Annotated in this window: 321 protein-coding genes, 3 tRNA genes and 3 pseudogenes (2 of these 327 only partly in view); 174 read left to right on the top strand and 153 right to left on the bottom strand. The window is 43.3% G+C overall.

All coding sequences use genetic code 11. From position 1 onward, the window contains the following. The 20 genes from BQ7997_RS13910 to BQ7997_RS13815 all read left to right on the top strand — a co-directional run. Positions 1–557, top strand: partial view of a RagB/SusD family nutrient uptake outer membrane protein gene (locus BQ7997_RS13910; protein ID WP_073346935.1) — the 3' end only. 1,219 nt of this gene lie to the left of the window's left edge; the window shows 557 of its 1,776 coding nt (coding positions 1,220–1,776); its start codon lies beyond the left edge, outside the window; the stop codon is at positions 555–557. 55 nt (positions 558–612) lie between these two features. Next, on the top strand, positions 613–2,064 hold the full coding sequence (locus BQ7997_RS13905) for a hypothetical protein (RefSeq protein ID WP_073346934.1): 1,452 nt from the start codon (positions 613–615) through the stop codon (positions 2,062–2,064). 19 nt (positions 2,065–2,083) lie between these two features. Continuing rightward, on the top strand, positions 2,084–2,977 hold the full coding sequence (locus BQ7997_RS13900; protein WP_073346933.1) for a fimbrillin family protein: 894 nt from the start codon (positions 2,084–2,086) through the stop codon (positions 2,975–2,977). A gap of 18 nt (positions 2,978–2,995) precedes the next feature. Next, on the top strand, positions 2,996–5,143 hold the full coding sequence (locus BQ7997_RS13895) for a fimbrillin family protein (protein WP_073346932.1): 2,148 nt from the start codon (positions 2,996–2,998) through the stop codon (positions 5,141–5,143). 83 nt (positions 5,144–5,226) lie between these two features. After that, on the top strand, positions 5,227–6,129 hold the full coding sequence (locus BQ7997_RS13890) for a glycerophosphodiester phosphodiesterase family protein (RefSeq protein WP_073347426.1): 903 nt from the start codon (positions 5,227–5,229) through the stop codon (positions 6,127–6,129). A 19-nt stretch (positions 6,130–6,148) separates the two neighbouring features. Next, on the top strand, positions 6,149–8,653 hold the full coding sequence (locus tag BQ7997_RS13885; RefSeq protein WP_073347425.1) for a family 20 glycosylhydrolase: 2,505 nt from the start codon (positions 6,149–6,151) through the stop codon (positions 8,651–8,653). A 122-nt stretch (positions 8,654–8,775) separates the two neighbouring features. Beyond that, positions 8,776–10,419 carry a DUF6377 domain-containing protein gene (locus BQ7997_RS13880; RefSeq protein WP_073346931.1) on the top strand — a complete coding sequence of 548 codons (1,644 nt, stop codon included), beginning with the start codon at positions 8,776–8,778 and terminating at the stop codon, positions 10,417–10,419. Between the two features lie 209 nt (positions 10,420–10,628). Next, on the top strand, positions 10,629–13,634 hold the full coding sequence (locus BQ7997_RS13875; protein ID WP_073346930.1) for a SusC/RagA family TonB-linked outer membrane protein: 3,006 nt from the start codon (positions 10,629–10,631) through the stop codon (positions 13,632–13,634). Next, the gene (locus tag BQ7997_RS13870; RefSeq protein ID WP_083589240.1) at positions 13,634–15,169 is read left to right on the top strand and encodes a RagB/SusD family nutrient uptake outer membrane protein; all 1,536 of its coding nucleotides are present in this window, start codon (positions 13,634–13,636) and stop codon (positions 15,167–15,169) included. Before BQ7997_RS13875 ends, BQ7997_RS13870 begins: the two co-directional genes overlap by 1 nt. Positions 15,170–15,199: 30 nt before the next feature. Then, positions 15,200–16,690, top strand: a complete 1,491-nt coding sequence (locus BQ7997_RS13865) for a glycoside hydrolase family 30 protein (protein WP_073346929.1) — start codon at positions 15,200–15,202, stop codon at positions 16,688–16,690. A gap of 22 nt (positions 16,691–16,712) precedes the next feature. Continuing rightward, positions 16,713–18,740 (top strand): DUF5016 domain-containing protein, encoded by a 2,028-nt coding sequence (locus BQ7997_RS13860; RefSeq protein ID WP_022137074.1) that lies wholly within the window; start codon positions 16,713–16,715, stop codon positions 18,738–18,740. A 34-nt stretch (positions 18,741–18,774) separates the two neighbouring features. After that, positions 18,775–21,339 (top strand): SGNH/GDSL hydrolase family protein, encoded by a 2,565-nt coding sequence (locus tag BQ7997_RS13855; RefSeq protein WP_073346928.1) that lies wholly within the window; start codon positions 18,775–18,777, stop codon positions 21,337–21,339. Between the two features lie 142 nt (positions 21,340–21,481). Beyond that, positions 21,482–23,728, top strand: a complete 2,247-nt coding sequence (locus BQ7997_RS13850) for a glycoside hydrolase family 3 C-terminal domain-containing protein (RefSeq protein ID WP_073346927.1) — start codon at positions 21,482–21,484, stop codon at positions 23,726–23,728. 206 nt (positions 23,729–23,934) lie between these two features. After that, on the top strand, positions 23,935–25,242 hold the full coding sequence (locus BQ7997_RS13845; RefSeq protein ID WP_073346926.1) for an ATP-binding protein: 1,308 nt from the start codon (positions 23,935–23,937) through the stop codon (positions 25,240–25,242). An 842-nt stretch (positions 25,243–26,084) separates the two neighbouring features. After that, the gene (locus BQ7997_RS13840; protein WP_073346925.1) at positions 26,085–26,600 is read left to right on the top strand and encodes a hypothetical protein; all 516 of its coding nucleotides are present in this window, start codon (positions 26,085–26,087) and stop codon (positions 26,598–26,600) included. Positions 26,601–26,743: 143 nt separating this feature from the next. Then, positions 26,744–27,319 (top strand): RNA polymerase sigma-70 factor, encoded by a 576-nt coding sequence (locus BQ7997_RS13835; RefSeq protein ID WP_097677804.1) that lies wholly within the window; start codon positions 26,744–26,746, stop codon positions 27,317–27,319. A 72-nt stretch (positions 27,320–27,391) separates the two neighbouring features. After that, the gene (locus tag BQ7997_RS13830) at positions 27,392–28,474 is read left to right on the top strand and encodes a FecR family protein (RefSeq protein WP_073346924.1); all 1,083 of its coding nucleotides are present in this window, start codon (positions 27,392–27,394) and stop codon (positions 28,472–28,474) included. Positions 28,475–28,767: 293 nt separating this feature from the next. Beyond that, positions 28,768–32,136, top strand: coding sequence for a SusC/RagA family TonB-linked outer membrane protein (locus BQ7997_RS13825; protein WP_159436765.1), 3,369 nt, complete (start codon positions 28,768–28,770; stop codon positions 32,134–32,136). Between the two features lie 20 nt (positions 32,137–32,156). Beyond that, positions 32,157–33,527, top strand: a complete 1,371-nt coding sequence (locus BQ7997_RS13820; RefSeq protein ID WP_073346922.1) for a RagB/SusD family nutrient uptake outer membrane protein — start codon at positions 32,157–32,159, stop codon at positions 33,525–33,527. Continuing rightward, on the top strand, positions 33,524–35,689 hold the full coding sequence (locus tag BQ7997_RS13815; RefSeq protein WP_083589238.1) for a redoxin domain-containing protein: 2,166 nt from the start codon (positions 33,524–33,526) through the stop codon (positions 35,687–35,689). Before BQ7997_RS13820 ends, BQ7997_RS13815 begins: the two co-directional genes overlap by 4 nt. Before the next feature lie 117 nt (positions 35,690–35,806). Here BQ7997_RS13815 and BQ7997_RS13810 read toward each other — a convergent pair whose 3' ends face one another. The 4 genes from BQ7997_RS13810 to dapB all read right to left on the bottom strand — a co-directional run bounded on the left by BQ7997_RS13810 (position 35,807) and on the right by dapB (position 39,773). Continuing rightward, positions 35,807–36,439 (bottom strand): WbqC family protein, encoded by a 633-nt coding sequence (locus BQ7997_RS13810; RefSeq protein ID WP_073347422.1) that lies wholly within the window; start codon positions 36,437–36,439, stop codon positions 35,807–35,809. Between the two features lie 20 nt (positions 36,440–36,459). Next, positions 36,460–37,398, bottom strand: a complete 939-nt coding sequence (gene lepB, locus BQ7997_RS13805; protein ID WP_097677822.1) for a signal peptidase I — start codon at positions 37,396–37,398, stop codon at positions 36,460–36,462. 91 nt (positions 37,399–37,489) lie between these two features. Next, positions 37,490–38,974 (bottom strand): signal peptidase I, encoded by a 1,485-nt coding sequence (lepB, locus tag BQ7997_RS13800; RefSeq protein WP_022137060.1) that lies wholly within the window; start codon positions 38,972–38,974, stop codon positions 37,490–37,492. Between the two features lie 34 nt (positions 38,975–39,008). Further along, positions 39,009–39,773 carry a 4-hydroxy-tetrahydrodipicolinate reductase gene (dapB, locus tag BQ7997_RS13795; RefSeq protein ID WP_073346919.1) on the bottom strand — a complete coding sequence of 255 codons (765 nt, stop codon included), beginning with the start codon at positions 39,771–39,773 and terminating at the stop codon, positions 39,009–39,011. Between the two features lie 83 nt (positions 39,774–39,856). Here dapB and BQ7997_RS13790 point away from each other — a divergent pair, with 83 nt between their 5' ends. Then, a complete protein-coding gene (locus tag BQ7997_RS13790; RefSeq protein ID WP_073346918.1) occupies positions 39,857–41,200 on the top strand; it encodes a DUF2851 family protein in 1,344 nt (447 codons plus the stop codon). Between the two features lie 7 nt (positions 41,201–41,207). On the opposite strand, the gene BQ7997_RS13785 is transcribed toward BQ7997_RS13790, so the two are convergent. After that, the gene (locus BQ7997_RS13785) at positions 41,208–43,817 is read right to left on the bottom strand and encodes a TlpA family protein disulfide reductase (RefSeq protein ID WP_073347421.1); all 2,610 of its coding nucleotides are present in this window, start codon (positions 43,815–43,817) and stop codon (positions 41,208–41,210) included. Between the two features lie 291 nt (positions 43,818–44,108). On the opposite strand from BQ7997_RS13785, the gene BQ7997_RS13780 reads away from it, so the two are divergent. Beyond that, a complete protein-coding gene (locus BQ7997_RS13780; protein WP_374117630.1) occupies positions 44,109–44,582 on the top strand; it encodes a DUF4348 domain-containing protein in 474 nt (157 codons plus the stop codon). A 46-nt stretch (positions 44,583–44,628) separates the two neighbouring features. Here BQ7997_RS13780 and BQ7997_RS13775 read toward each other — a convergent pair whose 3' ends face one another. From BQ7997_RS13775 to BQ7997_RS13755, 5 genes are read right to left on the bottom strand one after another with little or no spacing between them, the layout of a single operon-like run. After that, a complete protein-coding gene (locus BQ7997_RS13775) occupies positions 44,629–45,144 on the bottom strand; it encodes a DUF1573 domain-containing protein (RefSeq protein WP_044654299.1) in 516 nt (171 codons plus the stop codon). A gap of 43 nt (positions 45,145–45,187) precedes the next feature. Beyond that, positions 45,188–47,341, bottom strand: coding sequence for a DUF4838 domain-containing protein (locus BQ7997_RS13770; RefSeq protein WP_073346917.1), 2,154 nt, complete (start codon positions 47,339–47,341; stop codon positions 45,188–45,190). Continuing rightward, positions 47,316–50,282, bottom strand: a complete 2,967-nt coding sequence (locus tag BQ7997_RS13765) for a tetratricopeptide repeat protein (protein WP_022137053.1) — start codon at positions 50,280–50,282, stop codon at positions 47,316–47,318. Before BQ7997_RS13765 ends, BQ7997_RS13770 begins: the two co-directional genes overlap by 26 nt. A 31-nt stretch (positions 50,283–50,313) precedes the next feature. Next, the gene (locus BQ7997_RS13760) at positions 50,314–51,792 is read right to left on the bottom strand and encodes a glycosyltransferase family 2 protein (protein ID WP_073346916.1); all 1,479 of its coding nucleotides are present in this window, start codon (positions 51,790–51,792) and stop codon (positions 50,314–50,316) included. Positions 51,793–51,797: 5 nt separating this feature from the next. Further along, positions 51,798–52,970 carry a HEAT repeat domain-containing protein gene (locus BQ7997_RS13755; protein WP_073346915.1) on the bottom strand — a complete coding sequence of 391 codons (1,173 nt, stop codon included), beginning with the start codon at positions 52,968–52,970 and terminating at the stop codon, positions 51,798–51,800. A gap of 324 nt (positions 52,971–53,294) precedes the next feature. Here BQ7997_RS13755 and BQ7997_RS13750 point away from each other — a divergent pair, with 324 nt between their 5' ends. The 6 genes from BQ7997_RS13750 (at position 53,295) to BQ7997_RS25515 (ending at position 60,714) form a co-directional block, all read left to right on the top strand. Then, a complete protein-coding gene (locus BQ7997_RS13750; RefSeq protein WP_044656106.1) occupies positions 53,295–54,647 on the top strand; it encodes an LruC domain-containing protein in 1,353 nt (450 codons plus the stop codon). A 115-nt stretch (positions 54,648–54,762) separates the two neighbouring features. Further along, positions 54,763–55,476 carry a DUF6250 domain-containing protein gene (locus BQ7997_RS13745; RefSeq protein ID WP_083589237.1) on the top strand — a complete coding sequence of 238 codons (714 nt, stop codon included), beginning with the start codon at positions 54,763–54,765 and terminating at the stop codon, positions 55,474–55,476. 35 nt (positions 55,477–55,511) lie between these two features. Then, positions 55,512–58,589 (top strand): chondroitinase family polysaccharide lyase, encoded by a 3,078-nt coding sequence (locus tag BQ7997_RS13740; RefSeq protein WP_073346914.1) that lies wholly within the window; start codon positions 55,512–55,514, stop codon positions 58,587–58,589. Between the two features lie 251 nt (positions 58,590–58,840). After that, positions 58,841–59,221 (top strand): transposase, encoded by a 381-nt coding sequence (locus tag BQ7997_RS13735; RefSeq protein ID WP_004323210.1) that lies wholly within the window; start codon positions 58,841–58,843, stop codon positions 59,219–59,221. A gap of 35 nt (positions 59,222–59,256) precedes the next feature. Next, positions 59,257–60,156, top strand: coding sequence for an IS3 family transposase (locus BQ7997_RS13730; protein WP_139260910.1), 900 nt, complete (start codon positions 59,257–59,259; stop codon positions 60,154–60,156). A gap of 408 nt (positions 60,157–60,564) precedes the next feature. Continuing rightward, on the top strand, positions 60,565–60,714 hold the full coding sequence (locus tag BQ7997_RS25515; protein ID WP_159436764.1) for a hypothetical protein: 150 nt from the start codon (positions 60,565–60,567) through the stop codon (positions 60,712–60,714). 6 nt (positions 60,715–60,720) lie between these two features. Here the strand turns inward: BQ7997_RS25515 and BQ7997_RS13725 are convergent, their stop codons facing one another. The 9 genes from BQ7997_RS13725 to BQ7997_RS13685 form a co-directional block, all read right to left on the bottom strand. Then, positions 60,721–61,992 (bottom strand): DcaP family trimeric outer membrane transporter, encoded by a 1,272-nt coding sequence (locus BQ7997_RS13725; RefSeq protein ID WP_073346913.1) that lies wholly within the window; start codon positions 61,990–61,992, stop codon positions 60,721–60,723. Between the two features lie 54 nt (positions 61,993–62,046). Next, positions 62,047–62,991: a tRNA-dihydrouridine synthase family protein gene (locus tag BQ7997_RS13720; protein WP_073346912.1), complete on the bottom strand. Its 945-nt coding sequence runs from the start codon at positions 62,989–62,991 to the stop codon at positions 62,047–62,049. 132 nt (positions 62,992–63,123) lie between these two features. Then, positions 63,124–65,679 (bottom strand): DUF4955 domain-containing protein, encoded by a 2,556-nt coding sequence (locus BQ7997_RS13715; RefSeq protein ID WP_073346911.1) that lies wholly within the window; start codon positions 65,677–65,679, stop codon positions 63,124–63,126. A gap of 13 nt (positions 65,680–65,692) precedes the next feature. After that, positions 65,693–67,699: a PL29 family lyase N-terminal domain-containing protein gene (locus BQ7997_RS13710; protein WP_073346910.1), complete on the bottom strand. Its 2,007-nt coding sequence runs from the start codon at positions 67,697–67,699 to the stop codon at positions 65,693–65,695. 40 nt (positions 67,700–67,739) lie between these two features. Continuing rightward, positions 67,740–68,786 carry a DUF5017 domain-containing protein gene (locus BQ7997_RS13705; RefSeq protein ID WP_022137043.1) on the bottom strand — a complete coding sequence of 349 codons (1,047 nt, stop codon included), beginning with the start codon at positions 68,784–68,786 and terminating at the stop codon, positions 67,740–67,742. Between the two features lie 32 nt (positions 68,787–68,818). Continuing rightward, positions 68,819–70,534, bottom strand: a complete 1,716-nt coding sequence (locus tag BQ7997_RS13700) for a RagB/SusD family nutrient uptake outer membrane protein (RefSeq protein ID WP_022137042.1) — start codon at positions 70,532–70,534, stop codon at positions 68,819–68,821. Positions 70,535–70,572: 38 nt separating this feature from the next. Next, on the bottom strand, positions 70,573–73,770 hold the full coding sequence (locus tag BQ7997_RS13695) for a SusC/RagA family TonB-linked outer membrane protein (protein ID WP_073346909.1): 3,198 nt from the start codon (positions 73,768–73,770) through the stop codon (positions 70,573–70,575). 127 nt (positions 73,771–73,897) lie between these two features. Continuing rightward, positions 73,898–75,430 carry a sulfatase family protein gene (locus tag BQ7997_RS13690; protein WP_073346908.1) on the bottom strand — a complete coding sequence of 511 codons (1,533 nt, stop codon included), beginning with the start codon at positions 75,428–75,430 and terminating at the stop codon, positions 73,898–73,900. Between the two features lie 289 nt (positions 75,431–75,719). Beyond that, positions 75,720–79,775 carry a hybrid sensor histidine kinase/response regulator transcription factor gene (locus BQ7997_RS13685; RefSeq protein ID WP_073346907.1) on the bottom strand — a complete coding sequence of 1,352 codons (4,056 nt, stop codon included), beginning with the start codon at positions 79,773–79,775 and terminating at the stop codon, positions 75,720–75,722. A gap of 111 nt (positions 79,776–79,886) precedes the next feature. On the opposite strand from BQ7997_RS13685, the gene BQ7997_RS13680 reads away from it, so the two are divergent. Next, on the top strand, positions 79,887–80,528 hold the full coding sequence (locus tag BQ7997_RS13680) for a carbohydrate-binding family 9-like protein (RefSeq protein ID WP_073346906.1): 642 nt from the start codon (positions 79,887–79,889) through the stop codon (positions 80,526–80,528). 92 nt (positions 80,529–80,620) lie between these two features. On the opposite strand, the gene lpxA is transcribed toward BQ7997_RS13680, so the two are convergent. The 5 genes from lpxA to lacZ form a co-directional block, all read right to left on the bottom strand. Then, the gene (gene lpxA / locus BQ7997_RS13675; protein ID WP_022137037.1) at positions 80,621–81,391 is read right to left on the bottom strand and encodes an acyl-ACP--UDP-N-acetylglucosamine O-acyltransferase; all 771 of its coding nucleotides are present in this window, start codon (positions 81,389–81,391) and stop codon (positions 80,621–80,623) included. A 24-nt stretch (positions 81,392–81,415) separates the two neighbouring features. After that, on the bottom strand, positions 81,416–82,801 hold the full coding sequence (locus BQ7997_RS13670; protein ID WP_073347417.1) for a TolC family protein: 1,386 nt from the start codon (positions 82,799–82,801) through the stop codon (positions 81,416–81,418). A gap of 11 nt (positions 82,802–82,812) precedes the next feature. Next, entirely contained in the window at positions 82,813–86,247 is a 3,435-nt protein-coding gene (locus tag BQ7997_RS13665) for an efflux RND transporter permease subunit (protein ID WP_073346905.1), read from the bottom strand. Between the two features lie 16 nt (positions 86,248–86,263). Beyond that, positions 86,264–87,439 carry an efflux RND transporter periplasmic adaptor subunit gene (locus tag BQ7997_RS13660; protein WP_022137034.1) on the bottom strand — a complete coding sequence of 392 codons (1,176 nt, stop codon included), beginning with the start codon at positions 87,437–87,439 and terminating at the stop codon, positions 86,264–86,266. 191 nt (positions 87,440–87,630) lie between these two features. Then, positions 87,631–90,738, bottom strand: a complete 3,108-nt coding sequence (gene lacZ, locus BQ7997_RS13655; RefSeq protein ID WP_073346904.1) for a beta-galactosidase, LacZ type — start codon at positions 90,736–90,738, stop codon at positions 87,631–87,633. A 1,370-nt stretch (positions 90,739–92,108) separates the two neighbouring features. Between lacZ and BQ7997_RS13645 the strand changes: the two genes are divergently transcribed. Continuing rightward, positions 92,109–94,019 (top strand): Ig-like domain-containing protein, encoded by a 1,911-nt coding sequence (locus tag BQ7997_RS13645; RefSeq protein ID WP_044653561.1) that lies wholly within the window; start codon positions 92,109–92,111, stop codon positions 94,017–94,019. Next, a complete protein-coding gene (locus BQ7997_RS13640) occupies positions 93,970–94,839 on the top strand; it encodes a DUF3108 domain-containing protein (protein WP_022137029.1) in 870 nt (289 codons plus the stop codon). The genes BQ7997_RS13645 and BQ7997_RS13640 overlap by 50 nt, the downstream gene beginning before the upstream one ends. A 116-nt stretch (positions 94,840–94,955) precedes the next feature. Here BQ7997_RS13640 and BQ7997_RS13635 read toward each other — a convergent pair whose 3' ends face one another. Next, positions 94,956–95,366 (bottom strand): PaaI family thioesterase, encoded by a 411-nt coding sequence (locus BQ7997_RS13635; protein WP_073347416.1) that lies wholly within the window; start codon positions 95,364–95,366, stop codon positions 94,956–94,958. Between the two features lie 144 nt (positions 95,367–95,510). Here BQ7997_RS13635 and BQ7997_RS13630 point away from each other — a divergent pair, with 144 nt between their 5' ends. The 3 genes from BQ7997_RS13630 (at position 95,511) to BQ7997_RS13620 (ending at position 101,406) form a co-directional block, all read left to right on the top strand. Next, positions 95,511–96,713: a glycoside hydrolase family 88 protein gene (locus tag BQ7997_RS13630; RefSeq protein ID WP_073346903.1), complete on the top strand. Its 1,203-nt coding sequence runs from the start codon at positions 95,511–95,513 to the stop codon at positions 96,711–96,713. 127 nt (positions 96,714–96,840) lie between these two features. After that, positions 96,841–98,391 (top strand): sulfatase family protein, encoded by a 1,551-nt coding sequence (locus BQ7997_RS13625; RefSeq protein WP_073346902.1) that lies wholly within the window; start codon positions 96,841–96,843, stop codon positions 98,389–98,391. Positions 98,392–98,544: 153 nt separating this feature from the next. Then, complete coding sequence (locus BQ7997_RS13620; protein ID WP_073346901.1) at positions 98,545–101,406, top strand: chondroitinase family polysaccharide lyase; 2,862 nt, start codon at positions 98,545–98,547, stop codon at positions 101,404–101,406. 137 nt (positions 101,407–101,543) lie between these two features. Here the strand turns inward: BQ7997_RS13620 and cysS are convergent, their stop codons facing one another. Continuing rightward, the gene (cysS, locus tag BQ7997_RS13615; protein WP_044655556.1) at positions 101,544–103,025 is read right to left on the bottom strand and encodes a cysteine--tRNA ligase; all 1,482 of its coding nucleotides are present in this window, start codon (positions 103,023–103,025) and stop codon (positions 101,544–101,546) included. 207 nt (positions 103,026–103,232) lie between these two features. Here cysS and BQ7997_RS13610 point away from each other — a divergent pair, with 207 nt between their 5' ends. The 6 genes from BQ7997_RS13610 to BQ7997_RS13585 all read left to right on the top strand — a co-directional run bounded on the left by BQ7997_RS13610 (position 103,233) and on the right by BQ7997_RS13585 (position 109,200). Continuing rightward, a complete protein-coding gene (locus BQ7997_RS13610; RefSeq protein ID WP_073346900.1) occupies positions 103,233–104,417 on the top strand; it encodes an AraC family transcriptional regulator in 1,185 nt (394 codons plus the stop codon). 325 nt (positions 104,418–104,742) lie between these two features. Further along, on the top strand, positions 104,743–106,647 hold the full coding sequence (locus tag BQ7997_RS13605; RefSeq protein WP_073346899.1) for a leucine-rich repeat protein: 1,905 nt from the start codon (positions 104,743–104,745) through the stop codon (positions 106,645–106,647). Positions 106,648–106,714: 67 nt separating this feature from the next. Next, positions 106,715–107,473, top strand: a complete 759-nt coding sequence (locus tag BQ7997_RS13600; protein ID WP_073346898.1) for a hypothetical protein — start codon at positions 106,715–106,717, stop codon at positions 107,471–107,473. After that, positions 107,440–107,823 carry a hypothetical protein gene (locus BQ7997_RS25740; RefSeq protein ID WP_073346897.1) on the top strand — a complete coding sequence of 128 codons (384 nt, stop codon included), beginning with the start codon at positions 107,440–107,442 and terminating at the stop codon, positions 107,821–107,823. The genes BQ7997_RS13600 and BQ7997_RS25740 overlap by 34 nt, the downstream gene beginning before the upstream one ends. 158 nt (positions 107,824–107,981) lie before the next feature. Beyond that, positions 107,982–108,359, top strand: a complete 378-nt coding sequence (locus BQ7997_RS13590) for a fimbrillin family protein (RefSeq protein WP_073346896.1) — start codon at positions 107,982–107,984, stop codon at positions 108,357–108,359. A gap of 52 nt (positions 108,360–108,411) precedes the next feature. Beyond that, entirely contained in the window at positions 108,412–109,200 is a 789-nt protein-coding gene (locus tag BQ7997_RS13585; protein WP_073346895.1) for a hypothetical protein, read from the top strand. Positions 109,201–109,482: 282 nt separating this feature from the next. Here the strand turns inward: BQ7997_RS13585 and BQ7997_RS13580 are convergent, their stop codons facing one another. Continuing rightward, positions 109,483–110,289: a Cof-type HAD-IIB family hydrolase gene (locus tag BQ7997_RS13580; protein ID WP_022137005.1), complete on the bottom strand. Its 807-nt coding sequence runs from the start codon at positions 110,287–110,289 to the stop codon at positions 109,483–109,485. Between the two features lie 166 nt (positions 110,290–110,455). On the opposite strand from BQ7997_RS13580, the gene BQ7997_RS13575 reads away from it, so the two are divergent. Further along, entirely contained in the window at positions 110,456–111,625 is a 1,170-nt protein-coding gene (locus BQ7997_RS13575; protein WP_073346894.1) for an ATP-binding protein, read from the top strand. Positions 111,626–111,651: 26 nt separating this feature from the next. Here the strand turns inward: BQ7997_RS13575 and BQ7997_RS13570 are convergent, their stop codons facing one another. Beyond that, positions 111,652–114,489 (bottom strand): DEAD/DEAH box helicase, encoded by a 2,838-nt coding sequence (locus tag BQ7997_RS13570; protein WP_073346893.1) that lies wholly within the window; start codon positions 114,487–114,489, stop codon positions 111,652–111,654. Between the two features lie 52 nt (positions 114,490–114,541). On the opposite strand from BQ7997_RS13570, the gene mnmA reads away from it, so the two are divergent. Further along, positions 114,542–115,618, top strand: a complete 1,077-nt coding sequence (gene mnmA / locus BQ7997_RS13565) for a tRNA 2-thiouridine(34) synthase MnmA (protein WP_073346892.1) — start codon at positions 114,542–114,544, stop codon at positions 115,616–115,618. A gap of 222 nt (positions 115,619–115,840) precedes the next feature. On the opposite strand, the gene BQ7997_RS13560 is transcribed toward mnmA, so the two are convergent. Beyond that, positions 115,841–117,349 (bottom strand): GH3 auxin-responsive promoter family protein, encoded by a 1,509-nt coding sequence (locus tag BQ7997_RS13560; RefSeq protein WP_044654836.1) that lies wholly within the window; start codon positions 117,347–117,349, stop codon positions 115,841–115,843. Positions 117,350–117,485: 136 nt separating this feature from the next. On the opposite strand from BQ7997_RS13560, the gene BQ7997_RS13555 reads away from it, so the two are divergent. Next, complete coding sequence (locus tag BQ7997_RS13555) at positions 117,486–118,496, top strand: ATP-dependent 6-phosphofructokinase (RefSeq protein WP_073346891.1); 1,011 nt, start codon at positions 117,486–117,488, stop codon at positions 118,494–118,496. Here the strand turns inward: BQ7997_RS13555 and rnc are convergent. From rnc to BQ7997_RS13540, 3 genes are read right to left on the bottom strand one after another with little or no spacing between them, the layout of a single operon-like run. After that, entirely contained in the window at positions 118,438–119,427 is a 990-nt protein-coding gene (rnc, locus tag BQ7997_RS13550; RefSeq protein WP_073346890.1) for a ribonuclease III, read from the bottom strand. The two genes, BQ7997_RS13555 and rnc, sit on opposite strands and share 59 nt — an antisense overlap. Then, positions 119,393–120,655, bottom strand: a complete 1,263-nt coding sequence (gene fabF, locus BQ7997_RS13545; RefSeq protein WP_022136931.1) for a beta-ketoacyl-ACP synthase II — start codon at positions 120,653–120,655, stop codon at positions 119,393–119,395. Before fabF ends, rnc begins: the two co-directional genes overlap by 35 nt. A 15-nt stretch (positions 120,656–120,670) precedes the next feature. Then, on the bottom strand, positions 120,671–120,907 hold the full coding sequence (locus BQ7997_RS13540; RefSeq protein ID WP_002558672.1) for an acyl carrier protein: 237 nt from the start codon (positions 120,905–120,907) through the stop codon (positions 120,671–120,673). Positions 120,908–121,005: 98 nt separating this feature from the next. On the opposite strand from BQ7997_RS13540, the gene purN reads away from it, so the two are divergent. After that, complete coding sequence (gene purN, locus BQ7997_RS13535; protein WP_073346889.1) at positions 121,006–121,629, top strand: phosphoribosylglycinamide formyltransferase; 624 nt, start codon at positions 121,006–121,008, stop codon at positions 121,627–121,629. Here purN and pdxB read toward each other — a convergent pair. Next, positions 121,626–122,666 (bottom strand): 4-phosphoerythronate dehydrogenase PdxB, encoded by a 1,041-nt coding sequence (gene pdxB / locus BQ7997_RS13530; protein ID WP_073346888.1) that lies wholly within the window; start codon positions 122,664–122,666, stop codon positions 121,626–121,628. The two genes, purN and pdxB, sit on opposite strands and share 4 nt — an antisense overlap. Positions 122,667–122,783: 117 nt before the next feature. Between pdxB and BQ7997_RS13525 the strand changes: the two genes are divergently transcribed. Beyond that, positions 122,784–123,389 carry a DUF4254 domain-containing protein gene (locus BQ7997_RS13525; protein ID WP_073346887.1) on the top strand — a complete coding sequence of 202 codons (606 nt, stop codon included), beginning with the start codon at positions 122,784–122,786 and terminating at the stop codon, positions 123,387–123,389. A gap of 3 nt (positions 123,390–123,392) precedes the next feature. Continuing rightward, complete coding sequence (locus tag BQ7997_RS13520; RefSeq protein ID WP_073346886.1) at positions 123,393–124,424, top strand: glycosyltransferase family 9 protein; 1,032 nt, start codon at positions 123,393–123,395, stop codon at positions 124,422–124,424. On the opposite strand, the gene BQ7997_RS13515 is transcribed toward BQ7997_RS13520, so the two are convergent. After that, on the bottom strand, positions 124,414–125,274 hold the full coding sequence (locus tag BQ7997_RS13515) for a LicD family protein (RefSeq protein WP_073346885.1): 861 nt from the start codon (positions 125,272–125,274) through the stop codon (positions 124,414–124,416). The genes BQ7997_RS13520 and BQ7997_RS13515 overlap by 11 nt on opposite strands. Before the next feature lie 248 nt (positions 125,275–125,522). On the opposite strand from BQ7997_RS13515, the gene glf reads away from it, so the two are divergent. From glf to BQ7997_RS13445, 14 genes are all read left to right on the top strand, one after another. Next, positions 125,523–126,632 carry a UDP-galactopyranose mutase gene (gene glf, locus BQ7997_RS13510; RefSeq protein ID WP_073346884.1) on the top strand — a complete coding sequence of 370 codons (1,110 nt, stop codon included), beginning with the start codon at positions 125,523–125,525 and terminating at the stop codon, positions 126,630–126,632. Positions 126,633–126,636: 4 nt separating this feature from the next. Beyond that, positions 126,637–127,674, top strand: coding sequence for a glycosyltransferase (locus BQ7997_RS13505; RefSeq protein ID WP_073346883.1), 1,038 nt, complete (start codon positions 126,637–126,639; stop codon positions 127,672–127,674). A gap of 123 nt (positions 127,675–127,797) precedes the next feature. Beyond that, positions 127,798–128,781, top strand: a complete 984-nt coding sequence (locus BQ7997_RS13500; protein WP_073346882.1) for a glycosyl transferase family 90 — start codon at positions 127,798–127,800, stop codon at positions 128,779–128,781. Continuing rightward, positions 128,778–129,521, top strand: a complete 744-nt coding sequence (locus BQ7997_RS13495; RefSeq protein ID WP_073346881.1) for a lipopolysaccharide kinase InaA family protein — start codon at positions 128,778–128,780, stop codon at positions 129,519–129,521. The genes BQ7997_RS13500 and BQ7997_RS13495 overlap by 4 nt, the downstream gene beginning before the upstream one ends. A gap of 5 nt (positions 129,522–129,526) precedes the next feature. Next, positions 129,527–130,579, top strand: coding sequence for a CDP-glycerol glycerophosphotransferase family protein (locus BQ7997_RS13490; protein WP_073346880.1), 1,053 nt, complete (start codon positions 129,527–129,529; stop codon positions 130,577–130,579). 38 nt (positions 130,580–130,617) lie between these two features. Continuing rightward, positions 130,618–131,655: a pyridoxal-phosphate-dependent aminotransferase family protein gene (locus BQ7997_RS13485; protein WP_073346879.1), complete on the top strand. Its 1,038-nt coding sequence runs from the start codon at positions 130,618–130,620 to the stop codon at positions 131,653–131,655. An 11-nt stretch (positions 131,656–131,666) separates the two neighbouring features. Next, on the top strand, positions 131,667–132,161 hold the full coding sequence (locus tag BQ7997_RS13480; RefSeq protein WP_073346878.1) for an FAD synthase family protein: 495 nt from the start codon (positions 131,667–131,669) through the stop codon (positions 132,159–132,161). 27 nt (positions 132,162–132,188) lie between these two features. Continuing rightward, the gene (locus BQ7997_RS13475) at positions 132,189–132,983 is read left to right on the top strand and encodes a glycosyltransferase family 2 protein (RefSeq protein ID WP_073346877.1); all 795 of its coding nucleotides are present in this window, start codon (positions 132,189–132,191) and stop codon (positions 132,981–132,983) included. Between the two features lie 12 nt (positions 132,984–132,995). Then, the gene (locus BQ7997_RS13470; protein WP_073346876.1) at positions 132,996–133,979 is read left to right on the top strand and encodes a glycosyltransferase family 2 protein; all 984 of its coding nucleotides are present in this window, start codon (positions 132,996–132,998) and stop codon (positions 133,977–133,979) included. 47 nt (positions 133,980–134,026) lie between these two features. Beyond that, on the top strand, positions 134,027–134,758 hold the full coding sequence (locus tag BQ7997_RS13465) for a glycosyltransferase family 32 protein (RefSeq protein ID WP_073346875.1): 732 nt from the start codon (positions 134,027–134,029) through the stop codon (positions 134,756–134,758). Further along, a complete protein-coding gene (locus BQ7997_RS13460) occupies positions 134,755–135,669 on the top strand; it encodes a glycosyltransferase family 8 protein (protein ID WP_235817293.1) in 915 nt (304 codons plus the stop codon). The genes BQ7997_RS13465 and BQ7997_RS13460 overlap by 4 nt, the downstream gene beginning before the upstream one ends. Before the next feature lie 17 nt (positions 135,670–135,686). Then, positions 135,687–136,514, top strand: a complete 828-nt coding sequence (locus tag BQ7997_RS13455) for a glycosyltransferase family A protein (protein WP_073346874.1) — start codon at positions 135,687–135,689, stop codon at positions 136,512–136,514. A 117-nt stretch (positions 136,515–136,631) separates the two neighbouring features. Continuing rightward, positions 136,632–137,492 carry a glycosyltransferase family 2 protein gene (locus tag BQ7997_RS13450; protein WP_073346873.1) on the top strand — a complete coding sequence of 287 codons (861 nt, stop codon included), beginning with the start codon at positions 136,632–136,634 and terminating at the stop codon, positions 137,490–137,492. Between the two features lie 61 nt (positions 137,493–137,553). Beyond that, positions 137,554–139,275, top strand: a complete 1,722-nt coding sequence (locus BQ7997_RS13445; protein ID WP_073346872.1) for an LTA synthase family protein — start codon at positions 137,554–137,556, stop codon at positions 139,273–139,275. An 84-nt stretch (positions 139,276–139,359) separates the two neighbouring features. Here the strand turns inward: BQ7997_RS13445 and BQ7997_RS13440 are convergent, their stop codons facing one another. The 4 genes and pseudogenes from BQ7997_RS13440 to BQ7997_RS13430 form a co-directional block, all read right to left on the bottom strand. Further along, positions 139,360–139,989, bottom strand: coding sequence for a LicD family protein (locus BQ7997_RS13440; protein WP_139260909.1), 630 nt, complete (start codon positions 139,987–139,989; stop codon positions 139,360–139,362). 276 nt (positions 139,990–140,265) lie between these two features. Next, positions 140,266–140,564 (bottom strand): annotated as a pseudogene (locus BQ7997_RS26120) (IS66 family transposase); the annotation flags it as partial. 487 nt (positions 140,565–141,051) lie between these two features. Then, positions 141,052–142,173: an ISAs1 family transposase gene (locus BQ7997_RS13435; protein ID WP_073346870.1), complete on the bottom strand. Its 1,122-nt coding sequence runs from the start codon at positions 142,171–142,173 to the stop codon at positions 141,052–141,054. 327 nt (positions 142,174–142,500) lie between these two features. Continuing rightward, on the bottom strand, positions 142,501–143,112 hold the full coding sequence (locus BQ7997_RS13430; protein WP_073346869.1) for an HU family DNA-binding protein: 612 nt from the start codon (positions 143,110–143,112) through the stop codon (positions 142,501–142,503). 606 nt (positions 143,113–143,718) lie between these two features. Between BQ7997_RS13430 and BQ7997_RS13425 the strand changes: the two genes are divergently transcribed. Beyond that, entirely contained in the window at positions 143,719–145,227 is a 1,509-nt protein-coding gene (locus BQ7997_RS13425; RefSeq protein ID WP_235817292.1) for a BT4734/BF3469 family protein, read from the top strand. A 225-nt stretch (positions 145,228–145,452) separates the two neighbouring features. Here the strand turns inward: BQ7997_RS13425 and BQ7997_RS13420 are convergent, their stop codons facing one another. From BQ7997_RS13420 to BQ7997_RS13390, 6 genes are all read right to left on the bottom strand, one after another. Further along, entirely contained in the window at positions 145,453–146,067 is a 615-nt protein-coding gene (locus BQ7997_RS13420; RefSeq protein WP_073346868.1) for a hypothetical protein, read from the bottom strand. Between the two features lie 304 nt (positions 146,068–146,371). Further along, positions 146,372–146,827 carry a lipocalin-like domain-containing protein gene (locus BQ7997_RS13415; RefSeq protein ID WP_073346867.1) on the bottom strand — a complete coding sequence of 152 codons (456 nt, stop codon included), beginning with the start codon at positions 146,825–146,827 and terminating at the stop codon, positions 146,372–146,374. A 72-nt stretch (positions 146,828–146,899) separates the two neighbouring features. Further along, positions 146,900–147,220 (bottom strand): hypothetical protein, encoded by a 321-nt coding sequence (locus tag BQ7997_RS13410; RefSeq protein ID WP_073346866.1) that lies wholly within the window; start codon positions 147,218–147,220, stop codon positions 146,900–146,902. Positions 147,221–147,973: 753 nt separating this feature from the next. Beyond that, positions 147,974–148,561 carry a tyrosine-type recombinase/integrase gene (locus tag BQ7997_RS13400; RefSeq protein ID WP_073346864.1) on the bottom strand — a complete coding sequence of 196 codons (588 nt, stop codon included), beginning with the start codon at positions 148,559–148,561 and terminating at the stop codon, positions 147,974–147,976. 150 nt (positions 148,562–148,711) lie between these two features. Further along, entirely contained in the window at positions 148,712–149,158 is a 447-nt protein-coding gene (locus tag BQ7997_RS13395) for a JAB domain-containing protein (protein ID WP_073346863.1), read from the bottom strand. Between the two features lie 85 nt (positions 149,159–149,243). Further along, positions 149,244–150,263 (bottom strand): DUF3871 family protein, encoded by a 1,020-nt coding sequence (locus tag BQ7997_RS13390; protein ID WP_073346862.1) that lies wholly within the window; start codon positions 150,261–150,263, stop codon positions 149,244–149,246. Positions 150,264–150,566: 303 nt separating this feature from the next. Between BQ7997_RS13390 and BQ7997_RS26115 the strand changes: the two genes are divergently transcribed. Next, entirely contained in the window at positions 150,567–150,887 is a 321-nt protein-coding gene (locus BQ7997_RS26115) for a polymer-forming cytoskeletal protein (RefSeq protein WP_083589285.1), read from the top strand. A gap of 96 nt (positions 150,888–150,983) precedes the next feature. On the opposite strand, the gene BQ7997_RS13380 is transcribed toward BQ7997_RS26115, so the two are convergent. Beyond that, on the bottom strand, positions 150,984–152,828 hold the full coding sequence (locus BQ7997_RS13380; protein ID WP_073346861.1) for a hypothetical protein: 1,845 nt from the start codon (positions 152,826–152,828) through the stop codon (positions 150,984–150,986). A gap of 148 nt (positions 152,829–152,976) precedes the next feature. Continuing rightward, a complete protein-coding gene (locus tag BQ7997_RS13375; RefSeq protein WP_073346860.1) occupies positions 152,977–154,668 on the bottom strand; it encodes a recombinase family protein in 1,692 nt (563 codons plus the stop codon). Positions 154,669–154,729: 61 nt separating this feature from the next. Here BQ7997_RS13375 and BQ7997_RS13370 point away from each other — a divergent pair. The 5 genes and pseudogenes from BQ7997_RS13370 to BQ7997_RS13350 all read left to right on the top strand — a co-directional run. Further along, a pseudogene (locus BQ7997_RS13370) lies at positions 154,730–155,350 on the top strand (DUF3874 domain-containing protein); the annotation flags it as partial. A 74-nt stretch (positions 155,351–155,424) separates the two neighbouring features. Next, positions 155,425–157,260, top strand: a complete 1,836-nt coding sequence (locus BQ7997_RS13365) for an ABC transporter ATP-binding protein (protein WP_073346859.1) — start codon at positions 155,425–155,427, stop codon at positions 157,258–157,260. 18 nt (positions 157,261–157,278) lie between these two features. Further along, the gene (locus BQ7997_RS13360) at positions 157,279–159,264 is read left to right on the top strand and encodes an LTA synthase family protein (RefSeq protein WP_083589236.1); all 1,986 of its coding nucleotides are present in this window, start codon (positions 157,279–157,281) and stop codon (positions 159,262–159,264) included. Between the two features lie 10 nt (positions 159,265–159,274). Further along, positions 159,275–159,655 (top strand): GtrA family protein, encoded by a 381-nt coding sequence (locus BQ7997_RS13355; protein WP_073346857.1) that lies wholly within the window; start codon positions 159,275–159,277, stop codon positions 159,653–159,655. After that, the gene (locus BQ7997_RS13350; RefSeq protein ID WP_022136722.1) at positions 159,652–160,602 is read left to right on the top strand and encodes a glycosyltransferase family 2 protein; all 951 of its coding nucleotides are present in this window, start codon (positions 159,652–159,654) and stop codon (positions 160,600–160,602) included. The genes BQ7997_RS13355 and BQ7997_RS13350 overlap by 4 nt, the downstream gene beginning before the upstream one ends. 59 nt (positions 160,603–160,661) lie before the next feature. On the opposite strand, the gene BQ7997_RS13345 is transcribed toward BQ7997_RS13350, so the two are convergent. After that, positions 160,662–162,362 (bottom strand): ArnT family glycosyltransferase, encoded by a 1,701-nt coding sequence (locus BQ7997_RS13345; RefSeq protein ID WP_073346856.1) that lies wholly within the window; start codon positions 162,360–162,362, stop codon positions 160,662–160,664. An 81-nt stretch (positions 162,363–162,443) separates the two neighbouring features. Continuing rightward, positions 162,444–163,079, bottom strand: a complete 636-nt coding sequence (locus tag BQ7997_RS13340; RefSeq protein WP_073346855.1) for a ribonuclease H1 domain-containing protein — start codon at positions 163,077–163,079, stop codon at positions 162,444–162,446. Positions 163,080–163,220: 141 nt separating this feature from the next. Between BQ7997_RS13340 and BQ7997_RS13335 the strand changes: the two genes are divergently transcribed. The 9 genes from BQ7997_RS13335 (at position 163,221) to BQ7997_RS13295 (ending at position 173,888) form a co-directional block, all read left to right on the top strand. Then, positions 163,221–163,823, top strand: a complete 603-nt coding sequence (locus BQ7997_RS13335; RefSeq protein WP_073346854.1) for a nitroreductase family protein — start codon at positions 163,221–163,223, stop codon at positions 163,821–163,823. Positions 163,824–163,863: 40 nt separating this feature from the next. Next, complete coding sequence (locus BQ7997_RS13330; RefSeq protein WP_073346853.1) at positions 163,864–164,391, top strand: shikimate kinase; 528 nt, start codon at positions 163,864–163,866, stop codon at positions 164,389–164,391. Between the two features lie 231 nt (positions 164,392–164,622). Next, positions 164,623–167,124, top strand: coding sequence for a tetratricopeptide repeat protein (locus BQ7997_RS13325; protein WP_073346852.1), 2,502 nt, complete (start codon positions 164,623–164,625; stop codon positions 167,122–167,124). Between the two features lie 9 nt (positions 167,125–167,133). After that, positions 167,134–168,900 carry an HSP90 family protein gene (locus tag BQ7997_RS13320; protein ID WP_073346851.1) on the top strand — a complete coding sequence of 589 codons (1,767 nt, stop codon included), beginning with the start codon at positions 167,134–167,136 and terminating at the stop codon, positions 168,898–168,900. A gap of 16 nt (positions 168,901–168,916) precedes the next feature. After that, positions 168,917–169,987 carry a hypothetical protein gene (locus BQ7997_RS13315; protein WP_073346850.1) on the top strand — a complete coding sequence of 357 codons (1,071 nt, stop codon included), beginning with the start codon at positions 168,917–168,919 and terminating at the stop codon, positions 169,985–169,987. Between the two features lie 71 nt (positions 169,988–170,058). Then, positions 170,059–171,951: a biosynthetic arginine decarboxylase gene (gene speA, locus BQ7997_RS13310; RefSeq protein WP_022136730.1), complete on the top strand. Its 1,893-nt coding sequence runs from the start codon at positions 170,059–170,061 to the stop codon at positions 171,949–171,951. A gap of 124 nt (positions 171,952–172,075) precedes the next feature. Beyond that, positions 172,076–172,849, top strand: coding sequence for an acetylglutamate kinase (gene argB, locus BQ7997_RS13305; RefSeq protein WP_073346849.1), 774 nt, complete (start codon positions 172,076–172,078; stop codon positions 172,847–172,849). Between the two features lie 60 nt (positions 172,850–172,909). Then, positions 172,910–173,419: an RNA polymerase sigma factor gene (locus BQ7997_RS13300; protein WP_044654420.1), complete on the top strand. Its 510-nt coding sequence runs from the start codon at positions 172,910–172,912 to the stop codon at positions 173,417–173,419. Beyond that, a complete protein-coding gene (locus tag BQ7997_RS13295; protein ID WP_073346848.1) occupies positions 173,409–173,888 on the top strand; it encodes a hypothetical protein in 480 nt (159 codons plus the stop codon). Before BQ7997_RS13300 ends, BQ7997_RS13295 begins: the two co-directional genes overlap by 11 nt. A gap of 171 nt (positions 173,889–174,059) precedes the next feature. Here BQ7997_RS13295 and BQ7997_RS13290 read toward each other — a convergent pair whose 3' ends face one another. Beyond that, on the bottom strand, positions 174,060–174,842 hold the full coding sequence (locus BQ7997_RS13290; protein WP_073346847.1) for a head GIN domain-containing protein: 783 nt from the start codon (positions 174,840–174,842) through the stop codon (positions 174,060–174,062). Positions 174,843–174,968: 126 nt separating this feature from the next. On the opposite strand from BQ7997_RS13290, the gene BQ7997_RS13285 reads away from it, so the two are divergent. Then, positions 174,969–175,673 carry a YgjP family zinc-dependent metalloprotease gene (locus BQ7997_RS13285; RefSeq protein ID WP_073346846.1) on the top strand — a complete coding sequence of 235 codons (705 nt, stop codon included), beginning with the start codon at positions 174,969–174,971 and terminating at the stop codon, positions 175,671–175,673. A gap of 125 nt (positions 175,674–175,798) precedes the next feature. On the opposite strand, the gene BQ7997_RS13280 is transcribed toward BQ7997_RS13285, so the two are convergent. After that, entirely contained in the window at positions 175,799–176,194 is a 396-nt protein-coding gene (locus BQ7997_RS13280) for a hypothetical protein (RefSeq protein ID WP_022136737.1), read from the bottom strand. Positions 176,195–176,366: 172 nt separating this feature from the next. Between BQ7997_RS13280 and rimP the strand changes: the two genes are divergently transcribed. The 8 genes from rimP (at position 176,367) to BQ7997_RS13240 (ending at position 186,849) form a co-directional block, all read left to right on the top strand. Then, on the top strand, positions 176,367–176,834 hold the full coding sequence (gene rimP, locus BQ7997_RS13275; RefSeq protein WP_044654516.1) for a ribosome assembly cofactor RimP: 468 nt from the start codon (positions 176,367–176,369) through the stop codon (positions 176,832–176,834). Positions 176,835–176,836: 2 nt separating this feature from the next. After that, complete coding sequence (gene nusA / locus BQ7997_RS13270; protein ID WP_073346845.1) at positions 176,837–178,135, top strand: transcription termination factor NusA; 1,299 nt, start codon at positions 176,837–176,839, stop codon at positions 178,133–178,135. A gap of 55 nt (positions 178,136–178,190) precedes the next feature. Then, a complete protein-coding gene (infB, locus tag BQ7997_RS13265) occupies positions 178,191–181,379 on the top strand; it encodes a translation initiation factor IF-2 (RefSeq protein ID WP_073346844.1) in 3,189 nt (1,062 codons plus the stop codon). A 112-nt stretch (positions 181,380–181,491) separates the two neighbouring features. Then, positions 181,492–182,022 carry a CvpA family protein gene (locus tag BQ7997_RS13260; RefSeq protein ID WP_073346843.1) on the top strand — a complete coding sequence of 177 codons (531 nt, stop codon included), beginning with the start codon at positions 181,492–181,494 and terminating at the stop codon, positions 182,020–182,022. Continuing rightward, a complete protein-coding gene (sufB, locus tag BQ7997_RS13255; RefSeq protein WP_022137578.1) occupies positions 182,000–183,505 on the top strand; it encodes a Fe-S cluster assembly protein SufB in 1,506 nt (501 codons plus the stop codon). The genes BQ7997_RS13260 and sufB overlap by 23 nt, the downstream gene beginning before the upstream one ends. Before the next feature lie 15 nt (positions 183,506–183,520). Then, positions 183,521–184,273, top strand: coding sequence for a Fe-S cluster assembly ATPase SufC (gene sufC, locus BQ7997_RS13250; protein ID WP_044655016.1), 753 nt, complete (start codon positions 183,521–183,523; stop codon positions 184,271–184,273). Between the two features lie 2 nt (positions 184,274–184,275). Further along, the gene (sufD, locus tag BQ7997_RS13245) at positions 184,276–185,619 is read left to right on the top strand and encodes a Fe-S cluster assembly protein SufD (RefSeq protein WP_073347414.1); all 1,344 of its coding nucleotides are present in this window, start codon (positions 184,276–184,278) and stop codon (positions 185,617–185,619) included. Positions 185,620–185,637: 18 nt separating this feature from the next. Continuing rightward, positions 185,638–186,849 carry an aminotransferase class V-fold PLP-dependent enzyme gene (locus BQ7997_RS13240; RefSeq protein ID WP_073346842.1) on the top strand — a complete coding sequence of 404 codons (1,212 nt, stop codon included), beginning with the start codon at positions 185,638–185,640 and terminating at the stop codon, positions 186,847–186,849. Between the two features lie 221 nt (positions 186,850–187,070). On the opposite strand, the gene BQ7997_RS13235 is transcribed toward BQ7997_RS13240, so the two are convergent. After that, positions 187,071–189,260 (bottom strand): alpha-galactosidase, encoded by a 2,190-nt coding sequence (locus BQ7997_RS13235; protein ID WP_073346841.1) that lies wholly within the window; start codon positions 189,258–189,260, stop codon positions 187,071–187,073. Between the two features lie 509 nt (positions 189,261–189,769). Between BQ7997_RS13235 and BQ7997_RS13230 the strand changes: the two genes are divergently transcribed. The 3 genes from BQ7997_RS13230 (at position 189,770) to BQ7997_RS13220 (ending at position 194,401) form a co-directional block, all read left to right on the top strand. Beyond that, a complete protein-coding gene (locus BQ7997_RS13230) occupies positions 189,770–191,974 on the top strand; it encodes a sodium-translocating pyrophosphatase (protein WP_073346840.1) in 2,205 nt (734 codons plus the stop codon). A gap of 101 nt (positions 191,975–192,075) precedes the next feature. Beyond that, positions 192,076–192,678, top strand: coding sequence for a ribonuclease HII (locus BQ7997_RS13225; protein WP_073346839.1), 603 nt, complete (start codon positions 192,076–192,078; stop codon positions 192,676–192,678). A 181-nt stretch (positions 192,679–192,859) separates the two neighbouring features. Continuing rightward, positions 192,860–194,401, top strand: coding sequence for a DUF5723 family protein (locus BQ7997_RS13220; RefSeq protein ID WP_073346838.1), 1,542 nt, complete (start codon positions 192,860–192,862; stop codon positions 194,399–194,401). Between the two features lie 127 nt (positions 194,402–194,528). Here BQ7997_RS13220 and BQ7997_RS13215 read toward each other — a convergent pair whose 3' ends face one another. Both BQ7997_RS13215 and BQ7997_RS13210 read right to left on the bottom strand, forming a co-directional pair. Beyond that, positions 194,529–195,458, bottom strand: coding sequence for a magnesium transporter CorA family protein (locus tag BQ7997_RS13215; protein WP_044656314.1), 930 nt, complete (start codon positions 195,456–195,458; stop codon positions 194,529–194,531). 227 nt (positions 195,459–195,685) lie between these two features. Further along, positions 195,686–197,584: a TlpA family protein disulfide reductase gene (locus BQ7997_RS13210; RefSeq protein WP_073346837.1), complete on the bottom strand. Its 1,899-nt coding sequence runs from the start codon at positions 197,582–197,584 to the stop codon at positions 195,686–195,688. 159 nt (positions 197,585–197,743) lie between these two features. On the opposite strand from BQ7997_RS13210, the gene gpmI reads away from it, so the two are divergent. After that, positions 197,744–199,258, top strand: coding sequence for a 2,3-bisphosphoglycerate-independent phosphoglycerate mutase (gene gpmI / locus BQ7997_RS13205; RefSeq protein ID WP_073346836.1), 1,515 nt, complete (start codon positions 197,744–197,746; stop codon positions 199,256–199,258). A gap of 67 nt (positions 199,259–199,325) precedes the next feature. Then, positions 199,326–199,907: a DUF3109 family protein gene (locus tag BQ7997_RS13200; protein ID WP_022137566.1), complete on the top strand. Its 582-nt coding sequence runs from the start codon at positions 199,326–199,328 to the stop codon at positions 199,905–199,907. Here the strand turns inward: BQ7997_RS13200 and BQ7997_RS13195 are convergent. From BQ7997_RS13195 to BQ7997_RS13165, 7 genes are all read right to left on the bottom strand, one after another. Beyond that, a complete protein-coding gene (locus tag BQ7997_RS13195; RefSeq protein ID WP_073346835.1) occupies positions 199,904–200,110 on the bottom strand; it encodes a hypothetical protein in 207 nt (68 codons plus the stop codon). The genes BQ7997_RS13200 and BQ7997_RS13195 overlap by 4 nt on opposite strands. A gap of 172 nt (positions 200,111–200,282) precedes the next feature. Beyond that, positions 200,283–202,520: a beta-glucosidase BglX gene (gene bglX / locus BQ7997_RS13190; RefSeq protein WP_022137564.1), complete on the bottom strand. Its 2,238-nt coding sequence runs from the start codon at positions 202,518–202,520 to the stop codon at positions 200,283–200,285. A gap of 33 nt (positions 202,521–202,553) precedes the next feature. Next, positions 202,554–203,885 carry a glycosyl hydrolase gene (locus tag BQ7997_RS13185; protein WP_022137563.1) on the bottom strand — a complete coding sequence of 444 codons (1,332 nt, stop codon included), beginning with the start codon at positions 203,883–203,885 and terminating at the stop codon, positions 202,554–202,556. A gap of 21 nt (positions 203,886–203,906) precedes the next feature. Next, positions 203,907–204,854, bottom strand: a complete 948-nt coding sequence (locus tag BQ7997_RS13180) for a glycoside hydrolase family 16 protein (protein ID WP_083589234.1) — start codon at positions 204,852–204,854, stop codon at positions 203,907–203,909. A gap of 112 nt (positions 204,855–204,966) precedes the next feature. After that, entirely contained in the window at positions 204,967–205,815 is an 849-nt protein-coding gene (locus tag BQ7997_RS13175) for a hypothetical protein (protein ID WP_073346834.1), read from the bottom strand. Between the two features lie 49 nt (positions 205,816–205,864). Then, a complete protein-coding gene (locus BQ7997_RS13170) occupies positions 205,865–207,439 on the bottom strand; it encodes a RagB/SusD family nutrient uptake outer membrane protein (protein ID WP_073346833.1) in 1,575 nt (524 codons plus the stop codon). Positions 207,440–207,451: 12 nt separating this feature from the next. Further along, a complete protein-coding gene (locus BQ7997_RS13165; RefSeq protein ID WP_083589233.1) occupies positions 207,452–210,547 on the bottom strand; it encodes a SusC/RagA family TonB-linked outer membrane protein in 3,096 nt (1,031 codons plus the stop codon). A 315-nt stretch (positions 210,548–210,862) separates the two neighbouring features. Here BQ7997_RS13165 and BQ7997_RS13160 point away from each other — a divergent pair, with 315 nt between their 5' ends. Next, on the top strand, positions 210,863–213,751 hold the full coding sequence (locus tag BQ7997_RS13160; RefSeq protein WP_073346831.1) for a helix-turn-helix and ligand-binding sensor domain-containing protein: 2,889 nt from the start codon (positions 210,863–210,865) through the stop codon (positions 213,749–213,751). A 146-nt stretch (positions 213,752–213,897) separates the two neighbouring features. Here the strand turns inward: BQ7997_RS13160 and gyrB are convergent, their stop codons facing one another. From gyrB to BQ7997_RS13135, 6 genes are all read right to left on the bottom strand, one after another. Further along, entirely contained in the window at positions 213,898–215,856 is a 1,959-nt protein-coding gene (gene gyrB / locus BQ7997_RS13155; protein ID WP_073346830.1) for a DNA topoisomerase (ATP-hydrolyzing) subunit B, read from the bottom strand. A gap of 199 nt (positions 215,857–216,055) precedes the next feature. Beyond that, positions 216,056–216,310 carry a 30S ribosomal protein S20 gene (rpsT, locus tag BQ7997_RS13150; RefSeq protein ID WP_022136747.1) on the bottom strand — a complete coding sequence of 85 codons (255 nt, stop codon included), beginning with the start codon at positions 216,308–216,310 and terminating at the stop codon, positions 216,056–216,058. Between the two features lie 43 nt (positions 216,311–216,353). Further along, a tRNA-Glu gene (locus BQ7997_RS13145) sits at positions 216,354–216,425 on the bottom strand. A 284-nt stretch (positions 216,426–216,709) separates the two neighbouring features. After that, positions 216,710–218,449 (bottom strand): ATP-binding protein, encoded by a 1,740-nt coding sequence (locus BQ7997_RS13140; RefSeq protein ID WP_073346829.1) that lies wholly within the window; start codon positions 218,447–218,449, stop codon positions 216,710–216,712. Positions 218,450–219,273: 824 nt separating this feature from the next. After that, positions 219,274–219,522, bottom strand: coding sequence for a hypothetical protein (locus BQ7997_RS25375; RefSeq protein ID WP_139260907.1), 249 nt, complete (start codon positions 219,520–219,522; stop codon positions 219,274–219,276). Positions 219,523–219,684: 162 nt separating this feature from the next. Beyond that, the gene (locus BQ7997_RS13135; RefSeq protein ID WP_073346828.1) at positions 219,685–220,434 is read right to left on the bottom strand and encodes a hypothetical protein; all 750 of its coding nucleotides are present in this window, start codon (positions 220,432–220,434) and stop codon (positions 219,685–219,687) included. Positions 220,435–220,764: 330 nt separating this feature from the next. On the opposite strand from BQ7997_RS13135, the gene BQ7997_RS13130 reads away from it, so the two are divergent. Further along, positions 220,765–221,706 carry a hypothetical protein gene (locus BQ7997_RS13130; RefSeq protein ID WP_022138739.1) on the top strand — a complete coding sequence of 314 codons (942 nt, stop codon included), beginning with the start codon at positions 220,765–220,767 and terminating at the stop codon, positions 221,704–221,706. Further along, positions 221,703–222,896, top strand: a complete 1,194-nt coding sequence (locus BQ7997_RS13125; RefSeq protein WP_022138738.1) for an acyloxyacyl hydrolase — start codon at positions 221,703–221,705, stop codon at positions 222,894–222,896. The genes BQ7997_RS13130 and BQ7997_RS13125 overlap by 4 nt, the downstream gene beginning before the upstream one ends. A gap of 289 nt (positions 222,897–223,185) precedes the next feature. Here the strand turns inward: BQ7997_RS13125 and BQ7997_RS13120 are convergent, their stop codons facing one another. From BQ7997_RS13120 to BQ7997_RS13085, 8 genes are all read right to left on the bottom strand, one after another. Next, a complete protein-coding gene (locus tag BQ7997_RS13120) occupies positions 223,186–224,163 on the bottom strand; it encodes a FimB/Mfa2 family fimbrial subunit (RefSeq protein ID WP_073346827.1) in 978 nt (325 codons plus the stop codon). A gap of 33 nt (positions 224,164–224,196) precedes the next feature. Beyond that, a complete protein-coding gene (locus BQ7997_RS13115; RefSeq protein WP_073346826.1) occupies positions 224,197–225,690 on the bottom strand; it encodes an Mfa1 family fimbria major subunit in 1,494 nt (497 codons plus the stop codon). Positions 225,691–225,716: 26 nt separating this feature from the next. Further along, positions 225,717–227,132: a DUF3868 domain-containing protein gene (locus BQ7997_RS13110; RefSeq protein ID WP_073347413.1), complete on the bottom strand. Its 1,416-nt coding sequence runs from the start codon at positions 227,130–227,132 to the stop codon at positions 225,717–225,719. Positions 227,133–227,173: 41 nt separating this feature from the next. Next, positions 227,174–227,365, bottom strand: a complete 192-nt coding sequence (locus tag BQ7997_RS13105; protein WP_022138734.1) for a hypothetical protein — start codon at positions 227,363–227,365, stop codon at positions 227,174–227,176. 12 nt (positions 227,366–227,377) lie between these two features. Next, positions 227,378–227,941: a DUF3575 domain-containing protein gene (locus tag BQ7997_RS13100; RefSeq protein WP_044654573.1), complete on the bottom strand. Its 564-nt coding sequence runs from the start codon at positions 227,939–227,941 to the stop codon at positions 227,378–227,380. Between the two features lie 12 nt (positions 227,942–227,953). Continuing rightward, complete coding sequence (locus BQ7997_RS13095) at positions 227,954–229,003, bottom strand: DUF3868 domain-containing protein (RefSeq protein WP_073346825.1); 1,050 nt, start codon at positions 229,001–229,003, stop codon at positions 227,954–227,956. A 26-nt stretch (positions 229,004–229,029) separates the two neighbouring features. Next, entirely contained in the window at positions 229,030–229,701 is a 672-nt protein-coding gene (locus BQ7997_RS13090; protein WP_083589232.1) for a DUF3575 domain-containing protein, read from the bottom strand. A gap of 350 nt (positions 229,702–230,051) precedes the next feature. Then, positions 230,052–231,011, bottom strand: a complete 960-nt coding sequence (locus tag BQ7997_RS13085; protein ID WP_073347411.1) for a tyrosine-type DNA invertase cluster 3b — start codon at positions 231,009–231,011, stop codon at positions 230,052–230,054. Between the two features lie 142 nt (positions 231,012–231,153). Between BQ7997_RS13085 and recO the strand changes: the two genes are divergently transcribed. Continuing rightward, the gene (gene recO, locus BQ7997_RS13080) at positions 231,154–231,882 is read left to right on the top strand and encodes a DNA repair protein RecO (RefSeq protein ID WP_044655876.1); all 729 of its coding nucleotides are present in this window, start codon (positions 231,154–231,156) and stop codon (positions 231,880–231,882) included. Positions 231,883–231,909: 27 nt separating this feature from the next. On the opposite strand, the gene BQ7997_RS13075 is transcribed toward recO, so the two are convergent. Next, entirely contained in the window at positions 231,910–235,968 is a 4,059-nt protein-coding gene (locus BQ7997_RS13075; protein ID WP_022138728.1) for a hybrid sensor histidine kinase/response regulator transcription factor, read from the bottom strand. 252 nt (positions 235,969–236,220) lie between these two features. On the opposite strand from BQ7997_RS13075, the gene BQ7997_RS13070 reads away from it, so the two are divergent. From BQ7997_RS13070 to BQ7997_RS13040, 7 genes are all read left to right on the top strand, one after another. Then, positions 236,221–237,429, top strand: coding sequence for a glycoside hydrolase family 88 protein (locus tag BQ7997_RS13070; RefSeq protein WP_073346824.1), 1,209 nt, complete (start codon positions 236,221–236,223; stop codon positions 237,427–237,429). A 344-nt stretch (positions 237,430–237,773) separates the two neighbouring features. Beyond that, positions 237,774–240,938: a SusC/RagA family TonB-linked outer membrane protein gene (locus BQ7997_RS13065; protein WP_235817290.1), complete on the top strand. Its 3,165-nt coding sequence runs from the start codon at positions 237,774–237,776 to the stop codon at positions 240,936–240,938. 16 nt (positions 240,939–240,954) lie between these two features. Beyond that, positions 240,955–242,787, top strand: coding sequence for a RagB/SusD family nutrient uptake outer membrane protein (locus tag BQ7997_RS13060; RefSeq protein WP_073346823.1), 1,833 nt, complete (start codon positions 240,955–240,957; stop codon positions 242,785–242,787). Positions 242,788–242,825: 38 nt separating this feature from the next. Continuing rightward, positions 242,826–245,588 (top strand): SusC/RagA family TonB-linked outer membrane protein, encoded by a 2,763-nt coding sequence (locus BQ7997_RS13055; protein ID WP_073346822.1) that lies wholly within the window; start codon positions 242,826–242,828, stop codon positions 245,586–245,588. Between the two features lie 22 nt (positions 245,589–245,610). Beyond that, a complete protein-coding gene (locus BQ7997_RS13050; protein WP_317045014.1) occupies positions 245,611–247,284 on the top strand; it encodes a RagB/SusD family nutrient uptake outer membrane protein in 1,674 nt (557 codons plus the stop codon). Positions 247,285–247,419: 135 nt separating this feature from the next. Next, positions 247,420–248,970 (top strand): sulfatase family protein, encoded by a 1,551-nt coding sequence (locus BQ7997_RS13045; RefSeq protein WP_073346821.1) that lies wholly within the window; start codon positions 247,420–247,422, stop codon positions 248,968–248,970. 51 nt (positions 248,971–249,021) lie between these two features. After that, the gene (locus BQ7997_RS13040; protein ID WP_073346820.1) at positions 249,022–250,503 is read left to right on the top strand and encodes a glycoside hydrolase family 30 protein; all 1,482 of its coding nucleotides are present in this window, start codon (positions 249,022–249,024) and stop codon (positions 250,501–250,503) included. A 240-nt stretch (positions 250,504–250,743) separates the two neighbouring features. Here BQ7997_RS13040 and BQ7997_RS13035 read toward each other — a convergent pair whose 3' ends face one another. From BQ7997_RS13035 to BQ7997_RS12965, 15 genes are all read right to left on the bottom strand, one after another. Then, complete coding sequence (locus BQ7997_RS13035) at positions 250,744–251,193, bottom strand: GatB/YqeY domain-containing protein (RefSeq protein WP_044655685.1); 450 nt, start codon at positions 251,191–251,193, stop codon at positions 250,744–250,746. 37 nt (positions 251,194–251,230) lie between these two features. Further along, positions 251,231–252,541: a cell division protein FtsZ gene (gene ftsZ, locus BQ7997_RS13030; RefSeq protein WP_022138719.1), complete on the bottom strand. Its 1,311-nt coding sequence runs from the start codon at positions 252,539–252,541 to the stop codon at positions 251,231–251,233. Positions 252,542–252,588: 47 nt separating this feature from the next. Further along, positions 252,589–254,043, bottom strand: coding sequence for a cell division protein FtsA (gene ftsA / locus BQ7997_RS13025; RefSeq protein WP_073346819.1), 1,455 nt, complete (start codon positions 254,041–254,043; stop codon positions 252,589–252,591). Positions 254,044–254,135: 92 nt separating this feature from the next. Then, positions 254,136–254,873 carry a cell division protein FtsQ/DivIB gene (locus BQ7997_RS13020; protein ID WP_044654530.1) on the bottom strand — a complete coding sequence of 246 codons (738 nt, stop codon included), beginning with the start codon at positions 254,871–254,873 and terminating at the stop codon, positions 254,136–254,138. A gap of 5 nt (positions 254,874–254,878) precedes the next feature. Continuing rightward, positions 254,879–256,255: a UDP-N-acetylmuramate--L-alanine ligase gene (gene murC, locus BQ7997_RS13015; RefSeq protein ID WP_073346818.1), complete on the bottom strand. Its 1,377-nt coding sequence runs from the start codon at positions 256,253–256,255 to the stop codon at positions 254,879–254,881. Positions 256,256–256,328: 73 nt separating this feature from the next. Further along, positions 256,329–257,447 carry an undecaprenyldiphospho-muramoylpentapeptide beta-N-acetylglucosaminyltransferase gene (gene murG, locus BQ7997_RS13010; RefSeq protein WP_073347408.1) on the bottom strand — a complete coding sequence of 373 codons (1,119 nt, stop codon included), beginning with the start codon at positions 257,445–257,447 and terminating at the stop codon, positions 256,329–256,331. 53 nt (positions 257,448–257,500) lie between these two features. Further along, positions 257,501–258,826, bottom strand: coding sequence for an FtsW/RodA/SpoVE family cell cycle protein (locus tag BQ7997_RS13005; protein ID WP_073346817.1), 1,326 nt, complete (start codon positions 258,824–258,826; stop codon positions 257,501–257,503). Positions 258,827–258,863: 37 nt separating this feature from the next. Beyond that, the gene (murD, locus tag BQ7997_RS13000; protein WP_022138713.1) at positions 258,864–260,198 is read right to left on the bottom strand and encodes a UDP-N-acetylmuramoyl-L-alanine--D-glutamate ligase; all 1,335 of its coding nucleotides are present in this window, start codon (positions 260,196–260,198) and stop codon (positions 258,864–258,866) included. Between the two features lie 183 nt (positions 260,199–260,381). Beyond that, positions 260,382–261,650 (bottom strand): phospho-N-acetylmuramoyl-pentapeptide-transferase, encoded by a 1,269-nt coding sequence (gene mraY / locus BQ7997_RS12995; RefSeq protein WP_044654527.1) that lies wholly within the window; start codon positions 261,648–261,650, stop codon positions 260,382–260,384. A 54-nt stretch (positions 261,651–261,704) separates the two neighbouring features. Next, positions 261,705–263,153, bottom strand: coding sequence for a UDP-N-acetylmuramoyl-L-alanyl-D-glutamate--2,6-diaminopimelate ligase (locus tag BQ7997_RS12990; protein WP_073346816.1), 1,449 nt, complete (start codon positions 263,151–263,153; stop codon positions 261,705–261,707). A gap of 30 nt (positions 263,154–263,183) precedes the next feature. Then, positions 263,184–265,313, bottom strand: coding sequence for a penicillin-binding protein (locus BQ7997_RS12985; protein WP_044654525.1), 2,130 nt, complete (start codon positions 265,311–265,313; stop codon positions 263,184–263,186). Positions 265,314–265,385: 72 nt separating this feature from the next. Continuing rightward, entirely contained in the window at positions 265,386–265,742 is a 357-nt protein-coding gene (locus tag BQ7997_RS12980; protein ID WP_073346815.1) for an FtsL-like putative cell division protein, read from the bottom strand. A 6-nt stretch (positions 265,743–265,748) separates the two neighbouring features. Beyond that, complete coding sequence (gene rsmH / locus BQ7997_RS12975) at positions 265,749–266,663, bottom strand: 16S rRNA (cytosine(1402)-N(4))-methyltransferase RsmH (protein WP_044654532.1); 915 nt, start codon at positions 266,661–266,663, stop codon at positions 265,749–265,751. Continuing rightward, entirely contained in the window at positions 266,650–267,120 is a 471-nt protein-coding gene (gene mraZ / locus BQ7997_RS12970; protein WP_044654523.1) for a division/cell wall cluster transcriptional repressor MraZ, read from the bottom strand. The genes rsmH and mraZ overlap by 14 nt, the downstream gene beginning before the upstream one ends. 332 nt (positions 267,121–267,452) lie before the next feature. Then, positions 267,453–267,956, bottom strand: a complete 504-nt coding sequence (locus BQ7997_RS12965) for an RNA polymerase sigma factor (protein ID WP_073346814.1) — start codon at positions 267,954–267,956, stop codon at positions 267,453–267,455. Between the two features lie 258 nt (positions 267,957–268,214). Here BQ7997_RS12965 and BQ7997_RS12960 point away from each other — a divergent pair, with 258 nt between their 5' ends. Together BQ7997_RS12960 and BQ7997_RS12955 are read left to right on the top strand one after the other, a co-directional pair. Next, a complete protein-coding gene (locus BQ7997_RS12960; RefSeq protein WP_073346813.1) occupies positions 268,215–269,033 on the top strand; it encodes a lyso-glycine lipid O-acyltransferase GlsA in 819 nt (272 codons plus the stop codon). A 26-nt stretch (positions 269,034–269,059) separates the two neighbouring features. Beyond that, complete coding sequence (locus tag BQ7997_RS12955; protein ID WP_022138995.1) at positions 269,060–270,073, top strand: glycine N(alpha)-acyltransferase GlsB; 1,014 nt, start codon at positions 269,060–269,062, stop codon at positions 270,071–270,073. On the opposite strand, the gene BQ7997_RS12950 is transcribed toward BQ7997_RS12955, so the two are convergent. Next, a complete protein-coding gene (locus tag BQ7997_RS12950; protein ID WP_073347407.1) occupies positions 270,045–271,391 on the bottom strand; it encodes a deoxyguanosinetriphosphate triphosphohydrolase in 1,347 nt (448 codons plus the stop codon). The two genes, BQ7997_RS12955 and BQ7997_RS12950, sit on opposite strands and share 29 nt — an antisense overlap. A 124-nt stretch (positions 271,392–271,515) precedes the next feature. On the opposite strand from BQ7997_RS12950, the gene dut reads away from it, so the two are divergent. The 7 genes from dut to BQ7997_RS12915 all read left to right on the top strand — a co-directional run bounded on the left by dut (position 271,516) and on the right by BQ7997_RS12915 (position 277,987). Next, the gene (gene dut, locus BQ7997_RS12945) at positions 271,516–271,947 is read left to right on the top strand and encodes a dUTP diphosphatase (protein ID WP_044653486.1); all 432 of its coding nucleotides are present in this window, start codon (positions 271,516–271,518) and stop codon (positions 271,945–271,947) included. A 25-nt stretch (positions 271,948–271,972) separates the two neighbouring features. Beyond that, entirely contained in the window at positions 271,973–273,742 is a 1,770-nt protein-coding gene (locus tag BQ7997_RS12940; protein WP_073346812.1) for a tetratricopeptide repeat protein, read from the top strand. Then, on the top strand, positions 273,739–274,305 hold the full coding sequence (locus BQ7997_RS12935) for a lipoprotein insertase outer membrane protein LolB1 (protein WP_073346811.1): 567 nt from the start codon (positions 273,739–273,741) through the stop codon (positions 274,303–274,305). The genes BQ7997_RS12940 and BQ7997_RS12935 overlap by 4 nt, the downstream gene beginning before the upstream one ends. Continuing rightward, the gene (locus tag BQ7997_RS12930) at positions 274,302–275,609 is read left to right on the top strand and encodes a murein hydrolase activator EnvC family protein (RefSeq protein WP_073346810.1); all 1,308 of its coding nucleotides are present in this window, start codon (positions 274,302–274,304) and stop codon (positions 275,607–275,609) included. Before BQ7997_RS12935 ends, BQ7997_RS12930 begins: the two co-directional genes overlap by 4 nt. A gap of 227 nt (positions 275,610–275,836) precedes the next feature. Next, entirely contained in the window at positions 275,837–276,967 is a 1,131-nt protein-coding gene (locus BQ7997_RS12925) for an aldose epimerase family protein (RefSeq protein ID WP_073346809.1), read from the top strand. 8 nt (positions 276,968–276,975) lie between these two features. Continuing rightward, positions 276,976–277,119: a hypothetical protein gene (locus tag BQ7997_RS25510; RefSeq protein WP_159436763.1), complete on the top strand. Its 144-nt coding sequence runs from the start codon at positions 276,976–276,978 to the stop codon at positions 277,117–277,119. A gap of 232 nt (positions 277,120–277,351) precedes the next feature. Continuing rightward, positions 277,352–277,987 carry an HU family DNA-binding protein gene (locus BQ7997_RS12915; protein WP_022139002.1) on the top strand — a complete coding sequence of 212 codons (636 nt, stop codon included), beginning with the start codon at positions 277,352–277,354 and terminating at the stop codon, positions 277,985–277,987. A gap of 175 nt (positions 277,988–278,162) precedes the next feature. Here BQ7997_RS12915 and BQ7997_RS12910 read toward each other — a convergent pair whose 3' ends face one another. Continuing rightward, positions 278,163–279,230 carry a M20 family metallo-hydrolase gene (locus BQ7997_RS12910; RefSeq protein ID WP_073346808.1) on the bottom strand — a complete coding sequence of 356 codons (1,068 nt, stop codon included), beginning with the start codon at positions 279,228–279,230 and terminating at the stop codon, positions 278,163–278,165. Positions 279,231–279,499: 269 nt separating this feature from the next. On the opposite strand from BQ7997_RS12910, the gene BQ7997_RS12905 reads away from it, so the two are divergent. From BQ7997_RS12905 to BQ7997_RS12800, 23 genes are all read left to right on the top strand, one after another. Beyond that, positions 279,500–280,045, top strand: coding sequence for an RNA polymerase sigma-70 factor (locus BQ7997_RS12905; RefSeq protein WP_073346807.1), 546 nt, complete (start codon positions 279,500–279,502; stop codon positions 280,043–280,045). Between the two features lie 52 nt (positions 280,046–280,097). Next, the gene (locus BQ7997_RS12900) at positions 280,098–281,087 is read left to right on the top strand and encodes a FecR family protein (protein ID WP_073346806.1); all 990 of its coding nucleotides are present in this window, start codon (positions 280,098–280,100) and stop codon (positions 281,085–281,087) included. Positions 281,088–281,273: 186 nt separating this feature from the next. Continuing rightward, positions 281,274–284,552 carry a SusC/RagA family TonB-linked outer membrane protein gene (locus BQ7997_RS12895; RefSeq protein ID WP_073346805.1) on the top strand — a complete coding sequence of 1,093 codons (3,279 nt, stop codon included), beginning with the start codon at positions 281,274–281,276 and terminating at the stop codon, positions 284,550–284,552. Positions 284,553–284,571: 19 nt separating this feature from the next. Continuing rightward, entirely contained in the window at positions 284,572–286,197 is a 1,626-nt protein-coding gene (locus BQ7997_RS12890; RefSeq protein ID WP_073346804.1) for a RagB/SusD family nutrient uptake outer membrane protein, read from the top strand. Between the two features lie 11 nt (positions 286,198–286,208). Then, positions 286,209–287,324, top strand: coding sequence for a glycoside hydrolase family 18 (locus BQ7997_RS12885; RefSeq protein WP_044654820.1), 1,116 nt, complete (start codon positions 286,209–286,211; stop codon positions 287,322–287,324). A 28-nt stretch (positions 287,325–287,352) separates the two neighbouring features. Next, positions 287,353–288,555 carry a DUF1735 and LamG domain-containing protein gene (locus BQ7997_RS12880; RefSeq protein WP_073346803.1) on the top strand — a complete coding sequence of 401 codons (1,203 nt, stop codon included), beginning with the start codon at positions 287,353–287,355 and terminating at the stop codon, positions 288,553–288,555. Positions 288,556–288,591: 36 nt separating this feature from the next. Further along, positions 288,592–289,572 carry a DUF1735 domain-containing protein gene (locus BQ7997_RS12875; protein WP_073346802.1) on the top strand — a complete coding sequence of 327 codons (981 nt, stop codon included), beginning with the start codon at positions 288,592–288,594 and terminating at the stop codon, positions 289,570–289,572. Between the two features lie 133 nt (positions 289,573–289,705). Next, positions 289,706–290,425, top strand: coding sequence for a hypothetical protein (locus tag BQ7997_RS12870; protein ID WP_073347406.1), 720 nt, complete (start codon positions 289,706–289,708; stop codon positions 290,423–290,425). Positions 290,426–290,650: 225 nt separating this feature from the next. Further along, positions 290,651–292,462 (top strand): AMP-dependent synthetase/ligase, encoded by a 1,812-nt coding sequence (locus BQ7997_RS12865; RefSeq protein ID WP_073346801.1) that lies wholly within the window; start codon positions 290,651–290,653, stop codon positions 292,460–292,462. Positions 292,463–292,546: 84 nt separating this feature from the next. Then, positions 292,547–293,663, top strand: a protein-coding gene (prfB, locus tag BQ7997_RS12860; protein ID WP_139260906.1) for a peptide chain release factor 2 whose coding sequence is annotated in 2 segments (ribosomal slippage) — positions 292,547–292,609 and positions 292,611–293,663 — 1,116 coding nt in all. Because the reading frame shifts where the segments join, the coding sequence is not laid out codon by codon here. Positions 293,664–293,747: 84 nt separating this feature from the next. After that, positions 293,748–293,882: a hypothetical protein gene (locus BQ7997_RS26020; protein ID WP_022139008.1), complete on the top strand. Its 135-nt coding sequence runs from the start codon at positions 293,748–293,750 to the stop codon at positions 293,880–293,882. A 230-nt stretch (positions 293,883–294,112) separates the two neighbouring features. Further along, positions 294,113–295,165, top strand: coding sequence for a porin (locus BQ7997_RS12855; RefSeq protein ID WP_073346799.1), 1,053 nt, complete (start codon positions 294,113–294,115; stop codon positions 295,163–295,165). A gap of 22 nt (positions 295,166–295,187) precedes the next feature. Continuing rightward, positions 295,188–295,655 (top strand): CYTH domain-containing protein, encoded by a 468-nt coding sequence (locus BQ7997_RS12850; RefSeq protein WP_022139010.1) that lies wholly within the window; start codon positions 295,188–295,190, stop codon positions 295,653–295,655. Between the two features lie 55 nt (positions 295,656–295,710). Beyond that, the gene (locus BQ7997_RS12845; RefSeq protein ID WP_073347405.1) at positions 295,711–297,003 is read left to right on the top strand and encodes an MgtC/SapB family protein; all 1,293 of its coding nucleotides are present in this window, start codon (positions 295,711–295,713) and stop codon (positions 297,001–297,003) included. Positions 297,004–297,410: 407 nt separating this feature from the next. After that, complete coding sequence (locus tag BQ7997_RS12840; RefSeq protein ID WP_235817289.1) at positions 297,411–298,646, top strand: DUF3575 domain-containing protein; 1,236 nt, start codon at positions 297,411–297,413, stop codon at positions 298,644–298,646. After that, positions 298,643–299,995: a hypothetical protein gene (locus tag BQ7997_RS12835; RefSeq protein WP_229087831.1), complete on the top strand. Its 1,353-nt coding sequence runs from the start codon at positions 298,643–298,645 to the stop codon at positions 299,993–299,995. The genes BQ7997_RS12840 and BQ7997_RS12835 overlap by 4 nt, the downstream gene beginning before the upstream one ends. 31 nt (positions 299,996–300,026) lie before the next feature. After that, positions 300,027–301,358 carry a fimbrillin family protein gene (locus BQ7997_RS12830; RefSeq protein ID WP_083589231.1) on the top strand — a complete coding sequence of 444 codons (1,332 nt, stop codon included), beginning with the start codon at positions 300,027–300,029 and terminating at the stop codon, positions 301,356–301,358. Positions 301,359–301,403: 45 nt separating this feature from the next. After that, positions 301,404–302,627, top strand: a complete 1,224-nt coding sequence (locus tag BQ7997_RS12825) for a fimbrillin family protein (protein WP_073346796.1) — start codon at positions 301,404–301,406, stop codon at positions 302,625–302,627. Between the two features lie 21 nt (positions 302,628–302,648). Then, positions 302,649–303,722: a fimbrillin family protein gene (locus BQ7997_RS12820; RefSeq protein WP_022139016.1), complete on the top strand. Its 1,074-nt coding sequence runs from the start codon at positions 302,649–302,651 to the stop codon at positions 303,720–303,722. Positions 303,723–303,727: 5 nt separating this feature from the next. After that, a complete protein-coding gene (locus BQ7997_RS12815; RefSeq protein ID WP_022139017.1) occupies positions 303,728–304,789 on the top strand; it encodes a fimbrillin family protein in 1,062 nt (353 codons plus the stop codon). A 4-nt stretch (positions 304,790–304,793) separates the two neighbouring features. Then, a complete protein-coding gene (locus BQ7997_RS12810; protein ID WP_073346795.1) occupies positions 304,794–305,360 on the top strand; it encodes a DUF3575 domain-containing protein in 567 nt (188 codons plus the stop codon). 50 nt (positions 305,361–305,410) lie between these two features. After that, a complete protein-coding gene (locus BQ7997_RS12805; RefSeq protein WP_022139019.1) occupies positions 305,411–307,711 on the top strand; it encodes an OmpA family protein in 2,301 nt (766 codons plus the stop codon). Between the two features lie 22 nt (positions 307,712–307,733). Beyond that, positions 307,734–310,766: a hypothetical protein gene (locus BQ7997_RS12800; protein WP_235817288.1), complete on the top strand. Its 3,033-nt coding sequence runs from the start codon at positions 307,734–307,736 to the stop codon at positions 310,764–310,766. A gap of 75 nt (positions 310,767–310,841) precedes the next feature. Here the strand turns inward: BQ7997_RS12800 and BQ7997_RS12795 are convergent, their stop codons facing one another. Both BQ7997_RS12795 and BQ7997_RS12790 read right to left on the bottom strand, forming a co-directional pair. After that, on the bottom strand, positions 310,842–312,029 hold the full coding sequence (locus tag BQ7997_RS12795; protein WP_073346793.1) for a DNA/RNA non-specific endonuclease: 1,188 nt from the start codon (positions 312,027–312,029) through the stop codon (positions 310,842–310,844). Continuing rightward, positions 312,026–313,051: an endonuclease/exonuclease/phosphatase family protein gene (locus tag BQ7997_RS12790; protein ID WP_022139022.1), complete on the bottom strand. Its 1,026-nt coding sequence runs from the start codon at positions 313,049–313,051 to the stop codon at positions 312,026–312,028. The genes BQ7997_RS12795 and BQ7997_RS12790 overlap by 4 nt, the downstream gene beginning before the upstream one ends. Before the next feature lie 200 nt (positions 313,052–313,251). Here BQ7997_RS12790 and BQ7997_RS12785 point away from each other — a divergent pair, with 200 nt between their 5' ends. From BQ7997_RS12785 to BQ7997_RS12765, 5 genes are all read left to right on the top strand, one after another. Next, positions 313,252–315,780: a TonB-dependent receptor gene (locus BQ7997_RS12785; protein WP_022139023.1), complete on the top strand. Its 2,529-nt coding sequence runs from the start codon at positions 313,252–313,254 to the stop codon at positions 315,778–315,780. A gap of 47 nt (positions 315,781–315,827) precedes the next feature. Continuing rightward, entirely contained in the window at positions 315,828–316,670 is an 843-nt protein-coding gene (locus BQ7997_RS12780) for a DUF5689 domain-containing protein (RefSeq protein WP_073346792.1), read from the top strand. Positions 316,671–316,690: 20 nt separating this feature from the next. Next, positions 316,691–318,580 carry a DUF6359 domain-containing protein gene (locus tag BQ7997_RS12775; protein ID WP_073346791.1) on the top strand — a complete coding sequence of 630 codons (1,890 nt, stop codon included), beginning with the start codon at positions 316,691–316,693 and terminating at the stop codon, positions 318,578–318,580. Between the two features lie 120 nt (positions 318,581–318,700). Next, positions 318,701–319,555 carry a DNA/RNA non-specific endonuclease gene (locus BQ7997_RS12770; RefSeq protein ID WP_073346790.1) on the top strand — a complete coding sequence of 285 codons (855 nt, stop codon included), beginning with the start codon at positions 318,701–318,703 and terminating at the stop codon, positions 319,553–319,555. 233 nt (positions 319,556–319,788) lie between these two features. Then, positions 319,789–321,351 carry an ATP-binding protein gene (locus BQ7997_RS12765; protein ID WP_073346789.1) on the top strand — a complete coding sequence of 521 codons (1,563 nt, stop codon included), beginning with the start codon at positions 319,789–319,791 and terminating at the stop codon, positions 321,349–321,351. 7 nt (positions 321,352–321,358) lie between these two features. On the opposite strand, the gene BQ7997_RS12760 is transcribed toward BQ7997_RS12765, so the two are convergent. The 5 genes from BQ7997_RS12760 to BQ7997_RS12745 all read right to left on the bottom strand — a co-directional run bounded on the left by BQ7997_RS12760 (position 321,359) and on the right by BQ7997_RS12745 (position 327,150). After that, entirely contained in the window at positions 321,359–322,660 is a 1,302-nt protein-coding gene (locus BQ7997_RS12760) for an ATP-binding protein (protein WP_022139028.1), read from the bottom strand. 343 nt (positions 322,661–323,003) lie between these two features. After that, on the bottom strand, positions 323,004–325,115 hold the full coding sequence (locus tag BQ7997_RS12755; protein WP_073346788.1) for a BT4734/BF3469 family protein: 2,112 nt from the start codon (positions 325,113–325,115) through the stop codon (positions 323,004–323,006). Positions 325,116–325,400: 285 nt separating this feature from the next. Next, positions 325,401–325,631: a hypothetical protein gene (locus BQ7997_RS25370; RefSeq protein WP_139260905.1), complete on the bottom strand. Its 231-nt coding sequence runs from the start codon at positions 325,629–325,631 to the stop codon at positions 325,401–325,403. A 68-nt stretch (positions 325,632–325,699) separates the two neighbouring features. After that, on the bottom strand, positions 325,700–326,527 hold the full coding sequence (locus BQ7997_RS12750) for a nucleotidyl transferase AbiEii/AbiGii toxin family protein (RefSeq protein WP_073346787.1): 828 nt from the start codon (positions 326,525–326,527) through the stop codon (positions 325,700–325,702). Next, complete coding sequence (locus BQ7997_RS12745; RefSeq protein ID WP_073346786.1) at positions 326,524–327,150, bottom strand: type IV toxin-antitoxin system AbiEi family antitoxin domain-containing protein; 627 nt, start codon at positions 327,148–327,150, stop codon at positions 326,524–326,526. Before BQ7997_RS12745 ends, BQ7997_RS12750 begins: the two co-directional genes overlap by 4 nt. A gap of 709 nt (positions 327,151–327,859) precedes the next feature. On the opposite strand from BQ7997_RS12745, the gene BQ7997_RS12740 reads away from it, so the two are divergent. Continuing rightward, positions 327,860–328,309 carry a hypothetical protein gene (locus BQ7997_RS12740; protein ID WP_073346785.1) on the top strand — a complete coding sequence of 150 codons (450 nt, stop codon included), beginning with the start codon at positions 327,860–327,862 and terminating at the stop codon, positions 328,307–328,309. Between the two features lie 232 nt (positions 328,310–328,541). Then, positions 328,542–331,106 (top strand): outer membrane beta-barrel family protein, encoded by a 2,565-nt coding sequence (locus BQ7997_RS12735; RefSeq protein WP_073346784.1) that lies wholly within the window; start codon positions 328,542–328,544, stop codon positions 331,104–331,106. 38 nt (positions 331,107–331,144) lie between these two features. On the opposite strand, the gene BQ7997_RS12730 is transcribed toward BQ7997_RS12735, so the two are convergent. The 9 genes from BQ7997_RS12730 to BQ7997_RS12690 form a co-directional block, all read right to left on the bottom strand. Beyond that, positions 331,145–332,545, bottom strand: coding sequence for a glucoamylase family protein (locus BQ7997_RS12730; protein ID WP_097677801.1), 1,401 nt, complete (start codon positions 332,543–332,545; stop codon positions 331,145–331,147). A gap of 263 nt (positions 332,546–332,808) precedes the next feature. Continuing rightward, complete coding sequence (gene bglX / locus BQ7997_RS12725; protein WP_073346782.1) at positions 332,809–335,118, bottom strand: beta-glucosidase BglX; 2,310 nt, start codon at positions 335,116–335,118, stop codon at positions 332,809–332,811. A gap of 15 nt (positions 335,119–335,133) precedes the next feature. After that, positions 335,134–336,663, bottom strand: coding sequence for a RagB/SusD family nutrient uptake outer membrane protein (locus BQ7997_RS12720; protein WP_073346781.1), 1,530 nt, complete (start codon positions 336,661–336,663; stop codon positions 335,134–335,136). Positions 336,664–336,675: 12 nt separating this feature from the next. After that, the gene (locus BQ7997_RS12715; protein WP_097677800.1) at positions 336,676–339,741 is read right to left on the bottom strand and encodes a SusC/RagA family TonB-linked outer membrane protein; all 3,066 of its coding nucleotides are present in this window, start codon (positions 339,739–339,741) and stop codon (positions 336,676–336,678) included. Between the two features lie 179 nt (positions 339,742–339,920). Next, on the bottom strand, positions 339,921–340,811 hold the full coding sequence (locus BQ7997_RS12710) for a carbohydrate kinase family protein (protein WP_073346780.1): 891 nt from the start codon (positions 340,809–340,811) through the stop codon (positions 339,921–339,923). Between the two features lie 61 nt (positions 340,812–340,872). Continuing rightward, positions 340,873–340,954 (bottom strand) — tRNA-Leu (locus BQ7997_RS12705). A gap of 72 nt (positions 340,955–341,026) precedes the next feature. Continuing rightward, on the bottom strand, positions 341,027–342,061 hold the full coding sequence (locus BQ7997_RS12700) for a S41 family peptidase (protein WP_022138367.1): 1,035 nt from the start codon (positions 342,059–342,061) through the stop codon (positions 341,027–341,029). Positions 342,062–342,111: 50 nt separating this feature from the next. After that, positions 342,112–342,972: a DUF3316 domain-containing protein gene (locus tag BQ7997_RS12695; RefSeq protein WP_073346779.1), complete on the bottom strand. Its 861-nt coding sequence runs from the start codon at positions 342,970–342,972 to the stop codon at positions 342,112–342,114. Beyond that, positions 342,972–345,617, bottom strand: a complete 2,646-nt coding sequence (locus BQ7997_RS12690) for a DNA gyrase/topoisomerase IV subunit A (protein ID WP_022138369.1) — start codon at positions 345,615–345,617, stop codon at positions 342,972–342,974. Before BQ7997_RS12690 ends, BQ7997_RS12695 begins: the two co-directional genes overlap by 1 nt. A 58-nt stretch (positions 345,618–345,675) precedes the next feature. Here BQ7997_RS12690 and BQ7997_RS25905 point away from each other — a divergent pair, with 58 nt between their 5' ends. After that, positions 345,676–345,831, top strand: coding sequence for a hypothetical protein (locus BQ7997_RS25905; RefSeq protein WP_022138370.1), 156 nt, complete (start codon positions 345,676–345,678; stop codon positions 345,829–345,831). Here BQ7997_RS25905 and BQ7997_RS12685 read toward each other — a convergent pair. From BQ7997_RS12685 to BQ7997_RS12580, 22 genes are all read right to left on the bottom strand, one after another. Further along, complete coding sequence (locus BQ7997_RS12685) at positions 345,828–349,871, bottom strand: hybrid sensor histidine kinase/response regulator transcription factor (protein WP_073346778.1); 4,044 nt, start codon at positions 349,869–349,871, stop codon at positions 345,828–345,830. The genes BQ7997_RS25905 and BQ7997_RS12685 overlap by 4 nt on opposite strands. Before the next feature lie 73 nt (positions 349,872–349,944). Then, positions 349,945–351,036: a hypothetical protein gene (locus BQ7997_RS12680; protein WP_073346777.1), complete on the bottom strand. Its 1,092-nt coding sequence runs from the start codon at positions 351,034–351,036 to the stop codon at positions 349,945–349,947. 3 nt (positions 351,037–351,039) lie between these two features. Further along, complete coding sequence (locus tag BQ7997_RS12675; protein WP_139260904.1) at positions 351,040–352,104, bottom strand: hypothetical protein; 1,065 nt, start codon at positions 352,102–352,104, stop codon at positions 351,040–351,042. A gap of 8 nt (positions 352,105–352,112) precedes the next feature. Then, the gene (locus BQ7997_RS12670) at positions 352,113–354,473 is read right to left on the bottom strand and encodes a glycoside hydrolase family 20 protein (RefSeq protein WP_073346775.1); all 2,361 of its coding nucleotides are present in this window, start codon (positions 354,471–354,473) and stop codon (positions 352,113–352,115) included. Positions 354,474–354,479: 6 nt separating this feature from the next. Further along, on the bottom strand, positions 354,480–355,238 hold the full coding sequence (locus BQ7997_RS12665) for a glucosamine-6-phosphate deaminase (protein WP_022138375.1): 759 nt from the start codon (positions 355,236–355,238) through the stop codon (positions 354,480–354,482). A 17-nt stretch (positions 355,239–355,255) separates the two neighbouring features. Further along, positions 355,256–356,440, bottom strand: a complete 1,185-nt coding sequence (gene nagA, locus BQ7997_RS12660; protein ID WP_073347402.1) for an N-acetylglucosamine-6-phosphate deacetylase — start codon at positions 356,438–356,440, stop codon at positions 355,256–355,258. Beyond that, positions 356,437–357,741 carry a sugar MFS transporter gene (locus BQ7997_RS12655; protein WP_073346774.1) on the bottom strand — a complete coding sequence of 435 codons (1,305 nt, stop codon included), beginning with the start codon at positions 357,739–357,741 and terminating at the stop codon, positions 356,437–356,439. The genes nagA (BQ7997_RS12660) and BQ7997_RS12655 overlap by 4 nt, the downstream gene beginning before the upstream one ends. Before the next feature lie 77 nt (positions 357,742–357,818). Beyond that, positions 357,819–359,675, bottom strand: a complete 1,857-nt coding sequence (locus tag BQ7997_RS12650) for a hypothetical protein (protein WP_139260903.1) — start codon at positions 359,673–359,675, stop codon at positions 357,819–357,821. A 17-nt stretch (positions 359,676–359,692) separates the two neighbouring features. Continuing rightward, entirely contained in the window at positions 359,693–360,295 is a 603-nt protein-coding gene (locus BQ7997_RS12645) for a fasciclin domain-containing protein (RefSeq protein ID WP_022138379.1), read from the bottom strand. A gap of 21 nt (positions 360,296–360,316) precedes the next feature. Beyond that, positions 360,317–361,726, bottom strand: coding sequence for a RagB/SusD family nutrient uptake outer membrane protein (locus BQ7997_RS12640; protein ID WP_022138380.1), 1,410 nt, complete (start codon positions 361,724–361,726; stop codon positions 360,317–360,319). A 13-nt stretch (positions 361,727–361,739) separates the two neighbouring features. Beyond that, the gene (locus BQ7997_RS12635; RefSeq protein WP_159436762.1) at positions 361,740–364,784 is read right to left on the bottom strand and encodes a SusC/RagA family TonB-linked outer membrane protein; all 3,045 of its coding nucleotides are present in this window, start codon (positions 364,782–364,784) and stop codon (positions 361,740–361,742) included. A gap of 480 nt (positions 364,785–365,264) precedes the next feature. After that, on the bottom strand, positions 365,265–366,896 hold the full coding sequence (locus tag BQ7997_RS12630) for a beta-N-acetylhexosaminidase (protein WP_073346772.1): 1,632 nt from the start codon (positions 366,894–366,896) through the stop codon (positions 365,265–365,267). 5 nt (positions 366,897–366,901) lie between these two features. Next, complete coding sequence (locus BQ7997_RS12625) at positions 366,902–368,455, bottom strand: family 20 glycosylhydrolase (protein WP_083589228.1); 1,554 nt, start codon at positions 368,453–368,455, stop codon at positions 366,902–366,904. Positions 368,456–368,465: 10 nt separating this feature from the next. Beyond that, positions 368,466–369,275, bottom strand: coding sequence for a glucosamine-6-phosphate deaminase (locus BQ7997_RS12620; protein WP_235817287.1), 810 nt, complete (start codon positions 369,273–369,275; stop codon positions 368,466–368,468). After that, on the bottom strand, positions 369,259–370,443 hold the full coding sequence (gene nagA, locus BQ7997_RS12615) for an N-acetylglucosamine-6-phosphate deacetylase (RefSeq protein WP_073346771.1): 1,185 nt from the start codon (positions 370,441–370,443) through the stop codon (positions 369,259–369,261). Before nagA (BQ7997_RS12615) ends, BQ7997_RS12620 begins: the two co-directional genes overlap by 17 nt. Continuing rightward, positions 370,419–371,753: a sugar MFS transporter gene (locus BQ7997_RS12610; protein ID WP_073346770.1), complete on the bottom strand. Its 1,335-nt coding sequence runs from the start codon at positions 371,751–371,753 to the stop codon at positions 370,419–370,421. Before BQ7997_RS12610 ends, nagA (BQ7997_RS12615) begins: the two co-directional genes overlap by 25 nt. 6 nt (positions 371,754–371,759) lie before the next feature. Next, positions 371,760–372,881: an acyltransferase family protein gene (locus tag BQ7997_RS12605; RefSeq protein WP_073346769.1), complete on the bottom strand. Its 1,122-nt coding sequence runs from the start codon at positions 372,879–372,881 to the stop codon at positions 371,760–371,762. A gap of 21 nt (positions 372,882–372,902) precedes the next feature. Beyond that, complete coding sequence (locus BQ7997_RS25505; RefSeq protein WP_159436761.1) at positions 372,903–374,237, bottom strand: glycoside hydrolase family 18 protein; 1,335 nt, start codon at positions 374,235–374,237, stop codon at positions 372,903–372,905. A 64-nt stretch (positions 374,238–374,301) separates the two neighbouring features. Next, complete coding sequence (locus tag BQ7997_RS12595) at positions 374,302–375,885, bottom strand: SusD/RagB family nutrient-binding outer membrane lipoprotein (RefSeq protein WP_073347397.1); 1,584 nt, start codon at positions 375,883–375,885, stop codon at positions 374,302–374,304. A gap of 16 nt (positions 375,886–375,901) precedes the next feature. Beyond that, complete coding sequence (locus tag BQ7997_RS12590; RefSeq protein WP_083589227.1) at positions 375,902–379,042, bottom strand: SusC/RagA family TonB-linked outer membrane protein; 3,141 nt, start codon at positions 379,040–379,042, stop codon at positions 375,902–375,904. Between the two features lie 90 nt (positions 379,043–379,132). Then, positions 379,133–380,206 carry a family 16 glycosylhydrolase gene (locus BQ7997_RS12585; RefSeq protein WP_083589226.1) on the bottom strand — a complete coding sequence of 358 codons (1,074 nt, stop codon included), beginning with the start codon at positions 380,204–380,206 and terminating at the stop codon, positions 379,133–379,135. Positions 380,207–380,491: 285 nt separating this feature from the next. Next, a complete protein-coding gene (locus tag BQ7997_RS12580) occupies positions 380,492–381,664 on the bottom strand; it encodes an AraC family transcriptional regulator (RefSeq protein ID WP_073346767.1) in 1,173 nt (390 codons plus the stop codon). 232 nt (positions 381,665–381,896) lie between these two features. Between BQ7997_RS12580 and BQ7997_RS12575 the strand changes: the two genes are divergently transcribed. The 3 genes from BQ7997_RS12575 (at position 381,897) to BQ7997_RS12565 (ending at position 384,626) form a co-directional block, all read left to right on the top strand. Beyond that, positions 381,897–382,403 carry an HU family DNA-binding protein gene (locus BQ7997_RS12575; RefSeq protein WP_073346766.1) on the top strand — a complete coding sequence of 169 codons (507 nt, stop codon included), beginning with the start codon at positions 381,897–381,899 and terminating at the stop codon, positions 382,401–382,403. Positions 382,404–382,506: 103 nt separating this feature from the next. Then, positions 382,507–384,048 (top strand): glycine--tRNA ligase, encoded by a 1,542-nt coding sequence (locus tag BQ7997_RS12570; protein WP_073346765.1) that lies wholly within the window; start codon positions 382,507–382,509, stop codon positions 384,046–384,048. A gap of 11 nt (positions 384,049–384,059) precedes the next feature. Beyond that, positions 384,060–384,626: a BamJ family beta-barrel-assembly machinery protein gene (locus tag BQ7997_RS12565; protein ID WP_022137175.1), complete on the top strand. Its 567-nt coding sequence runs from the start codon at positions 384,060–384,062 to the stop codon at positions 384,624–384,626. 57 nt (positions 384,627–384,683) lie between these two features. Here the strand turns inward: BQ7997_RS12565 and BQ7997_RS12560 are convergent, their stop codons facing one another. Then, entirely contained in the window at positions 384,684–385,700 is a 1,017-nt protein-coding gene (locus tag BQ7997_RS12560) for a LacI family DNA-binding transcriptional regulator (RefSeq protein ID WP_073347395.1), read from the bottom strand. A gap of 178 nt (positions 385,701–385,878) precedes the next feature. Here BQ7997_RS12560 and BQ7997_RS12555 point away from each other — a divergent pair, with 178 nt between their 5' ends. From BQ7997_RS12555 to BQ7997_RS12530, 6 genes are all read left to right on the top strand, one after another. Then, positions 385,879–386,811 carry an aldo/keto reductase gene (locus BQ7997_RS12555; RefSeq protein WP_073346764.1) on the top strand — a complete coding sequence of 311 codons (933 nt, stop codon included), beginning with the start codon at positions 385,879–385,881 and terminating at the stop codon, positions 386,809–386,811. A 15-nt stretch (positions 386,812–386,826) separates the two neighbouring features. Beyond that, positions 386,827–387,750: an amidohydrolase family protein gene (locus BQ7997_RS12550; RefSeq protein ID WP_073346763.1), complete on the top strand. Its 924-nt coding sequence runs from the start codon at positions 386,827–386,829 to the stop codon at positions 387,748–387,750. A gap of 37 nt (positions 387,751–387,787) precedes the next feature. Continuing rightward, the gene (fucP, locus tag BQ7997_RS12545; protein ID WP_073346762.1) at positions 387,788–389,062 is read left to right on the top strand and encodes an L-fucose:H+ symporter permease; all 1,275 of its coding nucleotides are present in this window, start codon (positions 387,788–387,790) and stop codon (positions 389,060–389,062) included. A 24-nt stretch (positions 389,063–389,086) separates the two neighbouring features. Continuing rightward, the gene (locus BQ7997_RS12540; protein ID WP_073346761.1) at positions 389,087–390,103 is read left to right on the top strand and encodes a zinc-binding alcohol dehydrogenase family protein; all 1,017 of its coding nucleotides are present in this window, start codon (positions 389,087–389,089) and stop codon (positions 390,101–390,103) included. A 166-nt stretch (positions 390,104–390,269) separates the two neighbouring features. Continuing rightward, entirely contained in the window at positions 390,270–392,855 is a 2,586-nt protein-coding gene (xyl3A, locus tag BQ7997_RS12535; protein WP_073346760.1) for a xylan 1,4-beta-xylosidase, read from the top strand. Between the two features lie 666 nt (positions 392,856–393,521). After that, positions 393,522–394,040, top strand: coding sequence for an HU family DNA-binding protein (locus BQ7997_RS12530; protein ID WP_022137183.1), 519 nt, complete (start codon positions 393,522–393,524; stop codon positions 394,038–394,040). Between the two features lie 123 nt (positions 394,041–394,163). Here the strand turns inward: BQ7997_RS12530 and murQ are convergent, their stop codons facing one another. From murQ to argR, 16 genes are all read right to left on the bottom strand, one after another. Beyond that, positions 394,164–394,976, bottom strand: coding sequence for an N-acetylmuramic acid 6-phosphate etherase (gene murQ / locus BQ7997_RS12525; RefSeq protein WP_073346759.1), 813 nt, complete (start codon positions 394,974–394,976; stop codon positions 394,164–394,166). A 43-nt stretch (positions 394,977–395,019) separates the two neighbouring features. Next, the gene (locus BQ7997_RS12520; RefSeq protein WP_073346758.1) at positions 395,020–395,871 is read right to left on the bottom strand and encodes an ATPase; all 852 of its coding nucleotides are present in this window, start codon (positions 395,869–395,871) and stop codon (positions 395,020–395,022) included. Further along, entirely contained in the window at positions 395,868–396,983 is a 1,116-nt protein-coding gene (locus BQ7997_RS12515; protein ID WP_073346757.1) for an acyltransferase family protein, read from the bottom strand. Before BQ7997_RS12515 ends, BQ7997_RS12520 begins: the two co-directional genes overlap by 4 nt. A 41-nt stretch (positions 396,984–397,024) precedes the next feature. Beyond that, positions 397,025–398,308 carry an MFS transporter gene (locus BQ7997_RS12510; protein WP_073346756.1) on the bottom strand — a complete coding sequence of 428 codons (1,284 nt, stop codon included), beginning with the start codon at positions 398,306–398,308 and terminating at the stop codon, positions 397,025–397,027. 15 nt (positions 398,309–398,323) lie between these two features. Continuing rightward, positions 398,324–399,685 carry a SpoIID/LytB domain-containing protein gene (locus tag BQ7997_RS12505; protein ID WP_073346755.1) on the bottom strand — a complete coding sequence of 454 codons (1,362 nt, stop codon included), beginning with the start codon at positions 399,683–399,685 and terminating at the stop codon, positions 398,324–398,326. Next, positions 399,682–402,147, bottom strand: coding sequence for a DUF4922 domain-containing protein (locus tag BQ7997_RS12500; RefSeq protein WP_073346754.1), 2,466 nt, complete (start codon positions 402,145–402,147; stop codon positions 399,682–399,684). Before BQ7997_RS12500 ends, BQ7997_RS12505 begins: the two co-directional genes overlap by 4 nt. Continuing rightward, positions 402,147–403,640 (bottom strand): sodium:solute symporter, encoded by a 1,494-nt coding sequence (locus BQ7997_RS12495; RefSeq protein ID WP_073347394.1) that lies wholly within the window; start codon positions 403,638–403,640, stop codon positions 402,147–402,149. Before BQ7997_RS12495 ends, BQ7997_RS12500 begins: the two co-directional genes overlap by 1 nt. Before the next feature lie 261 nt (positions 403,641–403,901). Further along, positions 403,902–406,079, bottom strand: coding sequence for a polysaccharide lyase 8 family protein (locus BQ7997_RS12490; protein ID WP_073346753.1), 2,178 nt, complete (start codon positions 406,077–406,079; stop codon positions 403,902–403,904). Between the two features lie 189 nt (positions 406,080–406,268). Then, complete coding sequence (locus BQ7997_RS12485; RefSeq protein WP_044654757.1) at positions 406,269–407,924, bottom strand: AMP-binding protein; 1,656 nt, start codon at positions 407,922–407,924, stop codon at positions 406,269–406,271. A 7-nt stretch (positions 407,925–407,931) separates the two neighbouring features. Then, the gene (locus BQ7997_RS12480) at positions 407,932–408,486 is read right to left on the bottom strand and encodes a helix-turn-helix domain-containing protein (RefSeq protein WP_022137203.1); all 555 of its coding nucleotides are present in this window, start codon (positions 408,484–408,486) and stop codon (positions 407,932–407,934) included. Between the two features lie 39 nt (positions 408,487–408,525). After that, on the bottom strand, positions 408,526–409,299 hold the full coding sequence (proC, locus tag BQ7997_RS12475) for a pyrroline-5-carboxylate reductase (RefSeq protein WP_044654756.1): 774 nt from the start codon (positions 409,297–409,299) through the stop codon (positions 408,526–408,528). Positions 409,300–409,436: 137 nt separating this feature from the next. Next, positions 409,437–410,558 carry an aspartate aminotransferase family protein gene (locus tag BQ7997_RS12470; RefSeq protein WP_073346752.1) on the bottom strand — a complete coding sequence of 374 codons (1,122 nt, stop codon included), beginning with the start codon at positions 410,556–410,558 and terminating at the stop codon, positions 409,437–409,439. Between the two features lie 13 nt (positions 410,559–410,571). After that, positions 410,572–411,540 carry an N-acetyl-gamma-glutamyl-phosphate reductase gene (gene argC / locus BQ7997_RS12465; RefSeq protein ID WP_073346751.1) on the bottom strand — a complete coding sequence of 323 codons (969 nt, stop codon included), beginning with the start codon at positions 411,538–411,540 and terminating at the stop codon, positions 410,572–410,574. Continuing rightward, positions 411,537–412,745, bottom strand: a complete 1,209-nt coding sequence (locus BQ7997_RS12460) for an argininosuccinate synthase (protein WP_073346750.1) — start codon at positions 412,743–412,745, stop codon at positions 411,537–411,539. Before BQ7997_RS12460 ends, argC begins: the two co-directional genes overlap by 4 nt. Before the next feature lie 15 nt (positions 412,746–412,760). Then, a complete protein-coding gene (locus BQ7997_RS12455; protein ID WP_073346749.1) occupies positions 412,761–413,339 on the bottom strand; it encodes a GNAT family N-acetyltransferase in 579 nt (192 codons plus the stop codon). A gap of 27 nt (positions 413,340–413,366) precedes the next feature. Next, positions 413,367–413,840, bottom strand: a complete 474-nt coding sequence (argR, locus tag BQ7997_RS12450; protein ID WP_022137208.1) for an arginine repressor — start codon at positions 413,838–413,840, stop codon at positions 413,367–413,369. 235 nt (positions 413,841–414,075) lie between these two features. Between argR and rhaB the strand changes: the two genes are divergently transcribed. The 14 genes from rhaB to BQ7997_RS12375 all read left to right on the top strand — a co-directional run bounded on the left by rhaB (position 414,076) and on the right by BQ7997_RS12375 (position 435,614). Beyond that, positions 414,076–415,533, top strand: coding sequence for a rhamnulokinase (gene rhaB, locus BQ7997_RS12440; RefSeq protein ID WP_073346747.1), 1,458 nt, complete (start codon positions 414,076–414,078; stop codon positions 415,531–415,533). Positions 415,534–415,578: 45 nt separating this feature from the next. Then, a complete protein-coding gene (locus BQ7997_RS12435; RefSeq protein WP_022137211.1) occupies positions 415,579–416,835 on the top strand; it encodes an L-rhamnose isomerase in 1,257 nt (418 codons plus the stop codon). 3 nt (positions 416,836–416,838) lie between these two features. Beyond that, positions 416,839–417,858: an L-rhamnose/proton symporter RhaT gene (rhaT, locus tag BQ7997_RS12430; protein WP_073346746.1), complete on the top strand. Its 1,020-nt coding sequence runs from the start codon at positions 416,839–416,841 to the stop codon at positions 417,856–417,858. A 94-nt stretch (positions 417,859–417,952) separates the two neighbouring features. Then, positions 417,953–418,762: a rhamnulose-1-phosphate aldolase gene (gene rhaD, locus BQ7997_RS12425; protein WP_073346745.1), complete on the top strand. Its 810-nt coding sequence runs from the start codon at positions 417,953–417,955 to the stop codon at positions 418,760–418,762. Positions 418,763–418,858: 96 nt separating this feature from the next. Then, positions 418,859–420,013, top strand: coding sequence for a lactaldehyde reductase (gene fucO / locus BQ7997_RS12420; RefSeq protein WP_073346744.1), 1,155 nt, complete (start codon positions 418,859–418,861; stop codon positions 420,011–420,013). A 140-nt stretch (positions 420,014–420,153) separates the two neighbouring features. After that, positions 420,154–421,053, top strand: coding sequence for an AraC family transcriptional regulator (locus tag BQ7997_RS12415; protein WP_073346743.1), 900 nt, complete (start codon positions 420,154–420,156; stop codon positions 421,051–421,053). A 174-nt stretch (positions 421,054–421,227) separates the two neighbouring features. After that, positions 421,228–421,791, top strand: a complete 564-nt coding sequence (locus BQ7997_RS12410; RefSeq protein ID WP_073347393.1) for an RNA polymerase sigma-70 factor — start codon at positions 421,228–421,230, stop codon at positions 421,789–421,791. 80 nt (positions 421,792–421,871) lie between these two features. Then, entirely contained in the window at positions 421,872–422,849 is a 978-nt protein-coding gene (locus BQ7997_RS12405; protein WP_073346742.1) for a FecR family protein, read from the top strand. A 156-nt stretch (positions 422,850–423,005) separates the two neighbouring features. Continuing rightward, on the top strand, positions 423,006–426,380 hold the full coding sequence (locus BQ7997_RS12400; protein WP_073347392.1) for a SusC/RagA family TonB-linked outer membrane protein: 3,375 nt from the start codon (positions 423,006–423,008) through the stop codon (positions 426,378–426,380). Between the two features lie 13 nt (positions 426,381–426,393). Next, complete coding sequence (locus BQ7997_RS12395; RefSeq protein ID WP_073347391.1) at positions 426,394–428,079, top strand: RagB/SusD family nutrient uptake outer membrane protein; 1,686 nt, start codon at positions 426,394–426,396, stop codon at positions 428,077–428,079. Positions 428,080–428,169: 90 nt separating this feature from the next. Next, positions 428,170–430,641 (top strand): lipoprotein, encoded by a 2,472-nt coding sequence (locus BQ7997_RS12390; RefSeq protein WP_073346741.1) that lies wholly within the window; start codon positions 428,170–428,172, stop codon positions 430,639–430,641. Positions 430,642–430,649: 8 nt separating this feature from the next. Continuing rightward, the gene (locus BQ7997_RS12385; protein ID WP_044656436.1) at positions 430,650–431,909 is read left to right on the top strand and encodes an alginate lyase family protein; all 1,260 of its coding nucleotides are present in this window, start codon (positions 430,650–430,652) and stop codon (positions 431,907–431,909) included. A gap of 2 nt (positions 431,910–431,911) precedes the next feature. Beyond that, positions 431,912–434,329: an alginate lyase family protein gene (locus tag BQ7997_RS12380; protein ID WP_083589225.1), complete on the top strand. Its 2,418-nt coding sequence runs from the start codon at positions 431,912–431,914 to the stop codon at positions 434,327–434,329. A 13-nt stretch (positions 434,330–434,342) separates the two neighbouring features. Then, positions 434,343–435,614, top strand: coding sequence for a glycoside hydrolase family 88 protein (locus BQ7997_RS12375; protein ID WP_073347390.1), 1,272 nt, complete (start codon positions 434,343–434,345; stop codon positions 435,612–435,614). Positions 435,615–435,796: 182 nt separating this feature from the next. Here the strand turns inward: BQ7997_RS12375 and BQ7997_RS12370 are convergent. Then, positions 435,797–435,869, bottom strand: a tRNA-Met gene (locus BQ7997_RS12370). Between the two features lie 237 nt (positions 435,870–436,106). Between BQ7997_RS12370 and BQ7997_RS12365 the strand changes: the two genes are divergently transcribed. From BQ7997_RS12365 to BQ7997_RS12350, 4 genes are all read left to right on the top strand, one after another. Continuing rightward, positions 436,107–436,697 (top strand): TetR/AcrR family transcriptional regulator, encoded by a 591-nt coding sequence (locus BQ7997_RS12365; protein WP_022137737.1) that lies wholly within the window; start codon positions 436,107–436,109, stop codon positions 436,695–436,697. A 16-nt stretch (positions 436,698–436,713) separates the two neighbouring features. Further along, positions 436,714–437,460, top strand: coding sequence for a 3-oxoacyl-[acyl-carrier-protein] reductase (gene fabG, locus BQ7997_RS12360; RefSeq protein ID WP_010536417.1), 747 nt, complete (start codon positions 436,714–436,716; stop codon positions 437,458–437,460). A 9-nt stretch (positions 437,461–437,469) separates the two neighbouring features. Further along, positions 437,470–438,141, top strand: coding sequence for an RluA family pseudouridine synthase (locus BQ7997_RS12355; RefSeq protein ID WP_073346739.1), 672 nt, complete (start codon positions 437,470–437,472; stop codon positions 438,139–438,141). Positions 438,142–438,293: 152 nt separating this feature from the next. Beyond that, on the top strand, positions 438,294–440,564 hold the full coding sequence (locus BQ7997_RS12350; RefSeq protein ID WP_073346738.1) for a GH92 family glycosyl hydrolase: 2,271 nt from the start codon (positions 438,294–438,296) through the stop codon (positions 440,562–440,564). Between the two features lie 126 nt (positions 440,565–440,690). Here the strand turns inward: BQ7997_RS12350 and BQ7997_RS12345 are convergent, their stop codons facing one another. The 5 genes and pseudogenes from BQ7997_RS12345 to BQ7997_RS12325 all read right to left on the bottom strand — a co-directional run bounded on the left by BQ7997_RS12345 (position 440,691) and on the right by BQ7997_RS12325 (position 448,367). Then, entirely contained in the window at positions 440,691–441,854 is a 1,164-nt protein-coding gene (locus BQ7997_RS12345) for a glycoside hydrolase family 130 protein (protein WP_073346737.1), read from the bottom strand. A 511-nt stretch (positions 441,855–442,365) separates the two neighbouring features. Next, a pseudogene (locus BQ7997_RS12340) lies at positions 442,366–443,688 on the bottom strand (glycoside hydrolase family 125 protein); the annotation flags it as partial. A gap of 142 nt (positions 443,689–443,830) precedes the next feature. Next, positions 443,831–444,991, bottom strand: coding sequence for a glycoside hydrolase family 76 protein (locus BQ7997_RS12335; RefSeq protein ID WP_073347388.1), 1,161 nt, complete (start codon positions 444,989–444,991; stop codon positions 443,831–443,833). Between the two features lie 90 nt (positions 444,992–445,081). Then, the gene (locus BQ7997_RS12330; protein WP_073346736.1) at positions 445,082–446,032 is read right to left on the bottom strand and encodes an endonuclease/exonuclease/phosphatase family protein; all 951 of its coding nucleotides are present in this window, start codon (positions 446,030–446,032) and stop codon (positions 445,082–445,084) included. 52 nt (positions 446,033–446,084) lie between these two features. Next, positions 446,085–448,367, bottom strand: coding sequence for a GH92 family glycosyl hydrolase (locus tag BQ7997_RS12325; RefSeq protein ID WP_073346735.1), 2,283 nt, complete (start codon positions 448,365–448,367; stop codon positions 446,085–446,087). 210 nt (positions 448,368–448,577) lie between these two features. On the opposite strand from BQ7997_RS12325, the gene BQ7997_RS12320 reads away from it, so the two are divergent. From BQ7997_RS12320 to BQ7997_RS12295, 6 genes are all read left to right on the top strand, one after another. Next, on the top strand, positions 448,578–452,618 hold the full coding sequence (locus BQ7997_RS12320) for a hybrid sensor histidine kinase/response regulator transcription factor (protein WP_073346734.1): 4,041 nt from the start codon (positions 448,578–448,580) through the stop codon (positions 452,616–452,618). Between the two features lie 261 nt (positions 452,619–452,879). After that, complete coding sequence (locus BQ7997_RS12315; protein ID WP_073346733.1) at positions 452,880–454,850, top strand: LamG-like jellyroll fold domain-containing protein; 1,971 nt, start codon at positions 452,880–452,882, stop codon at positions 454,848–454,850. Between the two features lie 18 nt (positions 454,851–454,868). Continuing rightward, positions 454,869–456,116 (top strand): SusE domain-containing protein, encoded by a 1,248-nt coding sequence (locus BQ7997_RS12310; RefSeq protein ID WP_073346732.1) that lies wholly within the window; start codon positions 454,869–454,871, stop codon positions 456,114–456,116. Positions 456,117–456,130: 14 nt separating this feature from the next. Further along, positions 456,131–457,528, top strand: a complete 1,398-nt coding sequence (locus tag BQ7997_RS12305; protein WP_073346731.1) for a glycoside hydrolase family 76 protein — start codon at positions 456,131–456,133, stop codon at positions 457,526–457,528. Between the two features lie 36 nt (positions 457,529–457,564). After that, on the top strand, positions 457,565–460,810 hold the full coding sequence (locus BQ7997_RS12300) for a SusC/RagA family TonB-linked outer membrane protein (protein ID WP_073346730.1): 3,246 nt from the start codon (positions 457,565–457,567) through the stop codon (positions 460,808–460,810). Positions 460,811–460,825: 15 nt separating this feature from the next. Next, a protein-coding gene (locus BQ7997_RS12295; RefSeq protein WP_044654233.1) for a RagB/SusD family nutrient uptake outer membrane protein crosses the window boundary here: on the top strand, positions 460,826–461,373 show its 5' end (the start). It continues 1,381 nt past the right edge of the window; the window shows 548 of its 1,929 coding nt (coding positions 1–548); the start codon lies at positions 460,826–460,828; its stop codon lies off the right edge, out of view.

Below are 461,373 nucleotides of genomic sequence, written 5' to 3'. Positions count from 1 at the left end.
ATGTGATTTACCTGCGTGACCAGGTAGGACGTTTCGAGGGAAACGCAGAGTCCGGCTATATTTCCAATCCGGCTTATAAGGAGTCGATATTGGGTAATGGAGATTTTAACTCCGGGCTCTATTGTGTGAAGTACCCGTTCTATCCGTTCACCGGAGGCTATTATATCGAGTCCGACTATACGGAGATACGTCTGGCGGAGATTATCTATTCGCAGGCTGAGGCTCTGCTCCGGCAAGGACAGGCAGGCGAAGCGGGCAAGCTGCTGAACAGCGTGCGTAAGCGCAACTATGAGAACTTTAACGCCAATATCGCTTATCAGCCGGAAGGCAATGTCGTGCTCGACCTGAAAGAAATGCTTGATGAATGGGGACGTGAATTCCTGGCGGAGAGCCGCCGGCGTACAGACCTGATTCGTTTCGGCAGATATCAGGAGGCATGGTGGGACAAGCCACGGGACGCGGACAAGCATTATGAGTTGTTCCCCTTGTCGCAGACCCAACTGGAGCAGAACGAATATCTGAAACAGAATCCGGGTTATCCTGATATTGCCCGATGAAATCGGCAGATTTGCGATTATTCTTATCTAATGTACAAGTTAAAAAAGAAAGAAAATGAAAAATAGTTTATTTATAATATCAAAGCTGTGTATGTTGGCTTTCATTATTCTGTTGGCACAAGGATGCCAGGAAGATTATGAGATGATAGACCCGCCTATGATGACTGATTATGACGATGATTTGGACGAAGAAGTGATTATGCAGAAAGGGTTGGAAAGTTACTTTGTAACCCAGTTCGGTGAGGGTGATATGGACGGTAGTTCCTGGGAGCAGGCGATGGACGCGGCAGGTTTCCGCAAACTGTTGAGCGGCTCTGTCGACCTTTCCAAGAGCACTATTTATATGAGCCAGGGCAAATATGTGATGTCCGAAGAGAGCGGGCTTGGCGTGATTATCCGCAAGAATGTGAAAGCGGTTAAAGGCGGATATAGCCAGTTTAGCGAAGGAACGGACGTTTCGGAACGGGATATAGACACGTATGCAACGATTATCAGTGGCGATGTGAACGGAAATAAGCAGGCGGATGCGGGAGACTGTGGATTGCTGTTGGTCAAGAAAGGGATTATCGGCATTGAGGGAGTCACTTTCCAGTATGGATATGTATCCGAAGCGGACGCGAGTACCACCGAATGCGGAAGTGGTATTTATGTAAGCGGCAGCGCGGGCGATACTTCCGTTGAACTGACTGACTGTGTAATCAGGGATTGTAAATCGACAGTGACGACTTCTCTTAAACAAGGGGGAGCGGCTGTCTTCATCCTGTCGGGACAAGTCCGGCTGAATAATGTAAAGCTTCTGGATAATACGTCGGTAGGTCGTGGAGGAGCTGTGCGTTGTAATAGTAAGACTGCTGTGGCATTAATGAATAATAGTTTGCTGAAAGGTAATTCCCATTCGGGTTCATGGGGCAATGGAATTCAGATGTCGGAAGGGCATATCTGCATGAACAATACTACGATTATAGAGAATGAAGGTACGGGTGCTGCCTTGAATGGTGGGGGAAGTTTCTTGCTTGTCAATAGTACGATTGTGGGAAATGGAAGTGATAGCCATGGGGCTGTCCGTTGCGAGACAGGAATTGGTGGGGATACGAAGTTTATCAATAACCTTTTGATTACCGAAAATCCTTCTGCTCCAAGTTTCAATCTGAACGGAAGCAATAAAGAAGCTTCATCAAAAGGCTATAACGTCTATCAACGCGTCATAGGCATTACGATGAGTACGCTTGATACGGCTTATCCCAATCCTGTGAACGGCACGCTGAATGAGGAAGGCGTTTATGTATGGGACATCAACCAGCTTGGTACGGTAAAAGGATATGCCACGAAGCAGGCGGTGATAGAGGTGGCAAAAAGTTTCAATCCGGTAGCTTCGCCCATTGTTAATCTGGGAGAAGCGTTTGTAGAGTGGGTTGGTGAGGATGCTTTCGGAGTAGACCAGCGTGGAGTGACCCGTAATGCCGACAAGATGCAGGCTGGCGCTTATGATGCCGTTCTGGCGAATTAAACTGTAAAACGACTGTAACATGAAAAAGATATTTTATATACTAGCTTTGGGCATCGGACTGGCCGGATGCTCCAATAACGAGGATGAATCGCTGCCGACGGGTACTTTCCCCGGAGAACGGGTAATCAGCGTTATAACAGAAGTGAATGAACCTCTGTCGCGTGCAGGATATGACGCAACGAATCTGGAACGCTTCGGATTAATGATTCGGAACAGTGAAAACGCCGCTTATAACTACCATAAACAAATGGTTGGCTCAGGAAACACCTGGAATACGTCTGACGGGCAACAAATGCTTTGGGATACGGAAAGAACGCCTGTAATGATGATAGCCTATGCGCCTTACACGGGTGAAGCCACTCCGGACGCTCCGTTAGCGGTGAACGCACTGACCAATCAGTCGGCAGAAGCGAATGTGATGGCATCCGATTTTCTGTTGATGAAAGAGACAATCGACCCGGAGAAGGATTTGACTGCCGATGGAAAGCTGAAAATCTCCTTAAATCATGCCATGAGCAAGCTGATTATTAAACTCACTGTCAATGGAACGGCGGATGCCGATATGGGTAAGTTGGGAGACATGGCTGTCAACGGGGCTGTCGTTAACGGCACTTGTGATTTGTCGGCAGCAGCTCCGGTAGTTGTTCCTGCGGCGGATGCGGCAGTAGCCACTGTGGCTCCCTATAAAGGAACGGAGTATTGCGAATGTATCCTACCCCCGCAAACGATAGCGGAAGGTTTCTCCATCAACTTCAGCTACGACGGGAAACTGTATATATGGACTGCCAAGGCAGCCGTCGAACTGGAAAAAGGAGTGGAACATACCTTGACTCTCAATGTAAATACAACTGCGCGATTGGCTGCCATGGTAGCCAGAGATTGGGCAACCGGTCAGCTTGTCGACCGGAATTAAAGAAGGAGGAGATAAACTATGAAGATTACAAAACTGATAATGGCTGCATGCATCCTGACGGGTATGGCAGCTTGTGATACAGATAAGGATATTGCAGTGTACGGTGAAGATTCCGGTGCTATTCAGATTGAAGCTGCCATTAATACGGCTTTCACCCGTAGCAATCCCGGTGCGGCGGGAGAACAGCAGAAGCAATTTAATGAAGGTGACCAAATCCAGTTGACTTGTGAAGACGGGTATCTGACTTATGCGCTCTCCGGCGGTAAATGGACACCGACCGATAACTACTATTTGAGATGGGGAGCGGAACCTGTTACTTACTCTGCCTTTTATCCGGTAGTGAACGGGGCAAGCACGCTCAATTTTACACTTCCCGCCAATCAGCAACGCCTGGAGAACCTGGCAAACGCCGATTATATGACTTGTACTGTGGCGAATGCCACCGACGACGGTTCCCGTATCCTTCGCCTAGGTATGAACCGGAAAATGGCGAAAGTCATTATGACACTGGCGGATGTAAGCGGACAAGGTAAGGTGCAAGGAGTGAAAATAGGCTCTTATCAAGGCTATATGAATGGGGAAGTGGTATCGGGTACTTCTTTGATATCACCGTTCATCACCATTCCCGAAGGCGGCAAGGCGGGACAGAACGGTTGCAGCTATACGGCTATTGTAGCTCCCGGCAAAGCGGAGACAACCGCTACATTCGTCTCTTTGAATTATCTCGGTGAGGACTTGGTGATGCCCGGCATCCCGGAACTGCAACCCGGAAAGTGTTATGAGTTCACCCTGAAGGTGGAAGGCTCGGTAATATCAATCAGTGAACCGATTGTTTCCCCGTGGGATAGCGGTACTATCCAGGGTGGAGACGCGGAAGAATTACAGTTTGCAGCCTACTATGTGAAAGAACAGCCGGCCGGAAATGCAACCGGTATGGATTGGGACAATGCCATGGGAGTGGATGCGCTACGTAATTTGTTGCAAACGAATGGCAACAGTGCTGTTTCCAATGCTAATGCTGTCAAACTGGATGGCAAGAAGATTTATGTAGCCGCAGGCTCTTATGAGATAGCGAAAGAAAACTCTGGCGTGAAGATAGAATATAGTGGTTACAGCAAACAAGTGGAAATAACGGTTGAAGGCGGATATGACCCTGCGAGTACGGGAACTGACCTGACGAAACGTGACACCGGCAAATATACGACTGCTTTTGTCAGGAATACGGGCAGTAATGCATCTGCTACAACTGACGCAATGTTTTGTCTTGGAAACCAAATAGATATAACTTTCGACGGTTGTACTTTTGACGGACAATATAAGCAAGGTGATAAAGGAAATGTGAATGGTTTTTATGCGGCGGCAGGTCAAGGCAACGCCAGCCTGCAATTGAAAAATTGTGTTGTGAAGAACTTCAACCGCAAAGGTGCTTCTGATGCAGGTTCGGCTATCAAGATAGCCAATGGAGATGTTTTCTTGGAATGTGTAGAACTTGTAGACAATTGGGCAAATAATCGAGGTGGAGCTATTCTGGTAGGTAATAATAATACTCCTCTATTATTTATGAACAATTGCCTTTTGCGTGAAAATTATGCATCGGAAGCCTGGGGTACTGCTATACATGCTGGAAATGGGTATATTTGTATGAATAATACAACTGTACTTGGCACTACGGGTACAAGTAAGAATAGTATTACTGTCAACGGAGATGCTCGCTTTATGCTTTCCAATACCACGATTGTTGGTAATTCGGGCAATCCTAACGGAGTATTCCGTGCAGGAAAGGGGGCTTCTCTTATAGTCAACTCCCTTTTCGTCAAAGGAGCAGGAACCAAGACAATTTATGCCGGTAATATAACTTCCAAAGGATACAACGTATATCAGGCGGCAGATCCCAATTGGGGGGCTATCGGTACCGATACGGACTATTCATCTCAAACTCTTCCGGCTGCTTCGTTGACTGACGGTGTTTACCAATGGACTGTGGCTAGTATTATTGACGAATTTGCAACCCGACAGGCTGTTATTGACGCGGTGAAGTCTTTCGATGTGACTGTGGGACAGCAATTTGTAGATTGGGTGGGTGAAGAAGGCTTTGGCGTAGACCAGCGTGGAGCAATTCGTAATGCAAACAAGATGCAGCCCGGAGCTTATGATGCCGGATTGTAATTGCAGCATAAAAGTAGTTCTGCAATAAAAAGGTAGAACGTTGAATATAATTAAGTAAGAAAATTAAATAACTGATGAAAGATATGAAGAAAAGCAAGTTCATTGTGCTTTTGTTACTGTTCTGTTTGCAGCCGGGTTTCCTGGCTGCACAACGGGCGGAAGCTATTCGTAAAGATGTGTTGAATCCGCGCCTGGACAAAGTATTGGTGGTGGCGCATCGTGGAAATTGGAGTATTGCCCCCGAAAACTCCGTGGCAGCCATCGACAGTGCTATCCAGATGAAAGTCGACATTGTGGAGATAGATATCCGTAAGACGAAAGACGGACAATTAGTACTGATGCATGACGATACGATAGACCGCACCACCAATGGTACAGGCAAAGTGAAGGATAAGACATTGGCTGAAATCAAGCAACTCCGGTTGAAGGATAAAGACGGCCGGCTGACGGAATATACCGTTCCCACTTTAGAAGAAGCATTATTGGCCGCCAAAGGTCAAATCATGGTGAATCTGGACAAGGCTTACAACATCTTTGATGATGTATATGCTATATTGGAGAAAACCGGCACTGCCGATTTAGTTATTATGAAAGGTGGTCATCCGGTAGAGACGGTGAAACGTGAATTCGGCTCTTACCTGGATAAAGTAATCTATATGCCCGTCGTAACGATTGACGATGAGAAATCGGTAAAAGTTATCGAGGACTATATGGAGCAGTTGCATCCCGTTGCTTTTGAATTGTGCTACCGGAATCCTTCGAGCACAGTACCTGTCAGGATGGAACGCCGACTGGCGGGAAAGAGCCTGATTTGGTATAATACCTTATGGGCTTCTTTAGCGGGAGGACATGACGATGAATTCGCGAAAAAAGACCCGGACGCAAGCTATGGATATCTCATTAATACATTAGGAGCAAGAATCCTGCAAACAGACGCTCCGGCTTACATGCTCGATTATCTGAGAAGCAAAGGATGGCATGACTAATCACCAAGAAACGAAACTTATGAACGATATACGATTTTCTTTATTGGCGGGATGGCTGTGTGTCTTACTCATGGCGGGCGGTTGTAAATCAGCGGATGATTCCAAAGCTCCGGTATCTCTGACCTGGGAAATGGGAAATTACGATGAAAACGGCAAATATTATGAGAACTCATTTGTATTGAAGAACATTTCCGCTGCTCCTTTAGGAAAGGACTGGGAGATTTTCTACTCGCAGTTTCCCCGTAAAATCCTGCCGAATGCTTCATCATTGGTAAAAGTAGAGCAGGTAAACGCTACCTATTTTAAAATGTATCCGGGTGAGGGCTTTGCCTCATTAGCTCCGGGAGATTCCCTGACAGTGATTTTCAAGTGTGACGGCGAAGTGCCGAAGAACTCGCACGCACCCGAAGGCGCTTATTGGGTAAGCTGGTCGGGTGCATCCAAAGGAAAGCCGCTTCCTGTGGTGTTGGATGCCATTCCATTACCCGTTACAGAATGGCAAAAGTCTGCCGCACAAAAGACTTACGACACCAATCTTCGTTTGGCGAACGCACGTACCTCGGAATTCCGTTCGGCAGATATCATACCTTCCGTAAAGAAAGTACTTCCCGCCGAAGGGGAAATCTTATTGGAGAAGCAACTTGCCTTGACATTCCATGACGATTTTGCAAACGAAGCAAAGCTCCTGAAAGAGAAACTGACCGGATGGTTCGGACTGGAAATAGCACCGGAAGCTCCGGTGACTATCGTTCTTGATTATCTCACGGACGATAAAAAGGCAGTAAATGAAGAATATTATGAACTTCATATTGCCGGACAGCAAATCAGAATCAACGCTGCTACTCCGCACGGAGTTTTTAATGGAACTCAAACTCTGTTAGGACTGCTGAAAGGGCAGGACAGCCCGTTACGCCTGGAAGCAATGTCTATCCAAGACTATCCGGATTTAGTATACCGGGGACAGATGATTGATATTGCCCGCAATTACACAACAGTTGATAATCTGAAGAAACTCATAGATATTCTTTCTTCCTATAAACTGAATGTGCTCCATTTCCATTTCTCGGACGATGAAGGCTGGCGCCTGGAAATTTCGGGCTTGGAAGAACTGACAACAGTCGGTGCGCGACGGGGACATACCACCGATGAACAGGAATGCCAATACCCTGCCTACAACGGTGGATACGACCCTTTTTCCGCTACAACGGGAAACGGCTATTATACCCGTGCCGAATTTATTGATTTCCTGCAATATGCAGCGGAAAGGCATATACAGGTCATCCCTGAAATAGAATCTCCCGGCCATGCCCGTGCAGCCATTGTTTCGATGAAAGCAAGATATAATAAGTACATTGATACTGACCCGGAGAAAGCGAAGGAATATCTCTTGAGTGACTTGCAAGACACTTCCCGCTATATTTCCGCACAAGCCTATACGGATAATGTAATGAATGTAGCCTTGCCGTCAACCTATCGGTTTATGGAAAAGGTGATTCAGGAAATAGTGGCGATGTATAAGGAAGCCGAAGTTCCTTTGACTACTATCCACCTGGGTGGTGACGAAGTAGCGCGGGGTGCGTGGATGGGTTCTCCTTTGTGCCAGGCATTGATGGAAGAACATGGAATGGCAAAGGCGCATGACTTGGCCGAGTATTTCATCACCCGGGTGGTTGACTGCCTGCAACAGTATAACTTGTCTTTTAACGGTTGGCAGGAAGTAGCTTTGGAGCATAAACCGGAGACTCATGCCTATTTGTCCCGGCATGCAGCCGGCATCAACTCATGGAAAACGGTTCCTGAATGGAAAGAAGACGAGATTCCTTATCAGATAGCCAACAATGGCTATCCGGTGATTCTCTGCAACGTGAACAACTTCTATCTGGATTTGGCTTATGACGCCCATCCCGATGAACCGGGACATTTTTGGGGCGGATATGTGGATGAGTCCAAAGCATTCTCCATGCTTCCGTATGACGTTTACCGTTCTTCCCGTACGGACATGGCAGGCAACCCGGTCGATGTAAGCGCCGCAGGAAAAGGAAAAACAACACTGACCGCATCAGGCAGGGAAAATATAAAAGGCGTGCAGGCACAACTGTTTGCCGAAACGATTCGAGGATTTCAATGGGTAGAATATTATATGTTCCCGAAAGTAATGGGACTGGTAGAACGCGGTTGGAATGCGCACCCGGATTGGGAAGCCCTTTCCGGCGTGGCGGAACAACAAGCCTTTGACCGGGATTTGGCACTGTTCTATGAAAAAATCAGTGTGAAGGAAATGTCTTACTGGAGCCGGATAGGGGTAAACTTCCGTTTGCCTCATCCCGGGCTCTCTGTCAAAGACGGACTTCTGTACGTCAATACCCCTATCGCAGGCGGACAGATACGTTATACGACGGATGGCACGGAACCAACGGTTGAATCAGTACTTTGGGAAGCTCCCGTAGCTTGCGGGGCAGCTATGGTGAAAGCTAAATTATTCTTTAAGGATAAGCAAAGTGTAACCAGCCTTTATATGCGGTAGTTAGCGGATAGGTATATAGGTGTACTTTTAATTTCTGTCTGTTTTATACTTTAGAATACGAAGATTTTCTCTACATTTGTCTTTATTAGTCTTGTAATCTTCTATTAAAGTGTAATACTCCGATGAAAAAAAAGTACCTGTTATTCTTTTTGATTCTTTCTTTTCCACTATATACCTGGGCCGGCAAGACCCTGGATTCGCTGCTCAGTGTGCTTGATTTGACCATTCAGGAACATGAAAAGTACGTTGTACAACGTGAATCCCGCATCGTGCATCTTAAAGATTTAGTACACGGAATAGAAGCCAGTTCTGCGGAACATTACAATCTGAACAGTCAGATATACAAAGAATACAAAGCCTTTATCTGCGATTCTGCAATCCATTATTTGAATGAAAATATCCGGATTGCAGAACGCTTGCATGATACCGACCGCAGAATAGAAAGTAAATTGCAACTTTCATTACTATTGTCCTCGACAGGAATGTACACGGAATCTATTGATGTTTTAGAATCCGTAGACCGGAGAGAAGTAGCTCCCCGTCTGATTCCCGATTATTACACCTGCTTTGACCATGTATATGGTGAACTGAGCGTATATACACAGGATAAGACACTTTCGGGACATTACTGGAGTATATCGCAGGCATATAAGGACTCCTTGTATGCTATATTACCCCATGAATCCGAAGAATACCTGCTGATGCACGAAGCGCTGCTTCGTGACCGTCACCAGTATGAGGAAGCCTTGAAGATAAACGACATCCGTCTGGCAGAAGCCGAACCCAATACCCCGCAATATGCATTGGTTACTTATCACCGTTCTCTCATTTATAAATATAGCAATGACAGGCAAGGCGAGAAAGAGAACCTGTGCCTTTCCGCCATTTCCGATATTCGTTCTGCCATTAAAGACCATGCATCGTTATGGATGCTTGCGCAGTTGCTTTACGAGGATGGCGATATGGAACGTGCATATCAGTGTATGCGCTTTTCCTGGAATGCGACCAAATTCTATAATGCCCGCCTGCGTAGCTGGCAAAGCGCCGATGTACTTTCGTTGATTGACAAGACCTATCAGGCCATGATTGAGAAACAGAACGACCGTTTGCAACAGAATCTGCTGCTGATTACCGCATTGCTGGTCTTGTTGATGGTAGCTTTAGGCTATATTTACCGCCAGATGAAGAAGCTGGCAGACGCCCGTAATCATCTCCAGGTGGCTAACGGGCAATTAAATGGATTGAATGAAGAGTTGAGACAGATGAACAGTTGCCTGTCCGCTACCAATATCGAACTTTCGGAATCCAACCAGATTAAGGAAGAATATATCGCCCGCTTCATCAAGCTATGCTCTACCTATATCAACCGTTTGGATGCCTATCGCCGCATGGTGAACAAGAAAGTATCCGCCGGACAGATAGCGGAACTGTTAAAGATAACGCGCTCACAAGATGCGCTTGATGAAGAGCTGGAAGAACTTTATGCTAACTTTGATACGGCTTTCTTGCATCTCTTCCCCGATTTTGTGAAGAAGTTCAATGATCTGTTGCAGGACAATGAACGGATTGTGCTGAAGAAAGACGAGTTGCTGAATACCGAATTACGAATCTTTGCCCTGATACGCCTGGGCATTGAAGACAGTTCGCAGATTGCGGAATTTCTCCGTTATTCGGTGAACACAATTTATAACTACCGGGCGAAAGTGAAGAATAAAGCTCGTGGTTCGCGAGAGGATTTTGAAGATTTAGTACGAAAAATCCGCTGATTGGAACTGTAAACTATCCACTTTTTTAGAGATGTAAACTAGAGGTAATGCGTTGGTAATAAATGGGTTGAATCTTTTGATAATCCACTTATTGACCCCTCTTCGTGAGCTCACCTCGATTTCTTTATACTTTTGACCTGTGCTTCGAAAGCAATGGGACAAGCTCCGTTGCAGACGAACGTTTATTATTAACTTTTAAATTAGTACGCATGAAAAAGAACAGGCGAAAAATCCTTTCGGGGAGTCGCAAGATTTTCTTTGCTATCCTTGCAATGTTTTTATCTTTGAGTGCAAATGCACAGCAAATTACCGCGTCCGGTCAGGTCATGGATGCCCAAAAAGAGCCGCTTATTGGTGTCAGTGTACAGGAGAAAGGTACATCTAATGGAGCAATCACCGATTTGGATGGTAACTTCACGTTAAATGTGAAACAAAATGCCATTCTGATATTCTCGTATGTGGGTTACAAGTCGCAGGAGATGAAGGCAGTCCGCCAGATGAAAGTCACGCTTCAGGAAGACAATGAGGTGCTTGACGAAGTGGTGGTGATTGGTTATGGCTCAGTGAAACGGAAAGATGTCACTACCGCTATCTCTTCCGTATCCACCAAAGACCTGGATATGCGCCCTATCGTATCGGCAGGTCAGGCTATCCAGGGAAAGGCAGCCGGTGTGTCGGTGATTCAGCCTAATGGTACGCCGGGTGGTGAAATGTCTATCCGTGTGCGTGGTACGACTTCGATGAATGGTAGTAACGACCCGCTGTATGTAGTGGACGGAGTGCCCGTAGACAACATCAAATTCCTTTCTCCGAACGATATTGAGAGTATGCAGATTCTGAAAGATGCTTCTTCGGCTTCTATCTACGGTTCCCGAGCTGCCAATGGTGTAATCCTGATTACCACCAAAGCCGGTGCGACAGGAAATGCGAAAGTATCTCTGACGGCTCAGTTCGGATTGAACAAAGTAGCGGATAAGGTAGAATCCCTGAACTCTGCGCAGTACAAAGAGTTGCAGGACGAAATCGGGCTTGTTTCCTTGCCGGACGGATTGCCCGACCGCACAGATTGGTTTGATGAAACCTATACGACCGGAAAGACACAGAATTACCAGGTAGCCGTATCCAACGGTAACGAGAAAATGAAATATTACCTTTCCGCCGGATACCTGAAAGAACAGGGAGTACTCGACATCTCTTACTACAAACGCTATAACTTCCGTGTGAATCTCGAAAATCAGGTTCGCAAATGGCTGACCGTGAGTGCCAACATCTCTTATTCGGATTATACCAGCAACGGCGGTGGCGCCATGGGAACCGGTTCTAATCGCGGCGGCGTCATCCTGGCGGTTATCAATACACCGACCTACGCACCTATTTGGGATGCCTTGAATCCCAACCAATACTATAATAACTTTTATGGTGTGGGCAATATCACCAACCCGTTGGAAAATATGGCACGCGCAAAGAACAACAAGGATAAGGAGACCCGCTTGTTGGCTTCGGGTAATGTATTGCTGACTCCTTCCCCCGACTTGAAATTCAAGTCCACCCTTCCCTTTGACCGCCGTAATGCTGTCAACACTACTTTTCTCGACCCTGTCTCTACCACTTGGGGACGTAACCAATACGGTGAGGCTTCGGACAACCGGAATATGAACACCGTTCTGACATTTGACAATGTACTGACTTACAATAAGAACTTCAAGAAGCACGGGCTGGAAGTGATGGCAGGTTCATCTTGGACGGACTCTGATTATTCTAACAGTTGGATTAACGGTTCGCATTATCGCAGCGACCAGATTCCGACGTTGAATGCTGCCAATAAAATATCATGGGACAACACCGGAACAGGCGCTTCACAATGGGGAATCATGTCTTTCTTCGGACGTGTTGCCTATAATTTCGACAGTAAATATCTGCTGACAGCCAATCTCCGTGCCGACGGCTCTTCCAAACTGCATCCCGACCATCGTTGGGGAGTATTCCCGTCGTTCTCTGCCGCATGGCGTATCTCTTCAGAGAAGTTCATGCAGAACCTTACATGGATTGATGACTTGAAACTGCGTGGTGGCTGGGGACAGACTGGTAACCAGTCGGGTATTGGGGATTATGCCTACCTGCAACGCTACAATATCGGACGTATCGAATGGTTCAAGAAAGGCGAGGAAGGGGACAAGACCGACTATGCAAATGCCGTCCCCACTATCAGCCAGGCAAACTTGCGTACATCCGATTTAACCTGGGAGACTACTACACAGACAAATATCGGTCTGGACTTGACAATCCTGAACGGACGGCTGACTTTCAATGCCGACTATTACTATAAGAAAACCAAGAATATGTTGATGAACGTCTCACTGCCTGCCGGTGCTGCCGCATCCACTTCCATTGCCCGCAATGAGGGGGAGATGGTGAACAAAGGCTTCGAGCTTTCTATCAGCTCGAAGAACTTCCGAGGCGGATCCTTTACCTGGGATACGGATTTCAACATCTCTTTCAACCGTAATAAACTAACGAAACTGGAACTGCAAAAAGTATATTACGACGCAAAAACATCGGACGTAATCAATGACTATGTGGTACGTAATGAGCCGGGACGCGCTTTGGGTGGTTTCTACGGTTATATCAGTGACGGCGTAGACCCCGAAACCGGTGAACTGATGTATCGCGACTTGAATAATGACGGAAAGATTTCGTCGTCCGACCGTACCTATATAGGTGACCCGAACCCAGATTTCACCTACGGTATGACGAATACATTTTCCTGGAAAGGCTTCAACCTGAGTATCTTTATCCAGGGCTCTTACGGAAACGACATCTATAACGCTTCGCGCATTGAAACGGAAGGTATGTACGACGGCAAGAACCAGTCGACCCGCGTCCTGAACCGTTGGAAAATCCCCGGACAGATAACAGATGTACCTAAAGCCAATTTCAAGCTGCTCAACTCCACTTATTTCGTGGAAGACGGTAGTTACCTGCGGCTGAAAGATGTTTCCTTATCCTACAACTTCAAAGGCAAACTTCTGAAGAAATGGGGCATCACCCGCCTGCAACCCTATTTCACCGCCAGCAACCTGCTGACATGGACCAGCTACTCCGGTATGGATCCGGAAGTAAACCAATGGGGAAATAGCGGTACGGTACAAGGTATTGACTGGGGTACGTATCCGCATTGCAGGTCATACGTGTTTGGTATAAATGTTGAATTCTAATGAAAGGAAAGATTATGAAACTAAAATATCTATTTTGCGGATTAACATCCGGTTTACTGTTGGGACTTTCTTCCTGCTCACTGAATTATGAGCCATTAGATACTTATTCGGATGTGACGGAAGGAGTAACGGACAATGGTACAAAGATTGTGTTCAAGGATAAAGCGGCGGTTGAAAGCCACCTTACAACGCTTTATAATCAGATGCGCGACCGCCAGGAACACTGGTATGTGGACTTGCTGCTGATATCAGACTCTCACGCGGATAATGCCTATGCCGGCACTACGGGAGCAGAAGTAGTCCCGTTTGAGAATAACTCCATTGAAGGTTCCAACTCTGTATTGGAACGTGACTGGAACCGCTATCTGGAAGATGTGGCCCGTGCCAACAAGTTGATTTGTAACATCGATCTGGTGACCGACAATTCGTTGACTACCACCGAACGGGCACAATACAAAGCCGAAGCAAAGATATTCCGTGCCATGGTTATGTTCGATATGGTTCGTCTTTGGGGAGACTTCCCCGTCATTACCACCGTGGCGGACGATATCACCTCTGAAAATATTGATGATGTATATCCACAATATTTCCCGGAGCAGAACACGGAACTTGAAGCCTATCAGCAGATTGAGAAGGACTTGCTGGACGCAGTGCTTTATGCTCCGGACAATACGCCGGGTAATAAGACATTGTTTACCAAATCGGTAGCCCGTACATTATTGGCAAAGATTTATGCGGAAAAGCCGTTGCGCGACTATGCAAAAGTGATTCAGTACTGCGATGAAGTAAAAGCCGACGGATTCGACCTTGTGGACGATTTCAGTGATTTGTTTGGAATGAATGATGCCGGAACGGATGCGAAGATGCGCAATACAAAAGAATCTATCCTGGAAGCCCAATTCACTCCCGGAGCCGGAAACTGGTGTTCGTGGATGTTTGGTCGTGACTTGGTGAACTGGAATACGAACTTCACTTGGGCAAAATGGGTAACGCCATCCCGCGACCTGATTAACGCCTTCAAGAAAGAAGGGGATGAAGTCCGTTTCAAAGAGTCTGTTGTCTATTATGACTGCCAATGGAGCAATTACTACCCGTCGGACAATTACCCGTTCATGTACAAATGCCGTTCGGCAAACAGCAGCATTATTAAATACCGCTATGCCGACGTATTATTACTGAAAGCGGAAGCACTGATAATGCAGGACACGCCGGATTTGGATGCGGCTGCCGATATTATTGATGAGATTCGCGGGCGTGCCGGACTGGGAGCACTTTCGGTTTCCACCCGTTCTAATAAGGATGCTATGCTGAACGCACTGCTTAAAGAACGCCGTTTGGAACTTGTCTTCGAGGGACAGCGCTGGTTCGACCTTGTCCGTCTGGATAAAGTGGAAGAAGTGATGAATGCGGTGTATGCCAAAGATTCCGGGCGAAAAGCACAGGTTTACGTTTTCGACAAGACTTCCTATCGCTTGCCTATCCCGCAATCGGTCATTGATGCGAACGATAAGATTCAGCAAAATCCGGGGTATTAATTCAATTCAAAAACATATAAACTCAAAAATATGATTAACATGAAAAATATAGCATTGACCTTATTAGGATGCTTCACCATATTGGCTGCTTGCAGCAACAGTGACGACGCGGAAAAACCGGTTGCGCCCGTTCCGACCGGAGACGTGACCATTTATACGACAACCAACAGTCTGACCCGCGACCTGGCTCGTGATGCCGTTAATTTCAGTTCGAAAGACAACTTGGCACCTACTTCAATCACTCTGAACCCTGCGGAGCAGTATCAGACTATGGACGGATTCGGAGCCGCTATCACAGGCGCTACCTGCTTTAACCTACTGCAAATGAAACCGGCAGACCGTCATGCTTTTCTTACGGAAACCTTCTCTGATAACAGTGGTTTCGGCTTTAGCTATATCCGTATTTCCATCGGTTGTTCGGACTTCTCATTGAGCGAATATACTTGCTGTGATACCAAAGGCATTGAAAATTTTGCTTTGCAGAGCGAAGAAAAGAATTATATCCTGCCTGTTCTGAAAGAGATTCTGTCTATCAACCCTTCCATTAAGATTATGGCTGCACCCTGGACGTGCCCGCTATGGATGAAAGTGAAGAGCCTGACAGACCTTACCCCGCTTACGTCCTGGACAAACGGGCAGTTAAATCCCGCTTACTATCAGGATTATGCTACTTATTTTGTGAAATGGGTACAGGCATTCAAAGCCGAAGGAATTGATATTTATGCCGTCACTCCACAGAACGAACCGTTGAATCGTGGTAACTCGGCTTCACTCTACATGAGTTGGGAAGAACAGAGGGACTTTGTGAAAACTGCTCTCGGCCCCCAATTCGCTGCTGCCGGACTGTCTACAAAGATTTATGCATACGACCATAATTATGATTACAGCAACATTGAATCGGAAAAGAACTATCCCGGCAAAATGTATGAAGACGGAGAAGCTTCCCAATACCTGGCAGGCGCAGCCTATCACAATTACGGCGGCGACCGTGAAGAACTCCTGAATATACACAAGGCGTATCCGGACAAAGAACTCCTGTTTACGGAAACTTCTATCGGAACTTGGAACAGCGGGCGTGATTTATCGAAACGACTGCTCGAAGACATGAAAGAAGTGGCATTGGGCACGATTAACAACTGGTGTAAGGGCGTTATCGTCTGGAACCTGATGCTTGACAATGACCGCGCCCCCAACCGTGAAGGCGGCTGCCAGACTTGTTATGGAGCGGTAGATATTAGCAACAGCGATTATAAGACGATTATCCGTAACTCCCACTACTATATCATCGCCCACCTTTCAAGCGTTGTGAAGCCGGGAGCCGTGCGTATCGGTGCAACAGGTTATTCTGACAGCAATATCATGTATTCTGCTTTCGAGAACCCGGACGGGACGTATGCCTTTGTACTGATGAACAACAACGAAAAGACAAAGAAAATAACCTTCAGTGACGGTAAGCGTCATTTTGCCTATGATGTTCCGGGCAAATCAGTGACCTCTTACCGTTGGGCGAAGTCGGAATAAGAACCTTAAAACGATAAAGACAATGAAAAGAAGTATCTATATAATACTGGCGTTGGCAGGAATACTGGCAATGAATTCCTGTAGTGATGACGAGTTCCTGTCGGGCAATCCGGATATGGAATTCATCACAGGAAAAGTTAGCGCTCTTTATGGCGACAGCCTTCCGTTTACGATTAAGGCTTCGGATATCGACGTTCCTCTTTCTACATTGAAAGCAAAGCTCTTCTATGGCGAAGAGCAGGTATCCGAAACGGTCATCCGCACAAAGACAAGCGGCAGTGACTATTCCGGAAAGGTCTTTGTTCCTTACTATCCCAATATAATTGACGGCAGGGCGACCTTGAAATTTGTACTTCAGAACATTCATTTCACTACGACTGAAATGGAACAGGAAGTAGTGTTGTCTCGTCCGGACTTTCCTTACGTGACTTTGGTGGATGAGATGGGAGAGGAGTACTTGATGAAAAGGCAGTCGTTGTATAATTATAGTGTGACCGGCAGATTTCCTCAAGACTTGAAGGCCTATATCAAAACACCGAAAGTAGGGGAGAACGGCAACGAACTGACTTTCGGTTGGGATAATGACAATCTGCTTGCAGAAGGAAAGAACGTGAATCCTATCACCTTCTCCGGTACGGCAAAAGAGCCTTATGAAGTGACATTCAATGCCCTTACATACGAAGTTACCCCATTGGTGAATGTCCTGTTTGATGGAGAGAAAATGATAGCGCAAGATGCGAATACGTATCTTATACAGAAATCCTTTACTCAAGGACAGTCAATCGTGGTGTCGGGTATTGATATGAACGGTTGGTGGATAAACCCTGATTATTTCACGAAAGAATCTGATGGTACGTTGACTTTCTTGCCGATGGACGGTAAGTACCGGGTGGTTGCCAATATGAAACAGAAGTATTTCGGGGTTACCCGTATGGACGGTGATAAAGAGGCTACCCTTTCTGAAGACGGGCATGGTGCTATCTGGCTGTTAGGATGGGGAGTCGGTTCTCCTTCATTGGATTATCAGTTTGGTTGGAATGAGGGGCAGGCATACTGCGTACCCGAGATTTCGTCTAAGAAGTATCAATTCATGGCAACGGCAGGGCCCGAACATGGTTCGTCTGTCGGACAGCGTATCAGGGCAGACTATTTGGGTTGTAAATTCTACTTCCAGAACGCTTGGGGAGGCGAGTTCTCCAATAGCAACCAATTAACGGTAGCAGCGGGTTCGGAATCTCTCATAAAGGTGCTTGACAGCGGAAATATTGAGTTTGCGGACGGTGCAAGTCTGGAAGAGGGCGCAACTTACGTTCTTACGGTTGATTTGACAGCAGGTATTACTAAAGGTGTGGTTTCTTTAAAGAAGATTTCAGATGGAGAGGTGAAGCCGGAACCGGCGGTAGTGCAGACTTTTTATTTCGACTTCGGCTCTATTACGGCAGCTCAAGGCACTGTGACTGAGGGACCCGATGTGAATAACCATTATTGGAATAATATAACTAATAATGAATCAGGTAATAAATATGCGGCAGCAGGTACGGTTTATTCTCCTCTGGTTAATTCTGAAAATGCTCAAACTGATTATGCTTTGACTTTGGATGTCCGTTTCTCTACTAATGGAAAGAGTGGGGGTGGTGGTTTATTAGAACCGCAGGCTGATTTGTTGAATGATTTGGCTGTGGCATCCGCTACCGAAGATTATTTCTTTACCGAACAGAATGAAAATGAGGACAGAAGTTTTACTTTTTCAGGATTGGATAAAGAGAAAGGATATAAGTTTTACATATTCGGTAGCCGGAAAACGAACGCTACTGATATCCGTATCGTAAATTATATTATGTCGGGTTCTAATGAATATACGGGTGAATTACAAACTTCAGGTGATAATTGCGGAGGTGAAGGTATTCATCAGAACATTAAAGATATCTGTGAGTCAGAAATGATTTATCCGAATGAAAATGGCGAGATAAAGTTTACTTTGGCAAAAAAGCAAGGTAGCTATGCTGCGCTCAATGCTCTGAAGATGGAGGAATATACCAATGTTAAATGATAAAGAAATCAGAACTTAATAAGATTAATAGAATATGAAGAAATATATGTTATTGGTATTCGCTTTATTTGGAATGCTGGCGATAGGTTCTTGTAATGATGATGAACCGGTAGTCCCCCCTTCACCGGGTGAAGAAATTGAAATTCCGGAATCGGCAACACCGGTATTGGTACAGACATTATACTTTGATTTTGGCTCCCAAACGGATGGGCGGGGGAGCTTGACCGAAGGGCCTGACGCAAACAATCATTATTGGAATAATATAACCAATAATGACGGAAACTATGCCGCGATTAATACAGTCTACTCTTCTTTGGTTAACTCGGAGAATACTTCAGTGACTTATGAACTGACCCTGAACAGCCGCTTTTCCACCAACGGACAGAGCGGTGGCGGCGGTCTGCTCGAACCTCAGGAAGAGTTGTTGAAGGATTTTGCCATGGCTTCTGCCACAGAAGACTACTTCTTTATTGAGTCCGGTGAGAATAACAGCAGTTTTACATTCAGTAACCTCGACCCGAAGAAAGCATATAAATTCTATGCATTCGGCAGCCGGAGCACTACGCAGACACGTACTGCTTATTATACAATGACGGGATTGAACCTCTATCAAGGCGAATTGCAGACTTCCGGAACCAACTGTGGTGGCGAAGGTATCAACCAGAATATACAGAATATCTGTGAGTCAGAGCTCATTTATCCGGATGATGCTGGCAATATAAAATTTACCGTTTCGAGAAAGAACGGTGACTATATTGCGTTAAATGTGCTGAAAGTAGAAGAATATACCGATATAGAACGCCCCGAACAATTTACGTCACTCACTATGAGCGGCAGTGCTGTGGAGGAAGGTCAAGTATCGATGCATATGGTATCTGCCGACGGGAGTCCGACAAATGTTTTTGAAGCGTACACCTCTTTCGGTTCCGGTGACTTCTCGTTCAAGGGAACCACAAAAGACGGCAAGACTGTAAACATCGGAAAAGGGTATAAAGAAGGAGTGGTGGCTACAAATAATTATAGCATTGCCGCCCCTGTGACCGGACAGATTCGTCTTACCATTGACCTGAGCAGTAAAACGTACGAAATCACCCCGATAGAAAGCTGGACACTTGTGGGAAGCGTCACTCCGAACGGATGGACGGTAGACAAAGGGGTTCCTTTGGCTTATCAGGGAAAAGGTGTCTGGGGCGGAAGAGTGAAGTTGACCGGAATATCCGGTGTGAGTGACCGCGAACGCTTTAACTTTGTGATGAACAGGAGCTGGGATTACGTGATGAAACGTGTGAAAGGTACGACAAATGAAGTCGGCATGGGTACGCAGGGATATAATACCGAGGATATCAACCTGAACCACGGTACTTATCACATTACACTGGACTTGCGCAGATATGTTTACTATATCGACTGTGGTGAAGAAGGTATCGACCCTTTCAAAATCTCCGTAATGGGTTCTTCCGTTGCCAACGGGCAGGGAGCAACGAATAATCATGGTTATGCTTATATGTATGGTGAACTGCTTGACGAGCGTTTCCGTAACCAGGAAAGCAAATTTCCGTGGTACACTTCCGGTATAGCCGTTAATGGCAATAATACGCTTAACCTGCTGGCACGTTACAACGACTTGATTCACGACTGCGGCACTTATGTGATTTTCGGTCTTTCACTGGGAAATGAAGGTATTCACAATGCAGCCGACCAACAGGCGGTCTACAACCAATTCAGGGATAATATGCAAACTCTGATTAAGAAAGCCCGTGAAGACGGGAAGTATCCTGTGATGATGAACAACTATACCCGTGGCGATTTTGATGCAAGCGACTATGAATACGTGAAGCAAATGAATCTGTTGATTCATGAGTGGGACCTTCCTTCTGTCAATCTGTTGGGAGCGATAGATAACGGCAGCGGTGTATGGGCGAACGGCTATCAGAATGGTGATGATATTTATCATCCTACTACCGACGGACATCGTGAATTTACCTATGCCATGGTTCCTTCCCTGTTTGATGCGATAGATGCGGGCAAAAAACAACCGGTACGTGTCATCGGCACTTCCTACTCTCTGGCAGATAAAAGAGTACTGGAATTCACTCCCGAAGAAACCGTACATCCGTTTACAATCTCTTTCAAAGTGAAAGGAACGGCAGACGGAATCATCGCTTCTTTTGCCAATGGCGGTAATGCGACCGGAACTCTGAAGATTCAGGATGGAGTGGTAGTATATGACTCCCCGTTGACTGGAGAAATAAAAGGTACGGTAAATGTGACGGATAATCAGTGGCATGTAGTATCTTTGACACACTATTATGCTCAGGGGCGTACGCTGTTATATACAGACAAGGCATTAGCTGGAGAGTTGGATGAAAAGCTGACCGTCGGAAAATTCATTGTTGGTGATAATACTTCCACAGTAGGCAGGGAATATAGCGAGCTGTTCTTCTATCGTTCGGCTATGGTTCAGGAAGAGATAGATAAGCTCTGTGATGGAAGGATGCTGAAATCCAGCTTGGAAATATATGCTCCCTTGGATGGCTCGAAGTCAACGATTGAGAACCTTGCCCAAAGTATGAATAGTGTTACATTAAAGACTGAATAAGGATGTATGATACTGGTTGCATCGGGTTACAATTATAAAAAACATTAATAAAGCCGGATGCAACTAGTAACTACCCCTTGTTTGCGAGTCTTTAATTATAAATATATGGATTTATAACTTACTTCTTATATCATAAATAAACATGAAACTTAAAGCAATGTTACTTGGCTTGTCTATTATGGCTGCACTGCCTGCCTCAGCGCAGAAACCGGTGTATCTGGATACGAATAAGCCAATCGAAGAGCGAGTAAAAGACGCATTGAGCCGGATGACCCTTGAAGAAAAGGTGAAGATGCTTCATGCACAGTCAAAATTCAGTTCGGCAGGCGTACCCCGTCTCGGAATCCCGGAGGTATGGGCTACCGACGGCCCTCACGGCATCCGCCCGGAAGTATTGTGGGATGAATGGGACCAGGCAGGATGGACAAACGATTCCTGCATCGCTTACCCCGCATTGACTTGCCTTTCCGCCACATGGAATCCCGAGATGTCTCATCTTTACGGAAAAAGTATCGGTGAAGAGGCGCGTTACCGGAAAAAAGATATCTTGCTAGGCCCCGGTGTGAACATCTATCGTACTCCTTTGAACGGACGTAATTTTGAATATATGGGCGAAGACCCGTATCTGTCCGCCACGATGGTAGTTCCTTATATCAAAGGAGTGCAGGAGAACGGTGTAGCCGCCTGCGTGAAGCATTACGCACTGAACAACCAGGAATTCAACCGGCATACCACTAACGTGCATCTGAGCGACCGTGCCCTTTATGAAATATACCTGCCTGCTTTTAAAGCTGCCGTTCAGGAAGGCGGAACATGGTCGATTATGGGCTCTTATAATCTTTATCAGGGACAACACGGCTGCCACAACAAACGTCTGCTCAAAGACATTCTTCGTGATGAATGGGGCTTTGACGGCGTAGTAGTGTCCGACTGGGGTGGTGTACATAATACCGAACAAGCCATCTACAACGGACTGGACTTGGAATTCGGTTCGTGGACAAACGGATTGTCTGCCGGAACCCGTAATGCTTATGATAATTATTACCTGGCTTTCCCTTACCTGAAACTGATTAAGGAGGGTAAAGTCGGAACAAAAGAGTTGGACGAGAAAGTCAGCAATATCCTTCGTCTGATTTTCCGTACTTCGATGGATCCGCATAAGCCGTTCGGCTCTTTAGGTTCTCCTGAACATGGACAAGCCGGTCGTAAGATAGCTGAAGAAGGAATCGTTCTTTTACAGAACAACAATAACGTGTTGCCTATTGACTTGAACAAAGCGAAGAAAATAGCCGTTGTCGGTGAGAATGCAATCAAGATGATGACAGTAGGCGGTGGCAGTTCTTCCTTGAAAGTGAAGTATGAGATTTCTCCGTTGGACGGTTTAAAAGCACGTGCCGGCTCACAGGCAGAGATTGTATATGCCCGTGGATATGTAGGCGACCCGACAGGCGAATATAACGGTGTGAAAACCGGGCAGAACCTAAAAGATGACCGCTCGGAAGATGAACTTCTCGCTGAGGCTCTGCAAGTGGCTAAGGACGCGGATTATGTTATCTTCTTCGGTGGGCTGAACAAGAGCAATCACCAGGATTGTGAAGATTCTGACCGTGCTTCTTTAGGCTTGCCATACGCACAGGACAGAGTCATAAGTGAACTGGCAAAGGTTAATAAAAACCTTATATTTGTCAATATCTCCGGTAATGCAGTGGCTATGCCTTGGGTGAACGAAGTCCCCGCCATTGTACAAGGCTGGTTCTTGGGTTCGGAAGCCGGAACGGCTCTTGCTTCGGTTTTAGTAGGAGATGCGAACCCTTCCGGAAAACTACCTTTCACTTTCCCTGTAAAACTGGACGATGTAGGTGCTCATAAACTGGGTGAATATCCGGGTAATAAGGAAGAGCTCGCAAAATCAAAGCATAGGGGGGATACTATTAATGAAACTTATCACGAAGACATCTTTGTAGGTTATCGTTGGGCAGATAAGGAGAAAATCAAACCGTTGTTCCCCTTCGGTCACGGATTGAGCTACACCACATTTGCTTACGGCAAGCCTTCGGCTGACAAGAAAACAATGACAGCCGACGATACGATTTCCTTCACTGTCAATGTGAAAAATACAGGAACTCGTGAAGGTCAGGAAGTTGTTCAACTTTATATCAGCGACAAGAAATCTTCTCTACCCCGTCCGGTAAAAGAACTGAAAGCTTTCCAAAAAGTAAAACTGGCTCCGGGAGAAGAGAAAGCGGTAACGTTGACGATAGACAAAAAAGCATTGAGCTTCTTCGATGATGCAAAACACGAGTGGATAGCCGAACCGGGTAAGTTTGAAGCAGTTATCGGAAGTTCATCAAGGGATATGAAGGGGAGTGTACCCTTTGAATTGAAATAGGTAGAAGTTTGGTAAAAATGGATTCTTGGGAGAATGTTACTATCTTGTCAAGATAGGAGTAACATTCTCCTTCTTTCTTTAAAACTTTTCTAAATCACTATTAGAAAAGATGGTTTCTCTTTGGAATTCAGTAGAATAATTGTGATATTTGCGCTAACGCAACCGCTGTTACAGTAACCACTGTTGCATTAATTGATAGATAGCTTATGAAATTCTACGATAGAAAAAGGGAAATAGAGATATTGCAGGAGATTGAGGAACTCTCATCCGAGTATGCACAAATGACAATGATGGTAGGACGTCGTCGTATCGGAAAGACTACTCTTTTGAAGAATGCGTTTGTGAAGACTCCCGTGCTTTATTTTTTTGTCGGCCGAAAGAATGAAGTTTTGCTCTGTGAAGAGTTTGTCAATGAAGTCGAGATAAAACTGCATGAGACCTTGGGGCAGTTTACAAGCTTTTCCCAATTATTTAAAGTAATCATGCAACTTTCCAAACGTTTGAACTTTACATTGATTATAGATGAATTTCAAGAATTCAGAAATCTCAATCCATCTGTGTTCAGCGACATGCAGAATATTTGGGACTCAATAAAGGAAGAAAGCAAGATTAATCTGGTGCTTTGTGGTTCTATTTATTCGATGATGAAACAAATATTTGAGAATGCAAAAGAGCCTCTTTATGGTCGGGTGACATCCCGGATACATTTGAAACCTTTTGATATGTCTACCCTAAAAGAAATATTACATGATTATCATCCCCAATATACATCGGAAGATTTGTTGGCATTTTATATGATAACGGGTGGAGTCGCAAAATATATCGAGCAATTGGTTGTACGCAAAGCTTTTACTAAGGATAAAATATTGAAGACGGTTCTCTCGGAGGGCTCCTATTTTCTGGAAGAAGGACGAGATGTATTAATTGAGGAATTTGGTCGGGATTATACAAATTATTTTTCTGTTTTGTCATTGATAGCTTCGTCCAAAACTTCCAGAGGGGATATTGAGAGTACGTTAAATATGCCTGTAGGTGGTTATTTGGATAAGTTGGAAAACGAGTATAATCTGATTAGGCGTACTCGTCCTTTTATGGCCAAGGAAGGAAGCCGGAATAATAAATATAAGATAGAGGATAACTTTCTCCGGTTCTGGTTCAGGTTTGTTTATAAATACCGGAGCGCTGTTGAGATAGGCAATTTGGATTATGTACGTGAAATTGTCGAGCGGGACTATGAAACCTTCAGTGGAAACGTATTGGAGAAATATTTTCGTGTTTGCTTGGCTGAATCTAAGGAATATTCTGATGTGCAAGGCTATTGGGATAGAAAAGGCGAAAATGAGATTGATATTGTGGCGGTGAATGATTTTGAAAAGCGTATGCTGATAGGCGAAGTGAAAAGGAATGAAGCACGTATCAATTTACACATCTTAGAAAATAAGGCGGTAGCGATAGCCCGACAATATGCCGATTATCAGATTGAATATCGTGGATTTTCATTAAAGGATATGTAACTCTCTAATAGTTTACAAACGGAGGTTCACCAGTTTCACCTTAATCTGAACAACTACATATCAGCGACTTATGGTGAAAGAAAGCATAAAAATCAGCATACATTAGCCTTCACACCCTTCACCGTTTTTTTCAAATATGCTATAATCAAAAACAAATATGCTTATAGCAAAAATAAATATGCTATAATCAAATGTCCCGTCAGGTATTAACATTTGAACTATTAGGTATTAATACCCTGTACCTAGGATGTTAATACTTGAACTGTTGGGTATATATACCCAAGACGCTGGATCTATATATCCAAGACGTTGGAGCTATATGTCCAACACATTGGAACTATATGTCCAATAAACGTTGTAAGACAGATTTATGTGCTGTGAAGGATGTGAAGGACGATTACTTCTATGTTTTCCCCTTTACGTCACCATAAGTCGCTGATTCATAGTCGTTCATATGAAGGTGAAACTGGTGAACCCTTTGAATGCATATTATAGTTATAGGTTAATCTTAGAGGTTTTTGTACTGAGTTTATTACTATGAATTCTAAATTATACGGATTTTCTATCTCCTTTTCTGATTTTATATTCTATCTTTGTAGTGCATTCCATTTTAGACCACGACAGGGAAACCTGCCGTACCAATGTGGCGGGCTTTTTTATGCCCGTCCCATCAGTCCTATATGGCGGTTTCGTACCCCCATGTAGGATGTTAATGCACCTACTGCTGTCGTGGATAGTGGAATGCAATGGGACAGGCGGAACCGCTTCTTTTATTTTCTAAAACTACCTTTCTGTATCGCCCCATTGAACTTAATTTATTCACCATTTAATTTTAAATTCTTATGGAAGAGGTTTTAAACAATCAGCAAGTTCGCCCGGGGGACGCGACACAATTCATGCATGCCATTTTTTCATCAGATGATGAAATGATGACTTTTTATCTGACATTTAGTCGTTTTGTTAATCCTGACAGTTATTTGGTGCAATGCACCGACCGGAAAAGATTGGAAGATTTGGCTAATGTACTTCGTAGCAATGTGGTGGCTTTTAATGCTATTCATAGCTATAAGTCTATAAGTGTGAAAGAGGTGATTAAAGGATTTGGAATGTATATGATGAGTATTCATATTTCTAATGCCAATCGTCAGCAAGGTGCCGATGCGGTAGGCAGTTTGATTAATTGCGTAATAGATATAACCAAAAATAGTTGGCAATTTAGAAAAATGAGTCGGTCTAACTATATACATCTTGAGAATGTATTATACCTGTTGAGCCGATTGGATGCAGAAACTAGTGAAGAAAAAGATGATAAAAGGGAGAGTGATATTATGATAAAAGCCGAATGTAACGGAAAGTAAAGCATCTTCTCTCTTTACAGAAGCAAGGAAGTACCACGCGGCTTTCCACCTAATAGTGCAGCTTTTTACCTCTTTGTAAAAAGATAAAGTGATTTTTTGTATTTGATGTCACAGCAAATGAAAAAAATCACTTTCTTTGCACTATGATGCAAAAATGGCAGGAAGAACTGAAAAAGGGAAACGAAAAAGCTTTTAGTATCATTTTTAATGAATATTATAGCCTTTTGTGCGCTGTTTCTTATCAATATGTGCAAGATGTACAGATTAGTGAAGCAGTAGCGGAGGATGTATTCTTTACACTATGGGAAAAGCGTCATGAAGCTTTGCCTGTGTCTTCACTGAAGGCTTATCTGTTGAAGGCTGTCCGGAATCATAGTATAGATTATCTTCGTACTCAAAAAAATGAGCAATTCCTGGATCTGGAATCAGTCACCTCCCGTTGTTTTGTGCGTGAGGAAGATATTTTCGAACGATATGTTATGGAGGAACTAGAGGCGATGATAAGTGAAAAGATTGCCTTGCTTCCTGAAGAATGCCAGAAAGTATTCTATCTCAGCCGTTATGAGAATAAAAGTTATGCTGAAATAGCTGAAGAACTGAATATCTCTATAAATACGGTTAAGTATCACATAAAGAACGCTTTATCAACTCTTCGTAAAGAGTTGGGACCTTATCTTCTGCTTATTTTAAGCGTCTATTTTTCACTTTTCTCAAAATAAATTAAAAAAAGTTCCTTTTTTGACTACCCTGTAATGAGTCTTTTATCGTCATTAGATAAAAAGATACTATTTATGCCTATTGATAATCTTGAAGAAATGATTGTTCGTCAATTAAGTAACAATCTGACAGAACAGGAAGCGAAAGAACTCCTAAACTGGTATAATACTTCTGAAGATAACAGGAAGTTATACCGCGATTATTGCGTATTACTTAAGGTACAGTCGGTTGCGTCGGACAGACGATTGTTTGAGAAAGATAATATGCGCTCTTGGAAGCGCCTGAAAAGGCGGATACAACAGAGAAAGATAAGCGGCTTTTGGCTGCCTGTCCTGAGATATGCTTCGGTGGCTGTCGTTGCTCTGTTGATTGGGGTAGGACTCCATATGTTTTTTTATACTGCGGATACCGTCACAGGTGGCGGTATGCAGGTCACAGTGCCGGCAGGTTCTAAATCTCAAATCGTGTTGCCCGACGGGACGGCCGTATGGTTGAACTCTGGTTCTAAATTGAGTTATACCGAAGATTTTGGAAAAAACAACCGTACAGTTTATCTCGACGGAGAAGGCTTTTTTGATGTAACCAAGAATAAGAAGATAGCCTTTGAAGTATATGCAGGAGAGACTCGCATACGGGTGTTGGGTACACAGTTTAATATGAAAGCTTATTCTGCTGATGAGAGAAAGCGGGTCACTTTATTGAACGGTAGCTTAAGTGTTATAACTAATAATACACACAGCAAAGAAACGATTCTTGTACCTAATGAGCAAGCTGTTATCATGAAAGGAAGTCCTGATATTCAGGTTCGCCAGGTGGAGGCTGAAAATTATGTCTCGTGGACAGAACAGCAAAAGGAAACATTGACAATTATCGAGCCCAAAGTGGATAAACTGCTGCCTCAGATGCATACTCCTAACCAGACTTTCCGAAATACGCTGTTTTTTGATGAAGAGCCGCTGTCTCAGATTGTGAAAGATTTGAGCAGGGCGTATAATGTAACTATCCAGCTGGGTTGCAAGGAAATTGCGACAGGCATTTATTACGGAGATTTTCGTAATGAGGAAAATCTGTACGAGATTCTGGATGTGATAACATCTTCGGGAGAAATTTATTACGAAGTAAGAGACAATAAAATAATCATCAACAAGAATAAATGACTGCCTATGGATAAATAAGAAAGAAGTAATAATAAAACGGATGAACCGGCAATGCGCCAACACTGCCGGTTCGGATTCAGAATGTAAAACGGATATTAATACATTAAGAAGACTACAAAAATATGGAATATAAAGTAAATAACGTATTAAGAAACAGCTATTTTTGTCTAAATAACATTTATTTCCCGTGTAGATATATTTATGGGTTACTGCTATTGTTTTTCATGCTTTTTCCGGCGGAAGTAACTACTGTTTCTGCACAATCAAACTCTGGGACTGCTGAAACGCAAACTTTGAGTGTCAAAGAAGCCTTGGAACAGGTCAAAGTTCGTATGGGATATTCAATCTGGTTCAATGTGCAGGATGTGGACTTGACCAAAAGAGTCGTTGTCAAGTTTCAGAACCGGACGGTTACCGAACTTTTGAATGTGATATTGAAAGGGCAACCGCTGACGTATGAAATTAACGGTAAGATGATACAGATTCGCCGTCAGGCTACCGGAGCTCAAAAAGATGACAAATATCATCTGGTCACGGGTAAGGTGACGGATGCGAATGACGGACAACCTTTAATAGGATGTAATGTACGCGTGAAAGACAAGAACATTGCTACTATTACGGATATTGATGGAAACTATTCGATAAAGATTGGAGAGAATGATGTACTTATTTTCTCATATATCGGATATGGGACAAAACAGAAGATGCCCGGTTCCAGTTCAAAAATGAACATCAGTCTTTCCAATAACAGCATTTCGTTGGATGATGTGGTGGTGACAGGCTATCAGGTGATGAAAAAATATAATGTGACAGGAGCTGTAAACACTATCAATAGTAAGGATATCGAGTTACGAAGTAGTAATTCTTTGCAGGGAATATTGGAAGGTGCTGTTCCGGGCTTGACAGTATATAATAATGAGTATCGGATACGTGGCGGTGCATCTCTTAATTCGGGCAATAAACCGCTTTTTATCGTAGATGATTTTGAAGTGGAAGAGCTTCCCGAAAATATGGATATGGTAGAAAGTATCACAGTACTGAAAGATGCGGCGGCAGCAGCCATTTGGGGGTCTCGTGCAGCCAACGGAGTAGTAGTGATTACAACTAAAAAGGGGAAAGCTAATGATTTCCGCATTTCATATTCGGGCAATGTAAAGGTAAGCGCACAACCTGATTTTGATGATTTGCATCGGGTAAACTCTGAACAATTAATAGATTACGACCGGACTGCATTTTTAGGTGGTTATTATTTTCCCGGTTATTTTGGTTATAATACAAATGGATATTCTTTATCTCAGGAGATCATTAACGACTATACGTTGGATGATATGAGTATGCTGACAGAGGCACAACTTGCTGCGATGGACAGCCGTCTGGGCAAATTGGCAACCAATTATAATCGTAAACAGATTGAAGATAATCTCTTGCGTAGTGCTTTGCAACATCATCATATGCTTTCTATCTCCGGTGGTACTGATAAGGTCAATTATTTCCTGTCCGGTAGCTTTATTGGTGGGCATTCATCTTATATCGGTGATAGTAATCAGTCTATTAATATCAACTCAAGGACATCTTATAAGATATTGCCTTTTTTGACTCTGCGCTCGGATATAATCGCTAATTTTGTGAAGAATGATAACGGGTATTCTTCTTTGTCAAGTGATATTTATAATTTGTATCCTTTCCAGATGTTGCTGGATGAAAATAATAACCGTATTGCTGATTACAGTAGCTTTAACCACGAATATTCTAAAACGATGGTTTCCCAGTATGGTTATTACGATCAGGGAAAGAATTTGTTGGATGAGGTTGATATGGCGAATGACAAGACAAACGGCGTGAATTATAAAGTACGTGTCGGAGCTGATTTCAAGATCATTAGCGGATTAAGCGTTTCAGCCGATTATCAATATGAGAAATCGTTGAGTACACACAAGAATATTATCTCAAAGAAAAGTTATGATGGCCGTACATTGATTAACTCGATGGCAGTTCCGAATAGTACAAACACACTGACTTACAACATTCCTAACAGTGATATACTTGATCACCAGCAAGCAACAACAGATGCTTGGATCCTGAAATTCGGAGCAACTTTGAACCGTAGTTTCGGAGCGGATAAACAGCACTATGTAAATGCTGTTGCAGGTTTTGAAATGCGTAGCAGGCATTATTATATGGAGAAATACCGTAAACTTGGGTATGATGACCAGATTCTGTCATGGCAGCCTATTGACGCTGTTTCATTGCAGGATGGTGTGACATGGTGGAACGGGGATAAAAATAGATATTACTCTACCAGTTACGATGGTTTCAGTGATGTGCTGAATAAAGAAATCTCCTACTTCCTGTCCGCAGTCTATACATATGATAACCGCTATACGTTGAGTGGCAGTATGCGTATTGATAAGTCGAATTTGTTTGGTGTGAGTGATAAATATCGCCGTAACCCTATATGGGCATTGGGAGCCAACTGGAATGTGAAAAATGAGAAGTTCTTTGATGTCGATTTTATTTCTGCTTTGATGTTGCGTGCTTCTTGGGGGTTGACCGGTAATTTTGACCGTTCAGGTGGTACAACTCCGGTGATGGTAGGTAGAAGAACGTACATTCCGGCTGTCGGAGATTATGTAGTACGTTTGAGCACACCACCCAATCCCAAGCTTCGTTGGGAGCGAAATCGTTCTACAAATGTATCGTTGGATTTGGGCTTGTTCGACCGGATCAATGCAACATTTACTTACTATAATAATTCTTGTTATGATTTGTTAGGAAGTACATTGCTTGACCCGACCACGGGTTATGCCAGCGCAAGAATTAATGCTGCTGATATGACAAACAAAGGATTTGAACTTCAGTTGGGAGTTGATGTTCTCAAACTGCGTAATTTCAATTGGAATGTCAACTGGATTTTTGCTCATAACTCCAACAAGATTACCAATAATAACATTAATGAAAGCAGTCCTCACCTGAATCGTGTCACCGGTTTGACGGAATTTGTAGAGGGATACGCGCGTGAAGCTCTTTGGAGTTATCGCTGGGCCGGGCTGGATAGTAACGGAGAACCGATGGTGTATGACAAAGATGGAAATAAGACATATGATATTGCTACATTAGATGCGGATGACCTGGAATACAGTGGTACTTATCAACCTAAATATAACGGAAGTTTCTCTACTTCATTCCAGTACAAGAGCCTGCAGGCCAGCTTCTTGTTTACCTATAATTTCGGTCATGTTTTCCGTGCCGAATATCCAAGCATGGATGCTTATGCTACTTCTCCTTCTCTTACCGATAAAATTGCAGAGCGCTGGAGAGAACCGGGAGATGAGAACAAGACTGACATAGCTTGCCTTCCAACCATGGAAGCCAATTGGGCAAATACACAATATCGTTCTTATGCAGTGATGTATTCTTCCAATAGTATTCGTAATGGAAACATGATTCGTTTGCGTGAGATATTGTTGAATTACGAAGTTCCGCAGAATTGGCTGAAACGTACGCCGCTTCGCCGTTTATCATTGACGGCACAATTTAATAATATCTGGTTGTGGACCAAGAATAAGGAAGGGTATGATCCGGAAGCGGTAAATCCCAAAACAGGAGCGATGTCGTTCAGTCAACCATTCTCGTTTACGGCAGGTATTAAAGTTGATTTCTAACAAAATATATCAATAGAAATATGAAGAAAATAGAATTGATGATAGTTGTTGTGGCTATGGTATTATTAGCTGCATGTGATGATTTTATCGATACTGTTCCTAAAGGTAAGGTAATTCCTACGACAATGGATGATTTCAAAAGCATGATTATTGATGTGACAGCTTCCAGTGTTGCCTATCCAATGGCAAATGTCTGTTCGGATGATGTCTTTAACAAAGACTTGAATGGGAATTCGTCTGCCGGAAAAGCTTATTACTGGATGGAAGATTTCTATAAGGAAAATGAAAAGGATCCGTCATGGAATACACCTTATGAGCAGATGTATAAGATGAACGTGGTCGTTCAATATGTGATGGACTCCACGGAAGGAACGCCGGAAGAAAAGGCGGCTATATTGGCAGAGGCGAAATGCTGGCGTGCTTATTATAATTGGTATTTACAGAGCTTGTATGCTCCTGCATATCAGGCTGGTACTGCATCAACGGATTTGAGTGTACCTTTAGCCCAGGTTCCGGATTTGGAGGCAAAATATAGTCGAGCTACGGTTGAACAGGTAACAAATGCGATATGGGATGACCTGAAAAATGCCGAAACATTACTGCCCGAAGATGCTGCTAACGGATACCGTCCGAATAAAGCGGCGGTGTATGCTTTGAAAGCTCGTATTTACTTTTATATGTGTGAGTATGATAAGGCCGCAGAACAAGCGAAACTTGCTTTGGGCAAAAACAGTGCGTTGAACGATATGCGTACCTGGAGCTTCATGAGTGAAGAGATGCCTTTTGTCGGAATAATCAATAAACCTCTTAATTATCGCGAATCACCGGAAAAAATATGGTTTCAGGAAACTGGCTTCAATAGTATGCTTACCAGTTATTGTATAAGCGATGATCTGCAGGCCATGTATGGAGCGGCGGATTTACGTTTTAAGTTCTGGTTTACGAACCGTGACCGTAGGGGGAATATCTGGGAAGACGGACGTTACCGTTTTCTTCAAGATTTGGATTATAGTTTTACTGTTCCTGAGATGATGTTGATTGAAGCGGAAGCGTTAGCCCGTAAGAATGATGCGAAAGCATTGGATATTTTAAATAATCTGCGTGTCATGCGTTTCAAGACAGAGGACTATACACCGCTTACAAAAGCTGACGGACCGGACTTACTTTCTATCGTTTTGGCCGAACGCCGTCGGGAACTGGCTTTGAGCGGTCTGCGCTGGTTGGATATGAAGCGTTTGGCTAAAGAAGGACGTTATACTAAAACTTTGGTTCGTACACTCAATGAAGTGGATTATAAATTGGAGCCTGATTCAAAGCTTTATGTATTCCCTATCCCGCCGCAGGTGCTCTCATTAAATCCGAATATTATTCCTAATGACCGTAAACAATGAAAAGATCCATAGTTATTGCATTTATGTATTTATTTGTCTGGGCTTTGTATGCCCAGACGTCTCCGGTGAAGCTCTCCGGAGAGATTGAAGGTTTGAACGGAGCGGAAGTAGCTCTGTTGAATGCTGACAGGAACGAGGTAATGCGTGTAAAGGGAAAAGGCAATAAGTTCTCCATGCGGGCAGATGTCGTGAAGGGGGACGGGCGTGTGTATTATCTCTATGTTCCTTCGTTGGGGAAACTGGGACCTGCCATGAATATACCTTATTTTTATTTCTTCATCGATAATGATGCTTTGGAAGTAAAAGCGGAGATTAAAGATAAGAATCTGAAGAGGGTTTCGGTGAAGAATTCGGCGGCTATGGATGAATATGATGCTTTGTACCGGAGTAATCCTTATCAAGATAAGGTATTGGAGGTCGGCGCACTTTACAATGAAGCTTTCAATACATATAATACGGTATCGAAAACCGAAGAGAATCTGGCTAAATTGAAAAACCTTTCAGATTCTTTGCAGATGTTGTATGGAAAGCTGTCTCAGTCGTTCCTGGATATGATACCGTCCAATAAAAAGAGCGATGCGCTGTTTTTGATAGTGTATTCTTCTGTTCCGATGGAGACGGAAGCTGCCATCGAGAATGTGTTGCAGAAATTTGATGTGGATTTTATACAACGCAATTATTATGCAAAGGAGCTGCAGGAAAGATTGCGTTTGATGAAAGGAAGTGAAGTCGGCTCTGTCGCACCGGATTTTGAACTGAAAGACGCTCAGGGGAATCTTGTGAAACTGTCTTCATTGAGAGGTCGATATGTGCTGATTGATTTCTGGGCATCCTGGTGCGGACCTTGCCGGAAGGAGATTCCGAATGTGAAGAAGATCTGTTCTGAGTATAAAGATAAGGGGTTGCAGGTGCTGGGTGTGTCTATCGACAAGGATGAGAGCAAATGGCGGAAAGCTATCGAGGAAGAGCAACTGGGATATTTGCAGTTGTGGGATCCGTCTATGACGACAGGTAAACTTTATAATTATAATGGAATTCCTTTTATTATTCTGATCGGACCTGACGGGAAAATTCTTGCGAGACAATTACGTGGTGAAGAATTGTGTCGGAAAGTAAGTGAATATATGGATAGCAAGCCATTCGAAATCTCAGTGAGGCTTTCTAAGCCGTATAAAGGCAAAGTTTTTCTTACCTGTGTGAAAGACCGATTTACCAAATTGGATTCTTTGCAAGTGGACGGAACTTCGTTTTCTTTCAAGGGGAACATTTCTCATGCAGACCAATATCGGTTGATGGCGCGCCCGTTTGGTTTTGATGCTTATGTCTGTGTAGAACCTGGTGGTCATTATCTGGTGGATATTAATGAAGGCCGTAATTTTGTTGTTACGACACCAGACGGTAAGGAACAGTTGTTGATGAATGAGCTTCTAGCCGTGACAAATCCGATAGAGAAACAGACGGAAGCTCTTGCAAACCGCTATACTAAACTGAAAGAACAAGAAAAGGATGCAGAGGCGGAACAACTGCAAAAACAAATGAGCATTCATTGGGGAAAGAGCCAGGAAGCAAAACTTTCATTTATAAAAAAATACCCGAAGAGTTTTGTGGCAATGCTTACGGCAGGCGAACTGTTGACAAATGATTATACAACTTTAAAAGAAGTCTACGAATTGGTGGATACGGTCAGATATGCTTATTCATATCCTTGGCGATCTTTTAAGAAGAAATATCAGGAAGCGGCGGATAAGTGGATTCAAAATAAGAAAGCTCCCGATTTTGTCACGAAGGATATGGCCGGTAACACGGTGAAGCTTAGTGATTTTAAAGGAAAATATCTATTGCTTGATTTCTGGGCTTCCTGGTGTCGTCCTTGCCGTGCGAAGATGAAGGAGTTGAAAGAAGTATATCCTAAACTACAAAAGAAAGGGATTATCGTATGTAGTATTAGCCTGGACGAGAAGCGGGAGCAATGGGAAAAGGCTACTCGTGAGGACGGGATTGTTTGGGCAAATACCTGTGACCTGAAGCCGTTCCGCACCAATGAGATTGCTGCCGCTTATAAGGTTACGAGTGTGCCGACTTTATTCGTTATTGATCCGCAAGGGGTTATTATTAGCCAGAACCCAAGTTTGGAAGAAATATTGCAGTTGGAACTCCAATAGGACACTTCATACTTTTGAGTTTTATTAAATGATAATTCGCTGTATGGTACTGTTTTTGTAATTGTTGCATTACAGTACCATACAGCGAATATCGTTATAATAGATAATGTTCTTCTCTTATTTTAATATCAGAACGCTTTCCGGCCCCATATTAAACAACAAGTCTATAATACTCAGATTGGGAAGAAAGCCCAGTTTGGACTCGAATACTTGATAATAAGGCTGTGGAACAAACTCAGTGTCCGCTGTCCGGAAATCTTTCTTAGGATGGATAATCTCCCGGAAATCGGTTTCTTCGGCAGTGAACTCCATTTTATATTCGGAAGTACGTTCCATATCGGGATGAATATCTATCAGCTCGCAGACCAATCGGCAAAGCTCCTCGTTGAAATCGACTAAAAACTCATATTTCTTTTCGTAGAAAGGGCGGAAATCATCTTTGTAGTATTCAAAGAAAGGAGTGCTGTTGTAAGCGGATTCAATCGCGTTCCAATGCAAGTGTCTCCAGTTTCCATGGTCGGAGATGCGAATGTCTTTCATCGGACATTTCAGTGTATCAGGCTTTACGGTCGGAATGGAAAGGGCTAACTCTCCGCCGGGGCCGGCAATCGTGCAACGGTTGCGGTAGGTCTGCTTGATATAGTGGTCGTGCTGCTCTACGAATACTTTGTCGTAAGCTAGTAATTTTGTATAATACTCAACAGGAGCGAGATATGCTGAAGATAAATAAGCTGTTTTCATTTCTTTCATTTTATGCGTTCGGGCATCTTTTATTTTACCGCTCTGAAGAAGCGGTTCCATCGGTATCCGTCAAACAAGCCTGTCCCTTTCTCCTTGGAAAACCAAATGACAGAGGCTTTCCCGATGATATGGTCTTGCGGGACGAATCCGAACAGGCGCGAATCGGATAAGTTGATGGTATTGTTTGATCCCATCCAATAGTAATCTTTAGTGAAATAACAATGTTGTGCAGGCTTTCCGTCTACGTATAGCGTATCGTTCTTTATTTCCGCCTGTTTGCCCTCATGCATTACGAGCGTATTCCGCAGTAAGGTGATATTCCAGGGATATACCCGGATATATTTCCCTTTGCCGGGGATAATCAGCGGTTTCAGCTCAGTGTCTTTTTTCCGCGATAAGGGTTGTATCCAGTTTTGCCCGTTCATCGCCTGTTCCAACAGGTAATATTCATATCGGCTGAAACTGCGTACATGAGTGCTGTCATTGCTTCCCATCAGTCCGTCGTCGGTGATGGACAGTGTGTGCATGAGTGAAGTAATCAAATTTTCTTTGGCGACAGGGTAGGCATAGAGCCTTTTCTTGTCGGGGTTGAGTTTCGATTCGGGAGAAGTGGCGGAGAAAAGGGAATCTACCAGTAAGGTGTCACCCGGAACGCCGATACAACGGCTGATATAGACTTCACGGCGGTCGATGACCGGTTGGCGGATACCGGCAGGGTTATTGAATACAACGATGTCTTGCTGTTGCACGGGACGTTCACCCCAGCGATGATAAGAAAAAAGTGTCATAAAAGGAACACGCGGTCCGTAGCTCCATTTATTGACTAAGATACGCTCGCCCTGGAAAATGGAGTTCTCCATGCCGGTGGAAGGGATAAGGCAGGACGTAAAAGCAAATCCACGGAGCAGAAGCACGACGACTACTGCTCCGGCAAATGCTAGTATCCATTTGTATTTACGAAAGTTTATCATATTACTCTAATCTCGTATATACGTTTATCCACGGGAAAGCCGGACTCTTTATCGGGGATTTCAGACGCGTCTAAAACCTGGAATCTGCTTAGTCTACCCACTTGAACAGGCGGTTCCAACGAATCTTGCCGTCAAACCATCCGCGGTCTTTGTCAAGTGATAGCCATACAACAATAGGTTTACCTACTACGTGGTCTTCGGGAACGAAGCCCCAGTAACGGGAGTCGGCAGAGTTGTGACGGTTGTCACCCATCATCCAGTAATAATCCATCTTAAAGGTGTATTGGTCGGTCTTTTCGCCGTTGATGTAGATGCCGTCAGGCTTGATTTCCAGTTTGTTGCCTTCGTAAGCTACGATACAACGTTCGTAGATAGGAAGGTTGTCTTCTGTAAGCGTAATGGTGGCTCCCTTGGCAGGAATCCAGATAGGGCCGTAGTTGTTGCGGTTCCACTTGGTATAAAGATTCAGCGGATACATTTGTCCTGCATAATCTTCCGGTTCCATTACGATTTTGCTGATAAGTTTCTTATTGCCTGTCAGGGTTTCATACATCTTCTTGGTCAGAGGGAGATGATATACGGGGTTTAGTCTGCCTTGTGCGTTCCGGCTGTCCAGTCCCATTTCAAGCAATCCGTTTTCCCAACCCGAATCTTCAATCAGCATGGTGTCGTCCTTGCTGATGCCCAGTTCGCGGAGCATATCTTCCGGAATGTACGGGCCGGTAGTCTGTACGAAATAGTTGAATTGCAGGTTTTCGGGATTCTCGATGGCTTTGCCGTCAATCATCACCTGACCCTCTACAATCTGAAGCGTGTCACCGGGCAGACCTACACAACGTTTTACGTAATTCTCGCGGCGGTCTACCGGACGCCATAAAACTTCTCCGTAGCTGCGTGGATTACTCATAATCTGCTTCCGTCCGGCAGCATAGTACAAATCATAAATGGCACGTTGCTGTGCGCGGGTCAGGCTGTCCATTTCAATCTGTTTGGGGTAGATACGTTGTCCTTCGCCGTAAGCCAGTGTATAGAAGTCCGTAGTCTGCTGATAATTGACAGCTACCGTATCGCCTGCCGGGAAGTTGAATACGACAATGTCATTCAGCTTCACCTTGCCGAATCCCGGAACCCGTTTGTATTTCCATTGCGGCCATTCAATATATGATTTGGTATTGACGAGCGGCAGTGTATGTTGTGCCAGTGGCATGGAAAGCGGAGTGTTTGGTACACGTGGCCCGTAACTCATCTTGCTCACATACAGGAAGTCGCCTACCAGCAATGACTTTTCCAAAGAAGAAGAAGGAATCTGATAATTCTGGAAGATATAGATATTGACGAAGTAAACGGCGACCAACGCAAAGACGATGGCATCTACCCAGCTCATAACGCTGCGGACGGTCGTATTCTTCGACTTCTTCCAAAAAGACCAGGGTATTTTCTTGGTAATATAAATATCGAAAATAAAAGGAACAACAATCAATCCCCACCAGCTTCGTACCCAAAGCAGGAAAACGAGATAAAGTAGGATAGCAATGGCGCATTTAATCCATTGTGCGCGTGTGGCTTGTCTCATAATGATATATTTATTTAGAACTAGGTTCTTAAATTTAGTCGTTCAGGAACGGGAATAAATCACTCATACCCAGGTAGCCTTCGTGTTGGGCTGTATATTCGGCAGCCAATACGGCTCCCAATACAAATCCGCCACGGCTCTTGGCATCATGCGTGATAGTTATGCTGTCTACATCGGACTCATAGCGAACGGAATGAAGACCAAAAACTTCTCCTTCACGGATAGAGGCGATAGGAAGTTCGTCGGCTGCGCAATCGTTGGTTCCGCTGACGGTGCCGTCCGGTGCTGCGAATGTTCCTTTCACCCATTTGTCCTTGCGGTCAAGATTCTGCAGGATACCTTCAGCTAGTGTGATAGCTGTTCCGCTGGGAGCATCCAACTTGTGGATATGATGTGTTTCGCTCATCGTGACATCATAAGCGGGGAACTGGTTCATTATCTTTGCCAGATACTTGTTCAGTGCAGAGAAAATGGTTACTCCCAGGCTGAAATTGGACGACCAGAAAAGTGTCTTTCCGCCTTCCGTACAAAGTTTCTTGATTTCTTCGCCATGCTCTTCCATCCATCCGGTGCTGCCTGATACCAGTTTCACTCCGGCCTTGAAAGCCTTTATATAATTACTGTAAGCTACCATCGGATTGGTAAATTCTATGGCTACATCGGCAGATTTGAACGCTTCCGACTCGAAGTCATCCTGATTATTGACATCAATGATGCAGACGATTTCATGTCCGCGACTACGGGCAACCTTTTCTATCTCCTTGCCCATTTTTCCGTAACCGATTAGTGCTATTTTCATTGTTTTCTGACTTATATTCAAAATAATAGTCGCAAAGATAAGATTTTTATTACATTTGCAGCGCACATTAACGTCTTGTTAACATGGAACACCTTCTCCACTACGTGTGGAAACATAAATTATTTCCTCTGAAAGTACTGCAAACCACGAAGGGCTTACCGGTAGAAGTTATTGATTCCGGTCTTCAAAACCCGAACGCCGGCCCCGACTTTTTCAATGCAAAACTAAAAATAAACGGTACCCTATGGGTGGGAAACATAGAAATACACGCCCATGCTTCGGACTGGCTTCGCCACGGACATCATTGCGACAAGGCTTACGACTCGGTGATTCTCCATGTAGTGGGAGAGGCGGATGAAGAAATAGCCCGCACTAACGGCGAACAGATTCCACAACTCCTATTGACTTGTCCCGAAACGGTGAAAGCCCATTATCACGAGCTCTGCACTGCCGACCAGTATCCCGCCTGCCACCCTGTCCTTGCTTCCCTGCCCAAACTCACCATCCATTCCTGGCTGACAGCCTTGCAGACAGAGCGATTAGAACAAAAGGCTCAACTAATATCACAACGTCTTCAACATTGTAACAACAACTGGGAGGATGCTTTCTTCATCACCATCGCCCGCAATTTCGGTTTCGGACTGAATGGGGATGCTTTTGAAACGTGGGCGGGCTTGCTTCCGTTTCGTGCCATGGATAAGCACCGCAACGATTTGTTTCAGATAGAAGCCTTTTTCTATGGTTTGGCAGGATTGCTTGAAGATACATTTCTGAAAAAGGAAAGGAGTCAGGAAAAGAATAAGGAACAGGAAAAAGTGCAGAATAAAGAGCAGGAAAAAGAACAGGAAGACGAATACAGTGTTCGCCTTTGCAAAGAGTTCCGTTATTTGCAGCGAAAGTTTGAAATTACCCGAGTGATGGACGCTACATTATGGCGTTTTCTCCGCCTTCGCCCGGAAAACTTTCCTCATATTCGCTTGGCACAGTTGGCTTATCTCTATCAGAAAGGGGATAAATTGTTTTCTCGGCTGTTGGAAGCCGAAACATTGCCGGAAGTAAGAGAACTGTTGGCTACCCGCACTTCCGCTTATTGGGAAAGCCATTATCTATTCGGACGGACTTCTCCACAAAAAGAAAAAACACTAGGAGAGAGGTCTAAGGACTTGATTATCATAAATACCGTGATACCTTTTCTGTATACCTACGGTTTGCATAAAGCGGACGAGCGGATGTGTGAACGTGCCGGCCGTTTTCTGGAAGAGTTGAAGGCAGAGGATAACCACATCATCCGTTCGTGGAGCAACACCGGACTATCGGTAGCTTCTGCTGCGGATAGCCAGGCGTTGATACAACTTCAAAAGGAATACTGCGACAAGAAAAAGTGCCTGTATTGCCGCTTCGGATATGAATATTTGCGGAAGAAGTGAGTGCCGCTTACCTCTCCAGTTCCTTGTAAACTGCATTTAGAAGTTGGTCTTCCATTGCAGGTCTGGGAGCTTTGCGGTTTACAATGTTCCCCTGCTTGTCTATTAGCATATAGGTGGGAAAGGAATGTACGCCAAGAAATCTCTCGATAGCGCTTTGTTGCTCGTCGGGCAGGTTATAATGAACGGCACTTTTGCCGGTCAGACCATATTCTTTGATGATGTTTTTCCATGATTTGTCCGAAGAGTGGTTGCAAAGATAGAGGAACACTACATCTTTCCCTGCAAATAGCTTCTTGATATTTCCTGCATACTGCATCATGTCCTTGCACGGGCCGCACCACGTGCCCCATACATCCAGATAAACAACCTTGCCTTTGTATGGCTCGATAATTTTACGGAACAACTGCCCGCCGTCCGTCATACCTGCCAATGGTTCGTTTGGCATCAGGCTTTCGGGGTATTCGATGGTTTTATTCGATATCTTCTCGTATTTCTGTTGTTGATTCATTACGTAAGCCAGTAGGGAAGGATTGGATACGTCTTTCTTGAGTCTGTCCATAAGTATGTCCGGCAACTCTTTGTGAGTGCCTTGAAGTATTCCGTAATAGCAGTGGGTCTTCAATATTTCTCTTAAGCCGGCATCCATTTGCAGGGAGTCGATGATTGCTAGAGACTGGTTGATTGCGTTCAGGTACATCTCCGTTTGTATGTGTTCGTTGAGAAGATTATCTCTGTTTACGAGGTGCTGCACGATATCAATATTCGGTTTCAGCTTTTCGGCATAAGCTATTATTTCCAGAGAGTCTGCTTTCGAAGCCTGCAAACCGTCAATCTTCTTCTGCATCTCGCAGAAATCATGAAGTGCTGTTTTCTCTTCGGCAGACAGTTTAATCGTTCCTTTGGCATCAAATTCATAGTAAATCTCCTTCAATCCGGCCGGAGTTATGTTTATATTCTGATGAGCCGGAGCAATGTCTCCCAGATATCCGACATAATCTCTCATGAAAGAACCGTAGTCTCTGAGAAGAGTATAGGGCTGTACGGGATGTGGATAACAGACTGAGTCTACGTAGTCCATAAACTCCTTGTCCAGATGTTCCTGCTTGTTGCGATTGACGTTGAAGCGGCGTTGCATGAGGCCGGATGCCGCGTCGTAACGGATTGCGTTCCCGGTGTAGTAACGGAATTTGTCTGATAGCAAGGGGTGCTCCCTAAGAAATTTCTCCCGGTATTCTACTTTTCGTCGGGTTCTTTCTTGTGTTTTATGCAGGTACTCTGAATTGCTTCTTTTCTGCTCTTCGTCGTAGCTCAGGAGTTCACCGGGACTTTCATAAGTTAGTAATTCATTGAGGAACCGTGATTTGTCTCCCATGAAAAGCTTCTTTCTTTCTGCGAAATCCACAAACAGAAAGTAGGTTTCGCCCGGTTCGACACACGTCCAGATAGTAGTGCGCCCCCAATCAATAAATGCGTTGTGGCTGTTCAATACCGGAAAGCGGATCGAAAATCGTCCCAAAGAATCTATGTCTGTGTAATATTTCACTTCTCTGCCGGTAATCATATCGGGCACGGTTATTTCGAAAGGCCTGTCGGAAGGCAGGTTGCGCAGATATCCCGCAATCGTCACACTGTCTGTCCGGTAGCCGTTGTCAACAAATGGTGTGTTGTCGGCTTGCGGATAATCAGGCAGGCGTTGACTGTCGCAGAAGTTGTATGCCTGTGGCTTTTCTTTTCCGAATTTTAATGTACAGGATGTTTCGCTATCCCGTTTCATTTGAATCTCCAATTGCTCCGTGCCGTTTTTCAGCAAGATAGTTGTCCGGTTCTTTTTAGTCCGTATCGATTTATAGTCCCAGAACCGGCATTGGTAAACGGCGAAATTCTCGAAAAAGCCGATGACCCAGTCTCCGGTTGCCGGATCGACCAGGCATCCGGTGATGGCATATACTTCGGGGCGGGAAGTTGCGATGGGAAATACTGTTTCACTCTGTAATTCGGCGGCTACTTTCATTGAGCCGGGGAAAGGGAAACTGAGGTAAAACAGTTTATACCGTTCACCGTTTTTGGCAAGCAGACGATACTCTTTATTGAGAAAATGCCCGGCGGATACGATGTTCCATGTCTTTCCGCCATTGAGTAGTTTACCGTCGCGTGTAAATTCATAGAGAACGTTTCCCGATAGTCCTTTTACCCATTTTTGATATATGATGTCGGGCAGCATAGTAGGAGAGAGCATTTCTGTGTGGTCGGGAATTTGCTTGCGTACACAGTGTTTGGGTTCTTTCCATCCTTCATAGAAAAGGATGGCGCTATTATCACTGAGGGGGGTGAATCGGAAATCCATTTTATCCCCCTTTGGACTCTGTAGGTGGAAGAGATAACTCCCGTCGGCTTCCTGTTCCATCTGTTCGACTTGGAAAACGGTATAGAGAGCTTCCACAAAGTTCTCTCCGATCAGCGGCCCGTTCCAGTCGGATACGTTATTTGTTTTAAATTGCCAGTAGCCCCGCAAAGATTCGGGGATTGTCCGGAAAGTGGCGGACTGGGCATAAATGATGTTCTGCATACAGCAAAAGAGCAGGGCTCCTGAGAGAAGAAAAAGACGTAAATGTTTCATTTGCATGTTGATTTAATGTTCTTGATTAACATAAATACCCTCAAAGATAAGTTTACCCCACATCCGGGGTTTGTTATTTAGGCTTGTTTAACTGTGTGTTTCCTATTTCGGGACTTCATTGTTTGGGAATGTTTAACTTGTGATTATCTTTGTGCCCTGAAAGTGATGCTTGATATAGCGGAAATGAACCACTGATATTTTATGATTATGGAAGTAAAAAGGTATTTGTTTAGTCTGTTAGCCAGTATGTTGCTTGCGAGCGTGTCTTTAAACTCCTACGGTAGTGATTCGATGTCCGGAGCCGGGAATGAGACAGTGCAGGAACAGGAAGATTTCAAGAAGTTTCTGGATAAATTTACTTCCAGTGCGGCATTCCAATATACCCGTATCAAGTTTCCGTTGAAAACTCCGATTACCTTACTGGCAGATGACGGCGAAACTGAGAAAACATTCCCTTTCACCAAAGAAAAATGGCCGTTGCTGGATAGTGAGACCATGAAGGAAGAACGCATCTCTCAGGAAGAGGGCGGCATCTACGTCTCCAAGTTCACGGTGAACGAGCCCAAACATAAGGTATTCGAGGCGGGATATGAAGAATCGGAGATTGACTTACGTGTCGAATTCGAGCTTTCGTCTGACGGGAAATGGTATGTAGTGGATTGCTATACAGGGTGGTATGGCTATGACTTACCTGTCGGAGAGTTGAAACAGACCATTGAGCATGTAAAAGAAGAGAATGCGACATTCAAGGAGATTCATCCTTAGAAAACACAATAGGTAATAAGTGATAGGTTGTTACCTATTACTTATTTTACGGTTCTCCTACGTAGTATCCCAGTTCGGATTCTTTTCCGTCCACCATTTCTCTGACAATACCGTTTTTAGTGTTGAACTCCTGGTAGAGTTCTTCATAGTCACGCGTATAATCAGCGTCCGGTACTACATTGACGTCGAATTTCAGTTCGGCTCTTCCATGAGGAAGCATATTGCCGTAAATCCGGATGCGGTGAATAACCTCTCCTACATTCTTAATGCTGTTGTAGGTTGCCTTGAATTGCCTGATACCATCCTCAGGTATGATGATATGCGAACTTTTGTCCAGAATGATACAACCGCAGGAAGGCTGCATCTCCGAGATAATCAAAGGAGCGTCTCCTGTATTGGTTACAGTGAACATGATGTCAAGCTGTTGCCCTTGTTTAATAGGGTAATAGTGCCTGATGGAATCCTTTATAGTCATGCTCGTAGGCTGCACTTCCTTTTTGCATCCTGAGAAGCAGAAGGGAAGTACAGTCAATAGGAGAATATAGAATATCGATTTACTCATAGTTGCCAATCTTTTTTATAATGTCATTTCTTTTGGGGGCTCTTTATGGAATGAACGCAATTTCATCCATGCCAATTTGAGCTCCCGGTTTTTTTGTACCGGTGATTTTTATGCTTAACAGCTCCGTTCCGTTCAAGTCAACGGGAACAACGGCTTTTTCCATTTCTCCCTTTTCAACGGAATCATCCGGGCTTAGGTTTATTTTCTTATAGCTTGCTCCGTCTCTCGATACCTCGATTTGTTGCGGTGCGTATATGCGATGCCTGGGGAGATTCAGGAAGCTGATGTAAACTGTTCCCGATTCATTGATTTCTTTCACAGGCAAGTCGATGGTACATTCTTCCTGCGGGAAGATAATCCAACCGCAATGATAGTTGTCAGGTAGACCGTGTGTGCCGTCTGTAAGTCTTTTCAGACTGTTCTTGTTCGTTTTGGGAGTGGAAGACGGTGTAATCCCTAGGAATAAGTCCTTTTTTATGTCGGAAGCAAGTATATATTGCTCCCATTCCTTTATATAATAGTCTATTTCATTGGCAGACTCATTATAATACTCCATTCCGGAGAATGCTTTATGTTCTTTGAGTTGGGTAACCCATTTCCGCGCCTGAGGAACGGTCTGGATTTCTTTTCCATTCCGTTTGGCGTATCCGTAAGTATCGTAACTATGGTCGCGTCCCATTTCCAACCGTGTAAAAGACAGGGCTGTCTGAAGCTCATGCAGCTTCTTGCGTTCTTTCCCTTTGGCGTCGGATACAAAATGGCCCATTTCATCATAGAATTTGATGAATTTCTCCGGATTGAGATAGGCACCTTCTGATTCCCGGATTCCTGCGTAAAGACCTAGCTTCTTCCCGGATTGGGTGCTGTTTTCCAAATCAATATAGTAATCGCTCAGCCATTTCTTTGATACGGGGTACTCCTGATTGAAATAGTTTCTGATTAAATCGTCTACCGCCTGTTCGGGATTAATAAGGAGTGCTGATAATACAAAAGTCCTCATTTCATCGAAAGAAGAGTAGCTATATCCGCTTCCGTTGAAGAAGATTCCGCTGGCTCCGTTTTTCTTGAAGAATTGGAGTCTTTGTTGGGCTATCTTTAATATGGGGAAAGGCGTAAGGTAATCATCGAAATTATTGATATAATCCCATATATAGATGTTCTTCGTTACTTTCTTCCAGTTCTCCAGTTGCTGGGCAAATTTCTTTTCCTGTGCGTCCTTGCTGTCTATCCAGCAGAGCGGGAAATCTATGGCACTGACCATTACTCCTGCGTTGGCGGGGAGTTGCTTATCTGTGGCTTGTTGTGTGCTTAGATAAGAAGTGGTAAAGAAGAAATGTCTGGGAAAACGTTGCGCCAAGCGGAGTACCAGTTCAGTGACGGCAGGTGTCGCGTTCTTCTCGGAATTTCCCAGGGCTGTACAACTGGCACATGTGCAGGCGTATGGATTGTCATCCGGTGCGATAACAAAACGGGAATTCCCCTTTTCACCGAAGTTATTTACAATATAGTCTTCAATCTGAGTGTACATTTCGGGGGAAGAGAAACAAAGTTGTGAGTCGTCTGTCTTTCCATGAATGGTGGCGTACACTTTGTCTGTGTTGTCTCCCAGTACCTTTCGCAGGTTGTGTCCCCATATCCCCCAACTGTCGTCAAAGTTGTTGAGTCCCATCACTCCCGTATAGTCGGAATTCAGGCCGGCCGGTGAGTAGATGCTTTGATAATCGAAAGCAAAAGTACCGCAGGTGTCTGTCAGGTTGAGCAGTGCCGGCGGCAGGTCGGAACCGTCTATGCGCGGGTCTTCCTTACTTATCTTTTTTATGAGCTGATATTGCAGCCATAACATATGCCGGTCGTCGGAAGCCGTCAATTTTATATCCGCTCCTTTGCGGGAGATTCTGAATCCTTCCTGTGCCGTAGGGTCTATCTGTATGATGACATGCCACATCTCTTTCTCGGAGACGCCAAAAGCCACCATTTCATCGTCGTTTGCACGTTTCTTGAGATGCTCGTACAGGTATTTGGCCCATCGGGTATCTCTGTCGGTCGGGTCTTGGCCAATCGTTATGAGGTATCCTTCTTTCGATGGAAACATCTCCGTGCGTGCCTGCATGCGGCAACCGGATAGCAGACAGCAAATGCATATCATTCCCGCCAATAGGGGGCAAAGCTTGTCAGAATGAGATATAGATTTGTGCATAGATGTTGTATAAGTTTTTATAACGTGTCGATATGGACTCTATTCGATTGAGCGGACTCGTCCCCCGCACTGCATTCGTTTGGTTATAATAGGTATTCCAGGTGCCCATCAAGCCTATGGTAATGTTGGGACTAACCATATATTGTCCCCCTAAGCCCACCATGGTGTTGGTGTGCGAGAAGGAGCCGGGCAGGGCATAATCCAGTACGGCTGTTTCCGGTGCCGAACCGATGCTTGCCATGGCGTTGATATTCGTCTTTCCGTCATTGGCAGGGAAATATTTGGCGCCAATCTGTGCATTGTAATAGAAGCTGGAATTGAAGAAGTGCAAATCCAGTTTCGTATTCAACCGGACTACCTCGATGGTCTTGGCTACCTCTCCACCGATGGTGAGCAGGTTTGTCTTCGACTCGTCCCAACCGGTAAATAAGAACCCGTTCTCTCCGTTGCTGCCGGCAAAGAAATCGTCGTTCCATTCGTAATGCTTGTTGTAGGCGGCTACGCGTCTATATCCCACGTGCGCGCCTATTTCCCAGTCATTCTTGAGATAATGTCTCAATGCAATATCGGCAGTAATGTCCGGGAAGTATTTGGTAGCGAGGGCTGCGTTGACCGTAGCACTCCATTTGGGCGAGAAGTGATGTGTCCATTCACCTTGTACCTGGATGCCGACCCCTCCTGGTGTCTGCTCTTCAGCTTCCATACTGTCGCTTGCCGAACCGCTTCTTCCGGCATAGTTGAGACGTCCCGTATAGGTGTTCTTTTGGTTCTTGCGGGTGTACTCGGCACTTGCGACGGAAGTGATGATGTCTTCTTCCCCGTAGCGTGCACGTAGATAAGTCAATGCTATCTCATTCTTGAGCATCATGCTTCTTAGACCCGATAAGTGCCGTTGGAAAGAGCGATATTCCATGATGGACGGCTCATAAAACTTCTGATAATAATAAGCTGAATCGGCCTGTCTGTTCGCTTCGTATACTACTCCCTTGGTGTACTTCAGCGAACGGTTCTGACTGTCATAAAGCAAGGCTGTATCGAGTACGGCGAGAGCCTGTTCAGGGTCTTTCGCTTTTGTCAACTGCAAGGCACGGTATTCACTGCTTTGCGAGAAGGCACCGATAATCTCTTTGTTGCTCGGATACTTGTTGAGTATCGGCTTCAGGAATTCCAAAGAAGCTTCATACTTCTTGTCGCGTTCAAGAATGGTCGACCTTTTGGCCTGGAAGAACGGCTCTTCGGGATAGTAATTGATTCCCTGTTCCGTATATTTCTCGAATTCATCGTATTTTCCTAGTAAACCGGCGGAGTTGATCGCATACCGTAATCCCAAATCACTTGATGGATTCAGGCTGACGAGTTTGACCGCTTCACTATATGCTTTCTTGGTAGCTCCCGCTTCCATGCATTTCTTGATGTAAGGAACGGCTAATTCTTCGTATCCGATGACGTAGAAGATGCGCATATCCTCGTCACTTTGCTCGATGGCGGACAGGTAAAGTTGCAGGGCTTCTTCGGTCTTGTCCATTTTATCGAGAATAAATGCCCTTTTCAACGTACCGTTTTCATATTCCGGGAAGTGAAGGGTGATGGTGTCCAGGGTGGCCAGTGCTTCGTTGTAACGTTTCATGTTAATGTAGCAACTCAATGCTTTTTCCCATGCCGCACCATTGACCTCGTTATCAAAATGCCTTTGGGAAACAAATAGCACATGAGGCAACGCTTCCGCATACAGTCCGAGTTCCATTAACTTTTCCGCCTTCTTCATGTGCTGTGCGGACATGGCTAAAGTGATGTCATAGTCATCGGGATACATATCATACAGCTTCTTCAAGGCGGAATAAGCGAGGTCGTCCTCGTTCATCTGGCGATAAAGCATATACTCTTTATATAAAATACCTTTGTCCGAGTTGCCATATTGCTTCTTGGCTTCTCTGATATAAAACAGTGCGTCATCGGTATATCCCCTTGTCACCGAGGTATTCAGTAGATAGTCTAGCGCTTCTTTGTTCTTATTGCCGCCTTCGTAAGCCATCCCATACAGCACATACGGATCCCGCTGCTTCTCTGCACGGGCGGCTTCCATCAGCAGGTCGTTGTACATACGGCGTATGGCAGGACTGTTGTTTCTTCTCATTTGCTCGCGCATGAATGCCAGCGCTTCGGGATAACGCGCCAATTCACCGAGGATGGAAGCTCTTTTTACGATGAGGGCACCGCTTCCGGGAAGGACAGCCAAACCGTTCGACGTCCATCCCAAGGCAGCTTCCCTGTTACCTTCCTGCAAATGCAGATTGATAATGTCCAGATAATATTCTTCGTTATCGGGAGATACTTTGATTAGTTCCGTCAGCTTTTCGATCGCTTCTTTCCGGTTACCGCCTTTTTTCATCTGCTGATAACCGATCTCCATGCTGTAGATATAATCTTTCCTCAGAATGGTGTCATTCGGGTAAATCTGATTGATCCGCTTCAAAAGGCGGTCGGCTTCAACATCGTTGTTCTGCTTGCGGTACAATTCAATCTTTCTCCGCCATAGACCTCTCCAATACGGATTCACTTCCAGAAGCTCGTTCACATAACAAATCGCACTGGAATAGTTCTCTGTTATATCTTCAACGTCTACCAGCAAATGCTTGGCATTGACATTGTTATAATTATCATCGACAGCTTTCACAAGATGGTAACGTGACTGGTCGTAGTCCTTTTCATGAAACCAGTATTTTCCCATAAGCCATTCAAGGTCGGAAACATTCGGATATTTCTGAAGCCCCTCGTCCAATATCTCTTTCCCCGCTTCCCACTCCTCGTTTGCAAAGTGCTCCTGTACAATCTGGGCATATTGCTCCGGTGTCTGGAAGCCCTTGTCAGTCCCTACGGAAGAGGTGATTAGCAAAAGCAGACAACCTAATATGGTAATCTTATGGAGAAATTCTCTGTTCATCCTATCTCGTTATTTATATCTTTCTAACTATTTAAATCGTTGCCGGTTCAGGCTTTACAGTTGCGTCACCGCCGGCTCCGGTTTCGCTTCCTTTTTTCTGTTTGAATCCTGCCCGTTCCATCTTTTTCCACTTGAAGTCCCTGTTTGTCAGATAACTGAGGTATCCTCTCAAAGAGCAGAAAGTGATGATGGGGTGATAGAAAATCGGCTCCAATATCGAAGCAATGATAATCCACAGGTATTCATACCCTCTCTTATAGAGCATCCCGACGTAATAATCATAAGTGATAACCACAATGGAAAGGAACTGGCAGAACGTGTAGATGGTCAGATAAATCATCCATGCCGTATTCCAGTTGACCGCTCCCGTGAAAGCCAGGTAGAGGAATACTATCAGACCTGTCAATTCGATGATGGGTGCCAGAAGCTCAAAGATGAACATATAGGGCAACGTGAGCAGTCCCATCTGTTTATAGGTCTTATTGAATATCATTTTATGATGGATACTCAGTGTTTGGAACAATCCGCGTGCCCAGCGGGTACGTTGGCGGTAAAGCATCGCGAGGTTAGGCGGCCCTTCCGTCCAGCAGCAGGTATCCGGAATTTGGACAATCTTGTAAGGGCGCGAGAAGTCACACATATATCCTACCATACGGGTAATCAAATCCATGTCTTCCGCAAAGGAAGGAGCATCGTACCCACCGGCCGCAATAGCTACGGAACGGTCAAAAAGGCCGAATCCACCGGAAACATTCGGCATGCCATTGATGGCAGACCAGCCCATTTTGCCAATCAGGTAGGAACGCATATACTCCAGATTCTGGAAAAGCGGAATCGGGGTACGCGGAGTTCGGACATCAACAATCTGCCCGTCTTTCACTACACATCCGTTGGCCATCAGCATCGTTCCGCTGACTGCAATCACTTGCTTGTCTGAAGAGATAATCGGTGAAATGCAACGGTAAAGAGCGTATTTCTCGAGGATACAATCCACATCCGTACAGATAAAGTAAGGGTATGAAGAGACATTAATACCTGCATTGGATGCATCCGCCTTGGTTCCGCCGTTTTCCTTGTCGACGATGATAAGCTGGCTGTATTTGGGATTTGTCGACTTCAAAAGTCTTCTGAACGGTTTGGTCTTGATTCGTTCGATATATGCATACGGCACTTCTACCAGTTCATAATACTCGATCATCTTTTCCAGGGAACTGTCCGTACTGCCGTCATTTACAATGATTACTTCGAAGAGCGGATATTCCAGTGCAAGCATGGAGTTGATATTGTCGATGATCGTTTTTTCCTCATTATAGGCGGGAGCAATCACCGAGATACCGGGTGTATAAGGAGACTCTTTGATTGTTTTCCGCATATAGCTTTCCACATAATAGTCTTTTCTCCGTTTCAGGGAAACGAAAGAAAGGAAAGCGAATGTGACAAAGCTTATCGCCAGCATACTCGTATAAAAGAATACGAAATAATTGAAGAATGTAAATATAATATCTCTCATATTCTCTAATTTGACTGGTTGATTAATGGATGCTTCGTATGGGCGAACAATATTGCAGAGTGAGAATCAGCTTTTCGCTCCAATTGATCGAAGGTTTTTCTTCCCATCGCGCTATATTCATATAGGGCTTTCAGGATTACGCGCTTCGTTCCCCAGTTGTCCGCTTCATCGTAAGCATTGTAAAGAAATCCCAAAGCCTTGTCTGTCTTCAGATCTGCAATGGCCGTGATGATTTGTCGCTTGACTTCTTCCGGTTGCACATGATACATTTCAATCAACTTGGGTTCGATTTCCTTATATTTTAGTTTTCCTAAAGTTCTTATTGCTTCACCCTTTATTTCTGTAGAACGTGCGTTGATTTGTTTTGCCAGAATCGGGGCACTTTCCGTTTCATTATATAACCTGATCTCATTGATAAAGAATATCTTCACATTCTCCTCAGCCGAGGTGTTTACCCATTTAATGAAGCTTGGAGTGTTATAACCCACTTTCTTGCGGTGTTCCAGGATGGCATGCAGTTCCATCATGTCCCATTGCCTTAACTTCATCCCGATATCTTCATCAAAGAAGCGGAACGGATCTCCCTGGCTTAACCACATATAAGTATAGCGCGCCGAGTTTCTCAATTCCATTTCGCGGTGGTAGAGAAAACGCACCAGCACGGCTTCGGAAGCATATCCGTTGATGGACTGGATAAGTTTCAGGGCTTGTATCTTGGCTCTCTTGGAGCCAAACTGGAGTTCGCGTTCGAGAAAACGCGTTATCTGGAATACGGTTTGTATAGATTGGTAGTTGACTTCGTTGATTTCATTCTCATGTGCACTCTTGATTTCTGTCAAGAGTTGCGTGACAATGCGTAGTTCGGTAGGTTTGGGACGTTTCTTTGTATCATATGCTAATCTGTCTGCTATTTCTTCCTCGCTTAATGTGTTGGAATCTAGTGAAATAGATTTCATTTCTTCATAATACTTATCGAACGCCTTATTGTATCTCTTTTTCTCTTTCCGCCGTTTGAATATACCATATATGATATGGAATAACAGGAATAAGTACGCAATGATGCAGAACAATACGGCAATTGAACATATTCTTATGATCAGAGGATACCCTATAAACTTATAGTATATCCAATAGAAATAGTATTCTATGAAATCTATGCCATATAAAACCTGGTCCATTTCCCTTGATATATTTATCTAAAAACTTGTATAATTCAAACAAATGCCTTACATTTGTTGTATTGAATGTTCTGCTCAATGCAAATATACTAAATAAGTTGTATATATTATCCATTGTCTATGAACAGGGCTTTTAAGAGATATTTCAGGCTTTGTGATTATATTCGATGAAAAGGATTGAAAACACAAATAAAGGGACTGAAAAGGTGATTGGACGTTAAAGATATTTTTGATTAGTTAACTAATGGGGCATGTCGATGCAAGTCAAACGGTATGATTCCATGGAATAATGAAACAAACAATAATTTAAACTTTGGAATAATGATGAAGATTAAAAATTTGATGTATGTCCTTATGGGGACATTTGCCATTGTTGCTTGTACGGATAGTGACAATGAGGGAGTTGTGAATAATGGAGAAGGGGGAGGTGATAATTCTCCTGAATATGTAATTCCTGCTGGATTTAATTTTGCAACTAGCCGTGCTGTTGCAGTTGAAGTGGCTTCTGCTAACCCTGTAGTCGTATCTTTGTATTCGGATAAAGATTGCAAAGAAGAAAGTTTGTTGGTTGGCGATTTACTTGTTAAGGGAGAAAAAAGTTTAGAGCTGAATGTGCCGATTCATTGTACTAATCTTTATTTAAGATATGCAACGGCGACGGCAACAGCTAAAGATGTTGCCTTCCCGATTGCCAATGTTACTCGTGGCAGTGAAGTTGTAGCGATTACAGTTCCCGAGGATGCAGTGCAACCTACTAATGAGAAGGATGCCGGATGGCTTTTCTATCATAATACGGGTGTAGCTATGTTTGAAGACAACTGGCCGATAGAACCGGGGCAGGACAATGATTTGAACGATGTAGTTTTTGAATATGATTTGAAGGTTACTGAATGTCAGAATGAGGAATTGTTAGTAAATCAGGCATATAAAGAAAACTTGAAGCTGACTTTGGATATTCGTGCGAAAGGTGGCAGATATCCTACAGCGATTGGTGTAGTACTTGGTGGCTTGGACAAGAAATATATTAATGAGGCTACTGCTGTAACCCGTATTGTATTGAAAAAGGGACAGGGAACAGAGGACGAATTAGCTGTAGGGAAAATGGAAGCGGAAATGCGCGGAACATTGTTTGGTAAATCGCAATATTGCAAGGTTACCGTAGATACGAAAAATGGTAATCCTGTTATCATAATGGATGGATTGGCTGATTTAGGTGATAATACCAATTTCTTCCAAACTACAGAAGGATATATAAATCCGGGACAAGGCATGTTGCGTGCAGAGATTACTCTGAGTGGTAAAGAACGTACCAGTCTTACAGAGGATTTGGATCAATTGAAGGCTTATCGTGAACTTATTACTAATACAAACAATCAGAACTTCTTTATTGTAACAAATAGCAAAAAGGAAATTCACATGAAGGGTTATAAGCCGACTTATCTTTATACCAATTATGACGCTGATTCAAAAGGTGAAATGATGGACGGTGTTCCATATTGCAATAAGAATGGTTTTGTTTGGGGAATTAAAGTTCCTGTTGGTACAAAACATGCTTATGAGCGAGTGCTGTTTGATGATGCTTATCCTGAATTCCGTGGTTGGGTGACTAGCAACGGTGTTGATAATAAGGATTGGTATTTGCACCCGGTAGGTGGAAAAGTAGTAGAAGCTTGGTAATGCAATTTCTCATTCAATACGTTATTTGAGATATTTTGTACAATTTGAACCCCTCTTTTTTCGAAAAGAGGGGTTTCTTTGTATCCGGAAGAACGATCTTTAAACTAATACCGTAATGATGAAGCGATTTTTTATTAGCTACAGTCTGATTTCTTTTTTCTTTTTGCATGGTGTAGTGCTCTTTGCGCAACACGAATATTCTATAGCGCAACACGGAAGCTCCTTTGCGAAGCAATGGAAAATAGAAGATGAATCTCATGCCTTGCGGATAATAGAGCGTGCAGATACATTGGAACTGATTGTTCCTGGTGGCTTGACACTGTGGTATCAGCAACGCCTGACTGGTGATTATGAAATAAACTACCGTATCTGTATGGTAATGAAAGGCGGAAAGTACGACCGTCTGAGCGACCTGAATTGCTTTTGGGCTGCCAATGACCCTAAACACCCAGACAACCTTTTTGCCCGTAGTGGGTGGCGAAATGGTGTCTTTAAAAACTACAACACATTAAACCTTTTCTACGTTGGATACGGGGGAAATGATAATTCTACTACTCGTTTTCGCCGTTACCGGGGTGAATATTATGGAGTGGCAGATGATAAAGTAAAACCACTGTTGAGTGAATATACGGATGCGCCGCATCTGCTTGCTCCCAATCAATGGTATCAAATCCGGATTCGGGTAAAAGAAGGGGTTACCACTTACTCGGTAAATGGAGAAGAACTTTTCCGTTATTCGATAACAGACGGTACGGGAGACGGACATTTTGGTTTACGTCTTTTGCAGAATCACGTGTTGTTTACCGGCTTTAAAGTGACTACATTCTAAACTTGCATATAGAAAACTAATCAGATAATATATCTATGATGAAACAATCTTTTACCAGACTCGGAGTATTGACTCTATTTTCCTGTTTATGTTCCGCATTTCTTCATGCGCAAGTAGTAACAGACGAGCGGCTGTTCTCTTTTGAAGATCTCCAGGTTCCGGGCTGCATTACGAGTATCCATTCCCAACTTTCCGTCTCCGATATACATTATAAAGACGGAAAACATTCGATGAAATGGGACTTTGAACCTGGTGGTATATTAGAACTCAAAAAAGACTTGAAGTTTGAAAAGAAAGATCCGACCGGTAAAGACCTGTATCTTTCAGCTTTTATAGTGTGGGTGTATAATGAAGAACCCCAAAATGCAACTATTGAATTTGAATTCTTGAAAGACGGGAAGAAATGTACTTCCTTTCCTTTCGGAATCAACTTTAAAGGTTGGCGTGCCGCATGGGTTTGTTATGAACGGGATATGCAAGGTACACCGGAAGAAGGTATGAACGAACTTCGCATTGTTGCTCCAAATTCAAAAGGAAGCCTTTTCATCGACCATTTGATTACCGCTACCAAAGTGGATGCACGTCAGCAAACAGCCGATTTGCAAGTGCCTTTTGTAAATGCCGGAACTAATAATCATTGGTTGGTTGTTTACAAACACTCCCTTTTGAAACCGGATATCGAGTTGACCCCTGTCAGTGACAAGCAAAAGAAAGAAATGCAACTGCTGGAGAAACGTTTCCGGGACATGAATTATACAAAAGGTAAGCTCTCGGATAAAGAAGTGGAGACTATCCGTAAGAAATATGATTTCTATCAGATTACTTATAAAAACGGTCAGGTATCGGGTGTACCTATTTATATGGTGCGCGCTTCTGAAGCTTATGAACGGATTATACCGGACTGGGACAAGGATATGCTGACCAAACTTGGTATAGAAATGCGTGCCTATTTTGATTTGATGAAACGGATTGCTGTTGCGTATAATAATAGTGCTGCGAAACCGGAACTTCAGAAAGAAATGAAGCAAAAATTCTTGGCTATGTATGACCATATAACTGACCAGGGGGTGACTTATGGCAGTTGTTGGGGGAATATCCATCATTACGGATATAGCGTTCGCGGATTGTATCTGGCATATTTCCTGATGAAAGACGTACTTCGTGAAGCCGGTAAGTTGCAAGAAGCTGAGCGTACATTGCTCTGGTATGCCATTACGAATGAAGTATATCCTAAACCTGAAGGCAACGGTATTGATATGGACTCATTTAACACACAGACCACTGGTCGTATCGCGAGTATCCTGATGATGGAAGATACACCTGAAAAGTTACAATATCTAAGGTCTTTTTCTCGTTGGATTGATTACGGTTGTCGCCCTGCTCCGGGATTGGATGGCTCATTCAAGACAGACGGCGGTGCTTTCCATCATCGTAATAATTACCCGGCTTATGCTGTCGGTGGTTTGGACGGAGCTACTAATATGATTTATCTTTTCAGCCGGACAGAATTTGCTATCTCGGAACTGGCGCATGAAACGGTGAGAAATGTATTGTTTGCAATGCGTTTCTATTGCAATAAGCTGAATTTCCCATTGTCAATGTCCGGTCGTCATCCCGATGGAAAGGGGAAATTAGTGCCGATGCACTATGCAATGATGGCTATGGCAGGAACTTCCGACGGAAAGTCTGAGTTCGATAAAGAGATGGCATCTGCTTATCTGCGTCTTGTTTCAGATGCTTCTTCCAAAGAGCAGGAACCGGAATATATGCCAAAAGTATCCAGCGCACAGGAACGGAAGATTGCGAAGCTGCTTGTCGATAATGGTTTCCGCCCTGAACCCGATCCGCAAGGAAACTTGGCACTTGGTTATGGCTGCGTATCTGTGCAGCGCCGTAGTAACTGGTCTGCAGTGGCTCGCGGACATTCCCGCTATCTTTGGGCGGCAGAACATTATTTGGGTCATAATCTCTATGGCCGTTATCTGGCACATGGCAGCCTGCAAATTCTGACAGCAGCACCGGGACAGAACGTTACTCCTGCTACAAGTGGATGGCAGCAGGAAGGTTTCGACTGGAACCGTATCCCGGGAGTGACTTCCATCCATCTTCCACTGGAACAGTTGAAAGCTAAAGTTTTGAATGTAGATACCTTCTCCGGCATGGAAGAAATGCTCTATTCCGACGAAGCTTTTGCCGGTGGACTGTCACAACAGAAAGAAAATGGCAATTTCGGTATGAAATTGCATGAGCATGATAAGTACAACGGTTCCCACCGGGCACGCAAATCCTACCATTTCATCGACGGAATGATTGTTTGCTTGGGCTCGGATATTGAAAATACCAATACGGAATATCCCACTGAAACTACAATATTCCAGTTGGCGGTAACTGATAAGGCAGGGCATGATTACTGGAAAAACTATCATGGTAATGGTAAAACATGGATTGATCATTTGGGAACCGGATATTATGTACCCGTTACTGCTAAGTTTGAAAAGAACTTCCCTCAGTATTCCCGTATGCAGGATACCGGTAAGGAGACAAAAGGAGATTGGGTTTCATTAGTTGTCGATCATGGTAAGGCGCCTGAGAATAAAAGTTATGAATATGCCATACTGCCACAGGCGAATGAAACGGGTATGAAAAACTTTGCCAAGAAACCGGCATATAAGGTTTTGAAGCAAGATCGTAATGCTCATATCGTACAGTCGCTGACAGATAACACCTATTCTTATGTACTCTTTGAAACCCCTCGCGCATTACTTCCCGGAGAATTATTACAGCGTGCAGATACCTCCTGTCTGGTAATGATTCACAAAGAATCATCTGATAAAATGCTGTTGACCGTAGCGCAACCGGACTTGGCGTTGTATCGCGGACCGAGTGACGAAGCTTTCGACAAAGATGGGAAACGAGTGGAACGCAGCATTTATTCCCGTCCATGGATTAATGACGAAAGTGGTGAGATTCCGGTGACAGTAACCTTGAAAGGTTATTGGAATGTGAAGGAAACTCCATTCTGCAAAGTGATTTCAGCAGATAAGAAACAGACACTACTTCGTTTTACTTGTAAGGACGGAGCTAGCTTTGAAGTAGAATTGAAGAAAAAATAATCCGGAGTTTTGATTGGCCGAGAACTGCTGTTTTCTGCCTTGTTGCCCTGTCAGTTCCGGCTTCCTCTCTCCCAAGTAATAAATGCAATTCCTCTTTCAACCTATCACCTTATCTGTCACCTATCACCGTCCGGTAAAGCCAAAGCCTGCATATAAACGGAAGCCTACGTGTAAACAGAAGTTTCAACAGGGGATAACTCTGGTTTTGTAGTGTACTGAATAAGTTGACACTTCTAAAATTAGAAATTCATATGGAAGCATTAAAAAAGAAGTACACTCCTTACACAGAATCTGAACGAATGTCGTATATTCGTGAGTATTTATCGACTTCCGAAACGAAGTCTCAGTTTGCCAAGCGTACGGGTATTTGCCGACGTTTACTGATTCTTTGGCTTGATAAGTATCATATAAATGACAAAGTTATGAGTACAGAGCAACCCTCTTTAAGAAAAGACTCTGGTGAGTCTCTCAATGAACTGGAGAAAGAACTCGCTGCATTGCGTGCCGAAAACCGCAAGCTTCAACGTGCTCTTCAGGAGGAAAGTCTTCGTCATGAAGCTTGTGAGGAATTGATTAATCTTGCGGAGTCAACCTATCACATCAAGGTTCGAAAAAACTCCGATGCCAAGTAATCGACACCTTGTCACAGGGGAACTCAGCTCGTCATATGCGCGGTAGCCTGCAGTTCCTCTGTGATTACTTCGGCATAACCAGACAAGGTTATTATAAGCATGTCAACAGAAAAATGGAAATAGATATCCTCACATCAAGCATTGTACTGTATTGTACTGAGTTACGTAAGCTTATGCCCAAGGCTGGTATGCGTGAACTCTATGCATGCTGTCTCCGCAAGTTTGGTGCCAGAATGGTCATTGGGCGTGATCAATGCTATAATATTTTTCGTGCCAATGGCCTGTGCCAACGTGTCAGGCGTGTGAAGCCAAAGACAACAAATTCCAATCATAATTATTACATTTATCCAGACTTGCTGAATGTCACTCCTAAATTTGTAGCGGACACATTCGGTTCAATGGTTGTAGCGGACATAACCTATGTTGCCACGTGCCAGGGATGGGCTTACCTGTCTCTTCTTACTGATGCGGGCAGTCGGGCCATAGTCGGATATGCCCTGTGCAAAACACTTGAAACGGAAGGTCCCTTAAAGGCGCTGAGGATGGCTATGGAGTTTTACAACAGACACAATGTTGATTTGAGTAAGCTGATACACCATTCTGACCGGGGAGTGCAATACTGCTCAAACCTGTATGTGGGGATGCTCAAGAAACATCATATTAATATCAGTATGACTCAGTGCGGAGATCCGCTACATAATGCACTGGCTGAACGGATGAATAACACGATCAAGAATGGGTGGCTTTTTGACTGTGGAGATGACAGCTTTGAACAGTTGGACAAACGTATAGGCGATGCCATATATGCATATAATTATGTTCGACCGCATCAAGGTATACAAATGAGAACCCCGATGGAATATATTCGTAAGTGCAGCGGAAAGGTGATTGAAGTCCCGCTCGTCGGGACGGGTGCTCCCGCCCCTTGCCGCTAGGGCGATCCCCGAGCGAAGAGTTTTTGTTGTTTAATGAAGTTTACAGACCGGAGTCTTGCATTTATAAGAGAAGATACATACTTTTGCAACATCTTTAAAATGACAACTTATATAGGAATTACAAAGGAACAAGTAAACTTATTTAGGTTTTAAAATATATTGAGTAAACTAACTTAGGTATAACAAGCGAAGTTGTCAACTAAATCCAGTACAGTACATTTCAAGGCATGAAACTGTAGTTTCTCCGGTGCGAAACTTTAGTTTCATCAGTGCGAAACTCTTGTTTCTCCGGTGTGAAACTCTAGTTTCAAAGGCTTGAAACTAAATGTTTCATTGCTTGAAACAAATCGTTTCATGCTGAGATATAACTATAGTTGATTGGGCCGCCGTGATGAACATCGTTAGTTTATGGAAGGTAGGGTTGAAGCAACAGGTGACAGCAATGTTGCCGTCACAATGCTGTCACCTGTTGCTGTCACAACGCTATTCGCTTATAATCACAACGTTAAGCTGCAATCGGTGACAGATGACAGCATTATGATTAAAATAAATTGCTGAGAAGAGTTAGAACATAAACATGGCAACTGCGACAATGCGGTTGTTGCATACAGCATGAGTATCTTTGATTTTTCCGCTGGATGTATTCAGAGAGCCATACCATGCGGAGCTCAACGTATATTCTAAACCGAATTTCCAATGAGGTACATTGTAAGTTAGTTCTGCTCCCGCAGTGACGAGTTGGTCGAGGTTTGTTCCCGTACCATATACTTGTGCTTTTCCATCCGGGGCATATAATTCATCGCTTGTTCCCAAGTTTTTAGCATAACCGACAAACACGCCCGGCTTCCATTTCTGTCCGTAAACAACGTTCAGCCAGGAACTGGAAAAACGTATCGGAGTGTATTTCTGTTCTCCTGTGTGTTCATTAATAGATTTAATGCCGAATCCGCCAAGACCGGAAGCTTGTGTAAGATTGGAGCCTAATACACTTTTTGCGCCGATAAACCAGTTCTTATTCGTGTATTTTACATGAGCTTCATATGAAAGAGTTGTGATGCGTTCGTCTACTTTATATTTATGTGTGGCAAGCACCTGTTCTTTTCCATTTACAATCCCATATTCTTGCATAATGGATTCTGTGCGTGGCTTTAATGATAACAACTCAACGCCTACACCTGCTAATAGGCCACCATTCTTATAATCTGCCCCAATATAAATTTCAGGGACACAGCTTTTCTTTATATACTCCTGGCTCTTTCCGGCAGGTCCTTGAGACAAATACTGGGATTGCCATACGGCAGCTCCTGTAAGCTGGAAGTTGCGGTTTGTATAACGATAACGAATTTGTGGCGCACGGCTAAAAGGTTGGAAAGGTGCTCCTACAGAAAGATTCAGAATCTGCGGTGAAACATCTCCGAACAATGGATGCCAGGTTTGGCCGAGCAATAAAGCTGATTTGCCCCAATCCAGATTGAGATATGCATGACGAAGGCGTACTACTGAATAAGAAGTGCCTGTGCCGCGGAAGTCAATCTCTACTTTAGCGGAAGTTTTGGCTGTTCCCAATTTGGGACCGGCAACATCTACTCCCAAGCGCGAATATAACGTATAGAAATTACTATTTGAAGTTGAATTCAAGTCATTCCCGTCCGCGTCGCGTACCTTGTCTTTGGGATACATATAAAACAGTCCGTCCACAGTTTCTTCATTGGCACGACTGTTATAATAAAAATCAGTACGTATTTGTCCGTAGAATTTAAACTTGAAGTCCTTCATCTGTGCAAAACTGCCCGAAACTGTTATCAGGCAAAGAAATAATAGAATGTATTTTTTCATAATGTGCTTGTTTATAAACGGGTGCAAAATTACACAAAATTACGGGTAATCAGCCTATCGTTGATTAAAAAAGGCATTGACAGCCTGATTATATTTGTTCAGGCTTGTACTTTTATGAATAGCTTTCATTAGTTTTTTTTCTGTATTTGGTAATAAATATTCCCAAAAAGTCTTCATCTTGTTTAGGAGCTGTCCGTCTCCGCCTTCAAGCTGCTCTGCATATGCCGTGTATACGCTTTTGTGCATCAATTGCAATTTTTGTACCATTTCATCGAAACTAAGAGCGTGTCCGTGTCTATGCTCTAATGCTAACGCCGGATTGGCGAGTAGCCCGCGTCCTATCATAATTCCGGCTAATGAAGGAAATTTGTCCTGAATTTGTTGAATATCTTCCAGACTGTTTATGTCTCCGTTATAAATAACAGGATGTTTGCAGGCATCTTGAAAATCAGCGAACCCTTTAAGGTCTACTTCACCTTTATATTGTTGTTTGCCTAAACGGGGATGCATCGTGACTTGCCGCAGTGGCAGTTCATTAATAATAGGAGCTAGTTTGAGGCATTCAGCCGCATTCTCCCATCCCAATCTCATTTTTATGGAGAAACTGATTTGCGGATACTTCCGAACCAAGCTGAGTAGTGCTTCCACTTCTTCGGGATAAGGCAGGATGCCGGAACCATTGTGACGCTTTGCTAAAATTGGAAAGGGGCAGCCCAGATTTATATCCGCTTCTTTATATCCTTTTTCGATAAAAAGGGAGAGAATCGCTTCCGCTTTTTCAACTGTCGGAGCTATTAACTGAGGGACGAGGTGGGGCACATGATTGTTTTCCGGTTCGATGCCTCGGACATCCCTGCGGCGGAACTCGCCTTTCTCAATTCGGACAAATGGGGTGTAATAAGTGTCTACGCCACCGAAACAAGCGGCGTGGGCATTGCGGTAAAAAACTTCGGTGTAACCTTGTAACGGGGCGAAATGGATAGGCAGAGTTTCTTGCATGACATTTAATTTTGTTGCAAAGATACGGAAAAAGTAAAAGAGAAGAACCTCGCGGCCCCTCTCTTTCAGGTGTTAAATTGATTAAAGTCTGATTTTCAAATACGTTTTATAATGGTTAGAAAAATTGTGTGTTTATTTTAATGCGTTCAGCCATCCGGGTACATATCCCAAACGATTACGTAACTGTGCTTCGTAAAGGGAAAGAGGTTCTACTGCACCGTTATTGTTTTCGCATCGTTTCATTTGTGATTCATTGAATTGAAGAGATTGTCCATGGAAGCCTACCACAATTGGTGGCAAGAATTTCCACCAGTATCCTTTTGCGTCCCACCAAATGAATTTCTCTTCGGCATCAATGTCTGTATCTGTCTGAATATTTGTTGCATTGAAGTTCCAGATAGTCAGATTTTCCATATGATTTGGCATTTGTGCAGAATCACCGCCTTGTCTCCAGTGCATGAATCCGCCTGAGCAGCAATCAATCAGTGTGGCACGTGGTTGTGTTGCATGCGATTCAAAACAGGAATCATCTCCCCACTTTACGTTCCAGATTACGGCACCCATGCTTTGTTTGGAGACTCCACAAGCGTGATATTGTCCTACGTTCGACTGGTAAGTACCTAAGGTTCCTTCGCCTTCGCCTTTGCTGAGAGTATATCCATTGCTGTTCTCTATCACTTTTCCAATAAATATGCGGGAAGAAGCTTGTGAACGAATAGATGCATGTCCCCGGTTACCGCCAATTTGTATGTCATAAGCAGAGCAGTTTGCTGAATTTGTGATAGACATTGCTTCACTGACACTTTCGAAATTGACACGGCGTATCCAGGAGTTGGTTAATCGGACAAAATCTATCAACTTGAATCCACCGTCATCGATGTCAGAACCATGATGAATAAACTTCTCTTTTGAGTGTCCTTTGAAAGTAAGGTCTTCTATGCCGACATTCTCATAATTGGCGAATTTGGAGATTTTCCAATTCCAGTCTTTATTGATGGCGTGCATAATAGGTTCTTTGAAGGTAATAGTGTTACCGCTGATTTTTTCAATCTGGTGATATTCGTAAATCTGGATACCTTCTGATTTGATGTTAAGTGTTCCGCCGGACTGTACATTGATATCTTGCCATCTGTATGGAGACAGTTCTGTGTTAATAACATCTTCGTTGTTGTTTTTCAGCACAAGGCATACCCAGCTTCCGCTGCTTACTCCGGTCACGCTAGCTGTCACACTTTTACTGCCGATGGGGGCGTCAGCAGTAATTGTTCCCAATTCTGTTAATCCGGAGTTGTGTTTAAATTCCATCATCACAGGTGCGTTCCACATTTCGGTTGTTGGGTTGGGGGAAGTGTTGGCAACAGTCATTTCGAGTGTTGTCTTATCTTTACCTGCTCCTTTGAGTACTATATTTCCCATAGACATACGGATTCTCCGGTTTTGGGAAGCTTTGTCCTGCAATATATAGTTCCCTTCCGGGAAATAGATGACGGCTTTGGCATTCTCTTTGATATAGCGGTCTGTCATACCAACGTCTTCTTGTTTGATATTATTAGTGCCGGCAATTTCTGCCAGCACTTTCATAAAAGCTTCACGGTCGGATTTTCCGTCATTGGGGACGGCTCCATACTTCGTGACATCATAGACCTTATATCCTTGAGCTATCAACATTTCCACATCGGGGGGAGCTGTTTCTCCCCGCATATATCCTGCGTAGGAGAAATCCAGCAATACATTCTTATCATCACCGCTGAGGAACTCCGTCCAAGCGGTGGTTGCATTGGCATCAATTTGGCTATTTAGTAATTTAACCGGCAATTTAACTATGCGGCAATAGCCTTCTTTGGAGAATATTTTAATGTGAATCACGTCTTCATATGTTTCTCCACGAGGATTGGTGGAAGGAGCGGTAACAGTCAATTTTGTTTCTTCCAACTTGATTCCCCATGTTTGGTTCTCAATGACGGCAGTTTCTACGTTGGCTTGTTTCACAACAAATTCCTGTATCTGTTTCAGACCGAAAGTGGCTGTCCCTTCAAATTGAATGTTCAGATAGAAATCTTGTCCGTAGATGGGTATTGTAACTTCACTGTTGTCTGCGCGTATAGTAAATGTGATCTCGCCGGTAGCTTCGTTGATTGCTACGTTACTGAAAACAGAGCTGGCACTTGAGGTAGCTTGTGTTCCATCAGCTATTTGATTGTTTCCTAATTTGCTCCAAGTTGAGCCATTGTCCAGTGAAATTAGCCAAAAACCATTTGCATCCACCTTCATTTTCGGAGTAATTCCAGCAGCACCGGTTTCGGGAATAGCGTTGACCGGTTGATTGTTGAAAAGTAATTCTGTAGTTACACCATTGATGGTATACGCCCAGTTTCCTGATGCATTAATGCTGAATAGGGGCATGTCGTTCATATCAGCCTTTCCACTATAAATATTTACAGTTTCTCCGTTACTGAGTTCTACGGTGTAATTTCCTAATTCATCCTGATTATATCCCATAACCAGAATTACTCCTGCTACCATCTGTTGGTAGTTGTTGATGTCCGTATTCATCTGTTCTATACTTGCTTCCAGATTGGCAACCCGTTCTTTCAGATTGTCAATGTCGGAGCGCAAGTCATCCCGTTCGTCGCACGAGTAAAGTGCGACGAAAAGAATTGTACATATTGATAGTATTACTTTTTTCATATATCAGTAGGTATTAATTAATGGATGCTCCATATCCTCCTGTCATCATTTCATCAGTAAGAGTGAATACACCATTGGCATAATCAAAGGAGGTAATAGGCGAATTTTCGTGTAATGTCATTTGGTTTTTCTCACCATCAGGAATTATTTTTACTTTAGAATTGGAGTGATAATATGACCATTTACTGTTTCCAGGGCTATAGACAATATTATCTGTCACATCAATAGATGGAACTTGGGGATTTTCATACAAGAAGCTATATAGATAAGATGTTTTTCCTGCATCTGCTATGTAGAAAATGTTCTTATTCATATTTAAAGATGTTCCTGTTTGATATCTAAAGTAAACATTGGCACCTATTATATTAATAATTGTATTATTGCTGATATTACCAACTATTTCTCCTTTTGCATCTGTTGCAGTAGTACAATTCATCATTTGCCCATTGACTGCATTTGCAGAATACATAAGATTATTTATAAAATCAAAATTCTTGTAGCTAGCTAAGTTGGTGGCAGTTCCTAACTGGAGCAATACTGTAGCAGCCGTTAATTGGATTTTATTATTTTGAAGGCTTATATTATTAATACCATATATATCAGCGGTTTTATTATCACAATATAATGGTTTCTGTACACCACTAAAATAACAATTATCTATGACTAGGTTGGTGCAATTATTTTCTATGGTCAAGTCGTTGTTGGTAATGAAACCGGCAGAAGCCGTGTTTCCTTCCATGGCTATGTGCAGGTTGAGTAAATATACACTTCCTTTTCTTGGTCTTAATGTACCATTTACCGCTGTATTTTTGAAAGTCGGTTTTTCGTTTTCATATCTTGCCATTATTATGAGATCATTACTGATAGCTTTTGTTCCAGTAACAGTAAATTCTTGGTTACCACTTAAAAACAAGATTACAGGTTTAGACATGGTAGTGCTGAAATAGCTGTCTAAAGCAGGCTCTGTTCCATCTAAAACTGCTATATTGGCATCTTGGTAGGTATTCTTATTTATGGTGATTCCACCAATATTGATATCCTCTCCTTCTTCGAATAATGTGTAATAGTCTCTTATAATACTCAATTTCACTTGAATCTTATCTACTGCCCAGTTGGCCCCTTTATTTACTTGTACGGTGACATCACTGCTATTGTCTGCTGTGGCACGTGTATTCAGGGCAGTCGCCTTTGTCGGGGCAGTAATAGTCAGTGTCGCTTCGTTGTTTTCATTCGCTTCGCTAATAGTTGCCAACCACCCTGCCGGAGCAGTTACTATTACATTATCTCCCTTTACTTTTACAGTTGTAGAGACTATTTCACCAGCACCAATTTCCCAATATCCTTTATTCATTCCTTCGGCAGGCTCTATAATTTCGCACAATAAATCTTTAACGATAGGTATGGAAATACTTTCATTTTGTCCTTTTAACTGGATAACGAAGAAATCTCCGCTTTCATCAATTCCTGCCGACTCGAAGAATGTATCACTGCTACCTCCACCGGAAGAGCCATTGTTTACAGCAGACACTTTGTTGCCACTTTCGTCAAGAACATCCTGCCAACTAGTTCCGTTGTCATAACTTACTTGCCAGTAGCTGCCATCATCCGTCAGTCGGAATTTGGGAGTTATACCATCATTGCCGGGAGTTCCGACGGCTTGTACGGGTACACCGTTTTGGGTCAGTACTTCGCCGTTTACTACCCATTGGCCTTCATCATTGACGCTGATTTCCGGATATTTTATTTCTCCTGCGGAACCTTGTGTTAATGTTACAGTTTCTCCACCGCTCAATTTTAATGTATAGGTACCATTTGTCTGGGTAATTTCTGTAATGGTCTGTCCGCCTTCAAGTAGTCGTTTGATTGCGGTCATATTATCATTCAACAAATTAATTTGTGCTTCCAAAGACTCCACGCGACCTTTCAGATTATCAACATCGTCTCTCAAATCGTCTGTATTGCAAGCTGCCAATGTGAACAGTGCAAATGCGGTTAACAAGAATGATTTAAAGTAATTCATAGATATATGTATTAATTGTTTTCTTATTGTTGTTATTAAATTATTCCACTACGTTGACTACGAAATTATAGGTAGTCGTTGATGAATGGTCAATATTGGCATTCCGTGCAAGGAAAGTTGCATTATAGATACCAACCTTGTCATAGGTATACGTATAAGAGTCAAGGCTTTGGGTGATGTCTTTCACTTTAGTTCCCTGATCCGGTTCGCATGAGTTGATAGTAAGCGGGTCGGATACCAGCCAGCTATATTTCAGAGGAGTTCCTGCAGTCGATGAGTGCAAGTAGAATGTTTCGGTTCCGATATTCTGCAAATTCCAGATTCCGGAAGTTCCTCCGCTTACTGTACCATATTCACGGTCGGTAGTCATTGATGCCTGATCAGGCAGGTTACATCTGTTTTTCATGTTTACTGGTGTCAGTCCGAAAGAACTTGCACCGAACTTCAGGCTGGAACCATTGTTCAGTTCATTGGTGAGATGCATCTGGGTGAAATACAGACGTGATTGAACCGCTGTGTTTTTCACTCCTTTATAACGTATGGCAATTGTAACTCTTTTATTGAGGTATTGCGTCATATCGAATGTATAAGTTTGCGATTGCGATGTACCGGTTTTCGTCGGAAAGGCATAACCTAGTTCCTCGTTGGGGATCATTGACTGCCAGATACCATCATTCTCATATTGTTCCACTAACAAGGAATCTGCTACGAAATTGTCTTTATATAATCCGGTGAACTCATCGGATATATAGATTCTACTGTCTACCATATCGGTTGTTCCATATTCATAGTATAACGTGATGGTTAGCGATGATGATTTGATTTGTGAAGGATCAATGGTTTGACGTTCTCTATACTGATATTTATACCCTTCTTCACCGCTGAAGAATGTAAGGAAGTCCGGATCGCCGGCAATGTTGAAGTTGACAGGAGTTCCTTTCTTTACAGTGATGATATGTCCGTCGAAGCTCACATTCTCATTGGTATTTACAGTCACGTCCAATGCAACATCTTCGTCCAGTCCGTCATTACATGCCCCGAAAAAGAGGCTTATTACACAGATGGCTATGAGTTTATATGCTTTCATAATTTGTTGTTTTTTACTGATGAATACTTTGTTTACCAATTCGGATTGTTTTGTGTAATGTACTTGTTGGTACTCATTTCAGCATCTGGAATAGGGAAATAGTTGTATGTAGAGGATACTTGGAAATAGGTATATACGTTAGTTGGTCCTAAGTTCCAGTTTTCTCCAGATTGTGCAGCCGGTACCAATTCTTGCATGTTCTTTACAAACTCTCCCCAACGGATAAGGTCAAAACGCCGGGTATATTCAAAGCATAGTTCCATACCTCGTTCATCCTTTACCGCTTGACGGAATTCCGTCTGCGACATGTTCTTCGGTAGGTCATCCAGTCCAGCACGATCTCTGACATCATTGATACAAGTATATGCAAGGTCTGTCGGCCCATTATTTGCTTCATTCTCCGCTTCTGCAATCATCAATAATACATCTGCATAACGTAATACAGGGAAGTTGATGGACGTAAAGTTCTTGTCTTTTTTATCAGCTTCGTATTCGCGGCGATATTTTCCACACATACGGCTATAATTGGTAGTCGCCTTGGTTTTTTCAATATCACCATTGTATTGGTAAGATTTCGGACCATATTGCGTCATTACTTGCGCTAGTTTTCCCATTTCAAATTCACGATGCGTCACTCCGGTATTTTTACCGCCTGATTCCTTATATTCAAAAGGAGTGATGCTCCAGTTGAAACGGTTGATGTCTCCGTTCTTTACATACAGATTATACAATTTGGGGGTACTGTAAATAAAAGCATACGAATATCCTGGATCAGCCTTTCCTTTTATACTGCTTTTAGATGAAAGGTCGGGACCGGCTAGTCCGATGATATTACCGATACGGCCTTCCGCTTGAGTGTCAGATGTATTGTTTCCGGCAAATTCAATTTCCCAGATACTTTCATTGGCGGTCGTATTATACTGGTTGGAACATAAATCAATGAAGAAATCCCAGTAGTTATCTGCTAGTTCGTGTCCTTCCGCTGTCACTTTCTGAGCATAGAAACTGGCTTTTTCAAAATAATCTTTGGCTTCTGCCTGATTGGCAGCACGGTTTTCACGGAAATGTTCTCCGGCACGGAACAGGTAGACGCGTGCCAATATTCCCCATGCAGTAGATTTTGAGATGCGTCCGGGTAAATAGGATAGTTCGGCAGCTGATTTCAATCCAGTTTCAGCAGCATCCGCCATTTCATTAACAATGAAGTCATAGATTTCCTGCTTGTCTGTCCGTGGTGCGTCAAGGTTCTTCACATCTTGGGTTGAAGTTGTCTTAAATGGTACATCGCCCCAGCACTCTACAAGATTGAAATAATAAAAAGCGCGCAGAAAACGGGCTTCGGCAATGTACTGTTCTTTCACGCCGGTAGAAAAGCCTTCTACCTTGTCGATATTCTCTAAAAAGATATTTGCACGATTGACACCAACATAAAGTAAATACCAGAAGTTGGTGACTGCGTTATCACTAGTAGTGGCGTTATTACAAATCAGACCGGTGGAGGCAGGTCCGCGTCCGCTACCACCATAATGCGACAAATCATCTCCTGCAACGAGGTACATATAGTCACCGCCATAAAAGGTTGGCTGGGAAAGAATAGCATAAGTGCCTGTCAAGAAGGAGGAGGCTTCTTCGGGAGTTTTGAAATACTCATCTAAAGCTAATTCAGTCGGTTCTTTATCCAAAAAGTCGCAAGATGCAGTAAAGAGACTTGCGAGTAAAGCTATGATTGATATTCTTAGTATTTTCATGTGATGAATTTTAAATGTTGAATGATAACATATTAAGCTTAGAATCCTAAACTGACACCGAAACTGACGGAGTAAGCTCTTGGATAAGACGAATAATCCAATCCCGGCGTTAAGGCGCTGTTACGAACAGATACTTCGGGGTCATAGCCGGAATAACCTGTCCATGTCCAGAGATTCTGTGCGGCAACGTAGATACGTGCTTTATCTATTTTCCATTTTTTCGTCATTTGGCTGGGGAAGGTGTATCCTATCGTTACATTTTTCAGACGCAAGAAGGAACCGTCTTCTATGATGCGTGAAGAAATGACACGATTGGAAGAAGAATTCGTAGCGGCTGGAATGTCACTAGTCGGGTTGTCTGCTGTCCAGCGGTTGGTGTAGCTGGCATATTGGTTCAATTCACGTGAGCGGTTATTGGAACTTTCAAAGAACAGGCGGTTGGCGTTCATAATGTCATTTCCATACGACCATTGGAAGAAGATGCTTAAATCAATTCCTTTATAAGTAAAGTCATTGGTCAATCCTCCTGTATGTACTGGAAGTCCTCGTCCGATGATAGTACGGTCATTGGAATCTACTACTCCGTCACCGTTCAGGTCGGCATATTTCGGCATACCTGGTTGTGTGTTGTTTTCGGTTGAGAAATGAGGTACACTAGATTTCAAACTGTATGAATTTCCTGATTTGTTGAAATCATCGTATTTATACGTGCCTTCGTAAACGTAGCCATACATCAGTCCCATCGGCAAACCGATTTTGGCAATATAACTGGATTGTCCGTTGTAGTTCTGGTCAAACTGGACAGCTGTCAATAATGCGGTTTGGTTTTCGGATAACGCTAATACTTTATTCTTGTTGAAAGAAATATTAAAATTGGATGACCATTGAAAATCGCGTGTCTTAATATTCAGTGTATTCAAGCTGATTTCCAGACCATCATTACGTACTTTACCAATATTCTTTGTGGCATTGTAGAAACCGGAAGAATAGGGTAATTGGGCGGCAAGCAACAAGTCGCGTGTATTTTTCCGGTATATATCCATTGTGAGGCCGATTCGTTCATCGAAGAATGAGAGGTCGACTCCCAAGTTCCATTGTTCGGTCGTTTCCCATTTCAGATTTTTGTTCTGCAACGAGATGGGTACAGTTCCGGCGTTGGTGGCATCGTTCTCGAATGGATATACGCCGCTTGGTATCGAATTGGTAGCGGTATAAGAACCTATTCTGGATTTCAAGACGGATAATAGTTGGTAATAATCGTATTCACCGATGCGGTTATTTCCGGTGAGTCCCCAGCTAAAACGCAGCTTTCCATTGGAAAGGATACTTTTGATTGGTTTCATGAACTTCTCTTCGGTGAATGTCCACGCTAATGATGCAGAGGGAAAGTATCCAAACCTGTTATCCTTGTTGAACTTGGAAGATCCGTCTACACGGAATGAGGCGGTTGCATAGTATTTGGATTTATAATTGTAGTTGATACGTCCCAAATAAGAAAGCATTGACCATGATGATTTGGCAGAACTGCTTGTACTGGCTTGTCCTTCACTCATTCCCGCCATTCCGAGTGATTCGTTGGGAATATGGGTGGTGCGGAAAGCGTATGCTTCATAGTCTGAATTCTGGAAGGTGATACCAGCCAAAGCATTGATGAAATGTTTCTTCTTGATGTTGGTCTGGTAAGTCACTGTGTTTTCGTTCAACCAAGTTAAGCGTTCTGAACGGGTCACTTGTGCATTCACTTTGTCGGTAGAGGTCGGACCGCCATAGCGGGTCTTTGAATTGTTGAACTGGTCATTTTTACGGGCATCATAAGTGTATCCGGCAGAGACTTTGACTTTCAGCCCCTTGATGACTTCATATTCGGCAAAACCGTTCATTTGAAGATTATTGATATAATTCTTCCGGTATTCGTTTTTGAGTGAAAGAATAGGATTGAAACGATAGTCGTTACTTGAGTCTACTGCATTATCTGTTGCGCTATCCATCAAAAAACTTAATGGAGTGTCGGGAGAGGTTACGGGACGATATCCCCAAACACTGTAGAACAAGTTGTTCATACCACTGTAAGATGTTGCGGAAGGGGTGCTTCCTGTCTGGATGGAACGTGAATAATTGGTCGTCAGGCTCATGTTCAATTTACCACGGCGTACTACTGTGTTCATACGTCCCTGCATACGTTTATATCCGGTTTCCAATAATGTACCGTCTTGGTCGTAGTAAGATAGGGAAGCATTATAGCGTACTCCTTCCGTACCACCTGTCAGTCGCACAGTGTGGCTTTGTTGCCAAGCGGTTTGGAAAATTTCATCTTGCCAGTTATATTGGTCAATATTCCGGTAATCTTCTAATGTCCATTGTTTGCCTTCATAGTTCATAAGGTAAGAGCCGGCAACCACTGTCGGATACATTTCATTTTGTAATTTGACGAACTCATAAGCGTCCATCATTGGAATGGTGCGAGTGATATGTTGTACTCCAAAACTTCCGTCGTATGTCAGTTGTGCCCGTCCTACTTTTCCTTTTTTAGTAGTTACAATTACAACTCCATTAGCACCACGTGCTCCATAAATGGCAGTGGCTGAAGCGTCTTTCAAAAAATCGATAGACTCGATGTCCGAAGGGTTTAAGGTGCTGGAAGCGGAAGTATCTTCCACAGGGAAGCCATCAATTACAAATAAAGGTGAGTTTTCCTGTGTTAAGGAGTTGTTACCCCGGATAACTATATTCATTGTGCCACCAGGCATACCTTCACCGGATGTGACATTTACACCGGCGATACGTCCTCCCAAAGCTTGGTCGAATGAAGCGACGGGGGCAGTGAGGACATCATTCATGTTGGCCTTGGCCACAGAACCAGTCAAGTCACGTTTGCGCACCTCCTGATAACCTACAACTACTACTTCATCCAATGTTTTGGTATCTTCCCTTAAAGTAATAACCATTGGCTTTTGTGTATCTACTTTCTGTTCTACAGTAACATAACCGATGAAAGAAATGACTATTGTTGCATTTTTGTTGGGTACACTGAATGCAAACTTGCCGTCAAGGTCGGTGATAGTTCCTTGTGAAGTACCTTTTACCTGAACACTGGCGCCCGGCACTCCTTCTCCTAAATTATCCTTCACCGTACCTTTTACAAGTACCTGTGCAAGTACAAAAGAAACAGAAAACAAGATCAGTCCAAGTGAGGAGAAAATCCTTTTTCTAGTTTGAGTGGATAAATGTCTTTTCATATATTAAAAATTAAGTGATTTTATTGAATCTACGGTTGCAAATATAGGTTGATTAAATATTCTCATATGGATAGAATTATTCAGGATTAGTGCAAAATCATACAATTTTTCTGTTCTTATATTCTTGTTATTCTTTTACGGTTTCCAGCAAGGCAGACAGTTCTTTTACGATATCAGGATGCTGCTTTGCTACGTTCGTTTTCTCTGATGGATCGGACGATAAATCATAGAGTTGCGGTTGTTTGTCGTTTCCTAATTCCATCTTTGTCCAGAACTCTATGGCGGGACTGTCGCTTGGCTCGATGTATTTCCACTGGCCTTTTACGATGGCGAGCGTGTTGTTCAGGTTCTGCTGAACGACGTATTCACGGTCTGTATTATTTTTGCCTAAAAGCACATTCAGGTGTTCCTGGCTGTCGGGGGCTGCTCCTTTCCGTAAAGGTTGGTTCAGGAGTGAAGCGAGCGATGCATATACGTCGATTTGTGAGAAAAGAGCCTGTTGCTTGGATGGCTGTATCTTGGCAGGCCAGCGTACGATGAACGGAATACGCGTTCCTGCTTCATAAGCGCTGTATTTTCCGCCACGATAGATTCCCATAGGGGTATGTCCGTTGAGCATTTCGTAAGCATGATCCTGATAGCCGTCATCAATCACAGGGCCGTTGTCGCTGGTGAAGATGAGAATTGTGTTGTCGGCTATGTTGAGGCTGTCCAGTGTGTGCATGATTTCTCCGATTGTCCAGTCCAGTTGCAGGATGACATCGCCACGAGTTCCGAGTCCGCTCTTTCCGGCAAAACGCGGGTGGGGGATACGGGGTACATGTACGTCTTGCGTACCCATATACAGGAAGAAAGGTCCTTCCTGGTGGGAAGCGATGAAATTCTTGGCTTTGTTGGTGATGATATCGGCAATATCCTCGTCGTTCCAAAGGGCGGACTTTCCACCAGTCATCCAGCCGATGCGGGGGATGCCGTTGATAATGGTATTGTTATGTCCCTGGCTGGGTTTCAGCTTCACAAGCTCCGGATTTTCTTCTCCCGTAGGCCAGTCGCCTACCTTATGGTCGTAACTGACAGTGATAGGGTCGTTAGGATCAAGACCTACTACACAGCCGTTTTCTACAAAAACACAGGGCACACGGTCTACAGTTGCGGGGATGATAAATTCATAGTCGAAGCCGATGCTTTGTGCATTCGGACTGATTTGGCTGTTGAAGTCAGTGCCGCCTTTCGGGCCGAGTCCCAAGTGCCATTTGCCCACTGCTCCGGTGGCGTATCCGGCATCCTTCAACATATCAGCCATGGTGACGCAGGTTGTGTCGATGATAAGTTCCGAGTTTCCGGGAGCAATGCCGGTGTTCTCCTGCCGCCAGGGATACATACCTGTGAGGAGTCCGAAACGGGAAGGGGTACTGGTGGCCGAGGTGGCGTAAGCATTGGTGAATTGTACTCCCTGTCCGGCGAGACGGTCGATATTAGGAGTACTCACTTTAGTTGCTCCGTAACAACTCAGGTCGCCGATACCGAGGTCGTCTGCGAATATATAAATAATGTTGGGCTTTTGACCGTTTTGTCCATTGCTCTTTTGAGGTGCGTGGTTGCATCCGGTTAACATTGCAATGCCGGGCAATAACGGAAGTAGACGTGAAACGTTTCTCATAATGCTGTATTTTTAGGGAATGATGTTAGATGCACAAAGATAAACGATTGGAGAAAAAAAAATGAGTAGTAACGTACAAGTGAAGTACAAAATAGTACATCGGGGGAAGTTCCGCTTTCCGGATTCGGAAGAGTGCAGAACGGTTTAGTGCCACCCCGTTGTCACAGTTGTGCCACCCCGTTGGCACAAGCGTGCCACTATGATGTCACTACTGTGCCAACGAGGTGATATTCTCCCGGCACGGCAGTGTCCGATTATTTACTATAGGCTTTCCCGATAATGGCTGCTATTAGTCTGTTTCTTCTTCTCCTTCTTCCTTTTCTTCTCCCTTGCGGTAAGCCAGCGGACTGACATGATAAATCTCCTTGAAACACTTGCTGAAATAACGTGAAGACGAGAATCCTATCCGGTCTGAAATCTCTGTGATATTCAGTTCCGGATTATTACGTAGCATAACCGCCCCTTTCTTGAGACGTATGCTCAGGATAAAATCATTCGGTGTCTGCCCTGTAACCGCTTTTAGCTTGGTGAACAGGTTCGTACGTGCCATCCCCATTTCGCGGGCAAAGATATTGACGTTGAAATCCGTATTATCCAGATGCTGTTCGATAATAGCCATTGCACGATCCAGCATCTCTTTATCCATCGGGTTGGTAGCCAACATCTGTGCGAAAGCCTGCGGTTGTTTGCTGAACTTTTCCTGTAACAATCGACGGGAGTTCACCAGGTTGTTACAACGGGAAATCAGAAGATTGGTATTAAACGGTTTCGTGATATAATCATCCGCGCCGATTTTCAGCCCTTCGATATTGTGTTCTATCGCAGTACGTGCTGTCAGCAGCACAACCGGAATATGGCAAGTATTGAAATCCGTCTTTATCCGCTTGCACAGTTCCGTACCGGACATACGCGGCATCACGACATCACTTAAAATAATGCTCGGCATATCCTTCTGCACCATTTCCAACGCTTCTTCTCCGTCGGAAGCCGTACTGACCTGATAAAATGTCTCGAAGATACCGACTAACATCTGCTTGATGGATTCGTTATCTTCCACAATCAGCATCTTTGCATCTTCAATCCGCTTGTTATCTTCCTCTTTCCATTCCGATTCCGACAGGATTTCTGCTGAAGGAACGAACGTTTCCGGCTCCTGGATGGTAGTGTCGGTATCACCTTGTGCTATCTGTTCTTCGGCAAAATGCTGTTTGCCCAGTTTCAGAGTGATAATGAAGCTGCTTCCCTTGCCCGGTTCGCTTTCCACACGGATGGTACCGTGATGAAGTTCGATGATACCTTTTGTCAGAGCCAGTCCGATGCCTGTTCCGGCTCCGGTATTCAGCGAGTTCAGAAGTTCGGTCTGATAGAACCGGTCGAAGATTTTGTCAATTTCCGCAGCGGCGATACCCGTACCGGTATCCTTTATTTCGATGACGGCCTGGTCTTGCTCCTGCGAAACGTTGATGGAAATGGTATCTTCCTCTTTCGTATGTTTCAATGCATTGGACAATAGATTGTTGATGACCTTCTGCATCTGCTTCTGGTCATACCAGACTTCAATATCATCTTTCTGCTTGTTGAACTTGAAACTAATCTGCTTGCTGCTGGCGTATTCGAGGAAAAGCAGATAATTCTCATACAGGAAATCCACGAGGTTGTGCTTGCTTACCTTTATCTTCATATGCCCCTGTTCCTGTTTGCGGAAATCGAGCAGTTCCGTAATCAGTTCACGCAGTTGGATACTGTTCTTGTAGATTCCCAATACCTTATTATATATATTGGGAGTGAATGTCTGCACTTGCAGCAGAGTTTCCACTTGTCCCACGATAAGCGTCAACGGCGTGCGGAATTCATGCGAGATGTTTGTAAAGAAACGCAGTTTCGACTGGTTCAGCGCTTCGAGGTCTTCGATATGTTTCTTTTCATATTTCAGGGATTCGCGGAGTTTGATTCGCGAATTGTAGTTCTGAATAAGGAACCATAGCAGGCTGATGGTGACAATGGTATAAATCAGGTAAGCCCACCATGTCTCATACCACGGTGGAAGTACAATAACGAGAAGTCTGGCTTCTTTGATTCCGTCCCGTTGTGATTTGATGACAAGCGTGTACTTGCCCGGATTCAGATTTGTATAAGTGATGAGCGTCTGCTTGCGGTACGTATGATTCCATTCATTGGAAAACCCTTCCAGGCGATAGAGAATCTCATCCCTGTTGGCAGGGATAAAGTTGGAAGTGGCATATTCGATGCTGAACATCGACTGATTCGCTTTCAGACTAATCTCCGGCGTGTGGCAGATGGACTGGCTCAGAATTCCGGTTTCATCGCCGGGGACTACTTCCCTGCCGTTGACTATCAGGCGGGAAAGGATGATATTATAAGATTTCGGGGTAAAATGCAGTTTCTTTTCCCAAAAAGAAATCATTCCCTGAATACCGCCGAGGAATACTTCTCCATCATGTGTCACGAACAGCGCATTCTCATTGACAGCAGTCAGCGGGAATCCGTTTTCCGTACCGTAATTATAGAACTTCTTATGCGGATAGTCGAATTGTGAGAATCCCTGATTGGTAATCAGAAGCAAATCTCCTTTCTGAATGGAAGACTCGAATACCTCGTAAATACAATCACTGGACAATCCGTCTTTCTGTACATCGAAATTCTCGAAATCATTGCTCTCTTTGCGATAACGATCCAGTCCGCTGCCGGAAGTGGAGAACCATAAGTTCCCGTTGCTATCCTGCATGATACTGTTGACATTGTTGTTGCTAAGACTATTCGGAATGGCCGGATTGTGCGCATAATTGGTGAGCGTGCCGGTATCGAAGCGATACGAGTAAACCCCTTCTCCGGTAGCTGCAATCCATAAAGTGCCCTCTTTGTCGAAACAAAGACTAGCCACCATGCCGATATTTCTTCCCGCCTTGGTCTCCTTGAAAAGCTGTTGGCAAGTACCAGTTGCCGGATTGAACAGGCTGACACCGTTTTGAGTGGCAATCACCAGTTTATCCTCATATGGCACAATGTCACGTACAATATCCGATGGCAATGAAGTAGGATCTCCCGCTTTCATCCGGTAGACAGTGAAACGGTTCGTCCGCAGGTCGAGTTTGTTCAATCCGCCCAAGTGCGTGCCAATCCACATGATATCGTGAGCCTGGTCATAATAAATCGCCTTCACGTTATTGTGCGAAATGCTGTTTTTCCCTTCCTCGTGGCGATACCAGCGGTACGTGTTGTCTTTACGGTTGTAGACATTCACGCCACCCCCTTCGGTACAAATCCACAGGTTGCCGTCCTTATCTTCCGTCATTCTTCCGACGATGGGGCTGCTCAGACCTTCTTTTTCGGTGTCACCCACCTTGTAGCGGGTATAGATTTCATATTCAGGATTGAAGTAATTGACTCCGCCGAAATAAGTCCCCAACCAAAGCGTTCCCTGTCCGTCTTTGACAATACACCAGATAGAAGAGTGGGTGAGTCCGTCCGGTTTACTGGCGTTGGCAGTATAGAGTTGGAAATTACCTGTACTTTTCTCATAACGGTTCAGGCCGTGGAAAGTACCTATCCATAAATTACCCGAGTTGTCTTCACAAAAGCTTCTGACGAAGTCGGAGCAGAGACTGTTTGCGTTTTTCGGGTCATGGCGGAAATTCTCGATGGAACCATCCGGTTTGACACGGTAAAGTCCTTCTTCCCAACTACCAATCCATAATTCTTTTGAAGAATCTTCGTAGATACTTGTGATATTTCCTTCCGTAACTGGTCGTGAAATCGTTTTATCTTCCGAAAGGCGATAAACACCCTTTCCGGCAGTTCCCATCCAAAGATTCTTCTTCTCGTCCAGGTGAAGGCAGGATAAAGTGATGTCTTTTCCGGCAAGGTGATAGAAAAGGTCGAAGTTCCCTGTGCTTTCGTTGTACACAAATACTTCCTCTCTCTTGCCGATATACAATTTCTCGTTATAGTAAATGGCGTCCACATTACCCTGAAGCAATGTCTTGAACCGTTGGGTAGTCAAATCAAACTCCGCCACACCGTCGGTGCAGAGAAGATATACTTTCCCGTTTTTGTTTCCCGTGATGCGCAGCACCGTATTACTGAACAGGCTGTTCGGGTCGTTCTTTTTAAGTTTAAAACTTTTAATATCATTACCGTTATAGCGGTTGAGCCCCTCGCGTGTGCCGATCCATATTATTCCCCGCTCGTCGATATATAAACTGTTGACAGAGAATTGTGAAAGGCCGTCATCCGTGGTCAAATGACTGAAAGTAATATTCTGACCTTGTGTGTGGACGGCGGCTACGCTTAAAAATAGCAGAAATAAAAGAGTTATTTTTCTCACTAATTCGTTCTTTTAAGGTATTACTATTGGCAAATATATCGTTTTTATTTCATTTCTGTGAACCTTATTAGAAGAAAGTAACTATATTTGTATCATTCAAACGAAAGATATATGAAAGTAAAGAAAATTAGTGCGGCTAACGTGGAGGCTTGCTCGCTTCCTAAATTATTCGATGAAGAAAAAATTGATTTTCAAGCCATTCAGTGCGTCAACTGGGCTGAATATCCTTACAAACCCAAAGTAAATTTCCGCATAGCTCACACGCAGGACTCTATTTTATTGCATTTCAAGGTAAAAGAAGAGAGTGTACGTGCCAAGTATAGCGAGGATAACGGTTCTGTATGGACAGATTCTTGTGTGGAATTTTTCTCCATACCGGCGGGTGACGGAATCTATTATAATATAGAGTGTAACTGTATCGGAACGATCCTGATTGGTGTCGGACCTGCCCGTAACGGTCGCGAGCATGCTCCGAAGGACGTGACAGCACTTGTACAACGCTGGTCTAGTTTGGGCAATGCGCCTTTTGAAGAACGCGTTGAAGAGACTAATTGGGAAGTCGCCCTGATTATCCCTTATGCTGTATTCTTCAAGCATCAGATTGATTCACTCGATGGAAAGGAGATAAAAGCTAATTTCTACAAATGTGGTGACGAATTAAAAACTCCTCATTTCCTTTCATGGAATCCGATAGAGATTGAACAGCCGGACTTCCATCGTCCCGATTTCTTCGGTACACTGGAATTTGAATAGTCATCTTAACGATAATGCGTCATCCATCTGTAAAAAAGAAGGGTGACGCTTTTCTTTTGCATCACCCTTTCCTTTATAGATAGTAACTTTGTTTATTTCACAATACCTCTTTCCGAGTTCTTCACGAAGTTTACGATTGTTTCGATTTCCTCGCTCATCGGCACTTGGTCGATAATCTTCTGTACCGCATCCTGAACGCTGAAATTGCCTTGATAAATCAGGCGGTAAGCATTGGCAATGTGACGCAGGATTCTTTCCGACGTGTTGCGATGTTGTGACAGAACTACGGCGTTCACTCCGTGGTATGCCACCGGATTTCCGGACATGATGACATATGGCGGTACATCTTTGGATATACGGCATCCGCTTTGTACCAGCGTCCAGCTGCCGATGTGGCAGTATTGATGCAGAGTGACGTTACCGCTCAGGATAACGCAATCGTCCAGTGTACATTCTCCTGCGATAGTGGTACCGATACCTACCACGCAGTTGTTGTTAATCTGCACGTCATGGCATAGATGCACTTTATCCATCAGGTAGTTGCCGTTCCCTATTTTAGTAGCGTTTCCGGCAAAAGTGGCACGGCTGATAACTACATTTTCACGAATATCATTGTTATCCCCGATAATCAGGCTGCTTTCTTCTCCCGTATAGTGGAAATCTTGCGGTTCCGCTCCCAGGACAGCATTTTGATGTACTTTGTTCCCTTTTCCCATTTTAGTACCTTGCAGGATACTGGCATAAGACATGATGACACAGTCATCTCCGATTTCCACATTCTTTTCGATGTAGGCAAACGGCAGGACAGTTACGTTCTTGCCTAATTTTGCTTCGGGGTCTACGTAAGCTAACGGACTAATCATAATAGTATAAGTTTAAAGTTATTCTTATCTTCCACCACCCAATGCCTGATAAAGGCTTACTACAGCCTGCATTTGGTCAAAGCAATCGGAAACCTGAGAGATTTGCGCGCTCAGGTATGACTGTTGTGCAGACAGTACTTCCAGATAGGTTGAAGTCCCTAAGTTAAACAATTCTTTGGTATCTTCCGAAGCTTTTTTGGCAGATTCTACCTGCATCCGGCGGGATTCCACCTTTTCACTGGTCTTTTGGTATAAACTTAGCGCATTGCTGACTTCACTTCCGGCATTCAACAGTGCTTGCTGGAAGGAGAGCTTCGCCTGTTCTTCCTGAGCTTTGGCAGTTTTCAGGCGGGCGATATTCTGGCCGCGGTAGAAGAGCGGCTGAGTCAGTGAACCGATGGCAGAAGCCAACAGCTTGCCCGGATTGATTATCGCGCTTCCGGCACTGTTTGTCCATCCTGCCGAACCGCTGAGCGTAATCTGCGGATAGAAAGCGGCACGTGCCGAATTTGTATTATAGTAACAGCTTGCCAAAGACATTTCGGCAGCTTTTACGTCCGGACGGTTGGATAACAACTGGATAGGTATGCCTGCGGAAAGTTCCGTGGGAAGTACTTGTGCTTCCAATACACCCCGCTTGATGGCGTGGGGAGCTTCTCCCAGGAAGGTAGACAGGGCATTTTCCGTTTCGCGGATGCTCTGTTCGATACCCGGAATACTGGCAAGTACCTGTGCATAAGCAGCCTTACTTTGTTCAACTCCTGCCGAGTTGATATTGTACATGGCAGCTTCTTTCATCGCTTCCATCGTTTCCGCGTTCTTTTTCAGGATTTCAGCCGTAGCCTTGGTTATTTCCAACTGGCGATCCAACATCATTAATGTATAATACATATTGGCGACATTGGAGATAACCTGTGTCTGTACTGCCTGACGGTAAGCCTTCACCTGCTTCAAGGTAACCTGCGCATTTCGTTTGGAGTTCAGCAATTGGCCGAACAAATCGACCTGCCAACTGGCTGTCACAGGCAATGAGTACGTTTTTGTGGCCGCATTCTTGTCAAAGCTGCTGATTGTTCCTTGCGGAGACAATCCCAATGACGGGGCATAAGCCAGGCGTGCCGACATCAGGGACGCTTCCGCCGCTTTCACATTCTGGGCGGCTGACAAGAGGTCAGTGTTTTGTTTCAGTCCCGTTTCGATGAGAGACTGGAGTTGTGGGTCGGTGAAGACTTCTCTCCACGGCAGGTTACCGAAGTTGGCGGTATCCGACACCAGTGTATCATTCTCCGCTACCGGATCACGATACAGGCCGGAAGTTGTAACGTCTTCGGGTCTGTCATACGACTTATAGATGTGGCAACTGCTCAGGAGAGCAGTTGCGCACAACATATATAGAATCTGTTTCTTCATATCGAATTTCATTATTTAGCGTATTGTTCAATCTCAGTTACGGCATCCGTATTGTCAATATCTTCCCATTCCATCGGTTTCACCTTCTCTTGCAAGTACTGGAAGATTACGAACAGCGCAGGAACGATGAAAATCTGACAAATCATACCGATTAACATACCGCCGATAGAAGCAGTACCCAGTGTGCGGTTACCATGAGCACCTACACCAAAGGCAAACATCAACGGAAGCAGTCCGACTACCATCGCCAAAGATGTCATCAGGATAGGACGGAGACGGGCACCGGCACCCAGTACGGCTGCCCATGTAATGCTCATCCCCATCTTACGACGGTCGAGGGCGAACTCTACAATCAGGATGGCATTCTTCGCCAACAGACCCATCAACATGATTAACGCAATCTGCATGTAGATATTGTTGGACATCGTGCCGAGAATCATCTTCAACATCGAGATATTACCGATGGCACTTACTCCGTTCACGAACAGGAAGCTGCCCAGCAGACCGAACGGAACTGACAGCAATACCGCCAACGGAAGTATGTAGCTTTCATACTGTGCACTCAGCAACAGATAAACGAATACGAAGCAGAGGATGAAAATCAATCCGGTAGCGCTTCCACTGCTCTGTGCCTCTTCACGTGCCATACCACCCAGTTCGTAGGTATAACCTGCCGGAAGATTCTGGGCAGCTACTTCCGCCAATGCAGTCAGTGCCTGTCCGGATGTATAACCACTGGCAGGAGCTACCATCACTTTCATGGAAGTGTAAAGGTTGAAACGGCTGATGATATCCGGCCCATATACTTTATCAATAGTAATGAATTGGGCGATAGGAGCCATTTCGCCGGCATTGTTGCGCACCTTGATATTCTTCAGCGATTCCATATTCTTACGCGATAACGGGTCTGCCTGAATCATTACACGGTACATCTTACCGAAACGGTTGAAGTTGGATGCATACAGACCGCCGTAATATCCCTGCATGGTAGTAAGGATGTCACTCGGGCTGATGCCTGCTTTCTTACAAGCCGCCGCGTCAATGTCAATCATATATTGCGGGAAGTTCGGGTTGAACGTTGTCTTTGCCGAGTTGATTTCAGGACGGGCTTCCAGTGCGGCCGTATAGTCGTTGACTACGTCGAAGAACTTGTTCAGGTCGCCACCCGTCTTATCCTGCATGTTCACCTCGATATCCGTAGATGCCGAATAACCCGGAATCATCGGCGGAGCAAAGAACAATACCTGTGCTTCCTTGATGATTTTTTGTGCACGCATATATAAAGAACCTACTACAACGTCGGAGTTCTGTATCATCGAACGTTCATCCCAGTCTTTCAGCTTGATGATGAAAGAACCGTAGGACGGTCCCTGTCCACCGATGAAACTGAAACCGGAAATCAATGTGCGTGAAGCCACGGCAGGGTCAGCGGCAATCAGGCTGTCTACACGTGCGAGAATCTCTTCCGAGTGGTCTTGTGATGTGCCCGGCGGCAAAGTTACGGCTCCCATCAGCGTACCGGTATCTTCGTTCGGCACCATACCTGTCGGAGTGGTGTTCATGAAGAACATAAGCAATACGATGGAAGCAACGACCAGTCCCATGGACAACCACTTCTTCTGGATGAAGAACAGTACACGCTTCTTATACCGTTTCAAGATAGATTCATACGTATCGTTGAACCTGTTCTTGAATTTATCCGTGCTCATTCCGATGAGTGCCAAGATACTGAGAAGTATGAAGATGGCAGTAATTACCGGATTGATATTGAAAAGACCGAAAATCATACCGAGAATGGCAACAAGCGTGAATGTAAGTGTAATTCCCGGATGCAACATCTTTCCGATAGCCTCGGTATATCTTTTTATCATCGTTGTATGAGCTGCCTTATAAGCAGTTTTCATACGCTCCTTCAAAGGCGGAACCTCTTCGGAATCTTCCCCTTCCTTCTTGTGCGGTTTCAGAAGAACGGCACACAAGGCGGGACTTAATGTCAAGGCGTTCAAGGCGGACAGACCGATAGCGATGGCCATTGTCATACCGAACTGGCGGTAGAATGTTCCTGCCGTTCCACCCATGAAACTTACCGGAACGAACACAGCCATCATGACCAGTGTAATAGATACGATAGCGCCACCCAACTCGTTCATCGCGTCAATGGAAGCCAGACGGGCGGAAGTGTAGCCCTGGTCAAGCTTGGCATGTACACCCTCGACGACCACAATGGCATCGTCGACCACAATCGCAATGGCGAGCACAAGCGCGCATAACGTCAGCAAGTTCAAACTGAATCCTACTAAAGACAATACGAAGAATGTACCGATAAGGGCTACCGGAATGGCAATAGTCGGAATCAATGTGGAACGTAAGTCCTGCAAGAAGATGTATACTACGATAAATACCAGTATAAATGCCTCAATCAATGTTTTCAATACCTCATGGATAGAAGCGAACAAGAAGTCGTTGGCATTCATGGAAACGTTTATCTTCAAGCCGGCAGGCAATGTCTTGGACGCTTCATCCAGTAATACCTGAATGTCACTGATAGTCTGTGTAGCGTTCGTTCCCGCCATCTGATAAACGATACAGGTTACGGCCTTATGACCGTTTACACGGTTGGTAAAGTTGTATCCCAGACGGTCTAACTGGATTTCGGCGATATCGTTCAGGCGGAGCACTTCACCGTCGGGCAAAGACTTGATGACGATATTCTCGAACTCTTCCGGCTGTTGCAGACGTCCTTTGTAACGGATGGTGTATTGGAAAGTCTGGTTACTGCGTTCACCGAATTGTCCCGGAGCAGCTTCCACGTTCTGTTCTGCCAAGGCTGCGGATACATCACCCGGAACGAGCTTGTATTGTGCCATTACGTCCGGACGCAACCAGATTCGCATGGAGTAGTCCTGCCCCATCACAGAGGCGTCACCTACACCCGGCACACGCTGAACTTGCGGAATCAGGTTGATTTTTGCGTAGTTCTCGATAAATGCTTCCGTGTATGTATCGGTTTCGTCGTAAAGGGAGAATACCACGAGCATGGAAGTCTGGCGTTTCTGTGTTGTCACGCCGACTCTGGTTACTTCGGCAGGAAGCAGTCCCTGTGCCATGGATACACGGTTCTGTACGTTTACGGCAGCCATGTCCGGGTCTGTTCCCTGTTTAAAATAGATGGATATGTCACCGGCACCCGTATTGGATGCGTTAGAGGTCATATACATCATATTTTCCACACCGTTGATTTGTTCCTCAAGCGGAGCGATCACGGAGTTCAATACGGTTGACGCGCTGGCACCCGTATAAGTCGCCCTTACCGATACAGTAGGGGGCGCGATGTCCGGATACTGGGTGATAGGCAGTGTTGCCAGTCCGATAGCACCCAGAATGACTATCAAGATGGAAATAACGGTTGATAGTACCGGACGGTTAATAAAATTATCTAATTTCATACGGTTATCTAAGTTATTAATTGAAAGCAGTAGCTAAATTTCCTTCGCGTTGGTCTTTCAAGTGCTGTTGATAGTTCGCTTCTTTCTGGGCGGGTGTGATAGGTTGTATAGTCTGGCCGTCCTTCAAAGTCTGTACGCCTTCGATAACGATTTTGTCTCCTGCGTTCAAACCGGAAGTAACGAGATAATCTTTTCCGTTATCCAGGTTGAAGATACCGATTTCCGTATATTTCACCGTATTGTCCGGTTGCAGGACGTAAACGAACTTCTTGTCTTGGATTTCTTGAGTTGCAGACTGCGGGATGCTGATAACATTATCCATCGTGTAAGGAATCAGCACGTTTGCCGTACCACCACTACGCAGGATATGTTCCTTGTTCGGGAAGATAGCGCGCATGCTTACAGAACCGGTGCTCTGGTCGATAACTCCCGTGATGGCGTCTACTTTACCTTCAATGCTGTATTCGGTACCGTCAATCAACTGTAACTTAATGGCCGGTATTTTGCTGATTTCTTCTTTGATAGTGCTTCCTGACTTTGTCATGGCTAACAACTCTTTTTCTGTCATAGAGAAATATACGTATACCTCTTCGATTTCAGAAACGGTAGTCATCGGAGTAGCGATGGAAGGGCTGACCAATGCTCCCAGGCGATAAGGAATATCATTGATTACACCGTCAGAAGGACTTTTCACTTGTGTGAAAGAGAGGTTTTGCTGAGCGGTGGTCAACTGTGCCTGAGCTTGTGCCAGTTGTGCCTGAGACTGTGCCAATGTGTTTTCAGCCATTGACAGGTCATAGTCACTGATGATGTTCTTTTTGTTCAGTTCACGTTTGTTGTCTACAGTGATCTGTTGGGTACGTACGGCTGCTTCTGCCGTTGCGACTGCTGCTTTGGCTGTGCGTACCGCCGCTTCGTATTGGGTGGGGTCGACAATGAACAAAACTTGTCCTTTGCGCACGCTTGCCCCTTCGTCTACACACAGTTTGGTGATGAAACCGGAAACCTGCGGACGGATTTCTACGTCTTGTTTACCTTTAATGGTAGCCGGATAAGCTGTCGTTAGATTTGCAGTTGACTTTTGTAACTCTTGTACTGCATATTCCGGGGCTTTTCCCGTGTCATTGCCCTTATTGCCGCAACTAGAGAGAAGGGCTAAGCAAAATGCAAATAAAACAATTCTACTTTTCATACTTCTTATTTATCTGTTTTTTAAAATTATGCGTTTTGTTGCACGTGTGTCATTCTCTTGTATAGAGGGGGGATTTAAGGAATAAAAGCCGGAAACTAATTCCATTAAATCAGTTTCCGGCTGCAAAAGTACTTTAAATTCGGTATTCTTGTACTCTGATACCGTGTTTTTTAACTATGTTTTTTACTTCATTACTTCAGTTTATGAGATACGGGTGTCATTATGAAACTGAATTCATAATCCTGATAGGGAAGGCGATACTTTTCAAGTGGTATAGCTCCCCAACTGTTGACGCATGCCAGTCCTGCCTGTACCTTGTCAATGCAGAAGTTTGTAAAGTTTGCTTTTTCAACTTCCGGTGAGTGGCGCTGGTCTTTAGCGTCGCCGTCATCCAGTGATTCGATGGTATAGTTCAGCGCAGAAGCGGAGAACGGAGCTTCAGAAACGAACTGCAAGCCGTTGCCGCCGATGTTCAGTAGTCTCCACCAACGGATGTCGGTCTTTGTTCCTGTTTCCTGCGGACGGATATACGGATAGAACTGTTCTTCTACCGTCTGGCGGTATTTGCCAAGTTTGGCGCCGTGGTTACGGTCGGAATAGTTCTCTACCGGGCCGCGTCCGTAATATTCTACCTCGTTGAAGTTGACAGGCATACGCATCTGCATACCAAAGCGGAACATTTCAGAAACTTTCTTGCTCTTGTCAGCTTCCATTCTCTGGGTGACTTTCACTGCTCCCTTATTATTAATGGTATAAGTGAGGAATAATTTTCCGCCTACCGACTTCATGTCATATTCTGCACGAACCACAGCCTGGTCGTTTTCAACGGCGTGTTTCAGGGAAGTAAGTTTCAGTTCGGGATTCTTCCATACTGCGTATTTGCGTTGCAATCCTGCTCCGAAGTCATTATCGGTCGGCGCACGCCAGAAGTTGGGAGTCAGTTCGCTGCCGTCTTCCATCATCTGCATCCCGTTCACGTCGTAACGGCAGAGATAACCGTTGTGCTTGTTGAAGTCCATAGAGAAGTTTTCACCCTTAACAATCAGGTAGTTCCGGTCGTTGTCCAGAATAGAGGGCACAATAACCGGAAGATTGGAAGCCTGTACGTTTTCCAGTTTGAGTTCCGGTGCTTTGTAGTCGCGGATGCTCAACTGCTCGTAAGCGATGGCAGTTCCTGCCGGCAACAGCGATTCGGCGGCTTTCAGTTTATAGCTGACATTGAGCAGCAACTCCTTGCAAGGACAGATATTCTTCGTATCAATCGGGAGTTGTACTTTTACAGTTTGTTGGGGCGCTACTTTCAGGTCGGATACGATGCCTGTCTGCACCACTTCCCCGTTTGCCAGTAACTGCCATTCCATATAGTATGCGGACAGGTCACGGAAGAAGTATTCGTTGAAGATGTTGATTTCACCTTTGGCGAGGTCGGCGGGAGTAGTCCATATGTCCTGGTAGAAATAAGCCACTTCGTAAGCATGCGGATTAGGCACGCGGTCGGGGCTGATTAAGCCGTTGTCGTTGAAGTTATTGTCCGAACCGTCATATTTGTTGAAGTCGCCGCCGTAGCCATAGATATCTACTCCGTCTTTATTCTTCCAGTGGCAGGACTGGTCTACGAAGTCCCAGATAAAACCGCCCTGGTATTTCGGATACTTGCGGATGATGTCCCAGTATTCCTTGAATCCGCCTTGGGAGTTACCCATCGCGTGTGCGTATTCACATTGGATCAACGGTTTCTGAATGTCGCCTTCACAATATTTGATGCAGGCTTCATAGCCATAATACATCGGACAGAAGATGTCTGTAAATTCACTGGTGCGTGCCTGTTCGTATTGTACGGCACGTGTCTTGTCCTCATTCTTGATCCAAGTGTAGCATTTTTCAAAGTTCGGCCCCATGCCGGCTTCGTTACCCAGTGACCAGAAAATGATGGACGGGTGATTATAGCCGCGCTGTACGTTACGCTGGTTGCGTTCCATATGAGCTTTGGCGTAGATCGGGTTCTTTGCCAGTGTCTGGTCACCATATCCCATTCCGTGAGATTCCACGTTGGCTTCGGCCACTACGTAGATACCGTATTGGTCGCAAAGGTCATACCAGCGGTTGTCGTCCGGATAGTGGCAGGGACGTACGGCGTTGATATTAAGTTCCTTCATTACCTTGATGTCCTGCAACATACGTTCGAGGGAAACCACATAGCCGCCGTCCGGATCCATTTCGTGACGGTCGGCTCCCTTGAAGAGTACCGGCTGACCGTTTACAAGTATCTGTCCGCCTTTCAGCTCAATCTTGCGGAAACCAACCTTGACGGGAATTACCTCTACTGTGCTGTTCCCGTTTTTCAGGGTAGCGGTCAGTGTATAAAGATTGGGTGTTTCGGCCGTCCATTTGGCAGGATTGGAGATATTCAGTGTAGTGTTCAGTTTGCCCGAACCTTTCAGGTCGGCGGTAGCTATATTGTTACCTTGGGCATCTGTCAGGTCTAAAGCAACAGTTCCACTTCCTTTCAGGTCAACGGCAATATCCAACGTAGCGTCTTTATACTGGCTGTCCAGATCAGGCGTTACACGGATGTCCTGGATATATTTTTTGTCGCGTGCGTAAAGATAGCAGTCGCGTCCTACACCGGAGTAGCGGAAGAAGTCCTGATCTTCTAGATAACTGCCGTCGCACCAGCGGAATACCTGGAAAGCGATCACATTTTTGCCCGGTTTCAGGTAGTTGGTCAGGTTGAATTCGGCTTCCAGTTTGCTGTCTTCGCTATATCCTACGTAGCGTCCGTTCACCCACAGGTACATATTGGAAGTGACTGAACCGAAGTGGGCGAAAATCTCTTTCCCTTTCCAGTCGGCAGGCAGGATGATTTCTTTCCGGTAAGAGCCTACGTGGTTGTTTTCTGTCGGAACGTACGGCGGGTTGTTCTTGAACTGGCTTCTCCAGGCATATCCTACATTTACGTAGATAGGGTCGCCGTAACCGTTCAATTCCCATACGCCGGGAACTTGAAGGTCGTCCCATCCTTTGTCATTGAAATTAGTCTGGTAAAAGTTGGTCGGACGTGCTTCGGCATGTCTCACCCAGTTGAATTTCCAAAGACCGTTCAGGGTCATGAAATTTGCGGAATTTTCCTTGATACCGGCCTTAGCTTCATCAGCCGATGCGTAAGCAAAGTAATTAGTGTGCATAGCGGAGCGGTTTACGGAATTCACTTCCGGGTCTTTCCACTCATTGAAGCTTTGCGCTTGAATCGCTGTCAGTCCCAATGCAGCCAAGCAGCAGGAGAGTAGTTGTTTCTTCATGGGTTTTTTGTATTAGGTTTGAATTTCGGGAGCCAAAGATAAGGATTATTTTAATGAGGGAAGGGCAAAAAATCATTCAATTAAGGCTAGTTTTTAATAAATTAAGTATGTTGTCGGTATTAATCTATGCTTATTATCAACGATGAAGCGGGTAATCAATCTATTACTATTATTCGGTGTAATAAAATGAATAAGGTGGAAAGTGAGAATGTTGTGGCCGATAAAAACGTTCAGTTGACCGATATGCTAGTCGATATGTTGACCGATATTAATAGGGCGAAATTAGAGGAACTCTCCAATTATCTTATTTCTCATGGGCGGATAGACAATGCGACCCTTGAGTGTAATACTTGTTCCGGTCAATTCTACTACTAAATAATAAAAGTGAAAAACAGCTTTCAGCTTTCAGTCCTTCAAAAAAGCCCCTTTTCATCGAAAGTTTCGGCTGAAAGCGCACCTGAATGCAAAAGTACATAATTGGGGCTTCTGTTTTGATTCTATATCTACTTGTAACAAAGGTTCTGTTTTAGCAAAACGGAGCTTGCTTTTCATTCAATCAGAGCCTCTGTTTCACCAAGATAGAGCCTCTGTTCTGTTCAGCCCACGTGCCGATGAGTTTCAGCTCACAGATAAGTAATCCTAAGCCCACGTGCCATCCACTTTAGGCCACGTGCTGAATATATAGATTTACCGGCAAGCCTGAAAGCGCTGAATGCACTCCCCCCTGATTACAACATACTACAGCAGGGGATGTCTTTTTTCGCTTTCAGCCGCTATCTCCTTATAGCAAGACGTTTGCAGACAAAACTGAAACGACTGAAACCGGATAATAGCGTAAAAATTCAATAAGAGGGTTTGGACAAGATTAGACCCGCATAGCTGAATAATTGAAGTCAATTTCTTTATATTTAGCACTTCAGTTGACTGATTTTTGTACTTGAAGCAATCAACTCCAGTACTTCAATCATCATTCTCTTGTACCGGAGTTGTTCATCTGTAGTACTTCAATCGCACATATATAGTATATACTATTCATTCAAGCTCATTATATCTGATATGGTTTGCCTGAATCAGTAGCCTATATTTTATTTACTATTTACTCGTTGGATGGTGTCAGCATCCACATCTTCTGCTGCATCCAGACTTTTGCAGTTCATTCTCGGACGTAAGCAACCAAGAACACCTGACTGCACCGACAATCCTTTATTCATGTTTGTATTCGTTTTAGGCAAGAAAACTAATTATATTAGTGGGAAAAGGAAATAAAAAATTCATGGCGATAGTTTATTGTACTAAGCTTCCCTTTCGTTTTTTAATAAATTAGCTAGAAAGTGTGGTGTTTATTGGATAAGAACACTTATTTTTGCACCATGTTACAGTTTGAGAATCAAAAGATAAAACAAATAGTAAGCAAGGCGCTTCCGGTAGTGACGCTGGTTGCCATGCTATATTCCTGCGCCAGTATCGGGCGACCGGACGGGGGGCCTTATGATGAGACTCCACCCCGTTTCATAGGCAGTACTCCTGCTGCCGGTGCATTAAATAATGAAAGGACGAAAGTTTCTTTGTTATTTGACGAATTTATAAAGTTGGAGAAAGCGACGGAGAAAGTGGTTGTTTCTCCACCTCAGATACAGCAACCCGAAATAAAGGCTTCCGGAAAGCGGATACAGGTGAACCTGCTTGACTCTTTGAAGCCGAACACTACTTATACCATTGATTTCTCGGACGCCATTGTCGATAATAATGAGGGTAATCCGTTGGGTAACTTCGCGTTTACCTTCTCTACCGGTGCACAGATTGATACGATGGAAGTGTCCGGAACGATATTGGATGCATCCAATCTGGAACCTATCAAAGGTATCCTGGTCGGACTGCATTCCAACCTGAACGATTCGGCTTTTAACAAATTGCCTTTCGACCGTGTGGCGCGTACGGACAGTCGCGGGCGCTTCTCTATTCGTGGCATAGCTCCCGGCAAGTACCGTATCTACGGCTTGATGGATGCCGACCAGAACTTCACGTTCAATCAGAAGAGTGAGGTGATTGCTTTCCATGATTCGCTGATTATCCCCCGCATGGAAGAACGCATCCGTATGGATACGGCTTGGGTGGACTCATTGACTTACGATACGATTGTAGAGAAGAAATATATGCATTATCTGCCGGATGACGTGATTCTCCGGGCTTTCAAGGAACTGAACTATTCGCAATATCTTATCAAGTCCGAAAGGCTTGTGCCGCATAAGTTTACTTTCTATTTTGCAGGCAAGGCAGACACTCTGCCTGTGCTGAAAGGATTAAACTTCGATGAAAAGGACGCCTTTATCATCGAGAAGAATCAGCGGAACGATACGATTCATTATTGGGTAAAGGATTCTTTGCTATTCAAACAGGATACGCTTGCCATGAGTTTGACTTATCTTTATACCGATACCTTGAATCAGTTAGTACCCCGTACGGATACCTTGAACCTGGTTTCAAAACAGAAATATAAGAAAGACGAGCCGGAAAAGGAGAAGAAGAAAAAGAAGAAAAAGAAAGATGAAGAGGAAGAGCCGGAACCGACGAAATTCTTGCCAGTAAATGTCAGTGCGCCTTCGTCAATGGATGTATACGGTTATATCTCCCTGAACTTCGAGGAACCGATAGCCAGCTTTGACAGTGCGGCCATTCATCTGCGTCAAAAGGTAGATACGCTTTGGCAGGACATACCGTTCGAGTTTGGACGGGATTCTCTGAACCAGAAGAAGTTTAATCTGTATTATGATTGGGAGCCGACTTTTGAATATGAGTTTGAAGTAGACTCTACGGCTTTCCACGGTATATACGGCTTGTTTACCGATAAGATAAAACAAGGGTTCAAGGTACGTAGTGAAGATGAATATTTCACGCTTCATTTCAACGTGACCGGAGCTGATTCTCTGGCATTCGTCGAACTGCTTGATGCGCAAGACAAGGTGGTTCGTAAGCGGATAGTGGAGAAGGATGGAATGGTTGATTTTTACTTCCTGAATCCGGGGAAATATGCGGCCAGACTGATAAACGACACAAATGGAAACGGAGAATGGGACACGGGGGACTTTGCAAAAGGTTTGCAACCGGAAGCGGTCTTCTATTATCCGACCATATTAGAGTATAAAGCGTTGTGGGACGTGACACAACCGTGGGATATTCATGCGACCCCTGTGGATAAACAGAAACCGGATGAGCTTAAAAAACAAAAACCAGATGAAGACAAAAAGAAAAAAGATAGAAATAACCAGAACAGGCGTCGCTAACTTTCGCCGTAGTCTGATTATCGGAACTGTGGCATTACTGATGGGAATTTTCGCCCTTCCCGCCAGTGCCCAATGTGAGGCGAAGAATGACGCATTTCAATCCGGCGAACACGTGATGTATGATTTGTACTTCAACTGGAAGTTTGTCTGGGTGAAAGCCGGACTTGCCAGTCTGACGACCAATGCGACTACTTACCATTCGGAACCGGCTTACCGGATGAACCTGCTTGCTTTGGGCAGCAAACGGGCGGATTTCTTTTTCAAGATGCGTGATACGTTGACTTGCGTGATTGGCGAGAAACTGGAGCCGCGCTATTTCCGTAAGGGTGCCGAGGAAGGAAAACGTTATACAGTGGATGAGGCTTGGTTCTCGTATAAGGATGGACTTTGCTTTGTCAACCAGAAACGTACGTACAGGGATGGAACGTTTGATGAATCGGAAGCGAGTGACAGCCGTTGTATATATGATATGCTGAGTATTTTGGCTCAGGCACGCTCTTATGATCCTACTGATTATAAAGTAGGAGAGAAGATCAAGTTTCCGATGGCTACGGGACGTAAGGTGGAAGAGCAGACGCTTATCTATCGCGGAAAGGAAAACGTAAAAGCCGAGAACGGAGTTACTTACCGTTGTCTGATATTCTCATTGGTTGAATATGATAAGAAAGGGAAGGAAAAGGAAGTCATTACTTTCTTTGTGACGGATGACCAGAACCATCTTCCGGTTCGTCTGGATTTGTTCCTGAACTTCGGATCGGCAAAGGCGTTCTTGAATGATGTTCGGGGGAATCGACACCCGTTGACTTCCATTGTAAAATAACGTAAAGAATCAGGCACGGATTTCACGGATTACACGGTTTTTATTTAATTGTAACCGTGTAATCCGCGAAATCCGTGCCTGATATATATATATTAACGGTTTACTTTGATTTCTTTTTATTCTTCTACCTCAAAAGGTACTTTCTGGTCTTTCCTGAATACACTGGATTCAAAAGTGGCAATCAAATCTCCATTCTGATTGGTAATATCTACCTGATAGCAACCTGTGCTCCGGCCGATGTAGCGTTCGCGTGCTTCGGCATAAAGAGTGTTACCCGGGCCGCTTGCACGTAAGAAAGTGATAGTGGATGAAAGGGAGAAGGCGAGTGTGCCATGCGAGTTGGCGGCTGCTGCGAGAGCGAGGTCTGCCAACGTAAAGATGGCTCCGCCTTGTGTACGGGCACCTGCATTCAGATGTTCGGGCATTATTTCCAACTTGGCTTTGCTGTATCCTTTGCGTACTTCCAGCAGGACTACACCTGCATTTTCAGCGAAAAGGTCGTTTTTGAAGAATTCTTGTGGGCTCATAATATATTTATTGTATTTCGATATTTCTTTTGCAAATGTACCAAAATTGTCCCTCATTTGGATTATTTAGGTCGGTCTATTCTCTTGAAATGCACTATTTTTGCAATCAAGAAAATTAATCACTTAACAAATAATCCCTGTATTATGAAAACAATTCTTAGCGCATTAGGATTTTCCCTTTTGATCTTTACGAGTTGCGGTGGACAAAAAAAGCTTGAAGTAGACTTTATTCAGGACAACATCGACAACGCAGTGGCACAGAACACGATTCAAACGGATATTATCGAGAAATCCGGCAAGGTTCTGAATCCGAGAACTATCAACGAAGACGGCAGTATATCTTATATACCTATTGAAGATTGGTGTTCTGGTTTCTATCCTGGTAGCATGTGGTTGACTTATAACCTGACCGGAGATAAGAAATGGTTGCCGCTGGCTGAAAAATATACGGAAGCTCTTGATTCTGTGAAGTATCTGAAATGGCATCATGACGTAGGATTTATGATTGGTTGCAGCTATCTGAACGGATACCGTCTGGCTGACAAGAAAGAATATAAGGATGTGATTGTCGAAGCAGCCAAGTCACTCTCTACCCGTTTCCGTCCGAATGCAGGTGTTATCCAGTCATGGGATGCAGATAAAGGCTGGCAGGGAACACGTGGATGGAAATGTCCGGTGATTATTGATAATATGATGAATCTCGAACTGTTGTTCGAAGCAACAGCTTTCTCCGGTGATTCTACTTTCTACAATATTGCAGTAAAACATGCCGATACGACTATGGCACACCATTTCCGTCCGGACAACAGTTGCTATCATGTCGTAGACTACGATCCCGAAACCGGAGAAGTGCGCAAGAGACAAACTGCACAGGGATATGCTGATGAATCGGCTTGGGCTCGCGGACAGGCTTGGGCTCTTTACGGATATACTACTTGCTATCGCTATACGAAAGACAAGAAATATCTCGACCAGGCTCAAAAGGTATATAATTTTATCTTTAACAACAAGAATCTGCCGGAAGACCTCGTTCCTTATTGGGACTATGATGCACCGAATATTCCGAATGAACCACGTGACGCTTCCGCTGCGGCTTGTACAGCTTCTGCCCTTTACGAATTGGACGGTTATCTGCCGGGCAACCAGTACAAGGAAACTGCTGATAAGATTATGGTAAGCCTGGGTTCGCCCGCTTATCGTGCAGAGGTGGGTACCAACGGCAACTTTATCCTGATGCATTCGGTGGGCAGTATTCCTCACGGTCAGGAAATTGATGTTCCTCTGAACTATGCCGACTATTACTTCCTGGAAGCGCTGATGCGCAAAAGAGATCTCGAAAAGAAATAAATCTCATTGATATGTACAGTGAACGGTAAATGATGAACATAGGCTTCTGTATATAGCTTGTCCATCGTTCACCGTTCATTTGTTTATTATCTTTATTATAAACCGTTTATCGTTAACTATCATTATCATGAATAAACCTATAAACCTTTTGGTAGGTGGTCTGACTTTGTTTGCGGCACAGGGTTGCAAGGCCCCGAAGCAAGTTGTGGAACAAGCTGAGCATCCCAATATTATCTATGTATTTCCCGACCAATACCGTAACCAGGCAATGGGATTCTGGAGTCAGGACGGATTCCGGAATAAAGTGAATTTTCAGGGCGATCCTGTTCATACCCCCAATCTGGATGCATTTGCCCGCGAATCCATGGTGTTGTCTTCTGCACAGAGCAACTGCCCGCTGAGTAGTCCTCATCGTGGAATGTTATTGACCGGCATGTATCCCAACCGGAGCGGCGTGCCTTTGAACTGTAATTCTACGCGTCCCATCAGTTCTTTGCGTGAAGACGCTGAATGTATCGGTGATGTGTTCAGTAAAGCCGGTTATGACTGTGCTTATTTCGGAAAACTTCATGCCGATTTTCCGACCCCGAACGACCCCGAACATCCGGGACAATATGTAGAATCCAAACGTCCGGCATGGGATGCCTATACTCCGAAAGAACGTCGTCACGGATTTAACTACTGGTATTCTTACGGTACGTTTGATGAACATAAGAATCCTCACTATTGGGATACGGACGGCAAGAGACACGACCCGAAAGAATGGTCGCCTTTGCATGAATCGGGCAAGGTGGTTTCATATTTGAAAAATGAGGGTAACGTGCGCGATACAAAGAAGCCTTTCTTTATTATGGTAGGCATGAACCCGCCTCATAGTCCGTATCGTTCTTTGGACGACTGTGAAGAGCAGGATTTCAACCTTTACAAGGATAAACCTTTGGATAGCTTGCTGGTTCGTCCGAACGTAGACCTGAAGATGAAAAAGGCAGAATCTGCCCGTTACTATTTTGCTTCCGTAACGGGAGTTGACCGTGCCTTCGGTCAGATTCTGGAAACGCTGAAAGACTTGGGACTGGATAAGAATACGGTTGTTATCTTCGCTTCCGACCATGGCGAGACGATGTGCAGCCAGCGTACCGAAGACCCGAAGAACTCGCCTTACTCCGAATCAATGAATATTCCGTTTATCGTGCGTTTCCCGGGCAAGATTCAACCGGGAGTAGATGACTTGCTGCTTTCATCACCGGATATTATGCCTACTGTGCTTGGCTTGTGCGGATTGGGTGATTCTATTCCGGCAGAAGTGCAAGGGCGTAACTTCGCTCCTCTTTTCTTCGATGAAAAGGCGGAAATTGTCCGCCCGACGGGTGCGCTGTATATCCAGAATCTGGACGGTGAAAAGGATGAAAACGGATTGGTACAGACTTATTTCCCTTCTTCGAGAGGTATCAAGACCGCACAATATACCTTAGCCTTATATATCGACCGCAATACGAAGCAGCTAAAGAAGAGCCTTCTGTTTGATGACTTGAATGATCCTTATCAGTTGCACAACCTGCCTTTGGAAGAAAATAAGGAAGTAGTGGAGCAACTCTATCGCGAAATGGGTACTATGCTGAAGGAAATTAACGACCCTTGGTACACGGAAAAGATTCTGTCGGACAGAATTCCTTATTAACAGAAACCTATGTAGTTGAATGAAAATTTAATTTAGACAGAAAAACAAAAGAATATAAAGGCTGTGTTTAGATAGTTATTTTTGCTGTTTATAGAATTATTGTTCTATCTTTTGTTCTTATGTTCTTCTGTCTAAAAATTAATATGCGATTGAATGAAAAATACTTGTTTCATTATACTATTATTGCTTGGAAGTATCTCTTCCGCTTTTGCCCAATTCATCGGCTTTGAAGACGGAGTCCCCGAAGTGTTCAACGTTTCGGGAAAAGGAGAACTGAAAGCATCCTCTCTCTTTTATAAAGAAGGGGAGAGCAGCCTAGAATGGGATTTTCAACCCGGTTCTGCTTTAAATGTTCAAATCTCTCCTTTATCACTCAATGCGAAGAAAGAGAAGCAGTTCGGCATTACTTTGTGGATTTATAATGAGAAACCGCAGCAGGATTCTATTCGTTTCGAGTTTCTGAATAAGGCGGGCGAAGTCTCTTATTGGTTCTCTTATCATTTGCAGGCAGCCGGTTGGCGTGCGTGCTGGATTTCTTTCGAGTATATGAAAGGAGAGAAGAACGACAAGAATATCGTTGCTTACCGGTTGGTTGCTCCTCAACGGAAAGGACGTATTTTCCTTGACCGTCTGACTTTTCCTGAGAAGAAGATGAATCTTCGCACTACTCCCGACCAGCAGTTGCCGTCCAATAACGGCTTGTCTAATCGTGACCTCTGGCACTGGTGTCTCGTATGGAAATGGGAACAGCAATCTTATGATACTCCATTATCCTCTAAATTGACCAGTCAACAGAAGAAAGACCTGAAAACTATCGAACAACGTTTGACGGACTTTCTGGAAGTGAAAAAAGTACCGCAAGGGCAGATTAATGCAGCCTACAAAACGTTTGAGAAAGCAGCCATTCATCCGTCTGCTGCCGGGACAGGTTTTGTGGGGGCTCCTATTGTTGCTCCCGATGAGCTGGATAAGAAAAAAGGAGAGATGTCATGGAATGATATTGAGACCATGCTTTCCGGTTTTGCGCTTGATGCCTATTATAATCAGAATGAAATATCAAGGAAGAATTACTTTACAGTATTCGACTATGCCATAGATCAAGGGTTTGCATTCGGCAGCGGTATGGGAACGAATCATCATTATGGTTATCAGATCCGTAAGATATATACCACTGCCTGGTTGATGCGTGATGTGATTTATAAACATGCTCACCGTGATGCTTATCTGTCTACACTGCGTTTCTGGGCTGCTTTGCAGGAGACTCGCCAACCATGTTCACCAACGCGTGATGAGTTGTTGGATTCCTGGCATACATTGCTGATGGCGAAGTTTATTTCCGCCATGATGTTTCCCGATGCAAGGGAACAGGAGCAAGCGTTGGGCGGTTTGTCACGCTGGCTGTCTTCTTCCTTGCGATATACGTCGGGAACGATTGGTGGTATAAAGGTAGACGGCACTACTTTCCATCACGGTGGCTTTTATCCGGGATATACAACCGGAGTACTGGCTACGGTGGGACAATTTATAGCCTTCACCAATGGCACAGGTTTTGAGCTTACGGAAGATGCCCGCCGGCATATGAAGTCCGCTTTTATCGCCATGCGTAATTATTGTAATCTTTATGAGTGGGGGATAGGTATCAGTGGTCGTCATCCTTTTGGTGGAAAAATGGGGAGCGATGATATTGAAGCATTTGCCAATATTGCTTTGTCGGGCGATTTGTCAGGTCAGGGGAATACGTTCGACCGTGGTCTGGCTGCTGATTATCTACGTCTTGTACGCAATGGAGATACTCCGAATGCACGTTTCTTTAAGAAAGAAGGCATCAAAACCGCCCAAGCTCCACAAGGATTCTTTGTTTATAACTACGGTTCGGCAGGTATTTTCCGCCGTGCGGATTGGATGGTGACACTGAAAGGATATACGACTGATGTATGGGGTTCTGAAATCTATGTGAAAGATAATCGTTATGGACGTTACCAAAGTTATGGCTCGGTACAGATTATGGGAAAAGGAAACCCCGTATCCCGTGCCGGAAGCGGTTTTGTACAGGAAGGCTGGGACTGGAACCGTTTGCCGGGTACGACTACCATTCACTTACCTTTCGAACTGTTGGATAGTCCGCTGAAAGGAACCACAATGGCTCATTCCAAAGAGAACTTTTCGGGTAGCAGTTCGCTGGATGGTAAAAACGGTATGTTTGCCATGAAACTGATGGAAAGAGGTTATGAGAACTTTACGCCTGACTTTGTTGCCCGTAAATCAGTATTTTGTTTTGACAACCGGATGATTTGCATGGGGACAGGCATAACCAATAGCAACGCGGATTATCCTACGGAAACGACCCTTTTCCAGACAAAGTACAATGGAAAAGATTCTAAAGTAGGAGATGATAATTATTGGCTGCATGATGGCTATGATAATTATTATCACGTGGTTGACGGAAATGTTCGTACACAAGTTGCGGAGCAGGAATCACGTCATGAAAAGACTCGTGCGGTGACAAAAGGAACATTCTCTTCTGCGTGGATAGAGCATGGTAAGGCTCCGAAGGATGGAACATACGAGTATATGGTTCTGATACAACCCTCTGATTCTGATTTGGATGAACTTCGTAAAGCTCCTGCCTATGAAGTTTTACAGCGCGATCAGACTGCTCATGTTGTGTATGATAAGAAAACAGGTATTACAGCCTATGCTGCTTTTGGGACTTATCAGCCTGAAAGTGACAAGTTGATAGCTTCTATTCCTGCGGAAACGATGGTGATGTATGCCAAAGAATCAGCCAAAGGTATTCGATTGAGTATCTGCGACCCGAACTTGAACATCAAAGAAAAGGCTTATACGACAAAAGAGCCTAGTCGCCCTATTCGTAAGGAAATACGTCTTAAAGGACATTGGACATTAACGAACCCAATGGAGAATGTTCAGTTGGAACAACAAGGGGAAAATACTGTATTGTCAGTGACTTGCCAGCATGGACAACCTGTTGAGATACTAATGGATAATAAGTGATTAGTGAATAAGTAAGAGAAACAACTTTAAAGGGGTATTAGTTATTATATGTTTCTATGAAAAAAGAGAAGACCGGTTCGTGGTGAGCCGGTCTTCTTTATTTTTAGTCTGCACAATGAAGTGCACTGCTTCTTGCCTTATTTATTCAGTCTCCACTCGAAACCGTCTTTCGTATCTTTGACCTCGAATCCGAGTGCAGTCAATGTATTACGGATTTCATCGGAAGTAGCCCAATCCTTATTGGCTTTCGCTTTCATACGCTGTTCCAGCAACATATCTACTACCTTGCCGTATGCTGCCTCACGACCATCGGATGAGCCTTTTTCTTCTTTCAGTCCCATGATGTCGAAGCTGAACAGGTGGAAAGTCTCTTTCAAGTCTTTCAAATCTTCGGCGGAAATAGTAGCATTTCCGGCGATGATATTGTTGATGATACGGGCGCCTTCAAAAAGTTGTGCAATGACGATAGGAGTATTTAGGTCATCATTCATTGCTTCATAGCACTTGGCACGCAGTTCTTTTACGTTAATACCTGCTGAAGTCGCTGCTGCGGGAGTTATCTTTTCCAATGCGTCAATGGCTTCCATCAGGCGTTGCAGACCCTTTTCCGATGCTTGCAGTGCTTCATTACTGAAATCGACCGTACTACGGTAATGAGCTTGCAGGATGAAGAAACGGATAGTCATCGGAGTGTAGGCTTGTGCCAGTAACTTATGAGTGCCGTTGAAGAATTCGTCCAGTGTGATGAAGTTACCGAGTGATTTGCCCATCTTTGTTCCGTTGATGGTAATCATGTTGTTGTGCATCCAGTAGTGAACCATGTCGTCACCTTGCGAAGCTACCGACTGTGCGATTTCACATTCGTGGTGAGGGAAAATCAAGTCCATTCCACCGCCGTGAATATCGAAATGCTCGCCAAGATACTTACGTCCCATAGCGGTACATTCGGCATGCCATCCGGGAAAACCGTCGCTCCAGGGAGACGGCCAGCGCATGATATGTTCCGGTTGTGCCTTTTTCCAGAGGGCGAAATCGGCGGGATTGCGCTTCTCGCTTTGTCCGTCAAGGTCGCGGGTGGTATTCAATACGTCGTCCAGATTGCGTCCGGACAATTTTCCGTAGTGATGGTCTTTATTGTATTTGGCTACGTCGAAGTAAACGGAACCTTCGCTTTCGTAAGCGTATCCGGCATCCAGAATCTTCTGTACCAGTTGGATTTGTTCGATGATATGTCCCGAAGCATGCGGCTCGATACTTGGCGAAAGTACGTTGAGCGCTTCCATTGCCTTATGATAGCGGTTCAGGTAATACTGGACTACTTCCATCGGCTCCAGTTCTTCCAGACGTGCTTTTTTGGCAATCTTGTCTTCTCCTTCGTCGGCGTCATGCTCCAAATGACCTACGTCGGTAATATTACGTACATAACGCACTTTATATCCTAGATGAGTGAGATAACGGAAGAGTACGTCGAATGTGATGGACGGGCGTGCATGTCCCAAATGAGCGTCACCGTATACGGTTGGCCCACATACATACATTCCTACATGGGGCGCATGAAGCGGCACGAACAACTCTTTCTTTCTATCTAACGTGTTGTAAATGGTAAGTTGATGTTCCATAACCTTTTATATTTGTTCTATTGGAAGCGCAAAGTTAGTATAAAATCTGAATATGCGCCCCATCTTTGACAGGTTCATTTATAGTCTTGATTTATTTTCCCTTATTGGAACAAAGTGTTTCACACCGAAAAACGATTGGTTTCACAACCAATTATTTGGCACGAAATGCAAAAAAGACTAATTTTGTAATCCTAATGATCTGAACACATGAATGAAACAACATATAAAATCCTGATGGGAGCTTCGGCTTTCATGATAGCGATGCTGGGAGGTATGCTGGCAACTACAACGATACTGCCGGAAGACGGATTGGAGAAGTTACGGAAGGCCCGTAATATCCTTGTGCCCTCTTATTTTGTACTCGCCCTTCTCAGTCTGGTATGCTGCTTTACGGGTTATGACCGTCGTATTGAACCTGCCAGTACGCTTTTTGTGGCATCGTTTCAGGCTCTTCTTTTTACCATGTCCATGTTGGTTTTCATACGTCCGGGTGAAGTCAGATGGAGCATGGTGTTCCGACAGGCCGGAGCTATTGCGGTGGCAGGTGCAACCCTGTTTATCACCTTGTTTTGTTTTACAGATTATTATTTGTGGTTCTTTTATACGGGCATCGCCGCTTATATTATCCAGTTGATTATCTATACCCGAAAATTCACGCAGGCTTACCGCAAGACGGTACAAGAGGTGGAGGACTACTATGACGAGGACGGGGAGAACCGTCTGACATGGGTAAAGACCGGATTTTATAGTGCATTGGCTGTTGGGGTCATGGCCATATCCGTCTTGTTTTTTACCGACTGGTACAAGTTCTTTGTTCCACTGTATGTGCTTTATTACAGTTTCATGGTGATGTGGTTCGTCAACTACTATCGCAGGATGAAATTTGCGATTCCGGTCATTGCGGCTGCTCCACCCGAAGCAAAGGTTTATGCAACCCCGATAGAAACAGACATGGTCGAAACAGGCAAGTCTGTAAAAGAGGACAAGGAGACGCCGGAAACTATTTTTCTTACAAAGGAACAGCTATTAAAAGAAAGATTACAGAAATACGTGGATGAGAAAGAATACTGTGAGAAGGATATCCCTTCCTGCATCGTGGTCGATTCTTTCGGGGTACCCCAATCATTCTTCCGGCAATATATGAAAGACCATTACGGAATGGACTTCCGCCCGTGGCGCAAGGAACTTCGTTTGCGCGAGGCAGCCCGTCTGTTTACTGAAAATCCCGGATATACGATAGAAGAGGTATGTGAAATGGTAGGGTATAACAATAGCGGTAATTTCAACAGGGATTTCAAAAAAATGATGGAAATGACCCCCAAAACTTATTGCAGACAAATCTGCTTAAAGGACACTGATGCGGCGAAAATCGAAGCATCAGATTACCGGTGAATGATGTGTCTGTTTTTTTTCTGAATTTCCTCGATTGCCACACTGTTTCTCCTGCTTGGATAAAATTGTCTTTCGTTAATTGAAAATTGTCTTTCGTTGGTTTTCCTGCTTTTCAGCATGTAAAAAATTGTCTTTCATTAGTTTGAACGAAAGACAATTGATTTTATTTGCAATAATTGATTACATGTTATATTTTCGTGCGATATGAAAGGTTCTTCAGTAACCGGTCTCTTCCTTTTTCTGCACGAAAAACAGCCGCAAGGCATCCTATATAAAAACACTATTATACCAACTAATATGATCAACCTAATACAGTAAGGAACTTATGAAAACGAAATTCTTGACATTATTCCTGTCGGCGGCGGCGCTGTTGGCAGCGTGCAGCGAAGACGACAATCCGGTAGCCGTATCGGGCATAACACTGGATAAACCTACTTTGGAACTGACCGTAGGCGAAACCGGACGACTCACCGTAATGGTTACTCCCGAAGATGCCGCTGATAAGAACGTCGTGTGGAAGAGCGGCAACACCGCTGCCGCAACGGTGGACGACAGTGGCCTCGTTACGGCTGTGGCAGCCGGAAACGCCACCATCACCGCCACGGCAGGCGGCAAACAGGCCACCTGCGAAGTGACGGTAGCGGATGCCGTGCCGGAAGGTATCACCGTCACCACCTACGACGCCCTGCTCGACGCCCTGCAGACGGGCGGCACCTCGGCCGAGGCCCCGACACTTGTCACGCTGGGCGCCGACATCACGGTACCCGCAGGAGGAGATAGTAGCAGCGGCACATTCATAAACGGCAGCGACTACTTCAAGATAGACGGCGGCGGACACACCCTCACCTGGGAAAACGGCAGCTATTACTTCCTCGGAAATAACAAAGTCGACGCCGATGCCGTTTATATCGAATTCACCAATATCAAGCTGGTTCAAGATCCGAACTCATATTCTGCCATGGTAGGTGTTTTCAACGGCAGGATTACGCTGGGCGGGAACGTGACATTGGACGGGGTTCAATCTATGATTCTGGCTTTCGGCGAGAAAGCAGCATTGGAACTGGGTGACGGCTGCGAATTGTCTTACGCGGCAGGCAGTTCGAGCTGTGCAAGAGTCGGGGAGGGCTCCACCCTCGTGCTGAACGGGGGAAAGACCGCCGACGGGGCTTACATAGATCTACAGCGCACTACGCCCGTTTCCTCCCCCCTTATCTCCGTTCCGAAAGCCCTCACGGGTGATGTGCACCTCAAGCTCCAGCTGATCGGCATAACCTCCATCGCCCAAGGAACCGACGGTAACCAACTGACGCAAGCGGACTGCGACCATTTGAAAGTGAATCCGGAGTCAATAGTCAGCCTCTATGGAGAGCAGATGAAGAAATACGACGGCAACTTCGAGCTTTACCTCGACCCGGCGGATCATCAAATCAAGCTGCGCCCGAAAAATTTCACACCCCCCACCTCCGGCGACATCGACATGACCTCCATGACCGCCGACGGAGCACAGCTAACCATCCTTGCCGCCATCGACGCAGGCTACACCGAAATCAAGCTGACGGGCGAACTTTCCAAGATTGGAATGGGCGGTAACAGAGGTACATTTGCCGGTAATACAAAAATCATGAAATGCGACCTCAGCGGAGTGACAGGCTGGGGAACAGAGGCAACACTGCCCGGCAACGCCTTTATGGATTGCACCGCCTTGCAGGAGGTGACGCTGCCCGATGGCGTGCAGGTAATCGGAGAGTATGCCTTTATCCGTTGCGCTGCGCTGACTACGGTGAATCTTTCGCAGGTTACCCGGATTGATGAGAGCGCATTTCGGGAATGCACTTCATTAGCCGCACTCACTTTGGATCATGTGACAGCGATAGACCATGATGCTTTCTTCGGATGTACGGGCCTCGAAACGCTCGAAATACCGATGTGTACCCGGTTCAGCAGTTATATCGTAACGGGATGCAGCAGCCTCACCTGGATAAAAGCCACCGCAGCCGGAGATTTCGTTGATATAGATAGTGGCAGCAGTATAGAGCGTAACGCCGTTTTTCAGAACAGAACCACCGCCGGTCATACCGGAGATAACGCATTCAATCCCGCCATGTGCGACCTCGTGCTGAACGCCGATAAGAAGCAGGACGGCATGGCCGTCCCCAAAGTCTCCAACGGTAACGAATGGACTGTGCTCGACGGCTACAACATGAAATGGAAGAGCATCACCTTCCCATAAGAAGGAGCAGCCCGGCCGGCAGAGCGAAGTGAAAGAAAGCATATTGAAAACTATAATTATAAAATATATGGATATGAACAAATGGTATATCAGACGTGATTTTTCCGTTGTGGCAGAAAGATTGGGCAGGAGAGGACAGCTCTTGTCTTCTGATGCTCCGCCACCGGACGCCCTGTTTTGGGAAATGTGGCAGGAGTGCGAGCCTATCGCACGGCAAGTGCTGGAAACGGCATACTTCAAAGGCATTCTGAACAACGACCTCGACCCGAATGCTTATGGAACGTTGATGGTGCAGGACGCTTACTATTGCTTCAAGGCCCAGGATGCTTATGCGGTAGCGGCGACCCACGCTTTGGACGATGCTTGCGGTGACTTCCTGCAAGGCAAGTACACCAGTTATGAGGAATACAATGCCTATTATCACGAAACGTGGCACGTGCGTGAAGCCTCAGGCGTAATTCCCGGAGATGAAATCAAGGAATACGCCGCCTATGAAGCATTTGTGGCGGGAAACCTTGATTCGCCCTACCTGTTCAGCGTAATGCTGCCTTGCGAATATTTGTGGAACTGGATAGCCAACGAACTGGACAAAACAGCCCCGAAAGACGGACTTTACTATTTCTGGATAGAAGGAAACGGCGGTACGCCTGATGGAGCTTATCAGATGGCGAACATGCTCGAAAGTTATCGCAGGCAGATAGACGAAGCGAAAGCCAAGGAGATTTTCCGCATTGCTCTACAGCACGAGTTGAAAGTATTTACAGCAGCGACACTCTTAAAATCCGAATTGTTATGGCAAAGAAAGAATTCAAGCTTACAGAGATAAAGAAAGGCTATAACATAGCCTGGGCAGTATGTTCCCAATGCCTTTTTACCGGGACAATTACATTGACGGACAATGCAGGAAAAGTGTATTTCCAATATCCTAAAACGAACCGCAGCACATCCTATCAGGTATTGGGGCAAGGATATCATGATTTTATCGGTGATGTATTGTACCTGTATGTGGATATTCCTGAAAGCGCAGAGATAAATCAAAGCATCGCTGCCAACAATGTGACCGATTCACATGCCGGAAAGGTAGGACAAGTTTATAGCTTTTGCATTGAAGACTCGACTGATGAGGATTACAACGATTTTTACATAAACATCGTTGGCTGGGCAAAAAAGGGATAGTCCCTGTATCCCTGTAAGAATATAACTCCCGAAGTTGAACTTCGAGGCGGTCGAAGTTCAACATTGGCACCGCCAAAGTTCAATTTCGGGAACCCGGCAACCCTCCCCGCTACCGCCCCCGCAAGGGCACAAGAGTTCTTTGAAAGATTGTATTGGAGATGGAAAGGAAAAAACGAGTGGGATACTTGGCCATCCGGCAGCGAATCGGTACTTTTGCAAGCGAAACAGCAGCCTATAAGAAAGGAGAACCAATACCTGAAATAATCCCATCCTCCAATACCCTCTTTCATATTGAACGCTTAAAATTTAAGAACTTAAAATTAAGCGATATGAAACAGCCCCCCTTGGAATCCGCTTCCGGCAACACCTTCCGCGTCATCCTCCTGCCGCAGCCGATTACTCCCGGAACCCCGTGGATAGAAATCACCGTCGGCGGCCGAACCGTCACCTACGCCGTCCCTGCCGGGCTGACCGGGCTGGAAGGCGGCAAGGAACAGGTGGTGAACCTCAAGCTAACCAACAGCGGAGCGAGTTGAAACACTCCGGCGGTCTGAAAGAGAAATATCAATCAATTAAAACAATACCTATATGGAAGCAACCATCGACATAGACCGGATGATAGAAATCTGCTTCGCCGCACAGTTTTTCGTGTACGGCTATATGGCATTGTTTCTCTATCCCTACAATGACTACGACACCATCCCCCGCATGAGGCACACCGGAAGCAAGTCGTACCTCCGGGGACGCCGTGTGTTGGCGGTGGTTTACATCTTCCTCGGCATTGCCGCCGGATTCGGGCTATGTCCGGCATCCCCTTCCAACGGGAGTGCTGCGGGGGGCTGGGCATCGCCTCTCGTCCCGGCTTGTCTCACCTTGTTCTTCATGGCACATACCGGGTTGCTGTTGGGGTTGTGCGACTCTACTGCCACCGGTCGTAAAAACTATCTGCTCCATTTGCTGCCCTTGCCCGTGCTGTGTGTCTTCTATGCAGTATTCCCGGCGTGGGGCGAAGCGGTTGCCGTACTTCAGTCTGTTCATCTGGTGGCACTCATCGGCTGGTACACGCCGCTATTCTACAAAGAATACGACAATCTGAACTGTTGCTGCTGGGATGCCGTGAACGAAACGTCCGACGACGTAGCCTCCGACTACGACTGCCTGCCCGAATCCATGCCGTGGATAGGCCGCCGCTACATAGGTTTGCTCGTCATCACTCTGCTGGCATTGCTAGCGCACTTCCTGCCCTACGGCTGGACGGCCTACGTGATGGCGGTGCTCTTTACCGGCTATCTCTTCTGGTTTTTCTACTGGGTATTCCTGCGGTTTCCCCGGTTTGCCCGTGCCTTGTTTTATTATATGAATGAAGAATGGGGATAACTTGGCGTAGCTTGAATATCAGGGGATTTGATAAAGGGCAACCACATTCCTGAAAATAACCAGGGCGACCGCACTATAAGTTTGTTTCATTTCAGTACTGAAACGCTCGAATCAGTAGTAACCGATAGAAAATTCCTCCTTTTTAAGATCGCAAAAAAATATGCATATCCCCACTAAAATTCTACTGATCCAATATTACGCTTCCGGCATCCAACATTCACCAATAGGCAAGGTGCCCTCGCTGTTACTGGAAAAATCTTCGTTAGGGATACGGGTTAACTTTCAGGGCAAAAACTTATTGATTGCTTCGGCTACGCCGTCTTCTTCATTGCTTGAAGTGATATAATCCGCCGCTTTTTTCACCGGCTCCTGTGCATTGCCCATGGCAATGCCTAATCCTGCAAACTTTATCATCGACAAATCGTTGTAACCATCACCTATGGCTATGATTTCTTCGCGTCCTATTCCTATTTCTTTTAATAGGACACCGAGAGACAAGGCTTTGTCGATTCCCTGCGGGACTAATTCGAGAAAATAGGGTTCTGAACGGAAGACGTTAATGCGTCCTTGCAACCGGAGACAAAGTTCGGCTTCCAGTGGAATGAGTTTGTCGGCATCTCCTACAATCAGGCATTTAGCTACCGGCAGTGTGATGTCTGTCAGGAAATCGTTCGTTTCGTGCACTTCCATTTTATTCAGGAAAGCTTCTTTCTGTACATACGGGTCTTGGGAGTTCTCGGTCACGATTTCTGCTCCGTCATAAGTCAATATGCTCAGATGGTGAGCGCGCGCACTTTCATAAAGCACCGGAACAATATCATTGGGGAGAACATTTTCGTATATCATTTCCTGTGTTTCCCAATTGATGATTTCTCCTCCGTTATAAGACAGGATGAATCCGCCGAATTCATTCATACGTAGTTCGTTTGCCAGCGGTACAATACCATAAGTCGGTCGCCCCGATGCCAGTACTAACCGGACGCCCTGTTCTTGTACACGTATCAATGTCTCCTTATTGCGGGGAGTAATCTCTTTTTGGGAATTAGTGAGTGTGCCGTCAAGATCAAGCACGATAAGTTTATATTTCATGTAGTGCTATTTTGTGTGCAAAGATAGGGTAAAAAAGTGTTTTAGCAAGATTGTGTATAGAAAGATGCTACTTTGATTTAAATTGCACTATAATAGTGCAAATAATGATTTAAATTGCACTATAATAGTGCAAATAATCGTATCTTTGTCTATAAACCGAAGAGATATGGATAAATTATTTGAATATTTCAGCAAGATGATACGGGAAACTAATATTGAGTTTCACCGGTATATTTATTCCAGGATAAATTGGGAAAGTCGTATGATAGGGCTTACAGGGCCAAGAGGGGTAGGGAAAACGACTCTTGTGTTGCAACATATTAAGGAGAACCTGGACTTGAATGAGTCTCTATATGTGACGGCAGAAGACTTTTACTTTGCCAGCCATCGTTTGCTTGATTTGGCAGACAACTTTGTGAAGATGGGCGGAAAGTATTTGTTTGTTGATGAGATTCATAAATATAAGGATTGGTCGAAAGAGCTTAAATTAATTTATGATTATCATTCAGAGTTACATGTAGTCTTTACCGGTTCGTCAATATTAGACATAAATAAGGGAGCCTCAGACCTGAGCCGTCGGGCTGTAATGTATCAGATGCAAGGGCTTTCTTTTCGTGAATTTCTGCAATTATTCCATCATATTCCTTCGCAAATATATAGTTTGCAGGATATTATAGCACATAAGGTGGAGATTCCCGGCTTGGAACATCCACTTCCGCTTTTTCATGAATATCTGCAAAAAGGTTACTATCCTTTTGCATTGGAGAATGATTACGATATACGTTTACGGCAGATTCTAAATTTAACCTTGGAATCGGATATTCCTCAATTTGCGGATATGAATGTCTCTACCGGGCGGAAACTGAAGCAACTTCTTGCTATTATTGCTAAAAGTGTACCCTTTAAACCGAATTTTAGCAGTATAGCTAAAATACTTGAAGTAAGCCGTAATAACATTTCCGATTATTGTCTCTATATTGAAGAGGCAGGACTGATAACGCAATTGCGGGATGCTACCGGCGGTATACACGGATTAGGAAAGGTGGATAAGGTTTATTTGGATAATACGAATCTGATATATAATCTGGCTCATGAAAATTCTAATATTGGAAATATCAGAGAGACTTTCTTCCTGAATCAGGCTCGTGTCTTTTCGGATGTGGTGGCTTCGCCTGTTTCTGATTTCTTGATTGATGATATGACTTTTGAAGTGGGTGGGAAGAAAAAGGGACAAAGACAGATTCAGGATGTGCAAAAAGGATATGTAGTAAAAGATGATATTGAGAGAGGGTACATGAATGTGCTGCCTTTGTGGCAGTTTGGAATGGGATACTAAAAGATGGATTATGAAGCCTCTTTTTCTTATTCAAGCAGGTCTACCCATTGTTCATTGCTCAATGCAGGCAATACTTCGCTTTCAGTGACAAATGTTTCCGCGAGTTTCCGCTTTTCATCTTGCAGGTAGAGAATCTTTTCTTCTATACTGTTCTGAGTAATGAAACGATAAGCAATCACCCGTTTCTCCTGCCCGATACGATGGGCGCGGGCGATGGCTTGGGATTCTACGGCAGGATTCCACCAGGGGTCGATGATAAATACATAGTCAGCCTGAGTGAGATTGAGTCCCACGCCACCGGCTTTCAGGGAAATAAGAAAGGCCTGTACGTCCTTTTGTTCGGTGAAATGGGCGATTTCGGAAGGACGGTTGTTTGTCGCTCCTGTCAACAGGGCATATTTCCAACCACGTTCCTGGAAGGCTTCAGCCAACACTTCCAGATGCTTGACGAAGGACGAGAAAATCAGAACTTTGTGACCTTCGCTTCGCAACGTATCGAATGTTTCGATTATCTGTGTTGTTTTTCCGGACAGTCCGGTGAAGTCAGGTAAGATAAGCTGTGGATGACAAGCTAGTTGACGTAAACGCAGAATCCCGTTCAAGACATTGAATGAATGGAATTTGTCCGTACTTTGTGGATGTTGAAGCAAGGTGTTGCGCAGGCTGTTCTTCTCTTGTTCATACAAGGTGTCTTGTTCTTCAGTCATGTCGCAGAAAATCGTTTCCTCGGTAAGCGCGGGAAGTTCCGGAGCTACTTCTTTTTTGCTTCTGCGAAGGATAAAGGGGGCGGTCAGTTGTTGCAACTGTGTCTCTACACGGGTGTTTCCCTGGCGGAGCGGAATTATGAATTGTCTTTGGAAGTCACTCTCCGTACCCAGCAAGTCCGGTTGTATGAAGTGGAATTGTGCCCATAGGTCTTTGAGGGAGTTCTCAATCGGAGTACCTGTCAGTACAAGCCGGTGATTGCTTCTCAACCGGGTGGCCGAACGGAAAGTGAGTGAATCACTATTCTTGATATTCTGGCTCTCGTCGAGTACGATGTATTCAAAATTGTAAGAAGAGAGTATATCGATATTGTTCCGCATCATCCCATACGTAGTAATAACCAAATGAAACTGATTAAAGAATTTCTTCGGGTGCTCTTGGGGGATGGATACGGTATTATTGTATTCTGTCATTGAAAGAACGGTGAAACGTTTGGTTTCCCGTCGCCAGTTGTGAAGCAGCGATGTAGGAACGACAATCAGGGTGGCAGCCTGCTTATGCCCATACGGCTTGTATATGTATTGCAGTAAGGTTAGGGTTTGCAGTGTTTTTCCAAGTCCCATGTCATCTGCCAGGCATGCGCCAAACCCTAGTTTGTGCAGATGTACCATCCATGAGAATCCTTTCTGTTGGTAAGGACGCAATGTTGCCTTGAGCGCTTTAGGCACGGCAATGTTGTGTATGTGCTTTTGGGACGGGAACTGTTTGAGTGCATTTTCTCCTAAAGCTGTCTGTACAGCACCTAAGAGCGTGCGTCTCACACGGATTCCTTTTTCCGTCTGCATTCCCATTTCCAATAGATTCACATATTTGCTGAACCATTCTTCAGGCAGGAGAATCATGCGGCCGTCGGGCAACTGATATTCTCTTTTTTCTTCCAGGATATGTTTGCGAAAGCGGGAAAAGGGAATACGTAATGTGCCGATAACCACCGTGATATGCAATTCAAACCAATCGACTTCATCTTCACAGCTTTGTTCGATACGGATCTCATCCAGACAATAAGGCATATTCCCCATACTGCTGACAAGTTGGAAGGAGAGTTGTAACATTTCCCGGTGATTGTTAATCCATTCTCCAATCGTTTTTTCCTTAGCTTTAGGCGATAATTTGAAAGAAGTATCAAGTAGTTGTAATCCGGCTTGCGTTAAAAGTTGAATTGCTTTCTCTTCTTCGATAATGTTACGCCGGAAGAAAAAAACATCGCCGGATTCTTTCCGATAAACGATTTTCTTCATTTCAGCGGCACTATCTGGTGTAAATACCTGGTCGCCATAACGAAAACTAAGTTGTAGCACCTGCTCGCCGTGAATTGTATCAAGAGATAATAATGCCTCGCAGCTACATTCCTCTTCAATAAGATTCAGCCCGTGAGTTTCAATCTCATGATAGCGTGCAATTGGAATCATAATGTTATCTATATACTTCTCAATCTGGGAAGCATTCACACTAATCGATTTTTTCTTTGTAAAAGGCAAGACTCTTGTACTCTCAATATGCGGAAAGAAATATAACTCCATACCCAATAGCAGAATTGCCGGCGAGGAAGTCAGTACGGTGACGGGCTTCAGTTCGGTCAGGGAGAATGGTTGTCCGCCATCGTAACATTGTAACTGATAGCGGAATGTTTTGCTGTCGGCATGAAAGATTACACGAGTCTCAACATCATCAGCATGCACCCGATAGGCGTGGTGAGCATATAGAATTTTACTACCAGCCTGTTTTTGATAAAAAGGCAGTCCGCTTTCGCGTATCAACGTCAGCATCTCCTGCAACTTCTTCTCAATAAACGGACGGATGCTGTTTTTGATCCGTTCAGGATCTTCAGATAATTTATGTAGAAAACGCGAAACGGTCTTTTCACGGGAGTAATTGCTCATCAGATACTTCTCCGTATAATGAGAGGCGATATCAATGGCCTGTCTTTCCGCCTCACTCATCCGTTCCATAGCTTCGGGAGAAGCGTGAAAAGCCTGTTCTACTAACTGCAACGTGCCATCGCCCGGTCTTTCCGCTATGTAAGGAATCAGTAATATGCCGAATACCGGATGTTCCGTAAAAACGATGATGACTTGTCCATTAGTTATTTTCTCTTTCATTCTCTTTAGGCTTTAACTGACAAAGATACGGGAAAATCCTTAATTTTGCAGCATGATAGAAGAAAACAAACGAGTATTGTTAGGTATGAGTGGTGGAACAGATAGCTCTGTGGCCGCTATGAGACTGCTGGAAGCCGGTTATGAAGTAACCGGAGTCACTTTTCGTTTTTATGAACTGAACGACTCGACCGAATATCTGGAAGATGCCCGTAATCTGGCAGAACGTCTCGGTATCCCGCATATAACATATGATGCCCGTGAGATATTCAATGAGCAAATCATCGAATATTTTGTGCATGAGTATATGGCAGGTCATACTCCAGTACCTTGTACATTGTGCAATAACTATCTAAAGTGGCCTTTGCTTGCCAAAATAGCTGATGAAATGGGCATCTTTTACATCGCTACCGGTCATTATGTCCAAAAAATAAAGCTGGCAGATACTTACTATATTACACACGCCGTTGACCCGGACAAAGACCAGTCCTTTTTTCTGTGGGGCTTGAAGCAAGATATACTCAGCAGAATTCTTCTGCCAATGGGAGGAATTACGAAAGTTGAAGCCCGTGCCTGGGCTGTTGAACGTGGCTTCCAAAAAGTCGCCACTAAAAAGGATAGTATAGGAGTTTGTTTCTGCCCGATGGACTACCGAAGCTTCCTGAAAAACTGGTTGGTCAGGAATGGTCAGCCGTGGTCAGAAATGGTCAGACGAGGAAGATTTGTCGATGAAAAGGGGAATTTCATAGCTTGGCACGAAGGATACCCTTTTTATACCATTGGCCAAAGACGTGGACTAGGTATTCATCTGAACCGTCCTGTTTTCGTAAAAGAGATAAACGTAGAAAAGAATGAAGTGATATTGTCCTCACTTTCCGCCTTGGAAAAGACAGAAATGTGGTTGAAAGACTGGAACATCGTGAACCGCGAACGCATCTTGGGGCATTCTGATATCATCGTGAAGATACGATATCGTAAACAGGAAAACCACTGTACAGTCACCATTACTCCTGACAACCAACTCCACGTGCAACTTCATGAACCCTTAACCGCCATTGCGCCTGGGCAGGCCGCTGCATTCTATAAAGACGGTCTACTGCTAGGTGGCGGAATTATAATTGAATCCCGATAATCATCTCAGTGTCCGCAGCGAACACTCCGCATGGTTTCCCGGCCTCGTTTTTTCAGCGTCAAGCGCAGGTGTTTTCTTCAGCGTTAAGAAGGGCAGACTGTTTGAGCGTAGCGAGTTTCTGCCCTTTAGCTGGAGAAATCACCGGAGTAGCTGAAAAAACGCAGCCTTGATTCTTTCTTTTTGGTTCTTTTTCTTTCGTATCAAGACGAAAGAAAAAGAATGCTATTGATTCAACGGCAACATCGTCTCAATATACTCCCTCGTATTACTCAATCTGGGAACTTTATGCTGCCCACCCAATTTCCCTTTTTGCGCCATCCAATCATGGAACAACCCTTGGCGGGCAACAATTACCTCCAATGGCTGCAATGCAATATCCTTCCACCGTTTTGCCTCATAGTCAGAATTGACCTCTTTCAGAGTAGCATCCAGTATCGCCGCAAACTTCTCAACAGAATCCGGCATCTTGGCAAACTCTATCAGCCATTGGTGACGGCATTTTGCATTCTCATCCATAAAGACCGGTGCCGCAGAATACTCACAAACCTGTGCTCCCGTTTCTGCGCAAGCCTTGGCCAGTCCCTTTTCAGCATTATCAACAATCAATTCCTCACCGAAGGCATTGATGAAATGCTTTGTTCTTCCCGTGATAACAAACTTATAGGGATTCTTGCTCGTAAACTTCACCGTATCACCAATCATGTACCTCCACAAACCGCAGGAAGTAGAAATCACCATTGCATAATTCTTGTTCAGTTCCACCTCTTCAAGGCAATATGCCCGCGGATTTTCCTTGTCCACTTCTTCCAGTGGAATAAATTCGTAGAAGATTCCGTAGTCAATCATCAACAACATAGCAGGATCAGAAAGATCATTCTGCGTACCGAAATACCCTTCAGAAGCATTATAAGTCTCCACATAATGCATTTTAGGCGACTGAATCACCTGCTTATACTGTTCGCGGTAAGGAGTGAAAGCCACGCCACCATGGAAGAACACTTCCAGATTAGGCCATACTTCCTCCAATGTATGTTTCCCGGTTTTCTCAAGAATGCGTTTGATAAGCACCAGCGTCCAGGATGGCACACCGGACAAGCTCGTTACATTCACCGGAATAGTACTGTTAGCGATTGCTTCTATTTTAGCTTCCCATTCGTTCATCAATGCAATCTTCTTGCTTGGCACACGAATGAAATTAATAAGCGGATTTACATTTTGAATTAAAATAGCCGACAAGTCCCCGACCAGACTGTGATTGGAATTAAGATTCGGACTGTGGCTACCACCCATAATCAATCCCTTTCCGGAAAAGAAATGACTATCCGGATTGATACGGAAATAAAGGGCCGCAGCATCTTTCCCACCTCTGTAATGAATATCCTCCAATGCTTCCTTGCTGACAGGAAGAAACTTGCTCTTATCATTAGTCGTACCGGATGATTTGGCAAACCAACGTATTTCCGACGGCCAAAGCAGGTTCTGTTCTCCTGCCCGTAAACGCTCTACGTAAGGCTTTATCTCTTCGTATGTTTGGATGGGCAGGCGTTTTCTGAAATCTTCATAGCTGCGGATAGAGGCATAGTCGTACTTTTTACCCCATTCAGTCCGGGCAGCCTGCTGCACCAAGCGATTCAATACACGATGTTGAATCTCACTAGCCTGATTAGCATATAGATCTATTTGTTTTAAACGGGAATCAAAAGTCTTACTAATAATTTTTGTAATATTCATTTCTGCTTTAACATAATAATGTTTAGTCGTGCAAAAGTAACTTATTTATCTTTTTTTTCTATCTTTACGACGGAAATAATCGTTAAAATTGACGAGTTTACCAGAATCCCCGAGTTTTTGACTAAAAAATGCGACAATGAGAATTGGAATCTTAACCTCAGGCGGGGACTGCCCCGGTATTAATGCCACCATTCGTGGCGTGTGCAAGACAGCCATCAATTATTATGGGATGGAAGTGATAGGTATTCACAGCGGCTTTCAAGGTTTGCTGACGAAGGATGTCGAGTCCTTTACAGATAAATCTCTGTCCGGCCTGCTGAATCTTGGAGGAACGATGCTGGGAACTTCCCGCGAAAAGCCCTTTAAGAAAGGAGGTGTCATCTCGGATGTTGACAAGCCGGCACTTATCCTTCAGAATATTCAGGAAATGGGCTTGGATTGTGTAGTCTGCATCGGGGGAAATGGAACACAAAAGACCGCCGCCAAATTTGCCGCAATGGGGGTGAATATCGTATCAGTCCCGAAAACCATTGACAATGACATCTGGGGAACAGATATCTCTTTCGGATTTGATTCGGCAGTAAGCATTGCCACGGATGCCATTGACCGCTTGCATTCCACTGCCAGTTCTCATAAAAGAGTGATGGTGATTGAAGTGATGGGACATAAAGCCGGTTGGATTGCTTTGTATTCCGGTATGGCAGGTGGGGGAGATGTTATCCTTGTCCCTGAAATCCCTTATAACATAAAGAATATTGGCAACACAATTCTGGATAGGCTGAAAAAAGGCAAACCTTACTCCATTGTAGTAGTGGCTGAAGGAATTCAGACAGATGGCCGTAAACGTGCTGCGGAATATATTGCACAGGAAATTGAATATGAAACCGGAATAGAGACTCGTGAAACTGTATTGGGATATATTCAGCGTGGCGGTTCGCCTACTCCTTTCGACCGTAACCTTTCCACCCGTATGGGCGGTCACGCAACGGAATTAATTGCAAATGGAGAATTCGGGCGAATGGTAGCTCTAAGAGGAGACGACATTTCATCTATCCCCCTTGAAGAAGTTGCCGGAAAACTGAAACTGGTTACGGAAGAACACGATCTGGTGATTCAGGGTCGTCGTATGGGAATTTGCTTTGGGTAGATTCCGGGGACACTTCCGCCATAGCAACTTCGCCGTCGACAGATTGGTTCTCTTCTGACATATTTTCAATTTCCATTTCAGGGTCTGCATCCGGTTCGGTTTCAGACTCATCAGCTATTGCTGTTTGCTGTTCCTTAGTCTCGTTAATGGTCGTAATGAATGTCGGATCTTTCACTTTCTTGATAGCCATCTGGGCAGCATTCTGTTGAGACTCTTTCTTGGAATACCCCGTACCTGTTCCGGCAGGAAGACCTTCTATGCGTACTTCTGTCTGAAATACAGGGTTGCTGTCCTGATCGAGGAATTGCTCTATCAGTTCAAAAGAAACCTCCATCTTGCTTTTCTGACTCCATTCGATTAGCTTGGATTTGAAGTTAACCTCTTTGCGGGATATTTTATCCAAGTCAATATACCGGTTGATGATACGTTGCTCCATAAACTGCTTGCAACGTTCATATCCCTGATCCAGATAAATAGCTCCGATAAATGCTTCAAAAGCATTTCCGTACATATAACTGTTGTGAGAAGAAGAGCGGGTAGAATACTTTATGAGCTTGTCCAACCCAATTTCGACGGCCAACTTGTTCAAAGTCTCCCGTTGTACGATCTTGGAACGCGTGTTGGTCAGGAAACCTTCCCGTTTCCCTTCAAAACGCTTGTAGACAATATCTCCTACGATGGCGTCAAGGATGGCGTCACCCAGGAACTCCAGGCGTTCGTTATTTAAAGGACGTCCTTTTTCCGAACGGAGCGAAGTAGACTTGTGCAGAAGAGCCTGCTCGTAAAGCCGGATATTACGCGGATAGAATCCGAGTATCTGATAAAAACAAAGATAAGACTCTCTGTCCTTGCGGAACAAGAGCCTTATCTTATCTATTTGGTTACGTAACACGATATTACTCAGCGTATTTCTTGAAGATAACGCACGCATTGTGACCGCCGAATCCGAATGTATTGGACAAGGCAACATTAACTTCGCGTTTCTGTGCTTTGTTGAACGTGAAATTAAGGTTATAATCGATGTTCTCGTCGTTGTCACCTTCTTCATGGTTGATAGTCGGAGGAACGATACCGTTCTTGATGGCAAGGATACTTGCAATGGATTCTACCGCACCGGCAGCACCCAACAAATGACCTGTCATTGATTTGGTTGAACTGATGTTCAACTCGAACGCATGATCGCCGAATACTTCCTTAATCGCTTTTGCTTCTGAAATATCACCCACCGGAGTAGATGTACCGTGTACATTGATATAATCTACTTCTTTCGGATCCATTTCCGCATCTTCCAGTGCATTCTTCATCACCAGTTTAGCTCCAAGACCTTCCGGATGGGAAGCTGTCAAGTGATGTGCATCTGCAGACATGCCTACACCGGCAACTTCTGCATAGATTTTTGCACCGCGTGCTTTAGCATGTTCCAACTCTTCCAGGATCAGACAACCGCCACCTTCACCCATTACGAAACCGTCACGGCTTGCGCTGAACGGACGTGAAGCCTTGGAAGCCTCGTCGTTACGGGTTGACAGAGCGTGCATAGCGTTAAAGCCACCCACACCTGCAGGGAAGATAGCTGCTTCCGAGCCACCGGACACAATTACATTTGCTTTACCCAGACGAATCAGGTTAAAGGCATCTGCAATGGCATTGGTAGAAGTAGCACATGCTGAACAAGTCGCATAATTAGGACCGTGGAAACCATACATAATAGAAATCTGTCCGGCAGCAATATCCGAAATCATCTTTGGAATGAAGAACGGATTAAACTTCGGTCCCATTTCCTGACGAGTATAGTAGTTGCCCACTTCCTCTTCAAATGTATGTATACCACCAATACCGGCGCCAAAAATAACACCGATTTTGTTCAAGTCTTCTTTTTCTGTGTCAAGCCCTGAATCTTCTACCGCTTCTTTGGCAACGGCGATGGCATACTGAGTGTATAGGTCCATCTTTCTTGCTTCCTTGCGGTCGATGTATTTTGTTGCCTCGAAGTTTTTCACTTCGCATGCGAATTGGGTCTTGAATTGCGACGCATCAAAATGAGTAATAGGTCCTGCTCCACTAACCCCGTTCACAAGGTTTTCCCAAAACTCGGGAACGCTGTTGCCAACGGGAGTAATGGCGCCAAGACCTGTTACTACCACTCTTTTTAATTCCATATTGATGAAATCGAATTACTTAGCGTGTTCTTCGATATAAGATACAGCATCACCTACAGTACCAATCTTTTCTGCTTGGTCATCAGGAATAGAGATACCGAATTCTTTTTCGAATTCCATGATAAGTTCTACAGTGTCAAGAGAATCTGCTCCCAGGTCGTTAGTGAAGCTTGCTTCGGTTGTAACTTCTGATTCTTCAACGCCTAATTTATCAACGATAATCGCTTTTACTCTTGATGCAATTTCAGACATAACTTTAAGTTTTTAATTAATAATTAGTTTTATTTCTTTAAATTTGCGGTGCAAAGGAATGAATATTTATCGTTTTGCGCAAATATTTGACTAAATAAATGCAAACTTTTGCACATTTTTCACTGTTTTGTGCATCGAATATGAGAGTTATGAAGAAAAACATCGCAATTTTCGCTTCCGGTTCCGGCTCTAATGCCGAGAATATTATCCGGTATTTCCAAAAAAACGATTCCGCTCAGGTTTCGTTGGTGCTTTCTAATAAGAGTGATGCCTATGTTTTAGAACGTGCGCATCGTCTGGGAGTGCCCTGTAACGTGTTTCCAAAGGAAGACTGGATAGCCGGAGACGAAATTCTGGCTGTTTTGCAGGAGGCTCGCATTGATTTTATCGTGCTGGCAGGCTTTCTGGTTCGTGTGCCCGATCTGCTTTTGCATGCTTATCCCGATAAAATAATAAATATACATCCGGCTCTTCTGCCTAAATACGGAGGAAAGGGGATGTATGGCACCCGTGTTCACGAAGCGGTAGTCGCTGCCGGTGAAAAAGAAAGCGGCATCACTATACATTATATTAATGAGCATTATGATGAAGGGAACACAATCTTCCAGGCGACTTGTCCCGTACTTCCGACAGATTCTCCTGATGATGTCGCCAAGAAAGTGCATGCTTTGGAATACGAGCACTTCCCACAGATGATAGAGCAAGTATTACTTATTACCTAATACTTTATTATATAAGCTTTCTCCTCTCTTCTTAAAGGATAATCTCCACGTAAGGTCTCGAATAGCTCCGGTTGACTTTTCAATCGGTCGCTGTCTTCGGACGGGTTATACATTTGAAGGAGTGCATCTTCGTGACTTTTTGCTTGAATAACAGGAGAAGCAGGTGCCGGTGCATTAATTTCATAATCTCCATCTATCTGAAAGAACTTGCAAATTGCATCCAGTGACATACGTGTTGCGTTGGCTTTCCCGTCAGCAGAATAGCCTGCAATATGAGGAGTACCAATGATAACTTTCTCCAGCAGTTCTCGATTGATTTCGGGTTCGTGCTCCCATACATCAATAATGGCATCCGAAATAGCCTGACTGCTTAAAGCATTCAAAAGGGCATCCGTTTCAATGACTTCACCCCGTGAAGTATTGATGATAACCGGCTTCCGTTTTAATGAACGAAAGAAGTTTTCGTCAGCCAAATGGAAGGTCTTATATTTCCCTTCCTTATATAAAGGTACGTGAAAAGTGATGATGTCACATTCTTCCGCTATTTTATCCAAAGAAGAGAAATTTCCTTTTCCTTCTTTCTCTTCCCGCGGTAAGTCATTCAATAGGACGCGCATGCCAAAGCTTTGGGCCACTTTAGCCACCTTGCTTCCTACATTACCTACGCCTATAATCCCGATAGTCAGTTCATCCAGTCTTTTATTCCTGACAGACTTCCATACAAGAAGCGATGATTGTATATATTGGGCGACAGAAGCGGAATTGCATCCCGGGGCGTTCGTCCATTCGATGCCTGCCTGCTTGCAATACTCCGTATCGACATGGTCGAAACCAATGGTTGCCGTAGCAATGAACTTCACCCGGCTGCCTTCCAATAATTCACGGTTGCAATGCGTGCGGGTACGGACGATAAGCGCATCCGCATCCCGTACCAATTCCGGAGTGAAATCCTTTCCCGGAGCATAGATTACCTCATCGGCTATTCCCAGAACCGCCTCTTTTATATAAGGTATTTTATTATCTATAATAATTTTCATATACAATTCATCTTTAATACCCACAAAGGTAACAAATAAAAAAGTAAGAAACGGTTGCTTGTCTGAAAAATATTACATAGATTTGCCCTATTATATACCTATAAGCTAGTTAAGATTATGACATTTAGTAACCTTTGCAACGAGATTTTTTGGAAATCTACCAATGATTACCATGTAACGGATAGTGTGGATGCGCCGATGAACAATCCTTACGAGTTGAAGTCGATAGAGTATTATTTATACCTGAAGAATTGGATTGATGCTGTTCAGTGGCATTTCGAAGATATAATCCGCGATCCCCAAATTGATCCGGTAGCAGCACTGGCATTGAAAAGAAGAATCGATAAGTCCAATCAGGATCGAACGGACTTGGTTGAATTGATTGACAGCTATTTTCTGGATAAGTATAAAGACGTAAAGCCTCTTGCAGATGCGACGATCAATACAGAAAGTCCTGCATGGGCAATCGACCGTTTGTCTATCCTTGCATTGAAAATCTACCACATGCAGCAAGAAGTGGAACGTACGGATACTACCGAAGAGCACCGTGCGCAATGTCAGACTAAGCTGAATATCCTGCTTGAACAGCGAAACGATCTTTCTTCGGCTATCGATCAGTTGTTGGCAGATATTGAAGCAGGAAATAAATACATGAAAGTTTATAAACAGATGAAGATGTATAACGACCCGGCGTTAAATCCGGTGCTTTATGCAAAGAAATAACGAATGGCGCGTATTCTCATTATCCGTTTTTCAGCTTTAGGTGATGTCGCAATGACAATACCGGTCATACATTCCCTTGCTGTGCAATATCCTCAGCACGAGATAACAGTGTTAAGCCGTGCTGTATGGCAACCCCTTTTTCAGGAATTGCCCGGCAATGTGAATTTCATAGGAGCTGATTTGACAGGTAAACATAAAGGTTTGTGGGGACTGAACTGTCTTTATTCGGAGCTGAAAGCGATGCACTTTGACTATATCGCAGATTTTCACCATGTGCTCCGTGCCAGATATTTATGCCTGCGTTTCAGGCTTGCCAATATACCGGTTGCCCATATTTGTAAGGGGCGGGCAGGCAAGAAGAAACTGGTTCGCCGACATCATAAAGTAATGGAAAATCAGAAGAGTTCTTTCCGTCGTTATGCTGATGTGCTGGAAAAGCTCGGACTTCCGGTCTTGTTGAACTTCTCTTCCATTTATGGAGAAGGCAAAGGAAACTTTGCAGAAATAGAACCGGTTACCGGCCCTAAAGAGAATCAGAAATGGATCGGTATTGCTCCCTTTGCCAAACATACGGGAAAGATTTATCCATTGGAACTGCAGGAGAAAGTGATCGCCCATTTTGCGGCTAATCCTGCGGTGAAAGTCTTTCTGTTCGGAGGCGGTAAAAGTGAACAGGAAATCTTTGATGCATGGATTGCCAAATACCCTTCTGTCGTTTCCATGATTGGCAAGTTGAATATGCGTACGGAATTGAACCTGATGAGCCATTTGGATGTGATGCTTTCAATGGATTCCGCCAATATGCATCTGGCATCATTGGTAAATATCCCGGTCGTCTCCATATGGGGTGCGACCCATCCTTATGCAGGCTTTATGGGGTGGAAACAATTGTCTGTCAATACCGTGCAACTTGATTTGTCATGTCGTCCCTGTTCAGTATATGGACAGAAGCCTTGCTGGCGGGATGATTATGCCTGCTTGTGGAAAATCAGCCCTCAACAGGTGGTAGCAAAGATTGAAGGAATTATCGAATAACCTGATTTAATGAATCTATAAATTGCTTATAGGGCAAATTAGTATTCACATATCGGTAATTGGGTTTAGGACGTTTGTTTAGAGGCGGAATCTCCATGTATTCGCCGTAGCAATACCGGAGATATGTATCGGTTTTTTCCACTCCCATTAATTCTTTCCCTTCAAATAGGATAGGGGTGGGAGTGCCATACACTTCTTTGGGTAAAATACCACGGTTAGGAAGATTGTCGTGGTCTGCAATCAAATTTGATGATTCATAATCATATTCTTTTTGTATATTGTTTAATATCTTATGTATTTTTGTTGGGGGAAATAGCATTCTGCATGTGGTAGTAAACCAACGATAAAATCCTTTTCCATGTTTTGAGGGATTGACAAAACTGTAATAAGCAACTTTCAGGTAAAAACGATACTTTTTATAATGAATCCAACGCTTTACCGGATGCGTTGTCATTCCGTCTAATGGAAAAATATCTAAAGGAATGCCTCCTATAAATGGAAAATTCCGACGCATGAGGTAAGTGGTTTGTGTATCTTGCAGCCTGGCAAAAGGGTAGGGGTAATCAGAACAGTTACTACCATGTATTAACTCATAGCCTGCAGGTAACCAAAAATGGGCGTTTTGGATGAAAGTTTCATAGTCAGTTCTTGGCATTCCTATATCTGCGTCGTCATCCCAAGGAATAAATCCTTTGTGGCGTTGAGCTCCTAAAAGGGTACCGGCAATTAAATAATAACGCAAATTATGTTTACGGCATATGTCGTCTATAATAAAAAGGATATTTTTTAGTCTCAATTGTATTGCTTGAACATCCTGAATGTTTATTGTAGATGTAGTAGGAGTCTTCATATATTATATCATTTTTAGTGACTTAAGTAAAATAACACTGCAAACTTACATAATTTTTTTTAAATTTATTCCGATTGTATCAAAAATGAGATTCTCTTTCTGATTTACCTTTTATATATGGTATTCGTTTTTGTTATTGGGGGATTATTTTAAGATTTGATGATTTTTTACAGGGAATGGCAAAATAAATAAGTCTAGCGTTGGTTACTAGCGCAGTTTTATTATTTTTGCAGATTCAAATGTAATGTATGAAAGAATATGATTATTTAATAGTAGGTGCTGGGTTATTTGCATCAGTATTTGCTCGTCAGGCTATGAATGCAGGTAAACGTTGTCTTGTTATCGATAAACGTAGGCACACGGGTGGAAATATTTATTGTGAAGAAATTGATGGAATTCATGTGCATTTATATGGCGCTCATATTTTTCATACGGATAATAAAGATGTTTGGGATTATTTGAATCAGTTCGTTTCTTTTAATCGCTATACCAATTCTCCGTTGGCAAACTATGAAGGCAAACTATATAACCTTCCTTTTAATATGAATACCTTTAATAAGCTTTGGGGTGTAAACACTCCGCAGGAAGCTAGGGAGAAAATTGAAGAACAGCGTAATAAGTATGCACATATTCAAACTCCGGCTAATCTCGAGGAGCAAGCTTTGAAGCTTTGTGGAGAAGATATATACCGGAAACTGATAAAAGGCTATACAGAAAAACAATGGGGACGTCCAGTAACGGAGCTACCGGCATTTATAATAAAAAGGCTTCCTTTCCGTTTTGTTTATGACAATAATTATTTTAATGACGAATACCAAGGAATTCCTAAAGGAGGCTATAATACATTGATTGAGAAGCTACTCGACGGGGCTGATGTGCGCTTAAATACAAATTATTTTTCTGTTCGTAAAGTCTTGGAAGCTTTAGCTGATAAAGTTCTATTTACCGGATGTATTGATGAATTTTATGATTTTCGTTTCGGACGATTAGAATACCGAAGTCTTTGTTTTAAGCATGAACGTTTAAAAATAGATAATTATCAGGGTAATGCAGTAATTAATTACTGTGAAAAAGAAATACCATATACTCGCATTATTGAACATAAACATTTTGAATTTGGTAAGCAACCGCATACAGTGATTACTTATGAGTACCCCGTGACGTTTACTTCAGCAAATGACCCCTATTATCCTGTAAATGATGAGAAGAATACGCGATTGTATGAAGAGTATAAAAAGTTGGCTCTTCATACTTCTGGAGTGTTGTTTGGCGGACGTTTAGCTCAATATTCTTATTTTGATATGGATGATACAGTTGCTGCTGCGTTGGCTTTAGCAAAGGAAGAACTTAAATTGTAAAAATATGATTTGTTATTTATCTAGAAATTATAAAGGTGTCGATAGTGCTGGCAATAAAGCAAAAACTGATGTCGAACAAATAATGGAAGCTCATGGCTTTCGAAATGTCGGATTGGAGCAAACACGATATACAAATGTGATACTAGCCTTTTGTGTAACCTTGTTTAGTGTTCTGAAAAGCGTTTTTTGTTTATCGAAGGGAGATGTCGTAATATTGCAATATCCTTTGAAGAAGTACTATACTTTTGTTTGTAATATTGTTCATTGGCGTGGAGGAAAGGTGATTACATTAATTCATGATCTTGGTAGCTTTCGTAGTAAGAGGTTGACGATTTCACAGGAAATATCGAGACTGAATCATTCGGATTGTATTATTGTACATAGTGAGGCTATGAAACTCTGGTTAATCGAAAATGGCATAAAAGCAAAATTACAGATATTGGAGGTTTTTGATTATTTGTCAGAAAGTCAGCCTATGGGTAAAGATGTAATACCTACACAGCCATTTCGTGTTCTGTTTGCTGGCGTCTTATCTTCTTGTCACAATGATTTTTTATATAAAATGGCAGATATTACGTCTCGTACTTATGAATTAGTATTTTATGGTGGTGGCTTTGAGGTCGAGAGATTAAATACAAACGTGGATTATAAAGGATTTGTATCATCCGACAAGTTAATTGCGTCAGCGGAAGGAGATTTTGGCCTGGTGTGGTACGGACCGACTTTGGAGGGTGGAGGGGGACCTTTAGGAGAATATTTACAATATAATGCTCCTCATAAATTGTCACTTTATATTCGTTGTGGGCTTCCGGTCATAATATGGAATAAAGCGGCTTTGGCACCTTTTGTAGAGAAAAATAATATAGGGGTATGTATTTCTTCTTTAGCAGAAGTTGAGGAGATTCTTGCTGGGATGGATATAAATGAATATATGCAGATGAAAAGAAATGTGTTAGAAGTTGGGGAAAAACTTTCTGATGGTTTTTACTTCTTAAAATCCGTTCAAGAGGCGTGTCAGGATTTAAATGTTGATTTTGGATGAATTTATCGTTAGAAAGTTAATGAAATGATTGTCTATATGGAATAATATATATAATTTTGCCACATTGTTTTATGTAATTGTTTGCTGTAAATAAAATATTACAAATGGCTGTGCGTAACTAAAATGAAAAATAAATTCTTATATAAGCTGTGTAGCGGGAAAAATCCTAAATTTATTTATTATGGAGTGAATATGTTTAGGCTTTTGGTACCTAAATTTTTTTTTCAGATTAGATTGCATCATAAATTGGCATTGTCAACTTCCCGAAAAGATTGGTCATATATCCAGCAACGTGTACAATATTACAATAAATTGTGTGGAAATGTAGCTTTACCTTCCTCTTTTCCTAAACTTGCAGAACATAAAATGGGTAAACAAAAAGTCTATTTCTTTGATACTTATCAATATACACGTTGGTTTTCAGATACCTTTCGATGGGGATTTTGCCCGGGCGATGTGACATATGTTCCGGAATACCCTTCAATTGTGAAGAGCCGTCCGTTGGTAGATAATAATGAAAATTCTGTTCTTCTGAAATTAGATAAGGTTCGTCATTTTATATTTGTAAATGATAAAAAAACTTTTGCAGAAAAGAAAAATGGGGTTATTTTTCGTGGTAAAGTGAAAGGAAAACAGTCCCGTAGAAAATTTATGGAAATGTATTTTCATCATCCTATGTGTGATTTAGGCGATGTGAGTAAAAACACTACGGATCCGGTTGAGTGGCAGACGGAAAAGAAAACAATTCGTGAACATCTGGATTATAAGTTTATTATGGCTCTTGAAGGGAATGACGTGGCCAGCAACTTAAAATGGGTTATGTCTTCAAATTCTATCGCTGTGATGCCACGACCGACGTGTGAAACTTGGTTTATGGAGGGAACATTGATTCCCGATTACCATTATATTGAAATAAAACCTGATTTCTCAAACCTGGAAGAAAGGGTAAATTATTATATAAATCATATTGATGAGGCACAAAAAATAATTGACCATGCTCATGAGTATGTCGCTCAGTTTAAAAATAGCGCGCGAGAAGCATTAATATCCCTTTTGGTTTTGGATAAGTATTTTAGAGTAACGGGACAGATAAAAGATGAGTTATGAAAATAGTAGTAAACCCTACATACGAGCATTTACGTGAATTTATAGAAAACATTCCAAATACCTTTGAAAAGAAAGGGCGGATTATTTATTCTGGTCGAAATCTGATTAAAGTGATAGAGGTAGATGGTGTAGAGATTAATGTGAAGCGTTATGGGGTTCCGGCATTTGTTAATCGTGTGGTTTATTCTTTTTTTCGTGATCCAAAGGGAAGACGTGCCTTTGAATACCCTCAAATGTTGCTTGAAAAGGGATTTGAGACGCCGGTCCCCATCGCATATGTTGAAGAAAGGAGATTCGGGTTGATCACTCATTCCTATTTTATTAGTATGCAATCTCCCTATCGACGGAATTTTTATGAATTTGGCAATGTGGATGTGAGCCATTGTAGGGATGTGATTGTTTCTTTTGCACGTTATACGGCAAATTTACATCAAGCAGGTATTTTGCATCGTGATTACTCCCCCGGGAATATTTTATTTGATTATATTGACGGAGAGTATCATTTTATGTTAGTAGATATAAATCGAATGACTTTCGGTAAAATTAGTGTTGAAATGGGTTGTGCCAATTTTGCCCGTTTATGGGGACAAAAAGCTTTTTTTGTTCTACTTGCCAAAGAATATGCGCAGGCACGTTGTGCAGATGAATCGTATTGTGTGGAGCGTGTTTTAGAATGTCGTAGAAAATTTTGGACTTATTTTGCCAAGAAGCACGTAGTGAAGTATAATTTGGAACTGTAGGACTTATGCGTATAGTACTGTTTTGTGAAAATAAATATGCTATTGATATATTATATCCGATTTATCAAGAAGCAATAAAGTCGGCAGAGAACCAATTATTATGGTATGTTCATTTGCTGAAGATTCCCATATTTTCATTACGAGAGGAAGTAAATTATACAAGTGATATGCAGACAGTATATGATTTCTCTCCTGAGGCGATATTTGTTCCTGGTAATATTGTGCCTTATTATTTGCCTGGAGTGAAGATACAGGTTTTTCATGGCTATGCTGCTGAGAAGAAAGATCATTGGGTTATCCGTCGATATTTTGATACATATTTCACGCAAGGGCCGTTTTTTACTAAAAAATTCAAAGAATTATCTGTAAAATATGGTGATTTTGAGGTTGTAGAGACCGGATGGCCAAAGCAAGACTGGATTAAATCCCATTGGCATGATTTTGATCGAGAACGTGAAGAACTGTTGAAAAAGCATGGGAAAAAGCAAATTGTGTTATATGCACCTACGTTTTCACCATCTTTAACATCTATCCCTGCATTAAAAGAAGCTTTACTGCATTTAGTAAAGATGAGGGATATTGTCTTGCTATTAAAATTTCATCCATTGACTCGTGGAGAATGGGTTGATGAATATAAGAAATTGGCAGAGCAAGAAGAACATATTGTGTGGGAAGATGGTTTTAATGTCACTAAATATCAGTTGATGGCTGATGTGATGATTAGTGATACTTCTTCTACTGTGTATGAATTTCTGCTGCTAGGGCGTCCGGTTATAACTTATCGCACAATTGCGAAAGAGATTTATTGGACAAATATTACGGAGGTTGGCCAGTTGTTGGAGGCATTTGACCATACTTTGTATGATGAAGAAAATATAGCAAGGCGGCGTTGGATCGTGGATAACTATGACCCTTATTTGGATGGTATGGTTTGTAAACGAATGCTGGTTGCTGCCGCAGATTACATTCATCGACACGGTGTACCAGAGAAGCGTAAGTTGAATTTGTGGAGAAGATACACTAGTATTAAAAGATTTGGTAGAATAAAAAAGAGGTGAAGGATAGAAAGATGTTGAATAATTTAATTAAGTAAACTATGAAGTCATATGTTTTTCCGGGAAATATAGAAGACTCAATCCTCCAAATTGGAGGTAAGCCTTTTCCTTATATGCGTACAGAGCAATTTTCTGAACTTGTGAAAGATTCAGAGAAAATGCTTTTGGATTTGATGCACTGTCCGGGTGGTCGTGTTATTTTTTATACGGCTTCAGGAACAGGTGCTATGGATGCTGTAGTAGCGAATTATGTTTCTCAATTCAAGAAAGCTTTCATTATAGCTGGTGGCTCTTTTGGTTATCGTTGGAAAAATCTTTGTGAGTATTACCATTGTCCGAATGAAGTATTTGCGGTACCTTTCGCTCAGGATATTGATTATGTGCAATTGGAAGAGGCTGTTGCGGCCTCACGTCCTGATGTTTTTTTGTGTCAGCATCATGAAACATCTACGGGGCAGCTCTATAATATAGAGAGAATCTCAGAGATTTGTAAAAGGTATAGTGTTTCTTTGGTTGTAGATGCCATCAGCTCTTTCCTTTCTGACGAATTGGATATGGAAGCATTTGGGATTGATGTTTGTATTACTAGTAGTCAGAAAGGGTTAAATATAGCTCCAGGATTGTCTTTCCTGTTTTTATCCCCCAAAATACTCGCGACTACTTTTGCGCACAAATCCTATTATTTCGATTTCGCGGAAAACCTAAAGAATCTTGAACGTGGTCAGACGCCTTATAGCCCAGCCACAACTATATTTCTTCAGTTGCATGCTCGTTTGAAGATGGATATATCCCTTGGTGTCCGGCAAATAATAGCTTCCGTACGTGCAAGAGCTCTTTATTTTCGTGAGTTGTGCAAACAGAATTGTTGGGAAATGCCAGTAGAAGTACCTTCCAATTGTATAACAGGATTTTTTGTAAGAAGAAACGGAGATATTCTTTTTAGAGAGTTATTAAAACAAGATATCTATATTATGCCCGGAGGCACTCCCGGTTATTTTCGTGTGTCCCATCTTGGTGTTCAAACCACAGAGGATTTGGATGATTTGGCTAATCGCATTAAAGATATTGAGAACCGTTAAATCTATATAATATGGAAAAAAAGAAGGTAAGAGTATTTACATCAGGCAGTTTTGATTTGTTTCATATCGGGCATCTCAATATTTTGGAGCGGTCGGCTGCATTGGGCGATGAACTTATAGTGGGTGTAAGTACAGATGAGCTCATACAACATTATAAAGGAATGCCGCCGATTATTCCTTTTGAACAACGGATACGGATTGTATCCTCTCTTAAATGCGTTACCAAAGTAGTTAAGCAGGTAAAGTTGACGGAAGTTGCGCAGTTAAAAGAAGAAGATATAGATATTGTAACGATAGGTGATGATTGGGAAAATAAATATTTGGAAGGATTGGAATGGATGAAACAGCAACCAGGAAAGAAAGTGGTGTATTTTCCATATACTCAGGGTGTTAGTACGACAAATATTAAGAAGAGAATTATAGAGAGTACAAATGAGATTATTGCTGCTGCATTGCAGCGTGAGGCTGAGCTAGATTATAACTGGCCGGAAGATGAAAAAAAATAATGAAAGTTTAATTTAAATCTTAATGAAATGTTAGTCTCATTATTGATATCCACATATAATTGGAAAGAGGCATTGTCTCTTTGTCTTTATAGTGCTTTTGCTCAAACGGTGAAACCTTATGAGATTCTGGTTGCAGATGACGGTTCCCGTGATGATACAAGGCAACTTATAGAGAAGATGAGAAAAAAGACCGATATTCCGATTGTGCATATATGGCATGAAGATAAAGGTTTCCGTCTCTCTGCTATTCGCAACCGTTCTATAGAAAAGGCCAAGGGGGATTACATTATTCAGATTGATGGAGACATAATTTTGGATAGGAATTTCATTTCTGACCACTTGGAATTGGCGGAAAAGGGCTATTTTGTTTGTGGTAGCCGTGTGCTTTTAGGAAAAATGTATACCACTCGTCTTTTGAGGGGAGTGGAAAGGTATCCTGCCACGTTCAAACAAGATTTAAGGTTTATGTTAAATGGTTTTCGCTCCCGTATCCTTCGTCATTACTTGGCAGAACGATATGCCAGGCATAGTATGCTGAGCATAAGGGGATGTAATATGGCTTTTTGGAAAGGAGATTTGCTGCGAGTAAATGGATATAATGAGGCACTAGAGATGTGGGGACAGGAAGATGTGGAAATCTCTTATCGATTGATTCATGCAGGTGTTCAGAAAAAGCAATTGAAGATGGGGGGGGTGCAATTTCATCTTTATCATAATTTTGCTTCTAGGGAAAACTTGGAATATCATGAGAAAGTGTTGCAAAAGGTTATAGACGAAAAGGCTATTTGGTGTGAGAATGGGATACTAAAAAGAAATTCCTAATTTTAATTATTAATGAAAGTACCTCTAATAAGTGTAATTGTTCCAGTTTATAATGTTGAACAGTATTTGCACCAATGTTTGGAATCTATTATTGGACAAACCTATAAGAATCTGGAGATAATTTTGATAGATGATGGCTCTACGGATAATTCTCCAAGAATTTGCGATGATTTTGCGGCTAAAGATAATAGGATAGTGGTTATACACCAGCATAATGCAGGCTTAAGTAGCGCTCGTAATGTAGGCTTGGATATGATGACGGGCGATTATGTTAGTTTTGTGGATAGTGATGATTGGATTGAGAAAGATATGTTTTCCACATTATTAACAGTCTTGGAAGGAGAAGAAGATGCCGAAATTGTAGTTTGTTCGTATTATTGGGTACGTGGAGATCGTTGTTTGCCTATTGATAATTCAGGAAGAAAAGTTATTTATACAAGAGAAAATGCATTGAAAGAGCTGTTTCGTGATAAAATAATAAGGAACTATGTTTGCGATAAATTCTATAAGCGAGAGCTCTTTAATGATATAAGGTTTCCTGTAGGTCGATTTTATGAAGACATAGCGGTCACATATAAGCTTTTTGACAAGATTAATAAACTTATTTTAGTAGGTATTCCTAAATATTATTATCGAATTCATGAAAATAGTATTGTTGCCAAGGAAAATCCGATGAAAGGATACCATTTCTTTTTAGGAATGTATGAACAGGCTTGTTTCGGGATAAGAGAGAATTTGTTTGCTAAAGGATACTCTACTATTGTTAAAACAGGTGTACATTTGATTAATCATATTATTGCTTTAGATTATTCATGTGATGCAGATGAAGTCTTGAAGAATACCTTGCTTATATTACATAAGTATGATACTTATGGGGTTAGAGAATTAGGAGTTGGTGTTAGTTTTAGACGCTATCTGATTTATCATTTTTTTACACCATATTGTTGGTGCTATAAACTATATAGAAAAATGTTTAAGCGTAGAGGTAGGGGGTAATGTGAAAATAGTAGTATAATATATAGATAAATTAATATAGAATAGATATGATACCTAAAATTATTCATTACTGTTGGTTGAGTGGCGACCCTTTTCCGAAGGACGTTCAAGCTTGTATAGATACTTGGAAGATACATCTCCCTGATTATGAGTTTAAGTTATGGGATCTCTCATGTTTTGATATTGAGTCCTCTCGGTGGGTTAAAGAGGCTTATATGTTTCGTAAATATGCATTTGCTGCTGATTATATCCGAATCTATGCTTTGTATAACTATGGGGGTATTTATTTGGACAGTGATGTAGAAGTTCTAAAGTCATATAACGATTTGTTACATCTTCCTTATTTTATAGGCCGTGAAAGAACAGACGAGGAAGGGGAGGTTGCAATAGAGGCGGCTACTTTGGGTTTTGAGAAAGGGCATCCATTGTTGAAAGATATATTAAGCTACTATGACAGGCGGAAATTTCATCTTAAAGGAAGGAAATTCGATGTTCGTACTCTTCCATACATAATGTTAATACATATTCAAAAGAACTATATGTGGAAGAGGGTTAAGTCTGTTGATGATTTTGATTATGATGAGTCTATAATCTCTCTTCTTCCGGAAGACTATTTTAGCCCTAAGACTTGGTGGAATCAAGATTTAAAAGTAACGTCTAATACATATTCAATTCATCATTTTGCTGGTGAATGGAAGAAGAAAAAGAGATGGGCTGATCGAATGCGAGCTTGGCGTTTTCGTTTTTTGGGTTTGTTTATGGACAAATATAAAGTATGATGAATATAGTTTGTTCTATAGATAATAATTATGTACAACATTGTTGCGTTATGTTGCTCTCTTTTTTTGAAAATAATAAGGGGAGTAATCATAGTGTTTATTTGTTGACAGAAGGACTTGCTGAAGAGAATAAAAAATGCATTCAGAATTTGGTAGAATCATATAATGGAAGCTTTTTCTACTATCTTGTTGACAATAAGGCACTCACTTTATTCCCGATTCGGGTGGAAGACCACTTAACTATTGCAACATATTATCGTTTGTTGATGGCCGATATTCTTCCTGTGTATTTAGATAAGGTTATATATTTGGATTGTGATATTGTTATTAATGATTCTGTTCAAGAATTGTGGGATACTTCATTGGATGGGTATGCTTTAGCAGCGGTTGAAGAGCTGGGATGTTCACTGCCAGATGTGTATGAACGGCTTGGGTATGATGAAAAATATGGCTATTTTAATGCGGGAGTGTTGCTTGTAAATCTTGCGTATTGGAGGGAGTTTTCTTTAACGAAACATTTTTTTGAATATGTCGTCGGGAATTCCATAAAATTGAAATCACATGATCAGGATGTTTTGAATGCTTTGTTGCATGATAAGTGTTTACATATTCCTTATAAATGGAATGTTGAAGAAGCTTTCTATCATTATTCGGTAATAAAAAGATTAAAGTTTAATTCAGAATTATCGTTTGTTTTACGTCATCCTAATGTTTTGCATTACACGTGGAAACCTAAGCCTTGGGAACCTTCTTGTAAGCATCCATTTAGAATAAATTATTTTATTTATTTGCAGAAATTAGGAAAATCGACTTTTACGTTTACAGAAAGATTGATAGCTTCTATAGATAAATATATTTTTTGTTTTTTGCTAAGAATAAAAATGAAAGGGCACCAATATTACAAACTATGATTCTAATAATCTGAAGCATGGAAAATAATAAAATAATATCTGTTGTAATTCCTTGTTATAATCAAGCGGAATTTTTGCCGGAGACTTTAGACTCTTTAATTGCTCAGGATTATAGAGATTGGGAAGGTATTATTGTAAATGACGGTTCTTTAGACAATACAGAAGAAGTGGCTCTGACATATTTAAAGAAAGATCGTCGTTTAAAATATATAAAGAAAGAAAATGGTGGACTTTCATCTGCCCGAAATTGTGGAATAGAACACGCTTCGGGGGAATTTATTCTGCCATTAGATTCTGATGATATTATAAAACCTGAATATCTTTCCAAGGCTATTGAAGCTTTTGAAAGAGAACCGCGATTAAAATTAGTTTATTGTTTGGGCTATTGTTTTGGTGTTGTTACAGAATTGTGGGATCTTGTTTATAAAGACTATACTTCTTTGTTGTTGCAGAATTCTATCTTTTGCTCTGCTATTTATCGAAAAAAAGACTGGCAACAAATAGGTGGATATGATGAGTTGATGAAAAAAGGTTTTGAAGATTGGGAATTTTTTATTCGTCTTCTAGATGATGATAGCTTGGTTTATCAAATACCTATTCCTCTTTTCTATTATAGAACCAAAGAAGTTTCTATGGTTACAGCTACTCGTGTAAAAGATGTTCGTTTAGCTTTAGAGGATTATATCTATATGAAACATCGTGATAAATATGAATCACATTTCGGTGGGTTGTTTGATGTGCATCGTGAGATGGTTAAGTTGAAAAGAAAAAACGATAGATATAAGAATAAATGGTATCGTCGTTTCTTTTATAAATATGTCAAATATTATTTGAGGAAGATTTAGGGTTTTAATGATGGAAATAATGCGATAATTGAAAAATGATGGAATTGTAAATACGGTTTTATTGTGTATGAATTGTTATATATTAAGGATAAATAGTTGAATATAGATTAAGAGAATATGCCACGGCTGACTATAATAACGATTAATAAGAATGATGCTGAAGGTTTGAAGAGAACCTTGAGAAGTATCTGGGAGAAGCAAACATTTGATGATTTGGAACACATTGTTATTGATGGAGCTTCGACTGATAATAGTATTGATGTTATAAGAAAGTACGAACGGAATTTGGCCTATTGGATATCAGAACCAGATGGAGGCGTCTATAATGCTATGAATAAAGGCATCGTTAAATCTAGAGGTGATTATTTGCTGTTCTTGAACTCTGGTGATTGGCTGGAAGATGATGTTTTGGCGCGTGTATTTAAAGACGATTTTTCTGAAGATATTGTTTATGCTGATTTATATTATTATCGTAAAGCTAATGATGTAGAGCTTGGTTCCTATCCTGATAAATTAACTCTTCCGTTTATATTTACTCATTCTTTAGGACATCCATCCACTTTCATAAAACGGGAACTGTTTAAAGATATGTTATATGATGAGAAATATAAAATAATATCTGATTGGACGTTTTTTGTGAAGCAGATTCTACTATATAGCCGCTCGACAAAACACTTAAATGTTGCAGTCTCATATTTTAATGTTTATGGGATAAGTTCTGATCCTAAGAATAAGGATTTAATTTCGCGAGAACAGTCTGATTTTTTTGGAAATGAGTTTCCCCATCATATTAGTGAGTTTTATCAAGAATATACTTTGCTTCGAGAAAAGGCCGGAATTCAAGAACAGGCGTTGGATATAATGTCAAAACATAAGATTCAACAATTGCTGGATTCTGTTTGGATTCAGAGAAAGGCACGACAGTATATAAAATTTTTGTTTTGGTTGAGACGAATATTTAAATTGAACGTATTTTAGGATTGTTTTATATGAGATTTTAACCTCTTATGGTTTAGATTATGCAAACAAAAAATGTACTATGTTAGAGAAGCGATTGTGTTTTTATTTATTATTTACTTTGTGCTTTTTTATTTCTTTAGGGCAACTTTGTCATATACTAGATATTTATGGTTCTAATGATTGGATAGCTCAAGTATGTCGGTTAGGTGATGCGATGTTATTATCACTTCCTTTGTTGTGCCGAAAAAGAACAATAATGTTATTTTATTTATTATTTATGAGTTTCTTTCTTTTGTCTATAGTATGGTATTTTCGTACTTATTCAACGATCATGCCATTAAGTTCTTATTTGCTATTTGTAAACTTGAAAGGGCTCGGGGGAAGTATCGTTGCCCTGATGAGATGGGAAGATTTTCGCGTTGTTATATCATTTTGGTTAGTGTTTGTTTTTTATTGCTTGGTAGATAGGAAATATCAGAATATAGGTCAGGAAAGAATAAAAGGAATTGTCGTGGTTTCTCTTATTGGATTGGTGGGTGTATTGGTGGTTATACCTTACTGTCCTAATGGGCGTTCTGTGGAGAAACAGCCTATGTATATATATCCGCTTGATGCAGCAGAGGGATTTAAGGAATTTGGATTGATTAATTATTGGATTTATCAGTTTTCATTGTTTCATGGTGTTTCCGATGAAGAAAAAATATATGCGGATAAATTTATAAAAAGAAATATTTGTGAAGGAAAGGTAAGTGTTTGTGATTCAACAGCTCATAAATATAAGAATTTGATTCTTATATTAGTCGAATCTTTTCAAAGTTGGCCTATTGGTTTGAAAGTTAATGGGATTGAAGTCACCCCATATATAAATAGTCTGGTGGATAGAGACGATTGCCTTTATTTCTCCAATATGGTGCCACAAGTTAAAGATGGGCGTTCTAGTGATGCCCAACTTATTATTAATACAGGGCTTTTGCCGTTAAGAGTTGGAGCTGCCTCTAGTCTATGTTCTACAAATACATTTCCTTCTCTCCCGAAAGCCTTAAAAGAGAAAGGTTATTGTACTGTTTCTTTTGTTTGTGATGGAGCAAATTATTGGAATCAGGGAATAATGTCTTCTGCTTATGGATTTGATCATCTTTATGACCGTATGAAACTCAATGCTGCGTGGAAAGCAGCAGATGCGGTTTTATTTGAGCGAAGTATTCCGTTATTGAAGTCATTAAAGAAGCCTTTCTATGCTCAGATTGTAACAATTGCAAGTCATAGTCCATATAATAAACCTCTTCTTCCTAATACTCCATTACTGTGTCACAAATTTAGAAGTGAGGAGGTTAAATATTATTTGATTGCCTTGCAATATGTTGATTGTTGTATTAATAATTTTGTAAATAATTTGAAGAAGGAAGGCTTGTATGATGATAGCATTATAGTTATCACTGGTGATCATGAACAAATCTCTTTGAATATGTATGAGGGACGTAAACAGGTCAAATGTGAAGATTATTTTATACCTTTTATTGTCTTGAATACTTCTTTTAGTTCTAAATTTTCAGATAAGGTAATAGGACAGATGGATGTTTATCCTTCTTTATTGGATTTAATGGGTTGTTCTGGCTATTTTTGGAAAGGTTTGGGAGAAAGTGTTTTTGGGGATACGATCAGTGATTTTGCTACTTATCGTACCGGTATAGTTGCAGGTGATGGGGCTGTTTCGGACTCAGTGAAAGAATATAGAAAAGAGTGTTGGAAGATTTCAGATATTCTTCTCCGGATGGATTATTTTAAAAAAAGAATAAAATAAACTTTTGTAAATTCTAACTTTATTCTTTCAGTGAGTTGTTTATTATTGTAGATTATGTTGTGTGTTTATATTACGCAATGATTTCTATTTTATGATTTTGTATATAGGTCTAAATAAGAATCTCTTGTGTTGTTCCAAATAAGTTCCTCTTTTGTCTTCGTCATTTGATGGTGAGTTACTAATTGGAGTTTTCCAATCTTTACCATACCAAAATTCAAGTAGCTTTATGCTGTGGTTGGGAATTTTAAAAGTTTCACCTAAAAAATACATCTTTTTAGTACAACGAAAATATTTTCGAGGTATGATGTGGTAAAGATATCTTACGTAAAAAGGACTTATCAAGCCTCTTAGCTTGTTTACAATATACACGTCGATGTATACATTGTCTCTAATAAATGAATAAATTACATTCTTTTCATATCGACATAGTTTTAGTCCTATTTTAGATAATTCTGGAATAGCTTCTACTAACTTTTCTTCTTCAAATGTACAAGTGTCGATGTCAATATCATGTTTGATGAAATCTTGTTCACGAATAGCTCCTAATAAGGTTCCATGCATGAGTAAAAATTTGATATTTTTCTTGTCTAAGACCCCTTTGAAATCTAATAGATTCTGTTTTGCAATAGAACTGTCTATTATGCTAGAATTTTCATATGTGAGATCAATTTCATCAAAATGAAAAGGCTGATTTTTTATTATTATTTGTCCCATATTAATTTTTGTATTATGAAATGAATGCAAAGGTATATAATATATTTCATTTTCCAAATAAAATGTACTTTCGCGAACTTTTCAAGATTGGCGTGAACTTTAGCGCTGATACGAGAAATATAGAGAAGTGGTTGGTCGAAAATTAACTGTAAGCGATTGGTCAACTCTGTATTGTTAGCAATAATAAAACCCTGAGAGTCTCTAGTTTTATGTGGAGATTCTCCCTTTATCTGGTGGATTTTGATGATTTCGTAGTATTCGTGGATTTGATGGATTTCAAAGTGGTCCTGCTGCTTTCAATTTATCAGGAAGCAAATTTGCTATATCCTTGGTGTAGTTTTCATCATAATCATGAACATAGCCCAAGAAGTAAATCATCCATGTTCTGAAGTCTACACCGGCAGCTTTGCAGTATACTATAAATAATAGCCGTGTTTTCTGCCGTATTATTATTTTGACAGAATAAATATTTTTTCCACTGCAACGGGGCTTGCCGCATTTTCAATCCCATTATTATCAGTATTATATCTACTATCCAAATGATAACGGGATAACTTGTTGAGGCGGTTGTAAGTTTCAAACTAGACCATAATAAGGTAAGCCAAACGTACGTCCAATATTTCTTAATATTCGTTTTGAACGCAAAGATTGGAACGTTGAACGATAATTTATAGACGCAGTTGACCGATTCTTACGATTAAATCTCTATTTTATAAGGAGACTAAAAGCGTTATAAATGAACAATATCAAGCACGGCCCAAACATTTTTTTACCATGGGTGAGGGAGCCTATGAGGATCTTGTTGATAAATCTAAGTAGGGGGGGATTTTGTTATCTGCTGTTTACGGACAGCATTTTCTCTCATTTTTTTGCTGTTTGCAAACAGCAAATGGTTGCATTTGTATCTTCTAATACTAAAATGTAACAAATTATGGATTTTTGTTTGCTAAACAAGATCGTTTGTTGTCGCTGACATCGATTGGGATAATAAGGATATTGATGTATAAGATCAATTGGGATCAGGGCGAACGCTCAATAAGTATTACATCTTATTATCATTTTCTATATTCTTTCAATACCAATGACTTTATCTCTTATTTTCTCATCCCATCCACATGCCTTCCTCTTTCCTGCCATTCCCAGTTTGATATCACTCTGTTTCAATAGCATGAGTGCTAACTTTGATATGGCAGAAAAGTTGATGGCAGCATTTCCTGTTTTCCTGTCATCGTCTTCCCTGAATCCTATATCAAGTACCCAATGCAGGTTATTTTCAACCTCCCAGTGCGATCTGACGGATTTGAGTATGATTACCGGACCTGGGTCCAATGATGATATATAATACCTTGTTTCCATGACCGCTTCTTTATTTCCCATTTTTCTAATAGAATTTATCATTGCCAATGTCTTGATTCCTGTCCACCCTTTGAGAAAATATTGAAGATATTTAGCGCTTATGCATACACACTCCCTGTATTCACTTCTTCCATGCCCTTTGTTTTCCTCAAAGTACCTTTTGGCGTGACATAAATAGTATCTCGATTCCTCACTAAGATTAAATTCTATTAGCTCTCTGAGTGTTTCGTGATTATCTTTGGCACATAAAATATAGTCAGCCTTGTTTTCTATGATTAGCTTAGTGATTGATTTCTGACAGCCTATAGCATCAATGGTTATGATACAATTCTCGAGAACCAGTGTCTTTATTAGCTCGGGAATAGCTTTTATTTCATTCGATTTTTCTTCTACTTTTTTTTGACCGAGACAAATACCGTTGGATACAGACCAGGCACTGACCATATAGAGTTTGCTTCTCACCCCATTTTTTGAGTTACGCATTTTATCGGGATTATCACAAATGGCTTTCCCGTCAATGGCTATCACTTCGGGAATTTTCTGGCAGATGTCATCAACCCACAACCTGAAACATTCTTCAAACCAGTCGATATCCAATATGGAAAAGAAACGGCACAAGGTATCATGAGAAGGAATAGAAACCAAACCCGGAAGACGGGTCTTGAAATAGGATTCATGCGTCTTGCCGAATGTTTCTATTTCGTTCCACGTATCAGCTCCGCAGATAACAGAGACTAGGGCTATGAACACTATTTCGTTAGACTGATATATTTTATTTTTGGCATCTCGTACATCAGGAATAATAGCTGAAAAGGCTTGAATGGTCATATTACGGTAGGGATTAAGTATAGTAAATATGCAAATGTAATGAATTATATTCACACAGGGAAAAGGGAAAGAAGATATTAAAAATAAAAGAAAGGGACTGTGTTTTTAGGGAAAGATACAAGACTAATGAAGATGTAATACTTATTGAGCGTTCCCCCTGGAATTGGGATAGCAGGGAAGTCCTCTCTAGCGCGTATTTCGATTTTCATTTCTCATATTCTCATCGATCCGTTATAAGTAACAGATAACTAATGTAATAGACAATGAGAAATACTTTTGTAAATAGGTATTTCTCATTGTTTTTCCGCAAAATGACGCTGATTTTGCTTATTTCTCATAGTGTCCCGGTCCCGCTACATAAATAGGCTGTGTAGGTTTCCCGATATTTTGCAACTTGCCTTCTGCTTTCAATCTACGTATTTGTCGGCTGGCCATGCTTTGGGTGAAGCAACAAAGTGACTGCATGTTGCTGCGGGTCAGTACGGGATGCGTTGCAAAATATTCCGTGAGTTTCCGGTCGATTTCTTCTTCTGTGAGAGAGGCGGAATGCGGTTTGTATTTCGAACGTCGCAGGTGTGTGGCCATGCATGAACTTTTTAAATCCCTGTCAGCCTGGAAACTGATGGATTTTAGTTTTACTTTGTCCGCGCGGGTGGTAAGCGAGTGTATGGGTTCGGTAGCTTGCAGCGTGATTTGAAAATAGCCGATTCCATCCAGATGTACCCTTTCTCCTTCGCGCAGATGGTTGCTCATGCATCTGCTCAGTTCCATTAGCATGGCTTCTACTTCCGCTTTTCCGAAAGTAGTTGCCATGTGGATTTCTCTTGCTAGTCTTTGGGTGGTGACATGCTGGAAATTAACCACTCTGGGGTGGTAACTTGGTTCTTCCCCTTCTTTTTCCGGTTGGGGATTCTTGTAAAATTCGAATTGTATTGCCATTGCTGTTCTAATTTAATGGTGGTTTATATGTTATGTTACTGATGTTGGCGTTTTATCTTGCCTACATTATTTTATTTTCTTACCGGCATCTCTATCGTTCCACTCCAGTGGATAGAACCTTGCACTCTAGTAGACATAACTTTTTACTGTAGTGAACAGTCCTGTGCACTACAGTGGAACGGTTGGGATGTTCCTTCAAAGATACGACAATATCAGGTGGAAAACAAGTAAATGCTTAATTGTTTTCATGTAAATGATAGCTCGGCTTTATATAAAATAAGGTTGGCCGGCGAATGAGAAAAGGAAGATGGTCGACTATGAGAAATGCATTGAAATACAATGAGAAATAGGCGGATATTGGGGAGTGAAGCAGAAAAAAGTATGAGAAATGCCATTCCGGAAAAGTATTTCTCATAGTCTATCTGTTTGATTGACTATGCTTTATCCGAAATCAATGAGAATATGAGAAATGAAAACAAAAAAACTTTTCTAGTAGCGAAGATGGAATAAGTGCTTTTGGAATTTGTTTGTATGGAATAATTACAGTATATTTGTGTCGTAATAATCGCCCTACACAAAAACATGCAGGACAAACTAAAATAAGTAATGAGAATAACACAAATTAGAGACGACGGCAAAGTAAACACTCTGCGGACGTTAAAAATCGAACAGCTCGTAGAGCAGATGAAAGTGGAAACTAAAGCGCAACTCGTCTCCGCAATGAGGGAAGTCCTGCCTTATATACTTCCGGGTGACAAGAATGACTATGTACAGAAAGTGCCGAAGCTGCTTCCTGCAGCCGCCTTTGTCCGCAAGAACGGGATAATGACAATGGATGAGTACAACGGGATCGTGATGCTTCAGGTGAATAATCTGTCCGGACGTATGGAAGCGGATGAAGTGAAAGAACGCGTGAAGGAGCTGCCGCAGACTTATCTTGCTTTTAATGGCTCTTCCGATAAAACGGTAAAGATATGGGTGCGCTTCACCTATTCCAACGACCAGTTGCCGGTTGACCGCGAACAAGCGGAGCTTTTCCATGCGCATGCTTACCGGCTTGCCGTGAAGTTTTACCAACCTCAGCTTCCTTTCGACATCGAACTGAAAGAACCTTCACTGGAACAATATTGCCGTTTGACCTATGATCCGGATTTGTATTTCAATCCTGAAGCAATGCCTATTTATATGAAACAGCCGATGGCTATGCCGACAGAAATGACTTATCGCGAACAGGTGCAGACGGAGGCTTCACCCTTGCAACGGCTTGCGCCGGGATATGAGAGCCATCATGCGCTTTCCGTGCTTTTTGAGGCTGCTTTTGCGCGTGCGTTGGATGAACAGGATGAGTATTTTCCGGGAAATGATATACATTCTTTGCTGGTTTGCCTGGCCGGGCATTGTTTTCGTGCCGGTATTCCCGAAGAGGACACGGTGCGGTGGACGCGTGCCCATTATCGCTTGCCGGAAGATGATTTCCAGATTCGCGGGACGGTGCAGAATGTGTATCGCACCTGCAAGGGATTTGCGGGTAAGAGCAGCTTGTTGCCGGAGCAGTTGTTCGTGATGCAGATGGATGAGTTTATGAGACGGCGTTATGAGTTCCGTTTCAACCAGTTGACTTCGCAGGTGGAATGCCGGCAGCGGAACAGTTTCGATTTCTATTTTCGTCCGGTAGACAAGCGGTTGATGTCAAGCATTACCATGAACGCGCAGTATGAGGGGATTAAACTGTGGGACAAGGATGTGGTGCGTTATCTGAATTCTGACCGTGTACCGGTTTATCAGCCTGTTGAGGAGTTTCTTTATGAGCTTCCCCGTTGGAACGGTAAGGATTATATCGGTGACCTGGCCAGGCGGGTTCCCTGCGACAATCCCCATTGGGAGCAGTTATTCCGCCGTTGGTTCCTTGGTATGGTGGCGCATTGGCGCGGGCTGGGAAAAAATCATGCGAACAGCACTTCCCCTATATTGGTCGGTCCGCAGGCTTACAGGAAATCGACGTTCTGCCGCCTGATTCTTCCGCCATGCTTGCAGGCATATTATACGGATAGCATCGACTTCAGCCGGAAGCGGGATGCGGAGCTGTATCTGAACCGTTTCCTGCTGATTAATTAAACTAAAAACATTCTTGATTAAAATAATCAGCTGTAAATCAAATAGATATAAGGCTATTATTGATTGTTAAATATGATTTGCAGGGTTGGGAGCATTATAGACTACTTAGGTTTTACTCGGTACTTCTCCCGATTGGGTAAGAACAAATAATGTGTCTCGGACGTGTACATTATGTAACTTGCGTTACTTTGATTTAGAGTTATCTCTAAATTCTTCTGACTTTAATCATTCTACGATGATAGCTTCTTCGACATTATCAGGCAAGAGATTATATCCTGCATCCTCTGTCGTTTCAACTACGTAGTTTGCGGGAAGCTCTATATTCATAGCTTCCTCTTGCTTACGTTCATATTCATCCCGTAAGGTTTCTAAAGTATCTTCGTCAGGTATTGTTATAATCTTCGGAGTTAATGGGAGTGTTACCTTTCCACTTATGCCCGACATAAAGCCAATATAACTACACCTGTAAAAGAATGCGTTAATTGATAGGTTAGAGTAAGTCTCCTTATAAATGAATGCAGCTATAGCAGTATTGACATCATGAATGATGAAATATGATTTAGCCAATTCATTTAGCGAGGTAACTTTCTCAAAGTCCAGCTTAAACATAGTGTCCTCCATTCTATTTACGGTAACTTTTACAAACTCAACCTTAGTTAAGTTTTCAATATTATCGTATATAGCATTAAACGCCTTTGTATAGGTAACTCTACAAAATAAGAGTCCCTTTACTAAACGTTTAACAATCTCTTCATTAGAGATTTGGGACACCTGATTTGAAGATATTAGGAAAGAATTAGTTCTATCGAACATCTTCTTAGATTGGTTGTTATTCATCATAATTTATTCATATTAAAAGTTTTTAATAAAAAGAATTATGATATGCGCCTATCAACAGACCACGATTCCACCTCTTAACAATTCTCATAACTCGTATAAGTGCTGTTATATGGACTTGTAACGTTTAAAGATGCTCTTATGCACAATCAAGCGTTTGCTGCTAATGGTCTTGCAGTAATTAATGTACACTAAACCAAAGAACACATTATTTGTACTGCAAAGGTAGTAAAGATTGGCTTATAATGAAATAAAAGCAGCATAAGAGTTTCCTCAAATGCTGCTCTGCCTTAAATTAGTTTGTTAATTAGTCAATCTTCCTATAAGTGGTTGTAGTGATGTCGTCCAATTCTTCGCTACCATCATCCATTGTGTCCCAATCCTCAAAGGCAAGTACCAGCTTAGTAGCTGTAAGCTCATTGATAGTAAGGACATCCGAATAACCGTCATCGTAAGAGATAGTCAGCTTATTGCCTTTCAAAGACCAGCGACTTGTTTCTGTATATCCACCGTCCGCATAGCCTTCTGTGCAAGTACCGTCAGCTTTGAACTCCCTTAAGCCATTGGTGTAGGCTTCATCAGAGGTAACCACTTCCTTGCCATTCTCCACTTTGTGAATCTTCTCCCAAGTGGACTGCCATTTACCTATAAGGTTGGCTTGTTCAATGATTGTTTGTTCATCTTCATCATCGCTACATGCTGTAAAGTTTACAGCAAACATGACCATTAATAAGGTCGTTCCAATTAATCTTAAAGTTTTCATTGTTGTTAAATTGATTATTATTTACGATTATAAACTACTATGTCCGTTGTCATTTAGATATGCTGATAAGGTTTATTCATAAACTTTTTCATCAATCTTGTTGCCCGACTTGTCATATTCTACTTTCTTGTAATAGCGTCCATTCTCATCCTTATATTTGGTAGAAGCAGGCTGTCCATTCTCATGGTAGATTGTTCTTGATGTGACTTTGCCGTCCTTATATTCCCTTGTTGTACCGTTCTTAAATTTAACTGTACCTGTAAAGGCTTCATCGCTGCCTTTCTCATATCTGTAACCATTGACGGTTTCAGTGTCCTCGCTATTGACGGTTTTGTTAGAATTACCACAACTGGTAAATGCAATGATAAGTAAAAAGATAAACAAGTATTTCATAATGATAATGATATTATGCCCACCTGTTCCCTATGGATAAGCTGTTACAATAAAAAAGGTGTGGGAACTGTATCTGCCTTATCCTGTTTCTTGGGCTTCTCGCATTGCCTTTTGGTACGGATAAAGCAACAGCCACCCACACCAAAAGGTATATAGTTCACCTATAAGATGAGTATATATCGAATGTGTGGGTGCTATTGCTATCATCTTCGTACCGTTTTTAAATTTTGCGAGAATCTAAGAAACAGAAGATAATTTCAATAACACCTTTCGTTAAATATGTCCTTCCAACTCCCTAACGCATTAGTTCATTGGAATTGGTGCAAAGATAATGAAAGGTTCTAAATTAATAAGCATGAAGTGTGGATTAATAGTAATTATTGTGTTACTAAACAGGGTATTAATGGAGTATTTAAGCAGAATTGCATCTGAACTCTCCAAATCCATGTGGGTATCAAATTCACTTCTCCCCATATAAGGACTAAATTCTGAATATTCTTACCTACCTTGAATTACTGTCTTTAAGTCAGCATATTGTTGGATATTCAAGAAGTGCTACCTGTGGCTTAACTAATAAGAGTTGAGATAGTTCTAAAGTCTGTAAACTTATGGAATTGACTTACTTCTATAAGGCTGAAATGCCAAACTACCAAGATTGGACTTTAAATGTATCTAAGCTCAATATTCTATGGATTTGGGACAAAACCATTCAGACCACTATAAAGATGAATCTTAATAATCCTGTCCCAATCATCAGAAGCTCAAACAGTCATAAGTCTGCAAGATTTCTTCCTGCCTTAATCCCAAGTATCTTTTAGTAATGGCAACAGAACTATGGTTGAACAGTTCCATCAACTTTACTAATGCCAACTCTGCGTTATCACTGTTCATGTTATAGACCTGTCTGCCAAAAGTCTTTCTAAGTGAATGGCAGCTAAAGTTCTTAATCTTTAATCTGTATTTCTTCTTCATCTCTTTAAGAATGATATTGATTCTCTGAACTGTGAAGATAGTACCTTTCTGACTTATAAGAATTGGCGCATTGATTCCAACAGGATTTATATGCTCGTAGCACTCTTTAATGTGCTGTTGTAATTGTGGGTTCAGTCTGATAGTTCTTATCTTGCCTGTCTTCTTCTCAATTACTGTAAACTCGTCAGCATCTAATATCTGCTTCCATCTTAGAGATAGAATATCAGATATTCTTAATCCTGTGAAGCATCCTAAAGCTATAAGGAGTGAGATTTTATAATTCTCGTCTTTGGCTAACTTCCTTATGAGGTTCATTGCATCAGACCAAATAAGATAGTCTGCTGTTGTGCTTGAATATTTGAGTGACATAATGTTCTGTTTTATAATGAAACGAATAGAAGTGAATATTAATTCTGAGTTGGATTTACTAACTCATTGATTATTAAAGGAACATTCACTAATAGTAAAAGTGAATATGATAAGGACACCCAACTTAAAAATTGAGTGCCCTCTACCTTATTATAATTCTCCCTCATCAGCAAAGCTGTAATATCCTGCATCTGTTAATATGAGGTGGTCTAAAACTGTAATCCTCATAAGTTGGGCTGCTTCCCTAACTTGCTTAGTAATTTCCATATCCTGCCTACTTGGTTTCAGATTTCCGCTTGGGTGGTTATGTGCAAGAATGATGACTACTGAATTGGTAAGCAATGCAGCTTGTAGAATTACTCTTACATCAACGGTTGTGTCTGTTATTCCTCCCTCTGATATAAGAGTGTAGCCTAAAACTTGGTTGGATTGGTTTAGGAACAAGACTTTGAAATATTCCTTGTAACAGATAGTTCCTTCCTTATAGGTAGGAAGCAAGTATTTATAAGCATCTTCTGAACAAGTTACTTGATGCAGCTTCTTGAATTTGGGTTTGTAGGACAGTTCCACTTCACCCACAGTATAATCTATATCCATAATGTACGATATTTAATAAGTTGGTAGAAATAAAGAAAGGACACCAAGTTAATGATGCCCTTTCCTCTCTCAATCAACAATCCACTCAGCCCAAGAACCAAGCGTATTCACTATCTCCTAATTTGGCACGTTGAATGCCTTGTACAAACTCTGTGCAATTAAGATTCCTTTCCAAGAAGTTATCAATGTAACTTGACTTTACAGAACCATTGAGTAGGTTTAAGAGCTGCCAGCCTGTAATGCTGTCCCCTGTACTCTTAAAGTTCACATCAGAAACGAATGCTCTGCAAGTTGCATTAATTTGACTGTCTCCCAACAATAGACGAGGTAAGCGTTTCTGTTGGTTGGGTGTAAGAGCTTGATATAATCTCATTCTGCCTATTATCTGACAAAATTCGCTTGTTGAGATTGACATCTGTCCAAGTGTTCTTAACAAATGCAGGTCTTTGGATGGGTTGTAAGCGTGGAACAGATTCAATGCTGCTGCATATAGTTCTTGTACGCTTAGGACTTCTATCTTATCCTGCAAGCCGTCAGTAGTAAGCATAAGATTACTGCAAACTCTATTTCTAAAGCCTATGAAGATTTTAAATCTCTCAACAGATTTCTTACTGTAAAGGTTAATCTCGTTATATGCTCTCACTCCACCAATAGATAAAGCTAAACGATTACCGTATTCATCGTGTACAATAGATGGAATTTCAAAGCAGAAGCACATTCTCTGATAGAACAGAGTCTTCTCTTCATCAGTCAGTTCAGATGCTTTCTTGCCTAATGCACTTGGTATTCTGCCATTGATAGGGTGTGAGATTCTAATCTCTGGCATATCAAACTGTTCTCCATGAAAGTAATCCTTAGCTGCATCCACTACTGCACCTATAAAGGATTGGTGACTAATGGTTTCTTCCATTGATGCAAAACTTGGAATGATGCAGTCTTGTTGTAAGTGCTGCAAGGTTACTTCCTGCGTATTGGCTTCAATGAAATGGTTTACTCTCTTGGGGGCTGCAACTTCTTCTACAATGATTGCTTCTTCTGCAAACTCACCCATGTTTAATGATTCTCTACGCTGTGTCATAGCTGGCATAATTACTAAATCTCTCATAATTAAATTGAATTAAATGATTATTGATTGAATGGATTTAATAGGAACAAACCTAAAACACAAGTGAATTTCTTCGCTTGCATCTTAGGCTGTCCTATGTCTTTCCCTAAAGATTCTTTCAAAGGAAATGAGGAGCATTAGTAAATTATTGGTTAGCTATGGCAATAGTGCATCGTGCCTGCTCTTGGATTAATAAGAATGCTTATTCCTGCCAACTATCAGACTGCATTTCTAAAGCATTCTTTTTATTTTAGAGCCATGAGGGGGGAATTTAAAGGGGTGTAGTAACGTTCATAGGTTTTAATTCAGCTATCGGGTTCAGTTCAGCTATCGGGTTCAGTTCAGCTATCGGGTTCAGTTCAGCTATCGGGTTCAGTTCAGCTATCGGGTTCAGTTCAGCTATCGGGTTCAGTTCAGCTATCGGGTTCAGTTCAGCTATCGGGTTCAGTTCAGCTATCGGGTTCAGTTCAGCTATCGGGTTCAGTTCAGCTATCGGGTTCAGTTCAGCTATCGGGTTCAGTTCAGCTATCGGGTTCAGTTCAGCTATCGGGTTCAGTTCAGCTATCGGGTTCAGTTCAGCTATCGGGTTCAACCTTCGCTTCGCTCGGTCTCACAAATTTATAACTGAGAATGCTCTCTATCTCAAATTCTTATGAATTGGGACAAAACTATTCAGACCATAATAAAGGTTGATTTTAATAGCTCTGTCCCAATATCGGACTATTCAAGTGAATATCTCTTTTCAAGTGGAATGTACCCTTTAAGACGAGTGTTGGGTATGGTTATTCTGTCAGAAAGTTTGAAATATTTACCCAAGTAGGTAGCCTTAGCTTGTAAAGGTTTACCGTTATCATCTACAAGCTCATATTTGTCATATATGGTCTGTAAGGTGGTTACTATCTCACCCTCCGAATATGGTCTGCCTATTATAAATGTGTTATGGATTTCATCTATCGGCATGAAGTAAATCTCCTCCTTATGTGCGGATTTAAGCTGCCGTTTCATGGTGGCTAAATCATAGTCGATTTCTATAATCTTATCCATGCCGAACTTCTCATAGTACTTGCACAGTTCGGGAGCTTCATGTCTTAAAGACCTCAATTCTTCCTGTTGTTCTTCCGTAAGAAATTTCAAGACCAGTCCTTCGGGTTTTAAATCCTGTAACCGTTCCAATATCTGTAACTTTCTCTCTCTTGACAATGGCTTAGCTTTTACCGTTTTAGGTTTCTCTTTATAATGCTCATAATGGTACGACACATTAAAATGTCCTGTCTCATTGTAAGCATTGTTTAAGAATTGTAAGTCTTGGTAGAGCGATTCAACTTTGGACTTCTGAATGTCGCATTCTACCAAGAACGGATTTACCTTGCCCTTGTAATCATTATTTCTAAACAAGACCTTATAAATTGGGATGCGCTCCTGTATCTCGGTCAGAAGCTGCCTTTCCCTGCCTGTAAGAGTTTCCTTTAAGTCTGCAAGCATATTATAGACCTTCCTCTGCGCTTCCATATCCTCAATGATTTCTTCACGAGATTTAGGCTTTAAACCCTCCTTCCAATTCGTTATATGTGTAATGTTGCCAATTCCTGAACGAAACCTGCCTGTTATTTGGACGGAATGGGTGAAAGGGTCAATCATGGTCTGTTGCTTGTTCAAACAGTCTGTAACCATTATTATATCGGGCTTATCAGGAGTATCTAAATCTACTGCTGAATAGAACCTGCTCGTAAAGAAGCTGTACTGTTCCAATATTTCACCTGACACGAAGCTGTCAGAAGCCTTGTAACCGTCCTCATGGAGTTTGTTAATGGCGTTCTCTTGATTGGAGCAATAGATTTTACTATGATTCCTGATGTCTGCTTTCTCTATCAAGGTCTTTGCATATTCAGGTGAGTTTAGGAATATGGCTTTCTTGTTATCGTTCAGGGATATTTGCTTTAAGAACTCCAACTGTACGTTATTCGTGCCTATTAAGGATAGATTCTTCTTGTAGTCGTAAGTAGGTACAATCTTGATATGACTGAACGAATGTTTGGTAAACCCTTTTAATTTGGGTGATAATGGAGTAGCTGAAATCAATGCCTTGTTGTCAAAGCTAAAGAAGTCGAAGAATGGCTGAACTATGGCAGGTCGAAAGTTTGCTTCTTGTACAACTTTCTCGCACTCATCTATGAGCAGGAAGAAGTCTTTAAAGAGGTTTACACCTGCATATTCAGCAGCCTGTTTGACTTTGGAATAGCTTTCAGGGGTTACTATAATCTTCTTGTAACGTATGGACTTGTCAAGCAGATATTTCTTAACATCGTAATCCGTAACTCCTTCACGCACTCCCAATAAGTTAGGATATTTGACTTGCTTGCTGTCAATTACGGGAACATTGGGTTCAATGATTATGGAGTTACGTTTGGCATATCTTTCATCCAATTCACAAGTTGTAGCTCCTTTGGCTGTTAAAGTCTTATCAATAATGGCATTACTCGGCAGACCGTCAGGGTAAAGGTCTGACATATATTGATTCTCCCGAATTTCAACGGGTTTTAACTCCAAGTTGGTATTCTCTATCATAATCTGAATTTAAAGTTTAATCGTTTGAATTATGGGACAAAAGTAATAATAATTATCCTTATTATGGTCTGAATGATTCTGTCCCATTTTAGTAAAATTTGGTCTAAAGGCAGGCATATTGTTCAAGTTCCCTTAACGGCTGCTGCAATCATTCCCTGTATCGGACTTCAAAGCCATTCCTGCTGCAAATCTCTTTCATTTCTTCTAATGTATAGTAAGCATCCACTTCATCACTGTCTGTCAGTAATGTGTTATTGGGAGTATAGAAGTTCCGTATGTCAGGGTGGTACTGTGCCAATGTGTCTTTAATGAAGTAGGCGCACTTCTGTTGAGCCTTTCGTGGCTCGTAGAATATGTTGAACATTCCTTCAATGGTATCAACCTTCAGGAAACAGTAAACCTTGTCTATGTATAATGGGTAAATGCCTTTCACGTATTCACGAAGGACTTTCATCTGCTTTTCAAGGTCGGCTTCCACCTCTTTAAAATATTGCTCCGTAAAGTCCGTACTGTTGAACCGCTTGATGTTGAAATCTGACAGTCTTATTCTGTCTGTCAGTCTATCCATTTGAGCCTTTATGGATGAAAGCTCTTTCTCAATCTTGGACTTCCGTTCCTTGTAACGGTTCTTGTCTATGTCATTATCCAAATATAAGTCCTCCAACCTTGTAAGTTTGTTCTCCTGCTCCTTATAAGATATTTTAAGTGCTTCCTGTTCCTCAATGGCTTTACTCTTGTTATCATTCTCTCCTGCAATGGCTTCAAGACGTTGCTCGGCATTCATCTTACCGACATAGAACAACTGTTCCTTTACGAAGTTCCATATGATAGGGTTTACAATCCTTTCATTCAGATAGACTTGGCTCTTACAGCCTGTCAGACTGTTCTTGTCGCTTGTGCATTTGAAGTGTACGGTATCTCTCTTATTGGAGTGCAACCTTGTGTAGAATGCTCCGCATATGGAACACTTGATAAGTTTCTGTAATAGGTACTTGGTAGCTCTCGGATAAGGGGTGGTGGTTCTGTTGTTAGCCAGCTTCTTCTGCACCTTGTTATAGGTTTCCTCGTCTATAATGGCAGGAATGTCAAAGTAGAATGTATCGGTAACTTTGTCTATCTCGTCATAGATATTGGCTTCCGCTCTGCCTGTGTAAGCTCTGTTGTTTAGTATGAACTTAGTGTTGCCAATGCTCTTTAGCTTCTTTATATCAGGGTACTTGCCGTAGATATATCTCGTTGTGGTAATCAACGCCTGTCCTTCTTCAAGGTACTTGTCGAACATCTCTTTCACGATTGGAGCATATTCATTCTTGACTAAATAGCCGTTCTTCTGTCTTGTATATCCGAATGGTGGAAAACCTGCAAACCATTGACCTAAACCTGCTGAATCTCGTTTACCTGATGCCATTCTGAAACGGATTGACGCAAGTTCTTCCTCCGCCTGTTCAAATGCTTTGCGTAGCTCCTTCTCAAATTCTAAATTGACTTCTCCTGTCTCTACATCAATAGTCCATTTCCTTTTATCTCTAAAGTAGATTGGAATGCTGTAATCCCGATTAAACTTATCAACTAAAGTTACTCCATATAGGAAGTTCCTCGTTAGTCGGGAGACCTCCGATATAAGAACGACATCTATTTCATCATTCTCACAGGCATTAATCAATTCATCCACAGATTTACGGTTGCCCTTACGAATATCATCTTTACCCGTCACGTGTTCACCGAAGACTTTGGCGACTTTCAATTTAAACCTGTTGGCGACTTTCTCAAGTTCCAACTTCTGACGGTTATAATCCTGTATATTGGTGCTACATCTTAGCAATAATGCTGCTCGTTTCATCTTCTTAGTGCTTGAATTTCAGCACAAATATAGCACTTTAAATTTAATCATAAAAGTTATTAGTTTAATTAATATGGATGAGTTTGACCAGATCGGCATCAATCAGCAGTCTTTTGTTAAACATATCCTGCAAAAGCCGGTCGTTAACACACGTCGTCCGAATGCTTCGGCAGTAGAGGAACTTCGCCGCTACGCCTCTTTCATCGGGACAAGTAACCATAAAGATTTGCTGACGGATACTTCCGGCAGCCGCCGGTACATTGGCGTTGAGGTTACGGGAGTGATTGATGTGGTCCGCCCCATTGACTACGAACAGCTTTATGCGCAGGCGATGGCGGCGCTGTACCACAATGAACGGTATTGGTTTGATGAAAAGGAAGAAGCCATCCTGACGGAAGCCAATCAGGAGTTTGAGCAGTCGCCCGCCATAGAGCAGTTGTTCCTTGTGTATTACCGGGTTGCGGAAGATGAAGAGGAAGGAGAATGGATGCTTGCTGCGGATCTGTTGCAGCGGATACAAAAGGCGAGTAAGATGAAATTCTCTCCGGGGCAGGTTAATTACTTTGGGCGTATCCTGCAAAGGTTGGGCGTGAAGTCACACAGGAAGACGCACGGGATGTATTATCATGTGGTGGCTGTATCTCAGGCAAAGGCAGAGGTACTTTCCGATAAATCGCGTTAATAATTAGGTGAAACTGCTGTCAGTTAATCAGTTTTATTGTATCTTTGCGGTCTTAACTCATTTTATCATCAATAATGAAGGAATTTCTACAACTGATGCGACGTTTTGTGTCGCCTTATAAGAAGTATATCGGCTGGGCTGTTTTGCTGAATATTTTATCTGCCGTATTCAATGTATTTTCATTTACTTTTCTGATTCCTATTCTGAGTATTCTGTTTAAGACGGAAGGGGTTGATAAAGTATACCATTTCATGGAATGGGGTAGTGGCGATTTTGCGGATGTTGCCAAAAATAATTTTTACTATTACATATCTCAGATGATAGTGGATAATGGGCCTACTATGGCTCTTATTTTTCTGGGATTGTTCCTGATGGTAATGACATTGTTCAAAACCGGTTGTTATTTCGCTTCTTCGGCTGTGATGATTCCGTTGCGTACGGGAGTTGTACGTGATATCCGTATCATGGTGTATGCCAAGGTGATGCGTCTGCCGATGTCTTTCTTTTCGGAAGAGAGAAAGGGAGATATTATAGCTCGTATGAGTGGTGACGTGGGTGAGGTGGAAAATTCCATTACCAGTTCATTGGATATGCTGATGAAGAGCCCGATTATGATTATCCTGTATTTCGCGACGTTGGTTGTGACCAGTTGGCAGTTGACGCTCTTTACTATTGTTGTACTGCCGGGAATGGGCTGGCTGATGGGTGTAGTAGGGCGAAAACTGAAACGCCAGTCTTTGGAAGCTCAAAGCAAATGGAGCGATACGATGTCGCAACTCGAAGAGACACTGGGCGGCTTGCGCATTATCAAAGCTTTTATTGCGGAAGATAAGATGATTAACCGTTTTACCAAATGTAGCAACGAGCTTCGGGATGCGACAAACAGGGTTGCCATACGTCAGGCGATGGCGCATCCTATGAGTGAATTTTTAGGGACAATCCTGATTGTGGCCGTGTTATGGTTTGGCGGTACGCTGATTTTAGGACAGAATGCAACGATAGATGCTCCGACATTCATCTTCTATATGGTGATACTTTATAGCGTAATCAATCCGTTGAAGGATTTTGCGAAAGCAGGATATAATATCCCGAAGGGACTGGCTTCTATGGAACGTGTGGACAAGCTTATCAAAGCGGAGAATAATATTAAGGAAATTCCAAATCCGAAACCGTTGAAGGGGCTGAATGACAAAATTGAATTTAAGGATATTTCTTTTAGTTACGATGGTAAGCGTGAAGTGCTGAAACATGTAAATCTGACGGTTCCCAAAGGACAGACGATTGCGTTGGTGGGACAGTCGGGTTCCGGTAAGTCGACCTTGGTGGATTTGTTGCCGCGCTACCATGATGTACAGGAAGGCGACATTACTATCGACGGGACAAGTATCCGCGATGTGCGTATTGCCGATTTGCGTACTCTGATTGGTAACGTAAATCAGGAAGCTATTCTGTTTAATGATACTTTCTTCAATAACATTGCTTTCGGCGTGGAAAATGCCACGATGGAGCAAGTGATAGAAGCTGCGAAGATTGCCAATGCGCATGATTTCATTATGGAGAAGCCGGAAGGATACAATATGAACATCGGTGACCGTGGCGGCAAGTTGTCCGGTGGTCAGCGCCAGCGTATCAGTATCGCCCGTGCTATCCTGAAGAATCCGCCGATTCTGATTCTCGATGAGGCCACTTCTGCTTTGGATACCGAGTCAGAACGTCTGGTGCAGGAAGCGTTGGAACGTTTGATGAAGACGCGTACGACGATTGCTATCGCCCACCGTCTTTCTACCATCAAGAATGCGGATGAAATCTGCGTGTTGTATGAAGGAGAAATTGTAGAGCGCGGCAAGCATGAAGAACTGATCGAACTGAACGGCTACTACAAACGCTTGCATGATATGCAGCAGTTGTAATGCGGAATATAAAACCTGATGAAAAGATTCTCTATAAAACGATTTGGCTATTACCTTTTGTATGTATTGTCAATACATGTAGTAGCTTTGTTTTTCTTCTTTGCATTCCGGTTTACGCTGTTCTGCTCGATTGATTATCAGTTTCCGGCAGATATAGAGGGCGACTTTGCTTTAAAAGCGGTCGCCTTTGTGCGTGGATTATGGTTTGATAATGTGATAGCCTGCTACATTCTGTTGCTTCCTCTGGTAGTGATGTGGATAGCGGCTTTGTTCAATTATACGACAAAGTGGTTGTTCCGGTCGGTGGCTGTCTATTTCATTTTGTTTTATTCTGTTTCTTTTATTATAGCTGCGGCTAATATTCCATACTTTGAATATTTCTTTAAGACTATCAATTCTTCCATTTATAACTGGTTTGGGTACGGCGGAACGACTGCCGGCATGGTGTTTGGTGAGTCTTCCTATTATTTTCCTATCTTTCTCGGGCTGTTGTCTATCATTTTATTTGGTTGGGGAGCGCTTTACCTGTCCGCCTATTTCTACCGCCGGAGCATGGCTACTGCACCCCGGATTTCATGGAAAAGCCGGTTGGCAATAGTACCGTTGGGGGCAGTCTGTGTGGGGCTTTGCCTGTTTGGTATTCGTGGGCGTACGGGGTATAACCCGATTAAAGTAAGTCAGGCGTATTATTGTGAGGACCCGTTTCTGAACCAGCTTGGCGTGAATCCGGTGTTCAACTTGCTTACGAGTACATTGGACGATAACCGGAAAGAGAACCGGACGCTGCATCTGATGCCTGAGCAGGAAGCCTTGAAACAAGTACAGGATTATCTGCAGAGAAAGGGAGTGGAGAGTATTTCTCCGATTGCCCGGAAAGTGGAGCGTGAAGGACTCCCCGACCGGAAGAATGTGGTTTTGGTATTTATGGAATCTATGTCTGCCAACCTGATGGGCAGTTTCGGTTCCGACAAGAGACTGACTCCTTATCTGGATAGCTTGTATCAGCAGTCATTGAGTTTCAATCATTTTTATTCGTCCGGTATCCATACGAACCATGGCATTTATTCCACTCTTTTCTCCTTTCCCGCAATCATGAAGCGGAATGCGATGAAAGGTTCGGTGATTCCTGTCTACTCCGGATTGCCTACCGTGTTGAAGGAGAATGGATATTGCAATCTGTTCTTCATGACACATGAGTCCCAATATGATAATATGAACGCATTTCTCCGTACCAACGGGTTTGATGAAATCTATGCACAGGAGAATTATCCGGCAGAGAAAGTCGTAAACAGCTTTGGCGTGCAGGATGATTTTATGTATCAGTATGCGCTTCCGATATTGAATGAGAAGGCAAAGGCGGGTGAACCGTTTTTCACTGTATTGTTGTCTATCAGCAACCATCCGCCTTATGTCATTCCGCCATTCTTCCATCCCCATAGTGAAAAACCGGAAGAGCAGATTGTAGAATATGCCGACTGGTCTATCCGGCAGTTTATGGATGCGGCGGAGAAACAGCCGTGGTTTGACAACACGATTTTCGTATTTCTTGGTGACCACGGAAAAATGGTAGGTACACCGGAATGTGAGATGCCTCAATCCTATAACCATATCCCGTTGATGATTTATGGAAAAGATATTCGCCCGGCTGTGTACGATGGGTTCGGGGGACAAATAGATGTGGCACCCACCTTGTTGGGAATGCTTAATATGAGTTATTTGCAGAACAATTTTGGTGTAAATCTTCTCGAAGAAGAGCGCCCATGTATGTTCTTCACGGCGGACAATCTTGTAGGAGCCAGGGATTCGGTCCGCTTGTTCATTTATTCTCCGGACAATCAGCAGGAATTCAAGTATAAACTGGATAATGGCAAATTGCACGCTGCTGCCGGTGACGAAGATTTCGGGTTGCTGAAAGACTATTGCTTTTCCATGTTGCAGTGTACGGAATTTATGGTGAAAGAACACAAGACCATTGACAGGCCTGCTGATAAGGCGGTAGAATAGGCGTTACTATATGGGAACAAAACTGGTGGTCAGAGAGTTTATACGTTTTGGCGTGGTTGGCGTGATAGCCACGGCGCTGCATTACGGGATTTATTATTTCCTGAAGTCGGTTGCCAATGTGAATATAGCCTATGCGGCCGGATATATAATCAGCTTTATCGTGAATTTTTATCTGACCTCGTACTTTACTTTCGGAACGGCTCCCTCATGGAAGAAATTGTTGGGTATGGGTGGTGCGCATCTGATAAATTTTCTGTTGCATATGACCTTACTGAATATTTTCTTATATATGGGCTTTTCCAAGACATGGGCTCCTGTTCCGGTATTTGCGATAGTGATTCCCGTGAATTTCCTGTTGGTGCGGTTTGTATTTAAACATAAAAAGCTATGAATGGCGTGAGACTTGTGATTGTAGTTCCTTGTTATAACGAGGAAGAGGTATTGAAAGAGACGACTCGTCAACTGTCTGATGTCCTTGCCCGAATGGAGAAGGAAGAGAAGATAGCTGAAGGAAAGATATTGTATGTAGACGACGGGAGTAGGGACCTTACCTGGTCACTGATAGAGCAATTGTCCGAATCGAACAGATACGTGGCCGGTCTGAAGCTGGCACACAACGTTGGTCATCAACAGGCTCTCTGGGCGGGACTGGAGCTGGTGGCGGGCAGTGATTATGACGCTGCCGTATCTATTGATGCCGATTTGCAGGACGATGTGAATGCCATTACAGAGATGGTGGATTATTTTTTGCAGGGTGTCGATGTTGTATTCGGTGTGAGACGGGAACGCAAGACAGATACTTTCTTCAAGAAACATACTGCGCAACTTTTTTATAAGCTGATGAGCACGATGGGCGGGGAAATCGTTTATAACCATGCGGATTTCCGCCTGATGAGCAAACGTTCCTTGAAAGCATTGGTTTCTTTTCCGGAACGCAACCTTTTCCTTCGGGGGATGGTGTGCCTGTTGGGGTATACCACTGCGTCTGTTTACTATGATCGTAAAGAGCGTTTTGCCGGTGAGTCTAAATATCCATTCACGAAGATGCTGAACTTTGCGCTAGACGGTATCACTTCTTTCTCTGTCAAACCGTTGCGGCTGATTACAACTTCGGGGCTTATCTTTATGCTGGTTTCTTTCTTTGCTATCATCTACGCTTTGGTAGAGTTTATCGGCGGGGATGTTATCAGGGGGTGGACTTCGTTGTTGATTTCCGTGTGGTTTATCGGCGGAGCCATCCTGACGGCTGTTGGTATTATCGGTGAGTATATCGGCAAAATATATAAGGAAGTAAAACGCCGTCCGCGTTATCTGATAGAAAAAGAAGTAAACCTGTAAGGGTTTACTTCTTTCCGATAGTATCACGGTTCTGATATTCTTATTTTTCCGGTCTGCTTTTATTCTTTCTCTTTGAAGCGGTACAGGTAGATTATGTCGCGGATATCACATCCTCTTTTCGGACTTTGGTATACTTCTTCGAAAGAGTATCGTGACTCATATTTGGGCTTGAAGCTCTCGAAATCATGCCGGCCTACCAACAGGTATCCCTCTGACGGCATCTCCTTTTCAAACAAGCCTATCCGGTCGTTGTGATAGAAGTTGACAGTGTAGAAACGCAGCATATCTACGGCTACATAAGAGTATATCTTACTGCCGGAAGCTATTTTCTGAATTTCTGTTGCCATTCCTTTGTCTGACTTGGTGTTCAGTATGGCAGGTTGGTAAGCACCGTCTAAAGACATGAAGATCGAGAATGTTACGAAAAGCGTGGCATATACCAGTTTCATGTCCGGTGCTTTCTTCCTGATTGCACGGAAAAAGTAGATGGCGCCGAGCAAAGGAAGACATATCACTAGGATATGGGCGGCATTGAGGGATATATTCTTCAGAGCATTTAAGAAAGCGATGTTTTCAGCGGCATGTCTGCCGTGGAAGATTGTATCGGGTATTAATCCCAGTTGGATGGTAATGAATGTGGCCAGGAGAAGAATGCCGGCGACAGACAGGAATCCGCCATATACTTTGATGGCTTTTGAATGCCTTCCAGCCAAATACATGATATATTCTGCCAAAAAATAGGCTATAAACGGATAGATGGGCAATAGATAGACGCTGCGTTTGCTCTTCGGGATGCAGTAGAATACGAAGATAAGCACGATGCTTAATAAGGAGAAAAGGCGTGTGTTGTCCATTTCACGAATATAGGTCGTGAATTTGTTCCACCATTCACGAGGTTTGGCAGTCACTTTGGTATAAGTCAGTGTAAAGAGAGAAAGCAGAACTAATAACGTATAGGGTGCATAGCCCGATACAACGGTGATGATGTTATAGTAAGCCGGGTTCTCGTGAGATTCATAACTCATTTTTCCCATGAAACGCCCGAAGTTCTCTTCCATGACCAGTGAGATGAAATTGTCTCCACCCTGCTGATAGGCGGCAATATACCAGATGGCGGGCAGGATGCATGAGGTGATGGCAACCAATGCCATAGAGAAGAAGGCTTTGAAGAAACGGGTACCTCGCAGAAGCAAGTAGACTCCGGTCACCAGACAGGGAAGAAGGATTCCAACCGGGCCTTTGGTAAGTGTGGCGCAGCCCATCAATAGCGTAGCCACCCATGGAAAACCTCTTCGGTCTTTTTCGCACCATCGGTAAAGCTGGTATAATGCAAGGACTATGAAAGCAGTCAGTACCATGTCTACACGGCAGTTCATTCCGGCACGATGTACCTCGAAGTTGCTGAGAGTAATGAGTCCCATGAGCAGGGCGATACCGGCTCCCCTGCGTTTGGCATAGAATAAGAATCCACCCAAGACCATGGCTATCAGGGCCAGGGCGGAGGGCATACGGGAAGTATATTCGGTCACTTTGCCTGTAATAGAAGAAATGGCGGCAATACACCAATGAAAGAATGGCGGCTTGTAGGCGATATCTCCACCGTTGTTGACGGGCAGAATCCAGTTGCCGGTTTCGATCATTGAGTATGAAACGATGGCTTCACGAGGCTCTCCTTTTGTGTGGAAATCGGTCAGCCCTAAAAAGGGGAGAAGGGTGATGACACAAACAATGGCCAGAAGGATAAATTGCTTATTTTTCATATGTTTATAATATGTGTTAGATATAGAAACTTTCAGTGCTCAAAGATAGGAATATATTTGAGTGAATTTGGTCTGATATTCTTATTTTCTGCCGAAATCAGCCGGAATCTCTCCCCACTCTTTCGTTTCCCATTTCAGGATACGGGTGGTGTAGGTGTTTTCTCTCAGCCATTTTTCCGCCCGTTCTATCACGAGGAAGAGTTCTTCTGTCTCTGCGGTGCGGGGAAGTTTGGTCTTGCACTTCTTTTGGCGTACCCAACTGATGGCGTTGACGCTGTCACTGTAGATAGGCATATCGAATCCTTTTTGTTTCAGCAGGGCCAGTCCGTGCACGATGGCCAGGAATTCGCCGATATTGTTTGTCCCTTTCATCGGGCCGAAGTGGAAAATTTGTTGTCGGCTGGCAACGTGCACGCCGCGATATTCCATCGGGCCGGGATTGCCGCTGCAAGCGGCGTCGACCGCGAGGCTGTTGTCAATCACGCAGGCCGGCAATGTGTCCGAAGCGGTTTTGGGAGTGTTTGATTTGGCTTTTGCGTTTTTGCCTATATAGGCGTAGGGAGATGTGCTGAGTGCCCGTTCGGCTTCCTCACGGGTATCGAATGATTTGTATTTGGCGGCTTCGTATCCTTTGATTTGAAGCTGGCAATCCGTCCAGGAAGTGTAAATCCCGGGCGTGACGCCTTCCCATACTACGTAGAACTTCTGTTTAGCCATTTTTTTTGACGGTGAATTAAATAAGGTCAATGAATTGACGGTGCGAAGGTACAAATATATTCTCTAACTGAACAAGTTAGGGGAGCTACTTGTTATAAAAAAAAGAGAGTTTAAGAATATAAAATAAAGAAAGGAACTATTATGGAGAAATCTTTTAGCGAGGCTTTGAAACAACGTCGGACTTACTATTCAATTACTAATCAGTCGCCTATACCGGATCAGGAGATAGAGTGCATCATCAATATGACAGTGCGCCACGTGCCGTCTGCATTCAATTCGCAGTCTACACGCGTAGTACTGTTGTTGGGAGAATCTCACAAGAAATTGTGGCAGATTGTGAAGGATGCATTGAAGAAAATCGTGCCGGCCGAGGCTTTCGCGAAGACAGAAGAGAAAATAGATAATTCATTTGCCTGCGGGTATGGAACCGTATTGTTCTTTGAAGACCAGAATGTGGTCAAAGGACTTCAGGAAGCTTTCCCGTCTTATCAGGCGAATTTTCCGGGATGGTCATTGCAGACTTCGGCGATGCATCAGCTTGCTATTTGGGTAATGCTTGAGGATGTAGGCTTCGGAGCGTCGCTGCAACATTATAATCCGTTGATTGACGAGGCTGTGCGCCGTGAATGGAATTTGCCGGAACATTGGCATCTGATTGCGGAAATGCCGTTCGGGCTTCCTATCGGCAAACCGGGAGAAAAAGAATTCCAACCGTTGGAAGAACGGGTGAAAGTTTTCAAATAATGAATTAAATGACTAATTTTGTGAGCAAAATTAGTCATTTATGGTTCGTATCTTCCTTACCGGCTATATGGGTGCCGGAAAAACGACATTGGGCAAGGCTTTTGCCCGTCAGATGAATATATCGTTCATTGATTTGGACTGGTATATTGAAGAGCGTTTTCACAAAACTGTAGGAGAATTATTCACCGAACGAGGCGAGACAGGATTCAGGGAACTGGAGAGGAGTATGCTCCACGAAGTAGCCGAGTTTGAGAATGTGGTAATTTCTACGGGAGGTGGAGCGCCTTGTTTTTTTGATAATATGGAGTTTATGAACCGGGTAGGGAAGACGGTTTTCCTCGATGTGCATCCCGATGTGTTGTTCAGGCGCTTGCGTGTGGCCAAACAACAACGCCCCATTCTTCAGGGGAAAGAGGATGACGAACTGAAAGCGTTCATTGTTCAGGCATTGGAAAAACGGGCGTCTTTCTATCATCAGGCGCAATATATCTTCAATGCGGATGAGTTGGAAGACCGTTGGCAGATTGATGCTTCTGTTCAACGTTTGCAACAGCTTTTAGATTTGTAATAGTAGAACTTATTAGTAAGAAATAGGCACGGATTACACGGATTTCACGGCTTTTTGAGATATGGTTGCATAAGGCAACAGTGAAATCCGTGTAATCCGTGCCTAATTTGTATTCCGGACTTTATCTTTTTTGACTCTCTTGTTTGTTCATTCGGCCAATATTTGTACCTTGCCGCTCGTTACGAGATTTTTTGTTTACTATTATTATAAAAACTAAGGTAAGGCAATATCATGAAAACATTAAAAGAGAATTTTGAGAGATTATCTGCTGAGATTAAGACTTCAGGGAAGCCTGCCGCTGCATGGTTCCCGCAATACACGACGACTTCATTACTAAATGCTGAAAACTGGTGGAAAGCATTGGCTGTGTGCGAATATGCTTTGGATACCCGGGAAGACGAGACACTGACGGAAGATTTTTTTGAATTGATATTCAGTGCGTTCGACTGTAATGTCGAGGTCGGTCTCAACGAAGAGGAATATGAGTTCTGGTGGGAGAAGGTGATGCAGGTATGCGACCGCGTGGCTGTGTTCAGCGGTGCGGGATGGGCGCAGAAAGGTGCCCAGTATTCCGAAGCCCGTTACGGTAAGAGGGATATGAGTTATTTGTTCCCTTACTACGAAAAAGCTGCCGATATGGGGTGGGCGGAAGCGGAAGCAACCGTTGCCTATTGGAAATTTATGGGATTTTATTGCGAACAGGATAAGGAGGAAGGCGAACGTCGTTTTGCGGCTCTGTCTTCTCCCGAAGCTCTGCTATGGGGAAAGCATTATCGCGCGTTTGCCGAAGAATTCACAGGCAATAAGGAGAAAGCCTTGCAGATGCGTAAGGAATTGTTGGAAGAGCTGCCCGAAGGACATCGCTTGCGTGCACATACATATGCCGCACTGGGAGATGCGCTCGACCGGGAAGAAGGTGGTGTGGCGGAAGAAGCCGCTTATTATGAGAAATCCTTAGAGATAGTGCCGAATCTATATACTCTTAAGAATCTGGGTACACTTTATTTCCGTTATCCGGAACTGAATAAACCGAAAGAACTGGGCTTTGAACTTTGGGAAAAGGCCTGGCATGCCGGTGTATGGTCTGCTGCTAACTTTCTGGGATACAATTATCAGGAAGAAGAGTGGCTGGACATGCCTAAAGCGATTGAATGGCTGGAGAAAGGAATGCTCTATTGCGAGTTGTACAGTGCGTATGAGTTGGCGTTGATTTACTTATACAATGATGACTATAAGAATGTGGAACGCGGGCTGATGTGTCTTGAACGTTGCGTGGAAGGTGATTATATAGCAGGTATTGAGGGACTGGCAAACGTTTACTTCAACGGTGACTTGGTGGAAGAGGATATGAACCGTGCGAAGGAGTTGCTGGAGAAGGCGATTGAACTGGGTTCGGGAAATGCGGCCTATCGCTTGGGATGGATGTATGAGCGTGGTTTATTGTCCGAAGAACCGGATTATGCCAAAGCGATGGAATATTATGAGAAAGCGGCTTCGATGGATAATGTCGACGGATATTGCCGGGCGGCGCTTTATCTGGCTAATGGGTATAGCGGTGTGAAGGATGCCGTGAAATCAAGAGAATATTATGAAAAGGCGGCTGAAATGGGCTCCTGCTTCGCCATGATAGAATTGTCGTTCTTGTACGAGAACGGTGACGGAGTGGAGAAGAGTTATGAAAAGGCTTACGAACTTTGTACGAAGGCTGCCGGTGAGGGTTATCCTTATGCGATGTTCCGTGTAGGGCTTTATTTGGAAAAAGGTGTTCTTGGCGAGGCACGGCCGGAAGAAGCTTTGGGTTGGTATGCAAAAGCTGCTGAAGCGGAGGATACGGATGCGCTTTTCGCGTTGGGACGTTGCTATAAGCATGGTATCGGTACGGAAGAAGACTTCGATAAGGCGCTTGAGTGCTTCTCCAAAGGAGCGGAAAAGAATGAATCCCGTTGTCTGACAGAGTTGGGACTGGCTTATGAAAATGCTACCGGAGTGGAAGAAAATCCGCAGAAGGCCGTGGAATATATGACCCAAGCCGCGGAACAGGACTATGGATATGCCCAGTTCAAAATGGGTGACTATTATTTCTTTGGTTACGGTTCGTGCATGGAAGATAATAAGAAGGCGGTAGAATGGTATGAGAAGGCAGTTGCCAACGAGATTCCGATGGCTATGGTACGTATGGGTGAGTATTATCTGTATGACTACGACAGGCTGAATGAATCGGAAAAGGCTTTCTCTTATTTCAAAAAGGCGGCTGATGAATATGAATGGTACAGCGAAGGGCTGGGTATCTGCTACGAGATGGGTATCGGAGTGGAAGATAACGAGACGGAAGCCTTTAAATATTATACACTGGCTGCGGATAGCGGAAATGTGACAAGTATGTATCGGGTCGGACTTTGCTATTACAACGGAGTGGGTGTGAAGGAGAATTACGCCGAAGCTTATCGTTGGTTTACGGATGCGGCCGGTAACGAAAACATCGGTGCTACTTATTATCTCGGCAAGATGCTGATGTATGGCGAAGGCTGTACGCCCGACCCGGAAACGGCTGTGCAATGGCTGATGAAAGCGGCGGAAAAAAATAACGATAAAGCACAATTTGAGCTTGGAAACGCCTATCTGATGGGAAATGGCGTGGATGAAAATGATGAAACAGCCATGGAGTGGTTTGAGAAAGCGGCTGAAAATGGTAATGAAAAAGCGCTGAAAATCACCGGAAGAAGGAGAAAATAGAAGAGAAAAATGGAGAAAGAAGGGAATAATTTGTTCCAGGTCAACCTGAAAGGGATGATTGCCCTGTTGTCGGAACATATTTATAGTAATCCGAATACTTTTGTCCGGGAGTTGTTGCAGAATTGTGTGGATGCTATCACGGCGCTACGCAATATTGACGAGAATTATGCAGGCCGTATTGATGTCTTTCTGAATGATGACAAAACGGTGATATTCCGCGACAATGGAGTCGGGCTGAAAGAGGAAGAAGTACATCGTTTTCTTACTATTATCGGAGAAAGTTCGAAACGGGATACGCCCGATTCGGATGATTTTATAGGCAGGTTCGGTATCGGACTGCTGTCTTGTTTCGTGGTGACCAATGAGATTCTGGTGGAGAGTCGTTCGGCAATGGGCGGGCAGGCTGTCCGCTGGTGTGGAAAGGTGGACGGCACATACGAACTGACTTTGTCTGATGAGGAACAGCCTATCGGTTCACAAGTGGTGCTGCATCCCAAGAGCGATTGGATGCATCTTTTTGAATATGAGATGTTCAAAAAGATACTGGTTAATTATGGCGAGGTACTGCCTTATCCTATTTATCTGCATTATCAGGGTGAAGAGGAGTTGGTGAATACGCCGTCGCCTGTCTGGCTCGACCCGAAAGCGACCCGCAAGGAATTGCTCGACTATGGGGCAAAGACTTTTCAGTCGTCCGCCCTCGATGCTTTCAGGATACGTACCGAAAGCGGCCGGGTGGAAGGCGTGCTTTATATTCTGCCTTTCCGTACGCAGTTTTCCGTGCGCAATTCGCATAAGGTATATCTGAAACGTATGTTGTTGAGTGAGGACGATTGCAATTTGTTGCCGCCGTGGGCTTTCTTTATCCGTTGCCTGGTGAATGCGGACGGGTTGTTGTCTACCGCTTCGCGGGAGTCTTTGGTGAGCAATGATTTGCTGAAGGATGCCCGGAAAGAGATTGGGGTGGCTATCAAGGATTATTTGCGGGGATTGGTGCAGAATAATCGTGAAGTGTTTAATAAGATTCTGGATGTTCATCACTTCCATATTAAGGCGATTGCTTCGGAAGATAATGAATTGCTCCGTTTGTTTATGGATTATCTTCCTTTCGAGACGAATAAAGGATTCCGTACTTTCGGGAGTATCCGTTCGGCGGGCAATGTGATATGCTATACCCGTAATCTGGAAGACTTCCGGCAGGTGCGGCGTATCGCCGGGGCACAGGGATGGCTGGTGGTGAATGCTGCTTATACCTTTGATGAAACGTTGCTGAAAAAGTATGTCCGCCTGAATTCGGAACTGACGCTGGATGAGATATCTCCTTCACGGCTGTTGGAGCAGTTTGCCGAGGTGGAAACCAATAAGGAGTTTCAGGATTTTGAGACGAAAGCGAATGAGTTGCTGAAACGTTTCGGATGTGTTTGTCGTCTGAAGCATTTCACACCGGCGGATATTCCGGTGATATTCGTGGCGGAGGAGAAGGAAAATACGGTGAAAAGTGCCAATAATCCGCTGGCGGCTGTGCTGGGCTCGGTGAATACTGCCAGGCAGATTCCCCCTACATTGACGTTCAATGCGGATAATGAGATGGTGCGGACGCTGTTGCAGATACAAGGCGACAATAAGATGTTCAGGCACGTGGTGCATATACTGTATGTGCAGTCGCTCCTTCAGGGAAAATATCCGGTGAACAGCGAGGAAATGGAACTCTTTAACCATTCGCTTAGCGAATTGATGACTGCGAAAATGAATGATTTTATTAACTTCCTGAATTAATTGAAAGAAAAAGAATATGAGATACACACTTGAGATACAAAAACTGCTGTTGCAGACTCAAAATGAGAGCTTGCGCCCCCGTGAGAAAGCAAACTTGCTGAAAGAAGCGATACGCATTGCGGATGATAATGAGGATGTGGAATGGGCTACGGAGATGCGCCTTGACCTTATTTATGAACTGAATCTTCTTTCGGCGGATGCTGAAGAGATTGCAGTGTTTTCCAAAATCCTGGATGATTATGAGAATCACAAGGATGTTATTAAGGAAGATGATTTGTTGTGGAAATACAAGTGGATATGGGCTTGTACATTCGACTTGCCGGACATTCCGATGGAACAGGTGAAGGCGGTTGGAGAGGATTACAAGATGCGTATCCTGAGAAATGGATATTCCCTGCGGAGCTATTACCACCGTTGGTCGGTGGAATGTGTCTGGATGCGGCAGTATGACAAGGCGAAAGAGTATATCGACAAGATGCTGGCGGAGAAGATTGACGACCAGTCATGCGAGGCTTGCGAATTGAACTTCATGCTGGATTATTATTTGGAAACAGGTCAGTTTGATGAGGCTTACAGCCGGGCACAACCGTTGATTACCAGACAGGTGACTTGCTACGAAGCGAATCTGCGTGCTTTTCTGAAACTATCTTATTATGCACTGAAAGCCGGTAAGCCGGAAATAGCCGCCGATATGTGTGCCCGTGCCGAAGAAGGACTGGCAGGAAGAGAAAAGGATGAATATTTATTGTCATATATGGGACTGTTTGTTGCCTATAATATGATGACGAAGCCGGAAAGGGGTTGGGAGTATGTCGAGCGTTGCATAGACTGGAGCCTGCGCAGCAACTCGCTGAAGAAATATCGTTTCTCCTGTGATATGGTAGAGACAATGAAACATGCAGACCGTCAGGAAGTCCGGTTATCTTTGCCGGAAGAATTTCCTCTTTATCGTGCGGATGGGGTTTACGCTGTCTCTGAACTGCGTGATTATTTCTATCAGCAGGCTGCGGAACTGGCACAGCGGTATGATGTCCGTAACGGAAATAGCGGATATACAGACCGATTGAAAGAAATTGTGTCCAATTAATTGGCAACATGTAGATTAATCTGTATTTTTGCCGTCCAATTATTTACTAAAAAACACTGAATCACTGAAAAATGAGAAAATGGCGTATTGAAGATTCGGAGGAACTCTACAACATCACTGGTTGGGGTACCTCGTACTTTAGTATTAATGACAAAGGTCATGTTGTTGTTACACCGCGTAGAGACGGAGTGACTGTCGATTTGAAAGAGTTGGTCGATGAGTTACAACTGCGGGATGTGGCATCTCCCATGCTGTTGCGTTTTCCGGATATTCTGGACAACCGTATCGAAAAGATGTCGTCTTGTTTCAAACAGGCGGCGGAAGAATATGGTTATAAGGCCGAGAATTTTATTATTTATCCGATTAAGGTCAACCAGATGCGCCCCGTGGTGGAAGAGATTATCAGCCACGGAAAGAAGTTCAATCTCGGACTGGAAGCCGGTTCCAAACCGGAACTCCATGCGGTGATTGCTGTCAATACAGACTCTGACTCATTGATTGTCTGCAACGGTTATAAGGACGAAAGTTATATTGAACTGGCTTTGCTTGCGCAGAAGATGGGTAAACGTATCTTCCTTGTCGTAGAGAAAATGAATGAATTGAAGCTGATTGCCAAGATGGCGAAGCAGTTGAATGTACAGCCGAATATCGGTATCCGCATCAAACTGGCTTCTTCCGGTAGTGGCAAGTGGGAAGAATCGGGTGGCGATGCCAGCAAATTCGGCCTGACATCCAGTGAGCTTCTCGAAGCGCTCGATTTTCTCGATAGCAAAGGGATGAAGGATTGCCTGAAGCTGATTCATTTCCATATCGGTAGCCAGGTGACGAAGATTCGTCGTATCAAGACTGCTTTGCGTGAAGCGTCACAGTTCTATGTGCAGCTTCATTCGATGGGATTTAAAGTGGAGTTTGTCGATATTGGCGGCGGTCTGGGCGTTGATTATGACGGAACCCGTTCTTCGAACAGTGAAGGAAGCGTGAATTATTCCATTCAGGAATATGTGAACGACTCTATTTCTACGTTAGTGGACGTGAGTGATAAAAATGGTATCCCGCATCCGAATATCATCACTGAAAGTGGGCGTGCATTGACTGCGCATCACTCGGTGCTTATCTTTGAAGTGCTCGAAACGGCTACTTTGCCGGAATGGGACGACGAAGAGGAAATTGCTCCGGATGCGCATGAACTGGTGCAGGAATTATATGGTATCTGGGATTCGCTGAATCAGAACAAGATGTTGGAAGCATGGCATGATGCCCAACAGATTAGGGAAGAAGCATTGGATTTGTTCAGTCATGGAATCGTGGACTTGAAAACACGCGCTCAGATTGAGCGCCTGTATTGGTCTATCACACGTGAGATTAACCAGATTGCCAGTGGTTTGAAGCATGCGCCGGATGAATTCCGTGGATTGTCCAAGTTGTTGGCGGATAAGTATTTCTGCAACTTCTCGTTGTTCCAGTCGCTTCCTGACTCTTGGGCGATTGACCAGATTTTCCCGATTATGCCTATTCAGCGATTGGATGAAAAACCGGAGCGCTCGGCTACCTTGCAGGATATTACCTGTGACTCGGACGGTAAGATTGCCAACTTTATCTCTACACGCAACGTGGCTCATTATCTGCCTGTGCATAGCTTGAAGAAAACAGAACCTTATTATCTGGCTGTTTTCCTGGTAGGGGCTTATCAGGAAATTTTGGGTGATATGCATAATTTGTTCGGTGATACGAATGCCGTGCATGTTTCCGTGAATGAGAAAGGATATAATATAGAACAGATTATTGATGGGGAAACGGTAGCGGAAGTACTGGATTATGTACAGTATAATCCGAAGAAACTGGTGCGTACGCTCGAAACTTGGGTGACGAAATCGGTGAAAGAGGGTAAGATTTCCCTGGAAGAAGGAAAGGAGTTCCTTTCCAACTACCGCTCGGGACTTTACGGATATACTTATTTGGAATAAATAAGTAGGCACGGATTACACGGATTTCACGGTAGCTTCGCATAATTGAATGGTTGCTTTGCGTTCTCACACAACTAAAACCGTGAAATCCGTGTAATCCGTGCCTGAATTAAAGATATAAGAAATGAGAGAAAAACTAACAGTAATTAAGGTGGGTGGCAAAATCGTAGAAGAGGACGCCACCCTTCGTCAGTTGTTAAATGACTTTGCCGCTATCGACGGGCATAAAGTGCTGGTTCACGGTGGTGGTCGTTCGGCTACAAAGATTGCCGCACAACTGGGTATTGAAAGTAAAATGGTAAACGGGCGTCGTATCACTGATGCGGAGACTTTGAAAGTGGTGACAATGGTGTATGGCGGCTTGGTGAATAAGAGTATTGTGGCCGGGCTACAGGCTCGCGGAGTCAATGCGTTGGGACTGACCGGAGCGGATATGAATGTAATCCGTTCGGTGAAACGTCCTGTGAAAGAGGTGGACTACGGCTTTGTCGGTGATGTGGAAAAGGTGGATGCTACTTTGCTGTCTGACTTGATACATAAAGGTGTAGTTCCGGTGATGGCACCGTTGACACATGACGGGCAGGGAAACATGCTGAACACCAATGCAGATACCATTGCCGGAGAGACGGCAAAGGCTTTATCGGCCTTGTTTGATGTGACTTTGGTATATTGCTTCGAGAAGAAGGGCGTGCTGCGTGACGAGAACGATGACGATAGTGTGATTCCGCAGATTACCCGTGCCGAATTCGAACAATACGTAGCCGACGGCGTTATTCAAGGTGGTATGATTCCAAAGTTGGAGAACTCTTTTGAAGCAATAAATGCGGGAGTGTCTGAAGTGATAATTACCTTAGCGTCAGCGATTAACGACAACGGTGGAACAAGAATAAAAAAATAATTCAAAAAAAGTAGTGGGCAACTGTAACTTTTCATATCCTAGCCCGTCATTATTATAGAGATGCAAGAAATCAGCTTCCGAAACGATATTTTGCCACTGAAGGATAAACTCTTTCGATTGGCACTCCGAATTACCCTGGATAGGGCTGAAGCCGAGGATGTCGTTCAGGACACCATGATAAGAGTGTGGAACAAGCGTGATGAGTGGTCGCAATTTGAATCGGTCGAAGCCTATTGCCTGATAGTGGCAAAGAACCTGGCGATAGACCGGAGTCAGAAGAAAGAAGCTCAGAACGTGGAACTCACCCCCGAAATGGAGGAAGAACCTGATGCAAACAGTCCGTACGACCAGATGGTTCATGATGAAAGAATGAACATCATCAATAGGCTGGTCAACGAACTTCCCGAAAAACAGCGGCTTATCATGCAACTGAGGGACATTGAAGGTGAAAGCTATAAAAAAATTGCAGCCCTGCTGAATCTGACAGAGGAACAGGTTAAAGTGAACCTCTTCAGAGCCAGGCAAAAGGTAAAACAAAGGTATTTAGAAATTGACGAATATGGATTATAAGGATATAGAACAGCTCCTGGAGCGATACTGGCAATGCGAAACTTCCATCGAGGAAGAAGCTACATTGCGCGACTTCTTCTCAAAAGAAGATGTACCGGCTCATTTGCTTCGCTATAAGAACTTGTTTGTTTATCAGCAGGTTCAGCAGGGAGTAGGACTGGGCGAAGACTTTGACGCTCGTATTCTGGCAGAGGTGGAGCCTGTGGTCGTAAAAGCAAAACGCTTGACACTGACCGGCCGTTTCGTTCCTCTGTTCAAAGCCGCTGCCGTAATCGCTATCATCCTTTCGTTGGGGAATGTGGCTCAACATTCTTTCTCCGGTGATGACGGAAGTGTATTGGTAACGGATACCATTGGTAAACAAGTAACAGCACCATCGGTCGCTATCTCGAATGATACGAAAGCCGATCAGGTTCTCGCTGACAGTTTGGCGAGGATTAACCACAAGGTGCAGGTTATAAACGAATAGACATTTTCATTTGCTTTAAACATATAATATAGTTAGTGTGCTTAATTAAAACAACAATGAAAGCGAAACTGTGAAGTTTTCAATTCTCTCAAATTTTTATAATGAAACTAACTAAATAAATGGGCTACCGCGTGATGCAGTAGCCCTTTTATGTTTTTGAGGTTTATTTGATTATTTAATCTGCCGTATATTTTTTCGTGGAGCATCTATCTCCTGAGGATTTCCCCGATAGGCTATATCACCGCTTCCTGTCACACGTGCTGTTAATTTTCCACTGGCATAGCAGCTAATGCTACCGGAGCCGGTTGTACTTGCCGAAACATTTTCCGATTCCAGATTACCGGCTGCAATGTCTCCCGAACCTGCAATTTTATACTTGGCATTGAGCGTTTTACCGCTCAGACCGATATCACCGGAGCCGGCGATACTCGCATTGCATTCCTCGCTTTCTATTTGCTGAAGCTTCACATCTCCCGAACCGCTGATGGAAACAGACATTTTCCGGCATTTGAAGTCTTTTCCTTTAATATCTCCCGAACCGTTGATGCTGAGTGATATATCTTCTTTGGTCTGTATGCCATTAGCAAAGTGTATATCTCCTGAACCATTAATGGTTAATTTATTCAGTTCCGGTGAAAAGACTTTAACTTCCAGTTTGCCTTTCCAGATAGTAACGTTCTTTTTATACTTTACAATAAGTGTATTACCGTCGACATAAGTCTCCAAAAGTGGGATGATATTGTCGGAGCCATAAATCTCTATGTAATTTGGGGAACCTTGGTGGTACGTGACATTTGCACTACCCAATAATTTAATCTCGTTGAAGTGTCCGACTTCTACTTTTTTTGTGAGATAGTTTTTACTGCCGGTTACGTGTTTTCCCTGTAAACAGGAACCTGCGGTCAGTATTAGAATCAATCCCGTTGCAAATAAGGCTAATAAACTTGTTTTCATAATTTTGAATTTCTATGGTGTTATACAAGTTAGACGGTTCATATTCTTATAAAGTTGCATCTTGAATAAGATTTTTTAGGTAGAATCTTCTTTTTTATTACTTTTGTGGTGATTGTTAGGAGGTTTATGATGAAGGAAGCAGTTATAGAGGATGAAGAATTAGGGCGATTGGTGGTGCGTGTGAACCAACGTGCTAAAAGTCTTGTCTTTCGTACCAAGAGCGATGCAATATATGTTTCAGTTCCGTCCGGAACAACGATGAAAGAGATAAAGCAGGCTATTGAGAATTTGCGTGGTAAGTTGTTGGCTTCCCGTCGGCGACTGAATCGCCCGCTGATTGATTTGAATTATAAGATTGATACCGAATTTTTCAAATTGTCTTTAGTATCTGGGGATAAAGAACAGTTCCTGGCAAATTCACGATTGGGATTTATGCAAATCATCTGCCCGCCTACCGCGGACTTTACTGATGAGAATTTGCAGGACTGGTTGCGTAAAGTCATTGAAGAATCGTTGAGGCGGAATGCAAAGAGCATTCTTCCACCTCGTTTAGAGCGTTTGTCAAAGCAATGCGGATTATCTTATACTAGTGTGAAAATAAACTCCAGTCAGGGAAGATGGGGAAGTTGTTCGGGACGAAAAGATATAAATTTATCCTATTATTTAGTCCTGTTACCTTCACATTTGATAGACTATGTGCTTTTGCATGAACTATGTCACACTCGTGAAATGAATCATAGTGAACGTTTTTGGGCGCTCTTGAATCAATTAACGGAAGGCAAAGCGCTCGCTTTACGGGAAGAATTAAAGAAATATCGAACGGAAATTTAGAGTACTTTATTTGCCAAGGTAGTGGCATTGCATTGTCATACTTGTGCCAATGCGGTGGCACAGTCATGCCAATGCTATGGCACGGTTGTGCCAATGTAGTGGCACAAACTTAGTTAATGCTGTTACTATTTGGCCAATTGCTTAATCCCGTCCGCTTCTTTTTCGAATTGATAAGTTCCACCTCTTTCGCTAAGGTCGAAGGTCGATACTAATTCTGTATTATTATCTACAATCAGCAAGGCGCTCTGTTCAGCGAAACGTCCAACTTCCACGGTATAGGGTTCTTCCGGCATGATCCTGTTGGTAATAAGGCTGTCATTAACAAACAAAGAAATGGAATCTCCGGCAAATCCTTTCACCAGACTGATCGTATAAGTTTCGATAAAATGTCGTTCTTCCTGTTTCTCCCGTTGCAGGCGCATACTCATGTATACAAAAATAACCACAACGAATATGACTGCAAAAGCCAGGATTCCATTACCTAGCATAAACTGTTTATTGGTGTTGAGACGGTGTGCCATAGTGCCTGTTTTTTTAATTGCGCTGTAAAGATACGAAGATAAGACTGTTAATTCATACTTTTTTTCTTTAATGTTTTGTAGTCGAACAGATTATTTATATCTTTGCAACCGGAAACGGATGAAAGGTGGAGGGGCAATTAAGCTCCTTTTTTTGTTCTTATATAGTGAATAAATGATAGAAAAGAAAACTGTTTGTCAGATTGTAGAAGAGTGGCTGGAAGGAAAAGACTACTTTTTAGTAGAGGTGACCGTGAGCCCGGATGACAAGATTGTGGTCGAAATTGACCATGCAGAAGGTGTTTGGATTGAGGATTGTGTGGAGCTTAGCCGCTTCATAGAGTCGAAACTGAACCGTGAAGAGGAAGATTATGAACTGGAAGTGGGTTCGGCCGGCATCGGACAGCCCTTTAAAGTGCTGCAACAGTATTACATTCACATCGGACAAGAGGTGGAAGTGATGACAAAAGGCGGACAGAAACTGGCAGGTGTCCTGAAGGATGCTGATGAAGAGAAGTTTACGGTATCCGTACAGAAGAAAGTTAAAATGGAAGGTTCCAAGCGCCCGAAGCTGGTAGAAGAGGACGAAACCTTCACTTATGAGCAAATAAAATATACTAAATACTTAATTAGCTTTAAATAGTTATGGCCAAAAAAGAAGAAACAATCAGCTTGATTGATACATTTTCGGAATTTAAGGAACTGAAGAATATCGATAGAACGACGATGGTCAGCGTACTTGAAGAGTCGTTCCGTAGCGTAATCGCGAAAATGTTTGGCACCGATGAGAATTACGACGTAATCGTGAACCCGGACAAGGGTGACTTCGAGATATGGCGTAACCGTGAAGTTGTGGCCGATGAAGATTTGACTAACCCGAATATGCAGATTTCGTTGAGCGAAGCACAGAAGATCGATGCTTCCTACGAAGAAGGCGAAGAGGTGACTGACGAGGTTATCTTCGCGAAATTCGGCCGTCGTGCTATCCTGAATCTCCGCCAGACACTGGCTTCCAAGATTCTGGAACTCGAAAAAGACAGTATTTATAATAAATATATAGATAAGGTAGGTACAATCATCAATGCGGAAGTATATCAGATCTGGAAAAAGGAAATGTTGCTTCTTGACGATGAAGGAAACGAACTGCTGTTGCCCAAGACCGAGCAAATCCCGAGCGATTTCTATCGTAAAGGTGAAACGGCCCGTGCAGTAGTTGCCCGCGTGGACAACAAGAACAATAATCCCAAGATTATCCTGTCACGTACTTCTCCCGTTTTCCTGCAACGTCTGTTTGAGATGGAAGTACCCGAAATCAATGATGGCTTGATTACCATCAAGAGGATTGCCCGCATTCCCGGCGAACGCGCCAAGATTGCGGTAGAATCTTATGATGACAGAATCGACCCCGTAGGAGCCTGCGTAGGTGTAAAGGGTAGTCGTATTCATGGCATCGTTCGTGAGCTTCGCAATGAGAATATCGACGTAATCAATTATACATCGAATATTTCATTGTTTATACAGCGCGCTTTGAGCCCGGCAAAAATTTCTTCTATCCGTCTGAATGAGGAAGAGAAAAAAGCAGAGGTGTTCCTCAAACCGGAAGAAGTATCGCTGGCTATCGGTAAAGGCGGTTTGAATATCAAACTGGCCAGTATGTTAACTGAGTACACTATCGACGTGTTCCGTGAGTTGGATGAGAATGTAGCTGATGAGGATATCTATCTCGATGAGTTCAGGGATGAAATCGACGGATGGGTGATTGATGCAATCAAGGCTATCGGCATTGATACGGCGAAGGCTGTGTTGAATGCTCCACGCGAGTTGTTGATTGAAAAGACGGACCTGGAAGAAGAGACAGTGGACGAGGTAATACACATTTTGAAATCGGAGTTTGAAGAAGAAGAGCCGGAACAAGGACAAGAACCGGAAAAGGAACAAGAGTAATCAGGTAATTACGATTGGGATTTTCTTCGCTCCATTTATTCATTAAATTTTAAATATGACGATAAGGTTAAACAAAGTTACAAGAGATTTGAATGTAGGAATCGCAACGGTTGTTGAGTTCCTGCAAAAGAAAGGGCATACCGTTGAGGCTAATCCTAATACAAAAATTAGCGAGGAGCAGTACGCTATACTCGTGAAGGAGTTTAGTACAGACAAGAACCTTAGACTTGAATCGGAGCGTTTCATTCAGGAACGTCAGAATAAGGATCGTAATAAGGCGTCGGTTTCGATTGAAGGCTTCGAAAAACAGTCAGAGAAACCGAAGTCGGAAGATGTGATCAAGACAGTCGTACCTGAGGATGCACGTCCGAAGTTTAAACCTGTCGGGAAAATAGACTTGGATAAATTGAACGGTCGTAAAACAGAAAAGGTGGAAAAAGAACCGGAACAGAAAAAAGAAACTGTTGTGGAACGACCTGTTGTTAAACCTGAAGTGAAGAAAGAACCCGAAGCGAAGGTGGAAGAGGTGGCAGCACCTGTTCAGCCTGAACCAGTGGTGAAACAAACTGAAACAGTAAAACAAGCCGAACCGGTAAGACAAGCTGAACCTGTGAAACAGCCTGAGGCAGTGAAACAACCGGAGCCTGTAAGACCGGAACCTGTGAAACAACCGGAACCTACAGTAGAAAAGAAACCGGCAGAAGTTGAAAAAGTAGTGGAAGAAGTGATTAAAGAAGAGCCGAAGGTAAAAGCTGCACCTGTGAAGGCGGAAGAAGATAACAGAGTGGAACGACCTGTAAAAGCAGCATCGGCAGAAGTCGCACCGGCAGCACCGGCAGAGAAAGAACCTTCTAAAGACGATGAAGTATTTAAAATCCGTCAACCGGAATTGGGTGCGAAGATAAATGTGATCGGCCAGATTGACTTGGCAGCATTGAACCAGTCTACTCGTCCCAAGAAAAAATCGAAGGAAGAGAAACGCCGTGAACGCGAAGAGAAAGATAAAATCCGTCAGGATCAGAAGAAGTTGATGAAGGAAGCTATCATCAAAGAGATTCGTAAGGATGATCTCAAGCAACCGAAAGTGGGAGCGAAAGATAACGCTGACGTTAACAAGAAGAAACGGAACCGTATCAACAAGGAGAAGGTGGATGTGAACAACGTGGCAACTTCCAACTTTGCTGCTCCGAGACCGAATGTACAAGGTAAAGGCGGTGCCGGTGGACATGGTGGCAACAACGGTGGTAACGCTGGTGGTGGCAACAACCAAGGCAACAATAACAACCGGAGAAATAACAATAACAATAGAGACCGCTTCAAAAAGCCTGTTATCAAACAGGAAGTGAGCGAGGAAGATGTAGCAAAACAGGTAAAAGAAACGCTTGCACGTCTGACAACCAAAGGCAAGAACAAGACTTCAAAATACCGTAAGGAGAAACGTGAAATGGCTTCCAACCGTATGCAGGAACTGGAAGACCAGGAAATGGCAGACAGCAAGGTATTGAAGCTCACCGAATTCGTGACAGCCAATGAACTGGCAACGATGATGGACGTTTCTGTCAATCAGGTTATCGCTACTTGTATGAGCATCGGTATCATGGTTTCTATCAACCAGCGTCTGGATGCGGAAACTATCAATCTGGTTGCCGAAGAGTTCGGATTCAAGACTGAATATGTAAGTGCGGAAGTGGCACAGGCCATCGTTGAAGAAGAAGACGCGCCGGAAGATTTGCTGCCGCGCGCTCCGATTGTTACGGTGATGGGACACGTTGACCATGGTAAGACTTCCTTGCTTGACTATATTCGTAAGGCGAATGTAATTGCCGGTGAAGCCGGTGGTATCACACAGCATATCGGTGCATACAACGTGAAGTTGGAAGACGGACGCCGTATCACATTCCTGGATACTCCGGGTCATGAGGCGTTTACCGCTATGCGTGCCCGTGGTGCGAAAGTAACGGATATTGCCATCATTATTGTGGCTGCCGATGATAACGTGATGCCGCAGACGAAGGAAGCAATCAACCATGCGATGGCAGCAGGAGTACCTATTGTATTCGCTATCAATAAGGTGGATAAGCCGACTGCAAATCCGGATAAGATTAAAGAAGAACTGGCCGCTATGAACTACCTTGTTGAAGAATGGGGTGGTAAGTATCAGTCACAAGATATCTCAGCCAAGAAAGGTATGGGGGTAGAAGATCTGTTGGAGAAAGTATTGCTGGAAGCTGAAATGCTTGACTTGAAGGCAAATCCGAATCGTAACGCTTCGGGTTCCATTATTGAGTCTTCATTGGATAAGGGACGTGGATATGTAGCGACTGTGTTGGTATCTAACGGAACCTTGAAGGTAGGAGACATCGTTTTGGCGGGAACAAGCTACGGACGTGTGAAGGCTATGTTTAACGAACGTAACCAGCGCATCAAGGAAGCAGGGCCTTCCGAACCGGCATTGATTCTTGGATTGAATGGCGCTCCTGCCGCAGGTGACACTTTCCATGTAGTCGAAAGCGATCAGGAAGCTCGTGAAATCACCAACAAGCGTGAACAGTTGGCCCGTGAACAGGGCTTGCGTACGCAGAAAATCCTTACATTGGATGAATTGGGCCGTCGTATTGCTTTGGGTAACTTCCAGGAATTGAACATCATCGTTAAGGGTGACGTGGACGGTTCTGTTGAAGCATTGAGCGACTCGTTGATCAAGCTGTCTACGGAACAGATTCAGGTAAATGTCATCCATAAGGGTGTGGGAGCAATCTCCGAGTCAGACGTTTCTCTGGCTGCCGCTTCGGATGCGATTATCGTCGGATTCCAGGTACGTCCTTCGGGCGCTGCCGGTAAGATGGCCGACCAGGAAGGTGTCGACATCCGTAAGTACTCTGTCATCTACGACGCAATCGAAGAGGTGAAAGCTGCTATGGAAGGTATGTTGGCTCCGGAACTGAAGGAACAGATTACTGCGACTATCGAAATCCGCGAAGTGTTCAACATCACGAAGGTGGGTCTTGTAGCAGGTGCAATGGTGAAGAGCGGCAAGGTGAAACGCAGCGACAAGGCTCGTTTGATTCGCGATGGTATCGTTATCTTTACCGGAAACATTAATGCTTTGAAACGTTTCAAGGACGATGTGAAGGAAGTAGGTACAAACTTCGAGTGCGGTATCAGTTTAGTGAACTGCAACGACATGAAGGTGGGCGATATGATCGAGGCGTTCGAAGAAATTGAAGTGAAACAGACACTGTAATAAAGCAGTGCTGAATCTATATCAGGCACGGATTACGCGGATTTCACGGTTCTTAATAAATCCGTGAGATTCGTGAAATCCGTGCCTGAATTATATAATAGAACAGAGATATATGACAACGATTGATATCATAATCCTTATTATAGTGGGCGCAGGGGCGATTGTAGGTTTTATAAAAGGCTTCATCCGTCAGTTGGCTTCTATCTTGGGATTGATAGTCGGCCTGATGGCGGCGAAGGCTTTATACGCTTCTTTGGCAGAAAAGCTCTGTCCGACAGTGACCGATTCGATGACCGTTGCGCAGGTATTGGCTTTTATCATGATTTGGATAGCCGTCCCGCTGATTTTTGTACTGATTGCTTCGTTGTTGACAAAAGCTATGAAAGCCGTTTCCTTGAATTGGCTGAACCGTTGGTTGGGAAGCGGGCTGGGAGCATTGAAGTTCCTGTTGTTAACAAGTGTGGTGATTGGTGCGATACAGTTCATAGATGGCGATAATAAGTTAATTAGTGCAACAAAAAAGGAGGAATCTTTGTTATATTATCCGATGGAAACGTTTGCGGGGATATTTTTTCCTGCTGCAAAGAATATGACGCAACAATATATATTAGAGAATAAAGATGCAACAAGAAGAACCCAATAAAAAGAAACCCGATCAGAAAGATGAACTCGAAGGGAAGAAGACCGATAATGAGTTTGTCAGGAAGTTTGCGGAAGAGAAATATAAGTATGGCTTCACTACAGAGGTACATACGGATATCATTGAGCGTGGACTCAATGAGGACGTGATTCGTTTGATTTCATCGAAGAAGGACGAGCCGGAGTGGATGCTGGATTTCCGGCTGAAAGCGTACCGTCATTGGCTGACGTTGGAGATGCCTACCTGGGCACATCTCCGTATTCCTGAAATTGACTATCAGGCTATTTCCTATTATGCCGACCCGACCAAGAAGAAAGAAGGGCCGAAGAGTATGGAAGAAGTAGACCCTGAACTGATAAAGACATTCAATAAACTGGGAATCCCTCTGGAAGAGCAGATGGCGCTTAGCGGAATGGCGGTGGATGCCGTTATGGACTCCGTTTCCGTAAAGACTACCTTCAAGGAGACACTGATGGAGAAAGGAATTATTTTCTGCTCGTTCAGTGAAGCGGTACGGGAGCACCCGGACTTGGTCAAGAAATATATGGGCTCGGTAGTAGGCTACCGTGATAATTTCTTTGCTGCGTTGAACTCGGCTGTGTTCTCGGACGGTTCATTCGTTTATATTCCGAAAGGGGTACGCTGCCCGATGGAACTTTCCACTTATTTCCGTATCAATGCCCGTAACACGGGACAGTTTGAACGTACATTGATTATAGCGGATGATGACTCCTATGTTTCTTATCTCGAAGGATGTACGGCTCCGATGCGTGATGAGAATCAGTTGCATGCCGCTATCGTGGAAATCATCGTGCACGACCGTGCCGAAGTAAAATACAGCACCGTTCAGAACTGGTATCCGGGAGATGCCGAAGGTAAGGGTGGTGTATATAACTTTGTGACAAAACGCGGTAACTGCAAAGGAGTGGATAGCAAACTCTCCTGGACACAGGTGGAAACCGGTTCGGCAATTACCTGGAAATATCCTTCCTGCATTCTGACAGGTGATAATTCGACAGCCGAGTTCTATTCCGTGGCTGTGACAAACAATTATCAGCAGGCGGATACCGGTACCAAGATGATTCATCTGGGCAAGAATACCCGTAGCACGATTGTGAGTAAAGGTATCTCTGCCGGACATAGCGAGAATTCCTATCGCGGACTGGTACGTGTAGCGGAGAAAGCGGACAATGCCCGTAATTACAGCCAGTGTGACTCTCTGTTGCTGGGAGATAAGTGCGGTGCGCATACTTTCCCGTATATGGATATTCGCAATGAGACAGGAGTGGTGGAGCATGAAGCTACGACAAGCAAGATTAATGAAGACCAGATATTCTATTGCAATCAGCGCGGTATCCCGACAGAAGATGCTATCGGACTGATTGTGAACGGATATGCGAAAGAAGTTTTGAATAAGCTTCCGATGGAATTTGCGGTAGAAGCGCAGAAGTTGCTTACTATTTCGTTGGAAGGAAGTGTAGGATAAAAAATAAAAGTGATTATGTTAGAAATAAAAGACCTGCATGCCAGCATTAATGGCAAAGAGATATTGAAAGGCATCAACCTGACGGTGAAGCCGGGCGAAATACATGCAATCATGGGGCCGAACGGTTCCGGTAAGAGTACACTTTCTTCCGTCCTGGTAGGTAATCCTGCTTTTGAGGTAACGAAAGGCTCGGTCACTTTTTATGGAAAGAATCTGTTGGAGTTGAGTCCCGAAGACCGTAGCCACGAAGGTATCTTCCTTAGTTTCCAGTATCCGGTGGAAATTCCCGGTGTAAGTATGGTGAACTTTATGCGTGCTGCCGTGAACGAGCAACGCAAATATAAAGGTCTGCCCGCACTGACAGCCAGTGAGTTCCTGAAACAGATGCGTGAGAAACGTGCAGTCGTTGAACTAGACAATAAACTGGCTAACCGTTCGGTGAACGAAGGCTTCTCCGGTGGCGAAAAGAAACGCAACGAAATCTTCCAGATGGCGATGCTTGAACCGCGTTTGAGTATTCTCGACGAAACAGACTCCGGCCTGGACATCGACGCGCTCCGTATTGTAGCCGAAGGAGTGAACAAACTGAAAACTCCCGATACAAGCACGATTGTCATCACTCACTATCAACGTCTGCTCGATTATATCAAACCGGATGTGGTACATGTACTTTATAAAGGCCGTATCGTAAAAACTGCCGGACCGGAACTTGCCTTGGAACTGGAAGAAAAAGGATATGACTGGATTAAGAAAGAAGTAGGAGAATAATGATGAATGCTGAACAACAATACATAGACCTCTTCTCACAGACGGAAGCCATGATCTGCAAGCATAGTGCCGAAGTGCTGAATGCACCCCGTGCCGCTGCCTTTGCCGATTTTGAGCGAATCGGATTCCCGACCCGTAAGATGGAGAAGTACAAATATACGGATGTAAGCAAATATTTTGAACCGGACTTCGGACTGAACCTGAATCGTCTTGCTATTCCGGTCAATCCGTATGAAGTGTTTAAGTGCGACGTGCCGAATATGAGTACTGCCCTGTATTTCGTAGTCAACGATGCATTTTATAACAAGGCACTTCCCAAAAGCCATTTGCCGGAAGGCGTTATCTTCGGTAGTCTGAAAGACGTAGCCGGACAACATCCTGAACTGGTGAAGAAGTATTACGGCAAACTGGCGGATACTTCCAAAGATGGCGTGACGGCTTTCAATACCACTTTTGCACAAGACGGCGTCATCTTCTATGTACCGAAAAATGTAATTGTGGAAAAGCCCATCCAGTTGGTAAACATCCTGCGTGCAGACGTCAACTTTATGGTAAACCGGCGTGTGCTGATTATCCTGGAAGATGGCGCACAAGCCCGCTTGTTGATTTGTGACCATGCCATGGATAACGTGAATTTCCTTGCAACGCAGGTCATTGAAGTCTTTGCCGGAGAGAATGCCGTGTTCGATATGTACGAACTGGAAGAAACACATACCAGTACAGTCCGTATCAGCAACCTGTACGTAAAACAGGAAGCGAACAGTAATGTCCTGCTGAATGGCATGACCTTGCATAACGGTACTACCCGCAATACAACCGAAGTGCTGCTGGCAGGCGAAGGTGCTGAAATAAACCTTTGCGGTATGGCAATTGCCGACAAGAACCAGCACGTAGATAATAATACAAGCATCGACCATGCAGTGCCGAACTGTACCAGTAAAGAGTTGTTCAAATACGTTCTCGACGACCAGTCGGTAGGCGCATTTACCGGACTGGTATTGGTACGTCCAGACGCACAGCATACCAACTCGCAACAGACCAACCGGAACCTTTGCGCTACACGTGATGCCCGCATGTACACACAGCCGCAGTTGGAAATTTATGCCGATGATGTGAAATGTTCGCATGGAGCAACCGTCGGACAACTGGACGAGAATGCATTATTCTACATGCGTTCACGTGGAATTGACGAGAAAGAAGCCCGTTTGTTGCTGATGTTCGCGTTTGTCAATGAAGTCATTGATACCATTCGTCTGGATGTGCTGAAAGACCGTCTGCATCTATTGGTAGAAAAACGCTTCCGTGGCGAATTGAATAGATGCCAGGGTTGTGCAATCTGTAAATGATGATTAATCACTAAGAAAATGGATATTCAAAAGATACGTGAGGATTTCCCGATACTAAGCCGTACGGTCTACGGTAAACCTTTGGTTTACTTCGACAACGGTGCAACGACTCAAAAACCCCGTTTGGTAGTTGATTCGTTGGTGGACGAGTATTATTCCGTGAATGCGAACGTGCACCGCGGCGTGCATTACCTCTCGCAACAAGCCACGGAACTGCATGAAGCCTCCCGTGAAACGGTGCGTCAGTTTATCAATGCCCGTAGCACGGGCGAAGTAGTCTTTACCCGTGGAACAACGGAAAGCATCAATCTTCTTGTCTCCAGTTTTGGTGATGAGTTTATGCAAGCGGGCGACGAAGTTATTCTCTCAGTGATGGAACATCACAGCAATATCGTTCCCTGGCAATTGTTGGCAGCCCGCAAAGGCATTGCCATCAAAGTAATCCCCATGAACGACAAAGGTGAACTGCTACTGGATGAATACGAAAAGCTTTTCTCCGAACGTACGAAGATTGTCAGCGTAGTTCAGGTTTCCAATGTCTTGGGTACAGTAAATCCGGTGAAGGAAATGATTGCTACCGCTCATGCTCACGGTGTACCTTGCCTGATTGATGCAGCCCAGTCCATCCCTCACATGAAGGTGGACGTACAGGATTTGGATGCCGATTTCTTGGTATTCTCCGCTCACAAGGTATACGGTCCGACGGGAGTCGGCGTACTTTATGGAAAAGAAGAATGGCTGGACCGTATGCCGCCTTACCAGGGCGGGGGAGAGATGATTCAACACGTCTCCTTCGAGAAAACAACGTTCAACGAACTTCCTTTCAAGTTTGAAGCCGGTACGCCCGATTACATCGGAACCACAGGTTTGGCAAAAGCCCTCGACTACGTGAACGGCATCGGCATGGAAAAGATTGCGAAGCATGAGCATGAACTGACAACCTACGCCCTGCAACGCCTGAAAGAAATACCTGATATGCGTATATTCGGTGAAGCTGCCGAACGGGGGGCGGTAATCTCCTTCCTGGTAGGTAATATCCACCATTTCGACTTAGGCACTTTGCTCGATCGTTTGGGGATTGCCGTCCGTACCGGACACCATTGCGCGCAACCCTTGATGCAGCGACTGGGTATTGAAGGAACTGTCAGGGCATCATTCGCCATGTATAATACGAAAGCGGAGATTGATGCGCTGGTGGCCGGAATCGAACGCGTCAGCCGTATGTTTTAAAATATAAATCGCTGTTCCTGTGAGGGATGGCGATTTTTTTATTCTTTAACTAAAAAAAGATGCCTTCAAGTGCAGTGATTTGAAGTTTCAAGCGTCTAATATATAAAATGAATATTTGGAGGGTCGTGAGACTATGCTTATATTATAAATTCTCTCTCTTTAACATTAATGGCAGCTATATCGTAAAAAGTTACGGTATAGCTGCAACTTTTTAGGGGTGTTTATTCCGCAGTCAATTCAATCACACGGCTGAAAGCCTGGTTTGTGGTGAACGCATGGATTCCCACTTTCATCAGATAATCTCCTGAATATGTCTTTTCGTTGGCGTCCAGATTAGATTTTTTGTTCGGCATCAGATTGATTTCTTTCACCTTATACATCTTCTTCGCATCCAATCCCTGTAATTTCACGGGAAGCAGCTTTTCTGCATAACGCGGATGAATGTCGTACGTATAGAGAACAGCCTTATTCTTGTCCGGTGCGGCATACATCACAGACATGTGGTTGCCGTCATAAGGGGAAACCAGTCTGTATTGGTCGCCGTCTAAAATTACTTTTTTCAAGCGTGTCCAGTTGGCTACCGCGTTCTGGCAATAAGTCAGTTCGTCTGCATTCAGTTCTTTCAGTCCGAGGTCGAAGCCTAATTTGCACATACTGGCTACGTCCGTGCGGAACTTTACACTAGTCTTTTTGTTCCAGCTGGTCACGTGTGCGCACATCGCTTTTGCCGGGAAGATTTGTGAAAATCCCCATTGGATAAACAGGCGTTCTATCGGGTCGGTATTATCGCTGCACCAAAATTCAGTGTAATATTTCAACGCTTCATAGTCACAGCGTGCGCCACCACCGGAGCAAAGCATCATCGGCGTATTGGGATATTTCTCCTTTACACGTTTCAGCACATTGTAAATGCCGCGTACATGGTCGATATAAAGCTGTCCCTGCTTGTCCTTCAGATACGGAGAATAAATATTCGTGATCGGAGAGTTGCAATCCCATTTGAAGAAAGCTACTTCGGGATTCTCGGTCAGGATATTGTCTACTACGTCGAAAACAAAATCCTGTACTTTCGGATTACTGAGGTCGAGCACCAACTGGTTGCGATAGTAATAAGTTTCGCGGTTGGGCAGCGTGATAGCCCAGTCGGGGTGTTTCTCGAACAGTTCACTTTTCGGATTCACCATTTCCGGTTCAATCCAGATTCCGAATTTCACTCCGGCTTCCTTGGCGGATTTCACAAGTGCGGGAATACCGCCGGGGAGTTTGGACTTCATTACTTCCCAGTCACCCAGTCCGGCATTGTCACTGTTGCGCGGGTGCTTGTTGCCGAACCAACCGTCGTCGAGCAGGAACATATCCACACCGAGATGTCTGGCTTCCTTCATTAGTTCGGAGAGTAATTCTTCGTTGAATTTGAAGTAGGTGTTTTCCCAGTTGTTCAGCAGAGTGAGACGGTCGCCTTGTCCGTCCTTTAATTGATGGTTGCGTGCCCAGGCATGGAGATTGCGGCTGGCTTCGCCTGTACCGTTATTACTGAAAGTGAACATAAATTCGGGAGTCGTAAATACTTCGTTCGCTTTCAACTCATAATCAGAAGCATAAGGATTGATAGCCGGGATTACGCGAAGGTTGCCTACATTGTCCACTTCAAAAGTAAACTGGAAATTCCCTGTCCATCCGATAGTACCCAGCATCACACGTCCCTGTGTTTCCTGTGCCGGTTGCTCGATACCGAGTTCGAAGAACGGATGCGTGTGCATGGCGGCACGGCTTCCGAGCTTGGTGTCGATTACTTTCTTGCCGAATCGCAGCGGCTGTGTACTCATCTGTGCCTCTTTCGCCCAGTCACTGCTGAACTCAGTCAGATAATATTCATTTGCGGAGAAATAGAGCATAGTGGAAGCATAACGCCACAAAGTGACCGGCTTCTTTTCATTATGCTTTATTTCACTCCATGTTTTGATAACGTTCTCTTTCGGATAAGCGATATAATGCAAAGTCACTTCTACCGGATATTGGTCGTCTTTCAGACGGATGATTGTTTCCGTTCCGCCTGTGACTGCTTTCTGTTCGGAAGATACATAACGGAGGATGGTGCTCGGATTGCCATCACTGTGCGTAATGGCTACGGCAGGTTCAAAGTAATCCTCTGCACCGGAGCCCGGATATACTTCCCAGCCGCGGGTAGATACGCTTCCGTCGCTACCGCCTTTCACATAAGGGGAGAAATGGTCAATGTCACGTTCGTTCAGCAACTTATCGCCGAGATAAGCCTGATAAAGGCGTCCGTTCGGAGCCACTTGAAGGATTAAATCCGTGTTGTCCGTTGCGATGCGGATTACATTCTGTTCTTGTGCGTCCACTAGCGTAAGCGTGAACAATGCCAGTAGCAATGCAAATAGTTTCTTCATGGTTTTTAATAATAATTATTCGGTATTAGTTAGTTTGCGGGTATTAGTGCGCCACAAAGATAATGATAATTTGTCATGTATAAGCGATAATCCGGTTGGTAGGGATAAAGATAGGCGGTAGAAGGCTACAGATAATTAATAAGGAATAAATAAAATTGCCTATACGTCTATAAATTAATCACTTATAGTTTCCTGTAATTTCCTAACATGGAAACTCACGTATCTCTACGGGGAAACAATCGTTTCCTTACGGGGATACGGTCGTTTCTCTACGAGGATACTGGCGTTTCCTTACGGGGAACCGAATTTGATGGTATACCATCTTATTATGAAGGGTAATTGTATGGAAACCAGCTAACAAGGCAAGTAACTACAAACGACTTGTTCATTCGGAACTATGTGCGAAAGATTGTTCCTTTCAGAGTAGAAAATTCTTTCTCCTTTGCTTGCTTTTTTCGATTGATTTCCATACTTTTAGCGACTGTAAACCCTTTAATAATTTTGAATCTATGGATAACATTCTTTTCTGGTTGGTTCCAGTCGCTTCCGTGTTAGCCCTCTGTTTTGCTTATTACTTTCATAAGCAAATGATGAAAGAGAGTGAAGGTACACCCCAAATGATAAAAATAGCCGCCGCTGTGCGCAAAGGGGCTATGTCTTATCTGAAACAACAGTACAAAATAGTAGGTTGTGTATTCCTGGGACTGGTTATTTTGTTTTCGATAATGGCTTATGGCTTTCACGTACAGAACGCATGGGTACCCATTGCTTTCCTGACGGGTGGTTTCTTCTCCGGTCTTTCCGGTTTCCTTGGAATGAAAACGGCCACGTATGCTTCGGCACGTACCGCCAATGCAGCCCGTAACTCACTGAATGCCGGACTGAGAATCGCTTTCCGAAGCGGCGCGGTGATGGGACTGGTGGTTGTCGGCCTTGGTTTGCTTGATATTTCCTTTTGGTATCTGTTGCTGAACGCGGTAATTCCTGCCGACGCGCTGACGCCTACTCATAAACTCTGCGTGATTACTACTACGATGCTGACTTTCGGTATGGGAGCTTCCACACAAGCGCTCTTTGCCCGTGTGGGTGGCGGTATCTATACAAAAGCCGCTGACGTCGGAGCCGACCTGGTAGGCAAGGTGGAAGCCGGAATCCCGGAAGACGACCCGCGCAATCCTGCTACGATTGCCGATAATGTCGGTGATAACGTCGGTGACGTGGCCGGTATGGGAGCCGACCTATACGAATCTTATTGCGGTTCCATCCTGGCGACGGCCGCATTGGGCGCTGCCGCCTTTATCCATTCGGCGGATACGGTGATGCAGTTCAAAGCCGTAATTGCTCCGATGTTGATTGCGGCTGTCGGCATTATCCTTTCTATTATAGGTATATTCGCTGTCCGTACCAAAGAGAATGCGACGATGAAAGATTTGCTCGGTTCGTTGGCTTTTGGCACGAATCTCAGTTCGGCACTTATCGTAGCTGCTACCTTCCTTATATTATGGTTCTTGCAACTTGATAACTGGCTTTTGATTTCTTGTGCCGTAGTAGTCGGCTTGTTGATAGGCATCGTAATCGGACGCTCTACTGAATATTATACTTCCCAATCCTATCGTCCCACGCAGAAATTGAGTGAAAGCGGTAAGACCGGCCCTGCTACGGTCATTATCTCCGGTATCGGTTTAGGAATGCTTTCTACAGCTATCCCTGTGATTGCCGTAGTGGTGGGTATCATTGCTTCCTATTTATTAGCTTCCGGCGGTGATTTTGCCAATGTCGGTATGGGATTGTACGGAATCGGTATTGCCGCTGTCGGCATGCTTTCTACACTGGGAATCACACTGGCTACGGATGCTTACGGCCCGATTGCCGATAATGCGGGTGGTAATGCTGAAATGTCCGGCTTGGGTGCTGAAGTCCGCAAGCGTACCGATGCGCTCGATTCATTGGGTAATACGACCGCCGCCACCGGAAAAGGTTTTGCCATCGGTTCTGCCGCATTGACCGGACTGGCTTTGCTGGCATCCTATATTGAGGAAATCCGAATCGGCCTGACCCGTCTCGGAAGTATGAATCTGACTTTGCCCGACGGAAGTCCCTTTAACGTGGCGAATGCGACATTTACGGACTTCATGAATTTTTATGAAGTGAACCTGATGAATCCGAAAGTGCTTGCGGGCATGTTTCTCGGTTCGATGATGGCTTTCCTGTTCTGCGGTTTGACAATGAATGCGGTTGGACGTGCGGCAGGACATATGGTAGACGAAGTGCGCCGCCAATTCCGTGAAATAAAAGGTATCTTGACAGGCGAGACGGAACCGGATTACGAACGTTGTGTTGAAATCTCGACAAAAGGGGCGCAAAAAGAAATGGTCGTTCCTTCCCTCATTGCTATTATTGCCCCTATCCTTACAGGGCTTATCTTTGGTGTTCCCGGTGTGCTTGGCTTGTTAATCGGTGGTTTGAGCAGCGGTTTCGTTCTGGCTATTTTTATGGCCAATGCCGGTGGTGCATGGGATAACGCAAAGAAGTATGTAGAAGAAGGCAACTTCGGTGGCAAAGGCGGTGAAGTTCATAAGGCAACCGTAGTAGGTGACACGGTAGGCGACCCGTTTAAGGATACGTCCGGCCCCAGCTTGAATATCCTGATAAAGCTGATGAGTATGGTAGCCATCGTGATGGCAGGACTTACTGTCGCCTGGAGTTTATTCTAAGAAGTGAGAAAGAAATAAGAAATAACCAAGAAAAAGGAGACAAAAAGCAAGTCTCCTTTTTTTATTTCCTTTACCTTTGCACCTGAATAAAAACGATAAAGATGTTATTACCTTATTTAAATGAGAATCTGATTGAAGCAGGATGCGACGAAGCAGGCCGTGGCTGTCTGGCAGGTGCGGTATATGCCGCTGCGGTTATTCTTCCGAAAGATTTTAAGAATGAGTTGTTGAATGACTCCAAGCAACTGACGGAGAAACAGCGCTACGCATTGCGTGAGGTAATAGAAAAGGAAGCCATAGCCTGGGCGGTTGGCGTTGTCTCACCCGAAGAAATAGATGAGATAAACATCCTGCGTGCTTCCTTTTTGGCCATGCACCGTGCTGTCGACCAATTAACTACCCGTCCGCAACATCTGCTGATTGACGGAAACCGTTTCAATAAATATCCCGATATTCCCCATACTACTGTAATAAAGGGAGATGGGAAGTATCTTTCAATAGCCGCTGCATCCATTTTAGCCAAAACATACAGGGATGACTATATGAACCGTCTTCACGAAGAGTTTCCATCTTACGACTGGAATCATAATAAAGGTTACCCGACTAAAAAACATCGTACCGCCATTGCCGAACATGGGACTACTCCTTATCATCGTTTAACGTTTAATTTATTAGGAGACGGGCAACTCTCTTTGCATTTATAAGTCTGTTTTATCTCTTATAAAATTATATTTTCTACATTTTTTTGCAGAATAAGCACGATTTTGTTACGTTTAGTATTAAAATTGTTCTGTTTAGGCTGAAAAAGTGTTGCCCCGTGCTTTTATTTGTTATCGAAATACTATATATTTGCAAACGATAATAAGAATTAAAAAGTATAAAATCATGGCAACGAACAAGCTATTATGGTCTTCTAAGCTCATTGGGGTTTTTTCTATTATGTTGGTTTGCGCTCTTTCTGCAAATGCACAGTTCCTGCGTACTTCCTATTTCATGGAAGGGACGCACTATCGTCAACAGTTAAATCCGGCTTTGACACCGACGAAAGGTTACTTCAATCTTCCGGTAATTGGTGCCGTAAATGCAACGGTTGGTTCTACTTCGTTAGGATATCAGGATATCATTGATATCATTGATGATGGCGATGATTTCTATACCAAACCGGATTTCATGAATCGTCTGAAAGATAATAATAAACTGAATGTGAACTTCAGTACAGAGATTCTTTCTGCCGGATGGTACAAAGGAAAGAACTTTTGGTCATTCAATGTTGGTCTTCGTGCGGATATTGGTGCGAACCTGACTAAGAATATGTTTACTTTCTTGAATGAGATGGATGCAATAGAAGATAACTGGAGAAACAGTAATTATGATATTAGCAACCAGCAATTGGATATCAATGCTTACGCTGAAGTTGGCTTGGGGCTTTCACGTCAGATAAACAGTCGTTTGACAGTAGGCGCTAGAGTGAAAGCTTTGTTGGGTATCGGTAATATGAAGTTGAAACTTAATAATGTGGCAATGAACGCGAGTTTGCCTAGCGATGCTCGTATTAGTCAGTTGCAAGACCCTGCATATTTGTCTGGCTTGAATGCTGCGGATATTACGAAGTTAAGAAATGAAATTAATAACTATCACGCTAATTTGGCAGTAGATGCTCATTTGGAAAGTTCTTTCAAGGGATTGAATTTGAAAAAAGAAGATGGACAGGACTATATTAGTGATTTCGACTTTGAGAGTAAGGATATGGGAATCGCAGGTTATGGTTTTGGTATTGACTTGGGAGCATCTTACAAGATTATGGATAATCTGACTGTATCTGCTTCTATTTTGGATTTGGGATTCATCACATGGTCAAAAGGTAGTACTCAAATAGCTAATGCTAATGCAGCTGGTATTGATATGAAGGGAAGTGACTATACATCAGGTATTGACCCTAATGATATCCCTGGAAGTATTGTTGCTATTGAAAATAATATTAAAAATTTGCAGACAGATGCCAATGGATATATGGAACGTGTTAGCGGTGGTGACGTACTCGATTATGAAATGTTGCAACTTAGAACGGAAGAGGCAAGTAAGTCTCGTAAATCTCGTTTGGCTTCCACATTAGTATTGGGTGCTGAGTATGGTTTATTCGAAAATAAATTGGGACTTGGCGTATTATCTACAACTCGTTTTGTACAGCCTGATGCACTTACTGAATTAACATTCTCTGCAAACTATCGTCCGAAAAGCTGGTTTAACGTAGCACTTAGTTACTCCGTTATTCAGTCAGCAGGTAAATCATTCGGTCTGGGTCTGAAATTAGGCCCGGTATTCCTCGGAACTGACTATATGTTCTTAGGAAAGAACTCTAACTCTGTTAACGGATTTGTTGGAGTATCTATTCCGTTGGGTGGAAGAAAAGTAAGCAAACAAGGATAAATATAGAATGAAATAGAATTTAATTTCTCTCTCTAAACATTCTCTTTTAATTAATTCTCTATCGAAGTAAAAACGTATAATTTCAGCCTACTGTCTGCGACTAGATAGTAGGCTGTATTTTTGGTATTTAGAACCATTTAATCTTTCTGAATATCACGAACGCCAGAGTTGACAATCCGATAGAGAATAATACAATCAGGGAAAAAGCGAAAGGAACCTCTTCCAAATGAATGTCCACATTCATGCCATAGAAACTGGCAATCAATGTCGGAAGCATCAGGACTATTGACAAGCTGGTCATGCGCTTCATGATTGTATTCACATTGTTGGAGATAATGGAAGCAAAGGCATCCATTGTTCCTGTGAGAATGTCACTGTAAATATTTACGGTATTAAGTGCCTGTTTCAATTCGATAATCACATCCTCTACCAGTTCCTTATCCAGAAAATCGGTATCTTGGAAAATCGTTTTCAGTTTACCGATCATCACTTCGTTTCCACGGATGGAAGTGTTGAAGTAAACCAGTGTTTTCTGTAGTTTCATCAGGCGGAGCAAGTCTTCGTTACGAATACTACGCTCCAACTCTTTTTCCGCGGCACTGATATCCAAATTGATTTGTTTCAGATACTTCAGGAACCATACGGCAGAAGAGTAGATAAGCCGGAAAATCAAGTCGAGCTTATTGCGGACAACAATTCCTTTTCTGCGGGTATGTTCGATAAAGTCCGGCAATAAGTCGGTGTCATGATAACAGACGGATACAATGATCTCATTGTTCGTGATAATACCAATAGGTACAGTGTCGAAGGGCAGACTGCCGTTCTGCTTGTTTTGCAACGGGATACGTAGGATAGTAAGCAGCCAGTTACCTTCCGTGTCCGTACGCGGACGTTCGTCCGTATCGGCTATATCGTCAAGAAATGATTCGGGAACATTGAGCGTCTTGGTCAGAAATTCAAAGTCATCATCATTCGGGCATACTACGTTTACCCAACTGTTGGGAAGCCATTGTGTCTTTTCCACAAAGCCGGCTTCACAATAAAGATATGTTCTCATCTTATTGTCTCCTTTCGTTGTTTAGCACGAGCAGAGACACCAGTTTGCAATGACTCTGTTCGCTTTAATTAATACTAGTTGTGCACGTTCGCGGGTTTGAATCGTCCATATTTCTATGATTTTAATTTAAAAGCGGTGCAAAGGTAAGCAAAATCTGACGGATAACTTACCTTTACGTCATTTTTTATGCTTTCTTTCCGTACAAGACAGACTTTTTCTGTCATATCTTATAATTCCTCAGATTTCTTGAAATGTTTCTGAACATACTCTTCAAGCTCCCAAGCTGTTGGAGGATTGATGGTCACACTGCCGTCCTTTTGTATTAATTCGTAATGTGGAATACCGTTGAATTTGAATAATTCACGGAGATATTCGAATTCATTTTCACCAATCCGGTATGAAACTTCTCCTTCCAGATTTTTTGCTACATATTCATCGTATGTTTTTCTCGGGGATGAACGTTCGTCTGTGATATAGATGAACTGGATTTCGGGATGGTTCTTATAGTCTTTGCGTAATTGCGCAGTGGCCTCTATACCCATTCTGCATCCGCCACAACTTGTAGCCCAAAAGTCAATAAACAATATTTTACCGGAATGCGCTTTGATGATATTCCGAAAGATTTCAGTAGCTTTTCCTTCCGGTAACCGGTAGGTTTTATCAGCTTTCTTTGAAAAGATGGTGTCGAATATACGATTCGTTTCAGCAGTCAGGATAGGGTATGTAAGATATTTATTCAGGCTATTTATATATTTCTTTGCGGCGGAAGGGGTATTATATGTCTTTAGGTCGTATTGTAAGCGGCGTACGAGTGTAGTCTGCCAAAGAAAACTATTATCCTGCCCGCTTAACAGGCTGATTACCGAGTCTCCTTTCGTCAGATACTCTTCGGCTTTATGGAGCGTCTGCTCATCCTGTTTTCGATTTGAAATATTCGGTGTTTCCTTATTGGCAGGACGGGAGAGGAACTTCTTTTCATAGGCATCGCTCTGGACTTCGCTTAGAGGTGGCATAAATTCAAACCGGTTGACAAACTCTCTATATCCTTTGTCTGCGAGCAAAGACTCGTCGTTCAAAGAAATATCTTTCAGAAAATCATAATAATTATTTCCCGCTTTCATCTTCAATGCCTGATTGGCAGTATCCCGCTCTGCAAAAACATTCCTATATGCCATGAAATTTAAAAGAATTTTTCCTTTTTCCAATGCTAACTTGTTTTTTATCAGATGAATCGCTTTGGGTGATGCCGCATAGATTTGTGCTAATGAGTCGCCAATCTGGTTGAGCCTGATAGATGCCGTTTGTATTTCTTGCTTAAACAAGTCAGGCGGAAATCCATTTTTTGCCTTTGTGTATACATCATTATCGTATCTTATTAAATCACTCAGCTTGTCATACATTTGAGAAAGAGCGGCGGAAGGCCCCATCATTTTAATGCTATCATAACTGCCTTCATCATCAACATATATGGATAATGTCTGTCCGGGTTCTATATAGAATGAAATATAATGGTTGCCTAGCGACAGGAGATTTTCTATTGGATAATTAAGTACAAGTTTGCATTCAAAGCTGCCGTCAGGATTTATGTTGACTACTGTGGGACGGTCTTCTCGTGTCAGTTCATTGCTTATTAACAGGGTGGTACCGGCTGTGTGGGTATATCTGTCTATATAGCCTTGCAGATAAGCGGTATCTTTGCGTATAAATTCTTTGAAGTCAGTTTCGGTTGTCACCAGAGGTTTGCTGTTTGTCTCTTTGGTATATCGCAGTTCATTGGAACCTTTGAATTTAATCAGGCAATCTCCGTCGGGTTGAGGAGCGAACCGTAACGTTTCTATAGCGGCATTTCTTTTGTCTTGCACGGTCAATTCGATGTAGTCGCCTAGTTTGCGTATGCTTTTATGGGTAAACATCCGGTTCTGTATGATGCATACGGAATCATAGATGCCATATTCCCATTGGTTGGGAATGTCCGCTCTGAACCAGTTTCCTCTGATAGATTGGAGAAGGGAAGTCTCATTCGTGAGATGGGAATTGCCTGCTGTTTTAACAGGGGAGTCGTTAATGTTTTGTGCGGTTGAAATACCGGATAATAGCAATGCAAGACTAAGTAGGATTGTTTTCATACTCTTCATGTTTGGAGGTTGTCTTACAAAGAAAGGAAAATCCTTGAGACTTCCTTTACTCATCCACTGTAACTTAACATAGATTAAACGTTCAGATTACCATCTTTTTCGTACCTTTGCGCCCGAAAATCAGAGTGATAATTTAAATATTGAAATATTATGAGCAAGAAAGCCCTTTTAATGATCCTCGATGGTTGGGGACTAGGTGACCAAAAGAAAGACGACGTAATCTTCAACACTCCCACTCCTTACTGGGATTATCTGACAACTACTTATCCTCACTCCCAGCTTCAGGCAAGTGGTGAAAACGTAGGTTTGCCCGACGGACAGATGGGTAACTCTGAAGTTGGTCACTTGAATATCGGTGCCGGACGCGTGGTTTATCAGGATTTGGTAAAAATCAACCGTGCATGTGCTGACAACAGCATAATGAAGAATCCTGAAGTTGTTTCAGCTTTCTCTTATGCAAAAGAAAACGGAAAGAACATTCATTTCATGGGCTTGACTTCCAATGGTGGCGTGCACAGCTCACTCGTTCATCTTTTCAAACTTTGCGACATCGCTAAAGAATACAATATCGACAATACATTCATCCACTGCTTCATGGACGGTCGCGACACTGACCCGAAGAGCGGTAAGGGTTTTATTGAAGAACTTACTGCACACTGCGAGAAATCGGGCGGAAAGGTTGCTTCCATCATCGGCCGTTATTATGCTATGGATCGTGACAAACGTTGGGAACGCGTGAAAGAAGCATATGACCTGTTGGTGAACGGTGAAGGTAAGAAAGCTACCGACATGGTTCAGGCAATGCAGGAATCTTATGATGAAGGCGTGACAGACGAATTTATCAAGCCGATTGTAAATGCAAACGTTGACGGAACAATCAAGGAAGGCGATGTGGTAATCTTCTTCAATTACCGTAACGACCGTGCAAAAGAGTTGACTGTCGTACTGACTCAGCAGGATATGCCGGAAGCAGGCATGCATACAATCCCAGGTCTGCAATATTACTGTATGACTCCGTATGACGCTTCTTTCAAGGGTGTTCATATCCTGTTTGATAAAGAAAATGTATCCAACACATTAGGCGAATATCTTGCTGCCAATGGCAAGAGCCAGCTTCATATCGCTGAAACGGAGAAGTATGCCCATGTGACATTCTTCCTCAACGGTGGACGTGAAACTCCGTTTGACAAGGAAGACCGTATCCTCGTTCCATCTCCGAAAGTGGCTACTTATGACTTGAAACCGGAAATGAGCGCTTACGAAGTGAAAGATAAACTGGTAGCTGCCATCAACGAAAACAAATACGATTTCATTGTAGTGAACTTCGCCAACGGTGACATGGTAGGCCATACCGGCATTTACGAAGCTATCGAGAAAGCAGTTATCGCTGTAGACGCTTGCGTGAAGGATGTAATCGAAGCTGCCAAAGCACAGGATTACGAAGCAATCATCATTGCTGACCATGGTAATGCCGACCGTGCTTTGAACGAAGACGGTACTCCGAACACCGCTCACTCTATGAACCCTGTTCCTTGTATTTACGTAACAGAGAACAAGGCTGCGAAAGTAGAAAACGGTCGTTTGGCTGACGTTGCTCCGACTATCTTGAAGATTATGGGTCTGGAAGTTCCGGCTGAAATGGACGGAAACGTTTTGATTAAGTAATTTGGATTTCTATAATCGGGAGGGCGGAGTACTACTCCGCCCTTTTTGTCTCACATAAGTTTTTAGTATGATACAGATTGGTGATGTAGTAGTGTCTCTTGATGTCTTTCAGGAAAAGTTTCTTTGTAACCTTGATGCTTGTAAAGGAGAGTGTTGCATTGAGGGTGATGCGGGTGCGCCTGTTGAACTGGATGAAGTGGAGAAACTGGAAGAAGTGTTGCCTGTTATTTGGGATGAACTGGCACCCGAAGCTCGTGCGATCATAGAGAAGCAAGGAGTGGTATATACAGACGAGGAGGGTGATTTAGTAACCTCAATTGTAAATAATAAGGACTGCGTCTTTACCTGTTATGATGAAAAAGGATGCTGCTATTGTGCTATTGAAAAAGCATATCGGGAAGGTAAAACAGATTTTTATAAACCGGTGTCCTGCCATCTTTATCCCATCCGAATCGGAGATTACGGGCCTTATAAAGCGGTGAATTATCATCGTTGGGACGTATGTAAGGCAGCAGTTTTACTGGGGAGAAAAGAGAATCTTCCTGTATATCAATTCCTGAAAGAGCCTTTAATCCGTAAATTCGGTGAAGAATGGTACAAAGAACTGGAAGTTGTTGCCGAAGAACTGAAGAAACAACATCTCATCTAGGATTTTCGTCTCTTACGGATACAATATACCTGATACAGCAATATACACAGGGCTATTACTATTCCGCAGGATGGAGCGATCCACGCTTCCGGATGAATGATAATCAGGAAAATGCAGGTGACGATAACGCAGGAAGTCAGGACAATAAGAAACAATCTCATTTTTGCAAGTAGCGGGTTAGGAATCGTAGTCTTCAATTTCATAGTTGCTGTTGTATTTGGTTTTTATGCAAGATAGTCATTTTGCCCGGAAATTGATTCTGTTGTTAGGTTTTATTAAGAGATGGACATAGATACAAAAATGCCGGTACTGGAAGGTGAATCTTTCAGACCGGCATTCTTTTAGATGAATAAAATGTAAGTTTTAATCAAATGACTAGTTGATCAGTTTGAAGTCTGCACCCACGCCGGACTGACTGTCGGTAGCTATCCATACGGTGAAGTCACCGATTTCTGTACGTCGTTGCATATCATCATTCCAATAGGCCAGATCATCAGTAGTAAGGGTGAACTCAACCTTTTGTGTCTCTCCGGCTTTAATCATCACTTTCTTGAATCCTTTCAGTTCTTTCACGGGGCGAACCAATGAACCGACTTTATCACGGATATATAACTGCACTACTTCCTGTGCGTCGTATGAACCATTATTAGTAACATCGCAGGCAACGGTTAATACATCGCCCTGTTTTATATTGCCGGCAGAAAGCTGACAGTCTCCATATGTAAAGGTAGTATAGGAAAGTCCGTATCCGAATGGGAACAAAGGACCGTCCCCGGCATCCAGATGGTAACTGGTAAAACCGATAGATGTCTGTTTGGCACCTACTTCAATATCATCTATCAATGTGATATTTGATGCCGGTCTGCCTGTATTCTTATGTGCATAATAGATAGGCACCTGTCCGACCATACGCGGGAGAGTTACCGGCAGTTTACCGGAAGGAACAGCTTTGCCGAACAGTAAATCAGAGATAGCCGGTCCTGCCATCGTTCCACCGTGGAAAGTATATAATACGGCATCTGCCATGTCTACTTCCTCGGGGATAGTTAATGGTCTTCCTGCCATAATTACCAATACAACCGGTTTTCCAGTAGCCTTCAATGCCCTGAGCATTTCCGTTTGTTTTCCGGGTAAACTGATATCCGCACGGCAACGGGCTTCGCCCGATAATACGGCTTCTTCTCCTGCAAAGAACAGGATGACATCTGCTTGGCAGGCCGCGGCTACGGCTTTGGCTATTCCGGCTTCACTCTTATCCCGGCTGTATGTTAATCCCGGTTCGGCAATTACGCGGATCTTATTTTCACATTCCTGTTGTATCGCTGTCAGTGGTGTGACACAATGTTCGGGCTCTGCGTCGAAACACCAGGTTCCTATCTGGTCGGCAGGCGCGTCTGCCAGTGGTCCTACTACTGCTACCGATTTGATCGAAGAATTCAGTGGTAAGGTCTGCAGGTTATTCTTCAATAAGACAGCGCTTTCAATGGCTGCTTCTTTAGCCTGCTGTAAAGAAGAATCCAGATAAAAGGCTGAGGGGGCACCTTCCTTGATATATGGATTATCAAATAACCCCAGTCGGAATTTCAATCGAAGAATATTGCGTACTGATTCGTCGATAAGTTTCTCATCCACCTTTTTTTCTTTTATAAGTTCTTCCAGATGATTGATATAAGCATAACTCATCATGTCCATATCAACTCCGGCAATGGCGGCTTTCTCGCCTGCTTCTTTCAGGTCGGCACAGAAACCGTGAGGAATCATTTGTTGGATGGAACCCCAGTCGCTGACTAACAAACCGTCGTATTTCCACTCGTCGCGTAGAATCTGGCGATTCAGGAAGGTGCTGCCGGAAGAAGGCACTCCGTTGATGTCATTGAAAGAACACATGAAAGTAGCTGCCCCGGCATCTACGGCTGCTTTGAAAGGGGGAAGATAAAGTTCGCGGAGTTGTAGCTCCGGTATCCAGGTGGTGTTGTAGTCTTTACCGGATTCGCTGGCCCCATAGGCTGCAAAATGTTTGGCACACGCAGCTATGCTGGTAGGTGAGGAGAGAGTGTCTCCCTGAAATCCTTTAATCATTGCATTTCCCATTACAGTAGTCAGATAAGGGTCTTCCCCGCATGATTCGGCAATACGTCCCCAGCGCGGATCCCGGCTGATGTCAATCATGGGAGCGAATGTCCAGCGGATACCTACTGAACTGGCTTCCAAGGCTGCGACACGCGCGCCGTTCTCAGCTACTTGCGGATTCCAGCTTGCTGCTTGCCCCAATGGAATGGGGAAGATAGTCTTGAAACCATGAATGACATCTCGGGCAAAAATAAGCGGAATACCCAGACGGCTTTCTTCCACGGCAATATGCTGAAGTTTATTGGTGGTCGCTAAATCCAATTCATTAAGGATAGAACCGATTTCGCCGTTCCGAATGGCGTCTTGCATATCTTCGGCCAGCCCGAGTCCTGTTAACTGGTTCATCTGACCGATTTTCTCTTTCAGAGTCATCTTAGAGAGTAGAGCATCTATCTTCTGTTCCGTACTGTCTTGCCCCGGTTTGCAGGCAAGAAGGCTAAATACGGTCAGACCGTAGACGGTGGCTTTCTTTAATGTATTCATTTTCTTTTATATTTATACCTATTGTTATTGGACTTAGTCTTTGAAATGCAACCAATTTAATGCAATATTGCCTGTAGTGACTTTTATACGTAACGTTTGCTTACCTGCTTTTAGTTGGATGTTGGTAGTGACAGTAGTCCATTTGCTGTCTACATTAGGCAGGTCTAGTGTTGCTGCCGTACCTTTGTCTATAGTTATCTCAACCTTGTTATCTCTGAAACTGGTATAACGGATATCCAACTGGTAAGTTCCGGCTTTAGGAGCATCCAGTTGATATTCCAGCCATTGTTCCTGTTTCAAATCATAAACATCCAATATGCCCGAGATATCGGTTGTAGGACGCAGGTGTGCGCTGGCTGATGTTAAATTCTCAACTGTGTTTATTGAACTGTAGTGTTCGGCGGGAATAACTTGATTCTTACTGTAATAAGCTGTTTTATCCAGAGAGGACATGTTCACAAACACTGTTCCAAGCTCAGTCAATGCATTGGGCTTACTTGGTAATAAGCTGTTGCTGGTTGTACCGGTACCTGGGTCGGTCGGTCCAATACCTCTTGGGATGAACCAGGCATAGCGGAATACGTCAGGATCAGATTCAAGATAATGAAGAGTCTCGCTCATATAGTTCATCTGGCTTGATATGCTAATCTTATTACTACTGGGCCATGCACAGAATTCTGTTAACCAAATAGGTTTTCCATATTTTTTGAACATGCTTACATAGTTGATAAGAGAAGAAGGGCTTTCCATGTAACAATGGATAGCTATACCGTCTACATCACTGAGGGGAACGTTGCTGAAAAACTCGTCCAACCATTTGATCGGGTCACTATAATCCGGCAATGTTCCGTAGTTCATAGCCGGAGATATGAGCTTCAGGTTTAGTTCAGAAGCTAATGCACGCAGTGCAGGCCATTGTGCGGCAGCTTCCTGGGGTGTCATTCTTGCCTGGTCTGTCAGATTAGGCTCATTGTATGCAAGCAGATATTTACATTCCGGGTGTGCGTTGACGTACCTGCGAATCTTGGGAGCGATGTCTGGATTGGCATTCCATGACATTGGGCAATAGTCGATTTGTTGCTTGCCGAACTCGGTGCTTAAATCGGAAGAAATCTCTGTCCCCCAGTTGTAAGCCCAGGATATGGCGCTTCCCAACATTTGCGTGTCTTCTTTGGGGAGCTGGAAACTATAGCTGACTCCACGTTTTACACTACGTTTCTGTATACCGGTGTAGGTGACTGGCTCTTCCTGCGGATCCTGTGTCCCGTCGGGGTCTTCAGGTGTTTGAGGAACTCCGTCATCCGAAGCGGAACAGGCTCCGAACATCAGTGTGGATAATATGAGTGAATAGAATATCTTTTTCATGGCTTGAATGGTTGAGTCGATTTATTTATTTTTCTGATAGACCTTGACAAAGTCTACATACATTTTGGCTTCCTCATCAGGCAATGCCGTTATTTGGGCAGGATTCAATATACCGGTGAAATATCCTCCTACGGCGAGATTGAAGAGTATGAAACAGTCTTTATGGAAGTAGTTTCCCGGTGATTTGTCTGTAGACCTATCCGTAATAGCCATTTCATAATAAGGTGTTACATCTGGATTTTTATCTAGATCAAGATACATTTTTATAGCATTCTCGTCCCAAATTAATGTATATAAGTGGAATTTGCCATCTTGCAAACTGTAAGGAGCTGTACAGGCTTTTGCATAATTGGGGTATCCTGCTCCTTCATAATATCCCCAGTGGCAGGCGCCATTGAAGTATTTTTCGGTTTTATTACCCTTTATTCCGTCAGTATGCCCCATTTCTAAGATGTCTATCTCTCCGCAGCGAGGCCATCCGTTTGTCGCATAGTCTGCGCCTAACATCCAGAAAGCAGGCCAAAGACCATTCGCTGTTTTAGGTAGTTTGATGCTGGCTTCTATCTTACCATAAGTAAACTTATGCTTGCCATCTGTATTCAAACGACCTGAGGTGAAAGAGCGACCTTCATAACTTTCTTTTTTGGCAGTTATAATCAGACAACTCTTTTGGCTGTCCGGTTCTTTGCCTATGCTTATATTTTCGGCACGATAATATTGTAGTTCGGCATTGCCGTTACCGTTTCCGTTTATTTCAATCTTCCAGTTATCCTGATTAAGCGGGGATTGGTTGAATAAGTCCTGCCATACTAATGCATAACCATCTACTTCTCCCGAACCTGTCTCATCTGCTTCTTCCGTAGGAGTTTTAGGTTCTTCTGTTCCGGGGTCATCTGTTTCCGAACAGCTTACGAATGCAAATGCGAGCGCTATGGCGAGTGTAAACATACAGTTGTTTTTTGCTTTCATGCTATAAATTTAATTTTGAGGAGTAATTAGTCTCCACCATGGGTTCTCAGAGAGAGCAAAAAGAGGTGGAGACTAATGGGACTAATACCTGTTGAGCTTGCTATTCTTTCGATTATTTTTTCTTATAAATGAAGACTGCGTCAAAGTCAAAGGTAGTACCGGCTACTCCTCCGCTCAAGAAGCTAAGAACATTTGTACCTTTGGTTTCTATGTCGCTTTTGTTTAAATAATCAAGTCCGCCTGCTGCTGGTTTCATAAACTCTGTGATAGGGATATTAAGTTCGTTCCATTCGCCATCAGTAGTGATAGGAGCATAGGGCTGGAATGTGTCGCCATCTACGAACGGTGCATTCCCTATAGCAACTTTTCCTGTATTATTGCTTCCGAAATTAAGCAAAAGAAGGTGAGACTTACCGGCTTGTTTCGTTTTTACAGAAATGTGTAGGAAATATTTTTCGGGTTCTTTACCTATTTCCATCATTTTGAGTAAATCGTCCTTGCAGTATGCCGGCACACTATATCCTGCGCCTGACCAACCTACACTGGTCACTACGAGACTCGTCCAACCTTGAACCAGGCCGTAGCAGTTCGGACCTTGAGGTGTTCCTGCTTCATATGTGTTATCCCACACATAGAGATGTCTTGTTTTAGCTGCCTCTTCTTCTGTTTCTCCGTCAACGCCGTTTGCATAGAATTCGGCTATCACTTTACCTTTTATCTTCTTTGCACATGTTTCGTCCAGTTGGATAACATAATAGTTGCTTCCTTCCAAAGAGCCACTTGGGTCGACGATACCACTCAGATCTTCATCATCATCTCCACCATTTCCGTCATCTCCTCCCGGTGTTTCAGTATCCGGTTTCTTGGGTTCTCCGTCATCATCGCTACCACCACAACCTGCAAATGTAAATCCCATTAATAATGCGCTGATAAATAACAGCATTAAATTCTTCTTTTTCATGATAATTAAAGTATTAAATTAGACAATAAAGTTTTTATAATATTGTTTTTTAGTATCCGGAGTTTTGCGTTAATCCTCCTAAATTGACTTCTTCTTGCGGAATAGGGAATAATTCATGTTTTCCTTCAATGAAGTCACCCATTTCGGCCTTGGCTTCTGCACTCTCACCCGCTTTATAAGCATCCATTGTGGATTTGGCAATTCCCCAGCGGCAGAGATCGAACCAGCGGTGACCTTCCATGGCCAGTTCTACCCGGCGTTCATGGCGAATGGCTTTTATTAAGTCCTCCTTATTGTTGTCATTGTAACTGCCATAAGGAAAGTCCGGGAGTATGTTTGGGGTATTTCCGCGAGCCCTCTGGCGGACTGCATTGAGTGCACTCTTGGCGGAAGGTAAATCGTTGGTTTCACAACATGCTTCGGCATACATCAATAATACGTCGGCATATCTGATCACTTTATTGTTGATGGGAGAGCGAGTCGTATGTGATAATGAAGCATATCGGTTGTTTTCGTCCATCAATGTATATTTCCGGCTTACGTATCTGCTGCCTAGATAAATTTCTTCTGTTGGAGTCGTAATTTGTGCATCTGTCGGATTTAAGATGGAAATATCACGGCGCGGGTCACCATTTTCAAATTCATTATAAAGATTCTGTGTCGGCTTGTTGAATCCCCATCCGGAAGTACCGAATGCAGTAGAACGTGAACGTGTCAGAATCGTAGTGAATGTTCCGCGGGTAAATCCGTTTCCTTCACCAAAGTCGGAAGTCGGTTCATCCATATATTGAATTTCAAATACGGATTCCGGACCGTTTTCTCCTTCCAGTGTGAAATTGTCTGCGTATTGTTCGCATAATCTATATTCACCGGCTTCTGCCTGGAGTTTGATGAACTCTCCCCATTTCTTAGCCTCAGTATAATTATGCATGTATAGATAGACTTTCAACAGCATAGCTTGTGCGGCTCCTTTGGTTGCGCGGCCTAAATCAGCATCTTCATATTCACTCTTTTTCCAGAGTACAGGTTCTGCGGCAAGAAGGTCTTTAGTGATCAGGTCGTAAATTTCCTCTTTGGTGGCGCGTGGCTGTTTCCACTTTTCGCTGCTATAGATTACGTAATCTACTTTAGGGACTCCGCCGAACATTCGTACAAGGCGAAAATAGTACATGGCACGCAGGAACTTTGCCTCCCCAACCAATCTGTCACGTAGTTTTTCTGTGAATTTTTCATCCACTTCCATTCTGGGGATTTCTTCGATTGCTAAATTGCATCGTGCTACTCCTTGATATTGGGCGCGGTAATAATCTAAGAGTAATCCGTTGTTGGAAATGGTCTTGAAGTTCTCAAGGTCATAGACGTCAGCCATATCCGACAGGTTTTGTCCGCCTTTCAGGGCATCATCCGATACTACGTCGCCAATGAACCATTCGGGGTAATAGGTGTTATTGTATTCCCACATGAGAGGTACGTAAGCAGCATTGACTGATTGTACCGCTGTTTCTTCGTTGGTAAAGAAGTCTTCAGATTTGGTAACCATTGGACCTTCTTCTGTCAGCCAGTCATTGCAGGAAGTCAGCCCTGCTGAAAGGCATAATATGCTGATGTAGATATATTTTCTCATTTTTCGTCGATATTAGAAGTTAATATTTGCGCCTAACATAAAGGTTCTGGACTGCGGGTAGTTACCATAATCTACACCACCACCAACTTCCGGGTCGTATCCGGTGTACGGGGTAACTGTGAATAGATTGTTAGCAGATAGGTAAATACGACATCTGCTGAGTCCTACCTTTCTGACTATTGCCGTGGGTAGTGTATAACCGATTTGCAGATTTTTCAGTCGTAAGTAAGCTCCGTTCTCGATGAGGCGGCTGCTATTTTCTTTGTTGGTCGAGCTTCCGTAAGGATTCGGAATGTCACCTTCCGGGTTTGATTTAGACCATACATTGCGCATCGTTGTGCTCAGTGTCGCTTCATTTCCGGTTCCTTCTGTCCGGAGTCTTACAGCATTGAATATTTTGTTGCCATATACTCCCTGGAAGAAGAGTTGCAAATCAATACCTTTCCAGTCTGCTCCGAGGTTCAATCCGTAAGTCAGCCAGGGGAACGGGTTGCCTAAGTCGGTTTTATCATCATTGTCAATTTTACCGTCTCCGTTCAAGTCTTTGTAGCGGGCATCTCCAGCATGGTAACTGATAGAGTTGGGCTCATCTTTATATGAATATAAGTGATCCAGAGCTTCCTGGTCGGTTCGGTAGATTCCTTCATATTGATATCCCCAGAATGTATATAGTGGCAGTCCTTCATCGCTGATTGTACGGTCACCATACACTTTCTCTCCACCGTTTAGGGCGGTCAGTTTATTGTTGATAAATGAGACGTTACCGGCTACAGAGTAGTTTACCTGTCCAATTCGATTCTGGTGATTAAGTGATATTTCAATACCTTTGTTTCTTACAGTGCCTACGTTTGCAGTGGCATCATAGCGGTTACCTACATGTGCCGGAGCTTTTACTCCTAACAGCATTTCTTTTGTATCACGAAGGAATAAATCGACTGTACCGGAGAGTTTATTGTTGAATAATCCGAAGTCTACGCCGGCATTCCATTGTTCCGTAGTTTCCCATTTTCCACCGCTGTTTACGTAGGTTAAGATAGTTGCGCCGTTGGCAAGAGCCTGCTCTCTCCCTAGTACATAATCAACGAAAGTAGGTCCCGTATTCATCATTTTAAGAATAAAACTGTCATCACCGATTTTATCATTGCCGATGCGTCCCCAGCCGACACGTACCTTCAGATTATCAAGCCAGGTAATATCTTTCATCCAATTTTCCTCACTGATTCTCCATGCCAAGGCCGTTGATGGAAAGTATCCCCATAAGTTTTCCGGGAATTTACTGGAAGCATCTGCACGAAAGTTTACTGTGATCAAGTAACGGCTGTTGTAAGAGTAATGCAAGCGACCCAACATTGAGAATCTTCGAGAACGGCTGGCAGAGTCGGAAGCTTTTGTCTGGTCTTCGGTTGCCTGAGACAAATACCAGTTTGTTTCTTTCGGATTCAGGATTGAAGAGCCGGCACCACCAATGCTATAGTAGTTGTATTCTTCCATTGTCTGACCCACCATGGCAGAGAAACTGTGTTTCTTGATATCTTTGGTATAAGTCAGTGTGTTTTCGACACCTATATTCGAATATCGTGCCATACTGCTTGATATGAAGTTCTTTTCAGCCTTGTCGTAACTGGAGTACTCATATTTGCTCTTATACAGTTTCGAACGTGTGTTTGTTAAATCAAGGCTGACATCAGAACGGAAAGTGAGCCCCTTGATTGGAGTCAGTTCCAGATAAAGGTCGCCTACCCAACGCTCTGTCTTGTCTGACGGTTCAGATGTATAGACCATTGAATATGGATTAACCACATTCTTGAAGTTAGAAGCAGCACTGATCTGACCACTCAGATCTTTTCCGTTTTTGTTGACACTTCCATCTGGATAATGAGTCGGATCCCAAGGAGCCATGGCAATAGCTGCCGAAAGCACTGATGCACCGGGACTACTATTATTATTCATTGCATTGCGCCCATGTGAACTCATGAACGAGAGGTTCTCGCCAATTTTTAACCAGCTTTTTACCTGATGAGAGGAATTGGCGCGCAAAGTAACTCTGGCATAATCCGACCCCATAATAGTACCTTCTTGTGTGAAGTAACTTCCACTGATGGAGTAACTGCTTTTCTCATTTCCACCGTCTACGGATACATGATAGTTCTGCACAAGTGCGTTCTTTTGGAATACTTCGTCCTGCCAGTCTGTTTCGATTGTGGAATAGTCGAGTTTGGTAGGATAGTATTCTGAATCTCCCAGACGATAGGCGCGTAACCATTTATTGAAGCCATTCTTTTCGTAAAAGTTCATTTCTGATTTTACATTATTCATATTGATTAATGTCTCGGCAAATTCCTGGCTTCCCATCAAGTCCAGTTTGTTCCAACGGTTCTGTACACCTGCATATACATTCAGTGAAACGACAGCTTTTCCGTCTTTTCCGCCTTTCTTGGTTGTAACTAGGATCACACCGTTTGCACCACGCGAACCGTAGATAGCTGTGGCTGAGGCATCTTTCAATATTTCAGTGGATTCAATATCACTCGGACTCAGATAGGTGATATTATCTACAATCACTCCGTCTACCACATAGATAGGTGCGCTGTTGTTTACCGTACCGATACCACGGATACGTACTTCGGCGGCAGCACCCGGTTGGCCGGAGTTGGCGTTGACCGTGACACCGGCGGCACGTCCCTGCAAAGCCTGATCCAGTCCGGCGGCGGGAGTCTTTTGTAGTTGGTCGGCTTTTACGGAAGCAACCGAACCTGTGAGGTCGCTTTTCTTCATCGTACCGTAGCCGATAGCTACTACTTCATCCAGCATCTGCGCATCCGGTTGCAATACTATATTCATTGCGCCGGCTTTTTGTACTGTGGCTTCATGCTTTTTGCATCCTACATACGTGAATACTAAAGTCTTTCCTTTACTCACATTGATGGAGTAATTACCATCCATGTCCGTAATGGTTCCTTCATTAGTAGTACCTTTTACTGAAACTGTAACGCCCGGCAGTGAGAATCCGTCTTCTGCGGAAGTGACCTGACCAGTGACCCGAAGGGCTTGGGCGAAAGAGATTTGTCCTAGCAGCACGCTGCAAAAAATAAGAATAACTCTTTTCATGGTATTAATTTTAAGTGTAACTCAATTTTATGTCCGGAATCAATTCCCTATCTTGTTCCGACGTTGCAAAGATATGGGCATTCGCTCCTGAATACTTCGTAATTTGTTTCACAAGAACTCAACATTGTCCAATTATTAATTCTATAAAAACTCAACATAAAATATATAAGTTGTTGAAAATCAGTAATTATGATAAAATGTACTAACTATATGAATTAAAAATGTTCTGTTAGATTAACCCTACAACCCAACAATTTCCTTATCTTTGTAATCAACCGAGGGTTTAAAACGAATCAGCCATTAAAGAGTAATACTATGAGAACGTTCTTATTAATTCTATCACTTTTATTTGTCCATAATTCCGCCTATTCCATCTATCCGATTGTGCGCAATTTTAGTAAGACGCATTATAAATCCGGTACGCAGAATTGGGATATTGTGCAGAATCCGGGTGGTTGTATTTACTTTGCCAATAACAATGGCGTGTTGGAATTTGATGGTAAGGATTGGGCAACCTATCCCATAGCCAACTATACCAATGTACGTTCAGTGTTTTATGATGCCGAATCCAGACGTTTGTATGCCGGAGCATTCAACGAGTTCGGTTATTATCAGTTGGATAATGCCGGGGGAGTTGTTTATCAATCTCTTATGCAGGCGTTTGATTCAATAAAAGACATTTCCGAAATATGGAAAATTTATAAGATTGAGCACTCATTCTATTTGCAGAGCAACCGGGATGTATATAAGTACAATGCGGATACCGTCCAGACTTATCATTTCAATCACAAAATAGATTGCTCCGCAGTGGTGCATAATTCCCTTTTAGTGTCGAATCGCGAGGAAGGGCCGATGATTCTGACCGGAAATTCATTTATGTCCCTGCCTTATACCGATGAGCTTATCGGTAAAAAAGTTTGTGCCATTTTACCTTATGAAAAGAACAAAATGCTGTTTGTTACTGATTTTCACGGAGTATATCTGTATGACGGAAAACATTTAGAACCTTGGTCATTGGATATTGATCCTTTTATAAAACAGAATCAAGTGTTCTGCGCGGCTACGGATGGCAAGTCGATAGCTTTCGGGACGGTGGCAAACGGGCTTTTCGTAAAGAACTTGTCTGATAATTCCACGCTGCATGTGAACACATTTTCCGGTATGCAGAATAATACGGTACTAAGTGTGGGATTCGACCGTTCGGGCAATCTATGGCTGGGCCTGGATAAAGGCATTGACTACGTTGTCATTAATACCCCTGAGTTTTCTTTATTTGGTTCGGAAAACTTATACGGTTCCGGTTATGCCTCGCTGGTCTATAAAGAAAAACTGTATCTGGGTACAAATCAGGGACTCTATTATATGGACTATCCCCTTACGAATCAGCAACAAACGGTCAAGTCCGTACAAGACATGAAAGGGCAGGTCTGGTATCTGACAGAGATTGATAATACATTGTTTTGCGGACACGACCGGGGCGTTTTTATTATTACGGGTGATCGTGCGGAACGTATCCCGCACGTAAATGGAACCTGGAAATTGGAACGTATGAAGAACCGTCCGGATTATATCCTCGGATGTTCTTATGATGGTCTTTTCTTTTTGCATAAACGTAACGGGCATTGGACATTTTCTCATTACCTGAAAGGCTTTAAAGAGTCGAGCGGTATGTTTGCCGAGGATAATGACGGTACGATATGGATGACCCATTGGATGAAGGGACTTTTCCGTTTAACCTTGGATGCACAGGCGGACTCGGTATTGAATGTAGAGTATTTTGCCGAAAATAGAGGATTCCCGACCAGCCGTAACAATTTGGTGAACGAGTTTAGAAACCGTATCATATTTTCTTCCGATGCCGGATTCTATAAGTTCGACCTTACCCGTAATAAGGCTGTCTTGTTTGATGAACTGAATAAGTATTTCGCAACCCTTCCCGCCGCTGCCCATCTATACGAATCCCCTTATGGTGACTTGTTTTTCATGTCCGGTACTATGCAAGCGGTTGCTTTCCGGAATCCCGACCAAACTTATACCCTGGATTCCATCTCCTTGAATTTCCTGCAGGACAAGCGTATATTCGGTTTCGAAAATGTAAACTGTATTGACAGGAATCATGTTCTGTGCAGTACTGAAAATGGCTTCTCCTGGATTAATCTCGCCAAAGTCCGTGCCAATGAAAAGAAACTGGGTAACGATGTATTTATAAAGAGTGTCTATCTGACCAATAACAATAAAGACTCTCTGATATATGGTTCCAGAGGTACTATTGAACAACAGTCCGTAAGAAAACTGCCATTTAAATATAATTCATTACGTTTCGAATTTGTCGTGCCCGAATTTGAGAAAGAAGATGCTGTGGAGTACAGCTATTTCCTCGAAAATTATGATAAGGAATGGTCTTCCTATTCAATGATTAATATGAAAGAATACACCAAACTTCCGCAAGGTGATTACACCTTTCATGTACGTGCCAAGAACCGGTTCAGACCGGGAGTTTCGGAAACCGCCTACCACATTGAAATACTCCCCCCGTGGTATCTGAGCTCGACTGCCTATTACGTCTATTTTATCTTGTTCGTCACACTCATATGGCTCTTGATACGTTTTGACAGGATGCGTTCCCGATTGAAGGAAGCAGAAGTGGAGTTTCGCAAAGAAGAAGAAATGCGGGAGCAGCAACTGCGGTTTGAAGAAGACGCCCGCAAGCGTGAACAGGAAATCGTCATGTTGAAAAATCAAACATTGGAATATAATCTGCGGCACAAATCCCAGGACTTGGCCACTTCTACGATGAACCTCATCCGTAAGAATGAGATCCTGCTTAAGATAAAAGAAGACTTGGACAAGCTCTATACCTATGTATCGGGTCGGGAAGACGAAGCAAAGATGGTGAAGTTATTAGGTAAAGTCCAGAAAGATATCCGGGAAAATATAGAGCATGATGATGACTGGCAGAAGTTTGAACATAATTTTGACATGGTTTATGAAGACTACCTGAAGCGGCTTGGCGAACGTTTCCCGCAACTGACAGTAGGGGACAAGCGGCTTTGTGCTTATCTGAAAATGGATTTATGCTCGAAAGATATTGCTCCGTTACTGAATATGTCAGTCCGTAGTGTGGAGATGGCGCGTTATCGCCTGCGAAAGAAAATGGAGTTGAGCCGCGATGTCAACCTGACAGATTTCCTGCAACACTTTTGAGGATGATTCATTGTGGCGGATCACTCCCTTTAGTATCGTTTCATCTCATAGGCAAAAGAAAAACGCCGACTGAAGGATGCTCCTTCGCCGTCGGCGTTTCCTCGTTGTAAGATGTGAGGTTGGTTTATAAAAACGTACTATTAAAATTATGCATCGATATTTGCATACGTTGCATTCTCTTCAATAAATTCGCGGCGCGGCCCTACGTCTTCACCCATCAACATGGAGAATACATAATCGGCTTCTGCTGCGTTGTCGATATTTACCTGTTTCAGCATACGGTTTTCGGGGTCCATAGTCGTTTCCCACAATTGCTGGGCGTTCATTTCACCCAAACCTTTGTAGCGTTGAGTATGAACAGCGTTTTCCGAACCGCCACCATACGTGTCGATGAACTTCTGGCGTTGTGCGTCCGTCCAGCAGTACTCTTCAACTTTACCCTTCTTGCAGAGATAGAGCGGCGGAGTAGCAATGTACAGATAACCGTTCTGAATAATCTGCGGCATATAACGGAAGAAGAACGTCATAATCAATGTGTCGATGTGAGAACCATCGACGTCGGCATCGGTCATGATGATAATCTTGTGATAACGCAATTTGTCGATATTGGCAGCTTTGCTGTCATCTTCGGTTCCGATAGTAACCCCGAGAGCTGTATAGATATTACGGATTTCATCACTCTCCAAAGCCTTGTGATACATTGCCTTTTCTACGTTCAGAATCTTACCACGCAACGGAAGGATAGCCTGGAACATACGGTTACGTCCCTGCTTGGCAGTACCACCTGCCGAGTCACCCTCGACGAGGAACAACTCGCATTTAGTCGCGTCCTTATCCGAACAGTCCGCCAGCTTACCCGGCAGACCACCGCCTGACATCGGAGACTTGCGTTGTACCATCTCGCGGGCCTTTCTTGCGGCGTGACGTGCGGTAGCAGCCAGAATCACTTTATCAACGATTGTTTTCGCTTCTTTCGGATGTTCTTCCAGATAATATGCCAGAACTTCGCCTACTGCCTGATCCACAGCACCCATTACTTCGTTGTTACCCAACTTTGTCTTGGTCTGTCCTTCAAATTGCGGTTCGGCTACTTTTACAGAAATAACGGCAGTCAAGCCTTCACGGAAGTCATCTCCCGAGATATCGACTTTCACCTTTTCAAGCATTTTGCTGTCTTCTGCATATTTCTTCAGTGTACGGGTCAGTGCACGACGGAAGCCGGCCAGATGAGTACCTCCTTCTATAGTGTTGATATTATTTACGTACGAGTGAACGTTTTCGGAGAACCCTGTATTATACATGATAGCCACTTCGATAGGAATTCCCTGCTTCTCAGAATTCAGATAAATAACGTCGTTAATCAAGTGTTCACGTGAAGACTCAATGAAACGTACGAATTCTCTCAAACCTTCTTCCGAGTAGAACTGTTCGCTTTTGAAGCTGCCGTCCTCATTCACTACCCGGCGGTCGGTCAGAGAAATGCGCAGACCAGCGTTCAGATAAGCCAGCTCACGCAAGCGTGAAGCTAAGATTTTGTAATCATATACTGTTTCTGTAAAGATACTACCGTCCGGCCAGAACTGTTGGCGGGTTCCTGTGATGTCGGATGTACCGACTTCCTTTACAGAATAAAGCGGTTTACCTATCTCGTACTCCTGCTGGTAGATTTTACCGTTACGGAATACTTGTGTTGTCATGTGCGTAGACAGTGCGTTCACGCAGGACATACCTACACCGTGCAAACCTCCGGATACTTTGTAAGACCCTTTGTCGAACTTACCTCCGGCATGCAGTACGGTCATGGCAACTTCCAGGGCCGACTTCTTTTCTTTTTCGTGGTAGTCAACCGGAATACCGCGTCCGTTGTCCTGTACTGTGATTGAATTGTCTTCGTTGATTGTCACTTCGATATGGTCGCAATAGCCGGCCAATGCTTCGTCGATAGAGTTGTCAACGATTTCGTATACCAAGTGGTGAAGTCCCTTTACACTGATGTCACCGATGTACATCGCAGGGCGTTTTCTTACTGCTTCAAGACCTTCCAATACTTGGATACTATCCGCAGAATAAGACCCGTTATTGGGAGTGATTTGTTCTTCGCTCATAATTGCCTTTCTAACTTTAATAACAGAGCAAATATAGTGAAAATTGTCGACTTGGCGAAGAATAAATGGTGAAAAATGACGAATGAAAGTGGATTCTCTGCTTTCTTGACAGAACTGATAATCAAGTGTTTACAAACAAGAAAGGCCGAACTTTTGAAGTTCAGCCTGATGCTATGGTAGAATTGTTAAATTCTTGTTATTAAGCGAGCTTGTTGATGTAAAGAGCCAACTTAGATTTCAGATTGCTAGCTTTATTCTTATGAATCACATTTGTTTTAGCTAACTTATCCAACATCTTTGTAACGCCCGGATACATTGCAACTGCTTCTGCTTTGTCAGTAGTTGCGCGAAGCTTTCTAACAGCGTTTCTCATGGTCTTGCCATAATATCTGTTGTGAAGTCTTCTTGTCTCTTCTTGTCTGATTCTTTTCAGTGATGATTTATGATTTGCCATCTCGACTAATCTGTTTTTTTAGTTCTTTTATTCTTTTAACTTGTAGCCCGTGGGGGAATCGAACCCCCCTTTCAAGAATGAAAATCTTGCGTCCTAACCGATAGACGAACGGGCCATCCTATTGTTGCATTTCTGCTTTTGCTTTCTTGAAGCAGTGTTTGTTTCTCGATTGCGGATGCAAAGGTAGGAACTTTTTTTAAACTGACAAACAATTAGCGAAAAAAAATAGAAGAAAATTTCACTTTTCTTCTATTGATACCTTATTATATGCTGATATTCAATAAAATAAATGCCTTCTTCATGAATGAAAAATTTTCTCTCTTCTGCAAGAAAGCTGACGGACATGTTTTCACATATACCTTATTATATATAAGGAATGAAAAAACTTCATGATATTGTTCATGCTTCTTCTACTTTTACCAGTTTCCAGCCTTTAAACACTAAAACGATACTCTTCAATTCTGTGGTTCCCTTATCTTGCAGAATCCATTCACTTGCTGCATACTGTTTCAGTTGTGTTTTGGCATCGACTGTCAATTTCTCTATTTCCATATCGGCGGCATCACGTTTGGCATATTTTACTTCGATACAGTAACTGTACGCCATGTCGGGAAGTTGCAGCAAGCGGGGCTGTAGAAAAATATCCGCGTATCCTTTGTTGCTTTCGTATTCGGGGCGGGCGATATAATAGTGTGTCAGTCCCAGATATGATAAAATGAAGGTCTTTACATAAGCTTCCCCCTCTATAAAGTCTCGGATACTGCTCTGGCCGTTCAGGCGGTCGGCAATGTATCTGAAATAATTTTCCCATTCTCCTTTATATGCCATTCGTTTCATGAGATCTATCAATTTATCTATTTCAAGATAAAGGTTAGCAGTATCTTTATAGATGTCCGCCATATAACCGTAAAGTTGCTCACGTACTGCCCAGTTGGGAACGCTTAACACAGGCTCGCCCATTTCCATTCCACTGATGGTGAGCATGCCATAATAATAAAGCAGGCTCTTGAAGTTCCTAGGCTTGACAATGTCTTCAGCAGGGAAACTATCAGCAATAATTCCAGTGGTAGAGCCATTTTCTACTATCTCTTGAACGACACTTGCGTTTTCTCCAAAAGTCTTGTCAACGTGGATAAGATGGCGTAACTTATTGTAGTCCGTACGGATATTTGCATCAAGCATATTGTCGGGAATATGCTTGTTCAGCAAATAGCGGTTCATGAAATAGAGCACCATATCCGAGTTGTACATAGACGGTTCATCCAGTGACTTTGTAGAGAAGCAGTAATTGTCGTACCATGGTTTCATGATTCCTATTAATTCATCCGTGGTATGCGGTAATTCTGTTCTGCTTTTGTAGTAATCTATTAGAGTGCGTACTTCGTATTCATTGAAACCTATTATGTTATTGAACACAGAGTTGCTACTGTAATTATCCGCTATGTTGAATCCACTGGTGAGGTCATCCATTGTTACAGGGCTGACACCGGTGAGGAAAATACGTTCGATTACAGAGTTTGAATAGTCTTTCACTACTTTCAGAAATCCTCGGAAAAAGCCGTTGCCATGAGTGATGCTGTGGTAACGTTCGTTGCCGTAATCCACCAGAATGTTGTTAGCAAAGTTATCGTATTCGTCGAGGATGAGATACATTTTCAGCCTTTTGTTTTGAGCGGATAGGCATAAGAATCCTAATACTTCATCTGCAGTGTCATATTTTTCAAGTTCTTCCACTATATCTTCGCCTAATAAGTGACTGTTATCTTTAGCAAAGGCACGCATGACCATCTTGCAATAGGCATTAAATTTCTGTTCCAGCTGTTCCAAGGTAGTGGCTACGCTGCTAAAATTGAGTTTTAGCACTAAATATTTATTCCGGTTGGGTGTAGGGTGCTTGCCTATATATAGCCCGCCAAAGATTTCTTCGAACTTATCTTGCTTGTTGATATCATAGTAAATGCCGAGCATGTTCAGAAAAAGGCTTTTCCCGAAACGGCGGGGACGGACGAAGAAGAAAAAACGACTTGTGTCTTCTACTAAGGCAATATAATGTGTCTTGTCTACATAGTAATAGTTATCACTGATAATAGACTCGAAGTTCGTCATCCCATAAGGTATTTTCTTTATTGCTGCATCCATAACCGCTCTATTTTTATAGTTGAGAACAAAAATAGCTTATTTTCTTCGATTCGGCAATTAATGAGATGTTTATTCTTGTTCTTTATTCTGTTGCTTTACCGTGTTGATATGAGCTAATTCGATTTCAGAACTAAACACGCACTCCAAACAAAAGTTTTCACGATTTACCCTCATACCCTCATAAATTTCTTCAAATCCTTTATTCATCGTAGCTTCAGCTATGAGAGCAGGTCATGATAGCACCCTGAGAGTAACTTTTGCTCTCAGGGTATTATCATCCCATCCCCCTATAAAACATAGGATATACTAACGGGATATTAACGTTATCTCTTCGGTATCCTTTCGTTAGATTACCGATATCACTAATTCGTCACGGCTGTGACAAATTCCTACCACGGCTGTGAAGAGAACCTACCATGGCCGTGACGAATAGTTACCACGGCCGTGGTGAGATAACAATACCGGTAATCTAATGGAAGAATACCGGCAGCCTAACGCAAGGATAAAGGCAAGATAACTAACACTTCCTTACTTCATAACTTATGTTTCCCTAAACAACATAGACAGGGAACCCACATTAAAGCACAACGTACTGAAATAAGTTAAACAGAATAGAAAAGATTCAAAACCTGTACTGATTTAAGCCAATCCATCTGATACACTGATGACTCAAATATCCAATTATCCGAATCTAATCCTGTCGATGCTCACCAAGCGGGGGATATAGATTCATCACGTGGGCAAAAGTGGGTGGCACATGGGCTTAGGGTTGTTTATCTGTGGGCTTAAAGTCATCGGCAGGTGGGCTGAACAGGACAGAGCCTCTATTCTGGCGAAACAGAGGCTCTGTTTAAATGAAATGCAAGCTCCGTTTCGCTAAAACAGAACTTGCATTTATTGAATGAAGGCATATATGCTAATACTTCCGGAAATCTTTTATCACCAGAAACAATGATTTTACCATTTTCCAAACCATCATTCATTTCTATTTCATAAATTAAGGGAGAGTTTTCATCAGATAATGTTCTTGTTTGTCCCGAAGCATTAAGTCGATATTGGCTTTTTATACCCAAAGTTACTCCGTTCGCTCTTGTTTCAGGACTGGCTGTAACTGATTTTTCTCATAATACTTTTTTATTTACTTAATTTTATGTTTACTATTTACCTTGTCTTAGTTTTAATACTTGGTTACAAGTATACAAGATGTTAATAGTAACAGTTTCATTTTATTGCAATCAATCAAAAATAATTCCTCCTGGTGGAATTATTCCATTATTCTTCCAAACATGATTAACCTTTACTTCTGTGATACCGGCATCAGGATATCGTCGTTGATATTTTTCTGTTTTATCAGCTTCTATGATATATCCGTGTGACATTCCAGTTACAAATTTGAAACCATATTTTTCTTTTTTTCCGTCATGCATTAAGGTTAAAGAAGTAAGGTTCCATTCGTATAATCCTTCATAAGATATGTCTGAAATCGTTTTTATTGTGAACTTTCTCGTATCCTGATTAAATGTATAAGTTGCGCCAATAAAAGGTTCACTTTCTTCTCGCAATTCTTTTTCTATTTCCGGGGGGATTCTTAGGTCTATTGCTTTTATAGTTATTCCCGGATATCCAGGGCTACCTTCTTTTAATGGAATCCCCCAATCTATGATTTCCGGGCTGCTGAAATATTTTACATATACGAATATCTCACATAATATTTTATCATTATCCAGAAGCCGTATCATGGTACTTCCACTTTTGTGTGTAGTGATGCAGATACCTGTTTTATCAATAGTTGCAGTTGCAATTTCTTGATCTTCAGACTGTAGTGTACAGTTGCAGTGGGTTAAGTCAGTTTTGATACTAATATGTGACGTTTCTCCTTCCCATATGGAAATCGATTTCTTTTCCGGTTCGTATGGTTCTTCCTTGGAACAACCATACGAGACTATAAATAATGATGTGATAAGTAAAAAATTAGCAAATCTCATATTTCTATTATTTTTTCGTTATATTATATAACATGGTCATTTCTTGGGTGTAATATGCTATGTTTCCATAATCAGTCTTGAATATGGTATCACAATCATCCTGATAGCAGAAATGTAGATATGAACAGTATATAGATAAGCTTTTTCATTAGTTTGTGTTTATTAGTTCGTTGTAAAAGTAGTCTTTTTTTCTATATGGTGTTGCTTAATCAAATTTTATTTAGAAGAAATTCTTTTATTAGATTTGAATATTAATTGAATACAAGGTGCTGAGTTTTAAAATTTATATACTACTTTTGTCCCCAACGAAAACGACAAAAGGACAATGGCATGAAAAAGTGCATAGACTTAACGGCATATCTTCTTATTCTATTGGTATTTTATAGTTGCAACGGGGATGTATTTGTTGACGATTTCCGGTCTTCTGATTCCGAACTGATTTTGGATGGAAACGGTGATGTCGCGGTAATCCGGTTTGCGTCTTCCAATTGGGATTATTTGCAGATATATACTTATGAAGAAAACTTTTCTTATTCATATGAAATCTATGATGTGGATGGTCAGTTGATAACAATAGAGCAATTTCCTTATCTGAAAGGATTGGGAAAGATTGTTTGTAATGAAGAATTGATTGGTTTCACTGTCGATCGCAGTAATCCCAAAGAGCTGAAGATAACAGTGGATGAGAATGCCCGCTCCACTCACTTTCGATTCGAAATCATAGCGAGCAACGAATATGAGTTTCAGGAAATATATGTTGATATTTCGCCGTCGGACAGGTATGTGTTCGATCATATCACTTACTCTTTGGATGCGTATTCTTACGCAAAGAAAACAGAGAAACAAAGGAGCTTTGTGCAATCTAATGGTTGGGATATTCCTTATCCCTATCTCTTATCCCCATACGAGAATGCTCGCTATGAAGTAATATTCAAAAGCGAGATGCCCGGGGCTTTTCAACTTTTGGGAGAAGGCAATTTGACAGTAGAAATACCCGATATGAAAGGCGGATATTTGGGACTGAATGGTACGCAAGCACAATATTCTTCCATACAGCAAACACTGTCTCTCCCCAATACGGATCCGATAGAAGTTCCTATCCCGGCCTATACTACTCAGCGTATTACTCTATGGATGGATTATGAATGGTTTGAAACGAGATATACTCTCTATGCCGTTCATCCGAAGACAGGAAGGCAACGGAGTATCACCGGCATGTTACAAAGTAAAATGCCCGGAAAATATGAAATAGAACAGAAGGATCTCAAATGACTGGAAATATGAATATAGGACGGTTATTGTCTATTGTTTGCCTGCTGGCGTTTCTGGCAGTTGGCGGGAAATCAGGAGCGCAGATAGTCGGGAAGCATGGGATTGGCTTGGACGTCCGTCCGGGCTATGTTGTTCCGACAAACAGTTTTCTCGAAGGAGATAATTTGCAGCAGAAAATCATCGAACAATCGCTCTCCCTGCATCTGAAGTATGCTTTCCAGTTTGGTAAAGATTCCCGATTGGGCAGAATGTATCCTCATGCCTATCAGGGGATCGGTGTTTCGTATAATACTTTTTACTGTCCTGCCGAGTTAGGAAATCCGGTGACGGTATATGCCTTTCAAGGGGCGCCCATAGTACGGCTTTCGTCCCGTCTGTCGTTCGATTATGAATGGAACTTCGGAGCTTCTTTCGGTTGGAAGAAATATGATGAACAATACAATCCGCAGAATGAGGTTATCGGTTCTAAAATTAATGCATATATCAATTTGGGGCTTCTTTTGAACTGGCAGTTTCATCCGCAATGGAAGTTGGCGGCAGGGGTGGACTTAACGCATTTCTCCAATGGAAATACTCATTATCCCAATGGGGGAATCAATATTATCGGTGGGAGAGTAGGCATTGTACGCACCTTTGGCGATACGGATGATGCGTCCGGAGCGATAGCTCCTGAACGGTTATTCATAAAGCCGCACGTCAGTTATGATTTGGTGATATATGGTGCTACCCGCAAAAGGGGATTCGTTAAAGACAATGTGCCGAGTCTGGTACCCGGTTCGTTTGGTATCGTGGGGCTCAATTTTGCTCCGATGTATAATTTCAATAACTATTTCCGGGCGGGACTTTCTGTAGATGCGCAGTATGACGAGAGTGCCAATATCAAGGACTATAAACTGGAAGGAAGCTATATGAACGATATAAAGTTCCATCGTCCTCCTTTCCGCGAGCAATTTGCGGTGGGGTTGTCCCTTCGGGCGGAACTGGTGATGCCGATTTTCTCAATCAATGCCGGAATTGGACGAAACCTGATATGCCGTGGGGATGATACGAACGGTTTCTATCAGATTCTGGCTCTCAAGACTTACGTCACGCGCCATTTGTTTCTGCATGTAGGGTACCAGTTGAGCAAGTTCAAAGACCCTAATAATCTGATGTTAGGGATAGGATATAGATTTCATGATAAAAGGTGAACAAGCTACGGTAAAAGATGAATAAACTATGGTAAAAGATGAACAAGCATCCCGATTATCCATAAACGAGTAGTGCACCCTTTCCTCGCTCGGAAAGAATGCACTTAACACAAACAAAACAAACAAACAATAAAACGGCTTCTCAAGGGTTATGCCGTTTTATCGGGCATTTTGCATATAGTGGGAAACATTATATGCGAGAGGGCGAAAGCCCGCTCGGGTACTTCACAGCAGCCTTTCTTTATACATCTCACCAGTATATTGTATATAAACTTATTTATCAGTCTCTTTACGACTCCAGTTCGGAATCATTCAGCCGTATACTCCACCCGTTTACTTTCATTTTCGGACATATCCGCGGGATTCCCGTAGTTGACGACTTGATGAAGAACAGGAGAGTGTAAGAATCCTGCCGGTCAAGATATTCCTGGTCGCCTATATCACCTATATTATCGGGATAGATTTTTGATAACAATAAATATTGGGTGAGTGGCAGGCGCAGGATCACCTGTCCGCTGGGTATATGCTTTATTGACAATGTCGTATCGTCTCCCTTCATGATGCGCAGTGTATTTAATCTGGCATGGATGACGGGAATCTGTCCGGACATTACAGACACTTCCTGCCGATACGGCAGATAACAGACCGGAGTCGCGTCGACAGGAGTATTTGTATAGTCTATTACGCCGTTGGCGGATTCCAAAGTGAAGGCGAAGTCCTCCTGTTGCAGGGGGAGATTGTCTTCATCCTGAAGGATACACGAGAAATAATTCGTGTTTTTAACCAGTTCGGCGGTGACGACCTGATATTCCTCACTGATAGTAATATTTTCAAGGCTACTGTGAAAGAGCGCGTTTAGTTTCCTGTCGGACTGGTTCTTCTCGTCACATGCCAGCGATATGTTCAGGGATTTCCGTTCCGTCCGTTCAGCTTTGAGATTTGGGAGCTGGTACGGATAGTCGGATGCTCCTCCCCATATGAGCAGGTGATAAGTCCCGGCGGGAAACGGCACTCTTACCATGCAGTAGCTTTGATGTAATGTTATACTGTCTACGTCCAGTCGGTCCACATACTTGTCGTTCTTGTCGAAGGCAAGAATGGTGATGTCGCCTACTTGCGTAGGCGCGGCGTCCACGTTCAGGATGTTGTAGGTGTACGAGATTTTCAGCCAGGTTCCTGTCGGACAGTCTGACAAGTCATCGTTCACCCAGTCACAGGACGAGAACAGCGCGACAACGCAAATAATATGTAGTAGAAATGAACGCATTTAGATTGATTTTAGTTCAGACGGCCGGACTGCTTATTCAAGTTCTACATCTTGATTACGTACGGCCCATGGAAAAACATTGATATTGATATCCAGTTCGGCTTTGTATTCGTCCGGTTGTTCCGGTTCGATGTAAGGTTCTCCGCTGCCGAGTCCCGCTACTTTGCTGATAGACAGACGATAGATATTATTGCGGACGATGCCGAATTCCATTACACCCATTTCTGTAGAGTTGTTATCTTCGTGCTTGATCCAGTAGTTGTAGTAGCATGAGTAATTTTCCGTCTTCTGGAAACGTTTGATGCTGTATTCGGCAAGGATTTCCGTAGCCGAATCGTCAGTGATGTCTTCCGGAAGATTATTCAGAACCTGTTTGCGGATAGCGTCTACACTGGTGTAGAAATTGTAATTGAAGTAGAACATCTTGGACGGCCAGTTGGAAGGATTGCTTATGTTGTCACCGTTTTCATCGAAAACGCGGTCGGTGGCAATGTCCATGTTCGCTTTAAACATCACTCCTGTGCTGTATGCATTTAATTGTGCATTGACGAACATACAGTTCTCCAGACAGTAGACATGTGACCAGCTACCCGCTTGTGCCATGCCTGCCCAATTGCTGTCGTTGATATCCAGATCTACTAATGCCTGTGCAAAGAATCCGTCGGCATTGGTGAAATCTTTGGCGCCTTCCACTGTTTTCTTGAAGAAATAGGGGTCGATTGCATAACCGTTGTTGTCGTTGATGTCACCGAAGTTCTCATTTGTGTATGAGCCGGGTTCCTGGAAATCATTCAGAACGGCGGTGTGACGGAAGGTATAGAACTGTGTTGCCAGATTCAACATTCTGAAGTTGTTGAGCTTGATGGTGCAATAAACCTTTCCGGCAGGGTCTTTCAATGGGAAAGTTTCCTGTTTTTGTGTCAGTTCAATTTTGGCAACAGCACGTTCCAGGCCGATAGATACACTGGTCACCTTGTCGGAATCAGTCGGCTTCTTTACTTCCACGTTCAGATTGGCCGCACCGCGGTTTGTCATTACGAATCCACTTGCAGGTACGCTTGGAATCTTTCCTTCGCTGTATGTAATGCCGTCGACAGCATTCAGGAAAGCATCCTGCGTGCTGATATCTCCGGTGACGGCCTTTCCGTTGGCAATGGCGAAGATATTGTAGGTGCCCGGATTCACGGTAATCTTGTCGGCAGTGTACTTTATCTCTTCTAAGTCCGCTTTAATCTGTTGGATATTCTTCAGTTCCTGCTGGTCTTTAAGAGTTTTGGTGGTTGAGTCGAACAGATAGATTGTCAGGCTTTTTACTGCATACTCCTCTTTTGAACCTGTTTCGGTTATGCCCGATGATTCGGCGCTACGGGTGCCGTTTGCATTGGGGATTTCAAAGAACAGGGCAAGGTTGCCATTGGAATCCGCATGAGTTTCATCGGAAAAGGCTACATCCGCATCATTGATGCAACTGTACTGTGTGACTGCTGCAAATAAGAGCAGGGGCACTAACTTTGTGAATCTTTTCATTTTTACTTTGAGTTTTAATTGAATATTTATTTGAGTTCTAAAACTTGTTTTAAATTATCCTCCGCTTGTGACAATCCGGCGTCCTTAGCTTGCCTGAATAGCTTTTCCGCTTCTTCATAGTCGGTCTGAAGGAAGTATAGGACTCCTTTGGCCAGCGTCGTCTCCGGCACTGGCAGGGCTTTTTCGAGAAACCCTGCCGCAGCCTTGGTGTCTTTTTGCGTCAACGCTATGCAGGCGGCATTCAGGTTGGCCGTCGGATTATCGGGAAACAGTTGTACGGCAGTCATAAATATCCTGTTGTATGTTTCACTTCCCGGTGTATGCGTGAGCGCAAGGCGGAACATCTCTTCCAGGCTCAAGTTCTTGGGATTCGTATCGAATATCTTTTGAGATTCTTCCACCGTAAAGGGGCGGACATAATATTCGATGGTATAATCGGAATGTCTTAGTATGACAAACCAGTGTTTCAACACAAAACGGTAGAATGCCGGAAACTTCGACTTTATCAAACCTTCTTTACGGTCGGGATGAATGTTGCTTGTTACGATTTTCATGATAGCTTCCTTGTCCTGAAAAACTGTGTCGCCCAGAAGGGCTTCAAAGCCTTCCCAGTCTTCGGGCGTATAATTGGTGTGTATGTATGTGTTGTCGAAAGTATATAGTCGGGCTACATATTCCTTCAATGCACGGGTACGTTCGCGGGCCAGCCGCTCATTTATCCGGAAAGGGCCGTCGGGCGACGCATACCCATGAATGTTGATGTGTGTGATGCTTACGTTGCTGTCTCCTTTGATGGTGTTGATCGTTTCGATGATTTTATCCAACTCTGCCGCATTATTGCTGAATTCTTTATGAATAGCGGTCACATTCACCGGAAAGTCAATGAATGCCGACCCTTTTTCCGTCCTGATTTTAGACGTTTCAACTTGCGGAGTCAGGAAAGCAAGTTGCGGAACGGGCGTTGATTGCGGATGCAGGCGGGCAATACAGGTGAAATCTTCCGTACCGGGAATGCCGCAACCGCAACTCTTCTCTACCAGTGTGAGCGTAGCTTGGTTCATCCATTGCTCGAATGGGACGGATTGCAGATAATGCATCGTTTGCTTATCCCCGTTTTTCCTTTGCAATGCCCGGGCTGCCTTATCTTTCCTGCCTGTCTCCCGCAGGAATACGATGTGCTGTTTCCGGCTGTTGATATATATGGGTGGCAGTTCCAACCGGTGTTCCAGACTGTCACTGACAACGGGAACCAGCACCACTGATTCATTGGGAGAGAGGTCGCGGGTGATATCCATCGAAATAGAAACCACCAACTCTTTCCCTGCCTTGTACAGACTGGAAGTAGTTGTGCGAACAGTCCCCCTCTCTTCCGTTACGGCCCTTTGGGCTTGTATCGAAAGGGATAAAATGACTGCGATAATAAAAATTCCTCCTGTCTTCATTGTCGTAATAATCTGCATTTCTTCATTTCTGTGTGAGAATATCACCAGGGATAGATTTGGGAGATTACTCCGTTTTGTTGTAATTCTTCCAATATCTTTATATCCTTATTACTCTTACTCACGCCACCGTGCCCCAAGTGATATACTCTCCAGGGAGTGGAGTGGTGCTTGCGTGCTATCTGGACGTATATGTTCCTTCTTTTCGAAAACCAAACTTTCCATAAACTTTTCATACCTTTTTCTTCTTAAAATAGATAAACTAAACTTATTGAGGCTTTGGTAGGCCCTATGTAATGATGATGTCCTTTGTTACGTACTCCGGCACATTTCCTGACGCAGTTGTATTGTTTATAATGAATATAATCGTATCCCACTCCCAAGCTCGTTTCCACATTCCAATGATCGTTCAGCATCCAATGGTAGCCGCAACTAATGCCGCCCCCTATAAGCCACCCTTCATACCGGTACTTCTTCAGGTCAGAGAATATACCGAAAGGCAGCTTTTTCCCACCGACATTGAATTGCGCTCCATTGAGATAAACTCCCCAGAACAGGCCGTTAAACTTCTGGCAAGTCCAATATTTGTATTCGGGTTGAATCACCCAATAACGGTTCACGTACATCTCGCTCCGTTTCCATGGTCGCAGGCTTCCTGCCAGTTCGACGGTGCTTTTATTCCCTATGGCATAAGAGACTCCGGCTCCGAAAGCTCCGTCAATGGCGGGAAGCGTGTTGAGTCTGACGGCTACTTTCTGTGCGTAACCGTCAAGACAACCCAATAATAGGAACAGGAGTAAAATATATCTCATTGTATCTACCAGTTAATGCCGTTTATTATTTTCAAAAAAAACATTCAGATTGTATGCAGCTTCCTCAGAACCTTCCGCCTTGGCGGCTTTCAGTATGCGGATGCCTTCGTATGTGTTTCCGGTCATCAGCTCATATACCCCCCGGCAACTCTTGTAGGCAAGTCCCTCGTGCAATGCCATGGAAAGAAACTTGCTTGCGGATTTCGTATCTCCCTGCTCAATGGCAGCAGCCGCCGCATTGAGGTTGGCAACGGGGTGTACAGGATACAGTTTCACGCTGATATTGATAATCTGATAAAACTTCGCCTTATTATCCGCATATGATAAGGCTACCGTATACAGTTCGCGGAGCGATAACATCTGCGGATTGATGTCAGCCATAATCTTGGCTTCCTCGAGATTGAAGTTCAACTCTTTCTGATTGCGGATATCCACATCATCCGATGACGGTGAGACATACGAACCTTTATACCTTGGTTTTTTGCCTGTCGGGGCAGCAGAAGGAGTTGTGCTGTTGTCTGCTGTTGCCGCAGAGGAGACTTCCTGAATAGCTGTATTGCCCATTTCCGGCGGAAGCACTGCATATTGCGGTGCGATGATTAGCGTATCTTTCAGCGTCTGTTCGCCTTCGGGTCTGACAATCGTTCTCCTCAAATAGAGCGTGGCGTCGTTCATCCAGTTTTCTGCCGGCAATGCGGTGCGGTAATTGATGGTGCGTGAATGGCTGTCGTCGATACCGGCTACAAGATAGTCAGTGTCGTCTGCTTTACTGCCCTTCTTCTTGCGCAGTATCTGGTTGCGCAAATATAATTTCTGCTTCTGCTTGCCGTTCAGTTGGATGGCCGGTAATAGTATTCTGTGGTCTTGTCCGGTCAGGACAGGTGTCAGTATGACGGCATTCTTCGGGTTCATATCCTCGATTTCTACCGATATGTCCATCGAAAGGAGTAATGAGTCTGCCCGTACTCCCAGGAAATGGGGCTTGATATCCAGCTTGACGTTCTGTGCCGGAAGCAGATTACATATCAATAGGCCGAGCAAGATGAATGTTTTCGTTTTCATTTGATGCGTTTATTAAATTGGATTATTTATTGGATGAAGTACACGACTGATATTCCTATTTGCGTAGGACCCCAGTAGTTGCAATTTGATTTTTCTATCAGGGGTGCGCCTGCGGAGCGTCCGTAGCGTTTGTAATTGAGGTGGGCATATCCCAGAGCGATTCCCGCTTCCAGGTTCCATTGCGGGCTAATCATCCACTGGTAACCGTAGGAAATGCCGAATCCCGCCAGATTGCCTTGATATCGGTTATTGGCGATTTGTCTGTTCTCTACACCCAGCATCTTTCCGTCTCCGAATCCCCAGGGAAGCATTCCGCCGAAATTGAACAAGGCATAATGAAGCTGTAAGCCGATAAAACTTCCTGTGAATGCTTCGTTGAACCATTTACGGTATTCCGGTTGCACGAGGAAATGCTTCATCTTCTTGTTGTCGCTGAAGTTCCACGGATTGTAATTGATGGAAAGGCTGAAAGTATGTGTGTCATCACAACGTATTTCTCCGCCTAAATTGAGTGAGGTGGTGAGGTCATAAAGCAGATTGCTTTTGACGGCTATGTTTTGTCCGCAGAGATTCGATACAGGCATAATGCACACTACAAAGACGAGCGTGGTCAGTCTATGTCTCATGCTTGTCGTATGTCTCCGTCTGCTGTTGGCGGACAGACATGGATATTTGATATTATCGGGTTTGTGTGTCATAACTTTTTGTTTATGTGTGTCTGTTACTTCTTAGGTAACGGAATTTTATTATCATGACAGATGTATACGGGGAAAAAACAGGAAAAAGACAGCGGTCTTTTATAAATAAAATGTACTTGAATGCTTTCGGACGAAAATTAGTCTGATAGACGGCAATAAATAGTTGGAACATGAAAGAAATCTGCTTCGTGTTCTTGCCTGTTATTTTATTTATTCAAAGAAAAAGAATAAAATAAGATATGATTTATTTGGAATGTGAGATTCTTTTTATATATCTTTGTGCCATATTTATATCCGTTACCTAAGAAGTAACAGATGGGATAAAGTGCTTGTTTTTAGGTTATTGTGAATTAATGGTTGCTTCTCTTATAAGATTCTATGTAATAACAATTCAATTTGTTGGCTTCTGTCCTTTCCTTTAATCCGAAGCCTTTCAAATAGGTCTGTGTAGTCTTGATTGATTTGTGTCCCAGTGATTCACTAATCATCTCGATGGAAATTCCCTGATACTTTGCGTTTGTTGCCCAGGAGTGTCGTATAGTATATGAGGTGACGGGTGATTTTAGGCGCAATTCTCTCGACAGGCTTTTCAGTTGATTATTGAACCGACGGAGTGCTGATTGGTATTCTTTATAAACACCTTCATCTTTTCGTTGCTTGTCACCTTTCAGGATATTGAAAAGATAATCAGGGCAATTTTCTCTTGACGACTGGTTGTTGCGCAACCTGTTCATTTCCTTTTTCGACATATCCAGTATTTCAAGACTCATGGGCGTTCCTGTCTTTACACGGTTGTATCTGAGGACGTTTTGTTCCAACGCTGATTTTTCGATATGAGCGAAGTCCGAGAACGGCATGCCGCAAAACTGGAACATCAATCGTGCGATGGCTTGTGTGCGGCCCAGATGTTCGGACTGGGGAGTCTTGTAAAGGAGCGTATGCAGCTCTTCAGGCGGCAATGCTTTCTTCTGTCGTACATCCACCCCTGTGTACACGTCACGAAATAAATGGGGAATAAAGCGGGCGATACCTGCTTCCACGCCACGGTTGTAAATGCTGCGCAACATACGCATATAAGTAGAGACTGTATTCGGCCGTAGCCCATATTCTTGAAGGTGTTGGCCGTATCGTCTCAGACTGTCACGGGTGATTTGTGCAAATGATATACCCGGCGTATTGCAGAACTTCGTGAATGAGAGGACGGCGTTCTTATACACATGCGCCGTTGAATAGCGCCCTTCTTCTTGTAGCTTCCGTAAGTACGCCTGGGCACATACGGTAAATCCATTTCTGTTACTTTTTTGTTTCATAAGCTTGTTTATTTTTACTTTATTATTCAAGGTGAATAACAAAAGTAGTTGTTTTTTAGGTTGTTAATGCTTATGAAAAGTCATCGATTACCTTGCATTTTTTTTGTAATTTTGTTCCGGATTGATAATGAGATAGTTTGCTATGTTGCAAAAAACGAAAGGAATAGTTCTACATACGTTAAAATATAATGATACGTCTATCATTGTAGATATGTACACGGAATTGTCCGGAAGGGCTTCTTTTCTTGTCGCAGTACCCCGTTCGCGAAAGGCGGCAGTGAAGTCCGTCCTATTCCAGCCGTTGTCTTTTATTGAATTTGAAGCGGATTACAGACCGAACACGACTCTCTATCGTGTGAAGGAAGCGAAATCTTTTTATCCTTTTTCGTCCATTCCTTATGACCCGTACAAGTCTGCGATGGCACTTTTCTTGGCTGAATTTCTTTATCGGGCTGTCCGTGAAGAGGCGGAGAACCGTCCATTGTTTGCCTATCTGCAACATTCTATTATCTGGCTGGACGAGTGCAGCGAAGGTTTTGCCAATTTCCATCTGGTCTTTCTGATGAGGCTTTCCCGCTTTTTGGGGCTTTATCCCAATCTCGAGGACTATCATACCGGTGACTATTTTGACTTGCTGAATGCCTGTTTCACTTCGATTCGGCCTCAGTTACATTCATCTTATATCAAGCCCGATGAGGCCGGGCGTCTTCGCCAATTGATGCGTATGAATTATGAGACGATGCATCTTTTCGGCATGAGCCGTGCGGAACGCACCCGCTGCCTGACGACTATAAATGATTATTATAGCTTGCATTTGCCGGACTTCCCGGCTTTAAAATCACTGGAAGTACTGAAGGAATTGTTTGATTAAACATTGCCAGAATTGTATTAGATAATTTTAATTTTGCATTTTGGAATCAACATTATTGGTTGTTTCCTCATTTTCGGAGAGGGGGATATCGCCTTTCCGGTAAGTTTGTGGGGTGATGTGATATCTTTCCTTGAAGCATTTACTAAAATATTTGGGTACATTGAAACCGACCTGGTCTGATATTTCCGCAATATTCAGTTCCATGTTGTTCTTCAGTAAGAATGCTGCACGTTTCAGGCGGAGGGTCATAATGAAATCAGCAGGTGTCTGTCCTGTGATGGCTTTTAACTTGGAGAAAAGCTTTGTACGCGAAATACTCATTTGCGTTGCCAGCATATCTACATTGAAATCTCCATTCTCCATCTCCTGCTCGATAATTTCCATCACTTTATCCATGAATTTCTTGTCCATCACATTGTTGGTCAGGATTTGTATGTTTTCTTGCGGCAGTTTGCTGAACTTTTCTTGTAGCATGATTCGGTTATTGACCAGATTGTTACAGCGGGACAACAAGATGTTGATGTTAAATGGTTTGGTAATATAATCATCCGCTCCCATTCTTAATCCTTCCAGATTATGTTCGATGGCAGTTTTGGCTGTGAGTAGAACTACGGGTATATGGCAGGTATCAAAATCGGCTTTAATGGCTTGGCAAAGTTCCGTACCGGACATCTCCGGCATAATGATGTCGCTGAGCACGATATTGGGATTTTCGGATCGTACTTTCTCCAGTCCTTCCTTGCCATTGGAGGCGGTAATGACAATATAGAACTCTTCGAATATTTTAGATATCATTTCTTTTAATGAATCATTATCTTCTACAATAAGAATTTTATATTCTCTTTCCTTTAGTCGGCTATCGTTGTTTGAAGTCGTTTGTTCAAATAATAAAGACTGCTGGAACTCTGCATTTAACTCGTTAATTTCATTAAATGCAAATGTATCTTTTGTTTCACAGAACTGTTCGGATGTGAAGTGCTCATTTCCTGTTTTCAGATGTATGCAGAAAGTGGTCCCTTCTCCCAATTCGCTGGAAACTTCAATACTTCCATGATGCAGTTCGACTATACCTTTGGAAAGCGAAAGACCGATACCGGTACCTACATAGAACAGAGAATCCAACTGTTCCGTTTGATAGAAACGAGTAAAGATATTGTTGATGTCTTTGGCTGCTATTCCCGAACCATTGTCTGTTACGTCAATGAGGACTTCCTGATTTCTTTTCCGGACAGATATGGAAATTATTCCTCCCGCTTTTGTGTGTTTAAAGGCGTTGGAGATAAGATTGTTTATCACTTTTTGCATCTGCTTGGCATCGTACCATAAATTGATGGTATCACTACTCTTTTCGAAGTTGAAAGTAATCTGGCGTTGTACTGCATATTCCTGAAAGAGTAGATAATGTTCATATACGAAGTCCACAATATTGTGTTCGCTAACCTTGATAGTCATGTAACCTTGTTCCTGCTTGCGAAAGTCAAGTAATTCGGTGATAAGCTCCCTCAGCTGTAAACAACTCTTGTACACTCCCAGTATTTTGTTATAGACATTGGGAGCGAAGGAACGTATCTGTAATAACATTTCCATTTGTCCGATGATGAGTGTAAGAGGGGTGCGGAACTCATGTGAAATGTTGGTGAAGAAGCGTAATTTGGCTTGGTTGAGTTTTTCGATATCTTCAGCATGCTTTTTTTCATACTTCAGCGATTCTTGTAGCTGGATCCGGTGATGATAGGCGCGTATAAGGTAATATGCAATACCTACAATACATATGAGATATACTAGGTATGCCCATATCGTACGATAGAAAGGAGGTAAGATCTCTATCTGCAATCTGCTTGGTGGAACCAGGCTTTCATTGATATCTTTGGCTTTGACAACTAATGTATATTTACCAGGGTTTAAGTTGGTGTATGTAATAACATTTTGTTCCAGACTGTTCCATGTATTAGAGAAACCTTCCAAACGGTATATGATTTTATCTTTATTGAAAGGTATATAGTCTGTTGTGGTATACTCAATACTAAATATATTTTGATTAGATTTAAGAGTGATTTTTGGAGAATAAGTTATGTCTCTAGTCAATATGCTGTCTTTATCTCCTACATTGATGTCTTTTCCGTTCACGATAAGTCGGAATGGATATATACGGTAAGAACGAGGAGACTCTTCAAGTTCTTTCTCAAAGAACGAAATAATTCCAGTGGTTCCTCCAATGAAAATTTCTCCTTTTTTGTTTTTGTAAAGTGCATTCTCGTTAATACAGCTTAATGGGAGTTCTTCATAATTTTTGAATTTTTTTTGTTGATAGTCTAATATGGAGAACCCCTTGTCGGTGGTTACAAGTAGCCTATTTGGGGATAATTCACAAATGTTGTAAATAATATTGCTTGCCAGGCCGTTTTTGCTCATATCAAAGTTTTCGAAGTCGTCCGTTTCTCTACGGTATAAATCCAGTCCATTTTCATTAGTGCAAAACCATAACCTGTTTTGACTGTCTTCGTAGATGGAATTGACGCTGTTACTGCTGATGCTGTGTTCATTGGCGCTTTTATGTTTGTATATTGACAGCTTTTGAGTATTGAAGTTATAAGCGCAGGCTCCATTGTTATTATTGGTTATCCATAAAATACCTTTGTGGTCGAGGGTTAATCCAAAGGTGGATATAGTATTGTTGAGTGCCACTTCATCGTGGAACAATGGTTTACATGTTCCGGTTGCAGGATTGAATAGACCGATTCCGTTGTTAGTTGCTAAAATTAATTGTTCTTGATAGGGTAAAATATCTTCAATAAGATTGGATGGAATAGATGTTCTATCACCTTTCTTATATTTATAATTGGTAGAACGGCCGGTTTTTAAATCCAATTTGTTAAGTCCTTCCAAATGAATACCGGTCCACACTACTTTTTGTATGGAGTCGTAGTAGATTGCTCTTATATTTCCTGTATAATTGTTGGGAGTGTTTTTATTTGTATACCATTGATAGGTTTGGGTAGTCGGGATGTATTTATTAATTCCCCCTCTCTCTGTACCTATCCATAAATTCCCCTCATCATCCTCAGTCATACGTTTAACGATAGGGGAACTTAAACCTTCTTTTTCCTTGGAAGAAGCCTGATACTCACGATAAATTTGCTTCTGTGGATTGAAATAGTTGATTCCACCGGAGTATGTTCCTACCCAAATGGTTCCTTGTAAGTCGCAATGTAACCCCCAAATAGAAGAGTTGCTCAAGCTTTTGCTATTTTCTTTTTTCTCGTAACGGGTGAACTTTTTGGTTTGTTTGTCATACTTGTTAAGTCCGTTGAAAGTTCCTATCCATATATTCCCTTGTTTGTCTTCGCAACACCTGTGTGTATAGTTGGAACTGATGGTGGAAGGATCATCCGCTTCATACAAGAAATTGTTTATCTGTTTGCCTTGTATGCAGTACACTCCGTGTCCTGATTTGGTCGTTATCCAATAGTAACCGGAAGAATCTCTGATGATATCGGAGATATTTCCTTCTTTGATAGGTTGGGTTAGTGCCTTTTGTGGGTCGAGTATATAAAGTCCTTTATTGGTTCCTATGAAGACAGAGTCGTTATATACGTATAATCTTTGAATAACGCTAGTATTTTGAGTCATCTTATAGAACAAATCGAATTTTATTCCATCGTACTTGAATATTTGGTTTGAAGTGGCAACGTATAGATGTTTAGAAAAGAATTCTGCCCGTGTGCTTTTCTTTATGATAGGAGTAAATTGCCCTTTTTCTATGTCATAAGCGGAAATCCCTCTGTTAGTCATGATATAGACGTGTCCGTTTTGATCTCCTGTGATGTGATAAATATCATTGTATAAAATACTATTTGAGTTGTTTTTCTCCTTTTGATAAATCTTGAAATATTTTCCATTATATAAACTGACTCCATTTCGTGTACCGAACCACATAAATCCTCGTTCATCCTGATATATAGAAATAATGGAGTTGTGTGATAAACCATTATCGGTAGTCAAATGTCGGAAAGATATGCTTTGTGTACTACATGTAAGTATGTGTACACATAGGAAGTAGCAGATTAAAAAGATTTTGTTTCTCATAATCTTTAGGTATAGTAATCATTATATTAAGATTTGCAAATATAGCTTTTTTGTCGTGAGGGGGAAAGTGTGATGTTGTGTTGTTGGGTGTTTTATTATCCAATTTATATGTTATTTTTGTTCATTTTTTCAGATTGGACTTATTTTGTATGTTTAGAATTCCTTTCGTGTATATATACCGCCCTTCTAATATTGTTTTATTCTTTACTTTTGTTTGGCATAGTTAGCAAGTTAATGAAATGTTGATTGATTATGAAAAGTAATATTTTAGTTCGTACGTGTATTGGTCTTTTTCTCTTTTCAATGTTTGCTTGTGTGGGAGTTAAAGGACAGAAAGATTTTATTTCAACGAACATTGAGCATGCCGCTATTCAATATAGTTTGCAGATGGATGCTCTTGAAAAGAACGATAAAATCTTAATTCCTCGTACCGTGAACGCTAAGGGCGATATGGTGTATGCACGTCGTGGCTGGGATTGGACTCTTGGCTTCTTCCCGGGAAGTCTTTGGTATTTGTATAATCTCACTGGTAATGAATATTGGAAGCAGAAAGCAGAGAAATGCACCGAATACCTATATAAAGAACAATATAATACTTCGCATCATGATATTGGCTTTATTATAGGTTGTAGTTTCCTCAATGGTTTGCGCTTAGGTGGTAAGGAGGAATATACGTCGGTCGTGGTACAGGCTGCCAAATCTTTGTCTACACGTTTTCGTCCGAATGCGGATATCATTCAGTCTTGGAATGCTGACAAAGGACGCCCGTTAAAGATGGGATGGAAATGTCCAGTGATTATTGATAATTTGATGAATCTGGAACTTTTGTTTGAAGCTACCCGGTTGTCCGGTGACTCTACCTATTATAATATTGCCGTTTCACATGCTGATAAAACCTTGAAGAACCATTTTCGGGAAGATGGAAGTTCGTATCATGTGGTAGATTACAATCCGGAAACAGGAGAAGTGCTTAAACGTTGTACGGCGCAAGGATATTCAGATGATTCGGCATGGGCACGAGGGCAGGCTTGGGCTATTTATGGCTATACTATGTGTTATCGGTATACACATCGTCCGGCATATTTAAATCAGGCTAAGAAAATATATGAGTTTATATTTACCAATTCAAATCTTCCTGAAGATTTGATACCTTACTGGGACTTTGATGCGTTGAATATTCCCAAAGAACTGAGGGATGTGTCAGCGGCCGCTATTACAGCTTCGGCGCTGTATGAGCTAAGTGTCTTCTCAAATAATAAGGAATATAAGGAAACAGCAGATAAGATAATGAAAACTCTGTCTTCTCCCACTTATCGTGCAGAAATTGGTGAAAACCATTATTTTCTATTGATGCATTCCGTAGGTAGTTTCCCAGATTGCGCTGAAATAGACGTTCCTTTGAGTTATGCTGACTATTATTATCTGGAGGCTTTAAGACGTAAAAGGGATTGGGGAAAATAGTGAATATATCTAATTATGAAAACACATTTTAACCTTTCTTCGTAATACTAGAGATGCGTTTTCTTTGTGCAAAACACCGAGAACTGGGAGGCACGTTGTGGATTTGCTACAAAATAGCTATAGCCCTGCATGCTTGATTGGGGAGAACACCTGCTGTAATATGGGGCGCTATTGTTCGTTTATGGGGCATTTTTGTACATAAATACCTTATTTTTAGTTGTGTATAATATGCTACCTTCTTCTGAATAATAAATGGATTTTAATATCTAAAAACTATTTAATTTTGTGAATTATAGATAGAACCTTTTTGATAATATATTTTATAATACTTAAATTTAAAAAAGATGGAAAACTTCTTCTTTCCAATGAAAATACCTCAGAAGCAGGTATGGCTATTGGCGACGTTTTTGTCATTCGGACAAATGGCTTTCCCTATAGGAAATAGTGTGTTGGGAGAGGCTTCTGTTGCAAGTCCTATTGTGCAGCAGAATTGCAGAATGGTTACTGGAACAGTGACTGATAGTCATGGTCCGGTAATTGGTGCCAGTGTAATTGTAAAGGGAACTACCAGCGGGGTTATTACTGATGTGGATGGTAATTTTAAACTGGAAGTTCCGATAGGCGCTACTATCGTTATATCTTATATGGGATATAAGGATAAAGAAATAAAGTATACCGGAGAATCCGCCTTAAAAATCGAACTGAATGAAAATGTTCAAGAGTTACAGGAAGTACAGGTAGTGGCTTATGGTGCTACCAAGAAAGTGACAGTGACAGGAGCAATGTCGTCTATTACGACAAAAGATGTATTGAAAAGTCCGGTATCAAGTATTGGTAATGCATTGGCTGGTAAAATGCCGGGTTTGTCTGCCATCCAGACTTCCGGTCAGCCGGGTAGTGACGATCCCACAGTATATGTACGTGGTGTGGGGTCATTGAACGAATCCATGTCTCAGCCGTTGTTTTTGGTGGATGGAGTAGAACGCAGTTTCTTCCAACTCGATCCTAATGAAGTGGAAGATATTACGGTATTGAAAGATGCTTCTGCAACGGCTGTGTTTGGAGTACGTGGTGCTAATGGTGTAATTTTGGTGACGACCAAACGTGGGCAGGAAGGGAAAGCGAAAGTTAGCTTCTCTACTTCATTTGCCTTACAGGCACCTACTCGCTTACCTGATTTTGCTAATAGCTATGAATATGCCACGGCATATAATAACGCCCAGCTTCACGACGGATATACCGAAGCCCAGCTGGCGTTCAAACCGGAAGCTATTGAAGGGTTTCGTACTCAGAGTAATCCGTTAGCTTATCCGGATATGGACTGGATGGATTATTTGGTACGTAATACAGCCTTGCAAACGCAACATAACTTGACCATTTCGGGCGGTTCGCAGAGAGTGCGCTATTTTGCGTCACTCGGTGTGTTTACTCAAGACGGACTCTTTAATTGTTATCAAAAAGATTATGATGACAATTACAGCTACAATCGCTACAATTATCGTCTGAATTTGGATGTGGATTTGACAAAGACTACACAGCTCCGTGTGAATGTAGGTGGACGTGTCAATGACAAACACACTCCGGGAGTGGATGGAGAATCGGGGCTGTCTAGTATTGAAACTATTTTTCGTGGTATTTATTGGGCTGTTCCGTTTTCCGGTTCGGGTATCGTAGATGGAAAATGGGTGTGGGCCGATGCACGTAATATTTCTAGTTCTTTTGGTGATATGCGCGATGCCATGTACACTTATTACGGACGAGGTTATGATGTGACCTATGGTAATACGCTGAATTTCGATTTCTTGTTAGAACAGAAGTTGGACTTTATTACCAAAGGTTTGAAAGCTCATGTGAAAGGGGCTTATAATAGTTCCGTATCTCTCACTAAACAAAGGCGTGGTAAAACTCCTCATTACGAGCCGTTGATACAATCTGACGGATCGGTACTGCTTCGCCGCGTGGATGAAGAAAACATATTGGGGTATGAAGAATCTATTGGTCGTGGTAAGGACTGGTATGTGGAAGCTGCCTTGAACTATAAACGTGACTTCGGTAAACACCATGTTTCGGGACTTGTAATGTATAATCAATCCATTACTTATTATCCTAACGGACCTTCGGCATTTTTGTCAATTCCGAGAAGTTATATAGGTTTGGTGGGACGTGCTACTTATGACTATAATACCCGTTATATGTTTGATGTAAATATGGGATATAACGGTTCGGAGAACTTTGCCTCGGGCAAACGCTTCGGTTTGTTCCCTGCTTTCTCTGCGGGATGGGTAATATCAGAAGAGAATTTTATGAAGCCGCTAAAATCGTTTATGGACTACCTGAAAGTGCGTGCATCTTATGGTATTGTAGGTAATGACCGTGTGAGCGATAACTCTCGTTTCCTCTACCTGCCGGACGTATATAACGCTTCCAATGGTGGTTTCTATTTCGGTAGTGGCAGTTCTATTACTACGGGCGCCAACGAGGCAAAGAAAGGAAATCCTAATGTGACCTGGGAAACGGCTGCTAAACAGAATTATGGTGTTGACGCTTATTTCTTTAATAGCAAATTAAAGGTGAATTTTGACTACTTCATCGAACACCGCCGTGATATCCTGACTTCTCGTGGAACTGATCCCGGTTATTTGGCTGTGACACTTCCTACCGCTAATATTGGTAAGGTAGATAATAAAGGATATGAAATCAATGTGAACTGGAGAGATAAGATTAACAAACTGGGATATCATATCGGCTTTAATATCTCGCGTACCAAAAACAAGATTATTTATATGGACGAGGTGACTTATCCATATGCTTATATGCAACGTACCGGTAAATCTGTCGGTCAGCATTTTGGTCGTAAGTTTGCAGGATACTTTTCTGAGGAGGATGTGGAACGATATGCTACCGAGGGACATGGAGGTATTCCTGACCATGGCATTACTCCCAAACCTGGTGATGTTATGTATATGGACTTGAATGGTGACAAGAAGATAGACCAGAATGATATTACGGCTATCGGTAATACTAATTATCCGCAGTTGTCATATGGTATAAACTATGGTATCTCTTACAAGGGATTTGACGTTAGTATGACTTGGGCGGGTGCTGCCAAGACTTCGCGTATGTTGGACGACGTTTTCCGTTATCCTTTCGGGCAGACTAACCAACGTTCACTGATGAGATATTTTGTTACCGATACTTGGACACAAAAGGGGGATGCAGCTAAATATCCCGCAATTTCCTTCGTAAACAGAAGTAATAACTACTATGACTCTGATTTATGGTTGCGTGATGCTTCTTACTTACGCCTGAAAAACGTGGAAGTGGGTTACAGTTTCCCAAAGAAAGTTTTGAACAGGATGCATTTAGGTAGTTTGCGTGTATATGCTACCGGTTATAACTTGCTTACATTCGATAAATTGGATGTGATAGACCCGGAGTCGAAATCTGCTGCAAGAGCTAATTATCCATTGGTGATGGTTATCAACTTTGGTGTGAAAGTAGGTTTTTAATAAAAAATAGAATAATATGAAATCACTTACAAGATATTTTCAAGGATTGATGTTGGGGGCTTTATTGATTACCACAATATCATGTGAGGACTTTGCGCTGGGTGAGAAATTTCTCCAGAAACCGCCTAGTTCGGATGTTACCATTGATACCATCTTTTCTACAGCGGTATATGCGCGTCGGGTGCTGTGGAATAGTTACGGTAATTTGCCATATGCATTTTGGGCAAGTAACAGTTATGGTTACTCCACCAATATGTGGTTCGGCATTCAGGAAGACTTGACGGATTTGTGTAATTCAGCTTTGACTTGGGATGGCCCTAATAAAGCTTATTATAGTGGTGCTTACAATGCTGGTTCGGAAGAGGCGTCGGATGGAGACGGAGGTACCAAATACGGTTTTACCCGGCGTAATAGTTGGAAAAGTATCCGCATGGCTTGGGTGTTTATAGAGAATGTGGACCGTGTGCCTGATATGGAAGATGCTGAGAAGTTACGTTTGAAAGCGGAAGCTAAAATTGTGATTGCTACTCAATATGCCGAAATGCTTCGTCATTTTGGTGGTCTGCCTATTGTGGATCGAGCTATTTCTGCAGAAGATGGTTTGGGATTTCCTGCCCGTGCCACTTTGCAGGAGACTGTGAATTTTATTGTGAGATTGTTGGATGAAGCTATTGATTGTAAAGAACTTCCTTGGAATGTTACTGAAGAAGAATCTGACAACTGGAGTGGTCGCCTGACCCGTGCTTCCGCTATGGGATTGAAAGTACGTGTTCTTTTGTTTGCTGCAAGTCCGTTATTTAATAACGAGATGCCTTATTATGAAGGTGAAGCTTCCGAAAAACTGATGACTTGGTTTGGTGGATATGAACAAAAGCGTTGGGAAGATGCCGCAAAAGCAGGCGAAGACTTTTTTAGGGCATTGAATAAGGAAGGTTTCTACGATTTGGTAAAAGCCGGAGAGCTGCGTATGGCATTCCGTGACGCTTATTATACACGAGGTACGACCGAATCATTGATTTCGGTACGTCGCCATTATAAGACCAACAAAATCGGTGGTATCATGCAAAGTGCACGTTGGGGTGCTTGGGGAGTTACTAAGGAGTACTTCGATATGTTCCCTATGGCAGATGGAAGCGATTTTGACTGGAATAACCAAGAGCATGCTAAAAATCCGTTTATAAATCGTGATCCTCGTTTGTGCGAAACCATTCTGTTGGATGGTGACAAGTTCGGTAGCGGTGTGGCTGCTATATATCGGCAATATTCAAAAGATAAGACAAATTATCCGAAAGGCGAACATTATAATAATAAAAGTGTCAGTTTGGATGATAAAGGATTAACCACTAACGGTCTGACAGCACGTAAGTTTTTACTCGACCGTCAAGGGGAGTGGAGTGGGCGTGTCATTCAGTGGCCGTTACTACGTTTAGCTGAGGTCTATTTGTCGTATGCTGAAGCATTGAATGAATGTAACCGTACCGGGGAGGCTTATTCTTACATCAATGCGGTGAGGAATCGTGTGGGTTTGGGTGATCTGAAGACAGGATTGGGCAAAAAAGAATTCCGTGAAGCGGTACTTCGTGAACGTGCCTGTGAATTTGGCTTTGAGGAAGTTCGTTTCTATGACCTTATTCGTTGGAAACGTGAGACGGATTTTACTAAACATTTGCATGGTCTTTATTTCTATAAGCATAAGAAAACAGGAGAATATCTGTTTGAGTTCCCGCAATTGAAAGAAAGGGCTTGGCAGAAAGCCGGTGGCTTCTCTCCCAAGTGGTATTTGAGCGCATTCCCTCCCAAAGAGGTGAACAAAGGTTACGGATTGGTTCAAAATCCTGGTTGGGAATAACATAATTTATTATTGAATAAAGTAATCATACTATCCTTATGGAAAAAAGTATAAAGCTAATCATTACAGGGCTGCTGTGTTCTTCCATTGCGGCAGCTCAGGTAGCAGACAGCATACAGCATTATGGACGGGGTATCTCGTTCAGCAAGAAAGAAGCGACTACTTCTGGTGGCATGGCTACGGCTGATGAACTGAGTCACCGTACCAGTACGGTAGCTTCCAACGCTTTGTTTGGATTAATTCCCGGCCTTCAGGTTTTGCAGAATGGAGGGAATGAATGGGAAAACGGTGCTACACTCTATGTACGTGGTGTAGGGACTACCAATGGTAAGAGTCCGTTGATATTGATTGATGGTTATGAACGTAGTATTGATAATCTTGCTGTGCAAGATATCGAGTCCGTCAGTGTACTGAAAGATGCCACTTCACTGGCGCTTTATGGTGTACGTGGCGCTAACGGTGTGATTCTTATCACTACCAAGCGTGGTTGTGCAGGGAAACCTGTCATTACGTTCGATTACGAGTTTAAGATGGGTACACCACGTCGTTTACCGGAATTTGTGGATGGTTATACTTATGCTCAGTCTATGAATGAAGGCTTGAGAAATGACGGCGTCACGACATCTCGTTACAATCAGCGTGAGTTGGATGCTTTCCGCGACCAGACTTATCCGGAGTTTTATCCTAATGTGGATTGGGTGGACGAAGCGCTTCGAAACCATAGTTTCGGTAATAATGTGAATTTTTCTCTTCGTGGAGGTGGTGATGTCGTACAGTATTTTACCCAGTTGAATTACTTGAATGATAAAGGTATCTTACAACCCACAGAGGAAAATGAAGGATATTCTACGCAGTTTAAGTATTCTAAACTGAACTTCATGACCAATCTCGACATCAAGTTGGGAAATACCACTAAATTGCAGCTTAATATGCGTGGTAACTTTGCGGAGGACAATCGTCCTTATACTACTACCGCTGACATATTTGATATGTTGTACAAAGTTCCATCGGGGGCTATGCCTATCAAGACTTCTGGTGGCCGATGGGGTGCAACTTCAATTTATGGTAGTAACCCGATAGCTATGATTTCTGATACTGGTTATGAACGTGGGCAAACTCGTAATCTCTATGCCGACATAAACTTTGTACAGGACTTGAGTTTCATTACTAAAGGTTTGTTTGCTACTGCACGTCTAGGTTTTGACAACGAGGCACGATATTGGGAACGCAACCAGCATAAATATGCAACCGAACAAGCTATTATGGGTTGGGACGGTGAAAAAAATTCTTATAAGAATTTGACTGAAGAAACTGCTTTAGACTTTAGTAGCAGTATCAAGGATGTGGTTCGCCGTCTGACTATCAATGCACAGTTGAATTATGATCGTACTTGGAAGGCTGATCATAAGTTGAACGCTACTGTGTTTTATAGTATGGACAAGCTGATGAAGCGTGGGCAGAATGCAGGCAGAGCCTTTATGGATATTGTGGGGCAAATTCATTATACTTATAAGAACCGTTACTTGCTTGATTTCTCTTTGGCAGGTTCTGCGTCCAGTATTCTCGAACCGGATGATCGATGGGGAATTTTTCCTTCGGTAGGTGCAGGTTGGATTCTTTCAGAAGAAAATGTTTTTAAAGCTGACTGGCTGAATATGTTGAAACTTCGTGCTTCGTATGGTATTGCAGGGCGCGCTGACTATGGTGTACAACTTTTCCGTGGTTCATATAGTGGTGGTGGAAGTTATTATTTTGGTGAAACACCGGCTTCCATCAGCGGTATGAAAGAGGCTCGTCTTGCTGTAGATGGGTTAACTTATGAAAAATCACATAAGTTGAATGCAGGTATTGATTTTATGGCATGGAATCGTCTTTCTTTATCAATAGATGGTTATTATGATCATCGTACAGATATTTTAGTAGATGGAGATGGCGCTCTTTCCTCTGTATTAGGTATTGCAGCTCCTGATATAAACAGTGGTATTGTGAATAGCTACGGCGTGGAAGTTGCAGCTAATTGGAATGATAAAATAGGAAATGTTACTTATCAGTTAAGCGGGCAATTCAGTTTCAATCGTAATAAGATTAAGGAGATGAATGAGGTGTATCGTCCGTATGATTATTTGAAACGTACCGGACATTCTGTAAACCAATATTTTGGTTATGAAGTGGAGGGGATTTATCAGAGTTGGGATGATATTGAAAATCGTGAAGTGAAACAGATACTGGATGAAGTACGTCCCGGTGACTTGAAATTCAAGGATCAGAACGGTGATAAAGTAATTGATGAATATGATCAGGTAGCATTAGGATATAATAAAGTTTGTCCTGAGATTTATTACGGTTTCAGTCTTGGAGCCGAATACAAAGGATTAGGATTTACAGCCTTATTCCAAGGGGTTGCCAATTATAGTCAGATGCTTGATACACGCAGTATCTATCGTCCTCTGGTAAACAATAATACTGTTTCTCAATATTATTATGATAATCGTTGGACGGAAAGTAATCCCGATGGCAAGTATCCGCGTCTCACTTATAATGGTTCCAAGAACAACTATAATACCAATTCTTTGTGGGTAGCTGACGCCTCATACCTGAAGTTACGTACATTGGAAGTGTATTATGATTTACCGCAAAAGTGGGTAAATAAGTTACCCGGTGTGAACCATATGAGACTGTTTGCCCGTGGACACGATTTGTTCAGCATTGATAAAATGGATGGTGTGATAGATCCTGAAATGACAGGTACCGGTCATCCGTTGATGACTCAATATACATTTGGCGTTAATTTACGTTTCTAATAATTTAAGCGGAATGAAACTTATGAAATTGAAACATATAGCATTACTTATGTCGGTCTGCATATTGAGCGGATGTGACTTCATGGACTGCGATGAGTCAAACGACTATCAAAAGGAAAACATCTTTACGAGCTTTGAACGCTCCAAGAAGATGGTGACTAATATTTACAGTTATTTGCCTCAAGATTTTTGTAATACAGAAGGCGCTATGCAGGATGCGGCAACAGACGATGCCGTACATGTATACAAGTCTTCAGCTATCCATTATTTTGTAAACGGCACTTGGTCAGCAAATCGATTGGTAGATGATGTCTGGAGTGAATACTATACAGCCATTCGTGCTGCCAACCTTTATCTGAAGGAGGCTGAAGGACAGACTTTTGAGGACTGGGAAAATGCAGAGAAGTATAAGGATATGATGAAGGAATTTAATAACTTTCCTTATGAAGTACGCTTTCTTCGTGCGTTTTATTATTTTGAATTAATTAAGCGTTATCATGATGTGCCGTTGGTTACTACAGTGCTCACTCAGGACGAGGTGAACAGCTTGGAACGTGAAAGTTGTGATTTAGTAGCGGACTTCATTATAAAAGAGCTTACAGAAATTACAGCGGAAGGCAAATTGCCTATTACTTATACGGAAGGTTTTGCTAGTAAAGATATTGGTCGTATCACTCGGGGGGCAGCCTTGGCATTGAAGTCTAGAGTTACGCTTTATATGGCAAGTCCTCTCTATTCGGAAGATAATGCCGGAAAATGGAAAAAAGCTGCATCCGCTGCTTATGAGATCATCGGTAATGTTTCTGAGTTGGGTTATGAGCTAGTGGATGATCTTACAGCTCAGTTTCGTAAAGTGAACAACACATGTGCCGAAGTGATTTTAGCCCGTGGTATAGGTGAAACGGGAGATTTTGAGAAAGCCAACTTCCCCATGGGAGTAGAGGGTGGAAAAACTTCTACTTGTCCCACACAGAACTTGGTGGATGCTTTTGAGATGAAAGACGGTTCCAAATTTGACTGGAACGATCCTACTATGGCAGCCAATCCTTACAGTAACCGTGACCCACGTCTGGCAAGAACTGTGGCTTACAATAATATGAATTGGTGTGGTGCACCTCTTCAGATATGGGAAGGCGGTGCTAATGGTCTTCCTTTGACTAACGCTACTACTACAGGGTATTATCTGTACAAGTATCTTAATCCCAATATCAGTTTTGTGTCAGGTTCCACGACTACTAAAGCGCAACATAACTGGGTATTGTTCCGTTATGCTGAAATATTGCTGAATTATGCGGAAGCAATGATAAATGCTTTTGGAAATCCTGATTATGCGGATGCAGATTATCCTATGACTGCCCGCGAAGCAGTGAATAAAGTGCGTGCGCGTGGTAAGGTAGAAATGCCTCCTTATCCTGCAGGTATGGGAAAAGCTGATTTCATAGAACGTCTGAAGAACGAACGACGGGTGGAATTAGCTTTTGAAGGACATCGTTTTTGGGATGTGCGTCGTTGGAAAGATTTGGATAAGACTGCTGATATTTATGGTGTGAAAGTTATTAAGGGCGAAGCTGGTAAGTTTGAATATTCCAAGTTCCTGATGGAAACCAGAAACATGACGGACAACTTGTATTTCTATCCGATTTCCAATACGGAGAAATACAAAAATCCTAATTTGGGACAGAATCCGGGTTGGTAATGGTTTTTGTATATAACACAGCCTTATGTTACTTTTATAGGGCATAGGTGCTGTGTTATTAGTTTATAGCTCGTCGAGTTCGTTTAAGTCAGAAGAAGTAATGTATAAATAGTCTTTGTTTAAATTAAAATAGAAATGAAACGAATTTTGCACAAACTTATTTGGGGACTTCCTGTAACTCTTTTTGCAGGAACGTGTACACAGCTTCTTGGACAGGAGCAACGACCGAACCTAGTCTATATTTTCTCGGATCAATATCGGTTGAACGCATTGAGTTTATGGAGCGATCCGGCATATCGCAATGTTCTGAGTACGGTAGGTGATCCGGTTCATACTCCTAACTTGGACAGGTTGGCCAAACAGAGTGTTGTTTTTAATCGGGCGTGCAGTACTTGCCCGTTGAGTAGTCCTCATCGTGCCATGCTGATGACGGGTGCATTTCCGGAGAAGAATGGGGTGCCGGGTAACTGTCATGTGAATAATCAGAATGGTATTCCCGATAGTTTGGTTTGTTTCACAGATGTGCTTGCGACAGCCGGTTATGAAACGGCTTATGTAGGAAAAACGCATTGGCATCGTACAGAAGCTTTGTTTGATAAGGAAAATAACTACGTGGGTACAAACAAAGCGCCCGGTGGGCATTGTGTATACCCATACGATACCTATATTCCTGAAGGAAGAGGGCGCAAGAGTAATAAATATTGGTTCCAGCAGTTGAAAGATAGTCATTTTAACGCTACAGCCTATTCCAATCGTCCGGAACTGGTGGGTGGACAGAAGGATGGTGAACCATTTCGTTATCGTCGGTTTACTCCGGAAGTAGAAGCAGATGTAGTAATAAGCTATCTGCGAAATAGACAAGAGGAACGGGACCCATCTAAACCTTTTAGTTTGTTTTGGAGTATGAATCCGCCTCACACACCTTATCATAGGCTTACAGATTGCAAGGAAGAGGTGTTTAACCAATATTACAAGAATTTGAAACCGAAAGAAGTCTTGCTTCGTCCCAATGTGAAGTTTGGAGAGGGGACACAGGTGAGAAACCTGGAACAACTGACATTTCAAGCTAAAATTTATTTCTCTTTAGTGAAGAGTGTGGACGACGAAATAGGTCGTGTATTGAAGGTTTTGGATGAAGAAGGTTTGACAGAGAACACAATTCTGATATTTACCGCTGATCATGGAGAAATGATGGGCAGTCACGGACGTATGGCGAAGAGTGTGATTTATAATGAATCGTTCTCTATTCCGTTCTTTATACGTTATCCTGGTAAGCTGAAACCGGGAGTGGACGATCTGATGTTAGGGGCTATAGACATTATGCCGACTTTGTTGGGTATGATGAATCTTGGAGACAAACTACCCGAAACAGTGAAGGGAAAAGATTATTCGCAAGGCATTCTTACTGGTAAATATAAGAATGTAAAAAAGCCTGTCTCTCAATTCTTTTATCAGCAGAAAGAAAAGGGTGTTCGTACCGGCCGTTATTCGTATTTGGTGACAAAAGATGGAAATTATCAGCTTTTTGATAATTTGAAAGATCCCTACCAAATGCATTCTCTGAAGATGGAAAAGATTCCGGCAAAACAAGCTAAGCTATTGAAAAAGGAACTTGGCAACTGGTTGAAGGTGTCGGAGGACAGTTGGGGTAAGGAACAAAAATTTCCTAATAGGATAACTTATTAAATCGATAAATTGTCATTAACCTGCTTTGAATTATTACTTAACAAAATACTAATGAAAATGAATTTAAAGAAATTATGTACACTGGGAACTCTTTTAGCGTTTTTTTCCAGCATATATGCTCAATCTTTTATCTGGATTAGCAGTACAGATAATAATGTTTGGAAAGAAGCTAAAATCAGATTACAGGCAGATAGTCAAAATATCCCTTTATTGTCAGTAGATGGTACTGAAAATATCCAGATATTCAAGAAGTGGGGAACTTGTTTTAATGAATTAGGTTGGGATGCTCTCAATATGTTGCCTCTTAAAGAACAAGATGCTGTTTTAAACAACTTGTTTTCTCCTGATGGAGATTTGCGCTTTTCCATGGGACGTATTCCTATGAATGCTAATGACTATGCTCGTAACTGGTACAGTTGTGATGAGGTGCCGGGTGATTTCCGATTGAAATATTTCAATATTAACCGTGATAAAACAACATTGATACCCTATATAAAGAGAGTTCAACGTATTAACTCTGATATGACTTTTTGGGCTTCTCCTTGGTCACCTCCTTCTTGGATGAAAGTCAATCATTACTATTCTGTGAGGAGCAAGGCCGAAGTGAACCAATTGCCGGTTAAGCATGAAATAGCTCTTTATGAAGGAGCTGATAATGTAGATAAGACATTTTATCCCAAGCAGGTAGCTGTCAATGACTATTTTATTCAAGATACTCGTTATTTGCAGGCCTATGCCAATTACTTCTGTAAATTCGTATCTGCTTATCAGGAAGAAGGAGTTACTATTTCCCGTGTAATGTTTCAGAATGAGCCGTGGGCTTATTCCATCTATCCGGCTTGTGCATGGACTCCAGAAGGTATTATTCGTTTCAACGTGGAATATTTTGCGCCGACAATAAAGAAACTGCATCCTGATGTTCAAGTTTATTTGGGTACGCTCAATACAAACCGTATTGAACTGGTAGAAAAAGTTCTTTCTGATCCCCGCATGAAAGATGCTGTCGAAGGTGTCGGTTTCCAATGGTGGGGTGGACAAATTCTCCCTGAAATCCGTAAAAAGTATCCTAATTATAAATATATGCAGACTGAAAGTGAATGTGGTTCCGGTACATTCGATTGGAAAGCTGCCGAACATACTTTCAACCTAATCAGTCATTATTTAGGAAATGGCTGTGAGGAATATACTTTCTGGAATGCTATCTTGTGTGATGCAGGGACAAGTGGCTGGGGCTGGAAACAGAATGCATTGATTCGTGTAGATTCAAAGACTGCTTCTGTTACTTATACTCCAGAGTATTATGCAGTAAAACATTTCAGCAACAAGGTGGTTTCGGGAACTAAAGTATTACAATATAAAGCAAAAGGTGAAGATAAACTGCCTGTTGTTATATTCCTTACACCGGAGAAAAGATATTTGGTTGTAGCTGCCAATTTCAATGACGAGCCGAAGAATTTAACAGTGAAGTTGGGTGATAAGTTTTTAGATGTAACTTTAAAAGCACACTCCTTCAATACATTTAGTATGAAATAATGGAAACGATGGTTTTTCTACTGCGAAATGATGTTTTATGTATTGGCTTTTCGATTTGGAAGTATAGGGAGAATCAACTGTTTCAGACTATAAAAAGACTGTTGCAGCTATGTTGCAGATAAAAGAATCTGTAACATAGCTGCAACGGGTATCTGCAACGCTATAACTGGCTGATTATAAATATATAAAAACGAAAATGTCGCAGATGGCAGATAAAAAACTATGTGTAGAGAATGGGGATTATCCCAAAAGTTCTTTCACTTTTGCGGAAATAGCACGTCCTTCTGCAAGTCCTGCCAATTTTTTAGAAGCAACTCCCATCACTTTACCCATATCCTTACCGCTGGTAGCACCTACCTCGGCGATGATTTCCTTCAATGCAGCTTCCAGTTCTTCGGCAGACATTTGTTTCGGCAAGAATTTTTCCATAACGGCTACCTGACCCAATTCTATGTCAGCCAAATCCTGGCGTCCCTGTCCGATATAGATTTCGGCAGAATCTTTTCCTTGTTTCACTAATTTCTGGATAATCTTGAGGGCTGCGTCATTTGTCAGTGTATCGTTAGCTCCCGGAGCGGTCTTGGCTTCCAGGAAAAACTTCTTTATATTTCTCAAAGTTTCCAAGGCTACTTTGTCTTTTGCCTTCATTGCGGTTTTAATGTCTTCGCTGACTTGGTCGAATAAATCCATATCTTTATATGTTATGATGTTTATATGTTATAAGTTATCAGAAAGTGATGACTCCGTTGTCATCTGTTGCTTCTTCTGTCGCTACTTCCTCTTCAAGAGCCGCTTTCGTGCGAATCTTAGTCAGAGTCGTCTTGTCACGCATATACGTAGGAGAGTCCTCTACCATAGCGATGATGTCGTCGTTGTCCAAATCTTCCGTGTTGAAGAGATAGATGTGGCGGCGTTTGCGGAGACTCTTGCTTCCGATGTTGCTGGCACTTTCGCCATATGCCTTGCGGATACGCTCTTTGTTCTTTTCTTTTTCCTCTTCCAGTTGCAACTGGCGTTCTTCCTCTTCCTGACTGCGTGCAGCGTGCAGCGTGTCCATTCCGGGAACGTCTTCCACACCGAATCCGGTTGCCAATACGGTAATTTTCACCTTTGTATCCAGCGAGTTGTCGATAGCAACACCCCAAATAACTTCTACACCTTCGCGGAATTTGCTCATGAACTCATGTATCTCGTTCATTTCTTCCATCATCAGTTCCGATGACGGGCAGAAAGATACGTTCAGCATTACCTTCTTGGCGTTGAAGATATCATTATTATTGAGCAACGGAGAGTGCAGGGCATCGTCTATGGCCTTGGTGACACGGTTTTCTCCTTCGCCGAATCCGGTACTCATGATGGCTACGCCACCATCTTTCAGGATGGTCTTGACATCGGCAAAGTCCAGGTTGACCGTACCACGCATGGTGATAATTTCGGCAATGCTCTTGGCGGCAATCGAGAGGGTATCATCGGCTTTGCCGAAGGCGTTCATAAAGGTAAGGTCGGCATATATTTCGCGCAGGCGTTCGTTGTTGATAACCAACAGGGCGTCAACATGCTGGGCGATGCGTTCCACGCCGTCCAGTGCCTGGATGATTTTCTTCTCTCCTTCGAAGATAAAGGGGATGGTGACGATACCGACAGTCAGGATATCCATTTCCTTCGCGATGCGGGCAATGACAGGGGCGGCTCCGGTTCCGGTTCCTCCTCCCATTCCGGCGGTGATGAATACCATCTTGGTGCCGTCGTTCAGTTGGCTTTTGATATCTTCTATGCTTTCTTCGGCGGCGTCGCGTGCCCGTTCGGGACGGTTGCCGGCTCCAAGCCCTTGGGTGATGCTACGGCCCAGTTGCAGTTTCACCGGGACGGGTGATTCGGCCAGTGCCTGGTTGTCCGTGTTGCAAAGAACGAACGTTACATCATGGATACCTTCCCGGTACATGTGGTTTACAGCGTTACCACCACCACCACCTACACCAATCACTTTGATGATTTTCGGTGAATCTGTCGGGAAATCGAATTGTACTATCTCGTCCATATCCTAATCTATTTTTATTTATCACTAATCACTAAAACACTAATCACTTACTTCATATCGTCGTCGGAGAAGATTTCTTTCGTCAGCGAGTCAATCTTGCGCTGAATCCAGCTCGGGCCAGCTTCCCGTTTCCGTCTTTCTTTCTCTTCTTTCTCCTTCTGCTTGCGAAGCTTTTCCGCTTCTTTGGCTGCTATCTTCGCTTCCCGTTCTTCCTCCTCTTTTTTGAGTCGGGCGATGCGGGCTTGCTCTTTCAGTTCCTGGTCGTCCTCAAACATATCTGCCGTTTTGTGGACTTCCGCCGGTTCAGGTCTGGAACTCATCGGAGTGGGAGTAGGCTGCGGAGCGGTTTCTGTCAGGCAGCAGTTTTGGTTTCCTTCAAACAGAAGTCCGAACAGGGTGTTTTGCGAACCGTCTTTTTTCAGGATATTGCTTGGGGCATGAACTGTGTTGCGGGGAAGTTTCGCCATCCGTATTTTCTCTACTTTACTACGTTTGCGCAGCATTTCTTCGATATTTTTCAGGTTGGCGGCTCCTCCCGTCAGGATGATTCCTGCCAGCAGTTTGTCATCAAAGCCGGATAGCTGTACCTGGTTCCATACGTTGGCGATGATTTCTTCGGCACGGGCTTCGATGATATTGTTGAGGTCGGCTACCTTGATGGTACGGCTGTCGTCGTCCAGTTTGCAGGTAGCTTCTTCTTGTTCAGGGTCTTCCTCGTAGAGGGCGTCACCATAGGCTTTCTTCAGGCGTTCGGCTTCTTCTTCCTCCATTTGCAGGGTGGTGATGTCGCGCGTGATGCTGTTGCCACCTAGCGGCAGTACGGTCAGGAAGCGGAGAATGTTGTTCTTGTAAACAGAGATGGTGGTCGTGTCTGCGCCGAGGTCGATGAGTGCGCAACCCGAACGGCGTTCGCTTTCCGTCAGTACGGCGTTGGCTGTAACGAGTGGAGCGATCAGTTGGTCGGCAATGTCGATTTTAGCCTGCTGGAAACAGTGTTCCAGGTTCTTCCGTACGGAAGCGCGGGCAACGATATTGAGGAAACGGCCTTCGATATGGCTGCCTACCAGTCCGACCGGATTGGCTTGCAGGTTATTGCCTACCTTATATTCCTGTGGCGCTACGTCCAGTATATCCATATCGACTACCGGAATGGCGATATTCTCGTCACCGATAGCACTTACGAGCTCTTCTGATATGATGGCTTCATCTTCCAGGTCGCGACTTACTACGTTGCGGACTGTGCGGAGTGACTGTCCGCCGATGCCTACATATACTTTGGCAATTGAGTTTTTCAACTCACCTTCCAGTCTGTTGATGATAGAAGTAAGGCTTTGTGCCGTCTTGTCCAGGTTAAAGATTACTCCTTTACGGATGAACGTAGAAGAGTCTTCCTGGGCATATGCCAATACCTGCATACTTCCGTCACTGTTCTTTCTTCCGGCCACACCGGTTATCTTCGATGAACCAAGTTCAATAGCGGCGATAAATTCTGTTGTTGCCATCTCTTTATTTACAATTTAATTATTTACAGTTTACTATTTAGAGAGACTTGTCATTCATAACTCATCACTCATTACTCACAACCTGTTCCCCATCATTCTCTTTTCGTACAGATAATCTGGTTACTGAACTCGAGGTTGATGCGTGAATACTTGTTCCAGCCTACCTGGTTGAGTCCTTTCTTATAGAATTCTTTCAGGCGTGCCAGTTTGTTTTCAAAGTTTTCCAGTTTGCCTAGATAGATAAGGTGGTCGCCTACACGCGGCACTAATTCGATACTGCGGTCGGACAGCACGTGAATTTGTTCTATCTGGGCATCCCAAAACTTATTGTTATGCAAAAATACACCAAACTTATATAAATCCTTCATTGCAAACGACTTTTCTACGTTTCCGGTGACAATTACCCGGTGTGCGACGCATTTTGCCTCCGGCGGCATGACCGTTCCTTTGTTGTCGAGATAGTAATTCTCGCCGTTGGCACTCATCACCCGCAGGATAGGGATACGCTGTGTCACCTCCACGCAGACTTTGCCGCTTGGGGTCTTGTAACATTCTGCTTCATCAATCAACGGATGCTTGCTTAGCTCCCGTTCCAACGACTTGGTGGAGATGCGCTCCATCTTTTTCCCGATAGGGTAGATGCCTTTCTTCTCAAGGATACCTTTCAGTTCGTCCTTGGTGATGAAGCCGGCGTAAGCGGTATCCTTGATGACTAATTCCAGGTCACGGCAGGTCTGGTCGGCAGGCTTGCGGTTGAAGGCGCTGACAGCTACGACGAGGTAGGCTATAAGCACCAGCATGACGATGGACAGAAGGATTCTCTTTACCATAAGCTTTATCGGTTTTCGAGGATTTTACAAATTTCGGGGACATAGTTGTCGATGTCTCCGGCTCCCAATGTTATTAATACTTCAATGTTTTTATCTTTCAGAATGTTCAGTATATCTTCCTTTTTGCACATACTTTTTTCGATGCCGGGGCGTAGATTGTCATAGATTAACTGACTGGTGACGCCGGGAATAGGTGCTTCGCGTGCCGGGTAGATGTCTACAAGGATTACTTCATCGAGCAGTGAGAGGCTGTCGGCAAAGTCCTGATAGAAGTCACGCGTGCGGGTGTAAAGATGCGGCTGGAAGACGGCTGTGATTTTCTTGTCTTTGTAAAGCTCACGCATAGAAAGCACGCTCTGTTTGATTTCAGAGGGGTGGTGTGCGTAGTCGCTTAGGAAGACGATACGGTCGTTCTTGATTTTGAAATCGAACCGGCGGTCTACTCCTCGGAAACTGGCCATTCCTCTTTTAATCTCCTCGGCAGTCACTCCGTTCAGGTACGCCAGTGCCATGGCAGCTACGCCATTCTCTATGTTGATGCTTACCGGAACTCCCAGTTGGATGTCATTAATACGGGTGTCCGGTGTTACAAAGTCAATGAATATTTCTCCGTTACCGATGCGGATGTTCTCTGCGTGGAAGTCTCCTTCGTCACGTGAATAGGTATAGACACGTACGCCGGGCTGTACTTTCGGTTGCAGGGAGATGCCTTTGCGGATAATCAGTGCGCCACCCGGTTGGATAAGGGTGGTGTAGTGCTCGAAACTTTCCAGGTAGGCTTCCGCTGTTCCGTAGATGTCGAGGTGATCCGGGTCTGTCGAGGTAATGACGGACATAAATGGGGACAACCAGTGAAAAGAGCGGTCGAACTCGTCTGCTTCGATTACCGTATAAGGGCTTTCCTGGGAAAGCAGCAGGTTGGTTCCGTAATTCTTCGAGATTCCTCCGAGGAAGGCGGTACATTCCACGTGTGACTGGTGAAACAGGTGGGCTGTCATGGTAGAAGTGGTAGTCTTGCCATGAGTACCTGCCACACATAAGCCTTTACTCGAATGGGTAATCGTTCCCAATACTTGGGCGCGTTTCTGTATTTCGAATCCGTTGTTGCGGAAATAGACTAATTCTTCGTGTTCCTGCGGAACGGCGGGAGTGAATATGACGAGGGTACTTTCCTTGTCTTTACAGGCTTCCGGAATCAGGTCGACGTTTTCTTCGTAATGTATTTGTGCGCCTTCGGCGATTAGTGTTTCAGTCAATGGAGTAGGGGTGCGGTCGTATCCTGCTACTACTTTTCCTTTGAAGAGGAAGTAGCGCACAAGCGCACTCATACCGATGCCGCCGGCACCAACGAAGTAGACTGATTTTATTGTTTCGATATTCATTTCTTTTATCTTTAGTATTTGTATCAATTTCAGGCACGGATTACGTGGAAACTATGCCTGGATATATATTTAATTAGCTCTTTGCTTCTGCCAGCTTTATTACCTCTTGGGCGATGATTCTCGCTGAATCGGGTAAGGCTAACTTGGCGATATTTTCACTTAGTTCTTTTAGTTTCTGCTCGTTGTTGACGGTGGACAGGGCTATATCCATCAAGATGCTTTCCGCTTCGCTGTCTTTGACGTAGATGGCTGCCTGCTTGTTTACCAGTGCTAATGCATTTTTAGTCTGATGGTCTTCCGCCACATTGGGCGAAGGAACTAAGACAACAGGTTTATGCAAAAGGCAGAACTCGGAGATTGACCCTGCTCCCGCACGGGAGATAACGAGGTCGGCGGCGGCATAAGCGGCTGCCATGTCTTTGATGAAATCCGTCACGTACAGGTTCGGAAGTTCTCCTGCCGCTTTCACGGCTTCGGTCACTTGCGGATAATAGTATTTTCCTGTTTGCCAGATGAACTGCACGTCACTGTTCTCTTTGATAGCCGTTAATCCGGCTGTCAGCGTATTGTTAATGGTGCGTGCTCCCAAGCTGCCGCCTACGATGAGGATTGTTTTCTTATCCGGTTGCAGATTGAAAGAACGCAACGCGTCTTCTTTGGACGGCATCTCTTTTGTCAGATTCTGCCGCACCGGATTGCCTGTCATAATGATTTTATCCGCAGGGAAGAACTTTTCCATCCCGTCATAAGCCACGCAAATAGCTTTTGCTTTCTGTGCCAGTAGCTTATTGGTTACTCCGGCATATGAATTTTGCTCTTGTATCAGAGTAGGGACACCCATCATTCCGGCAGTCTTTAAGGTCGGCCCACTGGCGTAACCGCCTACCCCTACCGTTACTTGCGGACGGAAGTTCTTGATAACTTTGCGAGCTTTCCACTGGCTGCGTATCAGCTTGATTACCACCGATACGTTTTTCCATAAATGCTTGCGGTCGAAGCCGGCTATCGGCAGACCGATAATCTGATAGCCTGCATCGGGAACCCGTTGCATCTCCATACGTCCTTCTGCGCCTACAAAGAGTATTTTTGCGTCGGGACGCAGTTCCATTATAGCGTTCGCAATGGAGACAGCAGGAAAGATATGTCCTCCTGTGCCCCCACCGCTAATAATAATTCTAAGTTCTTTTTCCATCATAATCCTTTCTTTCTATCCGTTGTTCATCCTTACCGATGCACCTCCGTCCGTTAACTGTTCTTGTTAATATCGTTCTCGTCTTCGAACTTGGCATCGCTGTTCAGAATCGGTGCGGTCGGTTCGGCGGCAGTTTGTGCTTCGGAATTGACTGCTGCATCTGTTGCTATCTGCAACTGAACCTGTGCGTCATGCTCTTTCAGTTCTTGCAGGTGAGCGGTATATCGGCTTACACTTAATATCATGCCGATATAAGCGCAGTTGATTAATGTACTTGTTCCTCCCTTGCTGACTAATGGCAGCGGTTGTCCTGTGACGGGGAATAATCCGACCGCCACCATCATATTCAATATCGCCTGTGATACTAATAGTAACGCAATGCCCATGACCAGGAAAGCGGGGAAAGTGCGTTCGCACTTCTGGGCGATTTTTCCCGCTCGATATAGCAGGCATAAATAGAGGAATACGACGAATATACCTCCTATCAGTCCCATTTCTTCAATTACAATGGCGAAGATAAAATCGGAGAATGCCTGGCTCAGGAAGTCGCGTTGTACGGAGTTACCCGGGCCTTTGCCGACTACATTGCTGGTGGCAACGGCAATACGGGCATGAGCAATCTGTGCGTCCTTATCAATATCGAATTTGGCGGCAGGCACTTCTTCTTTCTCGAAGAAACCGGAAACGCGGTTCTGCCAGGTCTCGAAGCGGTGAAGACCGGGAGTGCTGTGTAATGTCTTTGCGGGGATAGCCATTAATATGCCTACGGCTACTCCACCCAGGAGTGCCATTATTCCCAACATTCCGAACAGCTTTTTGGAAGATACCCGTCCGATGAACATCATCATGCATACCACACCGAATAGCAACATGGCTGTCGAAAGGTTCTCCGGTGCGATGAGCAGAAAGACGAGTCCGGTGAGAATCATGATATATTTAAAGGCGTTCGGGTTGGCTCCATATTCGTCCTGCCGCTTGGACAGGATGAAGGAGACGGCAATGATAACAGCCATCTTTGCCAGTTCCGAAGGCTGGAACTGCAATCCCATGAAAGTCATCCAACGGGCGGCTCCGTTGACACGGTCGCCTGTGATGATACCCATCAATGTGACGAACGCCAGCAGCACCAGGGAAATCGGGTATAGGAAGACTGGAAATACCTGGAACCATTTGTAGGGTACATTGTGCAGAAATACCACTACTACGGCACCTACCATGAGGATGATAGAGTGTTGCGTAATCGGCCCCCAATGGTCGCCGCTTTTGTAAGTCAGCGTCGATGCTGCCGAGAACACCTCGACAATCGAGATGAGGCAGAGACAGAGGAAGATAATCCAGATTACCTTGTCGCCTTTGAATATGTTCTTTAATAAATCCACTTCGTTACTCTCTAATTACTAATCCGTTAAACGTTATCTAAAGTTCTCTCACGCATTGCTTGAACTGGTCGCCACGATCCTCGTAACTCTTGAAGAGGTCGAAGGAAGCGCAGCAAGGGCTTAATAATACGGTTTCACCTTTCTTCGCCAGTTTGTAGGCTGCTTCTACGGCATCCTTCATCCCGGTTTGCACGTCTGCTACGGGCAGGCCGAGGCGGTCGAAGAACTCGTGGAGTTTCTCGTTGTGCAGTCCCATATATACGAGAGCCGAACATTTCTCACGTACCAGGTCTTCGATTTCCGTATAATCGTTTCCTTTATCTTTTCCGCCAAGAATCAAAACCGTTTTGGTAGTCATGCTTTGCAGGGCATACCAGCAGGAGTTGACGTTCGTGGCTTTCGAGTCGTTGATGAAATCAATTCCGCGGACACGCGCCACTTTTTCCAGGCGGTGCTCCACTCCTTTGAAGTCGGAGAGGGCTTTGCGGATGTTCTCTTTGGTGATACCGGCCAGGTTGGCTGAAATACCGGCTGCCAGAGAGTTGTATAAGTTATGTTGTCCTGTCAAGGCCAGTTCTTCCTGTTCCATGTTGAAGGCAATCGGTTCGTTGATTTTCACTTCGTGGTCTTCAACGTAGGCGATAGCTCCGTCCTCTTTCACTGCGGCGAAAGGATACAGGTGTGCTTTCAGACCATGCTTTGCGAGTTCGTTTTTGATAATCGGGTCATCATTCCAGAAGATAAAGGCATCGTCCGGTGTCTGATTCTGAGTGATGCGGAATTTGGCGTCGATATAATTCTGCATACAGTGGTCGTAACGGTCGAGGTGGTCGGGAGTGATGTTCATCAATACGGCGATGTTCGCACGGAAGTTATACATATTATCCAACTGGAATGAACTCAGTTCAATAATATAATAGTCATGATGTTCTTCGGCTACCTGCAAAGCGAGGCTCTTACCGATATTGCCTGCCAAACCTACATTCAGGTCTGCACTCTTGAAGATATGGTAAATCAGGGATGTCGTAGTCGTCTTCCCGTTGGAACCGGTGATACAAATCATTTTGGCATCCGTATAGCGTCCGGCAAACTCAATCTCTGATATAACCGGAGTACCTTGAGCTTTCAGTTTAAGGATGAGTGGGGCGTCATTCGGGATACCGGGGCTTTTGATAACCTCGTCGGCATTCAGAATGAGTTCTTCGGTATGGTGTCCTTCTTCCCAGGCAATATTATGGCTGTCGAGAAGTTCCTTATACTTGTCCTTGATGGCGGACATATCCGAAACAAATGTCTCAAATCCTTTGACTTTGGCGAGTACGGCTGCACCTGCGCCGCTTTCGCCAGCTCCTAAAATTACTATTCTTTTCATCTACAATAATGTGCTCTTCTTTTCAATATGCTGAATTGCTTATTAGTTGTGCACATCCTTTAAAAGTTAATAATCGGGTTAATACTCTCTATATTTTAATTAGGCACGGATTACGCGGATTTCACGGTTTTAAGAGATTGCGCAGCTAAAACCGCGTTAATCCGTGTAATCCGTGCCTTAATCCTATCTTATCTTTAATGTTATAATTGTTATAGCTGCCAACACAATAGTTACAATCCAGAAGCGGATGGTAATTTTTGATTCGTGGAATAACTGGTCGGGCTTCGTGAACTTCACAGTGCAGCCCGGTTCTATCAGGCTCATGGAAGTACGGAAATGGTCGTGAATCGGTGTTCGTTTGAATAGCCGTTGTTTCACTCCTTTCCGTTTTCCTGCCTTATAGTAAGCCCGTTGCAGGATAACCGACAGGTTTTCTACGAGAAATACACCGCAAAGAATCGGTATCAGCAACTCTTTGTGGATGATAATGGCAAATACGGCGATGATACCGCCGATTGTCAGGCTACCGGTGTCGCCCATGAATACTTGCGCCGGGTAAGCGTTGTACCAAAGGAAACCAATCATGGCACCGATAAAGGCACAGATATAGATTACCAGCTCTTCCGAGCCCGGGATATACATGATGTTTAGATAACTTGCAAATTCGATGTGCGACGACACATAGGCCAATATACCTAGTGTGGCACCGATAATGGCAGAGTTTCCCGCGGCCATTCCGTCCATACCGTCATTCAGGTTAGCGCCGTTTGATACGGCGGCAACTACGATGATTGTGATAATGACAAACAATACCCAACCGGCTGCCTGTGCGTGTTCGCCCATGAAAGAAACCAGGTCGGCATAGTCGAGGTTGTTGCTCTTGAAGAAAGGAATGGTGGTTTGAGTCGATTTCAAGTCATTCGTTCCATGTATCACTTCCATCTCCTGTCCCGGAGTATGCACTTCGATGTTCTCGCGGATTACCACGTCCGGGCTTAAATACAAAGTAAGTCCGACGATTAAGCCTAAACCGACCTGTCCGATAATCTTGAATTTGCCGTGCAATCCTTCCTTATCTTTCTTGAAGATTTTGATATAATCGTCAGCGAATCCGAGTGAGCCCAGCCATACGGTGGTTATCAGCATCAATATCATATATATGTTGCCCAACTTACCCAGTAAAAGGCAGGGGATGAGAATGGCTACAATAATAATGACACCGCCCATGCTTGGCACACCTACCTTGTTGACTCCGAACGGGTCGATTTTGGCATCACGCTGTGTTTCCGTGATTTGCTTTTTCTTTAGCAGGTTGATAAATTTATCTCCCCAGATACTTGAAATAAGTAGCGCGAGGATAACAGCCATCAAAGCACGGAATGAGGTGTAACCAAACATTCCCGCTCCTGGAAAATTGAGCTTATGCAGCCATTCGAACAGATAATATAGCATGATGAAATTTACTATTTTACAATTTACTATTTACAATTTACTATGCAGGCGACGTTATTGGAATACCTCTTTGAGTACTTCCTTGTCGTCGAAGTGATGTTTCACTCCTTTTATCTCCTGGTAATTCTCGTGTCCTTTTCCGGCAACGAGTATTACGTCTCCTTTTTCTGCCAGCATGCAAGCCGTGCGGATTGCTTCCTTACGGTCGGCAATGCTTAGTGTTTTCTTCATATCCTCGGCGTCGAGTCCTGCCAGCATATCATTGATAATATCCTGCGGCTCTTCAAAACGGGGATTATCCGAAGTGATGATGACACGGTCACTGGCTTTGGCAGCTTCTTTCGCCATGATGGGACGTTTGCCCTTATCACGGTTGCCGCCTGCACCTACCACAGTGATAACCTTTCCTTTTCCTTCGAGTACTCCGTGTATGGCATTCAGCACATTGATAAGCGCGTCCGGTGTATGTGCATAATCCACAATCGCCGTAACACCCTTCGGTGAGCGGACAGCATCGAAACGCCCTGCTACCGGATGAAGTGTGCTAAGGGCGACAAGCACCTCTTCTTCCTTCTTACCCAGCAGAACCGCCGCTCCGAACACAGCCAATAGATTGGAAGCGTTGAACTTGCCAATAAACTGAACAGCCAGTTCGTGATTGTTGAAATCAAGCAACATTCCTTCGAAATGAGATTCCAGTACCCGTCCTTTGAAGTCGCTGAGGCTTCTCAAGGAATACGTATAAACCTTAGAACGAGTATTCTGCGTCATTACCAATCCATTCTTATCATCGAGATTAGTAAGGCTGAATGCATTCTTCGGCATGTCGTCAAAGAACTTTTTCTTAGCTTTCAGATAGTTCTCCACTGTTTTATGATAGTCAAGATGGTCGCGTGTAAGATTGGTGAAGATGCCGCCTGCAAACTTCAATCCGCTGATACGTTTCTGTGCAATGGAATGAGAACTGACTTCCATAAACGCATATTTGCATCCTTCGTCCGCCATTCGTCCCAACAAGCGGTTCAGCGTGATAGGGTCGGGCGTAGTATGTTCTGTCGGAACAGGTTCATTGTCGATATAATTGCAAACGGTAGAGATAAGCCCCACCTTATATCCGAAATAACGGAAAGTATCATATAATAAGGTAGCGATGGTCGTCTTGCCATTCGTTCCGGTGACACCGACCAGTTCCAGTTTGGAAGTCGGGTCGCCATAGAATGTAGTGGCAATCTTGCCTGTCGCATCTTCGCTGTCCTTTACTTGTATATAAGTGATTCCCGCCACAGGCTCTTCCGGCATATCCTCGCAGAGGATAGCGATAGCTCCTTTATTAATGGCGGCAGGTATATAGGCATGACCGTCGGTTTGTGTGCCGCGCATAGCCATGAACAGTTGCCCGGCTTCTACCAAACGGGAATCAATGTTGATTCCGGTGATTTCTATGTCTGAATTTCCGGCTATCTGTTCCGGTTGAATTGCTTTCAGTAACTTGCTTAGTAACATAGTCTCTTTTTTAATACTTCATTTTTACTTTTAATGCATCGAAAGGGTAATCGTCTGCCCTTTTTTTACTTTCGTTCCGTTGGCTATCGACTGGCTTTTCACCTTGCCTACTCCAACCAGGTGTACTTTTAATCCCTTACTTTCCAGTAGGTACACAGCATCTTTCGCCCCCATGCCTATGACACTCGGCACGAAATTCTGCATATTGCTCCGGCTTTCAAGAACCACCGCCTGAGGTGCCGAATGGGTATTTCCCCACACTTCCTTTCCTGCGTCGGCTATCTTGCCCTGTACCTGAATATTCAACTCTTCCAATACCCGTTGCGCTTCCCTCATTTCTCCGGCCTTGACGTTCGGAATAACTACGGAATTCGTATCAACCGCATTCGCGAGCGGCAAACGCAGGTCTTTGGCATACACCCTTTCGGCAATCTTGCTGAATACGCTACCTGCCATCAAACCACCCGACGCCGGCAAACCCGGTTTCTGAATGGAAACAATCATACTATATTTAGGCGCTTCCGATGGGAAATACCCGCAGAAACTTACAAGATAGTTCGTCCTTCCCGTTTTATATCCGGCTGCTCCCTGTGAAATCTGTGCCGTTCCCGTCTTGCCTGAAACATGGAACTGCTTGCTTCCCGCAGGTTTGGCCAACCCTTCGCCTACTACTTTCCGCAGTATCTCACGGATTTGTGCCAATGTCTTGTCCGAACAAATCTTCGGATTGATAACCTCTGTCGGATATTCCTTCACTATTTCCCCGTCTTTCACCGCAGCCTTTACGAACTTCGGACGTACTGTAACGCCATTGTTTGCTATTCCATTATAGAACGTGAGAATATTTATCGGCGGAACTTGCGTTTCATAACCGATACTCATCCACGGAAGAGCCGTCTTGGAGAAATAACTTCTTTCTTTCGGGCCACGGATATTCGGCTTGCCTTCTCCCGCAATTTGCAGGTGAAGCGGCTGGTCGATACTCATTCGTCTCAATCCGTCAATGAACTTCTGCGGATTGCTGCCATAGAAATGGTCAATAATATAAGATGTACCGACATTGGAAGAAACTCCCAGAATCTCGGTAACCGTTAATTTTCCGTATCCCCCGCGATGCCAGTTGTGGTCTTTCATCACACGGCCGTGCATCGGCATTTGTCCGTTGCCGGTATCCACTACATAATCGGGAGTGATTTTCCCGTCTTCAAGGGCTACCATGATAGACGCTGTCTTGAAAGTTGACCCCGGCTCGAGCATGTCACTGATGGCATTATTACGCATCTCGTAATATCCGCCGTCTTTGCCCTGCATCATATTGACGATGGCTTTCACCTCTCCGGTAGCCACCTCCATCAGTACGACCACCCCTACACTGGCATTCAGCTCTTTCAGTTTGTCTACCAATGCTTTCTCGCAAATATCCTGCATACCTACGTCGATAGTCGAAATGAGGTCGCAGCCGTCAACCGGCGGCACATCTACGATATTCAGATATTTGTTCATCACCTTCTGGCGGTGCGTCAATCCGTCCCGTCCCTTCAGAATCGTGTCAAAAGCAAGCTCGATACCGTTCTTGGCTCCTTTCGCGGTGTCGGCATATACATCGCCCAGCGTACGGGCTGCCAATGAGCCGAAAGGCTTTTTACGCTGGTTGTAGGGTAATCCTATAAATCCACCTTTATATTTGTTCAGGCAAAAAACAGGTAATCTCTTCACCTCTTTATATTGTATGTAAGAGATACGTTTCGGATAAATCGAATAATTACGGCTCTTTGCCTGGCGTCCTTTTTTCAGATGCGCCTTGAATTGAGCCACGCTCTTGTCCGGAAATATTTTATTCAGTCCGATGCAGATTGAATCCATGTTGGCGGTAAGGATGGAATCCCGTCGTGCCTGATCCTTCTTTCTGCGTTTTTCGTCCTTTTCACCGGACATAAAGTCCATATATATCCTATATTCGGGTAGAGAACTGGCCATTAGTTTGCCGTCGGAAGAGATAATGTTTCCGCGGTTGGGTTTCACTGTCACGTTTTCTTTTACGAAACGGTCGGCTACGTCCTGCCAGTATTGACGTTCGGCAAACATGGTGATGCCTGCCTTTACGACAATTGCCACGCCTATCAACGCCATCAAAAGGAGGACGAAGAAGTAACGGGTCATTATATTCTTTTTATTAACTGCCACAGTGCTTGTCTTTTAAAAACTCTCCACTCTCAATTTTCAACTCTCCACTTATTTAATAAGGTAAGGGGGATTTGTGGATGTCTGCAAATCACTTTCCTTACTCGAGATATAATCTTCAATGCGTGACTGACGGCTCCTTTCCATCAGTTCCGAACTGCGTGTCAGCGCATCATATTTAATATCTATCAGTTCTTGCTTCAACTTGTCTATCTCAATCTGCTGCTGCTGACTGGCATAGCGGTTGTGGATATAGAAGATGATGAATACCATAATCAGTACCAGCAACTTCGTCTGACGACGGAAAAAGTCGGTAGCCAGAATGTCTCCACCCAGAATACTTTTCAGTGAGGTACGTTTCTTCTTCTTACTTTCTTCTGCTTTCTTGTTTACTACTTCTTCTTCCATTTTTTCTTATTTCTTTTCTGCAATACGTAATTTAGCGCTTCTCGACCGTGGATTCCTTTCTATTTCTGCCTGGTCGGGTACAATCACCTTGTTATTGACGAGGCGGAAAGGCGTCTGCAGGTTTCCGAAGAAATCCGTTTCGGCTTTACCTTCCACGTTACCTGTTTTCATGATATTCTTCACCATGCGGTCTTCCAGTGAGTGGTAGGTGATAACCACCAGTCTGCCACCTGGCTTCAACGCTTCGGTGGCCGCCAATAGCATCTCTTTCAGTGCTTCCATCTCTTGGTTCACTTCAATTCTTAGTGCTTGGAATACCTTCGCAAGCTCTTTCTTTTCCCGTTCGCGACCGAAAAGCGGTTTGATGATTTCCAGGAACTCTCCGATAGTACGGATCGTCTGTCCGCTTCTGGCTTTGACGATGACAGAAGCCAGCTTGCGGCTGTTTTTTAGTTCTCCATACAGATAGAGGACGTTTGCGAGACGCTCTTCTTCGTAAGTGTTCACGATGTCTGCCGCCGTAAGTCCCGCACGTTTGTTCATACGCATATCCAAATCCCCGTCGAAACGGAAAGAGAAACCGCGCTCGCTGTCATCGAAGTGATGGGAAGATACGCCGAGGTCGGCAAGGATTGCATCCACCTGTTCGATGTCGTGATAGCGCAGGAAATTGTACAGGTAGCGGAAATTGCTGCGTACAAAGATAAAATGGGGGTCATTGACAATGTTCCGTTCGGCATCCTCGTCCTGGTCGAATCCCAGGAGTCGTCCGCCCTCGCCGAGCCGTGAAAGAATCTCGCGCGAATGTCCCGCCCCTCCGAAAGTAACGTCTACATACGTTCCATCCGGTCGGATATTCATCCCGTCAACGCTTTCCTTTAGCAGTACAGGTACATGATATGTCAGTTCATCTTTCTCCATCTTGTCTATTTTCATCGTTCATAATTTCTTCTAATGCCGCTCCGAACTCTTCGGGTGACATAAACGGCTGTTCTGCCCGCTCCTTCGACCAAATCTCTATTTTGTTGTCGATGCCGATAAAGCGTATATCCCCGTGAATGCTGCAAATCTGCAAATATCGTTTCGGGATTAATATGCGACCGTTATTGTCAGGTGTCACCACCTCTACGTCGCTCACAAACTGCCTGAAAATGAGTTGATGCTTGCTATTCCATTTGTTGAGCCTGCTTCGAAGCTCGTTCAACTCCTCGTTCCACACGCTCTCGGGGTACAGGGTCAGACAGTCCTGAAACACGTCTTTACGCATAATGAGCCTCTCCTCAGAAGCAGCTTGTAATTGCTTCCTGAAGATGGCGGGGATGAACACCCTTCCTTTGGTGTCCGCCTTGGCTTCAATATTACCTAAAAACCGTATCATTACCTTATTATAATAAGAGAGCGTAAAAGTATGAAATTCCCCACAATTCCCCACAATTTTCCATGGAAAACTTTTAGAGAAGTTTTCAACCGATTGTTAAATGGTTATTTGCTTGAAAATGAATAGGCTTTTCAAAGCCCTTATTCGTGGGGAATCAGGGAGGATGACAGTCAAAATAACTTTTATTTGTCTATAACCGTTTTTTTGCTGTGTCGGATACGCAAAAAAAGGCAGAAGGTCTTGAACTCTTCTGCCTTTTAATCATTGACACAACTAAAAAATTACATTTAAATATTTAATCTGGAATCAAAAATTATATAGTTAAGGTCGGCTTAGCGGAAGTCTTTCAATTCTTCCTGCAATTTCTGGCGTGTGAAGAAGATGCGGCTTTTCACTGTACCCAGCGGGAGATTCAGCTTTTCCGCAATCTCACGATATTTGAATCCTGAAACGTGCATGGCAAACGGAACCCTGTATTCTTTAGGGAGTTTGTTTACCACCCGGTGCATCTCTTTCAGGTCGTACGCTCTTTCTGTACTTTCCGAACTGGCGTCTTGCGGCAGATTCAGATGATATAAGTTGTCGGTTTGGTCAATAAAAGTCTGGTCGCGAACCACTTTACGGTAGTTGTTGATGAATATATTGCGCATGATGGTGTACATCCATCCTTTAAAATTTGTATCGGGCATGTATTTGTCTTCATTATCCAATGCTTTCAATGATGTTTCCTGCAACAAATCATTTGCTTCTTCGCGGTCGGTTGTCAGTTTATAGGCGAAACGGAGCAGTTCGTCCTGTACTCCTACTAAATCTTTTCTGAAGCTTAAACTTTTCATATGCGTTGCTTTTAAATTGTGAATATTCGTTCGTTAATTTCGATGGTGCAAGTTTACGGGATTTTTGAAAACCTGACGGGGGAGAATCCGGCTAAAAAACACCCGAAAACTATCCGCGGATAGTTTTTAGGTGGTATTTGATAGTTTTTAGGTGGTATTTTTTCATCTTCTGAACTTAAATCCTGCATTTTCTACTGATTTATTGCAATTAATAAAAAAGAACCGTTAATTTTGTGGCATCATTTTTATTTGAAAAGAATGACTGATGACTCTTTATTTTTAATCGATGTCGATAAGATACTTCGGAAGAAAGCTCCGAAGCAATATAAGTACATCCCTAAGTTTGTGGTTTCTTATCTGAAGAAAATTGTTCATCAGGATGAGATTAATGTGTTTTTGGATGAGTCGAAAGATAAGGTAGGTGTGGATTTCCTGGAGGCATGCATGGATTTTCTGGATGCAAAAGTAGATGTGAAAGGTCTTGAGAATCTTCCCAAAGACGGTTTGTATACCTTTGTTTCCAATCATCCGTTGGGTGGTCAGGATGGTGTAGCGCTCGGTTATGTGCTGGGACGTCATTATGACGGAAAGGTGAAATACCTGGTGAATGACTTGCTGATGAACCTGCGCGGATTGGCTCCGCTTTGTATCCCTATCAATAAAACCGGCAAACAGGCGAAAGATTTCCCTAGAATGGTGGAAGCCGGATTCAAGTCTGACGACCAGCTTATCATGTTTCCTGCCGGATTATGTTCGCGCCGTCAGAACGGGATAATCCGTGATTTGGAATGGAAAAAGACATTTATTGTGAAAAGCATACAAGCAGAACGTGATGTGATACCTGTGCATTTTGGGGGTAGAAATTCAGATTTCTTCTACAATCTGGCAAATGTCTGCAAGGCACTAGGTATTAAGTTTAACATCGCTATGTTGTATCTTGCGGATGAAATGTTCAAGAACCGCCACAAAACTTTTACTGTCACCTTTGGCAAGCCGATACCCTGGCAGACTTTCGATAAATCGAAAACTCCGGCGCAATGGGCCGAATACGTGAAGGATATTGTATATAAACTGTAACTGATAGAACAACTATAACAAGAAATATGGAAGAGATTATCAAACCGATAAGCAAGGAACTGCTGAAAGCTGAGTTGACGGAAGACAGGCGCTTACGAATGACGAATAAGAGTAATAATCAGATTTATATTATTACTCACCAGAATGCTCCCAATGTGATGAAAGAGATTGGTCGTTTGCGTGAAATAGCTTTCCGTGCTGCCGGTGGTGGAACGGGCATGTCGATGGATATAGACGAATACGACATAATGGAACATCCATATAAACAACTGATTGTATGGAATCCGGAAGCGGAAGAAATCCTGGGCGGTTATCGGTACTTGCTTGGAACGGATGTTCGTTTTGATGAAAAAGGAGCTCCGATTCTGGCTACTTCTCATATGTTTAATTTCTCAGAAACTTTTATTAAAGAATATTTGCCCCAAACGATTGAATTGGGACGTTCGTTCGTTACGCTTGAGTATCAGTCTACCCGTGCCGGAAGCAAAGGCCTGTTTGCCCTGGATAATTTGTGGGACGGATTGGGCGCATTGACGGTCGTAATGCCGAACGTGAAATATTTCTTTGGAAAAGTGACCATGTATCCCAGCTACCATCGCCGCGGCCGTGATATGATTCTTTATTTCCTCAAAAAACATTTCTATGATAAGGATAAGCTTGTCACCCCGCTGGAACCGTTGATACTGGAGACTTCAGAAGAGGAGCTTCGTGCTTTATTCTGCAAAGATACCTTTAAGGAAGATTATAAAATCCTGAATTGTGAGATTCGTAAATTGGGTTATAACATTCCGCCGTTGGTGAATGCGTATATGAGCCTGAGCCCTACCATGCGGATGTTCGGAACGGCTATCAATTATGAATTCGGTGATGTGGAAGAAACCGGAATCCTGATTGCTGTGGATGAAATCCTCGAAGACAAACGAATCCGGCACATCCAGACGTTTATAGAAAGCCATCCGGATGCGCTGAAAATGCCTTGTGAGGATGATGAAGCGTTTACTCCTAAAGTGGTTACACCGCAGGCAGACTGTTGCCGTTAATCTTACGATATAAATCAAGGGCAAAGACATCGGTCATTCCCGAAATATAATCAAGTACCGCCTGTATTCTTTCATAGAGTGCAGGCGCTTGTATATTATACTGGCTGGATACACGGTCAATCAGAAGCTTGGAGTAAGCCTTTTCGGGTGAGGTTACGGCATCCACCATTAATTCGAGCAGCGTGCTGATGACACGGAAGCCGGCCAGCTCGATGTCCAGTACGTCCCGTGAACGGTAAATCTTCTTCAAAGATACCTGGGCACAGTGTCGGTATGCTTCTGCCGGACGTTCGGCGATGTGTTTGATAAGTGCCCCTTCGAAAGTGCCTGATAATATTTCCTGCTCATGTTCCAGGAATACGCGGGTACATTCACGAATCAGTAATCCGATTACGGAAGAGCGCAGATAGGCGATTTGCTCGTTTGTATCATTGACAATCAGAAAAGTTTTCCGGATATGTTCCTGTCGCTTTTCATCGAAATATGCCATTAATAGCTCTTTTGTCTCTTCAGTAGTGAGTAGCTTTAGCTTGTGCGCATCTTCGATGTCCATCATCTGATAACAAATATCATCTGCGGCCTCGACTAAATAGACTAAGGGGTGACGGGCATATTTTAAGGGATGTTCGTTCAGTAAGATCAATCCCAACTCTGTCGCTATTTTCCGGAAGCTTTCTTCTTCACTGACGAAGAAGCCGAATTTGGACTTTGTTCCGGCAAGGCTCGATGAAAAGGGGTATTTTACGATAGAAGCCAATGTGGTATATGTCAGGACAAATCCACCGTTCCGACGTCCCTCGAACCGATGAGTCAAAAGCCGGAATGCATTTGCATTTCCTTCGAAATGTGTCAAATCTTCCCATTCCATCGCAGAAATTTGCTCTCCATTGGACTGTTTTTCTTTCAGGCGCAGCCCTTTTCCTTCGGAGAAGAAGGTGGATATAGCCCGTTCGCCGGAATGTCCGAAGGGCGGGTTCCCCAAATCGTGCGCCAGGCAAGCGGCGGATACGATTGAACCAATCTCCGGCAGGAAAGAGTCCTCAAGTTCAGGTTGACGTTCCAGGATAGCTTTGGCGACATCGTCGCCTAAAGAACGACCTACACTAGCCACTTCGAGACTATGTGTGAGCCGGTTGTGTACAAAGACGCTACCCGGTAGGGGAAATACCTGTGTTTTGTTCTGTAACCTGCGAAAAGGCGCGGAAAAGATAAGGCGGTCATAATCCCGTTGAAATTCCGAGCGATTTTCCTGGCGTTCTTCGTGGAACTCTTCCATTCCGAAACGTTTAGCCGATATTAATTGATTCCAATTCATCATTTTATTTGTAATTTCAGTGTTTAGCGTCCGCAAATTGGTTGCCGGTACATTATTTAACTGCAAACTTAACTATTTTTCAGTTCAAAATGTGTATTTTCGCCCGTTAAATAGTAAACATGCATTTATGAATATTCAAGTTATCAATAAATCGAAGCATCCGCTTCCGGCTTACGCCACTGAATTGTCTGCAGGAATGGATATCCGCGCTAATCTTTCCGAACCTATCACATTGGAACCGCTACAACGTTGCCTGGTGCCGACAGGATTATATATTGCTCTCCCGAAGGGATTTGAAGCACAAATCCGTCCCCGTAGCGGCCTGGCTATCAAGAAGGGTATTTCCGTACTTAATTCACCGGGAACAATCGACGCGGATTATCGGGGAGAAATCTGTATTATCTTAGTCAATCTTTCATCTGAAACTTTTGTGATTGAAGATGGTGAACGTATCGCCCAAATGGTGATAGCAAAGCATGAGCAGCCGACATGGCAGGAAGTGGAAGTGCTGGATGAGACGGAACGGGGAGCAGGTGGCTTCGGTCATACCGGAGTATGATGAATGCTTAAATCAAGAAAATAAAATGAAGATAAAAATAGGATGGCTGCTGGTCGCAGTTTGGGTACTGGCCTCATGCGGAACGACACGTACAGGACGTACGGCGAAGTCCGCGACAGGTGAGGGAGTTTCTTTCCTTCCACAAGTACAGGTGACTGCCGAACAACAGCGGAAGTATGACTACTTCTTTCTGGAAGCCATGCGGATGAAGGAAAAGAAAGAATATGATGCAGCTTTTGGCTTGTTGCAGCATTGTCTGGATATTAATCCAAATGCTTCCTCTGCGCTTTACGAGGTTTCCCAGTATTATATGTTTCTCCGCCAGGTACCGCAAGGTCAGGCTGCTTTGGAGAAAGCGGTAGCTTACGCTCCCGACAATTTCTGGTATAGCCAGGGATTGGTTAGCTTGTATCAGCAACAGAATGAGCTGGATAAGGCAGTGACTTTGCTCGAAAGTATGGTTACCCGTTTCCCGGCAAAACAAGACCCTTTGTTCAGTCTGCTTGATATTTACAGCCGTCAGGAGAAGTATGATGAGGTGATTTCCACATTGAACCGTCTGGAGAAACGGTTGGGCAAGAATGAACAGTTGTCTATGGAGAAATTCCGTATTTATCTTCAGATGAAAGATGACAAGAAAGCGTTTCAGGAAATTGAGAGCCTGGTGCAGGAATATCCGATGGATATGCGTTATCAGGTAATTCTGGGTGATGTGTATCTTCAAAATGGAAAGAAAGAGGAAGCCTATGCAGCGTATCAGAAAGTGCTGGCGGCAGAGCCGGACAATCCGATGGCTCTTTTCTCGATGGCTTCTTATTATGAACAGACCGGGCAAAAAGAACTGTATCAGCAACAACTGGATACACTGCTGCTGAACAAGAAGGTGACTCCTGATACGAAAATCAATGTCATGCGTCAGATAATTGTGGAAAATGAACAGTCATCGGCTAAAGACAGTACCCAAGTGATTGCTTTGTTTGACCGGATGATGAAGCAGGAACAGGATGACCCGCAAGTCCCGATGCTTTATGCGCAGTATCTGCTGTCGAAGAATATGGAGCAGGAGTCTGTCCCTGTCCTAGAACAGGTGGTTGATTTAGACCCGACTAACAAGGCTGCCCGCTTGATGCTAGTCAGTGCCGCTGTGAAAAAAGAAGATTATAAACAGATTATAAAAGTTTGTGAGCCGGGTATCGAGGCTACTCCTGATGCTTTGGAATTGTATTATTATCTGGCAATTGCCTATCATCAGGCTGAACAGACGGACAGTGTATTAAGTGTTTGTAACAGGGCGCTGGAACATGTCACACCTGATACACGAAAAGAAGTTATTTCGGATTTTTACTCGATAATGGGTGATATTTATCATACGAAGAAACAGATGTCGGAAGCCTATGCCGCCTATGATTCGGCTTTGGTGTACAATCCTTCCAATATCGGCGCATTGAATAATTATGCTTATTACCTGTCGGTAGAACGACGTGATTTGGATAAGGCGGAAGAAATGAGCTACAAAACTGTAAAGGCCGAACCCAATAATTCGACTTATCTCGATACTTATGCCTGGATTCTTTTTGAAAAAGGAAATTATGCCGAGGCACGTATCTACATTGATAATGCGATGAAGAGTGACGGGGAGAAAAGTGATGTGATTGTGGAGCATTGCGGAGATATTTACTTTATGACCGGCGATGTCGAAGGGGCGCTGAAATACTGGAAACAGGCGTTGGAAATGGGTAGTGAGTCGAAAACATTGAAACAGAAAATAGAAAAGAAGAAATATATTGCAGAATGAAAAGGTTCGTTTATCTATTGTTGGTTGTAGTCGTATTGGCAGGTTGTAAGAGTTCCAAGCGTTTGGCGACTTCGGAAACAAAGGCTCCCGTATCCAGTTATCTGACTTCCAGACTTCAACTGACTATTCCCAATAAAAAAGGAGGAAGCATGTCCGTAGGAGGAACAATGAAGATGAAAACCCATGAACGGGTACAAGTCTCCTTGTTGATGCCTATTCTGCGTACGGAAGTAGCCCGTATCGAAATCACTCCCGATGAAGTATTGTTGGTAGACCGGATGAACAGGAGATTTGTCCGTGCGACTAAAGAAGAATTGAAAGGTATGTTACCGAAGAACGCGGAGTTCTCCCGTTTGGAAAAGATATTGATGGATGCGTCCCTGCCCGGCGGGAAAACAGAACTGACGGGAAAAGATGTAGGAATCCCTTCACTGGAAAAGGCGAAAGTGCAACTTTATGAGTTTTCCACGAAAGAATTCTCCATGACTCCTACGGAACTTACTGCTAAATACCGGCAAGTTCCTTTGGAAGAATTAGTAAAAATGCTGACGGCCTTGTTATGATGAAACGCTTCTTTGTTATTCTTGTCAGTTGCCTGTGGTTGGCAGTTCCGCTTTCCGCTCAGTCGAATAAGTTGATTCGCGAGTTGGAAAGTAAGCGCGGCGCGCTGCAAAAGCAGATTGCCGAGTCGGAATCTATATTGAAGGATACAAAGAAGGATGTAGGCAGCCAACTGAATAGTCTGGCTGCATTGACCGGACAGATTGAGGAACGGAAACGTTATATTCTGGCTATAAACAATGATGTGGACGCCATTGAACGTGAGTTAAACTCCTTGGAACGCCAGTTGCGGGCACTGGAGAAGGATTTGAAAGAAAAGAAGAAGAAATATGAAGCTTCTGTCCAATACCTGTATAAGAATAAATCAATAGAGGAAAAATTAATGTTCATCTTCTCAGCCAAGAATCTGGGACAGACGTACCGACGTATGCGCTATGTACGTGAATATGCCACTTACCAACGTTTGCAAGGAGAAGAAATCCTGAAGAAGCAAGAACAGATACGCAAGAAAAAAGCCGAACGCCAACAGGTGAAAGCAGCCAAGGAGAATCTGCTGAAAGAACGTGAAGGCGAAAAGGTGAAACTGGAAGCTCAGGAAAAAGAAAAACGAACCTTGGTAGCCAATCTGCAAAAGAAACAGAAAGGCCTTCAAAATGAGATTAATAAGAAACGAAGAGAGGCAAACCAATTGAATGCCCGTATTGACAAGCTAATCGCTGAAGAAATAGAACGTGCCCGCAAGCGTGCACAAGAGGAAGCCCGCCGCGAAGCGGCTGCACGCAGGAAGGCGGAGGGTAAGGAGAGCCGGTCTTCCGGAGCGGGGACAGCAGCAAAAACAAACTCAAAACCTCTGGAAGCCTACACCATGAGCAAGGCAGACCGGGAACTGTCCGGCAACTTTGCCGCCAACCGGGGAAAACTTCCCATGCCTATATCCGGTGCTTATATCATCACCAGTCATTACGGACAATATGCGGTGGAGGGACTTCGCAACGTGAAACTGGATAATAAAGGAATTGATATACAGGGAAAACCGGGTGCGCAGGCACGTGCCATCTTCGATGGTAAAGTAGCAGCCGTATTCCAGTTGAACGGATTATTCAATGTACTTATCCGTCACGGCAACTACATTTCCGTTTATTGTAACCTTTCATCGGCCTCTGTGAAAACCGGTGATACTGTGAAAACGAAGCAATCCATAGGACAAGTCTTCTCTGACGGAACGGATAATGGACGGACAGTATTGCATTTCCAGTTGCGACGGGAAAAAGAGAAACTGAATCCGGAGCCTTGGCTCAACCGATAAAATAGATGACTGTTTCTAACCTTATAAGTGGCGTTCTCATAGCGTTCCTGTCTTATAATATATATCGCGTAAAAAACGCGAAATGTTTAGATTCGTAGTGGTTTTGGTTAGTTTCTGTTATTTATTGGTTAATAATTAATCTTTTCTTTATAGAAGATTTCCCACCTTTGTGGCATAGACTTTATCCAGATAATTGAGAATAAACTAACTGAATAAAACGAAAGAACATGAGAAAATTATGTGTATGGGGAGTTGCCGCCCTTTTGATGGCGGCTTGTACGCCAAAAGCTGAAAAGGCTACAGAATCCGGGTTGTTGCAGAGTAAATTCCAGACGGAAGTGGACGGAAAGAAAACCGATTTGTTTACTTTGCGTAATAAGGACAATATGGAAGTTTGCATTACAAACTTCGGTGGGCGTATCGTTTCCGTAATGGTTCCCGATAAGGACGGACAGATGCGTGACGTAGTGCTGGGTTTTGATTCTATTCAGGATTACATCAGTAAGCCTTCCGATTTTGGAGCTAGTATCGGTCGTTATGCAAACCGTATCAATCAAGGTAAATTTACGTTGGACGGCGTTGAATATCAATTGCCTCGCAATAACTATGGGCATTGCCTGCACGGTGGCCCGCAAGGTTTCCAGTATCGCGTGTTTGATGCAGTGCAGCCGAATCCCCAGGAAGTGGAACTTACTTATGTCGCAAAAGACGGTGAAGAAGGTTTCCCTGGAAATATCACTTGCAAAGTCTTGATGAAGCTGACAGATGACAATGCCATTGATATCCGTTATGAGGCGGAAACGGACAAGCCTACTATCGTGAATATGACAAACCACTCTTATTTCAATCTTGACGGAGATGCCGGCAGCAATGCAGACCATCTGCTGACTGTTGATGCTGATTATTACACACCAGTGGACAGCACATTCATGACAACGGGCGAAATAGCTTCTGTAGAAGGTACTCCAATGGATTTCCGTACACCGACTCCGGTGGGCGCACGCATCAATGATTACGCTTTTGTCCAATTGAAAAATGGTAATGGCTATGACCACAACTGGATCTTGAATACCAAAGGCGATATCAACCGGAAAGCTGCTTCATTGAAATCACCGAAAACGGGCATTGTGTTGGATGTATATACCAACGAACCGGGAGTTCAAGTATATGCCGGAAACTTCCTTGACGGTTCTTTGACTGGAAAGAAAGGGATTACCTACAACCAGCGTGCTTCCGTATGTCTCGAAACACAGAAATATCCGGATACCCCGAACAAACCCGAATGGCCTTCGGCTGTGCTTCGTCCGGGTGAAAAGTACATGAGCCAATGTATCTTCAAGTTCTCAGTAGATAAGTAATGCAATCGGTGAAAACGGTACCTTTTTCTTTGGTGTTTATAGGTGTCTTCACCTTCTTCATTGTCTCCGGCTATCCGGTAACAGGCATGAAAGACTTCTTCCGTCGGACATGGATGGTAAAAGGCGGTATTGTGACGTTGCAATTTCTCTAGAAAAAAGATATTTTTTCCTTAACGGAAGAAGTCGGCTTCTTATCACCCTTTTCACTATTATTTATCGTATCTTTGCCGTAGAGTTATCAATGATTCACTATCGTGGTTTAATTAAATAACAAAGGTCATCTGATTGAATGGCAATTGTAGTTTGAGTGAACCACAGTAGTGGGTCATTGATAACTTTAAAGGTTTTGCATGAAAAGTATTCATTATAAAGACGTTAACTACTATGGCTATACTTTACGATTGGTATGAGAATCCCGGTGAATCCGATGATTCTGAAGAAAAGGGTTTGCATCCCCGTATTTTTTTGAATGGAAAGCTGGGGACGGATAAGCTATGCCGGATGATTCACGGACGCAGTTCCCTTTCTGTGGGTGATGTGAAAAATGCGTTTGAAATGCTTGCCCAAATCTGTGGCGAGGAACTTCGCGAAGGTCGTGAGATACATATCGAAGGACTCGGTTATTTTGCCCCCATTCTGCGGAGCACGCAGAAAGTGACTCGCAGCACCAAGAACAAATCGTCGAAAATGGAGTTGAAAACAATCGGGTTTCGTCCCGATGCCCGTTTGAAGGGGGAACTTGCTGGTATTAAAGTCAGCCGGAGCAAGTATGCGCGCCATTCGGAAGTTTTGTCGGCAGTAGAGATAGATATGCGGTTGAAAGAATATTTTGCAGACCATGACGTAATGCTCCGCTACGATTTTCAGGAAGTGTGCTGCATGACACGGACTACGGCGAACCGTCATCTCCGGCGATTGCAGGAAGAAGGGAAGCTGCGTAATATAGGTAAATGTATGCAGCCGATTTATGTGGCTGCGGCAGGGTATTATGGGGTGTCGCGCGATGTGGTGCGGCGGTAAGCGGTGAACGATTCTTGCCGTGTGTAATCGTCTCCGTGATGCCGTCTTGTAGAATGGTGAAACGTTTGAAAGCGTAATAAAAGGGTGTTTGTAGTGTCGCTTCCACCCGCTTTCCTGTTCTGGATGGTAGTTTAGGAAAAAAAGTGAAAGCGATGAAGACTGTAATTGGCTTCTGTTAAATCAGAAGCCCGTCCAATAACTCCAGATAGATTCCGACAGCTTCTTCTATCTCCTTCAACATGATATATTCCTCTGCCGTGTGCGAGCGTGAAGAGCGTCCCGGCCCTATTTTTACCGATGGAAAGGACATTAATGCCTGATCGGACAGGGTAGGAGAGCCGAAAGGAACGCATCCTATTTTTATAGCCTTCTGTACGAACGGATGCTTCTCGTCAATCCGTGAAGAATTGAGACGGTACGAACGTGCCTTGACATCACAAGAAATATGTTTCTTGATTTCAGCAAATAATTCTTCGTTGGAGTAAAGTTCATTACTGCGTATATCGACGACGAAAGTACATTTGTCCGGAACAACATTATGTTGCGTACCTGCGTTGATTACGGTAACACTCATTTTCACAGCTCCCAGTAGCGGAGATTCTTTCTCAAAATGATAATCACGGAACCAGGCGATATCATCCAATACCTTATATATGGCATTATCTCCTTCATTGCGTGCCGCATGTCCGGCTTTTCCTGTCGCGGTCACGTCCAAAACCATTAATCCTTTTTCGGCAATGGCAGGTTGCATCTCCGTAGGTTCGCCTACGATGGCGAATGAAACGGGCGGAAGTCCCGGCAATACACTTTCAATTCCATCTTTGCCCGAAACTTCCTCTTCGCAGGAAGCGAGATAAATCAGATTATACTTCTGCGAAGTACGACATAGTTGCAGGAACACCTGTAAGAGAGAGACAACACTGGCACCGGCATCATTGCTTCCCAAACCGTACAGTTTGCCGTTTTCTTCCCGCGGAGTGAACGGGTCTTTCCGCCAGCCGTTCACCGGCTTTACTGTGTCTATGTGGGAGTTAAGCAGGATAGTCGGCTTCTTCAGGTCGAACATCGGGCTGAGACACCATACATTATTTCCCTTGCGTCCGGTCTGCATACCCGCCATTTCGATATAGTTCTGCAGAAAATCGGCAGCCTGAGTCTCTTCCCGGCTGATTGAGGGGATACTAATCAATGATTTAAGTAGGCTTACAGCCTCGGTTGCCATATACGGAATATCATATTTCATAGTTGGATATACTGCTTTAGCGTTGTAATTCAGATGTTATATTGTTACTAATTATTTTTACACAAAGATAGTCATTTTGCACAATTGTTTCAAATAAAATTAATAAAGAAATGCTTATGTGTTGATTATTAGTTGTTTATGCCAAAGAAGGTCTTGAGAACTTTTTTTTTTGAATGTTTTCTTATGAAAAGGTTGTTGATAAATTATTTAATAATTAATTTTGTTGGAGGGTTTTATATTTTACTTGTTAATCTTAATGGATAAACATGATGATTATCACACGAATGGAAGATAAAGTTCTTCGTTTTAAAAAGTTTTTTGATCTGAATTTTCCCAAAGTAAAGACTTTCGCATGGCAATTGTTAAAATCAGAAGAAGATGCAGAAGATATAGCTCAAGATATTTTTGTTAAGCTATGGGAGAAACCGGATTTATGGTTAGAACGTGAAAAATTGGATAGTTATTTATATACAGTTGTACGAAACCATATCTATAATTTTTTGAAGCACAAGGCTGTAGAATATGACTATTTGGATGTCGCAGCAGAAAAAATGCGAATGGCGGAGCAGGGATTGCCTACGCCGGATGATGAATTTTGTGCTCATGAACTTGAGCTTTTTGTTCAGATGGCCCTTGAACGTATGCCGGAACAGCGTAGGCGTGTTTTTTTAATGAGCAGAGAGGAAGGAATGACTTCACCGGAAATTGCTGAGAAACTGAATGTTTCGGTTCGTACAGTTGAGCAACATATTTATAAAGCCCTTCAAGATCTAAAAAAAATCGTTTTATTTTTATTTTTTTTCTATTTAGACTAAGTATGTATGCCTGGCAAGTTGTCTCTTATATGTAACACTTGATTTGGTATAGATGAAAAGTAAATTGGAAAAACAGCTACGCTCTTTTATTGACTTTGATTATTCAAAGCGGACAATCGACAGATTTCACCGTTGGATGATCAGTTCTGATTCTGCAGAAGAGAAAGAAACAGCGCTTCATAATCTATGGTTTGAGACAAAAGGAAAGTCTGGGCGTGGTATGGAGCATTCGTTTCAGCAGGTATTGGATAAAATCGGCATTGAATACACTCCAATGGTTACAAATACAAACCGCTGGAATTTGTGGAAATCTGTTGCGGCAGCTGCTGTTATCATCTTTCTGTCTGTGACGGCTACTTTGTGGGTAAGTTACAATCATTTTGACAGGGACAACACCGTGATGGTGGAACATTATGTGAATAATGGATCTAAAGAGACAATCAGTCTTCCGGACGGAACTACCGTACATCTGAATTCCGGTTCATATGTATTTTATCCTGAAAATCTGGAGGGCAAGACCCGAACGGTTTATCTGATGGGAGAAGCAGAATTTAAAGTGGCAAAAGATCCGGAGAAACCTTTCATTGTGCGATCTTCAAATATGGCAATAACTGCCTTGGGAACAGAGTTTAATGTGAAAGCTTATCCGGAAGAAGATGTAATAACAGCTTCTTTGATCGAAGGAAAAGTACGAGTGGATTGCAATGATACGACCAGCTATGTCTTAACTCCCGGATATCAGGTTGTGTATAATAAATGTACGGCTGACTGCCAATTGCTGACTGCCAACATGAAAGATGTGACCGCATGGATGAGGGGAGAACTTGTGTTCGACAAGGTTACTCTCGCCGAAATTGTGCGGACACTGGAACGTCATTATGGAATCACATTTCATATCTCAACAAAGAAATCTAATCAAGACCGTTATAATTTTGTATTCAGAAAAGACGCGACTTTGGAAGAGACATTGGAAGTGATGAAGGTGGTCATTGGTCAATTCAATTATCGATTGGAAGACAGTATCTGCTATATTATCTGGTAGAGAAAAACAATAAATATTTTTTGTTAAACTTAAATCTAATATGCTTATGTAAAAAAATATCCGGAAGAGGCTCCACCCTCTCCGGATATGAAATGATTTTTAGCCTTAAAAACAAATAAGCAACTTCTTGCTTATTTAAGAAACGAGAAAAAATACATGATTTAAAACTAAAAACGTCGTAAAGATATGAATTTATATCTGGAAAACACTAGAAAAAGTATATTAATGACTTTTCTACTATTAATAGGGTCAATGCTTTATGCCCAAAGTAATAGTAAAATAACAATAAAAAAGAAGAATATTTCATTGCAAACAGCTTTGGCTGACGTTAGGGAACAGACCAAAATGTCTGTATCTTACAACAGTTCTCAACTCCCTAATACAAGAATATCTTTAGATATAAACAACCAGTCTTTGGAGCAGGCGCTGAATACTATTCTTGCCGGAACGGGGTTCACATATACTGTAAAAGATACTTATATAATGATTATTCCGGAACAGGCTGCTAAAAAATCTAAAAGCAGAAATGTGGCGGGTAATGTAGTGGATGGAAAAGGTGACCCGCTAATTGGAGTTACTGTGCTTGAAAAAGGGACTACTAACGGAACTGTAACTAATATAGATGGCAACTATCACATTACCACACAAGGTGCCACTCCCATATTGGTGTTTTCCTATATCGGCTATCAGCCGAAGGAAGTAGCTGTAAAAGAAAATGTAATCAATGTGGTGTTGGAAGATGGTTCACAGGCACTGGATGAAGTAGTTGTTACGGCTTTAGGTATCAAACGTGCTGAAAAAGCGCTTTCCTACAATGTACAGACTGTAAGTAATTCAGAACTTACCGCAGCCAAAGACGCTAACTTTATGAACAGCTTGAACGGTAAGGTGGCTGGTGTCAATATCCAGAAGAGTTCCTCTGGTGTGGGCGGTGCTACACGCGTCATCATGCGTGGTTCCAAATCTATTGTCGGCAACAACAATGCTTTGTATGTGGTTGATGGTATGCCCATTGGAAACCCTTCACGTGGTGTCATTCAAACAGAATATGGTGCAGTGGCCGGTAGTGAAAGCATCTCGGACTTTAACCCCGATGATATTGAAAGCATTTCTGTGCTGACAGGTCCTTCGGCAGCGGCTCTTTATGGTGCGGCTGCGGCCAACGGTGTGATTCTGATTAACACCAAGAAAGGTAGTGAGGGCAAGATGAAGATTAACTTCTCATCCAATACAGAATTCTCGAAACCGATGATATCACCGGAATTTCAAAACAGGTATGGTAACCGAGAAAACTCTTATCGAAGCTGGGGCGAGAAACTGGCTACACCTTCCTCATTTGATCCCATGGATTTTTTCAAGACTGGTATGAACACCATCAATTCGCTGAACATTTCTTCGGGTACCAGAACTAATCAAACGTTTATCTCTTTGGCCTCTACCAATTCTAAGGGTGTCATTAAAAACAATGAATATTACCGTTACAACTTCTCTTTCAGAAATACTGCGCTCATGCTGGATGACAAGTTGCATGTTGACTTGGGAGCCAGTTATGTCATTCAAGCCGAGCAGAACATGATTTCAGGCGGACGTTACTTCAACCCGTTGTTCCCGCTTTATCTGTTTCCCCGTGGCGAGGATTTCGAGAATGTGAAAATATTCGAGCGTTACAACGAAGAACGTCGTTTCCCTACCCAGAACTGGGAATATGGTGATCAGGGACTCTCCTTTGAAAATCCCTATTGGATTATCAACCGTGAGATGTTCCCTACCAAGAAAAACCGTTATATGCTTCACGGTAGAGTACAATATGATATTTTCGACTGGTTGAATATTGCCGGACGTGTGCGTTTGGATAAGACTCATTCTACCGAAGAACGTAAACTTCATGCTTCTACACTTGAACTGTATACAGGTTCTTCGAAAGGTAGCTACACGACTAAAGAGGAGTTCTATACTCAAACTTATGCTGACGTGATGGCTAATATTAACAAACGATTCGGTGCAGACTTTTCGCTGACGGCTAACGTGGGCGGTAGCTTTGAAGATCATTACACACGTAGCATTAATGTAGGTGGCAAACTGATGACCGTACCCAATCTTTTCTCGCTGGCCAATGTAGAACCCGCTTCAGGTAAAAGAGACCAAGAATATCTTCGTACACGCAACGTTGCTTTCTTTGCCAGTGCGGAACTGGGGTGGAAAAACATGCTCTATCTGTCAGCTACGGGACGTTGCGACTGGGCCTCTCAGTTGGTCAGCAATGGAGATACTCCCTGTATCTTTTATCCCTCCATCGGTTTGTCAGGTATCATTAGCGAAATGGTGAAATTGCCTGAATTTATTTCTTATTTAAAGCTGCGTACATCTTATACCGAGGTAGGCTCGCCTATTACACAGATAGGTATCACTCCCGGTACGGTGACTGATCCGATGTCGGGTGGTGTTATTAACCCGATTTCCACTTATCCGTATCCCGATTTCAAACCGGAACGGACCAAATCCTATGAAGTGGGTATCAACGCCCGTTTCCTGAACGGACGGATTTCTTTCGACGGAACTTTCTACCAATCCAATACATATAACCAGACTTTCCTTTCGGTCATGTCTCCTGCCACCGGTTATTCGGGTTTCTATGTTCAGGCTGGTAACGTGCGCAACCGAGGTGTGGAAATGACATTGGGCTACACTGATACGTTCGGTAAGGTGAACTATTCTACACACTTGACTTATACGGCCAACAAAAATAAGATTGTAGAAATGGTACACGACTATCGCAATCCTATCGACAACTCACTGGTAAATATTACAGAGTTGACTTTGAAGGAAGCTGGCGATGTGTATCTACGCGAAGGCTATTCCATGTCCGATGTCTTTACCACAGGTATTTTGCAGCGTGGCAGAGACGGCAGGCTCGTTGAAGAAGGAACCGGTTATCAGGTTGACCGCACCCAACGTATCCGTTTAGGTTCGGCCGATCCGGACTTTACTATGGGATGGCGTCACGATATCAGCTATAAGAATCTCTCGTTGGGTTTAATGATTACCGGACGTTTTGGAGGTATCGTCACATCACAGACACAGGCATTTATGGATGCATTCGGTGTGTCTAAGGTATCGGCTGAAGCTCGCGATAACGGTGGTGTAATGTTGGACGGACACCGATATGATGCCGAACGCTATTACAATACTGTGGGTGGACAGGGACTGATGAGTTACTATACTTACGATGCTACCAACATTCGTCTGCAGGAACTTTCGTTGACCTATTCGCTGCCGAAGAAGTGGCTGGGCAATGTTTTCAATAATGCCGCCGTCTCCTTCGTGGGACGCAATCTCTTCATGTTCTATCGTAAGGCTCCGTTCGACCCCGACATGAACGGTTCTACAGGTACGTATAATCGTAGTGACTTTTTCATGGCTCCCAGCTTAAGGAACTTAGGATTTAGTATTAAGTTTAGCTTGTAACAACTAATATATTCAATTTATGAAAATACAGATAAAAAAGATAGTGGGGATACTATTGGCATGTGCAGGGCTCATGACAAGCACCTCATGCGTGGATTTTGAAGAGATAAATAAAAACCCGTATCTACCAGACAAGGACATGGAGCAGAAGGACGGTGTGCTTAACGGTGCCTATATGCCGAATTTGGAAAAACATATCATTCCTGTACCGCTCAAAACAGATAATACAGACCTGACTAATGCTTATCAGATTTCCATCAACTTGTGTGGTGACTCGTGGGTAGGATATTTCTCACCACGTGATAACAAATGGAACGAGGCCTCCAATACTACTACATTCTTCTTTTCGGAAGGCTGGGTGAACCTGATGTATGAGTATGCTATCACCAACATCTTTGCGCCTTGGATTCAACTGAAGAATATCAACATGAGCGGTGAAAATCCCAATAAAGAAATGTACGCTATTGCACAGATATCTAAGATTATGGGGCTGCATCGTTCTACCGACAAGTTTGGCCCTATCCCTTACAAGCAGGTGGGAAACGGCTCATTCACCGTGGAATATGATTCTCAGGAGTCGGTGTATCGCTCATTCTTCGAAGAACTGGACGAAGCTGTCACTATCCTGTACGACTTTTATATGAAAGCGAACAGTACCGTACCTATGGCTTCGGACGTAGTGTATGAGGGTAATGTAGCCAAGTGGATACGTCTGGCCAACTCATTGATGTTACGACTTGCAATCCGTGTGCGCTATGCTGATGAGGAATTGGCACGTACATATGCTGAAAAGGCTATTAAGAATCCAATGGGTGTGATGGAAAACATAGACGATATGGCGAAGATGGATAGAGGTGCTAATTTGCAGACAAAACATCCGATGTACCAGATTGCTGACCCAGGGCAGTATAACGATAGCCGCATGGGGGCCACTATCCAATGTTACTTGAAAGGATATTCAGACTCGCGTATCTCCAAATATTTTCAAGACCAAGGAAAGAAAGCTATACGTGCAGGTCTGCCGGTTACTCAAAAAGTGTATGACGGAGCATCACTGCCTAACATTTCGGAAGACGATCCTGTGTATTGGATGAGGGCTTCGGAGATAGACTTTCTGCGTGCAGAAGGAGCTTTGGCAGGCTTTGATATGGGCGGTGGAACTCCTCAACAGTATTATGAATCGGGTATTCGGAAATCTTTTGCTGAATGTGGTGTAAGCGTTGGTTCTTACCTGAATAGTAATACTCCTCCGCAGGCCTTTGTAGACCCGGTTAATGCGGCTTACAACTATGCAGCACCCAGTACCATCACCGTGAAGTGGAACGAAGCGGATGATGTGGAGAAAAAGTTGGAACGCATTATTACACAGAAGTATCTGGCCCTTTTCCCTGATGGTCAAGAAGCATGGAGCGAATGGAGACGCACAGGATATCCGCGACAGATTCCTCCGGTGAACAATTTCACTAACTCTGATGTGAAGAAAAGCGACGGTCACAAGGATGGCGTGCGCCGTATCCCATATCCGCGCGATGAATATGAACACAACGGTGAAAACCTGCAAAAAGCCATCCAACAATATTTGGGCGGCATGGATAAGGCTTCCGTAAATGTATGGTGGGATAAAAAAGAAAAAAGTAACTCTTAAACAATACAGAAATGATGAATAACATAAAAAAATGCTTCGTTTTATCACTCATGGCAAGTTTCATGTTTTCATGTACTGACATTGAAACCATCGACTTGGAAAAAGAAGCCGTAAAAGATCTGTACGAGAAACGTGATAAAGATAAATGGGCGGAAGAAGATGCCCAGAAACAACAGAACTATGAGGACTCTGTACGCATAGCCGAGGAGAACAAACGTCTCTATGAACTCTATCTTGCAGACTTAAGGGAGTACAAAGAGACCAAGCATCCGGTGATGTTCGGATGGTTCAACGCATGGAGTGCCGAAACTCCGGGCGAATACTCTAATCTGACGTTGCTTCCCGACAGTATGGATATCGTTTCAATTTGGGGTAACTGTTTTAATATCAATGAGAAACGCCTGAAACAGATGAGAGAGGTGCAGAACAAAGGCACCAAAGTCATTGTGGGCTGGATTGTGGAAAATGTGGGTAACGGACTTAGTAATACTCCTGAAGGAGGGTGGTCTGATAATCCGGAAACGGGAATCAAGCAATATGCACAAGCGATTTTGGACTCTATCGCCAAGTATGGGTATGATGGCTTCGACATCGACTATGAGCCTTCCTATTCCTCTCCCTTCAAACCTGGCAATCACTGCGGTGATTGGACTGCTAACTGGGCAGACAACAGGCCTATCATCTCTTGTAGCCAGAACGGTAATAAAGAGAATGAAAATCTCTTCTTTCAAACGTTGCGCGATGGCTTGGACAAACTGGAAGCCAAAGAAGGTAAGAAGAAGATTTTGAATATCAATGGTTCAATCCACTATCTGTCTCCAGAAATGGCACCTCTTTTCTCTTACTTTGTGGCACAATCCTATAACGGTGGCTATAGTGGGTGGACATCCAGAATAACCGACCGCTTGGGAAACAATGTGAAAGACCAGATTATTTATACCGAGACATTCGAAAACAATGTAAGCAACCAGAAAAGTTTTGAAAGGTATGCCAACTTTGTGGTTAACGAACTAAACCGCGAGGCCGGTGGTATCGGTGCTTATCACATTAATGCGGATTCATTCAACAAAAACGAATATCGTAATGTACGGGAGGCAATTTCTATCATGAATCCTCCTATCAAGTAATATAGTCACTTTATAAACAAAGAATAAAATGAAGAAACATATTATATTATTATTCTTGTCTTTAGGTCTTTTCGCTGCATGCGACATGGTCAGTGGTGAAGGAGAAGGGACCGACAATGCGGTCTACATGGGCAACGCCAATAGCAGTGGTATAATCTCTATGGTGGTAAATAACGAAAAAGGTGGTAGTGCTGTAATCACTCCTCGATTGGCCAATATTACCGACCAACCGGTGGAAATAACAGTAGAAGTAGATAAACAACTACTGGAGGAGTATAACGCCAAAACTGGTCTGGCACTGGAACCCATGTCGGTAGAGGACTTTGTGTTTGTTACTAAAGATAAGAAAGAAACACATGGAAAAGCCGTGGTGACCATTGGCCCCGGACAGTACAATGCCAGTGTTGAAGTAAAGATTCCCAGAGTGGATGAGAATAAATATCCTTATAGCAAGCGTTTTGCCATTCCGGTATCTGTCACTCATTCTTCTATGTATAAACTGTTGAGCTCACCGAAATCTACCATCATCCGTTTGAGCCGCGAACTGGTTACTTCTGTCGGACGATTCTCGCGTGCAGGAAGTATCGCACTGGTACCTAATGATGAGTTGAGAAAGCCTATGAATAATTGGACTATGCAGGTAAGTATGCTTTATCCGAGAATGACTAGCAGTAATCAAACCGTTATGTCAATAAGCTCCGGTACGGGTGATTTTTATACTCGTATTAACGAAGAGAGAGGTATTCAAATCAAGAATGGTCGTGATGGAGATGATACTTGGACCGACAAACCTTTATCTAGGGGGAAATGGCTGAACATCAGCTTTGTTCACAAGGATGCTTCCAGTATTTCAGTTTATGTGAATGGAGAATTGCAGAAGACGTTCGAGACTTCGCCTATCTATTTCTCAAACATAAAAAAGTGCTGTTTATATATAGGAAATACAGAATACTCCGGTGTTTATATTCGCGAAGCGCGTATGTGGAACAGAGCATTGACCGAAGGTGAAATAATAGATAAAGAATATTTACCTCAAGATCCAACAGATCCCAGTCTGATTATGTACATGCCTTTCAACACAGTGGAGAACAATGAAATGAGAGAACTGACAGGCAATTGGGAAATCTCGGATTTTCGCACATTGGATATCTGGGACGAGGATCCTCCTCAGATGTCGTATGTAGAGAATGTTCAATTCCCAGCTGAAGACTTGATCATTGTAGAAGAATAGTTTTCATGTTTGTGTAACAAATTAAAATCAAAACAGATGAAAAAAATAATTCAATTGTTGTATATACTGTTTGTCGTAGCTGCCTTTTCGTCTTGTAGCGATGACAATCAAGGAGAAGTGGTAAGTCAGGATTTGGCTTATCAGCTCGATGCAAACTATGTATTTGTGGATATTCCGGAAGAGTTTCCGTTTGATCCTTCCAACATTTTGTATTTGGATGGTAAGACTGTGTTGAAACTGAATGCCAGAAATGATGGAAAACAGACTACGATAACCGAAGGTACAGAGTTTACTTTTAATGTCAAAATGAAAAAAACTTTGGACCAAGATGTCAAGGTCTGTCTCAAAAAGGACCTCGACTTGTTGGAAGAATATACTTTGACAGAGTTTCCGGACGAAGCATACGAACTGAATGATGCCATCATAACTGCCGGAAGCAGAGAGGGGACGATTACTCTTGATATCACTAATCCGGATTTATTGAACAAACTGCCGGGATATGTTCTGCCACTTTGTTTGGAATTTGTAGATGTCGTCAGTGGAGTGAGAATATCGGGACAGTACTATAACGTGTTGATTGAGCTGAGCATCAAGTTGGAAAAAGACAATATTGATTCTTCCAATGATGTGATTGAAGGAGAGTATTTTAACGACAATGTTGTTTTTGAGTCAAGCAAAACCAGTAGGCTGGAATGCTTGTATGATGGAGACCGCTCCGGTAATACGTGGTATCCCGGCAGAAATGATTACCTGACAATGACTTTCCCGGAACCCATCAAAATTCTGGGTGTCAGACTCGACGTTGTTACCAATAGCTACAAGCTTGGAAGTTTGAATGTGTATGTGGATGAAGGCAACGGATTCATTTCGTATGGTAGATTTGTCAGAGATAACAATGGTGTCATATATATGAAATTTAAGAACCCTGTTAACATACGTGCTATCAAGTTTGATGGAATGTTGACAACCAGCGGTGGCACAGGACCGGACATCTATGAGATTACTTTCATTAAATAGTGTGAATTGATAGAAAGAACGCAAATTACACAAGTTAGACATTCAGAGGCTGATGTCTTTATCTTCCAATATAACTTGTGTAATTTGTGTTCTTCCTTTTTTATTATTGATTACCAGTTTAATATCTGATTATATGCCTAACATGCTATCTGATATTATTTCACGAAGAATTGTCATTGTTGGAATGTTTGTTATAGCTGTGATATGTTTTTGCACGGCTTGTAACACCAACTGTACTGATGTGGAACGCGTAGTCCGCAATCATCTCGAGCCCTATAGGGAGTTATATGCTCTTGCTTTGCAGACAGGTAAAGTTACCTTGCCTCTCGGGGGCAAATATCCGCATGTCACCCATCCTCTTCCGGGAGGTATGGAAACTCCCATCAGTAATGTGTGGATTGTAAATGGTAATTATATGGGCGAGACATACGAATGTCACGGATGTGACTCGTGCATGATTCGCTATCGGGACGCTGGTCTGATAACATATAATGTTATCCGTAGAGACAGTGCCTCAGTCAGGGCCACCGTATGGCTCACAGAAAAAGGAAAACAATACTTAATTGAACGGCATATATCCGGATTTCATCCTATTATAAATGCTTGGCGCCGAAGAGAACAGTTGGAAGTCGTGTTGGTGGCTAAAGAGAAGTTTGATGTGGAGATACATCCCTCGGACACAACAGCAGTATATCACTGCAAGGCATATCGAAAGCTCGAAATTACCCCTTTCATTGAGGCGTTGGAGTCTGTCGGCGAAGAGGCTCGACCGGACTATGTGCGCAGACTTCGTGTAGACTTCAAAAGCAAGGAGTGTCCTATAGTGACTTGTACAGAAATGGAATCTATCTAAGGCCGTTTGAGGTATGTATTTTGAATGAAAACAGTGCAAGCGTATTATCCATAGTTAATCCCGAATAATGATGAAAAGGAAGCTTTTCATCATATCTTTAAACGCAATTTTTCCGTTTCTATTTTCCTTTTATTCAGACCATGAAATTAAAACTTCTGACTAATTTTGCGCAATAGTTTCAAATAAAACCAATACCTTTGCGCCATATTTACTAATACAAAGAGTATGACTTATCATCATTTATCTGTCTTAGTCCATCGTCAGGCTGAAAAATATGGCAACAAGGTAGCTCTGAAATATCGCGACTATGAGACAGCACAATGGATTCCGATTACATGGAATCAATTCTCCGGAACAGTGAGACAGGCAGCCAACGCACTTGTGGCACTGGGAGTAGAGGAACAAGAAAATATCGGAATCTTTTCGCAGAATAAACCTGAATGGTTTTATGTAGACTTTGGAGCATTTGCTAATCGGGCTGTTACTATTCCGTTCTATGCAACCAGTTCTCCGGCGCAGGCACAATATATTATCAATGATGCACAAATACGTTATCTTTTTGTAGGTGAGCAATTCCAGTATGATGCTGCTTTCAGTATCTTCGGTTTCTGTACTTCCCTGCAACAACTGATTATCTTTGACCGTTCGGTGGTGAAGGATCCTCGTGACGTATCGTCTATCTATTTTGATGAGTTTATGGCGATGGGAGAAGGGCTTTTGCAGAATGATGTGGTGGAAGAACGCACGGACCGTGCTTCTTATGATGACTTGGCGAATATCCTCTATACATCCGGAACAACGGGTGAGCCGAAAGGGGTGATGCTTCACCATTCCTGTTATTTGGAGCAGTTTCATACGCATGATGACCGTCTGACTACGATGTCCGATAAGGATGTATCCATGAACTTCCTTCCTTTGACTCATGTGTTCGAGAAAGCATGGTGTTATCTCTGTATCCATAAGGGAGTGCAGATTTGCATTAATCTTCGCCCGGCGGATATTCAGACCACCATTAAGGAGATTCGTCCGACACTGATGTGCAGTGTTCCCCGTTTTTGGGAAAAGGTATATGCCGGTGTACAGGAGAAAATAAATGAAACGACAGGTGTGAAGAAAGCGTTGATGCTCGATGCTATCCGGGTAGGCAGAATTCATAACTTGGATTATCTGCGTCAGGGTAAGACTCCGCCGGTGATGAACCAACTGAAATATAAGTTCTACGAAAAGACTATCTATTCTTTACTGAAGAAGACTATCGGTATTGAGAACGGTAACTTTTTTCCGACTGCCGGTGCTGCCGTGCCCGATGAAATCAATGAATTTGTTCATTCGGTAGGCATTAATATGGTGGTTGGCTATGGACTGACAGAGTCTACGGCTACTGTATCATGTACGTTGCCGGTTGGTTATGATATTGGTTCGGTAGGTGTTGTGTTGCCGGGAGTTGAAGTGAAGATTGGCGAAGACAATGAGATTCTGCTCCGTGGTAAAACTATCACGAAAGGGTATTATAAGAAAGCGGAAGCTACGGCTGCCGCCATTGAACCCGATGGATGGTTCCACACGGGTGACGCGGGATATTTCAAGAATGGGCAGCTTTTCCTGACGGAACGTATCAAGGACTTGTTCAAAACGTCGAACGGTAAGTATATTGCGCCACAGGCTTTGGAAACGAAGTTGGTTATCGACCGTTATATAGATCAGATTGCCATTATTGCCGATCAGCGTAAATTTGTCTCTGCTCTGATTGTACCTGTATACGGATATGTGAAAGAGTACGCAAAGGAGAAAGGCATCGAATATAAAGATATGGCTGAATTGTTGCGGCATCCCAAGATTGTCGGCCTGTTCCGTGCACGGATAGAGACCTTACAACAGCAGTTTGCGCATTATGAGCAGATCAAACGTTTTACTTTGCTTCCCGAACCGTTCAGCATGGAACGTGGGGAACTGACTAATACGTTGAAGTTGAAGCGGTCGGTCGTTTCGGAAAACTATAAAGATTTGATAGAAAAAATGTACGAAGAAAACGCATAGTCCGCTGTTCCTTTTTAGTAGCGGATTTTTGCTTATCTTTGTGCCCAATATCAGAAATTTGTAAATAATAAAATTCTAAATCAAATGATTACTATTGAACAACTTAAAGACGTGAAAGAGCGCACTGATGCGCTGAGGAGGTATCTTTGACGTCGACGGGAAGAAAATTCAAGTCGAAGAAGAACAATTAAGGACACAAGCTCCGGGGTTCTGGGACGACCAGAAGAGGGCTGAAGCTCAAATGAAACTGGTGAAAGACCTGCAAAAGTGGATTGACGGCTATAACGAAGTCAAGACGCTGGCAGACGAGCTCGAACTGTCATTTGATTTCTATAAGGAAGAATTGGTGACTGAGGAAGACGTGGACACGGCTTATGCGAAAGCTTACGAAGCTGTGGAAGCACTCGAACTCAAAAATATGCTTCGTGATGAGGCTGACCAGATGGCTTGTGTGTTGAAAATCAACTCCGGTGCCGGTGGTACGGAAAGTCAGGACTGGGCTTCCATGCTGATGCGTATGTATCTGCGCTATGCCGAGACAAACGGGTATAAGGCTACCATTGCCAACCTTCAGGAAGGTGACGAAGCCGGAATTAAAACCTGTACAATCAATATCGAAGGGGATTTTGCTTACGGTTACTTGAAAGGGGAAAACGGTGTGCATCGTCTGGTGCGTGTTTCTCCATATAATGCACAGGGCAAGCGTATGACTTCTTTTGCCTCTGTATTCGTCACTCCGTTGGTGGACGACAGTATTGAGGTGAATATCCTGCCTGCCAATATCTCATGGGATACCTTCCGAAGCGGTGGTGCCGGTGGGCAGAATGTGAACAAGGTAGAATCCGGTGTCCGTCTGCGTTATCAGTACAAAGACCCTTATACAGGCGAGGAAGAAGAAATCCTGATTGAAAATACCGAAACCCGCGACCAACCGAAGAACCGTGAGAATGCAATGCGCCAATTACGCTCTATCTTATATGATAAGGAGTTGCAGCACCGCATGGCTGAACAGGCAAAGGTGGAGGCCGGCAAGAAGAAAATCGAATGGGGCTCGCAGATACGAAGCTATGTGTTTGATGACCGCCGTGTGAAAGACCATCGTACCAACTATCAGACTTCGGATGTAAACGGAGTGATGGACGGTAAGATAGAAGACTTCATCAAAGCTTATCTGATGGAATTCTCTTCACAGGAATCATAAAATGCAAAATTAGCAAGTGTTATTTTTGGAAAGTTAAAAGAATTGTTCTTACTTTGTTAGCGTTGAACTTTAAAGCTAACTATTATGGGTAAGAGTAAGAAAAAAGCAGCAATAAGTAAGAAGGAAGAAGAGAAAGCCCAGAAAGTTGTCAAAATAGTATTCGTCTCATTAATTATTTTGGCGCTGATTATGCTGATAGCATATTCCTTTTTCGGCTGATTGATTCACTACAGATTATAGAGATGGTGCGGAGAGAATGAAACAGTTGCGTTTCATTTATTGAAAACTCCGGTAAATCATATAATCTGTGGTGAATTTTGTTTTGTAATGCTTCCGTAACTCATGTAACGGGAATGTAACTTTTCCGTAACCTATCCGTATTCAAATTGTCATTTTTGTGTATCCTCGCAGTTGTACTTTTGCCACGAATTAAGTAGCAAACAACTGAAATGAGTAGAATTACAACAACAGTCGTTACACTTCTGCTAGCGACAGCAGCCTTCGGGCAGGCCAAAGAAGATGCCGGGGATGGCAAGAAACTGGAGATGGAAACAATGGAATTTAAGGATTATCTACCCGAAATTCATGGAACAATCCGGGGAAAATACGAATTCCAGACAGAAACGCAGGAAAGTCGTTTCGAAGTGCGTAACGCGCGTTTCAGCGTTTCGGGGAATGTGCATCCTTTGGTAGCTTATAAAGCCGAGATAGACCTTTCTGACGAAGGTTCTATTAAGATGCTCGATGCCTATGCGCGTGTCTTTCCGATGAAAGACCTGAATTTTACGCTTGGACAGATGCGTGTTCCTTTCACGATAGACGCCCATCGTTCTCCTCATCAGCAATATTTCGCCAACCGTTCGTTCATAGCCAAGCAAGTGGGAAATGTGCGTGATGTCGGTTTTACTACTGCCTATACAAATAAAGATGGTCTTCCATTTATTCTTGAAGGCGGATTATTCAATGGTTCCGGTCTGACTAATCAGAAGGAATGGCATAAGACGCTCAATTATTCGGTGAAAGCACAGCTATTGCCTGATAAGAACTGGAATGTAACGCTCAGCACCCAAATGATAAAACCGGAAAATGTACGGATTAATATGTATGATGCCGGCATCTATTATCAGAACAATCGTTTTCATATTGAAGCGGAATATTTATATAAGATGTATGGACACGAAGCTTTTAAGGATGTACATGCAGTGAATAGTTTCATTAATTACGATTTACCGTTGAAAAAGGTATTCAATAAGATTTCTTTCCTTGCCCGTTATGACATGATGACAGACCATAGTGACGGCAAGATGGATGAAACAACCAAGACCTTAATAATCAATGATTATGCCCGCCATCGTGTGACAGGCGGAATCACACTAAGTCTTTCTAAAGCTTTTATTGCCGACCTGCGGCTGAACTTTGAGAAGTATTTCTATAAGAAGTCCGGCATACCTAAAGAATCGGAACAGGATAAAATCGTAATTGAGTTTATGACGAGATTTTAATTTTTATGGTTACTTTTGTGCCATGGCACAAGAAATAGAACGTAAATTTTTAGTTTCCGGAGAATTTAAATCCTTTGCATTTGCGCAAAGCCGTATTGTACAAGGGTATATCAGCAGTGCTCGCGGGAGAACTGTCCGGGTACGCATTCGGGACGATAAAGGCTATCTGACTATTAAGGGCGCTTCCAATGCTTCCGGCACCAGTCGCTATGAGTGGGAGAAGGAACTTTCTTTATCTGAAGCGGAAGAATTGATGAAACTTTGCGAACCGGGTATTATTGATAAAACTCGTTATTTGGTGCGCAGTGGCAAACATGTATTCGAAGTTGACGAGTTTTATGGTGAAAACGACGGTCTTGTCATTGCTGAAATAGAACTGGAATCTGAAGATGAGGCTTTTGTAAAACCGGACTTTATAAGTGAAGAAGTGACAGGAGATATACGCTACTACAATTCCCAACTAATGAAAAAGCCGTATAAAACGTGGTGAATGTTAACAAATAAACCGTATATTTGTTCTTATCTAAAAAGAACGATGTATGGATATGGAACAGTTGTACAATTATGTGCCGCGTGAATTGGTTACTTTTATTCTGGTGACTTTGTTTTCTTTGCTAATCGGCCTCTCGCAGCGCCGGATCAGCTTGAAACGTGAGGGCGAAACCACTCTTTTCGGAACCGACCGTACATTTACTTTTATAGGTATTCTGGGTTATCTGCTCTATATATTGGATCCCACCGATATGCGTTTGTTTATGGGAGGTGGTGCAGTGTTGGGTTTGCTGTTGGGCTTAAACTATTACGTGAAGCAATCCCAATTCCATGTCTTTGGCGTTACCACTATTATTATTGCCTTGATTACTTATTGTATGGCTCCTATCGTAGCTACACAGCCTTCCTGGTTCTACGTTATGGTAATAGTGACAGTACTCCTATTAACTGAGCTCAAACATACTTTTACGGAATTCGCCCAACGGATGAAAAATGACGAAATGATTACGTTGGCAAAGTTCTTGGCCATCAGTGGTATTATATTGCCTATGCTTCCAAATAAGAATCTGATTCCCGATATAAATCTGACTCCTTATTCTATCTGGCTGGCAACAGTAGTAGTTTCCGGTATTTCTTATCTTTCGTATCTGTTGAAGCGGTATGTATTCCATGAATCCGGTACTCTGGTTTCAGGTATTATTGGTGGATTGTACAGTAGTACGGCTACCATTTCCGTACTCGCCCGTAAGAGCCGGAAAGCTTCGGCAGAGGAAGCTACGGAATACGTTGCTGCCATGTTACTCGCTATTAGTATGATGTTCCTACGTTTTATGATATTGATACTAATCTTTAGCAGAGAAATCTTTCTTGCCATTTATCCGTATCTGCTGATTATGTCGGTAGTGGCTGCTGTTGTAGGATGGTTTATTCATTCCCGGCAAAAACGTCCGAAAGGTCAGCCTGTCGATGAAGAAGATGATGACAGCAGCAACCCGCTAGAGTTTAAAGTGGCATTAATTTTTGCCGTACTCTTTGTTGTCTTTACTATTCTTACTCATTATACATTGGTCTATGCCGGTACAGGCGGATTGAACCTTCTTTCTTTTGTATCCGGTTTTAGCGATATCACTCCTTTCATATTAAACCTGTTGCAAAATACGGACACTGTCGCCGTACTGATTATTACGGCTTGTAGTATGCAGGCCATAATCAGTAATATATTGGTTAATATGCTCTACGCACTGTTTTTTGCCGGAAAGGGAAGCAAACTTCGTCCTTGGATTTTGGGAGGATTCGGTGTCGTGATTGGTTGTAACCTTGTTTTATTACTATTCTTTTATCTTTAAGAAAAATATTGCTATTCTATTTTTTCTGCCAACTCATTTTCATTCTTGATATTATAACTTTTTTGGGGTAAATAGTACTAAAATAAGGAAGTTTGGACTTGTGTTTTAAAATTCTTTATATTAAATCTTCGATTTTATTTGTTATATTACGGCATTTGCCATACATTTGCGGTCAAAGTAGCATTGTATTAGGGAACAATGCGGACAAATAAACAAAAATAAGGGCGCAGACGCGAATTATGGGAAATGAGGGCGAACATAATGCTTTCCTTGTACAAGGGAAGCAAGTGTTATTTGTAGACAAGTACGTAAAGAAGGGGAAAAATTGTAGGATAAGAATACTGTCTTGTATTCTATTTTCTTTATTTTTCTTCTTAGGAGTGGAGTGTTATGCTCAATCTCCGACTATGCGTAAAAAGGCAGTAGAGAACAAGGATTCAATAATGCCTTTCAAGTCTCGACTGGCATTCAAGACGAATGCGGTCGACTGGCTTGTGCTATTACCTAATATTACTGCCGAATTTGATCTGTTCGGTTCTCCTTATAAACATTACACATTAAGCCTTGGTATAAAAGGTAATTGGAGTACTTCACAGAATTACAAGCCTAGTATAGTATATAATCTGTTTGATACCCGCCTGGAATTTCGGAATTACTTCCGTACAACTCAGCGCAACTTCCACCATTTGGATTCAGCCAGTTTCTTTCAACGTTTAAAAGAAGAGGTGTTTACGATTAAGCGTTTCCACCCCCGTTATTGGCGTGCCTATTATTGGGGTGTATATGCCGATTATGCTAACTATAATTTTAAGTTCGGCAAACGTGGTATGCAGGGTTCTGCTCTAGGGCTTGGTGTATCGGGTGGTTTCAGCATTCCTCTATATGGCTATCGTGACAATTTTGTGGATCTGGAATTGGGAGCCAGCGTAGGGTTAGTCTATACTAAATATGATGCTTACCGACATGACGAGGAAAGTAATTGTTATCCCCGTTTACCTGAAAAGAGTAAGGGAGGACATCTGGTTCCATTCCCGGTCGTTAGTGACTTGCGTGTAGCGTTTGTCTATCGTTTCTCGACTTCTGTTAAGAATAAATACAAGCTGATTGATTATGATAAAATCAATGCCCGTACGGAAGCCAAGCGGCAGAAACAACTGAGACGCGACTCGATAAGTGAAGCCAGGACAAAGATCAGGGAGTTGAAAAAGTTACAGAAAGATTCTTTGAATCTGGCTAAGGACTCTTTATCACAAATAAAGGATTCACTGAAGAAGCAGGAGAAATTGATGAAGGACTCCTTGGAGCAAGTTCGCAAACTTGATAAAGAACAGGCTAAATTAATGAAAGACTCTTTGGAACAAATTCAGAGATTGGAGAAGGAGCAAGCTAAGCTAATGAAAGATTCTTTGGAAAATGTTGCCAAAGAGGAAAAGAAACGTTCGAAAGAAAAGAAAAAAGATAAAAAACAGGAAGAAGGTGTGGAAACACCAGAGATAAAAGAACAATCCCCAGATGAACAGCAACCTGTTCAGGAGAAGCAGTCTACGGAGTCGGAGTCGTCCGACCCGCAGGCTGTGACTCCACAATCTTCAGGAATTCGGGAGGATAATCCGGAAATTACTAATGAGGGAGGTGAAGAATGATGAAAGCAACTACTATTATATATCAGGTCATATTTGCGTCGTTATTGCTGGTCGGTTGTACGAAGGTGGATTTATGTGATGAGGGAACGCATCCTCATGTGGTGGATGGCTTTTCTGTCACATATAATTGGAGTGATTTAAACTTGTCAGCCGCCGAAACACCTGAACGTTTGTATTTCGTGGCAACCCGTATTTTGAATACACGACATATGGTTTATCAAACGGATAAAGACGGGAGATTTTTGGTCGAAAAGAGTAAAGATGAAGAACCGGGAACTACGCCTGGCGGTGACAGTTCTGAAACTCCCGGAGATGATTCTGTGACTCGTGACGATAGCGGAACTGAGACTCCTGACGGCGGTACAGAACCGACAGATGAATATCAACCGGATATCAAACTTCCTGGTGGAGAATACTTTATGATGGCTTTTACTGATCCGAAATATCCGAAGGTAAAAGTAACGAAAAAAGACGGTGAAGGAAATGATTTGAAAGATAATGATGGTAAGGTTATACAGGTAGAAGAGGAAGACAAGAGAGTATCGCTGGTTGGTTTAGATGAGTTTAAAGCCGATGAAGCTATTCCGGTCAGGCAAGTTAAGATGCGCCATAAGGAAGTAGTACAGAAAGATGTAAGTAAAGAACTGGTAGACAATCGGAAATGGGCGGATTTAAATCCTGGAATCGGCTATGTAAAGGATGCTGGCCGTAGGTTGCTGGTAGCTCGTCGTGACTATTTAGAATTGGATGCCGGGAAGAATTATATACAGCCTTTTGATTTTACATCTCTTACCCAACATGTTGATATCCAGTTCACAGTTCAATTAGCAGCAGATGAGAAGAATAATCAGTTAGCAGAGGATGATATTCAAGATATTTATGTAGAAATGGCTGGTATTGCGCCGGAAGTCTCTTTATCTACAGGTATTTTGAATATTGCAGAGTTGAAAAGGGTGATTGTAAAAGTGATTGAAAAAGAAGTTTCCCAATCTGCTGAAGGAGAAAAGCCTGTTGTAACTCTTTCATGCAAAGCGTCTTTAGAAGTATTCGGATTGATAGGCGGTGTGGATAGTTACACAATAACAGGGCCGGGCGTTTGCTGTATCGTTTTGTATGTGAAAACTCCTACAGATGTTCGGGCTATTCATGCGAAGTCCAATCTGTCAAAACAAATCAAAGAACAGGAGATTACGGTGGAAACAGGACAGGTGAATGAGCGCAAGAAAGTGAAAGACCGGGCTGCGTTGAAGATTGAGACGCCTTTCCGTATTGTAGGATTAAACCCGGAAATGGGTAGTGACGGTGTATGTGGATGGGAAGTTGTAGGTGATATTCATGTAGACATATAATGGAATGATGAAAAAAGAGCAGATAATATATATGAAGATTAAGCACTGTTTATTGATCGGATTTTGTTCGATACTGTTGTTTAATTGTTCCGGAGATACATATGTAGGAGAACTGACGACAGATGACGATGCTCCCTTAGTGGAGCCGATTCCTATTGTATTGAGTTTAGGTATGTCTGATTTTGAGATATTGACACGCGGAAGCGGTGAGGTCAATAATGGCAATGATGCGAGTTTCTGGGACAATGTAAAATTCTATGTATATGCTTTTAATAAGGATCCGCAAACGGATTTGTCCAAACCTTGGAGTGAGACAAACCAGGATTTCTGCTTGTTGGATGGGCATAGAACCGGAGGAGCAAATGTACAGGTTTCTGAGCACGGGAAAGAAGTAGGCGTAAAGAAAGAAGATTCCAATTTAATGCTTTTCTATCCGGATGAGAATTCTCAGGAGATCTATTATAATATGAAGAATACGAATCAGCCTTATAACTTCTTTGCTTATTATTTGGATGATTGGATGGGTGAGTGCCATCGTGAGAAAGATCATATTTATTATGATGTCGAACTGGATGGACGCAGAGACTTCATGTCTTCTATGGCAGATCCAGAGACCCAGAAAGATAAATACAAAGATAATCCATATGGGGATAAAATTCTGGGGCGGGCATTTAGTGCATATTCTGCCAATCATGGACTAAATCCGGTATTTCAGTTTGAACATCATTTGGTTCTTCTCCGGTTTGTGGTTTGTAGGCCAGATGGCGGTTCAAACCAGAATGGTAGTGACATACCTTCGTTGGATCAGACTTTGACAGTTAAAAAGATCGAGTTGAATTCAAAATATAAAGGACGGTTTACAGTAGCGGTAAGTGACCCTGATGCGGATGATATGACAAAGCCCAAGAGGGGGATATCTTTTGATAACGAGGATTATACTTCTTTTGAACTAAGAAAGAAAAACGGGGAACTCGTTGGAAGTGCCGGATGGTGTTTGGTAGCTGATTGTCCTATCTATGAGAATGTGACGGATGATGATAAAAAACATTATCGCTATGTTCTTGATAAAGACAAAGATAACGACCGTGATAGTGGTACAAGTTTATTGGTGGCACCTGCTGATTCTTATCGGGCAAAAATTACTTTGAGTGCGGAACAGGGACAAGAAGGGGCGTTATATACGGAAGTTGATGTAGAACTGGAAAATAAAAATGATAATGGAATTTTTAGTGCAGGGAAAGCGTATACTATCTACTTGACAATTAATAGCTTGTCAGATATTAAATCTACTGTCGAAAGTGGAGTTTGGACGAATGGGGGAGATATAAACATTAGTCCGGACGATAAATATGAGGATGAATAAAAAGTGAAACTTACATATTATTATTAATTTAAATTTGTGTGATTTATGAAACGATTTTTTCTTTATGCAATGGTGGCAGCCGGAGTGTTGGCATCTTGTTCGCAGAGCGAAAATGAGGGTGTACCAGGAAATGAACCTGTAGATTTGACACCTAGCGCAGATGCTATCTTACTTTCTGCCGCCGCTCCTTCTGTAACTGTTAATGCTACCAGAAGTGCCGGTACTATCGGAGGTGATGGTGCTACTATTTCTAATACATGGAGTGGGCAAAAATTGTATATCTATGCTTGCCAGAAGGATTCTAAGACAGGCATAACAATGAGCGATAGAATTGCAGACCTGAATACTTATGCTTTGCGTGATGAAGAGGGAACAGTTGGAACGGGTGATAAGATTTCAGGTGTTAAATGGAAAAATGACGAATCTCGTTATTTCCCACGTAGTGGCGCTTATGATTTCTTTGGTTATTATGGAGATGATGCTGTAACTGGAGAAGCAAGATCTGAGGCTATGAATGGTACAAACGTACTGTATAAATCTTTTGTGATTAATGGTTCTCAGGATTTGATGATTGCAAAAGCTGAACTTTCTGAAGCAGATAAGGCCAAACTTGATGCTGAAGATATAAATAAGGCATACAGTTCTTATACAGCTCGTAGAGAAGTTCAGCCCTCAATGAAGTTTGAACACTTGTTGACTCGTCTTGTATTCAACATCAAAGGTATGGGAAGTTCTAAACCTGAGAATGTGTATGTACAATCTATTAAAGTAAAATCAAAAACTACCGGAAAGTTGGTATTTGTATATGCTGCAGATGCAAATAAGGGTATCAAATGGGATGGAAATGATGAAGGCTCTTTATTGTCTCTTCAGGAAAGAAATGGTAATGTAATGCAGCCGTTAACAGATAAAACGTACTATGCTTCGGCAGCTGATGCGGCAACTCCGACTGCTGTAGGTGAAGCATTGTTAGTTGAACCGGGTGTTGAAACCTATGATATTGAAGTTGTTGTTAAACAGGAAATTGATGAATCAGGTAATACGGTGCCTGTTGAACAGCAGACAGAAACATACAAGTTGACTTTGAAAGCTAGTGATGTAACTAAAGATGGTGCTGCTGCCGGTATTACTACTTTCGCTGCATCTACTTCTTATAATGTCACAATTGCTGTTTATGGCATCAAGAAGATTGAGCTTAAAGCAGAACTTGGTGAATGGATAGATGGTGGTGATATCAATATCAATCCTGATGATACATTTACAGAATAATAATAAACTAAATATCTGAATATGAATAAAAAATATCTATTTATACTGGGAGCGGCTGCAATATTGGCAAGTTGCTCAAATAATGACGTGGTAGATCAAAAAGAAGAGGTTAATATTCCTTTTGACGGAGCAGTTTCATTGAATGCCGGTTCTAACATTTCTATTACTCAAACAAGAGCCGTTGTTAGTAAATGGCAGGATACTCCGATTCGTGTGTGGGGATTAGACAATGCAGGCTCCGGCTGGAATACAGCTTCCGGTAACTTGTTTTCACCGGCTAATTATGTGGATGGAAAAGTTGCAACGGACGGAAAGGTCAAACTGGGAGGTGACAATGATGTCTATTTTTATCCTTTGAATAGCGATGTGAATTTCTCATTCTATGCTTGTAGTCCGATTCCGACTAACCCATCCTTATCTTCCAATAATGCTACCGTTACTTATGAAGTTACTGGTAACAAAGATATTCTTTGGGGCGAAGCAATAGCTGAAGATGTGGATTCTGCTGACGGAAAAACTTACTCCGGCTATAATGCCCGTTATTTCCGTAAAGGCGGGGTAACACCTGAATTAAAGTTCAAGCACTTGCTGACCCAATTACAGCTTTTTGGAATAGGTGGAGATGAAGGTTTGCTTGAAAATGGTAAAGTATGGCCTGTGAGCATTAAGAATATAACTGTGACTTCTCAGAAAACAGCTTCTTTGGCTGTTGCCGGTGTCAATAAAGGAATTCTGACTGGTACAGGCGCTAATGAGGAAATTCCTGCATATTTTGGTGATAATAAGTATACAACAAATGTAGCTTTGGAAACGAAAACTGAAAAAGATGCAGGAAATGTAATGTTATTGCCTACAGCATCCGGGTCTTATGTGCTTAATGTTACTTTGTCTGCAATGGTAAATGGTCAGGAAAGAACACAGACCAATGAAGTTACCATCACTTACAAAAATGCGGAAGGTCAGATTTCTCCGTTTGAAGCAGGTAAAGCTTATAAGGTTAAGTTGACAATTTACGGTTTGCGTGTAGTTGATATCAATGCTACATTGGAAGAATGGAAGGATGCAGACCAGACTATTGATCAGGAAGTAAACTAATTCTTATGAATAAATGGATGATAGCAGGCGTAGCGTTGTCGTTTTTATTGGCATCATGTAGTAAGGATGACGATAATACGCCTCAATCAGGAAATAATACTAATGTAAATGGTGGAGCTGTAGTTTCTTTCAGCTCCAACATTTTCGCTTCTGTTGTGGTTGAGGTAACAGGGCCGGGTACTCGTGCACCGATAACTGCTTTTGAACCGAATGCACAGTTGGGCGTTTTTGGTATTCCTGCCATACAGGGTAATCATAATAGCGACTGTGACTTGTTCAATAAAAAAAATGAGAGTGATTTCCAGGCAAATTTATTTAATGCTTGTTACACGTATGTGCCAGGTTATGAAACGTTACAGACGGAGAAATTGGCAACTTTCCCTAATACGAGTAATGCGGGCTTGATGATGTATGGCTATTACCCTTATACGGAAGAAGCGGAATGGCGTGAAGTGAACAGAGTAGCACAATGGGCTATACCTTGGAAACTTACTCCGAGTGATATGTCCGAAACGAAAGACTATATGTTCACCGGTCAAACACCGACATGGTATTCAGAAGTGGGTACAAATCCGATAATGTTGAATTTCCAGCATGCATTCGGACGTTTGGATTTCAGTTTCTATTCTACCAGTAAGCAAGTATGTGATGCTGGATATCGAATCCAGTCAGTAACAGTGTATTGCAATACAGGTGAATCCGGTTGGATGGCTTTGACAGATGGTACACTTTCTTTTTCTCCTAAGGATTTGATTTGCCTTCATTCGACAAATAATGCCGGAATTACATACAATACTCCGGGAGAGTCTGTCGCAAAGTTTATGTTCCCGCCTGAACAAACCTTGATACAGAAAATCACCTGTCAGGTAAAAGATGGTGGTAACAATTTGCGTGAGTACACTATCTATGATTACAAGTATTATGGTTATGATATCTCAATAAAGAAAGGTAAGACTACATTAATGCGCATTAATTTCTTGCCCAAAGATGCCACGCTTTCCGGACCGGCTAATGTGGATTCTTGGACAGGAGGTAATACCGTAGACGAAAATGTAAAGTTACAATAACGACATGACACGAATCGTAAAATATCTATTCTCCTTTGTTTTTCTGCTTCTTGCAGGAGCGCAGAGCTTGTGTGCCCAGCAAGTGGCAGTAAAAACCAACGGCTTGTCACTATTGGCAGGAGTGCCCAATTTAGGATGCGAACTGGTAGTAGGTGAACGTTCCAGTATTGATTTAAGTGTTTACGGGGGATATAAACCTTATGGAACAGACATCAAAATCATTGGAGTGCAGCCCGAATATCGCTATTGGTTCAATGGTCGTCCTATGGTACGTGAATATATAGGTATATCTGCTTTAGGCGCAAGTTATGACATTCATTGGGGAAAACATATTTACGAAGGAGATGCAGTAGGAATCGGTATAACGATGGGATATTCGATGGCATTGGGAAAACGTTTTAACCTCGAGTTCTCGGCAGGTTTCGGAGCTGTCCATTTCTGGCACCAACAATACTTTGAGAATGATAACTTTGAGGATTATGCAATCAATAATCCGGGGAAGACGAACGCGCATGGATATAAGCTGTTTCCGGCCAAACTAGCAGTTTCTATTTCTTATATTATTAGGTAGAAAGTAAGATTGTGGATATGAAAGTAAGTTTGATAAGAATAAACAGAGCTATGAGAATAGCTTTTCTTTTGACCTGTTATTTGGCTGCTTGCATTCAGATGAATGCGCAGGCACCCAAGTTGGTAATGGGACGTGTGTTGGATAAAGAAGCATCAGAGAAGAAAAGAAAACCAGTCCCGTTTGATATCTCTTCTATTGGTGATATAAAGATTTACTACTTCAATACCGTTCAGGAAGGGAAAGATATGGAAGCCGCTTTGAATCAGGACAATATCAGCCTTACCCTTTCTGCCATGTATGAAGTGCCCGACGCTACGGGAGCTTATCAGATTACTTTGCCGGAAACCGGATCGTTGGTTATCAAAGTAAGTACGGCGCCTGCCGTGTTTGAAGCGATCAATGGACGGCGTGAGATTACTACATATGTAGACATGGGACACATGATTAGTCAGGTGACGGTAGTAGGACAACGCACAGAGGTCACGTCTATGCCCGAAACACCTGACCAGTATGGTGATATGATTATCCTGAACGGTGCAAAAGTCGCAGTTCCTCAGATGATTGGCAAAGATAATGCCCGGATGATCGTTCAACCATATGTAATAAATAACAGTAAAGGAAAGAAAGTGGAAATGTATCGGTTGCCACGCGTGTATGATGGCGTTCAGTATGCACTGACGCAAGAAAGAAGGATGGGATATGACATACAACATGATTCACTGTTTAATTTTATAGTTGAGAATGAGCCGCTTTCGGCGGAGAAGGCTTCCTATATGTGGAATGACACAATCAAACTTTCCAATGCACAGGATAATTTCCAGGTATTAGCCCTCATGCAGATGGAGGACTATACACGTCCTTATTATGAACGCCTGTTGGAGCTTTCCACACGTAGCCCGAGACGTCCGTTGCGCTTTCTGGAATATTCGCTTGACCAATATGAACTGGATCCTAAAAAATACGAAGAGAAACCGAAAGTGGAACGTCGGACCGGTGTGGAAGATATTTCTCTAAGTTTCTTGTTAGGAAAAGCAGAATTGGATCCTGAAGATCCTAACAATGAAATACAACTGGACAAACTGAAAGCGAAACTGTTGGAAGTAGTGAATGGAGAAAGTTCTACTTTGAAGGAACTCCATTTATATAGTGTATCATCCCCTGAAGGTTCTTATGCGTCTAATATGGCTTTATCCCAGCGTCGTCTGGCATATGCCCGTTCGTTGGTTTATTCAGTTATTCCTGCTCGTACTATGCAGCGGCTATACACTTATACACCGAATGACTCACGAGTAGCTACCTGGTTGGAAGTTGCAGATTTATTGGAACAGGACACACTGCCTGATGAAGCTGCCGCCATCCGCGAGATTGTCGAAAAATATCCGAAGAACCAGGACTTGCAGTATCGGCAAGTGGCTGCCCTGCCTTATTATAATACGATCATTAAGGCACATCTTCCTAAGTTGCGTTCAATGAAATGTGAATATACAGCCGAGATTTATCGTGCGCTGACAAAAGAAGAAATATTGAATCGTTATCAGAATGATCCTGATTATCGTTCGGGAAAGAAGAATTTCGCCTTATATGAATATTGGCACTTGTTTAACATGGTGAAAGACCCCAAAGAGTTGGAGGAACTTTACCGTCGTGCATACAACTATTCTAAAGAATTGACTAACGGAAAGCCGTGGGTGTTGGCTGCGAATAATCTGGCAGTATCTTATTTGAAACGTGATACGGTCGATACGGAAGTCCTAAGGCCATTGGTTGACTTTTCCGTGAGAGGCTGCAACGTGGAACGTACCTTTGACGGACGAGTGATTGGTGTAGATAATGTGGAAGAAGTAGTAGCCAATCAGTTGGCTATGTATCTTAAAAAGGGAGACTTCTCCGAAGCCAGCCGTTTGGCTCAGTTATTGCCTGATAGTGAAAAGAACAAAAAGATAAAAGCATTTGCTTTCTGTTTGGGTGGATATTATAAGGTAACCAGCGGATTGAATGATGCGGAAATAGCCCGGCGTCTCGAAACATTCGAACTGGTCAGAAACAGTTCACCTATCAATAATGTAGTGATGTGTCTGGCGATGAAAACACATGCATGGAATGAAAAGGCGGAGAAAGCATTGGAAGATTTACCTGCGGACGATCCGAAAACACTCTATCTGAAAGCAGTCCTTTATTGCCGGAAAGGTGACTTTTTTGCCATGCAGGCAGAAGAGGCTCTGACGAATTGTTTCAAAAAAGACAGCAGCTATATCTCGATAGCCGAATGGGATGGGGATATTAGTGAAGACTGTTTCAAATATGCCAAGATGGGTTATGAAGACGAAATGGCTACAGGAGGAAATGAGTAGCTTAAATAGATAAATAATGGTGATGAAAAGATATATATTGACGTATGTTTGTTGTGGAATGCTTGCCGGAAGTGTAATGGCTCAGCAACAGGATTCCATTGCAAAAATGCGAGATGCCGCTGCTGCCCAGGATTCCGCAATGCAACGAAGAAGTCAGGCGGATACAGCCTATCGTGTGAAGTACAACGCTCTGAAATATTCGATGCAGAAACGTTATCAACCTCAAGGCAGGGAGTTTGTCAATAAAAAGTTCCTTGACAACTTCTTTGTAAGTTTCTGGGGCGGATACAACCGTATTATTCCCCAAGGTGGGATGAATCTTTCCGGCGGACCGGAAATCGGATTGTCCGTATCAAAATTCTTTTCTCCCAAGAACGGGGTACGGTTGTATGGGAACTGGCAGTCTGCTAACCGGCAGAGTGATAATGAGAAATGGACTAACTATACTTTCGGCGTAGATCATATATTCAGTCTGAGTACTGCCCTTGCCGGCTATAATCCTTATCGTATGCTAGAACTCTCTACGGTAGAGGGACTTGGAGTCCATCTCGCTTCTTTGGCTGGAGAGAAACAGAAAGCAGCCGATTTTCATCTGGGATTGCAAATGAAAATATCTACCGGGACCCGTCTGGATGTGTTTATGGAGCCGGGAATCTCTTTTTATACAGATGGAATTGATATTTCCGGAAACAATAACTCGCATGGCTATGATATCGGTTTCAACGCCCGGGTGGGTATGAATTATCGCTTAGGAACTTTTACTCCGCGTGGAAGTACGGAAGCCGGGGATGAGAACTTTCTGGATAATACATTTATCAGTGCGGGGATGGGTTTGCAGGCACAGAATTCCTCATTGGCCAGAGAGCAAGGACTGTTAGGCTCTACAGGCCCTATCTTTAGTGTGGCGGCAGGTAAGTGGTTTCTTGATTTATTTGGTTTCCGCCTATCTGCATTCGGCTCTTATGATGTGTGGAAGGCAAATCAGAAGACCGGAATTGACAGAATGACCTTGTATGCAGGTGGACGGGCTGAAGTAATGCTGAATCCTTTCGCCTTTTTCAAGAAAGATGTGCGCTCGATGAAATGGGGAATTGTCCCGATGTTTGGTGTTGAACTTGGAATGATGAAAAAGCAGGATGAACGCGAACTTGTATCCAAATCGTACACCGGAATGACTGGTGGACTTCAATTCAAGTACTACCCGACGGAGAATCTCGCTTTCTTTGTAGAGCCCCGTATGTCATTCGTACCTTATACATTTACGGAGAAAACAATTTCCGGAAAAGTGAATGAATATTCTTTCATGGATAAATTGATGAATGTAAGTGTAGGTGTTGAATTACGTCGCCCTACTCGTTCGCAATGGCAACAGTTGGCAAAACTGAGAGGTGATTTTACACCTTATTATTATACTTCCTATGCTGTCGGCATGACAATGCCGCAGCAATTGAACCGTCCTACTTCACGACGTCCGGGATTTATAATCGGAGCTGCAGTCGGACGTCAGTTCAGTTCACTTTCCGGAGTGCGTTTAGGGCTTGATTTTAACAATGCGGCTACCCGTACGGCAGATGACAAGACTGACCGTTATACTTTTACGAGCCTTTCTTTGGATTATATGTTTGATATATCTAATTGGGTGATAGGCTACGACCCGGAACGCAAGTTCGGTACGGAAGTCTTTGGCGGGCCGGTCATCACCCGTTGCTTTGAACCCGGTAAAACATATGTAGGAGGAGAAGGTGGTGTACGTCCTTATTGGAGACTGGGCGAACAGTTTGATATTTTTGCAGAGTCTAAGCTACGCCTTTATACGAAACGCTATATGAATTCCCGGGGAGGGGCGAAAGGGACTCCTTTGCAACTATCTTTTGCTCTAGGAACATCTTATCGGTTTAATCCGCTTCTACGTAAGAATTTGACGGAGAGTGGATTCGGTGACGGTACAATCTGGGGAAATACATTTATTAGTGGCGGAGTCGGCTTCCAGTCGTTGGTTGGCTCAAATCGTTCTATGGATGCTTTAGCTTCGGCAGGTCCGACAATGAGTATATCAGTCGGTAAGTGGCTGTTGCCCTTTTGGGGACTGCGTTTCTCTGGTTTTGCCGGAATCAGCAGTTGGGGGCAGGCTTTGAGTGAATATGGAATCCTTTCCGACAAGCGGACGATGCAAGGTGGAATACGGGTGGAGAGTATGTTTGATATCCTTTCTTTCTGGAAGTATGATAAAGAGCGGCGATGGGGGATTGTCCCGATGCTTGGTTTGGAACTGGGAAAAGTCCGGAGACAGAGCGAGAAGATTAAAGTTAGTGCTGCGGGAGCCGCATATGCAGGTATAACAGCCGGCTTACAATGCAAATATTACGTATCTGACGCTATGGCATTGTTTATAGAACCTCGCTTCTCTCGTGTACCTTATTCTTATAGAGACATAAACGTAGAAAATAATTATGTAGGTCCGCGTACTCCGGCAGCGGACAATGTAATGAGTGTTCAGATAGGACTGGAATTCCGTCGCGCCGGTGGCAGGACGTTGAAGGAGTTGGCAGCGCTTAGAAAAGAATTTGAGCCTTACTACTTTGCTTCGTGGAATGTAGGCGCCAATATGCCCGTTCATCGTGTGAAGTATGATTCGGGTACGGGACTTGGAGTATTGATAGGTGTATCGGGCGGACGTCAGTTCTTTCCATGTTCCGGAGCACGGGTTGGTTTGGATTATACAGCTTTGCCGGGTAGAAACGGTGCAGATGCGCGTAAATTGATTAGTGTTTCGGCCGATTACCTCTTTGACATCACCCATTTTATGGGTGGTTATAATCCTGAACGCAAATTTGGAGTAGAGATTTTGGCAGGTCCGGTACTGGCTTTTGGTTCAGAACCTAATAAGACAACCTTTGGTTTGGAAGGCGGCTTGCATTGTTATTATAAATTAATTAAAGGATTCGGAGTCTTTGCGGAACCTCGCCTGCGTATGTATACTAAAGATATTTTTGCAGGTGGAGATTTGACTCCTGTACATGCTGCATTTTCGGTGGGGACTTCTTATCGGTTCTGATAGATTGAAATGACAATTGAAATATAATAAAAGCCAGCATTCCGCTGGCTTTTATTATATTTCAATATGTTGGGGTTAACCTTCTCGCCAACTCCAATCACTGGGACTATAGTTAATTTCTACGTTGTTTTCAATTGCATCTTCAAGGTTGTGGAAGAAATTAATTCCGGTTTTCTGCTCTAATTCTCTAATAGACATTGAGTAGCGTTTTATAAGATTAGTCTTATTATTTGTATGTTCTACATAGAATGCAATACCTTTATATTGTTTGTTCTTATACGACAGGACTGCTATAAAATAATATTTAGGAACAGCTACTCCTGTGCTAGTCCGAGTGCGTATGTCTTCTTCTTTATCAATAGTGCCACCTTTGACAACATATAGAGTGTCTGCAGGATTGTTGATTTGTCCCCATGCTTGTACTTGGTCTTCTACATTATTCCAAACGCCGCCACCAGTATTGAAACCGGCTTGTTGTTGCGGACTCATATTAGAATAATAAAATGTTTGTTCATTTGCAGCTCTGCTATATACTCTGTCACCGGAACCAACCATATGTCCTCTTGTATACTCTGGGTTATAGTCGCTTTTGGATGTTCTGTATTGCGCAGGGATATTGGTGTCCTCTTTCCATGCATTAGAGCGTTTTACATTTGACTGACATGTATAATTGTCGAAAGTAAACGCTACCCAGCGTACATGCTTTTTTGTGCAGTCATATTCATAACTATAAGTAATTATCTCTTTGTTATTTTCTTTGGTAGTCCATGTATGAAATATATTCATACTTCCTCCCTTTAATACAGGAATCTCAATTCTTCCTGCATATCCCGAAGGTCTTTCCGGATCCGGATCGGGGTCTGGATCTGGGTTTGGAGCTGGATCAGGATTAGAACCGTTGCCAGCCAACTGCTTGATGGTGAATGTTGCCTTCTCTTTTCCTGAAGTTATTGTAATAGTTACATTACGTTCTGCACTGGTATTTGCTTTTATGTAGCCACTGATCGCCCCGTTTCCACTACCGGATGTCCTACTTAATGTACACCATGTCTCACTACTTGAAGCGTCCCACGTTCCGCTTGCTTTTACTCGAATGATAAATCCACCACCGTTGGCATTGATTTGTGTTTGGTCAATGGAGGCGATACCTTGATTGGTATTACCCGGATTTTCTGGTAGGTCCGGAATATTCTGTTCGCTACAAGATACAACTGTGCTACAAACTATGAACAGAATAAATAGTTTAAATAATCCTTTTGTCATTTTACTTCTTTAATTAAATAAATTATGGTAGGTAAGTGATCGCTATATCCGTTTAGCCATACACCACCTGCTTGCGTTCGTTTTGGATATCCTTTATATTTCCCTTCTTTTTGGAACATGAAATCCCGACGGAAAATTTCATGTTTATAGTATTTTAATGAACTACGGTCGTTACCTAACAGATTTCCAGTAAATACAATTTGGTCAAATAAGTTCCATTTACCTCTATACATTAATGTTCCGTAGCCTTTTTTCAATGTATCCCACCATGGATTGTATAAATCCCCCGGACCAACATCTGCCGGTTTCCTCTTGGCTCCAAGTGCCACAGCCATACTTTTGTCCATCGGGTCATCATTCATGTCTCCCATGATAACCACTTTTGCAGCAGAGTCCTCTCTTAGTAAGGAATCTTTTATTGCTCTGACTTGCTCACCCGCACGTTCGCGAGCAGCAGACGCAGCAGCGCGTGAAGGCCAATGGTTGACAATAAAATGCATTTTTTCTCCAGCTATATAACCGCTGGCAATAAGGAAGCCGCGTGTTTTATGTACTGTATCATTTATATATACATATGGAACGAGTTTGCTGTTTGAGAGTTCAAATAATTTCGGGTTGTAGAAGAATGCGCAATCTACGCCACGCTTGTCTTCGCCCTCATAATGAATATACTTATAATCTCTATCAGCTAAAGCAGGCTGTTTCAGAATATCTTCCAAAACTCTGTAGTTCTCGATTTCAGATACACCGATAATGGCAGGTCCCATTGGTAGCTTGTCCGTTGAAAGTTTACTTAAAATTTCCGACATATTCTTCAGCTTTGCCTTATATTTCATCGAATTCCATTGGTTCGTTCCATTGGGCAAATACTCATAGTCGTTCTTACCTTCATCATGGATTGTGTCGAATAAATTCTCCATGTTGTAGAAAGCTACACTGTAGAGGGCATATTTCTTTTCTTGTCCATAAGCCATTAGGACAAAAAAGACAAGTAGGCCGAGAGTCATTAAGTTTTTTTTCATCTTTAAAATTGATTTTAAAAGTGGGTAATTTGACATTCGTATGACAAATATCTAAAAAGAAAACGGAAAAACCGCCTATTGCAGTGACTTTTTTCGAAAAAAACATTGTTATTCATAAAATTCTTTGTTATTTTGCGTAACAGCTTATTTCATTTGTATTGCAAAATGAAAGACCAATTAACATTAATATAAATTAAATTATGAAACAACGACTAGGGTTAGCGATCGTGCTATTTTGCTTAACACCAGCACTTTTGGCTCAGCAAAAGGCGAAGCAAAATGCCCGTGAAGACAATGCTTCTTTCATGTTTACAGAATCACAATTGAACGAAGATGATGATGCAGCTCAGAGTACCTCTGCGTTAGTCACTTCCAACAATGATGTTTATCTGTCAAATGTAGGTTATCTGTTTAGCCCGATGAGATTTCGCGTAAGGGGATATGATTCCCAGTATAGCGATATGTACATCAATGGGGTACAATTCAATGATGTAGAAACAGGACGTTTCAGCTACGGATTAATCGGGGGATTAAATGACGCGACCCGTAATAAAGAAGGTATCGGTCCTTTTGAAGTCAATAATTTTACTTTTGGAGCGATAGGGGGAGCTACTAATATTAATTTACGTGCGAGTCAGTATGCTGCCGGTTCAAAACTCACATTATCAGGTAGTAACCGTAATTACATTTTGCGTGGAATGTACACTTATTCCACAGGTTTGATGAACAATGGCTGGGCGTTTACCGGTTCATTGGGATATCGTTGGGGAAATGAAGGTAATATTGAAGGTATTAAGTATAACTCTTTCTCTTATTTTCTTGGTGCAGAGAAAGTATTTAATGAACGCCACAGTCTTTCTTTAGCTACATGGGGAACACCTACAGAGAGAGGTCAACAAATGGCAGCTACTGAAGAAGCTTATTATTTAGCCAATAGCCATTATTACAATCCGAACTGGGGGTATCAAAATGGTGAGAAACGAAATGCACGTATTGTGCGTCAGTTTGAACCATCGGCTATTGCTTCTTGGAACTTCAATATTGATGATAATAAGAAATTGGTGACAAGTGCCGGATTCAAGTATTCTAATTATGGCAAGAGTGCTTTGGGGTGGAATGGTAATGCAGCAGACCCACGTCCGGATTATTATAAAAAGTTGCCTAGTTCTATTTTTGATGTATGGGAATCAGTTCCTACTCCTGACGAGTTGCAGCAATTTAATGAAGTAACTGATAACTGGAAGAATAATAAGGCTTATCGTCAATTGGATTGGGATGCTCTTTATTTTGCCAATAAACAAGCCAATTCATTGGGTAAGGAAGCGCTCTATTATGTAGAAGAACGTCATGACGACCAGTTAGCATTCAACTTCAACTCAGTATTCAACCATCAATGGAACGAACGTAACAGTTATGTTGCAGGAATCGCGGTGAATACAACGAAAGGTATGCACTATAAAAAAATGAAAGATTTGTTAGGTGCACAACTCTATACAGATGTTGATAAGTTTGCAGTGCGCGATCATGGTGCAAGTTCTACTATGGTACAGAATGACCTCGATAATCCGAACCGTCGTATCGGTGAAGGCGATAAGTTTGGTTACAATTATAATATTTATGTAAATAAACAGAGTGCTTGGATACGCTATCAAGGAAATAATGCCGGTTCGCTCAATTATTTTGTATCCGGTAAGATTGGGTCTACACAAATGTTCCGTGACGGACAAATGAGAAACGGACGTGCTCCATTGAAATCATTGGGTAGCAGCGGTACTGCCAAGTTCTTGGAAGGGGGAGTGAAAGCCGGATTAAGCTGGGCTATCAATGGCAACCATTCGTTTACATTGAATGCAGGATATGAAGATCGTGCACCGCTTGCCTATAACTCTTTCATTGCTCCGCGTATTAAGAATGATTTTGTGAAAGATTTGAAAACAGAACGTATTTTCGGTGGTGATCTGACTTACAATTTCAATACTTCATGGGTAATGGGACGTTTAACCGGTTATTATACACGCTTCCAGAATCAGGTGGAAATGGATGCATTCTATAATGACAGTGAAGCACGTTTCACTTATCTTTCTATGAACGGTATTGAAAAGGAGCATTGGGGGATAGAAGCGGCAGCTACATTTAAGCTGACAAGTGAACTTTCATTAACTGCTATTGGTACTTGGAGTGATGCTAAATATACAAACAATCCTGATGCTGTGTTGACATACGAGAGTGAAAATGAGTCAAATCTTGATCGTGTTTATGCAAAAGGTCTGCATGCTAATGGAACACCGTTGTCTGCTTATAGCCTTGCCCTGGATTATAACATAAATGGTTGGTTCTTCAACCTGACAGGTAATTACTATGATCGTGTATACATTGACTTCTCAAGCTATCGACGCCTTGGAAGTGTGTTGGATAAGAACGGTGCAGGTGTAGATGCTAACGGTAATCCGGTTCTTAATGTTCCGGGACAGGAAAAACTGGACGGAGGATTTATGCTTGATGCTTCTATCGGGAAATTTATTCGTTTGCGTAATGGCAAGAGTATTAGCCTTAACCTGAGTCTGACTAATATCTTGAATAATACAGATCTCCGTACAGGTGGCTTTGAACAAAACCGTGATGATAATTACAAAGACGGTGACGCGCGTATTTACAAGTTCTCTAAGAACTCCAAGTATTTCTATGCATTCCCGTTCAATGCTTTCTTGAATATTGGTTATAGATTTTAAGAATGTGTAGTTATCAATCCAAAACAAAAAGAAAGGAAGAAACGATTATGAAGAAATTACTATCTATATTATGTACCGGATTGCTGTTATGTGGTACAGTTCTTACTTCTTGCGAGAACTATGATGACCCGGTAACAGGTAATGCCTATGGCAATAATTCTATTCCGGAAGGGCGCACGATTTCAATCGCTGCGTTGAAAGAAAAATATAATGACTTTATTGATACGAGTAAAGATACTTATACTACTATTGAAGGTGAAACCCGTATTGAAGGTGTAATTACCTGTGATGACGAGAGTGGTAATCTGTACAAGAAGTTGGTCGTGGCAGACGAAACAGGTGCTATTGTTATTGGCGTTAATGCAACCGGCTTGTATGCATTTTGTCCGGTAGGTCAGAAAGTGGTAATCGATTGCAAGGGTTTACAGATAGGTAGTTACCGTAAGCAGGCGCAAATTGGTACTGTTTATAATAACTCAGTTGGACGTATGCCCGAGTATGTATGGAAGCAGCATGTTCGTCTGATTAATGAACCGAAGTTGTATTATGAGGAATTGAAACCGATTGAGGTTAGTACGCCTGCTGAGCTTGCTGCTATTGATTTGAAGGCAGCGCCGGTATTGGTTACTTTTAAAAACGTAAAGCTTTCCGAAGCAGACGGAACGGCAACCTACGCTCCTGGCGATGAAGGTTCCGTAAAGCGTTATTTCACTTATGCTGATGGTACAGAGAGTGGAAGTAACTTGTTCCTTTATACTAGTGCTTACGCAAACTTCTCAATGGAGGTAATGCCACAAGGTAGTGTGAATATTACAGGTATTTTGTTACGTTACAATAACCAGTGGGAGGTTGTTGTTCGTACTTTAAGCGATATCAAACGAAATAATTAATTCAATTAACACATATAATTATGAAAAAGATTCTAAATGCTTTATTCTTAACACTGCTTGCGGTGTTTACATTTAGTTCATGTAGTGATGTTCCTGCTCCTTATGATATATTGGGAGAAGGTGATGTTCCGGGGCTTACAGGTGGTGGCACTAAGGAAGATCCATATAATATTGAAACCGCACAGAAGAAACAAGATGGTTCTATAGCTTGGGTACAAGGATATATTGTAGGTTGTGTAGATGGAGAAGGAAAAGCTATTGCTACGGAAAGCAAGTTTGAGGCTCCTTTCACAATAGCTTCAAATATATTGATTGCAGATACACCGAATGAAACTAATTATAAAAATTGTATTCCTGTACAATTGGTAGGTGGCTCTGATGTTCGTACAGCATTGAACTTGAAAGACAATGCAGGAAATTTGGGTAAGATCGTAATGATTTATGGCTCATTGGAAAAATATTTTGGTGTAGCAGGACTGAAGTCGGCTACTGCGGCTGTGTTGGATGGAACCGAAATAGGTGAAGGAGGTTCTGAACAACCAAGTGGTAGCTTAGCTGAGTTACTTGATCCGTCTAATCCAGTAAGTCAAGTGGTCAATACGTTTGATGATGCGGAAAATGACAAAGAGTATGTGAAAGAAGGATATGTGAATTTTGCAGAAGCTGGTGCTAGAACTTGGCGAGGTAAACCTTTTAATGGTAATGGTTTGATTCAGGCAACTGCCTATGGAAGTAAAGTGGCTTCGGTTATTTCATGGTTTGTTACTCCTGCTGTGAATACAGCTCAAATGGAGGTGAAGAAAGTAACTTTTGATTGTATATCAGCTTATTATAAAGATGGTAATAAGTTGGAAGTTTATTTCCTTGAAAAAGATGGTAATAATCTGAAACAGACTCTATTAGATGTTGGTACTTTGCCTCAGAATGCTGAGGGGTATTCTGAAGCTAAGACTTTGACGGCTGATCTTACAAGCATTGGTGATAAAGTAGGTTTCATTGGCTTTAAATATGTTGGTGGTGAAGTAGCTAGCGGAACTTATCAGATTGATAATTTGTATGTGGGTGTAGAACCGGGTGAAGGTCCTGGACCTGGTCCAGATCCAGTAGGTGATGGTACTAAAGAAAATCCATATGATGTTGCTTCAGCGTTGAATTTGACATCTGCAAGTGGTACAACTACTGCTTGGGTTAAAGGTTATATTGTTGGAAGTGTAAAAAATGGTAATGATGCTAATACGGTAGATTCACCAGAAGATGTTGTTTTTGGTTTAGATGATATACGTCCAAGTGCAATTGTAATTGCAGGTTCTAAAGATGAAACTGATTATACAAAATGTTTAGTTATAGGATTTAGTAATGATAGTCAAGTTGCAAAAGCGGCATTGAATTTAGTAGAGAATCCTGGAAATTTAGGAAAAGAAGTACTTCTTCAAGGTACTCTTAAATACGCATTTAATGCTCCGGGGATGAAGACAATTACTGATCATGAATTGGTAGCCGGTGGGGAAGAACCAGAACCTGAACCAGAACCCGGCGAAGCAGATGGTACTGAAGCACATCCATATTCTATTACAGATGTTATAACTTTGAATAATGAAAAAACTGGTGCTTATTATGTGAAAGGTTATATTGTAGGTTTTGCCAATAATGGGTCTATGACAGAAAAAAATCTTCAGTTTGAGAATTTTGCAGGTGATACTAATCTATTATTGGCTGACTCTCCAACTGAGACAGCACCGGAAAAGTTAATTCCTGTCGAATTACCAAAGAGTCCAGCGACTTGGCGTACTACATGGGGATTAAAAACAAATCCAACAAATAAAGGAAAATTAGTATTGATACAAGCTAATCTGGAGAAATATTTCTCGGTTCCGGGACTTAAGGGGCCTGTAACCATTACAGAGATATAATACTTCTCTGATTATAATTTGATAATGAAGGCTGTCCTTATTGTTGAGGGCAGCTTTCTATTTCTTTAGACAACTGATAATTTGATATTGTAGTCTATATTTAATTCAAAAAGAAATACAATGAAATGTCAATTAAAATATGTTTTATTGGGAGTTTTGTGTGTTGGAATTATCGCTTGTGATAAAGATGACAATTACGATTTCAATAATTTTGCCACCGGCATCGTAGAGCTTCCGGCTCTTCGTAATGGCGTAAACGATGTATTCATAACTCACTCTACTACTTTCAACGGGCAGAAAATAACCTCTTTTAGTATGGAATATGATAAAAGTAAGAAACACTCCCGTTGGATTGCCTTTCGATTTGATAACCAAACAAAACAGCAAAATGTAGATCGTAGTAATGAACCGTTTGACGCAGACCCTTCTGTTGCTTCAGAGTATCAGCGTGTACAAGCAGACTTTGGAAGAAAAGGTTATGACCGGGGACATCTTTGCGCATCCGCCGACCGACTTTATTCTCGTGAAGTAAATGAACAAACATTCTATTACACCAACATGAGTCCGCAACGGAATGCATTCAATACAGGTGTTTGGTTAGCGTTGGAAGGGCAAGTACAGGCATGGGGGCGTAGTTGCACAGCTTCGGATACTTTGTATGTGGTAAAAGGTGGAACGATTGATAAAGAAGAACAGGTTAAAGAGTATATAGGCGGTGACCGTAGTAAGCCCGTTCCAAAATACTATTATATGGCTTTGTTGTTTAAGAAGGGAGATTCTTTTAAAGCGATAGCCTTTTGGATGGAACACACCGACAGCAAACCATCAAAAACAATAAAGTTAGCCGACTATGTATTATCTATAGATGAACTGGAAGAAAAGACAGGAATTGATTTCTTTCCCAATCTTAATGATAACTTGGAAAATGCACTTGAAGCCACTTACTCAACAAAAGCTTGGCCTGGGTTAGAATAAATATTACCGTAGATAATAAAGAGTTTCTCCAGTAATACTTTTATAAATGGATATAGTGACCACTTCCCGGCCTTGATTTATTTTGTGAAAGAAATACGTTAATAGTATTCTTATTATATTGTAAATGCATAGATTTGAATAACTTGATGTTGTTTGAATCTATGCATTTGTTTTGTGGTATCTTTTTTAATCCCTATATTTGTCTACATTTCATTTTAATAAAGATAAGTGTTATGGATAGCACTTTCAGAATATACCCGATAGGGATACAGAATTTTGAAGATTTGCGTAATAACAACAACGTGTATGTAGATAAGACGGAGTTGATATATCGTCTGGCAAATACCAATAAGGTATATTTTTTGAGCCGCCCCCGCCGTTTTGGGAAAAGTTTGCTGATATCTACTCTTGATGCTTATTTTCGAGGGAAGAAAGATTTGTTCCAAGGATTGGCGATGGAACGTTTGGAGAAAGAGTGGAATGTCTATCCGGTGTTGCACATAGATTTCAGCATGACAAAGTACACTGCACTTTCCGACCTTGTGGGGCAGCTAAATCTGAACCTGTATGATTGGGAAAAACTTTATGGAAAGGAAGAAGTGGAAGAAACGCCGGCCGAACGTTTCCGGGGAGTGATTCGTCGTGCTTATGAAAAGACGGGCAAACCGGTAGTAGTGCTCGTTGACGAATATGACGCTCCTCTATTAGACAGTAATCATTTGCCGGAACTGCAAAATGATCTTCGTGAAGAAATGCGGAAATTCTTCAGTCCTTTGAAAGCACAAGGGGAATATCTACGCTTTCTTTTCCTGACAGGTATCAGCAAATTCAGTCAGATGAGTATTTTCAGTGAATTGAATAACTTGCAGAATATCAGTATGCGGGATGATTATAGCGCTATCTGTGGTATTACCGAGCAGGAATTGCGTACGCAACTGAAAATTGATATTGAGATGATGGCACAGGCCAATGACGAAACCTATGAGGAGGCTTGCATGCATCTGAAACAACAGTATGACGGTTATCATTTCAGTAAGAAATGTGAAGATGTTTATAATCCGTTCAGTTTGTTTAATGCATTTGCTCAAAAGAGTTATGAAAATTTCTGGTTTTCTACCGGAACGCCTACTTTCTTGATAAACATATTGCAGCAAAGTAATTTCGATATTCGTGAATTGGACGGTGCTACGGCTACTGCCGAGCAGTTTGATGCCCCTACGAGTGCTATTACTGACCCTCTTCCCGTACTTTATCAAAGCGGTTATCTCACTATCAAAGGATATGACCCTGAATTTCAGCTTTATACACTTGCTTATCCCAACAAAGAGGTGCGGAAAGGATTCATCGAATCTCTTATGCCTGCTTACGTGCATTTGCCTGCTCGGGAAAACACATTCTATGTAGTTTCTTTTATTAAGGATTTGCGAGCCGGAAAACTGACTGAGTGTTTGGAACGGATAAGGTCTTTCTTTGCTTCTATCCCCAATGATTTGGAGAATAAACAAGAGAAGCATTATCAGACAATCTTCTATCTATTGTTCCGGCTGATGGGACAGTATGTAGATGTGGCAGTAAAAAGTGCGATTGGGCGTGCAGATGTAGTCGTAAAACTGCATGATGCCATCTATGTCTTTGAATTCAAGATGGATGGCACCCCGGAAGAAGCGTTGGCGCAGATAAATAGTAGAGGATATGCTATACCTTATCAACCCGATCATCGGAAAGTTATAAAGATAGGAGTAAACTTCGACAGTACGACAAGAACTATCGGAGATTGGATAATTGTTGAGGAATAATGATTCCTTAGTATTGTAACATCCACTTCCAGGCGGGAATAACGGAAATCGTTATCCCTTCTGTTTCTATCTTATCTTCCTGTTCGAAAGTGACAATTATGCAATTTTTGCAACCGGTAGTCTTGTAAGCTTCTAATATTCCGCCGATTTCCCGTGCGGTATTATGTGAGTTTAGTAGCCAGGTAACTTGTATAAGTGAGGAAACATGCTCATCAGTTTGAATTACAAAATCACATTCTTTCTCTCCTTTGTAATAGTATATTTTCTCATTCGGTGCCTTTCTTCTGCGTAAATGAAGGTATACAGAATTTTCTAATAGCTTTCCTTCATCTCCACTTTGAGGTAACAATACGGATGAGCGCAACCCATTATCTATAATATAATATTTGGAAAGAGAGTTATTCTCTTGTATCATGGACGAAGTATATTTGGGGACTTTAAAAAACATAAAGATGGAACAGGCATGTTCCAGTAGTTCATACAAAGTATCCTTAGCCACCTTTATCCCTTGCGATTTCAAATCATTGAAAACACTATTGGTCGAAGTCGGTTTTGTCAGGTTAGACATGACTCTTTTTAAAAAGTACCGGATCATGCCCGGATTGCTCAGGTCATAATGCTCTACCAAATCTCTGAATAACATTGTGTTAAAATAACTTTGCAATTCTCGGTCTTTTATAGACTGTTCTTTTTGAAGCACAACTTCGGGAAAAGCACTTCCGCTATTATATTCCTTAAAAGTAACCTTCAACTTAGCTCTTCCACTTTCCGTGTAAGAGTCTATATTAATCTTTTTAAACAGGCAGAATTCTTTGAATGAAAGAGGAAATTCCTCATATTCGAGTGGCCACCCCCGAAGAGCGGTAGCTAATTCTTCCGACAACATTTGTGCATTACTACCGGATACATAGATATTCTTGCAGTAACTCTTGAACAGGCGCAGGACGAAAAGCTCCCAGTCTTTAACCATCTGTATCTCGTCAAAAAACATATAGACAGAATTGATAGGGATATCCGGATACATTTCCATATAAGCCTGGATGATTTCGTCTAAATCTTTAGTTTGCATATTATATAGACGTTCATCATCAAAGCCTATCCATAGAATTTGTTCTCTACGAACACCGCTTTCTACTAGTGCGTTAATTGCCAGCATCATTAAAGATGATTTGCCGCAACGTCTGACCCCGGGAATTGTAATAATCTTCTTACTGTTTAAGGGCAATTCCAACTCACGTGGGATAACTTCGAAAGGGAGCTCTTTCTGCTTGAGGGCAATAAGTGATTGGATAATTTGTCTTAGGCTCATATGGCAAATATTTTAAGTTTTCGCTTTCAATGGATAAAGATAATAAAAAGTTTCCGTTTGAAAAGGAAAGATTTGAGGAAAAGTTTCCGTCTAAGAAGGAAGCTTTTGTAATCCGCAAGAAAAGGAGGCAGATTCTAGTGTTGTTTTTGAGTTTCAGTGGGTACATATTGAGAGGATTCCATACATATTCTAGATTTCATTCCTTATTGATTTCACCAATTCCTCTTTCAACCTATCACCACCCCTCTGAAACTCCTTATCCATCGCACTTACAGAACGGTGATAGGTTGTTGCTAACCTATCACCTCATCTATCACCTATCACCGTCCTGAGAACTGTATATTTATTCCCTTTTCGGCTTGATCTGAACCACTTTGTAGACATTTCCCCGTTTGGCATGCACGGAAGGCACTTGATTCCTCTGTAATATTCTGCCGAACTGAATAATATTGCAATTTGAAACATGAATCCTGCTGTCATGCTGCACCTGTTCCAGTATCTCGATGGCGAGAAGTTGCTCGTATTCTTCTTCATCTTCCCGCGCAGCTCGGAAATATTGATGGAATAATTGCTCGGCGATGGGGATGACCTGAAATTCCTGATTGCTTTCAGTCATCAGCTTTTCATCTTCGTGGTCGAACCAGTAACGTTCTCCCCTGTAAATATCATGCATTGCTTGTGCATAAAGTTGTTCATAGTCAATCGGGGAGCAGTCGATGGGGGCGGTTACGTTGATGACGATGTAGCGTCGACTGCCGGAAGTGTCCGTCAGCAAGTCCTTGTGGTTGCTCGTTCCGATGAATGAAGCGTAGCGGCGCATCTCCTGCGTGGCTGTGCCATGAGGTCGGCGGACGTTGACCACCGGCTTCTGGAGGATATGCTTCAGGAAAGCCTGCTGATGCACCCCGTTCTGGTCAAACTCATCCATGTTGATGAGCGCGAAACGGTTCAGTGACAGTTCGGCATCTCTTTTATTGCTGAAATCAATGTGGTCGGTGTAGTATGTCTGCAATTCAGGCGGTAACAGGTTCCGGCAGAAAGTGGATTTCCGGTAGGCTTGCGGGCCGACAAGCAACGGGACGGTGCAGTTTGAATATTTGCGGTCGGTATGACGCCAGTGCGCTACCATGTTCAGAAACCAGCGGTAGAACAGGTCGGGCCAGTGGGCGTTGTTGCAAGGGACACGGGCAGCCAGTTCACGAATCCGGTCGCGGCCGTCCCAACGGACGTCCACTCCGAAGAGGAAATCCTCGATAGGGTTGAATATCGGGATACGGTCGGAATCCAGATAGCGGGCGACGTCCCTGTCCCAAAGGCTGAGCCCTTCCAGACGGGCGTTCATGGCAATGCTGTTTCGTACCCGGTTGGTGATGGGACGGAAGCAGAAACAAAATGTGTTCCGTTCGCGATATTCCGTTACGGTGGTCATCGTGTTGTAACGGAATTCGTACCGACGTTGCATGAATTCTTCCGTTCGGAGTTCCAGTTCCTGTTCGGTTGATAAGGGGGATTTTTGTCCGAATCCTTTGGCGGCGGTATATGTATTTTTTACGGTCTGGCGGACAAGGAACTCTTTCTTCTTGGAGTAGAAATGAGCGATGGCCCAACGGGCGGTTTCTTCTTCCGGTATACCCGCCTGGAAGCAATTTTCCGCAAGGCGGACTAACAGCGGCTTGAGGTCTTCGTCCGAATGGAGATGCAGGTGGGGCTGGAGTTCGCTTAATGACTGGTAAGCCTTGTTCAGGGCGGCTTCGAAGAGGGCGGACAGGGTGTCGAAACTGTCGTAACCCGGAATCAGCCGTTTGAATGGGGATGTCTCCGCCTGTACGGATTCCTTGTAAGTGGTGTCCGACGGCATTTCCAGTGGCTGGCGCATATAAATGACGGTGGCATCGGGATTGTAATAAAGTTCCGGGTCATAGGTCTGTCGGCAGAATTGCTCCAATGTCGGATTTTTAAGTTCGATGGAGTAGGAGAGAGCCGGTTGGTACAGGCTGACTGCTTTTCTGTAGGCGTGAGCCTGGAATATTTCCGCTTCTTCCCGGGTTTCGGGTAGTGAACCGTCCGGGCGGGTGAAACGCAGCCATATTTTTACGGAATATCCGCCGGAGCCCATAAAGGCGGCGAGGGTTTGCGTCAGTTCCGCCGCTTCCTGTTTCACGCGGTTTACTTCTGTCCGGTTTGCCAGATGGTTGACTTCTATTTGCACAATGCCGTTGTATCCAGTCATTTGTGTGCCGTTGGCTGTTTTGCGGAAGTTGGCTGCCGGGATGACTTTGGTCAGTCGTTGGGCTTCTTCCAGTTTGGTGTCCGGTGATGCGTAACGAATGTTTGTCCGAAGATTGCTAATCGGGCGGGCTTTCGTCTCATGCTTCATCGCTTCTATTTGTAGGTTTATATCCAGCGTCCGCATGGTTGATGTCCCGCCGTTGTCCCGCATCAAAGTAAGTTTCATGTCAAGTGTATTTATTGTTTTGTCTTTTTTATTAAAGGCTGATAAAGGTAGGGTTTATTATCTGGTTTGCCAAGTTATTTCGTACTTATTATCGTTTGTTTTATCTCTACAGTCTTCATGAAATGAATTGGGAAATCTTTAGTGTTTGCTCTTGATTTGTTTTCTATAGCGAAACACTTTGTATCTCTATGCGGAACACTTTGTTTCAACGCTTGAAACACTTGGTTTCAACGCTTTGAAACTACAGTTCCAAGCCTTTGAAACTAGAGTTTCAAGCCGCAGAAACTAAAGTTTCACCTGCATGAAACTATGGTTTCCTGCCTTGAAACTGAAATTGTCCCCTGTTGATACTTCTGTTTGCTCGTGGGCTTTGGTTTGTATGCCGGCATTGTCTTTGCTGGGGTGGTGATAGGTGATAGATGAGGTGATAGGTTGTCGACAACCTATCACCGTTCTGTAAGTGCGATGAATAGGGAGTTTCAGGATGGTGGTGATAGGTTGAAAGAGGATTTTCACTTTTGTATATGGAGAGGAGAATGGGGGATAAGCGAAACTTGCTGAATTTTTGATTAAGCGTAAAGTTTCTATTCAAATTTCATCATATCTGCCAACTGGACAAAATAGTCATTTGACCAGATATCCAGTTCTTTGGTGTTCTTGACGAAAGGTAGCACGTCACTCTTCACTTGATTCATATTTGCCGAAGCCAACCTGTCCTTCAATTGAGTTATGAATGCGTCACGTTCAATCACTTCATTGTTGAACTGGAGGGCACGTTCAGCAAGGTGCGTAAAACCAAGCGGTATGTTATGACGGACATACCACTCGAAATCGTACCAATCACGGCCTTTTACCCGATTCTTCCATGTCCGGTAAACCAATGCGTGCATTTTTCCGGCAAACAGATCCGGAAGAGTGAAGCAGCGAGTCATAAAAGAATGAGGCTGTAAAAGCAGCTTCTGCTCTGTCCTGAAATTCAAAGGAGGCCGGGTATCAACCTCAATTTTTATTTTTATAGATTTATCCGTCTGAAAGGAAATATCATAAACATCCGTGTTGTCTTTCAAAAAAGCAGATTCCACTTTGCCAAAATTCTTTTTGTCTTTCTTCTTAATCTCCACTTCCCTTCCCACAATGGCAAACTCGTCTATTATGGGTTGAAAGAACTTTGTAAAATCAAATTCGTCATTGGAAGTAAGAAGAGAAAAATCCATGTCTTCGCTAAAACGCTGGAGACCATGAAATATTCGAAGGCAAGTACCACCGTAAAAAGCCGCCACATCAAAGAAACCACCATTATAAAGTCCGGCAAGTATCACTTGCTGGTTTACTTCAAAAATAGCATTCCGTTTCTGTTGCTCTGTGTATAAATCGTATGCAGAAAGCATATTATCGTAAATATCATTCTTCATTTCTTCAACAATTTTAGTAATGTTCGTATTGAATCGGCTTTTTTGCCAACCTTGATATACTCCTCAAATATTTCAGCATTCATCTGTCTGAAATCTTCCAGTTCCATCCGGATATCTTCTTCCAAATAAGTTCCGGCATCCTTCAGATAACGAAGGTTTACTTTGGGTGAGCTTGCTATCAAATCACACAACGCCTTTTCGGGAGTTGCCATTACAAAAGCATAATCTTCTTTCCGTATACTGGTCAAACCGACCGAAAATGCCTTTTTCGTCATATTGGTATACTCGAACCGTCCCAACGGCGTATCAAAATCTTTGGAATGTTTCAAGGTCATAGACTGCATGGTATATACCGTTTCCGGTATCAAACCGTAATAACGGAGAGCCGATGACATGGAGACATACGAAGGTGCATAAAGGTGATTGGCAATTAATTCCGCTGATAAAGTCTTGCCTGTTATCTCCGGGTTGCATACATAAAGCCCTTTCTTGAGGCGGATAATCTGCTTGTCCCGCTCAAGCAACCTGACTTTTTGATTTCCTCTTTTAATATGAGGGAAAAAGGATTCCAAAACAGAAGCTGTTATCGGTATATTACCTAATCGTTGTAATGGGTTGTTCATAGTGCAAATATAGCTATTTTTTGAACACTAAAACTTATAATATATGTTTTTCTGTTCAAAATATGACTGTTCCTTTTGAGGACTAGCTCAAATAGCAAGCGCAATTACAAGAAAAAGATTATTAGAAAAAGAGAAAATTGTTTGTGTTTCTTTGAGAAAGTCGTATATTCGACAATAAGGCATTTTCTAAAAAAATATGTGATATGATTCATCTGTTTTGTGTGTGAAAGAACAGAAAGAATTATCGGCTGAAGAGTGTGACTTTTCAAAAAAAACATATATCTTTGCAATACGCTTTCTGCTCATCAGCGTGGTGAAACTTGCGGAAAGCGGTTTTTATTTTTTAGGGAATATGTAAAGTTTCATCTCTCAGAATCTAAATTTAGCGATTTTAACGACAGAGAGGTGATGCGGCAGATATTCCACGCGAACGGCTTATATCAACATATCCGTAACGGATGTGTTATATATAAACAACTGGCGTGGATGTCTGTTGTCATCATTATCTTGTCGGAGGGTGTCGCTAGCCTTGATTCTGGATAATGGTGCAACAGCATTCACGTCTTTCTTGTATCCGGCCGGTTTGTTTGCCCCAAAAACTTAACCTAACCAATCCCCACCCGTCCGAAATACAGAAATCGTGAATGCTCGTTGTCCCACATAAACAAACAATATTCTTTTTTTGAAACACATAAAAAACAAATGCATTATGTCAACATGGATTAGCGTAGAAAAAGCGGCGGTCAAGTATGGATTCAATAAAGAAGTTATCATACTTTGGGCGGAAATGAAAAGATTTCCTGTGGGGTATGGTGAGCCTTCCCCTGTCATTGACGAAAGAAGTTTTCAGGAATTTATAGCCCAGATGAAGAAGGGGATTACGTCCGAATATATCGATACATTAGAAGAACTATGTATTCAGAAAACGAGGATTTGCGATTTGTATGCCGAAATCATTGGCGCTCAAGATAAAGAACTTCTGCGGCAAAGAGAGAAAATAGCCAAGATAGACCAGATACAGGCGGCAATGAAAATGCAGAACGACCGGATAGGGGATTGCAAGAAAGTGTTTGCAGAATATGGCGGAACTTTTCGGGACAGTTGGTTGGAGAAACTGCGCAGAAGTCTGAGGCGGTTGTTGGCGGACAGGAAGTCTTAGAAATCCTAGGAGTCTTGGAAGCATTAGGATGATTTGGATTGATTTTAGAGGGATTCGGAATGATTTAGAATAGTTGGGAACAAGATTATAGTAATATATTTTATCTATTCGTTTTACTTTCTTAACTCCGAATATTTCGTAATAGGCGGAAAACCATCTACTTTTATCGCCATGATTGCAGCATTTCGGAAAATGCTGCGTCTAATAAATAAAAAACTAAATCATTCTAGTTATGAAACACAGACTATTACTACTATTGCTATTCATGTTTTCAACGTTAGTAGCGGGGTGGGCGCAAAAAGCTGTAACTCCTTCTTTTACAATCAAAGGCGTGCTTCTGGATTCTCTGACACAGGAAGGAGAACCGTATGCAACTATCAGAATTACAAAGAAAAATGCTCCCGATAAAGCTGTAAAAATGGCGGTGACCGGGGCAAACGGTAAATTCCAGGAGAAATTGAATGTACCGGCAGGCGATTATGTAATCAGTATTTCTTCGATAGGTAAAGCTCCTGTTGTGAAAGACTTCACTTTGAAATCTTCTACGAAAATTGTCGACCTCGGGACGTTGTATTCTTCGGAAGCCAATAATGAATTGAAGGGAGTGGAAGTTGTCGCCCAGAAACCTTTGGTGAAGGTAGATGTGGACAAGATTGAATATAACATTGAAGACGACCCCGACTCCAAGTCGAACAGTATCCTGGAGATGCTGCGGAAAGTTCCTTTGGTGACGGTGGACGGGGAAGATAATGTGCAGGTGAATGGAAGCAGTAGCTTCAAGATACATGTGAACGGGAAGCCGAATAACATGATGAGCAATAATCCGAAAGAAGTACTGAAAAGTATGCCGGCAAATACCATTAAATATATCGAGGTGATTACTTCGCCGGGGGCGAAGTATGATGCGGAAGGTGTAGGTGGCATTTTGAATATCGTTACTGTGGGTAGCGGATTCGAAGGATATACGGCTACTTTCAGAGGAAATGTCACTAACAACGGAGCCGGGGCCGGCACTTACGCGATGGTGAAACAGGGGAAGATGACTGTTTCTGTCAATTATAACTACGATTATAATAATAGCCCGCGTAGCTATTCGGACAGTTATCGCGAAAGCTACGAGCCGGGTGCAAGGGATGAGAAGTTTCTCGAGTCTCAAAGCAGTTCCAAGTCGAAAGGGAGCTTTCAATATGGTAACGTGGAGGCTAGTTATGAGATTGATACGTTGAGGCTTCTGACTATGGCTTTCGGGATGTATGGCAGCAATGACAAGAATAATAGCGACGGATATACAGTAATGTACAAGTCAAATCACGAGGATATCGCTTATCGTTACCGGACAGATAACCATGGGAAAGGTTCATGGTATTCCATGAATGGAAATATAGACTATCAGCGTACTTCCAGAAAAAACAAGGAACGGATGATTACCTTGTCCTATAAGGTAAATACGCAACCTCAGACTAATAATTCCTACAACACTTATCTGGATATATTCTCCGATGGGCAGAAAGATGACTTGGTTGAACGGTTGCGGTTGAGAAACTACCATTCGGATGGCAAGACGAATACGATGGAGCAGACCTTTCAGGTGGACTATACCACTCCGGTTGGTAAATTGCATACGATTGAGACGGGAGCGAAGTATATTTTCCGACGCAACAGTAGCGACAACGGGTTCTATGAAGCGGCAGGCGGAAGCGATGATTATGTGTACAACGAAAGCCGCAGCAGTGAGTACCGCCATCTGAACCATATCCTGTCGGCCTATGCGGGATATACCTTGAAGTATAAGGACTTTTCTTTCAAGCCGGGTGTCCGTTACGAGCAGACCATACAACGGGTGAAATATATTGTAGGTCCGGGCGAGGATTTTCATACGAACTACAGCGACTTGGTTCCGTCTGTCTCTTTGGGGATGAAAATCGGTAAGACGCAAAATCTGCGCGCAGGTTATAATATGCGTATCTGGCGTCCGGGAATCTGGAACCTGAATCCTTATTTTGACAATCAGAACCCTATGTTTATCAGTCAGGGAAATCCGGATTTGAAGAGTGAGAAAAGTCATGCTTTTGATATTGCATATAGCAATTTCAGTGCCAAATTCAATATCAATGTTTCGTTGCGCCATTCGTTCAATAACAACGGGATAGAGAGGGTGAGCCGCCTGATAACCGATGAGAACGGGGAAATCTTTGATGGCGACCCCGGACATCTTGCACCGGAAGGAGCTCTGTATAGTACTTATGATAATATCGGCAAGAACCGGGATTCGGGGTTGGCTCTCTATCTGAACTGGAATGCTTCTCCCAATACACGTATTTATGTGAACGGGCGGGGAAGTTACAGGGACTTGAAGAGCGAAGCGCAAGGGCTGCATAATTATGGATGGAACGCTTCGTGCCATGGCGGTATCCAGCATACACTTCCTCTGAAAATCCGTTTGAGCTTGAACGGTGGCGGGAGTACTCCGTACATCAGTTTGCAGGGGAAAGGTTCCGGCTATCAGTATTACAGTATCGGGGTGAACCGTTCGTTCCTGAAAGAAGACCGTCTTTCTTTAAATCTCTATTGCAGCAATGTTTTTGAGAAGTACAGAACGTACAGCAGCCATACGGAAGATACTAACTTTATGTCGAAAAGCAACAGCAGGTATCCCAGCCGTTATGTCGGCTTCAGTATCAGCTATCGGATTGGTGAACTGAAAGCAAGCGTGAAGAAAACTGCCCGGAGTATCAGTAATGATGATGTGAAAGGTGGTGAAGGCGGTGGAAACACCGGTGGCGGAGGTGGTCAGTAAGGCTGCCACATCCACCGGTCGGAGTTTCTTTCTGGGGGTTATTTTCTCACATCCTGTTTGTTGGTATTAAAACCCAGCTTCGTCAGTCCCGCCTGTACGTCGGGGTGGCTCATGAAGAGGTTCCATAACAAGCCTGTGCGATAGTTTTCAATCATGACGGCGATAGGGCCCTGGTCGATGGCGAGGTAGCGTTGCGGATACCAGTTGTCCGTCTCGCTGAAAGCGTCGTAGAATCCGAAGGGGCCGAAAACTTTGTCGCCCATATTATAGAGGTGGCGCATCACTTGCATGGAATACTCCGGCGTGTAGACGATGGATGAAAGTGCGGCGGTAGGAGAGATGACACCCTTGTCGTCCTGCTCGTTCGGTGAGTGGGCGGCATATCCGTCTACGGAGTAACTGGCGGTCAGTCCCCAGCAATCGGGGCCGAAACCTTTGTAATGTTTGGGGTTGCGGATGCAATAGGCACGGTTTACTAACGTCAGGTTACGCATTTCGTGGAAATAACTGGGGCAGTATTCGTCTTTCAGCCCGACAGGGTCGAGTCCGAGGAAAGAATATTGTGCCCAGAAAAGCGGTCCGGCTTCCGTCCCCTGATAGCGGAGATGCAGTTCGATTCCTTCCACTTTGTGTGGGGAGACGATGGCGCCGTTCTGTGCCCATCCGTCGTGGTAGACGGCGGCAGGTACTCCGTGCGTCGGCGAAGCGGCAGCAAGAATATACATACTCATGCATTCGTTGTAGCCATGAACGGGGAAATCCATTTCCCAACCATACGTAGGACTCCAATGCCAGTAGAGTACGTTCTGTCCACCTTTCCGGTACCAGTTCCAGTCGACGTCACGCCAGATTTGGTCGATGCGTCGGGCGAGCGCCTTTTCTTTTTCGTTTCCGTTTACGTAATATTGGTGTACGGCAAGAAGTCCCTGGATGAGGAAGGCGGTTTCCACAAGGTCGCCGCCGTTGTCTTTCTGTCCGAAAGGTTTCACCTTTCCGGTGTCGCCATACCACCAGTGCGGATAAGCTCCGTGAAAGCGGTCGGCTTTCTCAAGGAAGGAGACGATACGCTCCATGCGTGCCAGTCCCTCTTCACGGGTGACATAGCCGCGGTCTATTCCGGCAAGGATAGCCATGATGCCGAAGCCGCTGCCGCCGGAAGTGACTACGTTGGCGTCGTCCTGCGGATATACGCCGTCTACATGATAGCGTTCGGGGGCAAGACCGCTGTTCGGTTCCGCACCTTCCCAGAAGTAGAGGAACGTCCGTCGCTGGATGGTATCCATCAGGGCGTCGTCCGAGAGTGAGTCGGTGACGGCGGAAAGGTTGTCGCTTTTGCTTTTCCCCTTACAGTTCTGGAAGGTCAGGGCTACGGCGGACAGGAACAGCAGCATGAGAGGGAGTGCGCTCATTTCTGCGAGTCTTTTATATTTATTGTTCATAATCAAGGTGATAATTTATTAGATTAACGTCAGTTCGATATAAGCCTGTACTTTTCGATTCTCCTCCTTCAGGAAGGAGGAGTCCCCGTAGGGGGAGGTGGTAGGTGAATTTGTAGGTCTATATATTACTGAATAACAGACTACTATATTTACCTACCACCCCGTCCTTCGGACACCCCTCCTTCCCGAAGGAGGGGAAACCATGCGGGCAAACTTATATCGAACTCACGTTAGATTAGGCATGGTAATCCGTGCCTAAGAGTTTAGTTCAACGTAAATTTCGCCGTTTTCACATCCCGGCTGTTCGTCCCAATCATCACTTCAAAGTCGCCCGGCTCGGCTACCAGTTGAAGGTCATAGTTGTAGTATCTCAACATTTCAGGAGCAATCTTGAAACGGACAATCTTCATTTCTCCCGGTTGCAGGAATATCTTTTCAAAACCTTTCAGTTCCTTTACGGGACGGGTGCTGCTGCCGACTATATCGCGGATATAGAGCTGCACGACTTCCGTTCCGGGCCATGTACCGGTATTGGTAACCTCTACGGCTGCGGTCAGTGAACCGTTCATGTCCATGCTGGAGTGGCTGAGGTCAATGTCGCTGTAAGAGAAAGTGGTATAAGAAAGCCCGTAGCCGAACGGATAAAGCGGGTCATTGTCCACATCCAGGTAGTTGCTGCGGAACTTCTCGAACCATTTGCCTTCTTTCAACGGGCGTCCGGTATTCTTATGCGCATAGTAAAGAGGTATCTGACCGACGTTCTTCGGGAAAGTCATTGTCAGTTTGCCGCCCGGATTGACGTAGCCGAAGAGGGCGTCGCCGATGGCATAAGCTGCTTCACTGCCGCCGAACCATACATTCAGGATGGCAGGCACATGTTCCTGCTCCCAGTTCAGTGTAAGCGGGCGGCCGGTGAATAGTACAAGCACTACCGGTTTCCCTGTCTTTACTAATTCTTTCAGCAGGTTTTGCTGCACGTCGGGGATATTCAAGTCCGTACGGCTGCTGCTTTCACCGCTCATCTCAGAGGATTCTCCAAGGGCTGCGATGATAATGTCCGACCGGCGGGCTACGTTGAGCGCTTCGTCCAGCAATTGCTGGTCGGTGCGATTGTCGCGGTTCAGTGAACGGCCGAACATCGTGGCACGTTCTTCGTAGGCGGCGTCACTAATCAGGTTGCTGCCTTTGGCGTACATGATATTCGCTTTTCCGGCAGTCATCTCTTTCAGTCCCTCTACTAATGAAGGACAGCGGTCGAGCACAGCAGCTACGCTCCAAGTACCCGGCATATTGCTGCGGCTGTTTGCCAGCGGGCCGATAACGGCGATATTTCCTTTGGGATTGAAAGGCAGTAACGGATTTCCGTTCGGGTTCCCGTCGGGGCTGTCGTTTTTCAAGAGAACGAAACTTTCGGCGGCTATTCTGCGGGCTGCGTCACGGTGCGCTTTCGTAAAGATGTCGCGTGCCGGACGTTTCGGGTCGCAATATTTATAAGGATTGTCAAACAAACCGAGTTTGTATTTCGCTTCCAGGATGCGGCGGCAGGCAGTATTCAGCGTTTCCATAGAAACCTTGCCTTCCTGGACGGATTTCTTCAGCGTGCCTACAAAGCCTTCGCTGACCATATCCATATCCACTCCGGCATTGATGGCACGGGCGGATACTGTCTGAAGGTCGCCGATGCCGTGGTCTGTCATTTCGGAGATTCCCGTATAGTCGGTTACGACGAAACCGTTGAATCCCCATTGTCCGCGCAGGATGTCCGTCATCAGCCATTTGTTGGCGGTGGCAGGTATTCCGTCCACTTCGTTGAACGATGCCATCACGCTGCCTACACCGGCTTCGACGGCTGCTTCATAAGGCAGCATATAATCGTTGAACATCCGTTGGCGGCTCATATCCACGGTGTTGTAGTCACGTCCCGCTTCGCCTGCCCCGTATAGGGCAAAGTGCTTCACGCACGCCATGATTTCGTCGTTGCGTTGCATGTTCTTTCCTTGATAGCCGCGTACCATTGCTTCGGCAATCATGGCGCCGAGGAACGGGTCTTCACCGCTTCCCTCGGATACACGTCCCCAGCGGGGGTCGCGCGAGATGTCCACCATCGGGCTGAATGTCCATGAGATTCCGTCGGCACTGGCTTCTATGGCTGCGATGCGGGCAGACTCTTCGATGGCTGCCATATCCCAGGTGCACGACAGGCCGAGCGGGATGGGAAACATCGTCTCATATCCGTGGATGACGTCCATGCCAAACAGTAACGGAATACCCAGGCGGGATTGTTCGACCGCCTGTTTCTGTACTTCGCGTATCTTCTCCACTCCTTTCAGGTTGAACAGTCCGCCTACTTCGCCTTTCTTGATTTTGGCGGCAATATCGCTGCTCTTGGCTTGTCCGGTGGTAATCTCTCCGGTGACGGGAAGGTTTAACTGCCCTATCTTTTCTTCCAATGTCATTCTTCTCATCAGGGCATCGATGAAGCGGTTCATGTCCTGTGGCGACTTTTGCGCCGCCACGTTCAGGAATCCTGCCAGAAGTAACAGAATGACGGAACTTAGTTTCTTATTTATCATATTATTATACTTGTTTTATTGATAATCCGGATTTTGTACCAGTACTCCTTTGGACTTGTCTATCTCGGTCTGAGGCAATGGAAGCAAGGCATTCTTGTCCTGATAATTCTTGCCGGCTGCCTGCAATACTTGTTTGGCGATGCCCCAGCGGACCAGGTCGTAGAAACGGTCGAACTCAAGTCCCAGTTCCACGCGGCGTTCATGGCGGATGGCTTCACGCAGTTCGCCTTGGTCGGTAGTAGTTACTTTGGGCAATATGTTGCTATTCGTACCTCTGGCACGTGCACGTACCTGTTCGAGGTAGTCTACCGCTTCGCCGGGGATACCTTTTTCATTGGCGGATTCGGCTCCCATCAGCAATACGTCCGCATAGCGGATGAGGCGGATATTTACCCAATAGCCTTTGTTGGTGTATTCCTTACGCAGGGCAGGGTCGGTGTAGGCTTTTTTATTGAAATAGGCTCCCATAACCGGAGAAACCGGAGATTCGCCGTAAGGCTCGTTGGTATTCTCGGGGGTAATCGGCTCGTCGTCCGAATGACGGAAGTAGAGCAGGGTGGCATTTTTACGCGGGTCGCCCTGTTCGTAGGCTTGTGCCATATATTCTGTCGCCATGTGCCATCCCCATCCCAAGTCCCATTGACCTGCTCCGCGCACACCTTGCACTTCGCAGAACTGGCTGCCGATAACATCGCTTTGGGGAAGAGCGGCGGTGGCGGGACATTGCAGTTCGAATACAGAAACGCCGTTGTTTTTGCCTTCGTCCGTAAATATCTCGTTGTACGGGGTTTTCAGGTTATAAAGCCCTTTCTTAATGACGTCGGGAGAGGCTGTGTACATATTGTTCCAGTCGTTGCGCATCATATAGGTACGCGCGTGAAGCGAACGTGCGGCTCCCCAAGTGAGGCGTCCGAGGTATTCGGTGCTCCATGTTTCCGGCAGTGACTCCTCGGCAGTTTTCAGGTCGGTGTCAATCTGCTCGTAGATTTTCTCGACGGTTGTTTTCGGAATATTGGCTTCCGAAGCGTCATTGATTTTGTAGGTCACGAGGGGGACTTCGCCGAAAGCTCTTACCAGATTGAAGTAGCAGTAGGCACGGAAGAATGAGGCTTCGCCTTTGTTGATGATATCTTCGGCTTCCGTTTGTCCGGCTGTCTCTTTATCTGCGATGGATTCGAGAATGTCATTGCACTGGTAGATGATGGCATAATTCTGTCCCCAGTAGGCGCCCAGCAGACCGTTGTTGGCGGTATATAGGAAGTCGTCGTACATTTCCGCTACGTCGGAACCGTCGCTGGCTATACTTCCCTTTTCCGAATCTTCGGAACGGAAGCAGTGGATGGCAAATGCGGGAGGACCGGCGGTGATGTTGTAATTACGCATCATCGTGTAGACATTGTAAATCTTACCGTTGACGAGCGCATTGGGGTTGTCGTCTTCGGTGAACTGTCCTTGCGGACTGCGGTCGAGAAAGTCGCTGCAACTGCCCAGAAACAGCGTGGCGGCGGCAATAAGAGCTGAAAATATATATTTATCCAGTTTCATATGAGTATGGTTTTAGAATGTTAAGTTGATTCCGAATGTATAAACTGCCGGTACGGGGTAACTGCCGTTGTCTACTCCGAATGCGGTGGCGGTGCCGCCCAGTTCGGGGGTATAGCCGGTGTTATGCTTCCACGTCTTCAGGTTCTGTATGTTGACATATACTTTGAGGGCTTGCAGGCGGATTTTCGCGAGCAGGCTTTTGTCGAATGCATAGGCAAGCTGCACATTGCGGATGCGGAAGAAGCGGCCGCTTTCGATGTAATAATCCGAATTCAGCGTGTTGATGGAATGTTTGGAGTTCAGCAATGGCTGGCTGTCGGAAGTCCCTTCGCCGTGCCAGCGTCCCAAACGTTGCTCCATGTAGTTGAACTGGGCAAAGTTGTAGTTGTCCCACGTGCGGAAAATCTGGTTTCCGCCTTGTCCCATCATGTCGATGTCCAACGACCAGTTGCGGTAGTTCACTCCGAGAGAGAAACCGTAAGTTACTTTCGGGGTCGGGTTACCTATCATGGTTCGGTCTTCCGGGGTAATCTTGCCGTCACCGTTGACATCTGCGAATTTTAAATCACCGGGGGTGACAGTGGCAAGCGTATTCTCCGGAGATGAGTTGATGTCGGCTTGCGACTGGTAGACACCCGCTACCTTATATCCGTAGAAATAGCCGATAGGATAACCTGCCATCGTATAGCTCTGCTGCTTGTCTCCGGCAATGATGGAATATCCTTCCTGGACAAGGCTTTTCACTTCGTTCTTGATAGTGGTCAGGTTGGCGCTGACGCTATATCCCCATTCGCCTATCTGGTCGCGCCAGGTTACTGCCATTTCCACACCTTTGTTCTGAATCTGTCCCAAGTTGCCGATGCCCGGAACTGTTCCGGAGATACCGGGAACCTCTGCCAACAGGTCTTTTGTGTTTTTCTTGTAATAAACACCTTCGAAATGCAGGCGGTTGCGGAGCAGGTTAGTCTCAAATCCGGCTTCCCAGGCTTCTACCTTTTCCCAACGGAGATTCGGGTTGGGCAAATATGCCAGCTGGTATCCCGGATAGATGATGGAAGGCTTGCCGAATACGGCAGAGTAAGCGTTGCTCAACAACGGTTCGGCAGGATAGGCCCTGTCCAGGTTCTGGTTTCCCAGTGTACCGTAAGATGCCTTAATCTTCAACATGTCCAGCCACTTGATGTCTTTCATGAATTCTTCTTCGCTTATCAGCCAGCCGCCGCCTAATGAGAAGAAGTTCTGCCATTCGTTGCCCGTATAGGAGAATGCTGAAGAACCGTCGCGGCGGAATGAACCGTTGAAGAGGTATTTGCCTTTATAATTGTAAATGACACGTGCGAGCATGGACAATGTGCTGCGTTCCCACTGCGTACTTCCGTTAGTGGCAGTGGCGGCATCTCCAATGCTGACAAACCACTTGTCGGGGTCGTTCGGTATCATCAGCCCCACTCCCTGCTTGCGTGCTCCGTCCAGCCGGCTCAGTGAGTTATAATAGGTAGTGAAGCCTGCGGTAGCAGTCAGGTTATGATTGCCGTTGTCGAAGCTGTTGGTATATGTCAGTACGTAGTCGCTCTGTACTTTCGTTTCATTTTCCTTGAATTGGCTGACTTCCGTCTTTCCTGTTCCCAAAGTGGCGATGTCACCATTGACAGTAGAGTCGTATACTTTGACAATAGGGGTGTAGGTACGTCCGTTGTTGGATGCATAGTCCATGGAGAAGGTGGCTCTGAATTTGAAATGTTTCAGGAAATCCACTTCACCGTAGATATTGCCCGATGCGCGGTAGTTCTCGGCTTTGGTAGTGTTCGCCTTCAAATCTACGTCCACCATCGGGTTGTTGATTTGTGCCTTTTGGAATTCGGGCAAGGCGGTGTATAGTCCATATTCATTATTGTATACGGGAGCGATAGGAGTGGCACGAAGTGCGTTCAATACCTGTTTGGAATCGGCAGGGAGCATACGTGCACCGTTGAATTGGAAACCGACTTTCAGGAAGTCTGTGATTTTATAGTCATTGCTGGCATTGATGGTCACCTTGCTGAATTTCTCATGCTCGATGTTGCCTTGCTCGTAAGAGTAGCCTACGCCCAGGTAGAAACTATGTTTGGGCGAAGCTCCCGTGATGCTGATATTGTTGTTGGTGATAAAAGCGTTCTGGAAAATCTCGTCCTGCCAGTTGGTGTTTGCATCCCATCCGGTGTAATCGAACGGAGCATCTCCCTGGTTGGCGAGTTGTTCGCTATACAGTTCCTTGAATTGCTCGCCATTCACCATTTTCACCTTATCCACTACTTTCTTGAATCCGAAGGACGTGTTTATGTTCACTAAAGTCTGTCCTTCTTTCGCTTTTTTGGTGGTGATGATGATAACGCCGTTCGCACCGCGTACACCGAAGATGGCGAGGGATGACGGGTCTTTCAGAATCTCCATGGATTCGATGTCTTCGGGGTTGAGGAAGTTGATGTTGTCGTTGAACAGTCCGTCAACGATGTAGAGGGGTTTGTATCCGTTGATGGAGTTTGTCCCGCGGATACGGATTTCCGGATCGGCACCGGCACGTCCGGAATTTACGATTTGCACGCCTGCCACCTTGCCTTGCAGGGAGGAAAGCGGGTTCATCGCCGGCTTGTTGGCCAGTTCTTCCCCTTTGATGTTGGTGATGGAACCCGTCAAGTCTCTTTTCTTCGCACTACCGTATCCGATAACTACTGTTTCGGCAAGTACTTGCGAATCTTCTTTCAGGGTGACGTTGATAACGGTCTGCGCACCCACTTTGATGCTTTGTGAAGTCATACCTACGTATGAAAATACAAGTACGTCCTCCGGGGTGACAGAGATTGAATACTTACCGTCCATATCTGTAATGGTTCCGGTGGAAGTTCCTTGTACGAGCACCGATGCACCGATTAACGGCTCATTGGCAGCATCCGTCACTGTTCCTGTCACTGTCTTGGTCTGTGCAAAGGCAGATGCGGAAACCAGTAGCAGGCAAGTGAGCGCAATGACGCCCTTTAGCCTGGCGGCTTTTGTCTGAAGATGTTGTAAAAGTCTAGTCCTCATTGCATTAAATTTTTCCATTTGTTACTATTTAGGTTGAAGTCTTTTTTTCTGCCGTCTGCCGGCGAAAGTAACAAAGGAAACAAACTAGATTCAAAAAAGATTTTGGAAAAATAAAGAATGCCCGATTTTAACACAAAAAATAAAGGCGGAACAACCGTTCTGCCTTGTACACTCTATTGATTTTAACTTTTCCTGTTTTAAAACATTTCTTCCGCAGTTTTCATACACTGAATGACATCTTCCTTTGTTCCGCTGAAAGGGCCGGATTTCTCAATTTTCAATGTAGACATAGCTGCCGCAAAGCGCCCTGCTTCTTCGATACTTGCACCTGATACCCGTTGGTACAGGTAGCCGATAGTATAAGTGTCCCCACATCCTGTTGCATCCACTACTTCTTTAGGCTTATATGCCGGGATGCGGTAAAAGTCGGTTCCGTTGAAAATAAGCGAACCCATGCTTCCGAGGGTGACTAATACTTCTTTTACTCCCCATTCGTATAACCGACGGGCGGCTTTGTGCGGGTCGTCAAGACCTGTCAGCACTTCCATCTCGTGTTCGTTGACTTTCAGAAAGTGGATGTATTGAAGTGCTTCCCGTTTATCTGTCCAGTCTACAGGATACACGTGTGTGTCACGTACTTCGCGAAGGTAACCTTGTGAGTCCACCGCAATTAGTCCTTTTCGGGAAAGTGCTTTGATTACTTCCAATGAGAAATCATCAGCCAGCAAAGAACCGAGATGATAAATCTCCGCATTCACTCCTTCCAGTTCGGTAGCGGTGAACGGGTCAGCTTTGGCTAGTACACGTTGGGTACGGTCGTCAGGGTTGGCACCGTAGATATTTTCGAAATATACTGAATATTTGCTGGGTAGTGCGGTTACATCAATGTCAAGTTCGCGTAGTTGTTCTACCACATTCATTTCGGTAGCACCGACTGCTGTCACCAATGCGTAATCAATATCATTAAAATGACGGATGGCGTGCGAACAATAAAAGGCAGTTCCGCCTGGCATATAGACTGTGTTTTGCGGGGTAACCACTTTGTCCAGTGTGATGTGACCGATACAGCAAAGTTGATGTTTATTCATATCCAATCAATTAAAAAAAGCCTTCAAGACAGTATCTTGAAGGCTTTTAGTTTTATTTTTGTGCGGATGATAGGACTCGAACCTACACGCCTCACGGCACCAGATCCTAAGTCTGGCGCGGCTACCAATTACGCCACATCCGCATGTGTAGCTTTTTGTTTAGCGGTGCAAAGATAGGAAGATTTTCTGATTTGACAAATAATTCGGTAATAAAGTTATTCACTTAATATCTCGAATGCCTTTTCAATCAGGGTATCTTTGTGCTTAAGTTGGTCTGATTCAGACATGTTGATGGCAACGTCCGGTGCAATACCTTCTTCCAATGATTTCTTATTTTTATCAAAGTGAGGACTAGCAGAGAAGCGGATACTCCATCCATTTGGTAATTCCGATGAAAAAGGAAGTCCTGAACCACCACCAGTCCAGTCACCCACCTGGATGATTTTTTTCTCTTTATCATTTTTATTCAGACTGCGCATTATATTGACGAAGTCATTTGTTGCACTGTAACACCGACGATTGGTTAGTATTACAACTTTTTTCTGCCATCGGATGCTGTTGGATGGCTCCAGATAAATCGGTTCGAAGTCAGAGAAATCTTTATGTCCCGGGCCGGTTTTATGCTTAATATATCCGGTTAGGGTTAACTTGTCAGTAAAGCGGGCGGCGATACGGGTAGAATTAGTAAGGTTTCCTCCCCCATTATCGCGTACGTCAATGATTAGTCCATTACAAGGAGCCAAATAGAGAAGAACCTCATCCAGATTACCATTCCCGACTCCTGCGCTGAAACTTTCGTAACGGATATATCCTATATTATTATCGAATATCTTATATTTCAAGCCGGAAGCAGTGTAATAACCACTGCTGGCACTACCCAGGTAAGTCTGATAGAGAATATCTTCCCGGTAGTTCCAGTCATAGCCCTGATACCAGTCGTCATAAAAAGAAGTACGTTTGGCGGAGGAAAGATTGACATGTCCGTCTTTCAGGATATACAGCATCTGGCTTAGAATATCGAACAGGTCATCGTTGGACATGGTTGGTATAATCAGCTTTCTGTATTCTTCGTGAACGGCATCCCAGTCAATTCCTTTTGCTTCCAGAAAACAGTACTGTTCGTCAATAATCTTCCATAGTTGTTCGAAGTTGCCTATGGGATCATTGGCATACTCATCCTCTCTGATACAGCCGGTCAATATCGGCAGGCAGCAGAACAGCAAAAGTATTTGTATAATCTTATTTCTCATTCTTGTTATCTCTCACACTTTGAAGTTTCAACATTAAATTTTTTGTTCTCTTAATAAGCTCTTACCGCAGAGGGCAAGACTGATTCTTTTTTATTTCGGATACGGTATAGGTCTTTCACAAATCCTACCATGAATACATGGGAATAGGTATGTGTCTTGATATTATTTACTTTGTATTGCTGTAAATCGGCCAGATAGCTGAATCGCATTTTAGTGCATCCTATCGGGAGGTCGACAGTCAGCATCTGCCGGAGCGAAGGCTGATTGTGCAGGGAAGTGAATTTTATCACTCCGCTAGAGTTGCCCAAGGAGAATATCTCATAATAGGATTGTCCGTAGTGCGGTGAGAAAAGCATTCCCATTACAGGCAAATTGACCTGATAGCGCAACACCATCGGATAACGTTTTATTTTCAGATGCCAGATTGCCATTCCCGAAGCATCCAGGTTTACATAAGCTCTTGCGGAAGCAGGATTGTTGGTGTTTCGGAGATTGTAAACAAAGCCACCGTTAGCGTCTATCAATCCACCTGCCAGCAACTTGAAGTTCTCCGTCAGCCGGAACTGGTAGTGAAGACCGTAATTCCAATTGACCAGACCTGAGAATGTATTATTGTTGTCGGCACGGTTGTGCGTATAGCCGATGTCTGCCTGGAAGAAATTCTGCACGGAAATATTCCCGTCGAACAGTTTGGTCATCCGAATCGTTTCGCGGGAAACACGGAAGTCGATTCCTTTGTATTCCTGAGGTGAAAGATAGGTGTCGAACACATTGGTAAATCCGATACCGTACATAGTGGCACGCGTTACATAGCGATGGGTTTGCAGACTGTCGGTCTGCGCTTGTAATTTTGTGCAGAGGGCGAACAGGATGCATCCTGTCAGCCCCCAGTATATTAGTTTTTTCTTCATCAGAATAACTTCATCTGCCCGGTGATTTCGTCAATAATATCTCCTTCGCTCTTGCCGTTGTCCGGATCCAGATTCTCCGGTTCTTCTTCCGGTTCTTCCTGCGTTTGCTGTTCGGGTTCGGGGAAACGGGTCGGCTCAAGTTCGTTAATCGTCTCAACCGTGTAGGTGGTGATACGTTTGCCTTTTGCCTTGAACCCTTTGACAGCGATAAATTCATCCGCATCAATTTCCAGCGGGTCGCGGAAACTGTCATGTCCACCGAATACAACTTCCAGGCGTGGGTAGTATTCATCGGTCAGTAAGATGAGACGGTTGTTCTTGTTCTCGCCCAGGTAGTTCTGCTTGCGGTTGGAACCTTCAAAACAGAAACGTTTCAGGTACGGATAATTTTGTTGGTCGGCATCATAAAGAGCGGCAGTCCATATCTTGTTGGGGTCGAACTTCTCAACGATGCTTACATTATCTTCGTAGTGGTTGCTCAGGTCGAAGTTACTGTTGTAGAAATCACCGTTGTTCAGAACTACCAGTATGGTGTCTTCACTCTGGAATTCGCCCAGATATTCACCCCGGCCGTCGTAGTTGAGGCGGAGAATGTCACGGTCGAACCATACTTTACGCCCGCCGAGGGTCGAACCGCCTTTTTGTTTCAGGGTGATTTTGTGTATCGGCAGACGGGTGAGGATGATACCGCGTGCCTGCCGGCCTTTAATACCCACTTCGCTGAAGTCTTGTTCGAAGATGATACGGCGTACGCGTGGGTTGGGTTTCAACGTAACCTTGATGATTTCGGCTTCTCCGTTCGGATTGGCACTGAAATAGGTGATACGTGAATCGGGGGTACCTTGGGTGACGTCATATTCACGGTCGCGGACTACGGAAGTCACGGCAAAGCGTTTGACATAGGTCGTTCCCTCTTTCCCATCGCGGTATGCTACGTTGTAAATCGTCCGTTTGTCGTTCTTCTTGAATACGTTGACGTAAAGAACATTCTTGCCGACAAACTTCTTGTCGGCAACAGGCGTAACGAGGTACTTGCCGTCGCGGAAGAAGATAATGACATCATCAATATCCGAACAAGAAGCCACAAATTCGTCCTTCTTCAAGGCTGTTCCGATAAATCCTTCCTCACGGTTGATATAGAGCTTTTCGTTCGCTTCCACTACTTTGGCGGCTTCGATGGTGTCGAAGTTGCGCAGTTCCGTGCGGCGCGGGAAGTTTTTGCCGTATTTGTTCTTCAACATCAGATACCAGTTGACGGTATAGTCTACGATATGCGCCAGATGGTCGTCGATTTCGGCGATGTCCTCTTTCATCCGGGCGATGAGTTCGTCCGCTTTGTCCGAGTTGAATTTCAAGATACGTCCCATTTTGATTTCCATCAGTTTGAGAATATCCTCTTTGGTCACTTCACGGATGAATGTCGGATAATAGGGTGTCAGGCGTTCGTCGATATGTGCGCAGGCTGCGTCCATATCTTTGGATTGCTCGAATTCTTTGTCCTTATAGATACGTTCTTCGATAAATATCTTCTCGAGAGAAGAGAAGTGCAGTGCTTCCAGTATTTCACCTTTCTTGATTTCCAGTTCCTGTTTCAGCAAGTCCATCGTGTTGTCTGCCGACTTTTTCAGGACTTTACTGACAGTGAGGAAGTGCGGTTTGCTATCGTCGATAACACAGCAGTTGGGCGAGATGCTCACTTCGCAATCGGTGAAAGCATAGAGGGCGTCTATCGTTTTGTCCGATGACGTGCCGGGTGCCAGATGCACCAATATTTCTACGTTGGCAGCCGTGTTGTCGTCTACCTTACGAATCTTGATTTTTCCTTTGTCGACAGCTTTCAGGATGGAGTCGATGACGGATGAAGTGGTCTTGCCGTAAGGAATCTCCGTGATGGCAAGTGTCTTGTTGTCGAGCTTGTTGATTTTAGCGCGTACTTTCACTGCTCCGCCGCGTTCGCCGTCATTGTATTTGGCTACGTCGATGGAACCGCCCGTTTGGAAGTCGGGATAGAGTTGGAACTCTTCGCCGCGCAGGTAGCTGATAGAAGCGTCGCAAAGTTCGTTGAAATTGTGCGGCAGAATCTTGGAAGAAAGTCCTACGGCGATACCTTCCACTCCCTGTGCCAATAATAGCGGGAATTTCACGGGAAGAGTGACCGGTTCCTTGTTTCGTCCGTCATAAGACAGCTTCCATTCGGTAGTCTTGGGATTGAAAACGACATCCAAAGCAAACTTGGAAAGGCGCGCTTCGATATAACGGGGAGCGGCAGCACCGTCTCCGGTAAGGATGTTACCCCAGTTACCCTGGCAGTCGATTAACAAATCTTTCTGTCCGAGCTGCACCAGGGCATCTCCGATGGAAGCGTCACCATGCGGATGGAACTGCATGGTGTGTCCCACAATGTTGGCAACTTTGTTATATCGTCCGTCGTCCAGACGCTTCATGGAATGCAGGATACGTCGCTGAACAGGCTTTAAACCGTCGTTAATATGGGGGACGGCACGCTCAAGAATCACATACGAAGCATAGTCCAGAAACCAGTTCTGGTACATGCCTGTCAGTTGATGTTTTACGTTTTCGTCCCGCGCGTCCGCCGGTTTGTAGTCTGAATGTTCTTCCGGTATCTCGTTAATTTCGTCACTCATATATCAATCTTCGCTTTGCTTTTACAACAAATTTTCTTCCTGAACATCAAAAAAGGGGATGTCCACGCAAAAATACGAAATAAATTCATATGAGGACGAAAAGAACTCACGTTTTTCCATCCGTACGGTGGAAAAGCATATCGAACTGGCTCTTCGTACGTTTAAGGAACAGTTGGGGGGATTCTTTACGTTGCTGATGGGTGTTCTATTTTAATTACTCCCATTCCTTTCAACATACTCTGTTGGAGAGCATCCATAAACAGCTTTGAAACAGCTACAAAAATAGGAGTGACTGTTAAAACCGACTAAAGTTGAAACCTCTGAGACCGTAATCTTCTTTTCAATTAATAGGCGTGCAGCCATCTGTAAACGTGACCTACGCATAAATTCGGTAGGGGAGAAGTTGGTCAGTTGTTTGATCTTATAATAGAGATTCGTTTTACTCATTCCGATTTCATTGCAGAACTTCTCAATATTCAACTCTGGATTAGAGATGTTTTCTTCCATGACAGAATAAAGTTTCTGTAAGAAACGGTCATCAGCTGAAGTGATATTGGCTCCTATATCATGGGTATTAAAATTCTTGCTATATAAGTCTTTCAATTTCTCTCTGGAAGTGAGAAGATTCACAATGCGAGCTTTCAGATGCATCATATTAAATGGCTTGGTAATATAATCATCTGCCCCTATTTTCAATCCTTCTTCTACTTGTAGGACAGTTGTTCGTGCAGTGAGCAGGATAACGGGAATATGTCCGGTGCGTAAATCGTTTTTTATGATACGGCATAGTTGGATGCCGTCTGTCCGGGGCATCATAATATCACTTACTATCAAATCCGGCATATAGCTGAATGATTTTATTTTAGCTTCTTCTCCATCTGCAGCTTCTATGATATTATATAGTGTTACCAAATTTCGTTTCATGTAGTGCCGCAATTCTTTATTGTCCTCTACGATTAATATTGTATGTTTTTTGTTTTTTGTGTGCTCCTCTGTTTCATCAGGTTGTTCGTCGGAATCAAATTCAGTTAGTGATAAATTAGTGTAGCGTGTAATATTTTCACTATCCTTGTAATTCTCAATAATTTCATCAGTCGACAAATGAGCATTCCCTAATGGCAATTCTACAAAGAAAGTACTTCCCTGTTCCAGTACGCTTTCCACATAGATACGTCCCTTGTGCATTTCTACAATAGCTTTTGTCAGGTATAATCCGATACCAGTACCGGGAGTAGACGAATCCGATTCGTTAACCTGATAGAAAGGATCGAAGATGGCGCTTAATTTATCCTCTGGAATACCGATACCTGTATCTTTTATTGTTAATAGGATAGAGTGGCTCCTTTCTTCATTATAAGTTATCCCTATTTCTATCTTCCCGCCATTAGGTGTGTTTTTTATGGCATTAGACAATAAATTGAACAGAACTTTTTCCATTAATCCACGGTCATACCATAGATTAACAGGATTGTCTGTCATGTCGTAAGAGAGAGTAATTCCTTTCGAATGTGTGAGTTCCTTGAATGCAAGTACAATTTCTTCGATAAATTTTGAAAAATTACCTTCCGCAGCTCTTAAATTCATTTTACCGGCTTCTTTTTTCCTGAAATCCATTAGTTGGTTAATTAGGAACAAGAGGCGTTTGGAATTGCTGTACATCAGTTCCAAAGGCTTTTTGATAGTAGAGGGTAAATCCGGTCGGTTTAATAATTCCTCTAGAGGTGCGATGATTAAAGTTAAAGGAGTACGTAACTCATGGGAAAAATTAGTGAATAAGTTGATGCGGTCATTATGTAATTTCTCCGAGTTCTCCTGCTCCATTTGCTTTATATGTACATCATTCGTCAACTTTATTCTTACCTTTAAATAATGCAGGTATGAAATGGTGATGCCCAATAAAATGAGAATGTAGATTCCTATTGCCCACCAGGTTTTCCAGGGTGGTGGCAATACTTCCAACCGGACACTGATTCCTTCTTCATTCCATACGTTATCGTTGTTGCAAGCTTTTACATGGAATATATATTTGCCCGCAGGTAGGTTGGTATAATGCGCCATAGTCCGGTTGCTGACATGAATCCAGTTTTTATCAAACCCTTCCATATAATATGCGTACTGGTTCTGGTCGGAACGTATGAAATTCAGTGCACGATAGTCGAATGTGATATTTGATTCATTGTAATCCACTACAATTACATCTTCGTGTATGTTTAACTGTTTTAATGGTATCCTTTTATTATTAATTGAGATGTTTTTTATAACAACAGGCGGGATATTGGTATTTGTACTTCGGTGGGAAGGATTAAAAGATACAATGCCGATGTCACCTCCGAAATAACAGGTGGAATCTGTGCGCAAGCAAGAACGTAACGCGAACTCATTGACTTGAAATCCGGTGAAGTTGCTTATATTTTTCTCTTTTGGAGTAATTTTGGCAACTGACGAGAAGGTGGAAGCCCAAATATTCCCATTTGTGTCTCCTGTAATGGCGCAGATTGTATTTGATTTCAGACCATCATCAATCGTATATTGATGTGCGACTTCCTTGTCGCTTGTCAGGCCAATGATACCTTGCCTGGCAGTGGCTACCCAAATTTGGTTGTTAATGTCACGATATAACTGATTGACACAAATATTTAACCCATTTTTGTCTACATGAAGAAAGGAAGAGCAGTCTTGAGTTTGAAAGTTGTAGCGGTAGATTCCATGCGAATTGCTTCCTAATAAGAAATAACCGTCTCCATCCTCTAAGATAGAGCAAATATTGCTGAATGTAATTTCTTTACCAGAAGGTAAATAGAAACTGGTTTGTATATTTCCTTCTGCGGAAATGTAAACCAATCCTCTTGTACCGGAGATTCCTAACAAAATATTGCCTTTGGAGTCAGGATGGACTGTGATAATCGAAGATCCTCCTGGTAACGTGATAGTGCGAAGTATTTTTTTCTGGTGAATATCAAAAAGAGAGAGTTTGCCGCTATTAGTTCCTATATATAATATGGAACCATTGTTGTACAAACAAGTTACGATATTCGAACGGAAGTCGAAATCTCCTTCCTTATTGTTAATATTATAACGTACATATTCTCTTTTCAGAATGTCATAGTGAAGTAGGCCTCCTCCTTCAAGTCCTATCCATATTCCGTTGACATCATTTACCAGTGGACCTACAATACCCAGTAATCTTTTTCCTTCAAATGTAGGGGTGTAAAACTGGAAAAAGTTATTGTTTTGCAGATTGAAGTAATTGACTCCACCGGCCCATGTACCCAACCAAATGGTGTTGTCTTTATCACAATAAGCGGAATGAATGGAAAAGTGGGATAATCCGTTTTGATTATCAGATTTCTGTTGATAGGCAGTGAAGATTTTCTTTTGAGGATTAAAAATGTTGATTCCGTTGAATGTGCCGACTAGAATATTACCAACATGGTCTTCTGTAATGCATCTGACTGAGTTGTTACTAATGCTATTAAGATTGTGAGCTTGATTAATGTAATGCGCTTTGATTGCTAACTGACGGTCTAATACAAATAAACCATTCTCAGATGTTCCGATATAAATGGAACCATCTGTTCCTTTATATAGTATTTTAATTCCAGAAATAATCTGTTTGTCGGGAAGGGGGAAGAATTCATTTTGTGAGGAGTTGAAAAGCAGCAATTCATTGTCAGTGCCGACCAAATAATTATTATCAGTATCCAAATCAATAATAGTATTGATCCGGAAATTTTTAGTGGTGTCCGGAGAATAATGAATGAAGTTCTGATAGTCGGAATCAAATAAATTAAGTCCGTTGTCTGTACATATCCATACTTTACCTTTGGAGTCTACATAAACTCTGCGGATGATACTTGAACTGAGCGAGTGTTCGTCACCTTCTTTAGCATAGAACTGTTCGAACTCTTCTGTTGTCGGAGAATATCGGTTTAATCCGTATAATGTGCCGATCCATAATGCTCCTTCTTTGTCTTTACCTAATGAGATCACATAATTATTGGATAAGGAAAGAGAATCATTAGTCCGGTTCTGAAAGACATCTATTGAATATCCATCATATCGTGCCATGCCATCTCTGGTGGCAAACCATATATATCCCTGATCATCCTGAATGATATCAAGTACACTCATTTGAGGCAGGCCCTGACGAGTGGTCAGAGATTCGAAAGAAACGTTCTCGGCATATACGGCTTTTGTATATACGAAGAATAAAATAACGAGTAAAATATGATAAGCAGATGAATAATGACGCATAAACAATTTGCAATTACCGATACAAATAAAAACAATTATTCTATAACCAGCAACAATACTGCTCCGTTTAAATTCAGTTGAGCATGTTTTCGAGCATAATTTCCAATCCGTTGTATTCAAAGAAGTCCATGCCGCGAAAACTTGGATGTTGTTTTCCCTGATTATAGATATCAGACAACGTTTCAATCAGATATTTCCATCCGTTGGGTTGCAAAGATGTATTCTCGTTACCTTCGTCACCGTAAGTGTTCACACTCACTTTGACGCATATACTTACTGCATTCTTATAGAGCTTATCTGCGTTTCCGAGTAAAGGAAGGCTACGGTTCCATATTACTTCTGCACGGTTATAATAAGCCATGACATGAACAGACTCACAATGTTGCAGAAACTGTGTCGTACTGCCATAAGATAACTGTCCCTCATTATATTTAGGCTGATACAGGAAAGATACTGATTCTTTAAGATTGAGAGGGGATAAATTAAAAGAAGCTCGTTGAAGAATAGTAAGTGTGCGTTTAAGAAGCAGATCATTTTCTTTCCCGATACCATAATGATGATTACTGTCCCAATAGATATCCAATCCTTCCGGAACCTGTTCAGCTCCCGACTTCAGGGTATGAGGTTCAAGATCGGCCATGATACCATCCAGCTTTTCAGTGCTATAGACTGTTTGATTATAAAGTTCCAAATTACCAAGATCTTCATAAAGAAGATCCTGGTCGATATATAGTTGGGGGTTACTCAACAGTAAAGCAAATACTTTGATATTATGTGAATGTAAGAATGAAATAAATGTTCTCATCCATTGGAAGTTACTACTGTTTATAGTGGATAAGGTCGATTTCGGAGTAGATACATAAACTTCATTGAATCCCAATAAAATGATTCGGGATGCTAATTTCTCGGGGGCATTCAAATATTTGTTGATAGTTTGAGAATATACATATATACCGTTTTGGTTGGAGTTAGTTGAGTGAGTAGTGACGTGAAACTGCTTTACTCTGTCCATTACGGATGTGGTAAAATCAGCTTGTTCAGCTAAAATTTGGTTGTTTGGAGCTGTACCTCCATTATTGGGGGTCTCCTCTTGTTCTTCGCTTGTCTGGCAAGAGGCAAAAAATAATAAAAAGAATAAAGAGAGGTATGTTCCTGTATGTTTCATGAATCAATGATTGTTATTATTCTTTTCATAGTCTTTCCACATCATTTCAAAACCTTGAAACTCGAAAATATCGATACCTCTGAAGGATACGAACTGAGAAGATTTGTCCATTAAAAATTGAAGGGCGTTGATCATGTAATCCCAACCGTGCGTTTGGAAAGAAGTGATAGGACCTTCATCTCCAACTGTGCCCAAACTTGTCTTAACACATACACTAACCGTTTTTTCTTTGTCACCAGCTGCTACTAATATGGGTTTTGCCATTTCAAATACCCGTTCTGCCTTGTAGTTATAAGCCATGACGATTAGTTGGTTGCAATATTGTAAAAACTCTTTTGCACCTCCATGCTCCAGCAGTCCGTTATCTACCCTGGGCTGAAAAAAGAATCCTAATGCCTGGCTCAAAGGAAGTGGTTTCAATTCCTTTTGTGCCATTCTCATTACTTCCACTGTACGTTTCAATAGTAGGTCATTGTCTTTTCCCTTACCGAAATTATTTTTGGAATCCCAGTATAAAGTCAATCCTTTCGGATAGTCAATAAAACCTTTTTTGAGAATATGGGGCTCTAAGTCTGCTGATACACCGTCAAACCGTTGTTTCTTCTTTACTGAATAATTATAATCGATCACTAACTTACAATCATCCAACACACGCATATCCTCAACATATAAACGGGCACTGCTTAATCTCAATGCATGTACTTTCATTCCATATAAGTGAGCTTCTTCTATGAATGCTTTTTGCCATTTCAAGTAGTCGTCAGACTTGCCGGACAGAGCCTTCTCTGAACCTAAATATACATCCGTAAAACCTAATACGGCTAAACGTGCAGCTAATACTTCCGGTGTTTTCAAATAGTCATCAATACTACGCTTGGTATAGATGTACACTCCGCTTCTGTATCCTTGTCCGGTCTTCAATACCTTTTTAAACTCGGCAGCCCGTTGCAACTGTTTCTCGCTAAGTTTTGCTTTAAGAGCCGGGTCTTCTGCTGCAAAAGACAAATTATACAGCAAACAGGCAAGAATTAAAAGAAGTGACTGTTTGGTTCTCATTATTCTATCCATATTAATCTTTACTTTATTTCAATTTCGTCAATAAATAGTAATCCCGGTTCTCCTTCCCGTTCTTTAGGAACAGGAAAATCACCTAAGTTGTGGGGTAACTTTCCGTTTTTGAATCTCAGTTTTACATAACGTGCCTTTTGAGATTCAAAATTAAACTTTTGCTCGAACATTTGCCATTTATTTTCTATGGTATAGGTGAATTTCTTAGAAACAATCCGTTTGAAAGAAATAGAGTCATTTGAAATTTCAATATCGACCGACTTGGGGGCAACGGCTTCCTGCCCATATCCATTCATCACTCCGTAACGTATTTCTTTGAAAGAAGTCAGGGTATCAAGATCGACAACAATCTCGGTGTATCGGGCTGGCTTGAAGGCAACCCAAGGATGCACATGGTTCAAGTAACCGCGTATGCCATTTGTCAGACCGCAGAAATTAAATTCACTGTAATCTTTGGCTCCCGGATTATCAGGCTTGAACCTATAAGCTACGTTCGAAGAAGTCTTTTTGCCGGTCGCCTTGTTTACAAAGAAAGATTTCTGAGTAACTTTACCAACTTGTTTACCATTATTGAAAATGGCCGCTTTGATATGGGTGTCCCTGGTGATTTTAATAGGTTGGGTATATGTAGCATCTTTTATGGTCGGTTCATTCCCATTCAGTGTATAATGGATTTCAGAACCGGGCATCATCCCTTTTAATCGTATTTCGAAAGATTGTGTACGGCGGTTGAATGTTCCGTCAATATAGGCATCGAAATAATTGCGGCATGCATGGACAGACTGATAATCCAAACGTTTGTAGTGCGGATTGAGATTCGTCAGGAATTCTTGATAACGTTCAGGCTTATTCGTTCCCCAAGCAACTTCCGCAAAAGCATAAAAACGAGGATACATATAGTAATCCACTACTTGAGGGGTTTTCATATATGGTGTCCATAATGCAGCTTCTGTGCCTAGGACGTACTGACTTAAATTTCCCTTTAGTAGCGTGGATAAAGGGTTGAAGCGATAGATTTGTTCCATAGGGAGAAAACTGCCGGATCCCACCGGAGCAAATTCCGGGTCTTCCTGATAATAATTTAAATAAGTATCTGCATTAGGAATCATAATAACAGGATGACCGGCTTGGGCAGCCTTAATACCACCTTGTTCACCTCTCCATGACATTACTGTTGAATTAGGAGCCAAGCCACCTTCCAATATTTCATCCCAACCAATCAGTTGTTTTCCCTTTGCGTTCAGAATCTTTTCTACACGATGAATGAAATAGCTTTGCAAACCACTCTCGTCCTTTAGTTTTAAATTCTTTATTAACTGTTGGCAATGTTTACATTGTTTCCAGGCCGCTTTGGGACATTCATCCCCGCCAATATGGATATACTTTCCGGGGAAAAGTTCCGCAACCTCAGTGAAGACATCATTCAGGAACTGAAATGTCGTCTCTTTCGGACAGAAAACATTATCAAAAATGCCGAAGTTTTTCACTACTTCATATTCTTTTTTTATTCCGCAGGACAATTCTGGATAAGCAGCTACTGCGGCAGAACTATGTCCTGGCAGTTCTATTTCGGGAATGATCGTGATATAACGTTGCTCTGCATATGCCACAATTTCCTTAATATCTTCTTGCGTATAGAATCCTTGGTGTTCTACTCCGTCGGGAATAACCGGTGCATGAAAATGTTTGTACCCTGTTTGAGTATATGGTCTGTATGCCCCGACTGAAGTAAGACGCGGATATTTCTTTATTTCAATTCGCCATCCCTGATCTTCTGTCAGGTGAAAGTGGAAATAATTGATTTTTTGGGCGGCTAACCGGTCTATAAATTCTAATACATATTGTTTGGGCATAAAATATCTGGCAACATCCAACATCATTCCCCGGTAACCGAAACTGGGCTCATCTGCGATATGAGCACAAGGAATCTGCCATACCACCTGATTTCCTATGAAATCAGGTGAGCAGATTTCAGCTGGTAACAGCTGCAGGATGCTTTGCACTGCATAGAAGAAACCGACAGGTGATGCGGCTTTTACAATGATTTTCTCAGGTGATATGTTTAATAGATAAGCTTCTTTACCCAAAGACTTGTCTTGGGTGAAGACGATATCTGCATATATATTATCTTGAGCAATAGTCAATTGCAAACCTGATACTTTAGATAAGCTATTTATGAAATCGGTAGCAATCTGATGAACCTCTTTATCCTTGGAAGGTATTGACAATTGCATATTACTTTGAAAAATAAAGTATCCTTCCATTGCCTGAAGGGCTTTGGGGTAGGGGATAATGGGGTACTTGCCGTAAGCATGAACCTGACCGATTCCTAATAGGATAATAGATAATAAAGATATAAAGTATTTCATATAAATCTATTTAGACATAAATATACTGGAACTGTCATTGTCAATGTATAATGTGGCATGGGGATGATTTCTTAAAATAGAAGCAGGACATTGGGGAGACACCGGTCCTCTTAATGTTTCGTTTACAGCCCATGCCTTTGTCTTTCCAGGCACTATGCAGAATAGATAATCAGCTCTGTACAGGGCGGGTACCGTAAGAGTGAGCGCATGAGTTGGAACTTTGTCAATATTGGCGAAACATCCATCGTTAACTTGTTGTTGTCGGCACTTTTCATCAAGATCGACAACTTTCACCAAATGTGGATCTTGAAAGTCCGCCACATGAGGGTCATTAAAAGCAATGTGTCCATTTTCTCCGATTCCCATGAATACAATATCAGTGGGGTTGTTTTGTAAGAGTGACGTATATTCCCGACACGCTTCTTGTATGTTTTCCGCCTGACCGTTCAGAAAGAAAACATTCCGAAAAGGTACTTTGGAAAAGATATGTCTCTGCAAGAAGTTACCAAACCCTTGAGGTGCATCTTTTTCCAGCCCTATGTATTCATCCATATGAAATGCATTTACCCTTTTCCAGTCTATGTCTTCCATTTGACTCAGAGCATCCAAAAATTCATTTTGGGATGGAGCTGCCGCAAATATAATATTAGCGATATCCTTTTCTTTTAATAATTGTTTCAGGCATATGGCAGCTTCTGAAGCTGCCTGGATTCCCATTGAGATGCGGTTTTCGCTGATTTTTACTGATAAATTATCTATCTTCATATCTTTCGTTTTTTGTTTTATAAGTTTTCATATATAATATTTCCTTTGACCATGGTCATTTTAATATCGATGTTCTCATTGAATAAAATCAAATCGGCATCTTTTCCTTTCTGCAAACTACCTTTATGTTGTTGGATATCCATTATTCCGGCAGGAGTTGCCGATACCATTCTGACTGCGTCACATAAAGGTATTTCCGCTATTTTAGTGGCTGTACGCACCAATCTGTCAGCAGTCGCTACACTACCAGCGAAAGCCGAGCGATCCGGTAGTTTGGCAACTCCGTCTTCAATGAGCACCTCTTGTCCTTCTTCGATACTGCCAAGGATACTTTTTCCGTCCGGCATACCCGCGGCTCTCATTGAATCCGTAACCAAAGCAATATTTTCTGCTCCCTTAATTTTATAGACTAATTGCATCAGGCTTTTAGGTACATGTATTCCATCTGCAATAATCTCAAGAGTCATTCCATTTATCAGATAACCGCTCTCAATGACACCGGCATACCGGAAAGCATTTTTTCGGGTAATTCCTGACATGGCGGAATAGAAGTGGGTGATATGCCGGTATCCACAATCAAATGCTTTCAGAACTTCTTCATAAGTCGCATCTGTGTGGGCGATTGAAGGTAATATCCCTCTGTTATCCAAATAATTTCCCAACTCAAGTGCTCCCGGAAGTTCGGGGGCTATGCTCCACCGGGCTATGTGGTTGGTGTGGGATAGTATTTCCTGATAATCCGATGGAACAGGAGTTTTGAGAAATCTCGAATCCTGTGCTCCACGCTGACTGTGGGCGAAGTAAGGGCCTTCTAAATGTATCCCACCAAAGGCTGCCCCGTTGTGATTGCAGGAACATGCTTTCTCATACTTCTCAAAGCTATTGAAAAGAGCGTCATTGGTACTTGTCAGGGTGGTTGGATATAACAATGTAGTGCCATGACAGGCATGAACACGGGCTGCTTCCAAATAGGCTTCCACACTGCCGTCCATGAAGTCATGATTACCGGCTCCATGTGTATGCAAGTCTATAAAACCAGGGGAAACATACAGGCCGTTTCCATCGATTTCTTTTGCGTCATTGACTTCTATTTTACCAGTTGTCAGTTCTTCTATCACGCCGTCTTTTACAATGACAGTAGCATCCGATAGAATACGGGAAGCTGTTATCGCCCGGCAGTTATATATCTTAATGAGTTTTATATTCTCCATGTTTTTATTTTATAACCGTAAATCGCATAAAAAACAAGGTATATGAAGCAGGGAATTAATACCCAGTATCCCGTACGTACATCATAAACATCAGCGATGGCCCCATAAACCATCGGCAGGAAGGCGTTGCCACATAATGCCATGACCAAAAGCGAGGAGCCTAGGTTGGTATGACGTCCTAAGTCATGGATGGCAAGAGGCCATATACCGGCATATATTAATGCGTTCGGCAGCCCGAGCAGCACAAGGAAACATATGGATATATCTACTTGCATTCCCATGAAATCAACTTGTTTTGATAACATCACCACTCCTGTTGATAACAATAGCCCCAATACTGTACAAATTTGTAAAGCCCGGGTTTGAGAAATGATTTTAGGAATCAGGCATACGCCTATCGTATATCCTGTCAATGTACAGATCAAAGTGTATGATGGAAAATGTTTGGCATCAATAAGACTTACATTCATACTTTCTGCATATCCGATAATAGTATCAATGGCAATAACCTGAGTTCCTACGTGGAAAAAGAGAGCCAAAACACCTAGTATCAGATAAGGATAATCCCAAATGCCGTCCTTCTTCTGTGAAGTTGCGGTTTTCTCTTTCTCCTGTTTTTGGAGATTCATTTCGGGGAGTGATGAGTAGCGAATGAATAATCCGAATATAAACAATATCAATGCAAGGATTGCATAGGGAATCATAACTCTGCCGATAAGTTCGTCGAGAACTGCCGTGCGTTCTTCTCCAACTAAGATACTTTGGTTGAGCTGTCTGAATAGCTCATTATCGGATGCTTTCAGGACCAATGCAGCAAAGATGAGGGGAGAGATTATTCCTGCAAACTTGTTACATAATCCCATGATACTGATTCGTTTGGCAGCACTTTCTATCGGCCCTATATTGGTAATATAGGGATTAGCGGCAGTTTGAAGAATAGCTAGTCCGGTTCCTAAAATGAATAAACCCGCCAAAAAGATACCATATGTTCTGGTGTATGCAGCGGGCACGAATAAAAGTGCTCCCAATGCCATTGTCCATAATCCGGTAGCCAACCCTTTTTTGATTCCTAATTTATTTAGCAGGAAGGAAGCCGGTACCGACATGATAAAATAAGCTATATAAAAAGCAAATGTTACCAAATAAGATTGAAAATGGTTCAGCTCGCATCCTATTCGGAAATATGGAATCAGTATGGAATTCACCCAGGAAACAAATCCAAAGATGAAGAATAGGAATCCCATAATGAATATAGGGTAGATAGACGACTCTTTTTTTATAGTATGGCTCATGTGTATTTATGATAATTTGTTTTTATTTGGTAGCAACAACTATGGATAGAGTTGCTACCAAATGGATTCCAGTCTGATTATTTTTCAATTTTTACTTTGATCATAAATTTGGAAGCTGCCAGATTTTGAGTAGTGCGTTCTACAAAGTGGTCGTAAGTGACGATTACTCGTTTGGCAACCCCGTTAATCGGCGTTTCGTATACTCCGACTGCTTCTGTTGCCGTTTCGAAGTTACCTTCGGTAAGTGATGCCACTTCCGCGAAGCCTGTTGCAAGCCGTTCCGCTTTCATATCGTTTATGGTAGCTTTATCAAAACCGCTTCTCTTTATATTGGAGGCTGTTCTGAAGTAAACGCCTTTCACATTGTCCCATTTATCCAAGCCGCATGTTGCATGTTTGAATTTGGTTATGCTTTGTTTTAAAGAAGCCACTCTTATGACTGTATTGCTACTGTAAGAAGAGAAGGCAATATCAACCTCTTGCCAATTGTCTTTTCCATCGCAGTAATCGAATGCTCTCGCTGCTGAGGCAGAGAAGAAGCAACCTGGAGTAGAATCTCCATGGTTAGGCGCACCATCCAATGACATAAGTACTGTATAATAGTAGTATCCTACATGTATATCATACGAAATGACGCTTTGTTTGCCGTTAATATCGGTTGCCGTTAATTTAAGACCTGCTAACTCTATATCTGCCGTATAATTTTGGTCAATAATCACCTCTCTGTCGTTCGTAATATGGATTTCGTTCGTACTTTCCTCTCCTTTACGAGTCGTTTGGGTAATTACAACGGATGTTATTCCGGCTTCAGAAGTTATTTTTCCGGTTAATGCTATAAGAGCATCAATACTTACCCCATTGAATTGTTCGGCTGTCTGATCGAGGATGATAGACGGGGCGGGTGCCAGTTCTTTCACCTTTATCGGTTTTTCTATAGTGGTTGTTTTACCTAACTGATCCGTGGCTTCTATAACTACTGCCTGTACATCAAACGTAACTCGTTCCAGGGTTACAGAGAAGTTGTATGCACTTTCGTCCGGATGAACAGTTTCCCCTATTTGTTCTTTGCCTTCAGCAGTTTTTCTGTAATAACTAACAGAAGTAACTTTGGATTGAGAGTTTATTTTCCCCGTGACAGTCAGGTCGGCAAATTCATTTACCTGAAGATCTCCTTCTGAATCAAACAGGATTTCCGGTGCGGGAATTTCCTCAAAATTGACTTTCAATGTTCCGATTTTTATTTTAACCATATCGGAAGAGCCTGCTCCTGCCGCAATTTTGATGGCAGTGGTTCCTACTTTAAATTGGAAACCGTCATCTTGGAGATTCAACACATACTCTTTTTCGTTATTGGTGAATTTCAGTGTGTCTTTTCCATTGATGGGTATGATTTTCTCTTGTCTGTTCACAACTTCAGAAAAAGCGATATATCGCAGGTTTTCTTCACTGCTTACTCTCACAGAAATAGAAGGCATCGGATCCCCTTCTCTGTAATCAATTTCATTAATACCTTCATTAAATGAAACAACCGGGGCATCACGTAATGGAATGACTTTGAAAGGTAATGTCAAAACGGATGTTTGTCCGTTTATGTCAGTTGCAGAGACTTTGAATCCAATCATATCTTCCGTATAGACAGGAGTTTGTGACAAAGAATAACTGTTCTTATTGAAGAAGTTGGTAACAGGATTGTCTATTTCCATTTCGATATCTCCTTCTTTCACTATACAGCTCTGAACGGATTTAAGTCCGACTTCTGAGTTGATAACACAAACAATAGATGGATTATTCGTTTTATTCAAGTCGATAGACATCGACTCTGTCATAAACAATATTTCAGGTGCGGGTCCTGTATGTTTATCGTCATCATTACATGATAGCCAGCACAGGCTGACACATATAAATGAAATAATAATATATAGTTTCGATTTCATACTATGATAATTTAAGATTATGGTTTGTAAACGATTTCTTGACCTACTACATGTACAGCCCCATTGGTTGTCAGGATATTGCTGGTCATTGCTGTGACCGGAGTACTGTTGCCCAACATGTCGTTGATGACCAGACGTGAATAAGACTCGATAGAAGCAGAATTATTCAGCTTTAATGTCATAAAGGCATTCGGTGATTTCCATAAAGTAATCACATTGATCGGATCAAAATTGAGAGTGCCGAGTCCGTGGTAATATCCGTCTATCACATGATACAATAAGATGTTTGTTAATGTCTCTTTGTCCATGTCTTCAATAGATGCTACTCCATAGTTGGACAAGATACCATTTGCCCCTTTGAATGCATCATTATGAAGTAACAAGTAGGTGTATTTTTTTTCAGTCTGAGTATATATCGACAGATCTATCCCTGAACATTCGATGGCGGTCTGAAGAGATGAGAACGCATCCGGGCGTGACTGGATAAATTCCCATGTATTCATATAAACATTGTTGTCTATATTAGCTGGTTCATAATCATAACTGTCTTGTATGTCCAGACAACTGAATAAACACAGACTGGAAATACATAATATGATATAAAGTTTTAAAGTTTTCATAAGTTTGCTGATCTTAGTTTGTTAATAACCGGGGTTCTGTTTTAAATTGAGATTCTGATTGATATGATCGCGATGAATGGGGAATAATACTTTTCTTTCATCATTCATTCCATTAATTGGTTCCATCACTTCTTGCCAACGGTTGCAGCGAACCAGGTCGAACCATCGTTTACCCTCACCGACAAACTCTTTTTGCCGCTCTTCCAGTATTGCGTCGAGAATCTCGTCACTACTTACAAAGTCGCTTGCATAAAATGGGTTTTCTCCACTACGGGTTCTTGTTCTGTTTAGCTCGGTGATAGCTTCCGGAGTTCTGTCCAATGCATTTAACGCTTCGGCATATAATAATACAATATCAGCGTAGCGGTATAGTACTAAATCATTGTCTGAATATACACGGCCTGTACCCACGAAAATGGTGCCATCCGGCCAAAACTTCTTTTTCAATTGCGTTTTGCCTTCACCTATGTCTTCCCATTGCGTACTGCCAAATCGTTTATCCAGTATGCCATACATACCTTTTATTTTATCGGATAGAAATACTCTGGGTTGGGAGCTTGCAAAGTAGTTGATTGATTGGTTCTCACCGTTTCCCAATTGGTCATAGGCTAATTTGAATATCACTTCTATCGGGGTTTCGGCTTGATTGTCTTCTATAAAGATTGCTCTCCAGTCTTTTGCGAACGTTTCCGGAGTCAAAGCGGAGAGTCCCCAATTCCGCTTATTCAATATTTGTACCTTTTCTTTCATCGTACTTACCACTTTCTCATAATCATGTAACCATGCGTTTACGTCCATTGTGAGTGCGCATATAGTGGCGACATTAATTCGGGTACGGACAGTTGAAGTCTTGTCGATCAGATAATAAGCCTTTTCAAGGTCCGGTAAGATGACTTCCTGAAAAATGGTATTTTTATCTGTACGTTCCCGGTAGATACCTTGCGAGATTTCTTCTATTGGTTCTGTGTATAAAGGCACGTCGCCCCATACACGTACACAGTAGAAATAAGCCCATGCGCGTAAAGCATATGCTTCGGCTTGGAGATTATTCTTCTTGTTAGGTGTCATGGTAATGCGGGGAATGTATTTGATAGCCGCATTGGCTCTGCTGATGACACTGTACAAATCCGTCCATAGTGCAGCCTGATTGTCAACCTGTATATTGTTGTAAATCATTTCCTTTTGATCGAATGCATCTTTGTCGTGAGGAATATAGTTGTCGGCACGGAGTTCTCCCCAGTCCCACATTCCCGGTGAGATTGCTTTTGAAAAAGCGCTGTATATCGCGACAATTCCCACTTCCGCGTCTTTGTCCGTTTTCCAAAAGCTTCCGGCTGTCAGGTCACTAATTGGTTCTTCTGTTAGAAAATCGCTGCACGAAGCACATAGTAGCGATAATGTCAGGATGATAGTATAATATTTAGATTTCATGATTACTTGTTGTTTAGAATGTCACATTTACGCCTAGTCCATATTCTCTCTTTCTCGGATAACGATTCTGATCGATACCTAAAGTCAAAGGATCGCTTGTTCCCAATGAGAATTCAGGGTCATAACCTTTATAATTGGTAAAGGTCAAGAGATTGTTGCCATATACATAAACGGTAGCTGCTTTCATCCATACCGTATTTATCCATTTCTTAGGTAGTGAATAGCTTAGCTTTACATTGCGTAGCTTGATGTAAGAGGCGTCTTCAATGTAGAAACTGGATGGCGGAAGTCTGTTGTGTTCTTTGTTGATCGGAGCCGGATATTTGGCTATGTCACCCGGTCCTGTCCACATATTGGCAATGGCATCCGGCGAAGGTGTTGCACCGTCATAGGAGAACTTGTTACGTTTAGCTTCCGCATAGTTGTAAATATCACCACCTAAGGAGTAGTAAAATGATATGTATAAAGAGATACCTTTGTATGAGAAATTAGTGCTGAATCCGCCATATACGTCGGGTTGTGCGCAACCGATTATTGTCTTGTCGGATACATCAATAATTCCGTCTCCGTTTATGTCTACATAATCCACGTCACCACCTTTTAACGGGTTACCATCCGAACTTTTCTTTTGTAGAATTTCTCCTGTATACTCTGTGCCGTTGATGAGATATTTTCCGGTAAAGGTTCCGTTGGTAAATTCCGGTGTCAGTTGGTTCCAGTCTTTGGTATAAGCATTGGATTCATTATAAGGATAGATTCCTAAATATTTGTATCCATAGAACTCTCCCAGCTTGGAGTTGGGTTGTACATAAATGGCATCATCCATTCCCTTATAGAAAGGGACTCCGTCTGCAATCTGTTTGATTCTGCTGGTATTGTGAGCAATATTGAAGTTCAATGACCAACTGAAGTCTTTCAGGCGAAGTACGTCATAGTCAAGTGAAAATTCAAAACCTTCATTCGACATTGAACCTACATTCTTACGGATGGTAGTGAATCCGGTTTCTTTGGGAACTTCTACCTGACACAGTAATTTGTCTGTGTTCTTTTTATAGTAATCTGCTACAATTCGAACTTTACTGTTGAATAACTGTAGATCTAAACCTATGTTGTATTGAGTAGTTTCTTCCCAACTTAAACCATTATATGCCAAGTTGCTTGCTGCAATTCCGGAGACACCTTCATAAATGTAGTTCGGGCTATATAGCTGCCATGAATCGTAATCGCCGATTTCCTGATTTCCAGTGATACCCCAACTGGCTCTCAGTTTTCCGTCACTTAAGAATCGCTTGCTCCATCTCATGAAACGTTCGTCGGAGAAACGCCATCCGATAGAAGCGGAAGGAAATACACCCCAGCGTTTGGATGAACCGAAACGTGAAGAACCGTCGGCACGGATATTGGCATTAAGCAGGTAACGGCTTTTATAATTGTATGCGGCGCGTCCGAAGAATGATGTCATAGAGTGGCGGTACATACGTGTATATGTCTTTTGTGTATCAAATAACGAAGCGGCATTCAATGTGTAAATCATATCAGTGGTATAGTCCAATCCCACTATATTCATGTTTTCTCTGGCCCATCCCTGTATACTGTTACCTACCATTACATTGATATTATGGAACTTGAAATTGTCGACATAGCTGAAATAGTTTTCGTTTGCCCAGTCGTAATTTAGTTCGGATAGATCTCTGCCGGTAGTACGTTCGGTTACCGCCAATTGCGGAGAGGGGCGATATGACTGATTCCGGTCAAGAATAAAGTTTCCCTGTACATTCGTATTGAACTTGAATTTACTATTAAAGTTAACTTCCAGATATTCAAATATGGATGCCTTATAGTTCTGATTCTTTTGAACATCATCCATCATTACTGCATAAGGATTGCGCCTGCTGCTGATATTGGGTACATAACTGCCATCCGGGTTGAATATAGCCCAATAGGAAGGGCGCTCAAGTAACTGATTCAGCACGCCATCTTCGGAAATACCTTTTTTGTTGACTATGCTAAGGTGTAGCTTGCTGCCCAAAGTAATGTACTTGTTGGGTTTATATTCACCATTAATGCGAGTAGTAATACGTGTATAACTACTATTCTGGATGATACCTTTGTCAGAAAGTAAACCGGCACTTACATAATATTTGAATTTATCAGAGGCTCCGCTTGCGCTTAAATCGAGTTGATCCCTGGATGCAGTACGGAAAATTAAATCCTGTAAGTCAATATCTTGGTTATTGAAGAAAGCCAATGAGTCTTTGATATTATATCCATTTACTCCATTAGTAAGTTTCTGACGAACTTTGTCATAGTATCTGCGTTCTGCTCCATTAGCTTTTGGCATCTTACGAGTCAGGGTACTAAAACTTTTCAGATAACGTATGTCCAATCTGGGACGACTTTTTTCACCTTGTTTGGTTGATATTAAAATAACGCCATTGGCGGAGCGTGAACCATAAATGGCTGCTGAAGCAGCATCTTTAAGAACCTCGATAGACTCGATATCCGCAGGGTTAATATCGTCAATGCTCTCAAAAGGAACTCCATCAACAACAAACAAAGGTTTTACTCCACCTTCGAAAGTGGAAGTTCCACGAATCCGAATATCAGAGCCCTCGCCCGGTGCTCCGGAACCGGAAGTGATTTCAATACCTGCCATTTGTCCCTGTAGTACATCAGTGATTGAAATGGCATTTCTTTCCTCGATAGATTTCGAAGTGATGGAAGCGATGGAACCGGTGATATCCCTCTTTTTCATGGCTCCATATCCGACAACTACAATTTCATTTAATTCTTTCACAGATTCTTTCAGGACTACATTCAGAACCCTTTTGCCTTTCACCGCAATTTCCTGTTTTGCAAAACCTGTGTACGAGTATATGAGAGTACAGTTCTGATTTGGAACAGCAATTGCGTATTTACCATCCAGGTTGCTGACAACACCTGTTGAGCTACCTTTTATGAGGACACTGACTCCAGGTAGGGGATTGTTTTGGGTGTCGGTTACTACTCCAATTACTTTTAGCTCTTTATCTTGAGAAAAAGAGAGCGATGTATTCATGGCGCATAAGAGAATGAATGAAAATCTAAGTAGATTTTCCAATCGGTGGGATTTTAATCCGACTATTCTCTTAATGAATAGCAAGAATAAAAGTGAATGTTCTTTTTTCATATAGGTATTGTATTTAAAATTAATTTCTGTGTCTTATATTATATAAATTAGTAGTATGATAATCATAATGGAAATCAGTATAAAATATAAGATACCGATATAATCAAATTTAGAATTGGGTGTTTTCATATCATTTTTGTTTTTGCAAATGAAGTCAAAAAGTTGAATATCGCTTTTAAATATGATTCAAAAGGCTTGCAATTTTGTTCAAATATGATTTTATCCCTTTTTTGAATGGATAACAAAAGAAGAATGTCTCCCAATACTGAAGTCTTTTTCGGTAACTTCTGTATTGGAAGACATTCTTCTAAAAAATTATAGGTCTTTACGTGCTTATTTTACATGAATTAGTGGTTTCTGTCGGAAAGATTACGGAAGCACATGTTTGGCATAATTGAACCCATCTCTTTGATATAACTTTACTAACCATGGAAGCCGTTGCAGGAAACTTTCATAATCTTTTGATTGTGGCTGTGTCCATAATGCTTCGCTAAGAGCCGCCATGCGTGGTAATACCATATACTCTACCTGTTGGGTAGTCGGTATATATTCCGACCATAAGTTAGCCTGTGCTCCGAGAATATGTTTTTGCTGTTCGGGTGTTAGTTCGGCGGGCACAGGATTCAAGTTATATACATTTTCTATCGGCACAAATCCACCGATAGCAAGAGGTTCTTGCTTTGTATCTTTAGCTTGATAATAATCGAAGTAACAGTGAACTTTAGGAACCATGATCACATCGTGTCCCATTTGGGCAGCCTTGATACCACTCTGAATACCTCGCCAAGACATGACGGTGGCATTAGGGGCAACATCACCTTTTAGAATCTCTTCCCATCCGATGATTTGTCGTCCTTTACCATTTAGAAACTTTTCGATATGTGTCATGCAGAATGTCTGCAAACGATCTTCGGCAGTATGGTCTTTATCTGCTTTCAAACCTTCGTTTTTGATACGTGCCTGACATTTGGTACATTCTTTCCATCGGGTACGCGGTGCCTCATCACCACCGATATGAATATATTTCGACGGGAAGATTTCTATGATTTCCGCTAATACATCCTCTAAGAATGGCAAAGTTTTATCATTACCAATGCATAGCACATCATCAAAAATTCCCCAGTCGGGGCATACTTCATACGGCCCGCCTGTACATCCTAATTCAGGATACGCAGCCAGTGCAGCCAGCATATGCCCCGGCAAATCAATTTCAGGAATAACAGTGATAAAACGTTCTTGGGCGTATTTTACAATTTCTTTGGCTTGCTCTTGTGTATAGAAACCGCCGTAAGGCGTATTATCGTACTTTCCGCTCCCAGCTTTCCCTATCACGGTTTTGCTGCGTATAGAACCGATTTCGGTTAACTCCGGATACTTTTTGATTTCGATTCTCCATCCCTGATCTTCCGTCAAATGCCAATGGAAAGTATTCATATTATGTAGGGCTAACAAATCAATGTATCTTTTTACGAATTCCACAGGATAAAAATGGCGGCATACATCCAGATGCATCCCCCGGTAACTGAAACGTGGTTCATCTTTAATTTCTTCGGCAGGCAATGATATTTCAGCCTTTTGTACAGTAGCAGGAATGGCTTTCCGTAAGGTTTGGATACCATAGAATACTCCGTTGGCAGTTTGTCCGCTGATACGGATACCTTTTGAGGTAGTAGTCAGGATATATCCTTCCTTATTTTTTATTGTAGGGTCTAATGCCAATATTATTGTATTATTGGCTTTTCTTTCTTTCGTATAGGTACGGATGGCGAGTGCTTTGCCTGTCGCTTGCCCGATATATTCGGACAAGAATTCAGCATTACGTTTCAATAGTTCATCACCTTTTGGGTAAACAATAGTTGTATTCTCTTTCAGGTGAAAAGAATCTTGCCCGGCAGAATTAACCATTTGCGGGGCAGGTATAACAGAATAAGACACAGTCTGTCCATTAGAGTTGTATATTGAAAATATACCTGCCAGTATAAGTAAAAATAGTTTTTTCATACCGTTTAGATTTTAGTCTGCCTATGTAAAGCATGATATAATTCTTTCATCTTTTCCGTTCTCAGGGAATTAATCTCTTCTGACTGTCCGGGTTTTAAATACCCTTTGTTGATATGTACAAAACGTTTATCCAGTTTGTCAGCTTCGGATATTATTTTATTCAGTCTTTGAGCAAGCCCTGCCGCTTGAGCAATATCATAACTGTCTGAATTATAAATGAACTCAATCTCTTTATAGCTAAGATAATTAATACGCAGATCCAACATTAACCGATAATGCTCAAATTCATTGGAATGTTGCCGTGGCGAGAGCTTGTTGAATTTGTTTCTGAATTCTTTGTTACTTGAGATAACCTGCCCGATAGCCGTACCTTTGGTATCCTTTCCATTGCGAACCAACTCTTGGGGAAGGGAGAAATAGTCAAAGAAGATTTGTGATTCTTCGTTGGAAAGCCCATACCGTTGTTGCGCGTATGCTAAGATAAAGTCCCGGGAGTTTAATGCTTCTTGGGAGTTAGCTGCTTGGCAATAAGCGTCTATTAATATCTGGAATCCGGACATCGGGTAAACCTGGCGGACAGGCTGCATACTGATAACTTCCCAACCATTATCGTAATGAAAGCCATACGTACCGCTAGTAGACCAGGATGTTTCTATGATACCTTCATACCCATGCGAGCGGGCAAAAGGTAGAAACGTAGTCAGGTTATCAAAGTGTTTCATCCATTGAGTTAAATACACATTGTCCGGTGCGGAACGTAAAGCCGTTGCTCCCCACATCTTTACACCCAGTTTCAATAGATTTTCGAGCTTACCGAAACGATCCGGTTCCCAACCATAGTTCCAGTCTACGAAGATAAGGTCTTTGGGCAATTCCTGTACGGCTTCAGGATGCATCAGAATAATATCCGCCCAAATGATAGGTTGTTTCCCCATCTCTTTGACCACCTCATACATCGCCTTTATATAATCAACAAAGAGACGTGATTTATCGGTTTTGGAACATTGCGCGCAACTTCCTAGCAGGTAAGTTTCATCAGCTCCTATATGAAAGTAAGGAGAAGGGTGCAACTCCGCCACTTCCCGGAATATTTCCCGGAATACTTTTTTCGCCTCTTCTTTTTTCAGCGGACATACCTGTGATACTTCTTTTCTGTCTTCCCGTAAATGGGCATACCGGTCATGTCGCAAGATGTATTCACTATGCCCGAAACAATTCTGCAAGGGTATTACATCTATTCCCAACGAAGCGCAATGCTTGATAATATCTTTGACTTCATCGCGGCTGAAAGCCAAATGATTGCATAAAGTAGCATGTTTCTGAAAAGGAAAAGTTGCCTCATATTCTATCAGTAGGGTATTAATTCCTTTCGTGGATAAATCGGAAGCGAAATCTTTAATAGCCTGAACCGTCATTACTTGCGTACGGCAATCCAGATAGAAAGCTCTGACTTTAAAGTCAGAAGAGTGCTGCGCACTTTTTGCAGGAGCGCACGAACACAAGAAAATACCTAGCAGAAACAGGCTTTTGTATATAAAACAATGTAGATTGTTATTCATGGTTACTATTTTAAATGGGTAAAAGTGATGCGCTGTCCAAATCGCAATAAAGTGTGGCATGCGGATGCGTACGGAGTATGGATGCCGGACACTCTGTACTGATAGGGCCATACAATGTATTCTTCACAGCCTTTGCTTTCGGTTTTCCCGGAACCATGCAGAAAATATAGCTAGCTTTTAGCATGACGGGAATAGTGACGGTGACAGCCTGTCGGGGAACTTCATCAATATGGGAGAAACAACCGTCATGTACTTGTTGCATACGGCAAACTTCATCCAATGATACGATTTTAACTGACTGCGGATCATCGAAACGGGCTACATGCGGATCATTGAAGGCGATATGCCCATTTTCCCCGATTCCCATAAAGATAATGTCGAGAGGGTGTTCCTGAAGGATTCGCTCATAAGTATTACAGATTTCTTCGGGGGTTGCTCCTTCCCTGAACAAGTAGTTTACCGATTGAAAAGGAACGGAATCGAAGATATGCTCTTTGAGAAAATTTCCGAAACGTTGTGGGGCGTCAGGTTTTAGCCCGACATATTCATCCATGTGTAAAGCATGGATACGATGCCATGGAAGGTCTTGCTTTTGCAGGACAGCAAGAAACTCGTTTTGTGAGGGAGCTGCTGCAAATAGGATATTAATTTCTTTCTTATGGGTTAATAATTGGTTAATGACTTGCGTTGCAGTTTGGGCGGCATCCATGCCCAGAGTGTAACGGCTGTCGCATATGCGGATGCGTAAATTGTCTTTTTTTAATTCTTTTATTTCTGTTGTTTCAATAATCTCCATAGTTACTCTAATATTGTTGTCCATTAATAAATACTTGTTGAATTTGAATGTCTGCATTGAACACCACAATGTCAGCATCATATCCCTTGGCTATTTTACCCTTTTGTTCCTGGATTCCCATAATGGTGGCGGGAGTCAGGGACATCATGCATACAGCTTCCTCGATGGAGCGTTCTCCCAATTGATGCATATTTCGTACCAAGCGGTCGGCTGTTGCCACGCTTCCCGCAAAAGACTGCCTGTCGGGCATTTTGGCTACTCCGCCTTCGATGATGACCTCTTGTCCTTTCTCCCGGCTTCCCAGTATACTTTTTCCTTCGGGCATACCTGCGCCACGCATAGAATCGGTTACTAAGGCTATCTTCTCCGCTCCCTTATTTTTAACAGCCAGTTTCATAAGAGGCGCCGGAACATGTATTCCGTCTGCAATCAGTTCAATGGTCACTTCGTCCAGTAGATAACCGGCTTCGATACATCCTGCGTAGCGATACGCATTCCGCCGGGTAATTCCGTTCATGCAGGAATAGAAATGGGTGATATGCGTAAAGCCATGACGAACAGCTTCTACCACGTCTTCATATACGGCATCGGTATGGGCAATGGAAGGAAGAATTCCCTTTCCTCGCAGCAGATCGCCGAATTCTAAAGCACCGGGAAGTTCGGGAGCAATACTCCACCGAACAATATCCTGACTTCTGTCCAATATCTCCATATATTCTTCGGGGGCAGGATTGCGCAAATAACGAGGGTCTTGCGCTCCCCGGAATGCATAGGCAAAGTAGGGGCCTTCCAGATGCAAACCACCGAATGCAGCACCGGCATTTTGTCCTTTTACGCGGTCATATACATCAAGGAAACGAAGCAGTTCCTGGTTGTCCGAAGCCAGAGTCGTGGGGTAGAGCAGGGTTGTTCCGTGCTTGAGATGCTCACGGGCAATGGTAAGGCAGTCCTCTTCCGTGCAATCCATGAAATCGGAGCCGCCTGCGCCGTGAGTATGCAGATCTATAAAACCGGGAGCGATAAAACCGCCTTTGGCATCATAATCCACACTGTCTGCCACTTTATAATTTCCGGATTCCACGCCTATGATTTTTCCTTCGGAAATAAGTACGGTACCTATTCCGAGATTCTTTTCCGGAGTGATGATTTCTCCGTTGAATATTCTGGTTATTTGTCCTTTTTTAATTTCCATAGTTCTGACCAGTGATTAATTTTATATCCATAGAAAGCGTAAAAAATCAAGTAAAGAAAGCAAGGTATCAGTACAATATATCCGCTACGCAGTCCGTGATGGTCTGCTATCAATCCATAGATGACAGGCATAAACGCATTTCCGCACAAAGCCATCACCATAAATGAAGAACCTAGGTTTGTCCAGCGTCCCAGGTCATGTATGGCAAGCGGCCATATCCCGGCATAAATCAATGCGTTACAGACTCCCATCAGGCTCAGACACCAGATAGAAAGTGAAGTCGTATGGCCGGACATCTGTATCGTGCCGGGGATGAATAGTACGCAAACTGACAGAATCAATCCGCCTATGGTAGAAATCCGAAGCATGAGTTGCTGACTGGCAAAACGCGGAATCAACAGGATACCCAGAAAATAACCGACAAGAGCGCACGATAATGTAATACTGGGGAAGATCTTGGCTTCCTGAAGATTGAACCCCATACTCTCCGCATAACTGATGATAGTATCAATGGAGATCACTTGTGCCGCCACGTGAAAGAAGATGGCAAATACCCCCATGATAAGATAAGGATATGAGCCGATAGATTTGCGGTCTTTGCTGGCATGGGCGATATCTTCCTGTTGATTATTCCCCAGTTCCGGCAATCGGATGAAGTAGATGGCGCAACCAAATAAAAACAGGAACAATGCAAGTACGGAATAAGGAACAATGACTCTGCGGATTAAACCATCCAGTAGAATATCTTTCTCTACGCCCGTAACACTGTTGTTTTTAAGTACTTCAAATAATTCATTGTCTGTCGATTTCAGGATGACAGCCGCGAATAATAAAGGTGCGAGAATACCGGCAATCTTATTACAAAGTCCCATAATACTGATACGCCGTGCCGCGGATTCTATCGGGCCGAGTATGGTTACATAAGGATTGGCTACCGTTTGCAGTATGGACAGCCCGGTTCCTATGGTGAACAGCCCGGTCAGGAATATAGAATAGGCTCTTGTATAGGCGGCAGGAACAAACATGAGCGTTCCTGCTGACATCAGCCATAATCCGATCATAATACCCCGTCTTGAGCCTACCCGCCCAATCAGGCGGGCGGCAGGGATGGACATGACCAGATAGGCGATGTAGAATGCCAGGGCTACCAGGTAGGATTGTGTATGTGTCAATTCGCAGGATACCTTGAAATAAGGTATCAGGATGGAATTGACCCATGACACCAATCCGAAGATGAAAAACAGCATCCCCAGCATAATCATCGGGATCAGGTTGGACGGTTGTCTTGATTGAACGTTATCCATAGACATCTCTTTTTACAGTTTTATATAAATGCGTTTACGATAGAGGACATATCCGCATCCCCAAATGATAATGATGAAAATCAAGGCGTAAATGAATGAACCCAGATAATCGCCCAGTAAAGGTTGCAGTGCCTGATTATAGAGCAAACCACGTATGCTGATAACCCGGTCGTCCCAAGGTATGAACGACAGGCTGAACAGTACACTGGCAATCCAGCCGACACAGTACATGAACAGGGGATTCACGCCGAAGGCTTCGAAGAAACGGCTCCATCCTTTTCGTTGGCGGACATCTATGACATCTATCAGCAGGGCGAGAAGTAGAGAGGCCGCTCCGCAAGTCACCAGTGTATAAGAACTTGTCCACAACTTTTTGTTGATAGGGTCGAGGTATTGCAACAGGAAACCCGCAAAGAGCAGAATTGTGCCGAACAACGCAATCTTGCGGACACGTTCCCTGTTTTCACCTGTATTGGTAATCAGACTGCCGACATACGCGCCCAACAGTACATGTGCCCAACAAGGTATGGTACTAAGCAATCCTTCCGGTTCGAAAGCGAAGCTGCCGCCATCGGCAGCTTCCTTAATCAAGTGACCGGCTCCTAATAACTTGACGTCAATCATGGCAATCAAGTTGTCGGCAGAATGTATATACCCATTGAAACCTTGTAATAAGCCGACATATATCAGCAAGATACCGCCAGCCACACCCAGATAGTATTTTTTCGGAACGATGATGGCAAGAAACGCACCTCCCGCATAGGCAAGGGCAAGCCGTTGCATCACTCCGAGAATACGCAGGGTTTCCAGTGAAAACGTTCCGTAGCAGAGTTTGGAAAAACAGTCCAAAGCGATTCCCACGACAAAGAGTGCCACGGTGCGACGGATGATTTTCATGCTGACGGCAGCGTCCAACTTCTCAAACTTACGTAATGAGAAGTGGATAGCTACGCCCATGATGAACATAAAGAAAGGGAAAACCAAGTCTGTGGGGGTTAGCCCGTTCCACTGTGCGTGCTTTAGCGGGGCATAAACAGACTGCCAGGAACCGGGATTGTTAACCAAAATCATTCCGGCAATGGTAATTCCTCTGATTACGTCAAGTGCAAGTAATCTATTTGATTGAGTCGACATATATCCTGAATATTTGGATGGTTATTTTATAAAGGTCTTATAAATGACATTCAGCAAACTTGTCGCATCGTCTTCCGAATCGTCCGAAAGGTCATTCAGCAGAATTCCGCCGAAGCCGTTGTCCACCACATAGTCGGATTTCTGTTGCACGAGCGGGTGACCGTTGTAGAAGACAATTTTGCCGTCTTTTTCGATTTCATCTTTTTCGGTAGGACTGTCCGCAGCATATTCCGTTAAAATAACCTTGTATGTTTTGCGTACGGCACCGGTCGGGACGGTAGTACTCTGGAACTGGATTCCATAGGCCGGTAAGCCTAAAATAATCTTACCCTTGTCAATTCCGTTGATGGTACTCCATTGAGTTGCTGCAGCTGTGAAATGCTCGAAGCTTGCGTGCTGTGCCACTGCGGATGAAGCCCAGGCTCCGGTAAAGTTATATATCGCCACATTGATATAATCCACATACTCGAACATTGAGAAATCACCATTGTAGGCATTTTGGCTTCCCCACATGCCTTCACTGTCCCCTTTTACACCGGCTGTTAATAACTTGTCGCCCAGGCCGGCTTTCAGTTGTTGGTAAAGTGCTTTGAGGTGGCTTGCGTAGGTCGCATTCTCTGCCTTGTCTGAACCGCCTGCACCGCTGCCTGTCCATCCTTCAAAGAAAACATTGATTCCGTCCAGGCCACAATCTTCCACTACTTGCAAAGCTCTTTCACCGAGTGACTGGCGGAACTCATCCGTCATGGTTTTCATTACGCTGGCGAGATCCATGGATAGTAAGATTTTCACTCCTTTAGCTTGTCCTTGACTGATGAAATCGGGATTTGCCTGAAGGGTAGTTGCCGCCTGGATAGTTCCGTCAGTCGTAACACCACCTACAACACACAAATGAGACATCTGTTCCCATGCGATTTCGCGGCTGGCGATAGCGCCGTTCGACAAATAGCAGAATATCTTCTTCTTTAATTCGGATGGTTCGGGTTCTTCGGGTGGTGTCACCGGTTCTTTTACCGTCAGGGCGAAGTTCCTGTAATTTAATAATCCGTTTCGTCTGACTTCGATACGCAGCCTGAAAGAACCTGCTTCGGGGAAAGTATAAACCAGTGAGGCGCTTGTCCCTATCTCTTCACCGTCCAGAAACCACTTTACGGTGGTCTTGTCATCTGCCGGAGATACCAGTACTTTGAATTCCGTCACTTCGCCTGCTATGGCGGATGTTGTTTCCAGCATATCCGTATAGATATAAGGTATTTCGTCGTCACCGAATACCGGATTGTTGGCAGAATCATCCTTGCAACTTCCCAACATTATACCGATGAGGCATAATAGTAAAAAAAGGTAATTTGTTTTCATATAGTATCTTATTTTATTTATTCCTGGTTTGATATTCTTGTAAGTCTTCAGTCTCATTTTTTTATTATTTGTCCCACCACATACGTTTTGTCCAGTCGTCCGTACCGCCCATGCGTTCGAGGGCTGCTTCCAGATTAGCCTTGTTCTTGGTCTGTTCTTCTATCGGATACATCATGCGGGCAGGACGTTTTCCGTTAGACTCGTTCTCTGTGGGAGCGAGGTTTTTGAACATGACATATTTGCTTGGCATTTCTGTACGGCGGATGTTCGACCATGCCTCAATCGGGTCGAGGATGTAGAGTATCCATAACTGCTTGTTTATTTCCTCTAACGCTGCGGTAGTGCCGGCGTCGAGCAATGCAGACTGTTTCTCCACAAAAGTATTGATTTGCGCGTCTGTTGGCAGGGTGGCTCCGAACAGTTCCCATTGTTTGATGGCTGCTTTCAATCCCTTTTTATAATGCTCCTTGGCACTTTCTGAAGATACATTCCATTGGCGGACAGCCGCTTCGGCAAGATAAAACTCAGTTTCCGCATAGCTCAGGTGAATGTATGGAGAACCCGGATTAGTCAGCAGCTTGGAAGGCTGCATCTTCTGATAATTATGAGTGACGCTTACTTCTTTTCCATCAACAGTGAGGGTTAATGCCGCCGACCATGCATTGTAAATGAAGTCCTGTGCGGGAACTCCCTGGTAAGCCCCTAATTTTTCATATACCTGCGAGGTAATGTCTACGCGGTCGCCGTCAGTATATGCACCACCGATATATGTAGTGCGCGGGTCGTTGACGGAAGTCAGGGCATCCAGAAGTTCGGTAGTCATGCGGTAGTTGCTGTGTTGCGGGTCTTCCAGCAATTGGTTGGCAAATCCGTTGCCGGGCCCTTCTTCCAGTCTGCTGGCTTCATGTTCTACATAGCAGATATCCTGACTGGAATTCATTACTCCTGCTTCGTAGGCAGCTCTGGCTTCCTGTTGTGCAAGCGTCGGGTTTACTTTCAGAAGCCGCATGGAGATACGCAACCACAGGGAATTGGCAAAACGTCTCCACTTCTCTATGTCACCATTGAAATAAAGGTCATTTTGAGGTGCCATGGCCGCAGCGTTCAGTTCTGCGGAAGCTTCGCGCAGTTCTTTCAGGAAATCCATATAAATATCTTCCTGTTTGTCATACTTCGGTTTAACGATATTTTCCTGATAAACTTTGCCTGCTTCAAAGTAAGGGATATCACCGTAATAATCGGTCAACTTCAGGAAAGCTTCCACTTTCAGGATACGGCCGATAGCATTCAGGTTTGCTTCTTCCGGGTTGTCGGCGGTCTGGTCTATCAGGGCGACAGCAGTTTTGATAATTTCCGGATAGTAGATTGTCCAAAGACGTTCCATATAGTCGACACGTTTCTTGCACTTGCCACCATATTCCTGCATACTCCAACCGCCAATCCAGTGGTTGACAAACGCTCCCGGAAAAATCATATAGCGAAGGGTGCTCTGCAGATATTGTGAATGGGTCAATTGTATGGTAGGTATCAGCAAATGGGGGGAGATGCTGGTTGCCTTGGTCGGATTTTCATTCAACTCTGTGAGGTCGGCACAACTGCACAGGCAGAAGAAGCTGACAAGTAGGAAATTCCATTTTATTCTTTTCATATCGGTGTGCGTTATATTAGAATTTAACATTAATGCCGAATCCGAAGGTGCGGCGTGACGGTAACGAACCATACTCGAATCCCTGACCATTACCATTGTTATAGGAAGATTCCGGATCTATATTGTCGACATTGGAATAGATTAACAACAGGTTACGCCCGTAAGCGGAGAGGGTTATTGACTCGATAGGAGTGTGTACGAACCATTTCTTGGGACAGGTGTAAGAAAGCGATATTTCGCGCAGTTTGACGAATGAATTATCGTAGATGAACGGTTCGGGCGAAGTCGTTTGCAGTGCCTGCCAGTATTTCGCGGGATCTACACATACATTATTGGGCACATAGACCATCTCGCCGTCGTCATTCTTCACAGCCATCACTCCTTTGCCTACATAACCGCCGGTAGCTATCCAGTTTCCTGCCGGAACACCTGCCGATTGCCGTTGCTGCTCGGAACGATACCATTCCTGACGCCCTTCCAATGTCTCTTTCGACGTACCATTGATGTGAGACTGCATGGCACTCATCGAATAGATATCCGCACCGAATTTCATATCGAACAATACGCTCATCGAGAGATTCTTGTAAGTGAATGCATTGCGGAAACCCAGCGTGAAGTCATAGTTGCCGTTTCCCAAGACAGAAACCTTGTCGTCGAAAGTGGGCAGGCCGTTTTCAAAGATAACGTCTCCTTTCTCCGTACGTTTCAGCTTTTTACCTACTATGACACCATAAGGCTGCCCTTCGCTGGCATAGATGGAAGCATTTGCCCAACGGGCGGAAGCCAGTTCGAAGTCTTTTACCTCATCATGCAGTTTTACCACTTCATTATAGTTTTTCGCGAAGTTGACGCTGGCGTCCCATGTGAAATTCTTGGTTCTTACGGGGACGAACGAGAGGGAAGCTTCGATACCTTTGTTCGCTATCTCACCGGCATTGATGACGGCACGTTTGTATCCGGTGGCTTGTGACAGCGGAAGAGACAGAATCTGGTCTTTGGTTGTCTGTTGATAGTAAGTCAAGTCCAGTCCCAGGCGGCTGTCAAAGAAACGCACGTCCAGTCCGACTTCGAATGAATAGGTGGAGGTCGGCTTCAGGTTGGCATTGGGTACGGAACCGGATGCGATATAGCCCAAAGAAGTACCTTTGTTGGTATATGCTTTCAGGCCATATTCCAATTGCAACTGATAGGGACTGGTATCACCACCTACTTTCGCCCATGAGCCGCGCAGCTTTCCGAATGTCAGCCAGTCCTTGTGCTCGAAGAGGTTGGAGAATATCAAGCTTCCTGATACGGAAGGATAGAAATAAGAACGATTGCTGGCACTTAGCGTGGAAGACACGTCATTGCGGAAGGTAGCGTCTATATAGATCAGTTCCTTGTATCCCAGACTGACCTGCCCGAATAAAGAACGTACTGCCTTGCGTACCAATGCGTGTTCCGTCTCTATGCTGCCATAGTTCGTAATATCCTGCAGGTCGGGTATCACTTGCGACTGCCCCGTCTGTATCATCGACTCATATTCGTAACGCATCACGTTGCCACCGGCAAAAGCTGAAACGTCAAAATCATTGAAACGTTTCTGGAAACGAAGCATCATCTCAAAGTTGTACTGCATCACGTTGTTGGTCATCTCTTTCATCAAACCGTCCACGAAACCGGGAGTGTACATGGGGGTGAAGTCCGTAAACCGGAATGTATAAGAATCCAGTCCTGCCTTGAAACTGGCTTGCAGACAGTCCATAAAGGAATAATAGACACGTCCTTGTCCCATCAGGCGGTCGCGCTTCGACTTGTTGCTCATTTCATTGATAACCCAGTAAGGGTTGATGCGGTATTTGTCCCCGTTCCAGTCGTTATAGCGTCCGGCTTCGTCCTTGTAGTTGGCTGCCAGCCATTTCTGGTCGAAGTTCGGGGCGATACCGATCAGGGCGTTACCTATATTGCTCGGACTGTCGGACAGTGCCGGACGGTTCTTTACTGTTTCGTAACTGTAAGTACCCTGTGCCTCTACGGTCAGGCGTTTCGTCATCTTGGCACTTCCTTTGAAAGAAATGCTTGTACGGTTCAAGTCCGATTCGGGAACGATGTCCCAGTTGCGCATATCCGATATGGAGACACGGAAAGAAGTATTGTCGTTGGTCTTGTTGAAAGCTACGGCATTGGTCGTCGTGATGCCGGTACGGAAAAAACTCAATATGTTATTGTTCACATTCCCGTAGTTGCGCAGTTCCCCGTTGTAGATGTTGGCTTCCAGACTCGGATCCAGTTTGCCACCCCAGGATACTTGCGACGTGTTCGAGGCTGTCTCTGTGGACATCGGCGGGCGGCCGTCGCGTCCTTGTCCGTAGACACGCTGGTAATCGTCGAAGTTGCTTAACAGTTTTACGATACTGAGATTGGATGAAAATTCCACTCCGATTCCTTTCTTCTTGCCGGCGGACTTGGTCGTGATGAGCACGACACCATTGGAAGCTCTTGAGCCATAGAGTGCGGATGCCGAAGGGCCTTTCAGGATAGAGATGTTCTCAATGTCATCCGGGTTGAGCGAGGAAAGCACGTCGCCATAGTCGTATCCGCCCCATTTTCCGGCTCCTTCCAGTTCGGTGTTGTCTACCGGCATGCCGTCGATGACATACAACGGTTGGTTGGATCCGCTCAATTGGGAATTACCGCGTATGATGACGCGTGTGGAACCCGAAGGGCCTGCCGTGGTGGAAGAAATATCAACACCTGCCACTTTTCCGGAGATGGCGGACATTACATTCTGTTCGTTACCGGCAGTCAGCGTTTCGTTGTTAACCGAAGATACGGCATATCCCAAAGCTTTCGCTTCCCGTTTGATGCCGAGTGCCGTCACCACCACTTCGTCTATTTTTACGGTATTCTCTTCCAATACTATCGTCAGTGTGGACTTTCCCTCTACTTTGATTTCCGCGGATTTCATACCTATATAGCTGACGTGGAGCGTGGCGTTGCGTGAGGAAGCCTTAATGCTGAAATTACCGTTTATATCCGAGATAACTCCGATATTGTTGGTCTTGTCCTGAATGGTGGCGCCGATAATGGGTTCTTTGTCTGCTCCGATCACTTTGCCGGACACCACGAAATGGCTTTGGGCAAATATGGTCAGGCTGAAGCAGCATATATATACCATTAGAAAAAAACTCCTTAGGAAAATTCTTCTTTCGGACGAATGGAATGAATGAATCGAGTTTTTCACTTTTGTATCTTTTAGGGTTAGTAATTAGTTCTTTTTGAAAATACGTACATAGTCGATTTCCATTTCCAGAGGAAATTTATCCAGGTCTATGCCATACCGGCTTCCCCAGGTTCCGCCGACGGAGACATTCATAATCAGATACAACTCACTGTTGAAAGGCCAGAAGCGGGGATTGTCTTTTTGCGACGGAGTGAAACTCAGGTACACATTTGACGGGTCGTCTACATAAAATTCCACTTTCTCGTCTGTCCAGTTCATGCCATAGATATGGAAACTGGTTTCCACATCGTTCACCATGATAGTGCCGGACGAAACGTTTGTTTCTTCTTTCGGGTCGGCAAGTGTGGCAGTAGTGTGGGCAGTGCCGTGAATCTTGTTCTTTTCATAGGCTACATATTCCATCATATCTAGTTCGGAATAGTAGGGATATGCGTTTTTGCCATAGAACCAGATAGCGGGAACAGTCCCTTTCACTCCGGGCACTTTGGCGCGTACTTCCACACGTCCCCGGTTGATTTCTATCTTTCCTTTCGTAATGATACGTGCAGAGGTGAAATCGCCTTTCTCCTCTCCGGTTTTCCCGTCCAACTTCAAGGCTCTTATCACTAATTTCCCGTCTCTGATAAAGGAGTTTTCCGAACTGCTTGTATAGTTCTGCTTTTCGCTGTTACCCCATCCTTCAGTACCTATATCATAGTTCCAGGCCATTTTGTCGAGAGTGTGGGATGTGAACTCGTCATTCCACCAGAGATGTTCGCCTTGCTGATAGTAGTAAGAATCGTTCTCTACCGTAATACTTTTGGTAATCGAACCTTTCTGTGAGTTCCATTCACTTGTCAGGGTGACTTCATATGTTCCTTTCTGTTCGAAATAGCATACCACGCTTCGACCTGTCAATCGTAAGTTCTTGCTGGGAATAGACCATTCGAATGAGGCGTCTTTTGCGTCCCCGTCCGTGATGGCTGTCAGGGTGACAAAGTTGGAATTGTTTTCCATCTGTATGGTCTGGAAAGATAGAGGTAGCGTATTTCCCGCGTCAGAGTCATTGCACGCAAGGCATAGAAACAGCATGCATACATAAATTATACCTTTATTCATAATCTGCACATTTAATTTAGTGATTCATAATATTATTTTAATTGGTGAAAATGAAAATATAGTTTTTCAGACGTCTTCTATATCTGCAAAAGTATGGGTATTTTTAATCTATTTACGCACAATTTGCGCAATTGAATCTTCATTTTGCGCAAGATTATGAGTTGATAGTGTTAAAACAATAAATAAAGTACGGGATGACGGTTCAGGTGAATCTCAAGAAACAGTGTAACGGCTTCTTCGGAAGGTGCAATCTAATGAAAGCGGGAGTTCGCTTCTTATTCTTTTCTATTCTGTCGCTGAACTTCCCACATTGTGTATTATCAAATTTCGTTTTTGGCGATATTCGATAGGCGAACAACCTTTGTATTTCTTGAATATACGCGAGGTGTTATTATAATCTTTGAAACCTGCTTCTATGGCTAAATCGCTCAGCGGGCGATCTGTCGTGAGCAGCAAGTCGGCAAGATGGTTGCACCGGCAAGTCAGGATGTACTGATAGATAGAAGTATTCAGCGCATTCTTGAATTTCATTTCGAAGTTCCTGCGGGACAACGGAATGTTTGCAAGCAAAGATTCTATTGTCAGGTCGGAATTATAATGGGTGTCGATGTATTTCACGGCTGCCAGGATATAAGGATCTTTGATATTGTGTTTCTCCGTAGATTGCCGCAATTCGATGCGGATAGGGTTGATGACAATATTGAAAGTGCCTTCGTGTTCCTTTTTTATTTGTTGATGAATAAGTCTGCCGATAGAATATCCGCCTCTTTCTACTTCGAGTTCTATGGACGAAATAGGAGGGTCGGAGATATTACACATCAGTTCATCATTGTCCACACCCAGTAAAGCGACTTCTTCGGGAATACGGATATTGGCCATTTTGCAAGTTTCTGAAATGAACAGGGCATGTGCGTCGTCGCAGCAGAATAGGGCGGCAGGCTTGGGGAGTTGCTGTAACCATTGGCTCACTTCCATTCTTATTTCGTCTTCCTGTTTATCAGATTCGAAACTGAAAAACTCACCGCCAATGCGTTTTACTTCCTGGCGATAGCCTTGGCAGCGTTCATCTGACCAGACTACTCCTTTTACACCGAAATAGGCGAAGTTGCGAAACATTCTTTTGGCAAAGAATTGCGCTGCCATCCTTCCCGTTCCTTTATAATCGCCTGTCAAGTTAGAGTAAGTGACGCTCCGGTGATGATAGTTTTGTAGTACGACCGGTATATTCAGTTCTTTCTGTAAGTCAATGGTATCGTTATTCCATTGCCCGATGATGGCATCGGCTTGCCATTCTTTCGCCCATTTCAAAATTCCTTGTTCCCCGTACATGGCACTATAATAGGAAGGAAGCCGGTAGAAAAGCCAGGGGCCGTTTTCTTTCGAGTATTGGACAAGTCCCCGTAGCAGCTTCCTGTCGAACTCGCTGGAATAGTCTATCAGTAGAAGAATCTTAATCATAGTCTAATGTTTTTCTTTAGTATCATGAAAGGATGCACAAATATAGAAGAATTCCTTTGTTTTCCTACAATAAAGAATTAATTTTGTTGCAGCCAGCATTTGTATGACACCCGGGTCTCATGAGCACTGACACCCGGGTGTTGGTATGTCTGAGACCCGGGTCTCAATGGTGTTGACACCCGGGTGTCAGGTAGAACGAAAGTATAAACAAAAAAAAGAAGGAGTATAGACGATGGCAGTGCCTTATGTAGTGAGAAAAAAAGCCGATTTAACATCGGGAGAAAGAAAAGAGTTATGGTATGGTGTACCTAAAAGAGTGATTGAACCGATTCGGAATAGGGAATTTGCCGAGTATATGGAAAAAAGAAGCGGATTCCATCGGGGACAGATTGACGGCATCTTGACGGAAATGGTCGATGCTATCCGTAGCCTGTTGGCTATCGGACAACCGGTTACTATCGAAGGGCTCGGAACGTTTCATACGGCATTGACCAGTCCGGGATTTGAACGCCCCGAACAGGTAACTCCGGGTAAGGTATCCGTTTCACGTGTCTACTTCGTAGCTTGTCCTGAATTCAGCCGGCAAGTGAAAAAGATGAAATGCACACGTATTCCTTTTAATCTGTATATGCCGGAAAGTATGCTGACCAAAGAAATGAAGAAGGCGGACAGGGAGCAGGAGCGTGAAGAATATGACCGTATGGTGGCACCGAAAATCGATGAAGAAGTTCAGGAATAAGATAAATTAATACCCTCGCTGTCTTATTTATGAGATAAATCCCTATCTTTGTGGCACTTTTTACGAAAAAAGGAAAATCAAATTAATAGATATAGAAAAGAAAATGGCACAAGAAGACGTTTTTAAGAAACTTGTATCGCACTGCAAAGAGTATGGTTTCGTATTTCCTTCAAGCGATATCTACGACGGACTGGGCGCTGTATATGACTACGGTCAGATGGGCGTTGAATTGAAAAACAACATTAAGAAATATTGGTGGGACAGCATGGTGCTGTTGCACGAAAACATTGTCGGTATCGACTCTGCCATCTTTATGCACCCTACTATTTGGAAGGCTTCCGGACACGTAGACGCATTCAATGACCCTTTGATTGACAATAAGGATTCTAAAAAACGTTATCGTGCTGATGTGCTGATTGAAGACCAGTTGGCTAAGTATGACGATAAAATCAATAAGGAAGTAGCAAAAGCTGCCAAGAGATTCGGTGAAACGTTTGATGAGGCTCAATTCCGTTCTACTAACGGCCGTGTATTGGAACATCAGGCAAAGCGTGATGCACTTCATACACGTTTTGCGCAAGCTCTGAACGACAATAATTTGGAAGAATTGCGTCAGATTATCATTGATGAAGAAATCGTATGTCCGATTTCCGGTACGAAGAACTGGACGGAAGTTCGTCAGTTTAACCTGATGTTCTCTACTGAAATGGGTTCTACTTCAGACGGTGCAATGAAGATTTATCTCCGTCCGGAAACAGCTCAGGGTATTTTTGTAAACTACCTGAATGTACAGAAAACAGGTCGTATGAAAGTTCCTTTCGGTATTGCACAGATTGGTAAGGCTTTCCGTAACGAGATTGTTGCCCGTCAGTTCATCTTCCGTATGCGTGAGTTTGAACAGATGGAAATGCAGTTCTTTGTAAAGCCGGGAACTGAACTCGACTGGTTCAAAAAATGGAAAGAAATCCGTCTGAAATGGCATAAGGCACTGGGCTTTGGTGATGGCAGCTATCGTTATCATGACCATGATAAATTGGCTCACTACGCAAATGCGGCTACTGATATTGAATTCTTGATGCCGTTCGGATTTAAGGAAGTGGAAGGTATCCACTCCCGTACTAACTTCGACTTGTCTCAACATGAGAAATTCTCCGGAAAGAGTATTAAATACTTCGATCCAGAACTGAATGAATCATATACTCCGTATGTAATTGAAACTTCTATCGGTGTTGACCGTATGTTCCTTAGCATCATGAGCGCATCTTATTGCGAAGAGCAACTGGAAAATGGTGAAAGTCGTGTTGTTTTGAAATTACCTGCTGCTTTGGCACCGGTGAAACTGGCTGTTATGCCGTTGATAAAGAAAGATGGTCTGCCTGAAAAAGCTCGTGAAATCATCGACAACTTGAAGTTCCACTTCCATTGCCAATATGATGAAAAAGATAGTATCGGTAAGCGCTATCGCCGCCAGGATGCTATTGGTACTCCGTACTGTGTGACAGTCGACCATCAGACATTAGAAGATAATTGTGTGACATTGCGTAACCGCGATACCATGCAACAAGAGCGTGTCGCTATCTCTGAACTGAATAATATCATCGCAGACAGAGTAAGCATCACTTCTCTATTGAAAACTTTACAATAAACCTTTGACGAATGAGTAAAAAGATCTATTTATTCTCCTTAGTATTACTGGCTCTTACGTTTACTGCTTGTAGTGAAACGGAAGAAGTAAGTCGTTATGATAATTGGCAGGCTCGTAGTGAGGCATTTATCGACTCTATAGCGAATGTATATGTTGGGCAACAAAATGGCAGCATAGCAGTTACAGATGAAAAGGAGAGACTCTATGCCTTTACAGATTTGACCAATAATCAAAAGATATATGTAAAGAAGATACAAGACGGGGATGGAACAGAGTCTCCTGTATATACTTCTACTATCAGTGCCTATTATCGTATGTCTTATTTGAATGGAGATGTAGTTCAGCAGACTTTCACCGGAACAGAGCCGACAGAGTTTGATTCCCCTGCAGAGTTTTCTTTGGATGGTGTAATTTCCGGCTGGTCTTATACATTGGTTCATATGAAAGCAGGTGATTTCTGGACATTATATATTCCATATCAAAGTGGTTATGGTTCTGGTACTGGTAGCGATGGATCTTTACAGGCATATTCTGCATTAGTCTATAATGTAAAGTTAGATAAGATTGTAAAACGATAGTCTTATATAAGATAATAAAGGTAAATAGGTGTTGTATCGTAATGGATATAACGCCTATTATTTTTTTATACTACTCTCCCTAATCTGCAAATGAGTCGGAATCATCACCTGTCTGACAGTTTTATCTCCTTTAATCTGTTCAATCAATAATTGGCATGCTGCTTCCCCCATTTTATAGGTCTGATGAGACACGGCTGATAATTTAGGCTCTACATAATTAGCATGCTGTTCATCCGTATATCCGATAATTGCCACATCATCCGGAATCCGGAGGCCGTGATTTTTGATAACTTCCATTGCTGCGAAAGCCAATGTGTCATTCATGGCAAGAATAGCATCCGGAGGCTGTGGAAGTGACAGTAAAGTTTCTGTGGCAATCTTGCCTTCCTCATAATCAATCTTCCGGCAGACTACCAGCTCTTTTTCGATTGGAATACGATTTTCACGCAAGGCTTCCAGATAACCATGTTTTCTTCTCTTTACAATATCCAAATGATTGGCTCCACCGATAAAGGCTACCCGTTTACTTCCATTATCCAACAGATGTTGTGTTGCCATTTGCGCTGATTGTGCCCCATCTGCTACGACCGAAGAAAACTGATCCGTCAAACAAACACGGTCAAACAGGATAAGCGGCATATTGATGTCTTTCAAGGCGGAGAAATGAGAATAATCTGTCGTTTCTTGGGAGAGACAGGCGATAATACCTTCCACACGCATATTGACCAGATTCTCGATATTCCGCTTTTCATGCTCATAAGACTCGTGTGAGGTAGTGATAATCACAAAGTATCCGTTGGCGATAGCCATGTTCTCTATTCCGTTTAAGATAGAAGCGAAGAAATGGGTAACGATATCCGGAACGACCACACCGATAATGCGCGGAGCATTTTTCCGTAAGCTCATGGCGAAAGGGTTGGGACGATAATTCATCTCTTTGGCCAGTTTCTTAGCTTTGGCACAAAGTTCACGACTGATTTCGGGACTGTCTTTCAACGCCCTGGATACAGTAGGAATCGATACACCCAATGCTTGGGCAAGATCTTTGAGTGAAGTATGTTTCCGGTTTTCCATTAAAAGGTCTTCTGCTTTGAATCTTTTACAAAGAAAGCACATTCCCGGATAAATAAGAGCATTTGAAGCAATATTTTTTACGTAAACCGTTACGTTGCTTTTTACGCTCTCCTCTGACCGACGGCAATCTTTCCTGACCTATTTTTGTCGCATACAAAACTATTTAAAACCTAAAAGTATGCAATACCATGAAATCGGAAAGACGGGGATGAAAGTTTCCTCTCTTAGTTTCGGAGCTTCTTCCTTAGGGGGAGTTTTCCATGATTTGAAAGAAAAAGAAGGTATCCAGGCAGTAGCTACTGCTGTTGAAGCTGGGATGAATTTTATAGATGTCTCTCCTTATTACGGACACTATAAAGCAGAAACCGTACTGGGGAAAGCACTGAAAGAACTTCCCCGAAACCGCTATTATCTGTCTACAAAGGTGGGACGTTATGGCAAAGACGGTGTGAATTTATGGGATTATTCTGCCAAACGTGCTACCGAAAGTGTGTATGAGAGTATGGAACGCTTGAACATAGACTTTATCGACTTGATAAATGTGCACGATGTTGAATTTGCCGATTTAAACCAAGTTGTAAATGAGACACTACCAGCTTTGGTGGAATTGCGTGAGAAAGGTGTCGTAGGTCATGTCGGAATCACCGACTTGCAACTGGAGAATCTGAAATGGGTCATCGACCACTCTCCAAGCGGTACGGTTGAATCTGTCCTTAGTTTCTGCCATTATTGCCTGTGCGATGATAAACTGGCAGACTTCCTGGATTACTTTGAATCTAAAGAAATAGGTGTAATCAATGCTTCTCCGCTTTCAATGGGACTATTGAGCGAACGGGGTGTTCCCGCTTGGCATCCGGCTCCAAAGCCTTTAGTAGAGGCTTGTCGCAAAGCAATGGAACATTGCAAAGCGAAAAACTATCCGATAGAGAAACTTGCCATGCAATTCTCTGTCAGCAATCCTCGTATTGCTACCACTTTGTTCAGTACGACTAATCCTGAAAACGTGAAAAAGAATATCGCTTTCATCGAGGAACCGGTTGATTGGGAACTCGTTCGGGAAGTACAGGATATTATCGGAGAGCAGAAACGCGTAAGCTGGGCAAACTCATAAAACAGAACCGTTCGTATGGACTACACAATTATTGATGCACATGCTCATCTGTGGTTACGGCAGGATACGGTCGTAGATGGACTCCCTATCCGAACGCTTGAAAACGGCCGTTCGTTATTTATGGGAGAAATCCGGCAGATGGTTCCACCTTTTATGATAGACGGAGTGAATAGTGCGGAAGTCTTTCTGTCGAATATGGACTATGCGCAAGTGTCTGCCGCTGTCATTACACAGGAATTTATTGATGGCATACAGAATGAATATTTAGCCGAGGTTATTGCCCGTTATCCCAATCGTTTCTTTGTATGCGGAATGTGTGAGTTTCGTAAACCGGGATTTCTGGAACTGGCAAAAACACTTATAGCCAAAGGCTTTAAAGCTATCAAGATTCCCGCACATCGTCTGTTGCTGAAAGAGGGCAGGGTGATGCTGAATAGCCAAGAGATGATGCAGATGTTCCACTATATGGAAGAGCGGAATGTGATGCTTTCCATTGATTTGGCGGATGGGGCGACACAAGTTCCTGAAATGGAAGAGATAATTCAAGAATGTCCCCGGCTGAAGATAGCTATCGGACATTTCGGGATGGTCACGTTGCCGGATTGGCTCGAACAGATAAAGTTGGCACGCCACCTGAATGTAATGATTGAATCCGGAGGAATCACGTGGCTTTTCAATGATGAGTTCTATCCGTTCAAAGGCGCGGTTAGGGCTATTCGTGAAGCTGCGGATTTAGTCGGCATGGAGAAGCTGATGTGGGGTTCGGATTATCCGCGTACTATTACAGCTATCACCTACAAGATGTCCTATGACTTTGTGCTGAAATCACCTGAATTGTCAGAGAAGGAAAAAGCGCTTTTCCTAGGAGAAAATGCTCGGAACTTCTATGGCTTTACAGACCTTCCCGTGCTTCCTTACATCAAGAACATGTCTGAATGATTGAGAAAATAACCACATTGTGAAACAATATTATACCATGAAAAAAAATACATATACAATACCTCTGGCTTTGGTCTTCTGCCTTTTCTTCTTGTGGGCGATAAGCAGTAATCTGCTTCCTACGATGATACGGCAGTTAATGAAGACCTGCGAACTGAATACCTTTGAGGCTTCTTTTACGGAAACGGCCTATTGGCTTGCCTATTTCATCTTTCCCATCCCGATAGCCATGTTTATGAAACGTTACAGCTATAAGGCAGGGATTATCTTCGGATTGATATTGGCTGCTATCGGCGGTCTGCTTTTCTTCCCGGCAGCTATCTTGAAAGAGTATTGGGCTTACCTTTGCATCTTCTTCATTATTGCCACCGGAATGTGCTTCCTGGAAACAGCCGCCAATCCGTATGTCACCGTTTTAGGAGCTCCCGAAACAGCTCCCCGCCGACTGAACCTCGCCCAATCTTTCAATGGACTTGGTGCTTTCATCGCCGCCATGTTCCTAAGTAAGCTCATTCTTAGCGGAACTCATTATACACCCGAAACTCTTCCGGTTGATTATCCGGGTGGTTGGCAAGCCTATATCCAACTGGAAACGGATGCCATGAAACTTCCCTACCTGATATTGGCTTTGCTGCTTGTCGCCATAGCTGTTGTCTTTGTATTCTCCAAACTGCCGAAGATTGGAGATGAAGGCGCAGAAGTTTCTTCTGATAAAGCGACGGCTGACAATAAGAAAGAAAAGCTGATTGATTTTGGAGTACTGAAGCATTCGCATCTGCGTTGGGGAGTCATCGCACAGTTCTTCTATAATGGCGGACAGACGGCTATCAACAGTCTTTTCCTCGTATATTGTTGTACGTATGCCGGACTGCCCGAAGATACGGCGACTACTTTCTTCGGATTGTATATGCTCGCTTTCCTTTTAGGCCGTTGGATTGGTACGGGATTGATGGTGAAATTCCGTCCGCAGGATATGTTGTTAATCTATGCACTAATGAATATTCTCCTGTGCGGAGTGGTCATGATATGGGGCGGAATGGTTGGATTGTATGCAATGCTGGCTATTTCTTTCTTTATGTCTATCATGTATCCTACGCAGTTCTCCCTGGCATTGAAAGGATTGGGAAATCAAACAAAGAGCGGTTCGGCTTTTCTTGTCATGGCGATTGTGGGCAATGCCTGTCTCCCGCAGTTGACAGCCTATTTCATGCACGCGAATGAGCATATCTATTATATGGCATATTGCGTGCCGATGATTTGCTTTGTCTTCTGTGCCTATTACGGTTGGAAAGGCTATAAAGTAATCGATTAATAAACTTATTATCAAACATATCAAATGAAAGCAGTTCAAATTGTCAATCCCTTTGAAATGAAGGTGGTTGAACTGGAAAGACCGACTGTTGGATCCGGTGAAGTATTAGTAAAAATCAAGTATGTAGGCTTTTGCGGGTCAGACTTGAACACGTTCCTGGGCAAAAATCCGATGGTGAAATTACCCGTGATACCGGGACATGAAGTAGGGGCGGTGATTGAGGAAATCGGCCTGAATGTTCCGGCAGGTTTCGAGAAAGGAATGAATGTGACGCTGAATCCGTATACCAATTGCGGTAAATGTGCTTCCTGTCGTAATGGTCGGGTCAATGCCTGTGAACATAATGAAACATTAGGCGTGCAACGCAACGGAGTGATGTGCGAATATGCCGTATTGCCCTGGACAAAGATAATTCCTGCAGGCAATATCTCTTCCCGTGATTGTGCGCTGATTGAACCGATGAGTGTCGGATTTCATGCCGTATCGCGTGCCCAGGTTATTGACAACGAGTATGTGATGGTGATTGGCTGCGGTATGATTGGCATAGGAGCGATAGTACGTGCTGCCCTGCGCGGAGCAACGGTAATTGCTGTCGATTTGGATGACGAAAAACTGGAACTGGCGAAAAAAGTAGGTGCATCCTACGTGGTTAATTCTAAAACAGAAAATGTACACGAACGGATACAGGAAATAACGGAAGGATTGGGTGCTGATGTCGTGATTGAAGCAGTCGGTAGTCCGGTCACTTATGTGATGGCAGTAGACGAAGTCGGATTCACAGGACGGGTGGTTTGTATCGGTTATGCCAAGAGCGAAGTCGCTTTTCAGACGAAACTTTTCGTACAGAAAGAATTGGATATCCGTGGTTCCAGAAATGCATTACCGGCAGACTTCCGTGCGGTAATCAATTATATGAAAGAAGGGAATTGTCCGGTAGAAGAGCTGATTTCGAAGATTGCTAAACCGGAAGGAGCTTTGGAAGCTATGCAGGAATGGATGGCCAATCCGGGAAAAGTATTCCGTATTTTAGTGGAATTCTAAGATTCTGTCTATAAGGATGATAATAAAGGTGAAAGGTTTTATACCTTTCATCTTTTTTTATGCGTAAATGTAACGTGAATGATAGTCTTTGATACGAGGAAGTATGTTTTGTTAAATGAAATCGGTTAACTTTGCGCAGAACATGATAACCTATAAGTATAATAGAATGAATACAAAACTAAAATTTACACTTGGACTTTGCAGCTTTTGCCTGCTTTTTTCCTGTACTCAAAAACTACCTTATCAAGACACCTCTTTATCAGCAGAACAACGGGCTGAAGATTTGTTGCCCCGGTTGACATTGGAAGAGAAAGTGTCATTAATGCAGAATTCATCGCCTGCCATTCCGCGACTGGGAATCAAAGAGTATGACTGGTGGAACGAAGCACTGCACGGCGTAGGACGTGCCGGACTGGCTACTGTTTTTCCCCAGGCTATCGGTATGGGTGCTTCTTTCAATGATTCGCTATTATATGAGGTTTTCAATGCTACATCCGACGAAGCCCGCGTGAAATCACGCATCTTCAGTGAAGAAGGTCTGCTGAAACGTTATCAGGGATTAACCTTCTGGACACCGAATGTCAATATCTTCCGTGACCCTCGTTGGGGACGCGGTCAGGAGACGTATGGTGAAGACCCGTATCTGACAGGACAAATGGGAGTTGCCGTTGTCCGTGGTCTGCAAGGGACAGAAGACGGCAAGTATGACAAACTCCATGCCTGTGCCAAACATTATGCCGTTCATTCCGGGCCGGAATGGAACCGTCACAGCTTTGATGCGGAGAATATCGATCCTCGTGATTTGTGGGAAACCTATTTACCCGCTTTTAAGGATTTGGTGCAGAAAGCGGATGTCAAAGAAGTAATGTGTGCCTACAATCGCTTTGAAGGAGAGCCATGCTGTGGCAGCAATCGTCTGTTGATGCAGATTCTGCGTGACGAATGGGGATATAAAGGCATTGTTGTCTCCGACTGCGGAGCAATCTCCGACTTCTACCGCCCGGGGACACACGAAACTCACCCTGACAAGGAACATGCTTCGGCAGGTGCTGTGATTTCAGGCACGGACCTGGAATGTGGCGGCGCATATGCTTCCCTGACAGAAGCTGTGAAAGCCGGACTGATTGATGAAAAACAAATAGATGTTTCACTGAAACGTTTGTTGACTGCACGTTTCGAACTGGGAGAAATGGACGAAACACCTGCTTGGTCTGAAATCCCTTCATCTGTATTGAATAGCAAGGAACACCAGGCACTGGCTCTGCGTATGGCCCGTGAATCATTGGTACTCCTACAGAATAAAAACAATGTCCTGCCATTGAATACCAATCTGAAAGTGGCTGTCATGGGGCCTAATGCCAATGACTCCGTGATGCAATGGGGAAACTACAATGGCATACCTGCACATACGGTCACTTTACTGGAAGCTGTACGTGCCAAACTGCCGGCAGGGCAAATAATTTACGAACCGGGTTGTGACCGTACCAACAGGACAGCACTTCAAAGTCTGTTTGATGAATGCAGCATCAATGGAAAACCCGGTTTTGCAGCAGAATATTGGAACAATCGTAATCAGGAAGGTGACGTTGTTGCTACCGACCAAATCTCTACTCCATTCCATTTTGCAACAACAGGAGCTACCACGTTTGCTCCCGGCGTGGAACTGACCGATTTTTCTGCTCGTTATGAATCAGTATTCCGTCCATCAAAGTCGGGTAATGTCGATTTCCGTTTCCAGTTGGATGGCGAAGTGGTACTTACTATCGACGGTGAACAAGTCGCCCAAAAAGCATATGTGAAGAACCCGACGAATCTCTATACATTACAGGCAAAAGCCGGAAAAGAATATCGTATCGAAATCCGGTTTAAACAACGGAACGAAAGAGCAACGCTCGATTTTGACTTAGGCAAAGAAGTAAATGTCAACCTGAACACAGCCGTAGAAAAAGTGAAAGATGCTGATATCATTCTCTTTGCCGGTGGAATCTCCCCAAGTCTGGAAGGAGAGGAAATGCCGGTTACTATCCCCGGATTTAAGGGTGGCGACCGTACGGACATCGAACTTCCTGCTGTTCAGCGCGACTTATTGAAAGCCTTGCAGAAAGCAGGAAAGAAGATTATCTTCATCAATTATTCCGGTTCGGCTATGGGATTAGTGCCGGAAGCAGGTATCTGTGACGCTATTTTGCAAGCATGGTATCCGGGACAAGCCGGTGGAACGGCTATCGTAGATGTACTGTTGGGAGACTATAACCCTGCAGGACGTTTGCCGGTAACTTTCTATAAGAGTATTGCTCAAGTACCCGATTTTGAAGATTACTCAATGAAAGGACGTACCTATCGTTATATGCAGCAAGAACCGCTTTTCCCGTTCGGCCATGGCTTGAGTTATACAGACTTTACTTATGGAGAAGCTGAATTGAGCAAGAACACAATCGCCAAAGGTGAAAATGTAGTATTGACCATTCCGGTAAGCAATGCCGGACAACGTGATGGAGAAGAAGTGGTTCAGGTTTATTTGAAACGTCCGGGCGATAAGGAAGGGCCTCGCTATACCTTGCGTGCTTTCAAACGCGTTCATATTCCGGCCGGAAAAACTGAACAGGTCGTGATTCCTCTTACACGTGAAAGTTTTGAATGGTTCGACTCGGAAACGAATACCATGTGTCCGCTGGAAGGTACTTACGAACTGCTATATGGCGGGACATCAGACAAGGATAAACTAAAAACAGTAGTGATGAATGTGCGGTAATAATACATTCGGATTTTAATTATTCTTATAAGTTGACACGTGAAATCTATTGATTAAATCAATAAGGAAAGAACGACCTTGCTCCTTTAAAAGGAGCGGGTCGTTTCTTTTAAACCAAGACCCCGTTGGTTTTAAAGAAACGGGGCTTTCCTTTAAAAGAAAAAACAAGCATGGTAATATGTTGATATTCCGTAATTTATATACTTGTTAGGGAGAGTCCATGAAGTGCCTGTAACTTTTGGAACGGTGGTAATTATGTATTACTATTTATTCAATTAAGAATTGGCGTATCGGGCAATGGGGTATTCCTTCATAGCTATTTCCGCTGTCTTGCCACTGTCAATTTTTGTATATATCCGCCCTGTTTAATTATTGGCAGATATACAATACCTTAGTAGCAAACCTTAAGATTTACATATGTTAATCTTAGGATTTACAATGATAAATCTTAAGGTTTACTTTTGATGGTATAAAAAGGGTATTTGAAGTATTATTTAGTCCCGCAATCACTCATTCCGAATGAATCTGAGTTAATCTGAATCAATCTGGCATAATCCAAGACAATCTGAGGTAATGTACGTCCATTTGTGAAATGGAGATGATTTACCTTTGCAAAGTAATCGATTACAAATAGTCTCAAGTAATAACTAAAAAAATAAAAAGATTATGGCTTTAATTTACAGGGCGATACAATCGGGAATCGCAAATAAAGAAGGTGAGAAATTGTGGCATTTGAGTTTGGTAAAAATGAAAGATGTAATTGTGACGCAGACTTTGGCTGAGCAAATAGCGGAAAAATCTTCGTTGAGTGCAGGTGATGTACATAATGTGATTAGGAATTTAATGTCTACCATGCGCATGTATTTGCTAAATAGCTATACAGTGAAGTTGGAAGGATTAGGCTCTTTTACGATGATTGCACAAACTAGAGGTAAGGGAGCAAAAACAGCAAAAGAAGTAAGTCCTAATCAGATCACTTACTTACGTTGCCAGTTTACCCCGGAATATACGCAGCCGGCAGGTAGTATACGTACACGTGCCTTGATACAGGGTGTGAAGTTTGCGTCAGTCGAACAGTTTAAAAACATGCTGATAGGTGGATTGAACGAAGGTGGCGATGAAGAAGATAAGGATGATAATGTGGGAGGTGGTGGCTCTGGGGAAACACCGGATCCGGCAGCTTAGTTGAAATGATTCTTTAAGGTTGAATGAACATTCAGGTTTGATTTGTCCCCAATAGTATTCTAACTATTGGGGGCTTTTATAATAGAGCTAATAATTGGGGATATTGTCTTTATCGCTATATATTTAACGATGTGAAAGATTGTATGCATCAATCACCTTCTTTACCGAACCATGCAGTAACAACAGCTTTTGCGCATGTTCGTAGTCCAGACCCAGTTCTTCCATAATCATCCGTGTTCCTCTTTCCACTAATTTCTGATTGCTCAACTGCATATTCACCATCTTATTTCCTTTCACCCGTCCGAGTTGAATCATCACCGAAGTACTGATCATATTCAGAATCATTTTCTGTCCGGTGCCGGATTTCATGCGCGAACTTCCCGTCACATATTCCGGCCCGACAATCATTTCGATGGCTACATCGGCTTCTGCCGCCATCGGAGAATCGGGATTACTGGTGATACAACCGGTCAGGATGCCATGCTTGCGGGCTTCCCGTAGAGCACCGATTACATAAGGCGTAGTGCCGGAAGCCGCGATGCCGATAACGGTATCCTTATCGTTGATATGATACCCGGTAAGTTCTTCCCATCCCCGGTTCATATCGTCTTCGGCGCCTTCCACCGGATTGCGCAGGGCAGTATTTCCACCTGCTATCAGTCCGATAATCCACGTAGGCGGCATGCCGAATGTCGGCGGTATCTCCGAAGCATCCAGTACGCCCAGGCGACCGCTTGTGCCTGCACCCATATAGAAGATACGTCCGCCCTGTTTCATACGGGGGACAATCAGGTTGACAAGTTGCTCGATTTGTGGAATGGCCTTCTGTACGGCCAGTGCCACTTTCTGATCTTCACGGTTGATGTCTTCTAATATTTCTCGTACAGGCTTCTTTTCTAAATCGTCGTAGAGGGATGATTGTTCGGTTATCTGCATTGGGATGATTACAAATATCTGATTATAAGTTACTAAGAATAAACTATAATTGGTCGCACGGAACAGTGTGATACCGGATTAACCCTTCCATCGGGCTTTGGAGAATCTTACCGATGCTGACTCCCGTTTCCTGTGCGGCTTCCTGCAATATCTCCCTGTAACAATAAGCTACCGAACCGATGAAATGTGCCAGATACTGTGCATAGTCATATTGCATCACATTTCTTCGTAGGAAAGCGATGAAACTGTTGAGGACTAACCGGCGGATACCAGGCTCTTCCAAATGCTGCGCGATGAAAGGAGAAAGGCTTGCCAAAAAACGGTTCGGGAAAGGTTGACGGTAGACCCGGTCGATGATTTCGGGAGCTGTCAGGTCGAATTGTTTGAGGAATGCTTCCTTTACGGCAGGGGAGAGTTGGTTTTTCAGGATATCACCTACTAACAATTTTCCCAGCACTGCGCCGCTTCCTTCGTCGCCTAAGATAAATCCCAGTGGTGAGACGTTGTTGACAATTTCTTTTCCATTGTAAAAGCAGGAGTTGGAACCTGTTCCGAGGATACAGACAATACCTGCCTCGTGTCCGCATAGCCCGCGGGCAGCAGCCAACATATCCGAATAGGCTTTGATGTTGCCGACAATGGGTAAACTGTCGGCAATCGCCCGCCGGATGACGGGGGCTTTTTCGGGTGTACAGCCTGCACCGTAGAAATAGACGGAGTTAATCGTTCCTTCCGGTAGTTGCGGCAGGAGTGAATGGGTCAGCTCCTGTTGAACTTCTTCTTCCGATTGGAAGAAAGGGTTGAGCCCTTTCGTTCCGATTCGTTTGATAGGTGTGTCGTTGAGTACGACACACCAGTCGGTCTTGGTAGAACCGCTATCTGCAATCAGTATCATATCTTGATGTATATTTTCTTTTTATATAATATATATCCTATTGCCCAGTTGAGCAGGACGAATAGTATGGCATAAGCAAGGGAGCCCCCTTCATTCCCGAAAACGGGTTGTAGGACATTGGTATAAAAGGCCTGCTGCAAGGAAGTGCTTTCTCCCTGGCAAGTGACGGTTATGACGCCTAGCAGGATGGAGAGAACATCTGCCAGTACATAGATAAAAAGCGGATTCACTCCGAAAGACTCGAAAAAACGGCTCCATTTCTTGTATCCTTCTATGTCGATTATCCAAACAAGCAAAGCCAGCAGACTGGAACCTAGTCCGCAAGTGACCAGGACAAAAGTCGGTGACCATATCTTTTTGTTGAACGGGCAGCCGTAGCTGAGCAGGAAACCTGCGAAAGTGAGGATAGTTCCGATAAGGAAGAGCCGTTCTAGTTTCTCGCGGATATCTTTTACTTCCATCAATAGTTTGCCGACGCAGAAACCTATCAGTACGTGGGCGATGGAAGGAATAGTGCTGAGAAGCCCTTCCGGGTCGATGTGGTTGTCCTGATACATGTGTGCGTCTCCAAGGATGCTACGGTCTACAATGGAAAGAATGTTTGTTTCATTGTAGGCGAATCCGTTGCCGGTGATGAGGATGATAAAGTAGCCTGCTAATAATACAAAAATCAGATAAGGTATATACTTGTGTTTGATAAGCAAAGCGATTAATGCGGACGCTCCGTAGCAAAGGGCAAGTCGCTGCATCACTCCCAAAAACCGGATTTGGGCAAAGGGGAGTGGGTCGTGATGGTAGCAAAGCAAGGCAAACCAGTTGATGGCAATGCCGATAAGGAAGATGACGATGGTTCTTTTGATAATCTTCAGGGCAGCGGGGGTACTGAACGTGAAGTTATACTTTCTGAGTGAGATGTAGGTAGAGATTCCCATGATAAACATGAAGAAAGGGAAAACCAGGTCTGTGGGGGTAAGCCCGTTCCATTGAGCATGTTTAAGAGGAGAATATACGTATCCCCAAGACCCCGGATTATTTACCAGAATCATTCCTGCGATGGTAATGCCCCGCATTACATCGAGTGCCAGCAGGCGTTTGTTACTTGTTACATTCATGACTGTTACTTGTTAATGTGTTAAGTTATTAAGTAAATTGTTTATTGTTTCTTTCCAAAAGAATCATCCAACCGGTTGCGAATCATTAATGAAGCGATAATGCCGGGTATGGTACAAATACATACCCAGATAAAGAAGCTGGTGTAACTGGTGTGTTCCTGTATCCAGCCTGCGGGCATTCCCGGAATCATCATGCCCAGTGCCATAAATCCGGTTCCGATTGCGTAATGGGCAGTTTTGTGCTCGCCTTCCGCAATATAAATCAGATAAAGCATATAAGCTGTGAAGCCGAAGCCGTAGCCCAGTTGCTCGATAGCTACACAGATGGCTATAAACAGGGGATTATCCGGAGTGGTGGCAGCCATCCATACGTATAAAATATCCGGCAGGTTGATGGCTAGTGCCATGGGGAGTATCCATTTCCTGAATCCGTCTCGTGAAACAAGGAAGCCGCTGATAATTCCACCGACTAGCAGGGCTATGACACCTATCGTGCCGTAAATCATGCCGACTGTTGCCGTAGATAATCCCAGCCCGCCTTTATCCGTAGTATCGAGCAGGAAAGGAGAGGCTATTTTGGTTAATTGCGATTCTCCCAAACGGTAGGTGAGCAGGAAGAAGAACATAAGCCCTAAATGCTTCTTCTTGAAGAAAGTGACGAAAGTCAGGAGAAAATCTTCCAATAACTTTCCCGGTGTCAGGCCGGAGCGTTTGACATCAGAACTGGGGCGGGGCAGAATAAAGCGATGGTATAGGGTAAGCGCAAGAAATAATCCCGCCAGAAAGTAAAACGTGATGCTCCATGCCAAAGGAATGTTGTTTAGCGATGTCTCCAACCATCCTGCCAGCATCACAAGAATACCTTGACCGAAAATATTGGCGAGCCGGTAGAATGTATTTCGGATACCTACAAAGAAAGATTGCTCTTTGTTGTTGAGCCCGAGCATATAGAAACCGTCCGCTGCTATGTCATGCGTAGCCGAGCTGAACGCCAACAGCCAGAAAAAGGCAAGGGTGAATTGCACATAGTGGGGCGTAGGAATAAAAAAGGCTATTCCTGCAAATCCGGCAGCAATGAGTCCTTGCATGGCGATAACCCAGGCACGCTTCGTTTTAACCAAATCGACGAAAGGACTCCACAAAGGCTTGATAGTCCAGGGGAGATAAAGCCAGGAAGTATATAAGGCTATTTCCGTATTGGATAATCCCAGGCGCTTGTACATGATGACGGCAATAGTCATTACCGCTACATAGGGTAGCCCTTCTGCAAAGTAGAGGGTTGGAATCCAACTCCAGGGATTTTTGTTTATGGTTGGCGTTGTCATGGCATCAGTCTGATTTTATTTATATTGTCTCTCAATCATACTACCGGGGTAGTAGTGAGATAGTATCTCTTCGTATTTATAACCTTTTTCTCCCATTACGGCAGCACCAATCTGGCAAAGCCCTACTCCATGTCCCCATCCGGCACCGGTGAGGATAAAGTGGGAAGGGATTTTTTGCTCTTCTTCTTTGTATTCTCTATCTTCTTCTTTGTATTCCTTATCCACAACGAAAGCGGAGCTATATAAATGGGAGTTCGATAACGTACGGCGTATTTCCAGTTCTTTTCCGATGGTGAGTGTGCGTAGCGTGCCTACTATCTTCAGTCGGACGAGACGACCGGACGTTCCTCTTTCTACGGGAATTAAATCTATAATCTTCCCGAAATCAATGCCCGAGCGTTTGTGAATCAGTTCGGACAGTTCTTCTTGGGAATAGCTTACCTTCCAACGATAGAAGTCCGCAGTCTCCTGGTCGTAGTTATTTAAAACCTGACTGAGAATCTTCTTGTCCTGTGTGTTGCAGAATGCGACGGGCGAAGTGCGTATCCATTTGTCGGCTTCGGCTTCTATGGTCAGGTCAGGAAGTTTGTTTGTAGTTTGGCTGTCCCGTTGTCCGATAAGATAAGGATGCCTTACATTCTCCCAGCAGTTCTGGAATTCTTCAAAAGCGCCGCCGCAACATTTGGAGAAGCGGGCGTCACAAATCTTTCCTTTGTACATAAGTGCTTCACCCCGTGTAGCGGAAACAGCCTCAATAGCCCGTGACGTTGAGGCACGTGTGATTCCTTGATAACGCTGGCAATGGTCGTCGGCACATACATCAAAGTTTTTGTGGGCTTCATGGTCGTACCATTTGATAAATTGAGAATTGAGAATTGAGAATTGAGAAATGGCTGCGCTGTCCGGTTGCATCTTATTTTTTAATTTTTCATTCTCAATTTTTAATTTATTAAGTAGCCAGCTTCGGGAGATAACCGCATGTGCTTTCAGGAGTTCCAAAGAAGCCGTTACGCTCATTTCTGATGAAATCACGCTGGTGAGATAATCTTCGATGGAAATTATATTGATGGCGGTCAGCTTGTCGTCTTCAACGATAATCTTCAATTCACCTTTGAATCTCTGAACTTCTTTACGTTCCCAATGGAAATTGATACCGATGGTTACGTCCTGCAATTCAAAAAAAGAAGACGTCGTTTGTTGGGGAGTGAAGGACAATTCATCATATTCTTTTTCCTGCCAATAGATTTTCCCTTTCCGATAAACGGCTTGCTGTATTCCGGAGATTGCTATTCCATCAGAAGAAATGAATTCATCCGGGAAAGAGAATTGAATCTCTTTCCCGGAAAGAATACCAACTGCTATTTGAGGCTCTGTCATAAGGCGGCTTTAATGCGTTCTGCTATTTCTTGTAGTTTTTCTTTAGATATCGATACTTCCTGATAGATATCATATACCTTTTCAGGAGTCAGTTTCTCCATATCCTCTTCGCGTACTATAGGGAATATGCCGTTCATTTCAGCAATAGCGGGACTGATGAGAATTTGTTCGTCTCCTTTGGCGTAATAACAGTCAGGACGGTGCTTGCTGCGTAGGAAGATAACACAATTGTAAGGGCGTTCGGCCACTGACTCAAATTCATCGTCGTAGTGCTCTCCAAAAAAATCTTTGGTGCATTCCAAGCCATACCAGGCAAGAATATTCATCATGGGTTCCTTGCCGTTGCTATCGGCGGCTAAGATGTCGTAAATCAAGTGAAAGGCTAGCGACATTATATTCTTGTTCTTTGCCCGAATAGAGATAAAACTGAACGGGAAATTTTCATAATAGATTTCCACATTGTCGTTATCTATTATTTTATTGCTGTCGTAATATGTCCCCTGCATACTTTCCTCTTTACCGCAAGCCTGAAAATGGGCATGATCGGGAGCGGAAGCTCCACATTCCGGTCCATTATACAAAATGAAGTATTCTTTCATTCTGTCTGTGAATTCTATCATATCATTAAAACGCCCGGCTATGGATTGCGGCTTGTGTTCCTTGTCTACAATTGTAAAGTGGTGCTTAAATATGGGATAGGGATTAACCAGTATCTGATAATTCCCAAAACTGAGGAACTCTTGTTCCTGCGGTCGGTTTGTTTGGCAGAGGAAGCAAGGCCGTGAGTGAATAGAGACAGTATCTGTCTGTGCGGTAGCCGAAAGTATACGTTTAGGATTAAGGAATAGCTGCGCGCTGAAATATTTGCCATCCATCCTTTTAATTATTTTTTTCGTTCGTGACTGATACTGTTCCAGTGCCTGGTAATTCTCTTTGGCAAGTTTCCATGAAAGGATCTGCTTTTGGAATAACTGTTCGATTTCCTGCTGAAAATTCTCTAATCTCGTTTTTTGTTGCAGGATGCGCTGTTCCAATTCCCACGTACGAAGTCGGTCTTTATATAGATTATTCTGGTTGACTTTTTCAACAGACAGTGCGGCATCCGAGTTGCCTTCCCAACGGCGGCAAAGGTAAATCACGTCGTATATTCTGCCTATCTGATAATCGTGTGAGATTTTCAATCCAAGGGCATAGTCTTCTCCATAACTTGTGTTCGGGACTTTGATTTCCCGAAGAATGGGCGTGTAGAATGCACGGGGAGCTCCCAGACCGTTGATACGTAATGCATTGTTTCGTCCGTTGTCGGGCGTCCATTCCTTATGGTCGATGATGCCGGGGGCAATTTCCTGCATATCAAAATTAGTCATCTTATAAGTGCCGATAACCATCGCGCAATTCTGTTCATAGAAAGCATTAACCATAATTTGCAGCGCATGTTCGTCTTTATACACGTCGTCGCTATCCAGTTGGACGGCAAACTTTCCGCATTTCTCGTGATGGATACCTACATTCCAACATCCGCCTATACCGAGGTCATCTCTTTCGGGAATGACGTGAATCAGTCGCTTGTCCGAACTAAGTTCACGCAGAGCTTCACTGGTTCCGTCTGTCGAATGGTTGTCGATGACAATGACATTGAACGGAAAGGTCGTTTGCTGGTTCAGTGCCGAGCATACGGCATCTTTGATTGTGCGAATACGGTTGCGTACGGGTATAATAACAGAAGCTTCATATTCAAAAGTATGGGAAGAGAAGTCTACGGGACAGAAGTTGGGATAAAGATATCCGCCGATCTCCTTCAAATGCCTGGTGCATGCCTGTTCCATTTCAATCTGTACCTGACGGTTTTTAGGATCTACATAATCGAACTGCTTCTCACCGCTTTTCCGCTTGTCGCTTTCTACTTCGGTATATAGATATTCGTTGATATGTACCAGTTTGTTCTTTTGGGATATTTTGAGTCTCAAATCATACAAGCCTGCATATTGATATTCCTCTTCCGTATCTTTTATCGCTTCCTTGAATGTGTTGGCATTGAACAGTAATACCGAACCGAAATCGAAATCATCTCGTAGGCTACCGGGTTGATAGTCAATGACCGGAGCAGGTTTTAGCACACCGTCCACTTGTTGGTAATGATCTGCATAGACCATGCCTGCTTGGGTCATTTCCATGACTTGAACCATTCTTTCAAGAGCGAACATGCCTAGTCGCAGCGCAGTACGTTTGGTGTAAACTAAAGTATATGCTTTATCAGAATGTTCTGCAATAGCCCGCATCGCTTGTGTCGATTGCATTTTCTCTACGGAGATGAGTTCGCATCCGGGGATGCAGACATTGGTAATCGGTGATGCCAATAAATAAATCTTGTCTACCAGTGTCGATGCTCGTAACTCCTTAACCGTCTGCATCGTTTCTTCCAACCTGCTGAAAGGAAGAAAACAGTTGATTGTTGTTTTCATTATTTTATTTCTTGTTTTGTAGTATGAGTTGTGAAAGATGTTTCTTTGTCTTGTCTTTTGATGAGCAAACAAAGCCCGAGGAATGTGAACAGGGCATTGATAATCAACAACTCGTAACTGATTTGGTAACCGTTGAACCAGGCTTCCGAATTTCTTTGCAGGATATAGCAAAGTGCAGGGGACGCGATAGCTGCTAACGGGATATATTTATCATAAACTTGTTTCTTGGTGAAGATGCCAAAAGCAAACAGTCCTAAAATAGGGCCGTATGTATAACTTGCCAATGTGTAAATCGCGTCAATTACACTGGTATTGTTTAGCAGATTGAAAACGAAAATAACCGCTCCCATGACGACTGCCATGCCAATGTGTACATGCTTTCGTATCTTACTGAGTGCGGCTTCCTCTTTTTTCTGTGCATGTAGGATGTCTACGGTAAAGGAAGTGGTCAGTGCTGTCAAGGCAGATCCTGCCGCAGAATAGGCGGAAGCTATCAGCCCGATTATGAACAATATTCCGACTATGCCGGGAAAATAGTTTCCGGTAGCGACCATCGGAAATAGCTCGTCGCTTTTTCCTGGATTCTCAATACCTTGCTGCGCTGTAAAAGTATAAAGCAATACTCCCAACATCAGAAAAAGCAGAATGACAAAGAACTGGGAAATTCCGCTTGTAATCATATTCTTCTGTGAATCCCGGAAATTTTTGCAGCTTAGGTTGCGCTGCATCATATCCTGGTCGAGCCCGTTCATGGCAATGACGGTGAATATCCCCGCGAGGAATTGCTTGAAGAAATACCGCTTGTCATTGACATCATCAAAAAAGAATGTCTTGGAGAAGTCACTGTCCGAAATCGTAGTGACCAGACCGTTGAAATTCAGATGCAGACTGGAAGCGATATAATAGATACAAAGGACGACAGAAACTACCAGACAGAATGTTTTCAGGACATCTGTCCATATCAATGACTTCACCCCGCCGCGGAATGTATAGAGCCATACGATAAATACGGTTAGGATAACATTCAGCAAGAACGGGAGATGAAAAGGTTCGAAGATAAGCAGTTGCAATGTCAGGCATACGAGAAAGAGCCGGACGGCTGCCCCCAACATCTTTGAAATAAAGAAGAACCATGCGCCCGTCTTATAGGATGAACTTCCGAACCTGTTTTCCAGATATTCGTAAATGGAAACTAAATTCATGCGGTAAAAGAGAGGAACGAGCACAAACGCTATGATAATCTGTCCGACTATAAATCCGAGTACCATTTGCAGATAAGAAAAGCTGCTTGCCTGCACCATACCCGGAACGGAAACGAAAGTAACTCCGGAAATCGTGGAACCGATCATGGCAAAGGCTACTATATACCAAGCTGATTTACGATTCCCAACAAAGAATCCTTCATTGTCGGCTTTGCGTCCTGCTATATAAGAAATAGTGAACAGGATTATAAAGTATGCCACAATAGTAATAGATATGACGGCTGGGCTCATTATCTGCTGTTTAAATTCGTTTGGAGATAAAATATCTTGAATTATGTAGCAAATATAGCTGTTTTCGATGATATAATCCAATAAACAGATGTAATAAAGAGCATTCTTCCTCTATACAAATTATCAGCCAGTGTTTTTTCTCAACCATTCTCACCCCTATGAGAAAAAATACTCATATCTATGAGTATTTTTTCTCGTAAGAGTGAGAATAACCCCTCGCCAGAGCATGCTGACAAGGGGATTATGTGGAACTCAAATGGATTATTGTTTCTTATAAAGAAGGTATTTCTTGGATGCACCGGCATAGATGCCAGTATTTTCAAAATCACATAGGATGCTTCGGGTATCTTTGGAAACCTTGGGAATACATACATCTACTTTGACACACGACTGGCTTTGTGCAGGGTCGGCAATATGCAATTCCGCATTGTCCTGATAGATGTTTTTGAGCATTAGTGTACATGCTTTGTCCACCTTTACGGTAATCTCCTTATGAGTGAAAGTTCCTTTCCTATAAAATACCATTTGCCAGATATTCAGCTTTTTGTGTCTTACAATCTGCATCGAATCCGTATTGACTAGGATTTCAACAGGATTCTTTTTATTGTATGTGTCCATCTGCCGGGCGGAAGTTATCCCCGGTATTATGATATATGCATAGGTGGCGTTGTGAGGAGTAGTTCCGTGGTCAAATCCAAGAGTGAAGACTTCCCGGTGTTGCATCTCTTTCGATTCGGTATGGTTAATGTCATACCATGAGCCTGCTTGTTGCTCATTGTTCAGGTATATCCGCCCGCCTTGCGGAAAAATATATCCGATTTCGTTATGTAAAGTCCAGTCGGGAGAATCGTAGGAAAATTCTCCTTTCTTTATAGCTGTTTGTTTCTTGTTCTGTGATACTAGTATATTCTTGTCGTTCAGCAGGCATTGGTTGATTGTAGTGTATATAGGCGCGTGAGAAGTAGAATTGATTCCTGCTCCTAAACATACCACTTCATTATCGAAGAAGAACCATGCTTTTTTGGCACCGGTATTGACTCCTGCATAGTTATCTGTGTAGGAGTAGGCGGATACTCCGTAGATACTGTCGGATACACCACCGGCAAAAGTCGATGTTCCCCTGGTCTGCCAGTCGCTTGCAGCCATCGGAATCGTATCCAGTTGCGGAGCGGTTGTTCCGGGGATTCTGCACCAGTTCCATACAGGAAGGATATTAACGTATTCGTTGCCTTGTGTTGCTATATTGGTGCATCCGTCCGACAGGAAATAAGTCTTTAAGTTTTCTCCGTTACCGTATTCGCAACGCATGGTACGGGTGGATACTATGCGGACGTCGAAAGTATATCCGGGACGTACGTGCAGGGTATAATCTCCCCGGAAATAATGTGTGTGCAGTGGTTGTAATTTATAATCGGCAGGCTGCTTGCCTTTCAGGCGTGCGATGATGGTCTTATATTCGTCGGCATGTTCCGGATCGAGAACAATCATCCGTTCGGCAAACAGCGCAGTGGCACTTTTGTCGGTTATATCTTTCCGGCTTATACCTCTGCCGAGTACGTCGAAGAGCATGTGTTGTCCCCGAATGGTCTGGTAATAAGTCCCGCGCATGAATTTGCTCAGAATCCGTATCTTTTCGGCATCCAACGCATATCGGGTTCCTTGCGTGTACATGGCTACCTGTGTGGTTCCTTTCAGAATTTCATCACCGTATCCGCCGATATAAAGCTGTACCCCATGTTGAAAGTAAGAGTTGTCATGTTGGAAACCTTCTTTGACTGTGTATTCTATCGGGCTGTAAGCATTTTCGAGAGCCGTTTTCAAGTCGGTTTCGTTCTTTTCCAGACAGGCACGGTAAATCCAGTGAAGCGCAATGTCTGTCCGGTTGGCACCCGTCCATTTGGCAGGATCTCCGCCATCTTTACGTATGCGTTGCAAGGTTTTGGTTTCCAGTGCTGCCGGTATCTGTTTTTGACCGGTACGCATCTGTATAAGCAATATGCCGATTTTCTGTGGTTCGGCAATTTGGTTGTACCACCAGTTGTTACAGTGCGGATTACGTTCATACCAATATTCCAGTCCTTTCACTATCTTATTGTAAATGTCCTCGCTCTGATAGTAAGTGTTCTGCGGATTGGTATAGGCAAAAGCAAAATCATACAGTCGGTTTATGTGGATGAGAGGCTCCCAATTGGTGCGGTCGCGGCGGCTGTAGTCTACATCGGTAAAACAGCCTTTGTCGGAGTTGTATTTGTTTAAAGCCTCGTCAATAAGTGGATTTTGTGCAAAATCTTTTCTTATTTTCTCCATTAGAGTTTCAAATTCATCATGATTGGAGATAACTTGCTTGTTGACTGTATTCTTATTGCTATCAGCTATGACAGGTGCAGACGTACATAAGATTAAAAGTAATATTCCGATAATGCGGCAAATAAGTTTCATGCTGGTTTTATTTTAAATGGTTGTATCAAGTCATTGCGGGACAAAGATATGGAAAACTATTGAATGAAAAAACAAGACTTCCTGTTTTGAGTGAATGTAAAGAAACAAACTGGGACTGTGGATGATAAAAAATGCCGGTTGTAATGGAAGTTACAGCCGGCATCCCATGTAGGATAGAACGTTTCTTATTTATTTTTCATCATTCTGACGAATTTCCACCCGGCGAATCTTGCCGCTGATAGTCTTCGGGAGTTCTTCCACAAATTCAATCACACGCGGATATTTATAAGGAGCAGTCACTTTCTTCACATGATTCTGTAATTCCTTAATGAGTTCCTCTCCGGCACGTGCTTTATAGTCTTTGGATAGAACAATCGTAGCTTTTACTACCTGTCCGCGAATCTCGTCGGGTACTCCGGTAATAGCACATTCCACAACAGCCGGATGAGTCATCAACGCACTTTCCACTTCGAACGGGCCGATGCGGTAACCGGAGCTCTTGATAACGTCGTCTGCACGGCCGACAAACCAAAGGTAGCCGTCTTCGTCTTTCCAAGCAACGTCTCCAGTATAATAGATACCATCATGCCAGGCTTCGTGTGTACGTTCCGCATCGCGGTAGTACTCTTTGAAAAGTCCGAGAGGCTTGCCTTTGCTGGTGCGGATTACGATTTGTCCCTGCTCTCCGGCTTCAACAGAACGGCCTTCGTGGTCGATCAGGTCAACATCGTATTGCGGATTCGGCAGTCCCATGCTTCCCGGTTTCGGTTCCATCCAAGGCATGGTGGCGATAGTCAGGGTAGTTTCCGTCTGTCCGAAACCTTCCATCAGTTTGATACCTGTCAGTTTCTTGAATGTCTCGAATACGGCAGGATTCAGAGCTTCACCGGCAATCGTACAGTATTTGAGTGAAGACAAGTCGAACTTCGTCAGGTCTTCGTGAATCAGGAAGCGGAAGATAGTAGGCGGCGCGCAGAGGGAAGTGACATGATAATTCTGTATCATTTCCAAAATGGCGGCGGGAGTGAATTTCTCGTGGTCATACACGAAGATGTTTGCTCCGGCAATCCATTGTCCGTAAAGTTTTCCCCATACGGCTTTTCCCCAGCCCGTATCAGCGATGGTAAGGTGAAGGCTGTTCTCGTCCAGATTATGCCAGAAGCTACCTGTTACGATATGACCTAACGGATAAGTAAAGTCATGCGCCACCATTTTAGGTTCGCCGGTAGTGCCGGAAGTGAAATACATTAGCGAAATATCATCGTTGGTATTTGCATGTCTCGGACGTACGAACGGGGCGGCATTCTCTATTCCCTGATGGAAATCTTCGAAACCTTCGGGGATTTCCGGGCCGACGCTGACCAGTTTCTCGACAGTCGGGCAGTCGGGCAGGGCATCTTTGATATGTTGCAGGATGATTCCTTCACCGGCGGCTACAATCATTTTGATGTCGGCAGCGTTGCAACGGTAGATAATATCCTTTTTGGTCAACAGGTGAGTGGCGGGGATAACGGTTGCTCCCAGCTTGTGAAGGGCGATAGTGCTGTACCAGAACTCGTAACGGCGTTTCAGAATCAACATTACCATGTCGCCGCGACCGATGCCCAGACTTTGGAAGTACGAGGCGGTCATGTCCGTATATCGCTTCATGTCGGCGAATGAGAACTGGCGGCTCTCGCCTTTGTCGTTTGTCCAGAGCAATGCGTTCTTGTCGGGTTGTTCGGCAGCCCAGGCATCTACTACGTCATAACCGAAGTTGAAGTTCTCCGGGACGTTTATTTTCAAGTTTTTGATAAAATCCTCTTGTGAACTGAAAGAGGTCTGTGATAAAAATCTTTCTACCATGATATTATTACATAATTACTGCCAGAAAACGTACCGTTTTGCCATCGAGCGCTTTCATGCCATGTGGGAGTTTGGAATTGAAATAGATACTGTCTCCTTGATTGAGGATGATTTCTTTGCCTTCGATATTGATGAGCATACGTCCTTCAATCACAAGGTTGAATTCTTGTCCGTTGTGTTTGTTATAATGGATAGGTTCGTCGTCCCCTTTCGGTTCAACGGTAACGATGAACGGGTCGGCAGTGCGGTTCATGAAGCCCGATGCCAGTGACTGGTATTTATAGGCTTTCGTACGTTCAATGCTGACGCCTTTGCCTGCGCGGGTTACGAAATAACTACTCATCTTAGGTTCTTCGCCGAACATCAGGGCGTCGAGGGCAACATTATACGTACGTGCAATCTTCTGCAGCATGCTGACAGAAATGTCGTATTCTCCTGTTTCTGCAAGTCGGTATTCTTCAGCAGAGATGTCGCTGTCGCGGGCAATGTCCTCAGAAGTCAGTTCCAGTACATCACGCAATCCGCGAAGGCGTTCTGCTATCTGTTTAATTTGGTCATTCATACAAGTAGTCGGTATTTTATGATTAATAATTTTGTGGTTTTATTTGGATGCTTTCATCGCTTGGATGATAGCGGAAGTGAAGCCGTTATGCTCCAGTTCATTGATTCCTTTGATAGTGATTCCGCCCGGGGTAGTCACTTTGTCGATTTCTACGCTGGGGTGGGTGTCATTATTCAGAATCAGTGCGGCTGCCCCTTTCAGTGATTGGGCTACCATGGTCATGGCGTCTTTCGGGCGGATACCCATTTCGATGCCGGCTTGCATGGCTGCTTGCACGTATTTCAGAACGTAGGCGATGCCACAGGAAGCCAGTGCGGTGGCTGCCGCTATCTTGTCTTCGGGGATGAGCATCACGGTGCCCATTTCCTTGAAGAGTTGGAGAACGAATTTATCCTGTTCGTCGTTGGTATTTCGTGCGGCAACGAGTGTCATGCTTTCCAGTTCGCTGATAGCGGTGTTGGGGATAAGGCGGAACATCGGCATTTCCGGTGATACCACATAATGCGCCAGTTCCTCGAAACTGATGCCGGCGGCTACCGAGATAAGTATCTGTTTGCTTTTTAGTTTCAACTCGCGCATTACGGGTTGCATGAACCAAGGCTTTACGGCAAGGATAACGATGTCTGCTCCCAGCGCCGCTTCGGCATTGTTGTGAGTTGTAGAGATACCCGGAAATTCTTTTTTCAATTGTTCCAGTTTGCCTGCACTGGGGTTGGATATGATGATATCCGAGTCTTCTATCAGACTTCCTTTTGCCAGGCCGCGAGCGATGGAACCGCCCATATTGCCTGCACCGATGATAGCTATTTTCATATTACGCTTGTTTTTAATGAGTTGTCATAGACAAAGGTAACGGTAAATTGCGAAAAAACAAAAAGCAGCCTGAATAAGAAATAAATTTCTGATAGAGACTGCTTTTATCGTTGGCTGTTTATTAATCAAATGAGCGTTTAGAGTACCTTCTTGAAGCGCGCAAGGAACTCGTCCGCTTCTTCCATGCTGAGACAGAGAGGCGGCAGAAGACGCAGTACGTTCGTACCGCTTGCTCCCGTGAACACGTGCTCGTCATAGATGAGACGGCTGCGCAATTCCTTGATGGGGTTTTCAAATTCGAGTCCAATCATAAGCCCGCGTCCGCGTACTTCTTTGATTTGCGGGAATTTCTTCAACTCTTCCAGCAAGTAGTTACCTACTTTAGCCGCGTTTTCTACCAGGTTTTCCTGTTCGATAACGTCCATTACGGCAAGGGCTGCCGAGCATGCCAGATGGTTTCCGCCGAAAGTGGTTCCTAGCTGTCCGTACACAGGCTTGAACATCGGACTGATAAGAACACCCGCCATCGGGAATCCGTTTCCGATACCTTTGGCTACGGTGATAATGTCCGGTTTGATGTCATTGTACTGGTGGGCGAAGAATTTACCGCTACGTCCGTATCCGCTCTGAATCTCGTCGAGAATCAGGATAGTGCCTGTCTCGGTACATGCCTTGCGGAGTTCCTGCATAAATTCGGTAGTCGGTATCTTGATGCCGCCTACACCTTGTATTCCTTCAATGATAACGGCGCATACGTCTCCTTTAGACAATTCCTGCTTCATGGCTTCGGTGTCATTCAGAGGAAGATAGACAACGTGACCGTTGTTGTTGATAGGAGCGATGATGGACGGATTGTTGGTCGCTTCTACTGCCAGTGAAGTACGTCCGTGGAAGGCTTTGGTGAAAGAAACCACTTTGGTACGTCCGTTGTAGAAAGAAGCCAGTTTCAGCGCGTTCTCATTCGCTTCGGCACCGCTGTTGATAAGGAACAGGCTGTAATCCTCATAGCCGGAAATTTTTCCCAGCCGTTCGGCTACCTGTTGTTGTAGCTTGTTGATTACCGAGTTCGAGTAGAAACCAAGATTGGCTACCTGGTTGCTAATCATCTCTACATAGTGAGGGTGTGCGTGTCCGATGGAGATAACGGCGTGTCCGCCGTAAAGATCTAAGTATTCAGTCCCGTTCTCGTCCCAGACTTTGCAACCTTTTCCCTTGACTATATTGATATTATATAAAGGATATACGTCGAATAAATTCATAATTCTTCTGTTTTTAAAAAGCTGAAGGCTTCAAACGCAGTCCTACCGTCTCTTCCAGGTTGAACATCAGGTTCATGTTGTGAACCGCCTGTCCGCTGGCACCTTTCAGCAGGTTGTCGATACAGGAGATAATCAATAGCTTGTCGCCATGCTTCTCAAGATGTATCAGACATTTGTTGGTGTTGACTACTTGTTTGAGGTCTATATTCTTGTCTACGATATGCACAAATGAGTCCTTTGCATAATACTCTTCATACATGCGGACGATTTCTTCCAGTGATACTTTAGTTTTCACTACTAACGTAGCGAAGATGCCGCGCGGGAAATCTCCACGATACGGAATAAAGTCTATGTCGGAATCAAAACTGTTCTGCAACTGTTGCAGCGATTGTTTGATTTCCGGCACGTGCTGGTGGTCGAATGCTTTGTACACACTCATGTTATTGTTTCTCCAACTGAAATGACTGGTAGCTCCCGGTTTCACTCCGGCTCCGGTACTTCCTGTAATGGCATTTACAGAAATATCGTCTGTCAACATCAGGTTCTTGGCTAGCGGGAGCAGACCGAGTTGGATGCAAGTGGCAAAACAACCGGGATTCGCTACATGCTTCGCCGTACAGGTAGCGCGGCGGTTCAGTTCCGGCAGACCGTAGATGAAGTCGTGGTCGTCACTCTTGATACGGTAGTCCATGGAGAGGTCGATAATCTTCAGGTCTTCCGGTATGTTATGGCTTTCCATGAATTTCTTTGTGTCGCCGTGGGCTGTGCAGAAGAAAAGAACATCGATTTCGTCCAGAGGTAACTGGTCGGTGAATCTCAAGTCTGTTTCCCCATATAAGCCTTCGTGTACGTCGGTGATTCTGTTTCCGGCATTACTGCTGCTGTTGATAAATACGATTTCAGTCTCCGGATGGTTGAGCAGCAGGCGGATTAATTCGCCTGCCGTATATCCTGCGCCACCAATGATTCCTGCTTTAATCATATCTCTTCGTCTTTATGGTTGTTATAGTAAACACGCAGCGGAGTAGAGGTCACTTTGATAAAGCCTTTCGCGTCTTCGGCTGTCCAGCCTTTCTGCATTTCACCGTATTCTCCGAATTTGGTTTTCACGAGGTCGTCTTCCGATTCCACGCCTACGGTAGAGAAAGAAAGCGGACGAAGTTCGAGGATAGCCGTACCGTTCACGTTGCGCTGGCTTTCCTGCAACATGGCTTCGATGTCACGCATCACAGGTTCCAGATACTGGCTTTCGTGTAGGAACATACCGTACCAGTTGGCTACCTGATCTTTCCAGTATTGCTGCCATTTGCTCAGTGTATATTTCTCAAGGAAGCGGTGAGCGCCGATAATCAGCATCGGAGCGGCGGCTTCGAAACCTACACGGCCTTTGATACCGATAATCGTATCTCCTACATGCATATCACGACCGATACCATAAGCGGCACCGATTTCTTCCACTTTCTGAATAGCTTTGATAGGGTCATCAAACTTCTCGTCGTTGACAGCTTTCAGTTCGCCTTTCTCGAAAGTGAGGCGGAGTTGTTCGCTACCTTCCTTTTCTACGTGTTTCAGATAAGCAGTTTCCGGCAATCCCTGTGCGGAATCGAGGATTTCGCCACCACAGATGGAAGTACCCCACAGACCTACGTTATACGAGTATTTCAGTTTGGTGAAGTCCGCGCTGAAACCATGCTTGTTCAGATAGTCGATTTCTTCCTGACGACTCAATGTCATGTCACGGGTCAGCGTGATGATTTCCACATTTGGAGCCAGTACGAGGAAAGTCATGTCGAAACGAATCTGGTCGTTACCTGCTCCGGTAGAACCGTGGGCGATAGCGTCCGCGCCGATTTCGTTGGCATAACGTGCGATAGCCAATGCCTGAAAGATACGTTCGGAACTGACCGAAATCGGATAAGTACCATTACGCAGCACATTTCCGTAAACCATATATTTCAAGCTCTTCTCGTAGTATTCCTGAGTGACGTCTATCGTTACATATTTCGCAGCTCCCAGTTTATAGGCGTTCTCTTCATTCGTTTTCAGTTGTTCTTCACTGAAACCGCCCGTATTGGCACAAGCTGCATATACTTCGTAACCTTTTTCTTTGGCGAGGTACATGACGGTGAACGATGTGTCCAGTCCGCCGCTGAATGCCACCACTACTTTTTTCTTCTTTTCTTCCATAGTGCTGTATATTTTTTAAATGTTATTTCTTTCTTGTTCTTTTTTAATGTTCCGCGGGTCTGTCGGGTCGTACAGCATGGCTGTGCAGATACAGAATTTGCGGTTCTTGGCAACCAGGATATCGTGGTTGGTGCATCCTTCGCATCCTTTCCAGAAAGCCTCGTCGTCTGTCAGTTCATTGAAGGTGACGGGGACGTAGCCCAGTTCCGTATTCATCTTCATCACGGCTGCGCCAGAAGTCAGACTGAATATTTTCGCTTTCGGCCATCGGAGACGTGCCAGTTGGAAAGAAGCCTGTTTGATACGTTTTGCCAGCCCTAAACCACGGAAATCGGGATGAACAATCAGACCGGAAGTAGCTACATATTGCTTGTTGCCCCATGATTCGATGTAGGTGAATCCTGCGAATTCTTCTCCGCGGAGTGCAATAATGGCTTTTCCTTCTCTCATTTTTGTCGCTACGTATTCGTGTGTGCGTTCCGCGATTCCGGTTCCTCTTACGGCGGCAGCATTTCTGATAGTTTCCAAAATAGTGTCAACGTAAACCTCATGTGAGGCGTCGGCTACCATAACATCTATTTGTTGAGTGTCCATTTCTTTATATATATAATATAGGTATAATTATTCGATATTCGGAATGATGAGTGACAAGAGCTGACGTATCTTGCTTGTGGCAACCCCTTCACGCAACACCAGCATAATCGTATCGTCTCCGGCAATGGTTCCGAGAATTTCGGTGAACTCATTGTTGTCGATGTCATAAGCCATGCTGCTTGCATAACCGGGGCGGGTACGGATAACGGCTATGTTACCGGAGAACTGCAAGGAGATGAATCCGTTGTTGCGTAACATTTCGCCGGCACTCTGGTCGGTAGAACGTTTATACATAATGTTGTTCGGCAGTACATATACATACTTACCGTTCATACTGGCAGCTTTGGCTACTTTCAGTTGTTTCAAGTCTCGTGAGAGGGTGGCCTGCGTCAGTTCGAAGCCTTCGCGGTTTAGCTCTTGCAGCAGCTCTTCCTGCGAGCCTACCTCTTTGCTCGAGATAATCATTTTGATGGCATCTAACCGATTTGCTTTCTTCTTCATTGTATAATTATTCTAATAACACTGCAAAAGTATGCATTATTCGGGAGAAAATATGCATAAAACCATGCTTTTTTTGCATAAAAGTGAAAAATATGCTAAACTGTGGAAGTTTGGTTTTCTGTTTTGTGTCAAAATGTATATCCTTTCAATCAAAATACGTAAGGAACACGAGGCGGGAATCGCCTATCTTTGCAATGTAGGTAAATGTATACCTTAAATATATAGACAGAATACCATGAAACAAAACTTTTTTGCAGTCGATCTGGGCGCAACGAGCGGCCGTACAATCTTGGGAACTTTCATTGAAGGCGCATTAAGCCTCGAGGAGATTAACCGTTTCCCCAACCATCTGATTGAAGTCGGTGGTCATTTCTATTGGGATATTTATGCATTATATCGTTATATCATTGACGGCTTGAAGCTGGTGGCTCACCGTGGAGAATCTATCGCTTCTATCGGTATTGATACATGGGGAGTGGATTTTGTGTGCATCGGAAAGGACGGAAACCTGCTTCGTCAGCCTTATGCGTATCGTGATCCGCATACGGTAGGAGCGCCGGAAGCTCTTTTCTCCCGTATTTCCCGTAGCGAAGTCTATGGCAAGACGGGTATTCAAATAATGAATTTTAATTCACTTTTCCAGTTGGACACTTTACGTCGTAATAATGACAGTGCATTGGCGGCGGCGGACAAGATTCTGTTTATGCCGGATGCATTGAGCTATATGTTGACCGGAGAAATGGTGACGGAATATACGATTGCTTCGACAGCCCAACTGGTGAATGCACAGACCCGTCGTCTCGAACCGGAACTGTTGAAAGCAGTCGGATTGAGTGAAAAGAACTTCGGCCGTTTTGTATTCCCGGGTGAAAAGGTGGGAGTATTGACAGAAGAAGTACAGAAGATAACCGGACTGGGAGCTATCCCTGTGATTGCCGTAGCCGGACATGATACGGGTTCTGCCGTTGCTGCCGTTCCGGCATTAGACCGTAACTTTGCTTATCTAAGTAGCGGAACATGGTCGCTGATGGGTGTTGAAACGGATGCTCCGGTAATCAATGCCGAAACGGAAGCGTTGAACTTTACGAATGAAGGCGGTGTGGAAGGAACTATCCGCCTGCTGAAGAATATCTGTGGAATGTGGTTGTTGGAACGCTGCCGCTTGAATTGGGGGGATACGAGTTATCCCGAACTCATCAGCGAAGCGGATTCCTGTGAACCGTTCCGTAGCCTGATTAATCCCGATGATGATTGTTTCGCAAATCCTGCGGATATGGAGAAAGCCATAGCAGAATATTGCCATGCTACCGGACAGCCTGTTCCCGAACACCGCGGACAAGTGGTACGCTGTATCTTTGAGAGTCTGGCTTTGCGTTATCGCCAGGTATTGGAGAACTTGCGTTCGCTTTCTCCCCGCCCGATCGAGACATTGCACGTGATTGGCGGTGGTAGCCGTAACGACTTGCTGAATCAGTTTACAGCCAATGCCATTGGTATCCCGGTGGTTGCAGGCCCTTCCGAAGCTACTGCTATCGGTAATGTGATGATTCAGGCGATGGCAGCAGGAGAAGCTACGGACGTGGCGGGCATGCGCCGGTTGATAAACCGTTCCATTCCGTTGAAAACTTACCATCCGCAGGATACGGAAGCGTGGGATACGGCTTATATCCACTTTAAAAACTGTATCCGATAATTAATAAACAACCGACAGAATAATCATTTTAAACAATAGAATATCATGAAAAAAGAAGAACTGATTCAGAAAGCGTATGAGATTGCTGTGGAACGTTATGCAGCAGTAGGTGTAGACACCGAACAAGTATTGAAAACTATGCAGGATTTCCATCTGTCGCTTCATTGTTGGCAGGCTGACGACGTAGCAGGATTCGAAGTACAGGCCGGCTCATTGACAGGCGGTATCCAAGCTACTGGTAACTATCCGGGCAAAGCCCGCAACATTGACGAACTGCGTGCCGATATCTTGAAAGCCGCTTCTTATATCCCGGGTACTCACCGCCTGAATCTGCATGAAATCTACGGAGACTTCCAAGGCAAGGTAGTAGACCGTGACCAGGTGGAACCGGAGCATTTCAAGAGCTGGATAGAATGGGGTAAAGAACATAACATGAAACTTGACTTCAACTCTACTTCTTTCTCTCATCCGAAATCAGGTGACTTGTCACTTTCTAATCCTGACGAAGGCATCCGCCAGTTCTGGATTGAGCATACAAAACGCTGCCGTGCAGTTGCCGAAGAAATGGGTAAGGCACAGGGCGACCCGTGTATCATGAATCTTTGGGTACACGACGGAAGTAAAGACATCACCGTAAACCGCATGAAGTATCGTGCATTGCTGAAAGACTCTCTGGATCAGATTTACGCTACCGAATATAAGAATATGAAGGACTGTATCGAATCCAAAGTGTTCGGTATCGGTCTGGAAAGCTATACAGTAGGTTCCAATGACTTCTATATCGGATATGGTGCTTCCCGCAACAAGATGATTACACTGGATACCGGTCACTTCCACCCGACAGAAAGTGTGGCTGACAAAGTATCTTCACTGTTGCTCTATGTTCCTGAACTGATGTTGCACGTAAGCCGTCCGGTTCGTTGGGATTCAGACCACGTTACTATCATGGACGACCCGACTATGGAACTGTTCCAGGAAATCGTCCGTTGTGGCGCATTAGACCGCGTACACTATGGTCTTGACTATTTTGACGCTTCTATCAACCGTATCGGTGCTTACGTAATCGGTAGCCGTGCCGCACAGAAATGTATGACCCGCGCCCTGCTCGAACCGATTGCCAAGTTGCGTGAATACGAAGCTAACGGACAGGGATTCCAACGTCTGGCTCTGCTTGAAGAAGAAAAAGCTCTTCCTTGGAATGCTGTATGGGATATGTTCTGCTTGAAGAACAATGTTCCGGTAGGTGAAGATTTCATTGCGGAAATCGAAAAGTACGAAGCCGAAGTAACTTCTAAACGATAAGTTATGGATATTTTAATCGGCTTGTTGATTATAGCCATCGGTAGCTTTTGCCAGTCCAGTTCCTATGTGCCTATCAAAAAGGTGAAGGAATGGAGCTGGGAAAGCTTCTGGTTGATACAAGGTGTATTTGCCTGGTTAGTGTTCCCGTTCCTGGGTTCACTGCTGGGCGTGCCCCAAGGGAGCAGTTTGTTCGACTTGTGGGGAGCGGGAGGTGCTGGAATGAGCATCTTTTATGGTGTATTGTGGGGAGTAGGCGGTCTGACGTTCGGACTTTCCATGCGCTACCTGGGTGTTGCATTGGGACAAAGTATCTCATTGGGTACTTGTGCCGGCTTTGGAACACTTCTTCCGGCTCTTTTCGCAGGGACAAATTTGTTCGAAGGTAACGGACTGATTCTTCTGCTGGGTGTTTGTATTACGTTGGCAGGTATCGCCGTTATCGGATATGCCGGCAGCTTGCGTGCACAGAATATGAGTGAAGAGGAAAAACGTGCTGCCGTGAAAGACTTCGCATTGACAAAAGGGTTGCTCGTGGCATTGCTGGCAGGTGTGATGAGTGCTTGTTTCGCTTTGGGACTGGATGCCGGAACGCCTATCAAGGAAGCTGCTTTGGCAGGTGGTGTTGAAGGACTTTATGCCGGACTTCCTGTAATCTTCCTGGTTACGTTCGGTGGATTCCTGACGAATGCAGTGTATTGCCTGCAACAGAATGTGGCGAATAAATCCATTGGTGACTATGCGAAAGGAAAGGTATGGGGCAACAATCTGGTGTTCTGTGCCTTGGCTGGTGTACTGTGGTATATGCAGTTCTTCGGACTGGAAATGGGAAAGAGTTTCCTCACGGAAAGTCCTGTTTTACTGGCTTTCTCCTGGTGTATCCTGATGGCGTTGAATGTCACATTTAGTAATGTTTGGGGAATTATTCTGAAAGAATGGAAAGGCGTGTCAAACAAGACCATAACTGTGCTGATAGCTGGTCTGACTGTACTTATCTTCTCATTAGTGTTCCCAAATTTGTTTTAAAAAATTTAGGTGTGGGTTATACAGATTACGCAGTTTTTTTATAACTTGCGGCAAAATCAGTATAATCTATGCCTAATTAAAATTATATTATAGAATGAAATCAATCTTAGAGAATCGTCCGGCACTTGCCAAAGAAGTAAATAAGGTAGCGGAAGTTGCCGGCTACTTGTGGCAGAAAGGATGGGCTGAACGTAACGGTGGTAATATCACTGTTAATATCACAGAGTTTGTAGACGATGAAATCCGTCAGATGAAACCGATCAGTGAAGTTAAATCTATCGGTGTGACTCTTCCTTATCTGAAAGGATGTTATTTCTACTGCAAGGGAACTAATAAACGCATGCGTGATTTAGCTCGTTGGCCGATGGCGAATGGTTCGGTGATCCGGATTTTGGATGACTGTGCCAGCTATGTAATTATCGCAGACGAGGCTGTGGCTCCGACATCGGAATTGCCTTCTCACTTGAGCGTACATAATGACCTGTTGAGCAAAAACTCTCCTTATAAAGCGTCTGTACATACACACCCGATAGAACTGATTGCCATGACACATTGTCCGAAATTCATGGAAAAAGATGTGGCTACCAATCTGTTATGGAGTATGATTCCCGAAACAAAGGCATTCTGCCCGCGTGGTTTGGGTATCATTCCTTATAAATTGCCCAGTTCTGTAGAACTGGCGGAAGCTACCATCAAGGAATTGCAGGATTATGATGTTGTGATGTGGGAGAAACATGGTGTATTTGCAGTTGATTGCGATGCGATGCAGGCGTTCGACCAGATCGATGTACTTAATAAATCAGCTCTAATTTATATCGCAGCAAAAAATATGGGTTTTGAGCCGGATGGTATGAGTCAGGAACAGATGAAAGAAATGACAGTTGCTTTCAATTTGCCTAAATAATATTTTTACTAGTCATTGAATTTATAAACTTTAGCAACCGCAGCATTTTCTACCCTGGAAGGTGTTGCGGTTAATCCTTTAAACAAATAGACAACCATGAATCGCATTATTTTAAACGAAACTTCTTACTTTGGTGCCGGATGCCGGAGTGTGATTGCTGTGGAAGCAGCCAGACGTGGCTTTAAGAAAGCCTTTTTTGTAACGGATAAAGACCTGATTAAGTTTGGGGTAGCTGCCGAAATCATCAAGGTGTTTGATGAGAATCAGATTCCTTACGAACTTTATAGTGATGTAAAAGCTAATCCTACTATTGCAAATGTGCAAAACGGTGTGGCAGCTTACAAAGCTTCCGGAGCCGACTTTATTGTAGCTTTGGGTGGTGGCTCTTCTATTGATACAGCCAAGGGTATCGGTATTGTTGTGAACAACCCGGATTTTGCAGATGTGAAATCTTTGGAAGGTGTGGCTAATACGAAACACAAGGCAGTACCTACTTTCGCATTGCCTACTACTGCCGGAACGGCTGCCGAAGTAACCATCAATTATGTGATTATCGACGAAGACGCACGTAAAAAAATGGTTTGTGTAGACCCGAACGATATTCCTGCGGTGGCTATCGTAGACCCTGAACTGATGTATTCCATGCCGAAAGGTCTGACTGCCGCTACGGGTATGGATGCTTTGACGCATGCTATCGAAAGTTATATTACTCCGGGTGCCTGGGCTATGAGCGATATGTTCGAACTGAAAGCTATCGAAATGATTGCGCAGAACCTGAAAGCGGCTGTGGATAACGGCAAAGATGTAGTTGCCCGCGAAGCAATGTCGCAAGCGCAATATATCGCCGGTATGGGATTCTCTAACGTTGGTTTGGGAATCGTCCATTCGATGGCTCACCCGCTGGGTGCTTTCTATGATACTCCTCACGGTGTGGCAAATGCTTTGCTGTTGCCTTACGTGATGGAATATAACGCTGAGTCTCCCGCTGCTCCGAAGTATATCAATATTGCGAAAGCGATGGGCGTAGACACTACCGGAATGAGTGAAGCAGAAGGTGTAAAGGCGGCTATTGAAGCTGTAAAAGCTCTTTCTCTCAGCATTGGCATTCCTCAGAAACTGCATGAAATCAATGTGAAGGAAGAAGATATTCCGGCATTGGCAGTGGCGGCTTTCAATGATGTTTGTACGGGTGGTAATCCCCGTCCTACTTCGGTAGAAGACATTGAAGCTTTATATCATAAGGCTTTCTAAATCTGACAGTGTAGGTTTGTTTTAAATAGACATCCGGAGATGCTTCACAGTATACTCCGGATGTTTTTTGTTTCTTAGCGTGTGTTTTCTGAAAATAATTCCTATTTTTGTCCGGTTCAATTACATGAAAACACGTTGATATGACCGAGGAAAATAGTTTAGGACTTGAATTTAAGTATCTGATTGTAAATGACATGGACCGTAAGTTTGGTTTATGGGTCAATACGGTCGGTTATCAATCTATCCCGCCCGACTCTCCTTACCCGTTGAAAGAACATCCTTCCGGTTACTTTTTCAATGCTGAAAAAGGCAGGGTGCTTCGTGAGTACCAGTTGGTCTATATCACCAAAGGACGTGGTTTGTTTTCATCAGATTCAACTTCCGAAAAACAAGTTTGTAAAGGTCGGCTGATGGTATTGTTTCCCGGACAGTGGCATACCTATCGTCCTTTGCGGCAAACCGGTTGGACGGAATATTACATCGGATTTGAAGGGCCTGCGATAGATGCTATCGTGGATAATTCTTTTCTCTCTCAGGAGCAACAGATATTAGAGGTGGGAATCAATGAAGAATTGGTATCCTTGTTTTCCCGTGCTCTTGCAGTGGCCGAAGCGGACAAGATTTCCGCGCAACAATATCTTTCCGGTATTGTGCTCCATATGATAGGTATGATTCTCTCCGTTTCCAAGAATAAGATTTTCGAGATGAGCGATGTTGACCAGAAGATAGAGCAGGCAAAGATTATAATGAACGAAAATGTATCCGGTAATGTAGACCCGGAAGAACTGGCGATGCGGCTCAATATCAGCTATTCATGGTTCCGTCGTGTCTTTAAGGAGTATACAGGTTATGCTCCCGCCAAATATTTTCAGGAGTTGAAACTTCGCAAAGCGAAGCAAATGCTGGTGGGTACTTCCCAATCAGTGAAAGAGATTTCTTTCTTTCTCGGTTTTCAGTCTACCGAATATTTCTTCTCTTTCTTTAAGAAGCGTACAGGGCTTACTCCGTTGGAATATCGTTCGTTCGGGCGGGAGGAATAAAATAGCGTTTAAGGGTCGGGTCGCCTTAGTAGGGGATAAAATATAAAACAGAGGATTTGGATAGCATTAATAGCATTAAAGGGTTATAGACCAATATTAAAAAATATATTTATTTTGGTTGCTTCGAATCTTTTATTCCATTATATTTGGCGGCGTGTAACAGATTAAATGGAAATGATACCAGAAAAACAACATGTTGACTTTGAGCAGATTTATATTGCTTATTTTTCCAGAATGAAATACTTTGCCCAAGAGTATGTTCTTTCGGATGAAGACGCTGAAAACATAGTGCAAGATGTTTTCCTGGAACTTTGGGAGCGAAAAGAAATGCTGGAACTGCCGATTAATATTATTGCTTACCTTTTCACTGCTATAAAGAACCGGTGCATTGATTTCTTACGCCGGAAAATATTAATAAGAGATATTGAAGATAAACTACAAGAAGAATACCGTCTTACTTTACAAGTGAAGTACTACTCGCTGGAACATTTTGATTTGGATATTCTGGAGGAAAAAAGTATAGAACAAATTTTATCTAAGGCTATTGATGCACTACCCGAAAAATGCAGGGAGATTTTTATAAAAAATAAAATTGAAGGTAAAAAGCAAAAAGAAATTGCTATGGAATTAAACATATCTGTTAATACAGTTGAAACCCAAATGGGTATAGCTTACAAGAAACTTAAAACTGAACTGAAAGATTATTTTCCTCTCTTCCTTTTTCTACTTTATTTGTGATTGAAATAAAAAAAATGATTTTCTTTTGGCGGATTTTTTCTTTTGGCTCGTTTACATAATGAACTTAGAAGAAATAAAAGATGGACGAACGGATATTAAAATATTTTCAAAACAAATTGGATATCGCTGAAAGATTAAAACTTCTGCGAGAAATAGAGAAAGATGATATTTTAAAAAAACAATTTAGTGAGTATCAAAACATACGTGCTTTGATGAATTTGTCTTCGTACATGGAAAATGTTGAAGAAGGGAAGGTTAAATACAGTCATTTTACACAATGGGTTTTAAACAGAAAACGTCATCAATACCTGTTTAAGTTAATGAAATATGCAGCAGCAGTTGTATTATTGATTGTTTCTACATGTTGGCTGACATTATGGACCTCTTCAAGATTGAGTAATGATAATCTTATAGCAGAAACAAATACACTGTATGTACCGGCAGGACAACGTGCCTGTATCACTCTTCAAGACGGAAGTGTTGTTTGGCTTAACGCACAGTCTACTTTAATTTACCCTTCACATTTCTGGGGATCGGAGCGCAAGGTTCGGATTATAGGAGAAGCCTTTTTTGAGATAGCTAAGAATGAAAAGAAACCATTCTATGTAGTTGCTCAGAATGTAGAGATGCGAGTGCTGGGTACTAAATTTAATGTATATAGCTATCCTGAAACAGGATTAACCCGAACGAGTTTGATTGAAGGAGCGGTACAGGTAAGCTGTGACGATGGTAGAGAAAAAGTTATTTTGAAACCTAATGAACAGGTAACAGTAAAAAATGGACAAATGACTGTTGAGCTGATAGAATTTCCAGATGCTCTACTTTGGAAGGAGGGGATATATAGTTTTAATAATGAACGTCTGATTGATATAACCAAGAAACTCGAATTGTATTATGATGTAAAGATAGTTGTTTCTAATCAACAGTTGAGAGATATCAGATATACTTGTAAATTCAGGCAAAGAGATGGTATTGATGAGATACTGAAAGTTATACAGCAGATTCACCATTTTAAGATAAACAAAGATAAAGAGAAGAATACTTTTACATTAAACTAATAACGATTGTCTAATCTTTAAAATCATACATGCCATGGAAACATAAATATATTAACCTTATAGAAAAATGAAAGCGACAAATGTACCACCATTTGCCGCCGGATGAAAAGTAAACACAAGAGTCAATTTAGTATTCACTTTACATTATACAAAGATATGAAAATAAATCCTTTGTTATTACTCTTTATTGTCCAAAATCAATGCATTAAAGATTATTTTAGAATTATGAAAATCTCACTATTTTTCCTGTTTGTGTATACCTTCCAATTAATGGCGGTAAACGCAGAAGCTCAAAATGCTATAATTAAAGTTCCTTCTAAATCTTTGTCTATTGGACAGTTGATAACAGAAATAGAAAGACAAACGGACTATCTGGTGGTATATAGTAATCATGAAATAGATGTAAATCGTACAGTGGTGATGCAAAAGATATCGGGAAAGGTTTCTACTTTTCTGGATACGGCTTTTGCAAAGACGGACATAAACTATCAATTTAAGAATGATTATATAATGCTGTCTGTCGATAAGGCTGATAAAAACAAGTTGCAGCAGCAAGCTCAAAAAATAACAGGCATGGTAAACGATGAAAAAGGAGAACCTGTTATTGGCGCTAATGTTAGTGTAATTGGTCAATCAATAGGTACAATAACAGATATAAACGGGCGATTTGCTATTAACGCTCCTCAAGGAAGTTCCATTCAAGTATCTTTCATCGGGTTTAAATCACAAATAATTACTGTGAACAAGAGTCATTTGAATATAAAGCTGATTGATGATACGATGACTCTTAATGAGGTGGTGGTCGTTGGTTATGGAACAAGTACAAAGAAAGACCTTACCGGTGCTGTTGGAATTGTTAGTGGTGAACTAATAGAGAACCGGCAGTCCGTACAGATTTCAAATGCATTACAAGGAGCGGTTGCCGGACTGAGTGTGACTCGTAGTTCAGGGGCTCCGGGTAGTGGTGGTACGATTCGGGTACGTGGAAATACGACTATCGGCAATAATGATGCTCTGATTATAGTTGATGGTATACCAACCGATGATATTAATAATATAAATCCTAATGATATAGAGAATATTTCAGTTCTTAAAGATGCAGCTGCTAGTTCTATATATGGTTCCCGTGCTGCTGCAGGGGTTATATTGGTCACAACAAAACGGGCAAAATCCGGGCAGGCCACCTTTAACTATAACTACGAATTTGGAATTGAAAAACCTACGGAGATGCCTGAATATGTAGATGTTGTACGTTATATGCAGCTAGTGGATGAAAGGCAAATGAATGATGGGGGATCTGCAATTTATGGAACTGACTTTATCAACAGTTATTGGAATAACCATTTGCTGGATTCGGATACTTATCCTGCAACAGATTGGCAGGATGTTATTTATAAAAAGCAGGCTCCCAGACATCGGCATGAGTTCACGATGACTATGGGAACAGATAAAGTGAAAACGAAAGCTTCGTTGGGATATGTTGATATTGATGGATTGTATGCTAATAGCGGTTATAAACGATATATGTTCCGGGTGAATAATGATATTCGTTTGCATAAGATGCTTTCCGCAAATCTGGATGTATCATTTAAAAGATCAAACAACAAATCTCCGGCAGATAGCTATATCTCTTCAAGAAGTGTGGCTTATATGGCTCGCGTAATGCCGGGGATATACGATGACAAGTATGATGATGGTCGTTATGCCCCCGGAAAAGATGGATCGAATATATTGGCAGAGGTGAATGAAGGAGGAGTAAATGAAAAAATATACAATCAGCTGGTAGGTCGTTTTGTCTTGGATTTCAAACCATTGGAAGGATTGTCACTGAAAGCTGTTCTTGCTCCTACATTGAACTTTAATAAAATTAAGGCGTTTGCTAAAGTTGTTGAATACACAGATAAGAGTGATCCTTCCAGAGTGCTGTATACTAGTCGTCCCAAAACAGTTCTAAATGAAACTAGAGCGGATGGTACTGTTTTTAATGGGCAGTTCTTGGCCAATTATAAAAAAACATTTGCCAAAGTGCACAATTTTGATTTCTTGTTGGGATACGAAGAAAATACAATAAAGTCTGAATCATTGAAAGCGTCACGTGAAGGCTTTTTAATTACAGAATTCCCATATCTTGATTTGGGAGCGGAAGATTTAAGAGATAATAGTGGTTCTGCTTCGGAGTCGGCATTACGATCTTATTTTGGACGTGTCAATTATAATTATAAAAATAAATATTATCTTCAGGCAAACGCCCGGTACGATGGTTCTTCCCGTTTTCATAAAAATTCAAGATGGGCTTTTTTCCCTTCTTTTTCTGCAGGGTGGATTATCTCTGAAGAAAAGTTTATGAAGAATATTCCTTTGTTGTCTTATCTCAAATTAAGAGGATCGTGGGGACAAGTCGGGAATGAGAGAATAGGAGATTATCCATATCAGGCAGCAATAACACATAATGATGCTCTTTTTTGGCAAAATGGTGAAATTGTATCAAGCAAAACAGGGGCTCAGACGGTGTATGCTATTCAGGATATCACATGGGAAACGACTGAATCTTATGATATCGGAGTAGATATGATGTTTTTTAATGAGAAATTAAAAATAACGGCAGACTACTATAATAAGCGAACTAAAAACATTCTTCTTCAATTGGATATTCCGAGTTATTTGGGATATGCCAATCCTAATCAGAATGCCGGGGAAATAAGTACCAAAGGTTGGGAATTGGAAGCATCATGGAGAGAGCAGGTTGGGGATTTTAACTATTCGGTTTCTTTTAATATATCAGATGCCAAGACTATAATTGATGATCTGAAAGGTACTCAACAAAAAGGAAATCTGGCAAAGATAGAGGGAGGAGAGTTTGACGAGTGGTATGGATACCGAGCAAAAGGAATTTATCAGAATCAGCAACAAGTGGATAATCTTCCGAAGATGAATTCGTCGGTTCAGATAGGGGATATATGCTATGAAGATATTAGTGGGCCTGACGGGATTCCTGATGGGATAATATCAGACTATGATAAAGTGTTGTTGGGAGGTTCTCTTCCTCGATATACTTATGGAGGTAATCTATCTTTAGGGTATAAGGATTTAGATATATCGTTGGCATTTCAAGGTGTAGGAAAGATGAAGTCTCGGTTATCCAATGTTCAGGTTCAGCCATTTATGGAGTCGGGAATTGGAAATGTTCCTAAAATTATTGATGGAAAGTTCTGGAGTCGTAATAATAGCGCAGAACAAAATATCGCAGCCCGATATCCTCGCTTGTCAACATCCAGTGCCTCTAATAATTATACGATGTCGGATTTCTGGCTGATAGATGGCTCCTATTTTCGATTAAAAAACATAACTGTGGGATATAGAATACCGGTTGGGAAAACGTTAGAACGGTATATTAAGAATATAAGAGTTTATGTGAGTGTAAATGATTTATTGTCCATAGATAAGTATCCGAAGGGTTGGGATCCTGAATCGTCCGCGACTGGTTATCCTATTGTCACTACTTTTATGGGAGGCTTCAATCTTAATTTTTAAAACACACATGAATATGGAAAAGATAAGAATATTTTCAGTATGGATGATTGCATTGATTCTGGCGTCATGTAATAATTTGGATTTGAATCCATTGTCCGAGTCTTCTACCGGCAACTTCTATTCTAATCAACAAGAACTGGAGATGGCAATCAATGATTTATACCGCTCTCCTTTTTATTCGGTAGATGATGAATTGATGACCGATAATATGACTACCCGAACCATTAGTAATGCTGTGGTGACAGGGACTATAAACAGTGATTGGACTGGTTCTGCCGATTTGTGGACTAATAGTTATAAAGCCATAGCGAGAGTAAATAGTTTTATGCTTTATAAAGATCAGGCTAAGGACAAGACTGATCCTGATATCATGCTCCGGCTTGAAGCTGAGGCTCGCTTTATCAGAGCATATCAATATGCTATGTTGGTTAATCATTTTGGCGATTTACCTTTTCTTGACAAATATACCAGTCTGGAAGATTCATATAAAATGGGAAGAACCAATAAAGATGAAATCTTGGATTTTGTATATGATGAGTTGGGCTGGGCGGCAGATAATCTTCCGGAATCATATGGTGCTAATCAACAGCAGCGGTTTACCAAAGGAGCTGCATTAGCAATAAAAGCACGGACGGCATTGTATGCAGGCAAATGGGAAATAGCCAAGAATGCAGCGAGCGCAGTTATGGAATTGGAGAAAAAAGGAATTTATCAATTGTACCCTGATTACAGAACATTATTTCTATCGGAAGGACAAAATAATAAAGAAATAATAATGAGTAATCCTCGGTCGGAAACATATGGGGTTGTGAATGCGGGAGCTACTGTATTGGGACGTTACCTCACACGTACGGCCGGATTTACATGCTCGGTAATGCCTACTCGGGAACTTGTAGACTCATATGAATGTACTGATGGATTGCCTATAGATAAATCGCCTCTTTACAATCCACAAAAACCATTTGATAACAGAGATCCGAGATTGACAGAGACTGTTGTGAAACATGGTTCCGATTGGTTGCAATTCCGATATCAACCCCACCCGGACACCCTCAAAGTGAGGAGTTATAAAGATAATAAACTGGTTGATAATAAAGACTCGAGAGGAAAAGATTCTTATGCAAGCTATACGGGGTTTGTCTGGAAAAAAGGATATGATCAGACGATGGCTGATAGAAAGGTGGATGATGTTGATTTGATAATTGTACGTTATGCCGAGATGCTGTTGACGTATGCTGAGGCTAAAATAGAGCTGGGGGAAATAGATTCATCAGTTCTGGAAGCTATAAATAAAGTCCGGGCCAGAGCTTATAAGACAACTGTAGAAGCTACTGATTATCCAAAGGTGGTAACCACCAATGCGGATCAACTTCGTACGATAATAAAAAGAGAACGGAGAGTTGAGTTCGTAAAAGAGGGTTTGAGATATATGGATTTGATCCGTTGGAAGATTGCAGAGGATGCATTGACCAAACCTGTGTTAGGTATTCCTGATGCGGTTAATCAGGATAGAAAGAAATGGCCTTTCCCGGGGATTCCTTCTATTGATGAAAATGGTATTCCCGATTATACTTCAATGCTTAATGATTGCAAAATATTAGGGGCTAGAAGTTTCAATAAAGAACGGCAGTATTTATGGCCGATCCCTAGTAGTGAACTTCTTATAAATTCTAATTTAAGTCAAAATCCTAATTATTAATTAGATAAAGTAACTATTGGAGAAAGAGACTTTGCCCAAATTAACCAATCCGGTGAAGATGTTTGCTTCAATTAAAGTTATGTGAATGATATGAAACGAATAATCTATTTACTTTTTATAGTTTACCTTTTGACCGGATGTCAAAGTGGTAAACAGCATGAACCAATGTTCCCCAGTTACAGTGGTATTTATCCTCACTTGGCATATTATAATAGTGAGGGAGAATGTGGAACAGGAGCTGTTGTAAATTGGGCAGACCGTCTGTGGGTAATAACTTATGGCCCTCATTTGCCCTATGGATCTTCAGATAAACTGTATGAAATTACATCTGATTTGCAGCAAATTACAAGGAAGGAAAGTATTGGAGGTACACCTGCTAACAGATTTATTCATAAAGAGAGTAACCAGTTATTTATAGGTCCGTATGTTATAGATAAAGAACGAAATGTAAAAGTTATTCCTCTGACTGAATATCCGGGACGCTATACGGGAGTTGCCCGTCATTTGTCGGACCCGGCGAATAAACTGTATATTGCTACCATGGAGGAGGGGTTTTATGAAGTCGATGTAAATTCTTTAGCAGTGAAAACCTTATACGTGGATGGAAATGTGATGAATGCGCATGAAGATGATACAAAAGCCAATAAGCCTAATCCTTTATTACCGGGAGCACATGGAAAAGGATTCTATTCAGGACAAGGAGTAGTGGTTTATTCAAATAATGGAGAAGCGGATGAAAGAGCATTGAGTGATTTCAATCTAACTTCCGGTGCATTGTCTGAATGGGATGGGGAGAACTGGAAGCTGGTTCGCCGTAATCAGTTTACAGAAGTAAGTGGCCCTGGAGGTATTTGGGGTAATACCAATCCGGAGACTGATCCAATTTGGGTGACAGGCTGGGATGCTCGTTCCGTATTGGTTGGAGTGAGAGATAAAGGTACATGGTCATTTTATCGTTTGCCAAAAGCAAGTAACAGTTATGATGGGGCACATGGTTGGAACACTGAATGGCCAAGAATAAGAAATGTAGGAACGGATGATAATCCCGATTATTTAATGACTATGCATGGCATGTTCTGGCGTTTTCCAAAAACATTCTCTGCAGATCAAACAGCAGGTATACGTCCTCGCTCGGCTTATTTGAAAGTTATTGGAGATTTTACGCGTTGGAACGATCGGCTTGTATTTGGTTGTGATGATTCAGCGCATAAGGAATTTCTAAATAAGCGTAAGGTGAAAGGAGATATTGAAGGTCCCGGACAGTCAAATTCTAATCTATGGTTTACCGATGTTGATAAACCTGACAATCTCGGTAGCACAACAGCAATAGGTGCGGTCTGGATTGATGATTTTGTGGAGAGTGGTGAAGTTTCAGAACCTTTTCTGTTTGCAGGTTGGGAAAAACGTTGTGCATGGCTTCGAAATTCGGGAAAAGCTTCTGTAAATATATTATTGGAGGTAGATGAAAACGGAAATAATCAATGGCAGACGTTGAAAACTGTTAATGTACCTGCCGGGCAGTCCGTTTTTATTGAATTTGCAGATTCGGAAAAGGGAGAGTGGATACGTGCCACTCCTGACAAATCAGTAACATTGAGTTTGGAATTTGCATATACAGACAATGAACGAAATATAGAGAACGTTGAAATTTTCAAGGGGATTTCAAAAATAAATGATAAGACGTCTGCCGGAGCTCTCTTGTATGGTTTAGGAGACGAACGTCGGGCATTAGGTGTATTGACCGGAACGTTTCATGGAGATGAATTTGTGGAATCGGGATATTATGAGTTGAACGGTAAAATGAGTTTGGAAAAGAAAAAGGACATGAAAACCGAAGAATTAATCCGTACCCGTTTTGCTATACCTCAAAATGTGATTTCTATCGAAGAATCGTCTGTACTCATTGTGGATGATAATAATCGTCGTTGGCGTCTTCCTTTAGGTAATGAAACTTATAAATCCTTGATTGATGCCGGAACTTTGCGTATTTGTCGTGAGGTGGCAACAGAACGTGATCTGTTTAACTGTATGGGAACGTTCTTTGAATTGCCGGCAGAGAATGCGGATGGATTTGCTAAGATACGTCCGGTTTCTTCTCATAATTTCCGTATTCATGACTATGCATCCTATAGAGGATTATTAGTTATGAGCGGATTGAATCCGGATGAAGTTCAACATAATTCTCATATCATACGTTCGTCCGATGGTAAGGCGATGTTGTGGGTCGGAACGATAGATGATCTTTGGGCACTGGGAAAACCGGTTGGACATGGTGGGCCATGGAAAAACACACAAGTGAGTACAGGGGAGTTTTCTGATCCTTATTTAATCGGATTTTATGATAAAAAAGAATTGATTCTTTCACATGACCAGAGTTCTGATGTGACGTTCACTTTAGAAGTAAATCCTATCGGACACGGAGAATGGATTACCTATAAAAAGATAAATGTGAAGGCGGGCGAATCGTTGAACTTCAATTTTCCGGATAGTTTCCAGGCACGCTGGATACGTTTTTCTGTGAATAAAAGCTGTAAAGCAACTACATTTTTAACTTATAAATAATACGATATATGAAAGTAATCTATTTTTATATTAATATACTACTCGTTGTAGCGTTATCGTTTAGTTTCGAATCTTGTACTGAATTTCAGATTCCTGTGATAGAAGAGTATGCAAATGCTAAAGAACCCGAACCGGATGAACCAGAGCAGCCCGGAGAGCCGGAAGAGGGTGATTTGGTGGTACCAGTCTCCCAAAGTTCGCAATTTCCCAGATTCCATACACAGGCTCAGATCGAATTTGTTGCCGGACAAATCAATAAAAAAGAGGAACCTTGGAAAAGTGCTTATAATAAGCTTATCGAGTTGGCCGATTCTTATCAGGACAGAGAACATGAAGCTGTGGCAGATTTTCATACTCCTGCTTTTTATGATGGTCAGGATGAGAATATTGATGCCAAACAGGGACTGGCGCTTGATAGTCATGCAGCGTATGCCAATGCTTTGGCATACGCATTGACCGGCAAGGAGAAATATGGAAATAAGGCTATCTATTTCCTGAATGCATGGGCTACGATAAATACGACGATAACAGAAAATGATAAAGACGGAAATGCTACCGGAACAGCACTCACTGCTGCAAATCTGATTTCACAGATGATGATTGCCGCCGATTTGTTGCTGGGACAAGAGATTTGGACTGTTGCAGAAAAGACCGCGTTCAAGACATGGATACAAACGGTGGCTTTGCCGCAATCATTCCGACTAATCAGAACCAAATCTAATAATTGGGGAGACTGGGGGCTTTTTGCCACTGCTATGGCCTATCATATATTAGAAGTGAACGATAAAGTAAAGGAGGAACTTGATAGAATACCGGCACGTCTTCCGAAATGTATATCGGCAGACGGAGCGATGCCCAATGAAACAAGAAGAGAAGCGAATGGATTATGGTATACTTATTATGCACTGACGCCTATTACATTATCAGCTCAATTGGCATATAACACGATTGGAGTGAACTTGTTTGCATGGCAGTCTGGAGAGAAATCGTTAAAAAAGGCATTGGATTATTTGCTTTATTATGAGTTGCATCGTACAGAGTGGCCGCATTGGACTTTTGCAACAGATAAGGTAAGAAGTAAAGATGCTCCTACAGATTTGTATGAGGCTATGAATGATTATTTTAACGATGAATATAAATCATTTGTCGGTAGTTTTCAACCTGTACTTGGAGGATATAAAGGGAACAGGGTGTCTCATCATGGATGGAGTTTTGCAACGTTAATGAGAGTGACCGATCGTAAGATGTCTAAATATCCTAACTTGTGAAAATGAGAAAAAAAATGTTGGTTCTGATATTTTGCATGGGAGGTTTTCTCCCTTGCAAAATATTTGGTCATGATTGGCTGTGCTCCGATTCTCTGTTCTTTAGTTTACTCAGACTTGATATACCGGGGCTGGAGAATGTGAGAGCCGGTGTGGAAGAAAAGGATTATTCTTCCGCTAAAGTTTTTTTGCTGCAATATAAAAGGTTGGCTGATACAGGTAAATGGTTCAAAGAGCCGTTTGTTGCAGGGCGGGTGTCAAACGAAACAGATATATCGGCTGACAGTGTTTGTATGCATTATATTTGTGATGATATAAACGTCAAACGGCCTTATGTACAAGGGCAGGTATATATGGGAGAACATTTCGACTGGTTGTTTAATCCGAGAAAGAGTAGTGATCCCAATTATGCAATTGAATGGACTCATGCTTGCGTGTCTCGTATCAACTTTTTGAATAAACTTGTAGTAGCATATCAAAAGACGGGTAACGAAAAGTATTTGAAAAAGTGGATTTGGTTTATGTATGACTTTGCCAAGGATAATCCTTTGTCCGTGAAGCCTGTCTGGAGAAGTCTGGATACAGCAATAAGAATACGAACATGGCTTAATGCATATTTGACATTTCGAAATTCTGTACTGTTTACAGCAGAAGACAATGTACTTTATTTGAAGTTGATTTATGAACATGCAGAGCATCTTAAAAATACACTATTAAAAGATGCTGCTCGTACGGGAAACCATGTGACGACAGAGTGTGCTGCATTATATACTATTGGCTGTGTATTTCAGGAATTTGAAAAATCAGAAGAATGGCGTGTAATCGCGATTGGCCGCTATATGAATGAAATTAAAAGAGTAGTGCCCCCTGATGGTTTGCAGGCTGAACTATCGCCTAGTTATCATTATGGGGTGGTTGCTACCTATAAGCAATTATATGATATTGCTAAAATAAACGACATCAGACTGCCTGAGGCATTTACATCCAGATTACTGGATATGTATCGGGCACCGGTTTTACTTATGGATCAATGGGGAGATCATGTGAGGACCAATGACTCCAGTCTGAAAAATATTAAAGAAATATCAAAAGAAGGTTTGAAGATTGGATATGATCCGGTATTGGCATGGATCGTCTCAGATGGGGAGGAAGGTGAAGAGCTACCTGCTACAACATATCTGAATTATGCAGGATTTTATATGATGCGGAGTGGCTGGAAGGATAATGGTATGTTTTTATTCTTTAGAGGAGGACCGCAGGGGATTGGTCACGCTGAACAGGAGAAGTTACAGATTGTGCTAAAGGCATGGGGAAAAAACTTATTGTTTGATCCGGGGAAATATCCTTATGATCAGTCTGATTGGAGACGCTTTTCAATTAATACTCCTTCACACAATACTATTATAGTAGATGGGAAATGGCAATATCGAAAGAAGGTAATTCCTGAAATCTATTCTCCGGTAGACAATTTTTTTTGCACAACACCTTTATTTGATTATGTTTCCTCTAGCTATACTGACGGATATGTGACTAACGTATATAATCCGAAGAAAAGTTACCAGCCCCAAACATGGTTGGATGATCGGGATACAACAGTGACTCATATCCGGAACGTATTGTATCTTAAACCTTATTACGCTTTGATTATTGATCAACTGGAGGGGAACGGAGAACATGTATTCGATGCGCATTTTCATCTTGATGCTCCGGCGGCCATATTGAATCCGGACGGTCATTCTGTGCATAGTGAACGCAACGATAGCATACAAATCGGTATATATGCAATAGACAAAGAAAACTTGCAAACGGAAATAATACAAGGGCAGAAGAATCCTTTATTAGGTTGGTATCCCATAGAACACCGGCCTGTTCCAACGGTGCGTTTTCGTAAAAAGCAGGAGGCTCCGGCAGCTTTTTCTACATTCTTATATCCGTATAAGAATAAAAAACCAAGGTTTGATACGGAAAATATAGATATTAGTTCAGAACGTCTAATTTGGGGACGGAGAATTTTTACAGATGAAGAGATTGCAGAGGTAGTATTGGATAAAAAGAATAATCAGTCAGTGTTCGGTTATCAATCAGCTCTGGTGGGTGATGTTAGTGTAAATGCTAAAGGGATAGTCATAAGGCAGAGTCAGGTGTATGTTAATTCTGTAAATATAGGAATATGGGGAGCTTCAGACTATCATGATAAGATATTTGCTTTTCATTTTTCTAACCCGGCAGATGTCGTGTTGCAACAAACTGGTGATTCTATTATTGTATTGAATGCAGGAAAAGAAGAATTTGGGATTATAATTCGTAAACCATTCCCCAAAGAATTTGTAATAAAACCTGGGGAATGGGTCAGGATCTCGGAGACGAAAGAAGAAAAAACTGTGCAACCTTTGATGTTTCCATTGTTTAATGAACGAAAGTAAAAAAATAGAATGTATGAAAATAAAACTGACGATTATATTTTTGGCTTTTTTTGCCATTATATGGGAAGGTAAATGCCAGGTTATGGTAAAAAAGAATTTTGAACTGGCAGAAAGTCAATACTGGAATATGCTAAATAAAGCTATGGATATAAATTGTTTTCCTCGTACGGTGAAACAAGATAGATTGTGGTGCGTGCCGGCTGAAGACTGGACATCTGGTTTTTGGCCGGGTGCATTATGGTATTTGTATGAGTATACAAAGAATAATAGTTGGAAAGATGAAGCAATGAAATGGACTGATAGTCTGAAGGATATTCAGTATTTTGTAGGGCATCATGATGTCGGATTTATGATGTATTGCAGCTATGGCAATGGTTTTCGTCTGACTGCTAATCCTGAATATATTCCTATACTTGTTCAATCTGCCAAGTCGTTATGTAAGCGGTACTCATATAATGTAGGGTGCATCCAATCGTGGAATGCAAGAATGTCGGTTGGGGGAAAGAATGCTTGGAAATATCCTGTGATAATTGATAATATGATGAATCTGGAATTATTATTTTGGGCCACTCAGGCTACTAACGATTCTGTATATTGGAATATAGCAGTAAGTCATGCCGAGAAAACGATGAAGAATCAGATTCGGGCGGACTTTAGTTGTTATCATGTAGTAAACTATGATCCCGACACTGGGGATGTATTACACCGACAGACGGCTCAAGGGTTTGCAGATAATTCTACTTGGGCTCGTGGACAGGCATGGGGAGTTTATTCGTTTACTATGGTTTATAGATATACTAGAGATGAACGTTTTCTACGGACTGCTATAAATATGGCTGACTTTTTTCTGAATCATAAAAGTCTTCCCGATGATGGTATCCCGTATTGGGATTTTAATGTCGGCGAGGAAGGATTTAATCCTGATTTTGAATACAAGCCCTCTGATTATAGTATGATTCCCCGTGATGTTTCGGCAGCATGTATTGTAGCTTCTGCTTTATTTGAGTTGTGTGGTTATGTTTCTGATGTAGATAAGAAACAAACTTATTACAATGCAGCCATAAAAATATTAAATAATCTAAGTACAGATTATTATAGAGCGAAAGAAAATGAGAACCACAATTTTATTTTAAAACATAGTGTTGGTAATCTTCCTGGGGATAACGAAGTGGATGTGCCATTAATATATGCTGATTATTATTTCTTGGAAGCATTGATTAGGTATAATACTAGAATGCTCTCTTCGGATTTGTTTTCAACGAGAACCGGAGCTGTGAATAACTAAACCATACCTTGTTGATAGAAAATGATCGAATATACTTAATATGCTTATTGCTAATAAATTAACCTGTTAATAACTTTGTTGGTATCCTTGTTGATAATTGAAGTAGTTTGTGAATAACGCTAGTAAAGAAGAGTTGTCATAAAAAAGAAGAACCGCATTTCTGCGGTTCTTCTTTATCTTAGTTGCGGAGATCCGACTCGAACGAATGACCTTTGGGTTATGAGCCCAACGAGCTACCAACTGCTCCACTCCGCGATGTTTAACGGGTGCAAAGGTACGGCATTATTTGGAATAAACAAATTATTTGCAGGATATTTTTCTAATAAATAATCGGTTTTCTCTTATGTGGCTGAAAATGAGTAGGGTAATAGTGGAACTTTTTTTTAGTACCTATTAATATACAAATGTTAATATTCTGTGTGTTTTCTTGTATGGTCTAAAGAAAAGAATTACTTTTGCTCAAAATATTCAGCAATGTGCAATTTGTAACCTATGACCGTATCCAAGACAAAAGCCAAATTAGTAGATGTTGCCCGTCAGCTTTTTGCGAAGATGGGAGTGGAGAACACGACTATGAACGATATCGCTCTTGCTTCTAAAAAAGGTAGAAGGACTCTATATACCTATTTTAAGAGCAAGGATGAAATCTATCTGGCTGTTGTAGAATCAGAACTGGATATCCTGTCGGATATGATGAAGCGGGTGTCGGAAAAGAATATCTCTCCGGATGAAAAGCTGCTGGAATTGATATATACCCGGCTGGATGCGGTGAAAGAAGTCGTTTACCGGAACGGGACGTTGCGTGCTTACTTCTTCCGTGATATTTGGCGCGTAGAGAAAGTACGTAAGAAATTCGATGCGAAGGAAGTACAACTCTTTAAGGCGGTTCTTTTGGAAGGGCAGGCAAAGGGAGTGTTCCACATTGACGATGTGGAGATGACAGCCGATTTGATACATTATTGCGTGAAGGGAATTGAAGTGCCTTATATCCGCGGTCATATAGGCGCGCATCTGGATGAAGAAACAAGAAACAGATATGTGTCCAACATTGTGTTTGGCGCACTGCATAGAACAGAAATTTAATTAAATAACTTTTAGTATGGGATTATTAGACGGAAAAACAGCCATTGTAACCGGTGCTGCCCGCGGTATTGGTAAGGCTATCGCTCTGAAGTTTGCTGCCGAAGGCGCAAACATCGCATTTACTGACCTTGTCATTGACGAAAATGCAGAAAATACAGCCAAAGAACTTGAAGCAATGGGCGTGAAAGCCAAAGGTTATGCTTCCAATGCGGCTAACTTTGAAGATACAGCCAAAGTCGTAGAAGAAATCCATAAGGACTTCGGACGCATTGATATTCTGGTAAACAATGCCGGTATCACCCGTGACGGCTTGATGATGCGTATGAGTGAACAGCAGTGGGATATGGTCATCAACGTGAACCTGAAGTCAGCGTTCAACTTCATCCACGCTTGTACACCTGTCATGATGCGTCAGAAAGCAGGTAGCATTATCAATATGGCATCCGTAGTAGGTGTTCACGGTAATGCGGGACAAGCTAACTATGCAGCTTCCAAAGCCGGTATGATTGCATTGGCGAAGTCTATCGCACAGGAACTCGGTTCTCGCGGCATCCGTGCCAACGCTATCGCTCCGGGATTCATCCTGACAGACATGACTGCCGCTCTTTCTGACGAAGTTAGAGCTGAATGGGCAAAGAAAATTCCTTTGCGTCGTGGTGGTACTCCTGAAGATGTGGCAAACATCGCTACCTTCCTTGCTTCCGATATGTCTTCTTACGTATCCGGACAGGTGATTCAGGTAGATGGTGGTATGAATATGTAATCGGACAGAATGACTGTTGTATACGAAGACAACCATATCATTGTAGTCAACAAGACCGCTTCCGAGATTGTCCAGGCAGACAAGACGGGCGATACACCGCTTTCGGAAACTGTAAAGCAGTATCTGAAAGAGAAGTATCAGAAACCCGGTAATGTTTTCATCGGTGTGACACACCGGCTGGACCGCCCCGTAAGCGGCCTTGTCATATTTGCAAAAACGAGTAAGGCACTGACCCGTCTCAATGAGATGTTCCGTACCAGTGAGGTGAAGAAGACCTATTGGGCAGTCGTTAAGAACGCTCCGAAAGAAACGGAAGGCGAACTGGTACATTTCTTGGTACGCAATGAGAAGCAGAACAAGAGTTATGCGTACGATAAAGAAGTGCCGAAAAGCAAGAAGGCGGTTTTGGATTACCGCTTAATCGGCCGTTCGGAGATTTATTACTTGCTCGAAGTCGATTTGAAAACCGGACGCCATCATCAGATTCGTTGCCAGTTGGCAAAGATGGGATGCCCCATTAAAGGAGACTTGAAATATGGTTCTCCGCGTTCCAATCCTGATGGCAGCATTTGCCTGCACGCCCGAAGGGTGCGGTTCACGCATCCGGTATCCAAGGAACTGATAGAGCTTGAAGCTCCTCTTCCCGAAGGAAATTTATGGAAAGGATTTGAACTGTTTTAATCAGTGCAAATCCTTTTTCTTTTTGCCAAAAGAGTAAATCTGTCTGCCATCTCTCCAGTTAATTCCTGTGACAGCCGGTAAATTCCCCAATACCTGTTATATTTGCATCATTCGCTAATTACTATATTCAAATCTACCAAAGAAAAATACGAATGAAGGCATTTAAACTACTCGCGCTTACTTCCTGCTTTTTACTTGCAGCGGGAAACGGAGTTGCACAACGGGATTATTCAAAGAGTGAAGGACTGCTCCGGTATGTCGACCCTTTCATCGGCTCTGGCTATCATGGTCATGTATTTGTAGGGACGAGTGTTCCTTACGGAATGGTGCAGCTCGGCCCTAACAATATCCATAAAGGCTGGGACTGGTGCTCTGGTTATCATTACTCCGACAGCATCCTGATAGGTTTCTCCCATACTCATCTGAGCGGTACGGGATGTACCGATTTGGGCGATATTCTCATTATGCCGTTGAATGAAATCCGCACTCCCAGAGGCAATCAGGATGATATACGTGACGGCTATGCTTCCCGTTATTCGCATGACAACGAGATAGCCCGTCCCGAATATTACTCCTTGCTTCTCGACCGTTATGACATCAAAGCGGAACTGACAGCAACAGACCGTGTAGGCTTCCATCGCTACACATACCCCGACGGCAAACCTGCTTCTATATTGATTGACTTGCGTGAAGGGAACGGCTCGAACGCTTACGATAGTTATATCCGCAAGATAGACGATTATACAGTAGAAGGCTACCGCTATGTAAGAGGTTGGAGCCCTTCCCGAAAAGTTTATTTTGTACTGAAGAGTGACAAGAAGATAGAGCAGTTTATTGCCTACGATGATAACACTCCGAAACCTTGGAACCAACTGAAAGTAGCGTCCGTAAAAAGCGTCCTCACTTTCGGCTATGAAAAAGAAGTAAAGGTTAAAGTAGCTATTTCTTCCGTTAGCTGTGCCAACGCTCTCATGAACCTACAAGCGGAACTTTCCCACTGGGACTTTGACAAAACAGTAAAAATGAGTGCCGACCGATGGAATAAGCAACTCGCAAGAATGAGCGTCGAAACGGACAACGAACCAGCCAAACGTATTTTCTATACCGCACATTATCATACCATGATTGCTCCTACGCTCTATTGTGACGTAAACGGAGAATACAGAGGGATGAATGATATGATTTACACTGACCCGAAGAAAGCCAACTATACCACCCTTTCTTTGTGGGATACCTACCGTGCCTTACATCCTCTGATGACTATCGTTCAGCCCGAAATGGTAGACAAGGTGGTCAACTCCATGCTTTCCATTTATCACCAACAGGACAAACTTCCTATATGGCCTTTGATGAGTGGCGAAACAAATTGCATGCCGGGTTATAGCTCCGTTCCGGTGATTGCCGATGCCTATCTGAAAGGCTTTACCGGATTCGATGCGGAAGAAGCATTGCAGGCAATGAAAGCGACTGCCACCTATGAGAAACAGAAAGGCATCCCCCATGTATTGGAAAAAGAATATATCCCTGCCGACAAAGTTCATGAAGCTACTTCGATAGCCATGGAATATGCAGTAGATGACTGGGGCATTGCCGCCATGGCGCATAAAATGGGAAAGTACGAAGATGCGGCAACTTACGCAAGACGTGCACATTACTATAAGAACTACTTCGACTCATCCATCCATTTCATCCGCCCGAAGTTGGAAGACGGCTCCTGGCGCACTCCTTATGATCCGGCACGTTCCATCCACACCGTCGGAGACTTCTGCGAGGGTAATGGCTGGCAATACACATTCTTCGCTCCGCAAGACCCGTATGGACTAATCGGGTTATTCGGCGGCGACAAACCGTTTACTGCAAAACTCGATAACTTCTTCACCAACAATGACAGCATGGGTGAAGGTGCATCCAGTGACATTACCGGGCTTATCGGTCAATACGCACATGGAAACGAACCGAGCCATCATGTTGCCTACCTGTATGCGTATGCCGGCGAACAATGGAAAACGGCAGAGAAAGTCCGTTTCATCATGGATGAATTCTATACGGATAAACCGGACGGAATCATCGGCAATGAAGATTGCGGTCAAATGTCTGCCTGGTATCTTCTTTCATCCATGGGACTTTACCAGGTGAATCCGTCAGACGGTATATTTGTTTTCGGCAGTCCGTGCTTTAAGAAAGTCGAAATGAAAGTACGTGGCGGCAAGACATTTACAGTAGAAGCCCCCGACAATAACAAAGAAAATATTTATATCCAAAAGGTTTACTTGAACGGTAAGCCCTATAATAAGAGCTATATCACATACGACGATATAATCAATGGCAGCACTTTAAAGTTTGTGATGGGAAAGAAACCCAATAAGAATTTTGGTAAAGCTCCGGCAAACAGACCGGTTGTTCTGAACAAGATAAACGAATAAGAAGAAGATTGTTTTCAATAGGTAGTAAGATTCAGATAGTTGTTTGAACGTAAATTTCAGCCCTCTTCCGTAAAACCAATCAGATTTTATAGAAGAGGGCTGAATTGTGATTGACTGGTTCCTGGCTTATGGCAACGGGTCGGCCGCCGCAGGACGTTTTGGGTCATAAACGGCTACGCCTACTTTGGAATCCGCACAACCATAATATAAATACCATTTGTTTTTGAAGTAAACCATTCCTTCGATAAAGACCGTGCCGTCTACATATTGCCCGCTTTTCTCAAAGCTGTCCATCGGACGGAAGAACGGTTCGTCAAGACGGGTGATGAAACGCGTAGGTTCGTTGGCATCAAAGAGAGCTTGTCCGGCGGCGTAGACATTGGCGGTGTAGCGTTTGTCTCCTCTTCCCGAATGGTTCTTGCCATTGTAGAGAAGGACGATACCTTTCGGGGTGTAGATAGCGGGCGGCCCGCATTCGGTAAGATGGCTGTCGAAATATCCGTCGCGGGGTGAGAATAATTTCTTCAGAGAGCCGTCGATGTTGACAACAGGTGTCCAGTTGATTAAATCGTCGGAAGTGGCGGCGAATACATGTTCTTCACCCCAATACATAAAGTATTTCCCGTTGATTTTCTTGATAATCTGCTTCCCTTTGACAACTTCCGTCAGGATAGAGCCGGATTTGCAACCCAGGTTGAAGAACTTCCCGTCAAATGCTTTGGCAAAGGCAGGGCCATGCTTTGTCCAGTCTTTCAGGTTGCGGGAAGTGGCTACGGCCAGACGAGGGACGTGACGGTTCCACTGGGTGTACATCATTACATACAATCCGTCTTCTGTTACGGTAACGCGCGGATCTTCGCAGCCACCCGGCCATTCCAACTCTTTTTGTGAATCATTAGCAGGATAGAACACAGGAGTTTTTTCCCGTTGGAAATGCATTCCATCGGTAGAAGTTGCGTAGCCTAGACGGGAAGTACGGTGACCGATGCCAACGCCCGATTTATCTTCCGCACGATATAATACGACAATATCCCCTTTGTAGAGTGTAGCAGCCGGATTAAAGGTGTCATTCGATTCCCATGTAATAGAATCTTTGGCTAAGGGACAATAAAACTTGGTGTTTTCTATAGGAGATATTACCGGATTTACATTCTTCGGACGTTCGAAACCGCCGAAAGCCCAATCGGGTAATTTGTTCTCTCTGGGATTGGAAGATTGATTGGAAGATTGCCCATAGGCTGCACAAGTCATTATTGACGTAGCAAATAGAAACAATAAAGTTGATTTCATATAGTCTGTATTACATTAATAGTTGATTGCTTCAGGAGTAATATTCCCCTTCTACATATAAATTGAAAAAAAGAAATATGCTGTCATCTGTCACATAATTGGATATAAATGATTGAACGATTGCTAATTATAGTGTGACAGCATGGTGTGACAACAGGGTGACGGCAGTGTGATAACGGCTTTTGCTGTCACATATTCCGGAAATAGAGAGTTGCTTGTTTCCCCGCTATGAGAGAAATTTTTCTTCATACCATGCCAAGATAGTGGCCGTAGCTTGAAACCGATGGTGCCGGCAAAGCGAAACTTTAGTTTCAACGGTGAGAAACTTTGGTTTCATCGGTGAGAAACTATAGTTTCATCAGCTTGAAACTTTAGTTTCATACGCTTGAAACTCTTGTTTCGAAGGCGTGAAACTATCTGTTCCATACGGTGAAACCAAAAGTTTCAAGGCATGAAACCATTGGTATCGCCATATGAAGCAATTATCTTATAGGCAAGAGCGGGGTAAGAACTACTGGATACTGTTCAGCAAGTCCACCTTTCCTTCATTGACAAGTTTCAGGATTAACTCTCCGAACAGCGTATTTTGCCAGGCAAACCAGGAACGGGTGAAGTTTTTCGGGTCGTTCTTATGGAAAGATTCGTGCATGAAGCCTGTTCCGGCATCCGTATCCATCAGCATTTTGATGCAAGTCTTGATTTCCGCGTCGTTTTGACTGGTGAATGCTTTCATCATAATGCTCATGGGCCAAATCATGTCATATCCGATATGCGGGCCGCCGATACCCTCTCCGGCAGTACCTTTGAAGAAGTAAGGATTATCCTCACTCCATACAAATTTGCGGGTATTCTGATAAATCGGGTCGTTCACTTTCACATCTCCCAGATAAGGCAGAGCGATAAGGCTCGGTACATTGGCATCATCCATTAACAGTTGGTTGCCGAAACCATCCACTTCGAAAGCATAGATTTTACCATACTTCGGGTGATTGTAAACAGCATACTTTTTCAAGGCTTTTTCCACTTCGTCCGCAAGTCCGGTGCATTGCTTGGCCAAGTCCGGTTTCTTGTTGACCGTATTCAGGATTTCGGCCGCTTTGCGAAGGGAAGTGACAGCGAAGAAGTTGGACGGAACGAGGAACTGGAAAGTAGTTGCATCGTCGGAAGGACGGAAAGCGGAAGCAATCAGTCCGACAGGCTTTACAGGATTACCCCAACCGTCGTTAGTCATCGTGTCGAGCGCACGTTCCGTCTTGCGTTGGAAACGGTAAGAGCCTTTCGGGTCTTCTTTTCGTTGCTGTTCCTTAAACGTTTTCAGGACGTTGGCGATGGCTGCGAGCCATTCATCGGAGAATACACTGGTATCTCCCGCCGTTTTCCAGTAATGATAAGCTAGACGGATCGGATAACAGAGCGAGTCGATTTCCCATTTCCGCTCATGCAGTTCGGGCTTCATGTCCGTAAGGTCGCTCATCCATTCGCCCCCTTCGGAATTCATGTTGAAAGCATTGGCATACGGGTCGATATTGATACACTTGAACTGACGTTTGATAACACCGGCCAGCATCTTTTTCAGTTCCGCGTCTTTGTTGGCGAGTTGGACGTAAGGCCATACTTGTGCGCCTGAATCGCGCAGCCACATGGCGTGGATGTCGCCTGTATAAACAAACGTATCATCTTTTCCGTCAAAATGAACAGTGGTATCCAACGTATTCGGAAAACAGTTTTCGAACATCCATGCCAGGCGGGCATTCGTCAGCAGTTGCTTGATGTGCGCAATCTGTTGTTCCACAGCTTGCGAGACAAACAGGCGTTTCGATGCTTCCGGACGGTTCGTCTGATAATTGTTGATTTTGATATTATCTTGTCGGATGATACCAAAATCATTGTTTCCCATAGCTTGTATGTTGGCAGCACCAAAGAGTGCCATGGATAAGCAAAAAGCTTTAGTTATATTCATGGTAATAGTTTTTTAGTTAATTAATTTCTGCAAAGAATTCGATAAGACAAGCATTGTCGAGCAGCCATTTATACTGCTCCTTGTTGTGTCCCGACCAATCCCTGCCTAATAGTCCGTTCTCGTCCCGATAGTTCTCCCAGGCGTGAAGCGCATTTCCTACCATAGCATCGACATATACCGGATTTTTGTCAACCTTATACAGGGCTTTCAGTCCCCTGAATAAAATCACGTTAAACCACGCCATGTCTTTATGCACTTTGGCAGTCGGGTCTTTCATATCGGCTTTTGTACGGAAAAAAGCATCCGTTCCTGCGGCTGTCTGCTGCGCGTCGCGCAAGTACTGTTCGTCTCCCGTCTCCTCGTAGAGCAACACACCTGCCTGAATCATTTGTCCACTGTTGTAGGCGTATTTCTCTTTGGAAACTTTCCCTTTCAGGTTGACATTATCCCAGTAAAGATGGTCGGTAGGGTCGCACAGGTGCTTTTTCGTCCAGGCATAAGTCTCTTTTGCTTTTTCCAGATACTTGGCGTCTTTTGTCAGACGGTACAACTTGACACCGAGTACAGTCGATGGCGCATTGGAACAAGTATGCTTCGCTTCCTTCTGCTGTTCGCACCAAAAGATACCGCCGCCCATTTCGTCGCTCCATCCACTGTAAATATATTGATACAGTGCAATCGCCTTTTCCAAAGATGCGGGCTTGCGCGTCAGTTGGTAATAGTCGCAATAATCCAGCGCAATCCAGATGTTATCGTCGTAATAACGTCCGTGCTGCCCGTACTTCACCGGATACGACTGGTAACAGGCGGGCAGTCGGCTTTCGTCCCAATACTGCTCCATTCCCGGAAGAATCTTCTTGTCGAGTATCTTCTTGTACTTCTTGTTTCCGGTAGCCTTGTATAACGCCACACAACCCGACATCATCCCCGAATACGGCCATAGAAAAGACGCTTTCAGCGTTCCGTTCTGTTGCGTACCACCTGCCAGATAAGTGATTTTCTGGTCGGGATTGACAGGATATGTTTCTGTCAGTAGTCCGTCATTCGTCTGATACAGATTCAGCACATTGTACAGAATCGAGTCGGCAATAGAAAGATAACGGGTATTTCCCGAAGTCTTTCCTACTGCGGAAGTAAGGCAAAATAGCATACAGGCTGCAAAACATATATTTCTCATAGGAGTATCGGAGTTGGGAGTTGAAACTTTCAGGTTATTGGTGAAAAGCATCAGCCGAATGGCGGATAGACGCCACGCGGCTGACAAAAATTACTTCTGCTGCCGCTCGTCAAACTCCAGTTCCACCTTGACAGGGAAATGGTCGGAAGGCGTGCGTGCCTGATAAGCCTTGATGTCGATTTCTTCCGGGCAGTCATTCGCCTGCTTCTTCTCACCGCTTCCTGCGATGCTGCGGTAAGTATCCGTCAGCACACCATATCTTTTCACATGGAAAGACGGAGACACGAATACGTGGTCGATGCGGCTTTCCGTAAAGCTGTTCGGGTCGAAGTCGTTGAACGTGCCGTTGATGGCATAGCGGAAGCCGGCTTTCTCGTAAGAGTCGCACAGTACTCCTTTGCTCACAAAAGCGTCATAAGACTGGTGAGTCTGGTCGACGTTGAAGTCTCCCGTCAAGATAGCCGGAAGGTCTTTACCTTTGCCAAGCTCTTTCATCTTGTCCTGTACGAGGAACGCACTTTCCACGCGTGCCTTCTTGCCGATATGATCCATATGCAGGTTGAAGAAAAGGAATTCGAAACCGGTGTCCTTGCACTTGAAATGTCCCCAACTGCAAATACGCGGCAATACGGCATCCCAACCTTTGCTAGGCACGTCGGGCGTTTCTGACAACCAAAAATCACCTTTCTCTATCACGTCAAACTTGTCCGTGCGATAGAAAATAGCAGAATGTTCACCTTTCTCTTTGCCGTCATCGCGGCCTACGCCGATATAGTCATAGCCTGGCAATGCCTCTTTCATGTCCTTCAGTTGATGGATGAAGCACTCCTGCGTGCCGAAAATATCGAAATCATGGTATTGCACCATTTGGGCAATGACCGGGTAACGTTGTCCCCAACCGTTGCCACGGACGGAATCGCCACCGTTGGCATTTCTCAGATTGTAGGAAGCAACAGTGATGGAAGTAGGCTGATAGTTACTTTGACAACCGCAAAAGACTACCGTAACAATAGCAATAAATAAAAGGCTTTTAAGTTTCATGTTTTTATAGTTTGTTTGATAGATAATTCTCTGACTTCAAAAGTACGATATTTTATTCAAATGAAAGAGAGTAGGGAACATCTTTTTCTGTGGTTCCCCGTTGCTTGTTGGGTACAGGGCTCATCTGGAATTGAATATTCGCACCTCGCATCAATTGGTCGTGTGTCAGATAATTGCGTGAATACGACTTTCCGTTCACTTTCATATCCTTTATGTAGCAGTGACCGGGCTGGTTGTTATCCGACTTGATGGTGATTGTTTTTCCGTTCTCCAGATGCAGCTTGGCGGATTTGAAGAGGGGAGTTCCCACGATATACTCGTCCGTTCCCGGACAAACGGTGTAGAACCCTAAGGCGGAGAATACATACCAGGCGGAAGTCTGGCCGTTATCCTCGTCACCGCAATAACCGTCCGGCGCAGCGGTGTACAACTTATTCATGATTTCACGTACCCAGTATTGGGTTTTCCAAGGCTCGCCGGAATAGTTATAAAGATAAACCATATGCTGAATCGGCTGGTTGCCGTGCGCATACTGCCCCATGTTCATCACCTGCATTTCACGCATTTCGTGAATCATGCCGCGGCTTTCCATTCCCAGTTTGCCGGGAATCACGAATACGGAATCCATCATGGTATTGAATTCTTTTTTACCGCCCATTAGGTCGATAAGCCCCTGCGGGTCGTGGAATACACAGAAACTCCAGTGCCAACTGTTCCCTTCGCAGAACTCGCCGCTCCAGTCCACTGCGTCGAAGTTCGGGTTGAATACCCCTTTGTCGTCTTTGCCTACCATCAGTTTGCGTTCCGGATGATAGACATTTTTATAATTCAGCGCACGTTTCTTAAATATGTCGATTTCGCTTGCCGGCTTGCCCAACTTCTTGCCTAATGCATAGATAGTCCAGTCATTATAAGCATATTCCAGTGTGCGGGCTACGTTTTGTCCGATTCCTATATTATTGGGCACATATCCCAGTTGGTTGTAGGATTCGTGACCGAGACGGCCGGAAGCCGTGCCGCGCAGATGCGCGCTTGTTCCGTGTTTCAGTGCTTCCCAAAGCGTTTCGATATCATATCCGCGCAGTCCTTTGATATAAGCATCCGCTACTACGGAAGCCGAGTTGTTGCCCACCATGGAGTCACGATGTCCGGGACTTGCCCATTCGGGCAGGAACCCGCTTTCTTTATAAGCATTGACAAGTCCTTCCTGCATCTTCTGATTCATCGACGGATACATCAGGTTGAGGAAAGGGAACAGGCAGCGGAACGTATCCCAGAATCCGGTATCGGTAAACATATAACCCGGAAGCACTTTACCGTTGTAAGGGCTGTAATGCATTACTTCTCCCTTGGCGTCTATCTCGTAGAAACTGCGTGGGAAAAGCATGGAACGATACAGGCATGAGTAGAATGTACGCAGGTTGTCGATGTTATCGTCCTCTATCTCTATCTTGCCCATTTCACGGTTCCAGGTATCTCTGCCATTGGCAACCAGTTGGTCGAAACTCTTGTTATCGAGTTCCTTCAGATTCAGTTCCGCCTGTTCGGGGCTGATAAAAGAAGAAGCGACACGGGCGTGGACGATTTCTCCTTTCTTCGTTGCGAATCCGATGACCGCTCCGGTGTGGTTCCCCTTCGCTTCCGTTTCATTCGGAAGGATATTGTTCTCCGAAACGGCGGAAATGAAAGTAAACGGCTTGTCGAACTGCATGACGAAGTAGTTTTTGAAGTTCTTGGGCACACCGCCGCTGTTCTTTGTCGAATAGCCGATAATCTTGTTTTCTTCGGGAATCACTTTGACGTAAGAACCCTTGTCGAAAGCATCCAGGATGACATAGGCATTCTTCGTTTCGGGATACGTAAAGCGGAACATGGCTGCCCGTTCGGTGGGGACAAGTTCGGTAGTCACGTCATGGTCGGCCAGATATACCTTATAATAATAAGGCTTGGCTACTTCCGCTTTGTGAGAGAACCAACTGGCGCGCCGGTCTTGGTCGAATACCAGTCCGCCGGTGATTGGCATGATGGCGAACTGGCCATAATCGTTGTTCCATGGGCTGGGTTGATGTGTCTGTTTGAACCCTCGGATTTTGTCGGCATCGTACGTGTATGCCCAACCGTCGCCCATCTTACCGGTTTGTGGTGTCCAGAAGTTCATTCCCCACGGCAAGGCCGTAGCCGGATACGTATTTCCGGTGGACAGTTCGTACTTGGATTGCGTGCCTACCAGCGTGCTGACATAGTCCACCGGATTCTTTACGGCAGAAGATTGCAGGGTGTACAGCACGGCACTTCCAAGAAATAACAAGTGTTTAAATGAAAAATGTGTTTTCATGAACAAATGAATTTATAGATTTGAAAATAATTTCTACGACGAAAATAGGGAGAAAAGGAATGTGCTCTCAGGAATGGAAAGGAGAAATCACCTGTTGGCGCTAATGTTAACCACTATGGCGCTAATCCTTACCTATATCCCTGCCAAAAAAAAGTGCGAAATGTTTTTTTGTTTACCTTTGTCATATATCAAATCTAAGAATGACACGCTATGAACAGACCATTTGTTTTTATACTTATTTTCATCCTTAACCTGTTGATACATACGGTTTCTGCCTATAACTTGAAGCAGATTGCGGATAAGGAATATATGTCCAACAGTTCGATTACATCTCTGTGCCAGGACGAACGCGGACTGATGTGGATAGGCACCTGTGACGGACTGAATATTTATGATGGACAGGAAATCGAAGAATTTAAGACACGAGACAAGGAAGATTACTTATCCGGTAACCTGATTGACAATATCGTATATACCGGTGACGAGATTTACTGGATTCAGACGTACTATGGACTGAACCGCCTTGACCGGCGAACCAATACGCTCACACACTACAACGAGTTTCAGAAACTTTTCTTTATGAACAAGGATAACAACGGCAATCTGTTCATTATCCAGGATAGCAACTGCATCTACTATTATCATAAGAACGAAGGCGTTTTCAAGAAAATCAATATCACAGGAATTCCTATTTCGGACATTGTTGACTTCTTCATCGACGGCAACAACCGTATGTGGGTAGTGATGAAAGGATACAACCGTTGTTATGACATTCAGCAGGAAGCCGTCTCAGGGGATATTACCTTACTGCCGCAGAAAACCAGCTTGCAGTATCATACTTCATTGCTTTACTGCTTTAACGATGAACAATCCCTTTATTATATAGACAAGGATTATAACTTCTACGCCTTCCACATCCCGACCAGGAAGAATGAGTTCATAGCCAATCTGGGCAAAGAGATACAGGCGCGCGGCAAAATATCTTCCATCGTACATTACCACGACAGCTTCTTTGTCGGCTTCCTGATGGATGGTATTCTGCTGTTAGAGAAACAAAAGGAAGCGAATACCTGGCAGATTCAGCCATTGCCCATTAATAGCGGCGTGTTCTGTCTCAAGAAAGACCGCTTTCAGGATATTGTGTGGATAGGTACGGACGGACAGGGCGTTTATCTTTATTCCAACCCTCTCTATTCCATCAAATCAACGGTGCTGAGCAATTACAGTGAGAAGATAGAACGTCCCGTACGTGCGCTATACCTGGATGACGACCGTACGTTTTGGATAGGCACAAAGGGAAACGGCATTCTTAAAATCTACGATTATGAAGTCGATAAGAATATTTCCGACTGCCGGGCGGAGATACTGACCACTTCCAACAGCCCGTTAGGAAGCAACGCTGTCTATTGTTTTGCCAAAAGCCACCGGAACCTGCTTTGGATAGGCGATGAGGAAGGTTTGAACTACTACTCGTACAAGGAAAAGCGTATCAAAAATATCCCGGTTCAAGTAGCGGGCGAAGACTTCAAGTACATACACGATATTTACGAAACAGCCGGTTCCGAACTATGGTTGGCAAGTGTCGGAATGGGAGTGGTGAAAGCCCGTATTACCGGGACACCGGACAATCCGGTCATTGTAGACGCACAACGTTATGTTATCAACGATGGCGAACTGGGATCGAACTATTTCTTTACTATCCATGCGGAGAATGACTCCCGCCTGCTCTTTGGCAATAGAGGATACGGGGTGTTCCGCTTTAATGAGACAACGAACGGACTGGAGCCTATGTCTACTCACAAATATGAGAACATGACACTGAATAATATATTGGCTATCAGCAAAGACAGCAGCAACAATTATCTTTTTGGCACGAGTTACGGACTGATAAAATATACCTCAGAGACTTCTTATCAACTCTTTAACGCTAAGAATGGCTTCCTGAACAACACCATTCATGCCATTCTCAAAAACTCGCCCGATAACTTTTGGTTAAGCACCAACCTGGGATTAATCAATTTCGATACCCGGCGGAATATTTTCCGTTCGTATGGCTTCGGTGATGGCTTGAAAGTGGTAGAGTTCAGCGACGGAGCAGCCTATCGTGACCCTCAAACGGGTACACTGTTCTTTGGCGGAATCAATGGATTCGTAGCCATCCGTGCAGACGGCCGTCCCGAGCAGCTTTATATGCCGCCCGTCTATTTCGACAAACTGTCTATCTTCGGTGAGCAATATAACCTGGGTGAATTTCTCACCCGGAAAAAGGGCACGGAAGTCCTCAACTTGCAGTACGACCAAAACTTCTTCTCAGTCTCCTTTGCCTCTGTGGACTATCTGAATGGCAACAACTGTACCTATTTCTATAAACTGAAAGGGCTAAGTGACCAATGGGTGAACAACGGTTCGGAGAGCGGAGTCTCTTTTACGAATATGGCTCCCGGCGAATATACGTTGCTGGTGAAATATTATAATAGTGTCTTTGATAAGGAAAGCGATGTCTATTCCTTGGTTATCCGTATCGGCGACCCGTGGTATGCGTCCTGGTGGGCGTATCTGATTTACGCCTTGTGCCTGCTTTTGATAGTTGCTTTGTTGATGCGTTCGTTTATTCTGCGTTCCAAACGCAAAAAGCAGGAATTGCTGAACGAAATAGAGAAACGCCACCAAAAGAATGTCTTTGAATCCAAACTCCGCTTCTTTACCAATATCGCCCATGAATTCTGCACTCCACTGACCTTGATTTACGGCCCCTGCGGACGAATCCTTTCATCCAACGGACTAAGTAAATTTGTAGTAGACTACGTGCAGATGATTCAAACCAACGCCGAACGTCTGAATAATCTGATTCATGAACTGATTGAATTCCGCCGTATCGAGACAGGTAACAGGGAAGTGCGCATCGAAACGTTAAATGTATCGTCCATCGTGAAGGGTATAGCTAAAACCTTTGTTGAAATGGCGAAATCCAGGAACATTACTTTCCTGAGCAAGATACCCGAACACGTGTCCTGGAACTCGGACAAAGGTTTTCTGAATACGATTATTATCAACCTGATTTCGAATGCATTCAAATATACTCCCGATGGGCTGAGCATTAAGATTGAAGTGGATACAACCGGAGAAGGACTATTAGTGCTCCGCGTAGCCAATGAAGGAAGCACCATCAAGGAGAAAGACTTTCAGCATATTTTCAACCGTTATTCTATTTTGGATAACTTCGAGAATCAGGACGAGAAGAACTTCTCCCGCAACGGACTCGGACTTGCCATCTCATACAATATGGCGAAGTTGCTGAACGGTACGCTGAAAGTGGAAAATACCTCTGACGGATGGGTGATGTTCACATTGACCCTGCCCGTCATGGAACCGACCGTCGGAGTGCCGGCAACAAAACGGATTACTGCGGAATATATCCCGAAGATAGATACGCAATCTATCCTGAAACTTCCTCATTATGAATTTGATAAGATGCGCCCTACTTTACTGGTGGTCGATGATGAGATAGAGATGCTGTGGTTTATCGGAGAAATCTTCTCCGGTGATTTTAATGTAGTCACCCTGCAAGACCCCGAACGGGTGGAACAGGTGATGAACGAAGTGTATCCGAACGTGATAATCTGTGATGTCATGATGCCGGGAATCAGTGGCATTGAGCTCACGAAACGGATTAAAGCGGTGAAGGAAACGGCTCATATCCCTATTATAATCGTATCCGGGCGGCATGAGATGGAAGAACAGATGGCGGCGCTTTCGGCAGGTGCGGAGATGTATATCACGAAACCGTTTAATGCAGAATATCTCCGTATATCGGTGGGGCAGGTGATGGAACGGAAAGAAGTGCTGAAGAACTACTTCAGTTCTCCTATCAGTTCTTTTGAAAAGTCGGACGGCAAGCTGACGCATAAGGAGTCGAAGAAATTCCTTCAGTCTGTTCTGAAGATTATCAATGATAACATAACGAACAAAGAACTGACTCCCCGTTATATTGCCGACCGGCTGGCAATCAGTCCGCGCAGCCTGTACCGGAAAATGGAAGAAATAGGCGAAGACAGTCCGACGGATTTGATAAAGGAATGTCGTTTGCATATCGCGAAGGATTTACTGTTGACGACTAAAAAGACGATTGATGAAATCGTGTTCGATTCCGGGTTCTCCAATAAGGTAACTTTCTTCAAAGTATTCCGTGAAAAGTACGGGTGCACGCCAAAAGAGTTTCGGATGAAACATTTGGAAGAAGTCCGGCAGTAACCTGTGGCAGGGTGCTTGCTCCGGCTTTCGCTTTCTTCTGCCTTTTGAGGATGAGAAACGGCTCTGTAACATGTTCTGACGTATGTTTAAGATAGAAAAAGAGGAAGTAAATTTCCGTGTTAATATGGTAAGTATCCGTGCCAAAAGGTAAAAAAGTGCAGTTGGATTTCTTTTGGTAGAGTTTAGTGATTTTATCTTTGCTTCATCGAAATTTTTAAGTAGATGAACTTGAAAAGTATTAATTTATTAATCTTTAATCTAATGAAAAGGAAACTTAGTTTTTTATTCCTATCAGCATTGACCCTTCCATTTTTTATGGTTTCGTGTAGTGATGATAAAGAAGAACAGGAAGTGAAGCCGGCGACAGATTTGGTGGTCGATAATAACTCGGTGACACTACTGCAAGGAGACGAAATTACGGTAGGTATTACTTCCGGTAATGGAGATTATTATGTGAAACCATTTGATGAAAGTGTCGCGACGGCTGTCATCAATGGTAATAAAGTAACAATTAAAGCAACGGAGAATAGCCATCTTGAAGAAAATAACCGCATCGAAACAACTGTATTGGTAGTAGACGGACGCAAGAAAGTAGCTAGAATCCAAGTTCAGGTTGCCAAACTCTGGGACTTGACGGCAGATGTACCGGAAGAAGGCTTCGACTTGTTTATCGGTGAAAAACGAATGGTGAAAATCCTGACGGGTAACGGTGATTATGAGATTTCTATTCCCGAAGGCACTGACAAGTATATCGAAGTGGGCGAGCTTTCCGGTCAGGTATTCCCCGTAACCGCCAAATTTGAAACAGGAACAGAACCCGTAAATATTACGGTTACTGATAAGAAAGGCAAGACGGTAGTTATTCCTGTGGTGGTGAATATCGTTGACTTGACGTTGAAAACCAATGAAGCAGTTTTTGCGGAGCCGGATGCTGAGTCTCAGTATATAGCGATTGAGAAAGGGAATGGCGGATATAGCTTTACTTATCAGGTGGGAGACGGCGAACCGACTACGGAAGCTACCATTGTAGAAGCTACTGAAAAAGAGAATCTGATTACGCTGAAGCCGAAAGCAAGAGGGGATGTAAAGGTGATTGTGACCGACCAGAAAGGTTCGTCAAAAGAAATTGCGGTGAAAGTCAATCCATACGAAATTAAGTTGGAAGATAATGCAACTTCGTTATTTCTAAATGGATTTGAAGTATCTAAAGAGGTGACTGTATCCCGTGGAAATGGTGGATATAAATTGGTTGATTTATCAGAAGACAATTTGAAGTGTTTGGAATCTGCAACTATAGATGAAACAGGGAAGCTTACGGTAAAAGCAAGATGGATGGGAACAACTGTTTTGACGATAACAGACGATGCGGGGCAAAAACTGGAATTACCGGTAACTGTCAATGCTGTGGCTTCCAGATTGGAACAGGACCGATATTTACATATTGATATCAAAAAATATGCAGAAACAGCTGAAGGGGCATGGGTGAAAAGTACGGATAAGCTGACTTTTGAGATTGTTTTCTATCCGACCTCGTCTCGCTCTTTGCAGTCGTTTATCGGTTTGGAGAGTGTATTCCTACTTCGTTGTGAAGGTGGAAAAGATACTAGTTTGCGTTTTGAATTGGCCACCAAGAAGATTAAGGCAGATGGTGACCCCCGTTTCAGAAGTAAACAGATTATGGGCTCGGACCGGCAGAATAACGGGAAGTGGTATCACATAGCTGTGGTATATGACGGTAGTCAGTCTAAGGCAAAAGATGCTTATACTATGTATATTAATGGAGTCAAAGAGGAATTGGAGCCTGCCGGCAATTACGCTGATGCAGAACCTAATCATACATTGAATCTCGCAGATATGGGTGGAGGAGATAAGGCTTTGTTAATAGGAAGATCAGGAGACAACTGGAGATATGCTAACTGTAAGGTGTATCAGGCCAGAATGTGGAAAACGATTCGTACGGAAGCGGAGATCAAACGAGACTTGTGCAAGCTTTTCACCAAAGAGGAAGCAAGAGAAAATCAGGATTTGATTGGCTATTGGGTGCTTTCCAAAGGAACCGGAGAAACAGAAAAATTTGAGAACTGGGGTAGTGGTGGCTCAGACTTGGATGGCTATGTTTACAGGCAGGCTTTTGGAAATGAAGAAAAAGGTTTTGAAAAATCAACTTTACCGGCAACTTATGGTGGAGACAAGAGCCGTTTTGACCCGATTGAATGTCCTCATTCATACTAAAACAAGGAATATAATAATATGAGAAACAATATGATAACAAAGAAACTAATCAAATTTGCCCTGCTGTTTTTTCTTATCGGAGTGACGGCTTGTGACAATGAACTGAATCCGGGATTCGATCCGGACGATTATGAAGCGATTGTTCCGCCAGAACCTGTCCGTACGATGGATGCTATGGCAAGCGGTGAACGTGTGGTGCTTTCGGGAGCTTCGCTGACGGACATCATTCTGAAATGGACGCCTACCGAGAAACATGGTAATACAGTATATCGTTACGAAGTATTGATAGATACTGTCGGTGGTGATTTTACAAAGCCGGTAGAAACCATCTTTTCCGACAATAACGGCTTGGAGCCTCAGCTAACCTTGACGCATTATCAGGTAAATACGATTGGCAAACTTGCCAAGTTCCGTTGCAATACGAACGGGACGTTGCGTTGGAAAGTACGTGCTTATTGTGGGCTTGACCAGGCACTCAGTACGTTGGAAGGTTATTTCGTGATATTTATGATGGACGGTATTGATGATATGCCTTCGGAAAATGAGCCGGTTTACATTACTGGTATAGGTACGGAAGATGATGGAGACGAATCAGTTGCACAGCAGATGCTTCGCCAGAATGAAGGAATCTATCAATCTTTCACTCAGTTGAAAGCCGACCAGCCATTTGTATTCATGTCTACTGTCGAAGGACGTAAATGTTATTATTATGTGGATGGAAACGGAATGTTGCGTGAACGTAATGACGGTGAGGAATATGCGGTGACAGTTCCTGCATCAGCTATTTATCGCATTACAATCAATATGGGCGAACAGACAATCAGTTATGATGAAATCGGGGAAGTCTATCTCTACAACCATTCGGGAGGATATAGAAAGAACTTCGATTATCAGGGATATGGTAAATGGGGCGTGAGAGATTATATAGCCCGGAAAAAGAAAGAAGGCTGGGCAGGAAGCGGTGAAACGCGCCATAGCTTTAAGATGGAGATAAACGGAACCACTTATCGTTGGGGACACAAGGACAGAGATAAAGGGCAACCGCATTTGGATACTGATAACAGCTATTATAATTTATATCAACTGGCACTAGGTACGGATCCTTGGGATTACAGTTTCCGTTTCTGTGACGAACTGCTTCAATGGGGTAGCGAGCAGAACGAAGTCTTTTACGCAACGGTGAAAACGGATGTCACCCTTTATTTCAATGCTGAATTTGGAGTTTATACTCATCGGTGGGTAGCTTCAGAAACAAATGAAGATTAAAACTGAATAATAATATGAAGAACTATATAGTATCATTATCGAAAAAGGCTTTCTTGTTGGGCGGTGTTGCCACATTGGCTATGTGCATTGCCTGTGACGATGGCGAATTGAGTGACATCTACAAAGGGAGTTCATCCGGCGAATATGTGTCGGATGTAAACTGGACGGATGCTGCCAATACAAGTACAGGAACTTACATCAAATATTTCTTTGAGAATGCCGGCGGACGGAATACTTTCTGCGGAAGCATTTATTGGGAAAAACCGAATACACCGGAAACTGGAGAACCGACAAGTACGGGGGGCAGCGGCGGATGGTCGCAGGGACATGCGCTTGATATAGTCATCGACGCTTATATCCGTCATGCGGATGATCCTGCCTACCAGGCCGATTTGTATGAAAATATAATGAAACCGTTCCTTCCGGCCTTCGACGACTGGAATGAGCATTGCGGTTATGGTGGCAAGGACTTCTGGAACAACTTCTATGATGATATGGAGTGGATGGCATTGGCTTGCCTGCGGGTGTACGAGTTGACGGGCGACGAAGACTATTACAGCGCCCTGATGAAAATGTGGGATCATATCAAGGGAGCCAAGAATGACTATAAAGGAGTAGGCGGCATGGCATGGAAAACGGATGCGCCGGCTTCACGTATGGCTTGTTCAAACGGTCCCGGTTGTCTTCTGGCTATGAAACTGTACAAACTGACTGTCAAAGAAGCCAAAGAAGGATGGGAGGATAAGGCGGCTTATTATCTCAACTTTGCCAAAGAGGTGTACAACTGGATGACTGCTTATCTGTGTGACACATCAACCGGACAGGTATATGATAACTTGGGAATCAGAGATGACGGTACTCCGGGTGACCCGGATAAAGTGGCTCTGTCTTACAATCAGGGAACTTTCATGGCATCTGCCCTGGAACTTTACAATGCCACGGGTGAAGAGGAATATCTCCGTAATGCTGTCGCTTTCGGCTCTTATCAGGTGAATAAGAAAATGGATTCCAATTATCCGGTATTCAGCGGGGAGGGTAATTCCGGTGATAATCTTTTGTTCCGGGGAATCTTTGTCCGTTATTTCCTGGATATGGTGAAACAACCCGTCAGCAGTGTTTATCCGGAAAAGACCAGAAATAAGTTTATTGCCGCATTACGCAGTTGCTCCGATGTGCTTTGGACGCTGGCACATCCGGAAGGATATTATGTATGGGAATACGATTGGGCGAAAGCCCCGACATTCGGTAACCGTGATAACAGCGAAGACCGCTTGACGATTTCTTTGAATGCGGAGGTTCCCGGAGCGACAATGATTGAAATACGTGCCCGTTATGAGGACTGGGTACAGGGAAAAGCTTCTGAAGAGGCCAACTGGGTAGGCCCGGAATTCGGGAAGAAAGCAGGGGAATAAGATTGATTCATTACACATAGAAAATCGGAAATAAAAATGATACATATAAAAAGAAATATTTGTCTGATGGCTGTTTCTTGCGCTCTGCTGGCAGGTATCCCTGTACAAAGTATGGCGCAGACAGGCAGAACCGCAAGGACACAGGCTTCGCAAAACAATAAGATAACGATATCGGGTACGGTATTGGATAAGACGACAAATGACCCGCTGATTGGTGTGTCTGTTGTGGTAAAAGGAGTAGCCAATGCAGGAACGATTACGGATATGGATGGTAAGTTTACGTTGAGGTTACCGTACGCGGAAGCTCCGCTGGTGTTTTCTTACTTGGGTTATCAGCCGCAGGAGATTGTTCCCGGTACCAAGAAGGACTTGACTGTCTTATTACAAGAAGATACGAAAGCCTTGCAGGAAGTTGTGGTGGTAGGTTACACCAAGCAACGCAAGGAAACAATGGTCGGTTCGGTAGCTACCATCACAACGAAAGACCTGACGCAAAGTCCGACTGCCAATATCAACAACGCACTTGCCGGACGTCTGCCGGGCTTGGTTGTGAACCAATATGCCGGTGGTGAGCCGGGTGTTGACCAAAGTGAATTGTTCATCCGTGGTAAAGCTACTTACGGTAATCAGAGTGCTATTGTCATTGTCGACGGAATCGAACGTGACATGAGTTATCTGGCACCGGACGAGATTGAAACATTCACTATTCTGAAGGATGCTTCTGCGACTGCCGCTTACGGTATCCGTGGTGCGAACGGTGTAATCGTTATCACAACCAAACGTGGTAAGGCTGCCGAGAAAGCAACCGTGAACCTGAAAGCCTCTGTCGGTATCAACCAACCCATCGGATTCCCCGAATATCTGGGCTCTGCCGATTATGCTACCTTATACAATGAAGCGAGACTGAATGACGCCAAGATGACAGGTGCAGACATTAGCAGTCTGAATCTTTTCTCTCAACAGGCTATAGACAACTTCCGCCGTGCCAAAGGAGACAACTCCGACGGGCTGGGGTATGACTGGGATTATTATGATTTTGCCTTCAAGCCGGGTATGCAGGAAGATGTCAGCCTTTCTATCCGTGGCGGTACGGACAAAGTACGTTACTATGTGCTGGCTAATTATTTTTCACAAGGCGGTAACTACAAATATTCGAATGCAGGTGAATATAATTCGCAGACTAAGTTTACCCGTTATAACTTCCGTTCGAATATCGACATTAATATTAACCGTTATCTGAGTACACGTCTCGACCTGGGTGCCCGTATTACCGACCGCAATGCACCGGGTACTACCGCCGGACGACTGATGACTATCTGTGCTACACAACCGCCGTATCTGCCTATCTTGGTAGAGGAGAACTCGCATCCGCAGAATGAAGAATATATTCAGCAGAATTCCCGGGGCATGCTTTATGGGGACAACATCTATCGCTATAATATATTAGGTGAATTGAGCCGCACCGGTTATCTGAATGAAAAGAATACTTATCTGAACGGTAGCTTTGCCATGAACCTGGATATGGGATTCCTGACAAAAGGGCTGAAAGCGGAAGTGATGTTCTCCTATGATGCTTCAGAAGGACGCTGGATTAACCGCAAGCTGGATACTTACAAGGACGGATACCGTGAATATCCGAAATATGCAACGTTTATGCCGATTGAAGGTTCGGATGCCTATATGGCGGGCGGACATTATACCGGTGCTTACAAGACTGGTAATAAATACGACATTGATCAGACTATCGGCAACGGATTCAGCCATAATGCTTCCGACGGACGGACGTATATACAGGCACGTGTGGACTATAACCGTATGTTTAACGACCGTCACGAACTTACAGCCATGTTATTGGCAAACCGTGGCAACCGTACTGTTAATAATGAACTGGCTTATCATAGCCAAGGTATTACCGGACGTTTTGCCTATTATTATAATCAGAAGTACTTGATGGAGTTCAACTTCGGTTACAATGGTTCCGAAAACTTCGCTCCGGGCAAACGTTACGGATTCTTCCCCGCAGGTTCTATCGGTTGGGTGATTTCGGAAGAGGCTTTTATGAAGAAGGCTTCCTGGATCGACTTCTTGAAAGTGAGAGCCTCTTATGGTCTGGTAGGTAGTGACAATGTGAGCAGCCGTTTCCCTTATTTAGCTTTCTACGGTAGCGGTAGCGGCTATGATTTCGGCAATAATTTCGGAACGAACGTGGGAGGGACTTCCGAAGGAAAACTGGCAAACGAAAGTCTGACTTGGGAAAAAGCCCGCAAGTTGAATGTAGGTATTGACTTTACTACCTTGAACCAGCGTTTGGCATTGACTGTCGATGCTTTCTATGAATATCGGTTCGATATAATTACGGATATGAATAGTGACGGTATCATGGGATATCCGGACATTGTAGGTAAGGATGCGGCTTTACAGAATTTGGGTGAGGTCAGCAACCGTGGTGTGGACATCGAATTGAGTTGGAACGACAAGATAGGAAAGAATTTCCGTTATTATATTCGTCCGAATCTGACTTTCTCCCGCAACCGTCTGGAATATAAGGCGGAAGTAGCTCGCAAGAACTCCTGGCGTAAAGAAACCGGCAAGCGCCTGTATGAGAACTTTGTTTATGTATTCGATCACTTTGTGACCAATCAGGAAGAAGCCGACCGCTTGAATAAAATCGGTTATCAGCCATGGGGGCAGTTAATTCCGGGAGATGTGGTTTACAAGGATTTGGATCGCAATGGTGTGATTGACGATGAAGACCGTACTGCTATGGGAAATCCGCGTAGTCCGGAGCTTATGTTCGGTATTCCTTTCGGATTCCAGTATAAGAATTTCGACTTTAGTGTATTGTTGCAGGGAGCCACCAAAACATCTATCCTGTTAAATGGAGCTGCTGTATTTGACTTCCCGCAGTTCGAACAAGATAAGATCGGTCGTGTGAAGAAGATGCATCTCGACCGTTGGACACCGGAAACGGCTGCTACGGCAAAATATCCGGCTTTGCACTACGGAACACATGATAACAATAAGAATGGAAACAGCAGTCTGTTCCTGTATGATGCTTCCTATCTTCGTCTGAAGAATGTGGAAATCGGTTATAATGTATCGCCTAAATGGTTGCGTAAGTTCCATGTGCAGCAGGCACGTATTTATGTGCAGGGCTTGAATCTGTTGACTTTTGATAAATTAGGTGATGTGGACATCGATCCGGAAACGAAGTCCGGTGACGGTGCTTCCTGGTATCCGATTCAAAAGGTATTCAACTTCGGTATTGATATTACATTCTAAAAACAGTATAGAAACATGAAACAGTTATATAGATTTTCAGTAATCGCTTTATCACTCCTGGCGTTGTCTTTCACCTCGTGCAGCGATTATCTCGACCGGGATGATGACGACAACATTACGGAAGCGGATGTATTTGCCCGTTACGAGAAAGTGAACGGATTGGTATCGGATGTGTATGCCAATGCAAAGAAGGCCGACCGTCCGCTGGTGTTTTTCGAACACTTCAGCAACAGTGCTATCACAGACGAGTGTGAAGGTACAAATGTAGAAGGGAATATTACGAATAACTTCAATAACGGTGCCTGGAATCCGAACTCCCTTCCGGGTAGCTGTGGTCAGTATTGGGAAAGCCTGTATGAAGGAATCCGTAAGACGAATCTGATTATAGAAAATGTACAGAAATATAATACGCCCGATAATCCCCAACAGGACGGTGACTTGCGCAATCGTATCGGAGAAATGTATTTTATGCGCGGTTACTTCCATATGCTGCTGTTGCGTATGTACGGGGAAGCTCCGTATATTGACTATGTAGTTCGTGCTGGAGATAATATGGATTTCAA

The organism is Bacteroides congonensis, assembly GCF_900130125.1.
GTDB lineage: Bacteria > Bacteroidota > Bacteroidia > Bacteroidales > Bacteroidaceae > Bacteroides > Bacteroides congonensis.
This window is presented reverse-complemented; position numbering and strand designations above follow the sequence as displayed.

Excerpts from the sequence above, each read along its gene's own strand:
- BQ7997_RS13435 (WP_073346870.1), bottom strand. The coding sequence starts at position 142,173 with ATGACCATTCAAGCCTTTTCAGCTATTATTCCTGATGTACGAGATGCC.
- BQ7997_RS13440 (WP_139260909.1), bottom strand. The coding sequence starts at position 139,989 with ATGGGACAAATAATAATAAAAAATCAGCCTTTTCATTTTGATGAAATT.
- fucO (WP_073346744.1), top strand. The coding sequence starts at position 418,859 with ATGAATCGCATTATTTTAAACGAAACTTCTTACTTTGGTGCCGGATGC.
- BQ7997_RS13195 (WP_073346835.1), bottom strand. The coding sequence starts at position 200,110 with ATGAAATTGAAGACTACGATTCCTAACCCGCTACTTGCAAAAATGAGA.
- BQ7997_RS12780 (WP_073346792.1), top strand. The coding sequence starts at position 315,828 with ATGAAGAAATTACTATCTATATTATGTACCGGATTGCTGTTATGTGGT.
- BQ7997_RS12635 (WP_159436762.1), bottom strand. The coding sequence starts at position 364,784 with ATGAATACATCGCTCTCTTTTTCTCAAGATAAAGAGCTAAAAGTAATT.
- BQ7997_RS13315 (WP_073346850.1), top strand. The coding sequence starts at position 168,917 with ATGAGATACACACTTGAGATACAAAAACTGCTGTTGCAGACTCAAAAT.
- BQ7997_RS12675 (WP_139260904.1), bottom strand. The coding sequence starts at position 352,104 with ATGGATAGAATAATGAGAACCAAACAGTCACTTCTTTTAATTCTTGCC.
- BQ7997_RS13840 (WP_073346925.1), top strand. The coding sequence starts at position 26,085 with ATGGAAGAGGTTTTAAACAATCAGCAAGTTCGCCCGGGGGACGCGACA.
- BQ7997_RS13580 (WP_022137005.1), bottom strand. The coding sequence starts at position 110,289 with ATGAAATATAAACTTATCGTGCTTGATCTTGACGGCACACTCACTAAT.
- pdxB (WP_073346888.1), bottom strand. The coding sequence starts at position 122,666 with ATGAAAATTATTATAGATAATAAAATACCTTATATAAAAGAGGCGGTT.
- sufD (WP_073347414.1), top strand. The coding sequence starts at position 184,276 with ATGAATGCTGAACAACAATACATAGACCTCTTCTCACAGACGGAAGCC.
- BQ7997_RS12300 (WP_073346730.1), top strand. The coding sequence starts at position 457,565 with ATGATACATATAAAAAGAAATATTTGTCTGATGGCTGTTTCTTGCGCT.
- BQ7997_RS12785 (WP_022139023.1), top strand. The coding sequence starts at position 313,252 with ATGAAACAACGACTAGGGTTAGCGATCGTGCTATTTTGCTTAACACCA.
- BQ7997_RS13670 (WP_073347417.1), bottom strand. The coding sequence starts at position 82,801 with ATGAAGAAACAGATTCTATATATGTTGTGCGCAACTGCTCTCCTGAGC.
- BQ7997_RS13120 (WP_073346827.1), bottom strand. The coding sequence starts at position 224,163 with ATGCGTTCATTTCTACTACATATTATTTGCGTTGTCGCGCTGTTCTCG.
- bglX (WP_022137564.1), bottom strand. The coding sequence starts at position 202,520 with ATGAATACATTAAAGAAAGCCACCGTCTACGGTCTGACCGTATTTAGC.
- BQ7997_RS12750 (WP_073346787.1), bottom strand. The coding sequence starts at position 326,527 with ATGAAGAATGATATTTACGATAATATGCTTTCTGCATACGATTTATAC.
- BQ7997_RS13105 (WP_022138734.1), bottom strand. The coding sequence starts at position 227,365 with ATGAAAAGTTTATGGAAAGTTTGGTTTTCGAAAAGAAGGAACATATAC.
- BQ7997_RS13260 (WP_073346843.1), top strand. The coding sequence starts at position 181,492 with ATGACAACGATTGATATCATAATCCTTATTATAGTGGGCGCAGGGGCG.
- BQ7997_RS13575 (WP_073346894.1), top strand. The coding sequence starts at position 110,456 with ATGGATAAATTATTTGAATATTTCAGCAAGATGATACGGGAAACTAAT.
- BQ7997_RS12965 (WP_073346814.1), bottom strand. The coding sequence starts at position 267,956 with ATGAAAAGTTTAAGCTTCAGAAAAGATTTAGTAGGAGTACAGGACGAA.
- BQ7997_RS13830 (WP_073346924.1), top strand. The coding sequence starts at position 27,392 with ATGCCTATTGATAATCTTGAAGAAATGATTGTTCGTCAATTAAGTAAC.
- BQ7997_RS12365 (WP_022137737.1), top strand. The coding sequence starts at position 436,107 with ATGACCGTATCCAAGACAAAAGCCAAATTAGTAGATGTTGCCCGTCAG.
- gyrB (WP_073346830.1), bottom strand. The coding sequence starts at position 215,856 with ATGAGCGAAGAACAAATCACTCCCAATAACGGGTCTTATTCTGCGGAT.
- lepB (WP_022137060.1), bottom strand. The coding sequence starts at position 38,974 with ATGAGACAAGCCACACGCGCACAATGGATTAAATGCGCCATTGCTATC.
- BQ7997_RS12875 (WP_073346802.1), top strand. The coding sequence starts at position 288,592 with ATGAAAAAAATAATTCAATTGTTGTATATACTGTTTGTCGTAGCTGCC.
- BQ7997_RS13540 (WP_002558672.1), bottom strand. The coding sequence starts at position 120,907 with ATGTCTGAAATTGCATCAAGAGTAAAAGCGATTATCGTTGATAAATTA.
- BQ7997_RS12720 (WP_073346781.1), bottom strand. The coding sequence starts at position 336,663 with ATGAAACTGGATAAATATATATTTTCAGCTCTTATTGCCGCCGCCACG.
- BQ7997_RS12455 (WP_073346749.1), bottom strand. The coding sequence starts at position 413,339 with ATGGACACTCAACAAATAGATGTTATGGTAGCCGACGCCTCACATGAG.
- BQ7997_RS13415 (WP_073346867.1), bottom strand. The coding sequence starts at position 146,827 with ATGAAAACTTTAAGATTAATTGGAACGACCTTATTAATGGTCATGTTT.
- BQ7997_RS12310 (WP_073346732.1), top strand. The coding sequence starts at position 454,869 with ATGAGAAACAATATGATAACAAAGAAACTAATCAAATTTGCCCTGCTG.
- BQ7997_RS13620 (WP_073346901.1), top strand. The coding sequence starts at position 98,545 with ATGAAAAATACTTGTTTCATTATACTATTATTGCTTGGAAGTATCTCT.
- mraZ (WP_044654523.1), bottom strand. The coding sequence starts at position 267,120 with ATGATACGGTTTTTAGGTAATATTGAAGCCAAGGCGGACACCAAAGGA.
- BQ7997_RS13210 (WP_073346837.1), bottom strand. The coding sequence starts at position 197,584 with ATGAAAACAATCCTACTTAGTCTTGCATTGCTATTATCCGGTATTTCA.
- BQ7997_RS12885 (WP_044654820.1), top strand. The coding sequence starts at position 286,209 with ATGATGAATAACATAAAAAAATGCTTCGTTTTATCACTCATGGCAAGT.
- BQ7997_RS13300 (WP_044654420.1), top strand. The coding sequence starts at position 172,910 with ATGCAAGAAATCAGCTTCCGAAACGATATTTTGCCACTGAAGGATAAA.
- BQ7997_RS13330 (WP_073346853.1), top strand. The coding sequence starts at position 163,864 with ATGGTTCGTATCTTCCTTACCGGCTATATGGGTGCCGGAAAAACGACA.
- BQ7997_RS12925 (WP_073346809.1), top strand. The coding sequence starts at position 275,837 with ATGAGAAAATTATGTGTATGGGGAGTTGCCGCCCTTTTGATGGCGGCT.
- BQ7997_RS13590 (WP_073346896.1), top strand. The coding sequence starts at position 107,982 with ATGGAAAGGAAAAAACGAGTGGGATACTTGGCCATCCGGCAGCGAATC.
- BQ7997_RS12765 (WP_073346789.1), top strand. The coding sequence starts at position 319,789 with ATGGATAGCACTTTCAGAATATACCCGATAGGGATACAGAATTTTGAA.
- rsmH (WP_044654532.1), bottom strand. The coding sequence starts at position 266,663 with ATGGAGAAAGATGAACTGACATATCATGTACCTGTACTGCTAAAGGAA.
- BQ7997_RS13750 (WP_044656106.1), top strand. The coding sequence starts at position 53,295 with ATGAAGATTAAAAATTTGATGTATGTCCTTATGGGGACATTTGCCATT.
- BQ7997_RS13745 (WP_083589237.1), top strand. The coding sequence starts at position 54,763 with ATGATGAAGCGATTTTTTATTAGCTACAGTCTGATTTCTTTTTTCTTT.
- BQ7997_RS25740 (WP_073346897.1), top strand. The coding sequence starts at position 107,440 with ATGGCAAAGAAAGAATTCAAGCTTACAGAGATAAAGAAAGGCTATAAC.
- BQ7997_RS12555 (WP_073346764.1), top strand. The coding sequence starts at position 385,879 with ATGCAATACCATGAAATCGGAAAGACGGGGATGAAAGTTTCCTCTCTT.
- BQ7997_RS13905 (WP_073346934.1), top strand. The coding sequence starts at position 613 with ATGAAAAATAGTTTATTTATAATATCAAAGCTGTGTATGTTGGCTTTC.
- BQ7997_RS13585 (WP_073346895.1), top strand. The coding sequence starts at position 108,412 with ATGGAAGCAACCATCGACATAGACCGGATGATAGAAATCTGCTTCGCC.
- BQ7997_RS12755 (WP_073346788.1), bottom strand. The coding sequence starts at position 325,115 with ATGAAACTTACTTTGATGCGGGACAACGGCGGGACATCAACCATGCGG.
- BQ7997_RS12670 (WP_073346775.1), bottom strand. The coding sequence starts at position 354,473 with ATGAAATACTTTATATCTTTATTATCTATTATCCTATTAGGAATCGGT.
- BQ7997_RS12930 (WP_073346810.1), top strand. The coding sequence starts at position 274,302 with ATGATGAAACGCTTCTTTGTTATTCTTGTCAGTTGCCTGTGGTTGGCA.
- murQ (WP_073346759.1), bottom strand. The coding sequence starts at position 394,976 with ATGCAGATAACCGAACAATCATCCCTCTACGACGATTTAGAAAAGAAG.
- BQ7997_RS13125 (WP_022138738.1), top strand. The coding sequence starts at position 221,703 with ATGACTGGAAATATGAATATAGGACGGTTATTGTCTATTGTTTGCCTG.
- BQ7997_RS13375 (WP_073346860.1), bottom strand. The coding sequence starts at position 154,668 with ATGAAACGAGCAGCATTATTGCTAAGATGTAGCACCAATATACAGGAT.
- BQ7997_RS13165 (WP_083589233.1), bottom strand. The coding sequence starts at position 210,547 with ATGAAAAGAGTTATTCTTATTTTTTGCAGCGTGCTGCTAGGACAAATC.
- mraY (WP_044654527.1), bottom strand. The coding sequence starts at position 261,650 with ATGCTATATTATCTGTTCGAATGGCTGCATAAGCTCAATTTTCCAGGA.
- BQ7997_RS13605 (WP_073346899.1), top strand. The coding sequence starts at position 104,743 with ATGAAAACGAAATTCTTGACATTATTCCTGTCGGCGGCGGCGCTGTTG.
- BQ7997_RS12350 (WP_073346738.1), top strand. The coding sequence starts at position 438,294 with ATGAAGGCATTTAAACTACTCGCGCTTACTTCCTGCTTTTTACTTGCA.
- BQ7997_RS12315 (WP_073346733.1), top strand. The coding sequence starts at position 452,880 with ATGAAAAGGAAACTTAGTTTTTTATTCCTATCAGCATTGACCCTTCCA.
- BQ7997_RS13130 (WP_022138739.1), top strand. The coding sequence starts at position 220,765 with ATGAAAAAGTGCATAGACTTAACGGCATATCTTCTTATTCTATTGGTA.
- BQ7997_RS13325 (WP_073346852.1), top strand. The coding sequence starts at position 164,623 with ATGAAAACATTAAAAGAGAATTTTGAGAGATTATCTGCTGAGATTAAG.
- BQ7997_RS13365 (WP_073346859.1), top strand. The coding sequence starts at position 155,425 with ATGAAGGAATTTCTACAACTGATGCGACGTTTTGTGTCGCCTTATAAG.
- BQ7997_RS13360 (WP_083589236.1), top strand. The coding sequence starts at position 157,279 with ATGAAAAGATTCTCTATAAAACGATTTGGCTATTACCTTTTGTATGTA.
- BQ7997_RS12800 (WP_235817288.1), top strand. The coding sequence starts at position 307,734 with ATGAAAAGATATATATTGACGTATGTTTGTTGTGGAATGCTTGCCGGA.
- BQ7997_RS13695 (WP_073346909.1), bottom strand. The coding sequence starts at position 73,770 with ATGAAAAGACATTTATCCACTCAAACTAGAAAAAGGATTTTCTCCTCA.
- BQ7997_RS13095 (WP_073346825.1), bottom strand. The coding sequence starts at position 229,003 with ATGAAAACGAAAACATTCATCTTGCTCGGCCTATTGATATGTAATCTG.
- BQ7997_RS13185 (WP_022137563.1), bottom strand. The coding sequence starts at position 203,885 with ATGAAAAAGATATTCTATTCACTCATATTATCCACACTGATGTTCGGA.
- BQ7997_RS13055 (WP_073346822.1), top strand. The coding sequence starts at position 242,826 with ATGGAAAAAAGTATAAAGCTAATCATTACAGGGCTGCTGTGTTCTTCC.
- BQ7997_RS12820 (WP_022139016.1), top strand. The coding sequence starts at position 302,649 with ATGAATAAAAAATATCTATTTATACTGGGAGCGGCTGCAATATTGGCA.
- BQ7997_RS12610 (WP_073346770.1), bottom strand. The coding sequence starts at position 371,753 with ATGTCTATGGATAACGTTCAATCAAGACAACCGTCCAACCTGATCCCG.
- BQ7997_RS13610 (WP_073346900.1), top strand. The coding sequence starts at position 103,233 with ATGAATGAAACAACATATAAAATCCTGATGGGAGCTTCGGCTTTCATG.
- BQ7997_RS12890 (WP_073346804.1), top strand. The coding sequence starts at position 284,572 with ATGAAAATACAGATAAAAAAGATAGTGGGGATACTATTGGCATGTGCA.
- BQ7997_RS13570 (WP_073346893.1), bottom strand. The coding sequence starts at position 114,489 with ATGAAAGAGAAAATAACTAATGGACAAGTCATCATCGTTTTTACGGAA.
- gpmI (WP_073346836.1), top strand. The coding sequence starts at position 197,744 with ATGAGCAAGAAAGCCCTTTTAATGATCCTCGATGGTTGGGGACTAGGT.
- BQ7997_RS13480 (WP_073346878.1), top strand. The coding sequence starts at position 131,667 with ATGGAAAAAAAGAAGGTAAGAGTATTTACATCAGGCAGTTTTGATTTG.
- BQ7997_RS13740 (WP_073346914.1), top strand. The coding sequence starts at position 55,512 with ATGATGAAACAATCTTTTACCAGACTCGGAGTATTGACTCTATTTTCC.
- ftsA (WP_073346819.1), bottom strand. The coding sequence starts at position 254,043 with ATGGCAACAACAGAATTTATCGCCGCTATTGAACTTGGTTCATCGAAG.
- BQ7997_RS13225 (WP_073346839.1), top strand. The coding sequence starts at position 192,076 with ATGTTATTACCTTATTTAAATGAGAATCTGATTGAAGCAGGATGCGAC.
- BQ7997_RS13450 (WP_073346873.1), top strand. The coding sequence starts at position 136,632 with ATGCCACGGCTGACTATAATAACGATTAATAAGAATGATGCTGAAGGT.
- BQ7997_RS13560 (WP_044654836.1), bottom strand. The coding sequence starts at position 117,349 with ATGAATATTACAAAAATTATTAGTAAGACTTTTGATTCCCGTTTAAAA.
- BQ7997_RS13290 (WP_073346847.1), bottom strand. The coding sequence starts at position 174,842 with ATGAAAACAAGTTTATTAGCCTTATTTGCAACGGGATTGATTCTAATA.
- sufC (WP_044655016.1), top strand. The coding sequence starts at position 183,521 with ATGTTAGAAATAAAAGACCTGCATGCCAGCATTAATGGCAAAGAGATA.
- BQ7997_RS12985 (WP_044654525.1), bottom strand. The coding sequence starts at position 265,313 with ATGACCCGTTACTTCTTCGTCCTCCTTTTGATGGCGTTGATAGGCGTG.
- BQ7997_RS13465 (WP_073346875.1), top strand. The coding sequence starts at position 134,027 with ATGATACCTAAAATTATTCATTACTGTTGGTTGAGTGGCGACCCTTTT.
- BQ7997_RS12845 (WP_073347405.1), top strand. The coding sequence starts at position 295,711 with ATGGAACAGTTGTACAATTATGTGCCGCGTGAATTGGTTACTTTTATT.
- BQ7997_RS12715 (WP_097677800.1), bottom strand. The coding sequence starts at position 339,741 with ATGGAAAAATTTAATGCAATGAGGACTAGACTTTTACAACATCTTCAG.
- BQ7997_RS12680 (WP_073346777.1), bottom strand. The coding sequence starts at position 351,036 with ATGAAACATACAGGAACATACCTCTCTTTATTCTTTTTATTATTTTTT.
- murC (WP_073346818.1), bottom strand. The coding sequence starts at position 256,255 with ATGAATATCGAAACAATAAAATCAGTCTACTTCGTTGGTGCCGGCGGC.
- mnmA (WP_073346892.1), top strand. The coding sequence starts at position 114,542 with ATGATAGAAGAAAACAAACGAGTATTGTTAGGTATGAGTGGTGGAACA.
- BQ7997_RS13600 (WP_073346898.1), top strand. The coding sequence starts at position 106,715 with ATGGATATGAACAAATGGTATATCAGACGTGATTTTTCCGTTGTGGCA.
- rhaB (WP_073346747.1), top strand. The coding sequence starts at position 414,076 with ATGAAACAAAACTTTTTTGCAGTCGATCTGGGCGCAACGAGCGGCCGT.
- BQ7997_RS12830 (WP_083589231.1), top strand. The coding sequence starts at position 300,027 with ATGAAGATTAAGCACTGTTTATTGATCGGATTTTGTTCGATACTGTTG.
- BQ7997_RS12850 (WP_022139010.1), top strand. The coding sequence starts at position 295,188 with ATGGCACAAGAAATAGAACGTAAATTTTTAGTTTCCGGAGAATTTAAA.
- BQ7997_RS12835 (WP_229087831.1), top strand. The coding sequence starts at position 298,643 with ATGATGAAAGCAACTACTATTATATATCAGGTCATATTTGCGTCGTTA.
- proC (WP_044654756.1), bottom strand. The coding sequence starts at position 409,299 with ATGAAAATAGCTATCATCGGTGCAGGCAATATGGGCGGTTCCATCGCT.
- BQ7997_RS13400 (WP_073346864.1), bottom strand. The coding sequence starts at position 148,561 with ATGTCACTCAAATATTCAAGCACAACAGCAGACTATCTTATTTGGTCT.
- BQ7997_RS12815 (WP_022139017.1), top strand. The coding sequence starts at position 303,728 with ATGAATAAATGGATGATAGCAGGCGTAGCGTTGTCGTTTTTATTGGCA.
- BQ7997_RS12485 (WP_044654757.1), bottom strand. The coding sequence starts at position 407,924 with ATGGTAGAAAGATTTTTATCACAGACCTCTTTCAGTTCACAAGAGGAT.
- lacZ (WP_073346904.1), bottom strand. The coding sequence starts at position 90,738 with ATGAAGAAACAACTACTCTCCTGCTGCTTGGCTGCATTGGGACTGACA.
- BQ7997_RS12540 (WP_073346761.1), top strand. The coding sequence starts at position 389,087 with ATGAAAGCAGTTCAAATTGTCAATCCCTTTGAAATGAAGGTGGTTGAA.
- BQ7997_RS12745 (WP_073346786.1), bottom strand. The coding sequence starts at position 327,150 with ATGAACAACCCATTACAACGATTAGGTAATATACCGATAACAGCTTCT.
- BQ7997_RS12460 (WP_073346750.1), bottom strand. The coding sequence starts at position 412,745 with ATGGAAGAAAAGAAGAAAAAAGTAGTGGTGGCATTCAGCGGCGGACTG.
- recO (WP_044655876.1), top strand. The coding sequence starts at position 231,154 with ATGTTGCAAAAAACGAAAGGAATAGTTCTACATACGTTAAAATATAAT.
- rnc (WP_073346890.1), bottom strand. The coding sequence starts at position 119,427 with ATGCGTGCGTTATCTTCAAGAAATACGCTGAGTAATATCGTGTTACGT.
- BQ7997_RS12895 (WP_073346805.1), top strand. The coding sequence starts at position 281,274 with ATGAATTTATATCTGGAAAACACTAGAAAAAGTATATTAATGACTTTT.
- glf (WP_073346884.1), top strand. The coding sequence starts at position 125,523 with ATGAAAGAATATGATTATTTAATAGTAGGTGCTGGGTTATTTGCATCA.
- BQ7997_RS13885 (WP_073347425.1), top strand. The coding sequence starts at position 6,149 with ATGAACGATATACGATTTTCTTTATTGGCGGGATGGCTGTGTGTCTTA.
- BQ7997_RS13060 (WP_073346823.1), top strand. The coding sequence starts at position 240,955 with ATGAAATCACTTACAAGATATTTTCAAGGATTGATGTTGGGGGCTTTA.
- BQ7997_RS13140 (WP_073346829.1), bottom strand. The coding sequence starts at position 218,449 with ATGGATGCAGCAATAAAGAAAATACCTTATGGGATGACGAACTTCGAG.
- BQ7997_RS13485 (WP_073346879.1), top strand. The coding sequence starts at position 130,618 with ATGAAGTCATATGTTTTTCCGGGAAATATAGAAGACTCAATCCTCCAA.
- dut (WP_044653486.1), top strand. The coding sequence starts at position 271,516 with ATGAATATTCAAGTTATCAATAAATCGAAGCATCCGCTTCCGGCTTAC.
- BQ7997_RS12900 (WP_073346806.1), top strand. The coding sequence starts at position 280,098 with ATGAAAAGTAAATTGGAAAAACAGCTACGCTCTTTTATTGACTTTGAT.
- BQ7997_RS12510 (WP_073346756.1), bottom strand. The coding sequence starts at position 398,308 with ATGACAACGCCAACCATAAACAAAAATCCCTGGAGTTGGATTCCAACC.
- BQ7997_RS12710 (WP_073346780.1), bottom strand. The coding sequence starts at position 340,811 with ATGAATAAACATCAACTTTGCTGTATCGGTCACATCACACTGGACAAA.
- BQ7997_RS13690 (WP_073346908.1), bottom strand. The coding sequence starts at position 75,430 with ATGAGAAACGTTTCACGTCTACTTCCGTTATTGCCCGGCATTGCAATG.
- BQ7997_RS12550 (WP_073346763.1), top strand. The coding sequence starts at position 386,827 with ATGGACTACACAATTATTGATGCACATGCTCATCTGTGGTTACGGCAG.
- BQ7997_RS12520 (WP_073346758.1), bottom strand. The coding sequence starts at position 395,871 with ATGATACTGATTGCAGATAGCGGTTCTACCAAGACCGACTGGTGTGTC.
- BQ7997_RS13410 (WP_073346866.1), bottom strand. The coding sequence starts at position 147,220 with ATGAAATACTTGTTTATCTTTTTACTTATCATTGCATTTACCAGTTGT.
- rpsT (WP_022136747.1), bottom strand. The coding sequence starts at position 216,310 with ATGGCAAATCATAAATCATCACTGAAAAGAATCAGACAAGAAGAGACA.
- rhaT (WP_073346746.1), top strand. The coding sequence starts at position 416,839 with ATGGATATTTTAATCGGCTTGTTGATTATAGCCATCGGTAGCTTTTGC.
- BQ7997_RS12560 (WP_073347395.1), bottom strand. The coding sequence starts at position 385,700 with ATGGAAAACCGGAAACATACTTCACTCAAAGATCTTGCCCAAGCATTG.
- BQ7997_RS12795 (WP_073346793.1), bottom strand. The coding sequence starts at position 312,029 with ATGACAAAAGGATTATTTAAACTATTTATTCTGTTCATAGTTTGTAGC.
- BQ7997_RS12400 (WP_073347392.1), top strand. The coding sequence starts at position 423,006 with ATGAAAATAAATCCTTTGTTATTACTCTTTATTGTCCAAAATCAATGC.
- BQ7997_RS12955 (WP_022138995.1), top strand. The coding sequence starts at position 269,060 with ATGGAAGAGATTATCAAACCGATAAGCAAGGAACTGCTGAAAGCTGAG.
- BQ7997_RS13490 (WP_073346880.1), top strand. The coding sequence starts at position 129,527 with ATGCGTATAGTACTGTTTTGTGAAAATAAATATGCTATTGATATATTA.
- BQ7997_RS12935 (WP_073346811.1), top strand. The coding sequence starts at position 273,739 with ATGAAAAGGTTCGTTTATCTATTGTTGGTTGTAGTCGTATTGGCAGGT.
- BQ7997_RS12690 (WP_022138369.1), bottom strand. The coding sequence starts at position 345,617 with ATGAGTGACGAAATTAACGAGATACCGGAAGAACATTCAGACTACAAA.
- bglX (WP_073346782.1), bottom strand. The coding sequence starts at position 335,118 with ATGATAAATAAGAAACTAAGTTCCGTCATTCTGTTACTTCTGGCAGGA.
- BQ7997_RS13395 (WP_073346863.1), bottom strand. The coding sequence starts at position 149,158 with ATGGATATAGATTATACTGTGGGTGAAGTGGAACTGTCCTACAAACCC.
- BQ7997_RS13835 (WP_097677804.1), top strand. The coding sequence starts at position 26,744 with ATGATGCAAAAATGGCAGGAAGAACTGAAAAAGGGAAACGAAAAAGCT.
- argR (WP_022137208.1), bottom strand. The coding sequence starts at position 413,840 with ATGAAGAAGAAAGCAAATCGGTTAGATGCCATCAAAATGATTATCTCG.
- BQ7997_RS13505 (WP_073346883.1), top strand. The coding sequence starts at position 126,637 with ATGATTTGTTATTTATCTAGAAATTATAAAGGTGTCGATAGTGCTGGC.
- BQ7997_RS13085 (WP_073347411.1), bottom strand. The coding sequence starts at position 231,011 with ATGAAACAAAAAAGTAACAGAAATGGATTTACCGTATGTGCCCAGGCG.
- BQ7997_RS12335 (WP_073347388.1), bottom strand. The coding sequence starts at position 444,991 with ATGAGAAATATATGTTTTGCAGCCTGTATGCTATTTTGCCTTACTTCC.
- BQ7997_RS13380 (WP_073346861.1), bottom strand. The coding sequence starts at position 152,828 with ATGATAGAGAATACCAACTTGGAGTTAAAACCCGTTGAAATTCGGGAG.
- BQ7997_RS12565 (WP_022137175.1), top strand. The coding sequence starts at position 384,060 with ATGAGTAAAAAGATCTATTTATTCTCCTTAGTATTACTGGCTCTTACG.
- BQ7997_RS12980 (WP_073346815.1), bottom strand. The coding sequence starts at position 265,742 with ATGGAAGAAGAAGTAGTAAACAAGAAAGCAGAAGAAAGTAAGAAGAAG.
- BQ7997_RS12330 (WP_073346736.1), bottom strand. The coding sequence starts at position 446,032 with ATGAAACTTAAAAGCCTTTTATTTATTGCTATTGTTACGGTAGTCTTT.
- BQ7997_RS26020 (WP_022139008.1), top strand. The coding sequence starts at position 293,748 with ATGGGTAAGAGTAAGAAAAAAGCAGCAATAAGTAAGAAGGAAGAAGAG.
- BQ7997_RS12650 (WP_139260903.1), bottom strand. The coding sequence starts at position 359,675 with ATGAAATCGAAACTATATATTATTATTTCATTTATATGTGTCAGCCTG.
- BQ7997_RS12645 (WP_022138379.1), bottom strand. The coding sequence starts at position 360,295 with ATGAAAACTTTAAAACTTTATATCATATTATGTATTTCCAGTCTGTGT.
- BQ7997_RS13845 (WP_073346926.1), top strand. The coding sequence starts at position 23,935 with ATGAAATTCTACGATAGAAAAAGGGAAATAGAGATATTGCAGGAGATT.
- BQ7997_RS25515 (WP_159436764.1), top strand. The coding sequence starts at position 60,565 with ATGGAAGGTAGGGTTGAAGCAACAGGTGACAGCAATGTTGCCGTCACA.
- fucP (WP_073346762.1), top strand. The coding sequence starts at position 387,788 with ATGAAAAAAAATACATATACAATACCTCTGGCTTTGGTCTTCTGCCTT.
- BQ7997_RS25905 (WP_022138370.1), top strand. The coding sequence starts at position 345,676 with ATGTCCACGCAAAAATACGAAATAAATTCATATGAGGACGAAAAGAAC.
- BQ7997_RS13865 (WP_073346929.1), top strand. The coding sequence starts at position 15,200 with ATGATTAACATGAAAAATATAGCATTGACCTTATTAGGATGCTTCACC.
- BQ7997_RS12470 (WP_073346752.1), bottom strand. The coding sequence starts at position 410,558 with ATGAATTTATTCGACGTATATCCTTTATATAATATCAATATAGTCAAG.
- BQ7997_RS12790 (WP_022139022.1), bottom strand. The coding sequence starts at position 313,051 with ATGAAAAAAAACTTAATGACTCTCGGCCTACTTGTCTTTTTTGTCCTA.
- rimP (WP_044654516.1), top strand. The coding sequence starts at position 176,367 with ATGATAGAAAAGAAAACTGTTTGTCAGATTGTAGAAGAGTGGCTGGAA.
- xyl3A (WP_073346760.1), top strand. The coding sequence starts at position 390,270 with ATGAATACAAAACTAAAATTTACACTTGGACTTTGCAGCTTTTGCCTG.
- BQ7997_RS12575 (WP_073346766.1), top strand. The coding sequence starts at position 381,897 with ATGGCAGTGCCTTATGTAGTGAGAAAAAAAGCCGATTTAACATCGGGA.
- sufB (WP_022137578.1), top strand. The coding sequence starts at position 182,000 with ATGCAACAAGAAGAACCCAATAAAAAGAAACCCGATCAGAAAGATGAA.
- nusA (WP_073346845.1), top strand. The coding sequence starts at position 176,837 with ATGGCCAAAAAAGAAGAAACAATCAGCTTGATTGATACATTTTCGGAA.
- BQ7997_RS13645 (WP_044653561.1), top strand. The coding sequence starts at position 92,109 with ATGTTACAGTTTGAGAATCAAAAGATAAAACAAATAGTAAGCAAGGCG.
- BQ7997_RS13170 (WP_073346833.1), bottom strand. The coding sequence starts at position 207,439 with ATGAGAAAATATATCTACATCAGCATATTATGCCTTTCAGCAGGGCTG.
- BQ7997_RS13100 (WP_044654573.1), bottom strand. The coding sequence starts at position 227,941 with ATGAGATATATTTTACTCCTGTTCCTATTATTGGGTTGTCTTGACGGT.
- BQ7997_RS13115 (WP_073346826.1), bottom strand. The coding sequence starts at position 225,690 with ATGAAAAGATTCACAAAGTTAGTGCCCCTGCTCTTATTTGCAGCAGTC.
- BQ7997_RS13470 (WP_073346876.1), top strand. The coding sequence starts at position 132,996 with ATGAAAGTACCTCTAATAAGTGTAATTGTTCCAGTTTATAATGTTGAA.
- BQ7997_RS13070 (WP_073346824.1), top strand. The coding sequence starts at position 236,221 with ATGAAAAGTAATATTTTAGTTCGTACGTGTATTGGTCTTTTTCTCTTT.
- BQ7997_RS12940 (WP_073346812.1), top strand. The coding sequence starts at position 271,973 with ATGAAGATAAAAATAGGATGGCTGCTGGTCGCAGTTTGGGTACTGGCC.
- BQ7997_RS12700 (WP_022138367.1), bottom strand. The coding sequence starts at position 342,061 with ATGAGAAATAAGATTATACAAATACTTTTGCTGTTCTGCTGCCTGCCG.
- argB (WP_073346849.1), top strand. The coding sequence starts at position 172,076 with ATGAGAGAAAAACTAACAGTAATTAAGGTGGGTGGCAAAATCGTAGAA.
- BQ7997_RS12490 (WP_073346753.1), bottom strand. The coding sequence starts at position 406,079 with ATGAAACTTATTTGCCGCATTATCGGAATATTACTTTTAATCTTATGT.
- BQ7997_RS12775 (WP_073346791.1), top strand. The coding sequence starts at position 316,691 with ATGAAAAAGATTCTAAATGCTTTATTCTTAACACTGCTTGCGGTGTTT.
- BQ7997_RS12625 (WP_083589228.1), bottom strand. The coding sequence starts at position 368,455 with ATGAATAACAATCTACATTGTTTTATATACAAAAGCCTGTTTCTGCTA.
- BQ7997_RS13735 (WP_004323210.1), top strand. The coding sequence starts at position 58,841 with ATGGAAGCATTAAAAAAGAAGTACACTCCTTACACAGAATCTGAACGA.
- BQ7997_RS12585 (WP_083589226.1), bottom strand. The coding sequence starts at position 380,206 with ATGAATAAAGGTATAATTTATGTATGCATGCTGTTTCTATGCCTTGCG.
- BQ7997_RS13390 (WP_073346862.1), bottom strand. The coding sequence starts at position 150,263 with ATGAGAGATTTAGTAATTATGCCAGCTATGACACAGCGTAGAGAATCA.
- BQ7997_RS12760 (WP_022139028.1), bottom strand. The coding sequence starts at position 322,660 with ATGAGCCTAAGACAAATTATCCAATCACTTATTGCCCTCAAGCAGAAA.
- fabG (WP_010536417.1), top strand. The coding sequence starts at position 436,714 with ATGGGATTATTAGACGGAAAAACAGCCATTGTAACCGGTGCTGCCCGC.
- BQ7997_RS13775 (WP_044654299.1), bottom strand. The coding sequence starts at position 45,144 with ATGAGTAAATCGATATTCTATATTCTCCTATTGACTGTACTTCCCTTC.
- BQ7997_RS13765 (WP_022137053.1), bottom strand. The coding sequence starts at position 50,282 with ATGAACAGAGAATTTCTCCATAAGATTACCATATTAGGTTGTCTGCTT.
- BQ7997_RS13715 (WP_073346911.1), bottom strand. The coding sequence starts at position 65,679 with ATGAAAAAAGTAATACTATCAATATGTACAATTCTTTTCGTCGCACTT.
- BQ7997_RS13780 (WP_374117630.1), top strand. The coding sequence starts at position 44,109 with ATGTCCGGAGCCGGGAATGAGACAGTGCAGGAACAGGAAGATTTCAAG.
- BQ7997_RS13635 (WP_073347416.1), bottom strand. The coding sequence starts at position 95,366 with ATGAGCCCACAAGAATTCTTCAAAAACGACCTTTTCGCTGAAAATGCA.
- BQ7997_RS13880 (WP_073346931.1), top strand. The coding sequence starts at position 8,776 with ATGAAAAAAAAGTACCTGTTATTCTTTTTGATTCTTTCTTTTCCACTA.
- BQ7997_RS13050 (WP_317045014.1), top strand. The coding sequence starts at position 245,611 with ATGAAATTGAAACATATAGCATTACTTATGTCGGTCTGCATATTGAGC.
- BQ7997_RS12595 (WP_073347397.1), bottom strand. The coding sequence starts at position 375,885 with ATGAAAAGAATAAAATGGAATTTCCTACTTGTCAGCTTCTTCTGCCTG.
- BQ7997_RS13355 (WP_073346857.1), top strand. The coding sequence starts at position 159,275 with ATGGGAACAAAACTGGTGGTCAGAGAGTTTATACGTTTTGGCGTGGTT.
- BQ7997_RS13220 (WP_073346838.1), top strand. The coding sequence starts at position 192,860 with ATGGCAACGAACAAGCTATTATGGTCTTCTAAGCTCATTGGGGTTTTT.
- cysS (WP_044655556.1), bottom strand. The coding sequence starts at position 103,025 with ATGGAACATCAACTTACCATTTACAACACGTTAGATAGAAAGAAAGAG.
- BQ7997_RS12415 (WP_073346743.1), top strand. The coding sequence starts at position 420,154 with ATGACCGAGGAAAATAGTTTAGGACTTGAATTTAAGTATCTGATTGTA.
- BQ7997_RS12870 (WP_073347406.1), top strand. The coding sequence starts at position 289,706 with ATGCCTAACATGCTATCTGATATTATTTCACGAAGAATTGTCATTGTT.
- BQ7997_RS13345 (WP_073346856.1), bottom strand. The coding sequence starts at position 162,362 with ATGAAAAATAAGCAATTTATCCTTCTGGCCATTGTTTGTGTCATCACC.
- BQ7997_RS13815 (WP_083589238.1), top strand. The coding sequence starts at position 33,524 with ATGAAAAGATCCATAGTTATTGCATTTATGTATTTATTTGTCTGGGCT.
- BQ7997_RS13870 (WP_083589240.1), top strand. The coding sequence starts at position 13,634 with ATGAAAGGAAAGATTATGAAACTAAAATATCTATTTTGCGGATTAACA.
- BQ7997_RS13135 (WP_073346828.1), bottom strand. The coding sequence starts at position 220,434 with ATGAGATTTGCTAATTTTTTACTTATCACATCATTATTTATAGTCTCG.
- BQ7997_RS13040 (WP_073346820.1), top strand. The coding sequence starts at position 249,022 with ATGAAAATGAATTTAAAGAAATTATGTACACTGGGAACTCTTTTAGCG.
- BQ7997_RS13425 (WP_235817292.1), top strand. The coding sequence starts at position 143,719 with ATGAGAATAACACAAATTAGAGACGACGGCAAAGTAAACACTCTGCGG.
- BQ7997_RS13420 (WP_073346868.1), bottom strand. The coding sequence starts at position 146,067 with ATGATGAATAACAACCAATCTAAGAAGATGTTCGATAGAACTAATTCT.
- BQ7997_RS12495 (WP_073347394.1), bottom strand. The coding sequence starts at position 403,640 with ATGAGCCCAGCCGTCATATCTATTACTATTGTGGCATACTTTATAATC.
- BQ7997_RS12640 (WP_022138380.1), bottom strand. The coding sequence starts at position 361,726 with ATGAAATCTAAATATTATACTATCATCCTGACATTATCGCTACTATGT.
- BQ7997_RS12570 (WP_073346765.1), top strand. The coding sequence starts at position 382,507 with ATGGCACAAGAAGACGTTTTTAAGAAACTTGTATCGCACTGCAAAGAG.
- BQ7997_RS12910 (WP_073346808.1), bottom strand. The coding sequence starts at position 279,230 with ATGAAATATGATATTCCGTATATGGCAACCGAGGCTGTAAGCCTACTT.
- BQ7997_RS12665 (WP_022138375.1), bottom strand. The coding sequence starts at position 355,238 with ATGAAGATAGATAATTTATCAGTAAAAATCAGCGAAAACCGCATCTCA.
- BQ7997_RS12410 (WP_073347393.1), top strand. The coding sequence starts at position 421,228 with ATGATACCAGAAAAACAACATGTTGACTTTGAGCAGATTTATATTGCT.
- BQ7997_RS13295 (WP_073346848.1), top strand. The coding sequence starts at position 173,409 with ATGGATTATAAGGATATAGAACAGCTCCTGGAGCGATACTGGCAATGC.
- BQ7997_RS13065 (WP_235817290.1), top strand. The coding sequence starts at position 237,774 with ATGGAAAACTTCTTCTTTCCAATGAAAATACCTCAGAAGCAGGTATGG.
- BQ7997_RS13175 (WP_073346834.1), bottom strand. The coding sequence starts at position 205,815 with ATGAAAAAGAAGAATTTAATGCTGTTATTTATCAGCGCATTATTAATG.
- BQ7997_RS12480 (WP_022137203.1), bottom strand. The coding sequence starts at position 408,486 with ATGAATGACCAAATTAAACAGATAGCAGAACGCCTTCGCGGATTGCGT.
- BQ7997_RS12590 (WP_083589227.1), bottom strand. The coding sequence starts at position 379,042 with ATGGTATATATATGCTGCTTCAGCCTGACCATATTTGCCCAAAGCCAT.
- BQ7997_RS13090 (WP_083589232.1), bottom strand. The coding sequence starts at position 229,701 with ATGACACACAAACCCGATAATATCAAATATCCATGTCTGTCCGCCAAC.
- BQ7997_RS13445 (WP_073346872.1), top strand. The coding sequence starts at position 137,554 with ATGTTAGAGAAGCGATTGTGTTTTTATTTATTATTTACTTTGTGCTTT.
- murG (WP_073347408.1), bottom strand. The coding sequence starts at position 257,447 with ATGGAAAAAGAACTTAGAATTATTATTAGCGGTGGGGGCACAGGAGGA.
- BQ7997_RS13810 (WP_073347422.1), bottom strand. The coding sequence starts at position 36,439 with ATGAAAGAAATGAAAACAGCTTATTTATCTTCAGCATATCTCGCTCCT.
- BQ7997_RS12950 (WP_073347407.1), bottom strand. The coding sequence starts at position 271,391 with ATGATGAATTGGAATCAATTAATATCGGCTAAACGTTTCGGAATGGAA.
- BQ7997_RS12320 (WP_073346734.1), top strand. The coding sequence starts at position 448,578 with ATGAACAGACCATTTGTTTTTATACTTATTTTCATCCTTAACCTGTTG.
- BQ7997_RS13350 (WP_022136722.1), top strand. The coding sequence starts at position 159,652 with ATGAATGGCGTGAGACTTGTGATTGTAGTTCCTTGTTATAACGAGGAA.
- BQ7997_RS13045 (WP_073346821.1), top strand. The coding sequence starts at position 247,420 with ATGAAACGAATTTTGCACAAACTTATTTGGGGACTTCCTGTAACTCTT.
- BQ7997_RS12395 (WP_073347391.1), top strand. The coding sequence starts at position 426,394 with ATGGAAAAGATAAGAATATTTTCAGTATGGATGATTGCATTGATTCTG.
- BQ7997_RS13515 (WP_073346885.1), bottom strand. The coding sequence starts at position 125,274 with ATGAAGACTCCTACTACATCTACAATAAACATTCAGGATGTTCAAGCA.
- BQ7997_RS13760 (WP_073346916.1), bottom strand. The coding sequence starts at position 51,792 with ATGAGAGATATTATATTTACATTCTTCAATTATTTCGTATTCTTTTAT.
- BQ7997_RS13680 (WP_073346906.1), top strand. The coding sequence starts at position 79,887 with ATGAAAGTAAAGAAAATTAGTGCGGCTAACGTGGAGGCTTGCTCGCTT.
- BQ7997_RS12685 (WP_073346778.1), bottom strand. The coding sequence starts at position 349,871 with ATGCGTCATTATTCATCTGCTTATCATATTTTACTCGTTATTTTATTC.
- BQ7997_RS13235 (WP_073346841.1), bottom strand. The coding sequence starts at position 189,260 with ATGAAGAAACTATTTGCATTGCTACTGGCATTGTTCACGCTTACGCTA.
- BQ7997_RS13180 (WP_083589234.1), bottom strand. The coding sequence starts at position 204,854 with ATGAAAGCAAAAAACAACTGTATGTTTACACTCGCCATAGCGCTCGCA.
- BQ7997_RS12915 (WP_022139002.1), top strand. The coding sequence starts at position 277,352 with ATGGCTATACTTTACGATTGGTATGAGAATCCCGGTGAATCCGATGAT.
- BQ7997_RS13700 (WP_022137042.1), bottom strand. The coding sequence starts at position 70,534 with ATGAAAATACTAAGAATATCAATCATAGCTTTACTCGCAAGTCTCTTT.
- speA (WP_022136730.1), top strand. The coding sequence starts at position 170,059 with ATGAGAAAATGGCGTATTGAAGATTCGGAGGAACTCTACAACATCACT.
- BQ7997_RS12515 (WP_073346757.1), bottom strand. The coding sequence starts at position 396,983 with ATGAATGTAACAAGTAACAAACGCCTGCTGGCACTCGATGTAATGCGG.
- BQ7997_RS13520 (WP_073346886.1), top strand. The coding sequence starts at position 123,393 with ATGGCGCGTATTCTCATTATCCGTTTTTCAGCTTTAGGTGATGTCGCA.
- BQ7997_RS13455 (WP_073346874.1), top strand. The coding sequence starts at position 135,687 with ATGGAAAATAATAAAATAATATCTGTTGTAATTCCTTGTTATAATCAA.
- BQ7997_RS13200 (WP_022137566.1), top strand. The coding sequence starts at position 199,326 with ATGATACAGATTGGTGATGTAGTAGTGTCTCTTGATGTCTTTCAGGAA.
- BQ7997_RS13820 (WP_073346922.1), top strand. The coding sequence starts at position 32,157 with ATGAAGAAAATAGAATTGATGATAGTTGTTGTGGCTATGGTATTATTA.
- BQ7997_RS13890 (WP_073347426.1), top strand. The coding sequence starts at position 5,227 with ATGAAGAAAAGCAAGTTCATTGTGCTTTTGTTACTGTTCTGTTTGCAG.
- BQ7997_RS13555 (WP_073346891.1), top strand. The coding sequence starts at position 117,486 with ATGAGAATTGGAATCTTAACCTCAGGCGGGGACTGCCCCGGTATTAAT.
- BQ7997_RS12630 (WP_073346772.1), bottom strand. The coding sequence starts at position 366,896 with ATGAAAAAACTATTTTTACTTATACTGGCAGGTATATTTTCAATATAC.
- BQ7997_RS13320 (WP_073346851.1), top strand. The coding sequence starts at position 167,134 with ATGGAGAAAGAAGGGAATAATTTGTTCCAGGTCAACCTGAAAGGGATG.
- rhaD (WP_073346745.1), top strand. The coding sequence starts at position 417,953 with ATGAAATCAATCTTAGAGAATCGTCCGGCACTTGCCAAAGAAGTAAAT.
- murD (WP_022138713.1), bottom strand. The coding sequence starts at position 260,198 with ATGAAAAGAATAGTAATTTTAGGAGCTGGCGAAAGCGGCGCAGGTGCA.
- BQ7997_RS13660 (WP_022137034.1), bottom strand. The coding sequence starts at position 87,439 with ATGAAAAGTAGAATTGTTTTATTTGCATTTTGCTTAGCCCTTCTCTCT.
- BQ7997_RS13860 (WP_022137074.1), top strand. The coding sequence starts at position 16,713 with ATGAAAAGAAGTATCTATATAATACTGGCGTTGGCAGGAATACTGGCA.
- lpxA (WP_022137037.1), bottom strand. The coding sequence starts at position 81,391 with ATGATTAGTCCGTTAGCTTACGTAGACCCCGAAGCAAAATTAGGCAAG.
- BQ7997_RS12375 (WP_073347390.1), top strand. The coding sequence starts at position 434,343 with ATGAAAATAAAACTGACGATTATATTTTTGGCTTTTTTTGCCATTATA.
- argC (WP_073346751.1), bottom strand. The coding sequence starts at position 411,540 with ATGATTAAAGCAGGAATCATTGGTGGCGCAGGATATACGGCAGGCGAA.
- BQ7997_RS13725 (WP_073346913.1), bottom strand. The coding sequence starts at position 61,992 with ATGAAAAAATACATTCTATTATTTCTTTGCCTGATAACAGTTTCGGGC.
- purN (WP_073346889.1), top strand. The coding sequence starts at position 121,006 with ATGCAAACTTTTGCACATTTTTCACTGTTTTGTGCATCGAATATGAGA.
- BQ7997_RS13500 (WP_073346882.1), top strand. The coding sequence starts at position 127,798 with ATGAAAAATAAATTCTTATATAAGCTGTGTAGCGGGAAAAATCCTAAA.
- BQ7997_RS12805 (WP_022139019.1), top strand. The coding sequence starts at position 305,411 with ATGAGAATAGCTTTTCTTTTGACCTGTTATTTGGCTGCTTGCATTCAG.
- BQ7997_RS13475 (WP_073346877.1), top strand. The coding sequence starts at position 132,189 with ATGTTAGTCTCATTATTGATATCCACATATAATTGGAAAGAGGCATTG.
- BQ7997_RS13495 (WP_073346881.1), top strand. The coding sequence starts at position 128,778 with ATGAAAATAGTAGTAAACCCTACATACGAGCATTTACGTGAATTTATA.
- BQ7997_RS13875 (WP_073346930.1), top strand. The coding sequence starts at position 10,629 with ATGAAAAAGAACAGGCGAAAAATCCTTTCGGGGAGTCGCAAGATTTTC.
- BQ7997_RS12825 (WP_073346796.1), top strand. The coding sequence starts at position 301,404 with ATGAAACGATTTTTTCTTTATGCAATGGTGGCAGCCGGAGTGTTGGCA.
- BQ7997_RS12960 (WP_073346813.1), top strand. The coding sequence starts at position 268,215 with ATGACTGATGACTCTTTATTTTTAATCGATGTCGATAAGATACTTCGG.
- nagA (WP_073346771.1), bottom strand. The coding sequence starts at position 370,443 with ATGGAAATTAAAAAAGGACAAATAACCAGAATATTCAACGGAGAAATC.
- BQ7997_RS13035 (WP_044655685.1), bottom strand. The coding sequence starts at position 251,193 with ATGGATTTATTCGACCAAGTCAGCGAAGACATTAAAACCGCAATGAAG.
- BQ7997_RS13755 (WP_073346915.1), bottom strand. The coding sequence starts at position 52,970 with ATGGACCAGGTTTTATATGGCATAGATTTCATAGAATACTATTTCTAT.
- BQ7997_RS13770 (WP_073346917.1), bottom strand. The coding sequence starts at position 47,341 with ATGCACAAATCTATATCTCATTCTGACAAGCTTTGCCCCCTATTGGCG.
- BQ7997_RS12695 (WP_073346779.1), bottom strand. The coding sequence starts at position 342,972 with ATGAAGAAAAAACTAATATACTGGGGGCTGACAGGATGCATCCTGTTC.
- BQ7997_RS13460 (WP_235817293.1), top strand. The coding sequence starts at position 134,755 with ATGATGAATATAGTTTGTTCTATAGATAATAATTATGTACAACATTGT.
- BQ7997_RS13850 (WP_073346927.1), top strand. The coding sequence starts at position 21,482 with ATGAAACTTAAAGCAATGTTACTTGGCTTGTCTATTATGGCTGCACTG.
- ftsZ (WP_022138719.1), bottom strand. The coding sequence starts at position 252,541 with ATGGACGAGATAGTACAATTCGATTTCCCGACAGATTCACCGAAAATC.
- BQ7997_RS12305 (WP_073346731.1), top strand. The coding sequence starts at position 456,131 with ATGAAGAACTATATAGTATCATTATCGAAAAAGGCTTTCTTGTTGGGC.
- BQ7997_RS25505 (WP_159436761.1), bottom strand. The coding sequence starts at position 374,237 with ATGAAAACAAATTACCTTTTTTTACTATTATGCCTCATCGGTATAATG.
- BQ7997_RS12390 (WP_073346741.1), top strand. The coding sequence starts at position 428,170 with ATGAAACGAATAATCTATTTACTTTTTATAGTTTACCTTTTGACCGGA.
- BQ7997_RS13705 (WP_022137043.1), bottom strand. The coding sequence starts at position 68,786 with ATGAAAGCATATAAACTCATAGCCATCTGTGTAATAAGCCTCTTTTTC.
- BQ7997_RS12385 (WP_044656436.1), top strand. The coding sequence starts at position 430,650 with ATGAAAGTAATCTATTTTTATATTAATATACTACTCGTTGTAGCGTTA.
- BQ7997_RS13710 (WP_073346910.1), bottom strand. The coding sequence starts at position 67,699 with ATGAATTACTTTAAATCATTCTTGTTAACCGCATTTGCACTGTTCACA.
- BQ7997_RS13785 (WP_073347421.1), bottom strand. The coding sequence starts at position 43,817 with ATGAAACATTTACGTCTTTTTCTTCTCTCAGGAGCCCTGCTCTTTTGC.
- BQ7997_RS12605 (WP_073346769.1), bottom strand. The coding sequence starts at position 372,881 with ATGTCGACTCAATCAAATAGATTACTTGCACTTGACGTAATCAGAGGA.
- BQ7997_RS12655 (WP_073346774.1), bottom strand. The coding sequence starts at position 357,741 with ATGAGCCATACTATAAAAAAAGAGTCGTCTATCTACCCTATATTCATT.
- BQ7997_RS13855 (WP_073346928.1), top strand. The coding sequence starts at position 18,775 with ATGAAGAAATATATGTTATTGGTATTCGCTTTATTTGGAATGCTGGCG.
- BQ7997_RS12405 (WP_073346742.1), top strand. The coding sequence starts at position 421,872 with ATGGACGAACGGATATTAAAATATTTTCAAAACAAATTGGATATCGCT.
- BQ7997_RS12840 (WP_235817289.1), top strand. The coding sequence starts at position 297,411 with ATGCGTAAAAAGGCAGTAGAGAACAAGGATTCAATAATGCCTTTCAAG.
- BQ7997_RS12880 (WP_073346803.1), top strand. The coding sequence starts at position 287,353 with ATGAAGAAACATATTATATTATTATTCTTGTCTTTAGGTCTTTTCGCT.
- BQ7997_RS13075 (WP_022138728.1), bottom strand. The coding sequence starts at position 235,968 with ATGAGAAACAAAATCTTTTTAATCTGCTACTTCCTATGTGTACACATA.
- BQ7997_RS13525 (WP_073346887.1), top strand. The coding sequence starts at position 122,784 with ATGACATTTAGTAACCTTTGCAACGAGATTTTTTGGAAATCTACCAAT.
- BQ7997_RS12855 (WP_073346799.1), top strand. The coding sequence starts at position 294,113 with ATGAGTAGAATTACAACAACAGTCGTTACACTTCTGCTAGCGACAGCA.
- BQ7997_RS13230 (WP_073346840.1), top strand. The coding sequence starts at position 189,770 with ATGGATAACATTCTTTTCTGGTTGGTTCCAGTCGCTTCCGTGTTAGCC.
- fabF (WP_022136931.1), bottom strand. The coding sequence starts at position 120,655 with ATGGAATTAAAAAGAGTGGTAGTAACAGGTCTTGGCGCCATTACTCCC.
- BQ7997_RS13630 (WP_073346903.1), top strand. The coding sequence starts at position 95,511 with ATGAAAACAATTCTTAGCGCATTAGGATTTTCCCTTTTGATCTTTACG.
- BQ7997_RS12500 (WP_073346754.1), bottom strand. The coding sequence starts at position 402,147 with ATGAAAACAACAATCAACTGTTTTCTTCCTTTCAGCAGGTTGGAAGAA.
- BQ7997_RS13335 (WP_073346854.1), top strand. The coding sequence starts at position 163,221 with ATGGAGAAATCTTTTAGCGAGGCTTTGAAACAACGTCGGACTTACTAT.
- BQ7997_RS12355 (WP_073346739.1), top strand. The coding sequence starts at position 437,470 with ATGACTGTTGTATACGAAGACAACCATATCATTGTAGTCAACAAGACC.
- BQ7997_RS13430 (WP_073346869.1), bottom strand. The coding sequence starts at position 143,112 with ATGGCAATACAATTCGAATTTTACAAGAATCCCCAACCGGAAAAAGAA.
- BQ7997_RS12380 (WP_083589225.1), top strand. The coding sequence starts at position 431,912 with ATGAGAAAAAAAATGTTGGTTCTGATATTTTGCATGGGAGGTTTTCTC.
- BQ7997_RS12810 (WP_073346795.1), top strand. The coding sequence starts at position 304,794 with ATGACACGAATCGTAAAATATCTATTCTCCTTTGTTTTTCTGCTTCTT.
- BQ7997_RS13160 (WP_073346831.1), top strand. The coding sequence starts at position 210,863 with ATGAGAACGTTCTTATTAATTCTATCACTTTTATTTGTCCATAATTCC.
- BQ7997_RS12990 (WP_073346816.1), bottom strand. The coding sequence starts at position 263,153 with ATGTTACTAAGCAAGTTACTGAAAGCAATTCAACCGGAACAGATAGCC.
- BQ7997_RS12530 (WP_022137183.1), top strand. The coding sequence starts at position 393,522 with ATGGCTTTAATTTACAGGGCGATACAATCGGGAATCGCAAATAAAGAA.
- BQ7997_RS12345 (WP_073346737.1), bottom strand. The coding sequence starts at position 441,854 with ATGAAATCAACTTTATTGTTTCTATTTGCTACGTCAATAATGACTTGT.
- BQ7997_RS13665 (WP_073346905.1), bottom strand. The coding sequence starts at position 86,247 with ATGAAATTAGATAATTTTATTAACCGTCCGGTACTATCAACCGTTATT.
- dapB (WP_073346919.1), bottom strand. The coding sequence starts at position 39,773 with ATGAAAATAGCACTAATCGGTTACGGAAAAATGGGCAAGGAGATAGAA.
- BQ7997_RS13215 (WP_044656314.1), bottom strand. The coding sequence starts at position 195,458 with ATGAGAACATATCTTTATTGTGAAGCCGGCTTTGTGGAAAAGACACAA.
- BQ7997_RS13895 (WP_073346932.1), top strand. The coding sequence starts at position 2,996 with ATGAAGATTACAAAACTGATAATGGCTGCATGCATCCTGACGGGTATG.
- BQ7997_RS12865 (WP_073346801.1), top strand. The coding sequence starts at position 290,651 with ATGACTTATCATCATTTATCTGTCTTAGTCCATCGTCAGGCTGAAAAA.
- BQ7997_RS13020 (WP_044654530.1), bottom strand. The coding sequence starts at position 254,873 with ATGGTAAAGAGAATCCTTCTGTCCATCGTCATGCTGGTGCTTATAGCC.
- BQ7997_RS13730 (WP_139260910.1), top strand. The coding sequence starts at position 59,257 with ATGCGCGGTAGCCTGCAGTTCCTCTGTGATTACTTCGGCATAACCAGA.
- BQ7997_RS13640 (WP_022137029.1), top strand. The coding sequence starts at position 93,970 with ATGAAGACAAAAAGAAAAAAGATAGAAATAACCAGAACAGGCGTCGCT.
- BQ7997_RS13280 (WP_022136737.1), bottom strand. The coding sequence starts at position 176,194 with ATGGCACACCGTCTCAACACCAATAAACAGTTTATGCTAGGTAATGGA.
- BQ7997_RS12730 (WP_097677801.1), bottom strand. The coding sequence starts at position 332,545 with ATGAACAATAAATATAAAAGACTCGCAGAAATGAGCGCACTCCCTCTC.
- BQ7997_RS12620 (WP_235817287.1), bottom strand. The coding sequence starts at position 369,275 with ATGGACAACAATATTAGAGTAACTATGGAGATTATTGAAACAACAGAA.
- BQ7997_RS12325 (WP_073346735.1), bottom strand. The coding sequence starts at position 448,367 with ATGAAAACACATTTTTCATTTAAACACTTGTTATTTCTTGGAAGTGCC.
- BQ7997_RS13625 (WP_073346902.1), top strand. The coding sequence starts at position 96,841 with ATGAATAAACCTATAAACCTTTTGGTAGGTGGTCTGACTTTGTTTGCG.
- BQ7997_RS13790 (WP_073346918.1), top strand. The coding sequence starts at position 39,857 with ATGGAACACCTTCTCCACTACGTGTGGAAACATAAATTATTTCCTCTG.
- BQ7997_RS13340 (WP_073346855.1), bottom strand. The coding sequence starts at position 163,079 with ATGGCTAAACAGAAGTTCTACGTAGTATGGGAAGGCGTCACGCCCGGG.
- BQ7997_RS12735 (WP_073346784.1), top strand. The coding sequence starts at position 328,542 with ATGAAACACAGACTATTACTACTATTGCTATTCATGTTTTCAACGTTA.
- BQ7997_RS12905 (WP_073346807.1), top strand. The coding sequence starts at position 279,500 with ATGATTATCACACGAATGGAAGATAAAGTTCTTCGTTTTAAAAAGTTT.
- BQ7997_RS13900 (WP_073346933.1), top strand. The coding sequence starts at position 2,084 with ATGAAAAAGATATTTTATATACTAGCTTTGGGCATCGGACTGGCCGGA.
- BQ7997_RS12580 (WP_073346767.1), bottom strand. The coding sequence starts at position 381,664 with ATGATTAAGATTCTTCTACTGATAGACTATTCCAGCGAGTTCGACAGG.
- BQ7997_RS12770 (WP_073346790.1), top strand. The coding sequence starts at position 318,701 with ATGAAATGTCAATTAAAATATGTTTTATTGGGAGTTTTGTGTGTTGGA.
- infB (WP_073346844.1), top strand. The coding sequence starts at position 178,191 with ATGACGATAAGGTTAAACAAAGTTACAAGAGATTTGAATGTAGGAATC.
- BQ7997_RS12740 (WP_073346785.1), top strand. The coding sequence starts at position 327,860 with ATGTCAACATGGATTAGCGTAGAAAAAGCGGCGGTCAAGTATGGATTC.
- BQ7997_RS13110 (WP_073347413.1), bottom strand. The coding sequence starts at position 227,132 with ATGAAGACAGGAGGAATTTTTATTATCGCAGTCATTTTATCCCTTTCG.
- BQ7997_RS12435 (WP_022137211.1), top strand. The coding sequence starts at position 415,579 with ATGAAAAAAGAAGAACTGATTCAGAAAGCGTATGAGATTGCTGTGGAA.
- BQ7997_RS13285 (WP_073346846.1), top strand. The coding sequence starts at position 174,969 with ATGATGAAGGAAGCAGTTATAGAGGATGAAGAATTAGGGCGATTGGTG.
- BQ7997_RS13240 (WP_073346842.1), top strand. The coding sequence starts at position 185,638 with ATGGATATTCAAAAGATACGTGAGGATTTCCCGATACTAAGCCGTACG.
- BQ7997_RS13720 (WP_073346912.1), bottom strand. The coding sequence starts at position 62,991 with ATGCAAGAAACTCTGCCTATCCATTTCGCCCCGTTACAAGGTTACACC.
- BQ7997_RS12505 (WP_073346755.1), bottom strand. The coding sequence starts at position 399,685 with ATGACAGAGCCTCAAATAGCAGTTGGTATTCTTTCCGGGAAAGAGATT.